Origin of the sequence: Neobacillus phoenicis, assembly GCF_047302305.1 — a bacterium.
In the GTDB taxonomy this organism is placed as follows: Bacteria; Bacillota; Bacilli; order Bacillales; family Cytobacillaceae; genus Neobacillus.
On sequence record NZ_CP154847.1, the window covers coordinates 3,227,791 to 3,689,163 of the forward strand.

471 protein-coding genes, 11 pseudogenes and 4 riboswitches (2 of these 486 cut by a window edge) are annotated in these 461,373 nt (G+C 38.2%); of the genes and pseudogenes, 95 read left to right on the top strand and 387 right to left on the bottom strand.

Annotated elements, in window-relative coordinates:
• The 11 genes and pseudogenes from AA0X95_RS16690 to spxA form a co-directional block, all read right to left on the bottom strand.
• On the bottom strand, window positions 1-372 hold the 5' end (the start) of the coding sequence (locus AA0X95_RS16690) for a hypothetical protein (RefSeq protein WP_413299737.1). Its footprint begins 393 nt before the window's first position; 372 of the gene's 765 nt are visible here — the first part of the coding sequence; the start codon lies at window positions 370-372; its stop codon lies off the left edge, out of view.
• A 13-nt stretch (window positions 373-385) separates the two neighbouring features.
• Complete coding sequence (locus AA0X95_RS16695; RefSeq protein WP_413299739.1) at window positions 386-1,327, bottom strand: hypothetical protein; 942 nt, start codon at window positions 1,325-1,327, stop codon at window positions 386-388.
• A 305-nt stretch (window positions 1,328-1,632) separates the two neighbouring features.
• Complete coding sequence (gene nadR, locus AA0X95_RS16700) at window positions 1,633-2,649, bottom strand: multifunctional transcriptional regulator/nicotinamide-nucleotide adenylyltransferase/ribosylnicotinamide kinase NadR (protein WP_413299741.1); 1,017 nt, start codon at window positions 2,647-2,649, stop codon at window positions 1,633-1,635.
• Window positions 2,650-3,344: pseudogene (pnuC, locus tag AA0X95_RS16705) on the bottom strand (nicotinamide riboside transporter PnuC).
• 15 nt (window positions 3,345-3,359) lie between these two features.
• Window positions 3,360-4,130 (bottom strand): NUDIX domain-containing protein, encoded by a 771-nt coding sequence (locus AA0X95_RS16710; protein WP_413299743.1) that lies wholly within the window; start codon window positions 4,128-4,130, stop codon window positions 3,360-3,362.
• A 468-nt stretch (window positions 4,131-4,598) separates the two neighbouring features.
• Window positions 4,599-4,799, bottom strand: coding sequence for a cold-shock protein (locus AA0X95_RS16715; RefSeq protein WP_042463323.1), 201 nt, complete (start codon window positions 4,797-4,799; stop codon window positions 4,599-4,601).
• Window positions 4,800-5,100: 301 nt separating this feature from the next.
• Window positions 5,101-6,485 (bottom strand): annotated as a pseudogene (locus AA0X95_RS16720) (dipeptidase).
• Window positions 6,486-6,842: 357 nt separating this feature from the next.
• Window positions 6,843-7,181, bottom strand: a complete 339-nt coding sequence (locus tag AA0X95_RS16725; RefSeq protein WP_413299745.1) for an IDEAL domain-containing protein — start codon at window positions 7,179-7,181, stop codon at window positions 6,843-6,845.
• A gap of 103 nt (window positions 7,182-7,284) precedes the next feature.
• Window positions 7,285-7,698: an RrF2 family transcriptional regulator gene (locus AA0X95_RS16730; protein ID WP_413299747.1), complete on the bottom strand. Its 414-nt coding sequence runs from the start codon at window positions 7,696-7,698 to the stop codon at window positions 7,285-7,287.
• 139 nt (window positions 7,699-7,837) lie between these two features.
• Window positions 7,838-7,972, bottom strand: coding sequence for a BA3454 family stress response protein (locus AA0X95_RS16735; protein ID WP_413299749.1), 135 nt, complete (start codon window positions 7,970-7,972; stop codon window positions 7,838-7,840).
• 26 nt (window positions 7,973-7,998) lie between these two features.
• Window positions 7,999-8,394 carry a transcriptional regulator SpxA gene (gene spxA / locus AA0X95_RS16740; protein WP_413299751.1) on the bottom strand — a complete coding sequence of 132 codons (396 nt, stop codon included), beginning with the start codon at window positions 8,392-8,394 and terminating at the stop codon, window positions 7,999-8,001.
• Window positions 8,395-8,753: 359 nt separating this feature from the next.
• Here spxA and AA0X95_RS16745 point away from each other — a divergent pair, with 359 nt between their 5' ends.
• Window positions 8,754-9,038: a DUF3219 family protein gene (locus AA0X95_RS16745; RefSeq protein WP_413299753.1), complete on the top strand. Its 285-nt coding sequence runs from the start codon at window positions 8,754-8,756 to the stop codon at window positions 9,036-9,038.
• 18 nt (window positions 9,039-9,056) lie between these two features.
• The gene (locus AA0X95_RS16750) at window positions 9,057-10,052 is read left to right on the top strand and encodes an LLM class flavin-dependent oxidoreductase (RefSeq protein ID WP_413299755.1); all 996 of its coding nucleotides are present in this window, start codon (window positions 9,057-9,059) and stop codon (window positions 10,050-10,052) included.
• A gap of 250 nt (window positions 10,053-10,302) precedes the next feature.
• Here the strand turns inward: AA0X95_RS16750 and AA0X95_RS16755 are convergent, their stop codons facing one another.
• The 6 genes from AA0X95_RS16755 to AA0X95_RS16780 are packed head-to-tail and all read right to left on the bottom strand — an operon-like array spanning window position 10,303 to window position 15,519.
• Entirely contained in the window at window positions 10,303-11,772 is a 1,470-nt protein-coding gene (locus AA0X95_RS16755) for an aldehyde dehydrogenase (RefSeq protein ID WP_413299757.1), read from the bottom strand.
• Window positions 11,769-11,972: a tautomerase family protein gene (locus tag AA0X95_RS16760; RefSeq protein WP_413299759.1), complete on the bottom strand. Its 204-nt coding sequence runs from the start codon at window positions 11,970-11,972 to the stop codon at window positions 11,769-11,771. The genes AA0X95_RS16755 and AA0X95_RS16760 overlap by 4 nt, the downstream gene beginning before the upstream one ends.
• Window positions 11,973-11,988: 16 nt before the next feature.
• Window positions 11,989-12,780: a 2-keto-4-pentenoate hydratase gene (locus AA0X95_RS16765; RefSeq protein WP_413299761.1), complete on the bottom strand. Its 792-nt coding sequence runs from the start codon at window positions 12,778-12,780 to the stop codon at window positions 11,989-11,991.
• A gap of 17 nt (window positions 12,781-12,797) precedes the next feature.
• The gene (locus tag AA0X95_RS16770) at window positions 12,798-13,574 is read right to left on the bottom strand and encodes a 2-keto-4-pentenoate hydratase (RefSeq protein WP_413299763.1); all 777 of its coding nucleotides are present in this window, start codon (window positions 13,572-13,574) and stop codon (window positions 12,798-12,800) included.
• A gap of 20 nt (window positions 13,575-13,594) precedes the next feature.
• Window positions 13,595-14,608, bottom strand: coding sequence for a 4-hydroxy-2-oxovalerate aldolase (dmpG, locus tag AA0X95_RS16775; RefSeq protein WP_413299765.1), 1,014 nt, complete (start codon window positions 14,606-14,608; stop codon window positions 13,595-13,597).
• Window positions 14,605-15,519, bottom strand: coding sequence for an acetaldehyde dehydrogenase (acetylating) (locus AA0X95_RS16780; protein WP_413299767.1), 915 nt, complete (start codon window positions 15,517-15,519; stop codon window positions 14,605-14,607). Before AA0X95_RS16780 ends, dmpG (AA0X95_RS16775) begins: the two co-directional genes overlap by 4 nt.
• 219 nt (window positions 15,520-15,738) lie before the next feature.
• Here AA0X95_RS16780 and AA0X95_RS16785 point away from each other — a divergent pair, with 219 nt between their 5' ends.
• Window positions 15,739-16,506 carry an IclR family transcriptional regulator gene (locus AA0X95_RS16785; protein WP_413299769.1) on the top strand — a complete coding sequence of 256 codons (768 nt, stop codon included), beginning with the start codon at window positions 15,739-15,741 and terminating at the stop codon, window positions 16,504-16,506.
• A 92-nt stretch (window positions 16,507-16,598) separates the two neighbouring features.
• Here the strand turns inward: AA0X95_RS16785 and AA0X95_RS16790 are convergent, their stop codons facing one another.
• The 10 genes from AA0X95_RS16790 to AA0X95_RS16835 all read right to left on the bottom strand — a co-directional run bounded on the left by AA0X95_RS16790 (window position 16,599) and on the right by AA0X95_RS16835 (window position 28,844).
• Window positions 16,599-17,579, bottom strand: coding sequence for a catechol 2,3-dioxygenase (locus AA0X95_RS16790; RefSeq protein ID WP_413299771.1), 981 nt, complete (start codon window positions 17,577-17,579; stop codon window positions 16,599-16,601).
• Window positions 17,580-17,692: 113 nt separating this feature from the next.
• Window positions 17,693-18,238 carry a 3-phenylpropionate/cinnamic acid dioxygenase subunit beta gene (locus AA0X95_RS16795; protein ID WP_413299773.1) on the bottom strand — a complete coding sequence of 182 codons (546 nt, stop codon included), beginning with the start codon at window positions 18,236-18,238 and terminating at the stop codon, window positions 17,693-17,695.
• Window positions 18,238-19,596 (bottom strand): aromatic ring-hydroxylating oxygenase subunit alpha, encoded by a 1,359-nt coding sequence (locus AA0X95_RS16800; RefSeq protein ID WP_413299775.1) that lies wholly within the window; start codon window positions 19,594-19,596, stop codon window positions 18,238-18,240. The genes AA0X95_RS16795 and AA0X95_RS16800 overlap by 1 nt, the downstream gene beginning before the upstream one ends.
• Before the next feature lie 271 nt (window positions 19,597-19,867).
• Window positions 19,868-21,742 (bottom strand): XylR N-terminal domain-containing protein, encoded by a 1,875-nt coding sequence (locus AA0X95_RS16805; RefSeq protein WP_413310082.1) that lies wholly within the window; start codon window positions 21,740-21,742, stop codon window positions 19,868-19,870.
• A 137-nt stretch (window positions 21,743-21,879) separates the two neighbouring features.
• Complete coding sequence (locus AA0X95_RS16810; protein ID WP_413299777.1) at window positions 21,880-22,752, bottom strand: hypothetical protein; 873 nt, start codon at window positions 22,750-22,752, stop codon at window positions 21,880-21,882.
• A gap of 24 nt (window positions 22,753-22,776) precedes the next feature.
• Window positions 22,777-23,250, bottom strand: a complete 474-nt coding sequence (locus AA0X95_RS16815; protein ID WP_413299779.1) for a flavin reductase family protein — start codon at window positions 23,248-23,250, stop codon at window positions 22,777-22,779.
• Window positions 23,251-23,301: 51 nt separating this feature from the next.
• Window positions 23,302-24,858 carry a 4-hydroxyphenylacetate 3-hydroxylase N-terminal domain-containing protein gene (locus AA0X95_RS16820; protein WP_413299781.1) on the bottom strand — a complete coding sequence of 519 codons (1,557 nt, stop codon included), beginning with the start codon at window positions 24,856-24,858 and terminating at the stop codon, window positions 23,302-23,304.
• Window positions 24,859-25,346: 488 nt separating this feature from the next.
• Window positions 25,347-26,753 (bottom strand): tetratricopeptide repeat protein, encoded by a 1,407-nt coding sequence (locus tag AA0X95_RS16825; RefSeq protein WP_413299783.1) that lies wholly within the window; start codon window positions 26,751-26,753, stop codon window positions 25,347-25,349.
• 182 nt (window positions 26,754-26,935) lie between these two features.
• A complete protein-coding gene (locus AA0X95_RS16830) occupies window positions 26,936-28,306 on the bottom strand; it encodes a dipeptidase (RefSeq protein WP_413299785.1) in 1,371 nt (456 codons plus the stop codon).
• Between the two features lie 154 nt (window positions 28,307-28,460).
• Window positions 28,461-28,844, bottom strand: a complete 384-nt coding sequence (locus tag AA0X95_RS16835; protein ID WP_413299787.1) for a J domain-containing protein — start codon at window positions 28,842-28,844, stop codon at window positions 28,461-28,463.
• 207 nt (window positions 28,845-29,051) lie between these two features.
• Between AA0X95_RS16835 and AA0X95_RS16840 the strand changes: the two genes are divergently transcribed.
• Complete coding sequence (locus AA0X95_RS16840; protein WP_413299789.1) at window positions 29,052-29,489, top strand: N-acetyltransferase family protein; 438 nt, start codon at window positions 29,052-29,054, stop codon at window positions 29,487-29,489.
• 399 nt (window positions 29,490-29,888) lie between these two features.
• Here the strand turns inward: AA0X95_RS16840 and AA0X95_RS16845 are convergent, their stop codons facing one another.
• The 50 genes and pseudogenes from AA0X95_RS16845 to AA0X95_RS17090 form a co-directional block, all read right to left on the bottom strand.
• The gene (locus AA0X95_RS16845) at window positions 29,889-30,209 is read right to left on the bottom strand and encodes a ribonuclease E inhibitor RraB (protein WP_413299791.1); all 321 of its coding nucleotides are present in this window, start codon (window positions 30,207-30,209) and stop codon (window positions 29,889-29,891) included.
• Between the two features lie 185 nt (window positions 30,210-30,394).
• Entirely contained in the window at window positions 30,395-30,973 is a 579-nt protein-coding gene (locus AA0X95_RS16850; RefSeq protein WP_413299793.1) for a class I SAM-dependent methyltransferase, read from the bottom strand.
• Window positions 30,974-31,243: 270 nt separating this feature from the next.
• On the bottom strand, window positions 31,244-31,990 hold the full coding sequence (locus AA0X95_RS16855; protein WP_413299795.1) for a M20/M25/M40 family metallo-hydrolase: 747 nt from the start codon (window positions 31,988-31,990) through the stop codon (window positions 31,244-31,246).
• Window positions 31,991-32,061: 71 nt separating this feature from the next.
• Window positions 32,062-32,637: a hypothetical protein gene (locus AA0X95_RS16860; protein ID WP_413299797.1), complete on the bottom strand. Its 576-nt coding sequence runs from the start codon at window positions 32,635-32,637 to the stop codon at window positions 32,062-32,064.
• A 129-nt stretch (window positions 32,638-32,766) separates the two neighbouring features.
• Window positions 32,767-33,282 (bottom strand): hypothetical protein, encoded by a 516-nt coding sequence (locus AA0X95_RS16865; protein WP_413299799.1) that lies wholly within the window; start codon window positions 33,280-33,282, stop codon window positions 32,767-32,769.
• A gap of 12 nt (window positions 33,283-33,294) precedes the next feature.
• A pseudogene (locus AA0X95_RS16870) lies at window positions 33,295-33,513 on the bottom strand (hypothetical protein); the annotation flags it as partial.
• Window positions 33,514-33,525: 12 nt separating this feature from the next.
• A complete protein-coding gene (locus AA0X95_RS16875; RefSeq protein WP_413299801.1) occupies window positions 33,526-34,158 on the bottom strand; it encodes a gamma-glutamylcyclotransferase in 633 nt (210 codons plus the stop codon).
• 181 nt (window positions 34,159-34,339) lie between these two features.
• Entirely contained in the window at window positions 34,340-35,329 is a 990-nt protein-coding gene (locus AA0X95_RS16880; RefSeq protein WP_413299803.1) for a winged helix-turn-helix domain-containing protein, read from the bottom strand.
• Between the two features lie 27 nt (window positions 35,330-35,356).
• Entirely contained in the window at window positions 35,357-35,878 is a 522-nt protein-coding gene (locus AA0X95_RS16885) for a hypothetical protein (RefSeq protein WP_413299805.1), read from the bottom strand.
• Window positions 35,879-36,234: 356 nt separating this feature from the next.
• Window positions 36,235-36,405, bottom strand: coding sequence for a hypothetical protein (locus AA0X95_RS16890; RefSeq protein ID WP_413299807.1), 171 nt, complete (start codon window positions 36,403-36,405; stop codon window positions 36,235-36,237).
• 187 nt (window positions 36,406-36,592) lie between these two features.
• On the bottom strand, window positions 36,593-37,768 hold the full coding sequence (locus AA0X95_RS16895) for an acetyl-CoA C-acetyltransferase (RefSeq protein ID WP_413299809.1): 1,176 nt from the start codon (window positions 37,766-37,768) through the stop codon (window positions 36,593-36,595).
• A 220-nt stretch (window positions 37,769-37,988) separates the two neighbouring features.
• Window positions 37,989-38,648, bottom strand: a complete 660-nt coding sequence (locus AA0X95_RS16900; protein ID WP_413299811.1) for an RraA family protein — start codon at window positions 38,646-38,648, stop codon at window positions 37,989-37,991.
• A 114-nt stretch (window positions 38,649-38,762) separates the two neighbouring features.
• Entirely contained in the window at window positions 38,763-39,464 is a 702-nt protein-coding gene (locus AA0X95_RS16905; protein WP_413299813.1) for a 4-carboxy-4-hydroxy-2-oxoadipate aldolase/oxaloacetate decarboxylase, read from the bottom strand.
• A 69-nt stretch (window positions 39,465-39,533) separates the two neighbouring features.
• The gene (locus AA0X95_RS16910; RefSeq protein ID WP_413299815.1) at window positions 39,534-41,063 is read right to left on the bottom strand and encodes a 2-isopropylmalate synthase; all 1,530 of its coding nucleotides are present in this window, start codon (window positions 41,061-41,063) and stop codon (window positions 39,534-39,536) included.
• A gap of 346 nt (window positions 41,064-41,409) precedes the next feature.
• Window positions 41,410-42,498: an acyl-CoA dehydrogenase family protein gene (locus tag AA0X95_RS16915; protein WP_413299817.1), complete on the bottom strand. Its 1,089-nt coding sequence runs from the start codon at window positions 42,496-42,498 to the stop codon at window positions 41,410-41,412.
• Window positions 42,495-43,649 carry an acyl-CoA dehydrogenase family protein gene (locus tag AA0X95_RS16920; protein ID WP_413299819.1) on the bottom strand — a complete coding sequence of 385 codons (1,155 nt, stop codon included), beginning with the start codon at window positions 43,647-43,649 and terminating at the stop codon, window positions 42,495-42,497. Before AA0X95_RS16920 ends, AA0X95_RS16915 begins: the two co-directional genes overlap by 4 nt.
• Before the next feature lie 44 nt (window positions 43,650-43,693).
• A complete protein-coding gene (locus tag AA0X95_RS16925; protein WP_413299822.1) occupies window positions 43,694-44,860 on the bottom strand; it encodes an acyl-CoA dehydrogenase family protein in 1,167 nt (388 codons plus the stop codon).
• 89 nt (window positions 44,861-44,949) lie between these two features.
• Window positions 44,950-45,402: a MaoC family dehydratase gene (locus AA0X95_RS16930; RefSeq protein WP_413299824.1), complete on the bottom strand. Its 453-nt coding sequence runs from the start codon at window positions 45,400-45,402 to the stop codon at window positions 44,950-44,952.
• A gap of 54 nt (window positions 45,403-45,456) precedes the next feature.
• Window positions 45,457-46,482: a hypothetical protein gene (locus AA0X95_RS16935; RefSeq protein ID WP_413299826.1), complete on the bottom strand. Its 1,026-nt coding sequence runs from the start codon at window positions 46,480-46,482 to the stop codon at window positions 45,457-45,459.
• An 18-nt stretch (window positions 46,483-46,500) separates the two neighbouring features.
• Entirely contained in the window at window positions 46,501-46,917 is a 417-nt protein-coding gene (locus tag AA0X95_RS16940) for a hypothetical protein (protein WP_413299828.1), read from the bottom strand.
• On the bottom strand, window positions 46,914-47,438 hold the full coding sequence (locus tag AA0X95_RS16945) for a hypothetical protein (RefSeq protein WP_413299830.1): 525 nt from the start codon (window positions 47,436-47,438) through the stop codon (window positions 46,914-46,916). Before AA0X95_RS16945 ends, AA0X95_RS16940 begins: the two co-directional genes overlap by 4 nt.
• A 50-nt stretch (window positions 47,439-47,488) precedes the next feature.
• The gene (trxB, locus tag AA0X95_RS16950) at window positions 47,489-48,403 is read right to left on the bottom strand and encodes a thioredoxin-disulfide reductase (protein WP_413299832.1); all 915 of its coding nucleotides are present in this window, start codon (window positions 48,401-48,403) and stop codon (window positions 47,489-47,491) included.
• A gap of 55 nt (window positions 48,404-48,458) precedes the next feature.
• A complete protein-coding gene (locus AA0X95_RS16955) occupies window positions 48,459-49,238 on the bottom strand; it encodes an enoyl-CoA hydratase/isomerase family protein (protein ID WP_413299834.1) in 780 nt (259 codons plus the stop codon).
• Between the two features lie 26 nt (window positions 49,239-49,264).
• Window positions 49,265-50,362 carry a 3-isopropylmalate dehydrogenase gene (gene leuB, locus AA0X95_RS16960; protein ID WP_413299836.1) on the bottom strand — a complete coding sequence of 366 codons (1,098 nt, stop codon included), beginning with the start codon at window positions 50,360-50,362 and terminating at the stop codon, window positions 49,265-49,267.
• Between the two features lie 33 nt (window positions 50,363-50,395).
• Window positions 50,396-51,805 carry a hypothetical protein gene (locus AA0X95_RS16965; RefSeq protein WP_413299838.1) on the bottom strand — a complete coding sequence of 470 codons (1,410 nt, stop codon included), beginning with the start codon at window positions 51,803-51,805 and terminating at the stop codon, window positions 50,396-50,398.
• A 20-nt stretch (window positions 51,806-51,825) separates the two neighbouring features.
• Window positions 51,826-52,653 carry an SDR family oxidoreductase gene (locus AA0X95_RS16970; RefSeq protein WP_413299840.1) on the bottom strand — a complete coding sequence of 276 codons (828 nt, stop codon included), beginning with the start codon at window positions 52,651-52,653 and terminating at the stop codon, window positions 51,826-51,828.
• 129 nt (window positions 52,654-52,782) lie between these two features.
• Window positions 52,783-54,009 (bottom strand): CaiB/BaiF CoA transferase family protein, encoded by a 1,227-nt coding sequence (locus AA0X95_RS16975; RefSeq protein WP_413299842.1) that lies wholly within the window; start codon window positions 54,007-54,009, stop codon window positions 52,783-52,785.
• 44 nt (window positions 54,010-54,053) lie between these two features.
• The gene (locus AA0X95_RS16980) at window positions 54,054-55,700 is read right to left on the bottom strand and encodes a UGSC family (seleno)protein (protein ID WP_413299844.1); all 1,647 of its coding nucleotides are present in this window, start codon (window positions 55,698-55,700) and stop codon (window positions 54,054-54,056) included.
• 132 nt (window positions 55,701-55,832) lie between these two features.
• Window positions 55,833-56,588, bottom strand: coding sequence for a cyclase family protein (locus AA0X95_RS16985; RefSeq protein ID WP_413299846.1), 756 nt, complete (start codon window positions 56,586-56,588; stop codon window positions 55,833-55,835).
• 108 nt (window positions 56,589-56,696) lie between these two features.
• Entirely contained in the window at window positions 56,697-57,038 is a 342-nt protein-coding gene (locus tag AA0X95_RS16990; protein WP_413299848.1) for a hypothetical protein, read from the bottom strand.
• A complete protein-coding gene (locus AA0X95_RS16995) occupies window positions 57,039-58,415 on the bottom strand; it encodes an acyclic terpene utilization AtuA family protein (protein ID WP_413299850.1) in 1,377 nt (458 codons plus the stop codon).
• A gap of 89 nt (window positions 58,416-58,504) precedes the next feature.
• Window positions 58,505-59,761: an MFS transporter gene (locus tag AA0X95_RS17000; RefSeq protein WP_413299852.1), complete on the bottom strand. Its 1,257-nt coding sequence runs from the start codon at window positions 59,759-59,761 to the stop codon at window positions 58,505-58,507.
• A 38-nt stretch (window positions 59,762-59,799) separates the two neighbouring features.
• The gene (locus tag AA0X95_RS17005; RefSeq protein WP_413299854.1) at window positions 59,800-60,480 is read right to left on the bottom strand and encodes an NUDIX hydrolase; all 681 of its coding nucleotides are present in this window, start codon (window positions 60,478-60,480) and stop codon (window positions 59,800-59,802) included.
• A gap of 61 nt (window positions 60,481-60,541) precedes the next feature.
• A complete protein-coding gene (locus AA0X95_RS17010; RefSeq protein ID WP_413299856.1) occupies window positions 60,542-61,834 on the bottom strand; it encodes a TRAP transporter large permease in 1,293 nt (430 codons plus the stop codon).
• 45 nt (window positions 61,835-61,879) lie between these two features.
• Window positions 61,880-62,404: a TRAP transporter small permease gene (locus AA0X95_RS17015; protein WP_413299858.1), complete on the bottom strand. Its 525-nt coding sequence runs from the start codon at window positions 62,402-62,404 to the stop codon at window positions 61,880-61,882.
• A 335-nt stretch (window positions 62,405-62,739) separates the two neighbouring features.
• Window positions 62,740-63,831, bottom strand: coding sequence for a TRAP transporter substrate-binding protein DctP (gene dctP, locus AA0X95_RS17020; RefSeq protein WP_413299860.1), 1,092 nt, complete (start codon window positions 63,829-63,831; stop codon window positions 62,740-62,742).
• A gap of 128 nt (window positions 63,832-63,959) precedes the next feature.
• A complete protein-coding gene (locus tag AA0X95_RS17025; protein WP_413299863.1) occupies window positions 63,960-64,742 on the bottom strand; it encodes an enoyl-CoA hydratase/isomerase family protein in 783 nt (260 codons plus the stop codon).
• A gap of 65 nt (window positions 64,743-64,807) precedes the next feature.
• Complete coding sequence (locus AA0X95_RS17030; protein ID WP_413299865.1) at window positions 64,808-65,596, bottom strand: enoyl-CoA hydratase/isomerase family protein; 789 nt, start codon at window positions 65,594-65,596, stop codon at window positions 64,808-64,810.
• 34 nt (window positions 65,597-65,630) lie between these two features.
• Window positions 65,631-66,101: a VOC family protein gene (locus AA0X95_RS17035; protein ID WP_413299867.1), complete on the bottom strand. Its 471-nt coding sequence runs from the start codon at window positions 66,099-66,101 to the stop codon at window positions 65,631-65,633.
• A complete protein-coding gene (locus AA0X95_RS17040) occupies window positions 66,089-67,369 on the bottom strand; it encodes an acetyl-CoA hydrolase/transferase family protein (protein WP_413299869.1) in 1,281 nt (426 codons plus the stop codon). The genes AA0X95_RS17035 and AA0X95_RS17040 overlap by 13 nt, the downstream gene beginning before the upstream one ends.
• A 13-nt stretch (window positions 67,370-67,382) precedes the next feature.
• The gene (locus tag AA0X95_RS17045; protein WP_413299871.1) at window positions 67,383-68,615 is read right to left on the bottom strand and encodes a CaiB/BaiF CoA transferase family protein; all 1,233 of its coding nucleotides are present in this window, start codon (window positions 68,613-68,615) and stop codon (window positions 67,383-67,385) included.
• Window positions 68,616-68,657: 42 nt separating this feature from the next.
• The gene (locus tag AA0X95_RS17050) at window positions 68,658-69,845 is read right to left on the bottom strand and encodes a CaiB/BaiF CoA transferase family protein (protein WP_413299873.1); all 1,188 of its coding nucleotides are present in this window, start codon (window positions 69,843-69,845) and stop codon (window positions 68,658-68,660) included.
• Window positions 69,846-69,859: 14 nt separating this feature from the next.
• Entirely contained in the window at window positions 69,860-70,273 is a 414-nt protein-coding gene (locus AA0X95_RS17055) for an acyl-CoA thioesterase (RefSeq protein WP_413299875.1), read from the bottom strand.
• A gap of 12 nt (window positions 70,274-70,285) precedes the next feature.
• Window positions 70,286-70,948 carry a nitroreductase gene (locus AA0X95_RS17060; protein ID WP_413299877.1) on the bottom strand — a complete coding sequence of 221 codons (663 nt, stop codon included), beginning with the start codon at window positions 70,946-70,948 and terminating at the stop codon, window positions 70,286-70,288.
• Between the two features lie 60 nt (window positions 70,949-71,008).
• On the bottom strand, window positions 71,009-71,809 hold the full coding sequence (locus AA0X95_RS17065; RefSeq protein WP_413299879.1) for an IclR family transcriptional regulator: 801 nt from the start codon (window positions 71,807-71,809) through the stop codon (window positions 71,009-71,011).
• A 216-nt stretch (window positions 71,810-72,025) separates the two neighbouring features.
• Window positions 72,026-73,465, bottom strand: a complete 1,440-nt coding sequence (locus AA0X95_RS17070) for an acetate--CoA ligase family protein (protein WP_413299881.1) — start codon at window positions 73,463-73,465, stop codon at window positions 72,026-72,028.
• Window positions 73,462-74,217, bottom strand: a complete 756-nt coding sequence (locus AA0X95_RS17075) for an acetate--CoA ligase family protein (RefSeq protein WP_413299883.1) — start codon at window positions 74,215-74,217, stop codon at window positions 73,462-73,464. The genes AA0X95_RS17070 and AA0X95_RS17075 overlap by 4 nt, the downstream gene beginning before the upstream one ends.
• Window positions 74,218-74,235: 18 nt before the next feature.
• On the bottom strand, window positions 74,236-74,538 hold the full coding sequence (locus AA0X95_RS17080) for a hypothetical protein (RefSeq protein ID WP_413299885.1): 303 nt from the start codon (window positions 74,536-74,538) through the stop codon (window positions 74,236-74,238).
• A 108-nt stretch (window positions 74,539-74,646) separates the two neighbouring features.
• Window positions 74,647-75,738 carry an acyl-CoA dehydrogenase family protein gene (locus AA0X95_RS17085; protein ID WP_413299887.1) on the bottom strand — a complete coding sequence of 364 codons (1,092 nt, stop codon included), beginning with the start codon at window positions 75,736-75,738 and terminating at the stop codon, window positions 74,647-74,649.
• The gene (locus tag AA0X95_RS17090; protein WP_413299889.1) at window positions 75,735-76,889 is read right to left on the bottom strand and encodes an acyl-CoA dehydrogenase family protein; all 1,155 of its coding nucleotides are present in this window, start codon (window positions 76,887-76,889) and stop codon (window positions 75,735-75,737) included. Before AA0X95_RS17090 ends, AA0X95_RS17085 begins: the two co-directional genes overlap by 4 nt.
• Window positions 76,890-77,251: 362 nt before the next feature.
• Between AA0X95_RS17090 and AA0X95_RS17095 the strand changes: the two genes are divergently transcribed.
• From AA0X95_RS17095 to AA0X95_RS17110, 4 genes are all read left to right on the top strand, one after another.
• Complete coding sequence (locus AA0X95_RS17095) at window positions 77,252-78,016, top strand: enoyl-CoA hydratase/isomerase family protein (RefSeq protein WP_413299891.1); 765 nt, start codon at window positions 77,252-77,254, stop codon at window positions 78,014-78,016.
• Window positions 78,017-78,321: 305 nt separating this feature from the next.
• On the top strand, window positions 78,322-78,687 hold the full coding sequence (locus tag AA0X95_RS17100) for a hypothetical protein (RefSeq protein WP_413299893.1): 366 nt from the start codon (window positions 78,322-78,324) through the stop codon (window positions 78,685-78,687).
• A gap of 82 nt (window positions 78,688-78,769) precedes the next feature.
• Window positions 78,770-79,345, top strand: a complete 576-nt coding sequence (locus AA0X95_RS17105; RefSeq protein WP_413299895.1) for a hypothetical protein — start codon at window positions 78,770-78,772, stop codon at window positions 79,343-79,345.
• A 122-nt stretch (window positions 79,346-79,467) separates the two neighbouring features.
• Window positions 79,468-79,944: a UGSC family (seleno)protein gene (locus AA0X95_RS17110; protein WP_413299897.1), complete on the top strand. Its 477-nt coding sequence runs from the start codon at window positions 79,468-79,470 to the stop codon at window positions 79,942-79,944.
• A gap of 61 nt (window positions 79,945-80,005) precedes the next feature.
• Here AA0X95_RS17110 and AA0X95_RS17115 read toward each other — a convergent pair whose 3' ends face one another.
• From AA0X95_RS17115 to AA0X95_RS17160, 10 genes are all read right to left on the bottom strand, one after another.
• Window positions 80,006-81,412: a UGSC family (seleno)protein gene (locus AA0X95_RS17115; protein WP_413299899.1), complete on the bottom strand. Its 1,407-nt coding sequence runs from the start codon at window positions 81,410-81,412 to the stop codon at window positions 80,006-80,008.
• Window positions 81,413-81,571: 159 nt separating this feature from the next.
• Entirely contained in the window at window positions 81,572-81,862 is a 291-nt protein-coding gene (locus AA0X95_RS17120) for a hypothetical protein (RefSeq protein WP_413299901.1), read from the bottom strand.
• A 72-nt stretch (window positions 81,863-81,934) separates the two neighbouring features.
• A complete protein-coding gene (locus AA0X95_RS17125; protein WP_413299903.1) occupies window positions 81,935-82,645 on the bottom strand; it encodes an ABC transporter ATP-binding protein in 711 nt (236 codons plus the stop codon).
• Complete coding sequence (locus tag AA0X95_RS17130) at window positions 82,638-83,405, bottom strand: ABC transporter ATP-binding protein (protein WP_413299905.1); 768 nt, start codon at window positions 83,403-83,405, stop codon at window positions 82,638-82,640. Before AA0X95_RS17130 ends, AA0X95_RS17125 begins: the two co-directional genes overlap by 8 nt.
• The gene (locus tag AA0X95_RS17135; RefSeq protein ID WP_413299907.1) at window positions 83,392-84,267 is read right to left on the bottom strand and encodes a branched-chain amino acid ABC transporter permease; all 876 of its coding nucleotides are present in this window, start codon (window positions 84,265-84,267) and stop codon (window positions 83,392-83,394) included. The genes AA0X95_RS17130 and AA0X95_RS17135 overlap by 14 nt, the downstream gene beginning before the upstream one ends.
• Window positions 84,267-85,151, bottom strand: a complete 885-nt coding sequence (locus tag AA0X95_RS17140; RefSeq protein WP_413299909.1) for a branched-chain amino acid ABC transporter permease — start codon at window positions 85,149-85,151, stop codon at window positions 84,267-84,269. The genes AA0X95_RS17135 and AA0X95_RS17140 overlap by 1 nt, the downstream gene beginning before the upstream one ends.
• 62 nt (window positions 85,152-85,213) lie before the next feature.
• Complete coding sequence (locus AA0X95_RS17145; protein WP_413299911.1) at window positions 85,214-86,371, bottom strand: ABC transporter substrate-binding protein; 1,158 nt, start codon at window positions 86,369-86,371, stop codon at window positions 85,214-85,216.
• A 184-nt stretch (window positions 86,372-86,555) separates the two neighbouring features.
• The gene (locus AA0X95_RS17150; protein WP_413299913.1) at window positions 86,556-87,314 is read right to left on the bottom strand and encodes an IclR family transcriptional regulator; all 759 of its coding nucleotides are present in this window, start codon (window positions 87,312-87,314) and stop codon (window positions 86,556-86,558) included.
• Between the two features lie 241 nt (window positions 87,315-87,555).
• Complete coding sequence (locus tag AA0X95_RS17155; RefSeq protein WP_413299915.1) at window positions 87,556-88,254, bottom strand: RraA family protein; 699 nt, start codon at window positions 88,252-88,254, stop codon at window positions 87,556-87,558.
• Window positions 88,255-88,484: 230 nt separating this feature from the next.
• Window positions 88,485-90,737: a hypothetical protein gene (locus AA0X95_RS17160; RefSeq protein ID WP_413299917.1), complete on the bottom strand. Its 2,253-nt coding sequence runs from the start codon at window positions 90,735-90,737 to the stop codon at window positions 88,485-88,487.
• A gap of 216 nt (window positions 90,738-90,953) precedes the next feature.
• On the opposite strand from AA0X95_RS17160, the gene AA0X95_RS17165 reads away from it, so the two are divergent.
• Window positions 90,954-91,205 (top strand): hypothetical protein, encoded by a 252-nt coding sequence (locus tag AA0X95_RS17165; RefSeq protein ID WP_413299919.1) that lies wholly within the window; start codon window positions 90,954-90,956, stop codon window positions 91,203-91,205.
• Window positions 91,206-91,402: 197 nt separating this feature from the next.
• On the opposite strand, the gene fdhD is transcribed toward AA0X95_RS17165, so the two are convergent.
• The 8 genes from fdhD to AA0X95_RS17205 form a co-directional block, all read right to left on the bottom strand.
• A complete protein-coding gene (gene fdhD, locus AA0X95_RS17170) occupies window positions 91,403-92,218 on the bottom strand; it encodes a formate dehydrogenase accessory sulfurtransferase FdhD (protein ID WP_413299920.1) in 816 nt (271 codons plus the stop codon).
• Between the two features lie 16 nt (window positions 92,219-92,234).
• Complete coding sequence (locus AA0X95_RS17175) at window positions 92,235-92,591, bottom strand: DUF2294 domain-containing protein (RefSeq protein WP_413299922.1); 357 nt, start codon at window positions 92,589-92,591, stop codon at window positions 92,235-92,237.
• An 82-nt stretch (window positions 92,592-92,673) separates the two neighbouring features.
• A complete protein-coding gene (locus tag AA0X95_RS17180) occupies window positions 92,674-93,153 on the bottom strand; it encodes a DUF1641 domain-containing protein (RefSeq protein WP_413299924.1) in 480 nt (159 codons plus the stop codon).
• Window positions 93,153-96,125: a formate dehydrogenase subunit alpha gene (fdhF, locus tag AA0X95_RS17185; protein WP_413299926.1), complete on the bottom strand. Its 2,973-nt coding sequence runs from the start codon at window positions 96,123-96,125 to the stop codon at window positions 93,153-93,155. The genes AA0X95_RS17180 and fdhF overlap by 1 nt, the downstream gene beginning before the upstream one ends.
• 46 nt (window positions 96,126-96,171) lie before the next feature.
• Window positions 96,172-96,984, bottom strand: coding sequence for a formate/nitrite transporter family protein (locus AA0X95_RS17190; protein WP_413299928.1), 813 nt, complete (start codon window positions 96,982-96,984; stop codon window positions 96,172-96,174).
• 1,109 nt (window positions 96,985-98,093) lie between these two features.
• Window positions 98,094-99,461, bottom strand: a complete 1,368-nt coding sequence (locus tag AA0X95_RS17195; protein ID WP_413299930.1) for an FAD-binding oxidoreductase — start codon at window positions 99,459-99,461, stop codon at window positions 98,094-98,096.
• Window positions 99,462-99,641: 180 nt separating this feature from the next.
• Complete coding sequence (gene helD / locus AA0X95_RS17200; RefSeq protein ID WP_413299932.1) at window positions 99,642-101,945, bottom strand: RNA polymerase recycling motor HelD; 2,304 nt, start codon at window positions 101,943-101,945, stop codon at window positions 99,642-99,644.
• A 247-nt stretch (window positions 101,946-102,192) separates the two neighbouring features.
• Complete coding sequence (locus tag AA0X95_RS17205) at window positions 102,193-102,972, bottom strand: nitroreductase family protein (RefSeq protein ID WP_413299934.1); 780 nt, start codon at window positions 102,970-102,972, stop codon at window positions 102,193-102,195.
• 129 nt (window positions 102,973-103,101) lie between these two features.
• Between AA0X95_RS17205 and AA0X95_RS17210 the strand changes: the two genes are divergently transcribed.
• Window positions 103,102-103,929, top strand: a complete 828-nt coding sequence (locus AA0X95_RS17210; protein WP_413299936.1) for a GNAT family N-acetyltransferase — start codon at window positions 103,102-103,104, stop codon at window positions 103,927-103,929.
• 60 nt (window positions 103,930-103,989) lie between these two features.
• A complete protein-coding gene (locus AA0X95_RS17215; protein ID WP_413299938.1) occupies window positions 103,990-104,925 on the top strand; it encodes an acetamidase/formamidase family protein in 936 nt (311 codons plus the stop codon).
• A 621-nt stretch (window positions 104,926-105,546) separates the two neighbouring features.
• Here AA0X95_RS17215 and AA0X95_RS17220 read toward each other — a convergent pair.
• From AA0X95_RS17220 to AA0X95_RS17230, 3 genes are all read right to left on the bottom strand, one after another.
• The gene (locus AA0X95_RS17220; protein WP_413299940.1) at window positions 105,547-107,619 is read right to left on the bottom strand and encodes a GAF domain-containing protein; all 2,073 of its coding nucleotides are present in this window, start codon (window positions 107,617-107,619) and stop codon (window positions 105,547-105,549) included.
• A gap of 482 nt (window positions 107,620-108,101) precedes the next feature.
• On the bottom strand, window positions 108,102-108,701 hold the full coding sequence (locus AA0X95_RS17225; protein ID WP_413299942.1) for a DUF3267 domain-containing protein: 600 nt from the start codon (window positions 108,699-108,701) through the stop codon (window positions 108,102-108,104).
• Window positions 108,702-109,143: 442 nt separating this feature from the next.
• Window positions 109,144-109,632 (bottom strand): DinB family protein, encoded by a 489-nt coding sequence (locus tag AA0X95_RS17230; protein WP_413299944.1) that lies wholly within the window; start codon window positions 109,630-109,632, stop codon window positions 109,144-109,146.
• A 438-nt stretch (window positions 109,633-110,070) separates the two neighbouring features.
• Here AA0X95_RS17230 and AA0X95_RS17235 point away from each other — a divergent pair, with 438 nt between their 5' ends.
• Window positions 110,071-111,087 carry a DUF3231 family protein gene (locus AA0X95_RS17235; protein WP_413299946.1) on the top strand — a complete coding sequence of 339 codons (1,017 nt, stop codon included), beginning with the start codon at window positions 110,071-110,073 and terminating at the stop codon, window positions 111,085-111,087.
• Window positions 111,088-111,297: 210 nt separating this feature from the next.
• Window positions 111,298-111,435 carry a hypothetical protein gene (locus AA0X95_RS17240; RefSeq protein WP_186328945.1) on the top strand — a complete coding sequence of 46 codons (138 nt, stop codon included), beginning with the start codon at window positions 111,298-111,300 and terminating at the stop codon, window positions 111,433-111,435.
• A 177-nt stretch (window positions 111,436-111,612) separates the two neighbouring features.
• On the opposite strand, the gene AA0X95_RS17245 is transcribed toward AA0X95_RS17240, so the two are convergent.
• From AA0X95_RS17245 to AA0X95_RS17265, 5 genes are all read right to left on the bottom strand, one after another.
• Window positions 111,613-112,338 (bottom strand): alpha/beta fold hydrolase, encoded by a 726-nt coding sequence (locus tag AA0X95_RS17245; protein WP_413299948.1) that lies wholly within the window; start codon window positions 112,336-112,338, stop codon window positions 111,613-111,615.
• A 144-nt stretch (window positions 112,339-112,482) separates the two neighbouring features.
• The gene (locus AA0X95_RS17250) at window positions 112,483-113,481 is read right to left on the bottom strand and encodes an aldo/keto reductase (RefSeq protein WP_413299950.1); all 999 of its coding nucleotides are present in this window, start codon (window positions 113,479-113,481) and stop codon (window positions 112,483-112,485) included.
• Window positions 113,482-114,393: 912 nt separating this feature from the next.
• Window positions 114,394-115,425, bottom strand: coding sequence for a threonine aldolase family protein (locus tag AA0X95_RS17255; RefSeq protein ID WP_413299952.1), 1,032 nt, complete (start codon window positions 115,423-115,425; stop codon window positions 114,394-114,396).
• A gap of 204 nt (window positions 115,426-115,629) precedes the next feature.
• Window positions 115,630-116,163: an NUDIX hydrolase gene (locus AA0X95_RS17260; RefSeq protein WP_413299954.1), complete on the bottom strand. Its 534-nt coding sequence runs from the start codon at window positions 116,161-116,163 to the stop codon at window positions 115,630-115,632.
• Window positions 116,164-116,186: 23 nt separating this feature from the next.
• A complete protein-coding gene (locus AA0X95_RS17265) occupies window positions 116,187-116,753 on the bottom strand; it encodes a GNAT family N-acetyltransferase (protein WP_413299956.1) in 567 nt (188 codons plus the stop codon).
• A gap of 196 nt (window positions 116,754-116,949) precedes the next feature.
• On the opposite strand from AA0X95_RS17265, the gene AA0X95_RS17270 reads away from it, so the two are divergent.
• The gene (locus AA0X95_RS17270) at window positions 116,950-117,918 is read left to right on the top strand and encodes an NAD(P)-dependent alcohol dehydrogenase (protein WP_413299958.1); all 969 of its coding nucleotides are present in this window, start codon (window positions 116,950-116,952) and stop codon (window positions 117,916-117,918) included.
• A gap of 57 nt (window positions 117,919-117,975) precedes the next feature.
• Here AA0X95_RS17270 and AA0X95_RS17275 read toward each other — a convergent pair whose 3' ends face one another.
• The 4 genes and pseudogenes from AA0X95_RS17275 to AA0X95_RS17290 form a co-directional block, all read right to left on the bottom strand.
• Window positions 117,976-118,230, bottom strand: a complete 255-nt coding sequence (locus AA0X95_RS17275) for a DUF3949 domain-containing protein (protein WP_413299960.1) — start codon at window positions 118,228-118,230, stop codon at window positions 117,976-117,978.
• 465 nt (window positions 118,231-118,695) lie between these two features.
• Window positions 118,696-119,538 carry a pentapeptide repeat-containing protein gene (locus tag AA0X95_RS17280; RefSeq protein WP_413299962.1) on the bottom strand — a complete coding sequence of 281 codons (843 nt, stop codon included), beginning with the start codon at window positions 119,536-119,538 and terminating at the stop codon, window positions 118,696-118,698.
• Between the two features lie 150 nt (window positions 119,539-119,688).
• Window positions 119,689-120,549, bottom strand: a complete 861-nt coding sequence (locus tag AA0X95_RS17285) for a D-alanyl-D-alanine carboxypeptidase family protein (protein ID WP_413299964.1) — start codon at window positions 120,547-120,549, stop codon at window positions 119,689-119,691.
• 56 nt (window positions 120,550-120,605) lie between these two features.
• Window positions 120,606-121,166, bottom strand: a pseudogene (locus tag AA0X95_RS17290) (class I SAM-dependent methyltransferase).
• Window positions 121,167-121,328: 162 nt separating this feature from the next.
• Between AA0X95_RS17290 and AA0X95_RS17295 the strand changes: the two are divergent.
• On the top strand, window positions 121,329-121,502 hold the full coding sequence (locus AA0X95_RS17295; RefSeq protein ID WP_413299966.1) for a hypothetical protein: 174 nt from the start codon (window positions 121,329-121,331) through the stop codon (window positions 121,500-121,502).
• A gap of 56 nt (window positions 121,503-121,558) precedes the next feature.
• Here the strand turns inward: AA0X95_RS17295 and AA0X95_RS17300 are convergent, their stop codons facing one another.
• Both AA0X95_RS17300 and AA0X95_RS17305 read right to left on the bottom strand, forming a co-directional pair.
• Window positions 121,559-122,113, bottom strand: coding sequence for a GNAT family N-acetyltransferase (locus AA0X95_RS17300; protein WP_413299968.1), 555 nt, complete (start codon window positions 122,111-122,113; stop codon window positions 121,559-121,561).
• 282 nt (window positions 122,114-122,395) lie between these two features.
• On the bottom strand, window positions 122,396-123,832 hold the full coding sequence (locus AA0X95_RS17305) for a glycoside hydrolase family 1 protein (protein ID WP_413299970.1): 1,437 nt from the start codon (window positions 123,830-123,832) through the stop codon (window positions 122,396-122,398).
• 228 nt (window positions 123,833-124,060) lie between these two features.
• Between AA0X95_RS17305 and AA0X95_RS17310 the strand changes: the two genes are divergently transcribed.
• A complete protein-coding gene (locus AA0X95_RS17310) occupies window positions 124,061-124,786 on the top strand; it encodes a MurR/RpiR family transcriptional regulator (protein WP_413299972.1) in 726 nt (241 codons plus the stop codon).
• An 86-nt stretch (window positions 124,787-124,872) separates the two neighbouring features.
• Here the strand turns inward: AA0X95_RS17310 and AA0X95_RS17315 are convergent, their stop codons facing one another.
• Window positions 124,873-125,214, bottom strand: coding sequence for a YybH family protein (locus AA0X95_RS17315; RefSeq protein WP_413299974.1), 342 nt, complete (start codon window positions 125,212-125,214; stop codon window positions 124,873-124,875).
• A gap of 158 nt (window positions 125,215-125,372) precedes the next feature.
• Between AA0X95_RS17315 and AA0X95_RS17320 the strand changes: the two genes are divergently transcribed.
• On the top strand, window positions 125,373-126,809 hold the full coding sequence (locus AA0X95_RS17320; protein ID WP_413299976.1) for a PLP-dependent aminotransferase family protein: 1,437 nt from the start codon (window positions 125,373-125,375) through the stop codon (window positions 126,807-126,809).
• A 95-nt stretch (window positions 126,810-126,904) separates the two neighbouring features.
• Here AA0X95_RS17320 and AA0X95_RS17325 read toward each other — a convergent pair whose 3' ends face one another.
• The 6 genes from AA0X95_RS17325 to AA0X95_RS17350 all read right to left on the bottom strand — a co-directional run bounded on the left by AA0X95_RS17325 (window position 126,905) and on the right by AA0X95_RS17350 (window position 130,627).
• A complete protein-coding gene (locus tag AA0X95_RS17325; protein ID WP_413299978.1) occupies window positions 126,905-127,666 on the bottom strand; it encodes an SDR family oxidoreductase in 762 nt (253 codons plus the stop codon).
• A gap of 261 nt (window positions 127,667-127,927) precedes the next feature.
• Entirely contained in the window at window positions 127,928-128,437 is a 510-nt protein-coding gene (locus tag AA0X95_RS17330; RefSeq protein ID WP_413299980.1) for a YfmQ family protein, read from the bottom strand.
• A 369-nt stretch (window positions 128,438-128,806) separates the two neighbouring features.
• Entirely contained in the window at window positions 128,807-129,118 is a 312-nt protein-coding gene (locus AA0X95_RS17335) for an aldo/keto reductase (RefSeq protein ID WP_413299982.1), read from the bottom strand.
• Entirely contained in the window at window positions 129,108-129,317 is a 210-nt protein-coding gene (locus tag AA0X95_RS17340) for an aldo/keto reductase (RefSeq protein WP_413299984.1), read from the bottom strand. Before AA0X95_RS17340 ends, AA0X95_RS17335 begins: the two co-directional genes overlap by 11 nt.
• The gene (locus tag AA0X95_RS17345; RefSeq protein WP_413310301.1) at window positions 129,277-129,453 is read right to left on the bottom strand and encodes a hypothetical protein; all 177 of its coding nucleotides are present in this window, start codon (window positions 129,451-129,453) and stop codon (window positions 129,277-129,279) included. Before AA0X95_RS17345 ends, AA0X95_RS17340 begins: the two co-directional genes overlap by 41 nt.
• Before the next feature lie 310 nt (window positions 129,454-129,763).
• Window positions 129,764-130,627 carry an SDR family oxidoreductase gene (locus AA0X95_RS17350; protein WP_413299986.1) on the bottom strand — a complete coding sequence of 288 codons (864 nt, stop codon included), beginning with the start codon at window positions 130,625-130,627 and terminating at the stop codon, window positions 129,764-129,766.
• A 208-nt stretch (window positions 130,628-130,835) separates the two neighbouring features.
• Between AA0X95_RS17350 and AA0X95_RS17355 the strand changes: the two genes are divergently transcribed.
• Window positions 130,836-131,276, top strand: coding sequence for an Rrf2 family transcriptional regulator (locus AA0X95_RS17355; protein WP_413299988.1), 441 nt, complete (start codon window positions 130,836-130,838; stop codon window positions 131,274-131,276).
• Between the two features lie 94 nt (window positions 131,277-131,370).
• Here AA0X95_RS17355 and AA0X95_RS17360 read toward each other — a convergent pair whose 3' ends face one another.
• Window positions 131,371-131,763 carry an iron chaperone gene (locus AA0X95_RS17360; RefSeq protein ID WP_413299990.1) on the bottom strand — a complete coding sequence of 131 codons (393 nt, stop codon included), beginning with the start codon at window positions 131,761-131,763 and terminating at the stop codon, window positions 131,371-131,373.
• A 708-nt stretch (window positions 131,764-132,471) separates the two neighbouring features.
• Between AA0X95_RS17360 and AA0X95_RS17365 the strand changes: the two genes are divergently transcribed.
• The gene (locus AA0X95_RS17365; protein WP_413299992.1) at window positions 132,472-133,020 is read left to right on the top strand and encodes a hypothetical protein; all 549 of its coding nucleotides are present in this window, start codon (window positions 132,472-132,474) and stop codon (window positions 133,018-133,020) included.
• A gap of 86 nt (window positions 133,021-133,106) precedes the next feature.
• Here the strand turns inward: AA0X95_RS17365 and AA0X95_RS17370 are convergent, their stop codons facing one another.
• Window positions 133,107-134,057: a metal ABC transporter substrate-binding protein gene (locus AA0X95_RS17370; RefSeq protein WP_413299994.1), complete on the bottom strand. Its 951-nt coding sequence runs from the start codon at window positions 134,055-134,057 to the stop codon at window positions 133,107-133,109.
• Window positions 134,058-134,534: 477 nt separating this feature from the next.
• On the opposite strand from AA0X95_RS17370, the gene AA0X95_RS17375 reads away from it, so the two are divergent.
• Both AA0X95_RS17375 and AA0X95_RS17380 read left to right on the top strand, forming a co-directional pair.
• A complete protein-coding gene (locus tag AA0X95_RS17375; protein WP_413299996.1) occupies window positions 134,535-135,542 on the top strand; it encodes a permease in 1,008 nt (335 codons plus the stop codon).
• Window positions 135,543-135,552: 10 nt separating this feature from the next.
• On the top strand, window positions 135,553-136,461 hold the full coding sequence (locus AA0X95_RS17380; protein WP_413299998.1) for a TIGR03943 family putative permease subunit: 909 nt from the start codon (window positions 135,553-135,555) through the stop codon (window positions 136,459-136,461).
• Window positions 136,462-136,502: 41 nt separating this feature from the next.
• Here the strand turns inward: AA0X95_RS17380 and AA0X95_RS17385 are convergent, their stop codons facing one another.
• From AA0X95_RS17385 to AA0X95_RS17410, 6 genes are all read right to left on the bottom strand, one after another.
• Window positions 136,503-137,327, bottom strand: coding sequence for an STAS domain-containing protein (locus tag AA0X95_RS17385; protein WP_413300000.1), 825 nt, complete (start codon window positions 137,325-137,327; stop codon window positions 136,503-136,505).
• 116 nt (window positions 137,328-137,443) lie between these two features.
• A complete protein-coding gene (locus tag AA0X95_RS17390; protein ID WP_413300001.1) occupies window positions 137,444-137,833 on the bottom strand; it encodes a VOC family protein in 390 nt (129 codons plus the stop codon).
• 97 nt (window positions 137,834-137,930) lie between these two features.
• Entirely contained in the window at window positions 137,931-138,947 is a 1,017-nt protein-coding gene (locus AA0X95_RS17395) for an alpha/beta fold hydrolase (RefSeq protein ID WP_413300003.1), read from the bottom strand.
• A gap of 76 nt (window positions 138,948-139,023) precedes the next feature.
• Window positions 139,024-139,638, bottom strand: coding sequence for a VC0807 family protein (locus tag AA0X95_RS17400; protein WP_413300005.1), 615 nt, complete (start codon window positions 139,636-139,638; stop codon window positions 139,024-139,026).
• A 28-nt stretch (window positions 139,639-139,666) separates the two neighbouring features.
• Window positions 139,667-140,329 (bottom strand): DUF2306 domain-containing protein, encoded by a 663-nt coding sequence (locus tag AA0X95_RS17405; RefSeq protein WP_413300007.1) that lies wholly within the window; start codon window positions 140,327-140,329, stop codon window positions 139,667-139,669.
• A gap of 55 nt (window positions 140,330-140,384) precedes the next feature.
• Complete coding sequence (locus AA0X95_RS17410; RefSeq protein ID WP_413300009.1) at window positions 140,385-140,507, bottom strand: hypothetical protein; 123 nt, start codon at window positions 140,505-140,507, stop codon at window positions 140,385-140,387.
• A 236-nt stretch (window positions 140,508-140,743) separates the two neighbouring features.
• Between AA0X95_RS17410 and AA0X95_RS17415 the strand changes: the two genes are divergently transcribed.
• Window positions 140,744-143,428 carry a BTAD domain-containing putative transcriptional regulator gene (locus AA0X95_RS17415; protein WP_413300011.1) on the top strand — a complete coding sequence of 895 codons (2,685 nt, stop codon included), beginning with the start codon at window positions 140,744-140,746 and terminating at the stop codon, window positions 143,426-143,428.
• Between the two features lie 549 nt (window positions 143,429-143,977).
• Here AA0X95_RS17415 and AA0X95_RS17420 read toward each other — a convergent pair.
• From AA0X95_RS17420 to AA0X95_RS17430, 3 genes and pseudogenes are all read right to left on the bottom strand, one after another.
• The gene (locus AA0X95_RS17420; protein WP_413299614.1) at window positions 143,978-145,183 is read right to left on the bottom strand and encodes an IS256 family transposase; all 1,206 of its coding nucleotides are present in this window, start codon (window positions 145,181-145,183) and stop codon (window positions 143,978-143,980) included.
• Between the two features lie 413 nt (window positions 145,184-145,596).
• Window positions 145,597-145,821, bottom strand: a complete 225-nt coding sequence (locus AA0X95_RS17425) for a hypothetical protein (RefSeq protein WP_413300013.1) — start codon at window positions 145,819-145,821, stop codon at window positions 145,597-145,599.
• 5 nt (window positions 145,822-145,826) lie between these two features.
• Window positions 145,827-147,022 (bottom strand): annotated as a pseudogene (locus AA0X95_RS17430) (amino acid permease).
• Between the two features lie 162 nt (window positions 147,023-147,184).
• Between AA0X95_RS17430 and AA0X95_RS17435 the strand changes: the two are divergent.
• Both AA0X95_RS17435 and AA0X95_RS17440 read left to right on the top strand, forming a co-directional pair.
• Window positions 147,185-147,757, top strand: coding sequence for a phosphatase PAP2 family protein (locus tag AA0X95_RS17435; protein WP_413300015.1), 573 nt, complete (start codon window positions 147,185-147,187; stop codon window positions 147,755-147,757).
• A 92-nt stretch (window positions 147,758-147,849) separates the two neighbouring features.
• Entirely contained in the window at window positions 147,850-148,758 is a 909-nt protein-coding gene (locus AA0X95_RS17440; protein WP_413300017.1) for an MBL fold metallo-hydrolase, read from the top strand.
• Window positions 148,759-148,887: 129 nt separating this feature from the next.
• Here the strand turns inward: AA0X95_RS17440 and AA0X95_RS17445 are convergent, their stop codons facing one another.
• Window positions 148,888-149,676 (bottom strand): alpha/beta fold hydrolase, encoded by a 789-nt coding sequence (locus AA0X95_RS17445; RefSeq protein WP_413300019.1) that lies wholly within the window; start codon window positions 149,674-149,676, stop codon window positions 148,888-148,890.
• 172 nt (window positions 149,677-149,848) lie between these two features.
• Between AA0X95_RS17445 and AA0X95_RS17450 the strand changes: the two genes are divergently transcribed.
• Window positions 149,849-150,574 carry a YhcN/YlaJ family sporulation lipoprotein gene (locus tag AA0X95_RS17450; RefSeq protein ID WP_413300021.1) on the top strand — a complete coding sequence of 242 codons (726 nt, stop codon included), beginning with the start codon at window positions 149,849-149,851 and terminating at the stop codon, window positions 150,572-150,574.
• Between the two features lie 70 nt (window positions 150,575-150,644).
• Here AA0X95_RS17450 and AA0X95_RS17455 read toward each other — a convergent pair whose 3' ends face one another.
• From AA0X95_RS17455 to AA0X95_RS17465, 3 genes are read right to left on the bottom strand one after another with little or no spacing between them, the layout of a single operon-like run.
• On the bottom strand, window positions 150,645-151,286 hold the full coding sequence (locus AA0X95_RS17455; RefSeq protein ID WP_413300023.1) for a YcnI family protein: 642 nt from the start codon (window positions 151,284-151,286) through the stop codon (window positions 150,645-150,647).
• A gap of 25 nt (window positions 151,287-151,311) precedes the next feature.
• Complete coding sequence (locus tag AA0X95_RS17460) at window positions 151,312-152,967, bottom strand: copper resistance CopC/CopD family protein (RefSeq protein WP_413300025.1); 1,656 nt, start codon at window positions 152,965-152,967, stop codon at window positions 151,312-151,314.
• Between the two features lie 17 nt (window positions 152,968-152,984).
• Window positions 152,985-153,560: a DeoR family transcriptional regulator gene (locus AA0X95_RS17465; protein WP_413300027.1), complete on the bottom strand. Its 576-nt coding sequence runs from the start codon at window positions 153,558-153,560 to the stop codon at window positions 152,985-152,987.
• 239 nt (window positions 153,561-153,799) lie between these two features.
• Here AA0X95_RS17465 and AA0X95_RS17470 point away from each other — a divergent pair, with 239 nt between their 5' ends.
• Window positions 153,800-154,318 (top strand): hypothetical protein, encoded by a 519-nt coding sequence (locus AA0X95_RS17470; RefSeq protein WP_413300029.1) that lies wholly within the window; start codon window positions 153,800-153,802, stop codon window positions 154,316-154,318.
• Between the two features lie 401 nt (window positions 154,319-154,719).
• Here the strand turns inward: AA0X95_RS17470 and AA0X95_RS17475 are convergent, their stop codons facing one another.
• Window positions 154,720-155,289 (bottom strand): general stress protein, encoded by a 570-nt coding sequence (locus AA0X95_RS17475; RefSeq protein WP_413300031.1) that lies wholly within the window; start codon window positions 155,287-155,289, stop codon window positions 154,720-154,722.
• A 149-nt stretch (window positions 155,290-155,438) separates the two neighbouring features.
• Between AA0X95_RS17475 and AA0X95_RS17480 the strand changes: the two genes are divergently transcribed.
• Window positions 155,439-155,624 (top strand): hypothetical protein, encoded by a 186-nt coding sequence (locus AA0X95_RS17480; protein ID WP_413300033.1) that lies wholly within the window; start codon window positions 155,439-155,441, stop codon window positions 155,622-155,624.
• A 135-nt stretch (window positions 155,625-155,759) separates the two neighbouring features.
• Window positions 155,760-156,251: a CBO0543 family protein gene (locus tag AA0X95_RS17485; RefSeq protein ID WP_413300035.1), complete on the top strand. Its 492-nt coding sequence runs from the start codon at window positions 155,760-155,762 to the stop codon at window positions 156,249-156,251.
• Between the two features lie 16 nt (window positions 156,252-156,267).
• Here the strand turns inward: AA0X95_RS17485 and AA0X95_RS17490 are convergent, their stop codons facing one another.
• The 5 genes from AA0X95_RS17490 to AA0X95_RS17510 form a co-directional block, all read right to left on the bottom strand.
• Window positions 156,268-157,029, bottom strand: coding sequence for an SDR family oxidoreductase (locus AA0X95_RS17490; RefSeq protein ID WP_413300037.1), 762 nt, complete (start codon window positions 157,027-157,029; stop codon window positions 156,268-156,270).
• A 115-nt stretch (window positions 157,030-157,144) separates the two neighbouring features.
• Complete coding sequence (locus tag AA0X95_RS17495; protein WP_413300039.1) at window positions 157,145-157,540, bottom strand: DMT family transporter; 396 nt, start codon at window positions 157,538-157,540, stop codon at window positions 157,145-157,147.
• Window positions 157,461-157,748 (bottom strand): EamA family transporter, encoded by a 288-nt coding sequence (locus tag AA0X95_RS17500; RefSeq protein ID WP_413300041.1) that lies wholly within the window; start codon window positions 157,746-157,748, stop codon window positions 157,461-157,463. The genes AA0X95_RS17495 and AA0X95_RS17500 overlap by 80 nt, the downstream gene beginning before the upstream one ends.
• 43 nt (window positions 157,749-157,791) lie before the next feature.
• A complete protein-coding gene (locus AA0X95_RS17505; RefSeq protein WP_413300044.1) occupies window positions 157,792-158,073 on the bottom strand; it encodes a hypothetical protein in 282 nt (93 codons plus the stop codon).
• Between the two features lie 70 nt (window positions 158,074-158,143).
• A complete protein-coding gene (locus tag AA0X95_RS17510; protein WP_413300046.1) occupies window positions 158,144-158,839 on the bottom strand; it encodes a helix-turn-helix domain-containing protein in 696 nt (231 codons plus the stop codon).
• Window positions 158,840-158,927: 88 nt separating this feature from the next.
• Between AA0X95_RS17510 and AA0X95_RS17515 the strand changes: the two genes are divergently transcribed.
• Window positions 158,928-159,407 carry a DinB family protein gene (locus AA0X95_RS17515; protein WP_413300048.1) on the top strand — a complete coding sequence of 160 codons (480 nt, stop codon included), beginning with the start codon at window positions 158,928-158,930 and terminating at the stop codon, window positions 159,405-159,407.
• 274 nt (window positions 159,408-159,681) lie between these two features.
• A complete protein-coding gene (locus AA0X95_RS17520) occupies window positions 159,682-159,873 on the top strand; it encodes a hypothetical protein (protein ID WP_413300050.1) in 192 nt (63 codons plus the stop codon).
• Between the two features lie 70 nt (window positions 159,874-159,943).
• Here the strand turns inward: AA0X95_RS17520 and AA0X95_RS17525 are convergent, their stop codons facing one another.
• The 3 genes from AA0X95_RS17525 to AA0X95_RS17535 form a co-directional block, all read right to left on the bottom strand.
• Window positions 159,944-160,087: a hypothetical protein gene (locus tag AA0X95_RS17525; RefSeq protein WP_413300052.1), complete on the bottom strand. Its 144-nt coding sequence runs from the start codon at window positions 160,085-160,087 to the stop codon at window positions 159,944-159,946.
• Between the two features lie 208 nt (window positions 160,088-160,295).
• Window positions 160,296-160,709 carry a hypothetical protein gene (locus AA0X95_RS17530; protein ID WP_413300054.1) on the bottom strand — a complete coding sequence of 138 codons (414 nt, stop codon included), beginning with the start codon at window positions 160,707-160,709 and terminating at the stop codon, window positions 160,296-160,298.
• Between the two features lie 31 nt (window positions 160,710-160,740).
• On the bottom strand, window positions 160,741-161,196 hold the full coding sequence (locus AA0X95_RS17535; RefSeq protein ID WP_413300056.1) for an NUDIX hydrolase: 456 nt from the start codon (window positions 161,194-161,196) through the stop codon (window positions 160,741-160,743).
• 139 nt (window positions 161,197-161,335) lie between these two features.
• Here AA0X95_RS17535 and AA0X95_RS17540 point away from each other — a divergent pair, with 139 nt between their 5' ends.
• Window positions 161,336-162,301, top strand: a complete 966-nt coding sequence (locus AA0X95_RS17540) for a S66 peptidase family protein (RefSeq protein ID WP_413300057.1) — start codon at window positions 161,336-161,338, stop codon at window positions 162,299-162,301.
• A 67-nt stretch (window positions 162,302-162,368) separates the two neighbouring features.
• Here AA0X95_RS17540 and AA0X95_RS17545 read toward each other — a convergent pair whose 3' ends face one another.
• Complete coding sequence (locus AA0X95_RS17545; protein WP_413300059.1) at window positions 162,369-163,121, bottom strand: 2-phosphosulfolactate phosphatase; 753 nt, start codon at window positions 163,119-163,121, stop codon at window positions 162,369-162,371.
• A 212-nt stretch (window positions 163,122-163,333) separates the two neighbouring features.
• The gene (locus AA0X95_RS17550) at window positions 163,334-163,798 is read right to left on the bottom strand and encodes a CoxG family protein (RefSeq protein WP_413300061.1); all 465 of its coding nucleotides are present in this window, start codon (window positions 163,796-163,798) and stop codon (window positions 163,334-163,336) included.
• A gap of 917 nt (window positions 163,799-164,715) precedes the next feature.
• Here AA0X95_RS17550 and AA0X95_RS17555 point away from each other — a divergent pair.
• Window positions 164,716-165,687: a bile acid:sodium symporter family protein gene (locus AA0X95_RS17555; RefSeq protein WP_413300063.1), complete on the top strand. Its 972-nt coding sequence runs from the start codon at window positions 164,716-164,718 to the stop codon at window positions 165,685-165,687.
• A 119-nt stretch (window positions 165,688-165,806) separates the two neighbouring features.
• Complete coding sequence (locus tag AA0X95_RS17560; RefSeq protein ID WP_413300065.1) at window positions 165,807-166,628, top strand: SGNH/GDSL hydrolase family protein; 822 nt, start codon at window positions 165,807-165,809, stop codon at window positions 166,626-166,628.
• A 66-nt stretch (window positions 166,629-166,694) separates the two neighbouring features.
• Here AA0X95_RS17560 and AA0X95_RS17565 read toward each other — a convergent pair whose 3' ends face one another.
• On the bottom strand, window positions 166,695-168,227 hold the full coding sequence (locus AA0X95_RS17565) for a vanadium-dependent haloperoxidase (protein WP_413300067.1): 1,533 nt from the start codon (window positions 168,225-168,227) through the stop codon (window positions 166,695-166,697).
• A gap of 297 nt (window positions 168,228-168,524) precedes the next feature.
• Here AA0X95_RS17565 and AA0X95_RS17570 point away from each other — a divergent pair, with 297 nt between their 5' ends.
• Complete coding sequence (locus tag AA0X95_RS17570) at window positions 168,525-169,631, top strand: NlpC/P60 family protein (RefSeq protein ID WP_413300069.1); 1,107 nt, start codon at window positions 168,525-168,527, stop codon at window positions 169,629-169,631.
• Between the two features lie 72 nt (window positions 169,632-169,703).
• On the opposite strand, the gene AA0X95_RS17575 is transcribed toward AA0X95_RS17570, so the two are convergent.
• The 3 genes from AA0X95_RS17575 to AA0X95_RS17585 form a co-directional block, all read right to left on the bottom strand.
• The gene (locus AA0X95_RS17575; RefSeq protein WP_413300071.1) at window positions 169,704-171,146 is read right to left on the bottom strand and encodes a serine hydrolase domain-containing protein; all 1,443 of its coding nucleotides are present in this window, start codon (window positions 171,144-171,146) and stop codon (window positions 169,704-169,706) included.
• 81 nt (window positions 171,147-171,227) lie between these two features.
• Window positions 171,228-171,803 carry a response regulator transcription factor gene (locus AA0X95_RS17580; protein WP_413300073.1) on the bottom strand — a complete coding sequence of 192 codons (576 nt, stop codon included), beginning with the start codon at window positions 171,801-171,803 and terminating at the stop codon, window positions 171,228-171,230.
• Window positions 171,775-173,163, bottom strand: a complete 1,389-nt coding sequence (locus AA0X95_RS17585; protein ID WP_413300075.1) for an ATP-binding protein — start codon at window positions 173,161-173,163, stop codon at window positions 171,775-171,777. The genes AA0X95_RS17580 and AA0X95_RS17585 overlap by 29 nt, the downstream gene beginning before the upstream one ends.
• A gap of 166 nt (window positions 173,164-173,329) precedes the next feature.
• Between AA0X95_RS17585 and AA0X95_RS17590 the strand changes: the two genes are divergently transcribed.
• On the top strand, window positions 173,330-173,629 hold the full coding sequence (locus AA0X95_RS17590; protein ID WP_413300077.1) for a hypothetical protein: 300 nt from the start codon (window positions 173,330-173,332) through the stop codon (window positions 173,627-173,629).
• A 77-nt stretch (window positions 173,630-173,706) separates the two neighbouring features.
• Here AA0X95_RS17590 and AA0X95_RS17595 read toward each other — a convergent pair whose 3' ends face one another.
• Window positions 173,707-174,600 (bottom strand): GNAT family N-acetyltransferase, encoded by an 894-nt coding sequence (locus AA0X95_RS17595; RefSeq protein ID WP_413300080.1) that lies wholly within the window; start codon window positions 174,598-174,600, stop codon window positions 173,707-173,709.
• Window positions 174,601-174,744: 144 nt separating this feature from the next.
• Here AA0X95_RS17595 and AA0X95_RS17600 point away from each other — a divergent pair, with 144 nt between their 5' ends.
• Both AA0X95_RS17600 and AA0X95_RS17605 read left to right on the top strand, forming a co-directional pair.
• Window positions 174,745-175,041, top strand: a complete 297-nt coding sequence (locus tag AA0X95_RS17600; protein ID WP_413300082.1) for a YciI family protein — start codon at window positions 174,745-174,747, stop codon at window positions 175,039-175,041.
• 24 nt (window positions 175,042-175,065) lie between these two features.
• On the top strand, window positions 175,066-176,151 hold the full coding sequence (locus AA0X95_RS17605) for an AbrB family transcriptional regulator (protein WP_413300084.1): 1,086 nt from the start codon (window positions 175,066-175,068) through the stop codon (window positions 176,149-176,151).
• A 92-nt stretch (window positions 176,152-176,243) separates the two neighbouring features.
• Here AA0X95_RS17605 and AA0X95_RS17610 read toward each other — a convergent pair whose 3' ends face one another.
• The 10 genes and pseudogenes from AA0X95_RS17610 to AA0X95_RS17655 form a co-directional block, all read right to left on the bottom strand.
• Window positions 176,244-176,438, bottom strand: a complete 195-nt coding sequence (locus tag AA0X95_RS17610) for a 2-hydroxymuconate tautomerase (protein WP_413300086.1) — start codon at window positions 176,436-176,438, stop codon at window positions 176,244-176,246.
• A 17-nt stretch (window positions 176,439-176,455) separates the two neighbouring features.
• Window positions 176,456-177,226 (bottom strand): 2-keto-4-pentenoate hydratase, encoded by a 771-nt coding sequence (locus tag AA0X95_RS17615; RefSeq protein WP_413300088.1) that lies wholly within the window; start codon window positions 177,224-177,226, stop codon window positions 176,456-176,458.
• A gap of 53 nt (window positions 177,227-177,279) precedes the next feature.
• Window positions 177,280-177,924 (bottom strand): alpha/beta hydrolase, encoded by a 645-nt coding sequence (locus AA0X95_RS17620; RefSeq protein WP_413300090.1) that lies wholly within the window; start codon window positions 177,922-177,924, stop codon window positions 177,280-177,282.
• Window positions 177,925-178,136: 212 nt separating this feature from the next.
• Window positions 178,137-178,970 carry a radical SAM protein gene (locus AA0X95_RS17625; protein WP_413300092.1) on the bottom strand — a complete coding sequence of 278 codons (834 nt, stop codon included), beginning with the start codon at window positions 178,968-178,970 and terminating at the stop codon, window positions 178,137-178,139.
• A gap of 27 nt (window positions 178,971-178,997) precedes the next feature.
• Entirely contained in the window at window positions 178,998-179,393 is a 396-nt protein-coding gene (locus tag AA0X95_RS17630; protein ID WP_413300094.1) for a zinc-binding dehydrogenase, read from the bottom strand.
• Window positions 179,394-179,425: 32 nt separating this feature from the next.
• A complete protein-coding gene (gene opuFB / locus AA0X95_RS17635) occupies window positions 179,426-180,952 on the bottom strand; it encodes an osmoprotectant update ABC transporter permease/substrate-binding subunit OpuFB (RefSeq protein ID WP_413300096.1) in 1,527 nt (508 codons plus the stop codon).
• Entirely contained in the window at window positions 180,945-181,901 is a 957-nt protein-coding gene (gene opuFA / locus AA0X95_RS17640) for an osmoprotectant update ABC transporter ATP-binding subunit OpuFA (RefSeq protein WP_413300098.1), read from the bottom strand. Before opuFA ends, opuFB begins: the two co-directional genes overlap by 8 nt.
• Before the next feature lie 90 nt (window positions 181,902-181,991).
• On the bottom strand, window positions 181,992-182,423 hold the full coding sequence (locus AA0X95_RS17645; RefSeq protein ID WP_413300100.1) for a MarR family winged helix-turn-helix transcriptional regulator: 432 nt from the start codon (window positions 182,421-182,423) through the stop codon (window positions 181,992-181,994).
• A gap of 133 nt (window positions 182,424-182,556) precedes the next feature.
• Window positions 182,557-182,976: pseudogene (locus AA0X95_RS17650) on the bottom strand (VOC family protein); the annotation flags it as partial.
• A gap of 327 nt (window positions 182,977-183,303) precedes the next feature.
• Window positions 183,304-183,693: a cupredoxin domain-containing protein gene (locus AA0X95_RS17655; RefSeq protein ID WP_413300102.1), complete on the bottom strand. Its 390-nt coding sequence runs from the start codon at window positions 183,691-183,693 to the stop codon at window positions 183,304-183,306.
• A 195-nt stretch (window positions 183,694-183,888) separates the two neighbouring features.
• Between AA0X95_RS17655 and AA0X95_RS17660 the strand changes: the two genes are divergently transcribed.
• Window positions 183,889-185,304 carry a PQQ-dependent sugar dehydrogenase gene (locus AA0X95_RS17660; RefSeq protein ID WP_413300104.1) on the top strand — a complete coding sequence of 472 codons (1,416 nt, stop codon included), beginning with the start codon at window positions 183,889-183,891 and terminating at the stop codon, window positions 185,302-185,304.
• A 65-nt stretch (window positions 185,305-185,369) separates the two neighbouring features.
• On the opposite strand, the gene AA0X95_RS17665 is transcribed toward AA0X95_RS17660, so the two are convergent.
• Window positions 185,370-186,038, bottom strand: coding sequence for a TerC family protein (locus AA0X95_RS17665; protein WP_413300106.1), 669 nt, complete (start codon window positions 186,036-186,038; stop codon window positions 185,370-185,372).
• 482 nt (window positions 186,039-186,520) lie between these two features.
• Here AA0X95_RS17665 and AA0X95_RS17670 point away from each other — a divergent pair, with 482 nt between their 5' ends.
• Entirely contained in the window at window positions 186,521-187,063 is a 543-nt protein-coding gene (locus tag AA0X95_RS17670) for a DUF3267 domain-containing protein (protein WP_413310084.1), read from the top strand.
• A 509-nt stretch (window positions 187,064-187,572) separates the two neighbouring features.
• On the opposite strand, the gene AA0X95_RS17675 is transcribed toward AA0X95_RS17670, so the two are convergent.
• Entirely contained in the window at window positions 187,573-188,772 is a 1,200-nt protein-coding gene (locus AA0X95_RS17675) for a YhgE/Pip domain-containing protein (RefSeq protein WP_413300108.1), read from the bottom strand.
• Window positions 188,773-188,940: 168 nt separating this feature from the next.
• On the opposite strand from AA0X95_RS17675, the gene AA0X95_RS17680 reads away from it, so the two are divergent.
• Window positions 188,941-189,558 carry a TetR/AcrR family transcriptional regulator gene (locus tag AA0X95_RS17680; protein WP_413300110.1) on the top strand — a complete coding sequence of 206 codons (618 nt, stop codon included), beginning with the start codon at window positions 188,941-188,943 and terminating at the stop codon, window positions 189,556-189,558.
• A 633-nt stretch (window positions 189,559-190,191) separates the two neighbouring features.
• Here the strand turns inward: AA0X95_RS17680 and cysI are convergent.
• The 13 genes from cysI to AA0X95_RS17745 form a co-directional block, all read right to left on the bottom strand.
• Window positions 190,192-191,910, bottom strand: a complete 1,719-nt coding sequence (gene cysI, locus AA0X95_RS17685) for an assimilatory sulfite reductase (NADPH) hemoprotein subunit (protein ID WP_413300112.1) — start codon at window positions 191,908-191,910, stop codon at window positions 190,192-190,194.
• A gap of 25 nt (window positions 191,911-191,935) precedes the next feature.
• Window positions 191,936-193,762: an assimilatory sulfite reductase (NADPH) flavoprotein subunit gene (locus AA0X95_RS17690; RefSeq protein WP_413300114.1), complete on the bottom strand. Its 1,827-nt coding sequence runs from the start codon at window positions 193,760-193,762 to the stop codon at window positions 191,936-191,938.
• A gap of 162 nt (window positions 193,763-193,924) precedes the next feature.
• A complete protein-coding gene (locus AA0X95_RS17695) occupies window positions 193,925-194,650 on the bottom strand; it encodes a sirohydrochlorin chelatase (protein ID WP_413300116.1) in 726 nt (241 codons plus the stop codon).
• Between the two features lie 325 nt (window positions 194,651-194,975).
• A complete protein-coding gene (gene cobA / locus AA0X95_RS17700) occupies window positions 194,976-195,752 on the bottom strand; it encodes a uroporphyrinogen-III C-methyltransferase (RefSeq protein WP_413300118.1) in 777 nt (258 codons plus the stop codon).
• Window positions 195,753-195,779: 27 nt separating this feature from the next.
• A complete protein-coding gene (gene cysC, locus AA0X95_RS17705; RefSeq protein ID WP_413300120.1) occupies window positions 195,780-196,379 on the bottom strand; it encodes an adenylyl-sulfate kinase in 600 nt (199 codons plus the stop codon).
• Window positions 196,380-196,391: 12 nt separating this feature from the next.
• A complete protein-coding gene (gene sat / locus AA0X95_RS17710) occupies window positions 196,392-197,540 on the bottom strand; it encodes a sulfate adenylyltransferase (RefSeq protein ID WP_413300122.1) in 1,149 nt (382 codons plus the stop codon).
• Between the two features lie 82 nt (window positions 197,541-197,622).
• Window positions 197,623-198,690, bottom strand: a complete 1,068-nt coding sequence (locus AA0X95_RS17715) for an inorganic phosphate transporter (RefSeq protein ID WP_413300124.1) — start codon at window positions 198,688-198,690, stop codon at window positions 197,623-197,625.
• A 14-nt stretch (window positions 198,691-198,704) separates the two neighbouring features.
• Entirely contained in the window at window positions 198,705-199,421 is a 717-nt protein-coding gene (locus AA0X95_RS17720) for a phosphoadenylyl-sulfate reductase (RefSeq protein ID WP_413300126.1), read from the bottom strand.
• 119 nt (window positions 199,422-199,540) lie between these two features.
• Window positions 199,541-199,696, bottom strand: coding sequence for a YezD family protein (locus tag AA0X95_RS17725; RefSeq protein WP_308084189.1), 156 nt, complete (start codon window positions 199,694-199,696; stop codon window positions 199,541-199,543).
• 280 nt (window positions 199,697-199,976) lie between these two features.
• Window positions 199,977-200,162 carry a hypothetical protein gene (locus tag AA0X95_RS17730; protein WP_413300128.1) on the bottom strand — a complete coding sequence of 62 codons (186 nt, stop codon included), beginning with the start codon at window positions 200,160-200,162 and terminating at the stop codon, window positions 199,977-199,979.
• 58 nt (window positions 200,163-200,220) lie between these two features.
• Window positions 200,221-200,751: a hypothetical protein gene (locus AA0X95_RS17735; RefSeq protein WP_413300130.1), complete on the bottom strand. Its 531-nt coding sequence runs from the start codon at window positions 200,749-200,751 to the stop codon at window positions 200,221-200,223.
• 54 nt (window positions 200,752-200,805) lie between these two features.
• Window positions 200,806-200,949: a YrzI family small protein gene (locus AA0X95_RS17740; protein ID WP_413300132.1), complete on the bottom strand. Its 144-nt coding sequence runs from the start codon at window positions 200,947-200,949 to the stop codon at window positions 200,806-200,808.
• A gap of 321 nt (window positions 200,950-201,270) precedes the next feature.
• Window positions 201,271-201,882, bottom strand: a complete 612-nt coding sequence (locus AA0X95_RS17745; RefSeq protein ID WP_413300134.1) for a TetR/AcrR family transcriptional regulator — start codon at window positions 201,880-201,882, stop codon at window positions 201,271-201,273.
• A gap of 129 nt (window positions 201,883-202,011) precedes the next feature.
• Here AA0X95_RS17745 and AA0X95_RS17750 point away from each other — a divergent pair, with 129 nt between their 5' ends.
• Window positions 202,012-202,386 (top strand): hypothetical protein, encoded by a 375-nt coding sequence (locus AA0X95_RS17750; protein WP_413300136.1) that lies wholly within the window; start codon window positions 202,012-202,014, stop codon window positions 202,384-202,386.
• A gap of 207 nt (window positions 202,387-202,593) precedes the next feature.
• Here the strand turns inward: AA0X95_RS17750 and AA0X95_RS17755 are convergent, their stop codons facing one another.
• Window positions 202,594-203,163 (bottom strand): MOSC domain-containing protein, encoded by a 570-nt coding sequence (locus tag AA0X95_RS17755; RefSeq protein WP_413310086.1) that lies wholly within the window; start codon window positions 203,161-203,163, stop codon window positions 202,594-202,596.
• 234 nt (window positions 203,164-203,397) lie between these two features.
• Here AA0X95_RS17755 and AA0X95_RS17760 point away from each other — a divergent pair, with 234 nt between their 5' ends.
• The gene (locus AA0X95_RS17760; protein ID WP_413300138.1) at window positions 203,398-204,138 is read left to right on the top strand and encodes an HAD family hydrolase; all 741 of its coding nucleotides are present in this window, start codon (window positions 203,398-203,400) and stop codon (window positions 204,136-204,138) included.
• A gap of 53 nt (window positions 204,139-204,191) precedes the next feature.
• Here the strand turns inward: AA0X95_RS17760 and AA0X95_RS17765 are convergent, their stop codons facing one another.
• The 9 genes from AA0X95_RS17765 to AA0X95_RS17805 form a co-directional block, all read right to left on the bottom strand.
• Window positions 204,192-204,671: a hypothetical protein gene (locus tag AA0X95_RS17765; RefSeq protein ID WP_413300140.1), complete on the bottom strand. Its 480-nt coding sequence runs from the start codon at window positions 204,669-204,671 to the stop codon at window positions 204,192-204,194.
• Between the two features lie 158 nt (window positions 204,672-204,829).
• Window positions 204,830-205,240: a tetratricopeptide repeat protein gene (locus AA0X95_RS17770; protein ID WP_413300142.1), complete on the bottom strand. Its 411-nt coding sequence runs from the start codon at window positions 205,238-205,240 to the stop codon at window positions 204,830-204,832.
• Between the two features lie 137 nt (window positions 205,241-205,377).
• On the bottom strand, window positions 205,378-205,959 hold the full coding sequence (clpP, locus tag AA0X95_RS17775; protein ID WP_413300144.1) for an ATP-dependent Clp endopeptidase proteolytic subunit ClpP: 582 nt from the start codon (window positions 205,957-205,959) through the stop codon (window positions 205,378-205,380).
• 29 nt (window positions 205,960-205,988) lie between these two features.
• Window positions 205,989-206,714, bottom strand: a complete 726-nt coding sequence (locus tag AA0X95_RS17780; RefSeq protein WP_413300146.1) for a sigma-70 family RNA polymerase sigma factor — start codon at window positions 206,712-206,714, stop codon at window positions 205,989-205,991.
• A 130-nt stretch (window positions 206,715-206,844) separates the two neighbouring features.
• Window positions 206,845-207,549, bottom strand: coding sequence for a response regulator (locus AA0X95_RS17785; protein WP_413300148.1), 705 nt, complete (start codon window positions 207,547-207,549; stop codon window positions 206,845-206,847).
• Window positions 207,546-209,138 (bottom strand): ATP-binding protein, encoded by a 1,593-nt coding sequence (locus AA0X95_RS17790; protein WP_413300149.1) that lies wholly within the window; start codon window positions 209,136-209,138, stop codon window positions 207,546-207,548. The genes AA0X95_RS17785 and AA0X95_RS17790 overlap by 4 nt, the downstream gene beginning before the upstream one ends.
• A gap of 73 nt (window positions 209,139-209,211) precedes the next feature.
• Entirely contained in the window at window positions 209,212-210,738 is a 1,527-nt protein-coding gene (locus AA0X95_RS17795) for a tripartite tricarboxylate transporter permease (protein ID WP_413300151.1), read from the bottom strand.
• 30 nt (window positions 210,739-210,768) lie between these two features.
• Complete coding sequence (locus tag AA0X95_RS17800) at window positions 210,769-211,221, bottom strand: tripartite tricarboxylate transporter TctB family protein (RefSeq protein ID WP_413300153.1); 453 nt, start codon at window positions 211,219-211,221, stop codon at window positions 210,769-210,771.
• 58 nt (window positions 211,222-211,279) lie between these two features.
• Window positions 211,280-212,308, bottom strand: a complete 1,029-nt coding sequence (locus AA0X95_RS17805; protein ID WP_413300155.1) for a Bug family tripartite tricarboxylate transporter substrate binding protein — start codon at window positions 212,306-212,308, stop codon at window positions 211,280-211,282.
• A gap of 217 nt (window positions 212,309-212,525) precedes the next feature.
• Between AA0X95_RS17805 and AA0X95_RS17810 the strand changes: the two genes are divergently transcribed.
• Window positions 212,526-212,723 (top strand): hypothetical protein, encoded by a 198-nt coding sequence (locus AA0X95_RS17810; protein WP_413300157.1) that lies wholly within the window; start codon window positions 212,526-212,528, stop codon window positions 212,721-212,723.
• A gap of 55 nt (window positions 212,724-212,778) precedes the next feature.
• Here AA0X95_RS17810 and AA0X95_RS17815 read toward each other — a convergent pair whose 3' ends face one another.
• The 5 genes from AA0X95_RS17815 to AA0X95_RS17835 all read right to left on the bottom strand — a co-directional run bounded on the left by AA0X95_RS17815 (window position 212,779) and on the right by AA0X95_RS17835 (window position 217,038).
• The gene (locus AA0X95_RS17815; protein ID WP_413300159.1) at window positions 212,779-213,147 is read right to left on the bottom strand and encodes a hypothetical protein; all 369 of its coding nucleotides are present in this window, start codon (window positions 213,145-213,147) and stop codon (window positions 212,779-212,781) included.
• Window positions 213,148-213,348: 201 nt separating this feature from the next.
• On the bottom strand, window positions 213,349-214,707 hold the full coding sequence (locus AA0X95_RS17820) for an MATE family efflux transporter (protein WP_413300161.1): 1,359 nt from the start codon (window positions 214,705-214,707) through the stop codon (window positions 213,349-213,351).
• 75 nt (window positions 214,708-214,782) lie between these two features.
• On the bottom strand, window positions 214,783-215,301 hold the full coding sequence (locus AA0X95_RS17825; protein WP_413300163.1) for a hypothetical protein: 519 nt from the start codon (window positions 215,299-215,301) through the stop codon (window positions 214,783-214,785).
• 404 nt (window positions 215,302-215,705) lie between these two features.
• A complete protein-coding gene (locus tag AA0X95_RS17830) occupies window positions 215,706-216,539 on the bottom strand; it encodes a hypothetical protein (RefSeq protein ID WP_413300165.1) in 834 nt (277 codons plus the stop codon).
• Between the two features lie 298 nt (window positions 216,540-216,837).
• Entirely contained in the window at window positions 216,838-217,038 is a 201-nt protein-coding gene (locus AA0X95_RS17835) for a cold-shock protein (protein ID WP_308079596.1), read from the bottom strand.
• 333 nt (window positions 217,039-217,371) lie between these two features.
• Here AA0X95_RS17835 and AA0X95_RS17840 point away from each other — a divergent pair, with 333 nt between their 5' ends.
• Together AA0X95_RS17840 and AA0X95_RS17845 are read left to right on the top strand one after the other, a co-directional pair.
• On the top strand, window positions 217,372-218,589 hold the full coding sequence (locus AA0X95_RS17840) for an MFS transporter (RefSeq protein ID WP_413300167.1): 1,218 nt from the start codon (window positions 217,372-217,374) through the stop codon (window positions 218,587-218,589).
• 127 nt (window positions 218,590-218,716) lie between these two features.
• Window positions 218,717-219,445: a protein-glutamine gamma-glutamyltransferase gene (locus tag AA0X95_RS17845; RefSeq protein WP_413300169.1), complete on the top strand. Its 729-nt coding sequence runs from the start codon at window positions 218,717-218,719 to the stop codon at window positions 219,443-219,445.
• Window positions 219,446-219,498: 53 nt separating this feature from the next.
• Here AA0X95_RS17845 and AA0X95_RS17850 read toward each other — a convergent pair whose 3' ends face one another.
• The 11 genes from AA0X95_RS17850 to AA0X95_RS17900 form a co-directional block, all read right to left on the bottom strand.
• On the bottom strand, window positions 219,499-220,320 hold the full coding sequence (locus AA0X95_RS17850) for a YitT family protein (RefSeq protein ID WP_413300171.1): 822 nt from the start codon (window positions 220,318-220,320) through the stop codon (window positions 219,499-219,501).
• 192 nt (window positions 220,321-220,512) lie between these two features.
• Entirely contained in the window at window positions 220,513-221,520 is a 1,008-nt protein-coding gene (locus AA0X95_RS17855) for an ABC transporter substrate-binding protein (RefSeq protein WP_413300173.1), read from the bottom strand.
• Between the two features lie 17 nt (window positions 221,521-221,537).
• Window positions 221,538-222,308: an ABC transporter permease gene (locus AA0X95_RS17860; protein ID WP_413300175.1), complete on the bottom strand. Its 771-nt coding sequence runs from the start codon at window positions 222,306-222,308 to the stop codon at window positions 221,538-221,540.
• The gene (locus AA0X95_RS17865; protein ID WP_413300177.1) at window positions 222,298-223,059 is read right to left on the bottom strand and encodes an ABC transporter ATP-binding protein; all 762 of its coding nucleotides are present in this window, start codon (window positions 223,057-223,059) and stop codon (window positions 222,298-222,300) included. Before AA0X95_RS17865 ends, AA0X95_RS17860 begins: the two co-directional genes overlap by 11 nt.
• Window positions 223,043-223,714, bottom strand: a complete 672-nt coding sequence (tenA, locus tag AA0X95_RS17870; RefSeq protein WP_413300179.1) for a thiaminase II — start codon at window positions 223,712-223,714, stop codon at window positions 223,043-223,045. Before tenA ends, AA0X95_RS17865 begins: the two co-directional genes overlap by 17 nt.
• 1 nt (window position 223,715) lies before the next feature.
• Entirely contained in the window at window positions 223,716-224,999 is a 1,284-nt protein-coding gene (locus tag AA0X95_RS17875) for an acetylornithine deacetylase (RefSeq protein WP_413300181.1), read from the bottom strand.
• A gap of 13 nt (window positions 225,000-225,012) precedes the next feature.
• A complete protein-coding gene (gene thiW / locus AA0X95_RS17880) occupies window positions 225,013-225,519 on the bottom strand; it encodes an energy coupling factor transporter S component ThiW (protein WP_413300183.1) in 507 nt (168 codons plus the stop codon).
• 7 nt (window positions 225,520-225,526) lie between these two features.
• A complete protein-coding gene (gene thiE / locus AA0X95_RS17885) occupies window positions 225,527-226,180 on the bottom strand; it encodes a thiamine phosphate synthase (RefSeq protein WP_413300185.1) in 654 nt (217 codons plus the stop codon).
• Window positions 226,177-226,995, bottom strand: a complete 819-nt coding sequence (thiD, locus tag AA0X95_RS17890; RefSeq protein WP_413300187.1) for a bifunctional hydroxymethylpyrimidine kinase/phosphomethylpyrimidine kinase — start codon at window positions 226,993-226,995, stop codon at window positions 226,177-226,179. The genes thiE and thiD overlap by 4 nt, the downstream gene beginning before the upstream one ends.
• A gap of 15 nt (window positions 226,996-227,010) precedes the next feature.
• On the bottom strand, window positions 227,011-227,823 hold the full coding sequence (thiM, locus tag AA0X95_RS17895) for a hydroxyethylthiazole kinase (RefSeq protein ID WP_413300189.1): 813 nt from the start codon (window positions 227,821-227,823) through the stop codon (window positions 227,011-227,013).
• A gap of 78 nt (window positions 227,824-227,901) precedes the next feature.
• Window positions 227,902-228,011, bottom strand: a riboswitch (TPP riboswitch).
• A gap of 83 nt (window positions 228,012-228,094) precedes the next feature.
• Window positions 228,095-228,352 carry a glutaredoxin family protein gene (locus tag AA0X95_RS17900; RefSeq protein ID WP_413300191.1) on the bottom strand — a complete coding sequence of 86 codons (258 nt, stop codon included), beginning with the start codon at window positions 228,350-228,352 and terminating at the stop codon, window positions 228,095-228,097.
• 330 nt (window positions 228,353-228,682) lie between these two features.
• Between AA0X95_RS17900 and AA0X95_RS17905 the strand changes: the two genes are divergently transcribed.
• Window positions 228,683-229,132, top strand: a complete 450-nt coding sequence (locus tag AA0X95_RS17905) for a hypothetical protein (protein WP_413300193.1) — start codon at window positions 228,683-228,685, stop codon at window positions 229,130-229,132.
• A gap of 57 nt (window positions 229,133-229,189) precedes the next feature.
• Here the strand turns inward: AA0X95_RS17905 and AA0X95_RS17910 are convergent, their stop codons facing one another.
• The 8 genes from AA0X95_RS17910 to AA0X95_RS17945 form a co-directional block, all read right to left on the bottom strand.
• Window positions 229,190-229,966, bottom strand: a complete 777-nt coding sequence (locus AA0X95_RS17910) for a HipA family kinase (protein ID WP_413300195.1) — start codon at window positions 229,964-229,966, stop codon at window positions 229,190-229,192.
• Complete coding sequence (locus tag AA0X95_RS17915) at window positions 229,963-231,078, bottom strand: glycosyltransferase family 4 protein (RefSeq protein WP_413300197.1); 1,116 nt, start codon at window positions 231,076-231,078, stop codon at window positions 229,963-229,965. The genes AA0X95_RS17910 and AA0X95_RS17915 overlap by 4 nt, the downstream gene beginning before the upstream one ends.
• Before the next feature lie 93 nt (window positions 231,079-231,171).
• Window positions 231,172-232,179 carry a hypothetical protein gene (locus AA0X95_RS17920; RefSeq protein ID WP_413300199.1) on the bottom strand — a complete coding sequence of 336 codons (1,008 nt, stop codon included), beginning with the start codon at window positions 232,177-232,179 and terminating at the stop codon, window positions 231,172-231,174.
• Window positions 232,180-232,385: 206 nt separating this feature from the next.
• Window positions 232,386-233,723 (bottom strand): YjiH family protein, encoded by a 1,338-nt coding sequence (locus tag AA0X95_RS17925; RefSeq protein WP_413300201.1) that lies wholly within the window; start codon window positions 233,721-233,723, stop codon window positions 232,386-232,388.
• A gap of 79 nt (window positions 233,724-233,802) precedes the next feature.
• Window positions 233,803-234,798: an agmatinase family protein gene (locus tag AA0X95_RS17930; RefSeq protein WP_413300203.1), complete on the bottom strand. Its 996-nt coding sequence runs from the start codon at window positions 234,796-234,798 to the stop codon at window positions 233,803-233,805.
• Window positions 234,776-236,068 carry an imidazolonepropionase gene (gene hutI, locus AA0X95_RS17935; protein ID WP_413300205.1) on the bottom strand — a complete coding sequence of 431 codons (1,293 nt, stop codon included), beginning with the start codon at window positions 236,066-236,068 and terminating at the stop codon, window positions 234,776-234,778. Before hutI ends, AA0X95_RS17930 begins: the two co-directional genes overlap by 23 nt.
• A 25-nt stretch (window positions 236,069-236,093) precedes the next feature.
• The gene (gene hutU, locus AA0X95_RS17940) at window positions 236,094-237,767 is read right to left on the bottom strand and encodes a urocanate hydratase (RefSeq protein WP_413300207.1); all 1,674 of its coding nucleotides are present in this window, start codon (window positions 237,765-237,767) and stop codon (window positions 236,094-236,096) included.
• A 345-nt stretch (window positions 237,768-238,112) separates the two neighbouring features.
• Entirely contained in the window at window positions 238,113-239,630 is a 1,518-nt protein-coding gene (locus tag AA0X95_RS17945) for a helix-turn-helix domain-containing protein (protein ID WP_413300209.1), read from the bottom strand.
• Between the two features lie 106 nt (window positions 239,631-239,736).
• Here AA0X95_RS17945 and AA0X95_RS17950 point away from each other — a divergent pair, with 106 nt between their 5' ends.
• Entirely contained in the window at window positions 239,737-240,804 is a 1,068-nt protein-coding gene (locus AA0X95_RS17950) for a putative glycoside hydrolase (RefSeq protein ID WP_413300211.1), read from the top strand.
• Window positions 240,805-240,848: 44 nt separating this feature from the next.
• Here the strand turns inward: AA0X95_RS17950 and AA0X95_RS17955 are convergent, their stop codons facing one another.
• Window positions 240,849-241,244 carry a hypothetical protein gene (locus AA0X95_RS17955; protein WP_413300213.1) on the bottom strand — a complete coding sequence of 132 codons (396 nt, stop codon included), beginning with the start codon at window positions 241,242-241,244 and terminating at the stop codon, window positions 240,849-240,851.
• 165 nt (window positions 241,245-241,409) lie between these two features.
• On the opposite strand from AA0X95_RS17955, the gene AA0X95_RS17960 reads away from it, so the two are divergent.
• Window positions 241,410-241,784: a nucleotide excision repair endonuclease gene (locus tag AA0X95_RS17960; RefSeq protein WP_413300215.1), complete on the top strand. Its 375-nt coding sequence runs from the start codon at window positions 241,410-241,412 to the stop codon at window positions 241,782-241,784.
• Between the two features lie 438 nt (window positions 241,785-242,222).
• Window positions 242,223-242,405, top strand: a complete 183-nt coding sequence (locus tag AA0X95_RS17965; protein WP_413300216.1) for a hypothetical protein — start codon at window positions 242,223-242,225, stop codon at window positions 242,403-242,405.
• Window positions 242,406-242,673: 268 nt separating this feature from the next.
• Here the strand turns inward: AA0X95_RS17965 and AA0X95_RS17970 are convergent, their stop codons facing one another.
• The 8 genes and pseudogenes from AA0X95_RS17970 to AA0X95_RS18005 all read right to left on the bottom strand — a co-directional run.
• On the bottom strand, window positions 242,674-243,729 hold the full coding sequence (locus AA0X95_RS17970; protein ID WP_413300218.1) for a DUF3231 family protein: 1,056 nt from the start codon (window positions 243,727-243,729) through the stop codon (window positions 242,674-242,676).
• Between the two features lie 154 nt (window positions 243,730-243,883).
• Complete coding sequence (locus AA0X95_RS17975) at window positions 243,884-245,596, bottom strand: ABC transporter permease (RefSeq protein ID WP_413300220.1); 1,713 nt, start codon at window positions 245,594-245,596, stop codon at window positions 243,884-243,886.
• Window positions 245,596-246,459: an ABC transporter permease subunit gene (locus AA0X95_RS17980; protein ID WP_413300222.1), complete on the bottom strand. Its 864-nt coding sequence runs from the start codon at window positions 246,457-246,459 to the stop codon at window positions 245,596-245,598. Before AA0X95_RS17980 ends, AA0X95_RS17975 begins: the two co-directional genes overlap by 1 nt.
• A gap of 126 nt (window positions 246,460-246,585) precedes the next feature.
• Window positions 246,586-247,623, bottom strand: coding sequence for an ATP-grasp domain-containing protein (locus tag AA0X95_RS17985; protein WP_413300224.1), 1,038 nt, complete (start codon window positions 247,621-247,623; stop codon window positions 246,586-246,588).
• Between the two features lie 94 nt (window positions 247,624-247,717).
• Window positions 247,718-248,215 (bottom strand): flavodoxin domain-containing protein, encoded by a 498-nt coding sequence (locus AA0X95_RS17990; RefSeq protein WP_413300226.1) that lies wholly within the window; start codon window positions 248,213-248,215, stop codon window positions 247,718-247,720.
• A 273-nt stretch (window positions 248,216-248,488) separates the two neighbouring features.
• Window positions 248,489-249,445: a transposase gene (locus tag AA0X95_RS17995; protein WP_413300228.1), complete on the bottom strand. Its 957-nt coding sequence runs from the start codon at window positions 249,443-249,445 to the stop codon at window positions 248,489-248,491.
• Between the two features lies 1 nt (window position 249,446).
• Window positions 249,447-249,938: a hypothetical protein gene (locus tag AA0X95_RS18000; RefSeq protein ID WP_413300230.1), complete on the bottom strand. Its 492-nt coding sequence runs from the start codon at window positions 249,936-249,938 to the stop codon at window positions 249,447-249,449.
• Between the two features lie 20 nt (window positions 249,939-249,958).
• Window positions 249,959-250,048 (bottom strand): annotated as a pseudogene (locus tag AA0X95_RS18005) (transposase); the annotation flags it as partial.
• A 330-nt stretch (window positions 250,049-250,378) separates the two neighbouring features.
• Between AA0X95_RS18005 and AA0X95_RS18010 the strand changes: the two are divergent.
• Window positions 250,379-252,445: a hypothetical protein gene (locus AA0X95_RS18010; protein ID WP_413300232.1), complete on the top strand. Its 2,067-nt coding sequence runs from the start codon at window positions 250,379-250,381 to the stop codon at window positions 252,443-252,445.
• A gap of 46 nt (window positions 252,446-252,491) precedes the next feature.
• On the opposite strand, the gene AA0X95_RS18015 is transcribed toward AA0X95_RS18010, so the two are convergent.
• Together AA0X95_RS18015 and AA0X95_RS18020 are read right to left on the bottom strand one after the other, a co-directional pair.
• Window positions 252,492-252,779: an HNH endonuclease gene (locus AA0X95_RS18015; protein WP_413300234.1), complete on the bottom strand. Its 288-nt coding sequence runs from the start codon at window positions 252,777-252,779 to the stop codon at window positions 252,492-252,494.
• 57 nt (window positions 252,780-252,836) lie between these two features.
• Window positions 252,837-253,757, bottom strand: coding sequence for an alpha/beta hydrolase (locus AA0X95_RS18020; RefSeq protein WP_413300236.1), 921 nt, complete (start codon window positions 253,755-253,757; stop codon window positions 252,837-252,839).
• A 192-nt stretch (window positions 253,758-253,949) separates the two neighbouring features.
• Here AA0X95_RS18020 and AA0X95_RS18025 point away from each other — a divergent pair, with 192 nt between their 5' ends.
• On the top strand, window positions 253,950-255,257 hold the full coding sequence (locus AA0X95_RS18025; RefSeq protein ID WP_413300237.1) for an alkaline phosphatase family protein: 1,308 nt from the start codon (window positions 253,950-253,952) through the stop codon (window positions 255,255-255,257).
• A gap of 13 nt (window positions 255,258-255,270) precedes the next feature.
• On the top strand, window positions 255,271-256,545 hold the full coding sequence (locus AA0X95_RS18030; protein WP_413300239.1) for an MFS transporter: 1,275 nt from the start codon (window positions 255,271-255,273) through the stop codon (window positions 256,543-256,545).
• Window positions 256,546-256,727: 182 nt separating this feature from the next.
• Here the strand turns inward: AA0X95_RS18030 and AA0X95_RS18035 are convergent, their stop codons facing one another.
• The 4 genes from AA0X95_RS18035 to AA0X95_RS18050 all read right to left on the bottom strand — a co-directional run bounded on the left by AA0X95_RS18035 (window position 256,728) and on the right by AA0X95_RS18050 (window position 260,687).
• Window positions 256,728-257,498: a TatD family hydrolase gene (locus AA0X95_RS18035; RefSeq protein ID WP_413300241.1), complete on the bottom strand. Its 771-nt coding sequence runs from the start codon at window positions 257,496-257,498 to the stop codon at window positions 256,728-256,730.
• An 85-nt stretch (window positions 257,499-257,583) separates the two neighbouring features.
• Window positions 257,584-257,790 (bottom strand): copper chaperone CopZ, encoded by a 207-nt coding sequence (copZ, locus tag AA0X95_RS18040; protein ID WP_413300243.1) that lies wholly within the window; start codon window positions 257,788-257,790, stop codon window positions 257,584-257,586.
• Window positions 257,791-257,801: 11 nt separating this feature from the next.
• Window positions 257,802-258,146, bottom strand: a complete 345-nt coding sequence (locus tag AA0X95_RS18045) for a metal-sensitive transcriptional regulator (RefSeq protein WP_413300245.1) — start codon at window positions 258,144-258,146, stop codon at window positions 257,802-257,804.
• 114 nt (window positions 258,147-258,260) lie between these two features.
• Complete coding sequence (locus tag AA0X95_RS18050; protein WP_413300247.1) at window positions 258,261-260,687, bottom strand: heavy metal translocating P-type ATPase; 2,427 nt, start codon at window positions 260,685-260,687, stop codon at window positions 258,261-258,263.
• Window positions 260,688-260,948: 261 nt separating this feature from the next.
• On the opposite strand from AA0X95_RS18050, the gene AA0X95_RS18055 reads away from it, so the two are divergent.
• Window positions 260,949-262,616, top strand: a complete 1,668-nt coding sequence (locus AA0X95_RS18055; protein WP_413300249.1) for a multicopper oxidase family protein — start codon at window positions 260,949-260,951, stop codon at window positions 262,614-262,616.
• A 127-nt stretch (window positions 262,617-262,743) separates the two neighbouring features.
• Here AA0X95_RS18055 and AA0X95_RS18060 read toward each other — a convergent pair whose 3' ends face one another.
• From AA0X95_RS18060 to AA0X95_RS18070, 3 genes are all read right to left on the bottom strand, one after another.
• Window positions 262,744-264,000, bottom strand: coding sequence for an SH3 domain-containing protein (locus tag AA0X95_RS18060; RefSeq protein WP_413300251.1), 1,257 nt, complete (start codon window positions 263,998-264,000; stop codon window positions 262,744-262,746).
• 178 nt (window positions 264,001-264,178) lie between these two features.
• Window positions 264,179-265,051, bottom strand: a complete 873-nt coding sequence (locus AA0X95_RS18065; RefSeq protein ID WP_413300253.1) for a LysR family transcriptional regulator — start codon at window positions 265,049-265,051, stop codon at window positions 264,179-264,181.
• 136 nt (window positions 265,052-265,187) lie between these two features.
• Window positions 265,188-265,952 (bottom strand): MBL fold metallo-hydrolase, encoded by a 765-nt coding sequence (locus AA0X95_RS18070; protein WP_413300255.1) that lies wholly within the window; start codon window positions 265,950-265,952, stop codon window positions 265,188-265,190.
• A gap of 218 nt (window positions 265,953-266,170) precedes the next feature.
• On the opposite strand from AA0X95_RS18070, the gene AA0X95_RS18075 reads away from it, so the two are divergent.
• Window positions 266,171-266,641 (top strand): DinB family protein, encoded by a 471-nt coding sequence (locus AA0X95_RS18075; protein WP_413300257.1) that lies wholly within the window; start codon window positions 266,171-266,173, stop codon window positions 266,639-266,641.
• A gap of 127 nt (window positions 266,642-266,768) precedes the next feature.
• Window positions 266,769-267,272 carry a DinB family protein gene (locus AA0X95_RS18080; RefSeq protein WP_413300259.1) on the top strand — a complete coding sequence of 168 codons (504 nt, stop codon included), beginning with the start codon at window positions 266,769-266,771 and terminating at the stop codon, window positions 267,270-267,272.
• Window positions 267,273-267,312: 40 nt separating this feature from the next.
• Here the strand turns inward: AA0X95_RS18080 and AA0X95_RS18085 are convergent, their stop codons facing one another.
• Window positions 267,313-268,065 (bottom strand): MBL fold metallo-hydrolase, encoded by a 753-nt coding sequence (locus tag AA0X95_RS18085; protein WP_413300261.1) that lies wholly within the window; start codon window positions 268,063-268,065, stop codon window positions 267,313-267,315.
• A gap of 5 nt (window positions 268,066-268,070) precedes the next feature.
• Window positions 268,071-268,952: an alpha/beta fold hydrolase gene (locus tag AA0X95_RS18090; protein WP_413300263.1), complete on the bottom strand. Its 882-nt coding sequence runs from the start codon at window positions 268,950-268,952 to the stop codon at window positions 268,071-268,073.
• Window positions 268,953-269,161: 209 nt separating this feature from the next.
• Here AA0X95_RS18090 and AA0X95_RS18095 point away from each other — a divergent pair, with 209 nt between their 5' ends.
• Window positions 269,162-270,304 (top strand): metallophosphoesterase, encoded by a 1,143-nt coding sequence (locus tag AA0X95_RS18095; protein ID WP_413300265.1) that lies wholly within the window; start codon window positions 269,162-269,164, stop codon window positions 270,302-270,304.
• Window positions 270,305-270,941: 637 nt separating this feature from the next.
• Here AA0X95_RS18095 and AA0X95_RS18100 read toward each other — a convergent pair.
• The 3 genes from AA0X95_RS18100 to AA0X95_RS18110 form a co-directional block, all read right to left on the bottom strand.
• Window positions 270,942-271,409, bottom strand: a complete 468-nt coding sequence (locus AA0X95_RS18100; RefSeq protein WP_413300267.1) for a CBS domain-containing protein — start codon at window positions 271,407-271,409, stop codon at window positions 270,942-270,944.
• 23 nt (window positions 271,410-271,432) lie between these two features.
• Complete coding sequence (locus tag AA0X95_RS18105; protein WP_413310088.1) at window positions 271,433-272,104, bottom strand: GTP pyrophosphokinase family protein; 672 nt, start codon at window positions 272,102-272,104, stop codon at window positions 271,433-271,435.
• Between the two features lie 102 nt (window positions 272,105-272,206).
• Window positions 272,207-272,857, bottom strand: a complete 651-nt coding sequence (locus AA0X95_RS18110; protein ID WP_413300269.1) for a TetR/AcrR family transcriptional regulator — start codon at window positions 272,855-272,857, stop codon at window positions 272,207-272,209.
• A gap of 303 nt (window positions 272,858-273,160) precedes the next feature.
• Here AA0X95_RS18110 and AA0X95_RS18115 point away from each other — a divergent pair, with 303 nt between their 5' ends.
• On the top strand, window positions 273,161-273,322 hold the full coding sequence (locus AA0X95_RS18115) for a hypothetical protein (protein WP_307288219.1): 162 nt from the start codon (window positions 273,161-273,163) through the stop codon (window positions 273,320-273,322).
• Between the two features lie 73 nt (window positions 273,323-273,395).
• Here the strand turns inward: AA0X95_RS18115 and AA0X95_RS18120 are convergent, their stop codons facing one another.
• From AA0X95_RS18120 to pobA, 8 genes are all read right to left on the bottom strand, one after another.
• Window positions 273,396-273,971 (bottom strand): DNA-3-methyladenine glycosylase I, encoded by a 576-nt coding sequence (locus tag AA0X95_RS18120; protein WP_413300271.1) that lies wholly within the window; start codon window positions 273,969-273,971, stop codon window positions 273,396-273,398.
• Between the two features lie 114 nt (window positions 273,972-274,085).
• Complete coding sequence (locus tag AA0X95_RS18125; protein WP_413300273.1) at window positions 274,086-275,993, bottom strand: PhoX family protein; 1,908 nt, start codon at window positions 275,991-275,993, stop codon at window positions 274,086-274,088.
• 160 nt (window positions 275,994-276,153) lie between these two features.
• On the bottom strand, window positions 276,154-276,678 hold the full coding sequence (locus tag AA0X95_RS18130) for an aromatic-ring-hydroxylating dioxygenase subunit beta (protein ID WP_413300275.1): 525 nt from the start codon (window positions 276,676-276,678) through the stop codon (window positions 276,154-276,156).
• Window positions 276,675-277,973, bottom strand: coding sequence for an aromatic ring-hydroxylating oxygenase subunit alpha (locus AA0X95_RS18135; protein ID WP_413310090.1), 1,299 nt, complete (start codon window positions 277,971-277,973; stop codon window positions 276,675-276,677). The genes AA0X95_RS18130 and AA0X95_RS18135 overlap by 4 nt, the downstream gene beginning before the upstream one ends.
• A 78-nt stretch (window positions 277,974-278,051) precedes the next feature.
• Window positions 278,052-279,356, bottom strand: coding sequence for a TRAP transporter large permease (locus AA0X95_RS18140; protein ID WP_413300277.1), 1,305 nt, complete (start codon window positions 279,354-279,356; stop codon window positions 278,052-278,054).
• The gene (locus tag AA0X95_RS18145; RefSeq protein WP_413300279.1) at window positions 279,353-279,916 is read right to left on the bottom strand and encodes a TRAP transporter small permease; all 564 of its coding nucleotides are present in this window, start codon (window positions 279,914-279,916) and stop codon (window positions 279,353-279,355) included. Before AA0X95_RS18145 ends, AA0X95_RS18140 begins: the two co-directional genes overlap by 4 nt.
• Before the next feature lie 25 nt (window positions 279,917-279,941).
• Window positions 279,942-281,009 carry a TRAP transporter substrate-binding protein gene (locus AA0X95_RS18150; RefSeq protein ID WP_413300281.1) on the bottom strand — a complete coding sequence of 356 codons (1,068 nt, stop codon included), beginning with the start codon at window positions 281,007-281,009 and terminating at the stop codon, window positions 279,942-279,944.
• A 290-nt stretch (window positions 281,010-281,299) separates the two neighbouring features.
• Window positions 281,300-282,484 (bottom strand): 4-hydroxybenzoate 3-monooxygenase, encoded by a 1,185-nt coding sequence (pobA, locus tag AA0X95_RS18155; RefSeq protein WP_413300283.1) that lies wholly within the window; start codon window positions 282,482-282,484, stop codon window positions 281,300-281,302.
• A gap of 129 nt (window positions 282,485-282,613) precedes the next feature.
• Between pobA and AA0X95_RS18160 the strand changes: the two genes are divergently transcribed.
• Window positions 282,614-283,378: an IclR family transcriptional regulator gene (locus AA0X95_RS18160; protein WP_413300285.1), complete on the top strand. Its 765-nt coding sequence runs from the start codon at window positions 282,614-282,616 to the stop codon at window positions 283,376-283,378.
• Between the two features lie 308 nt (window positions 283,379-283,686).
• A complete protein-coding gene (locus AA0X95_RS18165) occupies window positions 283,687-284,490 on the top strand; it encodes an IclR family transcriptional regulator (protein ID WP_413300287.1) in 804 nt (267 codons plus the stop codon).
• A gap of 29 nt (window positions 284,491-284,519) precedes the next feature.
• Here the strand turns inward: AA0X95_RS18165 and AA0X95_RS18170 are convergent, their stop codons facing one another.
• From AA0X95_RS18170 to AA0X95_RS18200, 7 genes are all read right to left on the bottom strand, one after another.
• A complete protein-coding gene (locus AA0X95_RS18170; protein ID WP_413300288.1) occupies window positions 284,520-285,368 on the bottom strand; it encodes an extradiol ring-cleavage dioxygenase in 849 nt (282 codons plus the stop codon).
• 304 nt (window positions 285,369-285,672) lie between these two features.
• Complete coding sequence (locus AA0X95_RS18175) at window positions 285,673-285,861, bottom strand: 4-oxalocrotonate tautomerase (RefSeq protein ID WP_413300290.1); 189 nt, start codon at window positions 285,859-285,861, stop codon at window positions 285,673-285,675.
• Window positions 285,862-285,886: 25 nt separating this feature from the next.
• Window positions 285,887-286,675 carry a 2-keto-4-pentenoate hydratase gene (locus AA0X95_RS18180; protein WP_413300292.1) on the bottom strand — a complete coding sequence of 263 codons (789 nt, stop codon included), beginning with the start codon at window positions 286,673-286,675 and terminating at the stop codon, window positions 285,887-285,889.
• Between the two features lie 13 nt (window positions 286,676-286,688).
• Complete coding sequence (gene dmpG, locus AA0X95_RS18185) at window positions 286,689-287,714, bottom strand: 4-hydroxy-2-oxovalerate aldolase (protein WP_413300294.1); 1,026 nt, start codon at window positions 287,712-287,714, stop codon at window positions 286,689-286,691.
• Window positions 287,715-287,733: 19 nt separating this feature from the next.
• Window positions 287,734-288,618 (bottom strand): acetaldehyde dehydrogenase (acetylating), encoded by an 885-nt coding sequence (locus AA0X95_RS18190; protein ID WP_413300296.1) that lies wholly within the window; start codon window positions 288,616-288,618, stop codon window positions 287,734-287,736.
• A gap of 82 nt (window positions 288,619-288,700) precedes the next feature.
• Window positions 288,701-289,414 (bottom strand): 2-keto-4-pentenoate hydratase, encoded by a 714-nt coding sequence (locus tag AA0X95_RS18195; RefSeq protein WP_413310092.1) that lies wholly within the window; start codon window positions 289,412-289,414, stop codon window positions 288,701-288,703.
• Window positions 289,415-289,493: 79 nt separating this feature from the next.
• Entirely contained in the window at window positions 289,494-290,957 is a 1,464-nt protein-coding gene (locus tag AA0X95_RS18200) for an aldehyde dehydrogenase (protein ID WP_413300298.1), read from the bottom strand.
• A 244-nt stretch (window positions 290,958-291,201) separates the two neighbouring features.
• On the opposite strand from AA0X95_RS18200, the gene AA0X95_RS18205 reads away from it, so the two are divergent.
• The 3 genes from AA0X95_RS18205 to AA0X95_RS18215 all read left to right on the top strand — a co-directional run bounded on the left by AA0X95_RS18205 (window position 291,202) and on the right by AA0X95_RS18215 (window position 293,483).
• Complete coding sequence (locus AA0X95_RS18205) at window positions 291,202-291,978, top strand: IclR family transcriptional regulator (protein ID WP_413300300.1); 777 nt, start codon at window positions 291,202-291,204, stop codon at window positions 291,976-291,978.
• A gap of 32 nt (window positions 291,979-292,010) precedes the next feature.
• Window positions 292,011-292,946, top strand: coding sequence for an amidohydrolase family protein (locus tag AA0X95_RS18210; RefSeq protein WP_413300302.1), 936 nt, complete (start codon window positions 292,011-292,013; stop codon window positions 292,944-292,946).
• 279 nt (window positions 292,947-293,225) lie between these two features.
• Window positions 293,226-293,483, top strand: coding sequence for a hypothetical protein (locus tag AA0X95_RS18215; RefSeq protein WP_413300304.1), 258 nt, complete (start codon window positions 293,226-293,228; stop codon window positions 293,481-293,483).
• A gap of 59 nt (window positions 293,484-293,542) precedes the next feature.
• Here the strand turns inward: AA0X95_RS18215 and AA0X95_RS18220 are convergent, their stop codons facing one another.
• Together AA0X95_RS18220 and AA0X95_RS18225 are read right to left on the bottom strand one after the other, a co-directional pair.
• Window positions 293,543-294,184, bottom strand: coding sequence for a hypothetical protein (locus AA0X95_RS18220; protein ID WP_413300306.1), 642 nt, complete (start codon window positions 294,182-294,184; stop codon window positions 293,543-293,545).
• Between the two features lie 46 nt (window positions 294,185-294,230).
• A complete protein-coding gene (locus AA0X95_RS18225; protein WP_413300308.1) occupies window positions 294,231-294,749 on the bottom strand; it encodes a 2,4'-dihydroxyacetophenone dioxygenase family protein in 519 nt (172 codons plus the stop codon).
• Between the two features lie 240 nt (window positions 294,750-294,989).
• Here AA0X95_RS18225 and AA0X95_RS18230 point away from each other — a divergent pair, with 240 nt between their 5' ends.
• The 4 genes from AA0X95_RS18230 (at window position 294,990) to AA0X95_RS18245 (ending at window position 300,649) form a co-directional block, all read left to right on the top strand.
• A complete protein-coding gene (locus tag AA0X95_RS18230; RefSeq protein WP_413300310.1) occupies window positions 294,990-296,906 on the top strand; it encodes a XylR N-terminal domain-containing protein in 1,917 nt (638 codons plus the stop codon).
• 151 nt (window positions 296,907-297,057) lie between these two features.
• Complete coding sequence (locus tag AA0X95_RS18235) at window positions 297,058-298,515, top strand: aldehyde dehydrogenase family protein (protein ID WP_413300312.1); 1,458 nt, start codon at window positions 297,058-297,060, stop codon at window positions 298,513-298,515.
• A 123-nt stretch (window positions 298,516-298,638) separates the two neighbouring features.
• A complete protein-coding gene (locus tag AA0X95_RS18240) occupies window positions 298,639-299,460 on the top strand; it encodes a Cof-type HAD-IIB family hydrolase (RefSeq protein ID WP_413300314.1) in 822 nt (273 codons plus the stop codon).
• Between the two features lie 421 nt (window positions 299,461-299,881).
• On the top strand, window positions 299,882-300,649 hold the full coding sequence (locus tag AA0X95_RS18245) for a hypothetical protein (protein ID WP_413300316.1): 768 nt from the start codon (window positions 299,882-299,884) through the stop codon (window positions 300,647-300,649).
• Window positions 300,650-300,677: 28 nt separating this feature from the next.
• Here AA0X95_RS18245 and AA0X95_RS18250 read toward each other — a convergent pair whose 3' ends face one another.
• On the bottom strand, window positions 300,678-301,511 hold the full coding sequence (locus AA0X95_RS18250) for a CPBP family intramembrane glutamic endopeptidase (protein WP_413300318.1): 834 nt from the start codon (window positions 301,509-301,511) through the stop codon (window positions 300,678-300,680).
• Window positions 301,512-301,684: 173 nt separating this feature from the next.
• On the opposite strand from AA0X95_RS18250, the gene AA0X95_RS18255 reads away from it, so the two are divergent.
• Window positions 301,685-302,230 carry a DUF3231 family protein gene (locus AA0X95_RS18255; RefSeq protein ID WP_413300320.1) on the top strand — a complete coding sequence of 182 codons (546 nt, stop codon included), beginning with the start codon at window positions 301,685-301,687 and terminating at the stop codon, window positions 302,228-302,230.
• A 54-nt stretch (window positions 302,231-302,284) separates the two neighbouring features.
• Here AA0X95_RS18255 and AA0X95_RS18260 read toward each other — a convergent pair whose 3' ends face one another.
• The 32 genes from AA0X95_RS18260 to flaG form a co-directional block, all read right to left on the bottom strand.
• Complete coding sequence (locus AA0X95_RS18260) at window positions 302,285-303,223, bottom strand: manganese-dependent inorganic pyrophosphatase (protein ID WP_413300322.1); 939 nt, start codon at window positions 303,221-303,223, stop codon at window positions 302,285-302,287.
• A 135-nt stretch (window positions 303,224-303,358) separates the two neighbouring features.
• On the bottom strand, window positions 303,359-304,162 hold the full coding sequence (locus AA0X95_RS18265) for a sigma-70 family RNA polymerase sigma factor (protein WP_413300324.1): 804 nt from the start codon (window positions 304,160-304,162) through the stop codon (window positions 303,359-303,361).
• A gap of 55 nt (window positions 304,163-304,217) precedes the next feature.
• Window positions 304,218-304,556, bottom strand: coding sequence for a hypothetical protein (locus tag AA0X95_RS18270; RefSeq protein ID WP_413300326.1), 339 nt, complete (start codon window positions 304,554-304,556; stop codon window positions 304,218-304,220).
• Between the two features lie 12 nt (window positions 304,557-304,568).
• Complete coding sequence (locus AA0X95_RS18275) at window positions 304,569-305,453, bottom strand: MinD/ParA family protein (protein WP_413300328.1); 885 nt, start codon at window positions 305,451-305,453, stop codon at window positions 304,569-304,571.
• Window position 305,454: 1 nt separating this feature from the next.
• A complete protein-coding gene (flhF, locus tag AA0X95_RS18280) occupies window positions 305,455-306,759 on the bottom strand; it encodes a flagellar biosynthesis protein FlhF (RefSeq protein ID WP_413300330.1) in 1,305 nt (434 codons plus the stop codon).
• Entirely contained in the window at window positions 306,756-308,789 is a 2,034-nt protein-coding gene (gene flhA / locus AA0X95_RS18285) for a flagellar biosynthesis protein FlhA (protein ID WP_413300332.1), read from the bottom strand. Before flhA ends, flhF begins: the two co-directional genes overlap by 4 nt.
• Complete coding sequence (flhB, locus tag AA0X95_RS18290; RefSeq protein WP_413300334.1) at window positions 308,786-309,880, bottom strand: flagellar biosynthesis protein FlhB; 1,095 nt, start codon at window positions 309,878-309,880, stop codon at window positions 308,786-308,788. The genes flhA and flhB overlap by 4 nt, the downstream gene beginning before the upstream one ends.
• 5 nt (window positions 309,881-309,885) lie before the next feature.
• The gene (fliR, locus tag AA0X95_RS18295; RefSeq protein ID WP_413300336.1) at window positions 309,886-310,665 is read right to left on the bottom strand and encodes a flagellar biosynthetic protein FliR; all 780 of its coding nucleotides are present in this window, start codon (window positions 310,663-310,665) and stop codon (window positions 309,886-309,888) included.
• On the bottom strand, window positions 310,666-310,935 hold the full coding sequence (gene fliQ / locus AA0X95_RS18300) for a flagellar biosynthesis protein FliQ (protein WP_309863737.1): 270 nt from the start codon (window positions 310,933-310,935) through the stop codon (window positions 310,666-310,668).
• 16 nt (window positions 310,936-310,951) lie between these two features.
• Window positions 310,952-311,704, bottom strand: coding sequence for a flagellar type III secretion system pore protein FliP (fliP, locus tag AA0X95_RS18305; RefSeq protein WP_413300338.1), 753 nt, complete (start codon window positions 311,702-311,704; stop codon window positions 310,952-310,954).
• A 5-nt stretch (window positions 311,705-311,709) separates the two neighbouring features.
• Window positions 311,710-312,273, bottom strand: a complete 564-nt coding sequence (locus AA0X95_RS18310; RefSeq protein ID WP_413300340.1) for a flagellar biosynthetic protein FliO — start codon at window positions 312,271-312,273, stop codon at window positions 311,710-311,712.
• A 27-nt stretch (window positions 312,274-312,300) separates the two neighbouring features.
• Window positions 312,301-313,158 carry a MotE family protein gene (locus tag AA0X95_RS18315; RefSeq protein WP_413300342.1) on the bottom strand — a complete coding sequence of 286 codons (858 nt, stop codon included), beginning with the start codon at window positions 313,156-313,158 and terminating at the stop codon, window positions 312,301-312,303.
• Between the two features lie 11 nt (window positions 313,159-313,169).
• Entirely contained in the window at window positions 313,170-313,604 is a 435-nt protein-coding gene (locus AA0X95_RS18320) for a flagellar export protein FliJ (RefSeq protein WP_413300344.1), read from the bottom strand.
• Entirely contained in the window at window positions 313,601-314,923 is a 1,323-nt protein-coding gene (gene fliI, locus AA0X95_RS18325) for a flagellar protein export ATPase FliI (protein WP_413300346.1), read from the bottom strand. Before fliI ends, AA0X95_RS18320 begins: the two co-directional genes overlap by 4 nt.
• Window positions 314,907-315,734, bottom strand: coding sequence for a flagellar assembly protein FliH (gene fliH, locus AA0X95_RS18330; RefSeq protein ID WP_413300348.1), 828 nt, complete (start codon window positions 315,732-315,734; stop codon window positions 314,907-314,909). The genes fliI and fliH overlap by 17 nt, the downstream gene beginning before the upstream one ends.
• Entirely contained in the window at window positions 315,718-316,728 is a 1,011-nt protein-coding gene (fliG, locus tag AA0X95_RS18335; RefSeq protein ID WP_413300350.1) for a flagellar motor switch protein FliG, read from the bottom strand. The genes fliH and fliG overlap by 17 nt, the downstream gene beginning before the upstream one ends.
• A 5-nt stretch (window positions 316,729-316,733) precedes the next feature.
• The gene (gene fliF, locus AA0X95_RS18340; RefSeq protein WP_413300352.1) at window positions 316,734-318,326 is read right to left on the bottom strand and encodes a flagellar basal-body MS-ring/collar protein FliF; all 1,593 of its coding nucleotides are present in this window, start codon (window positions 318,324-318,326) and stop codon (window positions 316,734-316,736) included.
• A 31-nt stretch (window positions 318,327-318,357) separates the two neighbouring features.
• Window positions 318,358-318,657: a flagellar hook-basal body complex protein FliE gene (gene fliE / locus AA0X95_RS18345; RefSeq protein ID WP_413300354.1), complete on the bottom strand. Its 300-nt coding sequence runs from the start codon at window positions 318,655-318,657 to the stop codon at window positions 318,358-318,360.
• A 12-nt stretch (window positions 318,658-318,669) separates the two neighbouring features.
• Entirely contained in the window at window positions 318,670-319,125 is a 456-nt protein-coding gene (gene flgC / locus AA0X95_RS18350) for a flagellar basal body rod protein FlgC (protein WP_413300356.1), read from the bottom strand.
• A 5-nt stretch (window positions 319,126-319,130) separates the two neighbouring features.
• Window positions 319,131-319,523, bottom strand: a complete 393-nt coding sequence (gene flgB, locus AA0X95_RS18355) for a flagellar basal body rod protein FlgB (protein ID WP_413300358.1) — start codon at window positions 319,521-319,523, stop codon at window positions 319,131-319,133.
• 155 nt (window positions 319,524-319,678) lie between these two features.
• Window positions 319,679-320,347, bottom strand: coding sequence for a glucosaminidase domain-containing protein (locus tag AA0X95_RS18360; protein ID WP_413300360.1), 669 nt, complete (start codon window positions 320,345-320,347; stop codon window positions 319,679-319,681).
• Between the two features lie 148 nt (window positions 320,348-320,495).
• Entirely contained in the window at window positions 320,496-320,810 is a 315-nt protein-coding gene (locus tag AA0X95_RS18365; RefSeq protein WP_309863767.1) for a hypothetical protein, read from the bottom strand.
• 147 nt (window positions 320,811-320,957) lie between these two features.
• Window positions 320,958-321,043, bottom strand: a riboswitch (cyclic di-GMP riboswitch).
• A gap of 199 nt (window positions 321,044-321,242) precedes the next feature.
• Window positions 321,243-321,590: a flagellar protein FliT gene (locus AA0X95_RS18370; protein WP_413300362.1), complete on the bottom strand. Its 348-nt coding sequence runs from the start codon at window positions 321,588-321,590 to the stop codon at window positions 321,243-321,245.
• 14 nt (window positions 321,591-321,604) lie between these two features.
• The gene (gene fliS, locus AA0X95_RS18375; RefSeq protein ID WP_413300364.1) at window positions 321,605-321,985 is read right to left on the bottom strand and encodes a flagellar export chaperone FliS; all 381 of its coding nucleotides are present in this window, start codon (window positions 321,983-321,985) and stop codon (window positions 321,605-321,607) included.
• 122 nt (window positions 321,986-322,107) lie between these two features.
• Window positions 322,108-322,989 (bottom strand): hypothetical protein, encoded by an 882-nt coding sequence (locus tag AA0X95_RS18380; RefSeq protein ID WP_413300366.1) that lies wholly within the window; start codon window positions 322,987-322,989, stop codon window positions 322,108-322,110.
• Between the two features lie 327 nt (window positions 322,990-323,316).
• The gene (locus AA0X95_RS18385; protein WP_413300368.1) at window positions 323,317-323,943 is read right to left on the bottom strand and encodes a flagellar brake protein; all 627 of its coding nucleotides are present in this window, start codon (window positions 323,941-323,943) and stop codon (window positions 323,317-323,319) included.
• A gap of 180 nt (window positions 323,944-324,123) precedes the next feature.
• Window positions 324,124-325,014: a flagellar hook-associated protein FlgL gene (flgL, locus tag AA0X95_RS18390; protein ID WP_413300370.1), complete on the bottom strand. Its 891-nt coding sequence runs from the start codon at window positions 325,012-325,014 to the stop codon at window positions 324,124-324,126.
• Window positions 325,015-325,024: 10 nt separating this feature from the next.
• Window positions 325,025-326,476 carry a flagellar hook-associated protein FlgK gene (gene flgK, locus AA0X95_RS18395; protein WP_413300372.1) on the bottom strand — a complete coding sequence of 484 codons (1,452 nt, stop codon included), beginning with the start codon at window positions 326,474-326,476 and terminating at the stop codon, window positions 325,025-325,027.
• 27 nt (window positions 326,477-326,503) lie between these two features.
• The gene (locus tag AA0X95_RS18400) at window positions 326,504-326,989 is read right to left on the bottom strand and encodes a flagellar protein FlgN (protein ID WP_413300374.1); all 486 of its coding nucleotides are present in this window, start codon (window positions 326,987-326,989) and stop codon (window positions 326,504-326,506) included.
• 11 nt (window positions 326,990-327,000) lie between these two features.
• Window positions 327,001-327,276 (bottom strand): flagellar biosynthesis anti-sigma factor FlgM, encoded by a 276-nt coding sequence (gene flgM / locus AA0X95_RS18405; protein WP_309863796.1) that lies wholly within the window; start codon window positions 327,274-327,276, stop codon window positions 327,001-327,003.
• A gap of 215 nt (window positions 327,277-327,491) precedes the next feature.
• A complete protein-coding gene (locus tag AA0X95_RS18410; protein ID WP_413300377.1) occupies window positions 327,492-328,067 on the bottom strand; it encodes a DUF6470 family protein in 576 nt (191 codons plus the stop codon).
• A gap of 37 nt (window positions 328,068-328,104) precedes the next feature.
• A complete protein-coding gene (gene flaG, locus AA0X95_RS18415; RefSeq protein ID WP_413300379.1) occupies window positions 328,105-328,467 on the bottom strand; it encodes a flagellar protein FlaG in 363 nt (120 codons plus the stop codon).
• Window positions 328,468-328,689: 222 nt separating this feature from the next.
• Between flaG and AA0X95_RS18420 the strand changes: the two genes are divergently transcribed.
• Window positions 328,690-329,541, top strand: coding sequence for a DNA endonuclease (locus AA0X95_RS18420; RefSeq protein WP_413300381.1), 852 nt, complete (start codon window positions 328,690-328,692; stop codon window positions 329,539-329,541).
• 211 nt (window positions 329,542-329,752) lie between these two features.
• Here the strand turns inward: AA0X95_RS18420 and AA0X95_RS18425 are convergent, their stop codons facing one another.
• The 31 genes and pseudogenes from AA0X95_RS18425 to AA0X95_RS18575 all read right to left on the bottom strand — a co-directional run bounded on the left by AA0X95_RS18425 (window position 329,753) and on the right by AA0X95_RS18575 (window position 358,370).
• Window positions 329,753-329,875, bottom strand: a complete 123-nt coding sequence (locus AA0X95_RS18425; RefSeq protein WP_413300383.1) for a hypothetical protein — start codon at window positions 329,873-329,875, stop codon at window positions 329,753-329,755.
• Window positions 329,876-330,605: 730 nt separating this feature from the next.
• Window positions 330,606-330,806 carry a YjfB family protein gene (locus AA0X95_RS18430; RefSeq protein WP_413300385.1) on the bottom strand — a complete coding sequence of 67 codons (201 nt, stop codon included), beginning with the start codon at window positions 330,804-330,806 and terminating at the stop codon, window positions 330,606-330,608.
• A 21-nt stretch (window positions 330,807-330,827) separates the two neighbouring features.
• Window positions 330,828-331,067 (bottom strand): hypothetical protein, encoded by a 240-nt coding sequence (locus tag AA0X95_RS18435; protein WP_413300387.1) that lies wholly within the window; start codon window positions 331,065-331,067, stop codon window positions 330,828-330,830.
• Between the two features lie 110 nt (window positions 331,068-331,177).
• Complete coding sequence (locus AA0X95_RS18440; RefSeq protein ID WP_413300389.1) at window positions 331,178-331,750, bottom strand: hypothetical protein; 573 nt, start codon at window positions 331,748-331,750, stop codon at window positions 331,178-331,180.
• Window positions 331,751-331,819: 69 nt separating this feature from the next.
• On the bottom strand, window positions 331,820-332,059 hold the full coding sequence (locus AA0X95_RS18445) for a hypothetical protein (RefSeq protein WP_413300391.1): 240 nt from the start codon (window positions 332,057-332,059) through the stop codon (window positions 331,820-331,822).
• 577 nt (window positions 332,060-332,636) lie between these two features.
• On the bottom strand, window positions 332,637-332,987 hold the full coding sequence (locus AA0X95_RS18450; RefSeq protein ID WP_413310094.1) for a flagellin: 351 nt from the start codon (window positions 332,985-332,987) through the stop codon (window positions 332,637-332,639).
• A gap of 1,209 nt (window positions 332,988-334,196) precedes the next feature.
• A pseudogene (locus AA0X95_RS18455) lies at window positions 334,197-334,613 on the bottom strand (flagellin); the annotation flags it as partial.
• Window positions 334,614-334,761: 148 nt separating this feature from the next.
• Window positions 334,762-335,067: a carbon storage regulator gene (locus AA0X95_RS18460; protein WP_413300393.1), complete on the bottom strand. Its 306-nt coding sequence runs from the start codon at window positions 335,065-335,067 to the stop codon at window positions 334,762-334,764.
• A 293-nt stretch (window positions 335,068-335,360) separates the two neighbouring features.
• Window positions 335,361-336,929, bottom strand: coding sequence for a flagellar filament capping protein FliD (gene fliD, locus AA0X95_RS18465; RefSeq protein ID WP_413300395.1), 1,569 nt, complete (start codon window positions 336,927-336,929; stop codon window positions 335,361-335,363).
• Between the two features lie 154 nt (window positions 336,930-337,083).
• Window positions 337,084-337,941 (bottom strand): flagellar hook-basal body protein, encoded by an 858-nt coding sequence (locus tag AA0X95_RS18470; RefSeq protein ID WP_413300397.1) that lies wholly within the window; start codon window positions 337,939-337,941, stop codon window positions 337,084-337,086.
• Between the two features lie 25 nt (window positions 337,942-337,966).
• Entirely contained in the window at window positions 337,967-338,842 is an 876-nt protein-coding gene (locus AA0X95_RS18475; RefSeq protein ID WP_413300399.1) for a flagellar hook-basal body protein, read from the bottom strand.
• A 16-nt stretch (window positions 338,843-338,858) separates the two neighbouring features.
• Window positions 338,859-339,287, bottom strand: coding sequence for a helix-turn-helix domain-containing protein (locus AA0X95_RS18480; RefSeq protein WP_413300401.1), 429 nt, complete (start codon window positions 339,285-339,287; stop codon window positions 338,859-338,861).
• A gap of 22 nt (window positions 339,288-339,309) precedes the next feature.
• Window positions 339,310-339,753, bottom strand: coding sequence for a YaaR family protein (locus AA0X95_RS18485; protein ID WP_413300403.1), 444 nt, complete (start codon window positions 339,751-339,753; stop codon window positions 339,310-339,312).
• A 187-nt stretch (window positions 339,754-339,940) separates the two neighbouring features.
• Entirely contained in the window at window positions 339,941-341,344 is a 1,404-nt protein-coding gene (locus AA0X95_RS18490) for a methyl-accepting chemotaxis protein (protein ID WP_413310096.1), read from the bottom strand.
• Window positions 341,345-341,569: 225 nt separating this feature from the next.
• Window positions 341,570-342,124 (bottom strand): annotated as a pseudogene (locus tag AA0X95_RS18495) (MCP four helix bundle domain-containing protein); the annotation flags it as partial.
• A gap of 270 nt (window positions 342,125-342,394) precedes the next feature.
• Window positions 342,395-343,957: a methyl-accepting chemotaxis protein gene (locus AA0X95_RS18500; protein WP_413310098.1), complete on the bottom strand. Its 1,563-nt coding sequence runs from the start codon at window positions 343,955-343,957 to the stop codon at window positions 342,395-342,397.
• A gap of 66 nt (window positions 343,958-344,023) precedes the next feature.
• Window positions 344,024-344,602, bottom strand: a pseudogene (locus AA0X95_RS18505) (MCP four helix bundle domain-containing protein); the annotation flags it as partial.
• Window positions 344,603-344,616: 14 nt separating this feature from the next.
• Window positions 344,617-345,129 carry a chemotaxis protein CheW gene (locus AA0X95_RS18510; protein WP_413300405.1) on the bottom strand — a complete coding sequence of 171 codons (513 nt, stop codon included), beginning with the start codon at window positions 345,127-345,129 and terminating at the stop codon, window positions 344,617-344,619.
• A 35-nt stretch (window positions 345,130-345,164) separates the two neighbouring features.
• Window positions 345,165-345,608 (bottom strand): chemotaxis protein CheW, encoded by a 444-nt coding sequence (locus AA0X95_RS18515; RefSeq protein ID WP_413300407.1) that lies wholly within the window; start codon window positions 345,606-345,608, stop codon window positions 345,165-345,167.
• A gap of 18 nt (window positions 345,609-345,626) precedes the next feature.
• On the bottom strand, window positions 345,627-347,639 hold the full coding sequence (locus tag AA0X95_RS18520) for a chemotaxis protein CheW (protein WP_413300409.1): 2,013 nt from the start codon (window positions 347,637-347,639) through the stop codon (window positions 345,627-345,629).
• Window positions 347,640-347,887: 248 nt separating this feature from the next.
• A complete protein-coding gene (locus AA0X95_RS18525) occupies window positions 347,888-349,570 on the bottom strand; it encodes a methyl-accepting chemotaxis protein (RefSeq protein ID WP_413310100.1) in 1,683 nt (560 codons plus the stop codon).
• Window positions 349,556-350,059, bottom strand: a pseudogene (locus AA0X95_RS18530) (MCP four helix bundle domain-containing protein); the annotation flags it as partial. The pseudogene AA0X95_RS18530 and the gene AA0X95_RS18525, both read right to left, overlap by 15 nt.
• Window positions 350,060-350,243: 184 nt before the next feature.
• On the bottom strand, window positions 350,244-350,645 hold the full coding sequence (locus AA0X95_RS18535) for a flagellar protein (RefSeq protein ID WP_413300411.1): 402 nt from the start codon (window positions 350,643-350,645) through the stop codon (window positions 350,244-350,246).
• 70 nt (window positions 350,646-350,715) lie between these two features.
• Window positions 350,716-351,078, bottom strand: coding sequence for a response regulator (locus AA0X95_RS18540; protein ID WP_413300413.1), 363 nt, complete (start codon window positions 351,076-351,078; stop codon window positions 350,716-350,718).
• 30 nt (window positions 351,079-351,108) lie between these two features.
• Complete coding sequence (gene fliY, locus AA0X95_RS18545; protein WP_413300415.1) at window positions 351,109-352,233, bottom strand: flagellar motor switch phosphatase FliY; 1,125 nt, start codon at window positions 352,231-352,233, stop codon at window positions 351,109-351,111.
• A gap of 1 nt (window position 352,234) precedes the next feature.
• Complete coding sequence (gene fliM, locus AA0X95_RS18550; RefSeq protein WP_413310103.1) at window positions 352,235-353,200, bottom strand: flagellar motor switch protein FliM; 966 nt, start codon at window positions 353,198-353,200, stop codon at window positions 352,235-352,237.
• A 68-nt stretch (window positions 353,201-353,268) separates the two neighbouring features.
• Window positions 353,269-354,159 carry a flagellar hook-basal body complex protein gene (locus AA0X95_RS18555; protein WP_413300417.1) on the bottom strand — a complete coding sequence of 297 codons (891 nt, stop codon included), beginning with the start codon at window positions 354,157-354,159 and terminating at the stop codon, window positions 353,269-353,271.
• A 33-nt stretch (window positions 354,160-354,192) separates the two neighbouring features.
• Entirely contained in the window at window positions 354,193-354,630 is a 438-nt protein-coding gene (gene flgD, locus AA0X95_RS18560; protein ID WP_413300419.1) for a flagellar hook assembly protein FlgD, read from the bottom strand.
• A 16-nt stretch (window positions 354,631-354,646) separates the two neighbouring features.
• A complete protein-coding gene (locus AA0X95_RS18565) occupies window positions 354,647-356,269 on the bottom strand; it encodes a flagellar hook-length control protein FliK (protein ID WP_413300421.1) in 1,623 nt (540 codons plus the stop codon).
• Between the two features lie 216 nt (window positions 356,270-356,485).
• Window positions 356,486-357,559, bottom strand: coding sequence for a protein-glutamate methylesterase/protein-glutamine glutaminase (locus tag AA0X95_RS18570; protein WP_413300423.1), 1,074 nt, complete (start codon window positions 357,557-357,559; stop codon window positions 356,486-356,488).
• Window positions 357,528-358,370, bottom strand: a complete 843-nt coding sequence (locus AA0X95_RS18575) for a CheR family methyltransferase (protein WP_413300425.1) — start codon at window positions 358,368-358,370, stop codon at window positions 357,528-357,530. The genes AA0X95_RS18570 and AA0X95_RS18575 overlap by 32 nt, the downstream gene beginning before the upstream one ends.
• A gap of 343 nt (window positions 358,371-358,713) precedes the next feature.
• On the opposite strand from AA0X95_RS18575, the gene motA reads away from it, so the two are divergent.
• Complete coding sequence (motA, locus tag AA0X95_RS18580) at window positions 358,714-359,511, top strand: flagellar motor stator protein MotA (protein ID WP_413300427.1); 798 nt, start codon at window positions 358,714-358,716, stop codon at window positions 359,509-359,511.
• A complete protein-coding gene (locus tag AA0X95_RS18585) occupies window positions 359,495-360,256 on the top strand; it encodes a flagellar motor protein MotB (protein WP_413300429.1) in 762 nt (253 codons plus the stop codon). Before motA ends, AA0X95_RS18585 begins: the two co-directional genes overlap by 17 nt.
• Before the next feature lie 45 nt (window positions 360,257-360,301).
• Here AA0X95_RS18585 and AA0X95_RS18590 read toward each other — a convergent pair whose 3' ends face one another.
• The 31 genes from AA0X95_RS18590 to AA0X95_RS18740 all read right to left on the bottom strand — a co-directional run bounded on the left by AA0X95_RS18590 (window position 360,302) and on the right by AA0X95_RS18740 (window position 389,789).
• Window positions 360,302-361,156, bottom strand: coding sequence for a GNAT family N-acetyltransferase (locus AA0X95_RS18590; protein WP_413300431.1), 855 nt, complete (start codon window positions 361,154-361,156; stop codon window positions 360,302-360,304).
• 126 nt (window positions 361,157-361,282) lie between these two features.
• Window positions 361,283-362,497 carry an acyl-CoA dehydrogenase family protein gene (locus tag AA0X95_RS18595; RefSeq protein ID WP_413300433.1) on the bottom strand — a complete coding sequence of 405 codons (1,215 nt, stop codon included), beginning with the start codon at window positions 362,495-362,497 and terminating at the stop codon, window positions 361,283-361,285.
• Between the two features lie 164 nt (window positions 362,498-362,661).
• On the bottom strand, window positions 362,662-362,871 hold the full coding sequence (locus tag AA0X95_RS18600; protein ID WP_413300435.1) for a hypothetical protein: 210 nt from the start codon (window positions 362,869-362,871) through the stop codon (window positions 362,662-362,664).
• A gap of 92 nt (window positions 362,872-362,963) precedes the next feature.
• Entirely contained in the window at window positions 362,964-364,175 is a 1,212-nt protein-coding gene (locus tag AA0X95_RS18605; RefSeq protein ID WP_413300437.1) for an iron-containing alcohol dehydrogenase, read from the bottom strand.
• 19 nt (window positions 364,176-364,194) lie between these two features.
• The gene (locus AA0X95_RS18610) at window positions 364,195-365,718 is read right to left on the bottom strand and encodes an aldehyde dehydrogenase family protein (RefSeq protein WP_413300439.1); all 1,524 of its coding nucleotides are present in this window, start codon (window positions 365,716-365,718) and stop codon (window positions 364,195-364,197) included.
• A gap of 62 nt (window positions 365,719-365,780) precedes the next feature.
• On the bottom strand, window positions 365,781-366,674 hold the full coding sequence (locus AA0X95_RS18615) for a R2-like ligand-binding oxidase (protein WP_413300441.1): 894 nt from the start codon (window positions 366,672-366,674) through the stop codon (window positions 365,781-365,783).
• 24 nt (window positions 366,675-366,698) lie between these two features.
• The gene (locus tag AA0X95_RS18620) at window positions 366,699-368,219 is read right to left on the bottom strand and encodes a class I adenylate-forming enzyme family protein (RefSeq protein WP_413300443.1); all 1,521 of its coding nucleotides are present in this window, start codon (window positions 368,217-368,219) and stop codon (window positions 366,699-366,701) included.
• Complete coding sequence (locus AA0X95_RS18625; protein ID WP_413300445.1) at window positions 368,216-369,169, bottom strand: MBL fold metallo-hydrolase; 954 nt, start codon at window positions 369,167-369,169, stop codon at window positions 368,216-368,218. The genes AA0X95_RS18620 and AA0X95_RS18625 overlap by 4 nt, the downstream gene beginning before the upstream one ends.
• A gap of 112 nt (window positions 369,170-369,281) precedes the next feature.
• On the bottom strand, window positions 369,282-369,404 hold the full coding sequence (locus tag AA0X95_RS18630; RefSeq protein ID WP_413300447.1) for a hypothetical protein: 123 nt from the start codon (window positions 369,402-369,404) through the stop codon (window positions 369,282-369,284).
• Between the two features lie 363 nt (window positions 369,405-369,767).
• Window positions 369,768-370,982 carry an ABC transporter substrate-binding protein gene (locus tag AA0X95_RS18635; RefSeq protein WP_413300449.1) on the bottom strand — a complete coding sequence of 405 codons (1,215 nt, stop codon included), beginning with the start codon at window positions 370,980-370,982 and terminating at the stop codon, window positions 369,768-369,770.
• A 91-nt stretch (window positions 370,983-371,073) separates the two neighbouring features.
• Entirely contained in the window at window positions 371,074-371,781 is a 708-nt protein-coding gene (locus AA0X95_RS18640; RefSeq protein ID WP_413300451.1) for an ABC transporter ATP-binding protein, read from the bottom strand.
• The gene (locus AA0X95_RS18645) at window positions 371,774-372,541 is read right to left on the bottom strand and encodes an ABC transporter ATP-binding protein (RefSeq protein ID WP_413300453.1); all 768 of its coding nucleotides are present in this window, start codon (window positions 372,539-372,541) and stop codon (window positions 371,774-371,776) included. Before AA0X95_RS18645 ends, AA0X95_RS18640 begins: the two co-directional genes overlap by 8 nt.
• A 2-nt stretch (window positions 372,542-372,543) precedes the next feature.
• Window positions 372,544-373,575, bottom strand: coding sequence for a branched-chain amino acid ABC transporter permease (locus AA0X95_RS18650; RefSeq protein ID WP_413300455.1), 1,032 nt, complete (start codon window positions 373,573-373,575; stop codon window positions 372,544-372,546).
• Window positions 373,575-374,438, bottom strand: coding sequence for a branched-chain amino acid ABC transporter permease (locus tag AA0X95_RS18655; protein WP_308079737.1), 864 nt, complete (start codon window positions 374,436-374,438; stop codon window positions 373,575-373,577). The genes AA0X95_RS18650 and AA0X95_RS18655 overlap by 1 nt, the downstream gene beginning before the upstream one ends.
• Before the next feature lie 135 nt (window positions 374,439-374,573).
• Entirely contained in the window at window positions 374,574-376,250 is a 1,677-nt protein-coding gene (locus AA0X95_RS18660; protein ID WP_413300458.1) for a long-chain fatty acid--CoA ligase, read from the bottom strand.
• Window positions 376,251-376,277: 27 nt separating this feature from the next.
• On the bottom strand, window positions 376,278-376,865 hold the full coding sequence (locus AA0X95_RS18665) for a TetR/AcrR family transcriptional regulator (protein WP_413300460.1): 588 nt from the start codon (window positions 376,863-376,865) through the stop codon (window positions 376,278-376,280).
• A gap of 73 nt (window positions 376,866-376,938) precedes the next feature.
• Complete coding sequence (locus AA0X95_RS18670) at window positions 376,939-378,108, bottom strand: thiolase family protein (protein WP_413300462.1); 1,170 nt, start codon at window positions 378,106-378,108, stop codon at window positions 376,939-376,941.
• A 199-nt stretch (window positions 378,109-378,307) separates the two neighbouring features.
• On the bottom strand, window positions 378,308-379,081 hold the full coding sequence (locus tag AA0X95_RS18675; protein ID WP_413300465.1) for an SDR family oxidoreductase: 774 nt from the start codon (window positions 379,079-379,081) through the stop codon (window positions 378,308-378,310).
• Window positions 379,082-379,284: 203 nt separating this feature from the next.
• Window positions 379,285-379,689 carry a PaaI family thioesterase gene (locus AA0X95_RS18680; protein WP_413300467.1) on the bottom strand — a complete coding sequence of 135 codons (405 nt, stop codon included), beginning with the start codon at window positions 379,687-379,689 and terminating at the stop codon, window positions 379,285-379,287.
• 17 nt (window positions 379,690-379,706) lie between these two features.
• The gene (locus AA0X95_RS18685) at window positions 379,707-380,090 is read right to left on the bottom strand and encodes a PaaI family thioesterase (protein WP_413300469.1); all 384 of its coding nucleotides are present in this window, start codon (window positions 380,088-380,090) and stop codon (window positions 379,707-379,709) included.
• A 13-nt stretch (window positions 380,091-380,103) separates the two neighbouring features.
• Window positions 380,104-381,288 (bottom strand): thiolase family protein, encoded by a 1,185-nt coding sequence (locus tag AA0X95_RS18690; protein WP_413300471.1) that lies wholly within the window; start codon window positions 381,286-381,288, stop codon window positions 380,104-380,106.
• Between the two features lie 23 nt (window positions 381,289-381,311).
• The gene (locus AA0X95_RS18695; RefSeq protein ID WP_413300473.1) at window positions 381,312-382,460 is read right to left on the bottom strand and encodes an acyl-CoA dehydrogenase family protein; all 1,149 of its coding nucleotides are present in this window, start codon (window positions 382,458-382,460) and stop codon (window positions 381,312-381,314) included.
• A gap of 24 nt (window positions 382,461-382,484) precedes the next feature.
• Window positions 382,485-384,092, bottom strand: coding sequence for a long-chain-fatty-acid--CoA ligase (locus AA0X95_RS18700; RefSeq protein WP_413300475.1), 1,608 nt, complete (start codon window positions 384,090-384,092; stop codon window positions 382,485-382,487).
• Between the two features lie 17 nt (window positions 384,093-384,109).
• Window positions 384,110-385,024, bottom strand: a complete 915-nt coding sequence (locus AA0X95_RS18705; RefSeq protein WP_413300477.1) for a ketopantoate reductase family protein — start codon at window positions 385,022-385,024, stop codon at window positions 384,110-384,112.
• 68 nt (window positions 385,025-385,092) lie between these two features.
• Entirely contained in the window at window positions 385,093-385,860 is a 768-nt protein-coding gene (locus AA0X95_RS18710; RefSeq protein ID WP_413300479.1) for a class II aldolase/adducin family protein, read from the bottom strand.
• Window positions 385,861-385,974: 114 nt separating this feature from the next.
• Window positions 385,975-386,385 carry a MaoC/PaaZ C-terminal domain-containing protein gene (locus AA0X95_RS18715; RefSeq protein ID WP_413300481.1) on the bottom strand — a complete coding sequence of 137 codons (411 nt, stop codon included), beginning with the start codon at window positions 386,383-386,385 and terminating at the stop codon, window positions 385,975-385,977.
• Window positions 386,382-386,831 carry a MaoC family dehydratase N-terminal domain-containing protein gene (locus tag AA0X95_RS18720; protein ID WP_413300483.1) on the bottom strand — a complete coding sequence of 150 codons (450 nt, stop codon included), beginning with the start codon at window positions 386,829-386,831 and terminating at the stop codon, window positions 386,382-386,384. The genes AA0X95_RS18715 and AA0X95_RS18720 overlap by 4 nt, the downstream gene beginning before the upstream one ends.
• Window positions 386,832-386,851: 20 nt before the next feature.
• Entirely contained in the window at window positions 386,852-387,616 is a 765-nt protein-coding gene (fabG, locus tag AA0X95_RS18725) for a 3-oxoacyl-ACP reductase FabG (RefSeq protein ID WP_413300485.1), read from the bottom strand.
• A 41-nt stretch (window positions 387,617-387,657) separates the two neighbouring features.
• Window positions 387,658-388,836, bottom strand: a complete 1,179-nt coding sequence (locus AA0X95_RS18730; RefSeq protein ID WP_413300487.1) for an acyl-CoA dehydrogenase family protein — start codon at window positions 388,834-388,836, stop codon at window positions 387,658-387,660.
• 195 nt (window positions 388,837-389,031) lie between these two features.
• The gene (locus AA0X95_RS18735; protein ID WP_413300489.1) at window positions 389,032-389,406 is read right to left on the bottom strand and encodes a DUF3147 family protein; all 375 of its coding nucleotides are present in this window, start codon (window positions 389,404-389,406) and stop codon (window positions 389,032-389,034) included.
• Between the two features lie 23 nt (window positions 389,407-389,429).
• Entirely contained in the window at window positions 389,430-389,789 is a 360-nt protein-coding gene (locus AA0X95_RS18740; protein ID WP_413300491.1) for a DUF3147 family protein, read from the bottom strand.
• A 911-nt stretch (window positions 389,790-390,700) separates the two neighbouring features.
• Between AA0X95_RS18740 and AA0X95_RS18745 the strand changes: the two genes are divergently transcribed.
• From AA0X95_RS18745 to AA0X95_RS18760, 4 genes are all read left to right on the top strand, one after another.
• Window positions 390,701-390,853, top strand: a complete 153-nt coding sequence (locus tag AA0X95_RS18745) for a YpzG family protein (RefSeq protein WP_335531367.1) — start codon at window positions 390,701-390,703, stop codon at window positions 390,851-390,853.
• A gap of 189 nt (window positions 390,854-391,042) precedes the next feature.
• Window positions 391,043-391,546 carry an N-acetyltransferase family protein gene (locus tag AA0X95_RS18750; protein WP_413300493.1) on the top strand — a complete coding sequence of 168 codons (504 nt, stop codon included), beginning with the start codon at window positions 391,043-391,045 and terminating at the stop codon, window positions 391,544-391,546.
• A 25-nt stretch (window positions 391,547-391,571) separates the two neighbouring features.
• Window positions 391,572-391,826, top strand: a complete 255-nt coding sequence (locus AA0X95_RS18755; RefSeq protein ID WP_413300495.1) for a YpbS family protein — start codon at window positions 391,572-391,574, stop codon at window positions 391,824-391,826.
• Between the two features lie 172 nt (window positions 391,827-391,998).
• Window positions 391,999-393,642, top strand: a complete 1,644-nt coding sequence (locus tag AA0X95_RS18760) for a PAS domain S-box protein (protein WP_413300497.1) — start codon at window positions 391,999-392,001, stop codon at window positions 393,640-393,642.
• A gap of 96 nt (window positions 393,643-393,738) precedes the next feature.
• Here the strand turns inward: AA0X95_RS18760 and AA0X95_RS18765 are convergent, their stop codons facing one another.
• The 3 genes from AA0X95_RS18765 to AA0X95_RS18775 are packed head-to-tail and all read right to left on the bottom strand — an operon-like array spanning window position 393,739 to window position 397,666.
• On the bottom strand, window positions 393,739-394,842 hold the full coding sequence (locus AA0X95_RS18765) for a GerAB/ArcD/ProY family transporter (protein ID WP_413300499.1): 1,104 nt from the start codon (window positions 394,840-394,842) through the stop codon (window positions 393,739-393,741).
• Between the two features lie 23 nt (window positions 394,843-394,865).
• Window positions 394,866-396,071: a Ger(x)C family spore germination protein gene (locus AA0X95_RS18770; RefSeq protein WP_413300501.1), complete on the bottom strand. Its 1,206-nt coding sequence runs from the start codon at window positions 396,069-396,071 to the stop codon at window positions 394,866-394,868.
• Window positions 396,068-397,666, bottom strand: a complete 1,599-nt coding sequence (locus tag AA0X95_RS18775; RefSeq protein WP_413310105.1) for a spore germination protein — start codon at window positions 397,664-397,666, stop codon at window positions 396,068-396,070. Before AA0X95_RS18775 ends, AA0X95_RS18770 begins: the two co-directional genes overlap by 4 nt.
• Before the next feature lie 160 nt (window positions 397,667-397,826).
• Between AA0X95_RS18775 and AA0X95_RS18780 the strand changes: the two genes are divergently transcribed.
• A complete protein-coding gene (locus tag AA0X95_RS18780) occupies window positions 397,827-398,072 on the top strand; it encodes a hypothetical protein (protein ID WP_413300503.1) in 246 nt (81 codons plus the stop codon).
• A gap of 37 nt (window positions 398,073-398,109) precedes the next feature.
• Here the strand turns inward: AA0X95_RS18780 and AA0X95_RS18785 are convergent, their stop codons facing one another.
• The gene (locus tag AA0X95_RS18785) at window positions 398,110-398,343 is read right to left on the bottom strand and encodes a hypothetical protein (RefSeq protein WP_413300505.1); all 234 of its coding nucleotides are present in this window, start codon (window positions 398,341-398,343) and stop codon (window positions 398,110-398,112) included.
• Between the two features lie 196 nt (window positions 398,344-398,539).
• On the opposite strand from AA0X95_RS18785, the gene AA0X95_RS18790 reads away from it, so the two are divergent.
• Complete coding sequence (locus AA0X95_RS18790) at window positions 398,540-399,484, top strand: aldo/keto reductase family protein (protein ID WP_413300507.1); 945 nt, start codon at window positions 398,540-398,542, stop codon at window positions 399,482-399,484.
• 47 nt (window positions 399,485-399,531) lie between these two features.
• On the opposite strand, the gene AA0X95_RS18795 is transcribed toward AA0X95_RS18790, so the two are convergent.
• The 5 genes from AA0X95_RS18795 to AA0X95_RS18815 all read right to left on the bottom strand — a co-directional run bounded on the left by AA0X95_RS18795 (window position 399,532) and on the right by AA0X95_RS18815 (window position 403,973).
• Window positions 399,532-399,987: a hypothetical protein gene (locus AA0X95_RS18795; protein WP_413300509.1), complete on the bottom strand. Its 456-nt coding sequence runs from the start codon at window positions 399,985-399,987 to the stop codon at window positions 399,532-399,534.
• A gap of 110 nt (window positions 399,988-400,097) precedes the next feature.
• On the bottom strand, window positions 400,098-401,318 hold the full coding sequence (locus AA0X95_RS18800) for an MDR family MFS transporter (protein WP_413300511.1): 1,221 nt from the start codon (window positions 401,316-401,318) through the stop codon (window positions 400,098-400,100).
• A 146-nt stretch (window positions 401,319-401,464) separates the two neighbouring features.
• Entirely contained in the window at window positions 401,465-401,731 is a 267-nt protein-coding gene (locus tag AA0X95_RS18805) for a phage holin (protein WP_413300513.1), read from the bottom strand.
• A 206-nt stretch (window positions 401,732-401,937) separates the two neighbouring features.
• Window positions 401,938-403,287: an ABC transporter permease gene (locus AA0X95_RS18810; RefSeq protein WP_413300515.1), complete on the bottom strand. Its 1,350-nt coding sequence runs from the start codon at window positions 403,285-403,287 to the stop codon at window positions 401,938-401,940.
• Complete coding sequence (locus tag AA0X95_RS18815) at window positions 403,284-403,973, bottom strand: ABC transporter ATP-binding protein (protein ID WP_413300517.1); 690 nt, start codon at window positions 403,971-403,973, stop codon at window positions 403,284-403,286. The genes AA0X95_RS18810 and AA0X95_RS18815 overlap by 4 nt, the downstream gene beginning before the upstream one ends.
• A gap of 207 nt (window positions 403,974-404,180) precedes the next feature.
• Between AA0X95_RS18815 and AA0X95_RS18820 the strand changes: the two genes are divergently transcribed.
• A complete protein-coding gene (locus tag AA0X95_RS18820) occupies window positions 404,181-406,280 on the top strand; it encodes a transglycosylase domain-containing protein (protein ID WP_413300519.1) in 2,100 nt (699 codons plus the stop codon).
• Between the two features lie 29 nt (window positions 406,281-406,309).
• Here the strand turns inward: AA0X95_RS18820 and AA0X95_RS18825 are convergent, their stop codons facing one another.
• The 15 genes from AA0X95_RS18825 to katA form a co-directional block, all read right to left on the bottom strand.
• Window positions 406,310-407,002: an ECF transporter S component gene (locus tag AA0X95_RS18825; protein ID WP_413300521.1), complete on the bottom strand. Its 693-nt coding sequence runs from the start codon at window positions 407,000-407,002 to the stop codon at window positions 406,310-406,312.
• Complete coding sequence (locus tag AA0X95_RS18830) at window positions 406,981-408,624, bottom strand: ABC transporter ATP-binding protein (protein WP_413300523.1); 1,644 nt, start codon at window positions 408,622-408,624, stop codon at window positions 406,981-406,983. The genes AA0X95_RS18825 and AA0X95_RS18830 overlap by 22 nt, the downstream gene beginning before the upstream one ends.
• Window positions 408,606-409,484 (bottom strand): energy-coupling factor transporter transmembrane component T, encoded by an 879-nt coding sequence (locus AA0X95_RS18835; RefSeq protein WP_413300525.1) that lies wholly within the window; start codon window positions 409,482-409,484, stop codon window positions 408,606-408,608. The genes AA0X95_RS18830 and AA0X95_RS18835 overlap by 19 nt, the downstream gene beginning before the upstream one ends.
• An 18-nt stretch (window positions 409,485-409,502) precedes the next feature.
• Window positions 409,503-410,237, bottom strand: coding sequence for a DUF4430 domain-containing protein (locus AA0X95_RS18840; protein ID WP_413300527.1), 735 nt, complete (start codon window positions 410,235-410,237; stop codon window positions 409,503-409,505).
• A 55-nt stretch (window positions 410,238-410,292) separates the two neighbouring features.
• Window positions 410,293-412,083, bottom strand: coding sequence for a DUF4430 domain-containing protein (locus AA0X95_RS18845; RefSeq protein WP_413300529.1), 1,791 nt, complete (start codon window positions 412,081-412,083; stop codon window positions 410,293-410,295).
• A gap of 128 nt (window positions 412,084-412,211) precedes the next feature.
• A riboswitch (cobalamin riboswitch) is annotated at window positions 412,212-412,400 on the bottom strand.
• 310 nt (window positions 412,401-412,710) lie between these two features.
• Window positions 412,711-413,283, bottom strand: coding sequence for a 5' nucleotidase, NT5C type (locus tag AA0X95_RS18850; protein ID WP_413300531.1), 573 nt, complete (start codon window positions 413,281-413,283; stop codon window positions 412,711-412,713).
• A gap of 15 nt (window positions 413,284-413,298) precedes the next feature.
• Window positions 413,299-413,769 (bottom strand): 6,7-dimethyl-8-ribityllumazine synthase, encoded by a 471-nt coding sequence (gene ribE / locus AA0X95_RS18855; RefSeq protein ID WP_413300533.1) that lies wholly within the window; start codon window positions 413,767-413,769, stop codon window positions 413,299-413,301.
• A 229-nt stretch (window positions 413,770-413,998) separates the two neighbouring features.
• Window positions 413,999-415,192, bottom strand: a complete 1,194-nt coding sequence (locus AA0X95_RS18860; RefSeq protein WP_413300535.1) for a bifunctional 3,4-dihydroxy-2-butanone-4-phosphate synthase/GTP cyclohydrolase II — start codon at window positions 415,190-415,192, stop codon at window positions 413,999-414,001.
• Between the two features lie 55 nt (window positions 415,193-415,247).
• Window positions 415,248-415,907, bottom strand: coding sequence for a riboflavin synthase (gene ribE, locus AA0X95_RS18865; protein ID WP_413300537.1), 660 nt, complete (start codon window positions 415,905-415,907; stop codon window positions 415,248-415,250).
• A gap of 15 nt (window positions 415,908-415,922) precedes the next feature.
• Window positions 415,923-417,005 carry a bifunctional diaminohydroxyphosphoribosylaminopyrimidine deaminase/5-amino-6-(5-phosphoribosylamino)uracil reductase RibD gene (gene ribD / locus AA0X95_RS18870; protein WP_413300539.1) on the bottom strand — a complete coding sequence of 361 codons (1,083 nt, stop codon included), beginning with the start codon at window positions 417,003-417,005 and terminating at the stop codon, window positions 415,923-415,925.
• A 126-nt stretch (window positions 417,006-417,131) separates the two neighbouring features.
• Window positions 417,132-417,278, bottom strand: a riboswitch (FMN riboswitch).
• 97 nt (window positions 417,279-417,375) lie between these two features.
• Entirely contained in the window at window positions 417,376-417,846 is a 471-nt protein-coding gene (locus AA0X95_RS18875) for a GyrI-like domain-containing protein (protein WP_413300541.1), read from the bottom strand.
• Between the two features lie 139 nt (window positions 417,847-417,985).
• Window positions 417,986-418,510 (bottom strand): CBO0543 family protein, encoded by a 525-nt coding sequence (locus AA0X95_RS18880; protein WP_413300543.1) that lies wholly within the window; start codon window positions 418,508-418,510, stop codon window positions 417,986-417,988.
• 32 nt (window positions 418,511-418,542) lie between these two features.
• Window positions 418,543-419,631: a serine hydrolase gene (locus tag AA0X95_RS18885; protein ID WP_413300545.1), complete on the bottom strand. Its 1,089-nt coding sequence runs from the start codon at window positions 419,629-419,631 to the stop codon at window positions 418,543-418,545.
• Window positions 419,632-419,726: 95 nt separating this feature from the next.
• Complete coding sequence (locus tag AA0X95_RS18890) at window positions 419,727-420,569, bottom strand: oxidoreductase (protein WP_413300547.1); 843 nt, start codon at window positions 420,567-420,569, stop codon at window positions 419,727-419,729.
• Window positions 420,570-420,665: 96 nt separating this feature from the next.
• Complete coding sequence (gene katA, locus AA0X95_RS18895; protein ID WP_413300549.1) at window positions 420,666-422,129, bottom strand: catalase KatA; 1,464 nt, start codon at window positions 422,127-422,129, stop codon at window positions 420,666-420,668.
• Window positions 422,130-422,398: 269 nt separating this feature from the next.
• Between katA and AA0X95_RS18900 the strand changes: the two genes are divergently transcribed.
• Together AA0X95_RS18900 and AA0X95_RS18905 are read left to right on the top strand one after the other, a co-directional pair.
• On the top strand, window positions 422,399-422,602 hold the full coding sequence (locus AA0X95_RS18900; RefSeq protein WP_413300551.1) for a hypothetical protein: 204 nt from the start codon (window positions 422,399-422,401) through the stop codon (window positions 422,600-422,602).
• On the top strand, window positions 422,595-422,795 hold the full coding sequence (locus AA0X95_RS18905; protein WP_413300553.1) for a YwbE family protein: 201 nt from the start codon (window positions 422,595-422,597) through the stop codon (window positions 422,793-422,795). The genes AA0X95_RS18900 and AA0X95_RS18905 overlap by 8 nt, the downstream gene beginning before the upstream one ends.
• Window positions 422,796-422,900: 105 nt before the next feature.
• On the opposite strand, the gene AA0X95_RS18910 is transcribed toward AA0X95_RS18905, so the two are convergent.
• From AA0X95_RS18910 to AA0X95_RS18925, 4 genes are all read right to left on the bottom strand, one after another.
• Complete coding sequence (locus AA0X95_RS18910) at window positions 422,901-423,101, bottom strand: cold-shock protein (protein WP_307288414.1); 201 nt, start codon at window positions 423,099-423,101, stop codon at window positions 422,901-422,903.
• A 635-nt stretch (window positions 423,102-423,736) separates the two neighbouring features.
• The gene (locus AA0X95_RS18915) at window positions 423,737-424,486 is read right to left on the bottom strand and encodes a Cof-type HAD-IIB family hydrolase (RefSeq protein WP_413300555.1); all 750 of its coding nucleotides are present in this window, start codon (window positions 424,484-424,486) and stop codon (window positions 423,737-423,739) included.
• A 141-nt stretch (window positions 424,487-424,627) separates the two neighbouring features.
• The gene (locus tag AA0X95_RS18920; RefSeq protein ID WP_413300557.1) at window positions 424,628-426,343 is read right to left on the bottom strand and encodes an ABC transporter ATP-binding protein; all 1,716 of its coding nucleotides are present in this window, start codon (window positions 426,341-426,343) and stop codon (window positions 424,628-424,630) included.
• A gap of 132 nt (window positions 426,344-426,475) precedes the next feature.
• Window positions 426,476-426,778: an iron-sulfur cluster assembly accessory protein gene (locus tag AA0X95_RS18925; protein ID WP_413300559.1), complete on the bottom strand. Its 303-nt coding sequence runs from the start codon at window positions 426,776-426,778 to the stop codon at window positions 426,476-426,478.
• Window positions 426,779-427,135: 357 nt separating this feature from the next.
• Between AA0X95_RS18925 and qoxA the strand changes: the two genes are divergently transcribed.
• Genes qoxA through qoxD form a run of 4 tightly spaced genes read left to right on the top strand, consistent with a single transcriptional unit; the run spans window position 427,136 to window position 430,965 of the window.
• Window positions 427,136-428,110 (top strand): cytochrome aa3 quinol oxidase subunit II, encoded by a 975-nt coding sequence (gene qoxA / locus AA0X95_RS18930; RefSeq protein ID WP_413300561.1) that lies wholly within the window; start codon window positions 427,136-427,138, stop codon window positions 428,108-428,110.
• Window positions 428,100-430,076: a cytochrome aa3 quinol oxidase subunit I gene (qoxB, locus tag AA0X95_RS18935; RefSeq protein ID WP_413300563.1), complete on the top strand. Its 1,977-nt coding sequence runs from the start codon at window positions 428,100-428,102 to the stop codon at window positions 430,074-430,076. Before qoxA ends, qoxB begins: the two co-directional genes overlap by 11 nt.
• Complete coding sequence (qoxC, locus tag AA0X95_RS18940; protein WP_413300565.1) at window positions 430,066-430,671, top strand: cytochrome aa3 quinol oxidase subunit III; 606 nt, start codon at window positions 430,066-430,068, stop codon at window positions 430,669-430,671. The genes qoxB and qoxC overlap by 11 nt, the downstream gene beginning before the upstream one ends.
• On the top strand, window positions 430,672-430,965 hold the full coding sequence (gene qoxD, locus AA0X95_RS18945) for a cytochrome aa3 quinol oxidase subunit IV (RefSeq protein WP_335531298.1): 294 nt from the start codon (window positions 430,672-430,674) through the stop codon (window positions 430,963-430,965). It begins immediately after the preceding gene.
• Window positions 430,966-431,022: 57 nt separating this feature from the next.
• Here qoxD and pssA read toward each other — a convergent pair whose 3' ends face one another.
• From pssA to AA0X95_RS18970, 5 genes are all read right to left on the bottom strand, one after another.
• Window positions 431,023-431,724, bottom strand: a complete 702-nt coding sequence (gene pssA, locus AA0X95_RS18950) for a CDP-diacylglycerol--serine O-phosphatidyltransferase (protein ID WP_413300568.1) — start codon at window positions 431,722-431,724, stop codon at window positions 431,023-431,025.
• 20 nt (window positions 431,725-431,744) lie between these two features.
• Window positions 431,745-432,416 (bottom strand): phosphatase PAP2 family protein, encoded by a 672-nt coding sequence (locus AA0X95_RS18955; protein WP_413300570.1) that lies wholly within the window; start codon window positions 432,414-432,416, stop codon window positions 431,745-431,747.
• A gap of 754 nt (window positions 432,417-433,170) precedes the next feature.
• On the bottom strand, window positions 433,171-433,956 hold the full coding sequence (locus tag AA0X95_RS18960) for a TerC family protein (RefSeq protein ID WP_413300572.1): 786 nt from the start codon (window positions 433,954-433,956) through the stop codon (window positions 433,171-433,173).
• Between the two features lie 281 nt (window positions 433,957-434,237).
• The gene (locus AA0X95_RS18965; protein ID WP_413300574.1) at window positions 434,238-434,876 is read right to left on the bottom strand and encodes a pyridoxamine 5'-phosphate oxidase family protein; all 639 of its coding nucleotides are present in this window, start codon (window positions 434,874-434,876) and stop codon (window positions 434,238-434,240) included.
• A gap of 14 nt (window positions 434,877-434,890) precedes the next feature.
• Window positions 434,891-436,423, bottom strand: coding sequence for a carboxypeptidase M32 (locus AA0X95_RS18970; protein WP_413300575.1), 1,533 nt, complete (start codon window positions 436,421-436,423; stop codon window positions 434,891-434,893).
• A gap of 332 nt (window positions 436,424-436,755) precedes the next feature.
• Here AA0X95_RS18970 and AA0X95_RS18975 point away from each other — a divergent pair, with 332 nt between their 5' ends.
• Window positions 436,756-438,825 carry a peptidoglycan D,D-transpeptidase FtsI family protein gene (locus AA0X95_RS18975; RefSeq protein ID WP_413300577.1) on the top strand — a complete coding sequence of 690 codons (2,070 nt, stop codon included), beginning with the start codon at window positions 436,756-436,758 and terminating at the stop codon, window positions 438,823-438,825.
• Window positions 438,826-438,857: 32 nt separating this feature from the next.
• Here AA0X95_RS18975 and AA0X95_RS18980 read toward each other — a convergent pair whose 3' ends face one another.
• From AA0X95_RS18980 to AA0X95_RS19000, 5 genes are read right to left on the bottom strand one after another with little or no spacing between them, the layout of a single operon-like run.
• Window positions 438,858-439,313 (bottom strand): (2Fe-2S)-binding protein, encoded by a 456-nt coding sequence (locus tag AA0X95_RS18980; protein ID WP_413300579.1) that lies wholly within the window; start codon window positions 439,311-439,313, stop codon window positions 438,858-438,860.
• 25 nt (window positions 439,314-439,338) lie between these two features.
• Window positions 439,339-440,178 (bottom strand): FAD binding domain-containing protein, encoded by an 840-nt coding sequence (locus AA0X95_RS18985; RefSeq protein ID WP_413300581.1) that lies wholly within the window; start codon window positions 440,176-440,178, stop codon window positions 439,339-439,341.
• A complete protein-coding gene (locus AA0X95_RS18990; protein WP_413300583.1) occupies window positions 440,179-442,497 on the bottom strand; it encodes a xanthine dehydrogenase family protein molybdopterin-binding subunit in 2,319 nt (772 codons plus the stop codon).
• Window positions 442,498-442,511: 14 nt separating this feature from the next.
• A complete protein-coding gene (locus AA0X95_RS18995) occupies window positions 442,512-443,135 on the bottom strand; it encodes a nucleotidyltransferase family protein (RefSeq protein ID WP_413300585.1) in 624 nt (207 codons plus the stop codon).
• A complete protein-coding gene (locus AA0X95_RS19000; protein ID WP_413300587.1) occupies window positions 443,117-444,127 on the bottom strand; it encodes an XdhC family protein in 1,011 nt (336 codons plus the stop codon). The genes AA0X95_RS18995 and AA0X95_RS19000 overlap by 19 nt, the downstream gene beginning before the upstream one ends.
• A 130-nt stretch (window positions 444,128-444,257) precedes the next feature.
• On the opposite strand from AA0X95_RS19000, the gene AA0X95_RS19005 reads away from it, so the two are divergent.
• Window positions 444,258-445,799, top strand: a complete 1,542-nt coding sequence (locus AA0X95_RS19005) for a multicopper oxidase family protein (RefSeq protein ID WP_413300589.1) — start codon at window positions 444,258-444,260, stop codon at window positions 445,797-445,799.
• Here the strand turns inward: AA0X95_RS19005 and AA0X95_RS19010 are convergent.
• Together AA0X95_RS19010 and AA0X95_RS19015 are read right to left on the bottom strand one after the other, a co-directional pair.
• Window positions 445,796-446,803 carry an FUSC family protein gene (locus AA0X95_RS19010; protein ID WP_413300591.1) on the bottom strand — a complete coding sequence of 336 codons (1,008 nt, stop codon included), beginning with the start codon at window positions 446,801-446,803 and terminating at the stop codon, window positions 445,796-445,798. The genes AA0X95_RS19005 and AA0X95_RS19010 overlap by 4 nt on opposite strands.
• Before the next feature lie 82 nt (window positions 446,804-446,885).
• Entirely contained in the window at window positions 446,886-447,392 is a 507-nt protein-coding gene (locus tag AA0X95_RS19015; protein ID WP_413300593.1) for an NUDIX hydrolase, read from the bottom strand.
• Here AA0X95_RS19015 and AA0X95_RS19020 point away from each other — a divergent pair.
• Window positions 447,355-448,869 (top strand): MFS transporter, encoded by a 1,515-nt coding sequence (locus AA0X95_RS19020; RefSeq protein ID WP_413300595.1) that lies wholly within the window; start codon window positions 447,355-447,357, stop codon window positions 448,867-448,869. The two genes, AA0X95_RS19015 and AA0X95_RS19020, sit on opposite strands and share 38 nt — an antisense overlap.
• 41 nt (window positions 448,870-448,910) lie before the next feature.
• On the opposite strand, the gene trhA is transcribed toward AA0X95_RS19020, so the two are convergent.
• Both trhA and AA0X95_RS19030 read right to left on the bottom strand, forming a co-directional pair.
• Entirely contained in the window at window positions 448,911-449,558 is a 648-nt protein-coding gene (gene trhA / locus AA0X95_RS19025; protein WP_413300597.1) for a PAQR family membrane homeostasis protein TrhA, read from the bottom strand.
• 447 nt (window positions 449,559-450,005) lie between these two features.
• On the bottom strand, window positions 450,006-450,617 hold the full coding sequence (locus tag AA0X95_RS19030; RefSeq protein WP_413300599.1) for a LysE/ArgO family amino acid transporter: 612 nt from the start codon (window positions 450,615-450,617) through the stop codon (window positions 450,006-450,008).
• A gap of 81 nt (window positions 450,618-450,698) precedes the next feature.
• Between AA0X95_RS19030 and AA0X95_RS19035 the strand changes: the two genes are divergently transcribed.
• Window positions 450,699-451,211: a CBO0543 family protein gene (locus AA0X95_RS19035; RefSeq protein ID WP_413300601.1), complete on the top strand. Its 513-nt coding sequence runs from the start codon at window positions 450,699-450,701 to the stop codon at window positions 451,209-451,211.
• Window positions 451,212-451,356: 145 nt separating this feature from the next.
• Here the strand turns inward: AA0X95_RS19035 and AA0X95_RS19040 are convergent, their stop codons facing one another.
• On the bottom strand, window positions 451,357-451,803 hold the full coding sequence (locus AA0X95_RS19040) for a GNAT family N-acetyltransferase (protein ID WP_413300603.1): 447 nt from the start codon (window positions 451,801-451,803) through the stop codon (window positions 451,357-451,359).
• 102 nt (window positions 451,804-451,905) lie between these two features.
• Between AA0X95_RS19040 and AA0X95_RS19045 the strand changes: the two genes are divergently transcribed.
• Window positions 451,906-452,256 (top strand): hypothetical protein, encoded by a 351-nt coding sequence (locus AA0X95_RS19045; protein ID WP_413300605.1) that lies wholly within the window; start codon window positions 451,906-451,908, stop codon window positions 452,254-452,256.
• Here AA0X95_RS19045 and AA0X95_RS19050 read toward each other — a convergent pair.
• Both AA0X95_RS19050 and AA0X95_RS19055 read right to left on the bottom strand, forming a co-directional pair.
• Window positions 452,253-452,885, bottom strand: coding sequence for a TVP38/TMEM64 family protein (locus tag AA0X95_RS19050; protein ID WP_413300607.1), 633 nt, complete (start codon window positions 452,883-452,885; stop codon window positions 452,253-452,255). The genes AA0X95_RS19045 and AA0X95_RS19050 overlap by 4 nt on opposite strands.
• A 143-nt stretch (window positions 452,886-453,028) precedes the next feature.
• A complete protein-coding gene (locus tag AA0X95_RS19055) occupies window positions 453,029-453,802 on the bottom strand; it encodes a LysM peptidoglycan-binding domain-containing protein (RefSeq protein ID WP_413300609.1) in 774 nt (257 codons plus the stop codon).
• A gap of 294 nt (window positions 453,803-454,096) precedes the next feature.
• Between AA0X95_RS19055 and AA0X95_RS19060 the strand changes: the two genes are divergently transcribed.
• The 3 genes from AA0X95_RS19060 to corA all read left to right on the top strand — a co-directional run bounded on the left by AA0X95_RS19060 (window position 454,097) and on the right by corA (window position 457,694).
• On the top strand, window positions 454,097-455,251 hold the full coding sequence (locus tag AA0X95_RS19060; RefSeq protein WP_413310108.1) for a TIGR04053 family radical SAM/SPASM domain-containing protein: 1,155 nt from the start codon (window positions 454,097-454,099) through the stop codon (window positions 455,249-455,251).
• Between the two features lie 97 nt (window positions 455,252-455,348).
• Window positions 455,349-456,677: a hypothetical protein gene (locus AA0X95_RS19065; RefSeq protein ID WP_413300611.1), complete on the top strand. Its 1,329-nt coding sequence runs from the start codon at window positions 455,349-455,351 to the stop codon at window positions 456,675-456,677.
• Window positions 456,678-456,743: 66 nt separating this feature from the next.
• On the top strand, window positions 456,744-457,694 hold the full coding sequence (corA, locus tag AA0X95_RS19070; protein WP_413300613.1) for a magnesium/cobalt transporter CorA: 951 nt from the start codon (window positions 456,744-456,746) through the stop codon (window positions 457,692-457,694).
• Window positions 457,695-457,871: 177 nt separating this feature from the next.
• Here the strand turns inward: corA and AA0X95_RS19075 are convergent, their stop codons facing one another.
• On the bottom strand, window positions 457,872-458,183 hold the full coding sequence (locus tag AA0X95_RS19075) for a hypothetical protein (protein WP_413300615.1): 312 nt from the start codon (window positions 458,181-458,183) through the stop codon (window positions 457,872-457,874).
• A gap of 202 nt (window positions 458,184-458,385) precedes the next feature.
• Between AA0X95_RS19075 and AA0X95_RS19080 the strand changes: the two genes are divergently transcribed.
• The 4 genes from AA0X95_RS19080 to dltB all read left to right on the top strand — a co-directional run.
• Entirely contained in the window at window positions 458,386-459,435 is a 1,050-nt protein-coding gene (locus AA0X95_RS19080) for a M42 family metallopeptidase (RefSeq protein WP_413300617.1), read from the top strand.
• A 165-nt stretch (window positions 459,436-459,600) separates the two neighbouring features.
• Window positions 459,601-459,750 carry a teichoic acid D-Ala incorporation-associated protein DltX gene (gene dltX, locus AA0X95_RS19085; protein ID WP_308079824.1) on the top strand — a complete coding sequence of 50 codons (150 nt, stop codon included), beginning with the start codon at window positions 459,601-459,603 and terminating at the stop codon, window positions 459,748-459,750.
• 17 nt (window positions 459,751-459,767) lie between these two features.
• Window positions 459,768-461,285: a D-alanine--poly(phosphoribitol) ligase subunit DltA gene (dltA, locus tag AA0X95_RS19090; protein ID WP_413300619.1), complete on the top strand. Its 1,518-nt coding sequence runs from the start codon at window positions 459,768-459,770 to the stop codon at window positions 461,283-461,285.
• Window positions 461,282-461,373, top strand: the 5' portion of a protein-coding gene (gene dltB, locus AA0X95_RS19095) for a D-alanyl-lipoteichoic acid biosynthesis protein DltB (protein WP_413300621.1). 1,075 nt of this gene lie beyond the right edge of the window; 92 of the gene's 1,167 nt are visible here — the first part of the coding sequence; its start codon is at window positions 461,282-461,284; its stop codon lies off the right edge, out of view. The genes dltA and dltB overlap by 4 nt, the downstream gene beginning before the upstream one ends.

The following is a 461,373-nucleotide window of genomic DNA, read 5'->3' on the forward strand; positions in this document are numbered from 1 at the left end:
TAATACAGTACTTATGGTTTGAGTTTGTATTATTTTACAAATTATAGAGTGGATATCTTCAAGTTCTTCCGTAAAGATGTCATCTTCATCTAATGTAGTGAGAAAAAATTCCCATTTATCCTCAACCTTAATCCCTGTTATTGAAAATAAGGAGAATTCATATCCTGGAAAATTAATATTTTGAATTTCGTAATCTAAGATAAAATTATGAGAGGTATTCGAAACATTATCACTCCCGTATAACATCAAGTAACGTTTTATTGAATCGGAGGGGATATTTATTTTTTTATCTAATTCATCTATTAGATTAATTATTATTTTTATTTGTTCATTTTCTAAAAGCATATCTGCTTTAAAGTGTTTGATATTCATTGGTTCACCGCCATTAAAACTGTATTTTGTACAATATAGGTAAATGATCCGAATACTGTTCAGCATCAGGGAGAAACTTTTCATTCAGTAATGTTGGCACCTTATCCCCTGCACTTGAAACTATCTCAAAACTTAAACTGTTATGTACTAGGTTTGGACTAATTAATACTTGGTCTAAAAGATTCCAGTAAGGAACTAATGTATCGTAAGTGTCTTCAAAATAGTAAGTTCCTACTGGTTTATTTAATTCACCTACTTTTGAATAAACCTCCCATGAAGGATTAAATAAAAAACGTTTCTTTTGCTTTGAAATAATTCTTTCTCTATGTAGTGCAATATTTTTTGACATCGTTGCATTCATGCCAAAGAAATCAATCATTCCCGATTCAAATGGATTAATATTAAAATCCCCTATTATAATTGTTTTGTCAATTTTATGCTGATCTTCAATATATTTAATAACGTCTAGGGTTAGACCACCAAAGTTCAAACGGCTTGATTCCCTTTTCATTGACGCTTTTGAAAACAAGTGAATCCCAACCAAAAGAACTTTATGACCATTAATATTATATATCATGCTTGTTATTCGATTTCTTTGTGAATAATGAACGTCATCTTTTGGTATACTAACAGTTTTTTGGGGACTAGAAGAAAAACGGTCAAAAATTTTAACCTTTGCAGTAGAGGTTGTCCTAAGCTTATAACCACTTTTTTCTAATTCAGCTTTATATTTCTTAGTATCCTTACTTATCAATTCTCCAATTAAAATGAAATCAGCTTTGTGGTGGTTAGCTATTTCTCCGATTTCTTCACTCAGGTCCTTCTTTTCAACATTCCAGAATAAAATTTTATATGATGTTAAACTACTAATGGTTTCGGGTTTTTGTGGCTGATACGGCGATGAAGGGAATATAGTTGACTGCTCCCCTTGTTTTAATTCAGTCTTTTGATTCATGTTTATACCTCTGATAATTAATTTTTGTTTATTATCATCAAATACATGTATTACTTGACAATTAAATTATACAATAATAAAACTATTTTAATCTTTAAAAATAGTAAAATATTATTAGATACTATAATCCAATTTATTCTATAATGAAACGCATTTAAGAGGATCATTGAATAAATTGTAGATTACTTGTAAGGCGAACAGTGACTTTAACTGTTCGCCATTTTGTCTTTTTGTAATGTGGTCTCTAATTGAAAAATTCCCCAAGCCATCTTTATATCATTGCTTGCGGAATATCATTTGCAACCCTATAGTAACGGTTCAATCAACTCCATTGCACCTGTTAATCGATTTTCATAGCTTCCTTTTAATAGATGGTACTCAATGTTATGCCTCTTTAATATTGCCTTTAAGTGGTGATTGTTTTGGTCTCTGACTGTTTCCTCTCCATGCACTCTTAACCCATCATCCACCCATTTCACATCGGGTTCAAGGAGTAGCCAAAGATCATAATCTTGTAGTTTGGCCATTTCATCAAGCACCGGTTGATGTTCATCATTGTAGAGGTTTGAATAAAATTGAGTAACGATAGCTTCTGTATCGATAAATACTAGCTTATTGGCCTGTTCAATGCCCTTAAATTCTTCTATCTTATGACCATAGGCAATCTTTTGATAATCTTCCGAAACTAAGATACCGTCACACCCACCTAATTCTTCACAAAAGGTTCGGCCATATTCTGAAACGTAAGTTGTATTATAAATTTTCGCGAGGTTTCTCGTTAGGGTTGATTTTCCGCAGCTTTCTGTACCAACTACTACGATTTTTTTTACAAAATAAGGCCTGACAATAGTAGGGATAAACTCCCAATGCCTAAAAACACCTTCCTTACGAATGGCAGTAGCCGAAATGTTCACATGCGTACGCATCGGGTCAATCAGTATGTGTTTAGAAGTTGGATATAACTCTTTAAAAATATCATTATATCCATTTTCAGAACTAAAGACGTAATCAATCGGCTTTCCAATTTTCTGTTTTATGAGGTGAGCACCTTCAGCCCAGTTGTAGTTGTCATTATCTTGATCATCTTCAATGGCTATTATTTTTACATGCGGCATGTCTTTTGTTAATTGGGAAAGCCAGCGCAAGCGAATGTTAGCTGGGATATAATCCATTTTTGTATCCAGGCAGAGCTCACTGTCTCGTAATTCGCTATGTGATAAAATAACGTACAGTTCATCCACCATTGATGAGGCATAGGTTATGGCATACACATGGCCAAGATGTAGTGGAAGGAACTTTCCTCCGATAAAACCAACTGTCATTTACGCCGCCTCCTGCACTTGTTTGATCGATAACTTTCTCCAGTTGATATACCCGTATATGCTATTTACCAGGAATGCTGACCACATCACTAACATGGAGAAATCATTACCACCTTGCGTAACGAGAGCAGTTATCCATAGGAAAAGGGATAGGATGTTTACAGAGATCCATAATAGCCATTGTTCTGTATAGCGTTTTAACATCAAGATTTGTGCTGCAATCGATAATACATTTGTGGCTGAATCCGTCCAAACTACTTTACCGCCTAGGAATTTTAAGAAGAATCCATAACCCACTATAAGAGTTAACATCAATAATATGGTATAAAACCATCCCTTTTTCGTAAGACTCTTAACTATGACATCTTCGCCTTTCACTCCATTGTCGGTTTTGTTCTTTTTCCACAGATAAATCCCGGTAAATTGCACTGGGAAGTAAAACAGCGCATTGAGCATCACCTCTCCATACAGTCCGTAACCGTAGGCTATATAGCATAGGTTCCTGTTTGAATGATCCCAAAGTAATAGTTTGATATTTTCCCTTTTGCGACTAAAACCACGCATAGCATGCCAGTTATTGATGATATTAAGCCGATGAGTGAGTCTTCCCATGCAAAGAATAAATAGATGTTAACCATCGTGAAAGTGAGCAACCAGATGATTTCAAATCTTGACCAATTTTTAAAAATCCCCATTTCGATTTCTCTCCCTTACCCTTGTAGTTTATTTCTATAAACAGATACAATCGGTTGTACATCATTAAAACGGTAAAGCTGTGCAGGTGTTTTCGAGTAGCGATTGGATTTTTTCGGCTTTCCGTTTTCCGATACCACTTCAATAAACGGCAGTGTTGGGGCCTTTCTGAAAAAAGCCGCATCTGTCGAGATCGATGGGTCATCCAATACAGTTAATAACACCCCTTGTAATTCAGAAAGGACAAACTCTTCAGGTAGAAAATGCATCGCCAAGGTGGTTAGCGCCATATCCTTTCGAATAAACCAAATGGCATCATCAATAATTTTGCGATGGTCAAATGCCAGGTCGAGATCTAGTGCTTCTTCGATTGGAAATAACTTTATTTCCATAGCATCATAGGTTGTTTTACGACTGTTTAAGGCAGATTCCTTTGCAATGACATAGTGCGCGTTGGAGATGATCCATCCCCGACTATCACGATTGGGTTCATCATAGACACCAAAATGTTTAATACGTAATCCACCGACACCTGTTTCCTCCAAAAGCCTGCGTTCTGCCGCTTGAAAAGCAGTTTCATCTGGGCGGACAAAACCACCTGGTAATGCCCACTTCCCAGCTTCGACTTTTGGATTGCCTTCATGACCGTGCTCACTTCGTTTAATCAGCATGATTTTCAATGTTTTTAATGGGGGTTTATACTCGCCAATCATCTCAGATGTGATCGTAAATACAGCTATGTCGCTGGTATATCCATCAGGTGTTTTAAATTTATTCGTTGTTATCATTTACATCACCTCTTTAATTAACATTTTGTTAATTGTTAATTACAATATATTCCACTATTTCCATTTTAGTCAATACATTATTAAGTATTTTCGCGGGTCGTTAAATGAAAATATATTTACCAGCTGATTTAATGTTGATTTCTGTGTTTGAAATTTAACTGGTAAAAATATCCGTTTATGATTCCATTCCATTGATAGATTTGACTTTTTTCTGAAATGCAATTAGGAGAATTCGTGATTATGTGGTACAATCTGTTTACCATTTGATTTACTTGTTTACATGTGTGCCCTGCTCATTAATGAGTGGGGCTCCTTTTTTTTTGGCTGTTTTAAGGATATTTTTGATTATTTACACCCCCTTGATTTGAGCGGAAATCAACAGGTAAGTTTGACACAGCCAGTTTCTAGTAAGAAGAAAAAAAAAAACAGACTCTATAAAGAGTCTGCTTTATTTGTTTGTTCTTATTATTAAGCTTTACGTACGTTAGCTGCTTGAGCTCCACGTTGACCTTGCTCAACGTCAAATGTAACTGTTTGACCTTCGTCTAAAGATTTGAAACCTTCGCCTTGGATCGCTGAGAAATGAACGAATACGTCTTCTCCGCCTTCACGCTCGATGAATCCGAATCCTTTTTCTGCGTTAAACCATTTTACTTTACCTTGTTCCATTTTGTTTCCTCCTGCTGTGTGCTTTGCACACAATTTGGTACTATCCTTGCACTCAGTGATCATCAAGACGAAAAGTTAATCTTATACTATCCTTTACACCGAACAAAAATAATTCTTTTAAATTATAGCATCATTCAGTAGTACTTTGCAAGAAGAGACCACATAACTGTTTTATGACACCAAGTTTTGAATCTTCATTTCCTTATTTTAATAATTGGTCGCGATTCACCAAAAATGGATTTAAACCCTGAATCATAGTTCCTGTCAGCACTCAATTGTGTAGGTAGTGACAGGCACTATTTTACTTATTAAGAAGTACTAAAAAGGAACAAATTGTTAAGATACCCTTATCAAAGTTTACTAGGTTAAAGTGTTCATTTGGAGCATGAAGATTTTCATCTGGCAAACCGAATCCCATTAAGACAACCGGAGCATGTAGTGATTGGTTGAAATCCGATACAATAGGAATGGAACCACCTTCTCTTTTGTAAACAGGCGACTTTCCATAAACGGTTTCATACGCTTCGGCCGCTTTTTGAATCATCGGACTATCGATTGGCGTTAAAAATGGATTCCCCGTATCGCCAAGAACCACTTTCACGGTACATCCCTTTGGTGCATGTTCCTCAAGATGCTTTTTTATCAATTCCTGAATTTTTTCAGGGTTTTGATTGTGGACTAGACGGCAGGTGATTTTGGCATGAGCCTCGTTCGGGATCACCGTTTTTGTTCCTTCTCCCTGAAATCCGCCCCATAATCCGTTTATTTCTAATGTTGGCCGGGAACTGATTCTCTCAGGGTAAGGAAAATTATTTTCTCCTCCTGTTAATTCCGTTAACCCTAACGACCTTTTTAGCTTTTCTTCGTCGAAACCCAATGCTTTAATCTGTTCCTTTTCAAAATCGGACAGCTCCACGACATCATCATAAAAATGGTCCACATTTACTTTACCCGTATCATCGTGAAGCGTAGAAAGAAGCTTTACCAATAGAAGGTTTGCGTTCTGAACTCCACCTCCAAACATGCCTGAATGCAAATCAGAATTAGCTGTTCTTAGCGAAAACTCCAGTGCACAAAGCCCTCTTAAGGAATAGGTAATGGCAGGGATGCCTCGATCCCACATATCAGAATCGGATATCACCACCACATCACAGGCTAATTTTTCTTGATTTTCGGCTAAAAACGGCGGAAGATGGGGACTTCCAATTTCTTCTTCCCCTTCGATGCAAAATTTTACGTTAACCGGTAATTTACCTTCTAATTTTAATAATGTCTCAACTGCTTTAATATGTAAGAATGTCTGACCTTTGTCGTCGGTTGCCCCTCTGGCAAAGATTTTTTCATCACGGATCGTTGGTTCAAACGGAGGCGTTTCCCATAAATGAATAGGATCAACAGGCTGTACGTCATAATGGCCGTAAACTAACACTGTTGGGGCATTTTCCTGATGAAGCCAGTCCGCGTAGAAATCGGATGACCTTTTGTCTGGATAACTTCAACATGGTTCATTCCAATGTTTTCTAATTTATTCGCAATCCATGAAGCTGCTTGTTGAATGTCCTCTTTATGCTCGGATAAGGAACTGATGCTTGGAATCCTTAGCAGTTCTTTAAGCTCCTCGACATTCTCGTTATGATTATTCGATAAGACTTCAGATAATTTACTCAAGTGATCACCTTTTCTCATTATTTTCTATTCTTATTTTATACAAAAATGATGGGTACAACAAACATCAACCAGTGTACCGTTTAAAATGACATTCATTTTTACTATGTAATTTATTTATTCTAAAAAAGAATCCAACCAGCTTTGGATGGATTCTTTTAAATGATCTAATCTATCATTTCTTTTTCGGCAATTTTAAATTAATAGCATTCTTTTAGAGCAACAACATGCCCACTCTTCCGTTTCGTCGTCTTGTTCTAAGAAACAATTGAAGACCTTTCCTTTTAGGACTTGCGATAATTTTTCACCTGTTGCTTGATCAGTCACGTCATGATTTTATTGTCTGCCATTGTCTGGCTCCATTTTATTAAAGAAGTGTTATTCCATTTCATTAACAAGCTGCTTCATTACGTTTAACTCGGAAGAAAGTTCCTTAAACCATTCCTTATCCCCTGTTGATAAGGCCAAGTCTATCAGAAATTCTATTTGTACCTTGTTTGTCACATTCGAAACCGGAAGTCGTTTAACCCGTTTGCTTAAAACTGGGATTGTTTTTCCAATCGTTTCATTATTGTCGCTAGTTACAACCGTTACTTTTACTAATCCTTCAGGAGTATTAGGTGACAGTGATTCAATATAACCAATGATTAATTCCCCGTCCCATGATTCTCCCTTGATCCAATCGCCTGGTTGTAAGATGGTATTAATGGACAACATATGTCTCACCTTCTTTATTTATTCTTAGTTTCATCCAATCAGATATACCCACTAGATAAATCTGTAATTTTTTTTATTACATTTTAATGAAAGAGATCTGCGGTCAAAGTCGCTTACTAACGAGATTGACAACCTCTTTCATGGTATAATCCTTTAAATATTCACCCAGATGTTCTTCAGCACCTAAGAAAATGCTACATAAAACACTTTGCATATTGGCGCCGACAATACACTTATGATTCGATTCAGGACACTTAGGCTTGAGAGCACCTTCTGAAGTAATCTTATATATATCCCAAAGGTTCACTTTATTTAGATCAAGCGCAAAAATAAATCCTCCGCCAGTTCCCTCTTTGGATTTAATAAATTCATGTTTTTTTAACAAACTCAGCACTTTTCGAATCCGTACAGGATGGACTCCAGCACTTTCTGAAATAGCATCACTTGTTGACATCCGGTCCGGCTGTAGCGCAAGATAAGTCAAACTATGAATGGCAAGGGTAAAATCACTATTCATGTTCTTGCCTCCTAAGAAATGAAACGACACATACCTTAATACTATTGTGTGCATCTTTTCAATATTAATGACGTACTGTAATAGTATACGTTACAGATTATCTTGTCAAACATTAGGGTTTTCAAGGTTAGTGATTAATTTAAATATCCCATTGTTTTTTGATTTGTTCCTCGGCTAACCGTTGAATGTTTGCCCATGCTGTATCTTTTTTCACAATAACATTGGTGTTGTAATTTTTTTCTTTATAATTAACAGTTACGAATACTTCGATCATTCTTTTTTTCCTCCTTTAAGAAACCATTAATTTGCCGCTTTTTGCAATTCGTTGTACAAGTATGTGCGAACCTTTCGAGGCAGAAAACTACGAATTTCGTCCTCGTTATAGCCCACCTGTAACCTTTTTTCATCCTGGATAATTGGCCGGTGTACCATTTTAGGATTCTCCATTATTAAGGTATAGAGTTCATTAAGCGAAAGAGATTCAATATCTATATTTAATTCCTGAAAAGTTTTTGAATTAGTTGAAATAATTTCGCTAGTCCCCTCTTCTGTTAAGCGAAGAATCGATTTAATCTCTTCGACTGTTAGCGGATTGGCTAAAATATTTCTTTCGATATAGTCAATGGAATGTTCCTCAAGCCAAGCTTTCGCTTTTCGACAAGATGTACAGCTAGGGGTTGTATAAAGAGTTACCATCCTTACTCACTCTCCTAAATATTTGTTGGAAAATATACGGTACAATACCTTACTTGGTTATTGGGTAATTACCCCGAAATTAGGCGATAAAACCTCGCAGTTATTATTAATCTGCTGAGTTATCGCTTCATTATTAAATGTAATAAAAAATTTTACAGTTTCTATACTGTAAATTTAATCGTTACAGTTAAAAATGTCAATAGTTAAATTAATAATATTTTTATTAAGTCTTTTAATTCATCTTTTTTAACATACATTAACTAAATACTTGAACTTGATTATTATAATCCGTTTGATTTGCTCCACTATTGGATCAATGCTATTATCTTTCATACAAACTTCATAAGGGGTTGATTTTTATGGTAAAAGAAATAATCTTAAATGATACATCGATTCATGTAGACCATTATAAAGAAGAGACAGATAATGGTTTGCATAATGTTATTATTGGTTTCAAAGTAACGAGTGAGAAATATCATGACATTACGACACTGTTATACGAAGGCGTCTTTGATGTAAAAATTCCTGAAAGAGGTTTAGCGTTTAGAGGAAAAATTCAGCAATATTCCACTTCAATTACAAACTTATATGAAAAAGAACAGGTTGGAGATTTTACATTATCATTGCGCGAAGTGAAAAATTAAGAAAGAAGGCATGGATTAGTGAAATTAAGTATATTAGATCAGTCACCCATCTCTTCTGATCAAACTGCTAGTGATGCGTTGAATGAATCTGTGAAGCTAGCGCAAGCTGGTGAAGCGCTAGGGTATTCGCGGTATTGGATTGCCGAACATCATGATCTTCCTGGACTTGCCTGCTCTGCCCCTGAAGTGATGCTTAGTTATATTGGAGCCCATACAAAACAGATCCGGATCGGCTCCGGGGCTGTCCTATTGCCGCATTATAAACCCTATAAAGTGGCAGAGGTTTACAATATGCTGGCTACATTGTTTCCGAATCGCATCGATATTGGCATTGGCCGTGCACCCGGAGGTTCTGCTGAAGCCACTAATGCTTTATCAAATAACTTTTTACAACAAGTATGGAAAATGCCAAATTTAGTGGAAGAACTGCTTCATTTTCTCCATGATGATTTTCCTGAAGATCATGAGTTTTCAAAAATCACGGCCTCTCCAATGCCACAAGTGCCACCAATGCCGTGGATCCTTGGCACAAGTAAAAAAAGTGCTTTACTTGCAGCTAAAAATGGTTTGGCTTATGCATTTGGTCAGTTTATGAGCGAAAATAACGGAGCCGCTATCATTGAACAATATTTAGATGCCTTTGTACCAAAGAAACACGGTCCATTTCCTCAAGTATTGTTAACAGTTTCCGCGATTTGTGCAGAAACTACGGAAAAAGCAGAAGAAATTGCGTTGAGTTCACTTATTTGGGCCATTCAAAAAGATAAAGGTGAAGGCAAATATGTTCCTTCTATCGAAGAAGCTAAGAATTATGAACTTAATGAAAAAGAAAGAGAAAAATTAGTGCAAATGAAACAAAATATGATTGTGGGCAATCCTCAAGAGGTCGGTAAGAAACTTTATCAGTTACAAGCGGAATTTAAGGCGGATGAAATCATGTTGGTGACGATTACTCACTCTCCGAAGGACCGCATGGAATCTTATAGACTAATTGCAGAAGAAGTGCTTTCATAATTTTAAAAAAAAACAATTTTTTCTAATTAGTTATAACCCCCTCATAAATTGGAAACATAAGGGGGTTTTTACATTTCATTCTATAATGCTAATTGCCTACTAAAGTGACAGAAATATATCCGTTCTTAACATCTCTTCCAACGCTTTCGACTGACCGTTTAAGAGGATTCCCATTTCCCGCCGCCTGTAGCAGTTACTATTTTTATTCTATAAATGGAAAGCAGGGGTCAGTGGTCCCTTTTATACAGTTTTATTTTAAAGCAATACAAATATTCTTTGCTTCCGTAAAAAACTCCAAACTGTGGTGCCCGCCTTCCCGTCCTACTCCACTTTTCTTAAAACCTCCAAATGGGGCGCGGAGGTCACGCACAAACCAGCAGTTGACCCAAATCGTACCCGCACGGACACTGTGAGACATACGGTGTGCACGCTGCAGATTTTCAGTCCAGACAACACCATTTAACCCATATTCCGTGTCATTGGCAATTTGAATGGCCTCTTCTTCGGTATCAAACGGTATAAGAGTGACGACTGGGCCGAAAATTTCCTCCTGGCAAATTCGTGATTTGGGATTTTCTTGGACATACACGGTTGGCTCTAAATAATATCCCTTTTGTAAATATTCCGGCAGTTCTGGCCGTTTGCCGCCGCAAATCAGTTTCGCTTTTTCCTCTTTAGCAATCTCGAGATAGCTGGTGACCTTCTGATAATGCTGTTCACTCACAAGCGGCCCCATTTTTGTGTCAATATTTTGTGGATCGCCTACTTTTAATTCCATCGCCGCTTTTGTAAACCGTTCTAAAAACTCAGCAAAAATAGATCGTTGCACTAAAATTCTTGAACCGGCAAGACACACCTGACCGGAATTCATAAATGCGGCATGAATCGAGCCTGGAATGGCTTTATCCAAATCGGCATCCTCAAAGATGATGTTTGCGGCTTTTCCGCCAAGTTCAAACGACACTTTTTTCAGCGTATCTGCCCCATTTTTCATAATTCTTTTGCCCGTAGCCGTGGAACCCGTAAATGACACCAAATCCACCGCTGGATGCTCTGTTAACGCCGTCCCGACCACACTTCCCAGCCCATGCACGACATTGACCACACCATCAGGAATGCCTGCTTCTTTGGCAATTTCACCTAGTAACGAAACAGATAATGGCGTCATCTCTGCTGGTTTAATCACAGCGGTATTCCCTGCTGCAAGACAAGGGCCTAGTTTCCAGGTGGTGAGCATAAATGGCACATTCCATGGAGTAATTAGTGCTGCGACTCCCACGGGCTCATAGCGTGTATAGTTAACGAAGTTTTCCTCCATCGGATAGGTTTCTCCGCCTTGCATTTGTACAAAATCAGCAAAAAAATGGATATTGTGGGCCGCACGTGGAACCTCGTGTTGAACGGTTGAATGATAGGGCTTTCCGACATCGATTGCATCTAAACCCGCAATTTCTTCTTTCCTTTCTAAAATAATCTCAGCCATTCGTCGGAGTTTTTCACAACGCTCGGCAACTGACATCGTCCGCCATGGCCCATTTTCAAAGGCTTCTCTAGCTGCCAGGCATGCTTGATTTACGTCTTCCTCAGTAGCCTCACTTACCAATGCGATTACCCCTTGTGTAGCAGGGTTTTTCACTTCAAAGGTTCGATGGCTGCTGGATGGAACATATTTCCCATTAATATAAAGTCCAATCTGTTTGACTTCTGTTTTGACGTTCATTTTGCTGTTTCACTCCGTTTCTTAACGGACTCTCCCGCAATTCCCCAATGTTCCGGTTCTATTTCCTGTATCATCACGCGGACATTTTGAACAGGCGCTTCCAAAATATCGGCAACCAAGTCGGTTACTTCACGAATCAGCCTTTCCTTTTTTTCAGGTGATCTTCCTTTTAATATATTAAACTTAATGAATGGCATCATTGTTTCCTCCCATCATTTATTCAGTAAAAAATGCGTCTACTGACCCTATTCCGTCAAAGCTGGCCGTGAATTGATCGCCTGGAGCTATAACCGCGGCAGCCGATAACGAGCCACTTAACACCACTTCACCAGGCTGAATGCTTTGTCCGGTCTTATATAGCTTATTGGCAAGCCAGGCAATCGCCCTGGCAGGATGGCCCATCACAGCCGCCCCTGCGCCAGTTGCCATGACATCCCCGTTCTTCTTGAAAACCATGCCCATTAACCGTAAATCGAGATTGGCAGGATGGTAGAATCGTTCTCCAAGGATGAATCTTGATGAGGATGAGTTATCCGCAACAGCATCCGAGAGGGAAAATGTGAATCCATGAAACCTGCTGTCGATGATTTCTAATGCAGGGGCCACATACTCTGTCGCTGCCAAAACATCTGCTGGGCTTACATATGGGCCTTTCAATTCCTTTTTAAAAATGAAGGCAATTTCCGGTTCTACCCTCGCATGGATAAATGGTTTAATGGAAATCGATTCTCCTTCAAACAACTGCATACTCTCCAGCAAAACGCCATAAGAAGGTTCGTGGACACCCATAGCAATCTGCTTCGGTTTACTGGTTAAACCAAGTTTGCGGCCGACTCTTTTCGTTTTTTCCTCCATTACCTTTAGCTCGATTAATCGCTCCTGTACCTCGTACGCTAACGTCTCATTCAGTTCCGGAAATTTCCCGGTAAACTTTTCAACGGACTGCTTTTTTTTCTCGGCTTCATAAAGCTCATTAGCAATCAAATCGATCATATCTGTCTTAATCATCAATTCACCCCGTTTCCTTATCGTTTAAAGGTGACACTAACAGAACCAATGTGGTCAAATTCTGCGGTAAAAGTATCACCTTCTTCGATTTCTACCGCACTTGTCAATGCTCCGGACAGTACTATTTCCCCTGGCTTTAAAGAAACATCGTATTTCCCTAAGGAGTTTGCCAGCCATGCCACTGCCCTGAGCGGGTTACCCAGCACCGCGGCTCCGGCAGCCGTATCAAGCATTTCTCCGTTTTTATATACCACCATTCCAATATGTGTTAAATCGATTCCATCCAATTTTGTCGATTTTACTCCGATGACGGCACTTGCAGAAGAACCGTTATCCGCTACGGTATCTTCAAATTTAATCTTCCAATTTTCAATCCGGCTGTCGATGACTTCTATTGCCGGTACAATATAGTCGGTTGCCTCAATGACATCCATTATGGTGACATTGGGACCCTTTAACTCTTTTCTTAAAACAAAAGCGATCTCGCATTCTACTTTTGGCTGGATGTAGTTTTCTAACGAAATCGCATCTCCGTCAATAAACATCATGTCATTTAAAAGATGGCCGTAATCCGGCTGATTGACCCCAAACATATTTTGAATCGCTTTGCTGGTTGCACCTATTTTTTTGCCAACGATCTTTGCTCCGTTAGCAACTTTTTGACGGATAATTTGAAGCTGGGTATGGTAAGCATCATCTACCGTAATTCCTGGATAAGTGACGGTTAATGGTTCAATCACTTTCTTTGTTTTTTCCGCTTCAAGTAGCCTGCTTGCCGATTCCTGAACTAACATACTATTTCCCTCCTTTATGCTCAGACCTTGACTCCTTTTTTTGCAGCGAGTTCCATTGCTACGTCTAAAATCCAGTCTTCCTGTCCTGCAACGGCTTGGCGTCTTCCTAACTCCGCCATTATGTCTGATGGATTCACGTTAAATTTTTCTGCGGCATGCCTGACATGTAATAGGAAGCTGTTATACACCCCTGCATAGCCGCTCGATAAGTTGTCTCTGTCAAGAACGATGGGGGAAGGCATTAGCGGCGCTACCGCCTCTTCAGCCAAGTCGATTAAAATCGAAAGGTTGATTCCCGTTTCAAGCTCCATTTTATTGAGCACAGCGACCAATACTTCTGTCGGTGCGTTACCTGCTCCTGCCCCAAGTCCTCTTAATGTACCATCAATTTGATCGGCTCCTACTTCGAGTGCAGCCCAAGTGTTTCCAATAGCCAAGCCAAGATTATTATGGGCGTGATAACCCACCTCAATCGACAAAGCTTCTCTTAAAGCCGAAACTCTTTCCTTAACACCTGATGGAATCAAAGCACCTGCAGAATCCACGACATAAACACAATCTGCCCCGTAAGATTCCATTAATTTCGCCTGCTCAGCAAGCACTTTACCTGGCTGGGTGTGTGACATCATCAGAAACCCGACTGCTTCAATTCCCAATTCTTTCGCCAATCGAAAATACTGCTCCGTTACATCCGCTTCCGTACAATGGACCGCGATTCGAATCGTGCTAATGCCAATTTCTACTGCCTTTCGCAATTCTTCACTCGTTCCAATCCCTGGAACAAACAAAGAAGCAATTTTAGCCTGCTTTGCTGATTCCACTGCTGTTTTGATCAGGTCAAATTCCGAGTAACGCGAAAATCCCTGTTGGATCGTCGAACCGTTTAGCCCTGCCCCATGGCTGACCTCAATCACTGGGACGCCTGCTTGGTCAAGACCGGTGACAATCTTTTTAACGACTTCCGGAGTAAAACTATGACTTACAGCATGAGAACCATCCCTCAGGGTGGTATCTGTCAGTCTAGGTAATTTCATCGTGTTACCTCCTTAGATTCTAGTAAATGCTGCGCGTATAATTCGCCAACCTTCCGTGCCGAGGCCGTCATGATATCAAGGTTTCCAGCGTAGGTCGGGAAGAAGTCTCCTGAGCCTTCTACTTCATTCATGATTACGACAACCGGCAAGATTCCCCAAGGAGTCTCACGGTAATCAACAAAGGGTTCCCCTTTTAGACGATATCCGGGTACGTAACTAGAAACTTCTTTTATCATCGAGTGTACGGAATGCTTCACTGCCTCCATATCAAATTCATCCTCTTTGATAACGGCATAAACAGTATTTGTCATTGTAATCGGCGGCTCAGCTGAATTAAAGACCGGAATCGCACGAGCCATCCTTGCCCCGCCAATTTTAACCAGCGCATTCGCCGTAGTCCGTGTAAATTCATCCACATTTTGTCTCGTTCCTGGCCCGATTGCGAGGCTTGCAACCGTCGCAATGATTTCTGCATAATGGACAGGCACGATACGTGATACTGCATAGACTAGCGGAGTTGTCGCCTGGCCGGCGCAGGAAATCATATTGACATTTTTAGCTTCAATATGTTCCGCTAAATTTACTGGGGGTACTAAATACGGTCCCACAGCTGCAGGAGTCAAGTCGATTGCTATTTTTCCTTTGCTGCGTAATGCTTCGGCATTTTTCAAATGTGCTTTTGCGCTTGTTGCATCAAACACTATCTTGATTTCATCGTCCTCTAAAATGGCATTTATCCCTTTGTGGCTGGCACGAATCCCCATTCCCTGTGCTCTTAACAGTCCCTCCGATTTCGGGTCAATCCCGGACATTAAAGACAATTCTAAGTTCCCGTCATTTTTTATAATTTTGTACATCAAATCCGTGCCAATATTACCAGATCCTAAAATGGCTGCTTTTACCTTGGCCATTTCTCACACTTCCTTTCTTACCATTTTTTTATCCTTAGCCCTAGAAGGGAAGGTAACGTTTGTTACTTGTTATTTAGTCGTTTTTCTAACTGGACACCCCTTTCATTTCATCTGTGTATTCATGATAGCCTGAGTCCCATCATTCCAACAATGTAGTCGTCCCTCTATAGTGGACATTTTCAGAATTTTTTATATAATTCGAATTAGGAGGTGGAAAGAATGGAACAAGAAAATTTACTTTCTTCTGTTAGCAATGCCATCAAAATTTTGCGTGCCTTTAAAATGGACAGGCCGCAAAAAGGGGTGCGTGAGCTTGCTGGGGAATTAGGCATTGGCAAAAGCAGTGTGCAACGCATTTTAGCGACACTCGCATCTGAAGGATTAGTCCGGAAAAATGAAGAATCGAATAAATATGAATTGGGGTTATCCGTGCTGGAATTAAGCTCGATCGTATTAGGGCATATTGATCTCCATAATGAAGCCCTGCCCATCATTACCAAGGTCGCCAACACGTTTAAAGAAACCTCACATATTGCCATTTTAGATAATTTTGAAGTGGTGTATCTTTGCAAAGTGGAAAGTGAGGATTCCGTTAAGCTGGTTTCTCACTCCGGTCTACACAATTACCCTCACTGTACAAGCTCCGGAAAATTATTACTGGCTTATAGTGAGCCGTATTTTGTTGAAACGATTTTGAAAAATGAGTTGAAAAAATTCACTTCCAATACCATTCATGACCCAGAAGCTTTCCGGAAGGAGTTAAAGGCCATTCGACAAAAAGGATATTCGCTGAGTATCGGTGAATTACGCCCCGAGGTTCACTCTATTTCCGCACCGCTTCGGGATTATACTGGTAAAGTGATTGCGGCCATCAATGTAGTGGGACCTCGTTCCCGTCTTTCCAAACAAAGAATGGAATATATCGCCCGTGAACTGATCCACTTTGGTGAATTGATTTCGGAGCGGCTGGGGTACCGGAAACGATAGGTTTCTACATATCTAACACGATAATCTATTAAAACAAGAATTCCTTATAAAAAAGGTATAGAACCTTGATCATAAGGAATTTTTTGTTTGTATTATGATTTTGCTATTTCAGGAACCGTTACAGGCGTTCCGCGGACCCACCATGATTCAGGGAAAGCTGTACCAATCCATGTATCGCCATTACCCGGTACATCCTTCATATCCCAAATCACAGGTTTCCATGCCGGATCCAAAATGAGATATCCAGCATCTCCAAATAGCTCAACACGGTTACCCCCTGGTTCGTATACATACATACATAACGCCTGGCTGATTCCATGTTTATTTGGCGGAACTTCGACAAATACATCGTTTTCGCGGAAGAGATCAGCCACATCGTAAAGGTTTTGAGGAACACCATACCAGTAGCAAAGGTGATGAAGTTTGCCCTTCTGTTGATTAGGTTCTGGCATGAAGGCAATTTCATGTACAAGATTGGATACACTCATCCAGCTTCCGATTAGATTTCCGTTGTCCTCAATTCCTTCCCGTAAACGGAATCCGAGGGCATTTAGCATAAAGTCGGTGTTGGTGGCAGCATTTGATGTCATTAGATTTATATGATCAAGTCTCCGTACAGGGACACCACGGTCCGGTCTCTTCGTGGCCCGATTCAACAGTTTTGTTTTTTCGTTCTCCTTGCATTGATAATATTCTACATCGTATAGAAGTTCCATCGCATGGCCGTCAGGTGTCGTAAATTGATAGGCTGCACCATGACCAAGATCTCCTTCAATCCATCCCCGTCCAAGTCCTGTTGCCTTGACAGCCTCGACCCTCCTTTGAAGAGCCTGAGGTGAGATTGTGCGCCAGGCAGCATGACCAAGACCTGCTTCCTTTGATTCGGTTACTTTTAATGAATGATGATACGTCTCTTCATACGCTCTTAAATAAACCGATTGACCTGAACGTGCAGTCACGCTCATTCCTAACAACCTTGTAAAAAAGTCCACGGTTTCTTCAGGTTTCGGCGAAAAAATCTCGATATGGGCTAATTGAGCTACATCAAAATTAGGTTCTTCGATTAATCTCATTGTTTTTTCCTCCTAAAATCAAATTTTTGGATTATTACTCTTTTAAGAATAGGAAATAGTGGAAGCTCTATGAAGAAAATCATTTTAATGGATGTTTCACTCGTTGAGGTAATTTATAAAAACATACTTAAGTTCATGGAACCTAAAACAGTCTGATCAAGGAGAATAAGTCTTGAAACAAGCTTCCATTCTCCATTGTGCTTTCTTAAGATATCCTCCCGCTCACCGAACAGCTCTTCGGAAGTCCGGTATGAACCCCTGTTTCTCTTAAATAAAAAGTTGCTTTTTACGTGGAATTCCTGATAATTCTCGGTTTTGGTGCCTGGTTCGATTAAGATATTTGTAATAAAATGCCTTTGTCTTGGGCCAGAAAACTCTGCCCATGCGGAAGATGTATCCAAGCGCTTTATTCTTGTAACAAGCGACTGTTTTGTATCTTCAAAATATCTTGAATCATGGTCAATATTCGGTGTATCATGGCGACCTTCATTCGTAATCCGTGCTGGCATTTGATATACAAGATCATCACCCAAGAGGTCGAGCCAATCCTGATATTTCCGGTGGTCTAGTAAATACGCTTCCCGGTAAAGGAAATTGGTAATTTCCATCTGCACGCCTATACTTACCTGTGATTCTTCTATTCCAATTTCTGGACGCATTAGCGTACCTCCTGTCCAACTGGAATATCTTTCAAAAGCAGTTCCAACCATTTTTCATGCATACTTCTTGAGAGCGTATCAAGAAAACAAAGTGGATAAGCTGTTCCAGGACCTGGAAAATCATCGACCGCCTTGACACGGTCCAGTCCCATGAGGTAATTGAGCACGCTGTTATAGCTTAGCTCCTTATCCTGCGCCATCAATCCATTACTTGTCAGAGCAACGCGACTCCAGATTTCAGAATCATCCTGTTCAAAAATTCCTGAGGGACCAAAACTTGCTACAAAGGTTTTATATGATTTTTGTTTGTATTCCCGAGGTGCATCCTTATCAATTAAATGCCAGCTCCAGACCTCCACTTTATCAGGAGCTAAAGGTCTCCAAACTCTTAAATTTAAAAAGTTGTAGAACCCCTCATCAGAATCCAGAAGTGGAAAACTAAAACTTAAAAACCCTAGATTAGGATAAATTCCCCCCACAAAATAGCTATCCTTTAAAATTTCATTTTGTTCTTTAGTTAAATTTCTTTCGTACATTGGCCACATCGCTTCAGGCATTCCTTGGTATGGGAAAGGTGATTTTTCGGTTTCATCTAACTTAAGCACATTAATTCCATGACCATTCCCTAAAATGATTTGATTTCCATACCCTGGGAAGAACGGATCACTAGGAGCAATGCCCATTTCCTTTGCTGATTTATGAGTAAATTGAACGTGGTAGGGATCGGCCTCAAAATTTTCGGCCGTTACTTTCCAGTTCGTATCGACAACCCAGCGCTGCGGGGTACCTTGAACCTCCATTCCTTCATCACTTCTGCCTACAAGGATATCCATGTACCACTTCATATCACCAAGGTACTCATCCAAAGACTCCGCATTTGCATCTAGATTTCCAAAAATCATCCCTTGATAACTTTCCACCTTCGGGATTGGACGGAGATTCCAATCTTCCTTGTTCATTTCCTCACCATAAACTTTGTTGCCCACGGCCACTCCAACAAGGCTGCCCTCATTGTTAAATGTCCAGCCATGGTATGGACACGTGAATGTTTTTTGTTTTCCTGTGTCGACAGCACATAGTAAGGTTCCCCGATGGGTGCAAGAATTGAGAAAGGCGTTTATCTCTCCTGACTTAGTTTTTGTAACAAGTACGGGATCATTTGCCATCCATCTTGTAACAAAGCTTCCTGGCTCCGTTAATTCAGACTCGTGGGCCAAAAATTGCCATGTTTTTCCGAATACTTTTTCCATTTCCAAGTCATACATATCGCGATCTGCAAGAACCCATTGAGGCAATAATCCTTGTTTCATCTTTTCTTTTAATTTCATAAGAGTTTCTTTAGTGATCCTGCCACTCATCCAATAACCCTCCAGTTTAAGAGACTAAAAATAAATAACTAAAAAGAGAGTAAAACGCAACATACTGAAACCGTTTACAAATCTATTAAAGTAACACCCCTATTCTATAAAGTGATGTCAGGTAACAACTATAGGGTAATAGAATTTCGGTAATCATTAAATATCGATGTCCCTCTATAATGGACACAAATTGAATATTTTTTTCCATTTTTAAAAAGGAACCAGAAATCACTGTGTTGTTTACACCTTTCTTTTGGTTGTGAAATTTCATCTACCAACGAATCTCCAATTCTCCCAATGCTGCTAACGCCTCGAGTACCAGTAAAATATGATGACTATCAATCGGGTCACGTAGATCCTTTCCAATTACCGCCTCGATTTTCTGGATACGGTACAACAAGCCACTCATGGATAAAGACAGCTCTTTCATTGTTTGCTCAAGCTTTCCCCCGTTATATAAAAATACATATAACGTTTTTAATAGCTCCAGATTTTTGGGATCCTTGTTTTTATAAAAGTCCTTCAGCAGCTGCTGACCCATCATTTGAACAGCACTTACATTATTTTGATTAATTAAGATTCCAACTATTCCAAGAGATTCAAATAGTAATGCTTTCTTTTTGGTTACCATTCTAACAGCGATCAAGGCCTGTTCGTAGTATTTGAATGCTTTTTCAATATGTTCACCTTTGCTGCTGATACCTATTTTTAAGTCTATACACTCAAAACTTCTATTCATATAATCTATAAGATTCTCTGCTACACGTTGAATATCAATAGCCTTTGACGTGGTTTCAGTAATAAGTAATACAATTTTCCCTTGCTTTTGTACGGCTAAAACGGTAAGATTTTGTTCTTTAAAAAAGGAAAAGGTGGTTTCAAGGAGCTTCTCGTGGAGGCCTAATTCATGATCAATAGAAATTTTAGTTGTTTTAACCTCAAGTACACCGATATAAAACTTTTTGCCAAGATCAATATTCATAAATCTTCCGCGTTTTAAGATCTCGGCGCGAGAGGGATATTGATTATGCAGCAATTGTTCTAAAAAGTTCCCTTTCATCCTTTCGAATGACTCAAACTTCGTTTTTTCATTCAGTAATAGGAGAGAGGCCGCATTGGCTATTCTTTCCAGCAACATATAATCATTTTCAACATCGATAGTGTTCTTTTCTGGATAAACAAAAGTACAATATCCCAAAATGTTTTTCCTCACGATAATTGGCTCGACTAAACCATGATGTTGTTGGAATGTCACTAATTTTTTACTGTGAGATGATTTTTCAGGGGATTTCCAGTTCCCTGACCGGAAAATTTCAGCTTGCTGCAGCCATTGCTTTTTTTCCTCATTAATCTCAAAAAATGTAGCCTCCGACATGCCGGAATAGACAAATGTATGAAAACTCGCATCGTCAATAATGATGGGAATTCCGGTTATATCCGCGGCAGCATCTGCGATGATTTGCAAATCACAACCATTCGTTACTGCCTCTGTTAATTGTTTATGAAGATTTGCGACCTTATAAATATAGTTTCGCTGCTCTAGTAGCTGCTGATACGTATATTTGTAATCTTTGATAATGGTAGATTCTGAGTAATATTGATACTCCTCTGAAATTTCATCTCCCCATTCCTCCAGCGGCTTAAACGACCACCTGCAAACAGGATGTCCCATTGCAATACAGGAAGTTTCTTTAGCAATGATCGTTTTTCCACAGATCGTAGACATAAAACCAGTAACGTATCCTCTAAGGGTGTAGCAAATGGGGGAATCTGATTTTCCAAACCGATTCAAATGTTCCAATCCCTCAAAGGACCCTTCCCATGTTCCTTGTCCATATGCCGATAGGACCTCATCATCCTGACCAAGGTCTACTTCAATGGAATAGTGAACCCCCTTGGCATGCCCATATTTAGAGTGGAAATCCGGCCCCTGCTTTAACACTTCTTCCAGAGAGGTAAAACCTAGTGATAAGGCATTCTTTGCACCTTTGACCCCTAGTTCAAATCCATAGCGAAGGAGAAATCCTTTTACCCGGTCTATCCCAATATTTTTAATTAATTCCTCTCTTAGTAATGCAAAGGCAGTTACAGAGCTCAATATTCTAGCATTTTCTTCAAGGCTTTTGACCTTATCACTAATAACCATGTTCAATGCTATCACCTCATTATTGCGGATCTGGTTTAGGATATTAATCAGAAAATTCTTTTTATAATAAAATAGTATCTCATCTGTTGTTCCTTTTGCCAGAAGTAATTTTTAAAAATGAAAGGATATAACGGGGATCAAACGATATCCCATTTGTTAATCCCAAAGAGGCAATAGTTAAAATGATATTTACTCCTCTGTTTAAGCCATTTGATTTTTACTGTCGTGCCTGTTAACGTTTTCAGGTCTGATGGTGATAGTATTTCAAGATGCTTACTGCCATTATGACTCTCCGTCAAGCACGAAATACCCTGATAAACCATTTCCCCAGTCTCCACTTCCACTTCATAAATTCCTGGTGCTGGAAGCATAAATCTATCATAAGGTGTAATTTCGATAGAACGTTCTGTTCTGATAGAGGAAATTCTTCCAAACGTTTCATAATAATCACCTAAAACAGGTGGAATCAAACTTACCTCACCATTCCGTAATAGATCTCGTATCAAAGTCGAGCTTATCTTCTTATTTTTCCAACTGATTTTAGGTACAACCGATACATCTAACAGCCCCCTACTGTCTTGAACCATCGTATCCATGGTGCCCTGCCCCCGGTAACCATATGTAAAATCGAAGCCCGCAACTACATGAACCGCTCCCAGTCCAATCAGGTATTGCTTCACAAAAGACTGTGGATCTAACTTTGCAAATTCCAAATCGAAATGGATGACATAGAGACAATCAATGCTTAACTGAGCGATCAATTCCTTCTTTCGATCAAAAGGGATAAGGTAATCCACTTTTTCTGTTCCATTACTGATTATCTCTTTTGGGTGTGGAAAAAAGGTCAAAACGGCACTTTTTACTTTACGTTCGCTCGCGATTTGCTTAGCAGTATCAATGACCGTACGATGGCCGATATGAACACCATCAAAAAAGCCAACTGCAAGCACACACGGTTCCACCTCTTTAGAGGCTGCTTCGGAGCAGTGGGTCAGATAAACCGTCTTCAATCCGTTCACTCCCTGCTGTAGCTTTTAACTGTTCACTCTTTCTTTTAACTCATGGTATTGTCCTTGGAAAAATAGCAGTGGTTCTCCTTCTTCCATGCGTAGATCCGTTACTTCACCGATTAACAAGCTATGATCTCCGGCAGTATGTTCGGCAACCAGGTTACAAGTAACCGCCCCAATTGTGTTTTCTAAAATCGGCAGCCGATCCATAGTAGCAAATGGAATGAGAATATCATCATTTTTTTGGCCGGCAAACACAGCAGAAAGCTGTTGCTGATCAGACGATAATATATTGACAGCATAGCGTTTCGATTCCCGGATGCGCTGCAGCATTTTCGCTTTATGCCCCACTGAGATGACAACTAATTTCGGGTTAAGGGAAACGGACATAAAGGCATTCGCAGTCATTCCGTAGGCATTGCCATCCAACTCAGTGGTAATAATGGTTACACCTGTTGCAAATTTTCCCATTGTGTTACGAAATTGACGATCATCCATACAAACACTTCCTTTTGGGAGCGCCTTGGTAACCAAGGCGCATACCCGATTTTATTTTCCTGCTTTTTTTAGCAGATAGCTTACATCAGTTGGATTAATGAGATCAGGGACTGTCCATCCCGAAAGATTGTATTCAGACATACATTGCTCTGCGAAGCCCTTCATTTCATCGACCAAGCCAGTGCCTGCTGCGTGGAATAAGGCTTCCATTCGGATATTCTCATGGTTTCCTGCGTAGTTTCGCTCATATAGTTCATGGCGTCCTCCGAATTCAGAACCCATTGCATCCCAGAGTAGTTTCATTAGCTTCATCTTGTCAATTGCTGCATATCCATTGGAACCGCGGTAATATTTATCCAATAACGGCCTTAACTCCGGATTTTGGAAATCCAGTGCACTTGAATTGACATAAATTAACCCGCCTGCAACGGTCTGCTCAATAATTTCTTTAATTCTTGGATAGGCAACCGTTGCAAAGACACGATAAGATGAGGCATAATACATATTCGGCTGCACAATGCCTCCCGGCCATGTTTCAGGATTCCTGGCCATCGCATCTGTTAATCCCCAGAATAGATTTCTCCATGCAATCACTTCACCTACTTGTGCTTGAACACCTCGGAAATCCTTCGCCCCTGTTGACTCAACTGCTTTTAACAGCAAGCCTGCGATAAAATCAAGTTTCACAGCCAATCGAGTACAGCCATGGAACGTAAAGCGCGGCACCCACCCAGATAATGGGACAAAACTATTGGCCTTATCGATGTCACCATATAGGAGAACATTTTCCCAAGGGATCAGGGCTTTATCAAAAATGAGGACAGAATCGTTTTCGTCTAAACGACTGGAGAGCGGATAATCAAAAGGTGTCCCCATTACTTCAGCTTGCATAGCGTAAGACGGTCGGCTGATCAGCTTAATCCCTGGATTATCCATTGGGACAATCGCAAATAACGTGAATTCTTTTTTGGCTTTGATCGGCAGCGGGCCATATTGGAAAATGAAGTTGGAATGTGAAAGGGCCGAACCAGTGGCCACCATTTTGGCACCGCTTACAATTAGTCCCGCATCGGTTTCTTTCTCCACGTGAACAAACACATCACTCACTTCATCTGGCGGCAGATGACGGTCGACTGGCGGATTTAGACCCGCATGGTTTAAAAATAAACAATTTTCCTGAATTTCTTTATACCAGCGTCTCGCGTTACCGCTGTATTCTCCCCAAAAATTGTCATTCGCCCCTAACGCTACCTGAAAGCTTGCTTTATAATCAGGCGTTCTTCCCATCCATCCATAGGTTTTACGGGACCATGCGGCAATCGCATCTCTACTCGCCACTAGATCATCGACAGAGTGCGGGATTTTGTAAAAATGATGGGTTTTCCCACCGTTCCCTGTGTCTGTTTCAGTCAATAGCGCAGCAGCTTCTTTCTCGTTATGCAAAGAGTCATAAAGACGGGCAATCATTCTTGCAGAATTTCTAAATGCAGGGTGTGATGTTACATCTTTTACTTTCTCACCATACAGCCATACTTCTCGTGATTGATTACGAATACTCTCCAAATACTCTTCACCTGTAAATGGTTTAGTTGCCATAATTTTTTCCAAGCCCTTTCCTCCTTTGAATTAAAATTGTAAAAAATCGGTTCCTCCGAAATTGAACGGGGAATAGATAGTTTTTAGGTAAATATTAGATGTAAGACTAGTTGTATAAATTTTCTGAATTTACTTTAAACTCATTTTAATGAAAAGATGGGTTCACTTTCTACAACAAAATCTACTCAACTTTTTAAATATTTTAGAAAAAAATTTACTAATCTAACTCACCTATGAAGAAAGCCGACTGTTAATTGCAGCCGGCTTTCTTCCTTCTCTTAAAGTTTAACAATAATATTATCTTTTATTTCATGGTTTCCGATTGCTCCAAAATGAAATGTATTTGAATCTGGCCAGTAAGCAAGCCTTAAAAGAAGCCCCATAGTTCTAAAAATACCGGATGTCCTTCGAAACTCTTCTTATTAATAGATTATCATAATCTTCTATTTTTAGTTGAAACCATTAATTTAGGAATTTTCTGTTGAAGATTTATTCATCGTTCATCCTACTTCTTGATTACTTTTTATTTGAGCATAAACTTTTTGGTAGGAAGCTGCTTCCTTTACCATTCCTTTATGTTGATACATTCGGCTGATTTTCTGTACAGGAGTTGGATCCTGTGGTTGAAGTTCCATTTCCCAGAAAAAGCAATCAATGGCTTTATCAAATTGTTTAAACTCTGCATAATAATCCCCCAATTCCATCATCTGATCAGGGTCCTCTAATATTGCCAGCATATGATTCATTTTTCTTATTACGGCTGAATGAGGGAGTATTTTTTGTATCGGTAAAAGTTTTTCATATACGGCTTTGAGATCATACTCTTCAAGCAGGATAACGGCGAGCTGAAACACTTTTTGTTCCAAGTGTTTAACAGAATCTTCGTGGATCAGATGCTGACTCATAAAAATGAAATCGTCCAGGTGCTTTCCTACAAAACTTGCATTCAAATTCCCCCATAATTCATTCAGTATATGATCATAGGAAGCCGGGAGATCATGGATGAAATTCAATAAATATAAGGCTGCCGTCTCAAAACGCTCTTCTTGAATCATTTTTTCAATAATGGACTTGGCCTCAGGCAAAACTTGATACGGATTGATATTTAGCTCTCCCAGTATTACTATCCATTCTTTCATCGTAATAAACTTTAGTGCCATACCTGTATATTTTTCAACAGAGTCAGCTTTTGGATCTTCCAACCAGAGCAATAACTCCAGTAAAGAATCTTGTTTTCTACATATATCTTCTAAAAAATGACGTATATCTGGATTTGATCTATTTTGGAAGCAATGTCTTTCGACAAAAAGGGGATCCCTTTTATGGATGGAAGGTAAGCTCGAGGATTTGTAAAAATCATTGTAAGAATTGAATTCTTGTAAATTTAGACGTTCTTTTGCAGATTTTAGAGTAGGGACAAAATCATGTAAAATTTGAAGGATCTGAAATGACTTCATAAAATTTCCGCTTCTTCGATAGTGAAAAAAGATCTTGTCAATCATTTTCACAAGCTCTTCCTTATCAAAAAATGAGTCAAGTGTTGTGGCAATATAGGCTATTTCCTGTAAAGAATAACGAATTTGAAGTTGAGTGAAGAGTTTATTTTTATTTGGAATGGAAACGGAATGATTGGGGATTATTGCTTTTAATATTGGATGTGGAGATTCAATCACAATACCTTCATGAAATGCTTTATTAATAAATGATCCTTCTTCCACCTTATCTAGTTTATCTCCAAAAATTAGGGAATTTTTGTAGTATATTAAATAAAAACTTTCGTTACCTGCTGTTAAAACTTCGATCACATTAGTTCTTGCAAACACCGCAGCTCGGATAACATTACCTTTTACTATATTCTTTTTATCTTTTATGGAAATTTCAGCCGGTCTTATAAGCTCTTTATACATTCAAACTCAACCTCCTTGGATAATGTTTTTCATGATTTTCTAGCTTTTGTAGTTAATTATATCATATGTTTAGAAAAACCGTGGGACGGTTCTGGTGGTTTTTAGCTATGAAAATGGCGAACAGTGACTGACACTGTTCGCCATTTAATTCCTTTTGGATCTTAATTATTTGATTAACTATTTTACTTATTAAGAAGAGCTAAAAAGGAACAAATAGTTAAGATTCCATTATCAAAGTTTTCTAGGTTAAAGTGTTCGTTTGGAGCATGGAGATTTTCGTCTGGCAAACCGAATCCCATTAAGACAACAGGCGCATGTAGGGAATGGCTGAAATTCGATACAATTGGAATCGAACCACCTTCTCTTTTGAAAACAGGTGCTTTCCCATATACGGTTTCATATGCTTCTGCCGCTTTTTGAATCATCGGACTATCGATAGGTGTTAAAAACGGATTTCCCGTATCTTGCAGGGTCACATTCACCGTGCATCCTTTTGGTGCATGTTCTTCGAGGTGCTTTTTAATTAATTCCTGAATTTTTACCGGGTTTTGATTATGGACGAGACGGCAGGTAATTTTCGCATGAGCCTCGTTCGGGATTACTGTTTTTGTCCCTTCTCCCTGAAATCCTCCCCATAACCCATTTATTTCTAATGTTGGACGTGAATTGATTCTTTCAGAATAAGGAAAATCGTTAGTTTCTCCTCCCGTTAATTCCGTTAACCCTAATGTTTGTTTTAGCTTATCTTCATTGAAACCTAATGCTTTAATTTGTTCCTTTTCAAATTCGGTGAGTTCCACTACATCATCATAGAAATGTTCAACCTTTACTTTTCCGTTTTCGTCATGAAGTGTGGAAAGAAGCTGTACCAATAGATGGTTGGCATTTTGAACTCCACCGCCATACATGCCGGAATGCAGATCAGAGTTAGCGGTTTTTAGTGAAAATTCTAATGCACAAAGTCCTCTTAAAGAATAGGTAATCGCAGGTACACCCCTGTCCCACATATCTGAATCAGAAATGACAACTACATCACAGGCTAATTTCTCTTTGTTTTCGGCTAAAAATGGTGGAAGATGAGGACTTCCGATTTCTTCTTCCCCTTCTATACAAAATTTAACGTTTACTGGTAATTTACCTTCTGATTTTAATAGTGTTTCCACTGCTTTTATATGTAAGAATGTTTGCCCCTTGTCGTCAGTTGCCCCTCTTGCATATATCTTTTGATCACGAATCGTCGGTTCAAATGGAGGCGTTTCCCATAGGTGAACAGGATCAACGGGCTGCACGTCATAATGCCCGTATACTAAGACGGTTGGAGCATTTTCTTGATGAAGCCAATCGGCATACACAATTGGATGACCTTTTGTCTGGATGATTTCAACGTGTTCCATTCCAATGGATTCTAGTTTTTTGGCAATCCAAGACGCTGCTTTTTGAATATCCTCTTTATGCTCGGATAAGGAGCTAATGCTTGGAATTCTTAATAAATCTTTTAATTCCTCGACATTTTGAGTATGTTCCTTGGATACTAATTCTGATAATTGATTCATGTTCTCACCTTTTCTCGTTTGTTTTCAATTGGATTGACTTTAGATGTTATGTATTCTTTGGTCTCTTTTAGTTTGAACAAAAACCATTAATATTTCCAGTAATAAATTAAATATTTTCCCTGATATTGCTTTCGTTGAACACCGCAGGAACCTTTTATTTTCTCTTATTATTTAGATAAACTCCAATTAAAATAAGAGACGCATTTAAGGTTACAGATGATAAACTAAACTGTTTTCGAGTTTTGCTCTTTATCTTTACGATTTTTATACTAGGATTCGTTTGAGCTGCGGATTCTTGTTTTTGATTAAGTGTTTTGTAATGTGCTTCCTTAAAAAGTAAGTTGTCATACCTCTTTCTGTTTTCAACATTTTTAAGAACTTCATATGCTTCTCTCACTCTTTTAAACTGTTCAGCATTCCCTTTTACTTTATCTGGATGAACTTCCTTTACCTTTTTTCGATAAGCTTCTTTAATCTCAAAAAATGTTGCATCATAGGGTACATCTAAAATAAGATAGTAATTACCAATGGATCCCATGATTTTCACCCTCTTTCGGTTTAAATAGCTTTATCTTCCGTTTTAATCCTTTCAAAATAATATTCTAGTTTTATATTAAAAAGACCAAAGGGACGGTTCTGGTGGTTTTTTAAACATGAAAATGGCGAACAGTGCCAGTCACTGTTCGCCAACATATAAAAGAGCTTCTGATACATAAAAAAATATGGGGATAGGAGAACTCAATTTATGGTAATAAGGAAACCAAACGATTCGGAATATAAAAAGATTTTATCACTTTCGCCACAAGCATTATTCGCTGGTACTTTAGGCGAGGCAAAACCGTCAGATGAAAAAGTCAAACAACTTATTGAACCATTATTGCAGAAAGGAAGCTATTATTTAATAGCAACAGAGGGCGATAATCTAATGGGTTGGATTCTTATAGGAACAAGTAAAGATCATTTGACTGAAAAGATATATGGATTTATTTATGAATTGTTTGTGTTAGAAGAATTTAGAGGGAATGGAATTTCAAAACGTTTAATGGAGACTAGTATCGAACATCTTAAACAAGATGGATTTTCAGAGGTTCGTTTAAGCGTATACGCAGGAAATCAAGCCATTAAACTGTATGAAAAATTAGGATTCAAAAATAGAACTATTACAATGAGTATGCCTATTTAATAATCTTTATTAAATCTATTGCTCTGTTAAAACTAAATGTTGATTTCACAGTGTATGAAAAATAAAGGGAAAAATCCCCCTTAAATTGGGAAATACCCCTATTTCCTTAAAAATAAGGGGAGTTTTTCCCTTTATATGATTTAAATCGTTGGATTTTGCTTGTTTTAGATGAATTAAGGGGAATTTCTCCCCTTATTTCGACTTTTGAAGCTTGCCATTAATACATTTGAAGCTTGCCATTAATACAATAGAGGGAATTTCTCCCCTTATTTCTGATCCTTAAGCCCCTTCTTTAGACTATAACCGGAAATTCTCCGCTTAAGAATTCTCATAGCCACACGAAAATCAACAATGAATGATGGCGAACAGTGACAGCCACTGTTCGCCATACGGCCGTTTTTAATCTACAAAAACACCCCAACCATCGGAATAACCGCCATATGGTTTACTTAAATTATCTAATTCCTTTTGGATCTTAATTATTTGATTATAATTTAATACCATTTTTTTAGAACAACTACATGCCCACTCATCCGTTTCGTCGTCTTGTTCTAAGAAACAATTGTAGCCTTCTCCTTTAAGTACTTGCGATAATTTTTCACCGGTGGCTTGATCCGGAACTGCTACAAAAAATTCAATAGATTGGGGTTTCTTAAAATTCACTCCATCTTTATATAGACTTTGTAAAGCTTCTCCATCAGGATCATTTGGGAATTTCATTTGTTTTTCCTCCATATTCTAGTACATACATTGGTGTCATTATAATTCAAATATATCTGTTTTCCTAATTTATTTTTCAAATAGAGGTTGAATCCTTAAGTAGAATAGATGTTTCTCGTTCCTGTTTAGTAATTAAAAAAGTTGCTTACTTATATGCGTAAGCAACTTTTCTATTGGTATGTACTTTAGTCAAGAAAGAACATCGTTGCATTAAATCGGTCTTTTCGGTATGGGTCATAAAATCCATCTGTAATGGTCCAATCAGAAAAGTCTTCTTTTTTAAATAATTTATGTTCATCTCTATGAGATCGCATTGGGAGTTCACCAATCAAAACCGCTTTTTTTGCTACGCGTTGTAATTCGCTAATAGCTTGTTGGACGTATTCGTCGGAATCGAAGTACAAAAATACACCATAACAAATGACTTTATCAAAGCTATTATCCTTAAAAATAAGATCATTCGCTTCTCCAACCAGGACGGAATTACCTAGGAATTCAATGTGCCGTTGAACAAGTGTAGGCGAATAGTCAATTCCTACATAATCACAATTTAAATGTTGTGCTAAAGCGCCTGCACCACAGCCCACCTCAAGAACCTTATCGGTTGGTTTGATATCAAGAGCTTTAACGATTTCCGCCGCTACTTCATGCATATTAACTTGTGTAGCTTCGTACCCATTATATGCAAGCAAATTTTCTTGTGAGCCGAATACTTTCCCTTTTCTCGTCCAGATTTCCTTCCATGTTTCTTGTGGTTGGTTCATGTTGATTTCCTCCTTTTTTGAACAAACCTTAAGATAGTTTAGTTTTTCAATATTAATAGAAAAAAACTACAAACCTAGGATTTACACTTCATAATATATTCAATTATTGAATTTGTTTTTATTATAATGTCTGGATGAAAAGTCAAGAATATATATTTCCTATACAACCTTTTTAACACCTGTTTAAATAGTGACCACAATTTTGTTCCATATGATACTGTCCATCTAATAGGTTCAATTTAAGGCGAACAGTGACTGTCACTGTTCGCCTTACAGAGCTCTTCTGTAATTCCTTATCTCCTGATGATTTCGACTGATTTTTCTAATTACATCTTTTAATTCGTTTCCCCTCTTAAAAACTCCTTCTAAGAGTTTAGTTGTATGATAACATGCCTTCACATCAAGCAACTCTTCTTCTGTATGCTCATTCTTATATCCGGCCGACAGATTTACGCTTTGAATGCCATGCTCAGCCCAAATTCTAGTATCACTGCTTCCCCCCATAGTGGCAGTCCAGCCACTTAGTCTCTCTTCCACTGCTACTTTCTCGAAAAAGGCACCATAGTCTTGATGGCAAAATGGGAAAATCCCCCCACATGAAGTCACAATGTCTCCATTTCCGCGTCGGTCAACCACAATCGCTGCATCCGTTCCCCAAAGGAAATAGTCATCCACTTGTCTAGCGCCAACTAAACCACACTCCTCCTCAACAGAAAAGATTATTTTTACCTTGCCGCTTAAAGAAGAGTGGTAAAGATGTTCCGCTAGATGAAGGATGATCGCAACACCCGCTCGGTCATCTGCTCCTAGGATTCCTTTACTGCTGAACCATATCGTGCCATTCTTTAAAATCTTTCGGTCTTCCTCCAACTCATATACGGTATCAAGATGAGCATTCAACAAAATCGTTGGTCCATGCCCACCGCGATAGGTTTTTTCAGCCAATACATTTCCTGCCCGGTCCACAGTGATATGATCAACAAATGGGGTTAACTTATCAATCACAAATTCTCTCACTTTTTCTTCGCTCCCACTTACGCCTTGAATTGTTAGTAATTTCTCAAGCTGTTTATAAAATAATTGTTCTTTTATAAAATCTTCCCCCTCGCAAGCCAGCTTTCATGAACCTGGCTTAATTTGTCAGCTAAATCAAGGAGCTCAATTTTAGAAAGCAGTAACTTCATATGAAAATAATTGCGGTATTCCCGCCAATTAAAATGGGTCATTTGCAGGGCACCAAACAGTTCTATCAACATTTCCATGTTACAATCCTTTGTCAGCATCACAGTTGCGGGTCTTTTTCCGTGTCCATCGCATGATCCTTTCGTATAGAAACCGAGGAGATTCAATTGTCGTACTACGCCACTAATATATACATCTAGCTCCTGAACCTTTGGAGACTCTTCCCCAGGGCGAAACCATAACCCTTCCCCTTTTCCACGATGTGGAAATTGGATGCACTCTATCCATTCCTTCTCCTCCATTTCCTTTTCTAATAGGATCAACCTGTTTTGATTGAAGATATATGGAATATTCGCCTTCTCAAGGCACTCAAATAGAAATTGAAGATTCCCTACTGTTTCATTTTTACAATTAAATTGGTTTCCTTCCTCTTCAAGCAATAACCACCCATGTCGATTAAATAATTGATTCCAAGTTTTCATTGAATCATCTCCCTTTCGTTTCTAGACACATTATCTCAAAATTGCAGTGACACCCCTGTCACATACTAGAGTGGCAGGAGACCTCAGGGATCAATAGAAGAGTCAAGGGCAGAAAAAAAGGTCACCATTTTATGATGACCTGAGAGAACCTCGTTCCTCCCGCATTCCATTCCACACGTTGAAGGTTCTCTGATAAACTGACAAACAAACCTCAAAATCAACATCATACTCTTTAATAACAGGTAACTGGCTGAGTATTGTAGAACCGTCGAAAACAGATATCATGATTTTGGATTCGCTTGAAAGTTCACGACATCGTGCGCGCATTTCAATTAACTGTTTGGTGTTGAGTTCATTGTATAGTTCTACATAGTTTTTTTGTTTATTAGAAAAATAGGAATCCTTCATTTTACATAGAGCTTTATCCTTCAAAATATATATTCCAACCATTAACAAGGCATCCTCTAGCATGTGTTCGATTGTTGGTATCCATGTGATCTGATTGTCACCAGTATCACCTGCCTTCTGTAACATCCATGCGGCCCTCCCATTTTCGGATAAATAAAGTGTATGGGTTACTCCATAAATTCCTCCATCATATGGATGTACATGACCAACAAGCAGCTGAGCTGTAAATGTACCCATCCAAACCCCTCCTTATTGTTTAATCTCAAATTTATCATTCAATTCATTCACCAGCTTTTGATAATAGCTGTCACTTACAAATCCTTTTGCCCCTCGGAGAATTTCCGTTACATAGTGCATTGGAGGGGCCACTTCTTTTGTTTTATCAATGACTAAAAACGTTAATACATTCCTATATAGTTTTTCATCCATCACGACATCTATAAATGCTGGACGATATATATGAGTCGATACACCTTCTCTTCAGTACAAGTAGGATAAGGCGCCACTCGAAATGTGATAAATTTTTCCTTCCGTATTCTCATTGGATTCAATTAGATCCGCCCTGCCGCCATCACGAGCTTTTCGCGTATACGCTAAGGAATAATTCATCGCCGTCCCACAACCTAGCACTCTTTCAAACTGGTGGTTCACACCTGCTAGCTTAAAACGCTCATAATCCATGCATGACCCGTAAGCAAAATATAGTAAATCATTCTGTTGTAAATAACGATGGCACTTCCAATCACCGAACGTAATTTTGTCTGATTTACCCATGCGTTTGGAAGAAGGATAGGTATAAACATACGCTTCGGCGGTATCAAAATCTGTATGCACCACCTGTGTCATTCGCTCATATAGATTGTTCTTTCCTTCCCGTTCATATCCTTCTAATCTATCTAGTCTTTCAAGCTGCTGGGGTGTGACTTCATATAATTCACCATATACTCTGTTGTGCGTACTTTTAACCATTGCTGGATAGCCGAACCCTGTGTCATATAGGGTTCCATATGTCCAGCATTGGCGGCTCACGCACCTTGCTTCTTTTAGTAAATAATGATTGGATTCATGCTGTCGCAATGTCCCGTAAACAAACACTCGGTGTACTTTATTCATTCGTACCAGCTCCTTTTTACCCTTTAGTCACTTTGATTATAGTGGAGTCATTGTGACACAAGTGTCACTACCTTATTTTATGAGATGAATTCTTCAATATATCATCTCCATTGATCGTCTGATACCTAAAGTATAAAGGGACGGCTGTGACACACCTGTCACAACAAAAAAAGCCTCTGGATTAATCCAGAAGCAGGTCTGTACTTACATCACGGTTGTGCTTGAACATGCGGTATGGATAAAAAGAGGTCCAGCGGTAACCACCGTCAATTGTTTCAATAAATGAGTTTAGTGGTGCTAGAGGTTCCAATCGATTCCGTAATCTGGCTATATTGCGCCTTAATGTAGCGTGCGGGTCCCTAGATTGTCGGTACCTTCTTTGTATAATATCTTCATTCCGAACTCCCTCAGGGTGACGCATTAGGTACTCTAGTAGAGGCACTTGTGTGGCTGGTATTGAAATTTCTCTTCCGTTTAAGGATAAGGTAACATCGTTCATACTGCGTTGATTTAAAATGAGGTATTGTTTATTTTCAAAGGGGTCAGAAAGCTTGTCATACTCCCGTTCACTAATCTCGCTAAATTCTACCCCATTTACAATCATTTGATAAGGCTTTTCCTCTGCACGACCACTCTCTTTCATTTCTTTTAATAAATGCTTCATTTCCCCAAACAGCTCCAAATCCTTAGTAGGAATTTGCTTAATCCTCTCAAGACTTTCATTTAAAATACTTTGAGTCGCTTTTACTAAGTAATAATGTGCTTTCATTTCTTGTTCCTTCTCAAGCTGATTTCGGCTCTGCCTTGGGTGGCAATTCAGTGAGTGTTGAAACGAATCAATCGATTTTGCCCAATGTTTCTTATAAAAATAAAGAAATCCTAAACGGTAATAGGCCCTTGCATTTTCAGGAACGATTTTTACCACTTGACTAAATCTCACGATTGCTTTTTCATAGGAGTGTTTACGAAGCTTCAAATCTTCCCCTTGTTTTATTAACAAATAGGCAAGCGTTTCTTTATATCGAATTTCTTTCGGATTCACTCTCGAAAGATTTCTAAAAATCGCTTCCCCTTCATTAATCCAGCCTAGGTCCGTTTCATCCTCTTTTTCCCACCAAGCATCTTCCAGTTCTAGCAGTTTTTCTTCTGAAAGGGTTGACATTCTAATCATATTTATCCCTCCTCACTCATATTTTTCTTATTTGTTCAAACAGCTTTTGCAATACACCCACGAATTCCCTCGCAGATTTGTAATATGCTTTTCTAGTTCTGATAGGTTGGTTGAACAGATTTTAGAAAAGGTTGTTGTTCGTTTTCCTTCATCCTGTTTTCTATATAGAATTCTGCAGCTGGCACTATGAACTTTGTTCATCTCTCGGCTACCTTGCCCACCTCCAAAATAATTGAACACAAAACCTTGATTATGGGTAATGAGCCATCTTTCATATTCGCTATCATTATTTGAAAAAGTCATGGTCAATCCTGATAAGGAATTTGTTATATTGCTAATAGGGTGTGAATCAGTAGTCTTTTTTTGTTTTTTTGTTTCATCAACCATCTTAGGTTCTTTAAATTCTGGTAACTCATAATTCCAATCGTCATATATTTGTTTGAGCCATCCTTCTAAGAAAAAGGCCAGTTTTAAAATCCTCTTTGCTTCATTAATGGATCCATAATTCGGTTCATGAACAGCCTTAATCCCTGTTACTCTTATTATCAAGCATTTGAAATAATTCAGGTGTATAGATCATTCCACTTTGGTTGTAGAAAATCAAAATTACTTTTCATCAAAACACCACCATAATTTTGCTAAAGCTTTCATTCATTCCACTAAACTATTTCTTCCAAAAAAGCAATAATCCTCTAAAAATAAATTGTCCATTTAAAAAGCTATCCAAAAATAAGGATAGCTTAAAAATAATTTATTGTTTACATAACATTATTATTTTTATATTAAGTAACTCCCCATTCACTTACCACAATCCTCAATCGATTGTTTTAAGAACAGCTGTTTAAACTACTCTTATAAAACCATAAGAATAAGCCGTGGGGACGGTTCTTTTGGTTTTTTTGCCATTAAAATAGCGAACAGCTACAGTCACTGTTCGCCTTTAAATTGTTCACAACTAGACTTACCTGTCCTCCACTACCGCGATACTCATCCAAGGAGACAGAAGAAGAAAATGTCTCTCCTCTATCACCAAAATCCATACCTGCACAAAATGCTCTCCCTTTACCCGTCACCACAATGACACGGACGTCATCGTCCTCATCTGCTTTTTTTAAATATCCTTCAACTCGCTTGCCATTTCATGTGTAAAGCATTCATCCGTTCCGGCCAATTTAAGAATACCGTTAAAATATTCTGTTTGAATGGTTTTGTACAATCTAGCCTCTCCCTCTTTCGTTCCTGAAGACCCTTTAAATTCGAATCTTAAACATGCTCAATTACCATGGCTATACCCTGTCCCCCGCCAATACATAAACTTACAACGGCAAAACGTGAAGCTCTTCGTCTTAATTCATATGCAGCTGTTAGAAGTACTCTTGCGCCACTTGCACCGACAGGGTGTCCTAAGGCAATCGCTCCCCCATTTACATTGGTTTTGTTTCGATCAAGTTGCAACGCTTTTTCAACAGCTAAATATTGTGCAGCAAAAGCCTCGTTTACTTCGATTAAATCCATGTTATCCAGGGTTAAGTTTGCACGTTTTAGTGCTTGCTGAATGGCTGGAACAGGACCTATTCCCATAATCGCTGGGTCAACACCCGCCACAGCCCAGGAAACGATTCGGGCAATTGGCTTTAAGTTATTTTCCTGAACCGCTTGTTTACTGGCGACAACGAGAGATACTGCTCCATCATTTATTCCCGAAGCATTCCCAGCAGTAACCGTTCCTTCTTTTTTAAAGGATGCTCTAAGCTTAGCTAAAGCTTCTTGGTTTGCATCCGGTTTAATATGTTCATCTTCCTGAATGATAAAACTGCCTTTTCTAGTTTTTACCTCCACTGGTAGAATTTCTTCCTTAAATACCTTAGTCGCTTTGGCTGCTCGCTGATTGGATTCAACTGCAAACGCATCTTGCTCTTCTCGAGATATTTCATACATTTCAGCAAGTTTCTCTGCGGTTAAACCCATTCCTCCACCTGTATACTGATCGGTTAAAGTTTCTAACAACATATCATCAAATTCTACTTTCCCCATTTTTGCCCCTCCAAAACGTTGGGAGAAGTTACTATAAGGAGACTGGGACATATTTTCCGTGCCGCCAGCGAGTATGACATTCGCATCTCCAACTAGAATATGTTGTGCTGCCGAAACAACAGCTTGTAGACCAGAACCACATAATCGATTTAAAATAAGTGCTGGAACCTCTTTTGGTATACCGCTATGTAAGGCGATATGCCTGGAAAGGTAGGCAGCGTTTTTTTCTGTATGGATGACGTTGCCGTAGATCACATGATCAATCATTTCTGGATCCACCTTGGAACGTTTCATCGCTTCAATTGCCGTTACATTCCCAAGCTCGGTAGCCCCCGTATTTGCAAAGGAGCCTCCAAATTTTGTGAATGCTGTTCTTGCACCGTCAATAATATATACTTCAGTCATTATATTCCCTCCATTACTACCATTATCCTGTCACCTAACAGCTCCTGTAGTTTATTTGTTCTTGAAAGGTTAGCAAGTTTAAAAAGGTTGGAAATAGGGGTTATTAGTTTTTCAAATCTTTGGTCGTTCGCTGCTCCTTTTTTCCAAACGGTCATAGAGTTAGATTTTTTGTCATAAATGTTCTCAAGAAAGACGGAAAAACTCAAAAACTTTTATTTTTTCAACTTTTAACTCTTGTTTGTAATTTATGGTATGAATTTTTTTCACGGGAGGCTTTTAGTGTCTCTCCCTTTAATACAGAAGCGCGAATGTTATCTTCAGCTGTGTGGATCATCCATGCTGCTTCTAACACATTCTCCACTTTTGAGGCTGGAATTGCCACTACCCCATCTCCATCCCCACGTAAATAATCTCCTGGACTGACCAAGACGCCCCCTATTGAAACGGGAACATTTTCCTCCACTACCATTACTCGATCTTTACCTGTCCTCATCCAATTCCCTCTACTATAAATGGGATAATCAAGTTCTAAAATACGGTCAATATCTCGACAAACTCCATCGATTACTGTTCCAGCAAGATTACGCTGATGAGCGGTCAAAGTTAATAGATCTCCCCAAACGGTTACATCCTTACGCCCTCCATTATCAATCACAACAACCGTATCCGAATTTACTTTATCAATATAATCACCAACGCTTCCACCTTCTACCGATATAGGTGCATATCGAATAGTAAAAGCTTTTCCAGTTAGTTGGAATGATCGCTTCAAAGGCATAATCCCCAAACATTGTCCATTGATTCCTAACCGATCTAATGCATCACTTATAGTTGTAGTACCCATTTTCCGTAACTGACTTAGAATTTCTACATCTTCCATTTATTTCACCCCTTTAAAAGTAATATCTTTGTTTAGAATCTAAAAGCATCTACTCTTGAAAGTTAATATGATGCTTGTTTTGATCCCTTTTCCTTAAGTTAGAAGTCTGGGTCCCTATCTTTTTAGTACTTGTACTTCATTTTCAAAATAAACAACATTTTCCTTATTTAAAGTTGATCTTAAGTTAAAAATATCTAAAGTGAGTTCCCCGTTGGCTATCCTTTTCCTTATCGTTTCTTCGTCCAGTAATCTCTTTTCCGCTAGTTGATTCACCTCAGTGAGATCATCCTTTTTAACTACAACCACTCCATCATCATCTGCCATAATCAGATCTCCCGGACAAACATTCGTACCCCTGCAAATAGCAGGTACATTTACCCACCCACCTTTAATTTTACTTGTGCCTTCTGAGTATATGGACTTGCTCCAAATGGGGAACCCCAACTGCCGTATTTGTTCTGCATCACGGATACCTGCATTAATGATTACTCCTTGAACTTCTTGTTTCATCATGGCTCCAACCATTAACTCTCCAATCATGCCTGCTACACTCTCGCCAATAGTGGTAATTACGAGAATATCCCCTGGTTGACAAACTTCAATGGCTGCATGGATCATTAAATTATCGCCTGAATGGCAGACAGCAGTAACTGCCGGACCACAAATCTGGTTTCCTAAGGTAAGAGGCATTAATCCGTAGTCCATTAGCCCTGTTTTTCCTTGTGCCTCATAAACCGTGGATACATCAAATCTTTTAAAATTATTGACAATTCGAGGATTAGGACGCTCGAAATTTTTTACTATATACTGATTCATGAAATAATTTCACCTCTTTTATTTGCCCAATAATCTCATATAATTAATCTATTTTTCTCTTCATCCATTTTACTTAAGTACTTTCCCGGCACTTAGATTTTTTATCCTATTAATAGCACTTAGGTAGGCTTCAGCACTTGCTTCAAGAATATCGACACTCATCCCGCGTCCTTGAGCGAGAGTTTCATCCATCCTAATTTGCACAAACACTTCACCCTGTGCATCTTTCCCCCTTGTAACAGATAGAATCTTATAATCTAATAATTCAATCTCTTCATCAATCATTTGGTCTATCGCATTAAAAATGGCGTCAACTGACCCATTTCCTGAAGAAATTCCTTCCAGTAATGTATCATAATGATTTACTAATTGAACCGATGCTCTTGGGTCACTTGAAGTTTCATAAGAAATAGAGATACTTTTTAGCTTAAAGAACTCCATTCCATTTTTTCTTTGATTGTCCACCAAAGCAATAATATCATCATCTAATATTTGCTTTTTACGGTCTGCAAGTTCTTTGTACTTTTTAAAAATGTACTTTAATTCATTTTCACTAGCATCATATCCTAAAGAAATTAACCTTTGTTTCAAAGCATTCCGCCCGGAAAGTTTTCCAAGAACAAGGTCTACTTCCTCCAAACCGATGGTTTCTGGCTTCATGATTTCATACGTACTCTTATCTTTAATCACTCCATCTTGGTGAACTCCGGAAGCATGAGCAAATGCATTTGCTCCAATCACCGCTTTGTTTGCAGGAACCGGCATTCCAGTCAACCTGCTAACTAATTTACTTGTTTTTGCAATTTCCTTTAAAACCATTGAAGTTCTTTTTTGAAAATGGTCGTATCGAGTCTCAAGGGATAATGCAACCTCCTCCAAGGCTACATTTCCTGCTCGTTCCCCAATCCCATTTATACATCCCTCAACCTGTGTAACCCCTGCTTCTATTGCTGCAAGCGAATTAATTGTTGCCATTCCGAGGTCATCATGACAATGACAACTTAAAATGACATTTTCAATTCCTTTGACATTCTTACGTAAAGTCTTAAAGCGTTCGGCATATTCCCATGGCGTGATATAGCCAACAGTATCTGGAAAATTTAAAACCGTGGCCCCTGCTTCAATTACTTGTTCAGAAATTTCACAGAGGAAATCGAGATCTGATCGAGTCGAATCTTCACAGGAAAACTCAATATGATTAAAGAATTGACTAGCATAGCGAACTGCATTTACAGATTGTTCCAACACTTGACTTTTTGTCATTCTTAATTTCTTTTCCATATGAATAGGGGATGTGGCAATAAAAATATGTATTCCCACATTATTAATTCCATGTAAGGCTTCAGCAACAGTGTCAATATCTTCTTTATTTGTTCTTGCAAGGCTTACGACGATGGGTTTTTTAACAGCTTCAGCTACAGCGCGGACCGCCTTCAAATCACCTGGAGATGCTGCTGCAAAACCCGCCTCTATCACATCAATACCTGCCTTTTCCAACTGCTTGGCGATTTCAACTTTTTCATCAAGATTCAAACTAACTCCCGGTGTTTGCTCCCCATCTCTTAATGTCGTGTCAAACATGTAAATTTTTTGACTCATTTTCATTCCCCTTTCATCTGGATTTAATAAAAATAAAAAACCTTTTACTCTAGAGGGTGAAAATCAATTCACGGTACCACCCTCTTTCACCGCAGTGCATACGGCCTCATTAAGTAAAAGGTTTACTTTACATTGTAACGGCTGCAACCGTACTTCCTACTTGATTCAGAAGTCGACTCCAAGGTGAGTAACTTCAACTGTCAACACCTATTCTCAGCAACCATAGGTTCTCTGTGCTTGACATGAAAAAGTGTTTCCTTTTCATCACCATTTTTGTGACTATTCATAATAATTAAAATTGTATGATAATTAGCATGATTTTTCAACACTTTAAAGGAAAAAAATCCTAATCTTTTCTTTTCATAATTAAGTTTGTATTGGTAACCAATGACCATAAAGATTCATGTCCATTTAACAAAACCTTTTCCCCTAACCAATCTGCCCAAACCGTTTCATTTCCAAATTCTTCACGCCAAACCCAAAGACGACGCGTACTTTGTTGAAGGATATGCTCATCTGTAAAACCTATTGCACCGTGTACTTGGTGAGCTATTGGTGTTGTGATTCCAACTGCCTGACCTAAGCGAATTTTAGCTAAAGCAGTACTTGACCATGAAGCTTCTTCCTCGGATTCGGAAATCGCAATTTTGGCAGCAATACCTGCCGCCGTAACTTCCCCTGCCAAAACTGCTAACTGCTGTTGGACCGCTTGGAATCGACCAATTGTACGACCAAACTGCTGCCTTTCATTTGCATATTGAACGGTTAAATCTAAAATTCTCTCCAACGCCCCGGACATTAGGGCAACGCGAGTTAACGCACCTCGTGTAAATAATAGTGATTTATCTAAAAAATCCGGGAGAATTGCTACATCCTTTTTCTCCACTTCCACATTATTAAAAATTAATTCATCCTGTGGTTCTCCAGCCAGGTTTTCACCCATATTAATTGTTACTAAATCACTACTAACCTTTGCTGTAACTAAAGATTCATCAACATAACCTAAGACGACAAAGCTTTTAGCAAAGCGCGCCCATCCCACCTTTCTAGCTATTCCTGATAGAGTCCACCCGGAAGTCGTTTTTTTAAACCTTATACCATTGAGTGATGAATGCATTACAATAGCCAAAGGACCCTCATGAAACGGTATATTGCAAGAAGAAAGAATCCACTTTGCTAATAGTGTCTCTGCTAAAGGGATGGGGGCAGCATAACGACCAACCACTTGTAAAACACTTAGTGCATCACCAAATGTACCGCCAGAACCCTGTAATTCTTCTGCAATTGAAATATTGGTTATACCTGTTTGCTCCAATATGTTCCACAATTCATCTGGCCACAGTCCTTGTTCTAGACTAGAAATAACCTCTTTGGTACAATGATCCTTTAAAATTTTTTCTGTTGTATCCAGAAGAATATCACGAATTTCACTCATCTTACCCCCAACCCCCTTGCAATAATACCGCGAAGAATTTCTGTTGCCCCACCGCGTAATGTAAACCCTGGAGCATGCAAGATAGCCTCAGCCATTAAAACTTCAAAGCGAGAGTCTGAATTCAGCGAAGGTGTTGTTGAAAGGAGCAGACGAAGTGTTTCCGTCACATCTTTTTCAAATTGAGTACCTAAATCCTTTACTAATGCAGCAGCAATATCAGAGGATTCTCCCTTCTCCAGCAAACCTGCCACACCTAACGACATTCGTCGCAGTGTCCATAACCGGGTGATAAGATTTCCAATTGCTACACGTACTGATCTATCAGGGTTTTCACCAATTACGCGTATGAACTCCTTTAATAATGGAAATGTACTTAGAAATCGTTCAGGTCCACTTCTTTCATATGCTAAGTCCGACATAGTTTGATGCCAACCATTCCCTAAGTTCCCAATAACCATATCATCAGAAACTTCTACATCTTCAAAAATAACTTCGTTAAAATGGTGTTCACCATTCATTAATCTGATGGGACGTATTGTCACGCCTGGTGTTGATAAATCCACCATAAACTGGCTAAAGCCAGCCCGGCGGTCTTCTGTTCTGGGAGCTGTTCTACAAAATACAATCATTTGATGGGCACGGTGTGCACCACTTGTCCATATCTTACTTCCATTAATTTTCCAACCGTCATCCATTTTTTCCGCCTTAGTTGAAACTGAAGCCAAATCTGAACCTGAATTAGGTTCGCTTAAACCAATCGCAACGAACCACTCTCCTTTGGCATATTTAGGAAGATATTTTTGCTTTTGTTCTTCAGTCCCAAATTTTAAGAGTAACGGACCTGTTTGACGATCGGCAATCCAATGGGCTGCAACCGGGGCACCTGCAGCTAATAATTCTTCTGTTACAACAAATCGTTCAAGCGCCGACCGTTCATGTCCACCATATTTTTTAGGAAAGTTCATTCCTAACCAACCGCGTTCACCCAACTTTCGACTAAATTCCGGATCATAACCTCCAAGCCATGAATCGCATTGAACCGTGAAAGACATCGAAGAGAGCTCTTCTTTAATGAACTCTCGTACTTCCTCCCGTAATGTTTCTGCACTAGTAGGAAGTTCTAAAAAAGGCAACTGCAACTCTTTAAACAAATCCGACCCCTCCCTACAAAACTTACTTTCCTTGTCCTCACATCTTAATAAGACTTTGGCAAACCAAGGACATGCTCGCTGAGATAATTGAGTACCATCTGCTGGGAGATTGGTGCTATCTTTAATAACCGTGCTTCACGCCAATATCTTTCAACATGAAATTCTTTGGCATACCCGAAACCGCCGAAAGTTTGTAAGGCCCTATCACAAGCTTCAAATACGACTTCACCTGCTATGTATTTAGCAGTATTCGCTTCGGCTCCGCTTGGAAGACCTCTATCGTACTGTATAGCAGCTCGCTGCCAAAGCAATTCTGCTGCTTCCAATTTCGCATAACTATCTGCAAGAGGATGTTGAATCGATTGATTCATACCGATTGGGCGGTTAAACACAACTCTCTCCTTTGCATACTGCACTGCTTTTTTTAATGCAGCCCTTCCCAATCCACAAAATTCTGCAGCCAATAATATTCTTTCCGGGTTTAATCCATCAAGCAGATGATAAAACCCATTGCCTACCTTTCCTACCACATCGCTGGCATCTACCGGCAGATCTTCAATGAACAATTCATTTGAGTCTACTGCATGTCTGCCAAGCTTTTCAATTTCACGGATTGTAGTATATCTCTTATCCAAGTCTGCTAAAAATAAGGTCATACCTTCCGTTCTCTTTTTACACTCTTTTAATGGGGTTGTTCTTGCAAGCAATAACACTTTGCTAGATTCTTTTGCCTTTGAATTCCAAACCTTTTGTCCGTTAATAATGTAACGGTCCCCGTCCTTACGAGCAAAAGTGGTAATACTTGGGGTATCAGATCCTGCATCCGGTTCTGTTACGCCAAATGATACATGTAGGTTTCCTTTTGCTGCCTCTGGAAGGTACTTTTGCTTCATTTCCTCGGAACCATGTTTCACAACCGGATTTAATCCAAACATCGAAAGGTGTAATGTAGTCCCGCCGTTCATTCCAGCCCCTGACTCAGCAACCGCATTTAAAACGATGGCAGCCTCCATTATCCCCAACCCAGCACCACCATATTTTTCTGGTATAGAAATACCCAGCCAGCCACCTTCGGCAAAAGTGTTATAAAATTCCCATGGGAATCGATGCTCATTATCACATTTCAGCCAAAAATTATCATCAAACTGAGAACAGAGTCTACTAACTTCTTTTTTTAGAGTCATTTGTTCCTGTGTCCATTCAAAAGCCATTGTATCTCATCCTTTTGATAGAAGTTTTGTTTAATAGCTTCACCATATCATTCACAATACAATAGGTACAAACTCAGAGAAGAAAGTCGTTATTTTAACTTTTTTTTCATTAAAGCGGTGCGTTTACATCGCATGACAGTTTCTCCACGTTGATTTTTTGCACGATGTTCTAAAAATATAAGGCCTTCTGTGGGCCTGGATTTAGATTCGCGTTTATTCAACACTTCAGTTTCAACATAAATGGTATCTCCGGCAAATACGGGTTTGGGAAACTCAACATTCTCAAATCCAAGATTCCCAATAGTGGTGCCATTTGTCGTGTCGTTGACAGTAAGCCCAATGGCTAATCCTAAGGTAAAGAGACTATTCATTAAGGGTCTTCCAAATTCTGTTTTCGATGAGTATTCTTCATCAAGATGTAGTGGTTGAGGGTTCATTGTGAGAGTAGAGAATAAAATATTGTCATAATCGTAGACAGTTCGGCCCGTTTCATGTTTAAAAACATATCCAACCTTGAAATCTTCATAATATAGTCCAGGCAATTACATATCTCCTTTTTTAATAATTTATGGAATGTTCTTGGTAATGTAAAATAGCTATTCAACCAATGGTAGTGTAATAGCGTCTGTTCCCCCAGCCCATGTTTGTAAATAGGTCATTTTTCTCCCTATTCCTCCAGAAACTATTGGATAAATATCCTTGGGGGTTTTTGCAATAGGGACAGCAGATTCCAAGATTTGTTCTTGAGTTTCTTTTGAGAATTTCTCCAATGGCACTTTGGCATGTTGAAACACATACTGCTGAATAGAATCGAGGTTCCACCCACCTTTATGTAATGCATCCATTATTTCTGGAGGGATTAAAATAAACAGTTCTCCACTTCCCAAATATTTACGATCCGCAGAAATATTTCCAGCGTTTTGAAGACTCCCTGCCAAGGTCAATAATATAGCCTCCGGCCGTGAAGACATTTCAACAATCTCAACCGTCCCAGATACCCCCAAAACAGTTACTGCACTTTGGTTTTCTTTGTATCCTTTACGTGTATGAAAAAAGGGAATAGGAGAAGTGTTGGGTGATTCAGCAAAACAAAATGTATATTTACCTGGTTGCCCAATTGTTGCCATATCTGTCGTACCTGGTTTTGCACCACCTAAATTTGTCATTGTTAACTGAACTGCACGGCCAATACAAGCGTTCACACGGTTCCCTGGACCAAGGCAGTTAGGACCAGCATTCATCCCAAGCCTTTTTGTAATTGGCCCGTGTACCATCACCGCTGTTGTGGTTGTACCTGTGGTAGTTTGGATCCCCAGTAAGTTAAACTGAGGATCCAATGCAGCCGCTACAGCAGTAAGTACAACAGGAAATTCTTCAGGTTGACAACCTGCTAGGACAGCTTGGTACGCCACATTTGTTGGAGTCACTTCACGAAATAACGGTGGAATGAGTCCATAATTTTTGAACTTATCAGAAACAGTTTCCAACATTTTTTCTAACTTTTTACGAGTAGGTAGAATAACAGGGAGACCGTCTGTTAAACCATTATGGTAAAGTACTTGATTCCCATTCTCCCAGTCTTCTTGATGATCAAACAAGATAAAGTCTTCAAGTAGCTCCATATACACATCTTCCTTCTTCTACTTTATCTGTGAACAGTGAAGATCACCGCCAAATCCCCAACCGTGCAGTACCATCGAAAAACGTCCTAATCCACCTGCAACCGTAACAGCTATTCGTTCTGGGCTTGTAACAAGAGGGACCATTTTATTCTCGTACGCTTCTTGGAGCCATTTGGGCCAGAAGGCTTCCTTATTTTCTTTACTATACATCCCCCCCAATTTCGCCAAATGCATGGGAACTCGGGCCTTTTCATACAAAAACTCTTTTACATCCTGTTTTGACCAACTATCTTTCGCGATAGTAGCCGCGTGCTCGGGGCCAATCACAACCATGACATCACCATGACAATGCAAATTATTATTTCCCATCGTAGCCATTGTATCTGCAACCGTCGTAAGAATACCTTTTGCCCGTGTATTAATATGGTCGTTCACACTATGTGGTGCTTCACAGGCAAAGACTGTAGTTGCACTACACCTTGTGCTAAACCATAATCTTCATGTAGACTTGACCATGGATTTGATTCTTCATCTTCAGCAATACAAAAAGAAAATTTCCCAGGGTGCCCGAATGTTGAGTTATCCAACTCTCCAGGTACAGCTCCTCCCAAGTTCAATAATATAAGACGAATCGCCCGGCCAATAGTCGCATTAGCTCTAAATCCAGAACCAAATACATTGCTTCCAAAATTAATTCCAAGCTCCTTGACGATTGGTCCACTGACAACGATTAACGGAGCACAATTATGTGTAGTTGCCTGGACACCATTTAAGTTAAAGGTTGGCTTTAACATCGTTTCTAATGCTGTAATAACGACAGGGGCATATTCTGGCCTGCATCCAGCCATCACCATATGAATTGCTACTTTCTCTACAGTCGCTACACCCATCAGTGGAGGGATAATTCCTACAATCTCCAATGGATCTCGGTCAATCAGCTTAAGGAATTTTTCCACTCTTTCTTGAGTTGGTAGTACAACAGGAAGGCCATCGTACCATGCTTACATCAATTGCTATTTTCCAATCGCTTTTGAACCTCAATCGCGGCAGTAATCCCATCTCCCACAGCTGAACCTGCCTGTCTGACTGAACCAACACGTAAATCACCGGCGGCGAATAATCCCTTTATTGGCGTTTCCATCTGGATATCCGTTATCAAATAGCCATTTTCATCTAATATTTCTGGAAGATTCTTTACCATTTGTGAATTAGGTTTGGAACCAACATAGATAAACACCCCATCTGTCTTAATCTCTTCAGCTTTTCCTTCTTTAATTAACAAGACTGATTGTACCTTGTTGTTTCCTCTGATTTCCTGAACCTCGGAGTTCCATATAAAATTGATTCTTTCATTTTTAAAAGCCCGTTCTTGTAATATTTTACTTGCGCGAAGTTGACCTCTTCGGTGTACGATTGTCACTTTTGCATAGCGAGTTAAGAAAATCCCTTCGTCTAGTGCAGCGTCTCCACCTCCTACTACAACTAATTCTTTGTCCTTGAAATAAGCGCCATCACAAGTTGCACAATATGACACCCCCCGTCCAGAGAACTCTTCTTCACCTGGAATTCCCAGTTTCGTATGTGTGGACCCAGTTGCTAAAATAACTGTTTTAGCTTCCAAGATACTGCCATCATCTTTATTTATTTGGAAAATCCCATTTGTTTTGGAAATCCCTTGAACATATCCCAAGTCAATCTCCGTTCCAAATTTAGTAGCTTGTTCCAGCATCCGTGCCATAAGTTCCGGTCCATCGATTCCCTCAGGAAAACCTGGATAATTCTCTACTAATTCCGTTTCTCCTAATTGTCCTCCTGCCAAACTTGCATCAATTAGAATAGTAGATAATTGCGCGCGGCCTGTATAAATGGCAGATGACAACCCAGCAGATCCCGCTCCAATGATACAGCAATCATAAATCATGGAAAATTCCCCCCGGCTAATTGTTTGAATGCATTTAGTGAAAAAATATATACTACTATTTCCCTTGAAATGTAGGTTCCCTTCTTTCAAAGAATGCATTGACTCCTTCTTTGAAATCTTCCGTTTGACTGCATATGTCTTGTCCTTGGGCTTCCAGCTCCAATAAGACTTTTAAATTACGATTTAAATGCTGATTCACAATCTTTTTCATCATACCAACTGAAACTGCCGGTTTTTTTGCCATTTTTCCTGCAATTTCTATAGCTTTTATAAGCAATGTTTCTGAAGGTAAAACTTGATTCACGATACCAATTTTATAAGCCTCTTCTGCCGAAATTCGCTCACCCATAAACATTAGTTCTTTCGCTTTCTGTGGTCCGATTATTAATGGAAGAAAATGCATAGCAGCAAAATCAGGAATTAATCCAATATTCACAAAACTTTGGACAAAAAAAGCTTGTTCAGAGGCCAAAATAAGATCACATAACAACGCAAGACTAAAACCCGCCCCCGCAGCTGCCCCATTCACTGCAGCAATAACCGGCTTTTCCATTTCAAGTATTTTCATGATGAGCTGTTGTGAAGATTGCAACCTCTTTCTTGTTTCAAGATGTTTTGAATGTCGAATTGAACTTAAATCCCCACCTGCCGAGAAAGCCTTTCCTTCACCGGTCAAAATTACCACTTTCACTTGGTCATCTTGTTCTGCTTCTGAAAAAGCTTGAAGCAGCTCCGCTCTCATATCCATCACCAGAGCATTTCGCTTGTTTGGTTCATTCATCCGAATAATTTCCACATTCCCAATTTTTTCAATCAGTAAATAGCTAAAATCCAATGTATTTCCCCCCTTGTTCCATAAGGTTACATGTTATTTTGTATTATTTTCTCTACTATCAAATCTCCCATTTGGGATGTACTTATTAATTTTTTCATATCCTTAGCAATGTCATATGTACCCCAGCCTTCCTGTAAGGTATCTTCTATCGCTTTTTCAATGAATTTAGCTTCATTTATTAGACCAAAGGAATACTCTAACATAAATGCCGTAGCACGAATGGTTCCAAGGGGATTTGCTTTGTCCTGTCCGGCTATCCGAGGGGCGGAACCATGGATTGGTTCAAATAATCCCTTCCTACTGCTGCCAACACTTGCAGACGCTAACATTCCAATTGAACCTACAGACCCTCCAGCGACATCGCTTAATATGCCACCCAACATTCCTTCAGTTATAATAACGTCGAAGGACCCTGGTTTTTTTATCAAACCAAATGCGCAGTTATCTACATAGAGATGCTCTACTGTGACGTCAGGGTAGTCTTTTGATACCTCGGAAACCACTTCACGCCAAAGTCGTGAATTTTCTAAAACATTTGCCTGATCTACAGAGGTAAGCTTTTTTCTCCTTGTTCTGGCCAATTTAAATCCCAGTCTTGCAATCCGTTCTACCTCTTTCTGATAAAAAACCATCGTATCATAAGCTATCGTCTCACCGTTTCTCACTTCTCTGCCGCTAGGTTTTCCAAAAAATATGCCGGCAGACATATCACGGATAAGTACAAGATCTATCCCTTCACTCAGATTTTCTCTTTTAAGGCATGATAAATCTGATAAAGAAGTGCTTAATGTAACTGGGCGAACATTTGCAAATGCACCCACTACATGTGACCTCAACGTTAACAAACTTTGTTCGGGCCGTTGTTTATTAGGCAGGTAATCCCATTTCGGTCCACCCACTGCACCTAATAATATGGCATCTGCTTCTTCACAAGCTACTAGTGTTTCAGGAGGAACTGGCATTCCACATAAATCAATCCCTTGTCCTCCAACTGGTAAACTTTGAATCTCAAAATTAAGATGGCTAAATTTAGTTTCCAATGCTTTCAGCACTTTGATTCCTTGATTTGTAACTTCAGGTCCAACCCCATCTCCCGGAAGAACTGTGATTCGAAATGAATTCAAGCCTAATTCCCTCTCTCTAATCGAATATGGTGTTTATGGAAATAAAAATTGAAGAATCAAAACCCAAATGTTAACCATGCATAACATCATAATTGAAAAACCATAGTTCTTTTTAGAAATATCTGTTTGAATCCTTTTCAAAACCGGTGAAACGGTATTCACAGTTACAGAGAAAGGACTAGCCGCTGCCAAAGACAACGCCCCTGCTGCTATCGCAAACGCAAACCATTCAGGCCGAATGTGTAAAGCCTCATATGGAATGGTTTCTACCATAAGCACTGCTATTAAGGCTGGCGATAAGCCCAATTGAATCCCGGAAGCAGCAATAAGAACAATAAAAACGATTATAAAAGAGCCCAGTGTTTGCTGTAAATTCTCTAAAATGATAGTTAATTGATCGATATGTCCAACCTTAATGAACACTTGTGTAAAAAAGCCAACGGATATAAACAATAATAATTGAGTAGAAAGGAGCCGTATCCCAGTTGTCATTTTCAATTTCAGCTGCAACATAAATTTCCTATATTTTCTCAAGATGAATGACCAAACAAACGAAAATAGGATAATTAATAAAATGACGACATCGATAATATTTAGCCCCCATAAGTGATGCAACAATAATGTCGCAATAACAAATAGGAAGATGACTAGTGCAATCGTCATAAGCGATAACCAACGCCGTAATGAAATAGGTTCAGGGTCAACGTAATGATTGGAAATGACTGCTACTTCTTCTTTACTCTTCTTCATATGAACTGACACCATCAAGTAATCAATTAAAATAATAAATAAAGCAAAGGAAAGACCAAGCCCAATAACCAAGCTAGGATTGGAATGAGTACCTGAAACCGCAGCCCCAACTGTAACACCAACCGGGCTCCAGACAAGAGCCAAAGCATTCCCTCGCGCATAAGATGAAAATTCAATTCTTTCAGAGATTGTTTTCGGGAATTTCCGAGTTAAATTGTGAAAAATCGAATGCGAAACTGCAATTGCTGCCATGCTCATCAGTGAACTAAGCGCAAAAGTACAGAATGATAAAAGACCATGTACGTGGTTGGGCCGATAAATCCTGTTTCGAAAGATTATTTCAATAGTCCGATGATAGGCACCCAGCATGATCGGAATCGAAAACAAAGGAGCAATGATTAACAATGTAAGTATATTGGTAGAAGTACCAAAATAACTCCAATATTCATCGAATGAAGTATGATTAGAAATTAATATCCAGATGCCTAAACTTAAGAAAATCCCGGCAATAATGGAAAAGATTTTTCCTGATTTAAAAAAGGTAATAAATAGTAGTAAGATAGAGATCCCGGAAAAGAGAACATTCATAAAGTGGTTAATTGTAAAAATAATTTTTATGACATAACCAATGGCAAGCATGTTTCCAAGAATGATTAATAATCGATCCGAAAGATCTGAAATTTTACTCAACATTAAACTTTACCAGTCTCATACTACTGATCCTCTAATTGATATTTTCCTTTATTTAACCATCCAGCTCCATCAACCACATAACATGCACCAGAGACATAACTTGCATAATCACTTACAAGGAAAGAAGCTAAGTTTGCAATTTCTTGTAAATGACCAAATCGTTGGGCAGGAATATTATTTAAAATTAATGCTGCATCTTCAGGAGTTGGCCATAACTGTGTTACAGCACCCGTATCAGCAATCGGCCCCGGAGCAATCATGTTCGTCCGAATATGATGGGGGGCCCATTCTACTGCCAACGATTTGGTTAATGCTAATACACCCGCCTTCGCTGCAGCGGAATGAGCAGTTAGTGGGCTTCCTGTCCATGCATGAACGGAACCGATATTTAATATAGACCCTCCATTTCCTTGCTTCGCCATTTGTTTTCCTACTGCTTGACTACAATAAAATGTTCCATTTAAAACAATGTTAATAACAGCATTCCAGGCATTAACAGACATCTCCATGGACTTCACCCGAAAATTACCTGCTGCATTATTAACTAGAATATTTATCTCCCCAAAACGGTCAACCGTGGTACTAACCATGCGATTCACTTGATCTGGTCTCCGTACATCAGTTTGTATCGATAGTACCTCTGTTCCTAGCTTAGAAATTTCTTCCTCCGCTTTCATTAAGTTTTCTTTATTTCTACTAGCAATCACTATGTTTGCCCCTAGCCTTGCGAATTCCATAGCCATTGCTTTCCCAAGCCCTGTGGCCCCCCCTGTAATAATTGCCACTTTCCCCGCTAATGAACCTTCTTTAAGCATTGATTTTTTATACAACTCATTACCTGCTTGCATACCAAATCCCCTTTAAGTCGTTTTGTATGAATAGAGTCCTAGTAAAAATACACTCTAGTTTTTTCTTCATTGCCAGAATAAAATCTAGAGTGTATTCACAATCTTGATTTCTTGGATTTTATTATTTTTTTATTTATTGTTGTTTATTTTTTGTTCTTGTTTTTTTGTAGTTAAGGTGACTCCCGCATCCACCAAGGATTGTATCTCTTGTTCAGTGTATCCTGCTTCTTTTAATAGTTCCTCACTGTGTTCACCCAATCTGGGAGCAAAGCGATTCAATGCAACAGGGGTTTTCGAAAACCCAATTGGTAACTTAATATTCCAATAATCCCCTTCGGAAGGATGACAGGTCTTTTCAAAAAAATTAACCGCTTTTAAATGTGGGTCATTAAACATATCCTCCGGCCTATAAACTGGCATTACGGGAATATCAGCCTCTTCCAATATATCCAACCATTCTTCGGTCTTTTTGGTCATAAGAGTTTCTTCAATCAATTGATAGAGCTCATCAATATGCTTGGTTCTTTCACCAATATCAATAAAGCGTCTGTCCTCGATTAACTCTGTATGACCCGAAAGTTTGAAAAACTTAGACCACTGCTTATCGTTGTAAATCATAACGCTAACGTAACCATCTTTTGTTTTATAAGGTTTACGAAATTTCGATGTCACGCGTGGATAAAATGATGATTCCAAAGGTGGATCAAAAGTTAATCCATACATATGCTCAACTAATGTATAGGAAATCATCGTTTCAAACATTGGAACCTCTATTTCTTGCCCTTCTCCCGTCCTTTCACGAGAATAAAGGGCCGCCAAAATCGCATTTAGCATCACCAAACCTGTTGTTTTATCTGCCAAAACCGTAGCCATATATTGAGGAGTACCGCTAACTTCACCTTGAAGCGCCGCTAATCCTGATGCCCCTTGAATCATATCATCATAAGCAGGTTTAGAACCATATGGACCATTCACACTAAATCCATAACCCCCACAGTAAATGATCGAAGGGTTCACTTTTTTTACTTCCTCATAATTTAATCCTAGTTTTTCAATGGCCTGAGGGCGAGAAGAATGAACAAAGACATCGGCATCTTCTACCAGTCGATAAAATGCTCTTTTCCCTTCTTCCTTTTTTAAGTCTAGTACAATGCTTCGTTTATTACGCCCGGCATATAAAAAGGCGCCGCCCATCCCTTTATTTCTTGAGGGGCCGATAAACCTAGTACTGTCTCCTTTATCTGTTTCTATTTTAATAACATCAGCTCCCATATCTCCTAGTAACTGAGTACAATATGGCCCCATTAGTACCGATGTCAGGTCAATCACTCGTATTCCTGTTAACGGACCTTTCATTTTATCCTCCAATTCATAGTTGATGTATCTATTTTTATTATCAATTACAAGGTTTCAATTTTCTCAATCACTGAAAAACTAATCCCAAAACCCGGAAGCCATGATGAATGTTTTCCCTCACCGCCAGTAACGAGAATGTGAATGTTCTCCGGCGAGGAAGCAATTGGGATCCCTTCATTCTTTTCATAACAAAATCCATAATCTTCTTTATGAAATCCTATTTGATGCAAAAATTGATCATAAGACATAGTTTGTGCAGGAACTCTTGCCTTTTCAAAAATTTCCTCTTTTATTTTCTTTTTATCCCATCCATCCTTCGCCAACAAAGAAGCATGCTCTGGACCCAATGTTAAGAAAATGTCACCGCTTAAATATAAATTATTGATTCCTGACCGTTTGATAGCACCAATAATACCAATTATCAAATCAGCTCCAGTTCGACTCGCATGGTCATTGATATTTGACGGTCCTTCAGAAGCATAAACGGTTACAGTTGAATCGTTGGAAAGAAAACCTCTTTCAGTATGATAAGGCAGCCAGGGATTTGCAGAATCGTTTTCCGTAAAGCAAAAGGTAAATTTAGCAGGGGTCCCTTGTGTTGCTTTATCCATTGTACCTGGCAGGACTTCACCAACATTCTGATATACCAATCGTAGTGCTCTGCCTATTGTCGATGATGCCATGCTACTAGGGCCAAATGCGTTCGCTTTACAAGAAACTCCCAATTCCTTCGCTATTGGTCCGCTAACAATGACAGCGGTTGAACAAGGATGTGTGGTAGCTAGCACCCCAAGCAGGTTAAATTCAGGTCTTAATGATGCCTTTATTGCAGCCACTAAAACCGGAAAATACTCTGGCCGGCAGCCTGCCATTGTTGCATTAACTGCAACTTTTAGATATGTGATCGGATTATTATTCGTTGGCATATAGCCAATTACCTTACCCTTGTAAGATAAATAGTTTCCTAACATTTCATCTACCAGTTTTTCGGTAGGTGGAATAATAGGGAGTCCATCTGTCCATCCTTTTTTATAAAAAAACATATTCAATTTTACTGGATCATCGTCTATTTCAAACTTCTCCAAACGAATTTCTGGCTGATTCTCAACTGAATGAATGGTATCAGCATTTTCTTTTATAAGATGACCGGAAGAAGATGGAAATATCATTTGTTTTAATTGTTTAGCAGCCTCTTCTGCCTTTTCTCTGACCTCATTTTCCTGGGTTCCGCCTAGAGGATGCTTAACAATCAACAGAGGAAGTTCCATTTTCCGACTTTTCATTAGAGCCTTAGCCAAGTTTACGAAGGAATTCGTCGCCAAGACCATGCTTTCTACTCCCATTTTTCTCAATTCAATCGCATCGTGGACACTCCACGAAGTACAAGACCCTCAATCAGCTGAACCGGTAATGACAAGATCTGCATAATCTTTAATATCTGCAAGCATTTCTAGCGGTGCTGGTTTGGCTACATTCTTTTTATCATAAAAGCGAATTTCTAGTGGATCTTGATTGATAAGTTCTACTATGTTTTGATCCATAAATGAAAATATTTCTTGAACATTGGGTTTACCATTACTCAAATAAGCGATTTTCATATTTTCTTGAGGCTTATAGTTCATACTTAAGGTCGATGAAGAGGAATTTAAGGTTTGTTGACTGTTTTCAACAGGTGAAATGACACGAACCACAGCTACACTCCCTTTATAAATTATTTAAATTCTCAAAATTTATTTTCTATATCTATCTTCTAAAAAGTAATTAAGATGACAACTTTTAGTTGGTACTCACCACTTGTAACTATTTAAATTAGTTCTATTATTTTAAACAATGGCGACCGGACGTATTGGCGAACCAGTTCCTCCTACAATTCGCAGAGGAAGACAAACAAAAAGAAATTCATAAACTTTGTCATTGGCAAGACTATCTAAATTTAATAGTTCGATAATATGAATTCCATTCTCAACCAGAAGCAGACAATGTACTGGCAGTGTATGTGCTGGCTGAACCTCATATGCAACAGTATCTCCACCAGCTAATCTCATTCCTTGCTCGACCAACCATCTGGCTCCCTCCATGTTCACACCAGGCACACCTTCTACTACAGACACATATTTTCTAGGTTCGTTATAGAACTTTGCCCACCCTGTCCGGATCAGGACAGCATCACCTTTTTCGATTGTTACACCTTGTTTTTTTATTGTTCCTTCCAGATCCTTTGCGCCGATTCCATAGCCTGATTCCAAATGGGGTAAACCCTTATAGGCCGCCACATCCAACATCACTCCACGTCTAAAAACTGGCGTGGCCAAATCAATACTATGTGCCTTTAAACCAGTTCCTTTTTCTTGATTCTCATCCGCCAAAATATGATCGTAGATATAGCCATTACATGCAATATGCCCGATTGCATCCATGTGTGTACCGGTATGGGTTCCTGATGCGAAAAAGTCATTCGCGGCTGTTGTACCTTCTCCATATGGTAAATCATTGTGCATCCTTCCTAAGGAATAAAGAAAAGGAGGATGATTTGGATGATGGGGGATTCCCGGTGCAAGTGGATGTCCTACTTCATACACACGTCCCTCCTTCACTACTTCCGACATTATCTTAGGCAAATTATCAATTAAATGACTCACCATCTTCATTCCTTTCCATTTCTAAAGGTATCAAAAGTAAAAACTTGTTCACTTACACTTACTTAACAAATCATCAGGCACCTCTACTTTCATTCTTAATAAATTCCCGCCAAAGCATTTGCCCAAATTATCCAACCTAAGCGTTGATGCTGCATTTCCCCCAAGTGCCTCTTTGCAGAGAAATTTCAATGCTAATACATTTGGAACTTCATAACGGAAGACTTGGCCTTCAACAATACCAGTAAAATGTTCCTCTACCCTTTTGGCTGTAACCTGCTCCTTAAATACTTCGTACAGTTGTGCGTTCGGCGCAAATAGGGTAATATCCGAAGAACTCCCCTTATCCCCAGACCTTGCCTGAGCTACTTCCCTTAATTGAACGATTGCCATTTATTTAACCTCCACTACATTAATATTGACATCAGATTCAATCTCCGCTCTTGGAATGTACGAGGCCCACAATCCTAGAAGCTGTTTTGTGGCCGACAATCCACTAATCATACCAACAAAGGGTGGTCCGTTTACAGTTAAGGGTGGAAATAATGGGGCTAATTTGGCTGCTTCACTTTTACTGTCTGTTTTTATTGTAATTCTTAAAAATATCTCATTTATTAAATCTTCATTTGGGGGCTCTTCCGCTAACGTTCGATGAAGGGCATTATATCCCAAATATTCAGTGTTTATTTCAGTTGCCTCAATCCCCAAATCTTTAATTTGTGCACGAATGATTTCATTAGCTGCACGTGCTTTTGTTAACGCTTGAGGCCAGGAATATCCAATCATTCCCTGACCCATGTACCCATCTTCAAAACCCATTAGTGCTTTTAAGGTTTCTGGTGCAGGACGGCCTTTAGCACCATACACTTTTACACGGTCCTCTCCTGCCTGTTCAAGCTTAACTGTCGTAAAATCAGCCACCACATCAGGAGTAATATAGTTGGAGGGATCATGAATTTCATACAGGAATTGCTCTTTTACTGTATCAACGCTCACACAGCCCCCAGTATCCTCCGCTTTTGTTATAATGAATGAACCATCCTCCGAAACCTCAGCAATTGGGTATCCAATTTTATGTAGATCTTTTACATTCCACCAATCACCACTAAAATTTCCTCCTGTCACTTGCCCAGAGCATTCCATTAAATGCCCCAGCACAATGCCAGATGCTAGTTTATCCCACTCCTCTTCTCCCCAGCCAAATTCATAAATCACAGGGGCCAAAAATTGTGCAGTATCGGTCGTTCTTCCTGTTATAACAATATCTGCATCTTCTTTTAATGCCTGAACAATCCCTTGTGCGCCAAGGTATACATTGGCAAAGAGCATCTTCTCTCGAATTTTTTCGATAGGTTCGCCTGTGTCGCTATTATTTAAATTCATACCCTTCTTTATTAACTCATCCAGACGTGGATACATATCATCACCAGTTACAACCCCTACTTTAATACCTGAAATGCCTAATTCACGCGCCACACGAATGACTTCATCTCTTGCGCCTTCTGGGTTAATTCCTCCCGTATTTGTAATTAATTTAATGCCTTTTTCCTTTACATAAGGTAAGAGTTGTTTCATTATTTTTGTTACATCTTTTGTATAACCCTTACTCGGATCTTTTTGTCTATCTTTCTGCAAGATGGCTAAGGTTAATTCTGCTAATGTATCGAAGCAAATATACTTTACATCGGTATCTTTAGCCAGTTTTAGCATCGGTTGTAATGAATCACCATAAAAACCAAGTCCGGCACCTATTTTTACTATTTTGCTCAAATTAACCTCTCCCATCATTTCTTCTATTAATCTTTTATTTTTCATCTTCCAGGAGGTTCTAATGGATTCAGCGTTTTGCTTAGATACTCCTATAAGATTTTCTCATTCTCTGTAAGAATTGCTGCTGTACTTGGTTCTTTTGTACACGATAATAAAATGGTTGCGACAATCGTTATACCTGAAAGTCCAAACCAAACATAACGATAACTTCCTGCTACATCTGCGATCCAGCCTGACAAGGGCGGAAATATGAGTATTCCAATATACATGAACATACTTCCAATCCCCAAGGCTGTACCCATTTGGGAACTACTCCCTGATTCAGACAAAAAGGTCATAAATATACCTGCATACCCTAAAGATGTAAAGCCAAAAATGCTTACTAATATCATAAGGATAAGAACAGACATGTGAGGATATACAAATCCGAAACCCGCCAATGCAATGGTAGATAGACCACAAATGGTTATGAATACACCTTTCCTTTTCCCTTTAAATACAAAATCACTAATCAGTCCCCACCATAATTTTCCAGCTGATCCTGCTATTTGAGCTATAAAAACAGCCATTGTTGTAATTGAAAAAGACATCTTATTCTCATTTGTGAGGTATAAAACGAAATGAGCAGCAAATGTATATTGAATCCCTGCTAGGATTAAAGAAGCTAAACTTCCAAATATAACATTTCTATTTTTTAATATTGTCAGCCAATTCCCCTTATTTTCAGTTGTTCCTTTTTGCTGCTCGCTGGGCAGTACATCCTCATAAAAAAGAAAAAAACAAAAAACACTTAACAACAACAGTACGACAATCCATAGGTAGCTATATTGCCATTTTCCTGTATGGGAGATTATATAGGAAATAAAAATAGCAGAAAAACCAGCACCCAATGTTACTCCCGTCTGCTTAACTGCGATTGCTGTGCCACGCTTTCTTGGTTCAAACCAATGCACTAATGCAAGTGTACTTGTAGGATTAAATATTCCATAACTAAATCCTGCAATAAGCATAGCAATGAAGGAAAGCGCAAATATACCTGAGTAGGGAAAGATCACTAGCGCAGTCCCCAATAGAAAACCTGTAAGGATAGTAGTTTTTTTGGGATTGGATTTTTTAGTAATCCACCCTATAAGAAAGGAGCTCATAAGGGCCCCTAGGAATATGGCGGAAGTAAGCGATCCAATTTGGGTCCTACTATAATTCCAATCGTTCTTTAAAAAGGGGGCAACAACAGAAATAGTGTATGTCCCCATTGACAAAATTGTCTGTACAATGAAGAAAAGCCATAATGCCGTCCATTGAGAAGACTTAAATAATCCCCATTTCAAACTGCCACCTTCTATCATGCTCCAATTTTTTACAGGGATATCACTATGTTAGATGATTAAAAATAATCCTTTGAGTATTCAATAACCGGTAACATCGGTAATTCTTCACCGTTATATCGAAATAATGTGGTTAATGCTTCAATGGTTGGCATGACCATTTTAACCATCCCTGATTCGTGTAGTTGTATTGCCTGTTTTGGTTTAATCCATAGTCCGGATTCTATTTCTGTTGTCGTGGGATTCGGTTCTTGATGTGATGGAAGATCTGCTAAGAAAAATTTGGTGTTAAACCTGTATGGTTTTTGGAGAGACGTGATGCGATGTCCAAAATAATGTAAATCTTTAATATTGAGTTTTACTTCCTTACGATTGATAAATTCAACAAATGAAGATTCTCCTTCCATAATACTTTTACGCACATCAGCCCAAGTTGAATCAGGCTGGACTGGCAACCCATTTCGATCCACACATAATAATACACCGATTTCTTCAAATAGTTCCCGTGCTGCTGCAACATAAAATGCGATATCCACCTCTGGTTTTAATTGATCAAAAAGGATGTTTTCCGATGGCATATAAGAATCACTATCCATTACTTTTCCCCCGGGAAATACATAATGCCCTGGATATGACTTCATGGTCTCCGGTCTTTTTGTCATATAAACCTGTACTCCTTTTTGTGCCCGGTTAATTAAGATAACTGTAGCGGAAAGTTTCGGTTTTACTGGTATTACCATTGGAATCGGCTCACCTCCAGTGGTTTAGTTCAGCACTTCATGATACCTTTACTTCTTTTTTCTATTTCATCATAAGATTTGGCAGCCAAGTTGATAGAACAGGGATTAATATCAATATAGCAAGTAAAATAATGTCGGCTAAGACAAACCATTTTACTCCTTTAAAAGCTTCCGTTGTTTTTACACCCGCGGCACCAGCGGCGACAAACACATTCATTCCAACAGGAGGTGTTACTAAGCCAATTTCTGCTGTTTTTGTCACAATGATACCGAACCAAATTGGGTTAAATCCTAATGACATCATAAGAGGAAAAGTGAGCGGAAGTGTTAGAATCAAAATGGCCATTTGGTCCATAAACACACCCAAAATTAGATAAAGTAAGACAACAAGTAAAAGAACTAACCATTTAGATAATCCGGCATCTTGAACCAAGGTAATCAAATTCTGTGTCACTTGAGTAGCAGTTAAAAAGTACCCAAGAATCATGGCCCCAATCACAATGGTCATAATCATGCCAGTTGCCTTTAACGTTCTACTTAACGCTTCATTAAGTTTTTTAAATGTCAATCGTCTCATAACCAAGGAAACAACAAATGTGGCGAATGCACCCAATGCACCTGCTTCAGTAGCGGTAACAACACCAGCATAAATACCCCCAATTACAACAAGCATTATCACAAGCATTGGCCAAATACCAGAAAGGGATTGTAGTTTTTCTTTCATAGTAGGTTTATCGGTCACTTTTGGCGCTACTTTTGGATCAATTTTTGACCATACCAAAATAGTGACAACATAGCCTAAAGCGGTGATGACGCCAGGAATAATTCCTGCAATCAGGAGGGACCCAATTCCTGTCTCCGTCATAATTCCATAAAGGATAAGGACGATACTTGGTGGTATCATGATTGCCAGTGTTCCTGAAATACTGGAAACACCCATTGAAAAAGAAGTAGAATACCCATATTTTTTCATTTCCGGATATGCCGAAGCAGCCAATGTAGCGGCAGATGCTGTACTTGATCCACTAACTGCCCCCAATCCGGCACCAGCAAATACTGTGGCAATACCAAGCCCGCCTGGTAGATTACCAAGCCATTTATGTGCAGCATTAAAAATATCTTTCGTAATACCACTTGCCGTCATTAATTCAGCCATCAAGATAAACATTGGAATGGTCGTAAATAGAAAATTAGCTATACTGTCATATGGTGTTGTTTGAATAATACCGGAAAGTAAGTCCCAGCCACCGATAAAAAATAACCCAATTGATCCCGATACTCCAAGCGCAAACGCGATTGGCATTCCAAGTGCCAAGAATAATAGTAAAGATATTAATGGAATCACTATTGTCATACGATTAAACCCCTTTCCTCGCATCCTATTATCTTTAAGAAGCTATTAAGATATATTCCTATCTCTTTGTGCAACTTCTTTTTGCTTCTTTGGCAATAGAGACTGCCCAAACTCTAATATTAATCTTAGTGTAAATAAATAGGACCCGATTGGAACCCAAATTACTGAAGCCCAGGTGGGCCATTTAATTAGACCTGTTGAAACATAGTTATTTACTATTGCCTCCTCTGTCATTAGCATACCTTGATAACCAATGATAAACATTAGGCACGCAGCAAGTAATAAGTACATTCTATCTAAAAATTCTACCAATTTTATTGGCATTTTCTCTATAAATATATCAATCCGAATATGGCCCTTTTCTTTCATTACATAACTCATGCTTAAAAATATAAGAATGACCATTAAATAGCTTTCCGAGAATTCGTACGCACCAATTATCGGTTTATGTACGATATATCGCATGGCAGCATCTGCTGTAGTTAAGATCATCATAATGAATGCCGCTATTTTAGCTAGTATAAACGCTCCTGATTCAATTTTTTCAAATACAAATACTATCTTCTTCATTCTACCAACTCCTTCTCTAATCGTCTTTCACTGTCAATTTAATAAAAATTAGTGGAACCGTTTACAATTTAAAGCATCTAATTGACATAAAGAAGATCATTCCATGGTTCATGCGATATACCTAATGGGCCTTATTGGAATTGTGGACGAGGTTTTGTTTAAACCTCATAATGATTAATCCTTTTATAATTATAAAAACTCTTTTTGTCAGCTAAAAGTTCACTGATTTAAGAGGTATATACTTTTTTAATTTTGTGGGAAAACATTATTAGGGGGAAACTAGGGAGGGAATTTTTCACTAAAGGATTCCCTCCCTAGATTAATAGAAATTCTTTTTATTGCTGATATTCTTTATTATATTCTCTGAATTTTTCTAAAATCTTTGTTCCCTGAAGTCCCTTTGCATCTAAATCTTTAGCCCACTTTTTGTTAAAAGGCTCTAATTCCGCATTTAACTTTTCCAAATCTGCTTCAGGGATATCATAAATTTCAACTCCAGCACCTTTATATTGTTTTTCCAAATCCGCTTCATCTTTAATTATGGCCTTCGCCATTTGTTCCACAATTTCATCACTTGCTTGTGTAATCGCATCTTGTACATCCTTAGGCCAACTTTTCCATGACTTTTCATTTACGACATAGGTAATACCAAATGCAGATAATTGCGCATTCCTTGAAGAATACTTGGCAACTTTATCTGTTTGATACCCTGGCCAGCTAAAGAATGACAGAAGAGTCCCTTCAATAGTTCCTCTATCCCACGCAGAAAAGATTTCAGGCCCTGGAACAGACACTGGTGTAGCACCTAGTTTTTGCATCATTTCTTCTTGAAGACCGCCTGAAGTACGAATTTTCAGACCTTTAAAATCTGAAGCTTTTGTTACTTTACGTACGGAATTGACAATTTGGTATGGATTAGTTGTAGCCCCCCACAATGGCCTAACACCATTTGGCTTGAATTCCAGTTCATATAGATCATCTTTAATTAATTTGTTAAAAGCCTTTGAACCGCTTACAGCATCTTTCACAAGACCTGGATTTCCTGCTACTCCACTCAATGGCATCTTGTCACTAACATAAAGTGGCCCCACGTAAGCAATATCTGCTACCCCATTTTTAGCAGCATCCAATAGACTGGCGGCTTTTCCTAATTGTTCTGCTGGGTAGTATTCAATTTTAATTTTTCCTTTACCCAACTCTTCAATTCGGTCTATCCAAGGTAATGTACCAGTTTTAGGAATTAAGTGTGAAGAAGGAAAAGAGTCAGCAATTTTGATGACAATTTGTTCATCTTTCTTTCCACCCTTATTTTCTCCTTTCGCACTGCTTCCCCCTCCAGTCTTTTCAGAGTTACCACAAGCAGCCATCCCCACTGCTACAAATGCTGTCAAAAAAACGAGTAGCCATTTTTTAAAACCTTTTCTCATCCTATTTTCCCCCTTTGTTTAAAAGTGAATATGTAATCATTTTTCGGAACGATTCCATATTCTATTTCAATCAATACTATATGTATTGATTAAAAACTGGATATTTTATTAAGATTATGTCTTTAACACTACCGGCCTTTCCAAAAGGGTTTTCTCTTTTCAGCAAAAGCTTTTGGCCCTTCTATTGCATCCTGGCTATTGTAAACTTCCTCGTATATTCGATTCGCATTTTTAAGACCCAGGGTTACACCTAAATCGAGTGCATCTTTTAAAGATTGTTTTGCAGCCATAATTGATAAAGGTGCATTATCTCGAATGGTTTCAGCCATACCCATTGCAGCAGATAATAAATGATTGGGCTCCACCAATTTATTTAAGAAACCCAATTGATACATTCTTTCAGCACTTATTGTCTCGGCTGTCATGGTTAGTTCCATACAGATATTTAGCGGAAGCATCCCAAGCAATGGAACTGCCCAGGGGGATCCACGCCCTACTTTCGCTTCCCGGATTGAAAATTGAGCATTATAACTTGCAATACGAAGGTCAGCATTCTGTGCCAGTAAAAAGCCACCTGCAGCTGCAATCCCGTTTATCACTGTGATAATAGGTTTTTTTACCTCTGTCATTCTCTGCATCATTGGATCCTCAACCATTTGGAGCATATCTTTACCATGTTTACTAAGTTCTGATTGTTGTTTTAAATCCATCCCTGCACTAAATGCCTTATCTCCTACAGCAGTAAGGATAACGACTCGGACATTTTCATCATCATCAACTGTATTCCAAATATAATCTAGTTTCTCATATACCTCTATTGAGATTGCATTCATACGTTCAGGACGATTTATGGTAATGATACCGATTTGATCCTTCACTTCATATAATACAGCTGAGTCTTTTGAGAACATTTCTATCCTTCTTTCCCAATTATGTTCGGGCTGCTCGTATTCCGTTTTCAGGAATCAAATTAGCATTAATTACCAGTAAACCTTGGAGGTCTTTTTTCTAACATAGCATTTATACCTTCTTTGTGATCCTCTGTATCTCTTACAATCGCAAAATGAGAAGAGATTAAATCCAAGGCAGGCCGTAATTCCATCCTACTGCTTTGATACACTGCTCGTTTAATCATCCGAATCGCAACTGTTGGTGAATTAACCAAACGTTCCGCAAACTCCATTGTCTTCGGCATTAAGTCTTCAGGAGAATGGACTTTGCTGACAATCCCTGCTTCTTTTGCCTCCTGAGCGGAGAGGAAATCTCCAGTCCAGAGCAATTCTAATGCTTTTGATAATCCAACAATCCGTGGAAGATAATATGCACCACCATCCCCAGGGACCAAACCAACTTTAATATAACCTTCGCAAAACCGTGCATTTTCAGAAGCAAATCGTATATCACACATAAGTGACATATCCATTCCAGCCCCGACAGCCGATCCATTGACGGCACAAAGCATTGGTTTATCAAGTCCTTCCAATGCCAAAGCTATACGGTGAACATGGCCAGATAAGACCTCTTTCCTATTAATAGATTTAGAAATATCCATGGAATCAAAGTCATTTAAATCAATTCCTGAACAAAAAGCCCTATCTCCTGCACCAGTTAATACAACGGCATGAACCGAGTCATCCCTTTGGTACTCCACAAGAGCATCTGCCCACTGATCAATCATATCAATCGTAAAGGCATTCATCCTATTTGGGCGATTTAACGTAATAATTGCAATTTTACCTTCTTTTTGAAATTGAATATCTGACACTCATTACAACCCCAATCTTTTAGTTGATTTTACCTTATTCATGTTCTCCTAAAATTTCTGCTCTTTTTTCAAAGGAAGACTTATAAGGCTCCTCCCATTCGGTTAGCTGGACCAGCACCCCAAAACAGCTTTTTGGATGAATGAACAAATCGGTTTTTACTCCCTCTACCACTTCGGGGCCAATTAATTTCAGCCCTTTTTCACATAACTTACACTCGACATCTTGAATGTCTTCAACTGAAAATGCAATGTGGTGAATACCCTCTCCTTTCCGTTTAAGAAATTTATCTATATCGCTATTTACCTTGGTTGGGCTTTCCATTCCTACCACAACTTTACCAATTGATAGATAGGATGCCTTCGCTCCAAGTGAATCTAGCGATACTTCCTTGAGAAAATTTCCTCCAAATACATCTGTGAACTTTTCAGCAGCACGCTGATTATTTTGAACTGCCATCGTAACGTGATCTAGCTTCCAGTTTTCAAACATCATTATCCCTGCCATTTCTCTATTTCTTTATTCCAATCCGACAACAGTTCCTCGCGGAATTGCGGAGCAGCAATTGAGATTAGTGCTTCAGCACGTTTTTGCAACGATTGATTCTGTAAATTCGCAATTCCATTTTCAGTGATAACATATTGAACATCTGTTCGAGGGGTAGTTATGATATTTCCCGCTCCTAACGTTGGTGTAATCTTTGAAATCTTTCCGTTGCCTGCTGTGGACAAAAATGCAATAATTGACTTTCCCCCGCTGGATAATTTTGCTCCTCGTATAAAATTCCCTTGGCCCCCGGTTCCTCCAAATTGAACACCTTTCATTGTTTCTCCATTCACTTGACCATATAAATCCATTTCAATCGCAGAATTGATTGAAATGAAATTGTCGATTTCTTTTATTACTTCTAAGGAATGGGTATAATTTACTGGTCTAAAGTCAATTAAGGGGTTATTATTGACAAAATCATATAACCGCTTTGATCCAACTGCGATGCCCGTTACAATTTTCCCTCTGTCCACACTCTTTTGGGATCCATTTATTGCGCCGCTTTCGACTAAATCCACGACTGCATCTGATATCATTCCCGAATGGATACCCAAATCTTTTTTTTCATTCAATGCGTAAAGGATTGCATCTGGAACTGATCCGATTCCGAATTGCAATGTGTCACCATCAGATATTAAGGAAGCGGCATATTCCCCAATTTTCTTCATATCAGCGCTTCGTTTTCCTTCCTGCATTTCAGGCAGTGGATAATCCGCATGAACAATATAGTCAAAGGTGCCAATGTGAACGGGTGGTTCTCCAGAAGTCCTTGGCATTTGTGAATTCACTTCTGCAACTATTATTTTTGCTTTTTGTAAAATGGCCGGTACAAAGTCTGCTGAAACACCTAAACTACAGTAGCCCCATGGGTCCGGCGATGACACTTGTATGATAGCAAGATCCACTACTGCACTACTTTCTAAGTACTGATATATTTCATTTAAGTGAAGCGGGATAAATTGAACCTTTCCCTTTGAAAAAGATTCCTTAAGATCCCTTGACATAAAAAAGCATGTCAACGATGCATTTTCATGCAATCCAGCCCAATCTGTTCTATTTAAACCTGGAAAAATAGTAGAAATGTAGTTGACCCCATTACTTGCATTTGAATCCTCTTTCAAGGCCTGAATAACCGCCTTTGGTTCAGACACATTTCCTTGGATAAAAACATTCATATTTGCATGGAACAAAGATGGAACATCTTTTGCATTCAAAACAATTGGCAATTTCCCATCTCCCTTATTTTTCTTTTGCTACGGGTGTCTTTCCCCTTGCAGCTGGCGTTATTACTTGCTCATCTTCTAATTTCTTTATTTGTTCTTCTGAGAGATTAAGTACTTTTTTTAGGACTTCCGTTGTATGTTGACCATGAAGTGGAGGTGCCAAAATCTCTTCATCATCAATTCCAGGGAGCTTCCAAGGAATACCTGGCAATACAATTTCACCAATCTCAGGGTGTTGCACTTTGCGCAGCATATTACGATGGGCAACCTGCGGATGGCTGAACAAACGGTCCGTTGGATTGATGGCCCCAACTGGGATGCCTTTTTCACTAAATTTCTGTATCCAATAATTTGCCTCACGAGTCATCGTGATTTCTTCAATTAGAGGAACTAGGAAATCACGATTTTCAACCCTGTTTTCCCCTGTTATGAATCTTGGATCATCTATCCACTCTAATTTACCAATCACCTCACAAAAGTGTTTCCATGCACGATCATTAAGGACTGCAATATTAATATCGATGTCCTTTGCCGGAAAACTTTGATAAGGTACCATTAATGAATGGGCAGTGCCCATTGGCTTGCCAATCTTTCCGCTTATTACATAATTCGCGAGATAATATCCCATTAACGCGATTTGCGTATCCATCATCGCAATATCTAAATAAGAACCTTTCCCAGTTTGCTGCTTTGTCATAATTGCAGCCATAATACAATTAGAAGCAACCATAGCTCCGAAAACATCTGCCTGAGGTACACCAGGCTTTAAGGGACGCCCTCCTCTTTCTCCCGTTACACTCATTGCCCCTCCTTCGCCTTGAATAATCAAGTCATATGCGGCAATATCCTTATAAGGTCCGGTTTGACCAAAACCGGAAACGGAACAAAAGATAATCTCTGGATTTCTTTTTCGGACCTCATCATAATCAATACCTAATTTTTTCATAATACCAGGACGAAAATTCTCTAAAATAACGTCCGATTTTTCTGCCATTTCAAAAAATAACTGTTTTCCCGTTTCATTCTTCAAATCTAAAATGAGACTTTTTTTATTTCTATTGACCGCAAGAAGATGTGGGCTATGTCCGTTTGTTTCTTTCGTTACCCAGTTTCTAACATGGTCTCCGGTTACAGGAGGTTCAATTTTTATCACCTCAGCACCTATATCCGCCAACAACATCGAGGCAAATGGCCCTGCCCATGCCTGAGATAAGTCTAATATTCTAATCCCGCTTAATGGTTTATGCATTTTACACCTCCAAAACAAAATGAAATCTCACATCTAGACCCATTAGAATAAGTCTAAGGAATTTAATTGGACAATTTTATTTTCTGAATATCCTAGCACTGACTTTAAAACTTCTTCAGTATGTTCCCCCAGTGCTGGTGGTGGAGACTTAATTTCAGCTGGAGTATCTGATAGTTTAACAGGAAATGGAACTTGATAGATTTCTTTATTTAATGAAGGGACAAATAATCGTTCAATCATACCGCGTGCTTGAAGCTGTGAATCATGAAATGCTTCTTCTGGATTATTTACCTTACTTGCAGGAACTTTATTAGTCTTAAGTAATTCCATCCATGTAGCTTGATCTTTTTGTAAAAAAATATCAGTTAATAGTTTGTGCAATGAATTTTTGTTTTCTTTCCTATCAGCATGAGTTTCATATCTATTATCTTTAAGCAAATCTTCCCGGCAAATAGTTTTGCATAACCCAATCCAGAATGGTTCTTCTAATACTCCAATGGCTATTCTTTTCCCATCTTTAGTTTCAAAGATATCGTTAGTTGCTAAAACATGATCCATATTATCCATTTGGGAGATTTCTTGACTAATCATAAAATCGCCAAGTCTTGTGCTTGCCCATGAAAATACAGAGTCAGTCATCGAGACATCTAAAAATTGCCCTTTTTTTGTTTTGTTCCTTGCAAACAAAGCTGATAAAATACTTACTGCAGCAAACATGGCTGATGATAAATCGGCTACTGGTAAACCACTGCGGATCGGAGGGTAACCAAATTGACCAGGAATACTCAAAGCCCCAGCAACAGCCAGATAGTTTACATCATGTCCAGGCACTAACCTATAAGGTCCATCTTGACCAAATCCAGAAATGGAGCAATAAATAATTTGAGGATTAATCTTTTTTATAGTGTCATAATCTACTCCCAATCGTTCCACAACTCCCGGACGAAACCCTTCAATCACAACATCGCTAACTTTAGCCAAATCCCAAATAATTTGCCGTCCTTCTTCTTTTTTTAAATCCAATGAGATACTTTTTTTATTTCTATTAACTGAGTAATAAATTCCCCTCAGCATTTCACGGGTATAATCACCACGTCCCTTTTCTTCTACTTTTATGATTTCTGCGCCTAAATCTCCAAGCATGAGAGTACAAAAAGGCCCAGGCAATAATCTAGTTAAATCAAGTATCCGTAACCCTTTTAATGCCCCATTAAAGGTATTTTGACTCAATGGCCTCACCCCCATCAACTTCTTTCCTGAATTAACCTGAAGTTGGCTGCAATATTCCTTACTACTGGCACACTTTTCCTTGTAGACAAATTGATCATAACGTTTAGTACATTCGCTTCCGCTACTATTTCCCTATGCTGATTTAAGATAAGTTGATGAAATTCAAAACTTGTTTTACCGATCTTTTTTGGTGTTGTAGTAATTTCTAAGTGATCGCCTAAAACTGCCTCTTTTTTAAACAAGATTTCCAATTTGATTAATACCGTACCCAGATTCATTTCAAGCATATCTTGAAACGTCATCCCAGCTGCTTTTTTATACCATTCCTCACGTGCAGCTTCTAGATAGGTTAAATAAACACTATTATTAACGTGTTCTAAATCATCTAAATCGCTATTTTTCACTTCAATGAATGTAGTTGTTTTCATTTTTACTCCTCACTATCCATACCAAGAAATTGCTTCATCAGCCGTTAATTTTTCAGCATGATATTGATTAACTGGATCATCCAGGTCAGGATAACCGATTGCCATGCCTGCAATTAATTGAATGTTTTCGTCAAGATTTAATGTCTCCCTAATGCGATTTGGATAATAAACAGCCGATGCCATCGGACAAGTACTCAACCCGAGAACATTTGCGGAAATCATGACGTTTTGCATGGCTAAACCGACATCTAATATAGACCAAGTCCTTGCTTCATCTAATCCAAAAATTAATAGGTGAGGAGCATCAAAAAAACGATACATTTTTTCTTGGAACCCCAGGCGTTTTTCTTTTTCATGTCTTTCGATTCCAGCAAATTTCATTCTTTCAATTGTATGTTTTTTCATTCGTATTTGGATATCTTCAGGCCATTCATTTTGGTCCGGCATAGGTATATCAGGTGAAATAGAAATTCCTTTTTTTGCATCTTCATTAATTTTTTTACTGATGGTTTCTTTTGTCTTACCTGATATAACATATAGTTTAATAGGCTGGGAGTTTTTCCATGATGGTGCCAACAATGCAGTTCTTACTGTGCGATCCAGTAAATTCGGATCCACTTCAGTAGGTAAAAAACCTCGAACACTATGCCTTTTCATTATTTTTTCTATTTCCATTTTATAAGTGCTCCTTCCAAACCCTTCAATGGCTAGAATTTGCTTTAAAAAACAAAAATATTAAAAGTCCAGGGAATCCGACCTTTGAAGTAATTTCTTTGTTACTTCACTTGAACCACCTTTTAAAATAGAAATTAGGTTATTAACGTCATATTCTTCCATCCTTGCAATTGGAATTGTAATACTCATAGAATCTTCAACATGGTCAATTGAAGAAAAAATAGGAACACTTACTGAGAAAGCTCCCTTTACTCTTTCACCGTAACTTACGGCATACCCATTTTGGCGAATTTGTTTTAATTCATCCACCAGTTTATCCCTATCATGAATTGTACTTTCACTGAATTTTTCCAGAGGGTGAGATTCTAAATACTTTCTAATTTCATCTTCCGTCATATGCGCAAGAATAACCTTTGCAGATGCCCCTGCATGTAATGGGGAAACAAGACCAATATGAATCTCTGTAACTAATTCGTGATAGCTTTTTAGAAATGCAATACATTTCTGACTTTTATTTTGAAAGAGAGTATTTAATGAAACTGATTCACTTGTCTCTTCCCTAATTCTTTCCATTACCTCCATCGCCGCATTTAGTATATTAGAATTTTTTTGGACTAGATTCCCGAGGAAGTAAAGTTCCATACCTAACTGGTATTTTTTCGTTTTTTCATTTCTTTGCAGAAACCCTTCATAAACAAGTGTTGATAAAATCCGTTGTAAACTTGGGATTGAAATTCCCGTCATTTCATTTAATTCTGTCATAGATAATGACGGCTTAGTCAATGAGAATGACTTTATTATCTTTATAGTCCTATGTATTGTTTTCATTGAGTAATTTTTATCCATAACTTTTTCTTCCATAAGATCCCCTCTGGTTATCAATTTTTAAGAATGGTAAGCTGAAAAGGTAAACAAAGGATGATAAATATATCTTGATTGGAGAGGAAGAAGCATTCGAGTACGTTGGTACCTCATCAACTTCATTTCTCCTATAACACTTCTAGTCCATTTCCCAAAATTTTCAAAACCTGAAAGTGGAAGGTCATTCCTTTACAGAAACGAGTTAGAATTCTCCAATCAATAGCTTCCCTTACCTGATATTAAGTCAACTTTACCCTTCTTCTTAAGGTAGTAATCTGAAACATAAGATAAACACGTAACCGCTTTCTCAGGACTCGAAAAAATGGGAATCCCGTTCTTTCTTAAAATTTGAAATCCATTTTTCGCCAATGCCTCAGATACTAACCATGATACCAAGATACTTTTCTTATGGCTTTTTACCAATTGAACTATATCTTCCGCAACTAACGACGCAATCGGTTCACCTACAGTTGTAAGCATAATGACAATTGTATCTATATTTGGGTCATTCAATAAGAGTTCAATGACCTTTCTAAAATTCTCAGGTTGATTAACAATATGAGCAGTGGTATCAAATGGATTTTGAACAACTCCGAATTCTGGAATCAATTTATTCATTTCTACTTCTGTTTCCGGCGAGAAAGGAGGAAGCTGGAAGCCACTGTTAATACAAGAATCCGCCAGAATCGTACATGCCCCACCTGAAGTAGAAACGATGCCAACATTTTTTCCTTTTATGTCCTTGATGGTTAAAAATGTTCTCGCCACATCAAATAATTGTTCTATCTCTCTAACAGAAATAACCCCGTATTGCTTAAATACCGCTTCATATATTTGGAAATCACCAGCCAAACTTCCAGTATGGGATTTAACGGCTTTTTGGCCTAATAACGTCTTTCCATTCTTATAAACAATAATAGGCTTCTCTTTTTCATAGGCTTTTTTTAAAGCTTTTATAAATTTTTTTCCGTCTTTAATTCCTTCTAAATAAAGACAAATAACTTCTGTATTGGGATCGTCTGCCAAATAGGAGATATAATCTGCTGTATCTAAATCGGCTTCATTTCCAGAACTAATAAAATGACTCGTAGCAGTATTCTCCGTCCAAATCCTGCTTAGCATCCCTCCACCAATAGCCCCGCTCTGTGTAACGAACGCAATTCTTCCAGCCATTGGAATATCTGGTGTTTCCATCGCCATACTAAAGCTTCCGAAAAAGTTCTCAGTTGTATTAACAATCCCAATACCATTAGGACCACAAATGTGAATGCCTAATTCATTTGCTTTCCTAACTAGTTGTTCTTGTAAAATTTCTCCTTCTTCTCCAACTTCTGCAAAACCTGATGAATAGATAACTAATGTTTTAATTCCTTTTGTTGAACAATCTTCCATTACGGAAAAAATGAGATTTCTTGGTACAATCACTAATGCTAGGTCAATACCTTCTGGTAGCTCCCCAATCGTTTTATAACATTTTCTTCCCTGAACAACTGTTTCATTTGGATTCACAGGGTAAATTTCGTGAGGATAACGGTGCTTTGTCAAGTAAGCCAAAAGTCGTCCGCCGGATTTTTTGGGATTGTTTGTCGCCCCAATTAAGGCAATAGATTTGGGGTATAAGAGTTTTTGAATAGCAATCATTTTATCGTCATTCATTCTAATTCCCCTCCATTTACAACCAAACTCTCCGATGAAAGAATGATTCTGGCATCTGCTACTATCGCTCCTTTATCCTTCTCATAAAGAAAAACTGGATTTAGATCAATTTCACTAATCTCCGGATATTGGATAGATAATTCTTCCAGTGTCCTGATTAATTCTTTCAACTTTGGGATGTCCCGTTCCCTACTTCCACGAAACTCTCCTAGGAGAGGGTTACCTTTTATTTCCTTTATCATTTCTTCTATATCATGATCTGTTAATGGTGAAATCCTAACCGAAACATCCTTAAGGATTTCAACCCAAACCCCCCCAAGGCCAAATAAAATGGAAGGACCAAAAACACGGTCTCTCTTCATCCCAACAATTACCTCTGTCCCTGGTTCCATCATTTTTTGAACAGAAACCATTACGTCCGTAGCATTGGGGTGATAGAAGTGAACGTTTTGAATAATTTCTTGAAACCCTTTCCTAACTTCTTCTTCTGATTTTAAATTTAATAGAACACCTTTAATATCACTTTTATGTGTAATTTCAAAGGAGTGTACCTTTAGAACTACTGGATAGCCTATGTCATTGGCTAATGAAATGGCTTCCTGTTCCGAACCCGCCAACCCTTGCATAGGAATGGGCATACCAACAGAAGAAAGAATATCCTTTGATAAATACTCAGGGATAGTCTTACTTTCTTTATCCCTTGTTAATTGAAATACTTTACTAACCAACTCGGTTTTTTCTATGGTCCTCACCCTCTCTCTAATTGCAGTTTAGCTAGATGTATGTATGTTCCCCACTTGCATCTCTACGATTTTTCCAATGACTCGAACCTCAACAATTTCTATTGGGGTACTCGTAAAAAGGGGTCCATTTTTCATTAGTTGAAGTTTATTAAATGTTTCAATTAAAGTTTCTCTCCAGTTTCTAACAAATCCGTTAAAGGGTAGTTCTATTAAACTATTATGGGCAGGACACTTACATACGAGTTGTTTTTGAATATCCCAACTTACTTCAGACATATATATTCCTTTTTGATCTACCATTTCTCTTATTAAATCATAGAAAATCTCCATTAGATTTTCTTCATCTATAGATTCCAGTTCAACATACATTCTATGTTTAGAAATGAATATTTCTGTTTCTAGTGCTTCTTCTATACAACTTATTTTCCATCCCCCCTTCTACCTAAATGATTCCACTTTTTGTCGTTTTACACCTGTTATATAAGACCAAAGTTCGTCCTTTTCCAACCTTAGGAGGTCTTTTGTAACTTCTTCTGCCCACTTTGTATCGTTTCCATATTCTTCGCGCCATGACCAAAGTCTTCGTGAACTATGGTGCAAGGTATGTTCATAAGTAAATCCAATTGCTGCTACTACTTGATGGGCAATTGACGCCACCTTGCCTGCTGCTTCATTTATACGTATTTTCGCTAATGCAATTTCTTTTGTATCAGCGCTATTCCCAAATGATTGTACTGCACAATCAGCAGCCATAGATGACGCTGCACTTTCACTAGCCACCAGTGCAATATGATGCTGGATAGCTTGAAACCGGTGAAGCGGTCTGCCAAATTGAGAACGCTCAGATGTATGCTGAGTAACAATATTTAAGACATTTTCTAATGCACCCGCCATCATGACACATCTTGCTATGGAACCGGTCTTGTATATTTTTTCGATTTGTTTACTGTGACTAATATTGATTAGTTCACATTTATCTAGCAACACATTTTCAAAGACAACTTCATCCCTAGCTTCTCCTGCCATATTGTGTCCATGGTTAATGATTGCTCTTTCAAGCGGTAGGACTGATAGTACCGAACCCTCGCTCGATTCTCCTGCCACAAGAATTTTGTTTGCATACCTTGCCCAAGGGACATTTTCGGCCCTCCCACTAACGACCCATCCTTGTACATCTCTTGTAAACTTGAAAGGCACGGAGTCATCACAGGATGAAATGGTCAAAATCTCATCTGATATTGGTTCACCTAGTTCAGCTAAAAGCCAATTGACTAGATAAGTTTCTGCCAAAGGAATCGGTGCTGAGTATTTTCCAGCTAAACGTAATATATTAAAGGCATCTGAGAAATCGCCTCCATTTCCGCCTTGCTCCTCCGAAATAGCGATCGTTAACATACCATTTTCTACAATTTGATTCCAAAGTTCACTTGCCCATTTACCCTGTTCAGAATCATTTATCACTTCTTTTGTTGAATATTTCTCCATAATTTTCTCAACGGTTTCTATGATTAATTCTTGCATCTCACTCATTGATTAATTACCCCCTTTGCAATGATCCCACGTAGTATTTCCGTTGTCCCACCACGCAGGGTAAAACCTGGTGAATGTAGAATTGATTGTGCCATGAACCTTGATAATAGCGAATCTGAATCCATGGATGGAACGACACGAACAATTAATCTAGCAATCTCAGAAATTTCTTGTTCTAATTTTGTTCCCATATCTTTCACTAAAGAAGCCAAGATATTGGAAGGGATGCCTTCCTCTAGCATTTGTGCAATTCCTAAAGACATATTACGCAACGTCCAAAGTCTTGAAATAATTTTGCTGACTTCATTTAATCCGTGGGAATCACCTTTTTCAACTAGTACATTTGTGAGTTCATTAATAAGTGGATATGTACTAAGGAATCTTTCAGGTCCGCTTCTTTCATATGCCAATTCAGCCATCCCTTGTTTCCAGCCATTTCCTAATTCGCCAATAACCATATTATCAGGGATAAATACATCATCAAAAAATACCTCGTTAAAATGATGTTCACCTGTCATTAAGTGAATAGGACGGATTGTTACACCAGGAGCCGATAAATCTACTACCAATTGACTCATGCCTGCATGACGGTGATTCGAATCCTCAGGAGAAGTTCGGCAAAGCGTAATCATGTAATGAGCGAAATGAGCACCGCTAGTCCAAATTTTACTACCATTTAATATCCAGCCGTTTTCAACTTTAACTGCTCTAGATTTTATCGCAGCTAAGTCTGAACCGGCATTTGGTTCACTTAACCCAATAGAGAAGTAACATTCCCCTTTTATAATTTTTGGCAGGAAGAATTCCTTTTGTTCCTCTGTTCCAAACTTAAGAAATAATGGACCTGACTGACGATCTGCTACCCAATGCCCTGCTACCGGTGCTCCTGCTGCCAATAATTCTTCAATCACAATATATCTTTCAATCGAGGAACGACCACCTCCACCATATTCAACAGGCCAGGTCATTCCAATCCAACCACGTTCTCCTAGTTTTCTAGAAAACTCTTGTGAACAGCCACTTAGCCAGCTATCAACTTTTGGCTGGTACGTACCATTTTTCAATTCCTCTGCAAGAAATTGTCTTACCTCTCTTCTTAATTCTTCTGATTCTTTCGGGGGATTGATTACCGGAATTTTTATTAATTTCATATTTCTCTCACCTCAATGTTTAGCATTATTCACTTATCGATAATGATTATCTATATAAGATATTATAAAGCGTTTCCATTTTATAGTCAATTCTGAATTTTTAGAATTTTTTACTTTCTAAGGATACCTTTTTATGTAAATAGAAATTGAAATTTATCTATCATTATGCTTTATGGTGCTTTAATGATGTTATTGTAAAAACATTAATCACTATAAAAAGTAATTTTTTCAAAAAATATAGTTTTCAAAATATTCCATAAACTACCTTGACTAATAAGTTTTAATGAATATATATTTTATGTGAAACCCATTTCAAAATATGGGCAATCGAAAGATTCATATATTTTAATAGGAGGGATTTAATGAATGATAAATCTATACTAACGAAAACAGATGGAACGATTGAATGGATCATTTTTAATCAGCCAGAGAAATTAAATTGCCTAACGAAGAAAGATTTATTGCAAATTAAACAACATTTAAAACGTATTTCATCGAATGAAAATATTAGAGTTGTTATTTTTACTGGAAGTGGAAATAAGGCTTTTTCAGCTGGTATGGATTTCAACGAATTTAATCAATTAACTCCCATGGATGCCCATAGCTTAATTTCTGATTTAAAAACTGTGTGTGAACTTATTCGTAAGATTCCTCAACCCGTTATCATGGGAATTAATGGATACTGTATTGGCGGCGCAATGGAAATGTGTATGGCTGCTGACATTAGAGTGGCAGTCAAAAATGCAGTGTTTTCGATGCCTGAAATTCAACTTGGAATTCCCTCTGTTTTAGATTCTGTTCTATTACAACAACATGTGGGATTAAGCTTAGCAAAAGAAATGCTTTTGACTGGTAACCCGATTAATGTAGAGCGAATGAATCAATTTGGATTCTTAAATGCAGTAGTAGAGGAGTCAGAATTAATGAATAAAGTGGAAGAATATGCAAAAGTTTTTATCGAAAAACCCTATTTGACATTAAAACAACAAAAAGAACTCTTTGAAACATGGCAAAATTCCAGTCTAGATTATGCAATTAGTGATAGCATGAACCAATTTGCATTGGCATTCACAACTGAAATTCCACAGAAAAGGTTAGAAGATTTTATTTCTAAAAGAAGAAAATAACTTTTATGTTTCTCGTTCTACAGGAATATCCGATTAATATCAAAAATTAAATAGTGGAAACTTTTAAGTAATGATAGGATACCTATGTAGTGGCTTCAAAAAATTAAAAGTTGTTAAGAAACATGGCAATAATAATAATCCCCTCTATTTTGGCTGGTATATTGTTCTCACCTCCTCAGCAAATTTCTATGGCATAGTTTGTCGATAAACCGTTTCTATATCTATTATGTTGCTCCTTCTGTAAAGTAACTGGATATCTGTTCGTCTTTGAGAATAGATTTATATAAAGGAAGGGGGATGTTGTAATGCTTAGCTCTGAAGAAATTGAATTAAAGGACGCTCTCGAGGCAATAGATTATTATTACAAGCAAGGCTGGACTGATCGTCTGCCAATAATCCCCCCAACTGAGGACCGAATACTTGAAATGTTAAAAATAGTTAATTTGAAACCAAAAACTATTATTGTCTCTATACCTGAAAGAGGAAGAATATTTACTGCTGAACTTGTCGCTATTAATACTGTAATGGCTGGATGTTTGCCATGTTACTTTCCAGTCATCACATCAGCAGTAGAAGCAATCTCAGCACCGGAATTTGGGCTTTATGGCCCAACTGCTAGTACACATGGTGCAGCAATCATGATGATAGTTAAACGGGCCAATCACCAATGAAATTGGCTTAAATGCAGCTGCAAATGTTTTTGGACCTGGTAATCGGGCAAATGCAACAATTGGCCGTACAATCAGGTTACTAATGATTAATGCCGGCGGTTCACCAGAGTTTGACCGCTCAACCCTTGGAACACCAGCAAAGTACAGCTTTTGCTTTGCTGAGAAGAAAACAGAATGGACCCCTCTTCACGTTCAAAGGGGCTTAAAAGAAAATGACAATACTTTCATAGTTTTTGCCTCTGAGGGTCCCAGCCAAATACAAAATCATAAATCATTAAAAGGTGAAAGTATTTTAAAAACTCTTGCTGACCATATGAGCTCATTAGGTAGTTTGAATATGGTGAGTGAAACTGAAATGGCGGTCGTATTAGGGCCAGAACATTATCAACACTTATTTAAAGAAGGTTGGACAAAAGGAACCATCCAAGATTTTCTTTACCAAAATGCAGCAAGGTCGGTGAGTGAATTGAAAAAGGGTGGAATAATAGAGGATCCTATTGAACAAGGTGATAATCAAATTTTCAAGTATGCGGTCCCATCACCTCAACATATTCTATTAATGGTTGCAGGTGGTGAAGCAGGAAGATTCTCAGCATGTATGCCTGGCTGGTTCCATTTCAATCAATCAAAAGCTGTGACTAGCTTAATTAAAGCTTAGCAGTCTCATAAACCTGTATTTTTCTTAAAGAAATAAATAAGTAGTTTACATTATTTAAGGAAGTTTAAAAATGAGTATAGTTGTTTTTAATCCGACTTTTGGATCAAGATTAAGAATTAGGGATGGCAAATAGAGGGAAATCGATAAATGGAAGTATAATTTGGTTGGTAGATAACGGAAAGAACAACTCTGACATTGTCTTACAATACCTTGCTGGACAGCTTAAGAAAAATTACAATATTAGGGATATAGTCCATTATAGAAAGCATTCCTTCTCTCATGGATTAACCGAATTGGAAGCAATCGAACTTGCCCAAAAATGTGACTTCGTTATTTCAGGTGTGGGTGATTGAGGCTCCTGCAGCTCGGGCAGTTTGCTCGATGGGATAGAAATGGAAAAACGTGGAGTTCCGACTGCGGCTATTTGTACAGACCCCTTTATAGCATCAGGTAAAGCGATGGCTCTTGCTCAAGGTATTCCGGACTTTCCTTTTGTGACGATTCCACATCCAATTTCTGTTACCGAGAAAGTTGTTCTTTATGAATGGGTTAATAACATTATTGAGAAAGTGGAAGGGATATTACTATTTCGAAATTAATATACAAATAAAAAGCCGGACCATGAAAAGTTTTTTAACCTTTCATGCTCCAGCCTTTTATTTATGGTACCCTTGGATCTTCTAAAATAATGATAACTTCCTCACCTGTTTTATGTTGAATTTCTCCAGTAAACATCTTCACCAAATAGTCAGCAGGCATAATGCAGTCCAAACAAGCATTGGGTTTCAAATCTAATTTCAAATAGATTTTATTATCTTTGACTGATGTAACGATAATTTCGTATCCATCTACTTGGAAACCAGGTCTAAAGGTTTCAATGGTTTGATCGGCCACCTCTTTTAAATTTCGGATAGAAGAGGAGTCTACCTTTTTGGTTATGGCTCTAGATCGATTAAATGACCCCATGACTGCACTGTGCTCTCCCTTTCCTCCCGCATGAACAATAACGATATCTTCTGGATCCTTTATAATATAAATAATCTCCTGCCCATCTTCTTTAAAAATATATTCTGATTTCCATGCCTTAATGGCTTCCTGTGTTTTTGGATCGAATCGTCTAAGTGGCATTCTTGCTTTTTCCCATAACTTCTCCCTTATCTTTTGCTTAGTATAACCTTGACTACTTAACATGGCAGCATGGACTGGGCTAATCACGATAATGGGCTGCATGTCGAACACAATAAAATTTGTTCCACTTAAAAGTAAAACATCATTGATTTCTTCCAAGTAAATCTCAGCATCATTGGCAAGATGGATGACATTATATGGAGCAGTTGCTGAAGCGATTGTAACTGTGCTGTCATTTTTCAAAAATCCTCTTTCAATATGCAGGGGATCCCATGGACTTTCTTCTTCGAGCTCAGAAATACAGAAACTGAATTTCCCTGGGTTTCCAAGTGTAGACATATCGCCAATTCCTGGTCGTGCTCCACCAATATTCATTAACATTAACCGGACCGCACGGCCAATTGTGGCATTTGCTTGCCATCCAGGGCCAAACAACCCGATACCACCATTAATACCCAGTTTTTTCCGAATAGGGCCATTAACAATAACCATCGGTCCAACCGGATTTGTTGTTGCCTGCACTCCGTAAAGATTGAAATTCTCTTCAAGCATCGCTTCAACAACTGTAATCATCAGGTCAAAATACTCTGGCAAACATCCTGCCATTACACAGTTGACCGCTATCTTCTCTACAGTTGCCGGTTGATAAAAGGGAGGCATCAATCCGATAACTTCATTTTTGTTACGGATTGTTGCATTTAACATTTTATTTATTCGCTCAACTGTTGGCGGGATAATCGGCAGTCCATCGGTCCAATCCTCCTGAATAAAATACTGATTGATTTCTTCAACATTTTCCGTACTAAAGGTGATAAATTCCTCCAAAGAACCTTGCAAGCCTACAGATTCAGTAGTTGTTTGAACTATAAGTCCATTTACAACCTGGTCAATCTTCTCTTCAATTACTTTATGTGCTTCTTCTTTTGTTAAGCCTCCCATTGGGAATGGAACCTCCGCAAATGGAAGTCCTTTACACCCTTTGGCTTTAGCCTCCTGCATTGCTAACGATTTAAATACATCTGAAATAATGGTAACAGTTGGGATTCCATTTTTCTCAATCTCTACGCTATCGTGGACACTCCACGATGTACATGATCCTCAATCACCAAGTGAAACTACGGCAGCATCATATTTATCCTTTAAAATTTCATCAATAATCCGTTCAGGGGCAGGATAACTAGCATTGTCTTTTTCAAAAAAGTCAAATCCAATAATTCCACATTTTGTTCTTAGTAATTCTCCCGCTTTCATTAAAACTTCTGCGGCATTCGCCTTTTTGTTACTTAAAAGTGCAATCCGTTTCCCTTTTAACGATTGAAGCCTTGGTCTAAGAAATTCTGCATTATTAATGGTATTGCTTTTTGGAATAGGTGTAAAAATTTTCACCATATTTAATAGCCCCTTTCATAGGTTATTTAGTTCAACTTTTTATTTTTATATTTTTCTTCCTGCTAACAATTATCAATTTCCTAGGTAAGCGCTTATCACTGAATTATCTTTCAAAAGATTCTTTGCATCTCCTTCCAAGACAATATGCCCGTTTTCCAAAACATATCCTCTATCTGCTACTTCTAATGCTTTTCTGGCATTTTGCTCTACAAGTAAGATAGTTACACCATCCTTACTTATTTCACGAATCATTTCATATATTTGTTCAACAATAATTGGTGCCAATCCCATTGAAGGTTCATCTAGTAATAAAATTTTGGGATCCGAAAGCAAAGCTCTGCTTACAGCCAACATCTGCTGCTCCCCACCACTCAATAGACCTGCTTTCTGATCTCTTCTTTCATATAAGATCGGAAATCGATTAAAAGTTTCTTCCATTAAATCTTTAATTCTATTTTTATCTTTTTTTTGTATTTGTACACCTAGAAGGAGATTTTCATAGACAGATAATTTGGTTAAAATACCTCTTCCTTCGGGAACATGAATAATACCTTTCTTAACTATGTCATGTGATTTAACCTTAGTTAAATCTTCATTACTATTAAATAGAATTTTTCCATTCGATGATTTTAAAATCCCAGAAATCGTCAGTAGCAAAGTGGTTTTTCCCGCTCCGTTGGCTCCAACCAAGGTTACGATTTCCCTTCTTTGAACTTTGAAAGATATATCATGGAGGACCTCAATTTGATCATAGCCCACTGACAAATTTTGTACCTCAAGCATTTTTCTTCTCCTTCCCTATATATGCTTCAATCACTTGTTGGTTTCGTTGAATTTCAATTGGTGTACCTTCTGCAATTTTTTCACCGAAATTTAGAACTATGACCCGACTACTAATCTTCATTATCATTCGAACGTTATGTTCTATAATAATTATCCTTACATTATCTGTTTTACTTAAATTCATTAAGAACTCTCTAAGATCTTCAATTTCTTTTCCATTCATACCTGCTGCAGGTTCATCCAAGAGTAGTATTTTAGGTTTCATTGCCAGTGCTCTTGCTATTTCAAGTCTTCTTTGCTGCCCATATGATAATGCTCCTGATAACCTATCCCTATGCTCGTAGAGACCCACCCCTTTTAGGATTTCGATTGCGTTTTCTTTTATTTTTCTTTCATTTTCTTTATGGGCTTTGGTTTGAAACATCATTTGTGGAATCTTGCTTTCATTTGCTAATTGTGCGCCCAACATTACATTTTCCAAAACACTCAGAGATTTAAATAAACGAATTAATTGATACGTACGGGCAATCCCCATTCTCGCAATACTAGTTGAATTCAAAGAACTTATGTCTTTGTTTTCAAATAAAATCTTTCCCGAATCCGGTTTATAAATACCGGTTAATAAATTAAATAAGGTAGTTTTTCCCGCTCCATTTGGACCGATGACTCCAAGAATTCCGTTTTCTGGAAGAGTAAAACTAATTTCATTAATTGCCGTTATTCCGCCAAATTGCTTTCTTAGATCCTTAACTTCCAACATATTGCTGTTCCTCCACTACCTTTTTGTTAAGCTTTTGTTCTTTTCTTCTATAAAATATTTCGATAATCCCTTTTGGTAGGAATAGCACTATAATTAATAATGAAGTACCATAGATTAGAAGCCTAAAATCACCAAGCCATCGAAAGATTTCCGGTAAAGAGGTCAAAATTATTGCCCCTAATATAGGACCCCAAATATTTCGAACTCCACCAAATAAAGTGAATAATAAGATGGTTACTGCCATATGAAAACCATACTCTTTAGGTGAAATGATGTAGGTATAGTGTGAAGAAATTGCACCTGCTAATCCTGCTATAGCAGCTCCGGTAGAAAAGGCAAATACTTTATGAAATGTTACTTTTATCCCGAGTGCTCTTGCAGCGGTTTCATCTTCACCTATAGCAATCAGTGTCCTTCCGAACTGTGATTTCTCGTAAACAATAAAAAAGTAAATAATTAAGCACAGTGCAATCAAGACGTGTAAAATGGTACTATCTTTAGGAATTCCAGTTAAACCTAGTGCACCTCTAGTAATCTTCATATTCATCACAACAAATCTCACTAATTCTGTAAAAGCTACTGTACCAATAGCTAAATAAACTCCATGGAGCTTTAATATTGGAAAACCAATCAAGATTCCTATTATCCAAGCTAGTATCATGGCAGCAATCACATTCAATATAAAAGGCATACCTGTGTGGATGGAAAGCAAGGAGCTAACATAGGCGCCAATTGCCATAAAGCCAGCATGCCCCATGGTTAGTAATCCTGCTTTTAAAGTGATATAAACACTTAGTGCTAACAATGCATTTATTCCCATCAAAAAGAAAAGATTTGAATAGGATAATAAGAAGTCAAACATTACGCCCTATCCCCTCCTTTATACCCAAACAAACCATTTGGCTTGAAGAATAATATCAACAATAAAAGTGAAAATACAAATGCATCCCGGTAGTTTGAATCAAGAAATGTAACCGTTGCTATCTCTCCAAACCCCAATATGAATCCTCCTAGGAGTGCACCAGGGATACTCCCCATACCACCTAAAACAATGATTGCAAACCCTTTCAAGTCAAAAACCTCTCCCATGTATGGGGAGATGGTATTAAAAGCAATTCCAATAAAAATTCCTGCTATCCCAGCCAAGGCAGCAGCTAGAAAAAACATAATTCGAATGGATCGTTCTATGTTTATTCCCAACAAACTAGCTACTACTGGATTTTCCTCTATCGCTTTTATTTCCCTTCCAATCTTAGTTTTATTAATTAATATCCATAGCCCTCCCATCAATATGAGAGCGAGTAAAAATAATATGATTTGAATCAAGGAAATGTCTCTACCTAAAAAGGAGAAGGTTGTTTGTAAGGGTATTTCTTCTTGATTGTATCTGACCACCCTTGTGCCAAATACGAGTTCAGCCACATTTACCAATATAATAGACAAAGCCAAGCTGCTTACAAGTGGTGGTAAGTAAGAGGAAGACTTTTTTCTTAATGGTTTAAAACCTATTTCATTTATTACTAGACCATATACACCCGAACAGAAAATAGCAATTAAGATGGCTAAAAAAAATGGCAGTTCCACCCTCGTTATTAATATCCATGCAGTAAAGGATCCCCAAATAAACATTGAACCGTGTGCCATATTAAGTATATGAAGAACACCAAAAATCAGGGTTAATCCCGCTGCAAATAATGCATAAAATGCCCCTTGTGAAAGGGCATTTACTAATTGTTCAATTAACATGGTTCTCCTCCTTGTCCAGAATTGATCAGGAAGAAAAGAAATCTTTCTTCCTGTTTATTCTGTTATGGTTTAAATAACATGTGTTTGCCATCTTTTACAATAATCACAGTTCCGCTTACTGTTGGATCACCATTCTTTGTAAATCCAAAAGTACCTAAAACACCCTTATATTCTTTTATCTTTGCAATTGCATCTCTCAGCTTAATTCTTCGTTCATTGATATTATCCTTTGAAGTAATACCTGCTTCAAGGTACGCCTTAGCAATAATTTGTAATGCATCGTATGTTTGAGCGGATAACCAATCAGGATCCTTCCCGAATTTGTTCCGATATTTTTCTACGAATTGTTTATTTTCTTCCGTTTCCATTTCAATAAACCATGGCGTGGCAGAAATCGAACCCTCCATAGCACTTCCTGCCTCTTTTAACGTATTGCTCGCATTAAATGCATTTCCTCCAATGAAGCTAACATCAATTCCAAGCTGACGGGCTTGAGTTGTGATTGCAACAACCTCTTCTGCCTGAGCTGCAATGGCAATAATATCTGGTGAACTGGCCTTTATTTTGGTAAGTTGAGAGCTAAAATCAATATCTCCCGTTAAATAAACCTCATCATCAACAATCTTAACTCCTTCTTTTTCAAATGAAGACTTAAACGCTTTATATTCCCCAATAGCAAATTCATCATCCTTTGCATGAATAACAGCAACCTTTTTAACATTAAAATGTTCAACTGCGGCTTTAACTGCCTTCGGGATGAAGTGTGGGGATTCACCAGATGTTCTGAAAACAAAGTCCCCAATGTCAGTAACTCCAGGTGTTGCTACTGTCGTTAGCATAACAGGGATTTTAGCATCTTGGGCAATTGGTGTAGCTGCAAAAACTTGATTACCAATTAGAGGACCGATAATTATGTCAGACTTATCTCTATCGATAAATTTTTGATAGAGATTTATGGCTTCATTTTTATCTGACCTGTCATCTTCTAAGATTACATTCATTTTAAGTTTGCCACTATTTTTAATGTCCTCTTTTACTAGTTTAATTGCATTCACTACTGTCTCTGAATAAATTGCTACTGGCCCAGTCAGCCCATATGTTGCTCCAACTACTAATTCGGGCATACCTCCTTCTTTTTTATTTGTCCCGTTATCGGCACAACCGACCAATAGCATGAAAATCAGTAACAGAACAAAACCATTCATTAACCATTTCTTCATCACTACACCTCTCATTCATATTTTTAAGAAACCGTTTTCATAAAATCATTTAATAAACACATACCGATTAGCGGGATCAAATACCATTAACTGATATCTAATCATATGCAAAAAGGCTTACTATTTATAACGATATTTTTAAAATTCTGAATTTTCCATGGTCTTTTGCAGTTGATATGGACCTTTATCTTAATTCATCCGAAATTAAATTAGATGTATTGACCAATTTATTTATTAAGGTACATGTTTCTGATTCATCTACTCTTGAAGTGGGCATCGCAAGACTTAAACTAGCAATCACCTCATTAAATCGATTTTTAATAGGTGCACTTATTGAAAATGCTCCAATAATTCTTTCGCCATGGCTTATGGAATAACCCTGATTTCTAATTTCCTTCAGTTCTGACCAAAGCTGATCTTTATCAACTATGGTTTTCTCAGTAATCTGCTCTAAGTAGGTCTCATTTAAATAGGATGTAATTTCATAACCCGGCAAATAAGCTAAAAGTAGTTTTGCTGATGCACCAGCAAATAATGGTGAATACTGTCCAATATAAGTAATAGTTGTTAATTGATGTCTGCTTGGTAAATACCCGATACATTTTCTCTGCTTTTGATGAATGATATTTAACGATATGGTTTCACCTAAGTCATCATTTAGTTCTTTCATAAATGGTCTGGCGATTGACATTAAATGTGAGTTTCGTTCTACTAGGTGCCCCAAAAAGTATAGTTCGATTCCTAATTGGTAGGTTTTTCTTTTTTCATCTTTGTCTAATAAACCATGTTGAATAAGAGTATTTAATATTCTTTGTAAGCTAGATTTAGATAATCCTAATTTTTGATGAAGAGATGCAAGAGAATGCTCTTTCTCTTCATTTGAAAATGCCTTTAACACTTGTATAGCCCTGCTAATTGTCTGCATTGAATCTTCTTTGGACATATTAGTACCTCGTTCTTTGAAATTTATAAAGATATATATACCGTTAATTAATATTTAATCCCAATTAACGGAATTATGACTTGTTCTAGATAATAATTTATATGGGCTGTTCTGATCGTTGGAATATGTAGTGCTTTTCATTTTTTCTAAAATCAAATAAAAAATCAGGATCCTCTTGATGGATCCTGACATTCTATTTCTTTTTAAATCTATTCAAGAATAGGTCATAGCTTTAGGTATTCTACTTGAGCATCTTTTCATAATTAAATTTTTTATCTACTTTTAACATGGATGCACCACCTCTTATTTCCTTAATCATTTCTTCTTCTTTTTTGAACAATTCCTCTGCCTTTTGTAAAACCTCCTCCAATTTTTCTCTTGGAATGATAACCACCCCACTTCGATCAGCTAACACAATATCTTTAGGTCGGACTTGAACCCCGGCAAACTGAACCATAACATTAGTCGCTTCTTCTGTAATTCGTCCTCTCGCTGTTGACACTACTGCTCCTCTTGCATAAACGCTGAAATCGGCTTCAACAAAGTCATCCAAATCACGACAGGCCCCATCTATAACTACTCCCGATACCCTTTTTTCTTTTGCCCCATTCGCCAAAATACCTCCCCAGCATGAAACATCCAATCGTCCACTGTTGTCTATTACAATTACATCACCTTGTTTTGCAACTTCAATAGCTTGCACACCTAAGTGATTAGGGCTTTTGGTAAGTCCGGCGGCAATGATTTTTACAGTAACTGCTTCACCTACAATTTTTTTGCATCCTTCCCAAGTTGGTCTGATCCCATAAGTTGAACCTTTCAACCCTAATACATCTAATGCATCAGATACATTGGTAGTAGACAACTTGTTCAGCCTTGCCCGGTACTCTTCCTTCATGTTTACATCCCCCATCACTTTATTTATTAATTTAACAGACAATGTTACTTCGCCTGTACTAACCCATTTAAAGAAACCCAATAAACATTAAACAATGAACGAAACAATTGTTATCAAGGTAAAACACTAGAAAATATTTATATCATGTGGTATTTTCACAAAAAAGATATAAATGTCAGAGGGGGAATAAGATATAAGGAAACTTTAGTTTTTAACCTCAAATGTTCGACGAACAAAAACCGAAAGAACCGAGTAGAATTTTTTGGAAACAACTAATCCTTCATCCTACCACCACAATCCTCAATCGTATGTTTTAATATTTTATAGATTTCGTAAACGATTTTACTTTGTGAATGGAATTCATATGGTTCTGGAATGGTCGTTTTATAGATCGACTGGATTTCCTTTGCACGAACCTTTGTGGAACCTGTTCCGCTTAGTTGATAAGCATGAACCCATTCAGTCATTTGGTTATTCCATGTGTTGGTTACAATGTAATCATGCAGGTTTTTATTAAATAAACTCGCTATTTGATCTATACTGCTTTGTTTCATCTCATCTGATGCATTTGGTGCGGTCCATCCAATAGGTTCATCCAGTATGGAAGTAAATAAATTCTCCCGCAGCATCATTATCATATCGGCAAGCGGTCGTAACCCATCGTATTCATCTTCATTTAATTCCGCAAACCTTCGATTTAATGCTTGAATCCTTCTCCAATGTTCCTTCAGAGATTTATCTTGAGATAGATTAAGGATACTGTTCCAGCTTTTATAAAAGTCTTTTGCCGCTTGTTGGATGGCTAAGGCAGCAGTTGTTCCGTTGTAGATGGGAAAAGTTTCACTGGGCTCAGGTTCTTCAATCATCCTTTGTAAGGCTTCTACTAATCTAACTAATTGGTCATTGGTATATTGATCTGTTTCATGGATAACCTCATGGATTCCACCAAGGAAGAACAAGGTTTCTTTCTCTATTTGTTTTATTAAATATCTCTGGGCATTTGTTCCAAGCTTCTTGCCAATTTCATCTAAGGCATTTTCTAAGGAGCCAATGACATGATTTTCTTTATCTGAGATTTCTGGGAGATTGTCTCCCTTCACCTCATCGAAATGAGTAAAACATATATGGAGCTTGGATGTATAACCTGTAGTAACAATATGCTTTAAAGCATTAATTGGCTCTGTAATCATCGGTGATTGTGCGTTATCTACTAGTAGAATCGCATCCACATCATCCATCTTTTTACTGAGACTATTAGAGATACTGCCACCTGCTTGGTGTCCTAATCCTTCTCCATCCATTAATACTAATTTCGGTGAATCTCCTGTATACCAGTAAGGAATGAAAGGCCCTTTAATTCGAATCCCTTGAACTAAAGGTGTAATCAATTTCCCGAAAAAATTTGCATGATTACTCGACATTTGTTTTATTCCTTCAATGAAGTCCACACGATTCTCAGTCGATAAAGTCCAGTATAATGGCCATTCTTGTGAATTATATTCCCACTCACCCTCAGGCACAAATGAAAACCGCTTCTCTACCTCGTTCATAATTTGTTCGATGACATTGGAATACCCAGTACTTTCCTTCCACTCTTCTTCAAATTTTAATTCTAGGGCTTCATCCATATCCCGAATGGTCTCTGCACTACTGCTCACATACTTCAGTGCCTCGACATAAGATTCATCTGCGCTCTGTTTAATTTCATTAATAAAACGGATGAGAGTTTCATCCATTTGTTTTTTTTCCTGTTCCGAAATGTGGATTCTAGATTGATCTGTTATGGTCTTTGAGTTTGATTGGATAGAGGATTTACTACGTAATAAAGAAGTGGTTTTTTTAGGAGTTAAATTACCAAGAATATAGCTGAGTCGAAAACGTTGATCGGTGTGTTCTAATAAGTGCCTAGTTATTGTTTGTTCATTCTCTTTCTTTACATAGGATTTGCCGCAGTTCATGACACATTCTTCTATATACATTCTAATTTTATCGTAAGAGAAAAATGTAACCACAGCTTGAAAGGTTGGCTGCTCTTTTAAAATGATTTCCATATCACAAACGGTTGTTTTGGCTGTAGATGTAGATGGAAAACGCTCTTTTTCTGGATGGGTTCCAATTAGCTGACGAAGAAGTGTTGTTTTCCCAGCCCCAGTTGTTCCAATAAGTTGCACTTTTGCATAGCCTTCTGCAGAAGTAGGAAGTGGTAAAATCTTTTCACGAAGTTCAAAGGGATCGGGACCTTTTTTCGGTTCAAGATAATCATAAAAAGCTGTTACAATGCGTTCATCAAATCTTTGGAGAGCCTTTTGCTTAGAACTAAGACTCCAGTAGCTCTCATCCTCTAATAATTGGTTCATTTGTTGCACCAGGACTTCGGCTTCAATTGAACTTTCTGTTCCTAATCCTCTTCTTACCTTTAATCCTGATCGTCCCTTAGCATCCTTTCTTAATGGATGACGGAACATAATACTCCAGCTTTTTCGATTTTGCGACCGGTTCTTGCTAGCTTTATAATAACTTGTCATAACAAACCTCCTAGGACTTTTCCACCTTAGAAAGGTATTCTATATTTTAATTATTTATGACAATAAATTGGAACAACGTGGAACAACAATCCGGTTGGTACCGGGAGAACCGTCCCTGTGGAAAGTCCATTTTTAATAGGTAGTAATGGAACTGTTTTTAACCACATTTATGTAGTATAATGCACAAAAAGAAGTTTAATGAATGGAGGTAAGAAAATGAAAAAGCTTAATGGTTATATAGCAGAAGTAATCAAGGAAATGGTCCATGAAGGTGAATCAATTTTTGAAATTGATGGAAAAAGATATTTTTTATCGTTAATTGAAGAGCCGGAAACAAATGTAAAAGAAGATGTTGAATTAGACCTGGAGTTAAAGCAAAAGTTATTACAAGCTAAAAAAGACATCTTAGAAGGAGAAGTTTTCTCAACCGAGGAAGTTTTAGAGATGATCGAGCAAGGTGAAATCTAAATGAAGATAAAATGGACAAAACATGCCTTGGAAGGGTTTCACAATATTCAAAGTCAATATTTTACCACCTTTTTCACTCAAACATTTCAACCACCTACCCCCTTTGTTTAATTAAAACATAAGTTTGATTAAATTTTTTTAGCTATCCTAAAATCGTCAATAGAAAAGGACCGCTTCAAAGCTGAAACGGCACTTCTCTACGTCAATGATTGATTCCCCTGAACCTCAATGCGATCAGGTCTTGTATATATATTTAAAGAATGATTGCGTAGAAATCCAACAGTTGTAATATGAAGCTCTTCAGCGAGCCTCAGGGCCAATTCAGTTGGAGCAGACTTAGATAAAACAATCCCGCAACCTATTTTTGCTACTTTTAATAATACTTCAGATGAAATACGGCCACTAAAAACAATAATCTTGTCCGAAAGAGAGATCGAATGCTGCAAGCAATGACCATAAATTTTATCTAGTGCATTGTGTCGTCCGATGTCCGTTCTGTCTACGATAATGCCGTTACGGTCACAAAGGGCCGCATTGTGGACGCCCCCTGTATCCTGAAAGATTACAGACGATTCCTGCATTAATTGCATCAAATGAAAACATTGGTCAATTGAAATCGTCGCATCGACGTTATCCAATGGCTTAACGGTTCTTGCATCATTATAAAAATAAAAACTTTGACGGCTTTTTCCACAGCAGGAGGTGACCACTCGCTTGGAATGGAGCAATTCATTTAGTTTATTGACCTTATGTGTATTGACGATGGCACGGCCGGTCGCTTCAATCATCGTAAGTTCCTTAATTTCTGAAATACTTCTGATGATTCCTTCTGATGCCAAGAAGCCAACGACTAATTCCTCGATGTGCTCAGGGCTACAGACGAGTGTCGCGAATTCCTCCCCATTTAGAACAATGGTGATTGGATATTCCGTAACGATGGTATCCGTTACTCTCTGTATGGCCCCGTCCTCATATCGCCATATTTTACTTTCTAGTTTCATTGGCTGATCCATACTTTTTCACTCCCTGTTACTTTCCCTCAATCTGCTGGTCAAAAACGAATACAGTCATGGCTATATCTTCTTTGATATTAATGTCAGAAAATAACCGCATGACTTTTGCACCCATTAGGTTTTCAAATCGTAAAAGGACCTCTGGCTTTTTATAGATTTCCTTCACAAATCTCGTTCTCGTTTCATGGACCATCTGTTCACCATGTTCGGAAGTAATCATAAACTTCTCCACATTTGTCAGGTTCCCTTTCATTTCACTGACCGCCCAAGAACCGATAAATTTAGTCGTGATTTCCTTTGGACCATTGCCGACATATTCCTTCCGAATCTCACGCACAAGCATACTAAATTGATGCTCCAAATTCTTTGCCAAGGATTGTCCCTCCCTATCCATACACTTAGTTTGATTCTAAAGAGGAAACCCATTCATCAACTTCAACGAATGGGTTTGCATTTTACTCTTTTAATCCCTCACCCATGCCTTTTAACAGATTAAAACCAAAACCGATCGCTCTGTTAATATCAGGATCTTTTAACGCCTTCATTAAGTCCAATACTCCAATTTTGGAATTCTCTTTTAATCCCAGCTCCGCCTTTTTCAATCCATTGGTCAGGCTTCTCGCAAGCTTACCCGTTGTCTCAGGGTCCAGTTCAGTTAACATACCGCCTGCTGCCATCGCATTGTTAATCATGTTGGTAACAGGCTCACGTGTAAGCTGACCGACAGCGATTTTTGCTGCTTTTTCTTTCGCTTTTAACAGACTTCCAAAAGCATCTAAGATTCCGCTATCGTGTAATTCTTGAATCAGACTCAATGTTTCAAGTAACGAGTCCTTATTTTCCGCAACCCCGGAGAGAAGATTCTCCAGGGATTGCATTTTCTTTTGTTCTTCTGTCAGTTCTATTTTTTCAATAACTTTAATCGGCTTGGCCATTATGCATTCCTCCTGTCATAAAAACCAGGTGTAACATATTCATTGACATCCGCGATTGGAGTGTAATCTCCGCGTTCCCATTTGCGGTAGATTTCAAGACCCATTTGTGGTGTACGAGTCGCATTACGTGGATTGTATCTTGGAAGCGGATTTTCACCTTTCAGTTCAAGCACTTCCATCCGTACTTTCGCTTGTTTGTAGGCAGGTGTATGTGTCACGACATCTACCGCTCCACCAGTCAGAAGGTTCACCGCACTCTCATGGCTTGAGGAATGCATGGGTACATAAACCGTTTTTCCTTCCACACGATCGGTTACTAGAACTGGCAGCTTAATCGCTCCGTATGGTGACACAAGACGTACTAGTGAACCGTCCTTAACACCGCGTTCTTTCGCTAATTCCGGTGATAACTCCACGAACACCTTCGGGAATTTGTAGTTGAGACCACTGGATTTCTGTGTTAAGTTGCCTTCATGGAAATGCTCCAACAGACGTCCGTTATCCAACGCAAGATCGAATTCCTGCGGGAACTCCATCGGCGGTACATAATCAAACAAGCCGAACCGAGCTTTTTTATCAGGGAAATTAAAGCCATCTTGGAAAAGCAGCGGCGTGTTCGATCCATCAAGAGAGCCCCAATGGAAGCTGTTCCATCCTTCGAGCACATCATAATTACATTGGCTGAAGAAAGGTGTTAAGCTTGCCATTTCGGCAAAAATCTCACTTGGATGCGTATAATTCCAATCAAAACCCATCTTTTTCGCGAGCTGGGTAAGAATCCACCAGTCCGGTTTACTATCGCCAAGTGGCTGTAAAGCTTGATATAAACGTTGCACACGACGTTCGGTATTTGTAAACGTTCCATCTTTTTCAAGAGAAGGTGCTCCTGGTAAAATTACGTCGGCAAATTGGGCCGTTGTTGTTAGGAAGATTTCTTGTACGACAAGGAAATCTAATTTCTCGAGCATAGCTTGCGTATGATTCGAGTCTGCATCCACCCATGCCATATCCTCACCAGCAATATACATTCCCTTCATATCGCCTCGATCGACAGCACCTAGCATTTCAATATTGTCAAGGCCAGGGGTTGGAGAGATTTCTACACCATAGGCCTTCTCAAATTTTTCACGAATTTCAATATTTGTTACAGACTGATAGCCAGGGAAGATATTGGGCATAGTACCCATATCAGCAGCACCTTGCACATTATTATGTCCTCGTAATGGGTAAGCACCAGCATTTGGACGCATCATGTTGCCTGTTGCAAGAAGCAGGTTGGCAATCGCAACAGATGTGTGTGAGCCCGCGATATTTTGCGTGACACCCATTCCCCAACAAATCGCTGTTCCATCCGCATCGCGGATCATTTCTGCCATTTGAATTAGTGTTTCTGAAGCAATTCCGGTAATCTTCTCTGCCTCTTCCAAACTATAAGGCTCGATCATACTCAAAAACTCATCATAGTGGTTCACATGTTCTGTGATAAATTTCACATCATGCCAGCCTTGGTCAATGATATACTTCGTAATAGCGGAAAGCCATACATAGTCTGTTCCTTGTTTTGGACGAACGAACAGGTCCGCACGGTCACCCATTTCGTGTCTGCGCACGTCCACGGTAATTAATTTTTGCCCGTGAAGTTTTTGCGCACGTTTAATACGTGTCGCAAGTACAGGGTGTCCTTCAGCAGGCGCACATCCTACTAGCATGACAAGACCCGCTCCTGCGATATCTTGAATCGTTCCAGAATCGCCGCCGATGCCACCGGTTTGCTGCAGTCCCCATGAAGCAGGTGACTGACAATAACGAGAACAGTTGTCCACATTATTGGTTCCAAATACTTGACGAGCCATCTTTTGAATCAGGTAATTTTCTTCGTTCGTAATTTTAGATGAAGAAATAAACCCAATCGCATCGCTGCCATAGGTTTCTTTAATCCCGCCAAGCTTATTCGCAACGAGGGAAAGAGCCTCATCCCAACTTGCTTCCACAAACACATCACCTTTACGAATTAATGGTGTAGTTATCCGTTCTTCGGAATTTACATAATCCCATCCAAATTTACCTTTTACACAGGTGGAGACACTGTTTACAGGCGCATTTTCAGATGGTTCAATTTTAAGAATTTCACGGTCTTTCGTCCACACTTCAAAGGAACAGCCCACCCCACAGAACGTACAAACAGTTTTTGTCTTTTCGATTCGCTCTTCACGCATGGCTGCTTCTACTTCAGAAACGGCCATGATCGTTTGATAATCCGGCTCTACTGCTTTGACGATATCAATCATGGGTGTAAGCAAGTCATCGGAAATACCTGTCATAAATCCTGCATTTCCAAGCATGGATTTTTCCATTAAGGCGTTACATGGACAAACCGTCACACATTGACCGCAGGAGACACATGATGATTCGTTAATGCTTTTTCCACCGTCCCATAAGACACGCGGCTGATTGGTTTCCCAGTCAATAGTTAGTGTTTCATTCACTTGAAGATCCTGACAGGTTTCCACACATCGTCCGCACAAAATACATTGATCCGGATCGTACCGATAAAACGGGTGCGACATATCTACTTCATAGCCCTTCGAACGATGTGGGCGTGTTTGGTGTTCAATTCCCATCAATTCTGCCGTATTATGTACACGACAATTGCCATTGTTATTATCACACACGGTGCAATATAATAGATGATTTTCTAGAATACGGTCCATGGCTTCCTCTTGGGCTTTCTTTGCCACCTCAGACGAAGTCAAAATATCCATGCCGTCCTCAACGACTGTGGAACATGCACGCATGATGCTGCCGTTGACTTCACACATACACGTATCACAGCTCTGTACCGGTCCGAGAACTTCAGAGTAGCAGACGTGCGGATGCTCCATCTCCTGTTTTAGTAAATAATCTAAAATACGTGTTCCTTTTTCTACTTCGTGTTCTGTTCCGTTAATAAGAACATTCACTTTTTCACTCACTGTAAGTCCTCCTTGGTAAAAAACAAAAAAATCTATAAACCTCTAATTAACTAGCTTTCTTAATAGTTGATCTTGCTTTAGATGATGCTTGTAGGGAATCCTTGTGTACCGTCCAGTAAATCAAGGCTACAAACACACCGCCGCCAATCGCGTTTCCGATGACAACTGGAATAAAGTTAGAGAGATAATCTGCCCATGTGACCTCACCCGCAAAAATCGCTGCTGGGATGACAAACATGTTAGCCACCACGTGCTGAAAACCGATCGCAACAAACGCCATAATCGGGAACCAAATCGCAAGTATTTTTCCTCCGATATCATCTGCGCCATAAGCAAGCCACACTCCTAAACAAACGAGCCAGTTACAGCCAATCGCAGAAATTAAAGTCTTCATAAATGTTTCATCAATCTTCGCCTCTGCTATAGCGACAGTTTTGGTTAAAAATGGACCTGTTTCCGTTAAGCCAACGATGTGACCAAAGAAATACGCGACAAAGATCGCTCCAATAAAATTACTGATTAATACCAACAGCCAATTTTTACCTAGCTGGGCTAGTGTCGCCCGCTTTGCCAAAACAGCCATCGGAAGCGCCATCATATTCCCTGTTAGCAGCTCTCCACCTGCAATAATAATTAACATGAGCCCCACTGGGAACACCGCTCCGCCTAACAATGAGCTAAAGGAACCCCATTGCTGTGGTAAGTTGGCAATCACTCGAATGTCTAATAAAAATCCAAAGGAAATAAAAGCTCCCCCTAAAAACCCTAATAAAAGTGCATGAAATGGGTGCATGGTTGCCTTTTTTGCACCAGCATCCACCGCTAATTCCGCGATCCGCTGAGAACTATGAAACGCCATACGTTTTCCTCCAATTTGTTGAATGTAAAAGCTTTTTGTTTTTATAAAGGGATCATTGCCGTTTTTATGAAAACGCAAAAAAGCCCACCATAAATCGGTTCACATGCCTTTGCATGTACCGTTTTACAGTGGGCTGATAACTGAGCATTTTTTATACTAGCAATCCATCCCGCTATAGACACAATGGAAGAACAGGATATACAGTCAATTTACGATTAACTTACATCAATGAACATTCCATACTCTATAAACCTTTCTTATAGTATCATGGATTCATTGATTTGTGAACATTTTACGAACTTTTTTGCTTTTACATAGTAAAACAGGCATGAGTTGTTACTACCAACCTATGCTTGTTTCTTCTTTTTTAAAAAAGTATCTTGCCTTACCTTTGTTCAAGTTTATTGACTTTTCGCTTTACATCAGCCACTTCTTTAAATAATAGTTCAACATCCGAATTAAAGTCAGCGGCTAATGATTTCACATCTCTCCTAATATAAGTGAAATTCTCTGTCATTAGCGTAGTTGTGTGTTTGATCAGATCCTACATCCTATGAATATGAACTACCAAGTTTCACTTCATGGTGGATCAATCTTTAGAACGAAGAAATCAATTAGATGAAGCCTATTAGACGCAGGGAATCTTACTTAGGGATTTCTCATCAGGAATTTCAAAAATTAAAAAGAATTTTGCTAACTTTTTAAACTTAGAATTTTAGTAATTTTAAAAAAAACAGCTTAAGTTCTAGTGATTATGAACTTAGCTGTTTTTTTAATTATTGATTTCCCAGTGTTTGAAAAATAAACGGAAAAATTCCGCTTAAATCGGGAAATACCCTTATTTCCCTAAAAATAAGGGGAGTTTTTCCGTCTATATGATCCAAATCGGTGAATTTCGCCCTACTTTAGAGCAGTTAAGCGGAATTTCTCCGCTTATATTGGCTTCTTAAGCTTCCTTTTTATACAATAGACGGAATTTCTCCGCTTATTTCGGCTTCTTAAGCTTCCTCTTTATATAATAACCGGAAATTCTCCGTTTATGAATTCTCATACCTACATGAAAATCAAGAATGTTAATAATAGAACCGACGGGTACAGTGACCTACTATCTATTTTAGTGGTTTAATATTATGGTTGTGTTGGAATAAGTTCTCCGGATCGTACTTTCCCTTTATCTCAACTAATCTGTCATAGTTTTCTTGGAAAGCATTTTTTGTTGCCTCTTCGTTCTCTGCAATTCCATTGAGATAGGATGCCTTCTTATAAGAGAATGGTAGCAATCCCCCGTATACCGAATCAATCCATTGTTTGCATACATCATCATCCCCTGCCATCGCCATGCAATCCACCAATAGGACAAATTTTGCATCCCTGATTGCAAATGGTGTAGCCGTAAAAGGAACTTGATTCATTTTTCCACCTAGCGCCCAAAGCTGTACAAGTATACTTGGAGCAGGCGCATTGTCTACTTTATTGAGAATCTGTTCAATGGTCTCATCCGTTAATTGATCAAAGTACAATGAAGTTCCATAGACGCGAACATGATCAGGCACCATCTGATCAAGCTTCTTTTGATATGCTGCAAACGGAGTAACTCCTGAATGATCAATGATTGGTTCCGCTAATTCCCGAAGTGGTTGAAGAACGGCTTCTCCTTTTTGGGCATCCCCTGCAAATACTCCTAACAACATTACCACCTTTTTAAAATGTAAAAATTCAGGCAAAAATGGAGCAGGTGGTAATACGGTTACTGTCAAATTAATCGATACTGCCTCATCTGGTGCTTGTGCCAAAAATGCTTGTGCTTTTTGGAAGATCTCTTTTGCATCCTTAAAATCGTACATGACATCTAGTGCGAATACTTCTGGGCCAACTTTATGTAAAGCGAATTCAAACTTTGTCACGACACCAAAATTACCTCCACCTCCACGTATAGCCCAAAAAAGATCAGGGTAGCTTTGGTCATTTACATCAATGGCAAGTCCATCTGCTGTTACAATTCTGGCACCAACAATGTTGTCACATGTTAAACCATACTTACCTCTTAAATAGCCAATCCCTCCATTTAAAGCTAGACCTGCTACACCTGTTTCAGAGACCGTCCCGGTCGGAAGCGCTAAACCATATTTTTGCGTCTCTAGGTCAATATCACCTAGTGTTGCTCCACCTTCAACCAGCGCAACTTGTCTAGATTCATCTACCGTCACTTGCCTCATTTGTGATAAGTCAATCATCAAGCCACCCTCCCAAACGGCAAAGCCGGCGACATGGTGTCCCCCGCCGCGAATGGAGATGGACAGTTGGTTTTCCTTTGCAAATTGCACTGCTACAATGACATCCTCTTCTTTCTCACAAACGACAATGGCTGCAGGCTTTTTATCAACGGCCGTATTCCACACTTTTTTCTTTTCCTCATAGCGCTCATCACCTGGGAACAATAATCGACTACCCACCTGATTTTCTAGTACGCTAAACATATTTACACACTCCTTACAGTATAAATGACCTAGTAACAATATACCATTTTTCTACCAGTAATAGTGTGACATTTTCGAATATTCAATCTGACCGTCTCGCTGAATCTTAAGTATGTTTTTCCGAAATAGAGACTAACCAAAATGAAAAGACGTGGAAATCATTCCCACGTCTTTTCAACATCAAACAAAATTCACAGTGTCCGCCCTATTTAATAAAAAATCTGCCGGTTCATTCCCATACAAATACAACCGATGCATCGGCCTGGTCATCGAAACGTACAACAATTTGATGTCCAGATCTACCTGGGAATACGGTTCCTCCAAGCAGACGAGCAAAACAGCATCAAACTCCAGCCCTTTTGATAAATAAGAAGGTAAAATCACGATATGTCCCTTCTTCATTTCTTCTTTTTCCTCTAACAACTGAATCGGTAGATCACTATTTTTAAAAAGCTGGTGGATTTTTTGACATTCTTTATCCGTACGTCCAATAATCGCAATGGAGTGCAGTTCTTCCTTTTTAAAGGACGATATATCTTGTTCCAGCTTCAGCCTCACCTGCTCAAGATTTGCAGGATCAATCCTATGAAAACTTGGTTTGTCACCATGTCGAATAACTGGTACTACCTTTGGCAGGTCTTGGTCAATTAGCATCAAGATATCGTTTGCCAGATTCATAATTTCAACGGTTGTCCGGTAGCTTTTTTGTAAGGCTTGATAATTCGCATTAGGGAAGATTTCTTCCAATACGGTTTTCCAGCTATTTAAGCCGCGATAGGAATGAATTCCTTGTGCTAAGTCTCCCACAATGGTGAATAAATCCGTTTCAAAACCCTCTTTTAATGCAGCAAATTGAAAATAGCTGTAATCCTGCGCTTCATCAATGAAAATACTCCGCATCTTATATTTTTCATCTATGCCTTCGAGCTTTGCCTTCATAAAAAACAACGGTGCTAAATCTTCGAGCTCGTAGGCTGCTCGATTAAAAATCCGTTGACAATATTTACTTAGAACCCTACATTCTTGATCCGTAAGAGTAGTGGAATGCTCTTTAATCTTTTCAGGAGAAGACATTAGTTCCTTATACAAAGTGAAAATATCTTTCATAACAAACGCATCCATATATTTTTTTACTGCGACCTTTGCCTCCTGCTCCACCCTCTTTTGTCTTTTTTCCTTCTTTTCCATTAATGAAACAACTTTTTGCTTTCTTTTTTCTGGACTCAACTTTGTGTTATATAGTGCTTTCTCTAGTGCCTCTTCATATTTTTTATTAAGATTCGATAACATCAGCAATTTCTTTTTTTTCAAATCCTCTTCTAATAGGTTCTTTATCTTTCCAACCCTTTTATAGATTGGTAAGTACGTATATTCTTTTAGAAAAAGATTTTTTAGCTTAAGCCCCTTCATCAGAACGGAATTTTCCACGACAAAATCTTCTTGTGGGGCAAGCTTATATTGTAATTCTTTTACATATAGCTCGATTACTTCCTTAAATTCTAGTGAACCCTTATAACTAGAAACCCATTGGATCGCCTTATTTGGTCCTTTATTTTCAAGGAGTTTCATTAGCTTAGAGTTTGGGGAAAATAGTTTTATTTTCTGTCCCAAGCAGCTTCTCATAAAATCGATATACGTGGTTTGATTGATCTTGTTGACCCCTAGTTCAGGTAAGACCGCTGATATATAGTCAATGAACAGTCGGTTTGGTGCGAGAATCATTAATTTTTCAGGAGGAAATTGAAATCCAAAGGAATAGAGAAAGTAGGATATTCTATGGAGTGCGATGGTTGTTTTCCCGCTTCCTGCGGCCCCTTGAACGATAATCGGGTGCTTTAGAGATGCTCGGATCACTTCATTTTGCTCATTTTGTATCGTCGCCACGATTTCTGTTAATCGATTGTCTGCTTTTCCAGACAAAGATTTCTGCAAAAGTTCATCGTGGGTGGTTAAATCGATGTCTCTTATGTCTTTTAATAATCCCTCGACGATGTCATATTGCCTCTTTAAGGAGAGGTAACCTGATTGTTCCTCACCATATGCTTCATAGGACACTTCTCCCAGCCGTCCGTCATAGTAGACATTGGCAATCGGGGATCTCCAATCCACAATAATGGGCTGCTGTGTCACCCGGTCAAACAAGGATACTTTACCTATGTATAAAACTTCTTCCTTATTCGTAGAGTGACTCCTAAAGTCAATCCTTGAAAAATAAGGCTTTCCAATTACACTTTCTAACCTTTTCAGTTCACTTTCAGCTAATTCAAGAAAACTGGCATTCGCAAGGAGATCCGTGTAACTCGAACTACTATCACCAGAGTTCAGCTCGGAAAAAGATTGTTTCATATTTTCAACGAAAAATTCTTTATTCCCTTTCGAAATGTCTAAAACCGTTCGTATGTATTCCTTTGTAAACTCCAGGCGCTCTACTTCTGCTTGATAATCTTTATGGTCACGTACAGACACTTGATCCTTGGCACTCATTCGATTCTTTCGCCACCTCTCCATACAATTTGGGAAGCATGAATTATTAGAATAAACTAAATCTTCATGACCAGTCAAGTGTTTAAAACATGGAGTAAATAAAGTATGAAAAAATGAGGTTAATTATGAAGAAAAACAAAAATCGCCCTCAAAATTCATTTTGGAGGCAAAAATGAGAGTTTAAATTGATGGTGAGATCATAGAGTGGGATTGGTTACATCAATCCCACTCTCATGTCTAATATGTATTACTCATTATGCATAAAATTCTGGCTCTCTAGGAAATTCAGTACGGTCTGCGAAAACTCGTGATGAGATTCTTTCGTATACTTGGCCATGGTATAGATTTGAGCTAGATTCTTTAAGCCTAATCGTTCTGTCATTTCCTTCAGCCTAGGGACATCCATATAACGTTTCCAGCCTTTTTCATCTCTTTCTTTATATATTTCTAGAATTTCTTCATCGGTATAATCACGATATTGATCGTAGTGAACAAGTCCCTCCCTTGGCAGTCGATCACGTGGGGCTGGGTTTTCTGCTGGATAGCCTAATGAATAACCCACTACGGGTACGACATTTGGTGGTAGGTTTAGCAGTTCACCAATTTGATCGCAATTGGCTAGTGTTGAACCCATATAGCAAATGCCAAGACCAGCATCCTCTGCGGCTAAAGCACAATTTTGTGCTGCCAACGTCGCATCAATAGCACCAATCATAAAGCTCATGAAGTTATCAAAATGTACGGGTGCATCATTAAGCGCAAGCCATTTTCTCATTCTATTAAAATCAGCACAAAAGGTTAATAGGATCGGTGCGTCAACCACCATCGATTGATCCATATGTGCGGTGTATAATTTTTTCTTTAGCTCTTTGTCTCTTGTGACGATAATTGAATAAGACTGCATATTGCCACTTGAAGACGCACGAATGCCCGCATCTAATATTTGATCCAGCAGTTCTTGACTTACTTCCCTATCTTCATACTCTCGTATCGATCTGTGGCCATGTATAACATCGTTAAATTCCAAAGAAATCTCTCCTTTTTTATATAACAATAGCAAATCATTTTTTTCAAATCTACAATATCACTAAAAGGAGGAAAATAGTATGTGCTAAAAGAATTAGAATAAAGGATTCTATAATTAGAGGTGAAAATCATGTTAACACAAAAAGAAATATCAGCCATAAAAGAACTTCAGGAAATCTGTGAGAAAGACGGAGGATTTCAACTAAAGCTAAATTACGACATGCTTAAAAATAGAGCAGGACAGGATAAGGAAGACTTTTTTCATTATGAAGATGACAAGCTTGTCGGTTTCCTCGGCAGTTATGATTTTGGCAATAAAGTAGAACTTTGCGGAATGGTGCACCCCAATTACCGCAGAAAAGGAATTTTCACTAGATTACTTGAACAGGGAATTGAGGAAGTAAAAAGGCGAAATTTCAAGAAAATTTTATTAAACGCCCCAACCTCTTCTCAATCAGCGAAGCGATTTTTGTCGACGATTCCTTGTACCTTTTACGTAGCAGAATACCAAATGAAGTGGCAAGAAGTGGCTCTTACTGAAGATCCTTCTGTTACTCTAAGGCTCTCAACCACAACAGAGGATTTCGAAGCAGAAGTTCAGCTGGAGGTCTCTGCTTTTGGATTTAATGAGGATGAAGCAAGAAAGTTTAATGAGCAAATAAGAGAAAACGGAAGTGAGCAAAACTTTATTATTGAAGCAGATGGAAAAACAGCCGGAAAAATTCGCGTGGATGAAGCAAATGGTGAAGCTTGGATTTATGGTTTTGCCGTATTCCCCGAATTACAGGGAAAAGGAATTGGTAGAAAAGCATTAACAAAGGTTGTCAATTTGGCGGTCCAAAAAGGACTTTCTGTTTTTCTAGAAGTCGAGGCTAAAAATGCACATGCCCTAAAGCTGTATGAATCATGTGGCTTTAGAAGCTACCACTCACAGGATTACTATAAATATACTATCTAGCATCAAAGTGTTATAGTAATATTATAAATATTACAAATATACACACTGGGGTTGAACATCATGATACATAAACTAGAATTAAAATCCGAGAACCTACACGGGTCCTTCAGCAAGGACTACCAACCAATTTTAACAATTGATTCCGGTGACACCTTACAGGTTAAAACCCCTGATATTGAATGGGGATATTCTAGTTGTAAAAATGAAGAAAGAGTAGTTTTTGAATCAGCGGTTAATGAAGCGGACCGAAGACATCCAATGATTGGTCCAATCGCTATTCGTGGGGCAAAGCCTGGAATGGTGCTGGAAGTGAAGTTGAATGATGTCGTGCCAGGCTGGTATGGACGCAATTGGGCTGGCGGATTCAAGAATTGGCAGAATGATAGTGTTGGCTTATCTGAAACCGCAAGAATTCAGGTGGACTGGGAGTTAAATGCAACCACGATGACTGGAACTGCCCAAATTGGTGGGAGGCAATTTCACGTTGGACTGGAGCCTTTCATTGGATTAATGGGTGTTGCACCATCTGAACAAGGTGTTCATGTCACCTCCCCTCCTCGTTATTGCGGAGGAAACATCGATTGCAAGGAATTAGTCAAAGGCAGCACCCTGTATTTGCCGATTGGGGTAGAGGGGGCATTATTTTCGATTGGGGATGGACATGCCCTACAGGGGGATGGCGAGGTTTCCGGCACAGCAATTGAGTGTCCGATGGATTTAGTCGATGTGACGTTGATTGTTAGAGATGATTTAGAATTAACCATGCCTCGTGCAAAGACTCCTTCAGGTTGGATTACCTTTGGATTTGACGAAGATTTGAATGTGGCCGCTGCCACTGCCTTAAATGACATGGTGGAACTTATCCAAGAGTTTTATGGTATTGAAAAGGTCGAGGCTATGGCTTTGGCTAGTGTCGCAGTTGACCTGAGAATAACACAAGTGGTGAACGGTGCCAAAGGTGTGCACGCATTTTTGCCCCACGGCTCCATTAGATAATGTAAAAGGTGACGAGGATTCTCTAAAGGGTTCCGTTGAGGTGCTTTCTTATAAAAAGACACAAGTATTGACGTATGAATTGGCATACGTAAGCTGGTGGATACATTGCCGCTGATTCCCGCTGTTAGGCTCAAGAAGGTCCGCACTTATCGGTTGGGGATCTGGGTTATGAACCCGAGCTGGTAAATAGGCGGAAAAATTCCGCTTAATTAGTAATTCTTACTAAAAATAGCTTAAATAGGCGGAGAAATTCCGCCTATTAACTCGAAAAAGGGAAAAAGGGAGGTTTTTATTTGCATAAGCGGAAAATCTCCGCTTATTTTACCTTGAAACGAGAGCCATTCTAAATTTAACCGGAAAATCTCCGCTTATTTTACTTTTGCTGTTTACTCGATTTGAACAAAACTCTACTTTTATAAGGGAGTGGGTATAAACCGTATCACAAGTAAGTGAGGTTTTATACAATAAGGTTGTTTTATTCCTAATAAAGAAACTCGCCAATTACTATGGCGAGTTTTACTTTTTTATATACCAATATCGATGCCAATATGACTGTCATTTCGATACACATTTTAAGAAAAGCATTTTAAATCGGCAACCTTTAGGATTACTCGCCACCTTTTACAATTTATACCTAACAAAAATAGTAGTTCCTTCTGGTCCAGTCTGGATGTCGATCTTTGCCTGATGACGGGCAGCAATAGCATAGCAAACCCCTAATCCCAAACCTGTACCCTTGTCCTTCGTAGTGAAAAACGGTGTACCCAATTTTTCCAATACTTCTGGCTTTATCCCTTCTCCTTGATCCTGAATCGCAAGAACAACACAATTATCTTCCATATAGGTTTTAATCGTGAGTACCTTTCCTTCCATCATAGCCTCCAACCCATTACGATAGAGATTAATTATTAACTGCCGTGTTTCATTCCGATTTAACAATAATTCCGGTATATCCTTCGTATCAATCTCCACATATTTATTTTGGTTGAATGCATCCACCTGGATTAATGGGGTCATATCATGAAGGATCGTATTCAGGTTTAACTTCTGTAAATCGGACGACCTAGTATTACTCATCGACAGGAATTCTGAAATGATATTGTTCGCACGGTCCAGTTCATCAATCATGATATGTAAATACTGCTGATAGCGCTCAAATTTATCTTCTTTTTGTAAAATTTGCAAGAAGCCTCGGACGGTTGTCATTGGATTTCGAATCTCATGACTGATTCCCGCTGCCATTTGCCCAATTAAATCGAGCCCAGATAATCGTTTAAACTCCCTCTCGTATCTCTTTTTCTCCGTAATGTCTTTAATCAAACTACAGATGCCATCACCATACGGGTAGACTACCACGTCAAACCATTTATCCGTATAGACTGCACGTGTTTCAAAATGAACCGGTAAGCGATCTGACATTACTCTATGAAACTCCCTGTAGAAGTCTGTATTCATATATCTAGGGAATTCCTCCCAAATAACCTTTCCTAAAATATCCTCAGCCGTTTTATTTAACGGAAGATGCTGATATTTATTGATATAAATATATTTCCATTCCTTGCTTAATACGATGAATCCATCAGTAATACTTTCTAATACATTATGATTTCTCTCATTAGCAATGGCTAGTTCTCTATTCTGTGCTTCTATCATATTCTCGAGCTTATTCATATATAGAAGGCTTGAGAAGGTAGAAGCTGTAGCATCGACGATTGATTGTGCCAACTGGAGTTGTGATTCTGTGTAAACTAGAGAATTTTTTCCAGTATGAGCCACACCTATAATCCCAAGGACTTCCCCCATTGAAACGAGTGGAATCATAAACAGACCTTTTATGGAAAACTGGCGGCAAATCTCTTGGTTTAGTCTCTCATCAGCCGCTGCATCAGGGATTAAGATAGCATTTTTTGTTTTCAAGACGGACTCAATTACTTGATCACTACAGGGACCCATTTTTTCGAAGGTCTTTTTCCAGCTTATCTCCGTCCTGTTACTCTCCTTCCATTGCCTTACTGTTCCATCAACAGTCGTACCTATTATGTGGACCCCGATATGGTCGTAATTTAAAACCCTTTTTAAGTAGCGGAAACAGGTCTCTAAGCTCACTTCCATGGACGAGCACATGGAGAGATCTCGCGTGACATCGAGCAATAGCTGCTTTTCAGAAATCAGCTTTTCTTTTTCGGCTAAATTAAGAGCATTTCGAATAGCCACGGCTGCCATATTTACATAGGCCTCCACGGTTTGAATCTCTGACTCTGTTAAATTCATCGGTATCCCCACATCAAATAGGAAAACAAGACCATATAGCTCCTGTTCAAAAGAAATAGGAAGCACTAACAACGAGTTAATTTTGAATGCTTTTACCGCATTAGGATCTGGTCGATGATCCTTTGAGGTATCGGGAATATAGATGGTTTTTCTAGTTTCAATGACTTCTTTTGCTAGTAGATCGATTTCCGTATCGATCACATGCATATCTAATGTCCAGTCGTTGATGTACTCTGGTTTACCTACATATCCTCTGAAGGTTCCATCCTCTTGTGGCAAATATATACCAACCGCATCACATTGAACGATTTCCTCCGAGATGGCTGTTGTTACTTGCTCCAATACATCTCGTAATTCGAGCTTGGTATTGATTAATTTTGTTATGTTTGCAAGTCGAGAATACCTCGTTTGATCCTTAAACATCGCTTGTGCTCCATTCCCTTGGCATGAACCCTCGTTTGGTTATATACAACCGAACTCGTTCTGTACAATTTCCGACAAATTATCTTAATATTTTTATTTTACAATATTTGCATGATTTTGGTCTAGGTAGCGATTAATTAATTCAATAAATAGGAGGCTTGGGCTACTCTTCTTGGGTGTGAAAGACAAAATCTTTCATCTGAGCCTGTGAAATGTCTTTCATCATGTCTATGAAAGACAAAACTCCTTAACTGAACCTTTGAAATGTCCTTCATCCTGGCTATGAAAGACAAAACTCATCAACTGAACCTTTGAAATGTCCTTCATCCTGGCTATGAAAGACAAAACGATTCACATCTTCCGACGAAATGTCCTTCATACCTCCTCCACCTCCTCAAAAAAAAAAACTCTTGAGAATTAACGGATTCCTTTTCCTATCACAAAACATTAATATACAGCTACAATTTTTTGTAACATGCTTATCAAATTGCACCGTATTTGAGTTGCTTTTTGTTTATAACATTATTAGGTACTTGTTTAAGGATAAGTAAGAAAATAAGTATATCTACAGATGATGATACAGCGTTGAGCAAAATCAACATTTTTAAAATTGGTGTCAGTAGTCCCAATCCACCGAGCATGATTGGCAAAATGATAGAAATTATTACAAAAGGGGCAATAGTAATGAGTATGTATCTTGATTTTACGATCTCTTCTTCCGTTACCACAAAACCTCCAAACCAGGTAAGACCGATAAACGTTTTTTCAGATTTTAAAAAATTTGGAATGAGAATCAAATGAAGGATTTCGTGAAAGATTACCAAAAAGAACAGAAAGATAAATATGCCCCAATTTACTGTTATAGTTAAGGTTCCCTCTTTAAAACCAAATTCTTCAAGAGATATCCCCGAAAAGATATTTATGACCTCGATTGAAATAAGGGCATTGATAATCATAAAAGGAATGGATAAAAAAGCAGCCATGTTCATATTTTGTGGTTCCTTAATTAAAACCCATCCCTTGTCTAATAAGGCTTTATGTAAATTCTCATTACTCTTTGGCAATTTGTTTTGGATTTTCATTAAAAGATCCTTCCTGTCTCATTTATCGTTTTAGTGACTTAAGTAAAATCAGAAATTATGTTTTTTTGCCCTAAAATGAGTGCTACTGCCCATTATCAGGCCTCCTATAACGCCCATTAAAGTTCCAATGATAGCCCAATGGGTTGATAAATATATACCAAACATAAACATTACTAATCCAATAAAAAACAAAGTCATCCCCTTATTCATACTTCTCCTCCAATAACGATTATTAAAGTTAATTATAACTATTTTTTATACCAATTCTCCTACAATTATTAATTATCCTTCTTGAACAAAACTGACCGTTACTTCAATAAGAAAAGACGATACTTCGTTATTGAAGTATCGCACTCCGTTACTTAAAGTACGATACTTCACAATCTTACTCAACGAAAAAGGCAATGTCCATTAAACATCGCCAAAATACTTCTATAATATATTAATCTTCTGTTCCTAATACATCTGTATTTGGGGGCTCATAACCCATCTGACGGAGCATTGCTACTATTTGTCCCTTGTGATGAAACTCGTGAGTGATGGTGTGCATTAGCAATTTACAAGGAGTAATAGATAATAGTTCAGGTGCTTCTCTCCAAGGGATTTCTCTCTCAATTAGCATGTTTAAATTTTGTCCATGTAGTTCTAATAATTCATTTACTATTGAATCCACTTGTTCAAATCGTGCTATTATTTGCTCTAAACTGAGATTTTGTAATTCTTCCCTTGTAGTAAGTGGTTTTTTCGTCTTCAATAAAACAAATGAGCCAAGCCATGCAACATAGCAATCAGCTATGTGAACCAATGTGTCTCTTACACTTTCCCAACCGAATCCATTTGTATGTGTAAAATAATTAGGATCTAATTTCCCACAAAAATCTAACAGAGTTCCTCTAGTCTGTCGAACCCATCCATATTCTTGTTGAAGCATCCAAACACCCACCTTTAACAGATATAACTACTTATTCTATACATGTATAGAATAAACCTTTCTTTACTGACTAAAAAAGGATCGCCGCAGCAATCCCTTCTTAAACTCAATTCTTAAACTCAAGCACCCGTTACTTTAAGTGCACTATTTCACAATTTTTTTGTGAGATTAGAAAAAGGCAAACTACATCTTGAAGAATCACACCAGTTAAGCTATAAATGTATCCCGATAATAATCGGAATTACTGAACCACCCGCATCGAACCATGTTGAAGTTTCTTTGTAAAAAACTTCCACAAATACTGTTTTTATCAAAACTACACCTTGTTTCTCATCAGTAAAATCTTTTGATTTAAGAGGTTTCTAATTTTTTACATATTATTCACCTCTGAGAGAACAATAAAAAAAATGTACAAGTTCGTTTATTGGAGGAAAAATCTTGGAGACAAATAACCCCATTCGATTAACTGCTCCAGAAATGGCAAGCCTTTGGACTCAATACATTTTTGATACCATGTCCATTTGTTTTTTTCGTTATGCACTGGAGCATATCGAAGATCCTGATGTCAAATCGATTTACCAAACATCCTTGGGAATATCCCAAAAGCATGTTCAAAAAATTACAGAATTCATGTTAAATGAAAATTATCCTATTCCACATGGGTTTACAGAAAAAGATGACGTAAACATTCAGGCACCTCGTCTTTTTCAAGACCCGTTCTACCTAAATTATATTTATATCATGACTTTGCAAGGCATGACTGGATATTCTTTGTCTGTTGGTACTTCCGTTCGTTCTGACTTACGGAAGTATTTCATAACCTGTATGTCCGAAACGATGGAGCTTTTTGATCAATCCATTGATTTAATGCTTTCGAAAGGACTTTTTGTACGACCTCCTGTTATTTCACCACCCGAATCAATCGATTTTGTAAAGCACCAAAGTTTTTTAACGGGATGGTTGGGAGATCGTCGTCCTCTGAATGCTATCGAAATAGGAGATATTACTTTCAACATGCTCAAAATGCATTTACATGCTGCTTTAAAAGTGGGATTCATCCAAGTAGCCCAATCCAAAGAGATTCGTCAATATTTCATGAGGGGTCTTGACATTGCCAATAAACACATAAAAATATTTGAATCGGTATTTAAGGAAGATAAATTGAATTCGCCTGTTTCTTGGCAATCGATGATCACGAGCTCTACTTCTATGACCTTTTCAGATAAATATATGATGTACCAAATTCTATTGTCTACACAATTATCCATTTCATTTTATGGCTCCGCTTTGAGTGTCAATTCAAGAAGAGATTTAGGTGCTCATTACATACGACTAATTTTAGAACTTTTACAATTTGCAGAAGACGGAGCAAACCTAATGATAAAAAATGGATGGTTAGAGCAGCCTCCAACAGCAAGTGACCGTGACTCGTTCGCCAACAGGAAGGAGAAATAAATAATCTGTAAAAACTGAGATTCCTAGCTTTTTCATTTGCTGCTCATAAGGCAAAGAAAACAAAATTCCATCTCCCTTGTTCCACTAATCTGCTTCGTAAGTGGAACAAGTCCTTTTGTTCTATTGCACATTTTCCTCGAAGTATGAAATTACGAATAGTAAATGGTTTTTTTATTCAAACTATACTTATTACTAAAGGGAGGTTCTGTTATGCGTGATAATACCAATTTGGCTGTTTTTGTCTTTTTTTCACTTTTAGGCTTTGTAGCAACAATAATTTTTAGCAGTGTCATAATATCTCAAAATAACCAAATTAAATCAAAACTTGAAAACGCAAAACAAACGTGATTCCTTTCAAGAAAAACTTGAGGGGATTTTTTATGTCATAATATAGTTCAAATGCGTCCTATTATTCAACTAACCTGCTTACGTTAGTTCAACAAGAAAAAATGACCGCCGCAGCGATCATCATCCTTAACAAAAGCTCCCGATAGTAGTTTAAGTACACTCCTTCACAATCTAATCTTAAACAATGTCAATCAGCTTTTTAATCGCACTGACTACCACTTCTGGTTCATCATTTTGTATATAATGAGCACTGTTTTCAGCAATCACTAATTCACCATTAGAGGATATTTCAAGACTCTCTCTCTGCATTTCATCCCATAACTCTTGGGATTCCTTTGAATAATGAGCTTTCTTACCAGCTGAAAGTACAATTAGTGGTACATTTAATTTAAGTCTAGTTTCTTTTAACTGCTTTAAGCTTTCCATAAATTCATCATAATTGCCTTCATAAACGAATTGCTTGTTGTATGCTTGTTGGAAATCTTGCGACATCGTTGGGAGAAATCTTTCTCTGTAATCTTTAGGCGTAGAGTCAACCAAGACAAGTCCACAAACTTCATTTTGATATTCAGTTGCAAACAACCGCATATTTACTCCACCAAATGAATGACCTACTAATATGTAGGGAGCTTTAATCTTGGCTTCAATAAGAAGTTCCTTCAATTCTTTTACCATCTCACGGCTGGTTCTGGGGTTAGAACTTGTTTCACTTTTCCCAAGTCCTGCTCTATCATAAATTAGAACAGTAGTGAGCATTGAAATATCCCCAATTACTGAATCCCAAGCCTTGGAAAAATCTCCATATCCAGCATCCATTACGACTGTTGGTTTTCCGTTATTTTCCCCCACCAATTTAGCATATAGTTTACAACCATTTATTTGCACAAACATTTCTTTAGTCATTTAGTCCATTCCTCTCATTTTGCCAACTATCAGTAGTTAATACTTAACAATATTAACACTCCTTTTTCATCTAAACTGCTTCGTTACTTCAAAAAGAAAAAAGGACCGCAACATTTACGATCCTTCTTAAACTCTTGCCAACTGTTAGTTTAAAAACCATTTCTCCCGCGGTATAGGAAAGTATTCACCAGCGACAAGTTCTGGAGGTACGGCTTTGTCAATTTGTAAAAGGTCGTCTGAACTTAAATTCAGGTCAAGTGAACCGAGTGAATCCTGAAGTTGTGATCTCTTTCTTGCTCCAACTAATGGGATAATATCTTCACCCCGAGATAGAACCCATGCGATAGCAAGCTGCGCAACAGTTACTTGCTTTTCTTTAGCAATTTCACGCAAGGACTCTACAAGGGCTAGGTTCTTTTCAAGGTTTTCATTGGTAAACCGCGGCGCATTAACGCGCTTATCATCCGAACCAAGCACTCTCTCTTTAGACCATGTACCACTCAGTAACCCTCTAGAGAGAACACCGTAAGCCGAAAGCGAAATGCCTAATTCCCGTAAAGTAGGCAAAATAGTGGTCTCAATACCCCTATTAAATAGTGAGTATTCCATTTGCAGCCAACTAATAGAATGTACAGCGTGTGCGCGACGAATTGTATCTACTCCTACTTCAGAAAGACCAATGTAACGCACATATCCCTTCTTTACCATATCGGCAATTGCACCAACCGTTTCTTCAATTGGTACGTTTGGATCGATGCAGGCTGTGCCTGGTTGATAAAGATCGATGTATTCAACACCTAGACGCAGTAGGGTATCCTCAAGGAAATTCTTTACTGTATGAGGGTGGTTATCACTCTTTCGATGACTCTTGCCCTGAGAATGGAGCTTGCCATCGAATTTTACTGAAATGAACACATTTTCTCGTTGGATTCCTTGGAATGCTTCACGTAGAAGTAATTCATTGTGTCCATCGCCATAGAAATCCCCTGTATCAAAGAGTGTAATGCCTTCCTCAAGTGCTGCGTGGATTGTTGCAATGCTTTCGCTACGTTCAGCATTACCATATAGCCATGACATCCCCATACAACCGAGACCAATCTCAGAAACCAGTGGACCGTTATGACCAAGTGCTCGTTTTTTCATTGACACATTTCCCCCTCGGCAGTCTAAGTGATCCAATCTGTAACCAATTTCGTTCTGATATCCCGCTCCTAACTGCATATCGAAAAATAACAAATAGAACAACTAAACCAACAAAAGACATAAAATATTGAAAGAGGACAATCACTATTACATAGTAATTCTTCATAAATATTCACTACTTTAACATTACCATAAATCGGTAAAAAAGTGGGATATATAAATGAATCAAAGGCAATGTCAGCTCTGAGGTTTTGATGAAGTTTGAGCCTTCCTTCTTTTGTATAGTCACATATATCTTGACTGAAGTTCAAAGCATTACTTGTTTGTGTATCTCCGAAGAGAAATATATGCAAACCAGCAATTTTATATGTTTTTTTATGAACTTAGGTACATTTCAGCCGACTTCACCTAGCTTCATACACGTTCGGGCTACTACCATTCCGTGCATGTAGGAGTATCAGATAACTCGTTTCAGCTCAACATGACGGCTCTCATTCCAAGTTTCGATTAATCAGTTATAATTGCCTTTCAGCAATCCTCCTTTTTCGTGCTTTGGCACTTATAAGGAAACGTTTCGCACAGTACATCTTTTCACAAACTTTATTTTTCTTAACATATGTAGCCAATGATAACGTCTATTAAATGCATTTTTTTAATTTGTATATCAAATTGTGGTTGTAATTGTAGGGGTATAACAGCCATTGTCCCCCTACAATTTGAGGGCATTTTCCCATACAAATTTTCATGAAATTTCCGCACTAATGGCTGTACACCAATAAAAAATGAGTGCCAATTTCATATGCAAATTGACACTCATTTTATCTTACATTTTTATTGTTTGCTATAGGAAACGGAACCCATTACTTGAGAACTATCTTCTTTCCCAACAGTTCACAAGAGCCTATAAAATTTTTACAAGCTAACTAACATCTTAAAATCCTCAATAAAAGCTTCTACCTGATCCTCTTGTGTTGCCCAGGAAGTTACAAGGCGAATGGCAGAATGCTTTTCATCGACCTTTTCCCACACATGAAAAGCATACTTCTTTTCTAATTCGGCAATGATTGAATTAGGGAGAATCGGGAAAATTTGATTCGATGGAGAATGGATTAGAAACGGAATATCTGCCTTAGTTATTTCATCTCTAAGCCTACCTGCCAGCTTATTCGCATGCATCGCTAAGTCAAAAAACAGATTATCCCGGAATAGCTCAAGGAACTGAATACCCATTAATCTTCCTTTAGCAAGAAGTGCCCCTTTTTGCTTAATATGATAACGGAAATCCTCTTTGAGAGAATCACGGCATATGACTAGAGCCTCTCCAATAAGAGCTCCGTTCTTTGTTCCGCCAATATAAAAAGCATCAACAAGTTCAGGGAGATCGCTCAATTTCAAGTCATTTTCGTCAGAGCAAAGCGCAGACCCTAATCTCGCACCATCCATATATAAAATGAGGCTGTTCTCACGACAGAAATCTCGTAGCTGCTCTAGTTCTCTTTTCGTATAAACTGACCCGATTTCAGTAGAATTCGATATGTAAACCAGCCTCGGTTTTACCATGTGCTCATCTGGATGGCCCTCTAGTACAGCCTTCACATGAGTGGGTGTCAGTTTTCCATCTACACCATCAATAGAAATGATCTTATGTCCCGTTGCCTCTATGGCACCCGTTTCGTGCCCTAAAATATGACCGGAACTAACAGCCATTGCTGCCTCATGTGGTCTCAAGAAAGCAGAAATAGCGGTCAGATTTGTTTGTGTGCCACCTGATAATAGGTGGATATCCACATCCGAACGTCCCATTTTTTCCTTTAACAACTCAATTGCCTGTTGCGTAAATTGATCTTCGCCGTAGCCATCCGCCTGGGTCAGGTTAGATTCAAGTAATGCATTCAAGATTCTAGGATGTGCGCCTTCGCTATAGTCGTTCTTAAAGCTGTACATATTGTTGCCTCCGTTTTATTTTCATGAATAGTTCTATTTTTTATCCTACCATATCTATTATCGATTCCTTCAATATAATGTTCCGCCAGACTACTACTTTAGGTACCAAATTCAATGTAAAATTACATTTTTCTATCGAAGTTACGATTTATCAGCGGATTTTAATCTTTTATCAGCGAATTTAAGATTTTATCAGCGAATCAATTAATCAACAATTAATTTTGTGGGCCCAAAAAGAATTTTTAATTCTTTTAATACAAACGTTTCACGAAAAACCCATCTATTCTTGGGAAATTGATCCATTATTTTTTCGTTTTCCGCAATGGCATCATCAATTGTTATCCATTTTGGTATAAAGCCTTGTTCATATTCATAATCATCTAATTGTTGATCTATTTTTTCCTCTCCCACTAATTCACAAATAAAATAGTGGGAGGTCATTTTAAAATATGCATTTTCTTCATACTCATCTATACGCTCTTCAATCACCACACCTATCTTTTCTTTCACTAGACAGTTGGTGTATCCCGTCTCTTCGGCTATTTCACGTAAAAGTGCTTCTGTGTGAGATTCATTCCGTTCAACCCCACCTCCAGGAAATTTATAATCTCCCCTATTTGAGTGAATGAGTAGAAAGGTATTTTTATGTAAAATTACAGCCCTGACGGCTTCTCTGTTGTTAATCTTCCATCCTTTTTCATCGATGTCATTGCTTCCTAAACGTTTATAAAAAATCATATATTCTCCTCTTATCTATGTTACTAATTATTGAAAGCCTCTAGTTTAAATACTTCATTCGCTTCCCACTCTTCACGTAAAAGTCCCATCCTAATAGAATCATAGTATGTTCCATTGTAGTAACGAACCTTCCTAATCCTAGCTTCCATGATCATCCCGAGCTTTTCGCCCACCTTTATCATTCGTTTATTTCCCGACCAAGTAGTGTATCCTACCCGAACCAATGGTAAAGAGTTAAAAAGATGATTGATTAATAAACGAAGGGCTTGTGTGCCATACCCTCCGCTCCAATATTTTGGGTTATAAATAACTATCCCCATTTCCAGCCAATTTGAAGGTTTATGCTCCCAATAGTATCCCATTGTGCCTATTACCTCACCAGCCACTTCAATAACCCAGCGGTCATCTTGTTCAACAATAGCATCTTTTTGTCTTAAATATTCATCATAAGGCAATTGCTTATGTTCAAAATATGGTGCATCCCACTTTTTCCATTCCGGCGATTTCTCTTTATAAATCATTTCCCATAGTTTGGGCAAATCCTTTTCCATAATTGGGCGAATAACTAAATCATCAACTTTGTAATACACAGGATCCCTCCGGTTTCGTTTACTTCTTTTTTTATATTTCTCCATGAAAGGTGTTTATCCTTTTATTCGGAAAAGGACAATTCCTTTTGGTCTTGAATGGTACTTAATTGTAATATGATTGTATTAGAGTTTTTGAGGAATTTGCACTAGTTAATGAATATTAAGTTTAGTTTTAAATAGAATAGGAGGATTTCACATGAAAGCAGTCGTCTCCCACAAATATGGTCCACCTGAAGTGCTTCAATTAACTGAGATAGATAAACCCGTACCTAAGGACAATCAAGTACTCGTAAAAATTCATGCAGCATCCTTGAATTATGGAAACTTGGTTCTTTTAAAGGGAGAGCCCTTCTTAGCCCGTTTTGCTTTCGGACTGACAAAACCGAAATACCGTATACCTGGTGGTGACATCGCAGGACGGGTGGAAGCCGTTGGAAGGGATGTTAAGCAGTTTCAAGCAGGTGATGAGGTTTTTGGTGACCTTTCAGGGTGTGGTTGGGGTGGATTTGCTGAATATGTAGCTATTCCTGAGAGTGCCTTAGCATTAAAACCAGCGAATCTATCATTTGAGGAATCGGCAGCCGTTCCTATGGCAGGGGTTACCGCTCTACAAGGGCTGCGGGATAAAGGTGAGATTCAGTCAGGCCAAAAGGTGTTGATTAATGGCGCTTCTGGTGGTGTGGGGACTTTTGCTGTTCAGATCGCCAAGGCATTTGGAGCCGAGGTAACCGGTGTATGTAGTACTAGAAATATAGACATTCTACGTTCCATTGGGGCGGATGATGCGATTGACTATACGAAAGATGATTTTACGAAAAAAACGAAGAACTATGACCTAATTGTCGGTGTTAATGGACATCACTCTATGTCAGCTTATAAGAAGGTTCTAAAATCAAATGGGAGATTTGTTCACGTTGGTGGTTCCGGCTCACAGATGTTTCAAGCAATGGCCCTGGGTCCTTGGATTTCTCTGACTGAAAAAAAGAAAATGGGTACCTTTTTACAAAGAGCTAACCAAAAAGACCTGATCTATTTGAAGGAACTTATTGAAGATGGAAAAGTTAAGCCGGTAATCGACCAATGTTTCAAATTAAGTGATGTAAAAGAAGCATTCGAGTATTTTGCAGAAGGCCATTCACAAGGAAAAGTTGTAATAACTATGTAAAATTGAAAAGGTGGCTCATTCCTCCTAACGAGCCACCTTACCGTGTTATTTCAGTCTTTAATGCTTCCATTTATACAAGAGAGTAGCCATTAGGTTTGCGCCGATAAACAGGATGTTTCCTTGTGCATTATAATGTAGCTCTTGATTTTCGAAACTCATCTTATCATAATATTCCCCTTGACTAAGTCCAAGTTCTTGACGTTTTTTATCCTCTTCTTTTAGATGTTTAACATACTTATATTGCACGGGTAAAAGAACGAGCGATAACAAGAGGTATGCACCAATAATTCCTAATGTTGCATATATACCCATATGAAATCCTCCCCTCTATTCATGAAAAATTTTCCTTATTACATAATACGTATAATTAATATATAAGTTTCATTTTTTAGCGAATCATCGAATATCAAATAAAATGGCTCTGTTAGAACTGGATGTTGATTTCACAGTGTTTGAAAAATAAAGGGAAAAATTCCGCTTAAATTGGGAAATACCCTTATTTCCATAAAAATAAGGGGAGTTTTTCCGTTTATATGCTCCAAATCGATGGATTTTGTCTTGTTTTAGAGCAGTTAAGCGGAAATGCTCCGCTTATTTCTGCCTCTTCAGCTTACTTTTTATACAATAGCCGGAAATTCTCCGCTTATGAATTCTCCTACCTACACGAAAATCAACAATGAATGAAAACACAGCCAATAAAACAAAAGGAAAATTCCTCCATTAACTACAAACCTTAAGCATTTACCGGTTCCTTTTCTTTGGTAAGCAGGCTAACGGCTACTTCACCCAATGCAGAGGGATGTTTAAGGAAGGCGGTAATTTGGTATGTTTATCCCCTTTTGCCGCATTTACTTGTGCTTGGGTCAGGAATATACTTCCATGTAGATTTGCCCCACTGAGGTCTGCATCCCTTAAATCTGCGCCAATAAAGTCAGACATTCTCAAATCAGATTTTCGAAAGTTAGTTGCGATTAGAAGTGCCCCTCTGAAATTGCTTCCTCTAAGGTCTCTTCCGCTTACATTTGCACCGATCAGATCTATCCCCTTTTTAAGCTTGCTAGATTGTTTTTTATCCCTCTTTATTTTTGCTCGCACAATTTCACTTGTCTGAAGCAACAGATTATTTACCCTCGCTCTATGGCTCGGTATATCAAGACCTAAAATTTCGTTTGGGCTCAGATTGGTTAGTTGTTCGGTTTCCTCTATTGCATGTTGTAATTCCTCATAAATCGGAAGAGTTTCTTCTATACTCAGTGCCTCATTTAAGTAAAGAAGCATTTCATGGAGCTGTTGCAAGAGTGGAAAGACGTCAAACATTTCTTTAGCTATTTCTGGATTTTCACGCCAATCCTGACCATTATACGTGACTTGTGATATTTTTTGGCCCGCACCAAAGCACTCAAATACTGTACACCCTTTAAAGCCCTTGTTTCGTAAATTACTATGTATGCTGCAACGATAATTTGACTGCAAGTTTTTACAAGGTGTCCCCCCATCCTTGTCAAAGGCAAAATCAGCTGATTTGGCATAGGGTAAAGCTACACAACATAAGCCAAAACAGTTATCGCAGTCAGGTTGTAAACTATTTAAAACATCATTGGACATTAGTTGTTTTGACAATACTTACACTTCCTTTTACAACCTTTTAGATATTTTAACCAATGTAATATTACCATATTTTTACTCACTAAAAGAGGGGGAAGACTGAAAAACACACAAAAGAACAAGCAAAAAAGCGTTTCTGCTCTTTGAACAGAAACGCTTCTTTTTTTATTGGTAGTGATTTAAATGTTCTATTTGATTAAATGAATAGTTTGCCATCGTTTGTATATCATTGTATTTTGATCTTTTGTTTCTTGCCTTCATGACAACGGCGATAATTTCCTTGTCTCCCTTTTTTAAATATTCAACTAGTGTATGGTTTGCGGCATTTGTAAATCCAGGTTTCCCCGCAATGACGTTAGGCAAAGCACCGATATTGATTAAATTACGGATGATTTTTTCTTGCCTGCTCGTTTTAATGTCGGTGGTTTGTGTCGACATGACTTTTAGTACCATCGGGTGTTTAATCGCTTCTTTCGTAATGATCGCCATGTCATAAGGCGTTGTATAATGGTTAGGATGATGAAGACCGTTAGAGGTGACGAAATGGGTGTCTTTGAGATTCCATTGTTGCACTTTTTGGTTCATGAGATCTGCGAAACCTTTCTCACTTCCTGCGACGTTTTCAGCAATAACAACTGCGACGTCATTCGCACTAAGCAATAACAAAGCTTTCATTGCATCCTGTTTCGTCATCCTCTCACCTGCTCGAAGACCCAAACAGAGACATTCTTGATTTGCAGCATGCGGACTAACCGTTAACCATTCTCCATCCTTCATTCGTTCATCTAAAATTGTGGCAGTTAAGACTTTTGTCATACTTGCAGGATAGGCTTTAGAATGAGCATTTTTGTCGTAAATAATCTCTCCAGTCTTGGCATCTATGGTGACTCCATACTCACCTTCAATTTGTGGAGGTGGTGGTGATTGAATCTCAACCTCCGCCGAATTACCCTTCATTATGAGCATTCCATTCAATATCATAAAAACTAATAGTGATGTTGCAACAATTTTCCCGATGTTTGTCATGATGTACCTCCAGTAGAACGAACCTCAATTAATATCCGTTTTATTTTGTCCCCATTTTAGTGTTTTATTGCGTCAATAATTAGGGATGGGAAGACTAGTTTATCCCCTTGATTTCTTGGATCATATTTTTTTGATCGAAAGATTACACCTTTTGTTCCGTCCCACACATTGAAATGAAATTCACCATTTTCATCACAATATTCAAGTAAATGTACTTCAAATCCAGCTGTTTTAAACATTTTCGTCAAGGTTTTATAATTATGAACAATTTTATGACTCGCAGCTAGATGGTCTAAAGGACCAGGTCCCCCTACCTTAACGATGTTTTGATAGTTTTCGTCTGGAAAGAATGCATCTGGGACCGCTCAACGAATGTATCCAGCTGGCTTTAAAAACCTATAACAAAGCTTTGCCGCTTCTACTCCCTTTTCAAATGTAAGATGTTCCCATACGTGTTCCGCCAAAATGGCAGTTATAGAAGCGGGACTAAACCGAGTGGTCCAAGTTGATTCATCTAGTAAGTTTAGTTCCTCTTCCAGGGTATGAAGCCATCCAGGATTATTATTATATTCACCTGCCCCAATCACTAGTTTGATCTCTATTTGTTTTACTTCCATGGGTTCTCCTCCTAAAAAATTCGTTTTCACTTAATCACTTTTAAAATACAAAAAATGTTCACAATCTATAAAATCAATTTCCCTTTTTCGTGATTTATATCACATTTACTTGATTTAAAATCAATTAAACTAATTTTAAGTTAATTCTAAGGGGGATTTGAAATGATAGTAGCTTGGTTAATTACCATTGGTTTATTTTTGATGTGTATCTATGCAACAATGGTTATTATTAATGGACTCAAAGAAAAGGATCAACTTGACTTAGCTGAATTGCAATCACAACTTAAAAAGATAACAAAGAATAATGATAAAAAAGATATGAAACTAGCAATATAAATGTACAGGAACTAAAAACAACTTCAAATTGGAGTTGTTTTTTTAGTTATTGAAAACTAGTTGATTCCTTGGGTCAAATCGCTGATTTTAATTTTCCAAATCATGTGGTCTAAGCCTTTGCCCCAATAATCTTTTAACAAGTAATCAGGTTCCCCAAATTTCTTTTTCCAGATTTGTTGTGCCTGGACATACCCGCTATCTAAACAAAATTCCTCTATTCCATTATTTTGGAGTGTGGAATACATTGATTTCAATAATGAACTTCCAATTCCCATTCTTTGATACTCCGGAAGGACAAATACAGTACCTACTTCATGCAGCCCTTTAAAAGCATTCTTTGTACATTTACATATGAGATCGCTAGCAGGACCGTATTCGATGGAGCCCACAATTTTGTCGGAATGCAATGCAATCAAAAAATATCGATTTGCACCATTGCTAGCAAAATCACTTACTAAGTAATTTTTCTTACTTTCAATTTCAGCTTCGATTTCCTCAAATTTCTCTCCAATACCTTCTTTAGTAAACGTATCAATTATGACTTTTTCAAAGAATTGATTTAACTCATTTGTGTCCTCAATTCTCGGCCTTCTTATTTCGATGTTTAACACCTAAAAGCACTCCTTGTTCCATTATTAACTTAGATTTCTAGGTATACCTTAAATTTCCCTCCTTATATGACTAGTTACCGATGGTTCACTTTTTCTCTTTAACGGGTACTAGTCGCACCGACTAGGTACCGTTGGTTCATTTTTTCCTCCTGCACGGGCACTAGTCACACCGACTAGGTACCGTTGCTTCTCCTTTTCCTCCTTCACAGGCACTAATCACCCACCATTTTTTCACATTAAAAATACGCCCCTGTATAAAACAGAGACGCAATCGTTACTTTTTTATAGTTTTTCCCCATTTGTTTCAATAACATCTTTATACCAAAAGAAAGATTTTTTCTTTTTCCTTGCTAATGTCCCGCTGCCAACATCATGTTTGTCTACATAGATGAACCCATATCGTTTTGAGTACTCACCTGAAGACATACTCACCATATCAATACATCCCCACGTTGTATATCCCATGAGCTCAACCCCATCTTCAATTGATTCCCCCATTGCTCTAATGTGATCACGAAGATAATCAATTCGATAGTCATCATTGATTGAGCCATCCTCTTCTACCTTATCATAGGCACCTAAACCATTTTCAACAACGAAGAGTGGTACTTGGTAGCGGTCATACAATTGGTTTAAGCCTATCCGCAAACCAACGGGGTCGATTTCCCAACCCCAATCACTTGCCTTTAGAAAAGGATTCTTTACTCCTCCGATGAGATTTCCTTGTGCATTCTCTAGATCGGACTTCTCTTTTTTCTCGGTACGGGACATATAGTAACTAAGTCCAATATAATCGACAGTCCCCTCCTTAATTAATTCAAGGTCACCCTCCCGAATGTCTAATTCAATATTATGCTCTTTGAAAAAGCGTTTGATAAATGCAGGGTATTCCCCACGAACCTGAACGTCCGCACAAAAATAGTTGAAAAAGCGTTCTTCTTGAAGGGCATACATGACATTTTCCGGATTGGAATCATAAGAATAAACAGGTGCATATAAAATCATACAGCCAATTTGTGCATCTGGAATGATTTCGTGACAAGCCTTTACAGCAATAGCACTGGCAACAAATTGATGATGGTATGCCTGGAAGGTTGGCTGGTACTTGTCTTCTTCTTTATGAATAGCGAAACCAAGCCCCATGATTGGCATAATTAATCCACTATTAATTTCATTAAATGTCATCCAGTATTTTACTTTGTTTTTATATCGATTAAAAATGGCATTTACGTATCTTTCAAAGAAGGTAACTACTTCACGATTTCTCCAGCCGCCATATTCTTTTACAAGATTTACAGGCATCTCATAGTGAGAAATCGTCACAACAGGCTCAATTCCATGCTTATGCAATTCATCAAAGACACGGTCATAGAATGCCAGGCCTTCTTTATTCGCTTCAAGTTCATTTCCATTTGGAAAAATTCTTGTCCACGCAATTGACATACGGAACACTTTGAAACCCATTTCTGCAAATAAAGCTATATCTTCCTTGTAACGATGGTAGAAGTCAATTCCTTCATGGTTCGGATAGCTGTATTTCTCTCTGTCGATTTCAAAATTAAAGCCTGGGGATTGCAGAATGTTTAGTCTTTCCTTTCCACCTGGAAGAACATCGGCAATATTTAATCCTTTATTACCTTCATCAAATCCACCTTCCATCTGATTGGCAGCCGTTGCTCCTCCCCATAAAAAACCTTTAGGGAATTGATAATTATTCATAAGAGTTACCTCCTGAAATTTTTTCCATAATCCTTACTATTTGTTTGTTGGCTAAATTCTATAAATAACTATAAACGAATAATAACGACCTTTACCAAGACAGTAAACAGTAGAGGAGTATCCAGTTATTAATAACGAAAGTAGTCATTTGTTTCATACATGTAACACTGTGTTTTCTTGTGCTAAAATGGGGTATAGATTAATGGAGATTAAGGAGAATTACAAAACATGCTTTCAAATGAGGTTATCGCTTCTTTCAATGAATTAGAAACTTCCTTATACAACTATATTTGCCAAAACGGTGATAAGGTTGCTTATATGCGAATACGTGAGCTTGCTGATGAAACACATGTATCAACAGCAACCATTTTACGTTTTTGTAGAAAAGTAAATTGTGAGGGTTTTTCCGAATTTAAAGTGAAGCTTAAAATGCATTTAGAAGGAAATAAAAAGACGGTTATAAAAAGTGTCCATCATTCAGTGGTAGAGTTTTTTGAGCGGACGCTAAAAGGTGATCTAGAAGTAAAAATCAAACAGGCTGCTAGTCTTGTTAACACAGCAGAAAATGTAATTTTTATCGGAATAGGAAGCTCAGGTATTCTTGCGGAATATGGGGCGAGGTACTTCTCGAGCTTAGGGAAGTTTTCATTGTATATTAAAGACCCGCACTTTCCGATTCACACCAAACTCCGCAATAACAGTGTAACGATTGCGTTGTCAGTCTCAGGAGAAAATAATTTTACCGTCACTCATTTAAATCAACTTAAACAAGAAGGTAGTAAAATTATTAGTATCACAAACAACAAACTCTCAACCATTGCAAAAATCTCGGATATCAATATTCCTTATTATGTAACTGAAGAATTTGTAGAAGAAGCGAATATTACTACGCAAGTACCTGTTGTTTATATTTTGGAGTCTATGGCCCGTGAAATTCATAAACTGAATCAATAGGTGATTTCTTAATGACCTATTTGGGTTATAAAATTAGCTTATTTTATTAGAGCGGTACCATATGAATTATCGATGGCACAAACCCATTAACCTTGTGCGTTTTTATTAAATACATAGGTTGCTTTTCTTTCCATAGAATACTCTGAATCCTTTTTGTTATCGGCTTCGAGGAGCGTTTGGGAAATCACTAACGCCGTGTCCCCTGCTTCTAAAATAATCATTTCCCCCTGTGTAGGAACAATACTGTTATTGAAATAGTTTGCTATTGCGATAAATGCCTTTTTGATTTCGTCTTTACCTCGAGCAATCATACCTGGCTTTACAACCAGAATGGCATCATCGGTGTAATAATTCATAAGCGTATCAAAATCTTCCTTCTTAATTGCTAAGTCACACTTTTTTATTACCTCTTTCAATTCGTGTTCCAATACTTTCCCCTCCTATGTAAATATTTTTAGAATATAAAGGTAATTCGCTAAATTAAATCTATTCCCTTCCTCTTAACTAAGACCTATGTAATGAATTTTAAATTGAAAAAGGATACAATACTTTGTAGAAACTTAAATTAATTCAAAGGATGTAACAAATGGAATGGAAACCAGATAGAGAATCTAAGAAACCCATTTATAAACAACTTGCGGAGTATATTGAAAAAGGGATTGCAGATGGCTCTTTTCCGCCTGATAAACCCTTACCATCTGAAAGAGGCTTGGCCAAAGAGCTTGGTGTCAATAGAAGCACAGTGGTTTCTGCTTATGACTTATTGGAATCAAATGGACTTATTGATCGAAATAGAGGCAGTGGAACGACAGTTAGCAAAGATATTTGGGGCATTACCAAGAAACGGATACCTAGTTGGAACAGGTATATTGAGGCAGGTCCGTTTTTGCCCAATTTGCCAGTTACACAAAGATTACATAAAGAGACGGCAGAGCAAAAACTAATTAATTTGGCCAGTGGAGAATTGTCAAAGGATCTATTTCCGATGACCTCCCTAAGAGAAATTACGGCCAATCGATCCTTTATTGGTACCTTAGGATATGACCATCCTCAAGGAAATCCGATCCTGCGGGAAACACTTGCTAAACATGTTGAACAGTTTCGCAGCATAGAAACGGACCCATCATCGATTTTAATTACCTCGGGGGCACAACAAGCATTGCATCTAGTTGTTCAATGTTTGTTAAAACCTGGTGACGCAGTAGCGATCGAAGATCCTTCGTATCATTACAATCTGCCCGTATTCAAATCAGCAGGTATCAAAACATATTTTTTAAAAGTGGATAAGGACGGGATTAACCCGCATGATATAACCGATTTATATAAAAAACATAGAATACGGATGATTTTTTTAAATCCGATCTATCAAAACCCAACTGGCACCTTAATGTCAGAAAACAATCGAAAAAAGGTGCTGGAAATATCATCTGAATATGGAATTCCCGTTGTGGAGGATGACCCATATAGTTTAACCTCTTTTTCAGGGAAAAAGATGCAGACTCTTAAATCATTAGATCGTTACGGAAATGTTTTGTATATTAGCTCCCTAACTAAAATTATTGCTTCAGGTTTAAGAATTGGTTGGATTATAGGACCAAAAGCAGTTATTGAGAGATTGTCTGATGCCAAACAGCAAGTCGATTTCGGGCATGCAAGCTATTCTCAATGGATAGCAAATGATTTTTTAGAATCTAAAGATTTTGAATCCCATCTAAACTATTTAGTTAAGCAATTAGAAACTCGAAGAGATCAAATTGTTCTCAGTCTTCATTCCTTTTTAAAAGAAGAGGTTGATTTTCATGTTCCTGAAGGCGGGATCCATTTATGGTGCAGGATAAAAAAAGAATATAATGAAAATCAATTGCTTGAAGAATCTATTAAAAGAGGAGTCATATTTGTGCCCGGCTCAACTATGGGCTCTGAGAAAGGATTTGTCCGTTTTACCTTTTCAAGAGAAAAAGAAGAGAATATTCATGAAGGAATCAAACGATTTGCTGATGCCCTTAATGCTGTTACAAACTAATTTTCATAAAGATACCTAAAAGTGGCTAATTAAAGGAAAACTTTCTACTATTGAGGAGTTTTCCTTTTTCATTGACTAATCTGAATCAAAGATCATTATTCAATTGTATTTTTCATTGCATTGTACATATTTGCTACGTGTTCATCGACTTTATCTCGTGACATGCGTAGTCGTTCCACTGAAGTACCATAGCCAATTTCTTGTTTACCCGCTTCTAATCCTTTAAAAATTCCATCTGCGAATTCATCTACCGGTTCTCCATGAGTATGCAAACCTGCCCCTCCTAAATCTGTGTTCACTGCAGGAGGAGCAACTTCAATTACTTCTACAGATGAATCAGAAAGTTGGTGTCGTAAACTCATTGTAAATGAATGAAGTGCAGCTTTCGTTGCCGAATAGATTGGAGCAATGGCAAACGGTGTAAAAGCTAACCCAGATGTAACGTTAATGATAGTCGCCTCTTCTTTTGAAGTAAAAAATGGAGCAAACAGCATAGACAAATGGAAAGGTGCTTCAATGTTAGTTGTGATTTCTTTATTGAAATAATTCCAATTATTCTTCGCATCTGCTTTTAAAACGTTAAAACGTTGTTGAATCCCTGCGTTGTTCACTAACACATTCAATTCTGGATAGTTTTTTGTTACCCAATCAAACAATGATACACGCTCAGATTCAGTGCTTAAATCACATACATGGGTAATAAGGTCCGGGAATTTTTCTTTTGCATTTTGAAGTACATTTTCACGTCTTCCAGTAATGATGACTTTATTTCCAGCTTTAATAAAACGCTCTGCGAAAGCTAAACCTATCCCAGCACTTCCACCTGTTATAAGTATTGTATTTCCTGAAAGATTCATTTTAGTTCCTCTTTCCAACTAAATTCTTCACTTAATAAAAACAATTTTACTTTTCTGGAACTATGTGTTTTTTATAACGCACATTTTTCAACTCGAAAAATTTTTCGTCGGGAGACCTCAAAATTTATCTTTCCTTGTCAACAGGATTATGATACGACTTAAACCGCGGTTCAAGTCGACAATAAAACAAAATATGTTGCGTTATTTTATTTTCGAAAACAAAAAGCACCGCAAATGCGGTGCAAATTGTTATGCATTTTACTATACATTTTTTGGTGTAAATTCTTGTTTTGTATTAGTTAAGGACGGTTTTTTTACAACTTTAACTGCATCACTCGCTACTGAAAAAGAACATTTTTGTAGGCTGTCTGAAGAAATACTATATGCCGCTACTTTCTTCTTAGACTGTTTCACCACTTCCACATGATCTTCATAAGGGAACACAAACAACCTAATGGCATGTTTACCTTTCTGCGAATCAATAACTATTGGAGGTCCACTGTTCTCGGGATGTAAATAAAAATCCTCTGTTCCTGGGAAAATATACTGCTTATTTAAGAAAACAGCTTCATTAAAATCATTAATAATCTGTTTCTTTTCTTCGCCTTCTATGAGTTTTCCTTCAAGGGTTACCGTTACCTCCTGATCAATCAGTTTAGAATGAACATCAAATTTTTTGATAATCCATTCCACCGGACCAGTTGGAAGACAGGTCATTAAAATTTTAAGCAAGCTTATGACAATGATTGAAATAATTGTCCACATCATCATTAATCATCTCCGTTATCATAATAGCCGTAGAAAAGAGTCGGCACTGGTCAATGACCACTACTCCGACTAATTTAGCCAGATGTAAATTCCAAGTGAAGTTAACGCTATAAATATAATAACTACGTATATTAGAGTCAAATTAGTTGTATTTCTTTTTGTAGAACTACTATAGTTTTCATCCGGTTTTTTCGTTAACAACAAGGTCGAAACCACGGAAATAATTAAGATTAAAATAACCAACCCAAACATAATATTCATACTACACCTCTTGCATTCTTTTTGTCTATTAATAAACTTAATAATAACCTAACTTTATAGATTATTAACCATCCAATTCATTCGAAAATAGACCATCCACTTTTTAAGAAATTAAATGAACCATTTCTCCCGTGGTTTAGCGTAGTATTCACCTGAGACTAATTCTGAAGGAACTGCTTCCTCTATACGTGAAAGGTCGTTTAAACTTAACTTCAGGTTCACTGCACCGAGTGACTCGTATAGTTGTGACCTCTTTCTCGCACCAATTAACGGGATCACATCCTCCCCCTGAGATAAAACCCATGCAATAGCCATCTGGGCAACTGTTGCATGCTTTTCTTTTGCAATTTCACGCAATGCCTCTACAAGGGCTAAGTTTTTTTCAATATTTCCGCTTGTAAACCGCGGTGCATTACCAGACATCTTCGGAACCTACTACACGCTCTTTTGACCAATTACCACTTAGCAGCCCTCTTGAAAAAACACCATAAGCCGAAAGGGAAATGCCCAATTCCCTTACTGTAGGAAGGATATTTAATTCAATCCCTCTATTAAAAAGAGAGTATTCTCTTTGCAACCAACTAATTGGATGTACAGCATGAGCGCGGCGAATGGTATCCACCCCTACTTCGGAAAGCCCAAATTGTAGCTATACTTTCGCTCCGATCTGCATTGCCATAAAGCCTCGACATCCCCACACAACCGAGGCCAATCTCAGATACAAATGGACCATTATAACCAATCGCTCTTTTTTTCATTATCATATCCCCCTTCTATTTGTGAAGCCAAATTAAATTAGAGAACAACAAAGGACTAACCTATAAGATTAGTCCTTTAGAAAATTTAGATTAAGTTTTTCGATTTATCTTGGAAGTAACTCCAGCCAAGGAAAAAAATATTAAAGTCAAACAATAAAATTATTTGCTCAATTAAGTATATTATCTCATATTTTGATTTCTTGTTCCATCATTTTCCTCCTTTTATTTAAAAAGAACAGCCCATGGGAATTCCCTTGAGCTGTTCTTTGTTTAAATAGTTTTATATTTTTATTTTAACCAAATCTTATGCTTAGGAGATTCCATTAACAATTTGAATCAATGCTTTGCTAATTGGCGTTGCAGGACGACCGAGAAGTTTTTCGAAATCGTTGCTTTCAATCTCTAATGCACCCTCACGAATCCCTTTCTGGATGTCTACAAGAAACGGAATGATAAATTCTGGTACGCCAGCACCTTTCATGATGTCCGCATATGTTGCGTCATCGACATGCTGTACCGCTACTTCTTTACCTAATACAGTTGCAAGTGCAGAAACTATTTCATCTTGAGATAGTAGTTTACCTGAAAGCTCATAGATTGTATTTTCATGTCCATTACCAGCCAAAACAGCTGCCGCTGCCTCAGCATAATCTTGTTGAAGTGCCCATCCCACCTTGCCTACTCCAGCTGATGTAACCCAAGGAGCTCCAGCCAATACACCTTGAATGCTGCTAACTTCATTTTCCAAGTACCAGTTGTTTCGTAAAAAGGAGTATGGAATGCCTGTTTTTATAATGGCTTCTTCAGTAGCACGGTGTGGTGGTGCAAGGAACATCGAAGTTTCGCTTGCATTTGCTAGACTTGTATAGGCAATGAATTTCACTTGAGCACGCTCTGCCGCTTTTACTGCAGCAGTATGCTGACGAATTCTTGTTTCATTGTCCCCATCTGCAGAAATAATTAATAAACGGTCAATACCTGCAAAAGCAGAATCTAAGGTTTCCGGCTGATCAAAATCTCCTCGTCGAACTTCTACACCACGAGATTTAAACCCTTCCGCTTTCTCTGGATTGCGGACACTGACTGCAAGTTGACTCGCAGGTACAGTTTTTAATAATGCTTCAACAACTTTCGTTCCTAATTTCCCTGTGGCGCCTGTTACTAAAATTTTCATAATATATTCCCCCAAGTTATTTTTTAGATTTAATTTCGCTGTAACTAATTTGATTACCTGTAACCATAATAGTTACTTCTAATGTTTTTGTCAATCAATTAAAACCAAATTTATTTTGATATTTTTATCAAATTTTTAGGTATAATAAGGTTGTAATCATTTTAATTACATCATTAGCCTGGGAAAGACATAAGGAAGGTGATCAACGATGTCCATCAGCAGTCGCTTTGCTGTAGGAATTCATATATTATCTCTTATTGAGTTTAATAAAGATGGAGTAAGCTCTTCAGAATTTTTAGCTGGAAGCGTAAATACAAATCCTGCTGTTATTAGAAAAATCATGGGGATGCTAAAAAATGCGGGGTTAATTAACGTTCGCCCTGGGATTGCAGGTGCTGAACTTGCAAAGGAATTATCTGAAATTACATTACTTGACGTTTATAAAGCGGTAAATGTTGTACAGGATCATGAATTGTTTAGTGTCCATGATAGTCCTAATCCATCCTGTCCGGTTGGCAGGAACATTCAAGACACAATCGTTCCACTGTTTTCAGCTGCTCAACTAGCTTTGGAGAAAACACTTGCAAATGTAACCATTGAAGATGTTGTAAAGGGCATCCAAGAGAAAGACCAATTAAACAATATTTAAAATAAGCACATAAAGAAACATTCCTTTTCGGGATGTTTTTTTATGTGCTTAGACTATTTCTTCGAACTAAAAAATTTAAGACCTTACTTCAATATTACCTTTTCTTTTTCAAATTCCTTTCTGCTTCTTTCTTTATCTCTTCAGCGACTCTAAATTTAACGATCTCACTTATTAATTCATATGGTAGTGGCTGATCTAAAGGAAATTGTACCGCTCCTTTTGAACTTTTATAATCTGAAATTTTATGTTTAAAAGCCTCGATTCCACTTGAAGTTGGATAAAAACCGATATGATTTTTATAGGCAGCGAAATGCACTAGATTTCTATGTAAAACAAAAGTTGGCATTTGATAGCTTATCTTTTCTTTTGCATCTGGTGCAGACTCCTCTATCACCTTTCTTAAGGCTTGCAGTTTTTCCTGAAGCTCAATAGGAAATTGTAATATGTATTCGTCAATTGAATTAAACTTCTTTTTGATTTCTTCCATAATTTCTCCTTTCACAAATCATTCATCAATTTCTTTTTATAGATGCGTAACCTCCTGTCATTCACCTTTGAATGAACATCAGTCTTTTAGTCTATGAAATAATTTAATCATAATCCTAAATTCATTGATAATTAACCATTCAATTCCACTAAAAATGACCATCCACTTGATGGATTCATCAATAAAATCGAAAAGGATAATTCTTAAAAAATTAGGAAATAATCATGTTATAATCCTTGGTTAAGGAGCGACGCATGTTTTTATTTATTAAAATTCTTATATGTACTGTCCTTATGTTATTTTGGCTTAGAGCTTGTAAAAAGGACTTAATTCAAACTCTAGGTAACTTTTTCTTCATCCTCTTTATAGTTACACTATTTTATGATATTTTCGCACTTAATCAAAAAATAATTACATTTACGGATACGCCGGGAAATCTTACACATAAAATTATTGATCGAAGTTTTCTTTTACCCTTATCTTTATTTTTTTTACAGAAAATTTATCGGGCATTTTTCTTGAAAATGTTGTTATCAATTGGATGGATATTTCTCTGTTATTACCTTGAAAACTTAAATGAACAGTTCAATATAGTAAAGCTAAATAATTGGACATTTTATAAATCAGCATATATGGGAAGCCCCATTATTATTTTGTCCCTTACCATGTCATATACATTTGATAAGCTAACAAGGAGTAGTATAAACAATGCCCCTACCAAATAAATTTGATGAAAATGAAATTTTTATACTCATTCTTTGTGTTCTTTATTCCTTTGTCTTTGTAAAATTACTTCCTAAACGATTTACTTATTCAACCAGCATAATATTATTTTTGTTTAATATTTCAATTGGAATAACCGTTGATCATTTCCTAGCAGGTCCCCCACTTGATTTATATGATGTCATGGATTCAAAGGAATTCGAGTTATTCGATTTATTTCTATATATATTTATCTATGGACCTGCCACCTATACCTTCATTTACATTTATGATAAGTGGTTTTATCATAAATCGAATATAAAAAAGTTTTTATATGTACTATTCATCGCTCTCTTAAATACTGTATTTGAATATATTGCATTCATTCTAAACATTTATGAATACAATGGCTGGAAAGTATATTTCTCAATTCCCGTTTATATATTAGTTTATTTCACAAATGTTTATCTACTCAGATTATTAAAGAATAACGAGAATAAACAAACATGTCTTAAAAGCTCTTCACCTCATGCACATCTGGGTAAACTAGAATGACTTCTTACATAGAATTACAAAATACTAAAAAATATGCACATAAAAAAAGACATTCCTTTTCTGAATGTCTTTTTTACGTGCTTATATTACTCTAAAATTGAAAGCTTCAATGCTTCTAGATTTTTCTTCATTACATCAATATAATCCAAACCTTCTTTTTGCTCTTCTTTAGATAACCCTTCTAATGGATTTAAAACTTCTGTTTTCGCGCCTATTTCTTTAGCTAACGTCTGTGCGACCTTTGAAGAAGTTAACTCCTCAAAATAGATTATCTTAATATTTTTCTTCTTTGTTAATTCCGTTAGTTCCGCTAATTTCCCTAGTGTAGGTTCTACATCAGGAGATAATCCCGCGATAGGAATTTGAGTTAAGCCATATTGTTTAGCCAAATAGCCAAATGCAGCGTGCTGTGTAACAAATTCTTTTTTCTTTGCTGAATCAATGGTCTCTTTGTATAAACGATCTAAATCAGCTAGCTCCAAATTTAATGCTTCTGCATTTTTTTTATATTGTTCCTTATTTTTTGGATCTGCCTGTTCTAAAGCTTCAGCAATCGTATTTACCTCTTGCTGCGCTAACACGGGAGATAACCAAACATGCGGATCCTTTGAAGATGCATGCTCAGAATGATTGTGATCCTCTTCGCCTTCCTCAGACTCAAGTGCATTCATCAATTCAATTCCTTTTGATGCTTCAACAACGTTTAAGTTTGCATCATTAATACTCTTTAGTACTTTATCTGTCCAGGTTTCAAAGTAATGGCTATTGTAGATAAAGACATCCGCGTCTTGAATCCGTGCCATATCCTTGGCTGTAGGCTCCCAATCATGTGGTTCTACACCGTTCGGTACTAATAGTTCAACATTTGCTGAGTTACCAGCCACTTTTTGAGCAAAGAAATACATTGGATAAAAGGTGGTGACAATTTGCAGTTTTTTGGACCCATCACTAGTTTTTTCGTTCTTCGTCGATACTGCATTGGAGCACCCGCTCAATAATAATAGAAAAATAAGGAACATACCCAGAAGTCTCTTCATGCTTTTTTACCTCCATATACCTTTTGTCATTTTTTAGATAAGAATTATTCCGATTTAAAGAAAATAATAATATTGTAGACTTTTAATTTCATATTCATTTCAAATCGTAATTATTACGAATTGCATCTTATAACGAATTTCTATTTTAGTCAATCCCTTTTTAGGAATTATTCCGATTTAAAGAAAATAATAATATTGTAGACTTTTAATTTCATATTTATTTCAAATCGTAATTATTACGAATTGTATCTTATAACGAATTTCTATTTTAGTCAATCCCTTTTTAGGAATTATTCCGATTTAAAGAAAATAATAATATTGAAGACTTTTAATTTCATATTTATTTCAAATCGTAATTATTACGAATTGTATCTTATAATGAAATTCTAATTTAGTCAATCCCTTTTTTAGGCATTTTCCCACTAACTAAGCATATCCATATGATAGGAATGCTAGATTCGAGGAGGTAGTTTTATTGTGATCTATATAAATAAGTTGCTAAAAGATAGCATTATACTTCTACTATTTTGCAGTTTCATGTTTCTCTTTCTCTTTGCTGAGGTATTTAAAAACACTTCTCTATTTACTAGAATTCCCAGTTCATTTTTTAACGTAAACACCATTTTCCTCAGTATTATTTTAGAAGCCATTCCATTTATTTTATTAGGTGTATTTGTATCAGCGATCATTCAAGCGTTTGTATCAGAAAATGCCATTCGGCGGGTATTGCCCCGTAATGCCTATTTAGCTGTCCTGCCCGCTGCTCTGTTAGGGATTATCTTCCCCATTTGTGAGTGTGCCATCATCCCGGTAGTTCGCAGATTAATTAAGAAAGGGATGCCTGCCCATGTAGGGGTTGTTTTTATGCTAAGCGCTCCTATTATAAACCCTGTCGTCTATGCTTCGACTTATTACGCTTTTAGAAGTACACCATATATGGCAAATGCGAGAATGCTTGTAGGATTTATCAGTTCCATTTTAATAGGATTAATTATTTACCGACAATTTAAAAAAGAGAATGTTTTAAAAACAAATACAGAAGATCAACATGAAGACCATCATCACCATCATCCTAAAAGAAATAGATTTATAGATACGCTTTACCATGCGAGTGATGAGTTATTTGATACGGGAAAATATTTATTCATAGGAGCCTTTTTGGCAAGTTTGTTTCAAGCATTCTTTGATCGGAATGCATTGTTGTCCATAGGGACAAGCACAACATTGGCACCCGGGGTTATGATGGGGTTTGCTTATGTTCTCTCTGTGTGTTCTTCTGCAGATGCTTTTGTTGCTTCCTCCTTCGGTTCTACTTTTACAACAGGAGCGCTACTTGCCTTTCTCGTCTTTGGACCAATGATTGACATTAAAAATACCTTAATGTTATTCGCCTATTTTAAGAAAAGATTTGTTCTATTTTTACTATTTATAACGCCCATTGTCGTTTATTTAGTTGTCTTTATCCTACAGGAATTCATTATTTAGGAGGTGCTTTATGAAGAAGGAAAGAGATTTCTCCTTCCATTATCTATTAAGGGGAATCATTCTAATAGGGTTTATGTTACTCTTATTTAAATTACTTCTTACAAATAACATTTCGCTTCTAATCGCACCTAAAATGCTTCGTTTTATTTATTTTACAGTTTTTGTATTACTCATTTTAGGAGTTCTATTGATCATAAGGGGAACTATGGGGCAGAAACATTCTTATCATTGTGAATGTGAAGGTGAACATTCCTACCCAAGTTCTATTAGAAAAAGTCTATTTCTTTATTTATTGTTTATTATTCCTATAACCACTGGATTTCTTTTTTCGAGCAATGTGCTCGGCAGTTCTGTAGCAATGAACCGAACTATTAATCTTGGAGCAAGTCCAACCGATGCTCAAATCAAGAATGGTAATAACAAAACAAAATCTAACTCTCCTTCTGATAACAGTAAAATCAATTCCACGTCCAATATACTTAACGGTCAACCTGAACCATTAACTCAGACGGAATACTCCAAATTAAAAGAGAAAATGGCGCAAACAAAACTTATAAACATTACAGATGATCTATATGTCCCCATGATGAATATCATACAAGAGAATCTCCCTAAAATGATTGGAAAAACCGTTACTACGAAAGGGTTTGTTTATAGGGAAAAGGATTTCATGCAAAATCAAATCATAGTTGCTCGATTTGGAATTACTTGCTGCGCTGCGGATGCTTCTGTATTTGGAATGCTGTCTACAGGAGATGTAGCCACCCTCCAAAAAGATAATTGGGTCCAAGTAACTGGAACTATTGAGGAAACCCAATATGATGGAAGTACTATTCCTATGATAAAAATAAATCAGATTTCCAAAATTGATATTCCTCAGCAGCCTTATGTATTTGATGCAGGAATAAAGATTGAATAACCTATATATCAGTTCTAATTGAAAGAATTCCTCTATTGTACTTACTTAATAAGGTGCGTATTTAATGTTTGCTGTAACGTTGCTTTTGTTTCTGTATAAGTGTGAAGATCAATTCCTAAATGAACCATTTTTCTAACAAGTTCTGGACGTAATCCAGTTATGATTGATTTTGCCCCCATTAACGTAATGCCAATTAAAACCTTTTGAAAATGAGAAATGGTTAATTCATCCATATCCGATATTCCAGAAAGGTCAATAATCAATGTTATTATTCTTAGCCTTGAAATATCTGTTAATACTTTCTCTTCAATAATCTCCATCCGATACGGATCGAACGAACCAATTAATGGCAAGACAGCTACCGTTTCACTAACCGGTATGATGGGGACCGATAGATGTTCCACTAATTTCCTTTGAGCAAGAAATAATTCATCTTTATACTCTGAATAGCTAATAAAAAAGGTATTTAGAAATTCATCTATCCCATCATTAACTTTCTTTTCCATTTCATAAAAGTCATCAACATATCTAGAATTCTCATCTAATGCATCATATAGTTTTATGAAATGCCATAAGGCACGTCTTATGGCATGTACCCATTCTAGTTTAAAAGAAAGAGTTAAAGAATGTTTCGCCCAAGCTACACCCTCTTCTTTAGCAAAAATAATAAGTTCATCTTTAGTATTTTCCACAACGTAAAGTGCTAGCCTTTGAGCATTTTTTAATAGATCAATATTTCCAGCTTTTAAAATACTCTCGATATTAGATGCAACATTAACTGCCTCGGATAAAAGTTTATTCTGAAATTCCCCATTGTTGTTGATAAGATATTCCGAAATATTTCTTGTCTCATAAAAGGTACTCAAAGATTGTTCCTCCCCTATGTAAATTATTTCAAAGCTTCCTAAAGGTATTAACCCACTTTGTTAATACCCACTTTTTAAACAAATAAACATATATTATAAAAAAATATTTTCTTTATTTAACAAGTACAAGCCATAAGTACATTTCCATCAGGGTCAGCGAAGTTAAACCAAGCAAAGTGCTCCCCGATTCTCTCAATTTCCCTTACAATTTCTATGCCACTTTCTTGTATAAAACTATAAGCCATATCAATATCTTCAACCATGAAATTAAAGATTGGACCTGAGCCCGGCTGACGCTTAAAGTTAGGATCAAATGTGTGATCGTCCAAGGTTAATCCAGTTGTGCCGCGAACGGGTATATTATAAACCGGTGATGTTATTTCACTATACTCAACATCAAATCCTAATAATCTACTGTACCATTCCACAGATTTTTTCAAATCACTCACGTGTACGAATACAGCTCCCATCTCATTTTTGATAGGGGTTACCTTCGAAATATTCATTACCATCATCCTTTCCTGTCCTTCGTTTCCATATTAAGTATTTCTATTCTAAAAAGTTAAAACCTTTTTTTTACAATAAAAAAACACCTTCCCCACTTTATCGAACAAAGGGGAAGGCACTAACTTTACTTTGACAAACTTTCTTTATTGCTTTTACCACAAGATCTGGATCCTCGACATGAATATTGTGGCCGCTATTTTCGGCAATCCATAACTCTCCATTTGTTGATAACTTAGACATTTCAACTGCTACATCATGCAAGGCTTTTTTCGTTTCAACCACTTCTACCTCTGAAAATCCATTTAGGTTTTCAACATTGCCACTTTTAATCACCACTAACGGGACATGGCTAAGAGAAGAACCTCTTACCTCGTTATATCTAACATCTAGATTGGAAAACTCGCTTGCTACAGCCTTTGCAGTTTTATTCAAAAAGAGTGTAGATTGATAGATTGACTGTAGTTGATTTGGAAACTTCTTGAGAATTTCTTCAATCTGAGAGAAGGCATGCAGTTTACCCATGATTCTTAAAATACCGAAGTAACACAAATACTTAAGCAGCTTAAATGCTTTCCTTCCCATCATTTGCCCCTTCACATATTTAGCTGGGAATCGACTTGTTAGTTCGTCTTCGTGGGTGGCATCAACTAGGACGATGCCTGCTGCCAGGTTGGGGTATTTTTTTGCAAATAATCGAACGTTTAGCCCGCCATACGAGTGACCGACTAATATAATCGGTCCTTTCATATTGACCTTTTCAATAAGAATACGAAGATCTTCAACCGCAGCTTGGTTTGTCCTCGGGTAGGAACCCGGGTCACTCCAGCCATAACCTGCTCGATCATACGTAATGACTCTCGTAAACTGTGATACTTTATCGGTAACAAGTTTCCAAATGAGTGAAGATGAACCGATTCCACATCCATGGTCAAAGATAACGATTGGTCCCTTATCCACACCGAAACTTTGATAATGCAGCCTCCGTCCGTCAATCTCCACAAACAGACCAGGCGCTGGATACTGTTTTTCGTCAAATTTAGTAGCCAGCGATTGATAGAGTATGCCAATTATCAAACAGAGACCAATCGCTGATACAATATAGAAAACTACCATTACTTTTTCCTACTTTCCTTTTTTTCAAAAATAAAATTCTTAATCTAGTTATATTCATGTTGAACTCCTCGTTAAACTAGCAAACTTTATTACTTATGATGACTTTTAATTTCTGTGCAGAAATACGACGGTAAAAAACGGTCCACAAAATCGCTCCACCAATAAAGCCGTATAACACGATGTTCGAAACTGCTAGATAGGTGGCTGTAGAGAGTGCGAACACCAAGGTGATTCTAACAGTGGCTTCCAAAACTAGGACAAGGCCCCATACAAAGGTCATTAGACGCATCACGAAGCGAAAGTAATCATATTTCCAGTTATCAGCAAATCCTGTTGTACCAATAAAACGTAATGCAAGATGATACATCAGTGGTTTTTTAAACAATAATGATAGTAGGAAGATGAATCCAACCACTGCGGTGATGAATGACTCTTTTATGAGTAAAAGCTTTTCACTTCCTCCAAGCATGACTAACAGGAGGGTTAGTAAAAAAGTAAACAGCATGAGTAGTCCAAAAACATCTAACTTTTTCCTTTTTATGAGAAAATAAAGATTATCTGCTAGCGGGGCAAGTGTGGCGATCGAAAGCGCAGCAACACTGCTCATATGTTTGGATAAAATGAGATAAAGCCCCCACGGCACCAATCCGTTTATTAAAAGAGTTAGGTAAATATCTTTTCGTTTCATCATTGTAGAATCCCTTCTTTTTTGTAAAAATTTAAAGAATGCGGGTAATGTGTAGTTCTGTTTTTGCATTTACAGTTTTTCTCCTTAATAATAGCTCAATAAGCAGCAAATTGGTTATCCAACAAAGCCATGAAGACATTTGAATGGCCGTTTGGATCGAGAGGTTTAGTAGTAATGTAAACGGGAGTAAATACAAACGGAATGTTACAAATGCAAAAGTTACGGCATAACTGCGAATCATCCAGCGGCGGTGTGCGGCGAACTTCTTTTGTAGTACCATTCGTAAGGCAATTCCGGTTGTCACGAGCCACAATAGATCTAACATAAAGAATCCTAATCCGCTGATGATTCCTCCTGTTGCGTACCAGCATAAATACATACCTGCGACTCCAGCAAAAAGAATGGATAGAACATAGATATAGCCCAGTTTGCGATGAAGGGATGCCCCTTTCCCTACTGGTTTTTTGAAGAACTGAAAGGGACCAATGATGAAAGCCGTACACCCTGCCACGATATGCACATATAACACACCGATCCAGGGCCTATATGGGAAATGCGGTGTAGCAAGTTTCCCTTGAACCACCCCCGATTCCTTAGGACTTACTATGAAGTATTGAATGAGTACGTAAGCAATAAAAAGAAATACCATAACAAACAATGTGATCCAGCCTGTTTTTTGTTTTATTTTTTTCATTAATGTCTCCTCCTATTAGAGCTAAAGTATTGAACTTCGCTACATGTCATTTTCCTTATGGAAAAAGTACACGGATAACAAGTCTACTTCGACTTTTACCTTCTTCCCTAACGGTAATGTAGACGTAGCACCCTTCTACTTCGACTTTTGCCTTCTTCCCTAACGGTAATGTAGACATAGCACCCTTCTACTTCGACTTTTTCCTTCTTTCTTAACAAAAAAGTAGACGTAGCACACTTCTACCATTACTTTTACCACCTACTTCTTTGGGATTTGCATAATAATGAACTATGTTTTCACTTTAAACCACCCATCTTACAGATTTCTTACAGTTTTCCAAGAATTTCTTACATATGCTATAATTTTTCTAGTATGGTAAACTTACAAACTCTTACAGGAAAGGAGGCGCACACGGTGATCCCATCTTCTCGGCTACAAATCCCCAAAAATGATCCAACATTCATTCGCACCACCTTATTCAATGGGCTTGATAACCATTTTTCCAAACCGCTCGTAAGCGTCGTAGCTGGAGGAGGTTATGGAAAAACAACACTTATAGCCAATTACCTGCGATTCCGTAACATTACAACACTCTGGTTCTCCTATCACGAATTGAACCGAGACTTTCCGGTAATTATAGAATTACTTGAAAAAGGTTTGTCACTAGAGCACGCGCAGCAACCAGAACTATCCATTCTTGAGGCAGTTGCTCATTGGGATCAGCCCTTGGCGATCGTTTTCGATGATTTTCACTTTGTTGAGTCACCTGCTCTCCGTGATTTCCTGCTACAACTTGTGCAACATGCTTCGGAATACGTCACCTTTGTAGTGATTAGCAGGCAGCGCCCGTCCTTTCCTTATACAAAATTAAAAGTACAAAATCGCCTTGCAGAAATAAATGAAATGCAGCTTGAATTCACCCCAACAGAGCTTAACGATTATTTTCAGCAACAATGTTTATCCTTGAAAGAACATGAACTAGAACTTATTCACATAAAAACCTGCGGATGGCCTGCTAGCCTGCCGCTTATTCTAGAAGCTTGGAAAGAAGCGAGTCCGAAGAATCGACGGTGGGACTGGCGGATGTTTCCCTTTTCTGACTTATTCGAGGAATTGGAAACGGAGATGTTCACAGCTTTATCGGAAGTGTCATCCTTCCTTCAGCTATCAAGTATTCTGCACGAATGGGATCACCAAATAATCACCACTTTCTCATCAGAGATACCAAAAGAATGGTCAGATGGTCGACTAAACCAGCGGTTCTATATCCGGAAAAACAAAGACGGTAAACAAACCTATCTTCCTCTTTTTCGAATGTATCTATATGAAAAACTAATGGAAACACAGGGGAAACAGAAGGTACGTGAGTTGCATTTAAAAGCAGCAAAGCTATATGAAGCGGACTATCATTATTATTTCGCCTTTGCTCATTACTTAGCGGCTTACAATTATGGGGATGCTGCTCGTCTTATGCAGAAGATGATGAATCTTTACACGCCAGAACGGTTTATTTTATTGCTAGATGGAACTTTGGAAACGATTTGCCCTTCAATCTCGATGGCGCTTTTCTCTCATTTTTTATTTCGTAGTGTGCCTGTCCCCATCCTTAGTAGTTATATCGAACCTATAAAACAGACACTTTCCAGCTTAAAGAAACAAGGGGTATCTTCTTCGCTCGTTTACCTGGAACATCGCCTTGGCATCATCCTGTATTATTCAGGTGAAATTGTAGATGCAAAGAATCATTTCATTTCTTCATTTGAAGGAAGTCAATTAATCGGACATTCAGACCTTGTTTCGGTGAATTTTGCCCTTGCCGCCCAATGCTGCAGATTTTCTGGTAAGCTCGAAGAAGGTGTCACCTTAGCGAAAAAGGCGTTAACAAACATCGAACAAGAAGGCGCATCCGATAGCCGCATGCATGCAACATGGGTGTTAACCGAGTTGTTGTTAGAACAAAATGAATTAGCACACGCAGAACCTTTTGTTGAGGAACTTCTCAGACTTTCTCATCAGTATGATGATGAAGGTGCACGTGTTTATCCCCTCATTGCAATCGGTAAATACTTTCGATTAAAAGGAGATTTCGAGAAAGCACTTCTTTTTACTAAGCAAGGAATGGCGGAAGCAGAGAAATTTAATCTAGCAACAGACCTTGGTTGGGGCTGCCTTGAGCTTGGATTGATTTATTTTGAGCAAAATGAACCTTTGTTAGCGGAACAATATTTACAGCGGGCATCGGAATTTTTTTCCCATTACAGCTATTTTTCCTCCATGGTGAATCAATTTTTAGAAAAGGTTCGGCCTTTTCCAAAAGAGTTTGATTCAACTATTACGGTTAGACCGTTAAAAAGCAGTAAACTAACCATCAAGCTTTTCGGCAGCTTTCAACTCCAGGTTAATGGGAAAACTATTGCTCTACAGAGAAAATCAAGTTTACGACTACTTTTCTATTTAGCCGTTCAAAGCCAGCAAAAAATACCGAAAGATATTCTTGTAGAAGAATTATTTGGGGATGGGAATTATTCCTCACAAAATAATCGGTTTTATGTTTCCCTCTCTACGTTAAGAAAAGCTCTTGAGCCGGATTTAGGAGCGGCACGTTTGTCTAAATATATCATTCAGAGCGGGGAATTTATTTTTTTAGATAAAAATGAATGTGAGATTGATTTAGAACGTTTTCGCCTTCTCGTCCAACCTGTTATCGGACAATCAAACGAGGAACGAATCGACAATTTAAAAAAAGCCGTGGAGCTGTATCAAGGAGACTTATTGGCTGAGTATCCGTATGAATCATTTCTGGACCCTATTAGAGAAACAACAAAGCAAAGTTATCTTCAAATCCTAAAGGAATTAGGGAAACACTATTGGGGCCAAAAAGACATTACCCAAGGGATGCATTATTACGACCTAATTATCCAGCAAGATGAATATGCAGAAGATGTGTACTGGGAGTATATCAGGCTTCTACTTGAAAATGGATTGGTGAGTTCTGCCCAGCAGATTGGTAGTAAAATGGAGAACGTTATTGAGGGCGAGTTAGGCATTCCGATTAAAGATAAACTTCAGGGGTTGTTTTCTTCGCGTAATAAAAACTAATCCCCACCCTAAAGTAGATTAACGGGTAAACTTTCAGAGTGCAGAACTGTAAATAGTATGTCAAATCTCTAATTTATTCTCACATTATCTCGCCATTTCATTCGCAGGAAAAATCGCAGTAGGATTTGTCCTTCATTACCTGGATGAAGGACATTTTTCTTATTAGCTAACCGTTTTTTGTCCTTCATAACCCGGATGAAGGACATTTTTCTTGCATGCCAACCATTTTTTGTCCTTCATAACTCGGATGAAGGACATTTTTCTTGTTAAACATCCGTTTTTTGTCCTTCATAACCCGGATGAAGGACATTTTTCTTGCATGCCAAGGGAATGTAAATTATTTTGTGTAAATGGTTAAATCCTATATGATTTGACTATATTGAAACTAAAGTGTTCTTACCTACTAGGGGGATAGGGCAATGCTGGGGAGCAACCCGAGCACCTAGTAGGGTTCTGTACAAAAGGAGAGAGGATTTTTCCTCTCTTTTTCCTTTTGGGAGAACGAAAGCGATAAACCCTTAGGGCAGAGCCCTAACTTAACTACGTCAATTATTTCCCAAGCCGGCCCTCAAACATGATATCAAACTGCTGTCTACATTCTAACCATCCAGGAATAGGATTAGACCATTTATCTGTAACTCCAACAGTCGCAAGGTAAACAATTTTCCTTAATGCATTATCCGTTGGATAAGCAGTTTTTGTTTTTGTGACTTTCCTTAGTTGTCTATGGAATGCTTCAATAGTGTTGGTTGTGTAAATTAACTTTCTAATCTCTACTGGGTAAGAAAAGAAAGTCGTGAGTTCTAGCCAGTTGGTCTCCCATGATTTAATAACAGAAGGATATTTCTTTCCCCACTTTTCTTTAAACTCATCAAATTCCAATTCTGCTTGTTCAATTGTATATGCTTTATATACCTTTTTTAAATCGTCCATAAGTTCCTTACGGAATTTGTGAGGAACACACTTTACATTATTTCGTAATTGATGAATGATACAAGACTGAATATCTGTTTTCGGAAACGTGGCATTAATTGCCTCTGAAAATCCAGAAAGCCCGTCTTTACAGGCAATTAGGATATCTTGTACACCACGACTCTTCAAATCTTGGCAAACGTTCAACCAAAAACTAGCACTCTCATCTTCGCCGATCCAAATACCAAGAATGTCCTTAATACCATCTGTATTTACGCCTAAAACTGTATAAGCTGCCTTACTAACAATCCTATTTTCATGCTTAACTTTAAAGTGTATTGCATCCAAAAACACAATAGGATACACAGGGTCTAGTAGACGGGACTGCCATTCATAGACAAGAGGCAACACTTTGTCTGTAACCTTACTTACTAAACTAGAAGAGACGTTAATACCATAAATATCCTTCATGTGGTCCTCAATATCCCGTGTGGACATACCTTTAGAATAAAGGGCAATTATTTGATCCTCTAATCCATTAATAGAGGTCTCATATTTCTTTATAATCTGCGGTTCATATTCACCTTTACGATCTCTAGGGATATTTAACTTGGTTTCACCTAACTTAGATTTAATGGTCTTTTTACTATAGCCATTCCGGCTATTTCCCGTATTGATACCTTTAGAATCATGTTTGGAGTACCCAAGGTGCTCCTCAATCTCAGCCTCGAAAACCTGTTGGAGAGTCTCCTTGAAAAGGTCCCTAATCATGGCATGAATATCGTCCACTGTTTCACATTGACCTGCCAATTCTCTAATTGTCATATCCCTATAATTTTGCATAAATGATCATCTCCTTAATTGGTAAGTATAACCATTTACACAAAACTATAGACGTTCTCCATGCCAACCATTTTTTGTCCTTCATAACCCGGATGAAGGACATTTTTCTTGCATGCCAACCATTTTTTGTCTTTCATAACTCGGATGAAGGACATTTTTCTTGCATGCCAACTGTTTTTTGTCCTTCATAACCCGGATGAAGGACATTTTTCTTGCATGCCAACTGTTTTTTGTCCTTCATAACTCGGATGAAGGACATTTTTCTTGCATGCCAACTGTTTTTTGTCCTTCATAACCCGGTAAAAGCCAATAGATACTTGCCACATCAACAAAAAACGTACTAGAATTCCTATGTAAATTCCAATGTGTTTGTATTCGCGATTTACTTGTCAAGCAAACCCGTTAAATGTATCTTATTTTTCCTCATCATTCACCTGATCTGTCAGCTCTTCTGAGAATTCGGTTAGCATCCCAGTTCGATAATCAATATTTGGTACCTCGCTTCTGCTCGAACCGCCACGAGTCCGGTATCTCATCGCAAAATAACAAAGTGAGTAAACGACAACCATCCCTATCCCAGCGACAAGCCCCGTTCCTTGTCCTGGAATGAATGGCATGCTTATTAAAACAATGATCATGCTGATTAAGGTAATCCAAGAGGTATACGGAAAGCCGGGTATTTGACAGATTCCCCTGGTGGACACCCATTCCTATTTCGAAAACGGATGTGACTAGCCATAATTACCTCATTGGTAAAGATCAATGCAAATCCACCCGATGTGATCAAAACCAGGTACAGCCTCGGGAACAGTAGACCAAAACCAAGCCCTAAGAGCATAGCTAACCCTGAAAATAAAATCCCGCGATACGGTACATCCTTTGAATCCTTTAACCATCTTGGCGCATGTCCTTCATCTGCAAGTGATCGAATCATCCTTCCCAATCCAAAGATAGCCGCCAGCATGGCAGAAAGAATGGCCGAGATTAACACGATGTTTAGAGACGTACCTGCCCATCCTATCCCCCAGCGATCAAGGGATGCCACCATCGGACTGATGTTTTCATTTAGTGTTGAAGTTGGAATTAGCGGAAGTAACACTAATGCATACAGGATATACAAACCTACAAGAGATATTACCGTGTAGCGAATCGCTTTAGGAATGGTTTCTGTGGGATTCCCCGCCTCAGAAGCCGCTAAGCCAATAATCTCAAAGCCTGCATAGGCAAAAATAACAATTAACATACTTCCCGCAATCCCTTTTATCCCTTCAGGCATTAAGGGCTCTCTTGCTAATTCACCTAACCCTATGGCAGGCTCTCCTGGCTTAATTCCGAAAATAAGCACGATAGCCGTTAGGATAAAAAAGATGATCGCAAAAATTTTGACGGCTGAAAGGCCGCTTTCCAACTTGCCTAACTTATCCGCTCCCAAAAGATTTAGCAACGTCACTCCAATGAGAATGGCGCTTCCCAGTATGGCTATTGATACATTCGGATACCATTCTTGAAATAGGATAGAAATGGCGGTTGCTTCACTCTACATTGAAAGAACAATCCCTGTCCAATATAGCCATCCAACAACAAATCCCGTTCCTTCGCCCAGTTCTTGTGCTGCGTATGTACTAAAGGAACCAACTGTAGGATTTCCTACGGTCATTTCTGAAAGTGCATAAAGAATGAAAAAACCAGTACACCCGCGATTACATAAGATAGTAAAATTGAGGGTCCTGCTGCATGAATCGCAATGGACGACCCTAGAAAAAAGGAACCCCCAATTACACTTCCCAAGGCCATCATAGTAAGCTGCCACGCTGACAGCCCTTTGCTTGATTTCTCCATTAAATGTTTTCTCCTATACCATTTATTTTGTAAATTATTATTTACTAAGCCTTTCAAAATGATTCTGTATTGGATGGGAGGGAATAAAGTGGCTTTATCGAGTACATATTCTAGTTTTTAGAGGAGAAAAATATCATTACTATAAATAAAGGAGTATTTTTTATGAATAATCGGATTTTTAGGTCTATTAACGAGTTAGCTGGATCTTCTCGTGTTTTAGACTTCATTATGGTCACCCTTTCTAAGAGAACGCGCTATGTCTATCTTTTTGTATTACTTTTTCTATTATTTCGAGCTAATTTTAATAAAAGAAAAGCCCTAAATGCTGGGGTAACCATAAGTGTAACCTATCTACTTAGCATGTTGATGAAGAGAATTTTTTATAGACCCAGGCCTTTCTTGAAACAAGCCGTTCATTTATTACCACCAGTCCCCTCTAGAAAGGATTCTTCGTATCCAAGTAAACATACCGCTCTTGCCTTTGCAGTGTCCGCTTTTGTTTTTGTTTATCATCGGACTTGGGGCTTGGGTTTGTGGCTGTTATCCCTTTTAGTAGGCATTTCTCGAATCTGGATGGGTCAGCATTATCCCTCTGATATTGTAGGAAGCGCCATTCTTGGCAATCTTACGGCATTTGTGGTTAAGTTTACTGAAAAGTATTGGAGACCATTTCTTGAAAGGACCCTTCGCCTTTATACTCATTTCCGAACTTTTTCCGGAAAAATTCAAGATTAACCTGGAATCATTTCCACAATTTTGCTGGATTAACTGGTTATTTGCTATACTCATCATTAGAATAGAGTGTATTTGAGGAGAACAAGGTGAAAATGAAGAGATACGCAAACTTGAATCATGTGACAAACAACAAATCTTTTAAGGATATGAGGAAATGGCAAAAAGAAAGACGAAGTAAAGTAAAGGATTTAACTGTTAATATTGAACAATCTCCTACTAAAAAAATTGAAGAAATTACAGCCAACAGAAGTCAAACTTCTTATACATGGATTGGCCATTCGACCTTTTTGATTCAGCTAAATGGAATTAATATACTAACAGATCCTGTTTGGGCAAAGCGGATGGGATTTCAAAAACGATTAACAGCACCGGGACTTTCAATTTCAGAGCTTCCAGAGATTGATATCGTTGTGATTTCTCATGGTCATTATGATCATTTGGACTTCCCGACTTTAAAAAAACTAAAAGGGAGCCCTCACTATTATGTCCCTGCCGGCTTAAAGTCCCTTTTTAACAGAAAAGGCTATCAAAAAGTAACGGAAATGAATTGGTGGGAAAGTACCACTTATGATGGATTAACGATCCATTTCGTCCCTGCCCAGCATTGGACAAGAAGGTCTCTGATGGATATGAATACCTCCCATTGGGGCGGATGGATCTTCCATACAGAGCAAGATACATTTTATTTTGTTGGGGATACCGGATATTTTGACGGATTTAAACAAATTGCGGACCGATTTACCATTGACACGGTGTTTATGCCCATCGGTGCATATGAACCAGAATGGTTTATGGCGGACTCACATATCTCACCAGAGGATAGTGTGAAAGCTTATGTGGAATTAAAGGCGAAAACTTTTGTCCCGATGCATTACGGAGCGTATCGTTTAGCGGATGACACGGGCCCGGAAGCATTAGAACGTCTCTTGAAGGAATGGAAAAAGCAACAGCTTCCTGAAGAACAATTAAAGGTGTTATTACTTGGTGAAACAGTGATCTAATTAAACTGGGGACATCCATTATAATTGAATGGTCCCCAGTTTTTTATCGGATCAACTGCTTATGAGCGAATTTTTTTATGAGCGAATCCCAAGGTAATATGAGCGAATATCGAATTTTATGAGCGAATGTTACCCTTTAATGAGCGAATTCTGCTGCCGATCCTCAATAAACTCCCGAATGAACTGATTTAGTTCCGCTGCTGATTTCGTGGGAATGCGATGCTTTTCATTGATAAACTTTACTTCATTATTTGGTAGCTTTTTATGTAAAATCTTTGCATATCGTTGAAAGTGTCTATCCCCTTCTCCATATACCAACAAAACCGGTTTATCAATGGTATGAAGTTGATTTGTACAGTTATACTCTAAACAAGCATGATAATACTGCTCGATGTTTTTTCTGTTCCCCTTTAGTGCTTCACGATAGATATTCTTGAAATTACGAATAGTATCTGAGTTACTCCATGAAACAGAAAGACCTAAAATAGGAAGTCCCCCTGTTTTTGTCAGAAACCTTGCAATTGATATTCTTCTTTTGTTATAACTGTCCCCCACTTCTGACATTCCACTTACAATAATGCCGCCTAAAGCACGATTAGGATGTCGCAGTAAAAATTCCAATATAATCGCCCCACCCGTGGAATATCCACAAAGATATGTTTTTTCAATGCCTAGACGATTCAAAAGATGCATCATATCATCTGCAATGAGCTGATAGGTTAAGGTCTGCTCGGAATAAGGACTCCGACCGTGACCTCTAATATCAAATGTGATCACCTTAAATTCTCGTGATAACCCTTCAACTTGATAGGCAAAATTAGCACTTGTGAGTAGAGGTGGATGAACAAATATAATCGATGTTCCTTCACCCTGTTCACTGTAATAAAGGCCGTTCCCAACTGTTGTTAAAATTGCCATAGTTCAGCCACCTCACAATCCTGTATTTTATTTTTAGCTTAACACCACTTCAGGTGCTTATTCTCCTTATATCAAATTGAACATATTTTACCTGTCCAAGATCTCGAATAGTTCCACTTAAAGTGGCAACTATATGTATGTAAGACAATGTTTTATAAGGGAGTGGACATTTTTGACGAAAAAAGTTTTAGTTACTTTCGTTTTAGCAACTACCTTATTAGGTTTAACTGGCTGTGGAATGAACGACCGAACAGATAATGTAACTAGAAACAATTTAAATACTAACAACGTTAGAAACAATAACAATGATGGTCTTGATTTAACCAATGTCTCCAACAAAAGCTTCCGTGTTTCTAATCGTGCAGGAAAAAGTGTAGAGAAATTGCAGGCCGTTGATTTGGCACATGTCATCATTCGCAACAATGATGCTTATGTGGCGGTGAAACTACACGATCGAACGAATCAAACAAATATAGGTACTACTCGCGGCACCAGTATGAGCACTGTTGACACGACTCGTGCAAATGATATCAACGCACGTGGTGCAGGTACAGGTAGAAACGGTAATTATCCAAGTACCACAGGCGTGACTAGTACTGACAATACAGGCAACGCTCTAAATCCTGGTACTACTAATGGAACCAACATCGGCGGTACCACAGGTGTTCGTGACACTGGTATTAATGGTGGGACAAACTTCAGGAAGGCATCGAACCACCTAGAAAAAGAGATCGCGAAACAAGTGCGTACAGCGGAAAACAATGTTAACAATGTATATGTAACATATGATGTAGACTTCTTTAATCGACTAACAGACTACACAACCGACACAGGTAATGGTCGAAACAGGGACGGACTTTGGAACGACATTACGAATACAATAAGACGTTCCTTCTAAATATGGAACGAAAGCAGTAGACATAAAAAGAAGCACTGCCTCACAACTGAGCAGTGCTTCTTTTTACTATTTATTTCTTTCTACGTAATGCCAATACAAATGCAGCTAGTGATAAGATAACTGATACGATTGATAATACTAGAGGTAAATTATTTGGCGTGTTCTCAACATCCGTTGTTTTTTCGTCATCTTTGTGAGTGTCTTCAGTTGTAGCTTGATGATGATCAGCTGTTGATGCCCCTACAACAATATCTGTAATAGAATGTGGGGTATCTGCGCCTTCATCCCCTGTCCATTCAACGATACTACCATCTTTATAGTACTGAAAAGCATCCCATGCAGCCTTTGTTGCCTTTTCTGGGTTTTTCGCAACAAAGGTAAACTGTTGAAATTGTCCTGGTAGTATTCCTTCACCTGTAGACTCAAATGTGATTGATTTAACTTTTCCATTGGCATCCTTATCAGCAGTATAGGTCCAATCTGGTACGGGCTGATAGGACATAATTTCTACCCCTTCAGGTGCTTTTAAGGTAAATTTAGTTGTAGGTATTTCTTTTTCAACTGGAACCTTAACCGTATAGGTTTCCCATGCCCCTGTTGTAGATGTTTTTGGTGTCACCGTAACATGTGCACTAGCCACGCTTGTGAACAAAAATAAGCCTAAAACCGTTGGTAGAAATACTTTTGAAATCTTTTTCATTGTTTTTTTCATTATACTTTCTCCTCTATGTTGTTGTTTAATTACTACCTACTAGGACCTTGAAATGAGTATCGAGGGTTTCTAAGTCATTGGTTAGGACATGGACTTTTACGTTCCATTGACCAGACATGTTAAAATTCAACCCTTTTGTTCCATATTTACCATCACTGATCTTATCTACAATTTTAGAATCTTCACCCATATCCATTTCTAATGATGTAAAAGTAAGTGTTACTTGTTCAATATTCGAAATGGGCTTACCCTTTTCGTCCTTCAACCATACTACGAAAGAGTTTTCTCCAATCACGTTTGGAGTCGCCACAAATGTAATTCTAGTTCCCTGTTGAATGGTCTTTGTTTCCTTAAATGGCCCAGGAGAGGCCATTGCAGTTGGTAAATTTGTTAATAAAACAGAAAGTCCCAAAACGATTAGTCCTGGTGTTAACTCACCCCATAAGGTTGATCTCCATCCTGTTTCCCTACGCCTCTTTCCTTTTAAAAAGTTTGCCATCGCAAAAATGATCATCATAAGAAATAGAAGGATTTTACCTGACAATACTCTTCCGTAATCAGTTGAAACAAGCGTTCTAAGATTAGGAATGAATGAAAGACTGCTCATAAAGCCTGTTGTTGCTAGAACAATTACAAGCACTATTCCCCATTTGGAAAACCTTTTTATGGTGTCTATAAACAAATTCTTAGTTTCCATCTTTTTGCTTAAAGGAATCAAAGTTGCTAAAGTCAGTAAACTACCAATCCAGATGGAGGCGGATAATAAATGAAGGAAATCCAAGGAAATACTGAAAAACATATTTGTTGATGCTGCCGCATGACTGGTAAAGGACTTAGATAATAAAAGTCCTACTCCAAGAATAAGAGTGCTCCAAAGTAATATTAGTTTATCCAATCTTTTCTTTATAACCAGATAGGTGGATATAAAAAGAAAAAACAACCCATCGATCTGGATGATCCACGTTTTTCCAAAGAGAGTGTTCTCTATCATTTCTCTTAACACTGGGATACTAAGAACCTCACTCCAGGGTAAACCTGATTCTATAGTAGCCTGTAACGGTAAATTCAAAAGAATACTTAAAGTTAAAGTCAGGAACGAAAACTTGACTATTTTGCTAACAGCATCCTTCACCCATAAATCTGTTACTAATTCCTTTTGTAAAATAAACATGTAAAAAAAGAGTGCTCCAACCAAACATGCATTACTTACATATTGAAGCCAGCGAATGCTGAGAAGGTCCCATTCAGGCGTATATCCCTTTGACTCCTGATTGATGTCGGAGCTCTCTTGATTGTTCCCTTCCTCCCCTATCTGAAAGGGAATCACCCCTTGAACAGGATGACCATCACTAGAAACAACCCTCCATTGTATCCGGTAAGTACCGTTTGGAAGATTATCTTTTAGGTCACATTCGATAACGGATGAATTTTTCGTATCAATATGCCCGTTTTTTTGATCTACACGATTCCCTTCTGAATCAAACACTTCAATCGAATGATATGACGGCTGTATCGGTTCATCAAACTCAATCGTCACATTCTCTGGTGGCTTTGAGAGTGTCTCATTTTCAGAAGGTGTTGATTTTTTTATGTAAGCATGAGCGGAAGGAAAGGAAGGATACAAAAATAGAAAAAGATAAAATATGAGAGCAAAAACAATGCCGTTTTTTTTGAAACTCAATCTAGCACGTCCTCTCTCTATTTATTGCACCCACAACCAAAATCTCCACTCATTCTTTTCGAAATCTCTTCTACTGCTTGCTCAAACCGAAATATTATTCCCCCAAAACCCTTTTGAAATTGCTGAGCATATTTTAATGAATCAAAGGTGAGAACCTGTGGTTGGCAGCAGTTTAAATTAAAATCTGCGTCTAGTAGAAAATAGGCCAATTTTGCACTAATCGTTGTATTTTGAAGGAAGTCACGACAAATAATTTGAGACACATTTTTTTCAATATCTTTGTATCGTAACAACCCACAATGAGGGCAGCAAAACTGCTCTACTGTTTGTTGGTTCGTGATAATTTGCATTGGGTGTCGGTTGTTCATTTCTTTTAAACAGTAGGTACAAGCATTTGGTGAGACATTCGCCAAACTAACTAACGATACGCCGCCGGATGTCTTGTTAATCTTATTTTCCTCTAGTAAGGGCTTAATATCCCGATACACTGTCATTTCGGATACATTTAAACGCTTACTAATTTCAGTAATTGAAAGTGTTCCTTCTTGGTTCAGCCAAGTTAATATTTGATTTTGTCTTTCAATTGGAAGCAAATTAGGACCTCCTCTTCTTCCTTAATCATTCCTTCACAATAATACATTAAGATATTTAAACAGCATTAACAAGATACAAATGTGAATTTCTTGTGAATTTTTTTGTTTTTTTCACGATTTTTCACAAAAATTAACACGTAGTAGTATGAGACAGGCTCCTCTTTTCATATATTGCTAAAAGTATAACTTTGAATTGAACTCTTTTATCATGAGGAATGAAGAAGGAAGGCGGAGCTATTATGTTACTTTGTGTTAGTATTATGTTCATTTTTCTACTTACTAGTTTGGTTGTCTACTATACATATATAAAAAGAAAACGCCTAAGTCCTATGGCTGCGATGATCATCAGTATGACTAGCTCTATGATGACGAGTGTAGCGTTAGGGACCTTCTTAGGGATTTTTGTACTTGAAAAGGATTTAACACTGCCCACGATGATAGCTGTATCCATTGGGATGTTTGTAGGGTATATCACAGGAAGACCCGTTTCTCTAATAGCTTCGTTAGAGGGAATTACTGCTGGGGTCATGGGGGGAATGATGGGCGCCATGTTAGGGGTTATGGTACCGCCCAATCATACTGAGGTCATTATATGCTTTATTGATGTTGTGTATTTATTGGTGAACATAGTCTTGTTTCGTGTAATTGCTGAGGAAACCAATTCAAGTAAAACTATAAGTAAGTTGTTAAAAGTCAGTTACGTATTGGTATGGATTGGATTTCTTGTTTGGCTAAATTTCCACTTCTTTTTCAATTGAGAGTATGAAGTCATATAATCTACATAAATTTCCCAACCACTCTATAAGACTCTTTTTTTCCTTTCAAATATATGTAAAAAGAATCATTTTTTGTTTTTTCAGAAAAATCGGATAACCCTATATTCAAATCATGTGACTAATAAAATATAATTCTAGAGAAATACAAAAATTTGAAAGGTGGGTAGTTTATGAAAGCATTAAAATCTATCATTATCTGGGGGATTGTTTCGGCACTTGTGCAGCCGGCTTTGCCGTCATATCAGAACCTGAATCACTTTCGAATACTTCGAACTCTTTAAATAAAATAAAAGGCAACACTGGTACATGCAAGAAAAGTGGTTACATAAGAAAGAGTACCCAACATAAAAAACGTAAGGTACTCTATCATTTAAATTTTAAAGTTATCTTAAGCGTGGATCATTGGGATTTCCAGAAGTAAGCGCAGCATTGGATAGTTCATTTGTCGTCATATTTCTTCCTGTAAGGTTATCCTCATTAATCGTATCTAACTGGCCATCTCCAACGCTGGTTATTCGGCGTTCAACAAGGACAAGAATTTTACCTTCTTTAACATAACCCTCATAACGATCTGCTTCATCCTCTTCGAAGCCCATACCAACTAATGCGCCAGCCAACCCACCAACTCCTGCGCCGACTGCTGCACCGGTTAAAGTGGCTGCTATTGGTCCAGCTGCTACGAATGGTCCAATGCCTGGTATCGCGAGTGCACCCACACCAGCGAGTAGTCCGACAAGTCCACCAAGCGCCCCGCCTGTTGCTGCTCCTGCAAGTAGATCGTCTTCTGTTTTCGTACCAGTCGCATCATTTATTTCGTTTACTTTGTCATTGTTTGCTCCAATAACCGATATATCCTCTGCAGCGTATCCCTGACGTTTTAGGTCTTCAACCGCCTTTATAGCCTCATGTTCCGTATCATAAACTCCCACCAAGTGCTTTTCATGTTCGTACATTGAAATTCCTCCTTTGAATGAGTGTCCTTATTTAACTACCCACCACTCCGAGGAACGAAACATTTGTTTATCCCATTTTTTAATTGTCATGATTAAACTATTCGGAACGAAATAAAGGTAACTGCGTAAATATACAATGAGGTGATCATATGGGAGAATTAGTTCCCTTTCCAACTCCAAAAATTAAATTAACAGAACAAGAAACCATAGAATTCTTAAAAATAAAAGAAAATATTAAACAAGCACAAACCTTGAGAGAAATTCAGTTCTGTAAAAAGCAAGTAAAAGACTTTTTGAAACGAGTTACAGAAAGGTACAACGGAGAAATACGATAATTTATTTCTCTTTTTTTCTCCATTCGTATACGTATAGAAAGAATAAACTTTTTTGTATAATTTTTTGTTAAAATCGAAAAATAGGAATGGAATACTTTGGAGTAATCCGACCAAAAGAGACAAGAGGAGAACAATATGTCCCTTGAATTTAAATATTGGAAATGGATTTTTCTAATCATTTCAATTTTGATTTTTAATATAGTTGCATTAAAAATGAAAAAACGGTTACCAAATACTGTAATCTATTCAACAATTTTTTTTGCGTTGTGTATTCAACAATATTTTGATTCTTATGCCACGTATTTTTTTAAGGCATGGGGATTTTTTTCATTGGATACGGCAGATTTCCGTTCACTATTAGTGAAATGGGGGATCTATCCAGCCGCAATTGTTTTGATAATTAATTGGTACCCTTATAAATCATCAATGTTGATGAAGTTTTGTTATCTTATGGGATGGTCAGTTTTTTCTACTGCCTTTGAATGGGTGACATTAAAATTAGGTATTCTTTGGCATATCCATTGGAACTTATTTTATTCCTTTATTATATATCCAATTATTTATTACCTATTTTTAATTCATCACGTAAAGTTTTACCATTGGTTAATACGAAAGGAAAGAAGTTAAAGATAACTAAAAAAACTCAGTCCAACTTTTGTCTTAGATACTCTTCAAAAGTAACTCTTCCTATTTGTCTCATGTTGTTCGTATTTTTTCCATTTAATAGAGATTTATAAAGCTTCCCTGGTAAAGCAATGCTTACAATTTTATTTGGCTCATTATTTACATTAATCTTGAGATTCGCCATCTCGCTTAAAGACATAATTTCGGGTCCACCAAAGTCATCAACTCTTCCCTGAGGACCCTTCTCTATTAATCCTATTAAATGATTGGCGAAATCACCTACATCCACACTTTGAAATTTAATACTTCCTGGAATGATATATCGTTTAAATAGAGGTTTCGATAAAAGCAAATGATCAACAAAGCCGTGGAATTGAGTTGCCCTAACTATTGTATAAGGAATAGAACTGTTCTTTAATAGGTCTTCAGCTTCGCATTTCAGTTTGTAATATTTAAATGGTATTTCTTCAATACCCACAATGGAGGGATAAATAAAATGTTTGATGTGCTCAAGCTTCGTTAAAAGGTTTTCTAACCCTGATACATCTATACGTCTTGCATTTTTCAAGGGACTTGTTGCTGCGTGAATAACTACCTCTACATTCTTTACCGCTTCATCTAAACCATCCCCAGAAAACAAATCACTATAAACCCAATCAAACTGTCCGGGGGTTTCAGGTTTTCTTCTCGATGTTAGTTTTACATCATAATTAAGACTTGTTAATTGATTTATTAAAGCGGTACCCAACACTCCAGTTGAACCTGTTATTAATATTTTCAAATGAATCCCTCTTTCACTTAAATGACTATTGTAATGTAATATTCACAAAAGGTTAACTTTATTCAACTGAGGGAACCGCTGTTTGTACAAAAAAATATATTTCTCTTTTTTAAAATCATCCTTCGGTAAATCTGCCCTTTCCTTTACTAGTTCTAAATTTTTGTTGTTTCTTATATCTATCGTTTGCTATGAATACGCCTGCTAAAATAAGCAAAGCACCCACATAACCTTGTAGCCCCATATTCTCATGTAAAAAGATGAATGCAAAAATGGCTGAAAAAATGGGTTCGAGCGAAAAAAGAAAGCCAGTACTTTCGGGTGTGGTATACTTTTGTGCAATTGGCTGCATGACAAAACCATACGCAGAGCTAATAAGTGCTAAACCAAGTATTGCAGACCAATGAATCACTCCTTCTGGTAATACAGGTGATTCAAAAATAAACGTGCCTATTGTTGCATATAATGCTGCAAATCCCAGTTGATAAATCCCAAGTTGTAAGGTATTTACCAACAATCACACTGTATTTCAATGTTATAGCATCTACTAGAATTACTTTTTTATAGAAGATCGCCATCATCACGATAAATGCTATGCCAAATCGCAAAGCAATAATGGTTAATGGAGAAATGGTATCCACACACAGCTTCATGAAGATATAAGATGTCCCCCACCCCATAGAAACAGTAGCAAGAATTAGGTTTGCTTGTTTTTGAGTCATTATTATTGTCCGTTCTTCTTTTATTTTGTTAATTCTTTAACTATTATTTTATGTTTAATATATGAAAAGTTTCTAAAGATAATAGGCTAAACATTACTCCTAAAATAAAGAAAATTAGTGCAGAACCTCTCTTTTTCAAGATATAATTTTCAATTCCTGTTAAAAACCAATATAATGCAACAATACCTTGAAAAATTCCTAGATAGAAAAAATCGACACCTTCTTTAACTCTAAAAACAAGGATACCAATGATAAAAATTGGGATTAACAAAAGTAACTGAATAATTACTATTTGTTTAATTCTATTCTTAAATAAGAATTTCATTGTACACACTCCGGAAAAGTAGTATTTAAATATTGCCTAATATACATTATTCTGACACCCGACGATTCTGTCATGAATTAATACTAAATCCAAAAACTTCCTCAAACCCTTCTCGTCCCTTATTTGTTATCTTAAGTGCCCGAGTTGATGGCATTCGCTCAAGCCAATTATTTTCAAGTGTAAATAATAAAATTGCATTTCCAAGAGAGCCTGCTAAATGAAATCTTCTTTCACTCCAATCAAGACACTTACATGAAAACGATCGCCTTTTTTTCCTAATATGTTGAATATCTATTCCGATTGTAGTTAAAAAACTTTCCCCTTGTGGAGTTAATTCGAAATCGTGCTCACCTGAATCACATATAAAGTTTTTATTAAATAGTGAATTAGTTACTCCAACCCCTAACGAACCAGCTAGATGATCATAACAAGTTCTCGCAAGGTGTATTTCTTTATTTCGTGATACTTCTCTAAATGAGTTAGGTTTTCTTTCCGGTGTTAAACATAGTAAAGATTCCAAAACCTTAGCTACTTCAGCATTGGAAAGTGAAAGGTATTTATGCCTTCCCAATTTTTCAGATTTAACAATACCTTTTTCCATCATCTTAGACAAATGAAAGCTTGCTGTTTGAGGAGTTATTTTTGAAGCCATCGCCAATTCCGAAACTGTATATTTTCTTCCGTCCAATAAAGTTAATAACATCGTTGAACGTGATTGCTCACTAATTATTGTGGCTACTTCTGAAACTAGCGGATCAAAATTCATGTCTATACCTCCAAATATGTAATCCATACTTCGATGATAATCGTTTCATTCATATTTTACAATTAAGGTGAAACTTACCACAGGAGGAATGAAGATGAACTCACTTGATTTATTTTTATTAGACTATAAAGAATGCAGACGCCGTTTTTTAATCACTGCAGCTGCTTTTCCAGATGAATTACTTACATGGAGACCTGATAAAGACGCTTTATCTGTTGGTGAAACCATTCGTCATGTGTTACTTCATGATCTTGGTTGGTTAATGATTTTAAAGGATAATAGGTTACCAACCGACGAAGAACTAAGTGGTTTATGGGAAGTGCCTTACACGAATCTTCAAGATGAAGTAGACAGAGCTTCGGTATATTATGAGGAGTTTATAAATTATGTATCTTCTCTAAATATTAATGATCTTGGAACAAAATATATTAACTGGCCACATAAACCAATTAGTAGAACTTTAGGAGATACGTTAGAGCGGAAATCATATCATGATGCAGTCCACACAGGGCAACTTTTACAATACTTAAGAATGTTACATATAGACCGTCCTTTGATATGGGACTAAATGAAAAGCGTGAAGGCAAGAGACCTTCCTTTCCACCTATTCTTCACTAAATGTTCAAAAAGATAACACTTGTTATTTGCATCACACCTTCCTTTTATTAACGATTGTACAATCGATATGAATTCGTTGAAAGAAAGGAGGTTAATATTTTGTTAAATTTATTGATTTTCGTTTTAATCGCCATTACTTTGGTTTTGGTAAGTATTTTTGTGGGTGTGCTGATGGATCTACATAAAAAAGAAATAGAAGAAAAAAGAGTGCAGTAAGAGATGGAATGGAAGGTTACCTTGATCAAACGTTTGGATTTGGTACGGTTAAAGTATATAAATTAATCGTGGATGCTGAAGGCAATGTCAGATACCTGGTATATTTGCCACAGTTGGAGTGGTTCAAAACGCCAACTTATAAATGGTATGAAGTGTATGCAACCCAAAGCGGTTTTCAGCACATTGAAGTAGAAAGATAATGTCAATTGTATATACACAGAAAACCCTAGAGTATTTCCTCTAGGGTCATCTCTTTTCTATTATGATTAATTAATGGACACGAATGATTTCGTAAATATCTTCATCATGGTGTACTCTTGTATGCTTGGATTCAATACGTTCAAATTCATCCAACTCGTCTATTGTTTCTCCAAACCACCAGTTTTTGATTTCAAACAAGATTTCAGTAAGCATCGTTAGTTCCTCCCATGTATGGTTGTTGAATAAGTTATACTCTTATTATACATGTGAATCACTTCACATAAAAGCGCTTACACAAAAGGCGGAATAGCAAAATAATACCGAAAAGCAAGATAATTTTGTAAGTATGTATTTATACTTTTATTAAACAAATATAGGGTGACATAGATGCGGTCACTCCCCTTCAAAACCATTTTTTTCCTTAAGTAAGTAGTTGATTATCAAAACTATTTTCAACATATTCTCTAATTTTCTTCCATTCCCCATTTTCTTGACGGAAGGTCTCAACAAAAAGTAATTTATTTTGTAGCATTTGTCCATCAAGTGAAAACCTTACCCAAAATATTGCAACACCTTCTTGCTGATGATTCATTTCAACTAGAACATCATCAAAGGACCATTGGGGATTTCTCCCCTCATACATTTTATATGCTTGTTTCCATCCTTCTTCAGCCTCTTCGTAGCCCGAGTCCGCAATACTTGATTCAGGATTCGCCCATCTAACCTTCAAATCCTTAGAAGAGTGACTTGCAATTCTTCTTGCATCCAGACTGTTCCAAGAAGCTCGATATTCTACTAAAAACTCTTTAAAATCTGCTAAAAATGATTGTTTCATCTGTACTCTCCTAAAATTTGATATTTTTCTATTAAAATAATTGCTCCCTAAAGAAAGTTATTGGATAGATTTTCTCATTTATTAAGGCGTCCGTTATTTGTTTGATAACGGGTGCATCGCGCAATACCTCATTATCTAATTCCTTTAGATCCATTAAGGTAATCCACTTGCTGTCTATAATTTCAGTCGCGTCAATCGTTAATGATCCACCAATAATCTCTCCGATAAAATGGAATAAAATAACTTGATGATTGGTATTACTAGTAAAATTGTATACTCCGGTTGATTTTACTAACTTAACATCAAATCCTGTTTCTTCTTTCACTTCACGACGTGCAGCAACCAGAATATCTTCGCCTTGTTCTATTCTTCCTGATGGAAAATTCCACTTATTCTGTGCGGTTGGTTTATTTTCTTTTATTATCAGCACTTCATTATCTTGAATAATCGACACGCTAACCACTAAAACGATTCCATTTTGCGTCATACTCTTCTCCCAAGTTTGAATACTTCTATCTTTTATTTCAACAAAACGAGTAATTCTCCTTCCTTAAATCTATTAACTTGCCAACTCTTTCCTCAATGGCATATATTAGAAAAAATAAAGAGTAAAGGAAGTAAGGTAAATGAGAATACCCGTCAAATTAAACGTAGGAGATGAAATTAGGATTGTTGCACCAAGTAGAAGTGCAGGAATATTATCAAAGGAAGGATTTGACCAAGCTAAGAAACGATTAGAAGATTTAGGTTTTATAGTAACCTTTGGTAAAAACATTTTGGAATCTGATTTACAAAACTCTTCATCTATTGAACAAAGGATTCAGGATATTCATGAAGCCTTCCAAGACCCAAAGGTGAAAGGCATTTTAACTGTAATTGGCGGGTTTAATAGTAATGAATTGTTACCTTTCTTAGACTATGAGTTAATCAAAAATAATCCAAAAGTATTTTGTGGTTATAGTGATATTACAGCGATTGGAACTGCAATTACAACCCAATCAGGGTTCATTACATATTCAGGGCCACATTTTTCAAGTTTTCAAATGGAAAAAGCACAGGAGTATCAAACCACTTTCTTTAAGAAATGTCTAATGCAATCAGAAGCATATTCAGTTGAAGTTTCACCAATTTGGAGTGACGATGCTTGGTATATTGATCAGGAAAATCGTCATTTTGAGGATGCAAACTGGAAAACATATAGTGAAGGTTCCGCGAAAGGTACATTATATGGTGGTAATTTATGTACATTGAATTTATTGCAAGGGACACCTTATATGCCTGTCATAAAGGATTGTGTCCTCTTTATTGAAGATGACGAATTGACCATTCCTGAGACGTTCGCACGTGACCTAACCTCCCTTTTACAGGTTGCTGGGAACATTAAGGCCTTGGTAGTTGGTAGATTCCAACGAGTTTCAAAGGTAACTGAAGAACAATTACTTTTTATATTAGATAAACATCCAATGTTAAAGGAAATCCCTGTTTTATATGATGTCGATTTTGGGCATACCCAACCTATTTTCACCTTTCCAATTGGTGGAGAAGTAGAAATTAACAGTACCAATAAAACTATTACTTTCACTAAATTTTAAGTTTAATCGTCATTATAAATGAAGTTGTAGACCATCAACAAATGTTGTTGATGGTCTACAAAAGATTTTACACATATTCTATAAAATGGTCTTTATTCAATAAAGGAACTGTTTGATATACATTTAAACGGCTACAATGGTCTAAATCAGTTTCAAATCCCCTTCCACGTAGTTCACGACCACTTCCACAATCCCAGATTAAATTATTGAGATTATCTATAGAATGTAGAAAAGAAATCATACAAAGTTCTGCCTCTGGAGATTTACTTCCTTCTAAATAACTAAGAATTGCGCCAGCGCCTAAATAGTCTTCAATTGCTGGCCGCAGAGTATCTTCGTATTCTCCACTGCCCTCCCATTGCTCACCACAAGGTATCACAGATATATTTGCTTTCGTTTGTTTTTGTAATTGATTAGCAGCAGCTGCCACTGATTCAGCATTAAGTAAAGAGCCAATTAAAAGGGCAGGAACTTGGGATGCAATCCATGTGCAGTAGGCCCCATTAAGCGAGGTTAATACATACTTTTTATTATTATGAGCTTTGCCAAAGGATACCGGTGATAAAGTGGGAGCCCCTATTTGTGCAGCCTCAGCTCTACCTAAGATAAACTCGCCACCAATTTTTGCTGCAAACTTTTTCCCATCTAAATTGCGTGGATAGGGATAGATGATTGCTCTGTTTCTTAAAGCAGTGATCACTGTGGATGAAAAACTTAAAACATCAACAATGATAATAATATCCCCTCTTTCAGCTGCCTCTCTCGCTCCACGCCGCCCCCATTCCACTCTACATTCATAAGGAGATTGATCAAAGAACATAAAACCACCCTTTCAATTTATTCAGTTAGGTTCCTATGTTCATTGATTTTATAGTAAATATAAAAAAAGAATAGACTTATATTTCAGTAAGTTGTAAAATTATGGTTGAAGTCTGTACAAAACACTCTTAATAAATTTTTAAATAGCAAATAGCAGTGGAATGGGATTCCACTGCTTTCTTTTTTCTTGAATTTTTTATAGCTTAAATCTTGTCATCTACCACTTTTTCTCATTTCATAAATACTCCGTTTAATCTGCTTCTCAACTTGTTGGAAAAAGGAGTCTAACCCTTTCGTTGCACCAGAATCTAATATACGCTTACCTGCTAATGCCAAGGCACCCGTTACCTCCGCATTAGCCTTACAGGTGATTTTTGAGCCTCCGTCAACATCCCTAATCACAAGATCAGCATTTCCTACAATCTCTCCAACGTTTCCTTTTCCATTTACTCGGAGTTGATAGGTTGAAGGCGATTTCTCATGTAGCCGAATTTCAATCATCATTACATCTTGGAGTGGGCCGATGTTCACATTCAACTCCGCATGATACACTCCTTTTGACGTTTCGACAAACGACTTACAGCCAGGCAAAGCATTCTGTAATACCTTTTCATTTTTTATTAACTTCCAAACAATATTCCTTGGCAACCCAAAACGATACTCGTATGTGATGTTCATTGGTCCTCCCCCAATCAATAACCATTTTTCATCCGTTACCATTCCCATTCAATTATTCATATTCATGAACAAATGAAGGTGTTAATGTTTTTCATATAAAAGATTCACCGTTTTGTCTTTCATAGTTTGTATGAAAGACAGTTTTCGGCCTTCTCCTGCTGTTTTTGTCCTTCATCACCAATTTTCGGCCTTCTCCAACTAATTTTGTCCTTCATTGCCTGTATGAAGGACAGATTTTGCTCCTCTCCAGCTAATTTTGTCCTTCATCACCTGTATGAAGGACAGTTTCTTTCCTTCTCCAACTTATTTTGTCCTTCATCACCTGTATGAAAGACATTTTTCGGCCTTCTCCAGTTGATTTTGTCCTTCATCACCTGTATGAAGGACAGTTTCTTTCCTTCTCCAGCTGATTTTGTCCTTCATCACCTGTATGAAAGACAGTTTTCTTCCTTCTCCAACTAATTTTGTCCTTCATCACCCGTATGAAGGACAGTTTCTTTCCTTCTCCAGCTAATTTTGTCCTTCATCACCTGTATGAAAGACAGTTTTCTTCCTTCTCCAACTTATTTTGTCCTTCATCACCTGTATGAAAGACAGTTTTCGGCCTTCTCCAGTTGATTTTGTCCTTCATCACCTGTATGAAGGACAGTTTCTTTCCTTCTCCAGCTGATTTTGTCCTTCATCACCTGTATGAAAGACAGTTTTCTTCCTTCTCCAGCTGCTTTTGTCTTTCATCGAATATATGAAAGACATTTTTCTTTCTGACCCAATCAATTTTGTCCTTCACACCAACGAAAGCGCTTTCTTCCATTAACGCTTTAAAATAAAAAAATAAAATAATATTCAAACTATTGTGTTTATTAAAATAATATTCTATAATACTTTGCATTACGAAATATTATACAGAGGTGAGCACAATGAAAACGTTAGAAAAAATCAGTCAGTTTGTCGGCAATACTTTTGCCATCTGGGTGCTATTATTTGCTGCACTAGCATTTTTTTCGCCCGCAACCTTTACGTGGATCGCTCCACACATCTCATTATTATTAGGTATCATCATGTTTGGAATGGGCTTAACTCTATCAGCCAACGACTTTAAAGAAGTATTTAAGCGACCAAAGGATGTAGCCATTGGAGTGGTTGGTCAATTTCTAATCATGCCAATCCTTGCATTTTTATTAGCAAAGGGCTTAAATTTATCACCTGAAATAGCAGTTGGGGTTATTCTAGTCGGCTGCTGTCCTGGCGGAACTGCTTCAAACGTCATGACCTTTCTTTCTAAGGGAGATGTTGCCTTAAGTGTTACCATTACATCGATCACAACTCTTCTAGCTCCACTAGTTACACCTGCACTAATTTTATTACTTGCAAGCGAATGGATTCCTGTCGATCCCGGCGGCTTATTCCTATCAATTGTAAAAATCGTGCTATTCCCAATCATCCTAGGAGTAGTGGTAAAGCGGTTATTCAATAAACAAGCCCAAGCTAGCGTAAAGGTTTTACCACTTGTCTCTATCATTGCAATCGTCGCGATTGTCACAGCTGTAGTATCAGTCAGCCAGCAGGCCATTGCTAAGACAGGCTTAATCATTTTTGCAGTAGTCGTTTTACATAATTGCCTTGGGTATTTATTAGGTTATACATTTGGAAAGATATTCAAAATGGATTTATCTAAGAAAAAAGCGGTGGCCATCGAGGTTGGGATGCAAAACTCTGGTTTAGGTGCAGCCATTGCAGCAGCACACTTCTCTCCACTATCAGCTGTACCAAGTGCCATTTTCAGTGTATGGCATAATATCTCTGGGCCAATCTTAGCAACTATCTTCAGCCGAATGAAAGATGACAAAGATTCAACAACAATTAATGCAAACCAAACCTTAGCAAAATAGCTTTCTATAAAAACCGTCTTCTTATTTTAGGGAAGGTGGTTTTTTACTTTTGGAAATCACCCCCTAAACAATTCTCCTTTTAACCTTGTTATAATAGTGTTAATCAAGGAGTGTTTCTTATGAAAATAGTAAAATATCTTTTTATATTTGTTTTGATTATGGGTCTTGGCATTTCTACATGGGTTTATTACCCTCAGTACCAAATATACAAAATGAAAAAACAATCTACAGTTGCTGTTAGCCATAAATCTAACCAAATCACCTATCTCCATTATTTTCAAAATGCTAAAACACCTGGACTGCACCATTTGGCTATCGGAGATTCGATTATTCGCGGGGTCGGTGCTGGCCAGGATGAAAACTTTGTTAGTCAGTTTTCAACCAAATTAGCTCAAAAGACAAAAAAAGAAATTACCTTTGAAAATCAAGGTATTAATGGGATTACTAGTGGTGAACTAAACGATCTTGTTCAGGAAGGTCGATTTGACGAATCGATTAAACAAGCGGATATTATTACCATCAATGTTGGCGGCAATGATATTCTCCGAATGGCCAAGGGTCAAAATTTTCGGACGGTTATTCAAGACTATGACCAGCTTCAAGCTTCTTTTTCCAAAAATTTGAGTGATATTTCTGATCGAATTTCTACTTTGAATCCGAAAGCTACCATTGTATTTCTAGAATTGTATAATCCCATCTCTCCTGATGATCAATTGTATACTCTTGCGGAAAAATTTCTGCCCAAATGGAATCTTCATATCTATGAAGTAGCTACCCATATTCCTGGATCCATCGTTATTGAAACAACAAAGGTTATTAATGGAGACCATTTACAAAACCTCTCCTCAGATGGTGTCCATCCAAATGTTGCTGGATATACCGCCATTTCCGAACAAATCTTGTATCAGTTGAAACATCAAGTTAGAAAAAGCTCAATATAAGACAATAAAATGAAGAGACCTATTCTTTTAAGAATGGGTCTCTTCACGTTATCTCAAAACTCAATATTAAATAGTAATCTTTGTCCCATCAAATTTTGTGAGGCTAAATCCTTCGAATTCCTCAGTATATGTGGTTCGGTAATCACGCAGGATTCCAATTGCTACCTCTTCTCCAAGCAGCATCCCATTGATTGCGCTACTACGGAAATGAACGCCAGCTGTATTTCGGCCAATCGCAATATTATAGGCAAGTTTGTTTAATTCTCCGCCAACTGTAAGCGTTCCATTATAAGATTCTAGCGAGAGGCCGTCTCTGCTCGCAACAACCGGCTCAGGAATAACAAATGATTCGTTAAAGAATGCTTTTAACATAGTCACCATTGCCCCAATAAAAGTGGCATGGCCGGATGGATATTCAGGATGTGTAGGACAACCTTCAGCAAATGCTTGAGGCAGCAGGTAAGTTTTATATTTTTCATAGGTTCTTAATAATGCATTTGAATTTAGTACTACCGGATGAATGGGATAGTTAGCGTCCCCCGTCATTTTGTGGTGAATTCGGCCACCGAACTCCTCCGGACGGATCCGTCGATGGACAAGCCATTTTTGGCACCAAGCGGCATCTAATGCAGGGCGAACAGCTCTTAGGACAAAGTCTAAAACATGCGCTGCCCCAAAGCTGGTAAATCCAACTTGAGTTTTAGATTTGAGGTATGGATTACCCGTATCCAATGCCTCAGGTCCGTAACTAAGAAGAATTAAACAAGGAGCTAGTCCACTTTCTAAGGAATAATCCTTGTGTACAAATTCTCCTAAGTCTCGGCCATTTCGAATATATCGTGGGGTGGAATCATAACTGTTACTGTTTGGGAGTGGTTTGCCCGTTTGAACAGCTAGCCAATCCTCATAGTTCGTTAAATGGTCATCTCCTGCTAGTGTTGTTTTATATTTTTGGACAATCTTCGTGGCAATAAAAGGAAAGTCTTTCCATAGAAACTGCGAAATATATGGTCCCTCCAAAGCTCCAGGGAACGCTTGTCTGAATAAAGTCTTAGGAGTTACTTGTCCATTCATTTTTGGCCCATGAAATTTTGTCAATGTAGAAAGTTCTTCTGCCGCAGCAATAGTTAGAGGATTGGTATGATAGTCATTAAAGGGGATATCACGTGTTAGTGCTTGCCAGTATAGCTCAACCATTTCAGATGCGAACTCTTCACTGTTAAAGTCCGGTGGTGGTGGGCAAACCATTTGGTGACTATCTGGTCCGACTAAATCAAATGAATAAGCGGCTTGGGGATTCACGAGTTTTCTCTCACCGCCAAGTGGGATCTTTTCAAACTCTTCATGGTCGCCTTCCTCTATTGCCTCAAGATATTTTTCATAAGCACGAAGGTCCACTTCACCGAGATTATTTTGCGGCAACGCTTTAATATAACTAGCAATTTTATTTGGATATCTCCTTTCATCCGCGTTACTGGGATGATCCACTTTAGAAAGCTGCTTGTAGTATATAGCTGTTTCATTTCGAATTTTAAAAGCTTTTTGAAGTCGTTTAGTAGATGAAAAAATACCCTTTAATTTTGCTTTCTTAAAACCCATTATTCTCACTCCTTTCATTATAAAATCAACATATTGTATGTTACATAAACCATTTGGAAACGGACAAACATACTGTTCATCATTCTAATCATGCATATATTTTTACTACATTACCCACCAATTTCTTGCTTCCAGTTATTTAGATGTTCTATTATTCTTAAACCTTTGTTAACAAAATGTAATATTCTTATAACACAGTTGATAGAATGATTTGTTAAAATATTGATACATTAAATAGTACGAACATTTTGAATATTATATAAAAATAACAGAATTAATTGAAAGTGGTGATGTTAGTTGATCAGAAAGATGTTAATCACATTGAGTTTGGCCATTGTGCTAATAGCTGCTGGTAACGAATTTTCCATACATAGAGTTCATGCCGAATCGTTAACGAACCTACAAAATCAAACCATTCCATCGCAGTCAACTCCTCCTATAAGCCCATCAACAGTTAAAACAGAAATTCCAAACTCTCAAGGAAACAAAGTCAATGCAGAGGAACAAATGAAGCGCGTTTACGAGGCGATTCAAGCCAATAATATCGAGATACTGAAGAACGAAAACTATAGTAAACTAACAAAAGCTGAAGTGGAAAAACTTGAAAAAGAAACGAAGGCTTTAAAAGATAGTATGGAAAAACGGAAGGATATTTTAAAGGAGCGCGCTCTTTCCTATCAGCATACTGATATGCATGTCTCCTATCTTGATGTGCTGCTTGGTTCTACTAGTTTAAGTGATTTGGTGGAACGGGTTGGTGCAGTTGCAGTCATCGCAGAAGCCGACCGAACTCTTTTGGAGCAGCAGGAAAAGGAACAGCAGGAATTGGATAGTAATAAAATTGCTCTAGAAAAAAAACTTACTGTACTGGCTAATCTAAAAAACAACTTAGAGACGTTAAAAACTCACCTAATCAAACAAAAGAACGAATATATTTTGTTAAATAAACAGGTTAAAGAGGAATCGAGAAAAAAAGATGTTGCTCAAACCTACATAAATGTTTTTCCTAGCAAATCAAATGATTACATAAGTACGGTCATTAACGCAGGCAAGAAGTATATTGGGAACTCGAAATATGTTTTTGGCGGCGGCAGAAGTGCTAGTGATATTGCTCGGGGTAGATTTGATTGTTCTGGCTTTGTGCATTGGGCTTTTGCGCAGGCGGGGGTTAAAATTGGCAGTACTACATCCTCAATTAGAAATGATGGCAGGAAGATTTCCCCTCAGGAAATGCAGCCGGGGGATCTCGTGTTCTTTGATACGTATAAGAAAGACGGACATGTCGGTATCTATATCGGCGATGGGAAGTTTATCGGTTCTCAAAACTCAACCGGTGTTGCCATCGCAGATATGACTCAAGGATATTGGAAAAATACCTTTAAAGGACGGGTTGTGCGGATTTAATTTTGTGTTGAAACTGATACGCGACCGGGGGCTCTAATTTGGTTCACTGCGGTCGCGTAATCTTTCTTACTTTTAAAGAGATTCCTTCAAGGTTAAAGATGACACTTTTCTTTTGTTAAAAACACCAAACACATGACAGATTTTAAAAAAGCCCACAATTAGAAGAATAACAGCAAGTCCTATTACTACACTCGAAGCGTCTGGAACAAAATCAAATAAGAAAGACCAGGTAAAGCCTAGCATCTCTGGGAATTTCGCTAATATTGGAAAAATAATATTGACCATTAATGGGAAGATCCATTTTTTAAACATGCCAAATTTACCGCCACTAACACCAACCTGCCATTTCTTTATATTTTTAATATGAAAATAGAGCATTGCTGCTATAATTAACACCACAGCATCCATAATCATATATGTTTGATAATAACTTGTAGGTGAAATATGTGACGGCTCCTTACCAGCTAGGATGATCACAACCCCTTCAGCAATCTTCTCAATCATACCTGAAATAGTAAGTGAATTATTAATATTAGCTAACAATACAATACCGTATTTTTCATTCGGCATAATAATCATGGTTGAATGATAATTTGGCACTTCGCCTGAATGTCTAATGGATGGCAACCCATCGATTGGTGATTGGAACCAGCCCATTCCGTAAAAACTGTCCTTACCCATTATCGGTGCTTTCACACTTGGTTGATGCATCCTATCAATGCTTGATTTTGAGACAACTGTTTGATTCAAGTAGCTACCGTTATTCATTTGGACAATCAAAAAATGTGTCATATCCTCTGCACTGGAAATTAAATATCCAGCTGGAACATATCCCTTATCAAATGGTAGTTTATTTGGAATATTAAAACCAAACCAGGTTTGGTATCCTTCCGCTAAGCACCACTGTTCAGCCTTTGTTTGTGATGTAAAGCTATGATTCATCTGAAGCGGTGAAAAGATCTTCTTCTTAATAAACTCATCGTAAGGCCGATTTGTCACCGCTTCAATCATCTCACCTAATAGTTTGTAATTTTCATTGGAATATTCAAAAACATTTCCGATATGATCTTTATTCACTTTCAATGGCTTTCCCATCTTCTGGGGGGCACCGGAAATACCGCTTGTTTGGGTAAGAAGGTTTTCTACAGTAATTGAAGCAGGCACCTCTAACTCAGGTAAATATTTCTGAATTGGTGCATCTAAATCCAGCTTTCCCTCTTCCACTAGCTTCATCACTGCCATTGCCGTAAATGATTTTGAAGAAGAACCTAAAATAAAAGGTGTTTGTGGGGTGATAGTCCCTTCTTCACCATAGCCCTTAACATGGACAATTTGATTACCTTTGACCACTCCAAGTGAAAGTCCTGGTATATGGGCAGCTTTCATTTCCGTTCGAACATATTGATCTATTTGTTTTATTTTATCTCCTTCGTCCTTTGCCGCTGCCTGCCCAATAACTACTGGGAAAATTGAAAACCAACTAATTAAAACTAAAGTAATTATTTTTCTCATCATTCATGCTCCTCATTGTTAATTTCTTACTTTAGTGTAATGAGAATCCATGAAAAAAAGGAGGGTGATTTTTTCTCCCCTCCCCTACTTCCGACGTTTTAGTTTTCGCGAAATATTTTTCATATGTGTTCCAATTGTATCTAATGTGGTATGAAAATACTGTGCCATCTGTGGGCGTGTGTACCCTTCTTCCTTAAGGGTATATATATTTTTCTCCATCGGCGTGAGTGATTTTAAACGAATTTCACGAAGAATAGCCCCGGTTGCATTGGGATGCAAGGACACTTCGTTACGATAAGCCTCTCGTATACAATCCAAGATATCTAGAAAACTAGACTTATTCACATAATTGACAGCCCCGTACTCGATTGCTTTCACAATCGTATCCCGGTCACCTAAGGCTGTTAGCATAATAATTTTAATCCCTTTTCCCAAGCTGAAAATCTCGAACGTGGCCTCGATCCCATCCATATTATTTTCCGTCAAATTGATATCCATGAGAATGACATCCATTTCAATTTCCTTCGCTGCTTCAATAGCCTCTTCTTTTGTTGAAACAACCCTAACCACTTCCAAATCGGATTCCTTTTCAAGGTCATCAACAATTTCCCTTTGCCATCTTGGGTCATCTTCAACCAGCATGACTTTTATTTTTTTCAAACGTATTCACTCTCCGTATTCGTGTGGTGGTTTTCTTAAGCGGTATTCGAATCTGAATGGTTGTGCCCTTCCCCAGTTCCGAGTATGGAATCGAAAATGTTCCCCCGTGTTTATTGATAACATAATACACATAATAAAGGCCAACACTATGATGAGAAACTGTTTTCTTTGTTGTAAATAATGGAGTAATTACATCCTGTATATGCTCTGGATGAATCCCTTTTCCATTATCAGATACTTCTAAAACAGCAGATTCATGCCCTTTTCGGTAAAGGGAGATTCGTATTTTTCCATTTGAGTGTTCTATCGCTTCTGAGCAATTGGATAAAAGGTTCAAAATGCATTCTTTTACATGTAATGGGTCAATCTCTAAGTAGATGGAATCTTCTGCGTTCACTTCCAGTTCAATTGAATTACCTATCCCTGCTTGAAAGTTGGATACTGCTTCAAAAACAACCTCATTAAATGATTGATTACGAAGACTCAAGACCATATTGTCGGTTTTTTTCACTGCTAAAATCATTTCATTCATATGGGTTAACGATTCATCCATCAACTCGAAATTTTTCACGAGTAGGTCTCTTATCGAATCGTCTAACGAGGAAACAATCCGTTTGCTACGTTCATTTAGATAAAAAAGGCGGTTGATTTCATTTTTTAACGTATGCATAACCATGGAGTCGGCTTTCATTTTTAGTTCTATGGGGTCTTGTTGGAAAGTGAATGTCTCATAAATAAATTCTGATCCCTTTGCTAAGTACCGTTTAAGTAAAATGGCGGTAAGACAAAAGGTGAATACAAGTAATCCCCAAGTAGTGGTCTGCGATGGAGAATAGTTTGATATTTTGATAGCTAAAGAGATATCAATGATTAGTGTGAGAATTAAACTGAGCAGACCGAAAGTGAAGATTTTCGCATCGTTATTGCCAGAATGAGCCTTTGAGATACTGCTGATAGCAATAAAAATTACGGTTGCAATGTTTAGAATGCTGTATGGAAAAAAGCTTGCTTCAAGACGAACTATGGATGAAAGGGATAGCAAGATGATCGTCCCCCAGCATAACAAATGTAGCTGCCATAATTTCTGATTGATTTTATGTAGGCCTTGTCCAAAAATTTGTTCGTAAAAAAGTAAGAAAAAAGTTCCCGCACCATAGGAGGCATATTTTAAAAAGGTTGAATATCCTTGGGCTTCATTTACTTGCCATACACCCAATAGGTTAATCGACATTGTTGTTAGGAACAATCCGAAGTACAAGAGATACGGATGGTTCTTCTTAGGTAATGAATATAGAAATAAAAGGATGAAAAAGACACTCAGGCTAAAGAAGACATATATTAATGACAGTTGGATATTCACAATTTTTAATTCTCCAAGTTTAATAGTATTTTCCATTATTATAGTGAATTTCCAAGGTTTGGACAAACCTTCCTTCTACATTGTAGATAAACACCTAAAAATTTTTAAAAAATGGAGGCTTTTTTATGGAAGCTGCATTTAATATATATGAAGGAGATGATGAGGTATGGCAGAGATAAATTTTCATCAACTTGCTCATGAACTATTAAAAAGAGAAGTTGAGGTTGTTACCCTTCAAGGGACTTTTACTGGAAGACTGCTTGAAGTTGGTCAAGATGTTATTGTGTTGGAGACAAGGGGCCGGATGCGTTCCACGTTAGTGGCTATTCGCATTGAAACCATTGTTGCTCTCTTCCGTGTAGAACACATGCAAAGAAGAGGTCCATTTGGCTTTAATCAAGATGAATTTGTAGACGATCGTGATCATGGTCATGGCCATGACCAAATGGAAAGTAGTGACCGTTAACACCTGTGATTTTAAAATAATCTTTTTAAGCAAGAGCAGTTAGCCTTTATCAACTGCTCTTGTTTTATTTTGCTAAATTACAATTGAAAGGTATAACAAGTTACCCCCTCAACTTGTTTAAAACCTTCTTGAATATATAAAGCTTTGGCCCTTTCATTTTCTGAGTTCACACACAGAATTGTCCTGTCATATGAAATTTGTTTGGCAAAGTGCAATAAATAACGTAGGAGGATCCGTCCCAACCCTTTTCCCTGGTATTCAGGCAGGATTACAATCGGACCAATATTCATAATCGGTGCATCTTCGTATTCATCAACGGACCCGCGAATGACTCCTACAGGTCGACCTTTGTGATAAAAAATTAAGGACGCCCCTTCAATATAATCATTATTTGCCATCATTTTCGCAACCATATCTGGCGTTTGTGGTGTTTCACTCCCCTTTAGATTGGCGAAGCCAGCGTTTCGAACCGTACACCATGCTTCTTCATCCACTCCTAATCGATAGGGGCGAATTTCAAAACCTTCCGGCACGGTGAACTCCGGTACCGCTTCATCACCTCTTACTAGTAAAAAAGTGTATCGCTCCGCCGTAAATTTCAATTGTTCCATAAACTTAGCCAATTTATCATTTGCAAACGGGACAAACAAAAAGACTTCATCCAAACCGGTTGTCTGCTTTACCATTTCCTGCATTAATAGGTTGTAGCTCTCGATATTTTCCACTTCTGAATGAAAAATCCTAAAACGCGCTTTCCTACCGCGTCGATGATAATCACTAATTATCAGTGAGGCAGCAGCGATTAATTCTCCCTCCTGATTAGTTAGGATGTAGGTCGGATTTTCCTCATTTGGTTGAAAGTTAGCTAGATGGTCGTCATACAAAAATGAATCATCTATTTCGGCTTTGTGTTTCTTACAATATGCAACAAAATCTGGTAATCTCTCATGGCTTAAATATTCTACTTTCATTTCTTGCACTCCCCTTTGTGCTGCAATCTTATTATTTTTCTAGTTCAAATTCCCGTTTTCCTGCTATTACTGAATCAGTTTTTTTAACATTACAGCCCGCGCATGTTAAAATAAGGGAATCTTAATGTTAACAGGGGGATTGGATTGGAAGAGTTTGTTTATGTTATAAGACCAAAGCGGGAACATTTTATTGAGACCATGACTGATGAAGAAAATGCAATAATGGGAAATCATTTTGATTATTTAAAAGAACTTTTAACACAGGAAAAACTAATCCTTGCAGGTCCATGCCTTGATGGCGCCATGGGAATTTGTATTTTTCGTTCAGAATCATGGGATGCTGCGCAGAAGATCATGGAGAATGATCCCGCAGTTGTTGAAGGTGTTATGAGTTGTGAATTACATAAATACCGTGTTTCCTTAATGGAAGGGCGGAAATAAATTTTTTAGACAGAAGGGGTTCCATTGACTAAAGACAACAAAATGCTTCGATTTTCCGTAACCTTGGCAGTAGCATTCATCGGTGGCCTTTTATTTACGGTCCTTCATACCCCGATTCCGTGGCTGTTGGGACCGATGACAGCAGTATTAATTGGAGCCAGATTTAGGAAGATAACGTTTTTCTGGCCGAGTTATATCCGTGATACGGGGTTAATACTTGTCGGATACTCGATTGGTCTTTCGTTTACGAAAGCGGCATTTTTACAAATTGTAGCTAAATTACCTTCTATGTTGCTAATGACCGTTTTACTGGTTACCTTTTGTGCTGGGATTGCCTTTGTGGTGTCTAAGCTTTCAGGAGTGGATTATCCCACAGTATTAACAGGGAGTATTCCGGGGGGCCTTTCACAGATGATTATTTTTGCCGAAGAGGTCAAGGGAATCGATATTACTACGGTTACCTTTCTGCAAGTAGCAAGGTTGTTAATGATTATTTTCTTTGTTCCCTTTCTTATCCTGGGGTCCTATTTTAACCATACACCTGTTCAGACAGGTGTTGATATTATTGAAAAAGGAATACCATTCACTGGACCTTTTTTCCCAACAGTAATCATGTTTGCTGTACTCTGTATTATTTGTGCTTTTTTAGCAAAAAAGCTTAAGTTTCCTACCCCATTTTTGTTAGGGCCGATTCTTGGAACAGCTATTGCTACGATTTCAGGTTTCCATGGGCCGTCATTATCACCTGTGGTTTTGGACGTGTCACAGTTTTTGATTGGCGGCTACATTGGATTGTTATTGAAGCCTGAAAAATTACAGCATAAGGCAAAGATTATTACTCTCGCACTCATTAGTGGGATGGTTATGATTTTGGGGTCGATTGGCTTAAGCATGCTTCTCGTGTCGTTTTACCATATTGCGCCGTCCACTAGTTTTTTGAGTTTGGCACCCGGGGGTATGGATCAAATGGGCATTCTCGCTCACGAGGTTCATGCTGATTTATCAATGGTAACAGGGTACCAGCTTTTTAGATTATTTTTTATCTATTTCGCGGTACCACCGTTGCTTAGAGTGTTTTTTAAGATTGGCTATCGTGGCTCTGTTCATTAGAATAGAGCTATTTTTTTACTTCTGCTTCTTCAACTAACGCCACCTATATATCTCAAAATTAATTATTTTTAATTTGAGATATATAATAAAAATTAATTATCCCCTCTATTACTCATGGGCAAACCAGCTACACCCCAATTTTCAGGTGGAATGTCATGTAGTAATACTCTGATTGTTTCAGGTGAATTACCTAACGTCCGGCTAACTGCTGCAGTAATCTCTGAAATCAACTGCTGTTTTAATTCTTTTGATCTACCCTCAAGCAAGTGTACTTGAACAATTGGCATTTTAAACCTCCCAATTTTTAAAGAACAGTAAAATCAATTTTATCCAACTCAACAAATTCAACCTCAATGGAATCCCCACTAAAAACATGAATGGCTTCCGTTATTCCACCGGTTAGGACAATCATCCCAGGTTCAATACAAAGCCCAGAGGAATGTAACATTTTGACCAATTCAACCACCGAACGAACAGGGTCTCCCATAACGTCTGAACCTTTTCCTAATTGAATTATTTTACCATTTAACATCATTCGAACCTTCGCTTTTTCCCATTGAAACTTATTTGGTTCATATATTTGTTCCGAAAGGAAAAATTTCGCACTGGAAGCATTATCTGCAATTACATCAATGAGGTTAAATGAAAAATCTTTATACCGACTGTCAATGACCTCTATTGCAGTCATGATCCCTTCAGTAGCCTGCCAAACATCTTGCTCAGTGACATTATTTCCTTCCAGTTTTTTATTAATTAAGAAAGCAAATTCCGGTTCCACTCGTGGGTGAATCAAACCTTCCAAAGAAAGTTCCTTATTGGACATCTCCATTGACTTAAGCAATCTTCCGTAAATGGGTTGATTAACCCCTACGGATTGTTGCTTTGCGAAACTGGTTAGCCCCATTTTCCAGCCAACAAATTGATCGCCATCTTGTAATTCTTTTTTCATGTTGGTTTCTTGAATTTTATAAGCATCCTCAATGGTAATAGAGGGATACCGTGTTGAGATTTTATCCATTTCTACAGCACTTTTTTGGTGATTGTAAATTTCATTAGATATGACATTTAAATTCATGTTCACATTCTCCATTTTTTTTTTAATAAATTCAATGACATTATCCAAATAAACTATCTTTGTAAATCATTTAAAATCCAAGATTTAAAATCCTGAAGATTTTTTTCGGATACAGTGTGTCCTTCCAGATAAGATTTAAAAGTCACGGGAATCCCAAGCTCAGTAAAATAATCGACATTTTCTTTCCCCCACTCATATGGCAGGACCTGATCAAATTCCCCGTGTGATATAAACACTGATAAATGCTTGCCTGGGTTTGTGATGTATTCTTCCTTTACAAATTGAGGAATATAACCACTTAGTGCCACTACACCCTTAATTTTGTTTCCAAGGGTGAGTGCTAATGTCATTGAAACAATAGCTCCTTGGCTAAAGCCCAACAAATATAATTGATGTGGATCTATTTCATAGTTTATTGATGCATATTCAATAAATTTAGCGAGCTTTTTGATTCCGTCATCGAATACTTCTCGATGTGGTTTTCCATAGCCTTGGATTGTAAAGTAGGCAAATCCCGGTCCTTGAGTCAAATGTCCCCTTATACTAAAAATAAAGAAAGAATCCTCTAGACCATTAACAAGTGACAACATATTTTGTTCATTGCTACCTATACCATGCATAACAAACAATGCGGGATACTTTTTCCCAGGAATCATATTCTTAGGACGGCGAAGTTCATATTTCATTTCGGTTTCCATTTTCAAAACCTCCTAGTATATAACATAATTCGATAAAGTTTTCTTATATGAATTTTTGTTTCTTATAAAATACCAAATGCAAATATGTAATGTCAACGGATTTTTCGTTAATATAGAATAAAGTTTACTATTAAAAAACTATTTGAGGTGATACATATGGATATCGGCTCTAAAATTATATCGTTGAAAAAAACCTTAATTTATAGAGATCGCTATCTTAGGAAAGCATCATTTTTAGAAACTCGTATCATTTCACTAGAAAAATATTTATTAAAATATTTTTCCACCTTTAAATGTAGATTTTTTTCATACCACCTTGATTGTCCATGTTCTTCAAATAATTTTGGCATTCCTAATCTCTCTGAACGTTTGCCCATTGCACCATCTCCAATAGATAAGGTATCAATCCAAATATGGTCCACGATTCCATCCAATGCTTTTGGAAAGTCAGGGGTAAATGGTAAAACTGGTGAAATAGAAGCTTGAGTTGATATCCCTGCATCATGAACTTCTTTTAGGGCTTTTATCCGTAATTTAATTCCGGGTGCATATGGAGCAAATATTTGCTTAATATCTTCCCTGTCTGTTTCAAGAGTCATGGATACAAGGACATCGCATTTTTCTTTTAATTTTAATAACAAGTCAATATCTCTTGTAATCAGTGGTCCTCGTGTTTGGATTTGAATAAAATCAGGAGGATTTTCAATCATTTCTTCTACTATCCCTCTTGTAATTTCTGTTTTACGTTCAATTGGTTGGTAAGGATCAGTTGCGGAAGACATAAAAATGTTCAAGGGATTTTTTTTCTTCCGTAGTTTCATAATTTCTTTGCGGTAATTTTCTGCCGCGTTTGTTTTAATGTCCAACCATTCTCCCCAAGGGATTTCTTTGAATCTTTGAATTGGCATTTCTCTTACATAGCAGTACCTGCAAGCAAACGCACAACCACTATAAGGATTCAATGAGTGTGTAAAGCCAACATCCAAATAACCTTTTGCTTCAGTAAGAATTTTCTTTGCAAGCATTTCTTTCATTTTAATTCCCATTTGGAGTGCACCTCTCTTTAAGTCTATCTAATAATTAGAGCACTCATAGGAATTAACTACAACAATTTTTCCATTAGCTTTATTGCTTTCCATCAGGAGATGCGCCTTATCGATTTCAGTGAGTAGGAAAACTTTTGCAATTGGCACGTTAATTTGATGTTTTTCAATATGGTTAAATAGTTCGACGAGAATTTGCTCTTTAAAATTCACCCCACTGTCAAACTGTGTAAAATATGCACCCGAAGGAATATCCATCATAGGTTCAAATTTGTCCAACACCCATTTTCCACCTAAGATTCCGGTCATACATAAGATCCCATGCACAGAAAGTAACTTCAGCGAATGTTTAACCGTGATCGTGCCAATTAGTTCTAAAACTTTATTTACACCTTTTGGAAAAAGGGAGAAAAGTTGATCTGACAAACTTTCATCATCAAGTAACACAAAATTATACGTTACTTTTTCAGGAGACCTTCCTGGGTTAAGAAGTCTCTTGCCACATCTTCGGCGCTCTTTCCTTTAACACCAACTTCATAGTTCATTTTTTGCATTTGGCTGTCGGTAATCTTTCCGGCAAGTTTGTCCAATGCTGGTACAATTTCTGGATATTTATCTATTGTTTCTTGCCGCAATAAAGGTGATCCTTGATACGGCGGGAAGAAATGTTTATCATCTTCAAGAACAACCAGGTGGTATTTTTGCAGTTCACCATCCGTTGAATAGGCATTCATAAGATTTACTTTGCCTGTTTGAATGGCATGATACCTTACGGACGGATCCATGGTAACAATTTTAAAATTTATTCCATATTTCCGTGACAAACCTGGATATCCATCTTCTATATCAGCAAACTCCGGATCAAAGCCGGCTGTAACATACTGTTCTACGTTTACGAGGTCTGAAATCTTTTTCAGATTATACTTTTTAGCAAAATCTTCTGAAACCGCTATTGCATAGGTGTCATTAAATTTCATTGGAGATAACAATGCCATGTTATATTTTTTTGCCATGCCTTCTTTTGCTTGTTTGTAGACTTCTTTACTGTTTGTACTTACAGGGTTCTCTTTTAGTAAGTTGGCAATCGCTGTCCCAGAAAATTCAGGATAAATATCAACATCCTTCGATATTAATGCATTAAAAACAAAGGTCGTATCGCCTAATCCGGTTCTAAGCTTCACTTTCAAATTTGTATTTTCTTCAATCAATAATTTATACATATTGCCTAGGATTTCCGGCTCTGGGCCGAGTTTACCAGAAATCACAATCGGCTTTTGCTCATTTTGAAGAAGGGTCGGACCAACCATAGAACCAATGATTAGAACGGTAACCAGTGCAAGAGCACCTGAGGCAACCATAATCTTTTTAAAGGAAGTTCTTTCGAGTCTTCGCAGTAGTAGATCAAAAATAATCGCTAAAAGGGCAGATGGCACAGCTCCGAGAATAATAAGTGAATAATCATTTCGGGATATTCCAAGTAGAATAATATCCCCTAATCCACCTGCTCCTATTAAGGAAGCAATCGTGGCCGTTCCTATTATAAAAATGGTAGCCGTTCGAATACCAGCCATGATAACAGGCATGGCTAAAGGAAGCTCGACTTTTAATAGTCTTTTTCTTCTGTTCATTCCCATGGCACTGGCAGCTTCCAATAATGATGGTTCTACCTCTTTAATTCCCGTATAGGTGTTCCGTAATAGAGGAAGGAGAGCATAAGAGATTAGCGCTATCACAGCAGGGACGGTTCCTATTCCAAAAAGTGGAATCAAAAGACCTAACAAAGCTAAAGAAGGAATAGTTTGCAACACTCCAGTAATGCCAATGATATATTCTGCTATTCTTTGTTTTCGTGTTAAATAAATCCCTAGCGGTATCGCAATAATTAATGAGAAAAAAAGGGCAATTAACGATATTTCTAGATGTTGCAAAAGAGCGTTCAAGAGCTGAGATTTCCGATCTGACAAGACACTTATCAAATTACTCATGAATTTGCCCCCCTTCTCTCAAATATTGAGACATTACTTTTAGAGCAGTTTGCCTGAGGATGATCCCGATTTCTTTTCCATTGTCCTCTACAGTAATTTGTTCAAACGATGTAAGATGTTCTAATACCTCATCTACTGGAGTTGATAAAGAAATGGTTTTAGTATCAGATAAATATCCGTTTACTGCTGGAATAGGTGTAATAAGTTCATTCAAATTAATCGATAATTTACGGCTGCCAACAAATTCACGCACAAAACCATTCACAGGATTGGTTAAAAATTCTTGTGGAGTGCCAATTTGAATGATTTCACCATCTTTCATCAGACAAATACGATCCCCTAGTTTCAAAGCTTCTTGCATGTCATGAGTGACAAACACAATGGTTTTTTTCAGTTTTCGCTGAATTTCAAGCAAATCATCCTGCAATTTTTCCCGGTTAAATGGATCAAGCGCACTAAACGGTTCGTCCATCAAGATAATTTCAGGATCCGCAGCTAAAGCTCTGATTACGCCTACTCGTTGCTGTTGTCCGCCCGAAAGTTCACTAGGTTTACGATTTCGATATTCTTTTGGATTAAGACCTACCATTTCTAGCAATTCGTCAGCACGAGCAGCGATCTTTTCTTTGTCCCAATTTACTAGTTCGGGAACAATCGCAATATTTTCAGCAATTGTCATATGTGGAAAAAGAGCAATTTGTTGCAGAACATACCCTATATTCCAGCGAAGTTCATTGATATCATAGTCACTAATTTTCTTCCCATTAATCCAAACCCAACCTTTTGATAATTCGATGAGACGATTAATCATTTTTAATGTGGTTGTCTTACCAGAACCACTGGGACCAATCAAGACAAAAAATTCGCCTTTCTTTATTTCGAAATCTAAAGATTTAACGGCAAAGGTTCCATTAGGGAAGTGTTTCGATACTTGTTCAAATCGAATCATTTTACCTCTCCTTTTTTTATTATAGCTTACCCTATTTTAACTAATAAAAATTACCACTACATAGATATCTATGTAATATACCAAAAAAATTTAAAACCTATTTAGTATTTTTTCTAAAAAATGTTCCAACTGTTCTTTTTCAGTGTCCGAAAAACCACCATAAATGACAGTATTCAATTTATCTGAGATCTCGAGAAAAATTGGTTCCAAATGGACTCCCTTTTCCGTTAGTTTGATTAGCGTTACTCTACTATCCTCCCAACTCTTTATTCTCTCGACATAACCTAATTTTTGCAACTTATCAATTAAAACTGTTACTGTAGGCTGCGTGCGATGGATTTTTTCAGCCAGTTCCTTCACAGATAAACCGTTTTTTTCGTAAAGGCACACTAAAATATCTCCATGAGAAGGGGCAATACCATTCACACAGTGTTTGCCAAGCTCCGACAAAATCAAATTGTTTACTGCGTCTCTAATCTTTCCAAATTTGGATGCTGTGTCATATTTTATCATGTTTTTCATTATACATAGACATCTATATATTTTCAAGTGAATAAACGAGTCAATAGAAAATGTCCTATTGACTCATTTATTTATTATTGATCGCTTTTTTTACCCATTCATTCTGCAACTGTAACTGTTCGCTTTGCAGGAATTAATTAAAGTTCAATGGTCGTAATTTTTCTTCGATCTCTTTTCGATTTGGTTCCAAAAATGGTGGAAGTGCTAGTTTTTCCCCCATTGTTTCCATTGGTTCATCTGTCGCAATTCCTGGAGTATCTGTTGATAATTCAAATAAGATACCATTGGGTTCCCTGAAATATAATGCCTTGAAGTAATAGTGTTCCACTTTCCCTGAATTCGGTAACCTGTATTCCTTCAAACGCTCTGCCCATTGATCATATTCTGCCTCATTCGGAACACGGAAGGCAACATGGTGAACACCTCGAAGACCTAAGCGTACTCTTGGCAATTCGGGTTTTGTTTCAATATGAACTTCCGCACCGCTGCCGCCTTCACCAGTTACATAAATCAATATATCTGGATAATCCCCATCAAGGGAAGGATAAGAACCTCCCATCAATTTCTTTGTATTTTAGAATAAATGTGAATCTTAAACATATCGACCGGGACCAAACGAAAGACAAATAAACCAATATATATCATCTTAAAATCCCCCGTTTTTTATCTCGAATCCGAGATAATTTATTAAAAAAAATGAAAGTTTTCTAAAACAAAAAATTCCGTGATACGAAGCTTGTTTCCCTCTTAAAAAATCTCGAATTAAGTTATCTTGAATAGATAATAATAATCCTTATAAAATTTTTTGTCAATAACATTTTATTTAGTGGAACAACGAAAAAAGGCTATAAGAGAAGCAAGGCTCTATTGGCCCTGCTTGTTATTCGACTATTACTTTTCCAACCATTCCTTCTTGGAAATGGTAACGACAGATCAGTTCATATGTACCGGCAGTTTTCGGATTCACGGTAATAGTTTTTTCTTTTCCCGGCTGGACTTCGGCGTCAATACTGAGCTTTTCTACTGTAAAGGTATGCTCTTTCTTACCTTCATTTTTCAATATCAACGTTGTCGTTCTTCCAGTAGGAATAGTAATGACTTTCGGATTAAAGGCATCATCGTACAACTTAACCTCAATCGCTTTCACTGACCCAAAAGACTGTGTTACGACTCCGGATTCAGCAAATACACGGAGTGAGGTTGCAGTTGTCACAACCAAAATCATTGCAAGCAAACTGAAGAATCTAGGTAACCACTTTATAACAGACATTCGCAATCCCTCCTTTCTTTGATACTATTTTTTTCAACTCATAAAAAATTATCACAATATAATGAGTTCAAATAATAACAATGTGTGGAAAATGGTGCAATGCTCTGTCAGATTCCCCACCCCTCATTAGGACTAATAGAACAGTTCAAATCATATTCTTATAAAAGAAATCAATAAGAAGGGGTGTACAGATACTTGAAAAAAGTTAAGGTTAGTTTACGGCCCATTGTAAGTAAGATAAACTTACCCACTGTTTTGAAATCTACTATTCTTCCCCGTGATTCCATTGAAAGATTATTTGTTGCAACCCAAGTAGGAGAAATCTTTTACATAGGAAACGGAGCTGTACGAACTTTTTTAGATATTCGCCAGCGAATCATAAAGCTAGGTGATCCTGGTGGTGGATATGATGAACGGGGATTACTTGGGCTGGCGTTTCATCCCCAATTTTATTATAACGGCTTGTTTTATCTTCACTATTCACTTGCTGGAACACAAGGTCCAGGTGCCCTTCCTGAACCTTTCAATCCTAACCCGTGTGATCCCAATACATTAAACCTAAGGTGGGTAAATAGAGAAACTCTATATGATCATATTGATACAGTGGAGGAATGGTTTTTACCAGCGAATGGTCAACCTCAAAGACGACGGACATTACTTAACTTAAGAAGACCATTTTTCAATCATAACGGTGTCAATAGCTTAAACTTTTCACCTGAAACAGGAAAACTTGTTTTAACAACCGGAGATGGTGGATCAGGCTATGATCCATTTAATTTAAGTCAAGACGATATGGAGATTGCCGGTAAAATCATTGAAATGGATGTAAGTAAGGTTACATTTATCGGTGACCCGCCCATTGTCACACGTTTTAATGAACTTCCCGTGTCTATTCAGGCAACCCTAACGGTAATGGCCAAAGGGGTTCGCAATATCCCGGGTATTTCTTATCAAAGGTTTTATAATCAGTATATGAAATATGTAGGACAGGTTGGACAAGATTTGGTGGAATCGATTTTTTCTTTCCTTCATTTTAAACCCATCCCAGTCACTCAGCTTGTTCAAGCTTCTTTAAGTAACTCTGAGCTTGACCAAGAAGGATTCATTAACTTTGGCTGGCGAGGGTGGGAAGGTGCTTTTCCTACCTCAATTATAGGGGGCTGTTCTTCAAATCCGACTTTGGATGAGAAAACTGTTGCTTATTACAATGAAGCAATAGGAACTTCAGTGAAGCGTATTCAGCCTCTAACTAGTTATTTTCATAAAGATGAAAGGCCCAATAAGTTTGGAGGAACGGCACTTACAGGAGTGCAAGCATTTATGGGGAATGAAATCCCAGAATTAACGGGAAGTGTTGTGTTTACCGATGTTGTCAGAAAGGCAAAACCTCAAACTGCGGCTAGAGGGGTTTTAGCTTATAGCAGGGTAAGAACAGATGGTAAATTAAATGATTTTAGTGTGATTGAAACCGATTATAATTTTGGGTCTAAGTCCGCTTATTATGTTAGTTTGGGAACGAATATAGATCAAACCAGACTATATTTAGGGGTTTATGACTCTATGAAAGTGACTGATTTTAACAAAGGTACTGTATTTGAAATTGTTCCATGATTGATAGAATTACCATGTTAGTAATCAAGCAAAATTGAAATAGATACATTCGATTTCAATTTTGCTTAACTTTCTTTAGCTGTTTTTATCTTCTTAGTTAAATATCCCAAACCAATGACAAGAACTGTAATAGAAGTTGGAATCAATAAATGTAAATCAGGTGGAAGAAAATACTCGAATTTTGGTTCTGCTACCATCATTTCGCCTGCTGTCCAAGCTAATATTCCAGCACCAGCATAAGAGATTAATGGGTACTTTTCCATTGCTTTTAATATTAAATGGCTGCCAAAAACAACTAGAGGTATGCTAACTATAACTCCAATAATTATACCAGCTATATTACCTTCAACCGCACCAGCAATAGCTAGGACATTATCAAGGGACATGATTGCATCAGCAAAAATAATTGTTTTTACAGCGGAAATTAAACTAGAACCTCCTTCTCTATGATAGTCTTCATCATCATCTAGTAAAAGTTTTATGGCAATATACACTAGAAGAAGACCACCTACAAAAGTTACGTAAGGTAAGCCAAGAAGGTATACAATTGCTATTGCAAATAGTAAACGTAAAATAATAGCACCAAATGTTCCCCAAAAGATTGCTTTCTTTTGTTGCTTCTTAGGAACGTTACGTGATGCCATTGCGATTACAACTGCGTTATCCCCACTTAAAACAATATTGATTAAAATAACCTCCAAAAGAACCGCAGAAGACAGACCAAAAATCTCCAAAAATATTCACCTCTTGGATAAGCTAACTAAGTCATTATATTAATTTGAGGTTTAAAAAAGACCAGAACTGCGATATTTTGCAATTCTTAATAGGCCCTCGTTAAATAATAAGTAGTTCAGTTTTTGTGGTGAAACATTGTAAACAGCATATGAATTAGCATCCCCTTTAGCAAAGTAAATAACAGAGAAATTTTCATTGACGTATCAACGTTTTATAAGAAAATAACACAAAAATATCATAGCGAGTAGCACCCCAAATAACACCTTGACAATGGATATTGTCATCGTGTACATTAAGGTGCTATTTTGCTATTTTGCTAGCAATTTGATATGTAATTTTAGCCTTATTCACGAGTACTCAAGGATTTTTTGCATTATATGGTAAAATAAACTTAAAGAATACGAAAATTCAGTTATTCGACTAACGGGACAGTTTATTGGGACACCGCTTTAGAATGGAATAGTTTAAATGACGGAGGTGAATTCCTATGATAATTTGGTTTAGACATTTACCACAGAAAAGTATGGATTTGACAGAATGGACTCCTTTCATACAGAATAATTGGTATCGAAAACATTATATGAAGTTTGTATACCTACTTCAGATAATCATTTTTCTGATACCAACTTACTTTACTACAGGATTTACTAATATTAGTATATCTTTACTCATCATAATAGGTATCCTTATCTTCATCATTCACGAATGTCTACACATTTTGGTAATAAACAAAAAAGGTGATATTAGCCTAACGTTTAGCGGTATATTTTTTTGGCTAAATACAAATGCAATCCTCTCCAAAGTTAGGTTCTGGGTCTTTATGAGTTTGCCCTTTATTGTATTGTCAGTTGTGCCAGTCATTATATCGTTCTATGTATTGGGAAATATCAAATTAATCCTATTGTTTGTAAGTTGGCTCAACACTTTTATTTCTTCCTCGGATATCATTAATTCATTTCTAATTGCAATTAAACCCAAGAACACAGTTTTTTGCAGAGGTTATTACAGAATAAAACCGTTTTAAAAGGTAACTCATATGGCGTTTGAACTAAAGTTAAAGCAAATTATAAAGCCGTTACCTATTATTATACGAGCAGGCGTTTTTTTTACAACTGAACAACATAATAAAGACAAAAAGATTGGGGATATCCCCAACCTTTTTTGTGTATTAATTGTATTGTTAATTCACTTGCTATTTATGCTACTTATTCATATGTTATTTCGGTTGCGATTTTAAGTTTTCTCCAAATTATCGGAACTACTTAGTTAAATAAACCTTTCTTTTTATCGTTTGGCTATGTTAAACGTGCCTGTTAATTTCCGCTCCATGCACTTCGCTTTCCGCGGGCAAGCCGGGGAGCCTCAAGGTCGCTACCCTCCTGCGGGGTCCCCTGCCCCGTACCCCACAGGAGTCTCCGTACTTTCCGCCCCATTCAACATTGTCTATTAAACAACATAGACCTTTAACACAACCTATCGTTTAAAACCGCTACTGGAATGTCTCCTAATTTTCATAGAAATAAGAATTCTAATTTAATATTGCTTCTCTTTAACGTTTACTTCCTTCCCGTGATTCTTTACTGAATGACGCTTTACGGAAGCAGTACCTAGAATGACAAACATGCTTACAGTTCCAATCCAAACTAGACCAGAAACTGGTGAGCTCCAGGCTAAGCCTTTTCCAAAGAAGAAAATTTCTCGAAGACCTTCCACCATAAATCTCATAGGCATCCAAGAGTAAATCCACTCTCGGTAAAAAGGGGACATCATTTCAGGTGCCAGTGCTAATAACGGCCCACCGAAGAAAAGTAATAAAACAAAAATAGGAATCCCCTTAAAGCCAATAAGTGAAAGTACAGCCGAAATCATTAAGATGAAACTAAAGGAAGCAATGGTTAAAAATAAGGCTGTATCCATGAAATAAGGGATATTCAATCCTACTATTCCATCTGCTATCCAAGTAAAGCCAAAGCCAATAACCAGTGATACAAACGCTCCCATTAAAATTTGACCAATCTTAATCGCGAGGTGTTCTCTTCGAGTGATGATTGGCATTTTGCTGACAGCAATAAAGAGGATTGCAGCAGTAGCCATACTTGCCATCCATAATGGTTGGAATAAGGAAACAGGCGCGTTCCCATTCATACTGTTTTTTCCAATCTCGTGTACATTTATCACTTTCTTGGTAATTGGCGTTGCTAAATGAGTAGCCTGTTCCACTGTAATTGTAGTCCCTTGAGCTTCAAATCCTTTTACTAATTGAGTACGAACAGTTTGGTTCAAGTTGTCCACTACTCCGCTCAATAGCTGGCCCGCCATGGTGGATGCCGCCGTATTCATTCCCTGATTGATATAGATTTGCACTTCAGGTGAAGAAGGGGCTGGCATCCGTAATGATGCTTGCTTCGTGCTAAAATCTTCAGGGATCACTAATGCCGCATAATACTTCTGCTGATCTAATCCCTTTTGGACCTCCGCTTTACTCTTTACTTCCACCCACTTAACCACAGGATCCTCAGCCGTTTTGGATGATTTTTGTATCTGCTCCACAATGGTTTGCCCCATATTCAATTTTGGTTGATTAGGGATTTCCACTCCCTGATCCTCATTCACAATGGCAATCGGCAAATTTTTCGGTTGAGGCTGGACCGACGGGAATAATGTTAGTGAAAAAATAAAAATTACGGCCAATGCGATAATTGGGGACAGCCACACTAGTTTGTTTTTTAACATAGAATGGTTTTCCTCCTTTAATTAGAGTTATAATAATAAACAACGTGTTGTTTACTTAATTGGATTATATGTGTAGATCACGTCCTATTCAATAATCAAAAAACGTGAATATGTCGGTTAAGAAACACTTTTAGACCATGTGTTGGATAACTTGAAGGAGGATATACTTTGAGAGTTAGTAACATCGATTTGCGCGTACTTCGTACAAAAGAGGCGATTCGAAATGCATTAGTAGAATTAATGGAAGAAAAGGGCTTTGATGCTATCACCGTGAAAGATATTACGATTAGAGCAAAAATCAATAGGGGCACTTTTTATACTCACTATCAGGACAAATTTGATTTAATGGTCAAATGTCAGGAAGAAATAATGGCTGAAATGGCCGCCATTGTAAAAAAGAACTTGCCAGTTATCGTAGCCCAACTTGGAACTGATACTTCGCCCATCCTACCATTTGCGTTCGCTGTTTCCATTTTCGAATATCTAAATGAGAATAGTGGGTTTATGAAAGCGGTGTTAAGTCCAAAGGGAGATTTATCTTTCATCACCAGACTGAAAGAGTTTATGTGGAAAACCCTGTTTGGTAACCATGCAAATGCACTTATCAAAGAGGAAGATTTACTTGTACCAGGTCAATATTTAGTTTCCTACATATCCTCGGCACATTTAGGAGTGGTTCAACAATGGTTGAATAGCGGCATGAAGGAATCTCCGCAAGAAATGGCTCGCATCCTATCCACGATTACCATTAATGGCCCCTTCTTTGCAGCGGGGGTGAAAAAATAATTTCGCCAGTGAAACAGGATTCCTCTTCCCCGTTAGTAAAACTCGCTTTAGTAATTGGCAAGTTTCTTTATTAGAAAATACAAAAACCTTATTTATATAAATCCTCACTTAGTTGTGATACGGACACACTCCCTTTTATCCTTAAGCGATTAACCAGCAAAAGTAAAATAAGCGGAGTTTTTCCGGTTAAATGCAAAATGGAGCTCATTTCGGGGGAAAATAAGGGGAGTTTTTCCGCTTATGCAAAGAAAAATCTCCCATTTTCGCATTTTTTGAGTAAATAGGCGGAATTTCTCCGTCTATTTACGCTCTTTTTTATTAATAATTACAAATTAAGCGGAATTTTTCCGTCTATTTATCAAATTGGGTACTTAACCGGATCCCCATCGATAATTGCGGACCATTTAGATCCTTGATACGGGAATCAGCAGTCCATCATAATAATGGAGTCAATTGCTATGTCAAAGCTAATGAAATTTCGTAGAATCCTGATAAATAAAGAAAAAGACGTATGCCCATTCATACGTCAATTCTTGTGTCTTTTAATTAAGAAGGTACCCGAAAACGGACTCCTTTGAAATTAAATTTGGCACTCTTTTAATTAACTATTTAATGTTTGCGATAGGAAACTTTTTATTCGTGAAAATTCGTTCCGTCAGTTGTTGCCTTAACGATCCCTGCACGAATGGTAAAATCTCCGAAGTGCTCCCCTTCGTTGCGTTCTTTGGCATAGCGGGAAAGAACCACGTTTAGTTCCTTCAAGATTTCTTCCTCACCGATATTTTCCCGATACATTTTACTTAGACGGCTGCCGTCATGTGCTGCACCTAGATACATATTGTATTTACCTGGCGCTTTACCAATGAAACCAATTTCACCAAGTGCATGTCGGGCACAGCCGTTTGGACAGCCCGTCATACGAATGGTGATTTCTTCGTTACGTAGGCCGTTTTCATCCACAATGGTCTCAATTTTATCAATTAGCTTAGGTAAGTAACGTTCTGCTTCTGCCATCGCCAATCCGCAGGTTGGCAGCGCCACACATGCCATCGAATTGCGACGGAGAGCTGAAAAGTGGCTTCCATCCGTCAAACCGTATTGTTCAATTAGAGCATTGATTTGTTTCTTTTTCTGACTAGATACATTTGCGATAATCACGTTTTGATTTGGTGTTAAATGGAAATCACCTGTATGGATTTTTGCAATTTCACGAAGTGCCGTTTTTAGCTTATAGTCCGCAAAATCTGCGACACGACCACCTTCGATAAATAAGGTTAAATGCCATTTACCTTGTATGCCTTTTACCCAGCCATAACGATCGCCGTTATGGTCAAAATGATAGAGTTTGGCTTCATCTAATTTCCAGCCGAGACGATTTTCTAGTTCTGTCTTTACTGTCTCTAATCCTAAGCGATCAACCGTATATTTAAAGCGTGCATTTTTTCGTGAAGAACGGTTTCCGTAATCACGTTGAATCGTAATTGTTTTTTCTGCAACTTCATACAACTGGTCTGGCTTACAAAAGCCGATAACCTTCGCAAGCTGCGGGTAGGTTGCTGTATCACCATGGCTCATACCCATTCCGCCGCCAATCGCTACGTTGAAACCAATTAGCTTGCCATCTTCCACAATGGCAATGAATCCAAGGTCTTGTGAAAAGACATCGATATCATTAGATGGAGGAACCGCAATACCAATTTTAAATTTCCGTGGTAAATAAAGCGGACCATACATTGGTTCTACTTCTTCCACATCCGGTGTACCGGCTACTTTTTCTTCGTCCAGCCAAACTTCATGATAGGCTCTTGTACGTGGCAAGAGGTCATCACTTAATTTCTTGGACCATTCATAGACTTCTGCATGAATCTCAGACTGATATGGGTTTGAGGCACACATGACGTTACGATTGACATCCCCACAAGCAGCAATGGTGTCTAAAAGGGACGCATGAATTTCTTGAATCGTCTTTTTCATATTCCATTTTAAAATGCCGTGCATTTGGAACGTCTCACGTGTTGTCAGTTTCAGTGTGCCATTTCCGTATTTGTCAGCAAGGTCATCCATGACCAGCCACTGGGATGAAGATGCCACCCCACCAGGTAATCGAACACGCAGCATGAACTGATACGCTGGTTCCAGTTTTTGTTTTTGTCGTTCATTGCGAAGATCGCGGTCATCTTGAAGGTAACTGCCGTGGTGCTTCATGAGTCGGTTGTCATCCTCAGGAATGCCGGCGCTGATTCTGTCGAGCATGACTTCTTTTAATGTACCACGCAAATAGTTGCTTCGTTCTTTGATGTCCTCAACATCACTTGGAGGACCGTCCGGCGCTTTTAAGATTTGTTTCACCATGTTGAAATTACTCCTTTCCATCCCATCAATATACATCCCGTTGGTATCGTTTTTGCTGCTGCATCTCGGCAAGATAGGCTTCTGCTTGTTCACGGCTCATATTGCCTTCTTTTTCAATAACTGAAAGAAGTGTGTGATGGACGTCATGTGCCATGTGTTTCTCATCTCCGCAAATATAAAGGTGTGCTCCTTCTTGTAGCCATTCAAATAGTTCTTTGCTTTGCTCAAGCATACGGTGTTGAACATATACTTTCTCATCTGTATCACGTGAGAACGCCACATCTAACTTAGTCAGTACGCCTTCTTTTAACCACTTTTGCCATTCGGTTTGGTAAAGGAAATCTGTTACAAAATGCTGGTCTCCGAAAAATAGCCATGATTTTCCTTCTGCACCTGTTTCTTCTCGTTCCTGAATGAACGAACGGAATGGTGCTACTCCTGTACCAGGTCCAACCATGATAATTGGTGTTTCTGGGTTTGTTGGCAGCTTAAAGTTCTCGTTTTGCTGTATAAATACAGGCAGTGAATCTCCAGGTTGCAAGCGTTCAGCTGTTAAAATGGAGCAAACTCCCTTTCTATCACGACCATGAGCATCATAGCGTACAGCACCGATCGTTAAATGGACTTCATCCGGGTTAGCTGCTATGCTGCTCGCAATCGAGTAAAGACGAGCAGGTATTTTACGAAGTACCGAAATAAATTCTTGTGCCGATTCTCCCCAATGACCAAAATCACGAACGAGGTCTAGGAGGTCACGTCCACTAATGTATGCTTTCATTTTTTCCTCATTACCCTGTACAAGCAGTTCTTGTAGCTCCTCATTATTAGAAAGCTTTGCCACTTTTTCAAGGAACGGTTTTGATAATACGGTAATCTCAAAATAAGAAGTGAGCGCTTTTTTAAGGGATAGAGCGTCCCCTTGTTTGTTAACGATCACTATTTCTTCCGCATTCCATGGCAATTCAGCAAGGAGTTGTTCAACGAGTGCTGGATCGTTTTCTGGATAGATTCCTAGACTGTCACCCGGTTCAAAAGTCAACCCAGAGCCTTCGAGTGATATTTCGAGGTGACGTGTTTCTTTATTGGAGCCCCGTCCATTTAGATTGATATTGTCAAGTACTTCGGCTTTAAATGGATTGCTTCTTGAATACAAGGATTCAGTAGATTGAACTGTAGCCGCTACTGGACTTTCTTTTAAAGGGGTGATTCCTTCTAGTTCAGTATTTAAGCTGCCGAAGATTCCTTCGAGCCACTCAGATGCTGGCTCATCATAATCCACATCGCAGTCGAAACGTGGATACAGGCGTGTGCCGCCCAGTTCTTCCAGACGAGAATCGAATTCTTTTCCTGTTTGACAGAAGAATTCATAGGAGCTGTCGCCAAGTGCTAGCACTGAGAAATGAAGATCCGTCAGCTTTGGTGCTCTTTTGCTGTGTAAAAACTCATGGAATGTGAGTGCACTATCCGGTGGCTCCCCTTCCCCATGGGTACTTACTATAATAAGAAGGTTTTGGACTTTCTTTAAATTATTTGTTTTAAAATCATTCATAGAAGAGACGGTTACTTTGAACCCTTTTTCCTCTAATGTTTTGCCCGTCTTCTTTGCAAGTCCCCTAGCATTGCCCGTTTGTGAACCATAAAGGATGGTAATTTCTTTTGCAGCTTTTGAATCACTGCTTTGGACAGGAAGGACTGCCCCCTGATTGTTGGCTGCTCCAAGAATAGTAAATGGGGTTGCAGCAAGATAGCCGCTCAGCCAAACTTTTTGGGCGTCAGTTAAGGTAGGCAAAAGGCGGTTAAGTAGTTCTGCCTGCTCCTGATTAAACGGACTGTTGATTACCTGAAGTTGCAACGATATCCACCTCACTAAGGAATAAACTTTTTATTTTTTGTACAATCATGATTCTTTTATATTAGTTATCTAAGAATCTTCTACTTTTATTTGCACAGTTTGTTGACTCTTAAGTTTTTTATAGCGCCCGGGGACTATTGTTAATTGTCCTACGGGCACACATTATTTGCCTAATGCTCTTCTTACAACAATATCCTCAATCACGGGATGACCACTTAAAGGGCCCGTATGAAGGATTTGCTGCCCTTCCTTTTGCCGCTTTCGAACCTCTTGATTCACTTCAGCAGTAAGCAGTCCAGAGAATAATAAATAAGGGACAACCAGCACTCGACCAGCCGCACCTTCTGATATCATCTCTAACCCTTCACGCAGCCTTGGCTCAGCAGCAGCCATGTAACATACAAACACATGTCTGATTCCTAGCCGCTCACTGATTCCGCTAGTGATTCTTGCAAAATCCTCGTGTACAACCGGATCACTGCTACCTCTTCCAACAATCAATATTCGGTCTTCCGGTTCTAAGTCCCCGGCCGTAGAATGAACCAGCTCTGCTATTCCATCTAGAATCGTCCCCTGGACACCAAACGGATCCTTCACATCTACCTCAATATGAGGATATTTGACCTTCAATGAAGAAAGTGCGTGAGGAATATCCTGTTTTATATGCCCTGCAGCTAAAAGGAACAAAGGGATGACAGTAATTTCTGTCGCTCCCCTTTCCACACAAAGCTGAAAGCCTTCCTTAATCAATGGATGGGTCAGTTCAAGAAAACTGATTTCCTGAATCGGAAAATCCACTCGTTTTATTACCCTTTGGATAAAAGCTTTCGCTTCCTCCGCTCCTTTTTTCGAACGCGTCCCATGACCAATGTAAAGTATTGCTTTCATAGAATTCCTCTCTTTTGGGGATCGAAATCTTCGACCACTTAATAACTCAAGACTATTTTAAACATTTATTTTATTCAAATCATTAAATCCAATAGGATTACTATTATTTATTGTAAACTACTACAAGCCCAATAGGAATACTTAATTTCAGCTTATTTTACATCCCGGTCCTCTTTATTTTCCTCTGTTCGGGCTCATAGGCTTCTTATATGCGACCGGTTCCTCTTTCTTTTCCTCTATTCGGGCTCATAGGCTGCTTCTATGCGACCGGTTCCTCTTTCTTTTCCTCTGTTCGGGCTCATAGACTGCTTCTACGTGACTAAGATTATCCATGCCGTATTGGCAAACTAGGCATTATTTCTTCATGGAACCAATTTAGATCTTTATGAAGACGAACAACCTCTCCAATTACAATCATACTCGGATTTGAAACACCTGCAACCTTCACCCGTTCTTCAATCGTTTCAAGCGTTCCAACAACCGTTTTTTGATCACTTAATGTTCCCCATTGGATCAGAGCGATAGGTGTCTGAAGCGGTTTACCGTGTTGTATTAGTTGATTAATAATCGTAGAAAGATGTGAAACTCCCATATAGATACAAAGGGTATCAACCCCTTTTGCTAAGTGTGACCATTGGTGCTCCGCCGCTAGGTCCCCTGCTTGATGACCTGTAATAAAGGCAAAACTTCTACTCAAAAAACGATGGGTGACAGGAATTCCTGCATAAGCTGAAGCGGCAATGCCTGCCGTGATCCCTGGAACTACCTCAAAGGGAACTTCATTCCTCAAGCATTCCTCGGCTTCTTCTCCCCCACGGCCGAACACAAAGGGATCCCCTCCCTTTAATCGAACGACCTGAAGGCCCTTTTTTGCATATTTAACTAAGAAATGGTTTATCGTTTCCTGCTTCATTGTATGGTAATGTGGAAGTTTACCACAGTATACCAGTTGGGCTCCCTTTTTTGAATGCTTTAAAAGTTCAGGATTTACCAGCCGGTCATAAAGGATGACATCTGCTTGCTGCAGGTACCTTAATCCTTTTACTGTAATTAATTCTGGATCACCTGGACCCGCACCCACTAAATACACCTTACCAACCACGGCTACTCATCCTTTCTATATTCCCAGTTAAATAATGTTCTTATCCTGCAAATATTCAAATATTTGTTTAACCGCTTCTTCCACCGTTAATTGATCGGACCTAACCGTTATCTCTGGACATTCCGGCGCCTCATATGGTGAGTTAATTCCTGTAAAATCTTTAATTTCACCGCGGCGTGCTTTTACGTATAGCTGCTTTGGATCTCGTCGCTCGCATTCTTCCAGAGGGCAATCGATAAATACCTCGATAAACTCCCCTTCCTCAAACAGTGCTCGAACCTGGTCGCGGTCAGAACGGAAAGGTGAAATAAAGGCTGTAGTCACAATAGCACCACTATCGACAAACAGTTTGGCCACTTCCCCAATTCGTCTAATATTTTCTGTACGATCCTGGTCAGAAAAACCTAAGTCTTTATTTAAACCATGGCGGATATTATCTCCGTCCAGGACATACTCATTTAATGCTTGACGAAACAATTCACTAGAAACAGCATTCGCTATGGTTGATTTCCCAGAGCCTGACAGCCCCGTAAACCAAAGTACGCAGCTTCCATGACCATTTTTCGAGTGGCGTTCTTGCTTTGAAATCGATGATGTATGCCATGTAATATTTGTTGCTTTAGTCATTGTTCATCCTCCTTAGACCGTCGTCGTTTCTTTCATTCCTTCAATCAACACTTCTACTACTTCTTTACGACTGAAAGTAGATGGTGGAAGTGTTCCTGCTCGCAGCATTTCTCTCACCTTTGTTCCAGAAAGAATAACACGGTCCTCGTTGCTGTGTGGGCATGTTTTATCTGAAGCCATACCTTCACATTTGTTGCAATAAAAGCTATGTTCAAAGAACAATGGTTTAATGCCAAGTTCTCCTTCTTCAAATTCACTAAAGATCAGCTGTGCATCGTACGTTCCATAATAATTGCCGACACCTGCGTGATCGCGTCCAACGATGAAGTGTGTGCAGCCGAAGTTTTTACGGGCAATCGCATGAAAAATGGCTTCACGTGGACCTGCGTAACGCATCGCAGCCGGATACACTCCTAGCTGAACTCGTTCAGTAGGGTAATAGTTTTCTAATAAGACACGATAACTTTTTAATCGAACGTCTGCAGGGATGTCATCTGACTTTGTTTCCCCAACTAATGGATTAACGAAAAGCCCATCTACTGTTTCTAATGCTGCCTTTTGGATGTATTCATGTGCGCGGTGAATCGGATTTCTTGTTTGGAAGCCGACCACTGTTTTCCAGCCTTTTTCTTCAAATAAGGCACGCGTTTCTTTCGGCTCCAACCATACATCTGTAAAGACGCCCTTTTCTGGTTTTTTAATGAGGGTTACTTCCCCTGCTACATAAACGGGACCTCTTTCATAAAGGCGTCTCACACCTGGGTGAGCCAGTTCAAGTGTTTTATATACCTTTAGTGCTTCTTTATCTAAGTCCGGTTCATACCATTCAGAAACCTTAATAACTCCATAAACCTCATTGTTAAAAATCAACTTAATTTCCTCGCCTGCCTTTAATGTGGCTGCCGTTTCAGTGGAAACAGGTAGTGTTACAGGAATAGACCAAATCGTATTGTCAGCTAGGCGCATACTCGAAACGACTGATTCATAATCTGCTTTTCCAAGGAACCCAGTAAGCGGGCTAAATAGTCCAACACCTATTAACTCGAGGTCACTCAAGGCAATAGCATCAATTTCTAGTTCTTTTTCAATAAGTGATAGATCTAAATTTGGCTTGTATGCTTGGATTAGTTTTCCTCCATGCGGTTTTGGTAAAAATGACAACAAAATCAAATCCTTTCTTTAGTTAACCGTTTTTTCGGCTACAATTTTATATATATTAAACTAAGATTCTAATGGAAAATACTTAGTCTTTAGCAACTTCTTGTCTTACGGGAATAGTAGTTTTCTGTTTTTTCATTAATGACAGGACCCCAAACACAGAAATTAACGCACCGCCCATGGCGATAATTGGGTAGAAATTATGTTCAATAATTAACTGAATCAACGTGTAGGAAAGGACCATTGATAATACCGGTGAAACGATCCAGACTGTAAGCAGTTGAACCACAATATCTTTTTTTAGCACGGCTTTCCCGTGTTTCGCAAAGCCAATTCCAATAATGGAAGAGGTCGTGATTTGCGTAAGTGGTACGGGTATTCCAAACATTGATGCAATCGTCACAATTGTTGCACCTGTACCAGAGATAACGCATCCTTCCTCCAGTCTAAGTGTGGTAATCTTTTTTCCGTTTGTTTCAAGAACCCGATGGCCTAATAGCAAGGCGCCTAGTGCAACGAAGATGCCTCCCCAGAGAATACCATCCCCTGTTGAAAGGATGTTGGCACCTACAAGCGGTCCAACCGCATTCGCCACATTGTTCATCCCTGCAGAAAAGGCCTCAAACATACCCATGATTAATACAAGGACAGACAGAACGGGGACTGCTTTGGATGCTTCCAGCCATTTTTTCAGCTGTTTAATTTTCAACACGTAAGAAGCAATAATGGCGATAAGGAAGGCAGCAAATGGTGTCAGGAGCCAAAACAACATAATCCAGACAAGATGACTCACGAATACGGATTGATATACAATCCCAGCACCGACCACTGAACCAACGGCCACTTCACTTGTCGAAAGTGGAATGCCAAATATATTGGCCAAGAACAATGACAAGGCAGCTGATGCTAAAACGATTAAGGCGATTGGAACCGTAAATGTACTATTTGGAACAATTCCGTTGCCAATCATTTTGACCACTTCACCACCGCCAAGCCATGCGCCAAAGAACACTGCAATGGCACAAAGCAGTAATGCTAGCCTCTTTTTAACTACTCCAGCTCCGTAGGCAATTCCCATCGAAGCGGCAGCCCCGCTAGCCCCTATATTAATTGCGAAAAATAATCCGATTGTAATGGCAATGATTGTGAGCAAATGATAAGCCCTCCCTATTTCGTGTGTAATCCACACTCAGTCTTGCTGCTTCCAACCCAGCGGCCAGCACGTGAATCTCCATCCGTCCCAGTTGGCTGTGTACATGGAAAGCATCCGATACTTGGATATCCATGATCATGCAGGGTATTGTACGGCAAGTCTTTTTCTTTGATGTAGCTCCAAACTTCCTCCCAGGTCCAATGAATTAATGGGCAGATTTTGATATTTTGAAATTTGTCGTCCTTATTTATAAACTCTGTATTTGCTCTTGTTGGTGATTGCTCTCTGCGAAGCCCCGATATCCAAGCTTGTTTCGCAGTTAATGTTTCTCGTAACGGAATGACCTTACGAATATTACAGCATTGACCGGGATCTCGTTTCCATAAGGCTGAACCATACTGTGCTGCTTGTTCATCAAGCGTAAGGTTTGGAAGTTTTCGTTCAATTTTCAAGCTAGGAAATCGTGCTTCTATCTTGTCAATGACTTCATAGGTTTCCGGGAAGTGTAAACCTGTATCTAAAAAAACAATATGGGCGTCGGGCTTAATTTGTTGGATTAAGTCAATTAACACGATGGCTTCTGCCCCAAAGCTAGATGCATACACAAGTTCTTGTTCAGAATAGCTACTGTATGCCCATTCTAAAACGGAACGCGCTCCTTTGGTTTCATCCTCATATAAAAATGTATCTGATAGTTCACGCCAATTTTGATAAGTTACTGTAGTCGTCATCTCTACAGGCCTCCTTTTCATTCATAAAAATAAGGTGATCATTTTTTGCTCCGCCTTTTTCAATAGAAAAAGGCGGTCTCCTTGTAAGTAATAGTGGAGACCGCCTCTAGTTTGTCTAGTCAGCGATTTTTATTCGATTGGATACGAACCTTTTCAATTTTTTCAAGTTGCACAATCTTGCCATCCTGGACAACTAGTGTAATTGAACCAAATTGTAAGGTTTCGAGCATTTTCTCAAGCTGAGCGAAGAGTTCTTCCTTTTCGTTTTCTTTCAGTTGGTTCGCCCCCCTTTATCAATCCAGGAAGATTTTATTCATTTACTAATTTAATAATTTATTGAAATTAATCCTACCATACCTATAGGTTTTATGTAAATGAAAAAATTTAATTTTTTGTATATTAATTTTTGCACCTTTTTACACCTTATAATTGAAGTCAAAAACAATAAAAAAATAAGCGTCCAAAATCCGACATTACACCGTTTTGGACGCTTATTATCAATGTCTTTATGACTAGTTTTACCTTTGTTGTTTACGAGAAAAAGGACCTAGGTGATTAAAGCAATGTTTTCCCTGCATCTGGAGAAAGATCTGGGTCACCTTTCCCAACGATAATCGAGCTTTCTGCCTGAATATCATTATCTTCCAGGTTTGCTTCTACATTGTTGGCCGTCTTACTAGACGTACCTTCCTTCACTTTGTTATGGAGTTCTTGTGGTAACATCTTTTCTTCCTTGTTCATATTAACACCATCCTTTAAAATGTAGTGTTGGTTAATCCTTACGAACTATACATTTATATTAACTAACCTTCTTATTAATCTTTCTTGCGGCGGTGAGTTTAACAAATTGATCCGCATGTTCATGACCAACAGCCACGTTTTCATTTACTATTCCCGCGGTGAATAAGTCCTTTTTCATTTTTTGTAAAAGTAAGTCCTTAAAAAGAACCGATCGATTCGGAGCTATTTTTGCTGCTATGTCCCATAACCAATTTTCCATGTGAATACTGATTGCTTTTTTACTAAACTCTTCCGAACCATTCTTAATACCTAACCTTCTTATTGGTTTTCGATCTGTGGTAGCTGTCATTAATTTGCGCTTGTATTGAATGATATTTAAGTATACCTCACCTAACAGTTCAGAAACGGTATCTGTTTCAGTCATTAATTTCTCGTTAATTAGTTCCAATTTTATTTTTTCTAGGAGTAAATCCCTAAAAAACTTAGATCTATTGGACTCTACCTCTTCAACTAAATCCCACATCCAACATTCTAGGTTGAGGCTGACGGATTTTTTCTTATCAGAAGAGATCTCTTGTCTTTTTTTCATTTGATTCTCACCTCAATATAAAATAGTTTATTCAAACAGCCTTTTTGAAATAAATTATCTAAAAAATCGATGCATGGATATTTGCTGATCTCTATTTTTGTTGTAGAGTTTCTCAACTTCTTCCTGATGACAAGCTTCTTGTAGACTGAGCGTCCGTTTTTTTATGGTTATCGAAAGGAATAAAATATTGATAGTCATATCTATCACTCCTTCACTCTAAAAGAGTATTGTTTTATTTGATATCCTTAGTATAGAAAAACTTGGGAAAAATTTAATCAACCGTAAGACGAAAGTTTCCTACAATCTTAGACTCATTCGTTTATCAGTCTTTAGTTGCATATTATAAAACGACCAGTCAGTTTATATCATTATATTTTCTCTTTTGAATTTTTGTCAATTGAATGCGCCTGCAATTATAAATATTTTTATTATTATTTTTACTGAATTTTAGAAACGGCTGATGAATTCCATAGCTTTAGACGAAGAAAAGACAAGAATGGTTTCTTGTCTTTTCAAAGTTTATGATTTTATTTTTTCTAAAAACATTTGTTTCATTTCGGTTAACACTTGTTTAAAAGGATAATCCGTGTAAACGGACTGTATGGTAACTCCATTAATCATCGACCAAAATAAGTCTGCCATTACTTCTGGTTGAAGGTCTTTCTTGATTTCTCCTGATTCTTGTCCCTCTTTAATAATCTCAGAAATCAGGTCGACAAAATACTGTTTTCTACGTTCTGTTAATTTTTCTGCTAATTCAGGGTGTCTTGAGGCATGGAGTTTAAATTCATCATGAACGATAAATTTCCCTTGAATTTCTTTATTAGAAAAGTCAACCCATATATAACAGTCAAATAAGAAATTGATTTTTTCAATCGCACTACTGTAAGTTCCAAGATCCTTCACTAAACTTTCATACGTTTCTTTAGTGTCTGTATTCATTAATTCGAGGTATATCTCATCTTTACTTTTAAAATAGTTATAAATTGCTCCTTTGCTTATACCTGAATGCCCCACAATATCGTCGATGGTTGCCACTTGGAAACCCTTCTTTGCAAAACAAACTAGAGCACTTGCCAAGATCTCCTTTTTTTTCTTCTCTTTATGTGAGTCTGAAACAATTGGCGGCATTAATTTACCTCCGTTCTAAAAAATGTTTAAAACATTTACAAGTTTCTTTAATTTAATTTAAACATAGATGGACCTATTAAAAAAAGACTATTTAGTCTAAATAATATTTTTTACTAGATAAAATATGTTTTGCTTCATATTGGCAACCTGCGAAAAATAATTATTATTGATTTTGTGATTTTTAATGGAAATATAGCAGTAGCAACAACTGACCGAACCTACTTAGTTAAGGATGAAGGGGGTAATAAGTCCATTGTATGGGAGAAAGATGTTGGTGGTAATAACCTTAACTTTGATGAATTATCCATTTATATTGCCAATAACAATGTGATTCATTCATTAAATGGGCAAACAGGTGAACTAAAATGGAGCTATACAATTCCTGCTGCTACTGTGATACAGGGTACCATTTCGGTTTTAATTACCATTGCAATGTTAATGGAAGCCAATAAACTGCCAACCAGTGAAATTTGGGTTGGTCAGCGGCTAATCATTCAGAAATAGCGGCAACAGCCAAAACACATATAGTCATAGCCGGTGATACCCTTTGGAAAATAGCCAATCAATATGGCACCAGCATCCAGGCCATTGTTGACAAAAACAATCTCACCAACACAAACATTTGGGTTGGCCAAAAACTACTTATTCCATAACAGCAAACAGTGTCCACTTGAGGTGGACACTGTCTTTTTGTGGTGCCTGACACCACTATTATTGCATAGGATTGCTGAAGTCGTTTATGAGGATTTGAACTTCGTCGCCTTCATTTATTTCTCCGGGGCGTTCGACAGCGCAGACGATTCCACGTCGCTTGTAGGCGGCTTTGACAAATTTCGCGGCCAGTTTTGGGTGGTTTTCGTAATGTTTTTGGATCATCTCACCAGGAAATATACAGGGTTGATTTTCTCCCATACAAATTAACCCTGCTCCACTTGGGAAGAGAAAACGTGAGCCCATCGTAAGCTTCGTTAGCTCTGGTAATCCGTTCAATAACAGGTTCGCACCCAACCATTCCGGCAGAACATATTCAACCCCGAGGCCTTCTGCTATCTCTACAAGTTCTTCTTCCGAAACAATTGTAATTTGACGACGATTTAAAATTTCCGTCCCTTTTGGATACATTGGCTGCCGTGAATCGGAGGGTACGACCATACCGAAATGACGGTCCCCTCTTATCCCGCCAAACTCAAGTGTGGTATTACCGATCCTTCTTGTCAAAAATGATTCTGGTTGATCTGCTATTAATATGGCATTTATCTTTGCTCCCGCATTTTTCATGATATACCTTCTTCCTTTATAAAAAGTCGAGCCCAGCTTGAGCATCTGAAATTATTTAGTTCCCCATATGTATGTCCTTTATTTTTTGCTAGTGTAACGGCAAGATTATTTCATGGGAACAAGTATAGTGGATTACTACCTAAGGAGTAATTTACTGATGGACATTGTTTTTTTAGCATTGTAACAGTATTTACCCATATAATTATTTTACACCATATTAAAGGGGGAATTGATTATATGAATCAACAAACTTTAATATTGGATTTAGATGATACCCTTATCCACTGCAGCAAGTATTTTATCAGATCAAAAAACCAATTTGCAGAACAGATGCAAGACTGGTTTGATTTCCTTTCAAAGGATGAAATTTTACAAAAGCAATTAGAAATTGATGTAAAAAATGTGGATAAACACGGCTTACATTCTTCACTTTACCCAGAATCATTCGTATTAACCTACAAATATTTTTGCGTCAAATATGGTAGAGCGTTAAAGAAAAGTGAAATCGAGCTTGTTCGTAGAATGGGGCAAGAAGTGTTTGAACTTGAAGTACAGCCCTTTCCTTATGTATATGATGTATTAGATAGTCTGCAGGAGGATGGTCATCGATTGTACCTCTTTACAGGCGGAGATAGGAAAAATCAAAGAAGGAAGATTAATCAGTTAGGATTAGATCGATACTTTGAGGACCGCGTGTTTATCCATGAGCATAAAAATTCTACTACGTTAAAAAAAGTGCTAAATAGAATAGAGTGTGAAAAAAAATCAACGTGGATGGTTGGAAATTCTCTAAAAACGGATGTAAAACCTGCTATCGAGTTAGGCATCAATGCGATTCATATTCCGTCCGATTTTGAATGGAGTTATAATATCATTGATTTAGAAATTGAACCAAGTGGGACATTCGCCGAGCTCGAATCCCTTTTACAGCTTCCGGTTTATTTAAGAGACTATACCTTCATTCATGAAGCAATATAATAGAAAAATGGCTTGGGATTCCCCAAGCCATTTTTCTATGCTTTTTCATATTTCTAAGAATTATTTTGACTACTTAGTATCTCGTTCACTGTTGTTCTCATGGAATAAATGACGGTTTTCTTGTAGCGTGCAGCTATGAGCAGCACTCTAATTTGTTCAGATCGGGATAAATTTTTAAAACGAGGCTCTTGTTTCAAAAAAGAACGAACGATTGACCAGCTGGGTGGCATTAAAGGAAAGTCATCTAGGGGTTGTTTATTCCGTAAACGATAAAGCCACGATATCATTCCGGTTGAACTACTTTTATCGACAATACATGGGGCATAAATATTTTTTGTATGTTTTTTAAGGGATTCGAATCGATCCTGCCCACTCACAATAATATAGCTGCCATCTTTCCGGTTTTTTTTGACAACTAAAACAAACATGCAGTCCCACATTAATCTTTGGAGTTTCTTAATATGCTCCGTAATTTTAAGCGATAAATCAGGTTTGATTTTGTTCAGTGGAATATACTGTATCGTGAATTTCATACTCAGCCCCTCCTGTTTTTCATGCTTATCTTTGGATCCTTGCAGCAGGTGCATTGTACTGATAAAGATAGTGCTAATGATGACCTTTAACTAATTCATCTGTAAGATAATATGTATGAAATGAGCGCATGTCACATACCTATAAGGGGCAATTCAATTTACTCAATATTGCTTTTTAATTTAGCTAATTTCTTAAATTTCTTATCGTAACTTTGTCGTTCAAGAAGATTATGAAGCCAGAACCTTGCCTTTTCTTTATCCCCTATTTTTATAAATGCTTCTATGGCTTTTTTGAGATTGCTATTGTATCTGAAATTTTCATCTTTCATTAATTCTAGACATCGATGAAAGCTGTCTGAAGCTAATTTGTATTCCTTTGTTTTGGAATATAATAATCCCAGATAAAAGTATCCACTTGAAATTTCTTCTTTCCTAAAGTGTAGTTGTTTAACTGCAGAAGTCATAATTTGAATTGCCTTATTTCTTAAGAATAAATTCTCATATGTATTGGCCCTATACACAAAGTCTTCGTACTTCTTTAAGGGTTTAATTAGTGAAATAATCCCCATACCTACACCTCATATCAATAAAAAAGATTTATTTGTAGTTTTCTACAACTATTCACTAAATTAAACAAGCTTTTACATAGCCTATAAAAAAGAACAATGCGATTGGACTCACATTGCTCTTTTACACCCACCTATTTTCATTTTGGATAAAGTATTTCATCAATAATCCCATACTCTTTTGCTTCTTCTGCACTCATAAAATAATCTCGGTCCGTATCCTTCTCGACTTTTTCAAACGGTTGGCCGGTACGTTCTGAAATGATCTCATTAATATGCTCTCTGAGCTTTAAAATTCTGCGTGCGGATATTTCTATTTCCGTAGCCTGCCCCCTTGCTCCCCCTAAAGGCTGATGGATCATGATTTCACTGTTTGGCAGAGCGTAGCGTTTTCCCTTTGTCCCTGCGAGGAGCAACATGGCTCCAAATGAGGCCGCCATACCCGTGCAAATCGTGCGAATGTCAGGTTTAATGTATTGCATCGTATCAAAAATGGCAAATCCTGCAGAGGTAGAACCACCGGGGCTATTAATATAAAGTGAGATTTCTTTATCAGGTGCATCGGCTGCTAAAAATAATAATTGGGCAACCACACTATTCGCCGTATGGTCGTTTATTTCATCTCCAATGATAATAATTCTGTCCTTTAATAATCGTGAATAAATATCATAGGAACGTTCTCCTCGATTAGACTGCTCAATTACATATGGAATTGTACTCATTTACTATTCCTCCTTTAAGCAATGATTGGCTATGCAGCCATACAGAGAGTGCTTGAAGGAGAGAAATTTGGACGGGTCTTTTGGAAACTACTAGAAACAAGTATAGATTCCGTAATAATACTTTTTAACGAAGGTATTGCATCAATCAGAATGGTAGGATCTTGATCTTTCAGCGCCTCATAAAAAAGATCTGCAAGCTGCTCCCGCTCTTCTACATCCCAAAACGATTCCAAATTAAACGACTCATCTTCTTCGTTTGCTTTTTCCAATCGTTTTTTCGCTCGGTGGAGATTGGACTTCACCGCTATTTCTGTTACTTCCAGAATATCGGCTATTTCCTTCAGTTGATATTGAAAAGCTTCTTTTAAAAGAAAGATAACCGCTTGCTTAGGAGTGAAATTTTTCAAAAGCAATTCCACTGAGTCATTTAGAGCATCAAGTTGATGAGTAGTAGCATGACTTGCACAATCAGAATCTGTTTCCATTGTTTCCTTCTTTCTTTTACGAAGCAAATCAATCCAGTGATTGTAAGCCATTTTATTTAACAAAGCAGAAGTCATCTTTTGCGGTTGATTCAAATATCTTAAGGCCTTAAGATACGTTTCTTGGGCGATATCCTCTCCATCCCATTTATTTTGGGTTAAAAAGTGACAATACCGCTGAAGTTTCGGATAATACTCCATCCAAAAGGCTTCCTCAAACCCGTTTTCGTCCTCTGAACTTTCTATGTTGTCCTGTCTAAGCTCGTGTGACATTGATTTCACTCCTTTGCACTCTCTACCCTATAAACGTTTCAAGGAGGGTGAAAAGATACGGGGTCAAAAAATTTTTTTGTTAGTGATACTATATGTGGCTCGGATTGGAATTAACCCTGTCCATCCTTTATTAATGCACTAGGTAGACCCGCTCAGGGCGGCCAACAGTCCCATATGAGAGGTCTGCCTCAATTTTTTCTTCTGACACCAGATGTTCTAAGTATCGTCTTGCAGTCGTGCGACTGACGCCAATTTCTTTAGCCACCAGCTCGGCCGTAAGCCCTCTACCTTCCCTGCCTAGGACCTCCAATACCTTTTCAAGTGTCAGCGGATCGATTCCTTTAGGTAGATAAACCCTTTCATTCCCTCCACCTTCATTCTCTTTGCGCAACAGTTTGTCTACCTGTTGCTGGGTGACATGAAGACTCTCTCTGCCAAATTGGATCAGTTTTGTATGATACTCTTTATATCGTAACAATGATTGTTTGAAACGTTCAAACACGACGGGTTTAATAATATAATCGAATACACCAATACTAATGGCTTCCTGAACTTTGTGAATCTCTTTTGTTGCTGTAATCATGATGACATCCATTTGTTTGGTCTGCTGTTTCGTTTCCTTTAGTAAGTCTAGTCCATTCATATCTGGAAAATACACATCTAGTATAAGTAAGTCTGGCTGGAGGATCTCAATTAACGTTTTTGCCTCAATATAACTGGCTGCAATCCCAACTGTCTCAAACCCCTCTATTTGTTCAAGAAACCGCTTTTGGATTTCCGCTACCCTTAGATCATCCTCAACAATTAACACGGTGATTGTTTGACCGCTATTCATACAAATCCCCCCTTGCTTTTTGGTATTGCTACTGTGAAAATCGATCCTTCTCCCGCATTCGAAGAAAATGTAATTGTTCCCCCTAAGTCATTTAGCGCTTTTTGCACTAAACTAAGTCCAATACCAGCATTGCTGCTTGTATTTTTTGTGGTAAAACCTGCCTGAAAAATCTGTTCACTCGTGTCTGAATCCATCCCTTTGCCGTTGTCCTCTACTTCAATAATCAGTTCTTTACCCAAATCGGTCAAAAATAAAGAAACACTCTTTTCTTGCTTTTCATTTTCCTTTACAGCTTCAAATGCATTATTGATGAGGTTTCCTATTACTGTTACTAATGCCTCTCTGCTAATTTCAGGTGGAACATCTTTAAAACTGCTTTCTCTATCGATCGAAAAATGTATTTTCAACTCGCTTGCTAAACTAACTTTTCCTAAGATAAACCCTGCAATAATAGGATCAGGTACTTCTTTCATTAAGAATTGAATGAACCCCTGGGCAACATCTACTTCTTTTGAAATAAAATCAATGGCTTCCTGATAGGACCCCAGTTGAATCAGGCCAAGTAGAGTATAGAGACGATTCGAATATTCATGGGTTTGGGCGCGCAATCCCTCTGCGTAGGCTTTAACATGGGATAATTCCTGCAGTAGCTGAGCAAGCTCCGACTTATTTCGAAAACTGGCAACAGCGCCAACTACTTCCCTTTTGTTATTAAAAATAGGAATACGATTGGCTAAATACACCTCGCCCATAATAATTATTTCCTGGTCATACTCGGCTTGTCCCGTCCGAACCACTTCAAGCAGGTTGGTATTAACCAGCACCTCTTCAATTTTTTTTCCTCTCAGCAGGATATGATTGGGCACCTTCAAAATCGTATGAGCGGTTTCATTCACGACCGTAATTCTCCCATCGGTATCGATGGCAATGATTCCCTCATGAATAGATTCCAAGATTGCGTGTTTCTCTTGGTACATCCATGCGATTTCTTTTGGTTCTAGTCCAAAAATAGCTCTTTTAATATTTAACGAGATTAATAGAGCTGCCAATAACCCGCCTATTAATATAATTAATGCCGCAACAAAAATTTTCTTCTGTAACTTTGAAATCTCTTTTTCAATATCCGTTTGCAAATAGCCAACTGAAACCACGCCAATGACTTCCCCATCACTAAAAATGGGGGCTTTTCCCCTAAGGGAAGGACCTAACGTCCCCGTCGATTCGGAAATAACAGACTCTCCTTTAAATACTTGACCATTGTCTCCCCCTACCATTTTTTGACCCAAACGATCCGGGTTGGGATGCGAGTAGCGGATTTCGTTTCTGTTCCCTATGACGATAAATTCTGCCCCCACTTGTTTTCTAATATTTTCAGCAATGGGCTGAATAATCGTTGAAGGATTATTGGTCCGAAACGCTGACTGAATCTCTGGCATATTGGCGATTGATTGAGCAACTGATAACGCTTTGGACCCGATTTCATGCTTCAAATTTGATTCCATAATATTTTTAAATGTAAATTCTATAATCGTTCCAAGGACAATAATAAGTATGGAGATTCCTAGCATTAGCTTCGTATGTAAGCGCATAAAAACACCTCTAACTCTATCATAATAAAAAAAACTCCTATACAAAAGGAGTTTTTTCTCAATCTTCAGAATCTTACCCTTCTACATTGATGATTACTTCTTTCCCTCTTCGTTTCATCATGAACGGAACAACCAGCCAAAGGACAGTGATGAGAAGGAATGCTAAAGAAATCGGCCGTGTAACAAATACACTGTAATCACCATTCGATATGGTCAGGGCTCTTCTAAGGTTATTTTCAATCATTGGTCCGAGAACTAGACCAAGAACTAGCGGGGCAATTGGATAATCATTTTTATTGAAAAAATATCCGAGAACACCACACCCCAACAAAAGGAGGAGGTCGTTCGTTGATACCTGAACGGCATAAACACCGAAAATGGAAATCGCTATAATCATAGGAATTAAGTATTTCTTTGGTGTTTCAATAATTTTAGCGAACACCTTCACAAGTGGTAGGTTTAAAACTAGCAGCATAATGTTACCGATGAACATGCTGGCAATTAATCCCCAGGCAACCTGTGGATGGTCTTCAAATAACAATGGGCCTGGCTGAACATTGTACATCATCAAAGCCCCCATAAGTATAGCTGTGGTGCCTGAGCCTGGTATTCCTAATGTTAATAATGGAATCATGGCGCCCCCAGATGCTGCATTATTCGCTGATTCTGGTGCCGCCACCCCCGCTATCGTTCCGGTTCCAAATTTAGCAGGAGTTTTGGAAATCTTTTTTTCAAGAATATAAGAGAAGAAGGATGCAAGTGTTGCCCCGGCGCCTGGTAAGATGCCAACAAAGAAACCAAGGATACTCCCGCGGGCAATCGGTCCAGCTGATTCTTTCAACTCCTCTTTGGATGGCAGCAGATTATTAATTTTTGCTATATCCACTTCTTCTTCTTCTTTTTCTAAAATGGTCTTGAATACTTCACCGAGCGCAAACAACCCTACCGCTATCGTTAGAAACTCAATTCCTTGGTAAAGCCATGGGACATCGAATGTAAATCTAGCAATCCCGGAAACACTATCAATTCCAATAGTTCCGAGTAATAACCCACAAACAGTCATGATTAAAGCTTTCGTTACCGACTTACCAGCTAATCCGCTAACAGCCCCCAGTCCCAGGAGCATTAAGGAAAAATATTCAGCGGGACCAAATTTCAGGGCCACTTCTGATAAAGGCTTGGCTAGGGCAATCAAGGCTATTAGTGTCACGATTCCAGCTACGAACGATCCAATTGCTGCGATGGATAGTGCACTGCCTGCCCGTCCTTTCTTTGCCATCTGATAACCGTCCAATGTTGTGACGACAGAGGATGATTCTCCTGGTGTATTTAATAGAATGGATGTGGTAGAACCCCCATACATCGCTCCATAGTAAACTCCTGCCAATAGTATGATTGCACTTGTAGCGGCTTGTTCTGGTGGAAGCCCGCCAGTAATCGATGCCGTTACCGGAATAAGAAGTGCCACACCGCTCATCGGACCAATACCTGGCAATACACCAACTGCAGTTCCAATTAAAACCCCAACAAAAGCAAAAATGATATTATACCAAATAAGGGCCGTTCCAAAGCCTTGAAATAAATAATCTAATGTACTCACGATCTTTCCTCCTCTCCTCTAGTGCTTTAGTTAAAACCAAATAGGCCAACCTGGAAGTGTACCTTTTAACACCTCAACAAATAAAAAGTAAACGATTCCTGAAAAAGCAGCAGATATGATTAGGGATGTCACCCACTTCGAACGTTCCATGGTTTGAAAGCAAACAAATAAAAAGACAAAAGTGGTAATTACATATCCTATTGTTTCCAAGGTTAAGATATAAACCAGTGTGGCGACTAAAATGATTAAAAACGGCTTATATTCTAATTTGCCCTTTTCCCTATGCTCTCCCTTTAAGATGATTGTTTCATAAAACAAGCGAATACTTAATAATACAAGGATAATACCAAGAATAAATGGAAAAATATCAGGACCAACTACACTACCATAGGACGAGCTTGATAGCTGCTTACTACCAATCATAAATAACACACCAACCGCAAGAAACATGACTGATGCGACACGATCGAATTTGATATCCATCTTCATACCCCCTCCTTAACTAATAGGGGAAGGAGAGCGTACACTCCTTCCCACACCATTACTTTTGCATGCCCAATGCTTCTAATAATTGCTGGACTTGTTTATCTTGTTCTTCTAAAAACGTTTTGAAATCGCCACTGTTTTTGTACTGTAGCTCCCAGCCTTGAGTTTCTACTTCCTTCTTCCACTCAGGTGACTTGACAAGCTTATCAATCGTTTTTTCCCAATACGTTTTTGCTTCCTTAGACATCTTTTCAGGACCGAATACTCCGCGCCAAATCGTAAATTCGGCGTCAATTCCTTGTTCCTTTGCGGTCGGAACATCTTTAAAATCACCTGTTAACCGATCAGTTGAAGTGACAGCTAACACTCGAATCTTACCTGCCTTTAAAAATTCCTTTACACTAGAAGCGTCGGTTCCGATCACATCCGCATTTCCTCCAAGTAGTGCAGTAATCGCTTCCCCACCGCCATCATAGGAGACATATTTAATTTTCGTAGGGTCCACACCGTATTTGTACGCTGGAAGAATGGAAATCAAATGGTCCATCGAACCAGGTGCGGAACCGCCTGCAAATGTTAGTTTAGTAGGGTCCTTTTTCACGTCATCCAAGACAGATTTAAGGTCCTTATATTTTGAATCGGCTTTTACAACAATGGCACCGAAATCCTTCGTTAGCTGCGCTAATGGAGTGGTGTTTTTGTAGCCGTAAGGACTGTTTCCTTCCTTTTTGAGGTTGTTAATAATGATCGGTGGTGAACTAACAAAGAGCATATCGTTGTTTGCCGCTTGCTGGGTAGCGTACTCGGCCATAAATACAGCTCCACCACCACCTGGCTTATTCTCTACTGTCAATGGCTGAGTTACCAATTTTGTCTCGCTAAGTACTTTTGTAAAGGAACGTGCGGTTAGATCCCAGCCACCCCCCGCACCCGAAGGAGCTACAACCGTAATGGCTTTCGTTGGATAGCCTGTACCTTCTTCCTTTTTACCTGAGCTAGCGGTTTCATTACTGCTGCAAGCACCAAGGCTTAATGCCAATGCACCTGCACACATGACTGCTGAAATTCTTTTGAATGAAAACATTTTGTTTCCCCCTTGTAAACGTTTTCTTAATTTTACAAAATCTTTTGCCCTTGAAAAGATTATGTATTTAAACAGCATTAAAATCTTAGAAACCATTTTGTTCATTTTGTTCACGGGAGGAAATTTGGAGAATTTTGCAGAAAAATAATAGTGGACTATTTTTATAAGCCTGATATAATCCAATTAGAATACATTATTACATTTAAAGGTGGGCACTATGGGGAACACTTGTAGGTATGTTGTCAACGCACTTGGAAAAGGTGGGGAAACATATTATACGCGTTGTAAGGACAAACAAGAATTGAAGAATTGGATTTCTACTAATCGTGAAAAATTAATAATGGACGAATTAATAATTACTGATAAACAACAAAGTCTATTTTCCAAATGGTTAGGCATGAAAAAATTATTTTAACGACAAGACGCCATTCTTATTAAGAATGGCGTCATTTATTTGCTATTTTAATTGATTACTCATCTAATTCTCTTAGTTTTTTGCGTAATTCAATCATTACGGCTCTTGGGTTTTCCATTTCAAAAATAATATATTTATATTTTCCAAACCCGTCTACTTCTAGGTGAACCAGGGGAACATTGTGTTCACAGGATATAAAATACCACTCATTTCCAAACTTAAAACTACCTTCAAAAATGTTTAGTGGTGCAATCGCAGTGCCAGGCATTTTAAGCATCCACATCGGTGGATCAAATTCATCGATATAGACACGTTTAATTGCCTTGTAAGGAATTCTCAATTGCCATTTGAGTGCAAATACACTCAGGACCCCGTTTAACCTAAGCACAAATTCATCCTTGGTAAAGTTTACTTTTCTCCCCACTATAGTCACCCCGCAAGCGGATTTCGATCACCCATTATCTTTTATTTTACCACTGGAATAATAAGTAAACCATTCCTTTTACAAAAACAAAAAAGGACCAACCTGAAGTTAGTCCCATTTTTGATGGTATTTTAGTACCGGCAAAATGTCCACCTCAAGAAGACAAATGTCCACAGATAGTGCCTGACACCCAAATAGAATCTACCCTTCTATTGTCACGAATTTCTTCTTCTGGATGTAGATCAGTCTGAGGGATAAGGCGATTCCTGCTGCTAGTAGTCCTACGGTTAATCCTATCCAATAGCCCCTTGCTTCTAAGCTTGTGTAATGGGCCAATGCGAAGCCGACTGGGAGACATATTAGCCAATAGGCGATTAACGTCATGATAAACGCGAGATTGACATCCTTATACCCTCTTAATGCCGCCTGTGCTGTTGCCTGAATGGCATCAGATATTTGAAAAAACAGGGCAAAGATTAAAAAGTTAGCTGTTAAATTGATTACGGCCGTTTCGTTCGAATATAAGCCAGCTACTTGATAACGGAACAAAACCACTAACAATCCCGTAAAGAGGGCAATGAAAATAGCCAAATACACCCCAAGCCAGCTGTATTGTTTGGCGTCTTTATAACGCCGTGAACCGACTTCAAAGCCAACAAGAACGGTCAGTGCCGTGGAGATACTAATGGGAATCATATACAAGAATGACACGATATTTAAAGCCGATTGATAAGCTGCAATCGTTGTGACGTTAAATTTACTTAATAGAATCGTGACCACTGCAAACATACTTGTCTCGAAAAAAGTGGAAAGTCCCATGGGGACACCTATCTTTAAAATTTCCTTACATTCTTCCCACGAGAATTCCTTCTTGTTACTGAAAACCGGATAGGATGAGAATGGATCTTGTGTTTTTACAATAAAAATCGTCATCCCCATGATGGCCCAGTAAGTGATCGACGTCGCATATCCTGCTCCAGCGCCCCCTAACTCTGGAAAGCCAAAATGTCCAAAGATAAACGCGTAGTTCAAGAAAAAATTTAGTGGTAACGATGCGAGCATGATCACCATAATCACACGGGTTTTCCCTAGAGCGTAAATAAACGATCTTAGAACGTTAAAAATAAAGAGAGGGACAATTCCAAAACTAAGACCAACTAAATAATCAAATGCGGTGTCTTGAACCGCCTTAGGCAGTTTCATTTTGTCTAAAATGGGATCTAATAAAAAGGATCCCAGAATAATAACCACGAGGGCAATTAAAAAGGAAAGATACATACCATGTTTCACAACAGAGGACACTTCATTATTCCGCTTTTCACCAAATCGTTGTGCCGCAATAGGTGAAACCGCTAGCAAAATGCCGCTGATTCCCATAAAAATAGGGCTCCAAACCGAGGAGCCAATCGCCACTCCTGCTAAATCGGAAGAATGATATTTCCCTGACATAATCGTATTAAAAAATACCATCGAAAACATGCCTAGCTGTGTAATTAAAATGGGAATTAATAAGACAATTATTTGTTTTGTCTTTTCCCTGATTGTAAAGGTCTGATTCATAACAGTGTGCTCCTTGTGATTAAAAATCCGAACCTTTATTATACTCTATTTCGAATTATTTTCCTCTAAATAAGTTTACTTTTCAAAATCTATAAAGTCTGTTGGTGTATTTCTGATAACCTTCCCAATTTGTTTTAATACGGCAGGTGAGATTTCGATGAATTGAGTGTTGAGTGAATTGAAGTAAGAGAACAGCTGCGGATCACGGTCTAGGTCATTGTAGGAAATCTCAAACTTTTCTAAACTACTTGTATTTAACTTCTCTTTAAGAAATGTTTCCATTTTCTCAAGAAGTTCCCACATTTCATTAAGATTAAAATACTCTACTGCTGCTTTGATCTCGGACCATGCTTTCGGTTGGGCTAAATAATAGGCAGTCCACCAATAAAACTCTGCTAAAGAATTTTTTGCGTGATTGTAGTAGGCATTGAACATGAATAATCTTTGCTGTCCCGTTCTTAGCTGTTTATAAACAGTGGATTTTACCACTCCATCTTTTGCACGTATCATCGGGATAATAGGTTCAAAACAGGCCTTTGGCAATGCACTATCATCAAGTGAATCAAACACTTGTCTCTTCATTTTTATCAACAATTCAAACCACTCCTTCCTGTCATATTTTACAAATTATTTCATGTTCTGTCTCCCCTTTCAACTTAGATGGTGAAGGGTTTAGGTCGCGTATTCGGGTTCTACGAGACCGATTTACCTGATGGAGAAAATACCTGGCATGCTTCTAGGCAATCATGCCCGCATCTCAATGTACATTCAAGATAAATGTAGTTCACCTTACCTAATCTTTTTATTAATCGAACTTCTTTTCCATAGGGCTTTGAAAAGCATAAGCACCGCATGAAGGAAATGCGATAGCATTTTCGTGGACCTCGCTGCTACCGCTCTAATCAACATAGAGCCAAAATCTACAATAGCTATAAAATGCAAATAAAAAAATAGACGTGCACCCATTCGCACGTCTATACCAAGGTCCTATGTCCCAGCTAGTTCTTTACAATTTTAGAAGGATTATTTACTTTATATAGAACCGGCACATCAACAAGAAATTCTTCCTCTACATCTTTTCCCTTCGCTAACTTCTTAGCCGCTACTTTGCCGTCAAATTCAAGTTTATCTCCAACGGCCAGTTCAAACTTTTTAAGGGTTTTACTGTGACTGCACCACGCAAAACCAACTTCAATTGGATTGTCCTGAATGATTTTTACATCCTCTAAGACAACAACTTCATCATTTTCTTCATTGAACGGATTGTAAGTCAAGGCAAACTGTTTAACCGTTGCAGTAAAGTGTACTTTTTCAGCTGGCAACTCGAGCTTTGGAGCCTTCTCTTTCTTCGGCTTTGTTTCTTTCACTTTTGCTTGCTTAGGCTTTGGCTCTGCTTCTGTTTTCGGAAGTTCTTTGACAGCTGATGTTTTACTAAGTGCAGGCGAACTATCCTCTTTGTTGCTATCACTTTCAACTGTCGGAATGTCATTATCCTCAAGATTCAACAAGCTTTCTTTCCCAAAGCTTGATTGCTGCATTTCCTTTAAATAGGCTGGGTGGATACAGCTCAACTGGCCATCGTTAAATTCAATAACAATAGTATTAAATTCTGCCGCACTACCGTAGGTTTCATAACCCCTAATGGATACAAGACGCTGGTAATTCCGGTCTTTGTACCAAAATTCCCTTTTTGCTTCCTTCGCTGAAGAAAGCCCCCATTCCTTTAGCTTTTCCTTATAATGATCCTCATCCCGAAAGGTATCGAACTCACCCTTTGGCGGAATATATTTTGTTAGCTCAGATTGTTCTATTTGCGGCCGCTCGATCACCACTCCACACTTCCTTCCATTATGTATATGTGTAGATTATATCATTTCATTTGAAAAACATTAATTTGCGTTGCCAAATCTGGTCTAAATTTAAGATGACTTGGAGGAATATTATTTTTTTCAGAAAAAGTAGGTCTTTTCTATTTTCTATGTTATACTGTTTTTACCATTTGCTTTATTGATTCATAGCCTCTGTTCTTTCGATGAGAACGGAGGTTTTTGTTTGTCTTCCGATACTTTTCAAAAGTATACAAAAAAAAGACTCTACAAGAGAGTCTTTTTCATTTATATAAAGCTTTTATTAAGCTTTACGAACGTTAGAAGCTTGTGGTCCACGTTGACCTTGCTCAACGTCAAAAGTTACTGTTTGGCCTTCGTCAAGAGATTTGAAACCTTCGCCTTGGATAGCTGAGAAATGTACGAATACATCGTCTCCACCTTCGCGCTCGATGAATCCAAAACCTTTTTCTGCATTAAACCATTTTACTTTACCTTGTTCCATTTGTGTATCCTCCTGCTGTGTGCTGTGCACACATTTTGGTACTATCCTTGCTCAAATCTTCAAGACAGAAAGCTGTTCACTTAACGCTCTTGCCGATCCACAAAAATAATTCTTCTTAACTATAACAGAAACAATTAGATAAAGCAAACGAATAAAAACTTTTTTCAAATATAATCAGTTGAGATTACATTATAAACCTAACAAACATTGTCTTTTGAGGTTGCCAACACCGTAAAATGAAATTATTTTAAAATATTAAATTATTTTTCATCAAAATATCTATGAACGATTGTATAATAACAAAGTAAATTAAATATGAAACGGTGAAGACACATGCGCACATATAATGAAAAAATTAGTATTTATCATGGAATGGTGTCAACCATTGCTGTGAATCTTGCGGGTAATTTTTTTCCTATTTTCGCCATTTCTATTCTTGGCGCTACTAATTATCAGGTTGGGTTGATTAGTTCACTTCCCCCACTTGTTGCACTATTAACTACTATTCCTGCTGCGATTGTATTAAATCGTTTAGAGCAGCAAAAAAGAACGGTGGCGATGTCCGTTTTTTGGGCCAGAATCATGTTTTTATTGTTAATCGGAGTAGCCTTCGTTGCTTCTGACTATCAAGCCTGGGCATTTTTAATTATTGTTGCTTTAATGAATGTTCCAGGAACCATTTCTAACATTGGTTGGCAAACACTAATAAGTGGAATGATTAGTGAAGAACGAAGAGGTTCATTTTTTAGTGATAGAAATCGGCTTTTAACCATTGTTGGGATGGTTACCACCCTAATTATCGGGATCGTCATGAAAAAGCAAACGGACAATGCACTCGCCTATCAATGTTTATTCTTCATTGCTTTTATTTTTGGGCTGTTAGAAGTGTTCTTTTTGCTGAAACATAAAGAAAAGGCGGAGCCGAAGAAGAACAAAGAACAAAATTCGATTATGGATTGGTCAATTTTTAAGGATAACGGGTATAAATGGTTTCTAGTATCTGCTCTTTGCTTTAATTTCACCTGGCAGTTGGTTTGGGGATTATTTAATATCTATAACGTAAAATATGCCCATGCTACGATTCTTTGGATCAGTATCTTTTCCGTAGCGAACCAATTGGTGCAAATCTTTTCGTTTCCTTTATGGAAAAAATGGGCCGAACAAAAATCCAATACACTTATGCTCGTCTGGGTAGCAGTTGGTATGGCAACCGCACCAATTTTGAATGTATTGTCAACGAATCTATACTATCTAACTTTTGTTGCCATGACATCTGGATTTTTTGTTTCCGGCACCATGCTCCTGCTGTTTAATCTTTTGTTGGAACAGTCGCCAAAGGATAAAAGAACCTATTGTATTACCACCTATAATGTTCTCCTGTCATTCGTTGCCTTTATCGCCCCTCAAATTGGCATATGGCTATTAGAAACAACCGGCATGCAGAAATCAATGGAAATCAGCACCGTGCTTCGGCTAATTAGTGCATTCGTATTTTTACTTATGTACATTAAATTCATGAAAAACCAAAAGCCTGCACTACTAAAAAGCTAAATAAAGGATATAGGTTGGATAAAATCCAACCTTTTTTGTTGTCCAATTTAATGCAGTCATTTGTCGTGGCAAAGTTTCATATTTTTAAAAGGAAGTGATTTGTCGGAATCAGGAACAGGAGGCAAATATGATAATTATTAATCATCAGCGTGTGAAGCCAAAGGATTTATTTCCTCATATTACGAATAAGGAACAAAGAACTATAATTGAATATATGGAGAAATATAGTGGGAATTATGCGTATGCCACACTAGATCAACTAAAATTTGAATTGATGTTCCGATCGAATACAATGACTGCTGCTCGTCAACAAGATAAAAGTGGTGCAAAGTTTACTACCTTTCAGTATGCCTTTTGCAATAAACAGTATTGGAATCGTCTGAATAATGGAGGCTTTCTCATAAAACCCAATATCAGACCTTCCGTAGCTATTTTAGATATCATAAAAAATGGGACTCTCTATGCCTTTGAATGTTCCACCGCTGTTGCCATTGTGTTATACATTGCCACTCTTTACTCTATAGGAAGCTCAAGGTTTGATCTTCTCTTTAGCAATCTTTATTTAATGGATTGGCAATTTGATGAGGATATGAAAATGTATCAAAAGTATGGAGACGACTACTTGCCTGGTGACATTCTCCATTTCAACAATCCAGATTTCAACCCTAATGAACCCCATTGGCGTGCCGAAAATGTCATCTATTTTGGGGACGATTTATACCAAGGACATGGAATTGGAATCAGAAATGCAAGCACCATCATAAACTTCCTTAATAACAAAAGAAAACCCAATCCCCAGCATTCCGCTTACTTAATGACACTTATCACTCGACTCCATTATCAGTCATTTCGTTAAGAAGGTGTCAGGCACCATCTGTGAACAATCTTTGGGACGGTGAGGCTGCTTTCTTAATTTTTTCTGAACCGTCCCATTACTTCCAGGGTTTGTGAGATGTTTACAAAAGCATTCGGATCGGTAATTTTAATGGTATGTTTTGTTTCATTCAGTTCAAATCTTGTTATCACGGTTGTTAGGACTTTTTTTGGGTTATGGGCATAGGCACCTTCTGCGTTATGTACCGTAATCCCCCTGGAGTGTAAATGAATAAGGGCGTCTATTAATTCCTCTCCTTTTTCAGTGACAATCCTTAAGGTTAATTTGTTTTGAGTTGTGTAAACCATATCGACTGCACGACCTGCTACATAAATAGCGATGACCGTATATAAAGTGATATCCCATCCAAATATAAAACCTGAAGTACCAACTACAAGAAGGTTCATACATGCACTTAAAAATCCAACTTGTATGTTCTTTTTTTGAGACAAAATCAGGCTGACGATATCTGTTCCACCTGTTGAACCCCCAGTCCGGATGACAAGTCCCACAGCAAGTCCATATAAAGCGCCACCTATAATGGATGAGAGTAAAATATCATTAGTTATTGCATGAATAGGAAATACTTTCAAACTGATAGATAAAACGACAACTGAATAGATGGTAAAAAAAATAAATCTTTTTCCTAAATATTTTATACCCAAAAGTAATAGCGGAATATTGATTAATAAAACAATTAAACCAGTATTGACATGTAAATAATGATGAATAAAGAAAGCAATCCCAGTAACACCACCAGAAGCCAATTTATGAGGGATAAGAAACGTGTTATAGGCAAACCCAAAAAGCATGGAACATAGTCCTACTAGTATGATTTGATAAATTAATCGAAACAAATTAAGCACCTCTAAATGTTCACTTGTTGATAGTAGGTTGTTTCTTTAGATTATGTCCTTTGTCATTATACAAAATTCGCTTTATACGAATAAAAAATGACTATCAAAAGAATATACCTTTTGATAGTCATTTCATTTTTTAAACTAGCGATCATAAATGAAATCTATTTTCAATTTGTGCCGCCTTCCACCCTATAAATTTTTAAACGAGTCCTCGGCGTTTACCTCTTTTTTAATCACTTTATTATCCTTTAGCCATTCCGCAACCTTGTTCCAAGTTTCAGGATCTTGATAGCCGAACGGTTTGTCTTTTGCGTCCATTAGTGGTAAGAGCATTTCCAAGCTCTTTGTCTCAATATCCTTCTCAAGTGGGGAAGATTTATCCTCGTGCTTTAATAAAATTGCCAATCCCTCTTCTGGATGTTCCGCTACAAACTTTTGTCCATCTCCAATTGCTGTCATAAACTTCTTAAACACTTCTGGTTTTGCTTTTAATCCCTTTTCACTTGCGACCAATACTAATTCATAATAATCCGGTACACCAAAATCAGCAGGATTTAGAGTTCGCATCGGATGTCCTTCTTTTTCTAGCAATAATTTTTCATGATTGATATAACCGCCAATTAGCGCATCTGTTTTCTTCGTTGCCATCGCCGGAATTAAGTCCCAACCTACATCAACCATTTTCACCTTTTTCTCATCGCCGCCATCAGATTTAACCATCGATTGTACGATCGCTTCATCGAGTGGAACGGAAGGATAGCCGATTGTTTTTCCGGCTAAATCCTTTGGTGATTGAACAGGACCATCTGCAGGAACCATTAATTGATTAAGGGGATGACGAACAATAGCACCGAAAGATTGAACAGGGATCTCTTCACCGCGTGCCACTAGAACCTGTGGCTGATAGCTTATTGCCATATCGATTTGTTCGGCAGCAACCAATTTAAGTGGATCATTTGTATCGGCAGGCATCTGAATATCTACATCCAGGCCTTGCTCTTTAAAATAACCCTTTTCCTCTGCAGCATATAGAAACGAGTGTACGGCGTTTGGATACCAATCCAGCATTAAGCTAACTTTCTCGAGTTTTTTATTCCCGCTAGATTCCTTCGAATCAGAAGCCTTCTCATTGCTTTTTCCACAAGCACTTAACATCATCAACAATAAACTGAGCACGATCAAAACACTTTTCTTCATTATTAAATTAACCTCTCTTAGTTGCGAAATTTATTTTTCAATACTTGCTTTTCTACTAAACCAATTATTAAAAACAGGACAATTCCTAGTAAGGATAAAAGAAAAATGGCAGCAAACACGGCATCTGCCTTCAGATTTCCTGACATTCGTCTGCTGAAGTACCCAAGCCCTTCACTAGCACCTAACCACTCACCAATCGTTGCTCCAACGACACAGTAAACAACCGACAATTTCAAGCCTGATAAAAACGCAGGCAAAGCCATCGGAACCTGTACTTTTTGAAATATAGTCCAGCGGTTTGCACCCATCGTTGAAAGTAATTCACGGAACTCACTTCCACCTGATTTCAATCCATCATACGTACTAACGACAATTGGAAAAAAGGCTGTTAGGATTGTTACCGCAATCTTGCTCCAAATCGAATAGCCAAACCACATAATGAAGATCGGAGAAATCGCAATTAACGGCACTGTTTGCGAGATAACTAAAAATGGATAAAGGATTTTCTCTAATGGACGTGAAAAATGCATCCCAACCCCTAGTAGCACACCTCCAACAACCGAAATCACAAAACCAATTAAGACTTCCTTCAAAGTTGCCGGCAGATGTTCCCCCAGCAAAAGTTCCCGGTTTTCGACCAACGATGCCCATATGGCTGAAGGAGATGGTAAAATAAAGGCTGGTATGAATTCCTTTCTCACTACCCATTCCCAAAGACTGACAAGAAGAATCACAACCAGTAAAAACAACCCATAATCTCCAGACCACTTTTTTACTCTAGTTCTCATCTTGAATCAGCCACTCCAATTCTTTTCTCATCCGCATAAACTCTGTTTCGTAAATCAGTTCTGCTTTTCTTGGTCTAGAAAGCTTCACTTTAACCTCTTGAACTCCTCGATCACCTTTCAGCACATAAATCCTATCACTTAATAAAATCGCTTCCTCTAGGTCATGAGTGATGAACAACACCGTTTTTTGTAGCTCCCCCCACAGCCCTAATAACCAGCTATGCATTTTTCTTTTGGTCAGAGAATCAAGCGCACCAAACGGTTCATCTAATAATAAAAGATCCTTTCCGGTCATAAGCGTTCGAAGAAAAGCCACTCGCTGCCTCATTCCTCCAGACAGTTCACCCGGATAGGCATTTTCATATGCAGCTAAACCAAAACGATCGAGCCACTCCCGGACCGCCGGTAGTTTTCTTTGTTTACTTTCCTTTGCAATTTCTATTGGGAGCAAAACATTTTCTACTACCGTCCTCCAGGGTAAAAGTAAATCCTTTTGTGGCATGTACCCTACACTTCCCGTTCTTTTCCCAGAGTGCTGACCTTTGATTTGGATCTCACCCTGTTCCGGTGCCAGTAAACCTGTAATCAACTTAAAAAGTGTGCTTTTTCCAGAACCACTTGCACCAATGACGGAAACAAATTCTCCCGAGTTAACATCTAGTGAAATCTGATCGAAAATCGCTCGTTCCCCACCGAATGAGTAGGAGAGCTTGTTAATCGATAACATTGACAGTTTAGACAGGCCACTCACCTCCCTGGTAAACCATATCCCAGAACATATATTCAAAGCGGGAAGTTGTCAGAAAATGCTGTTCCAAGATAGCTAATTCCCATTCTGGTTTTCCCTCTGTCAATGAATCTAGTAAATGAATAAGCCACTCAGCTAACTCACCAAATTCCTTCGATGAATACATTTTCACCCAGCCACCATATAGATAGTGTTCGCTAGCACCTTGATATTCTTTCGCTAGCATCTTGCCGATTTCCCAGTAGCTCCACATACATGGTAATAACGACGAAATTAATTCTTCAAGTGAACCATTTTGTGCTACATGTAGCATGTATCGTGTATAAGCTAGATTAATTGGACTTGGTCTTGTCTCTTCTAATTGCTGATTCGTAATCCCGAATCGTGCCGCATATTCCCGGTGCAAATCCATTTCCCCATGTAAAGTCTCATGCAACAGCTTGGCAAAAGCAGCCATCGTTTCAATTTCTCTTGATTTCACAGCCGCTAAAGCAAAAAGCTTAGAATAATCAATTAAGAACACGTAATCCTGTTTCATGTAACGAATAAACGATTCAGTTGGAAGGTCCCCTTTTCCCATTCCGATAACAAATGGATGCTCGTGAGTTTTCTCCCAAATATCATGTACTTTTTGATAAAGTCTCTCAGAAAATTTCATGCTACCCCTCTTTTCTGGTGTTGCACCATTCTGCGATAAACATAGCTAGAACTTTAGCAAAGTCTAGCAATTGACGAATTTCGACCTTCTCATTGACAGCGTGCGCATCTTCCAATTTACCTGGTCCAAAAATGGCGGTTGGTATACCTGCACGTCCGAGCCATCCGGCATCTGTAACGGTTGTAGACATCCCAATTATTGGCGTGCTGTTTATCATTTTTTCATAAACTGCTGTTAACGTCTTGGTTCCCAATTGGTTTGCATCCAATTCCAATGAAGGAAAAATCTCGCCACGGTCCTCAATCATAGATTTCCCACCCCAAACAAAAGTTGGCGGATTCTCTCTAAGCCAAGGATCGGCCGCAGCAACAGCACCGATATGTTGTTCAATTTCCTTGATCACGTCTTCATAGTCTTCATTCGGATAAAAATGAACCGTAACCCACAATGCACATTGGTCTGCCACAAAAGCTGCATGCCTTCCTCCTTCAATGACTGCCGGATTAATTGTATTCGTCCCAGGTGGAAAGCCTTCATAGCTTTTCGTCACAGCCCAATGTCTCTCCAGTTCCTGAAGTCCCGCGATGATCTTCATCATTTTCTCAATGGCACTGGCCCCTTTTAGGCCACCACCTGCATGAATCATTTTTCTCCGCAGTCCATCATGATAGGTCTCTTTGCTTTGAACCGTAATCCATCCAGTAATAACGCCGCCCTGTCCTTGTATATGTAAATCACTCGTATCTACCACTACAGCATAATCAGCGGTATAGCCCCGCTCTACACATGCCTGGGTTCCAGCCTCCCCTACCTCTTCCCCAATGACGGATTGAAATTGAAGATCGCCACCCAAAGTAACGCCCATTTCTTTCAAAAGCTTAATCGCAATGAGTGATGCCGCCATTCCACCTTTCATATCAGCGACACCACGACCATAAATAAAGGAATCTTTTATTCTAGTGCTAAATGGAGAAGATTCCCACTCCTTGTCATCTCCTATCTCAGCAACGTCCACATGACCATTTATTATCAAGCTATTATATTGGTTAGAAGCCTCACCCGGCAAAACGCCAACTACATTCGGATCTCCAGGATACACATCCCATTTATCCGTTTGAAATCCCAAATCTTCTAAAAATCCTTTAATATATTCCTGTACTGCATTGGTATTGCGGGCTGGAGGGCTTACTGTAGGGTAAGCAACCAGTTTGGCTAGCAATGCAAGAAGTTCATCTTTTCTCGCTCCTACCTCAACTTCAATTCTTTCAGCTATTTCTTTACACATTTTCCGTACCACCTTACATTTTGGCTTGAGGCTCCTCAATCTTTACTACTTTTTTCCGTAAAAATACGGTTAAGATTACAAATCCAATCAAGGCACCGGCAAATGAGCTAAAAATAAACAAGGGGATAAACCCAAATAAGGTCCCTTTTTGTCCAAGCAAAAGTGTTGCAATTGGATAACACAGCATCGCACCAATAATACCTGTCCCGATTACTTCACCGAAAAACGCTAAATAGATTTTTCTAGTTTTCAGGAATAATAGAGATGCGAGCAATGCTCCAACCATACTGCCTGGGAAGGCAAACGGAGATCCCGTACCCATAATATTTCTTAATAATGAGACACAAAAGGCCTGTGCAACAGCGTAATAAGGCCCTAAAAGTACTGCTGACAGCACATTCAAGAAATGTTGTATAGGAAATACCTTGGTAAATCCAATGGGAATATAAAAGAGATTACTGGACATGGTTCCAATTGCAATCATCATGGCGGTTAAAGTAAGCTTTTGTGTTTTCTTCATTCTTGCCTCACTCCTGACTAGCTAAAGCAACTAGATTTTTTCTTAATGCTTTTGCAGCATCCACCGGTGATTCCGCATGACTGATGGCTGTAATCACGGAAACACCATCTGCCCCTGCTTCTACAACAGAATACGCATTTTCAATCGTGATTCCTCCAATTCCAACAATGGGGATGGTGAATCCTTCAGTGCGTAAGGTTTCAATCAGGGTCGTGCCACGTGATGGTTTGGCGTCCACCTTCGTGGTGGTTGGAAAAACAGGTCCAATCCCAAAATAATCTGCTCCATCCCGTATGGCTTCAATAGCTTCCTCTTTTGTATGAACAGAAACCCCCAAGATTTTGTCGCCAATTTTTTCCCTTACCGTTTTAACAGAATCATCCTCTTGCCCAATATGGACACCGACTGCATTTATTTCAATCGCAAGATCAATATCATCATTTACAATGAAGGGGATTTGATTCTCTTTACAAATGGTTTGGAGTTTTTTAGCGAGTGCATATTTTTTAACGCCAGTTAAAGCCCCTTCCCCTTTTTCTCTAAACTGAAAGAAGGTTATGCCCCCAGCAATGGCTTCCTTCAATACCTCAACAGGGTCCTTTAAGCAGTTGTTGCTACCCATGATAAAATAAACACTCAATGCTTCTCGTAAATTTGTCATAATGGGGTAACCTCTTTTCCAATTTTCCTTTTTCGATAAGCCCAATGGTTAGTGGGGCCATGTCCTTGCCCGATTTTTAAATCTTCTTCAATGGCTGCCTGAATAAAATCCTTTGCTGTTAAAACTGCTTCATACACACTAGCCCCTTTTGCCAGCTCAGCAGTAAGTGCGGCCGAGAAGGTACAGCCTGTTCCATGCGTATTTTTGGTATTGATTCGCTTTCTCGTGAACGTGTAAAATTCCTTGCCATCGAATAATAAATCTACTGCATCCGTTTCATTCTCGTCATGTCCACCTTTTATGACGATATTTTTGACTCCTAGCGCATGTAATTTTCTCGCAGCTTCCTTTTTTTCCTCAACCGTTTGAATCGTCATTCCCGTTAAAACTTCCGCTTCTGGAATGTTCGGTGTGATGACATTTGCTAAGGGCAGTAAATAGGTTTTCATCGCTGAGATCGCTTCGTTAAACAATAAAGATTCTCCGCCCTTAGCGATCATTACCGGGTCTACCACGACATTTCCCCATTGAAAAATCTTAATTTGTTCCGAGACGGCCGCAATAATTTCTGCGTTAAATAGCATCCCTGTTTTTAGTGCATCTGCTCCGATATCCTCCCCAATAGCTTGAATCTGCTTGACAACAGCCTCCGCTGACATTGGGTAAACACCATGAACACCCAATGTGTTTTGAGCAGTCACTGCTGTTAATGCAGACATACCAAATACCTCTAATTCCTGAAACGTCTTTAAATCTGCCTGAATCCCTGCTCCACCTCCGCTATCAGACCCTGCAATCGTTAGCGCTTTTTTCATAAAAATAACCCCCACTTACTCATTAATTTTTTTAATGAACGCGTGCTGCTTCATATCCTTTGAAGATGTGAGTGATAATTGGTTCAAAAATTCTATTTGAAAGCTTCCCGGTCCTAGTTCTGCTGTTCTTTCAGCCGCTTTCTCTGCCGCTATTCCATAGAAAGACAATGCAGCCACTGAAGCCTTCAACAAATCATTTTCCACTCCAGCAAAAGCACCAATTACAGAAGTTAATAGACAACCAGTGCCTGTCACCATTGTCAAAATGAGATGTCCATTTGAAATCACAAAGGTGGTTTTTCCATCTGTCACAACATCTTCTTTTCCTGTTATGACCACAATGGTATTCAGTTTCTGTGCAGCAGAAATGGCAAGTTCAACAATATTACCATTTGCGTCGCCAGCATCTACACCTTTAATTTCCCAGTTCTCACCTACAACGTTAGCTATTTCAGCAGCATTGCCTCTGATTACCGAAACATGCACCTCTTTCATGATTTTTTGTGCAGTCTCCGTACGGTAAGGTGTGGCCCCCGCACCTACCGGGTCAAATATAACGGGAACACTATTTTCATTGGCTGCTTTTCCTGCAATAATCATTGACTCCACTGTCTGCGAGTTTAACGTTCCAATATTCAAAACTACGGAACTAGCTATCTTCGCCATATCGGCTACTTCTTCTGCTGCATATGCCATGACAGGTGATGCTCCTAGTGCAAGCAAGCCATTTGCAGTAAAGTTCGTGACGACGACGTTTGTTATGTTATGTACTAGCGGTCTACCCTCTCTTACTTTTTCCAATGTCTCAAACCATTTGTTTGTTTCCACAAAAATCTCCCCTTTTTTAAAAATAAAAAAACCAGATCCAAAAATTGGACCTGGTTAGTTAGAAAGAGTAATAAAACAGCATTCACTCGACTACTTTCCTACGCTGGTATTACCCAGATCAGGTCCGAAGGGTTAAAAACGTTGCCGTTTTCTCTCAGCCCGCAATCTGGGCACCCCTAGTAGATACGTCATTATGAAATTACCTACATAGTACTGCTAAAAATTTCAGATGTAAAGTAAATAATTTAATATTGTTTGTGATTCATCCCATTTACCTTTCTAAATTAGTGTTTCCTTTTGCTAAATCCATCAGTTCTTTTAATTCATTAGTGAACCCTTTTACTGCTCTGCCTTCAACAACGGTTACCGGCACACCTAGGAAACCGTATTTCTCTACTTCTTTTTGAAATTCTGGGTTTGTGGCTACGTTCCTTGCCTCAAAAGCGATTCCTTCCTGTGTTAAAACCTGTTTTACCATTGTACATTCAATACAGTCGTTCGTTGTATAGACAATTACACACTTACTCATTGGCATATTCTCCCCTATCTTATATTGCGACAATTTTCTTCTAGTTTCCTCTTCCATCGATTATATAACAGTTATTGGTGAAGATTGAACACCTCTGATTCAGGAAATATTCCTCGGGAAAGCGCATGAACAGACAATTCTCGCGTTTTCGTGTCGGAAAGTGAAAGCGAAATTTCAGTCACATATTAGGGCTAGACAGCCTTTTTTTCTACTTTCATGATATTCGTTGATGCTTGTCTGTGAAAATTTCATATGATATCTCTTGTAAGGTCCCTATTCATGAACGGAGTAGGCGGGGATATAAACTTTAAGAAAAAGGTGGGTAGAATAATGGGCAAAAAAAATAATAAGATGCAAGAAAAGCAAGTTGAAAATACATTTGTTATAGACTCCTTTTTGCAGTCGGTAAACAACTTGTTGAAAGAAGAGCTTTTAAAGGCATTGGGAAATCCCTCAGAAAATGCATCCACTAACACACTAGAACAAGAGCATTCGGATGCACAAGTTACTGAACAACAACAAGAGATTGTTGTTGAGGAACAAGTACAACAAATTGAAGACAGTACTCCTCCTGAGAATGACCTTCGCTCCAAAATTGCTAATCACTTATTAGCGATTGAAACCGACATAGCAGCCTATATTTCAAGCTTTGAAGATGAGATTCGAACAGAACTTGCGGGTTTAAAGGAAATAAATACAAACCTATTAAAACAAGTCTCAGAATTCGAAAAAAAGAAAAAAGAAAAAGATAAGGATAAAAAGAAAAAGAAAGAGAAATAAACTCATTATAAAAAACCTTGAGTGATCAAGGTTTTTTATAATGAGTAGGAAAAGAATTTACAAATTCTTCTCATGTAATGGATGATAAACCTTTTTCAAAAATCTTTGTAAGAGGTGTGGAAGGATACTTTTTCGCCTTGTCACCAGGGCGCTGACCATTGCTTTTTTCTCTTCTTTAGTTACCATCCAATCCTCTGGAATCATCGATACAACTTCTTCGATTAAAAAAATCGGAATGGTTTGAATCAAATCAAGATAATCTGTAAAACTATCTTCGGATTCAATATTTGTGGCCATGATTCCATGTGTGGCACTTTTCAAAAGCTGCTCTGATAGGTTGTCTAAATCACTTGCACACCAGTTGTATGCTCCAAAAATCTCCGCATGATCAATAATCCACAATTGATATTTTCCTTGGTCTCCCTCACATAAGACTATATTTTTACGAGTACGATCTCGATTACAAAGCCAGTAATCTAGCAAGATGACACCCGCTAATGACTGGTGATTACTAATACTATAATTACTTGGCGTTTGATGACCGTCCGTACAATCAGGAACGTATAAAGAAGCGAATTGAAATTGGGTATGATGCATGACTTTCAGTTCAGGAACTTGAGCAATAAACTCAGGTGGTATCTCTACTAACCGGGCAAAGGGAATCGGCAGACCGAGATATCGTGCTAAACAATACCCTACCCATTCATTAGGTAATGATCTCTCAAACCCAGGTTGAAAGAACTTTACCACATAGTCATGTCCATCACTAAAACTTATTAAATGAGCGTTGGACTTCCCTTCTAATGTTTTTCGATAGGCAATAGGAGTAATCATGTTATTTCCCCCTCCCCATTTGCCTCTTCGTCCTTTTGGACAATTTTCTTTAATAAGTCTACATATGCATCTGCAACCGTTTGGATTGAAAAATGTTGTTGAACTCGATTGATTGCAGCCTGAGACATCTGTTGAAAGCGTTTTGGGTCATCAAGAATCCCATATAATTGCTGGACCGCATCATCGACGTTTTGGCCACGATAAAGTAACCCTGTTTCCCCATCAACCACTAACTCTGTGACAGGCATCATTTTAGAGGCTACCACGGGTACACCACAGGTCATTGATTCAATAAATGTATTTCCAAAGGATTCTGATTTAGTGGTTGCAAGAGTACATCCGCCAGATTGGCGGATCTTTGCATAGACATGAGGCATTTGCTGATATGGAATGACAGGGAACCATTTAATGATATCGGTGAGCTGCTCTTGCTGCCAGGCTGCAGCAAATTCTTCACGCTGTACACTCTGTGCCCCTCCGATGACCCAAATTTCAATATCGCCTCTTTCATTCTTAATCTTTTTTGCGACCTCTAGCAACATCGGCCAATTTTTACGTTTGTCCAATCTGCCAATCCATCCGATAATTTTTTTATTATTAGGAGGTATCGGTGCACTTTGATAATCAATTTCATCAGGTGCTAATGCACGGAAAAAGGAAGTATCCACGCCGTTGTATATGACTTCAATGGGAACATTATTTGTTAATATGGAAACAATTCGCTTTTGATAGTAAGAGGGTACGATGATTAATTCGGGTTGAATTCCTTTAAAGGACTTTACGTGAGGCATGAGCTTGATTAGTTCAGGTGTCCGGGCTTCTACAATAACTGGTCCTTGAAAGTTGGCTTTTCGAAGCCATTTGTAGGCAGCACCCGTATCAACAATAACGACAGCATCGTAAGCGTGATCATGAATGATTTTTTTAATTTCTTGTTCATCTTTCGTTAAATAGACAGGAGCAATGTCCTGCATGATATGGAGCCCGCCATGATCGGTTGTATAAAGGAACTCAGTCTCAATGCCATGTTGTTTGAAATAGATTGAGCGATTTCGCCATCCAGCATTTACTCCGCCAACAGTGAGTAGCCGCCAGATTACTAGTACTTTCATTTAGCTTTCTCCTTGTTAGTTTTTAGGGTCCTCCTCAGAAATACACCCTACTTTAGACAGCTCTTTATACTTCAATAATAATGTTGTAGGATGCTATTTTTTCCTGCCTTTTTTGCTCTTTTTACCGCGAAAATCCCTATCATACCTTTCGCCTTCAAATCGTCGGTGCTGATTGTGTTTTTTATCTTTATCACGGTGTTTACCATCACTTCGGATTATTTCTCCCTCAAATCGTTTCATTCCTAAATGCTGTTCCTGCATTCGAGATTGTTCAAGTTCATCCCAATACTTATCAATTTTTTCCATTACTGCTTCGGGATCCTTCCCACGGGCAAGCATGGTTTTGACCCATTCCTCTTTGAACACCTTGTGAACTAAGCCATGCAATTGAACAACATATTGTTCTTCATCTTCTCTTGTTAATAGTTTTTTACTTAGATTCTTGACTTTTTCTTTGTCTGGTTTTTGTGGAAGAAGTATTTGATAAATTTGACGGGATAACTCTTCCATCCGAATGTAGTGGAGCCACTCCTGATATAACTCAGGTGCCATTTCTTGAACATGTGACAAGAAAATTGCCTTATTTTCCTCTCCTAAGGAATTTAATAATTTCCGTGGATACGGATACACCCGGTCACGCCATACAGTCCTTGCCACATCAATGACTTTCAAATTACCGTCTGGCTGGATATATATTTGCCTTTTATGATGATCAATCCGTTCATACCCGATCGCTTTAAAGGTGATCAACATGTCAATAAGCTTTGCTGATAGTTCTTCGTTTAGTGGTTGAGATTGAAGATATTCACGTACGTCTACTCCTCTGATAATGTCCATTGCAATGTAAAGTGGACCTTTCGCATGAATCTTCGGAAATAGATTCGTATGCTGGCCTAAGGACAACGCATAGTGTTCGCGGTCGCAATCTTCTTGGTTTCCAAATACCTTTACACAAATATCATCGGTCACCTGAAAGACGGCACCCTGCCTTCCTTTCCCAAGCATAACTAATGGTGAATTATTTATTACCTCTACATCAGCATTGATCAGGTTTTTCACTTCAATTTGTTTCATCCATTCTTTTAATTGTTCAGTATCCATTTTTCCCCTCCTTATAAATAATTGAATAAAAAAGAAAGCTACTTATGCAGTATCGCTTAATATAGTTAATTCAAAGAGGACTTAAAATGTACAGGCTACTGTCCAATTGAATAAAAAACCCCGCCAACAAATGCTGACGGGGCATACTGTACACTGGAGACGGACAAAAAGGCAAAGTTTCTTTTTGTGGTGTCAGTCACCAAATTTTATAGAAGTAAGTATGCAAGTGGTGCTGTGATTAGTATGGTTAGTACTACTCTTTCAAACCAGATGACTACCAGTTTTCCAATCGTGAGTGGTATCTCTGTTGATAAAATACATGGTACCACTGCTGAAAAGAAGATAATAGATGAGACAGATACAACAGCAATCACAAATTTTGTTACGACTGCTGCTTTGGTTACTAACAGGGCAGGTAAAAACATTTCTGCAATGCCCACTGCACTAGCCTTGGCTGCTAGCATAGGTTCAGGTAGCTGAACAAGTGCTGTGAATGGATAGAAAATATATCCTAACCAATCAAATACAGGCGTAAACTCCGCCAAGATCAAACCGAGTAACCCAACAGACATGATGGATGGTAAAATTCCCATTGTCATGACAAAGCCGTCTTTAAGATTTTCCCATATATTTTTGCCAAAGCTCGGTGAATCATTTGCTGTAATCATGGCTTCTTTCCAGGCAGTTTTAAAGCGGTCTTTTTTTATGATGACCTCTTGATCGCCTTCCATCTCCTGATAGTATGAATCACTCATTTTAGATAATGGCCATATTCGAACAGTAATGGCTGTGACGATAAATGTTACGACCAGCGTAATCCAAAAATAAGCATTCCACATGTCCATCAAATTTAGTGTTTTTGCAACAACAATCATAAACGTCGCTGAAACTGTGGAAAACCCTGTAGCAATTATAGCAGCTTCTTTGATGGAGTATTTTCCTTCTTTGAATACACGATTCGTAATCAATAGACCAATTGAATAGCTGCCAACAAATGAAGCAACCGCATCAATAGCTGATCTTCCTGGCGTTTTCCATATCGGCCGCATGACCGGTTGCATGAATATTCCGATAAATTCAAGCAAACCATAACCCACTAACAGGGCAAGAAATACTGAGCCAATTGGAACTAACAAACCTACCGAAATTACTAGTTTGTTATAAAGGAATGGTGCCATATCCGGACTAAAAAACCATTTTGGACCTACATTAAAAACGAACATAGCCCCGGCAACAAAACCTAGAATCTTCAAGATTGAAAATATTAACGTTACCATATCCTTTTTCCATGTTTTCTTATAAAAAGGATAAACTGCCCCTAATAAAATAACTAAAAGTGCATAATATGGCAAAACACTCGGAACGGCCAATTGAATAGCCGAAACAAAATGGTCGAGCATAATCGAGGATTTCCCATTTAAAGTAATCGGCACAAAGAATACAAAAATACCAATAGCACTGAAAACAAAAAACTTTACCATATTCATCATATTGCTATTCTGTAACTCTGGCTGCTTCGCATTCACTACAGTCTGATTTTCCATTATCCATCCCCCTTATTATTTTTACCCTTTAATTCATTTGTAATGTCAGGCACCAAAAAGGATGTTTGGTGCCTGACACCTATCGCAACATTACCCCTGTTAAAAAGGTTAAAAATACATGTGTGCCAAGTTTGACTGTTGGTTGAACTTGGGTGTCTTTAAGTGGGTCAAGGCAGACGATATCCATATCGTTTACTTTTGGATGTTTGGCAGCTACTAGTACACCTTCTAGTAGTTCTGCTGTTGTCATACCGCCAGGCGTTGATGCTGGAACTCCTGGTGCATAGGCAATATCTAGAACATCCATATCGACGGTTAAGTAAATCGTATCAACCTTGGCTTCTAATTCCTCCAAACAGTGTCGGACCGTATCTTCTATCCCTTTTTTTCTTACTTGACGTAGTGTGAAATAGTTAACGCCTTTTTCATCGGCATATTGCTTCAAATCTTTCGTGTTAAAAAAACCATGAAGACCGATATTGTACATATTACTCGGGTCTACCGTCCCACTTTCAATCAGGTTTCTCATCGGTGTCCCATTAGACGGTCCATTATCGGCTAAATCCCTCAAATCAAAATGGGTATCAAACTGTAGGATACCAATCTTCTCATGTGGTTTAGCTTGATGCAGCCCCTTTACCATCATGGCTGTAATCGAATGATCACCGCCAATTGCACAAACCCTGGATGTGCTGAAATGCTGATGGAGAGTAGTAGAAGCTGCAATGATGTTGTCATGGCATTTGCTGATATCGGTGACATGCATAGGAACGTCCCCTACATCCACCGCCGTCATTTCAGAAAGATCAATATCTTCATCAAGATTATAGGTAGTAAAGCCTTTCCATAAACGTCGGAAAGCATCTGGAAATTCAGATGCTCCTGACGCACTAATAGATGAACGGGAAAGAGGTACTCCGACTACTACAAAGGCGGCATCCTTGCATTTTTCAGGATTCGAGTCAGCAGTCAGCGGTTGAATCCACTCATGAACCTTCTCCACTCTACCCCCGTTGTCTGGTCTTACCCATGTAAAGCTGGGTGGATTCAGTTTAGGATAAAGAAAGCTTTTCAACAAATTGCCCTCCCTTAACAACCACCTGACCATTTTTCACCACAGTATCTGTATGGTTCACACCATAAGAGTATTGTAGCTTCATATAGTTTTCCACGTTGAATATGGTTATGTCACCTTTTTTTCCTACTTCCAAACTACCAATCTCACTTCCACGATTAATGGCATGTGCGGCATTAATCGTTGCTGCTGAGATTACCTCTGCAGGTGTCATCCCCATTTTCAAGCATCCAAGATTCATAATAAATGGCAAAGAAACCGTTGGTGAAGAACCTGGGTTGCAATCTGTAGACAGTGCCACAGGAACCCCTAAATCAATCATTTTCCGCCCGTTAGCAGATTCAGCCATTAAGAAATAGGCGGTCCCAGGCAGTAACACGCCGACGACCCCTTTATCAGCCATCGCCTTCATGCCTTTTTCCGAGGCTCTTAATAGATGGTCTGCGGAAATCGCTCCTACTTCTGCTGCAAGCTCGGCTCCCTCATACGGTTCAATTTCATCCGCATGGATTTTAGGAATTAACCCGTAGCGCTTACCTTCCTCAAGTATCTTGCGAGATTGCTCAGGCGTAAACACCCCGTGTTCACAAAACACGTCATTAAATTCAGCAAGTCCCAGCTCTGCCACCGTCGGGATCATTTCTTCGACTAGCAACCGAACAAACTCATCTGGATCTTGTTTATATTCCTTTGGGACCGCATGTGCTCCCATAAAGGTAGCTACTACGTCAACCACGTGTTGTTCATTTAATTGTTTCGCCACTTCTAGCTGTTTCAGCTCGGTATCCCATTCCATCCCGTAGCCGCTTTTAGCTTCCACTGTCGTAACCCCATGACGCAAAAATTGATTTAAACGTTCGTAGCTCTCCTGAAAAAGCTCTTCGTGTGTGGCAGATTGAGTCCGTCTTGTAGTCGCATGAATTCCACCGCCTGCATTCATGATCTCCATGTATGTTGCCCCTTGCAAGCGCATATTAAATTCATTCTCTCTACTTCCGGCAAAAACAAGATGGGTGTGCGGATCGACAAGTCCTGGTGTAACCAGTTTGCCGCTCGCATCCACTACTTCGGCCTCATGCATCCGACTTGCAAACTCTTTAACTAGTTCTTCATCTTTCCCCACAGCCTTAATGATTCCCTCTTCAATCCAAACGCTTCCGTTCTCGATGATGCCAAGCTCAGACATCGCTTCTTTTACAAGAGGAGCTTTTGAACTCCCCTGTAATGTCACGAGCTGAGAAGCGTTTCTGATAAAAACTGCTTTCCTCATATCAATCATCCTCTCAGTCTCTGAATTAGTCCTGCTGCAACATTGGCATTTTAATGCCTTTTTCCTTTGCAGTTTTAATAGCAAGATCATAACCAGCATCTGCGTGACGAACCACACCCATACCAGGATCTGTCGTAAGTACCCTTTGAAGTCGGATTTCTGCTTCCTTTGTACCATCTGCAACGATTACCATACCGGAATGTTGAGAATACCCCATTCCAACACCCCCACCGTGATGCAGGGAAACCCAGCTAGCTCCTCCTACTGCATTGATCATGGCATTTAAAATTGGCCAGTCGGAAACCGCATCACTTCCATCTCTCATTGCTTCTGTTTCACGATTTGGTGAGGCAACCGAACCTGCATCTAAGTGGTCGCGGCCAATAACGATTGGTGCTGATACTTCTCCGGAAGCCACCATATCGTTAATCACTTTTCCAAATCGTGCTCTGTCTCCATAGCCAAGCCAGCAGATTCGAGCAGGTAGTCCTTGGAAGCTGATTTTTTCCTGTGCCATCCTCACCCATTTACAGAGGTGCTCATCATCTTTAAACTCACGAAGTAGTGCTTCGTCAATTTTACGGATATCTTCTGGATCTCCTGATAATGCAGCCCAGCGGAAAGGACCTTTTCCTTCGCAGAAAAGTGGTCGAATATACGCAGGAACGAACCCAGGGAAATCAAACGCATTTTCTACCCCTTCATCCTTTGCTACCTGACGGATATTATTGCCATAGTCAAACGTTACTGCACCTTTGTCTTGCATTTTCAACATTGCTTTTACATGGAGTGCCATGCTTTGTTTAGCAAGCTTCACATATTTCGCTGGCTCTTCCTTTCGTAATGCTGCTGCTTCCTCTAAGGTAAAGCCCACAGGTACATATCCATTTAATGGATCATGTGCAGAGGTTTGGTCTGTTAACACATCCGGATTAAAACCTTTTTCAATCATAATTGGTAGAATTTCAGCTGCATTGCCCAGTAAACCAATCGATAACGCCCTGCCTTCAGCTTTCGCTTCATGTGCCATTTTTAAGGCTTCATCCAGGTCCTTTGTTTTCACATCAAGATATGCTGTTTCCAATCGGCGGTCGATTCTTGTTTCATCCACATCAATAGCCAAGCACACGCCACCATTCATTGTGACAGCTAACGGTTGAGCTCCGCCCATACCGCCAAGTCCTGCTGTTAATGTAATTGTATGTTTTAAAGTTCCCGCGAAGGTTTGTCGTGCAAGTTCAGCAAACGTTTCATATGTTCCTTGAACAATTCCCTGGCTTCCGATATAAATCCAGCTTCCTGCTGTCATTTGTCCGTACATCATCAGACCTTTTTTATCAAGTTCATGGAAATGCTCCCAATTCGCCCAAGCAGGAACTAGGTTGGAGTTTGCAAGTAACACACGCGGCGCATCTTTATGGGATTTAAATACAGCTACTGGTTTTCCTGATTGGATGAGCAATGTTTCGTCATTCTCTAATTCAAGCAATGTTTTCACGATTGAATCATAGGATTCCCAGTTCCGAGCTGCCTTACCTATGCCACCATAAACTACTAAATCTTCTGGTCTCTCAGCGACATCCTGGTCAAGATTATTCATTAGCATCCGTAGTGCAGCCTCTTGAATCCAGCCTTTAGCGTGCAATTCTGTCCCTTTATAATTTTTGATCACTCTAGATTTCTTAGTATTTGTCTCCATTCATTCCACTCCCTTATCTAATATTCTACTTTTATTATAATAATAAAATCTTCTGAAAAATACGAATACGATATTAGATAAGTGATAATTATTCTATATTATAGATATAATTTTTTTGGACAACCTTTATAAATCTATAATATTTTTAGAAAAATGCATTTTCTATATTTTTAATTAAGTGGAGTCTATTTTGATGGGTAGCATATATCTTGGTAGAAACACAGCGATAGTGTACCTGTATCTACTTCATGGCAATGTTGCTGGTTTCATGCACGAGTCTGTCCAAACTTGAACCAACTAAGACTAAAAACAAAAAAGACCCAGTATGAAAACCGAGTCTCCTATTTAACCCCTATTCATTTTTTGCATACGAAACTCCCGTGGTGACATGTCAAAGGCTTCACGGAACATTCTGCTAAAATAATTCGCATTTTGATACCCCACAAGGATGGCAATTTCCTTAACGGGCTTCCGTGTTTCTATTAATAGCCGCTTTGCTTCCTTCAACCTAATCCTTGTCAACAACTCTGTAAAGCTGGATCCCATTTTCGTAATCAGCAAATGACTGAAGTAGGAAGGATTTCTATCCACATAATGCGCGACAGCCTCCAGCCTGAGGCTGCTGTTCGAAAAATTACTCTCCATAAAGGAAATTCCACGTTCAATCGGATCTTGTTTAAGGCTTTGGGCCATCAATTCTGCCCCATCAAATATCTTTTGAATAAACAAAATCAAATTTTGTACGGTCCGATAAAGTACAGTATCATAAAGGATTGAATTGAAGATCGTCCGGTATTCCTTTTCATAAATGGGATCTTCATTTAGCTGGTACGTCTTCATAAAACGTCTGATTTGAGCTAGGATACTTGTTAGTCTAATTCTGACTAACCCGGGATCAGGATAGGGTTCTTTTAATTGTAGAAATTCATCATACAACCACTTCTTAATATTTTCTATATCGAGAGCATTGAGCATGTCAACCCAGTCCCTTTGCTCTGGCGGTGCTAAAAAGGGATCCACGTGTTCCCAGTCTAGTGAATACTTGAACTCTACAACCTGCCGGTATCCTTTATAATAGGTAAAATCAAGCATTTTTCTGACTTCCAAATACTTTTCATTCAAGGTTTTAGTTGAGTATTGATCACTGTAGACAACTATTCCAAGTGGATCTGAGAACTCCTCTTCCCATTTCCTCATGGCTTTTTGACATTGCTCCGTACTATTTTGACACTTCTCTTTGAACAAGAGAATCACCATATCGGTCAGTACAAAGCTCCCGTGTAAATCATTGAATGGATAATCATTTAAAAAGGAATGTAGTGAGCTAACCATGCGTATACTTTCAGATTGAAAAGCAGCCATATGGAAATTTTCTATGTCGGATGTTTGTGGTATAAATAAAGCCTCATATGAGAGATCTTTATAAATCTCTGTTCTAGTTATAGATGGTGCGTTTCTCCCCATTTTTCGTGATGCCTTTTGAAAGGCTGTTTTTACTTTGGTTGTTGAAAAGGGTTTAATCATTAAATCCAGAGCCTGCATTTCAATAGCCAGACGAGCCCTTTCAAATGTCGCCTCTGCGCTAGTTAGAAGTAGGATAGGATCATAGATATGCATGAGGTCACGGAAGGTAGACCATTCTTCTTTTCTGATCATATCCAGCTCCAATAATACAATATCAGGACATACTCTTTCGAATGTTAAAATAAACTCCTGAAAATCAGCTGCTAATGTAATATCTGTTACTGGGATGGATGAAGTTTTTAATAACCATTTTAGTCCTTCTCTTTCATTTAAGTCACGATCGGCAATCAGCCATTTTCCTTCCACACTACGTTCGTCCCTTCTAACTGCTATGTCCATTTCAGTGTACACTATTTAAAATGAATGGATAAGATTCATTTTTTTTAGAAACGGAATGAATTCCTTTAAGCATGTAAACCATAATAAAAAAATTAGGGGTGAGCATGTGAAAAAAATTTTTGCATTATTACTTGTCTCATTTATATTTTTTTACAATCAGCCAGTTTTGGCTAGTAGTAAACAACAAAAAGAGCCTATTAAGGGTATTTATGTAAAAGCTTCCAACACAAATGGTCCGAAATTCAATCAGCTTTTGAACCTCGTCGACAAGAGTGATTTGAACGCAATGGTGATTGATATTAAGGATGACCACGGCAACTTGACTTACATACCCGAAAAGAATTCACCCTATTACAGAGTTAGTAAACCTTATATTAAAAACCCAAAAGCACTTATGCAGACGTTAAAAGAGCATCATATTTATCCAATCGCTAGAATTGTTGTATTTAAAGATAATGTTTTAGCCCCGTCTCGCCCAGATTGGAGTTTTCAGACTTCTAATGGAATCTGGAAGAACCCGCGTGGAGATTCGTTTACCAATCCATTTCGAACAGAAGTGTGGGATTATAATATTGGGATGGCCATTGAAGCAGTCAACCTTGGCTTTAAGGAAATCCAATTTGATTACGTAAGATTTCCCGAAAAGTTTGAAACGCTTGAGAAACCTCTTTCTTATATGGGTAAAAAAGAAGGAAGTAACCGGGTCGCAGCTGTAACAAGTTTTGTTCAATACGCAAGGGAAAAATTATATCCTTATAAGGTTAAAATGTCTGTTGATACCTTTGGAAATGCAACGGTGATTCCAGAAGCAAGTGGCATTGGGCAGAACTTCTCGAAAATAGCTGAACACGTTGATGTCATTTCAGCTATGATTTATCCTAGCCATTGGAATGGAAATTTCGGAATTGCTAAGCCTGATTTAGAGCCCTATCGGTTGGTTGAAGAATATGCAAAGGTAGAGAACGCCCGATTGAAATTGCTAGCCTCACCACCGACATCTAGGCCATGGCTTCAGGATTTTACCGCAACTTGGCTTGGGAAAGGGAATTATAAAGTTTACGGTAAGCAGGAAATTGAAGATCAAATACGGGCTTTGCATACACAAGGAATCCAGGAATTTTTAATTTGGAACGCTGCTAATTACTATACAGCCAATGTTGACTATACCCCATAAAAGGCAAAAGAGGTTTGCCTGAAGTCAAACCTCTTTTTATCGTTTTATTTCTTGAACGCGGGTCTAGAAAACATAACGCCAATCGCTAATCCGGCAATCAAAGCCAAAAGATGGACAGTTCCAGTAGACAAAGAGATAAAATTAACTACAGCCCCATTTCCATCCTTCATGAAACTTAATGAAATCTTTAGGACCACGGGCTGATAAATCAGTAGAAACGGAATCACTACTAATAATAGACCCAACCAATCTCTTCCGATAAAATATTTGGCCAACAGGAAATAAATCAGCCCAACAAGAAACGCCAATCCATAAACAATATAGTTAATATATTGGAGTGCACGTTCCGGTTGATCAAAAAAAGCCACAATATTTACGTATAGAAACCACAAGATAGAAACTAAAATGGCAAGTACTTGTGTTTTAACTATTAATCGCATTCACAATTCCACCTAATCACATTCTCTAGTTTTTTTATTCATTATAACAAAAACGCTAGAAAAGAAAACTAAAGCCTTTTTGGCTGTGACTTACAGTTTATGCTATAATAAACTGTTAACAAAATGAAATGACTGTTTATAATAAGTTGGGAGCGAAATTTTTATATGATTAAAATTGATATACCAAATCCAGATATAGTGATTACAAAATCAAATCAAGTTGGAGAAAAAGTAGAAGCACCGCTAAGCAGTGAGTATGGATTTACAAATTACAATAAGATTCCAAGGGATAAAGGCGGGATTATCTTATTTTTTAATGCTAATGATGAACTTTTGTTTGTTGGTAAGGCAAGAAAGTTAAGACCACGCGTAAAACGTCACTTTGAGGATCAAGTATCCCCAATCAAACTTCACCGCCATGAGGTATATAAGATTGCGGTCTGTGTAATCGAAGATCCGATGGAAAGAGAAATATATGAAACCTATATTATTAATACGCTTCACGCTAAATACAATACCGATAAAGTATTCTATAAATAAGGTTGAAACAAAAAAAGAGCGGGTAAAAACCTTAACAGGTTCTATTTCCTATCGCAAAACGTTAATTTACAGCTAAAAATGTATAGTAAAATGCTTATCAATTTGCACCGTATTTGCGGTGCTTTTTGTTTATAAAAAAAGCCCAGTCCGATAATGAACATAGGCTACTTATCGTATTAATTTTCAAGTCATAAATAACTAACGCACCCGTTTGTAATATAAGGTTAACCAAATTTTTCTGGTTGACCATTAGCTGAATAAGGAAATTTATATTGCCCGCACTTTTACTTTACACAACGATCCATTCTCTGTCCCCACCGCCTGATTTTCACTTTTTTCCCCTGTATATCCATTATTTTTGGACTGTATATGTCTAATGGCTCCAGATCAGTATCTTGGGCATAATACAGTTTATATACATTAGAGAGGGGGGATAGTATGAGGCTAAGAAATGGAGATTTTTATACAAATGTTTTTACCAATAAGGTATATAGGTTAAATGAAGATAGCGATAGCAGCTGGTGCTTGAGTTTGCGTGATGAAGAAGGTTATCATGAAACAGAAAAGATATCAGGGCGTGATATGATTAGATTGGTGGAAGGTAGTTATAAAAAAAGCTAATAAAAAAAGCTACTCCATTCCTGTCATAGTAGCTGTAATCAGAAATTTTTAGTGGCAAGTAGCTTAAAGGAATTAAATTAAGTGAATATGTACAGAGCGAAAACTCAGTTTATTTACATGGAATAATTAAGTATGCATCCGAATAATCGGATGCTTTTCTTATTGGGGTGAATCACCATAGAGATTTTCAAGTTATACAATAAGCCAAGAAGGGCAAAGAACTTTTATGAAATTTAGAAAACCAACCTGTTCCAAATAAAATCCAATTCTATCTTAAGTCCCTGTCATACGCTATTGGCGGTGATTCTACCCAACCTTTATCAATTAAAATATTCATGCCGTCGTCAACAAATAAGCCAATATTCTTAAGCGTTCTTCCATACAAGAAATTTATATCTCTTCTTGCCGTTACCGCAAGTGAGTTTCCGAATGACCTTATCTTCATTGCGAACATGTCCACTTTATGGAACAGCATTATTTTATCGGAAAAAGGTGAATAGGTTGATGTTGTAACCAAATGGTCTAGGAAAGCTGGTGATTGAATGTGTTCTAAATGCAGTTTTTCTTTATACTGCTTAACCGCTTTATCAGTCATGTCTAACCCTCGTTTAAACAAAGCCTTTATCTTTTGATCTTGAACTGTCTGATGAAATCCCAATAATAATGCAATACTTGTTACGTTATTCTCAATATTATCCCAAAGATGTATGAGTTCTAATGCCTGTAATGGTCGGACATCTCCAAAAAAACCATTTAAGAAACTTTGTTTATCAACTTTTTCAATTCCTTCTGGTGTTGGAATGATTGGAGGTGCTGCAATGTATTTTTTTTTCATTAAAATATCATTAATTTGTCCTAAAAAGACCATAGTACATTGATTACAATAAATAAAAAACTCCCTTATATCCTCCCGCATAACCAACGGAACGGCTACTGCGTAAAGACTCATACCTGCCTTAGCAGCATATTTTAAATAGTGAACGTAAAATTCATCCTCGTATAAGCGGGGCGCACCAAGATTGACATCCTCTTTAGTAAATCCAATTGGGATAGGAAAATTTTCATTTTTAAAAAATTCTTCTATCCTCTGCGTGAAATCCTTTGATAAAGCTAAACCATTTTCCAATAGCATCTTAACATTTTCTTCCTCGCAATGCTGAAGAAAATAACTTAAGAGTTGTATAGACATACTGTTTCCCATATAGGTAGCCCAAAGTTTACCCATTTCAAAAGCCGTAAAAGGTTGGGTCTCATCTGATATTATTGGATTTATATTTAGTGGTTTCATCACATTCATTGGAGTTAAATTTTTATCGGTGGACATACCTATTCCCCTCTTCCCGCACTTTCGCTTAGGATAACCATTGTAAGAAGATTCAATTCAAACAAAATCGGACCTTTAACTTATAATGGTGAAAAAAGGCTACCGAATTTCCTTCAACTAGTTCTGCCCCGTTCGTTTCAGAAACCGTTCAAACTCATTGTGAGTAATCAACATCAATATTAATAATGGGATTGTATTTCTTCTCGGTCACCGCCATAATTCTTGCAATCTTCGGATCTGTTCCCATGGTGTATCTCTCAATCTCTATCAACTCCATACCACTAACATTATAAGCATGTTTAATCTTTGATTGCATTTCTGTCTGTCCTTTAAATTCAAATTTTTCTGCTTTAATTCCCATTTCAGAGAGACATTGGCTTAACCCTTTAAAGTAGTCACAATAAACAGCAGGAAACAGTGTCATTATTTTGGCACTGCCTTCAATAAATATAATTTCCACCCGACTGTTACCATAAGAATAAGACACCGCAGGAACCTTGAGATCACCTTCAAAAGTAAGAATTAATTTTCTTGATTTTTCTGGTTCTCCCAACACTTCCTTCACTTCCTCCTCTGTTTTGTTATTGACCTTACTAAAATTAAAATTTTTAGCTAATTCCATTTTCTTCTTTTCTTCTTCTAGATTTGGTTGAACTGGTGTGAATTTGACAGGAGCGCTCGCTTTTGTCGAAGCAGTCACTGCACGATCTTTTTTTTCTGCTGCAAAGTTCACGCCTTTTTTCTCCCCTACCATAAACGGAATGATAAATAGAGAAGCTGCTATACCAGCTGATATGATTGCAACCACTACCTTTTTACCATTTCTTCCTGTATGAATTGTATGTTGAATTGAGTCTTTTTGAGGATACTTGATCATTACAAATGATGTAGAATTTAATGTATGATTCTTTGAATTTTCTATTTTTTCTGTGACACTTTCCTTTTTCTTTTTAACCATAATATAATCTTGTTTCATTTTCTCCTCTAATTCCTTTTTGATCATATTCACAATACCAATTAGGAAAAAGAAGCCTAGCATGACGCAAAGGACAATCCAAGGAAAATGAACAAATACCTCAAAGTTCTGCCCAATCAACCCTGACCATTCGTTTGATAAAGATGCCGCTCTCGGAGGAGTTTCATAGCCAAATATCCCCTCAGCAACCGCTCCACCTAAGAAAAATTCAAATAAACCTAGGTGCATAATTAAGACCAGGGTAGCTAAAAACTGCTGAACCATCATTAATAGGCCATAAGACTTAAAATACGGCAATAAATGACGTCGTATAAGAAAAAGGCTATTGGCTCCCATTAAGTTTGAACTTTCAATAAACGTTCGCTTTCTTAAATCATTGACTATTTCTAACGATGAGAGAGTCACAGTAGGAAAAGCAACTAAAAATAAAACAAATATTTGAAACATCATTGTGTACATCATTGGAAGTTGATTGGTTGCTGATGCTATTGGACTCATAAACGTGATTGCAATAATCAGGGTTGGTACATACCTAAACCCGATAAATAAGTCTTTAAAATAGGGAACAGCCTTCGTGAGCCAAAAGGAAAAGATGATTCCGGTTAACCCGCCAAAAATGACCCGTAAAACCGTAACAAGAATGGCACAAAGTACGGTTACCTTCATTCCGTCTATCATCATAAGCATTAGATCTTGCCCATTTTCATCTGTACCAAACGGGTGACTTATAGATGGTGGAAAAGGTGCTTTTCCTATGACTGAACCATTATCATCATAAATTAAGGTTTGCTTGTTATAATCTTCAGGGCCAAAGACAGGATAAAGTAGGCTCATAAGTAGGACGATAAAGATTATTCCTGTACCGAAGATCGTTTTTTTATAGCTTTTCATTACAGGGCCTCCTCTTTACCTCTTGAACGAATGGACAATAGACGAATAAATAATTCAATAACAATAATTGGTATTGTGAACAGAATGATATCAAACACCGCTTCGGCACTACCTAATGTATTTAAGTTTCCTATATGAGACGTATAGGCTCTTAATCTAAAAAGATATTCCACTAGAAATAGATTAGAAAGAATTACCCAGACTAGCGTTCTCATTTGAACAATTAACATAGGAAAAATATTCCTTAACATATGAATCAAGTAAATTTTTACAAAAGCTAACCCTTTTGCTTTAGCAAAAATTGCGTAGTCCTTTTCCATTTCCTCCCCAAAGGCATTGATTAGGAATTGAGCTAAAAAGAAGGTCGGAAGAAAAGAGATAATAACGATTGGTATAAAATAGGGATTGCCAGTAAACCCATAAAGCTGAAACAGCTTAATCCCTGTGTTTTTGTAGATGGTAATAACTAAAATTTGCAACACAAAAATGACGAGTAAATCAGGAACCGCTTCACTGAAGTTAATTACACTTCTTAACTTTCTTCTTATTTTAGCTGGTGACATGATGACAATTGCTGCGATTAAAAATCCAACTCCCAAAGTAAGTGCAGTAGATGCCAAAAATAGTTTCATAGAATACAAATAATTTTGGAGCATATCTGTTTTCATCCACCCCATAAAAAAATCCCTTTCATAAAAGTGAGTAAGTTCATGAAGTTTATTGGTAAAAACTGTTGTGAAAGCTTTACTATCGAAAACAAAAGCCCCTTCATGTTCACCGAATAAAAAGGGTGTGGATAGAAAAAGTGCAAAGCCAATCACAATGCATAAAGCTCTAAGTATGTAATGAACGATACGCTTCAAATGGTAACCCCCTTTAAGACAAAAAAATCTCTACATTTATTAAGCGTTTAAACATTCCAAAAAGTTACACTTTTCGGAAAAATATTTTTTTGTAAGTAAAAAAGAAGGCAGAATCTACCTTCTTTTTTACTGGGCTTTTTCATTGCCCCCATATTTAAGTATCATTTCTTTTTCAATATGGCTTGCACGGATACCGAAACGAGGCTTCAATGGTGCTACTTTTTCTCCTAATAGAATCTTTAATGCAAGGAATGGAAAATTGATGCCAGATAAACAACTGATATGCATCCCACCGCTCATTCGCGGATTGATTTCAAGCAGTTTTGGAATTCCTTTGTTATATTTTACTTGGATGTTAAACACATAAGGCAGTTTATACTCATCATGGAACTTATGGGCTATTTGGATAAGCTCCAAACTTTCAACCAGCTCCCTTACTCTTCCTTCCCCTTTCATTCGTGGAATTGCAGCATACAGCCTCTCATTAGATGCAAGACAATCGATACTATATTCCCGTCCTTCTAAATACTCGAGTACCATTAACTCTGGGAAAGTATCTTGCTGGCTTAATATTTCACACGCGTAATCATATGAAATCCGATGGCTTACTCCTTGATACAGAAGCTGTTGGATAGACTCGATCTGATCCTTAATCACCCGGAAGCCGTTTGCCCCCTCACCGATCACAGGTTTAAAGCAAACCTCATGCCCTTTTTCCTTTAATGAGGAATATGCCTGTTTAAATTCATCAACAGTATGGACCACTTTATAATCAGGTATGGATATGATCGGGTTGACCTTTGCTAATTCACGGTAGGTTGCTGCTTTATTATCCATTGTCTCCATGAGCTTTGCATCAGGACAAACAAGTACCTTTACCCCTAGAGTCTCGAAATCAGCGATTCGTTTTGATATAAGAACATTTTCTTTTCTGGGTATGAAAATATTTATGCCATGTGTTTGACAAAAATCTAGACAAAAAGCTATATATTCCTCCCCAGATATGTCAGGCTCCACAAAGGCAAAATCACAATTCTGCAGGTAAAGTGCATCTTTATTTGGATGGGTTCCATATATAGTAAATTTTCTACCTTCTTCATTTGCTCGAATCATATCAATATAATGTGATACTGTTGTAAACCATCGATTAAACCAAATCTTCATCTGCATCCTCTTTCATGTTGTAGTTAAGACTTTTTCCATTATGTGCTAATAGAGGCCATTTTATAAGTTTTATTATGTTGAAATATCGATTGGTTTAATAGACTAAGCTTTTTGAACGGTTTAACCTGGCTGCAAATTTGTAGATAGCTTCCATATCTAAATGAGATTGGTCTGCAATAATTCCATCCACTTTTTTAACGACCTGTCTTTCAAAAAAATTCATTTTAGATACAAGAAGTTCCCCACCAAACAATCCCATCGCAACAGAATTTTTTCGTAAATCCTGAGGGAAGGCATCGTTGAATTGTTGAATGGCAGTTTCCCCTTCACGGAAACAGCATAGGAAAAGTCCAACATTTTTTTCTAAAAGTACATCATGATGCTTTTGAATAAACTGTTTGATTTTTCTTTGAATGGCACCAGCATGAATGGAACCACCGATGATGATGGTATCAAAGTCGTTTGGATTGAAAATGGTTTTCTCTCTTTTCAAATCAACTGATAAAATCTCTCCTTCGAGGTTCTCACTTAATAGACCTACTGCTTTTTCTGTAGTCCCATGGGATGAGCAATAAACAATTAAAGTCTTCATGTCAATTCTCCTCCTTCTTTCATTACAAAAATACCAGCCATGATTAGTGAAGACAGGCTGGATGTATATTTAATCACCTCTATTCTGAACCTCTCATGACTAAAGTCACGAGGTTCTAAAGTACTTTTATTCAGCCTTCGTCTGAATGACCGAAAACAAGTTTTCGGCTGACATTAACCACTCAGCTATTTCCCTTAGACTTTCATAGGCAAGGCAACTTTTGCTGCCATTATCGCCCTGTGGGCTCGGTTCAAAACCCTTTGTATCGAAATTTTATAAGCCGATACTACTTAATTGTTTTTTGTTTAACTGTTTCCTTCGTTCCATTTCCTGTTCGTGTTGTTTAAAAAATTGGTTCCATGTTTTATTTGCTCGTCCAACATCTATTTCACCTAGATTATCTTTTGTATTCATGATGAGGAAGGCGCTATACAAGTCTCGTTGCACATCACCTTGTTCGAAGTGGTTCCAACGTTCGGAGAGTTTTTTCTTTACGTAAGTTTGCGTGAAGTGTTCAAATTGACTGGCTTTTACTTTTGCCGTATCAATTCGCTTTAGTTCTAAGCCAAAACATTTGAGTTTGTTGTCAATAATCGAAAGAAGCATGGATGGCGTACGATTGGCTAATGACTTCCCAAAGCGTTTTTTTCGTTTGAATCGTCCCGTCTTTTCACTAACCTCTGTTTTCTTCGCTTTTGCTTGAAGTCCTTTGAAATTCATCGTTTCCACTCGAACATCTAATCCTAACGACAAAATATGGTTTGCCAATTGGTTGTGTGCTTGCTTTCGCTGATCCGCCATTTTTCGACTCATTTCTGCTAACTCTTTTCGAGTTTTCTTGTAATTCTCACTTTGAATCCATTTTTCTTGATTGGATTTATTAATTGTGCCATCGTCATTGTATTTGGCTGGGTTATTCGCTCGGCGCTGACGATCTAATTTACGCTGTAAAATCCGTTTTTTGCGTTCTTCAACGGACAAACCTTCTGCCAGCTCAAGTAGTTTCACTTCCTTTTCCGAAGCAATGGCAAGCGTGGATGTGCCAATATCTAATCCAACACGAGCGTTTTCATCTTTGGAAAAATTCTGTTTGCGTTTCTTTGGTGGAAAACCTTCTAATGCAAATTGAACGAAGTAACGATTTTTACCGCGAATCACTTTCTTGAGGAGTCGGCAATATTTGATGTTATCTTGAAGCGCAAGATAGGCGTATTCATCTTGGTCGTTCATCCTAACAGGCAGAACCAGTCCTAGCCATTCCATGCGTTTGTTTTTGGGAAAATAACGAAAACCAGTCTTGTTTGTCTTTTCTTCTAACGAAAAAAATTGACCTACTGAACAAAAAATGCACTTTCTTTCCGTTCCCATACATAACTTTCTCAACTGCTCGAAACGCTCGTTCAGCGATATTTTGGGCCATTTGGGAGCCAATATTCCGCTTGAATTTACGTCCCATTCCTTGAACGTACATATTTAAATCGAATTTACGAACCCCGTGTTGTGCTTTGAATAGATTCAGAAGTTGATTGCGTTCCTTCCCTTTTAGCATACGAACCGCTTCCCAATACCTGGGATTGCGTATCATGTGTTTATACCTGCGCCACGCTTCACCTAGACAGGCATTGTAGATCGTTCGCCCGATGTTTAGGCGTTTTACTAAGATGTGTTCTTGCCATGTTTCAACTTTTAAAGGCAAAGTAAACACATAGGTTGGTGATGACATCTAGGCTTGCACTCCTTTCGTTATTTCTTTTGTTGATTACGAAAGTATTGACGTATCTGTTGTTCTGTATGTTCACTTACGGTTGCGACAAAGTAACTGGGATTCCACACTCATATTTATGAAAACATATGTTAAAAGATTTAGTGGAAATAAGGTTATTATATAGTACTTTTTTGTACATGTTTGGCTGAGCATATGTCAGTTATTTAACGTGACATATGCTCAGCCCTTTCCGAAGCCGATTCATCTCATGACTGAAGTCACGAGTGTTCTCGGCTATTTCATAACTCACCTCTATTATAAATCCATTTAGAAAGCATCCATCGCTTAAATATTGGCAATATTATTACAACTGACAAATATTTATGGTGTCAGGCACCAATGAACGTCTTTTTCCATCGGCGAATAAAATAGTATCAATACTATGTGAGGTGGAAAAAATGCAGTTTCCATTGATTTTATCCGGGCCGATTGTTCGTCGAGTGGAACCGACCCGTGCATATATTTGGATTGCAACAAGCAAAAGAGTTCAAATTGAATCAGATTTTTTTCAGATAGAAAAAGGGAGTGAGCCCCATTCCTTTCTTTATCATAAACTTGATACCGTGAATGAATCGATGAAAGTAAAAATTGGAAATCAACTATTTGTCTACTTAATTAAGATTACACCCCAAAATGAATCTTTTCCCACAGATACCTTAATTGGATATAATTTGCGATTTAACGGTGATTCTAGAATGGATGATTTTGAGAGTCTTGAATTAGTTAATCCTAATAATCCAGGCTCCCTTGTCTATGGAAAGCTCAAATACCCAACTTTTCAAATTAAGAGTGGTCAGAATTCGAGCCATATTTTTTATGGCTCATGTAGAAAGTTGCATGGCGATGGTGAAGATACTCTTGCTTATGCCGATTCCATTATTGATAAACATCATGCTGATGTCCAGAACCGTCCTGACTCGCTATTTCTCATGGGAGACCAAATCTACGCGGATGATGTTGCCGACCCGCTCATAAGAGTGATTTCCAAGATTAGTACTGAGTTAATAGGTCAAAGTGAGCCTCATAATCACATAGAAAAGAGCTTGCAACAAGAACCATTTAGTACTGCCATTGATCAGGTAAACGGCAGACAATTTATCATGGAGACCTTTTGTCAATTCACCTCTTCACATGCACAAAACCATTTAATTGAATTTGGGGAGTATGCTGCAATGTATTTATTGTCTTGGAGCCCCGAAATATGGGATTTTGCCCAGGAGAATCATTTATTTGACAGCTTTATTGAATTGAAAAAAAAGAATCTTATCTATTTCGTTTCTACTAAAGAAGAAAGTGATTCTAATGATCTTCTATTTGAACGTAACAAACTATTAAATCGTTTCAATGAACAGCAGGATGCACTTGTATCTTTTCGAGCATCTCTTAACCGTGTAAGGAGACTGCTTGCAAACATCCCTACTTATATGATCTTCGATGACCATGACCTAACTGATGATTGGAATATTTCAGCAGAATGGAAAAAGAACGTCTGGGAAGCACCACTTGGTAGACATGTAATAGCAAACGGTCTTACAGCTTATTGGGCTTTCCAAGGCTGGGGTAATGACCCTGAAAACTTTGACCGAAGTTTCATCGAGTTGATGGGATCGTATTTTAAAACCATCAGGAGAGGAAGCTTCCATTCATCCACTCATGAGAAATGGGTAAACAGTCTTTGGCAGTTTCATTCGTGGCATTTTGTCGCACCTACCCAGCCAAAAGCAGTATTTTTAGATACTCGTACACAACGGGAGTATACTACAACTCCAAAACTAGTAAAATTGGGGCATATTATAAAGGAGACAACAGCTTGTCCTCAGCTTCTAAGCGACGAGGGATGGTCTATTGTATCAAACAAACTATTGTCTAGTAGTTGGAAGACGAAAACTCCTTTATTGATCGTTTCCGCTACCCCTGTTTACGGGATGGGCCTGATTGAATCCTTTTTGCATGATTATGTCTATCCTTTTCAGGTAATTGGAGTAGAGGTGAGAACGTCCTTTGATTTTGAGGCGTGGAAATATAACGGAGAAGGCTTTACCAAGCTTTTGTACCAAGTGGCAAAATGGGAACCTTCTGAGTGTATCTTTTTATCAGGCGATGTCCACTATGCTTCCTCGGTAAAAGCAACGGTAACTTTTCCAGATGGAAAGACTCTGCCCATTCATCAATATACCAGTAGCCCTCTTAAAAATATGAGTTTTTCTGGTGTATGGGGCGTGCTTATGAAAGGAGTGATAAGTTTTAATTCTTTTAAAAGGAAAAATAAAGATATCTATCGGATATGTGACATGTCGTATACCATTCGCCATGTTGAGAAGGACGATGATAACAAGCCCTTTTTATGGAAGGATCAATTACGTTATCAGTTTTTAGAAAAGGGGTCGATTATTGAAACGAACACCAATCTAGGGCTCATTTCTATTTCCTCTCATTCAATTTCCAATACCTTAATTAAAAAATAACCTAAAAAAAACAAATAAAGTGAAGGTTCCTGTTACACCTTCACTTTTATCTTCTAGGATTATTATTTGATCGTTTTGTTTTAATCAAAGTGGTCGCTGGCTGTTTTCTGATCCACTTAATGAATCTACTAATTTTCTCATCCCTCTTTAATTCAGGTATGGTATTTAAGCGTAAAGCCAGTTCTTTATTGGTGTATAGGGCGTGGATCTGCTTATGGCAGGGTATGCAAAGGTTAGCTTTTGATAATTTCCCGCCGCCTTCTTCTCGGGGGATTAAATGGTGCTCGGTAATCTCCACACCTTCTCGCTCGCATAATTCACACTGTGCTAACAAAACTTTTCACCTACTTTATGTCATACTTAGAAGACAGATGTTCGGACACGTATCGGCTCAAGCATTATGTCGGAAGATTCTTTTCACAAACTCCCCTATTTCATAAATAGCACTTTTGGCTTCTGGCAAAACATTCCCACTTATTTGCCAAACATGCCACATACCATCCCAAACCTTAAACGATACATTTACACCTGCAGCCCGAGCCTGCGCAGCCAGCTTTTCTGCATCACTTTGGAGGATTTCATGATTACCTGCTTGAATAAACAGAGGTGGAAATCCTGTGAAATCAGCAAACACAGGAGAAATGAGCGGATGATCAAGTGCTTCGGCTCCTGCATACATACTAGCAGCCTTCCTTACACCCCCGAGATTTAAGTAAGGATCTTTTTCTTTATTTTTCCTATAGCTTTCCCCACTACTTGTTAAATCTACCCACGGGGAGAGACAAACAATGGCCGCTGGTAGTGGTTCATTTTGGTCTCTTAAGACCAATGTTGCTGCTATACTTAAGCCACCGCCAGCAGAGTCACCTGCAAAAATAATATTTTTAGAATCATAGCCTTGCCGAATAAGCCACCTGTACACATTGATCGCATCTTCAATGGCTGCTGGAAATGGATGCTCTGGGGCAAGGCGATACTCAGGGAACAAAACCTTTACACCTGCCGCTTTCCCAATTCTTGCCGCTAATGGCCGATGAGTATTCGCTGAGCAGAAGGCGTAACCGCCTCCGTGTAAATAAAGAATAACCTTTCCTTCCATAACTCGGCTTGTAGAAATCCATTCCGTATATAAACCTTCAATTTCTAGCTTTTCGATTATGCAGTCTTCGGGGAGTTTCCCTAACCTTCTGGCAGCTGAATCTAGCATCTGTCGCTTCTCGTCCATCCCCTTATCTATTACTTCCTTACGAAAGGCTCTTTTCACCGACCATTTAATTCCTTTTTCGATAAAATAACTTCGGAAACTCGGCATGGCGTTTTCTCCTTTTTTCATAAAAAGTGACTATTTTCATTATACTAGAAAAATCTTCCTCCTTAAAAACAACAATGAATCCATTTCTCAATTTTGCTTATATATTATAAATTTTGTAAAAATTCTGTAACAATTTGACCAATTGCTGTAGTACAATTGGAATAAGAGGTACATACTTTTTGGAGGTATATCATGACTCGTCTTACCGATCATTTAATAATCATTTCATTTGATTGTCTATCCGCATTAGATTATCCAATCCTAAAAGACATGCCTCATTTTCAGACCATTTTAAACAATGGAGCCTACGTTGAAAATGTTAAAACAATCTATCCTTCTGTTACCTATCCTTGTCATTCGACAATCGTAACCGGAAATTATCCTAAACGGCACGGCGTCATCAATAATACCCTGTTGCAGCCAGGCATGGTGTCACCTGATTGGAATTGGTTCCGGAATTGTATTCGAGGGACTACTTTATACGATGAAGTGAAGAAGGCCAATATGACAACAGCGGCATTATTATGGCCAGTAACGGGCAAAGCAAATATTGACTATAATATGCCCGAAATCTTTGCAAACCGTCCATGGCACAATCAAATTGTTGTGTCTCTAATGAATGGTACTCCACGCTATCAATTGGAGCTCATTCAGCGGTATGGCCATATTCGAAAGGGGCTTAAGCAGCCAGAATTAGATGACTTTGTTTTAGAATCAACGGTTCACACGATTAAAACAAAAAAGCCCAATTTGTTAATGGTTCACTTTACAGACTTAGATACACAGCGCCATTTTCATGGATTTTCTTCAGAGGAAGCCATGGCGGCCATTCATCGCCATAACCATCGTCTAGGGAAAATTATAGATGCATTAAAGGAATGCGGTATCTATGAGAATTCAACAATAGTGGCATTAGGTGACCATAGTGCACTTGATGAAAATAAAGCCGTCAATTTAAATGTATTATTCCGAAAGCAAAATCTACTCTCGACCAATTCAAAAGGGAAAATAATAAATTGGAAGGCTTATTGTAAAAGTTGTGATGGGTCTGCATATATTTACATAAAAGATGCACAAGATTCAGCTACTTTAAATGAGGTTAAGGAATTATTAGAAACATTAATTAACAATCCTAACTCTGGAATTGAAGGTTTTTTAACAGGAGAACAAGCCGCAGAAAAAGGAGCAGATGGATCATGCGCGTTTATGGTCGAAGCGGCTCGTGGTTATTATTTTTTAGAAGATTTTGAAGGGGAGTACATCAAGCAGGTCACTAAAGAGGATGCTGCAGTAGATAAGAAGTATACATTAGCCTGTCACGGATATTCTCCGGAAAAAGAAAATTACGGAACCATTTTAATGGCATCAGGGAAAGGAATTAGACCCATCACCCTGCCTTCGATCCGTCTCATTGATGAAGGCCCAACATTTGCGAGACTTCTAGGTGTCAGCTTAGGAAATACAGATGGAAGGGTTATAGAAGAACTATTAGTTTTCTAAAGGGGGAAAATGAATGAGTCGGATGTCAAAGCAAGAAAAGAGCTGGGTGTTTTATGACTGGGCAAACTCTGCCTACTCCATCCTGATTACCACTGCCATTTTTCCGTTGTATTTTAAGGCAGCGGCTAAAAATGCAGGCCTTGCTGCTTCAACGTCTACAGCCTATTGGGGTTATGCCAATTCGTTTGCTACTCTCCTTATATCACTTTGTGCCCCTATTTTAGGTAGCATTGCTGATTTTAAGGGATTTAAGAAACGGTTCTTTACCTTTTTCTTAGCTCTAGGAGTCGTGTTTACTTTGTTGTTAGCTGTTGTCCCGAGTAACCAATGGCTCATTTTGTTAATTTGTTATATGTTCACCGTTATCGGATTTGGTGGTACGAATATTTTCTATGATGCATTCCTTGTGGATGTGACGACCGAGGAACGAATGAATAAGATTTCATCACGGGGATATGCGATGGGCTATATTGGTAGTACGATTCCATTTATTATTGGAATTGCACTTATTCTATTATCTGATAGAGGCGTCCTTCCTTTAACCGTTTCAGTAGCTAGTCAGGCAGCGTTTGCCATTACCGCTTTATGGTGGGGGTTGTTCACAATTCCCATGCTAAAACATGTAAAGCAGGTCTATTATAAAGAACGTGTGGCAAATCCAATTTCTAATGGTTTTAAACAACTCTTTGAAACATTTAAAAAGATTAAGCTTTACCGGCCATTATTTTTATTTTTAATTGCTTATTTCTTTTACATTGATGGAGTAAATACCATTATCACCATGTCTACCGCCTACGGTTCTGATTTGGGTATTGATTCAACGGACCTATTAATTATTTTATTTGCCACACAAGTAGTAGCTGCACCGTTTGCCGTTTTATATGGCAGACTTGCAGATAAATTTAAAAGTAAAACAATGTTGCTCGTAGGTATCTTTGTTTATATCGTTATTTGCACCTATGCATATTTCTTAAAAACAACATTAGATTTCTGGATTTTAGCGATGCTGGTTGCTTCTTCACAGGGTGGAATTCAAGCACTTAGCCGTTCTTACTTTGCCAAGCTGGTTCCTAAGGAAAGCTCAAATGAGTTCTTTGGTTTTTATAGCATTTTTTATAAGTTTGCTGCTATATTAGGACCGTTTTTAGTCGGATTTACTGCCCAAATGACGGGCAATACGAATAGCGGCGTGTTCAGTTTAATTGTTTTGTTTATCATAGGCGGCATTATCCTTTTACAGGTACCGGAAGCTGAAAATGTCTCTAAATCTAATACTATATCTCAATAAATGTAGGACCAGTTTCCGTTGGGAACTGGTTTTTTTTGTGTGTTTTTTGGAAGATAAAGGTAAAATAGCCAATGTGGTGCAAAAATGAGCCATTCTTTCTCAAAAATGAGCCATTTACACCTAAAAATGAGCCAATCTCCCACCAAAATGATCCAATCCATCCCAAAAATGAGCCATTCACCTTAAATCGAATAAAAATCTCTAGTGTTTTGCAGTAGGATGTGGCCAACTTCATTTGGTTTACCATTTTTTATAGAAGCGATTTTACTGATTGAATGTTGCATCATGTTGGGATGAGTCATTTTCCCAAGAAATGGGCCTTTAAATCGCCAAGGGCCATCTGTTTCGACCATCAGTCTCTCTATTGGAACCTTAACAACTATATCTTGAATCTCTTCTTTGTACACAACATCCGGTGTAACCGAAAGAAAATATCCATTCCTCATCATTCTAGATATCGTTTTGCTATCCCCTTTAAACCAATGAAAATGTGCTTTTACGATTGAATGCTTTTCTAAAATATCGCAAACAACAGGTGCATCCTCATACACCGCATGTAGCACAATCGGCTTGTCATATTTCTTGGCTAGTTTAACAAAAGCCTCTAGTAACTCCATATATTGCTCAAAATGACTTTGAGTTATTTTATTATCAAGACGTTGATAATAAGGTAGTCCTACCTCACCAATAGCAATCATTTCATCCCGATGGGTAGCAATCCATGTAAAAAGGTCACTTTTTCCCTCATCAGTTGGAAGATGCTGTTCTGGGTGAAAACCAAACGCCGGTTTCACCTTAGGGAAGGATTGTGATAATTGGAGATTCCTTTTACACGATGTAAGATGATTCGAAACGGTAACCATTGCATGAATCGACTGAGAGTCGCCGAGTAAACTAGTTAATTCCTGATCACCATATTGATCTAAATGGATATGTGCATCTATCAACCTCATTATTTCCATCCCCTCTTTTGAAACCTTCATTACTAAAATTAGAAAAAAGCACTTGGGTTATCGAACCCAAGTGCTCCAACCTATTTTATTTTACATCATAACCTTGATCATCAATAGTTTCTTTAATTGTGCTAAGTGTGATAACGCTTGGATCAAACTCAACATCCACCTGACCCTTATCAAGCTTCACAGCAACTTTCTTCACACCTTGAAGTACACCTACGCTTCCTTCTACTGCTTTCACACAATGACCACAAGACATTCCACTTACATTTAAAGTTACTTGTTCCATTATTATTCCCCCTATTTTTTCATTAATTTTTGAATAGTTACTAGGACTTCATCGAGGACTTCGAAATCGCCCTCTTGGATTCGCTCCACAACGCAGCTTTTCATATGGCCTTCCAACAAGATTTTAGCCACACTATTTAAGGCAGATTGAGTCGCAGAGATCTGGTTAATTACATCATCACAATACGTATCTTTTTCAATTAACCCCTTAATCCCCCGGATTTGACCCTCAATTCGATTTAATCTAGTCACCAGATTATTTTTCACCTTATCTGAATGGTGGCTCTTTCGATGACTTCCTTCATGATCACAACATGACTCATCAATCATCGCTTCCACCTCGTGTTCATTGGACATTTATACGCCTCCCTTTTTTGATTCATTATATCATACCCCCGTATGGTAATGCGACGGGCGTAAGTTGATTACAATTGCAGATATTACCCACTTTTTCATATCGTCACTCCTTTCCTATTCATGATTATTTAATCGGACTCTTTGCAATCTAAGTGCATTTAATACAACGGACACGGAGCTAAACGCCATTGCTGCGCCAGCCAGCCATGGTGCTAAGAAACCAATAGCAGCAACTGGTATCCCGAGTGTGTTGTAACCAAACGCCCAGAACAGATTTTGTTTAATATTACGAATTGTCTTCTTACTCATGTTGATCGCATCAGCGATACTATTTAAGTCGCCTCTCATTAAGGTAATGTCTGCTGCTTCCATGGCCACATCTGTCCCGGTTCCAATTGCCATGCCAATATCAGCAATTGCCAGTGCTGGTGCATCATTGATTCCATCACCAACCATCGCTACCCGTTTACCTTCGTTTTGAAGCTTCTTCACTTCATCCGCTTTTCCTTCTGGTAAAACTTCTGCCACCACTGAATCGACTCCTACTTCATCCGCAATGGCTTTTGCAATTCGTGTATTATCACCCGTCATCATGATGACTTCAAGGCCCATATCTTTTAATTTTCGGATCGCCGCTTTTGACGTTTCTTTTACCGTATCAGCCACGGCAACAATTCCAGCAAACTGTTGATCAATCGCCACTAGCATGGCTGTTTTCCCGTTTTCTTCGAGAGACTCCATCTTGTTCTCCGCTGATTGGAAAGCAATAGAGTATTTGCTCATTAATTTTCGTGTCCCAATTAATAACTCTTTACCGTCAATAGTAGCTCTAATTCCATATCCAGGAATAGCTTCAAACTCTTCGGCAGCAAATAAATCTATACCTCTTTTTTTAATGCCATTAACAATTGCCTCTGCTAATGGGTGCTCAGAGTGTTTCTCAGCAGTACCTACCAATTGTAAAAATGTTGTTTCCTCAAGATCAGCCGTAACGATTACATCAGTTAGTTCTGGTTTTCCATTTGTAACGGTACCTGTTTTATCTAAAACAACAGTAGTAATGCGGTGTGTTCTTTCTAGGTGCTCTCCGCCCTTAAATAAAATTCCAGCTTCAGCCGCACGTCCGGAGCCCGCCATAATAGAGGTTGGTGTTGCCAAACCTAATGCACACGGACAAGCAATAACAAGAACGGCGATCATTTTTTCTAAGGCTTCAGCAAAGTTTCCTGGGCTTACCAAGAAGAACCATACTAAGAAGGTTACTACAGCAATTCCGACAACAATAGGGACAAATATTCCTGAAATTTGGTCTGCTAATCGTTGAATCGGTGCCTTAGATCCCTGGGCTTCTTCTACCACTTTAATAATTTGAGCCAACGCAGTGTCTCTTCCAACCTTAGTTGCCTTTATTTTTAAGAACCCATTTTTATTGATCGTAGCACCAATAACTGGATCTCCAATTGTTTTATCTACTGGTACACTTTCACCGGTAAGCATGGATTCGTCGAGTGCAGAACGTCCTTCAATAATTTCACCATCAACTGGAATTTTTTCACCAGGTTTCACAAGGATGATTTCACCCACTACTACTTCTTCAAGTGCAATTTCTATTTCATTTCCATCCCTGACTACGGATGCTGTCTTGGCTTGAAGCCCCATTAGTTTCTTGATGGCTTCAGAGGAACGACCTTTGGCCCGAGCCTCAAACAATTTTCCTAACAGAATAAGGGTTATCAATACAGCACTTGTTTCAAAGTACAATTCAAACATCATCTGGCCGGACCCAATTGCTGAAATAATAATATAGAGACTGTAAAAGTAAGCAGCAGATGTTCCAAGCGCAACTAGCACATCCATATTGGCACTACCATTTCGTAGGGCCTTAAATGCTCCTACATAAAATTGCTTTCCAACAATGAATTGAACCGGAGTTGCGAGTGCTAATTGTACCCAAGGATTCATCAGCATGTCTGGCAGATAAATAAAAGATGTAAACTCAAAATGATCAACCATTGCCCATAATAGTGGAAACGCAAGGATGAGTGAAAAGAGAAATTTTCCTTTTTGTTTTTCGATTTCTTTTTCACGATGGTCGGCGGTTTCGGCTGTTTTCTCTTGCTTAACCTTCGCCTCATACCCTATCTTCTCTACGGCTTTCAGCATTTCTTGGATGGTGATTTGTGATGAGTTAAACTCTACACTGGCTGTTTCCAAAGCTAAATTTACAGTTGTATTATTAACTCCGCTAAGTTTGTTTAGCCCCTTCTCAATTCTTGCTGCACAGGCAGCACAAGTCATACCGATTATCTCGAGTTCGACTTTTTCTGCTAAAACACCATATCCGAGATCATTTACTTTCTTCATAAAATCGTCAACGTTTGTTACATCAGGATCAAATTTTATGGTCGCTTTTTCAAGGGCTAAGTTCACGTTAGCGGTTTCTACCCCTTCAAGCTTATTTAAACCTTTCTCGATTCGGATAGCACAAGCAGCACAGGTCATCCCGGTTATTGGTAGTTGTGTTTCTTTTAATTCGCTCATTTTTCTTCCTCCCATCTATTCAATCGTTAGATGATTTTGGTATTCCTTGATTTGGTAATTTATTATGTTTTTATACTATACCCCCCTACCCTATAACGTCAACAAAAAAATAAAATTTATAACCAAATTTTTTTAATAAAGCCAAAAAGCCTTATTATAGAGTAATTTATAACGGTTCTGTTCAGGTTTTTTTTCGCATAACATAAATAGGTAAAAAATAGATTGAAGGGAGATTCTAATTTTTTGAAAGGTGGGGGATAAATGTCTTTAAAAAAATTTGTTGATGCATTACCGATTCCTTCTGTCATAAGACCAAAAGGTGAACGTGATGGCCTCCCATTTTATAAAGTTACTATGAAACAAGTCACTCAGAAGTTACATCGCGATTTGCCGCCAACTACCGTTTGGGGTTACAACGGGATGTATCCAGGTCCTACATTTGAAGCAAGAAGAAATCACCCTATTTTAGTCAAGTGGAAAAATAAATTGCCCTTTGAACACCTGCTGCCTGTGGATCGAACTATTCATGGGGCAGAACCAGACAAACCTTCTGTGAGGACAGTTGTACATTTGCATGAAGGTCGGGTTAAACCGGAAAATGACGGATATCCAGAGGCTTGGTTTACAAGAGATTTTAAAAATGTTGGTCCGAAATTCGCGCATAAAATCTACTATTATCCAAACTGTCAACGCCCTGCAACGCTATGGTATCATGACCATGCACTTGGAATCACTCGTTTGAACGTTTATGCAGGTCTTGCAGGCTTCTATCTCCTCCGAGATGAAGAAGAGGAAGAATTGAACCTGCCAAGTGGAAAATTTGAAATTCCGCTGGTCATCCAAGATCGTTCGTTCTATCCTAATGGTGAACTGTTCTATCCAACACAGCCTGGCCATGAGCCACCTCCAGCACCACAACCGCCTCCACCAATAGATCCAAACCTACCAAATCCCTCAGTTGTACCGGAGTTTTTTGGCAATACCATCCTAGTCAATGGAAAAGTATGGCCATATCTAAGGGTAGAGCCGCGGAAATACCGGTTCCGTATCCTTAATGGCTCCAATGCTCGTTTTTACCGTATAAGGTTGAGCTCTGGGCAAAAATTTATCCAAATTGGTACGGAAGGAGGACTTTTGGATAAACCGATCACCGTATCCCATATCACCCTTGCACCAGCTGAACGTGTTGATGTAATAATTGATTTTTCTAATCACAAAGGTGAAAGAATCCTCTTAACAAATGACGCACCAGCACCATTCCCTAACGGCGAACCACCTTCTGAAGATCTTACACAGATTATGGAATTTCGGGTCAAAGATACATTGCACGAACCGGACAATAGTGAAATTCCAAAAAAGTTGAGTTGTTTGGAACACCTTGATCCAAAGGATGCTGTAATCGTACGAAAAAACCTCTTAGTCGAATCTACAGATGAATTCGGGCGTTTAAAACTATTATTAAATAACATGGAATGGGATCAGTTGCCACTTACAGAAACACCATATAATGGGACGATAGAGATTTGGGAACTTTACAATACTACACCGGACACACACCCTATCCACTTGCACCTTGTTACCTTTCAAATATTGAATCGTGCTCCGTTTACAGGTGATCCAAATGGTCCTAATCTTATAGTATGGCCCCCACATCCACCTGAACCAAGCGAGAGGGGATGGAAAGATACCGTTCGTGCCAACCCAGGAGAGGTCACTCGTATTATTGCACGTTTTGGACCGTTTACAGGAATCTACCCATGGCACTGCCACATCCTTGAACATGAAGACCATGATATGATGAGACCATACGAGGTACTCGATAACCATAACTTTAACCCATGTGAACCGATTCCTGAACAATGTCCAGATGATTCGTTCGCTCAGTGTTTCGACTGTGATAGTGATTTTGAAGACGATGACGAACATTGACAACGCAAGTTTTATTACTGCAAGCTGACACCTTTTTTCTAATGGTGGCAGCTTTTTTTATTTTCAATCTATTTTTTACCTGTAAAAAAAGCCCCACATGGAGGCTAAAAATTTTATTTGTATGCTTTTACTTAAGAGAAATTAACGTCAATGTTTGACCCCTATTTCCTTCTAGTGTTATTGTTGTTGTCTTTCCTTGATGATGAAATAATTCATTTATCATGTTACCCGTTGCTTTGGCTACATGTGTTTTACCATCAGATGTGATAAAACGAAAGGTACCCTGGGGGTCTATCCCTCCTATATGAGCTGTTACTATTAGTTGATTAGAATTAGATGAAGTAGCTATAGGGATTTTGATTTCTTGTCCAATTTTCAACTTGGATGGATCTACTGTTGGATTTAATTCCTGAATTGATGAAACAGAGACTCCAAACACATTACTAATTTTTGTAAAAGTATCTCCGGCTTTAATCACGTACATAGTTGTATTTGTATTTGTTTGTTCCTTACCCGTTAAAAAGGATTCACTTACAAACGCCACTTTTCCATTGAAATTAATCTTTGCCCAACCACTATCAATAGATAGTACAGATACACTGTCGTTTAATTTTAATGAACCTAATACAGCGCTATTTGTAGAAGCTGCCTGTCTGACTCTCAACGATGAAGCAGTTACATACATGGTTGTTTTTGTTTGAGAAATAGTGGTAATACTATTTTGGTCTCCAGTTAATGCGCTGATTTTAAGATATTCAGCTCTCACAAAACAAACTTGTCCTTTAATAAGAATGGCCGCCCAGCCATTTTCAATAAATGAAACTTTAACAACATCACCTTTTTGATATTGACCAATAATACTACTTGAAGTGCTGGGTTGTGATCGAATATTTAGTTTGCTCGCGGTAACCGTTTTATTTTGCACTTTTGGTAATAATATTTTTTTACCTTCAATGGAAGAGAGCCCATTGGCATCTAATATTTCTTGAGCTGTTACTCCATGTGCAGAAGCAATATTCTCAATTTTTTCACCATTTTTAACCTGATAAGTATATTCCTGTATAAATGCTGCATCTGCAGTATTTGAAAAAATACCGAGCATAACGGTAAAAATGCCAGTTACTACAAGTTTTTTTACAGGACTGTTTTGAACCCACTCGCTCACTTTTGAAATATATGTATGTAAATTTGTATGAATATCCTGAAGGAGTCCTTTTACATCTATTACATTTCGGATGTCAAAGTAATTTAAAGATTTATAGTATGCCCTCTTTTCCATCCTTGAAGTAAAAATTGGTGGTTCACTTTTTGTATTCTTTCTTTTTCCATGAGTCTCTGTTCTGATTAATGTTAGTTCACCATTAACAAATAATTCTCTAGTCATAATACCCTTCTCCTATTTCCCTCTTAAGATGTAACTTTCTCCCCATAGTATATTCGAGGAATGATGTGATTTTATGTCCTCATTCCTTCCATAAATCCTCTCTAAAGGTAAAAAAAATTATTATAGGATAAAAATAGAAGAAAAAAAAAAGCACACGTGATAGAATTTCGTGTACCTTTTATCTTTCAGATATATACTCTTTTGAAAAAGCAATGATTGTTTTTGCAAGTTTTTTTGAAGATGGTTTATAAAATAGATCTATGCTTCTCCCAAATTGTTCATCAGCAAATTCCATAATTATTGCCGACTGGTCTTTGACATTACGAGAAACCATTCGTGGCATAATGGAAGCACCAAGTCCACTGGAGACAAAGGCTACAATGGATTCATTGGTTTGTAATTCTATCCCTAGCTCAAAATTTATCTTATTCTTTTTGCAATAATTCTCAAAAAACGAGCGAATGTCGCATGGATGCTTATGAATAATTAGTTGATTTTTCACAAATTCGGTTATTGAAAGAGGCGATTCATCCCTGCTTATCGCAGACATCGGTAGGATGGCATCATAGGGTTCCCAAAATATATTTGCCATTGCTATGTTTCGATTACTGGTCGCATCTTGAACGAATACAAAATCAGATTGATTGTTTTCGACTAACCTTACTAATTCTTCAGTTGTATCCTTAATTAAAACCTCAATTTTATATTCTTCTCTTAACCTGTTCACCACGGCGGGAAGAAAATGTGTTCCAATGCTTGGTAGTGCTCCAATCCTAATTGTGTGTTTTTTGGAAAATTGGTTCATTTCAGCTGAAAGATCATCGGCTGCTTTTATTAAACCAATCGCTCTTTCATAAAAATATTTACCTGCCTCCGTTAACTCGACACCCGTATTTTTCCTTAAAAACAATTCACAATTTAACTCATTTTCTAACTGTGTTAACTGTTTTGATAATGCCGGTTGTGAGATAAATAGATTCCTAGCGGCTGTTGTAACACTGCCTGCTTCTACGGTGGAAACAAAATATTTTAACTGAATTAGTTTTAACATGGATATCAAATCCTCTTATTGATTTAGTTATTCTACCAATTTTTCCCTTGACTTTAGATTACAATAATGAGGAGCATAAGTGAATAAAAAACACAAAAAAAAAGACCCCTTTTAATGAGGTCAATTGAGACAATTTCTACATAATTATCTGCTCATTTGTTTTCAGGAATGTTACTTCAACACCACGCTGATTAGCCTGCAAAATTAATCTTTCTTCAATATTGTCAGTTTCATTGTAATATGGCGGATTGTTAAAGGTAGAGTAATGAATAGGAATTAGCTTAGCACCTAATATTTTGGTTGCTTCAACTGCCTCTTCTGGGGTTAAGCATGCAGGTAATTGACTTTGTTCCTTTAACCCTACTACTTGTAAGATTGGACCATTGACTGGAAGACAGGCTGCATGAATGGGCCCATATTGATTCTCCATTCTCCACCAATATCCATGCCACTGGGTGTCACCGCAATGTATGACTGTATGCTGCTCATCCTTAATGATCCATGAGACCTGGGGAGAACCAAAGCCATCCACTGAATAGGATGCAATCATTTTTACATCTTTAAATTCGAACTCATTATTCGGATGTGCACCCACTACATGACGAAAACCAAGCTTCTTTACATAATCAATGGAATCCATTGGGACAAAGATTTTTACATTCTCACCAATATGTTGAAGAACAGATTGGTAATCAAAATGGTCTGGATGAACATGTGTTACCAAGATTACGTCTGGTTGCTCTATCGTTTCCAATGAAACAAGTGGTTCCAAAGGATCACCAATTTTAGCAGCTAGTGGTTTATCCTGGCCCTTAATGGGTCCCCCTAGTGGGTCAACTAGGACAGTTGTTTCGTTCGTTTTTATTAATATACTCGCCCATGATAATTTTTTTATTTGCATTTCGTTTAACCTCCCACTATTAATTTAATAGAAGTTTCACGTATCATAATTAAACTTCTATCTTTATAGTATCAAGATGTCGTTGAGCAAAGATAATAGTTAAAAGTAATAACCCCATAACTAATCGTTATTACCATATGACTAAAGAACAATACCTAGTACACATAAAAACTGGTATTCTAGGGTTACAGTAACAATAATTTTTGGGAGGTTTTTCTATGAATGTTGTCTCACAATTCGGAACCATCATTCCATTTTTAGAGGAAATAAAGCAAGTGGAAGGTGATCGCATTTTCTTCTCACCAATTAGTGAGGGAAAATGGTCATCAGCTGCCATCGTTGCCCATCTTTACCTTTGGGATCAATACATTCAAAATTCTCGATTACCAATGATGTTAGCTGGTGATACCCTTCCATCCGGCCAAGTCGATGTCCAAGCAATTAACAATGATGCTCAAAACTTTGCTCATTCTGGTATTAGTAAAAATGAACTTATTGATCAATTTGTTAACAATCGGAAAATCCTTCTAGAGGAATTAGCAAAAGCGGATCTCCAAACCGCTTTTACAATTGGAGAGCATTCCTATACCCTTGAAAAATATTTGACAGGTATGGTTGAACATGATGAACACCATATGAAGCAAATGAAAGATGTGTACGAACATGCGAAAAAAAGTTTCATCGAGTGAAGATAAGAAGGCTGTATGAATAGTTCCAATCAACAGCCTTTTTTTATTTCTTTCATTTAGTACTAGGTCATAAAAACATGTAATAATATATAGTTGAGTATTTCATTTTTGCTAAGGGGGGACATTCATGACCCAAGAACACCATCTATTAGAAACAAGAACTACCCTGTTGAACGAAATTAGTTTACTAGGTTTCAAAGAATTGAATAATCGTTCTGAACCTAACAAATGGAGTATCGCCCAAGTTTGTCATCATCTTGCTATTACGGAGAAATTATTTGCGCGTGCCATTGAATATGGTCTAAAGCAACCACCTACTAATCACTTAAAACAAAAAAATATCCAGGTTCTATTAGACCGGAACATTAAAGTAGAGGCTCCAGAAATCGTAAAGCCAGCTTTAGAACCATACGAATTAGTGCAAGTCACTGAGCTATTAAATGATTCGAGAACCTACTTACTCGCTGTTCTCGACAGGGTGGAGGACAAGTCTATTTTGTATGAAAAATCTGCAAAGCATCCAATCTTTGGTGAATTATCCTTAAATCAATGGATTGACCTTATATATTTACATGACCAGCGACATATTGAGCAAATTAAGGAAATAAAATACTTCTTCGGCATTCAATAGAAATAGCTTGGCATCCGCCAAGCTATTTTCAAAATCCAGATTAAAAAACTAGAGACATTCCATCATTCGGAACAAATAGATTTGGTAGCTGATGGAATGTAATCGATTTTCTTAGCTCTCTTCGCGTGAACAAGCAGTGATTCCATGATTCCATATGGACTACTACTATTTTCGATGAAGGACTTGCCCTATGAACCTTTTCAATATCCGTGACTCCCATCGTAATGGGATCCCCCGTTAAGAATTGTGCTTCTCCTCCATTTAGTATAATAACTTCTGGCAAATAGTGAGAAATCGCTTCTTCTACATCCATACACCAGATCGTATCACCTGCCAAGTAAACGACCGGCTCATCTACTGCTTTTAAAACAAACCCTGACACGGGACCCATTTGTTTCCTTAATTCCCCTGTCCCATGCTGACCCCTAGTTCTTATGAATTGAATTCCATTCCAACCCTTTTCATTCTGTACTTTGATTACCTGTATAAAACCTTGTGCAAGTAGCTTTTGCTCATCTTCAGGCTGGCAAAAAACAGGGAGACCCTTTGGAAGTAATTCTACCGCTCGTTCATCTAAATGATCACGATGTGTATGTGTTATGATAATTGCATCTATATCTCTTACGATTTCTTCCACCGTCATCGGTAGATCGACTAGAGGGTTTCTATATTCATTAGCTGCATTCCCCACCGGTCCAAGTAACCCCTTCGAACTAAACATCGGATCAACCAGGATGGTTTGGCCGTTTAGATGGAGTTTGATTGTTGCATGCCTAATTAGTTGAATGTTCATGTGTTTCACCTCGTTATTTTTTTATCCAATTTTATTACTGCTGCTACCACTTCATCAGGAGCTTCAAAAGGAACAAAATGGCCAATCCTCGACAACTTCTTAAGGGATACATCTGAAAAATAGTCCTCTAACTTATCAGACCAGGCCGCAAGCATAACTGGATCCTCTTCTCCCCATAACACCTCCGTCTTTTGTCTAATTGGAGCCGCTTGGGTTTGATTAATGGACTGAACCGTTTTTGCTGCCGCTCTTGCCCGGTAATAAGCAATACTTTTCATAAAAAAGTCCTCCTGACAAAAAAGGTTGACAATTTTCTCTAAATCTTCTGGAGTGGCTTTTACTTTGCTTCCTGTCCAATGATCATAGAAATAGGTGATATAGTGTTTAATTGCTTCCTTCGAATTCCCAATAATCGTCTCTACCAATGTTAGATTATGAAGGTGTTGATACCAGAATTCTTTTTGAATAGATGGCTCAAAACGGCGTGTGCCTATCCCCTGGTATGGCGGGTTTAATAGAACGAGTCCCTCAACATATTCAGGAAAGCTTTTCGCAATAGTCTGCGCAACTGTAGCACCAATATCATGGGCTACTAAAATAGCCTTTTCTATGTTTAAGTTCTTCATAAGGGATATGATATCTCTTGCATGGTGCTCTGGGGTATAACCTTCCTGTGGGGTTACATTTGGTTTGTCTGAGTTCCCGAATCCTCTAAAATCAGGTGCAATCACATTAAAGCTTTCTGATAGGCTAGGTATGACATACCGCCAATCAAACCAATATCCAGGCCATCCGTGCAACAATATGACTGTACGGTTATGTTCAGTTCCTTTTCTAACATAATGTAGTATGACGTTATCTGATCCTTTTCCATAAAAATACTCCATGTTTTTCCTTCCCTCCGGTTATGGTTTCTATAAAAATAGAATATAGCGTAAAACCAAAAATAGGAAATACTTAAAACTTATACACTTATAACCAAAAGTTATCTTATGTATCTAAAAGTGATGTTTTGTTGACAGTGTATTCTTTCCATGCAATACTTGAACTACTATTCATGTTTTTAGGTATTTTTATCTATTGAAGGAGCTGACATATGAAACCACGCTATATTATAAATTTCCTGCTTATGATTATTGTTTATTCTGCTTTAACCTTTTACATTGGCTGGAACGGCTGGTTGTGGCTCCATTCGTCCTTTGGACTTGAGACAAAATGGACCTATGGGATCCTTATTACACTAATTTCTTTTTCCTACATTATTGGTCATTTCATGAAAAGCTTGCCGATATTTAAAATGATTGGATCGTATTGGTTCGGAGTTCTCCAGTATGCTATTTTATTCCTCCCCATTGCAAACCTGATTGCATTTGCATTAATATTTTTCGGTCTGCCTAAGACAACGGTGGTCATTTGGATAGGCGGGATTGTACTTACTTCCTTTATTGTCTTATTCATTGTTGGTACGTTTAATGCCTATAGCCCTGTTGTACGGAAATTCTCCATTGAAATCCCAAAACAGGGCCAATCTCGGACTCAGCTTAAAATTGCCATGGCTTCTGATATGCACTTTGGCAGACTTTCGGGGCCAGCTCATGCACGTAGGCTCGTTCGGGAAGTGAATGCCCTTAAGCCAGATATTATTTTGTTGCCTGGTGATATTATTGATGATGATCCTGAGCCATTTATCAAGAAGAACATGGGAAAAATCATGAGCGGATTATCAGCACCACTAGGTATTTATGGTGTTCTAGGTAATCATGAATATTATGGGGGCGGGATACCGAAGTACCTGCAAGAGATGGAACAAAACGGAATTACTATCTTAATGGATGAGGTCGTCAAGATTGCAGAAAGTTTTTATTTAGTGGGTAGAAAAGATAAGACCGACAGCAACAGAATGCCGATTGATAATTTACTTTCTAATATTGACCATTCCCTGCCAATTATTATGATGGACCATCAACCTGCTGAGGTGAAGCAAGCGGCGAAGAATCAAGTGGACCTGCTGCTTTCAGGTCACACCCACAGAGGGCAAATGGCCCCGAACCACTTGATTACCCGTAGAATGTTTGAAGTGGATTGGGGTTATCTCCAAAGAGAACAGCTACATACCATCGTCTCATCGGGTTACGGCTTTTGGGGTCCGCCCCTACGGATAGGCAGCCGTTCTGAAATTATAGAATTAGATGTGACGTTTACTGATTTCGCAGAAGCTTCTAATAGCAACATAAATTAATACAAAACTCCCAGCATAACTCTGCTGGGAGTTTATTTGCTTTTTATTTTTTTGGGGAATATTTGAGAAAAGGCTCACTATCTCGATATTTTGCTATGTCTAACGGGCAAAATAAACGTAGACCCTCCCAACTCAAACTTTTTTAAGAAGGCTGTGTTATAACTCAATGTTGATTTCACAGTGTTTGAAAAATAAAGGGAAAAATTCCGCTTAAATTGGGAAATACCCTTATTTCCTTTAATATAAGGGTATTTTTTCCCTTTATTTGATCCAAATCGTTGGATTTTGTCTTATTTTAGAGCAGTTAAGGGGAATTTCTCCTCTTATTTCTGCTTATTAAGCTTACTTTTTATACAATAGAGGGAATTTCTCCTCTTATGATTCTCATACCAACACGAAAATCAACAATGAATGATAACAGACATCCATGCAAAAGTATTTGCACATCAATGAATGAAATAACTGTTAAAAGTGATCCACAGTTATTCAAGGTAGAATTTTAGGTAGAATACTTCTAATTCTACTTTTTAAGCTTTTCTTCAGATAAAAGCATACGTAGAGACCCTCTACTTCTAAATAGGCCAAAATTCCTAAGAAACAAAAGTAGATCTAGCCGCATTCTATGTAAGAAAGCTCCTTATTCTAAGCTTTTGACTATAGTTTGCTGAATGTTTCTAATGACATCTCCTCGGCTGATGACCCCGACCACATGGTTGGTTTCATCGATGACAGGAAGTTTCTTAAAGTGGTGTTTGGATAAAAGTGTTACCACTGTTTTCATATCATCATTTGGATGTACAGACACGATTCCATTGGTCTTTGCCATTCGAATGATCTCCACTTTAGCCATCTCAACCAAGCGCTCTTCCAAATCTTCTTCTGCAACATAAGTGATAAAACTGAAGTAATCCTGGATTCTGCGGTCAATAGGCTTAATCGCACGCAAAATATCCCCATCGGTTACAATACCTGAAAGCTTACCATTTTCGTCCACAATCGGAACTCCGCCAATTTTCTTCTCAACAAACGTTGTCATTACGTCCTTTATGGAACTATTCGGTCTAACTGAAATAACATCCCTCACCATGAAATCTCTGACCTTCATATTCGTCACCACTTTCAATAGAATCAATTTTTGCTTTTTTGTAAAATTGTTTCTAATAATGGAATAGCGAATTTACCTTTTTCAAACAGAAAGAGCTTTTCTTCTTCCTTATCTGCTTGCTTTATTTTAGAAACTTCTTTATGGAGTTCTTCCATTTTCCGGTCCAATTGTGCTGCCATTATGGCTGCATCTTTAAGTTCCGTCAGCATATATGTTGGAACTTCCTTGTTGTATTTATAATATATTTTGTGTTCTAGGCTTGCCCAAAAATCCATAGCAATCGTGCGAATTTGAACCTCAACATACGTTAACTCTTCACGATCTGACATGAAGATAGGAATCTCTAGTATGAGATGAAGACTTTGGTACCCATTCGACTTTGGATTTTTGATATAATCCTTCGTCTCAACCACCCGGATATCTTTTTGATTCGCAATCATTGTATATAATTCATAAATGTCAGAGATAAACGAACAAGTAATACGGATCCCTGCAATATCTTTAACATTTTCTTTAATTGATTGAAGCGAAAAGTCATAACCTTTTCGATACATTTTTTTCAATATACTTTCAGGTGACTTTAATCGTGATTTCACATGTTCTATTGGATTATAATCATGAATATAATTAAACTCATCTTTTAAGATATTAATTTTTGTATTCATTTCATCTAAGGCAAACTTATACGCCATCATGAATCGAGTTAATTCAACCTTTATTTCCTTCAATTCCTTTAAACCAATACCTTGTCCAATTGACAAATGATAACTTCCTCTCTGAAAATGAATTAATCCTTTTTAATCCATCGTGTGATTGGTTCGCAGCCGTGTCAAAATCTCAGGTGGAAAAATCATCCTACAGATGACTTTAGCTATATTTTGATAATTTGCCTTTTTCCCTGTTTGACGCTCTTTTTCATATCCATTTTCCACTAGTACCATGACGGCCCAAGAGACTGTTTCCAAGTCAAGGTCCTTCCATGTTAATCCTTTTTCTTGAGCTTGACTTAATCCTAAATGAATTCTGTTAAGGACCTTCCTTCTTGCAGTCCCTATCACTTCAGAAAGCTCTATGTCTTTAAGTAACAGTTCAGGCAAAACTCTGTTTAGCCCTAATTCACTTAACCGCTTATAATGCGCCTCCAAAGTTGTCGCTAATACCTCTTCTGGATTGCAAGAAGCCAAGCTTGGTTCAGGAGGGAGAATCCTATCTAATTTATCTTCTAGCAATGACAACAGCAGCTGTCGTTTATCTGAAAAATAACGATAAAAAGTCCCGGTGGCTACCCCTGCATGTGCGGCAATTTCTTTTGCCGTTGTTTGCTCGTACCCTTTTGAAATGAACAATGCATGTCCACTTTCAAGCAACGAGTTTCTCTTTTGCTGGGCACGTTCCTGTTTTGGGACAAATGGGAACTCACCAACTTGAATGTCTTCATGTTCAGACATTTTATCACCTCATGATTATCATACCACTTTTTTAAAAATTGAACCATAGTTCATGTTTTTGTTGACAGGTTTTCACTAACGTGTGATACTTGAACTAAGGTTCATGTTATAACTTTTTCATTGTTTCACACCCCTTTTATAATGAAAAGGATTGTAACATAACCTACTCCTTTGCATTTTTTTCAAAAATAATTTTCTAAAGCAGGAGATCTTCATTTTTTTTCGAATTATTTATAGTATCTTTATCACGATTTATCGTTTTTTTTCATATATTTTACCAACTATCGGAAGGTGTTGATTAATTTGGCCAATCAATCTGAATCAAAAAAAATCTCTGTTAATTCAACAATCTCTTTAAAGGGGATTGTAAAAGCCATTTTCAACGATACCGTTCATGTCCAAATTGGCGGGAAGATTATTCCGATCCCTGCCTCAGATTTTCTAGTGGAGAAACCATCCAAGTAATTGTTACGATTTTTCCACATTTCATATTACACACAGAAAAGCGATGCCTCTTTCTTAAGAGAGCATCGCTTTTTTATGATCTTGTAGCCGGAACAGCTTTTTGGTAGCAATCACATGTAACGATATGATCGTTTACCATTCCTGTTGCTTGCATGAACGCATAACAAATTGTCGACCCTACAAATTTAAATCCGCGTTTCTTTAAATCCTTACTTAACTTATCGCTGATTTCGGTTGTTGCTGGGACCTCTGATAATTCTTTGAAATGATTTTGGATCGGTTTCCCATCGACAAAGGACCAAATGTAGGTCTGGAAGGAGCCGAATTCCTCTTTTACCTTCATATATGCTCGTGCATTGGTAATGACTGCATTGATTTTTAACTTGTTCCGAACAATTCCTTCATTATGTATAAGCTCTTCGATTTTTTTATCGTCGTAACGGATAATTTTTTCTGCATCAAATTGATCAAATGCTTTTCGATAATTCTCCCGCTTCTTTAAAATCGTATACCAGCTAAGCCCTGCTTGCGCCCCTTCTAAATTTAAGTATTCAAACAATAATTGATCATCATACACCGGAACTCCCCATTCATGGTCATGATAATCAATATATAATGGATCCTGATTTACCCAACCGCACCTATTCATTACTACCCCACCTTTTTTTATTTTAGTATATCAGAAAATACCATCAAGAACAAATGTTCTAATTTTATTTAAAAATTTGGTGGAATCAATTACTTGATTCCACCATCCTCACAATTATTTTTTTCCACCCTTTTTGTGTTTTCCGTTTATCTGCGGCAATCCAGCAATATAGCCTACTCCACCTTTTTTGTCGATTCCAATCCCTGCTTCGATTGCCTTCTCTAACTCTTCTTTATTCACGGCTGTACCTTGGAAATTCTCGAGCTCGTCACCTGGGTGCTGATAATTGCTCAATACATAAGAGAAGCCATTGAAGTTGTCAAGGACACGTAATCCTGTGGCTTCAGCTCCCACTGGTACAGATAACACACGAGAGAGCTCCTTAGTATCCACATTATAGGCCCATACAAAGTTGTTCGTATGCTCCCCGCCATCTTCACCGATAAATAATGTTCTCATTTTTTCAGAATAGCTCAGGTTATCTGGCTTAGAAATTTTGTCTGGATTTGCTTTATTTCCGTAAGCATCTGTTGCAGCTAAATCTTCACCAACTACCATTGCTTTCATATTAGAAGCCGCGTATTCACTATTGATTTTGTTGCCATCCTTGTCTTTTAAACCACCCGTTAAATTAAGCTCATATGTTCCACCAGCATTAATTTTATTTAAATGAACATCATCTACAGGGTCCACATGAGTTGTATCTTCCACCATGGCTTTACCAATTTCTGAAATGGCCATATATACTTTTTTATCTTTTGCATTAACCGTAATACCCTCCATTTTACGGAACTCTGCAGTCGCACCCTTTAAAGCTGCATAACGTCGAGATTCAAGGAAGGCTGCTGCTTTTTCCATGCCTGGCTTTAATTTGATATATTCCGTTTTTCCACCGCTGGAATCTGTTTTGATTGCTGTAAACTCTTCAGTTGGCTCACTTGCCGTTTCAAAAATGTCACTGAATTTTGTTCCCTTGTCAATAATCGCTCTAACTTCGTCATCTGAAGCATGTCCTAGCTTCACCCACTCAAGGTTACCAGATCCACCGTTTTCTGCACTTGTTTGAACGAATTTCGCTGCGTATAGAGTTCCTGCAGATAAGTCTTTTTCCTTATCAGCCACATACATAAACGTTACGGTATAATTTCCATCATCCCCGAAGAATGCTGTCTTATTATCAGGCATCACTGTCATAATTTCATGAGAAAAACGACCAGCGCTATAGTGTTTAACCACACTCGTATCACCATTTGGCTTGACTGTTACTTCTGGAATAAAACCATAATTATAAGGATTTGCTTTTGATTCATCGCCAAAGTAAAGCTTTGCAAAGCCTTTAACATTCGTAGAATCTTTATCTGTTCCAATCTCAGCCTCGAATTGTCGTGCGTTTGGTTCATATTCCTCTGATCCTAAATGGGTTCCCCAAGGTGAAGTTGACCCATTACATGGAATCCATAAGCCGTTTACGCTTGAGAAATCAATCTTTTTAGCATCCTTAACGGATAATTCTCCAGTTCTTTTATCTTGGTTTAGGTGTGTTAGTGTCATGGATGCTGGAACCACACCATATGCTGATTTACCAGCGTTATCTAATGAATCATATTCAAAATGAGATACCATGAATAGATTCCCGCCTACATTCATTAAGCTATTCGAGTCTGGCGCATCTGAAATATAATAGGATTCCTGACCAGGGACACTCTTGTCTATGATTGGATTACCGTTAACATCAATTGGTGTTCCAGCAGGAATTTTTTCACCTTTGTTTGTTACAATCTTTTCATCTGAAAGGAATAATTGTTTATAAGTTAGAGGGAAGTTTCTTGTTTTACCATCACTATATGTAACATCCATTGATGCACTTGTATATGTTTTCACCATGTCTTCAATGGAAGCCGGCGCCTTCATAGAATTGAACTTAAATGAATCAATGGAAATATCTTTGCCTGCAGCCGCCGCAGGTGTTACAGCAGGTATCATTAATCCTAGAGCTAATGCAACTGTTAATCTTTTTTTCATCGTTTTTGCCCTCCTAGTGTGTTAATTACTACTATTCTATTAAAACGCAACACTATTAAGGGAAGATTAACGGAATGTTGAGATATCATTAATTAATGTAAAGATAGTTTAAAATTGCATAAAAAACCCATTAAAGCATAAAAACTTTAATGGGCTTTTTCTATAAAAACATACTCATATTCATGGTAGTGATGACAGCTTGATCCGGATAGATTGTTCTAGCTGCAATCTTATAATCATTATTTACTTTTCGGATGATATCATGTCTTTCTCCAAACATTTGCTCAATATCATGAGTAGATCCTCTACTTCTTTGAAAGAGGAAATAACTTCTTACTTTAAATTCATTTGGATTAGTGGTCGCTTCCACCATCACATTTGTTATAAAATGACGTTGGCGGGTAGCGGGATTTTCAACCCAGGCTGATTTCGTATATAACCGATTAGCCCTTGTCGTTAAGCTTGTTTTTGTTTCATCAAAGAAGGAACTATCCAGAGAGATGTTATTCACTCCTACTCCTTCCCTGGTCTCACGTAACGGCATTCGGTATTGAAGATCATCCTCTAATAAATCTAACCATTCCTTGTATTTTCCATTATCCAACAAATAGGCTTCTTGATAGAGAAGATTGGTGATTTCCATTTGCAATTCAGGTGTTATTTTTTGTTGTAATTCGGAGCTCATTTACTCTCCTCCTTTACAAACAGGTCCTTCGAGATAAGCTCCAGCCAACGTTCATGCATACTTCTTGCTATGGAATCAATATATGTGGTTGGGTAAGCCACACCTGGGCCAGGAAAATTCACATCTGGCTCAATACGGCCAAGTCCCATTAAATAATTATTTACATTATTATAATTCAACTCTTTATCGCGCATCATCAAGCCCTTGCTTACCTCAACAATGCGAGCCCAGTTTTCTGTATCATCCTGCTCCAGTGTTCCTGTTGGACCAAAGGATCCCAAATATCCCTTATAGGCTGCCTCCTTATATTCTTCAGGAGCCGCTTTATCAATCATGAACCAGCACCAGACCTCTACTTTTTCAGGACCAAGCGGTCTCCACATCCGAAAGTTTAAATAATTGTGTAAATGTCCTTCCGTTCCATGGATCGGACTCACAAAGGAAAGGTTCGGATAGACTCCGCCAACAAACACGGTTACCTTCGACTGAATATCCAACTGCTCAGGTGTTAGATTCTGTTCAAACAAAGGCCACATGGATTCAGGTGTGCCCTGAAATGGTACTCTTGCCTTGCCGGTTTTGGAGGTAATGACATTAATTCCATGTCCATTCTCTAAGACTACTTGGTGCCCATACCCTGCATATAAGGGATCAGAAGGACTAATCCCCATCTCAACGGTAGAGCGGTGTGTGGTCTGAACATGATAGGGGTCGGCAGCGAAGTTTTCAGCGGTAGCTTTCCAGTTGGCCTTGGCTACCCAACGCTGTGGGAGTCCTTTTACTTCCATTCCGCCACTTCTTCCTAGCAAAATATCAAAATACCACTTCATATCGCCTAAATATTCTTTTAATGGTTCTGCATTCGGGTCTAGGTTACCAAAAATCATTCCTTGATAGCTATCCACCTGAGGAATTTTTCGCAGATTCCATTCTGCCTTACACATTTCCTCTCCGTACACTTGATTGCCTGCAACAATACCAATTAAGTCACCATCGGTATTAAAGGTCCATCCATGATAGGGACATGAAAAGGTCTTCTTATTCCCGCGGTCTGCTGTACATAACATCGTTCCACGATGTGTACAAGAGTTTAAAAACGCATTAATTTCCCCATTACGGTTTTTAACAAGTAAAACCGGATCATTTACCATCCATCTTGTTACATAACTTCCTGGTTCTTTGAGTTCTGATTCATGTCCTAAAAACTGCCATGTATGACCAAAGATTTTTTCCACTTCTAAGTCATAAATTTCTGGGTCATTAATCACCCATTGCGGAAATAATCCTTGCTCCATTTTTTCTTTTAACAGATCGAATGCTTGTTTATCTAATGTTTTTCTAAACAATGTCCCCACTCCCCTCTTTCCATTTCGTTATTTTATTAGGCTTGGCAAGTAAGTGACTATTTCAGGGAAGATAATAAGAATAATAGTGAAAACAATCATCGTAATGACTGAAGGAATGACGCCTTTAAAAATCTTCTCAATCGGTACATCCTTCACAACACCGCTTATAATGTAGACACTTAATCCAAGTGGAGGAGTTAGGACTCCTATGTTTAAAACCATAACCATGATAATCCCGAACCATAAACCGTTAAACCCTAGTTGGGTAATTAATGGGTAAACAATTGGCAACGTTAATACCATGATGGCTATCCCTTCTAGGAACATGCCTAGAATGAAGTAAACAACAAGAATCATCGCTAGAATCAAATACGGTGAAACATCTAATGTCCCTACTGTCGTTGTTAAATACATTGGTATTTGGCTGAGGGCCAGGAACTTGCCGAACAAAGATGCACCAATCAAAATAAGAAACAACATAACAGTTAGTCTCAATGTTTCATCTAAGGAAGAAAGCAACCCTGAAAAATTTAAACGCTTCGTGATTAGTGTTAAGAAAAAGGCGCCAATTGCTCCAATTCCACCCGCTTCACTTGGTGTAAAAACCCCAAAATAAATGCCGCCAATACTAATCGCAAAAATCAATAAAAATGGCCAAACACTTTTTAATGATTGGAATTTTTCTTTTGTTGTTACTGATTCTTTTTTTCGAGGGGCAATCGATGGGTCTAAACGAACCTGGATGTTAATCATGATCATGAAAAGAATCGTCATGATAATCCCTGGAATTAACCCCCCGATTAACAACGGACCAATTGGTTCAGATGTTAAAGCTCCGTATAAAATCAAAATGACACTTGGTGGAATTAAAATCCCCAATGTCCCACCAGCGGCTACTGCCGCCGTAGAAAAGGTCGTTTTGTACTTATATTCCTTCATTTCTGGAATAGCAATTTTTGCAAGTGTCGCCGTTGTCGCATTGGATGATCCCGAAATCGCTGCAAAAATGGAACTTGCACCAACGGTTGCAATTGCAAGACCCCCGCGCAAATGACCAATCCACTTATCTACTGCATTAAATAAGTCCTTCCCTAAACCAGTATTTGACATAAACATCCCCATCAAGATAAATAAGGGGATAACACTTAATCCATAGTTATTACCTGTTCCAAAAGCCGAAGACCCGAGCTGTGATAATCCGACATTCCAGTCTGATAACCAGGATACACCAACAAAGCCTACTAGAAATAAGGATAACCCAACAGACATTCTTAAAAGGATGAGAGCAAGTAAAAGAACAATTCCTATTACCCCAATTAATTCAGGACTCATTTTTTCACCACCTTAAGGATCGATTTTAACGTGTCAACTAAAAATGTTAAGGCAAATAATATGGCTCCAATGCCTGTTAATGCAACAAATATATATAACGGCATCCCTAAATCACCGCTCAATTCGTTCCCCAACAAAATCCTATTCATAAATTCGAATAACTGCCAGCCCATTAGAGCAACAAGGACAAAAAGAATAAGTGAAGTTAAAGCGTACAAGCTTTCTTGTACTTTCGCTGGCATTTTATTTGTTAAAAAGTCAATTTCAATATGGTCCCGTTTAATTTGAGCCATTCCTAAACTAAAGAAAATAATGACAGATAACGTTAAAGCCGTTAGTTCATATGTTCCAGTAATCGGTTTATTAAAAAAATATCTCCCGCAAACATCGGCGGTTGTTAAAAACATAAGAAAAAATAACAAAAGGCTTGAAATTTTATGTGTAATATTATTAAGAAAAGTGGTGACTTTTTCTAGTCCATTCACCACTTTTTCAAGAGTAGAGGTCTCACTAGGAGCCGAAGCTCCTAGTGACATACTCTCCTGAACCACTTCCTTCATTAGATATCACCTCATCCGTGGAATTCTATTTCTTTTGGATTAACTTAACGGTTTCGTCATAAATCTTTTGACCGTCGATCCCCTTTGCTTTCATGTCAGAAAGCCACTTTTCTTTAACTACTTTGGATTTATCTTTAAATTTTTGAAGATCATTATCTGGTAAAGTAATAAATTCTACACCTGCAGCCTTGGCACCTTTTTCCGCTTGCTCTTTTTGATAATCAAATGCCTTACCAGCTTTCGTTGCCATTGGTAGACCAATTAATTCTTTTTCAATTTTCTTTTGGTCTTCTGGCGAGATTTTATTCCAGCTATTTTTATTCATAAGGACATAGAAAATACTAGTATTAAAGTTTCCAAGAGTAACATAGTCAACGATATCGGTGAGATTGAAGTCTTTAATAGCCGCTACTGGAAGTACACCACCATCAATAACGCCTTTTTGTAATGCATCATAGATTTCCGGTGCTGGTAAGGAAACTGGTGTAGCCCCCCAAGATTTAATCATTTCACCTGCTTCAACGGAAGGTGTACGTAGCTTAAGTCCTTTTACATCCTCAAAGCTTCTTACCGCCTTTCCCTTAGTAATAATGGCGTACGGGTCAGCAGCATGTACCCATAATAGTTTGACATCACTGTACTCTTTTTGAATCTCTGGAAATTCATCATACAATTTTTGTGCCACAATACTTAACTCTTCTCCTGTGCCATCAGCAAGGAAAGGTAATTGAAGTACAGAATGCACAGGAAACTTCCCTGCATTATACCCATGAAGGCCCCATCCAGCATCCATGATCCCTGTTACAATATTGTCTAATGTATCTTTTGGTCCACCTAATGCACCGCCAGGGTAAACCTTAAAGTTCACACGCCCATCCGTAATTTTTGCTACTTCTTCACTGAAAGGAATCATGGCCATTGTGCCTTGAACATGGTCAGGAGAATTCATATGTCCTAATTTAAATTCCAGCTTCTTTCCATCTGATTTCCCTGATGCACTGGAACCACTTGAACTTTTTGAACAGGCTGAAAATACAAGTAACATTAACATCGTCAAACATAAAAATGAAATTTTTGCACCTTTTCTAAGCATCCTTATACCCCCAAATATTTTTTGTAAAACGCTTTCATTTACTTATAAAAATATATTAACCTAGTAATTCTCAACCTCCTTATATAAATTCTAAATATTTATTATTTTCTTACTTATATGTTAGCCTTAATAATTTTCACTCACAACATCCTTGTTTCTCTATGTGCAACAAAGATTAATTTTTTTCACTTTTTTCCCAAAAAAATTATTCCATTAATAATAAAAATACTACCTCTCCTTCTAAGTACACCTACTTGTACTTGAAGAAAAGGTAGTATTTTTAAAATTTTTTACCACTCCAATGGTAAGCCAACGTAGTTTTCTGCCAGGCTTTTTGAGGCTGCATTTGATGAGGTTACATAATCCAGTTCAGCCAATTGTATGCCAGCATCAAATGGACTATGCTCAAAGTTCCGATGCAGCATGGTAGTCATCCAGTATGAAAAACGTTGTGCCTTCCACACGCGTCGCAAACAAATTTCCGAATACCTTTCAAGTAAATTTTCGTTACTAGATTGATAGTATTCAGAAATACCACGTGCTAAAACTTGAATATCTGCTGCCGCTAAATTCAGGCCTTTTGCGCCAGTTGGGGGCACAATATGGGCTGCATCCCCAGCTAGAAACAACCTCCCATACTGCATGGTTTCACATACAAAACTTCGCATAGAAACGATATTTTTCTGAATAATTGGCCCATCTTTTACAGTCCAGCCATCGGCCATATCCACCCTTGCATGGAGCTCTGTCCAAATCCGATCATCTGACCAGTTGTCGATATGATCACTTGGGTCTACTTGAATATAATGACGTTGTACTTCTGGTGAACGCGTGCTGAGTAATGCAAATCCTCGTTCATGGTTGGTATAAATTAATTCTGGATTGACCGGTGGGGTTTTAGCCAGGATTCCGAGCCAGCCAAAAGGATAGATCTTCTGTTTTTCGATTCTTACTTCCTTTGGGATTGCTTTGCGGCTCGGGCCGTGAAACCCATCACAGCCAGCAATAAAGTCACAAGTTAATTCTAAAAGCTCGCCTTCCTTTTCTTGCCGAAAATGGATTTTAGGAGTAGTCGAATCCAGGTCGTGTAAGCTAACATCAGAAACATTAAAATAAATCTTTGCACCTGCTTGGAGGCGCGCAGCAACTAAATCTTTTATGACCTCATGTTGTGCATAGACAGTAATATTTTTTCCACCAGTAAGCTCACCCATATTGATTCGATGTCTTTTTCCATTGAATTGTAACTCAATACCATGGTGAACATGACCTTCCTTCATCATTCGTTCCCCGACACCAGTGGCATTTAATAAATCAACGGTCCCCTGTTCCAAAACCCCTGCCCGAATGGTCCCCTCGATTTCCTCACGCGATCGAGATTCAAAAATAATAGACTCGATTCCTTGTAAATGTAATAAATGAGAAAGCAGGAGCCCTGCTGGACCTGCTCCAATTATACCGACTTGAGTCTGCATACGATCATCCCTTCTAATCTACTTTCTATTTGGTAACGCTTTCTTAAAATATGGTATAATATGAATATTCTGAATAAAAGTCGTAGTTTCTTCTATACGGAACAAAATAAACTTTTTTGAGGTGATGAATTGGGTACTTCCAAAAATAATAAAACCATTCTGACATCAGTTCAAAATGGTATCTCAATTTTGAAGTTATTTTCGAAGGAACAGCCCATTTGGGGTTTAACGGAAATCGCCAACTCTCTTCATCTTCCGAAGAGTACGGTATCGAGATTAGTATCCGATTTAGTAGTGGAAGGATATCTGGAAAAGGAAAAATCTAAATATCAATTAGGCCTTTCCCTGCTCGGTTTAAGTGGTGTAATTACTTCTAATATGGAGATTCACCGCGAAGCCATTGATTCCTTAAAAATGTTAGTTCAAAAATTAGGAGAATCGGCTCATATTGCGATCCTAGAGGAGTCAAATGTGGTTTACATTCTTAAAGAGGAATGCAAACATCCCGTACGATTGTTATCACATGTGGGAAAAAACAATCCAGCTAGCTGTACAAGCTCTGGCAAAGTCTTACTTGCTTACGAACCAGCTGAAAGGATTAAACAAGTGCTAGAATCTGGTCTTATTAAACTAGGTCCCAATAGTATTACAGATCCAGAAATTCTATTAAAACAATTAACCTTGGTGAAACAAAACGGATTTGCCCTTTGTATTGATGAAATGCACGAGGATGTGGTTAGTATTGCGGCTCCCATTAAGGATTACACAGGGGAAGTGGTTGCTGCCGTAAGTGTGGTTGGACCTAAACAACGAATTGATAAGGAAAAAATATCCCTATTTATCGTTGAGGTCGTAAAAACAGGCAATGAGATTTCATCCAAATTAGGATATTAAATGAGTGTCTGTGTTATTTTTCATAGGTGATTTCGTTGTAGGTATGAGAATTAATAAGCGGAGAATTTCCGGTTATTGTAATTAGAGACAGATTAATAAGCAGAAATAAGCGGAGATATTCCGGTTAACTGCTCTAAAATAAGACAAAATCCAATGATTTGGATCCTATAAACGGAAAAACTACCCTTATTTTTAAGGAAATAAGGGTAGTTCCCAATTTAGTCGGAATTTTTCCGTTTATTTTTTAAAACTTTGTGAAATCAACATTTGTTTGTAACAGAGCCAAATGACAAAACTAGGAGACTCTTATGCAAAAACCACCAACAAATAAAGAATCGATTTCTTCGTTAAGAAACGCACTAAAACTCTTAAACCTTTTTTCACATGAGGAACCCGAGATGACCCTTAGCCAAATTGCCGTGAAATTAAATGTTGGCATTAGTACTGCCCACCGCTTAACCTCTACCCTATTGGATGATGGATTACTCAAAAAAGATTCATTAACAAAAAACTTTCGTCTTGGAACCTCCATTCTAGCGATGGGAAACACGATTCTATCACAATACGAACTATGCCAAGTCTCCCGTACTATTCAAGAACAGCTAGTTCAGGCAACGGGGGAGACAGTCCATCTTTCTATTGTAAAGGAGTATCATGTGATGTATCTTCAAAAAATGGACTGCAAACACCATGTGTATCTCCAATCTCATATAGGGAAACAAAACCCCATTTACTGTACAAGTTCCGGCCAGGTGATTCTTGCCTATCAATCGAATGACTTCATTGAAAATGTCATTGATATTGGATTAGATGCGTATACTCCTAACACGATTACGAGTCCTGAAAGACTAAAATCCGTTCTTGCGGACATACGCTTACAAGGATTTGCCTATAGTATAGAAGAATTACATAAAGGTGTTTCTTCTATTGCTGCTCCTATTAAAAATCAATCGGGAGACGTGATTGCATCGGTAAGTATTGCTGGACCCTCCACACGTATCAACCCTCATAAACTTCCTGCACTAGCTAAGTTAGTAAAAAACGCAGGGGAAAAGATTAGTGAACAACTATTAATCAAGAATATAAAGCATAAAAAAGAAGGCCAGAGGTAGTTACCATGTACTATCCTCAGCCTTCTTTTTTATTTAACATATTCACTCTCTGCATTCACTTCTACGTTAGTAATTTTATTTTCTCCAAAGGTAATTAGCGCATTCCAGCTGCCAGATGACTGACCATCTGCATAGTATTTTGGATCACAGCTTTCTTCAATGATGCTTAAAAGCATGGCTAAGTGGCGGCCGCCAGCTTCCACTTGAGCAAATCCAGCATACTGCGGCAGCATATCATAAGCAGCTTGATAGTCCTTTTTCATAATATATTCAATAAATTGTTTGTCCATCGCATGCTCAGTCACAGTAGGTTTATTATGTCGTCCACGGACCAAGTTATGGGACAAAGCACCACTTGAAACAAAAACAACCTTTTTATCTGTTTCACGTAAGACCTTAGCGATTTGCTGCCCCCATTTATACGTTTCTTCTAAGCTTGCTGCCAAGGTTACAGATAGATTAATGACAGGGATATCTTCATCCGGATTTAAGTACCGCATCGGAACAACACTCCCGTAATCCCATAGATAATAGGGATCGTTCACACCACGGACTTGAAGTCCAGCGTCTTGTCCTGCCTTGACTAATTGATCCGCTAATTCTTGGTCACCTGGATAGTAATAGGGTACATCTTTTATTAAATCCGGTGCTTCAAAAGCTGTTAAAATCCCTTTATGAACAGGCGTACAGTCTGCATAATGAAAAAAAGTAGATGGCCAGTGGCAAGATACTAACACAATCACATCCGTGTTGATTGCCTTTATTAGTTTAGCGACTTGCTTCATACTTGATGCCATATCCTGCTGAAATTCCGGCACATGTTCCTCATGACAAAGGCTAGGGACATGTGGAGCTAACATACTAAACTCAATTGTCATAACACCCTCCTAATACTATTTATTTTTTGGCTCTGTTAAACTTGTTGTTGATTTCCGCTCCAGGCGCTTCGCTTTCCGTGGGTGTTTCGGCGAGCCTCCTCGGCGCTTGCGCCTGCGGGGTCTCCCCTGAACCATACTCCCACAGGAGTCTTCGCGCCTTCCGCTCCAATCAACAGGGTATAAAATCCACATCGTTCTTTAACACAGCCTTTTTCACAGCAAACGCTCACAAGATTGAAAAAGTAAATGTTATATCCCAACGATTGGGCATAGCTAAGATTTGCTGCTATGCCCCTATCGTTTGTTATTTTCTCTCCGATACTGGAGTTCCTGCAATTCCCCAATGGGTTTTTGGTATTTCTGTTACAATCACTCGAATATTTTCCTTTGGTGCATTTAACGTTTCTGAAACGGTATTCGTTATATTTTGAATGACTTCTGCCACCTTCTCCGGCGGCCTTCCTTCCATCATTTGCACATTAATGATTGGCATCTCTCTTCACCCTCTATTCCTAAAATTAATCTGTTACAGTGAAGGTCACTTCGCCAAGCCCATCAAACTTTCCGCTGACCACATCACCGTATTTCAGCATAACGGCACTAGTAATGCCGCCAGTTAGGATTACATCACCTTTTTTGACCTTCTCACCTTTTCTCGCCAGCATGTTTGCCAACATGGCTACAGAGTGGGCTGGATGACCAAGAACGGCGGCCCCTGCTCCTAATTCCTTGATTTCTCCGTTAATAGTAAGGGTTGCCCCTACTAAATCCAGTTCAAATTGTTGTGGTGACTTAAGAGTGGTTCCGAAAACGACTCTCGAAGTGGAGGCATTATCAGCAATAACATCCGGAAGGGTAAAATTAAAGTTCTCATAGCGGCTATCAATGATCTCAAGTGCAGGGAGAACGTATTTAGTTTTTGCTAAGACCTGTGCCCCTGTCACAGCAGGCCCCTCTATATCTTCACCAATCACAAAAGCAATTTCTGCTTCTACTTTTGGGTGGATTAATTCATGTAAGGGAACCTGACCGCCATTTTCAATGAGCATATAATCAAACACATATCCATAAATCGGTTCTGCAATGCCCATTTGCTTCATTTTTGCATGGCTGGTTAAGCCCATTTTCGGTCCCACAATCCGTCTTCCTTCATCCAATTTCAGGTTTACAAGTTCTTCTTGAACGAGATACGCCTCTTCCACTGATAAATCAGGCTTAATGTTCGCCGTTACTTTTACAACCTCACGTTTTTCAACCTCTGCTGCGACTAGGTAGTTTGCTATATCTTTGTATTCTTGATCACTCATCGTAATTCCTCCTTTACACACGAACTCGAAGCTTTTGCTTTGCTAGTTCCGCTGCGACATCGACAATCATATCTTCTTGGCCGCCTACCACGTTTCTTTTCCCTAGTTCAATTAAAATATCTCGTGAATCAATGCCAAACTTTTGGGCGGCTCTTTGTGCAAACAATAAGAAGCTGGAATATACTCCTGCATATCCAAGAACAAGACTATCTCTTGTAATTTCCTGTGGTTTTTCTAAAATCGGTGCGACGATTTCTTCTGCAATATCCATCATTTTGAATACATCAATACCTGTTTTGACCCCTAATTTATCAAGAACGGAAACTAAGACTTCCGTTTGTGTATTACCGGCGCCCGCCCCTAGGCAGCGAATACTGCCATCAATTCTTGTTGCCCCTTCTTCAATAGCAGCAAGAGAATTGGCCATCGCTAACGAAAGGTTGTTATGAGCATGGAAGCCAACATTTACTGTCAGACTATCCTTAAGCGCACGAACTCTTTCTTTTACCTGATGAGGAAGGAGGGCACCTGCAGAATCCACGACATACACCGTATCTGCTCCATAGCTTTCCATTAATTTTGCCTGTTCAACTAATTTAGCAGTAGGTGCCATATGGGACATCATTAAAAATCCGACCGTTTCGAGTCCAAGATCCTTCGCCAAAGCAATATGTTGTGGTGACACATCTGCTTCAGTGACATGTGTAGCAATCCTCGCCATCTTCGCTCCTAATTGGGCGGCTTGCTTTAATTCAGGCATCGTCCCGATTCCCGGTAAAAGAAGGACGGCAATTTTGGCATTTTTGACAACCGATGCAGCGGCCTCGATTAACTCCATCTCATTTGTTCTAGAAAGACCATATTGAAGGGAGGAGCCTCCTAGTCCATCTCCATGTGATACTTCTATATAGGGAACGTTTGCTTCATCCAACGCTTTAGCCACTCTTGTGACTTGATCGACGGTATATTGGTGACGTACTGCATGGCTGCCATCACGTAAGGCGACTTCAGTTATTAATACATCTCTTTCAGAACTCATCTTTAATCCGCTCCTCTCTTTAAACAGTAACCTTGGAGATTTTATGTTTCGCCCATTCCTCAGCCACTTTTACGGAAGCAGCTGTCATGATATCTAAGTTTCCAGAATACTTTGGCAGGTAATCACCGGCGCCCTCTACCTCAATAAAAACAGTCACTCTATTTCCATCAAAAATAGGTTCCTGTCTTACCCTGTAACCAGGCACATAAGATTGGACTTGTTTTTCCATTTCTCTTACGGAAGCTGTAATTTCTTCTTCCTTTACCGTGTCACCTTCCACGAGAACATGAACAGTATCCCTCATAATAATCGGCGGTTCCGCAGGATTTAAAATAATGATGGCTTTCCCTTTTTTTGCACCACCAACTTTTTCAATACCCCTGGCCGTTGTTTGCGTAAATTCATCGATATTTGCTCTTGTACCAGGTCCCGCACTCTTACTTGATATCGTTGCCACGATCTCAGCATATTCTACGGGATGTATACGATTGATAGCATGAACCATTGGAATGGTTGCCTGACCACCACAGGTGATAAGGTTGATATTGTGCGCATCGACGTGCTCTCCTATATTAACTGATGGTACTACAAATGGACCCACCGCTGCAGGAGTCAAATCCAGCACCTGCTTCCCTGCTTCTTTTAACATTTTCGCATGTCTAATATGTGCTTTTGCACTGGTTGCATCGAATACGATATCTGCTAGATCGGGTCTTTCTAAAAAGCCCTTTAGTCCAGTATCAATGGTTACATATCCCAGTTCTCTTGCTCTTTTTAAGCCATCTGATTCAGGGTCAATACCAATTACTGTAGTTAATTCAAGGATTTCTGATCTACGGAGCTTTAACATTAAGTCTGTTCCAATGTTTCCTGAACCAAGTACAGCTACTTTTACTTTACTCATTTTGCTCCCCTTCTTTTCTTTTTCATATTTTAATAGATCTATTATCAATTAAGCGCCCTATGAATTAGAGCGCTTATTCGATTTAAAAGTGAACACTTACCTGTCCAATATGGGCAAATCTGGCTGTGAATGAATCACCAGCGCGAGCTGCTTCAGCTGCAGACAGTGCCCCTGAGAGAATGACTTCTCCTGCACGTAGGGGAATATCAAATTCTGCTAGTTTATTGGCTAACCAAGCCACACATGTTGCCGGATTTCCTAACGCAGCTGCACCCACGCCTGTGTTCACTAGCTCACCGTTTTTGGTTAAGACCATGCCGATTAATTCGAGGTCTATCTCTTCAATCCGTGTTGGCTTACCCCCAAGGACATAAAAACCAGAAGATGCATTATCCGCAATGGTGTCCGGTAGTTTAATCTTCCAATCTCTTACTCTGCTATCAACAATTTCAAGGGCTGGAACAACATATTCAGTTGCTTGCAAGACATCAAGTGCTGTGACATTCGGCCCTTTCAAATCACTTTTTAAAATAAAAGCAATCTCAGCTTCCACTTTCGGCTGCAGTACTTGCTCGATTGAGATATGCCCACCGTTTTCAACGACCATTCGATCCAATAAGTGGCCATAATCCGGTTCATCTACTCCAAGGAGATTCTGCATGGCCAAGGAAGTTAAACCGATTTTCTTTCCTACGATTTTTTGTCCCTGCTCTACTTTTTTCTGAATATTTTCAAGTTGAATATAATAAGCCTCTTTCACAGTCAGCTCTGCATCAACTGTTGTTAAAGGTTCCATCCCCACTCGTGTGGTTTCTGCTTCAGCCAATTTTTCTGCAAATTGCTTTATCTTAATCGTCACCGGCCTGACTCCCTTCTTATAGTTTGATGGTGATATTTGAAAGCTCAGAATAGAAATCAATACTATGCATACCGCCTGTTCTGCCGATTCCGCTATGCTTCATACCACCAAATGGTGTCCTCAAATCACGTAAGAACCAAGTGTTTACCCAAATAATCCCAGCTTCGATTTGGTGTGAAACCCGGTGGGCACGTTTCAGATCATTGGTCCAAATCGTAGCACTCAAACCATAATGAGTATCATTTGCCTGCATGATTACTTCTTCTTCCATGTCGAAAGGCATAACAGTCACTACAGGTCCGAAGATTTCCTCACGTACACAGCGGGAATTCCGATCCAATCCAGTAATAACCGTTGGCTCTAAATAGTATCCTTTTTCATATCCTTCTGGACGCTTACCTCCTGTTAGAATGTTCGCACCATCATTTCGTGCAATTTCAACATAACTATTTACACGCTCATAATGTTCTTTGCTGACAAGGGCTCCCACATTGGTATCTGCTTTTAACGGATGTCCAACCTTCAATGTTTTCACTCTTGCAGTAAACCTTTCTATAAACTCTTCGTAAACTGGTCGCTCTACATAGATTCTAGAACCACACAAGCACACTTCTCCTTGGTTCACAAAACTAGATTTAATTGTTGTTTCAATGACTTCATCTAAATCAGCATCTGCAAAAATAATGTTTGGATTTTTTCCACCTAATTCAAATGATAACTTTTTCAGGGAATCTGCAGCAGATTTCATAATTGCTGTTCCCGTTCTTGGTTCTCCGATAAATGAAATGGCATCCACATCTGGGTGTTCAGAAATGGCAGCACCTGCCGAATTCGGACCAAAGCCGTGAACAAGGTTAACTACCCCATCCGGCACGCCTGCTTCTTTACAAATTTCCATTAATACTGTTGCAGTCATCGGTGTCCATTCAGCCGGTTTAATCACGGCTGTATTCCCCATTGCTAAGCATGGTGCCAGCTTCCAAGTCAATAATAATAATGGAAGATTCCAAGGTTTAATGATTCCCACTACCCCAACAGGGCGACGGTAAGTATAATGCAGGGCAATGTCATCCTGCATATTGGCATCGGTGCTAACTGAAGTAATGTAATCCGCAAAAAAGTGGAAGTTAAATGCAGCACGCGGAACATCTACACTATTTGATAAGGAAAAAGGCTTTCCAGTATCCAATGATTCTAAATGCGCTAATTCTTCTTGTCTTTCTAAAATCAAATCACCAATCCGGCGGAGAATTTTTGAACGCTCTACTAGGCTCGTATTTTTCCATTTCCCATTTAAAGCTCTTCTAGCTGCTCTAACAGCGAAGTCAACCTCTTCTTTTCCACCCTCGGCAACTGTGCCTAAGACTTCTTCAGTCGCAGGATTGATATTATCAAATGTTTTTTTGTTTTGAGACTCGACAAACTGTCCGTTAATGAAATGTAAACAATTAATTGCTCTTACCCTTGTTTCTACTTGCATCTGTATTCCTCCTAGTGTCCTGTATTTTTTGTAAATTCTTAATAGTATGTTAACGCTTACTAATTTCACATACAACGTGTTAGTTTCTCTATACGCAACAAACAAAATATTTTTTCAATCTACACAACATTTTTTCTTAAATATTTTTAATTTTCACTTTCCAATTCGCAAAAATTCTGATATATTGCCCACTATAGAGCAACACGGTTTATCATAATGAAACATTTGAAAAGGAGGAATACATTTGGAACTTAAAAATCAGGAGGATCATCACCTTTCATCAGTTAAAAACGCTTTAAGAATCTTAAAGTCTTTTACCATGGACAGCCCAGAGAAAAAAATAAGTGAAATCTCAGAATCACTTGATCTCAATAAAAGTACTGTCAGCAGAACCATGTCAACCCTTGCAAGTGAAGGGTTTGTCTACAAGGATCCGGATTCAAAGAAATATCGCTTAGGTCTATCCATTCTTTCATTAAGCGGGATTGTTAATAGCAATATTGATGTATACCGGGAATCACAACCCATTCTCAATAAGCTTGTTGAGAACATCGGTGAAACCGCTCACATTTCTGTTTTAGATAATTTAGAAGTCATCTACCTGCAAAAAGTCGAATGCAATCATCCCGTTCGCTTTTTAACTCATGTCGGGAGAAGAAATCCCGCCTACTGCACTAGCTCTGGAAAAATATTGCTTGCCTTTTCAGATGAACAAACAGTAGATGCGGTTATTGCTAAAGGATTAAAACGGTTTACTAAAAGCACCATTACAAATCCTGAAAAATTACGTGCACATTTAAAAGAAATTAAAGTGAATGGGTATGCCTCTAGTTACGAAGAATTTTCCGAAGGAGTTACAACGATTGCGGCACCTATTTTTGATTACAGAGGAAATGCCATTGCTGCATTATCTGTTGTGGGACCTAAGCAGCGAATCATGCAGCAGAAAATTCCTGGATTCGCGAAAAAGGTAATGAGTGCGGCGAGAGAAGTTTCCGAACGGATGGGATACCGAGGATAAACTATTAATATAGGAAAAGGGGCTGTTTATTTTTGTACGATTTTCATACTCATTTTATACCACAAGACGTGTTAACTTGGTTGAAGGATCATCAAAAGGTCGTCAATGCTAAATGGATCAAAAAAGAAGAAAACAAGGATGAATTTTTAGTAGTTAACGAAAAATGGGGATTTGAATTGAAGACGGCCTTTACAGATGGCAATCTTTATATAGATGAACAAGTAAAAGCGGGTGTCACCCATTCCCTTGTTTCACCGATTCCACAATTATTTATGTATGATTTTCCTGAAGAAATTACAATCGATATTTCCACTGTATACAATACGTCTTTAGCGAATTGGACAAAAACCTCACCTAAGAATCTATCAGCACTAGGCACTGTTCCACTTACCAATCCAGAAAAGGCAGCACAAGTTTTACAAGAGGCGATGAATATGGGCCTAAAAGGAGTTATTATCGGCCCGGGTCTAGCCCACCAGATGTTATCAGATGCATTTTTCACTCCTTTTTTTGAGGAAGCCAATCGGCTAAAAGCTATTGTTTTTATTCATCCATTATTATGTGAAGACCCGCGGTTAAAACGAAGAATGATGCCTAATTTAATTGGCGTGCCTTGGGAAACCACTGTTTGTGCAACCGATCTTTTATTAAGCGGTATAGTCGATCAATTTCCGGATGTAAAAATCTTATTTGCCCATGGGGGCGGATTCCTCCCCTATCAAATTGGTAGACTAGATAAAGGCTATGATCAGTGGGAACTGGTATCTTCCAAATTGAAAGCGAAACCATCTGAGTATATGAGACGTTTTTGGTATGATTCGGTTCTATGGAACCAAGAAAGCCTAGATTTCTTGATTAGGACAGTTGGGGAAGACCGAGTAGTGCCAGGTTCAGATTATCCTTTTGATCTTTGTGTTTGGCCGCCAACTGGAAAACATGATACTGCCATCCGTTCATTATTGGGTTGAGATTTTTGAAAAGGGCTTGAGATAGCCTTTTCTTTTTTAAAACTTTTTTCCATTCGTTTCATAATATAGCGATTTTCTAATATACAGCCCTAAATTTGATTAATATAATTCTAAATATTCTAGTATACGACTTTGTGCTAAAGGATGAATCTACTCCAAAGAGAAGAGGCTTTAATTCCGGTTTTATGCAGAGCTCTTTAGGCTTAATCGGATCCACATCCTGTTATGATGCTATTAGGTTTCATTACTTCGGTTGGCCAGGGGTGCTTCCCATTATTCATGGCTATTATTCCAGGAGAATCCTTACCATTCCATTTAGTTGCCAGCGACATTTCGGTCACACAATTAGCTGGTGAAATTTTTGGAGGAGCCATTGCTCCATCCTTAGCAGGGTTTGCGGCAGATATTGGGGGACTAGAAGCTCCACTCTGGATCGCTTTTGCCGGTGCGTTAATAAGTGGGTTGGTTACCTTTGGATTAAAAGAAACCGCACCTATCCGCTTGCAATCACAGGCTGATTTAACAATCAAAGCCTAGGTAACATGATAAGAGGCTGACCCATTATTTTGAGTCAGCCTCTCTTCTATTAATCTATTTTATACAGCTGCACCTTCTAATTGTTTATTCACTACTTCCAAGGTCCAGTATTTATCTGGCTTCGAAGCCTCTAGTTTTTCTAAGCATTCACGATGAATTTCAGCCACACGTTCTGGAGGAATGACATCTTCAGGATCTGCTTTTACTATTTTCACGGTACTTTTATCTTCATAAAGATTTTCACCTTTTAGTCTAGCTTTTTCATCATACGGCCATAAGAACACCTGGCGGCTTGAATAATGATAGACAGCTTCTGGGTCATCCACTTCAAAGCCTAAATCGATTAATCCTTGTCCTTTAATTAATTGGTGGAAAGTAAGCTCATCTGCAATTCCCCAATCTGCTACGGCAAGGTAATCATCGGAATGCCAAAGGACGGATTGGGCAGCAATATTATAAAAACCTACAACATTTTCTTTTCCTTCAATGACAGCAGGATTACTTCCCCATGTCACACGGTATGTTGGATCATCCACCATCATATCTGAAGAAATGATTTTATCAAACTGACCGGAACCTTCGAGATGTACATGCCGGCGGAAGTTTTCTAGAATCGCTACATGCAAGGGGTTAGTTGTTTTCGCTAATAAATCCTCAACAGGTTTCATACAGTTATAGATTTGTTGTTCGTATTTATTCATAGTTTTACCCTCCCATAGTTTTTTAACCTAGACTCCATGACAGCTCTTACAAAAATAAATCTTTGTTGATAGGAATATTGTTCTTCTCACAATAACTGACATAGTGATCGATGAACCAAAACGCATCAACAATCTCAATGATTCTTTCATCTTCATCTAGAAATTCAAGTGATCCATTTAGATGAAACAGGGTTTCCATCCCCTCTTCTGAGACTAATGTATGGGCACGTCCAGGTGCTTCCCGAATATAATCTCCCGGTCTAGCAACCCAATCGTATTCAGCATATTTCCAACTGCCTGTTAAGCAAAATCCTGTGACAATGCCCCGGTGGCGGTGGCGGTGGCGTCCAAGGGATGCTCCCTTTTCTACCTTAAGGATGTTTACTGCTGAATTGTTTGTCACATCAAAACTAAGATGACGGATTGAAACACCAGGAAAGAATGGAATGAATGGAGAAGTCGTCTGTGAGGCGTTAATATACCCTTCTTCTTTAGCAAATCTATCACGTGCGAGATCGACCTTTCTTTCTACTTCAATGTAATTTTCTAGTTTTTGAGTTGTCATTTGAAAACCTCCATTTCTAATATTTTTACAAATTACCAAGTTGCCTTTTAAGCGCTTTTATTAGTTAATACTATGAGAATAGTGTTTAAAGCTTATGTTTATGATAATACAAGCAAATTTAAAAAGTAATTATCAGAGTGGACCAATTTTTTTCTACTTTTTAGCTATTCTATATAGTCAAAACAGATAAATAATACCCTCATTTTTTGACTACTTTAACTAAACATTAGGAGGAGAACAATGAATAATAAAATAGATGTAAATGAACATCTTACCTTTCATACTGAAACAAGTGAAATCTTCCTGAATAAACAACGGATTATATTAATGGGGGCAGATTCATTGGGAACTTTAAGGAGAGATCTTATTTCTGCCCTCGGTACAGAACGGGCTAAAGGATTTTTGTTACGCTATGGCTGGAATTGTGGAGTTGAAAATGCGGAGAACATGATGACTGCCCTCCCCTTTGAAACAGAATTAGACTGGATTACGATTGGACCAAAAATCCATGCAATGACCGGTCATGTAAATGTCGAGGCTACTGAAATAAATTTTGACCCTAAGACTGGGGATTATTTTGCCGAAGGGTATTGGTATCATTCCTATGAAGCAGAGCAGCATATTAAACATTTTGGATTTCACCACGAGCCCGTTTGTTATACACTGATTGGCCAAGCAGGTGGATATGTTAGTAAGCACTTGGGTCGAAAGGTTATTTTTAAAGAAATTGAATGTATAGGGAAAGGTGACGCACGTTGTCATTGGATTGGAAAACCTTTGGAGGACTGGGGAAAAGAAATACAGAGTGAAACACATTTTTACGTAGAAGAGGATTTAGAATTAGAATTAAATGATGCCTATAAAAGAATCGAAAATCAAAAAGAAATGTTACAGCGGGTGTTAAAAATCAATGAACAGATTTCCAATGTGTTATTAAAAAAGAAAGACCTTCATTCCATCATTTCAATATTAGGCCAACATTTTCAGACGTCAGTTATAGTTGAAGATCAGGATTTTCAATTACTTGCATCCTTCGGCAAATATAAAAACCATGACATAAAACGGTTTATTGACAACCCATTCGGTTTGCAAAAAATCCCTATAAATAACTTAAATAAACATAAAAGAACGAGCCATCTCTCCTTACCTGAACAATTTGGCTGGGCCCATAACCGACTTACGGCACCGATTATGGTTAATAATCAACCCTTGGGTTATCTATCCTTAATTCGTGAGAATGTTGAGTTTGATGAAATTGAGTACATTGCTCTCGAACGAACAGCAACTATCTGTGCAATCCAAATGTTAAATGAAAAAACCGCACTAGAAACAGAGCAAAGAATTAAGGGTGAATTTCTTGATGAATTAATCCGTGGAAATCCCAATGTTGAAGACCTCACCCATCGGATGAAATTTATTGGCCATGATTTAAACCAACCTCACTATCTATTTTTATTTGACTTAAGACATCGTCATGAAATTTATGATGAATTGGAAGAAACAGAATTACTTGAAATAAAAAAGCAAATGGCAGAGAGCATTTATTCGCAAATAAAAAGCTTTGGGCAAAGCTGCCTTGTATCTAGTAAATTAGACCAAATCATTTCTCTCGTTCCATCTGATACCATTGAGAAAGTTAACTTATCTGTTAAGGAATTTGGCAATTTACTTGTTAAGCACCTTGGTAACAGCTATCAGCAAATGAGCATCATTCTAGGGATTAGTTCGCAATGCAAGCATATTAAGCTCTACAAAAGAGGATATGAAGAAGCCAGGAAAGCAATAGAAATTGCCCAATTTAAACAAGAAAAAATTGACGTGGTCGCTTTTGATGAATTAGGTCTAATCGCCAGACTCTGTAATGATAAAAATCTGGCTGAATTGAAAAGCTTTGCCTTAGATATTTTAGAACCTTTAGTCATCTATGATCAAAAAAGTAGTTCAGAGCTTCTGAAGACGCTTTTTTACTATTTTGAAAATCAAGGAAACGTACTTAAAACAGCAAGAAATATGATGCTTTCTGCCGGCTCTATTAAATATCGTATTAAAAGAATTGAAGAAATTACTAGCCTAAATCTGCTACTATCCAAGGATTTTTTTGATGCCCAAGTCGCCTTACAAATCTTAATATTCCTAGGCTTAGTAATAATAAAATAAAGTGTAAATTTTTCTGTTGTTGCATATAGAGCAATTTTTACATATTCCTCCAAATTTGCTGTTGGTATAATTCTAACTATCCAGTTAAATACACACTATTTATTACATGCGTTTGTTGAAAGCGTTATCAAAAGATTAGGGGGAGCTTTATATGCAAACAATTAGTGTATTAAACAAGAGTTATATCAATGGAGAATGGACTGAAGGAAAAAGCAGCCGCTCTATTGATATTTTAAATCCATATGACCGTTCAGTTGTCACTACCGTTCGTTTGGCATCAAGAGAACAGCTTGATGAAACCTTTGAAACGGCAAAAGAAGCACAAAAAGCATGGGGGAAATCAACGGTTGAGGAACGACGTGCTGTGCTTGAAAAGGCAGCTCAATACTTAAAGGATCATCGTGAAGAAATTGTCAATACTATCGTAACAGAAACGGGCGGTACCGTTTTAAAGGCTAATGTTGAACACCACCTTACATTGGAATTTTTAGAGGAATCAATCAAATATGCAGATGAAATTTATAAAGTAAAAGAAATACCAGGGTCTGCGGAAAAATTAAATCATATTTATCGTTTGCCATTAGGGGTCATCTCCTCTATTTCACCATTCAATTTTCCTATGAATCTATCGATGAGAACCATCGCTCCGGCCATTGCATTAGGAAATAGTGTGGTACACAAACCAGATATTCAAGTGGCCCTCTCAGGTGGTTCCTATATTGCAAAAGCATTTGATTATGCCGGCTTGCCAAAGGGTGTCTTGAATGTCGTTTTAACTGATATTGATGAAATAGGAGACGGAATGCTAACGAACCCTATTCCGAAGCTCATCAGTTTCACAGGTTCCTCTGCGGTTGGAAGACATATCGGCGCCATTGCCGGTCAAAACTTAAAGCGTGTCGCTCTTGAATTGGGCGGCAACTGCCCATTTGTGGTCCTATCGGATGCGGATGTGGACCAAGCAGTGAATGCTGCAATCTTTGGAAAGTTTATTCACCAAGGTCAAATTTGTATGATTATTAATAGAATCATTGTTCATCAAGATAAGTATGATGAATTTGTTGAAAAATTTGTTGCTCGTGCGAAGGCTCTTGCATATGGCGATCCAAGTAATCCAAATACGGTCATTGGTCCGTTAGTTAACGAAACACAATTAGTCAAAGCTCTTCAGTACATTGAGGACGCGAAAAAAGAAGGTGCAACTGTTGCCCTAGAAGGAGAACGTGTTGGGAATGTCCTTACGCCATATGTATTTACTAACGTTAATAATTCCAGCAAACTAGCACAAACGGAATTATTTGCTCCTATTGCTACCATCATTAAAGCAGAAACCGATAATGAAGCGATTGAAATAGCTAATGACACTGCCTATGGTTTAAGCTCTGCGATCTTTACCAGCGACTTAGCTCGCGGTGAAGAACTAGCCCTGCAAATCGATAGCGGTATGACACATGTAAATGACCAAACGGTGAATGATGCACCGAATATTCCTTTTGGTGGAAACAAGGCAAGCGGTCTAGGAAGGTTTGGTAATCCGTGGGTTGTTGAAGAATTTACTGTTACGAAATGGGTTTCAGTCCAAACTACTAATCGTCAATATCCTTTTTAATTTGTAAAACAAGGTGGCTTTGAGTCCACCTTGTTTTTATTTTCCTACAATTGTTATGAGTTTTTTTCCTAGACTTATAGTAAGATGATGAGGGAAATACAGTATAGAAAGGATTCATCAAGAATGACATATAAAATGATTGTACTAGATTTAGATGATACATTATTACAGGATGACCACACGATTTCTCCACGTACCAAACAAGCGTTAATGGATGCACAAGAGGCTGGAGTTAAGGTAGTTCTAGCATCTGGGCGTCCAACTTCCGCAATGCTTGATATTGCTGAAGAATTACGTTTAAAAGACTATGGTAGTTTTATTCTATCTTTTAATGGTGCAAAAATTACAAACTGCCAAACGGGTGAAGAGCTGTTTAGCAGTACCCTGTCACCAGAAATGGTTCACAATTTATATGAAGTAAGTCGTAGTGAAGATGTTTGGATTCACACGTATGTTGGTGACTATATTGTGACTGAAGCTGGTAATCAATATACAGATGTGGAAGCTGCTATTACCGGCCTGGAAGTTTTTGAGGTGGATAGCTTTGTAGAGTCTGTTAATGAACCGGTGGTTAAAGTATTAATGCTTGAGGAGCCCGAAAAGCTTGCTATTGTTGAAAAAAAGCTGCAAGAGCAGTTTGCTGGTGAGCTTAGTGTCATGCGCTCGAAGCCGTTCTTTTTAGAGTTTACCGAGGAAGGTGTAACAAAAGGAACAAGCTTAAATCAATTGATTGGTAAGCTTGGGATTACTCGTGAAGAAGTCATTGCTATGGGTGACAGCTATAATGATCTGGCGATGATTGAGTTTGCGGGTCTTGGCGTGGCAATGGGCAACGCGCCTGATGATATTAAGGAAAAAGCGGACTATGTGACCGATACGAATATGAATGATGGGGTTGCGAAGGTTGTTGAGAAGTTTGTCTTGAAGGGTGCCATGCTGGTTTAATCGTTTTATGGTGGTATCTTGGGCAGTTGTTTATGGAAATTGGTATTTTTTTACAAGATTTGTAGAATAACTCGTAAATTTGTAGAATTCCTTCAATTTTGTGTAGAATTATTGCTAATTTATGTAGAATTCCATTGATTTTATGTAGAATTCTTCTAAATTCGTGTAGAATTCTTTCGATTTTATGTAGAATTCCAAAAATCATTTATAAAGAAAATCATAATTTTGTAGATATCTATCATTTTTGTGTAGATATCTACAAAATTCATATAGAAACACCCATCAAAAATCATAAAAAACGCTCAACTTCCTCAAAAAGTTGGGCGTTTTTTACTAAATGTAGCCTAGCCCAAGTCTGTCCCCACTTCCGCTCCCCAAGCATAAGCTATTACAAGTAAAAATAAAAAAGGCGGAGAGAGGTATGGGACTATTCATCAATAAGAATGATCATCCGGATGTTTTTAAAACGAACCACAAACTTAAGGAACCCAATCAAGTTTATTCACGGCGGGATTTCCTTACCGACCTAATGAATGAACAGGAAAAAGCGAATAAAACACTCAAACAGGCTCTGAACAACCTGCATGTTCGTACCATCCATCAAGAGGAAGCACAAGATATACAGTGGAAAAAGGTCGACGATCAGCTAAATGATTTGAAAAACAGCAACCTGCAGCAAAAGGACATGGAAGACCAAATGATGAAAAGTTTGATGTCCATTCATGAAAAAAATGCACAGCTAGAGACCCTGTTAGAAAAGGAATCCGTGTCGAGGTCATCTTTAACGGACCAAGTAAGTCAGTTAAACAAAAGCTATAAGGAAATTGTCAGCAGGTTGGAACGAAATGAAGAAGCCAACCAGCAGCTTGCCTTAAAGATGCAGGAACAATTAGAATTGCAAAAAGAAACGGCGGAAAAAATCACGAAACAAGAGGAATTTCATGGTGGCGTGTTAGAACGGCTGGATACTCAGGAAGCACTACTAGACAAAATTGCACGGCAAGTGAACCATATCCGTTCCATCTTATTTGAACGGACCAATTACCTCGCAGAAAAAATCGATGACGGCTATAAACTCACTTCTTCCTATGTTTACAAATTAATGACTGGCTCGGACCAACCGTTAACGTTCTTCTTATTGAATCATAAAAAGGATGAAAAACAAGAAGAAGGTTCACCGCTAGACTAAGATAGCGGTGAACCTTCTTATTTACTCATTACACTGACGGCCCAATGTTGCCAGCTTGCCCTTGAGTCGTCTCCAACTGCTTAACCCGATAGGCAAAGAAGATACAGGTTATAATTAACACAATCAAGCCCATTACACCTTCACCGTTTTGGATAAAAAGATTCCCCTTTAAGATACCGGTTTCATTTGTATAGATATTCCCCAACACATACGGATTAAATAAATTCCAAGATGCATGAAGCAGAATCACTGGAATGAGACTTCTTGTCTTGAAAAAGATATAAGCAAATGCGAACGAAATCGCAAATGCGGCACCGGCTTGAACAAGCGTTACTAAAGCTGGATTTGGTACATGCTGAACTTTTGCCAGCAAATATACTACCGGTATGTGGAATAGAGCCCATACCACCCCAGTAATAACCGTCGCTTTCATATGGCTATATTTTTCAGCCAAGGAAGGCAATAAATACCCCCTCCAACCTGCCTCCTCACCAAATGCACTTAATAGTGCAGGGATGAATGTGGCAATGACAGTCACCAGTTTTTTCACATCACTTGAAGATAACTCTTTCAAATCACTAATTCCAAAAGACAAATTCAGAACAGCAATTACTAATACAATGACAATAGGATAAAATAACCCAAATATCCAAGAGGATAGCCTAAGCCCCTTTAAAAACCTTACATCTGAAGCCAATTTTAAAGCTGGAATTCTATTAAAAATAATAGCAACAACTAACGGCGCAAACATTACTAGCGCGAAAGACTTTAACGCCTGCTCCTCATTTTGAAAAAGTAAAAGAGTAAATCCCCAGCTTACAATCAATACACTTACACAATACAACAGTGATTTATTTTTCATTTGTTCTCACTTTTCCCCCTTAATCATTACTAATTAAATTATACCTATGAATATTATGGAAAAAAAGGGAATTTGCAACAATCTAATTTTCATCTTTTAAAAATAATTTGGAAATAAAATCCCAAATAAATGACCAAAATATATATGTTGATAAAAATCAAAGGAGGCTGCCTGTGACCAATATATTCGAATCCTTAAAAGACCTTTTTGCACCAATGGCAGACGATGAGAGAAAAAACCCCTTACATATTGGAGAAGTAACCCACTTTTGGCTGTTACTTACCTTAGTAGAAGAAGGTATTATGATTTTTGAGTTAGGGCTAAATACAACAACGGATGATCAATTGATTCATGCCTTTACGAATGGACACCAATCCGCCAAAGACGTAAGCAATCGCTTGCGTACCTTTTTTATAAATGAAGGTATTCCATTACCACCCTCCTCAGAGGATAAACCCAAATCAGATCCGAATGCTGTTCCACTTGGGGTAAAATATACAGATGAAGAGCTAGTAAACCTAGTATCAGCTAAGGTTGCAGCAGAGATTACACTTTTAGGTCAAGGACTAGCTATCTGTGTAAGAAATGATGCCTGCAAGATGTTTTTTGAAATACAATTTGAAATATTTAAGTATGGCTCTTCGCTAAAAAAATTGATGCGTGAACGTGAATGGCTAAAGGTCCCTCCCTATTATTATCCACCAGGTTCGCCGAACTAAACAAAAACCGCTCATGCCAACATCTTCCGGCATAAGCGGTTTTTTTAGTAAATATTAAAATTCACCTTTATTAAAGATATCTGTTAACACAGGAACAATTTGCTTCTTACGAGAAACAACGCCCTTTAGTATCGCAGTGTTATTTGCAAGCGAGACATTGTATGCTTTTTCAACAGCAGCTGCCTTGCTTCCTAATGCTAAACCAACAGAATCATTTGTTAAAATATCTGTTACAACAAACAAGAATAAATCAAGGTTCTTTTCTTCGATAATGGAAGAAATAGACGCTTCTAATTCCGCTTGGCGAGCAAGCACATCAGCCGTGTCAACCACGTTTACTTGCGCGATTTCCACTTTGCTTGAGCCCATTTCAAAGCCTTTTGCGTCAAGGCTTAGAAGTTCAGCGATTGATTTGTCCCGCACATCTGCCCCTGCTTTCAACATTTCAAGTCCGTAGCTTTCCGCATCAACTCCAGCAATTGCAGCAAGTTCACGTGCTGCTGCCACGTCTTCTGGCGTGCAAGTTGGAGATTTGAATAATAAAGAGTCAGAAATAATCGCAGATAACATTAAACCAGCAATCTCAGGCTTAATTTCTTTCCCATTTTCTTTATACATTTTATTCAGAATCGTTGCTGTACATCCAACAGGCTCACAACGGTAGTATAACGGATCACTTGTTTCAAAGTTTGCAATACGGTGATGGTCGATTACTTCTAATACACGAACATCAGTGATATCGTTAGCACTTTGTTGGCGCTCATTGTGGTCAACTAAAATAACGGAGTTAACTTCAGCAGCCACTGCTTCTACTAAACGAGGTGTCTCAGCATTGAATTGAGTAAGAGCATATTGTGTTTCACCATTAATTTGACCTAGGCGAACTGGTTCAACGTCCATGCCTAATTGTTTTTTTAAATCTGCATATGCAATAGCAGAACAAATCGTATCTGTGTCGGGATTTTTATGACCGAAAATAAGTACTTTTTCCATGTTACTACTCCTAATCGTATGAAATTATGTAGGACAAACCCAAACAGATGGGAATGACCCCATCAAAAATTATATATTATTCTGTTAAAGGATTCAAAACAAAAACTGCCCCTCAACACAATATATCCTACATCTCTATAAAAAGGAATCCAAAGAATAACCATTAGCTTCAAAGCTTTGTCTTAAACGTAAAATCGCTCGTGAATGTATTTGAGAGATTCTTCCTTTTGTAAGATTCAAGACTTCTGAAATCTCTACTTGAGTTAATCCCTCATAATATAATAATGAAATGACTAATCTCTCTTTTTCTGGCATTTTATCTATACATGCAGCCATCATTTGCTTGAAATCTGCCATTTGTAACCCTCGATCATGATTGCTAAAGCTATCATCCTTAATCTGATCCATCCGACTTTGTTGTTTCCCATCATCCTCGTTGGAATTCAACGGTTCATTAAGTGATAGCAGAGTGGACACTGATAAGGCAGCCATTGCTTGGTCAACTTCTTCCAGTGGAATGCTCAAATATTGGCTTAGCTCTTCTTCAGAGGGAGACCTCATCAAATTTTGCTCTAACTCCCGAAAAGCACTGTTTAGTTTTTTGGCTTTGTCTCTTAAACCTCGTGGAACCCAGTCCATCTGACGAATACCGTCTAACATGGCACCTTTTATTCTCCATAGGCCGAATGTTTCAAATTGGTATCCCTTTTTATAATCAAATTTCTTTATTGCTTCAAGTAAGCCTATATAACCTAACCCAACTAAGTCCTCTTTCGGAATAATACGTTGTGGGATACTTAGACTCATTCGATTAGCCATTTGCTCTACCAAATACATGTACTGTTTGACCAGTTTTTCCTGTGACCTTGAATCATGATTTTCACGATAGGTCCTCCACAATAAATCGTGTGGTATGCCTTCTTTAATACTTGGATTCAACGTTTATCCCTCCTAGTCTCAGGTTAATCATGTATGGATGGTGTACCTTATTGTCTCAGATTTCTTTATTTTTTCCATTGTGTAAAGCTGTAAGGGGAATCTGCTGGAAAGATGGTGATTCTTCTTCTAATACGGCTTCCCCTAGTACTTCTAGTTCTAAATCGAGATAACTAGCCTCTCCCGTATTTTGAATTTCAATTTGGCTAGTGGCTTTTTTTAAACTCATTTGATTTAAAACAACGCGTAAAATATACCCTAATACAAAGAAGATTACAAAACCTATACTTGCTCTGAACACGGCAGTCTGCCACGTATTGTTCGTAAATGAAAATAAATAGGTAAGGAGGAATGCGGTCAACCCCAGCATTGTATTAACTTTCCAATTTAATACCATAGGATCCTCCTCTTATAATGATTTTCCTTTTGAGAATATTCTTTCTAAGAAACTGCGGATCCCCTTGCTTGACGTATTTAAAGATTCATCAGACTCTGGTAAAAAGGAATAAACAATTTGCTTAATGTTTTTTGAAGCCTCACAATTTGGATAGGACATAAAAAATGGAATTTGAGCTCTCACAGACTGTCGAACATGAACATCTTCCATTAAGAACCCTAATGTCACCAATTTAAATTTCAAAAAACTATTAGACGCATTTTTTATTGCTCTTGATGTATCAACCGCTTCTCGATAGGACTGAGCACGGTTCACCACTAACCTAACAATAGGAGTTTGTTTCGTGAACTGCATGACAGTTTTCAGTACAGCATAGGAATCAGCAATGGCTGTTGGTTCAGGAGTGGTAACCAAAATTGTTTCATCTGAAGCCAAAATAAAATCTACAAGCTCTCTTGAGATCCCTGCACCAGTATCTAGTAAAATAAAATCAGCATAGGTTTGAAGTTCCTGAATTTGACTCCAAAAGTACGCTAATGTATTGGGATCTAATTCCATAAGATCTTGAATCTCAAGACCACCTGAAATATAATCTATACCAGCCGTTCCCTTTTCTAACACATCCCATATAGATTTTTGCCGATGCAAAACATCCGCTAGACTATTCCGCGCCGTGATTCCCATTAGGATATTAATATTTGCAGTGGATAAATCTAAATCCAGCACGACCACTTTTTTCCCAACTGCATTTAAACCTAACGCAAAGTTTAGAGTGAAATTTGATTTTCCAACTCCACCCTTTCCGCTCGTAATCGTAATTACACGTGCAGAATGTTGTTCTTCCTGCTGTACATTAAATCGATGCATATATTCTCTTAGACTTTGTGCTTGATCCATTTTATTTTTCCTTTCCTAATAAGTATCTAGCAAGCATTGTCGCATCGACAGTCGTTATGTCCTCAGGTACACTTTGTCCATTCGTGATGTACGATAATTGATAAGGATATTTATAGGCTATATTTAGAATCGAACCATAGCTGGAGGTTTCATCAAATTTTGTTAGGATCAGTTTTTGAATAGGACTTTCTAAAAACTCATTCAACAATATTTCCATATCTTCAAACTTCGTTGTCATACTTAATACTAGATAATTGTCACTCTCAAGAGGATGATTTAAAAATTGATTAATTGATTCACGGTATTCCACTTCTTTATAATTCCGGCCCGTGGTATCCATATAGATTAGGTCATAATGTTCCAGTTTTTTAAGAGCAGTACCTAGTTCATCTGCCGTACGAACGACTTCAACAGGAACATTTAAAATACCAGCATATGTTTTTAGCTGTTCTACAGCGGCAATCCGATACACATCAGTCGTGATCATTGCTACTCTACGCTTTTGTTTTAATACCTGCTCCGTAGCAAGTTTTGCAATAGAAGTTGTTTTTCCCACGCCCGTTGGTCCGATTACATTGATCATCCGTGTTCGTTCATGAATCATATTTGACACGGGTAATTTCTTTTCAATCATTCCTGTGATAATGGTAAGGAGTTCCTTCTCCATGATGTCCTCACTTAAATCAACAATTGACTCATACTTTAATAGGATACGATTTATGATTTCCGAAACTACTTCCTCTTCAACACCTTGCTTTTTTAATCTAGTTATCCATTTTGACATCCCCGCAGGTAAAGCATCTTCCTGTTGGCCATTCATCATAAAGGTCATCATCATTTTTTTCATTTGCAGCAGTTCATCAAGCAAAGGCCCTTCATTTTCAAAAGATTTACTAGAAGATGAAATCTTTCTTTCAGCTTCCGAGGACTTAATTGGTGTTTGTGCTTCTGTCTTTTCTGATCCGCCAGTGGTTTTTGAATAATAATTATATAACCCTTGAGGATTCTTGTGGAAACCAGATGGTTTCCCTTCTTCCCCTTCAGTTTTACTTTCATACTTATTTATATTTGGAAGCGGTTTTTCTGGCTTATCCTTTATTTCTAGAGAAAATTTGGGGTCGACACTAGGGCTTTCCTTTTCTATAGAATAAGCCGTTACTTCAAATTTTTGTTTTGCGAACAGGCCGAAAACTCCACCTTTTTTGACCGTTCTGGTATTGACGATTATCGCATTTTCACCTAATTGCTGTCGTACCATTTTTAAAGCTAGTGGCATAGAATCTGCAACGATTTTTTTTGTTTTCATATATTCACCACTCCTATACTTTGGATCTCAATATTAGGTTCCAGTTCCGTATAAGCGAGAACAGGCACGGTTGGCATAATTTTATCGACAAATTGTTTTAAATACATCCGAATGTTTGGAGAAGTTAGGAATATAGGAAGGCCTCCGGCTTTCACCACCCGGTCAATTTGTTCCTGTAAAACTTCCGTTATCCTTCTTGAGGTCTGTGGATCTATGGAAAGATAATAACCTCCTGCTTCCGTTTGCTGAATACAATCCGAAATCCCTTTTTCTAATGTTGCCCCAGCTGTTAAAACATTAATAATTCCGTTCTCTGAGTACTGCTCAGTAATTTGTCGTGTTAAGGACTGACGAACATATTCTGTTAACACTCTTGGTTCTTTTGTATAAACAGCGTAATCAGCAAGAGTTTCAAAGATAGCCGCTAAATCTCGAATAGATATTTGCTCTCGTAAAAGGTTCTGTAATACCTTCTGAATATCTCCGGTTGATAGTAAGTTAGGTACCAGTTCGTCAACCAAATTAGGATGAGTTGTTTTTAAGTTTTCGACTAACTCCTTTGTTTCTTCTCTTCGAAGTAGTTGGTACGCATATTGTTTTAATACCTCAGTTAAATGAGTGGCAATCACGGATGGAGGATCCACAATCATATAACCCATTAGCTCGGCCATTTGTTTTGCTTCCAAGCTAACCCATTTTGCTGGAAGGCCAAATGCTGGCTCAATTACCTGTATTCCGTCCAGTGCATCGTCTTCTGCTCCTTGATTCATTGCTAGGAAATGATCCAGGTATACCTCACCTTCCGCAATGCGATTTCCACGGAATTTAAGAACATATTGGTTCGGAGTTAATTGCAAATTATCTCGAATCCGAATAGTAGGAATGACCAATCCTAATTCAATTGCAAATTGCCTACGTATCATGACGATTCTATCAAGAATGTCTCCACCCTGTTTTTGATCTGCTAATGGAATTAATCCGTATCCAATTTCAAGCTCGAGTGTATCAAGTTGAAGCAATGAAATTACTTTTTCTGGATTGCTTATGTCGTCTTCCATTGCTTCCATTTCAACTTGCTCATTTAGAATTTCTTCTTTTTGTGCATTCTTTTGCATGGTATAAGCACTAAACGCCAATAAACCAGCCACAGGTATTGTAAGGATAAGACCTATTGGAGTAAATAACCCAAGCATAAAAATAGTTCCCGCAACAATATAGAGAAGTTTAGGGTAATTAAAAATTTGCTTCATAATATCTGATCCCAAGCTGCCATCAGTAGCAGCACGGGTTACTGTGATACCAGTTGCGGTAGAAATAAGTAATGCTGGTACTTGGCTGACTAATCCGTCACCGACAGACAACAGAGTAAAAGTGCTTGCCGCCTCTGCAAATCCCATTCCATGAATAGCCATTCCAATGATAAATCCACCAATAACATTGATCATCAGGATAATTATACCAGCAATGGCATCTCCTTTAACAAACTTACTTGCACCGTCCATTGCACCGTAAAAATCAGATTCCTGCTCAATTTTTCTACGTCGTGCACGTGCATCCTGTTCGCTAATTAACCCCGCATTCATATCAGCATCAATACTCATCTGCTTACCAGGCATCGCATCCAATGTAAATCGAGCGGCAACTTCGGCAACCCTTTCGGAACCTTTCGTAATAACAATGAATTGAATAACGACAAGTATTAAAAACACAATAAAACCAATAACAGGATTCCCACCTATTACAAAGGAACCGAAGGTCTCGATTACTTTCCCGCCATCCGCCTTTGATAGAATGGAACGTGTGGTTGATACATTAAGTGCTAAACGAAATAAAGTTGTTATTAATAAAGCTGTTGGAAATATGGAAAAATCCAATGGTTCCTTTGTATTCATTGCCACCAGCAAAATCATCAATGAGACACAGATGTTGAAGATTAATAGAAAATCCAATAGTATTGTTGGCAGTGGGATAATCATCATCGTAACAATCAAAATAACAACGATGAAAACGGAAAGCTCTTTTATTTTCATGCCATCATCCCCTTATGCCGACCTTCTTGATAGTATACATACGCTAAAATCTCCCCCACTGCATTAAACAATTCTTCTGGTATTGGCTGTCCAATTTCTACCGAAGCAAAAAGAGCACGAGCCAAAGGCTTATTTTCAACGGTCATAATCTTGTTTTCTTTCGCAATTTCTTTGATTTTTAAAGCAATGTGATCTTTTCCTTTTGCAATCACTTCAGGGGCAGCCATTGTCTCGAAATCATATTTTATAGCCACAGCGAAGTGTGTCGGATTAGTAATAACGACATCAGCCTTAGGCAGTTCTTGCATCATTCGATTCATGGATAATTGTTGCTGCATCGCTCGCCTCTTCCCTTTAATTAAAGGGTCACCTTCCGACTTCTTATGTTCATCCTTTATATCCTGTTTGGACATTCGAATTTTCTTTTCATGCTCAAACCACTTATAGAAATAATCTGCAGCTGCTAACACTATTAAACAAGCAGCAATCGTTATTCCAATTTGTACCGTTAGCGAGCCAATGAATCTAGCGGATTCATAAAGATTTTTTTCACCTATTGAAAATAATTCGTCTTTTTGTTTCCAAATCAATATATATACAATACTTGAGGTAATAACGATTTTTAAAATGGATTTAATTAATTCGACAACTGCCCTGAGGGAAAAAATCTGTTTCGCCCCTTCGAGCGGATTCAGCTTACCTAAGTTCATTTTTAACGATTCAATATTGAACATAAATCCTACTTGCATGTAGTTTGCAACTACACCGGCAACAAGTACCACACCAAAAATGGGAGCAACTAATTTGGTAACATCCAACAGTAATTGATTAAATAAGAGCTGTGTACTAGAAATTGATAAATCCCAAAGCAAGTACTCTTGAAAACTATGCCGATATATGTTTAGGCAACCTTCAATAAAACTTTTTCCACCAATCATAAAAAACGAGAAGCTAAGAAGCAGTGTAAGAGCTGATGATACCTCCGGACTTTTCGCGATCTGCCCTTTTTTCCTAACCTCCCGCCGTTTAGTTGGCGTGGCTTTTTCCGTCTTTTCCCCAGAAAATAGTTGCAAATCTAAACGAAGAAGCATCCTCCTTACACCCCCATTATCTTCAGAATAGAATTCATGGATCCAAACATGTTTTCAAAAAGGATTTTTAATAAATAGAAGAAACTAGGCAATACAAAAATATAAATTAAAAAATGAATCAATATTTTCATTGGCGGAAACACTGCAAACAGGTTCATCTGGGGCACGGTTCTTGCAATAATCCCCAAGGCAACATCCACAACAAATAAAGTTCCGATGATAGGTGCTGCCATCATAAAGCCGATTAAAAACATTTGTTGGAGCGTTTCTAGTAAAAAAGTAGCTATCCTGCCGTCTGTAAATGCAGGAACAGTTGCTTTGAGTGAAATCCAATCAAAACTTGCTAGTATTCCTTGAATAAGTAAATGATGACCATTAGTAGTCAGTAACACTAAAAGAGCAAGAGTGTTTTGCATGCGGCCTGATAGTTGAGAACTTGTCCCAAACGTTGGGTCAAAAAGACTTGCCATGGAAAAGCCAATAAGTACATCCATTATAGATCCAGCCATTTGCACAGCATAGAAGAGGATATTTCCTACCATTCCAAATACGATCCCTACCAAAAACTCTTTAAGTATTAATAGGGCAATCGTTGATTCTGAAAATGAATCAATGGGGTCCTTTACTATCCCCACACAAAGGATACTTAGAAAAACACTAAAACCAATTTTATATTGCGCCGGTATTTGACGCCCTGAAAATAATGGCGCTGTTACCATAAATGTCGTAATGCGTACAAAAATCAGTAAAAAAGTCCACAAAGTTGATGCATCTATATTCATCATTTACCCCACGAATTGAGAAAGATTTCCCAATAAGTTTTGTGTAAAATCTACCACATGACGCAGCATCCATGGTCCAAAAAATAGGATAGAAAGAAAGACTGCAACAATCTTTGGAACGAACGCCAGCGTTTGTTCCTGAATTTGTGTGGTAGCTTGAAAAATACTAACCAATAACCCTACAATTAATGCAATACCGGCAACTGGTGCAATAACAATAAGTATGGTATAAATCGCTTCTTGAGCAATTCGTAAGATTAGTTCAGTGGTCATTAATTACATCCCCTTCTTAAAAACTCACAAGCAGTGATTTAACAATTAAGTGCCAACCATCTACTAATATGAATAATAGAATCTTAAATGGCAGCGAGATCATCACTGGAGGGAGCATCATCATCCCCATTGACATCAAGACACTTGATACAATCATATCGATGACTAAGAAAGGGATAAAAATCATAAATCCCATCTGAAAGGCTGTTTTTAATTCGCTTATTGCATAGGCTGGGACTAATGCAGTTAATGGTATGTCTTTAACTTCATTAGGTTTTTTCATCTTTGCATAATCCATAAACAGGGAAAGATCTTTCTCACGAGTGTGCTTAGCCATAAATTCCTTCAATGGTTCACTTGCGGACTGAAAGGCTTCTTGCTGCGACATTTTACCAGCAAGAAAGGGCTGTAATGCATTATGATTCATTTCTGAAAAAGTTGGTCCCATAATAAAAAACGTCATAAACAGCGACAAACCAATTAAAACTTGATTTGGTGGTATTTGTTGAGTGCCCAAAGCATTCCTAACGAACCCAAACACAACAATTATTCGAGTAAAACTAGTCATTAAAATTAGAAAAGCAGGTGCGATTGATAAAACCGTAATTAGTAAAATAATGCGCATAGTGTTTGAAACTTGATCTGGATCGTCGGTTCCAGAACCTAAATCAATTCCCGGTAATATGGTTCCTGTAGGGCTAGCTGCATGTGCTACTGAAATGAAACCCAGTGTTAGAAGTGGAACTAGAATAGCTAATTTTCGTTTCATCGTTCCTACTCCTCTCCATTTTCTTGGTGCATTTTTTGCAGATGTGTACGAAAAACTGTATTCCATATTTTATTTGAATCTTTCGGGATCCATTTCGGGGTAGATCCTTCCGCTTGATTTTCATAACTTTCTAGTAAAAGCTGATACTCTTCCCCTTGAGTAATTGTTCGGATCAACGTAACGTCTTCACCAACTCCTACAATATAAATGGTCTTACCAATTAGTAACACCTGTAGAGAACGATTGTTACCTAGCATGTGACCGCCAATTGGAAGGACAGGTCCATTCGATTGCAGCGTACGTCCTTTTTTGGATAAAAAACGAAGTAAAATATATAATAATGCAATGACCAAAAGAAATGAGAAAATAAATTTTATAAGTAAGGGGAATAAAGAAGTTGATTGACTATCCACGGCTTTAGTCGACGTTGTAGTCGATTTTTTCTCACCCTTCTGGATAGAATCATAGACGGAAGGCTCGCCGCCGGAAGTTGAACCTGCGGCAAAAGTTGTAGATTGAACTGAAAATAAATAAATAAACATAACAAAAAAAAGAATCGTGCGTTTCATTGTTTTCTCCTTCCTTGGAGTACATTTCTAATTGTTTAAATCTGCCGTAATTTTTGCTGCTAATTTCGCATCTACCTTGGCAATTTCCGTTAATATTTGGCCTCTTGTACTATTGCTGATTTTTTTCATTAAATCCATAGCCACGATCGAGTTTGTTCCCATCATGGATTGAATAATGATTGCTGATTGAGCAGCTGGCATTCCAGCAATGGTTTCAGATAAAGTTTCAGAGGGATTTTCTTGCTTTAAGGCAAGTTCGTGCACTTGTTCTGTTAGAGCAGTTGAATCTGTTTCATTTAGCGTAGAGATTTCTTTAATCAACATGGTTATTTGAGCAGCCTTCTTTGGATCCTTCATCCCACCAAGGATACTACTTTGATGGTCCTGGTCTAGCATCATGATTGTTAGGGAAGCTTCTTCAAGCGGCATCGCTTCGAAGATTGCTGCAGCCTTGGATGCAGACATATTTTCATAAATGCCTGCTACTTGTTTCAGTTGATCCTGAGTTTTTTGTGCTTGTTTCTCTTTTAACTGTTTTTGCAGTTCATCATTAATCTTTTTTTGATCCTCCAAGCTTTTTTGATTGGAGCTTAAATCTTTTTTTAAGTTTGATATTTTTTGATTCATTTCTTTGACTGTCGTTTCACTTTTTAAGTACATTTTTTTCCATTCATCAGTATCATCCGTATTTTCTGCCTCTACAGGAGTAGGATCCGCAATTAGCTGATTCATGATAGGTACTCGATTTCCCCATTCTTTGAATGTATCACCCACTGAAAAACCCATAAACTTTAAAAGAAATGCTACTAAGACAATTGTAAAAATTAAGGGTAGGATCCCTATATAAAAAATGGTTCCTAGTTTTGAACGCCGATTCTCTTCCATTGTTCCTCTCCTCATACCCTTCGGGAATAGCGAAGGATGGCCATCTCATCCAACATGGCTTGTTCTTGTCGATCCATTTGTTTTTGAAAAGCTTCCTTTGATTTCGTTTTCCATTGGTTCCACATTTTGGCTTCCTGTGTACGTTCAATCAGTAATTGATGTTTTTGTTCAACTTCCTGATGGATGATTTGCGATTGATTCTCTAATTGCTTCATTTGTAGGTTCACATATTCAAGCTCTCGTTGAACTTCTAAAATCTCCCATACAGTTTTACGATGGACTTGGTTATATTGGTCTAATACCTGATCCTTAACCAATTCCAACCCTTCCATTTGTTCTTCGAGCTTCGATTGTTGAAGTTTAACCGTGCCATATTCTTGATGAGCTATTTCTTTCTCGTTTTCTTTAAAATCTAGTACTTTTTGAAAAGAAAAGGTAAATTTCATCGCATAATCGCTCCAAATTGAGAAGTTAAAAAGGATTCTGCATCCTCTAGACTAGAAGTTTCATAGATTCCTTGTCGTAAGAATTGATCCATATGTGGCTTCAAGCGCATCGCTAAATCAATTTCACGGTTGGAGCCTTTTTTATATGCTCCAATATTAATTAAATCTTCTGCCTGATTATAGGAAGCTAATAAATTCCTAAAATTCCTTGCTGCCTTTAGGTGTTCATCGCTGGTAATTTCAGTCATTACCCTGCTGACACTGTTTAACACATCAATTGAAGGGAATATCCCTTTTGCACCAATAGCACGGTTGAGGACTATATGCCCATCTAATATCCCTCTTACTGCATCTGCTATTGGTTCATTCATATCATCTCCATCCACAAGAACAGTATAGATGGCTGATATGGTTCCTCTAGGTCCAGTTCCAGCACGTTCTAATAGCTGTGGAAGCATGGCAAATACGGAAGGAGTATACCCCTTGGTCGTAGGCGGTTCTCCGATGGCCAGTCCAATTTCCCTCTGTGCCATGGCAAAGCGTGTAACAGAATCCATCACGAGCATAACGTCCATCCCCTGGTCTCGGAAATATTCTGCAATGGAAGTCGCAATCATGGCGCCTTTAATTCGAATAAGTGCGGGTTGATCCGAAGTCGCAACAATAACAACTGATTTTTTCAACCCTTCTTCACCAAGGTTTTGTTCAATAAAATCAAGTACTTCACGACCCCTCTCACCAATTAAGGCGATAACATTTACGTCGGCCGTGGTATTTCTAGATATCATTCCAAGTAGAGTACTTTTACCGACACCACTGCCGGCAAAGATCCCCATTCTTTGCCCTTTTCCCATGGTTAACAAACCATCAATCGTCCGTACACCCACACCTAATGATGAATGAATCCTTGGTCTATTTAGGGGATTTGGGGGAATGGCATGTGTAGGAACTTCCTCTAATCCTACTGGCAATGGCTTGCCATCCATTGGCTGGCCCAATCCATCTAATATACGACCAAGTAAATGACGACCTGCTTTTACAGTCATTTGCTTACCGCTGGCAACTACATCACAGCCTGGACCTATGGACCGTACTTCTCCAAGTGGCATCAGAAGGACCTTATTCTCCCTAATACCTACAACTTCTGCTTGGATAGGGATTTGTGAATTAGTTGGATAAATGGAACATAGCTCACCTATTTTTACATCAGGTCCTTGAGATTCAATGGTAAGTCCGATAATTTGTGTTATTTTCCCATTAACTCTAACCGGATCAACGCTGCGAATAAGCTTAGCATAGTTTTCAACTGATAAAACCACTTTCAGGGTCCCTCACTTCTAAAATAACCTTTTTGATTTCCTCTATTTGAGTATCAATACGAGCATCCACACTACCGTAAGCTGTTCTAATAATACATCCCTTAGAAGTAACAGAATGATCCGGAATGATTTTAATTTCTGTTTCACCATTTACAACGGCTATAAGATGAGATCGTTGTGCTTGAATAAAATCAAAATCGTCAGGGTGAACACAAACAGTAATAAATTCTTTTTCCTTAAAGCGAAGAATGTGTTCCTTAATTAACTCAACAAACTGTTCTGGGTTACTCTCGAGTTCTTTCTTTATTATATGAGTAGCAATAACCGTGCTTAACTCTAGTAAAAAAGGCTCAGCTTCGGAAATGATGGAGGCTTTTTGTTCATAAGCCTGTTCCAGCAAGGTTTGTATCTGTTCTATTTTCCCTTGATACTCACTGGAAACTTCCTCTATAGCTTCTTGCTTCCCCTGGGCATATCCATCGTGATACCCCTTATGTTCTGCTTCTCGAGATAATTCCTCTAGTTGTCTTTGGTTTTCTTCCCACCACTGGCTAATTCTTTCCTCGGTAGCTTTCTCAAGTGATCGAGCTTTTCCCTCAGCTCTTTCAATAATTAATTTTGCTTGAGATTCGGCTTCTTGGATAATTTGATGGGCATTTGAATGCGTAATTGCTTCATCCATTTCTTGATTTTGGGAGGAATTCACATCAGTATCCTTCGGGTTAAACATCACCTGAGGCTGTAGAATTACCTTTTTACCTTCCATTAAGGAGAGATGGGATGACTTAAATACTTTAGAATAAGACTTCATCAGCCCCACCTCGAGCAATGACTAACTCTCCGGAATCTTCTAAGCGGCGGATAATGGAAACAATTCTTCCCTGTGCTTCTTCCACATCCTTGACTCTAACTGGCCCAAGATATTGCATTTCTTCTTCGAAAGTTTGAACCATCCTTGAGGACATATTTTCGAAAATAACCTTTTTGACTTCTGGACTTGATGCCTTTAAAGATAGGAGTAAATCTTGATTTTCCACTTCCTGTATAATCCGTTGAATGGCACGGCTGTCCAGTGTAATAATATCTTCGAAGATAAACATCCGTTTCTTGATCTCTTCTACCAGATCCTGATCTTTCATTTCCAGCTGTTCTAGAATACTCTTTTCAGTTGCTCGGTCTACCCCATTTAGGATGCTGACAATTGATTCAATACCACCTACAACAGTAAAGTCATGGCGAATGGTAGTAGCGAGTTTTTGTTCTAGAATCGTTTCTACTTCTTTAATGACCTCTGGTGACGTCTGTTCCAAGACAGCTATTCTCCTTGCCACATCAGATTGTAGTTCTTCAGGCAATGATGAAAGAATCATAGATGATTGCTGCGGTTCTAAATGAGCAAGTACTAATGCAATAGTTTGTGGGTGCTCATTTTGAAGGAAATGATAAATTTGCATCGCATCCACTCGACGGGCAAAGTCGAATGGCTTAACTTGAAGCTGTGTTGTTAATCGGTAGATAATCTCTTGGGCACGATCTTTCCCTAGGGCTGACTCTAATACATCCTGCGCATAGCTAATACCACCCATTTGAAGAAAATCTTGAGCAATGCACATTTCATGAAATTCTTTTAAAACTTCTTCCTTTTCTTTAGCATCAACCTTCTGTATATTCGCAATCGCGAGGGTTATTTGATCGATTTCTTCTTCAGGCAAATGTTTGAATACTTTTGCGGAAGCCTCCTTTCCCATTGCAATAAGCAAAATCGCTACTTTTTGTTTTCCACTCAACTTTAATGCTGTTGCCATGGGAATTAAACCTCCTCTTCATGGATCCATGTTCTAATAACTTTTGAAAAATCTTCCGGTCTTTGTTCTAGCAGTTTTCTTAATTGACTTTCCACACTCATGTCTTGTTCTGCAAAATAATCTGCATCTTTAACAGGTGCTGATTTCTCCACTTCTTCTTCTAATTCCACTTGTTTTTGTCCTTTGCGGCGAAGGACCCACCATATTAATCCGCCCAGCAAAAGGACACCCGCAGCTGCAGCAGCACCAATCCATATCCAATTTTTTGTTGTTACACTTGCACTAGGCGTATTCTTTGCAAATGCATGAGGAAAAACAGTAATCCGCTGGTCAATTTCTTTTTGACTTAAATCCGGATGACCAAGTGCTGTCCGAACGGTATTAGCAACGATGTTTCTAATATTATCTTGAGTTGCTTTTGATAGTGTATTGGACTTTATCGAATCAGGTTCAACACCAACATTGATTGTAATATCATCTATTTGATAAGGGCTTTTTATGATTTCATTATTAATTCGGTTGACTTCATAATTCACCCTATTTTCTGATTCTTCATAATTACTGTCTCCACTTGATTCAGTACCAACATATCCAGGGACATCCGTTTCACCTGTTCCAACCACGCCACCTGGATTAGAACCCCCTGCACCAGAGTAAGTTTTGGAGGTTTTCTCGGAGCTAATAGCAATTCCACTATTATTTCCATCTGTAGGCTTTACTAGCTTTTCTTCAGTTTTCACTTTATCAAAATTCATTTTAACAAACGTATGCACGAACACTTTGTCTGTTCCTAAAATGTTTCCTAGTAAACTTTGAAGATTTTGCTGAATATCTCTTTCAACATTTTGTTGAATTTTGCGCTGTTCATCATACTTATCGAGCGGCTGGTCCTCATTATCAGCATCTTGCAAGGCTAGTGTCTCACTGTACTGGTTCATAATCGTGATATTTTCTACTGGTAGATTCGGTACACTACGAGAAACCAATGTATAAAGAGCTCTTATTTGTTGTGAACTTAGCTTCGTGCCAGGTTCTACCTCTACCATTACTGAAGCGCTCGCTTTTTGTTCATCACCTTCACGGATAAATACGGAGTTTTCAGGCAAAGTAACAAGTACCTCAGCATTCTTGATCCCATCCACATGTTTAATCACTTCAGCTACTTGATTTTGCATGGCTTCACGCTCTAAAATGTCATATTGCCTGTCAGTAGCACCAAATGAAAGATTTTGACCAAAGATATCATAATTAATTTTATTGTCTTTAGGATATCCCTTTGAAGCGAGACTAACTAGTAAGTCAGGTGCATCCTTTTGTGGAACTTGAATGCTTGTTCCCGTTTCAGAGAGCTTATATTCTGTATAGCCTTGTTTATCCAATTCCGCTTTAATGTCTCCTACTTCCCGTTGAGACAACTGACCCGTGTATAAGGGCACATATTGAGGTCGTGACGCAAAAAAGATAAAGGTAGAAAGGGCGACTAAAAGAAATAAAAATATCCCTATGATGAGTCCTTTTTGTTTTGAGCTTTTTGACCTCCAGTAATTGCCGAAGAGCTCTCCTGTTTGTTTAAGTTGATCTGTCCATGATCGATTCATTTCTCACCCTGCCTAGCTTTCTATCATTCTTTTAAAATTGCATCCGCATCGTTTCTTGATAGGCTTCTACTGCCTTATCCCTGATAGTAACGGTTAATTCCAATGCTACTTTTGCCTTTTGCGAAGCAATCGTTACATCATGTATATTCTCAATTTCACCTGCTGCGGCTTTAACAGTAAGATTGGAAGCCTGCTTTACAGTGGTATCTACATTTTCAAGATACCCTTTAAGGACATTTGCAAACGAATTTTGATTCGTACTTGATTCCACATTTTGAATAGGATTTTGATTAATTTTGATAAATCCACTATTTATACCAGAAATGTTCAACTATAGTTCCCCCTAACGGCCTACTTCTAAAGCTTTTAACATCATCGATTTCCCTGTATTAAAAGCGGTGATATTTGCTTCATATGATCTTGAGGCGGCCATTAAATCTATCATTTCTTTTGATAGATCGACATTTGGCATCATAACATAACCATCCACATTGGCATCAGGATGGGATGGGTCATAGACCATCTTGAATGGAGTTCGGTCATCGACAATTCCAGTTACCCTCACGCCTTGCAATTGGGATTGGGATTGCGTCTGTTTTTGCATTTCACCTTGTAGTACTTGATTAAAAGATCTTTCTCTTGGCTCCATCTCGACCATCTTCCGGCGATATGGTTCCCATTTTCCATTAACAAATTTCCCTCTAGTTGATTCAGCATTCGCGATATTGGAAGATACTACATCCATTCGTAAGCGCTGAGCGGTTAAGGCTGAGGCACTAATATTTAACGAATCAAACATATTCCCTAACTCCTTCCTTTAATCGCAATGGATAATTGTTGAAACTCACTATTTACTTGCTCTGTAAGAGTATAGTACCAAAGTGAGTTTTTTCCCATACGGGTCATTTCCTCATCGATATCTACGTTGTTACCGTTATTTTGCATAATTGAACCTGTATTCTCCACTATGTTTGCTGAAGGGATCAAAGATGGAGTCCCTATGACCATATGCCGAGAGTCCGTTCGGTTTCCAGAAAAGTTTGTTTGATTGGTTAAGTGTTTTTTTAAGATATCCTCAAACACTACTTGTTTTGATTTATAACCTGGTGTTTCTGAATTTGAAATGTTATTTGAAATTACTTGTTGTCGTAAACTGGAAGCGTCTAGCGCTTTTTGCAGGAGGCTAATATTGTTCAAAATAGTCCCCCTCCTTTCCATCTTTAAAACTTTGACATATTTCGATATTTATCAACAAATTCAATATGTCCATTCATCAATATACTATATAAAAGGTGTATTAATCTACATATTTTTACATAGTTTATTATGGTAAGAGAATTTTTTGTGAATTATCAGGCTTTTAGTTCCCCAAAAAATTTACTGACACCAGAAACCCAATGATTGTTAAGGTTCGTTGGATCATTCGCCGCACCCACTGGAGCATATTTTGCTGCAATTTTGGTTATATTTGATAGGCCCATTCCTAAATAATTTTTACTTATATTACGAGCCATATCCATAATACTTTCCTCAATGGAGGTATAGGATCTTAATCCGTTTTTCCCCATCATTCCAGCTATATTATTCTTTACATATGCTGCTTTTGAGGTCCCATTTCCTGTTTCGTGCTTTGCAATAGCCACTAATAAGGCGGGGTCCACATTATATCTTTGTCCAGCTTGAAGGAAGGCATTCCCCATTCCTTTTAATTTCCCACCAAGTACCTGATTTATTTTTTCTGCACTAATGGAGCTAAAACGTAATGGCTCGTCTGAATTTGGTGTCAGATGATCCATTTCTACATTTGGAAAATCATTGTTAAAGGACATATTTTCTATTAAGGAATTGAAAGTGGGCTGAATAGTAGATGGAACCTCATTTTGCATTAACTCACTTAAAACAGATGTAAACAGATTAGTGAATTCAGAATTAGAATTTCCCATTTTTGAATTTAATTTTTCATTACGAACTAATGTATTTGTTAGCATGGTTTTTGTAAACCAATCATCACCTATTTTCAATGGTAGGCTCCTTTCTTCTAATAATTATTAAGTTTTGGCAACACAGAAAAGATGCGTGACTACGGTTTAGTATACGTGGTCACGCACCATTAAGCAGCCATTTCTCATTTTCATGATTTCACTTTGTAGAATTTTCAAACATTTTAAATTAGATGGCACCTTCTAACATTCTGCTTACATCACCTAAACACTCTTCCGATAACATAGAAATACATGTTAGTTGGCCATTTTCAATTTTGCCTTCAACTAGAACAATATGGTTGGTCTCCATTTCTTGTTTGAGCGCAAGAATCTGCTTTCCCATGTAAACTACATTCTTCACTATATAGTAAGTACAATTCATTGGATAACCAAGCGTTATTCTAACGGGTCTCTTGAAAAAGGGCTTTTTCTTTTTAAATTCCATTAAGTCTAAAATCTTACGGTTGACTTGTTCGTCTGCTTTTACTTGTTGTAGGAACATTTTTTTCCTCTCCTTTAACCAGTTGTTAAAGAGTATAAAAATAACCCCGCCTTATCGAAGGGGGGTTAACAGACAGAAAATACCTTTGTAAGTATAGAAGTCCTATACTTATGTAGACATTTAATACCTAGGAAAAACACCCTATCTTTAGGCAGCTGGCTGGCATAGTATTTTTCTCCTTAGCCCCTATAGCTTTGCGCCACTGATTTTCATCAGCTTTGCCTTGAATGAGATTCAATGCTTTTTTAAACTAAAGGAATCTCTAATCAAATAATAGAATGTTTTAACAATATCGAATATCCGACTATTTACCCATTTTTGTCGAATAGACTAGGTAAATAGAACTAAAGTATAGATAATTTCGTTGAGAAATCATGGATTATGTCATAAATTGTCATTTTACGTACTAAAATATAGTAACAAATAACTTGATCACCTTTTTGAATCTAAAAATACTCCATTGGTTTGTGTAATAAACGGCCTATATTGTTGAGAAACCTGTTTTTGCTTCTTTAGTTGATTTAAAAGAACCTGGGTTTCTGTTAACTTCTTTTGTAGTAATGGTGCTATGAGTTGATCTAAACTATGTGTGTTCTTTAACCATTGTTGTTCTTGTGATGAATAGATGTAATTCTTTTCCTTTACCTTCCATTCGTCAACTTTACTCATCAACGAATTCCGTTTATCCGTTAGCTTTTCAAATTCCTCAAAATCATCTTCATTTAAAGAGTGTTTCATTTTTACTGTCAATTCATAAATACCTTTCAGTAATTCCTCCATTATCCTTCCAGTCCTTAGCTTTTAGTTTTGATTTGTTTCATTGCTGTAGACCAGGTTTCTGATAATTCCAAGGCAAACCCTTCTACTTCTTCTAGTATTGCCGAATTTTTATTTAGATTTGCTTCAATTAAACGAGACTTCATATAATCATACATGGTAAGCAAGGGATCGGATACAGTATATCCCTTTTTTAAAGTAATCATTAATTCACTTAGAATATCTTGTGCTCGTAAATTATAGCCGTGACTTTCTTCCATGTTTTTATTCTCTAATGACTTCTTAGATAAACGGATGAATTTCACCAATCCCTGGTACAACATGAGTGTTAGATCCTCTGGCTTTGAGGTAGTAACAGCTTGTTTTTGATAGGTTTGATATGGATTATTTAAAACCATGATAGATTTCTCCTTTTAATTTCGTTTCCTGTTATTAATATATTATCGGAAACATTTTTTTAAAGTTAAGTAGAAAAAATAAAAAGATAATCCAATGACATGGATTACCTTTATTGATTTTTTTAACTGCCTACCTGAAGGACGATTCCAAATCCATCAATAATGTAGTTAAGTCTTTGATTATAGGATTTTAGATTTTGAATTTTTGCTGCATCTCCTAACTTATTAAATGCAGTAATTTCCTTCGCTAGCTTTGAGACTTCCAGTTGTAATTCGTCGTTACGTTTCTTTTCTTGTCTTAATTTTTCCTGAAGAACTGCTTTTTCATGATTAATAGTTGATTTCATCGTCTCTACTTCTTGGACCGCTTCCTGGTTTTGAAGAGCCATATTAGTCAGTTGATATAATCCTCTTAACATTTCATTTAAATTCAGATCTGGCAGTTGCTGGACATTCGTAATGAGTCCTGACAATATATCCAATAGGTCACTGTCTTGGGAAGTTTTCGATTGAACAGCTGTAGACGCTGGGGCTCTTTCTTTCATATTCTCAACCGCTACCACAGGTACATCGGTTTGATTAATTGTTGTAAATTGGTAAGTCTTTTGACTAGATTCTTGTTTTTTATCCTCCGATTTTAGTAACGTATAATATTTATAGTTAACTGATTGATACCCGCGATTTAATAAGTGTGCAGCCTCTTCTAATATATCTGTAATATTTAGTGCGCCTTCATCTTGTCGATCTTTAATATAATGAAAAAGGAGTTCAATTTCATTTTTCGTCCATTTACGATTCACTTTTTTTGATTCTTTGTCATTTTGACTACCATTTTCCTTACTCTTCATGCTTACTATCATCAAATTGTTATAATAAAAAACTAATGTTCCATAACTCAAATTGTTTTTATTCTCCAACTCATGAATGAAAGCCTCTTCTGATTGTCCTATTTCCCGATCGACTAGTGCCTCTTTTAGCTCAAATAAAGCGGATTTTAAACTCATAAGAATACCTCCTACATGGTTATTTGAAATGAACGTATTGGTACAAAAGCAATATTATCCTAAAAGACAAAAAGCATCAAAATAATTTGTTTTTCCAAACGCACTTCATAAAAGGTGTATTTACTATATGTATTCGCTCTTATGAATTTTTTATGGGTGTCAATCAAATAAAAAAAGATCATTACTAACATTTACATGAACATGTTAATTATACAAAATTTGTAATTATCTGCAAATAATTTTTACATTAATGCGAATCATTTAAAAGCCCTCTTTCAAAAAGAGGGCCAGGATTATATAAATAATAGCTTATCAAACTTATTTTGATTATCGTACCTTCATCCGAATCTGCCTTTGCTTTTCAAAACAATGTTGGATGATTTTCTTTTGATCATGTTGGTTCAAATTTGAAAATTGTATGGCGACATGTTTTCTTTCTTGATCTTTCAACAATGTAATTCTAATAATTTTGCAATGAAAGGTAATGGGTTCATCCACTTTACTTTGCTGGTTTGCAAGAAAAAGTCTAGCTGATATTTCTTCGCCCTCATGATATGGAAAGTCTAACCCAGTAGAGAAAAGAGCACCACCAGCACTAATATTGACTGTAATGGCTTCCTTCTCTTCTACCAATAGTCGTAAGTTGGAATTCACTCGAAAGTTTTCTCTTTCTTGAATCTTAAAAATTTTATTTTCTTCTGGCTTACTTAAACGCAGCAATGGGATCGTGTCTTTTGAAATGCCTACTATCTCTGAACGAAATTGGTATTTATTTTCACCAGTTATATAGGTTACTTCCAATTTCGTGCCTAAAGATAAAAGCCCTAATATTTCACGATCCAACGGAATACTGATTTGTATCTCTGAATCTCCGACATCGGCCACAATGGACTTACTAGACATATCCTTGCTAACTACTGTAATTTTAATATTTTGATTCACTTTTGGATACATGTTGTCCTCCTGAAATTGGATTATTCAGTCAAATTATGTATATATAATGGTAGCGGAATTTACCAATAAAAGTCAATATATTCGCAAAAATAAACTGCAAAAAAAATGCAGTTTACTAGTTTTAGAGGTTGAAGACAAAAAAAGGGCTATCACAAATGACATTTGTGATGCCCCTGTATTTTATCGAAGGAAATCAACTAGTGAAGGTTGGATAATCCGAGCCCCTATAGATAAAGCCGCGCGCTGAACATTCTCCTGGGCCTTTAGATTGGTGATAACTTCTGCCATATCTACATCCTCTTCATTAGATAATAAACGTGTGGTGGAGACCTCAAGCCCCTCTATACGCGAGATACTTAGCTCCATACGGTTCATCCTTGCACCTAGTTCAGATCGTTCCTTTATGACATTATCAATCTGACTATCTAGTTGATCTAAATGGTCGGAAGTACCGGTACCAGGTGTACGAAAATCATCAACAATGTCTGAAAGAACTTTAAATATACCACCAGCTCCATCATTATTAAAAATATCAATACCCTTAACATTAATTTGGACTGTGTTTGTTTGTCCTACTACTAACTCTATTTTTTCATTGTTTGTATTTGTGAACTGTTTGCCAGCATTGTCATAGGGTGGATGAGTAACATCCGTTCCCGCAAAAACATATTTACCAGCAATCTGTGAATTCGCAACTTCTCCAAGGTGTTCCTTCAATTGATTGATTTCTTGCGCAATTGCTTCTCGGTCCGTATTACTATTTGTTCCGTTATTCCCTTGTACCGTTAATTCCCGCACCCGCTGCAAAACAGAGTTTACTTCATCTAATGCTTCATCAGTCGTTGTCATCCATCCCAGTCCATCGTCAGCATTTCGTTTAAACTGATCAATTTCATTTAAAGATGATCGGTAAAACATACTACGAACAGCTGTTACTGGATTGTCCGAAGGTTTATTAATTTTTCTTCCTGACGAAACTTGTTCTTGTAATTGATCCATTGATTTATTTGTCCGTTGTAAATTGAACAATAAATTTGAATTTAGTATATTTTGTGTAACACGTAAGCTCATCTTAGACCTCCTACAATCCTACCCGTCCCATGCCATTAATGATTTTATCCAGGCATTGATCCATAACTGTTACCATCCGTGCAGAAGCATTGTATGCCTGTTGAAATTTAATCATATTGGCCATCTCTTCATCCAGTGATACTCCTGACACAGATTGACGACGATTTTCGATCTGCTGAATAATTACTTCTGTATTACTCTGCATTCGCTGTGCTTCCTGTGAATCAATACCAAGCTGTCCAATGATGTTTCGATAAAAATCATCTGCTGTAGAAGAGCTTCCCGTAAAGGCAAGTGACGTAAATTTAATATTGGCAATATCTTGCGCATTTTTTCCATTTCCGGATGATGATTGCCCTGTTGTCTCTTCATTTGCTGCAGCAATTAAATTCAGCGATTTCATTATTTCAGGATTAACCTCAAAATCATTCAAATTCGATCCCACAAAGAAAGCAACTTTTTCATTTGAGGTGCCATTAATATTATCCAAATTCATCCCGTTTAAGTGAGCCGTATTAACAGCGTTAGCAAAAGTCATTGCTAATTCATTTATTTTTCCCTTCATAGATGGAATGGTGGATTTTGAATCGCCACCAATCATCCCATAGGATTCGATTCTCCCTAATAATTCACCAGAACCTAAATTCACTTTGTTATTGCCAATTTTTACTTCATCGGGATTCACTAATCCTGTAGCTGGATCCATTCCAATTGTCAGTGTATTGGCGTTCTTTCCTGTGACTAAAGTAACTCCACCTACAGAAACATCAACCATTCCAGTTCTCAAATCGGGTGATGAAACATTCACATCGACAAGCTTAGATAATTGATCGAGTAGCACATCGCGTTGGTCATACAAGTCATTTGGCTGATAATTGTTAGGTACAAGGCGGGAAATTTGATCATTTAGGCTTCCTATTTGTGCAGCCAAGGAATTGACATCATTCGTTTTGGCTGTAATAACTAATTTGAGATCCCCTTGCATTTGATCTAAGGATTGTGAAATATGTTGAAAGGTTTCAGTAACCGCTACCCCTTTTTGGCGGACAACAGCTCTTGCTGCTGAGCTTTCAGGGTTTTTCGCGAGTTCCTCCCACCCTTTCCAGAACTCATCCATCGTATGTGCTAAACCATCATCTGAAGGCTCGTTTAACAGTTCCTCTATTTTGGTTAAAGCATCACCCTTAGCTTCCCAATACCCCAAACTTTTGTTTTCGCCGCGCAATTGAACATCCAAATAATCTTCACGTAAGCGAGCAAGCTGATTAACCTCAACACCTGTTCCTAACTGAATTTGCATACCAGGTAAAGAAACTGGCTTGGTCGCTTGCATTTCAGCCCGTTGACGTGTGTAACCGGTAGTGTTCGCATTGGCAATGTTATGACCTGTGGTAGCAAGTGCCGCTTGCTGGGCAGCCAGTCCTCTTTTCCCTACCTCTAAGCTATGAAAGGTTGAAGTCATGCCTATTCCTCCTAATAATAAAACAAGCTAAATCTTGGCATCTAACATGTTTGAATAACGATTTTTTGCATTTGGACCGTACCCGATCGCTGGTTCTTTCCGTGCAAACATTCCGATCGAGTATTGAATATAAGAAAGAGATGTTTGAATTAACTTTTGGTTATTCTCATTCAACTGGTTAATCTCCTGAATAAGGGTCCGCAGTTTTATAGCCATGCTTGTTAATTCATCCCTTGTGTTGGCATCTGGATCAACTTTTATTACGTCCTCAAGTGTGAAGGATTCACCTTTGACCCCTTTATGTTCCATATATCCTTGAACACATTTGATTCGAAGTTGTTCAAGTTTTTGAATTTCGTCTACACACAGAGCTTCACGATGAGTCTGGCTTTGCAGTCCCTGAATATCACCATCCACAAGCATATTTCTTTTACCTTTGGCCAAATCTAGTAATCGTGTATGAGCATCGACCATTGTTTTCAATATTTGTTTAAGTGTTATCAGGGAATCCATGTTCTCGTCTCCTAGATCGAAGTATTTTTCCAAAACGCAGTCATTTTTTCAGCGATTTTGCTGCTATCTACATGATAGTTCCCGTCAGCAATTTGCTGTTTCAATTCTTGAATGCGTTGTTGGCGCTGTGCTTGTTCGGACATCATAGCTTGAGAGATTTCCCGACCGCGTGATGATATGTTCACTTCTGCTGAAGTAGATGTTTTTTTAGTTGTATTATTTATATTTGAACGATTCTGTTGGTTTTGGTAGGAATAAAAACCATATTTCGTATCATTGATTCTCATTTTTAGTTCCCTCCTATTCCTTTATTACAAATTATCGGTCGTTTATTAAAATAGTTTAGGAATTAATAAAAAATAAATTCGATAGTAAATGAACGGTACATAATCTGTTTAATTGTATCAAAATCAACCAGGGATTTCATTACATTTCGATTTATATTATTCGCTCAAACAAAAAAGTGAAAAGGTAGTACCCTCTCCACTGATTTTCTGCCTATTTACGTATTCCTATCCATATTTCCACCGACAAAATCAATTTGAAGGTTTTGCATTTGGCGCATATACACTTCTGTTTTCCCAGGTTTGTAGTTGTGGATTGGTTTGTGTGGTATGGTATCAATTTCAGCACCACCTTGTTTCCAGTCGATATTGAGCTCTGATGGTGTATAGTGAATTTGGACTGAACCGTAACTAGGAATAAAACCAATATTAAATTTTATTGGACCTGGATTAGCTTTAGACTCTGCAATAGACACAATCATGTCCGATTTTTTTTCAATTTCAGCTAGTTGATCGCCTTCTTGTGCTTTTTGACCTATAGCTTCTAATGCTTCTTGTTTAGCAAAGTTCACCATATCCTCACTGAACACACTAGGGCTCTTTAAATTCAACTCGTTCCACATCTGTTCTTGATCAATATTTAACTGGGACGGCTTCCGTTCGATCGTTAGTGTAGCAGGATCTTGCTTAATCGTTTGTTCGGCGGGCTGCTGTTCTATTTCTTGAACAGGCTGGGTTGTGCGTAGTCCTATTTGTGCGTATGTTTGATGTAGTCTAATTTGTGGGACCTGCATGATTTTTCACCGTCTTATACCATTTTATTTACAGATTTTATACCTTTTTATCTACTAAGAGTCCTAGATAATCAGTCATTGCGGCGTACATATCAAGTAATTTCTTAGAGGGGATTTCTTTAACGACCTCGTTCGTGGTGTCATCCACAAGGGTTACATAATACTCTTTTAACTCCTCATGAAATTGAAATTTCAAATGCGTATTTGAAGCCTTTAAAAAATCATTCATACTTTGTATTACTTTTTCGGTTTTTTCTTTTGACTGCGCTTTTGTCTGAGGTTGTTTTTGAGGCTGATCTTGTTTTTCTGGAGAAATCGCTTTTATCTTTGCTCCACCTTCTACCTTAGGAACTGTATAATCAGTAGATTGACTAGTAGAATTGGACAACTTGTCTAACATTTCCTTGCCCCCCCTTGTTTACTATCATTTTATTTTATTATCGGAAAATTAATTGGAATGTTTAGAGCCTTAAAGCAAATATTGTAAATAGTGGTAAAATTAATGAAAGAAGTCAATTTATAATTTTTTTATTAAATAATTATCATAAATTTGAAATACCACCCATTAATCTTATATACTAAATTTAGAACATACGTTTCTATATAAAGGAGACAAATAGCCATGTTTAATAATTTAACTGTTATACAAATTAATGTTTTACTTGCAAGTATTATTGGTGATGGAGAGCTTACCAAGCTTTATAAAGGAAGTAGACGTAAAAATAGTAGTTACAGGGAGCATTTTGGAGACAGACAAAGAGAATACCGCGAGTGGAAAGCTCAATTAATGAATGATCTGTTTTACATTACTCATAAAAGTAATTCATTACGATCCGCATCAAACCCCCTATTCACAAATTTACTGGGACTTTTTTATAACAATGATGGCAATAAAAGCATTCCGGCTACATTATTACCCTATTGTAATTTATCACATTTCTTAGCTGTACTATATATGGATGACGGTTCCTTGTCTATCACGGCCAAAGTTAATCATAATAATAACAAAATTTACATTACCCCTCACATATATTTATACTTACAAAACTATCCCTCACTAGAATTAACTCTATTAAAAAACCACATCAAAAAATATTTTCAGATCGACTTAAAATTAGCCAGTAGAAAAGATGGACATGGATTTATTTTACGGACCACTTCCGTTAATGAAACATTCTCTTTTTTAAATAAAATAAGAAACGTTTCTGATAGTTGTCCAAGTATGTTTTATAAAACAAATTGGAACTATCGACTACAACAAGAATCAGAGAAATGGAAATTAAAACTACCAGATTATAAACTTGTCGTATCAAGTTCAGATCGATGGAAAAACTACTCTTCATACGAAATTAAAAGACTTGTAGTTCTAAAGAAAGAGGGACATCTCGATAAAGAAATTGCAAATTTACTTGGAAGAAGTTATTGGTCAGTTGTATATAAATTACGCGAGTTAAGAAAACTGCAGCTTTTATAATAGTAAATAAAAAATGACTATTGGTGGATGTATTCGTTCATATACCAATTGCCTTTTTTTAAGTTATTTGTGAAAATATTAATTGCGGTTGTTTATTTCTTCGTGTCTAAACAAAGACTACAAAATATTCCCTATCTACTTTCTCTAAGAATTGCTTCAACAATTGATAGCCGTCTTCTTGGGTACGTACACAACGATTCTTATATATCAATCATGATTCCTTCACTAGCTTTAAACTATCGATGTTGACGCGTTTTGTAGGCTTTTTCTTCATTTCCACATCAATTTCAAGTAGTCCAATTTGTTTGACAGGTTTCATTGAGTATTTATTCATGATTTTTCTCCTCCTAAAATAAAATAGCCCCTACTCCGATGATCGAAGTAGAGGCTTAGGTCGCTTGTTTCTTGAACATCTAGTGGTCATAGATCAAACGTACATTCTATAATAATTATTTATCTGAATAACCAATTATTTCTACTTATGTCTTTTTACTTACCGAGTTTTTGTGTGCAGAGGTTTTGCAAGTAGGCGGACTATCGTGGCACAATTGACTTTCTCCATTTGCCCTAAAGGAAAAGAGCAACCTTAAGTTGGTTACTCCTAATGTCTGACTTATTTGTTGAAAATATTGGTTGTGGTTTCAATACACTGAGACCATATCATTTTATTATTCGTGCTGTTAAAACTTTTCCAGTTTTATCTTTATCTACTTCAACCTCCGCACCACATCTACAATTAGCGTAATAAACATTTACGTTTCCCATGTTGTCAAATGGTTTTAAAAATAAATAGTTGGTTTTACAAGATGGACAATTCATTATAATTCACCTCCCTCTATACAACTTCTATTATCAATTTCTTTGCGTTTTTTTTTCAAATTGAGATTTATCAATATTCAGCGACATGCTTTAACTACATCCGAATGGATGTAGATTTCATATGATTTTTGAAAAAGAATGGTAAATTGTTTTAGAATTTGCGCTCTTTGTCAATAGTTAGTGTCTACTTCCCCATTTTTCCCAAAAGAAAAAGAGTAACCTCATTGGCTACTCTTAGTATTATCTTATCCTTTTAGATCAATATTCCCACCTAAGTGTGGCTGAGCAGCATGTTGGATTTCAGCTACATCATTTGTACTCAATAACTTTTGAATTGCTTCACCTTGTTGTTCCACATTCCCCAATGCCATCTTCATAACTGACATCGAAGCTTGTTGCTGGATTTGACCTTGACTCAATCCCATTGACATTAATGCAATATCCACGAAAACATCACCTTTCCCCTTCTAATGGACTGCAGAATGTAACTGCTGTTCTAAAAAATGAACCTCACTCTTCAATTCATTCAATTGAATATTCAACTGATCAACTTCTAGAAGGGTAAGTTCATGATTGAGAGCGCATTGGGCTATCTTTTTCATTTCATGAAGTTTCATTTCTATTTCTTCTAAAATACAATCTTGTTTTTTACACCACTCAAGCTGCTGCTCTAGGAATTTCCGTTCATCTCGTTGGTCTTTATCCATAAATACCTCTTTCAAATTATCAGACTATTCACATGGCACGACGTACCTGTGTCTCTTCTCTTCCAGGGTGTCACAGCAACTAAGATCTTTTGACGATACTTATAGAACTTTTATTTAATTCTTGGTATTTTCTCCAAACCTATTGTGCATAGAGTGTAAATATCTTCAAAGTTAGTAATTAACCAATTCAAGTGAAATAACAATTGACTTATTTCTTCTTTCTTTGATAGTGGTTTTAATTTACGCTTAATTGTGTCATCGAGTATGTGATTATAATATGAACTGTAAATCTCTTCTTCTTCCTCAGAATTATCATCTTGAAGACCAATCTGATGTATTATTAAATTTCTCCTCATTAGTAGCCATTTTAATCCGTCTAGACTTTCTCCCTTTGAGTATTTCCAAACCTTTTTCCATGAATTTGATATTCTTAACTTTTCATACATGGGTATAATATTTGTATTAATTTGTGTAACTGTAGATAGAAAACCATCCTTATCATATTTTCTAATATTAAAATATACAAAACTAAGCAATTGTCCAATTCTATCCCAAGTGGAAGAAAGCCTAATATAGGATGTCTCCATTTTCTCCCACAATTCTCTTTCATACAGATTAACTAAAAATGCAGAAAGATCTTGATCCTTGTAAAATTTGCTGTAGCTAATTAAATGATCATACAATACAACATCTCTAATGGAATAAATAGCTTTGCTTATGGACTTCGTAAGCTCCCCAAGCAATGAATCTATTTAAGTATCGTAAATAGGCTTATCTTCCCCTTGAAATTGTATTATTAATTCAGGTGATCCCTCCATTTCTTTGGATAGCTTTTTTATACAATCATTCAAAATATCCTTTTTTTCTTCTTCAAAGAGTTTAATTTGTTCTAAAGAGAATTTTATCTTTGTAATGTGATATTTATATGAAAGGTTCATAAGTTTACCGATATTTTCTAGTTGCTCATCTAAGTACTGATTTTCATAGCTCAAAATCTTTCCCCCTAATCACCCAAATTAATAAATAACAGTAATTAGTTTAATAAAAATTTTAATACTTCCTTATTATTAGTAGTATTTATAGGCATTTAGATTCTTTTTATTCCAATCAACCCTACACATAATAAAATCCAGACTATCTCCGATGTAAAAAAGAAAGAGACCCTAGTAAAACTAGAGCCCCTTCCAAATAATCTAAAATTAACGAAGAAGTTGTAGAACTCCTTGTGGTTGTTGGTTGGCTTGCTTTGCCGCTATGCCTTTCGGTCATAGAATAGACTATATCTTCATCCATGTTTTCATGGAGCTGGGCACTTCGAACAGCTTTTGCTGCCCTACGAGATTCATAGTCATAGCTTTGCCTTAGACCGTGTTCTCTAGTCGTTGAACCTTCTCCAGAGTTTCCTCACAGGAGCTTGGCTGCTGATTATCCATTGGTTCATCTTCATCATTTTAAAACCCTCACGATTACTGTTTCCAGTTACGTTGTGGTTGACAAAGCTTTAGGAAGTTCCAGCAATTCACCCAGTTATACTCTAGCTCGTTACCAAACTAGACGCCCTTCAATCGTTTACCTTAAGAGTTGTAAAACTCCTTGAGCCATTTGATTGGATTGAGCCAACATTGCTTGTGCTGCTTGAGAAAGAATAGAATTCTTAGTTTGTTCCATCATTTCCTTAGCCATATCTACATCACGAATACGAGACTCAGCAGCTGTTAAGTTTTCGCTTGAAGTATTTAAATTATTGATTGAATGTTCAAGGCGGTTTTGGAATGAACCTAATTTTGAACGTTCTGCTGATACATTATCTAACGCATTCTGAATCACTGTTGTAGCTGTCTCAGCCCCAGATTGTGTCGATACATCAACAGATGATAAAGATAATGATTCAACACTCATTTCTTTAATATCAACCTTCATAGTTTGTCCTTGATTTGCACCAATATGGAATGTTAAAGAACCATCTAGGTGAGAATCTTCAGCAGCTTGTGTTTCCTTAAATGCACTTATCTTAGATGCAAAATTTCCACTAATTTTAGTAGAATCAGTAGAGGAAGCCTGTGCAGTTAACTTTAAGTTAGAAACTGAAAAAGCATCACCCTGTTGACCTGTTACCTGAATTTTACCGTCATTATCAATAGATACAGTTGATGAGCCACCGATAGCATCCTGAATTGCATCAGCTAAATCATCTAGATTAGTAGATTGTTGAACAGCCAGAGATCCTGTTTTTTCTACCCCACCAACAACAACACTTATATTAATTTGGTTACCGTTCTTTAAACCTAAATTATTCCCTACTCCATCTCCTAATGATAAGAGAGTAGTTGAACCAGTAACATTATCTGCAGATGATGTACCAGCAACTTCATTTGCAGAATTGAATGTGTCTGCAGCAAAGTTTGAACTTACAGAAGCAGCTGAAGCGCCACTAATAGCATTATTTGTTGCGTCAGCAATAGCTACATTACCTAATGATGAAGATAAACTTAAGGTATTACCAGCAATATCGATTGATACAGCTCCCTTTCCAAATTTATCGTCGAAAGCTGCTTGTAAAGCATCTTTAGTAGCTGTATCGTTAGTAAAGCTTCCTGATAATCCATATGAAGTTAAATCTACATCATCGTAAGTTTTTGAACCTAATGTTAACTTAACATTGGTGTGAGTAGAGTCAATAGTAATCGGTCCACCAGATACATCACCAGTTGCTGTTGTACCATTTGTTACGCTACCAGTAGCAAAGCCTAATTGAGTATCGGCACTTTTAGTTCCAGCTGTTACTGCAACACTACTACTAGTACCTGTTGTTGCTGAAATAAACTGCAGTTTATTGTCTGAAGTTAATTCTGCTGTTACTTTACCACCTAATGAAGAGTTACCAATAGCATCATTTACAGCTTGAACTAATTCATCGCGTGTATATCCTGCTGATTTAGAACTTTGCGCAATAGTAATTTCAACTGCTGCTCCACCATCTACAGCTAGTTTAAGCTGATCATTAACACCAGTAGTAATAGTTGTTGATGCGTTTAAAACATTAGTGGATAATGCATTTCCTTGTGTAGCAGTGGCATCTAATTTTAGAGACTCCAGTTTAGTTCCTTTTGAAGTACCAGCTTTTTCAAGACTTCCATCTAATAACTTTTTGGTGTTAAATTCAGTAGTTTCTGAAATACGACCAATTTCATCTTTTAACTGAGATACCTCTTTTTGAATTTCTGTTCGATCTGAGTCTGTAGCGGTATCATTTGATGCTTGAACTGATAGCTCACGCATACGTTGAAGAATAGATTGAGTTTCGTTTAAAGCACCTTCTGCTGTTTGAATTAGAGAAATACCATCTTGAGCATTTCGAGAAGCCTGATCTAATCCACGGATTTGACCTCGCATTTTTTCAGAAATTGCTAAACCAGCTGCATCGTCACCTGCACGGTTAATACGAAGACCTGATGAAAGTTTTTCCATTGACTTTGCTTGATTTGTTGATGCAGTGTTTAACTGACGATACGTGTTAAGCGCTGCAATATTGTGGTTAATTTGCATAATTCTTTTCCTCCATACTATTTGGATTTTTCGGGTGTGTTCCCTTAAGAAAATTATCTATAATAAACCCAAAAGGGCTATTATCAAAATAAGAATTAATCAAAATCTAGACCATTTGCACTTTTTGATTATCAGAGAAAATATTTCCTTAGTATAATTCTTCTCGAAATATTCTAATTTCTCTTGGTGCATCAATGGCAAAACGAAGTAATCCAGATTCTGTTTGTAGAATAGTAACCTTAATTTTTTCTCCAATTAATGTAGGTGAGTCAATGATTTTGGTCCCTTTTTTGAGAACCACACGATTACTTTTATTCTCTTTCATTTTAGAAACTTCCATATTCATTGGTGCCTCAATGACCATTCGAAGCTTGGAACCGATTTGTAGAACAGTAACTTTAATGACATCATCGATGATCACTGATTGTCCAATTTCCCTGCCTACAATGAGCACGTTACCATCCTCCAAAGATTCATTTGTTTTAACTACTAGTATTATCGGTCAATCAAAATAATTGTTTAGTAGTTTTTATAAAATTATTTCTAGCATGTGGTAAACAAGTAATTCTTTGTTATTTTTGGAATTTCGAATATTTTGTTTAGAGATCAAATTACTTGTTGTTTATTTTTATCGGCAGAATACAAAGACAGTTTAGTATTTTATTAAATGTTTGATAAATTTTTATTAAAAAACCGTCAAATTAATGGTATGCACTACCATTAATTTGACGGTTTTAATTTGTATTCCTACATTCCTAATTGCTGGGATAGCCAAGATCCTTGAGAATTGAGCTGTTGAAGGGCTTTTTCCATCGCCCCAAATTGCTTCCATAACCTTTGTTCATAGGCGTTAATCTTGTTCTGTTCATTATAGATATTGGTATCTAGAGATTTGGTTTGTTTTGCCATAAAGCTCTTGGTATCAATGGTACCAGTGAGAGACCCTGCTATGGATCCAAGTTGAGTAATGGTTTCATTTAATCGATCATACATTCTCCAACCAAATCCACTAAAATCGTGGAGGTCCTTATCATTCGCTGTCGTCTTGGAAATAGCAGCATTCCGATCTTTTGTTGTAAATAATTTTTTGACATCCTCTAAATTAGTTTTGAGAACACCCTTTAGTTTTTCTTCGTCAAGAACTAGTTTCCCATTATCTTTATAAATGGTTGAAAAATTAATTCCAATACTTTTTAATGTAGTAAAACTTGGTGAAACACTTGGGTCCCCAACCACTGACATAAGACTATTACGCATTTCCGTTAAGAAAGATTGAATCGTAGAATCGCCTGCCAACAAGCCGCTTTTCGCTTTGTCTTCCCACAGTTTGATGTCAGTATCTTTCATATCTTTTTTCTGATCATCCAATAACGGAGGATAATCACGATACTTTTTTTCTGTAAGCTTACCGTTTAAATCTGAAATCAGTTCATTGTACTTATCAACAAATGTCTTAATGCTAGTAAATACAGCATCTGTATCACTTTTGGTAGTGACTGACAAAGATTCATCTGCGGCCATGCTCGACTTGATTTCAAACGTCATCCCATCAAACGTAATTGTATTAGTATCCGAACGAAACTCTAGCCCATTTATTAGCATTTTAGCTTGAACTTTATTTGTACCTGTTACCGATGAAATGTCTGTTTGATTCTTATAACTATCAAGTGTAGATCCTGCTTGTATTTTTAATGCATTTAGTAGAGTAGTAGATCCTGCAATAGTAATATCCCCAGCACCAGCAGGATCCTTAGTAAAAGTAAGAGATTTTTCAGTTGCTGAATAAGAAACTGATACCTCCTTTTTACTATTAATCACACTTAACACGGTAGATAATTTGTCACTGATATTAAATTCATAGGGAGTATTATTAATGGTTAATGATGTTTTGCCACCGCCATCATCAGCTACTTTTAAATCACTTAGTGTCATATTTAAATTTGTATCCAAGTCTGTTCCAAAAAACTTTACAGATGCTGCGATAGGTGGCTTAGCTTGATCCACCACTTTTATTTCATATGAGGACAAGTTCGGAACCCCACTAACCGTTGCTGATACGACACTTTCATTCGATGAACTGGCTGTTTTCTTGTTAATAGTAGATTCCAAGCGTAAATCTTTCATGGCATTGTAGAAATCATTTACCTTTTTATTCACGTCACGATACGCATCAGTTTTCCAAGTGGCTAATGTTTTAGACTGCTGCATTTTGTTTAACCGGCTGCTTTGAACTTTAACCAAATTGGCAACAATTTCATCGGTATTCATTCCGGACGCTAAGCCAGACACTCGTAGTGTATTACTCGTATCAATCACTATAATCACTTCCTTTTAAAAGAATATGTATAAATAATATTTTATTATGTTATTAATCTTTATTATCGGTTAGATGGAAAAATAGTTAATATTATTTTCATTCAAAAACTATAATGGAAAAAAAGAGACGCAAAAAAACGTCTCTAATTAATCATTACCGTAAAATACTATTCGCAATCCCTACCATCTGATCCGCATAAGAAACGGCTCTTGCATTCATTTGAAAACTTCTTTGTGAGGTCATCAAATCTGTCATTTCTTTCGTTAAATCCACGTTCGATCCTTCTAGAAAGCCAGTAGCCAACTGCACTTCTTCAGGCTGCAGCAAATTAACAAAATCAGCTACATTAGAGCCATTAGGTAACACAGAAGACTCAATGGCGAATTCATTCCCACCAGTATTCCTTAGGATATGAGAATTTTGAATATCAACAATTCCCACTTGTTGTGTAGAAATAAACGGGGCTCCCTGCACATCTTTATTCTTCATGTTAATTTGACCGTTTGCATCAAAATTGACCTCGTACTGCCCATCTAACTCAATTGGCTTCCCAATTTGATCTAGTAAATAACCGCCATTTGCATTTACTAAATGATAGCTTCCTTGTTTGTTAGGATTCGGACTCAAATGGAAATTGCCATCACGTGTATACCTTACCTCGTCAGGTGCTCCTGCCGTAGAAGAAGGATAACCAACTTGGAAAAATCCTTTTCCTTGAATCATCAAGTCGAAAGGATTGCCTGTCGCCATAGGCTGACCCTGTTCCATCACAAGCTGTGTAAGTCCTGTACGCGTTCCATACCCCACGCGGATCCCATTTGGTGTGAGGCGGCCGATTTCTTGATTGGTATTCGCCTGATTGTTAATTTGGGATGATAAAATCTCGGAAAAACTTTGGTCTTTTCGCTTAAATCCTGTCGTATTCACATTGGCTACATTATTTGCAGATGTATCAATTTTTTGTTGATAGGCCTGCAAAGCACCAGAAGAAATATATAGTGACGTATTCAAAGTCTATTCTCCTATTCTCATCTTATTATCCGTTAATCTTTCCAACAGAATACAGTTGTTCTAATGATTGATTATACACGCCAATTACCTTTTGATTAGCCTCATAGGCTCGTACAGTTGTCATCATATCAGCCATTGTTTGACCTTGGTCTACATTCGACTGTTCAATAAATCCCTGGTGAAGGGATACACCTGGATTTGTTCCTCCAGCATCTTGGATAAAAGGTAAGGCAGTATCTGATTTGTAGACATTTGCCCCTTGTCTTTTAAGATCATAGGGGTTTTGAACCACAACCATCCCAATTTGACCTACCTCACTAGTTTTTGCCGGGACATTAGAATTTGCAATTAATTGCCCATTAGCATTTATGTACAGATCCTCTTTGCTGATACCACCAGTAATTTGGATCGGCTTGTGATCGGCTCCTAATACACGATACCCTTCTGATGTGACCAAATTTCCATTGGCATCTAAATCCCATTTCCCATTCCGAGTATAGCCGACTGTCCCATCCGCAAGCTCGACGGCAAACAAGGCAGTTGGTTTTACCGTACGTCCGTTGACAACCTGTAAAGGAATACTTTGATCTTCAATCGCCACATCCAACGGTTGATCTGTTTGAACAAGCGTCCCTTGAATGAAACTGGGAATGCGCTCCTGAGCGTACACGCCGTTAAAGAGTTCGCCCATAGGGACAGTTTGACCTACACCAGATGCTCCAGGAACATTTTCGTTAAAGTCTTTTATTCTTTCTAGAAAAAGTTTAGGAAATGCTCGTAGGGGCGTGTCATCCTTCTTAAATCCAGGTGTTTGAGCATTTGCGAGATTATTAGATAGTGCTTCTTGTTTCCGCTCCATAGAAAACATTCCAGAAGCAGCAGAATACAAACCTCTTAACATGAAAAAACCTCTTTTCTTAGCTTCGTGCTTGGTCAGCCAATTGCAAAATAAATGTTACTTCCCCACAGCCTTTGCCGAGTTCTTTTGCAATTTCCTCTGCAGTAAGACCCTGATCTTGTAAATCAAAAATCTCTTTGTACCGATCATTTAAGAATAAATGCTGCCCACCGCCAGATGTAGACTTTGGCACACTCTTAATAGATGACTCTAAAGCTTTCATCTCTACTTTCCATTGTTCATGTTCTTGTTGGTGCACTATTTGACTTTGCTCCATCATCCCTTTTAACTCAGAAATTTGATGCAGCATTTTTTCTTGGTTGCTAAGCATTTTTAGATGTAACTCCTGCTGATAGTCCAATTTTTTCCGAAGAGAACTTTTGGAAACTAAATACAGCACAGCTATAAAGTTGATTACTAAAAGTGCTACATTTAGATAATCCTGCACTTGTTCTTCTCCCCTCAATTATTCATGTATAAAGGTTAATCAATAACCCTTTAATTTCTCCAATTCGGTCTAAGATAGAAAGACCTTCGTTCTGCTCGTTTAAGACATGATCGGTTAGTTCCATTAGCTTAAGGTCCAGTACTTGAATGGTCTTTAATGTTTTATTACCTCCATATGGATCCCAACTATCGGTTTGATATAAACCTACACCATTTTTCGTTACTTCACCCATAAACTGTTTAACCAAATCCTTATATTTACGGAGTTCAGAAAAGGTAGGTTTTTCGCTTAAACGTTTTCCTTGCTCATCGACTTCTTGTAATATTTGCTGGAGATGATCCTTTGTAAGTTCTTTAGAATACGTATTCATTATTTTTTGAAAGGATGTAGTGTTGGTAATAGAACGTTCATTTGTAGTGAGACGGGAATCACCAATATTCATTCTTACCGTATCCTGAATTTTCAAGTGAATTCACCCCCTCTTCATTGTTCACAATCAAAATTATCAAAATAAATCAAAATCCTGAGGTAATTATACCCCAATTTATGATAAATTTCATTAAAAGTTGTAGAAAAGTAGAATGATAGAAAGATAAGTTTTTGTGTTTACTTAAAAACGCCTCCACATTTGTGAAGACGTTTTCCGAACATTATTATTTCAGTTTTTGGATTTGTTTATTTACATCCGTGATTGCAAGAACAACCTCTTCTACTCCCTTAGATTGCGTTTCGATGCTAGAATTTAGTTCTTCCGTTTGTTTTTGGACATTATTTACCTCTATGGCGATCTCCTGTCCATATCTTGCTTGATCATTTGTTGTAATTAACATTTGCTGAACCATTTCCTTGATGCTACTAATATTGTGAACAATTTCTTCAGCTGTGAGCGCCTGTTCTTTTGTTGCGTTCGATACAGTAGCTGATTGGCTGGTCACATTTTCTACTGCAGCGACAATGGCACGACTTCCTTTTGCTTGTTCAGCTGTAGCTATAGAAATTTGTTGGACCTGCTCCTTGGTAGTGATGATTCCTTTTACTATCGCTTCAGCTGTGATGGACTGCTCTTTCGTTGACTGAGTCATCTCAACTGCTTGTGTTGTTACACTTTCCATCGCTTTTGTAATAAACTCGCTATTTTGGGATTGTTCTTCTGTTGCTTTTGCAATTTGATTCATTTCAAACGTTACTTGAGAAATACCATCAGAAATCTTTCTAATCGCTTGATTTGTTTTATTTGCCAATTGATTTCCTACTTTAACCTTATGAGCTCCATCTTTGATAGAGGCTACAGCAACCGTCGTTTCAGTTTGAATCCCGTTGATCAAGGCAGAAATTTCTTTCGTTGCTTTTGCCGATCTTTCAGCTAGCTTCCGTACCTCATCGGCTACCACAGCAAATCCTTTTCCATGTTCGCCTGCACGTGCTGCTTCAATTGCAGCGTTCAGTGCTAGTAGATTCGTTTGATCGGCAATATCATCAATCACTGCGATAATGCTGCCAATTTCCTCCGAGCTCTTCCCTAAGTTTTCCATCACTACGCTAGCTTGGTCTATTACATTAGAAATTTCTTTCATGCCGTTTAATGTTTCATTCAGTGAGAGAGTTCCTTCATAGGCATCCTCTTTAACCGTATTGCTTAGCTCATTGACTGTTTGGGCACTTGCAGCTACCTGTTGAATCGAAACAACCATTTCTTCTACTGTGTCAGCTGTTTGTTTCGCCGTATCAGTTAAGCTGACTGCATGTTCACTAACACCCTTAATTGAATGGCTCATTTCTTCGATGGAAACAGAAATTTGTACCACATTTGCACCAGCATTACCTACACTACTTGCCACTTGTTCAATGGAAGCCATCATTTCTTGGATAGCTGAAGAGGTTTCTTCCGCTGAAGCTGCAAACTGATCGGCACTGGACGCCACTAAATTAATAGAAGCACTCATTTGTTCAATAGCCGCAGAAATTTCGTCAACCCCTGAAGCCGTTACATTAGTGTTCCCTGATACTTGTTGAATGGAGGCAACTAATTCATTTATTGCATCATTGGCTTTATTCATGGAAGCATCTAGTATATGAGCACTATTCACAGTTTGATCAATTGATGTCTTAATCCCAGTAATAGAATGACTAGTGGTTTCTGCATTCTTAATGACACCATTAACTGACCTCCGAATAAGCCTTATCAAGAGAAAAGCAATAACTATGCTTAAAATAATAGCAATAATTCCCAAAGTAATAATTTGAAATAAAAACGTTTTCGAATCCTTATTTGCTTGAGTAATGACTTTTTTATTCTCATTGTTGGTGTTATCGGATAAAAGATTCAGTTTTTCTATCGCTCTATCAGCAAGAGGTTCAAGTGTATCTATTTGCTCCTCTAAACCTTTGTCATTCAATTTATTCGAAGATGCCATTATACTTCGAAACTGTTTCATATATTCATCAAATGATAGATTAAAATGTTTAAGAGTTCTTTTATTTACAATACTGGTAGTGTACTTTTCCATATTCTTAGAAAGTATTTTAACTTGATATTCCTCAGAGGTTATATTTTTTTCAATAGATGGCAGTTTTTCTGGGTTACTTTCTAAAGCATATCTTGATACTAGCCATCTTACCCTTGTCACATGTTCAATCAATTCACCTTCTAATTGTACCTCTGTTATTTTTTGATTTCCTAACTCATTAATATTGTTTGATAAGCTTTTTGTATTTAAGAACGCTGTTAAAGATACCATCAATAGAATGAGTAAAACCAGAAAAAAACTTACTATTATTTTTGTCCTTGTAGACCATTTTATTAAAAATAATTTTTTAATCTTCTCTTTTTTAATCATACTATCCCTCGCTGTTATTGCAATTTTGTGACAACCCCAAAAAACAATTTTGCCTCCTGTCCCGACTAGTAAATAAGTATGTATCTGTTAAGGTAAAAACTAAAATCTATAGTTATATTTACCATGTTTTATACTAATTTTGTTTCTTTTTTGATATATTTTTACAAAATCTTAACAGTAGGTACAAAGTGTAAATATTAGGTTAAGTTTTTATCGAAAAAAATCAAAAACGCCTTCAAAAATTATGAAGGCGTTTTTTGACAAAGGATACTATTTTAGTCTTTGGATTTGTTTATTTACGTCGGTAATAGCAAGAACAACCTCATCTACTCCCTTAGATTGCGTTTCGATGCTGGAATTTAGTTCTTCGGTTTGTTTTTGAACATTATTTACCTCAATGGCAATCTCCTGTCCATATCTTGCTTGTTCATTAGTTGCAAGCATCATTTGTTGCACCATTTCTTTAATGTTATTAATATTACGAACGATTTCTTCTGCAGTCAGAGCTTGTTCTTTGGTGGCGTTGGTTACAGAACCTGATTGGTTCGTAACGTTTTCAACTGCCGCAACAATTGAAGAGCTTCCTTTTGCTTGTTCTGCAGTCGCAACAGAGATCTGATCGACCTGTTCCTTTGTACTCATAATCCCCTTAACGATTGTTTCTGCAGTGATGGATTGCTCTTTTGTGGAGTTCGTCATCTCTACCACTTGATTAGTTACACTCTCCACTGCTTTTGTAATGAATTCGCTATTTTTTGATTGCTCTTCTGTTGCTTTCGCAATTTGGTTCATTTCCACCGTTACTTGTGAAATACCCTCAGTAATTTTCATTATTGCCTGACTCGTTTTTTCAGCTAACTCATTACCAATTTTAACTTTTTGAGATCCATCTTTAATGGAAGCTACTGCAACAGTGGTCTCATTTTGGATTCCTTTGATCAGAGTAGCAATTTCCTTCGTTGCTTTTGCTGATCTTTCAGCCAGTTTACGAACCTCATCCGCAACAACAGCAAACCCTTTTCCGTGTTCACCGGCACGTGCAGCTTCAATCGCTGCATTAAGAGCTAATAAATTGGTTTGGTCAGCAATATCATCAATAACAGCGATAATACTGCCAATTTCCTTAGAACTCTTCCCTAAGTTTTCCATTACAGAACTAGCCTGTTCAATTACTTGAGAAATTTCTTTCATTCCATTCAATGTTTCATTGAGCGAAATTGTACCTTCATAAGCATCGTCTTTTACCGCATTGCTAAGTTCATTTACTGTTTGTGCACTAGCAGCTACCTGTTGAATGGAAACAACCATCTCCTCCACTGTCTCTGCTGTTTGTTTTGCGGTATCAGTTAAACTTTCCGCATGTTCACTTACACCTTTAATCGAATGACTCATTTCTTCTATTGATACGGAGATTTCATCTACATTTGCGCCCGCATTCCCTACACTTATAGCGACTTGTTCTATGGAAGCCATCATTTCTTGGATTGCCGAAGATGTTTCCTCAGCTGATGCGGCAAAATGGTCTGCACCTTCAGCAACGATATTAATAGAGGCACTCATTTGCTCAATAGCAGCAGAAATTTCATCTATACTTGAAGCTGTAATATTTGTGTTCCCAGCCACTTGCTGAATGGATGCAACTAATTCACTGATTGCATCATTTGCTTTGTTCATAGAAGCATCTAATTCTTGTGCACTTATTGCTGTCCTATCAATTGATTTTTTAATCTCATTAGCCGAATTTGTCGTAATCTCTGAATTTTTTACTACCCTACTTACTGTACGACGAATAAGTCCATTGATAAGGAAGGCAATAAAAATACTAAAGACCATAGCTAGCACAGAAACGACGACGATTTGAATAAGTGAGTTTACTGAACGTTTTTTCGTATCCGTAATGATTAAATCTGTATTTTTTTGAGCACTTTGGGCCATTCGTTCAAGCGAACTAATAGCGTTATCCCCATTATGTTGTAAAACTCCTAATCTAGCATGTGTAGTATAGTAGTTTTCATCATCATTTTTTTCAAAAATAGAAGGAATAGCATTTTCGTATGAACCGAAGTTAATATTGAACTGTTGGAGTAATTTTTTATCTTTACTAGAATCCACAAGTTTATCTAAGTCTTTAATATCACTTTTTATCTTTTTAATATCACCATTTACAATTTCTTGAATTTTCGCTTTTTCATCTTCACTTTTCTCAAATGAATATTTAGTTAGATTAAGACGTATATCAGTTATACTGTCTTTCAGCTTTGACATAACTTTAACTTCTTTTATTTGTTTATTGCCTAAGTAGTTTACGTCCTCACTTAAAACATTTATTTTATTGTAAGAAACAATCGATACAGACCCTAAGAATAATAATAGAATGATAAAACTACCCCATAGTTTTACACCCATGGATACATTATTGACTTTCTTTACATACTTTAAGGCTATACTAGGAACATTACTTTTCCCGTTCTTCTGCATATTTTCCCTCTCCTTTAGAATTCCGCTAACTCTTGGTTATTCACATAACTTTGGACCATGTCTCTTAGCTCATCTAAATTTGTTGTATTTTCTAACAGTTTTTCTATGTCTAAAAGAATGACTAACCGATGATCAAATTTAGATACACCTAACAGATAGGATACATCTTTTGTTTCTAACAAATTCGTTTGTTCAATCGATTCTGGTGGAAGAGCTAACACATCTGTAGCTGCATCTACCACAATCCCAATGTCTTTATGATCAGCCCTCACAATAATCATTCTCGTCACATCTGTCTGCTTTAACGATTCTCCAGTCAGAGCCGCACGCATATCTACGACTGGAATGACTACATTACGAATGGATGTAACCCCTAACACATGCGGCGCTCGATTTGGATAGGGAGTTATTGTCACTGTTTGCATTCTTTCAATAGATACAAGCTGATTAATATGTACCCCATATTCTTCCTGGCTTATTTTAAAAATGAGTGCCTTAGAATCCTGAAATTTGCTTAACTCTTTCATGTGAACCCCTCTTCTTGATATAAATTAAATTCCGACTAGTCTTCGACCTCAGATTCACTTGCCTCTGTTTTAACCAATTCTCCTATTTTTAGTAGAATGATTAAACGACCTTCATATTTAGCTATTCCTTCAAAAAAGTCGGTCTGAAAACCGCTTGATGCAGCTGCTTCAATCGCATCAGATGAAACATTAAATACATTGCTAGTTTTCTCGACGATCAAACCTAATTCTATGTTTTCATACTTTACGATAATGACTCGTGAATTCTCCGTGTATTGTGCTTCTCCAAGCTCTAATTTGCTTTGCAAATCGATAATCGGTATGACATTTCCTCTAAGATTCGTCACTCCTTTTACATAATGAGGCACATTGGGAACTCTTGTAATGTGACTTAGTCGCTCGATGGACTGAACATAGTCAATGTTCAATCCATATTCTTCATTACCTAATTTAAAAGCGATTACTTTGATCTCTTCCATTGTACTGGCTCACCCTTTCTAGTAAAAAAAATGATTCGAATCTATGATGAGGGCTATTTGTCCGTTTCCTAAGATTGTCGCACCAGAGATCATAGGCAAGTTTGTTAAATATTCACCTAGTGATTTTAAGACAATCTCTTGCTGCCCCACGACTGAGTCAATGACGATTCCTCTCGTCTGATTTCCCTTTCGGACAATGACAATAAATTGTTGTTGTTGATCCACTTCTGTTCCGATTGATGGAATCTGAAGAATCTCATTTAAGTATACTAATGGAACAACCTGACCACGGAATTGAATTACATTTTGTCCTTGAAGTGTGGTTACTTGATGTTCAGCTTTTGTCGTAATTTCAACAATTGAGTTAAAAGGAATGGCATAGGTCTCTTCTTCTACCCTCACTAACATCGCGTAAATGATAGATAATGTTAGCGGTAATTGGATATAAAAGGTTGATCCTTTTCCAGGTGTGGAATCAATCGTGATTAAACCACCTAATGATTCTATTTTGGTTTTTACTACATCGAGACCGACGCCGCGACCTGATATGTCAGAAATCTTATCGGCTGTACTGAAACCTGAAGAGAATAACAATGAATATACTTGCTGGTCTGTTAGCGTTTTAGCATCCGATTCTGATACCACGCCACGTTCAATTGCTTTATTTAATACTTTGTCACGGTTAATACCCTTACCATCATCTGATACTTCAATGAATACATGGTTTCCACTTTGGTAAGCTTTCAATAAAATAGTTCCTTCTTCATTTTTATTGTTTGCCAGCCTTTCATGAGTGGTCTCAAGGCCATGGTCTAAGGCATTCCTAAGTAAATGTACCAAAGGGTCTCCAATTTCATCGATCACCGTTCGATCTAATTCTGTTTCGGCACCTTCTATGATAAGCTGAACTTTTTTATTTAATTCTTTAGCAAGGTCACGTATCATCCTAGGGAATCGGTTAAATACCTGCTCTACTTGAACCATACGCATATTTAAAATAATTCCTTGAAGGTCCGTTGAGATACGAGTCATATGCTCCACAGTTTCTGTTAGTTCAGATAATTGTGACTTCCTTGCAATCTGGTCTAGCCTGCCCCTATCAATAATTAGCTCACTAAATAGATTCATTAAATGATCTAGTTTATCAATATCGACCCGAATGGATTTAGACCGTTGTTTCTTTTTACCAGCATTCAAGTCTTCTTTTTCTTGTGGTCGATTTGTTTGTTCTGTTTTAACAACTTCTACAGCAACAGAACTTCCTGAGTCTGAAAACTCTTGGCTCGTTTTTTCACCCACAATGACTTCTCTTACTTCAGAAACATTAATTAATTGTTTATGAACTTCCTCCGCACTGTTACCAGACAGCAACAAAAGTGTAAAGGAATCATCAAATTTTTCTGCTTCAATATCCTCAACCGAAGGGTTGGTCATTATTAACTCTCCAAGCTCTTCAACTGCCTGGAATACAAGGTAGGCTCGTATGGATTTCATCACACAATTTCCATCTAGCGTTACTTTGATTTGATAGAGATTGCTACCTGATTTCTTTGCTTCATTTATCACTGTTGCTTGGAAGTCATCAAGGACAAACTCTGCGGTTGCCGCAACCTCACGGGATGCACTTATAAGGTCGGAATAATCAGACGAAGAAGGATCTTGGATTTTTTTCAATTGTGAGACAACTTCTGTCACATTTTCTTTTCCATCTCCACCTGACTCGATGCTATCAACCATTTTTTCTATTAAATCAACACATTTAAAAATAACATCCATGATTTCTGGTGTAATTGTTAATTTAGAATTTCGAAGGAGGTCTAGAACATTTTCCATTTCGTGGGTTAATGAGGCTAGATCTTCAAACCCCATTGAACCAGCCATACCTTTAAGCGTATGGGCAGAACGAAAAATCTCGTTTACGATTGCAGTATTTTCCGAATCTGATTCAAGGTTCAATAATTCGTCGTTTATTGCCTGCAAGTGTTCTTTTGACTCCTCAATAAACATTTCTAAATAATTATTTAAGTCCATTTCAACTTCCCCTCGCTAAATAGCATACAAAAGTATTACTAGAGCATTTTTACAGTATTCACCATAAAAAAAAGACAGATATATACCTCATATTAGCATATATTTTGATAAATATAACCAATTATTTTGATAGTTTTTTAGTTTTTGATATAAAACTATCAATAAATATTCTTATTTTGGATCACATGTGTATTATAGAAAAACGCCTCCACCATTTGTAATGTGGAAGCGTCTTTCTAAAATCATTTTTACTTTAATTGTTTGATTTGTGAATTCACATCGGTAATCGCGAGAACGACCTCTTCTACTTCTTTCGTTTGTGTTTCAATGCTGAAATTTAGTTCTTCAGTTTGTTTTTGAACATTTCCTACTTCTACAGATATTTCCTGTCCATATCTTGCTTGTTCATTTGTTGCAATCATCATCTGTTGGACCATTTCTTTAATACTGTTAATATTACGAACGATTTCTTCAGCAGATAGGGCCTGTTCCTTGGTGGCATTGGTTACTGAGCTTGATTGATGGGTAACATTTTCAACTGCAGATACAATTGCATGACTGCCCTTTGCTTGTTCTGCTGTAGCGATTGAAATCTGCTGTACTTGGTCTTTCGTATCAATAATGCCTTTAACAATTGTATCTGCTGTGATGGATTGTTCTTTCGTCGAAAGAGTCATTTCTGTAGCTTGATTGGTTACTTTCTCTACAGCCATGGTGATAAACTCACTATTTTTTGTTTGTTCCTCTGTTGCTTTTGCGATTTGATTCATTTCTTCAGTTACTCGAGAAATCCCTTCAGAAATTTTCTGAATGGTCTGATTGGTCTTTTCTGCCAATTGATTCCCTACTTTTACTTTATAAGCACCATCTTTAATGGAAGCGACGGCCATACTAGTTTCATCTTGAATCCCCATAATAAGGTTAGCTATTTCTTTTGTTGCATTCGCAGATCTTTCAGCCAATTTTCGCACTTCATCAGCTACCACGGCAAATCCCTTACCATGTTCTCCTGCACGTGCCGCTTCGATTGCAGCATTAAGGGCTAATAAATTTGTTTGATCAGCGATATCATCAATAACCGCAATAATGCTGCCAATTTCTTCAGAACTTCTACCTAAATTCTCCATTACAACACTCGCTTGATCAATAACCTTTGAAATTTCCTTCAAGCCATTCATCGTTTCTTTTACCGAAACCGTTCCTTCAATTGCATCATCCTTAACTGCAATGCTTAGCTGGTTTACCGTTTGTGCACTTTCAGCTACCTGCTTGATCGAACCAATCATTTCCTCAACTGTTTCAGAAGTTTGTTCGGCAGTATCTGTCAAACTTGCCGCATATTCACTAACACCTTTTATCGATTGACTCATCTCTTCTATTGCTGCAGAGAAGCTTTCGACACTTTCATGGACATTTCCAGTATTACCTGCTACTTGTTCAATGGATGCCATCATTTCTTGGATGGCTGAGGAAGTTTCTTCTGCAGAAGCCGATAAATGCTGCGCACTATCCCTTACTAAATTAATAGAAGCACTCATTTCCTCTACTGCAGCTGAGATTTCATCTACTCCAGATGCAGTTACATTTGTGTTGCCTGCTACCTGTTGAATGGACGCAACTAATTCACTGATGGCTTCGTTCGCTTTATTCATTGAAACATCTAATTGATTTGCACTGCTAGCTGTTCTGTCAATTGATTTTTTAATCTCATTAGCTGAATTGGTGGTAATATCCGCATTTCTTACTACCCCTGTAACCGAACGACGAATGAGTCTATTAATCAGAAAGGCAATTAATATACTAAAAAACATCGCGATTACTGAAACGATAATAATTTCCTTAATAGCAAAGGAAGATTCATCTTCTGCATTTGTGATAATTTCTTCATTATGCTTTTTGACTCCCTTAGAGAGAGCATCCAAAGAAACCATTGTTTTTCCACCTAACGATGACAATAAAGACATCTTCTCATGGACTTCAACATAATTATTACTTCTAGATTTCTCAAAGAATTCTGGAATATATGCAACATACTTTTCAAAATTAGCACTAAAGTCTGTTAATAATTTCTTGTTTTCAGGAGATGGATTTAATTTTTCCAACTCTTTTATCGTCTTTCTAACTTTTACAGAGTCTACCTCAACATACTGCTCAAGGTTTTTTTTGGTGCTTTCTTCTTGCTCATATGCATGCATAGATGCATATAAACGAACATTGGTAACTTCTTCTTTTAGGTTTCCTATTAATTCAATTTCAGGTACTTTCTTCCTTCCTAAATCACCAACATTATCACTTAACACGTTGATTTTATTATATGAAACGATTGATATCGTTCCTAAAAACACTAGTACGATAATGAAACTCCCCCATAGTTTCACTCCCATTGACATTTTATCTAATCCCAAAGTTCTCCTTAACATACTTACATCTCCTTATTCAAAAATGCATATACTCCTGTTGAACAACAAATATATACCAAATATTATCACAGTTTTTGATTAATAATCAAAAATATTTTGATAGTTTTTTATTTTAGGTTATCTTGCAAAAAAAGCGAGAGTGTTAGGAACTACATTATTGTTCCATTCACATCTCGCCCTAAGCTTATAGGTAATTAGTTATGTAGCCACCAGACTGATTTTTTCGATCTTGGCTGTTCTCTTTTTCTGAACTGTTTTGGTTATTCAGTTGATTAATACGACTCATACAGTTCTTGCATGTTCTGCCTGCTCGAATCATCGTTCCACATGTTTCACAAGGATACGTTAGATTAGGGAAACTTCCCATAATTAATCGACCTGATAAAATAAATTGACGGATTTGAGCAACGGACACCTTTGTTTCGTCACTCACTTCTTTAAGAGTGCTGCCGGGATTTTCACGTAGAAAAGCAGCCACTATTAAAAAGTCCTCTTCAATTTTTTTATGACAATCATCACAAATATCTCTTACACGAAAGTAAAGCTTTCTGCATTTAGGACAATTACCTAACTGTGGCGTTGCCAAAAGTCCCACATCCTTCTGCTTAATTCATATCTATTCATACAAGATAAGTAGACTAAAATAGAGTTGAATTTTAGCTACCCAATACTTTTTTAATTGATTCCATTACTCGGTCCGCTTGGAATGGTTTTACTACGAAATCTTTTGCACCAGCTTGAATAGCCTCTAACACCATTGGCTGCTGGCCCATTGCAGAACACATAATGATTTTAGCCTGCGGTGAAAATGCTTTAATTTCCTTAACAGCAGTAATTCCATCTTTTTCAGGCATTGTAATGTCCATTGTCACAATATCAGGATTTAGTTCACGGTATTTATCTATGGCGTCTGCTCCATTTACAGCTTCACCAGCAACCTCTAGTCCATTTTTTGTTAAAATATCCTTCAACATCATACGCATAAATGCCGCATCATCAACGATTAATACCCTAGCCATAGTTTTCTCCTCCATTTTTCTTCTAGATTGTTAGTTAGTCATTTGGGTTATACGATCTATCGGGCTAACAATGTCAGTAATTCGTACACCGAAACTTTCTTCAATTACAACTACTTCCCCTTTAGCTATCAGCTTATGATTTGCTAAGATATCCACAGGTTCTCCAGCCAATTTATCTAATTGAATAACGGCGCCAGGTCCTAACTCTAGGATTTTACGAATTTGCATTTTTGTACGCCCTAGCTCCACCGTAATTTCTAGTGGAATATCAAATAACATATCAATATTCCCTGCATGAGAACTTCCAGATGGGGTCTCGGAAAAGGAAGCATATTCTACCTTTTGTACATTCGCATTCATGGGCGTTTGTGTAGTGTTTTGTGAAACAGTGTTTGTTTCTTTTGGAGTTACGGATACAGATTCCACTGCAACAGGTTGAGTTGTTGGTGGGGAAGCCACTTCTTTCTCGACAACCATACTTGATTGAGCAGGTTCACTTATAGATAGAATTTTTTGAATCATTTCCTTCCCGAAAGATAAAGGAATAAATTGAATCATATTTGAATCAATAAGACTTCCTACCTTCAATCGGAAAGAAATTTCCAGAATAATATCTTCTTCTAGATCTTCTAATTTCTTAGGTGGGAAACCTAGTACATCGATTGTCGGTGGTGAAATATCTACCTTTTGACTAAATATAGTCGACATAGATGTCGCTGCAGAGCCCATCATTTGATTCATCGCTTCCTGAACAGCACTAAGATGCAATTCTGAAAGTTCAGGTTCAAGTATTGTGCCATCTCCGCCCATCATCAAATTGGCAATAATTTTTGCATCTTTCTCTTTAATCATTAATAAATTTTTACCACGGATACCTTCAGTATAATCTACATGAACAGCTACATGCTTTTCACTTATTAGCTCTTCCATCTGTTCCTGTTCAATTACAGACAATGTAGGTGTCGTAATTTCCACCCGTTGATTCAGTAAAGAAGATAATGCTGTGGTAGAACTTCCTAGAGCGATATTTCCAATCTCTCCAAGAGCGTCCTGCTCCATAGAGCTTAAGAAATCATCAATCGATATACTGTTTTTTTCATTCATTTGATTAAACAGTGCATTAATCTCGTCTTGAGATAATAGCCCCTCGTTCATTTTATATGTCATCTCCTTCAGAGTGGATTGTTTGATCGATCTGGATTGCATAATGTCCTTTTTGAAGGCCTGGATTCCCTAAAAATCTTGTGACTTGACCTACTTTGACTTGAATTTTCCCGGTCTCGATGCCGATCACATCTCCAATCTGTAGGTTAAAAAGTTCAGAAATGGGTAGTGTCGCCCTGCCAAGCTCTGCAATGACGGGCACACCAATTGTGTCCAAGTTTTGCTTTATTTTATCCTGCTGTGGGACACTTGATCTCGACATGGAAGAAAGCCATTGATGCGTTGATAATTTCGGTAATACAGGTTCTACTATTAGATGTGGAAGACATAATGTCATTCTCCCCGTAATTTCTCCAATCGTTACATGAAGTGCGATAACAATCACCGTGTCATTCGGGGACGATATTTGAATAAATTGTGGATTGGATTCAATTGTCTCCCATTTCACATGAATATTTTCAATGTTTTTCCATGCACTTTGATACATGTCAGATGCACGAGAAAAAATCTTTTGCATAAGTACCGTTTCTATTTCCGTTAATGTCCCATTTCGGGAAGATGAATCCCCATGGCCTCCCAACAACCGTTCTAAAATTGCATAGGCCACTTGAGGGTTCATTTCCATAATCATCTTGCCATCCATCGGATTAACTTGAAATACGTTCAAAATAGTTCGCGAGGGGATAGACGCGATAAATTCTTGGTAGTTCACCTGGTCTACCAAATCAATTTGAATTTGAACGTAGGTTCGAAGCTGAGCCGAAAGATAGGAAGTTAATAAACGTGTAAAATTCTCATGAATTCTTGTAATACTTCGTAATTGTTCTTTTGAATAACGCATTGCGCGCTTAAAATCATACAGTTTTACTTTTTCTTCCTTCACTGTTACATCTGATGCCTGAATCTCACCACTATTTAGTGCTGATAATAGAGCATCTATTTCTTGTTGCGATAACACATCTGCCAAAGGGCATCCCCCTAACTCTTCCCTGAGTTATTGAATCTTCTTAGTCATTATTCACGATACTATCGTTTTAGGTTGACAACTTCTTCTAAAATAGAATCCGAAGTAGTAATCGTTCTTGCATTTGCTTGGAAACCACGTTGTGCAACGATCATTTCTGTAAATTCTTCCGTTAAATCAACGTTTGACATTTCTAAAATTCCAGAGTTAATTGTACCACCTTTATTATCTTCAATTCGTCCAACCATTGCTGGTCCCGAATTTCCGCTTTCCTGGAAAAAGGTGTTACCCACTTTTGTTAAACCGCCAGGATTAGAAACTACAGCGGTAGCCAAGGATATATCATTTGTTTGGTCGTTAGTCTGGTTCAAATAGTATTCTTTTGTATTTGTGTCGTAAGCTAATTTACCGCTAGCTCCGTCTTCACGAACAACATAAATATAACCATTTGTATCTATTGAATATGAAGTAAAATTCAAATTAGCTTGTTGATCTGATTTGATGTTAATCGGAAATGATACTCCAGTATCATTAACGCCTGAAACATAGAATCCGTTAGAAGTAACTAAATCTCCATTTGCATCCCGTGTAAAATTTCCTGCCCTAGTTAAGTAAGTACCCCCACCGGTTGACTCTGGACTTACCACAAAAAACGCATCTCCATCAACGGCAAGATCCGTACCCACATTTGTAGTCATTGGACTTCCAGGAGTAAATACGGTATCTATAGATCCTATTTTTGTACCAAGTCCCACTTGCTTCGGATTTACTCCTCCACTATTACCTGATGGTGCAGTTGCTCCCGCCATATTTTGACTGATAATATCCTGAAACATTACACGACCCTTTTTAAAACCAACTGTATTTACATTCGCAACATTATTTCCTATAATATCAAGTTTCGTTTGAAACCCCTTCATTCCAGAAATCCCAGAGTAAAGCGACTTTAACATTGTGTATTCCTCCTAATTGCTATTTTTTAGATATTAGTTCGTTTCTGTTGTAACTTGCTTTATCTCAGTAACTTTTGTCATAGGTACTTTTTCATTTCCAACAAGGTAAAAATAATTACCCTCCTGACTTGAAACCCCTTTAACCACGCCGGTTACAGGTCCTACAGCACCATCTGGAGTCCAGCTAACTTCTTTGCCAATTACTGCTGCAAATTGACTCATTTGATTGCCTGTAAATTTTTCAAATGCCTTATTAAGGTTTGTCATCTGTTCTAAAGAACTGAATGTTGCCATCTGTGCAATGAAGTCTTTATCTTGAAGAGGACTTGACGGATCTTGATTTGCTAATTGTGTTGTCAAGATTTTTAAAAATTCATCCTTGCCAAGGGCACTCTTTTGTTCAAAAGTCTTTACATTATTGTATATTGAATTATTTTTAGCAACTGAAGTAACATCCACCCAATTACTCATTTCCAATGGCTCCTTCCTATGCAGTGAAGTCGATTCGTGAGGTAGTCCTTTGAGTAGCTCCCCCATATGTAATAGGTAAAACCTCTCTCGTTTGCTCTATTTGTTCAGCCATCTCCTTTTGTTCTTTTGGTCCATTCTCCGATGAAGAAGTAAATGTACGCTGTTCACGAGATGATTGGGATCCATCTTGAGAAAAGGATAGGCCTGCCTGATTAGAATCTACAGTTACAGGAGTTTGCTGGACTACATCAAGTTTTTGCACCTGATATCCATACTGCTGTAATGCTAACTTTAAGTGTTGAAGTTGCCCTTCCAAGGCTTCCTTAGCCATTGGTGTATCGGTCAATATTTGGGCTGATATCTCTCCATGATTAGAACTTACTTTAATTTCAATATGACCTAAATGTTCAGGAAATAGAGAAAATTTTGCTTCCGTACTTCCTGATTTACCTTCAGTTACCTTCATAAAGCGACCAATCCATTCGCTTACTTCCGGAGCAAAATCAGAAACTTCTAGATTAGGAGTTAAGGTTTCTGCTTTCAACTCATTACCTATTACTTTTTGTTGATTATTCAACAAAACTGTCGGGATATTGATTGTCGTAGTATCCTCCGAATGTGGGGCGGCAGTCATTCTTGCCACTCGATTTCCCTCATGTCCAGTCTTTCCTATCTGAGGAATGGGAACAGCTGTGAAAGTCACTTGATTTTTATCCAAGCTTAACCTTTGTTGTGATACTTGATTAGGAATATACTGATCTTGTGTCTCAGATTGCATTCCATTCAAAATTATCTGAATTTTCTTATTAATATTAGTTGGTATTTCAATAGAATTTTGCCCTTTTATTTCTCCAAGTAACTTGTTTAGTTTTTCTAGCAACTGATTTATTTCCAAGGGTGACAAATTTAATTCTTTTCCCCTCTGCAACTCTTGAACTATAAAATTGCTAACCTCTTCAACTGGTTTAGCTAGGGTATAGGAATCAATTTGAGAAACAAATGATGGAGAATCGATATCCAATTGTAGATTTTGGGGTGCTTCTGTTTTCTGCTGCATTTGCTGTATTCCGGCAATTAATGCCGTCAAGACAGCATCAATTTTATCCCAATCGTCGTCACTAAAATTTAACGGATTCTGTTGGTCATTTTCACTAGTGATATTTAATAAATCTGACTGATTCGTTTCACCTGAAAGACTTACTAATGGTAACTGAGTTTTTTCTTGTGAAGAGTCGACATCTTCTGTATTCATTTTCACTAAAGAATATAACGGTTCTAATTTAAATATTGGAATAAATTTATCGATTCCAGCAGTATATTTTTCTAAGTTAATTGGGTCATATGCCATTACTTTTGCTAAACCTTGTGGATTTTCTCCACCCAAATTAGTCAAATTAATTAGAGCCTCGTCTTGCATCGGCTTTAACAGTTCAGAGCTTCCTAATGGATTAGGTGTTTTTTGAGTAGAGAGTTCAGATTCCTGTTTGCCCATCTCGTGTGTTTGACTTGAACAATTAAACATTGATAGTACTTGTTCAAAGGAATTTCCAGAATTATCGGATTGTAAGGTAGTCTTGGATCTCCCACCATTCTGTTGATTTGTTTGATTTATTTTGATGTCAATTTGAGTAAACCCCAAACAGGTTACCTCCTCTCAATTTTACTTCTGTACTGCAATTAATCTACATTATACCTCATAGTCCTGTTTTCGTCATGAAATTTTTCGTAACGAAATCTATTTTATTTTTATCCAATTTGAACTATTTTTTTGATGGTTTTTGGCTTTTCGAAGTTATATATCTATAAAAAAACAAGTAGCATACTAGGCACTACTTGTTTTCATTCCACCTTACTGTTAAACATTTGCAGTTATTTCTTTATACATCCTTGACAATTCATATTGCCTATCAGCATATCCCGCTTCCATTACAGCCCTAGGCATACCATAAACAATACAAGTATCCTCAGCTTCTACGAAGACTTTTCCACGAAACTGTTTCACAAGGCCGCATCCTTTCGTCCCGTCAACACCCATGCCAGTTAATATCACGGATAAAAGTCGATCTTTAAAAATAGGCGCTGCCGAACTAAGAGTTAAATCTATAGAAGGTTTGTATAATTCTTGACCATCATCATGATTATCCACTTTAAACACGATTGTATCTTCTTTTTTTTCAAAACGCGTTTGATAACCAGAAGGACATATAAATATTGTCCCTGCTTTAACTTCTTGGTTATTTTGAACTTCTTTTACTTCCATTTGACATAATGAGTTAAACCTATCGGCTAAATGTTTCGTAAAGCCTGGTGGCATATGTTGCGCAACCACGATTGGCACTGGGAAATTTTTAGGGAAATTAGGCAGTATCGTTTGTAATGCTTTTGGCCCACCTGTTGAACAACCAATTAAAACCATATCAGCATTCTGCTGGGGTTTGATTGGTTCAGCAGATTCTTTTTGTTTAAGGTAATTCTCTTCATTATTGTCATTTTCATGGGATTGTTCTATTGGTAGACTATACGACCATTTAGTTTCTAAAATCCCGGATAAACGTTCGATAAATTCTTTACTTTGATTCTCGCCATTCCGATTTCTAATCAGGTTATCTTTTAAAAAGAAATCAACAGCTCCCAGAGAAAGAGCCTGTAGGGTTTCCTGGGCCCCATCTTGAGTCCGGGAACTTATCATGACAACAGGCACTGGATTTGTCTTCATGATTTGATCCAATGCACTTATTCCATTCATTTCAGGCATCTCCACATCCATGGTGACAAGATCGGGTTTTAGTCGATTAACCTTTTCGACAGCTTCCACACCATTTCTTGCAATGCCAATCACAAAAAAACGTGGGTCCTCTTCTAGCATTAGACTAATCGCTCTCCTCATAAATGCTGAGTCATCGACTACTAATACACCGTATTGTTTCATCCTGATCAGATTCCTTTCGATAATAAAAACTCTTGTCAGAGCGTAATTTTTGAAAGCCTAGATTCGTATCAGTTATTGATTCAGCATGACCAAGAAATAAATAGCCACCCAAAGCTAGATTTTTATTAAAACTCCGAATAACCCGCTTTGTATTATCTTGATCAAAATAAATCAAAACATTCCTGCAAAAAATGATGTCCACTTCACCTATTTCAGCCATATCCTCCTCGTTAAGGAGATTCAAATAATTGAATTTAACCATTCTTTTTATGGATTCTTTAATTTGATAGCCACCATTTTCTTCAACAAAATATTTTTTCAATAATGTTTCCGGGATCCTCCGAAATGCAAACGAATTATTATGATACCAACCCTTTTCGGCTTTTTGAAGAACCTTCTTATTAATATCTGTAGCAATAATCTCTATAGAACCCGGTAAATATTGACCGGTTTCTTGAATTAACATTGCTATTGTATAGGGCTCTTCTCCGCTCGAACAGGCGGCGCTCCAAATTCTAAGAGGACGGTTTCTAATCCCACCTCTTAACTTGGGCAAAATAGTGGAGCAACACTCATTTAATTGATGTTCCTCCCGATAAAAGTAAGTTTCATTAATAGTTAATAACTCAATTAATACATCCCATTCCATTGGTGATGATGTCAAAAAGTCATAGTATTCATCATGGGCTAACCCTAGTTCCATTACCCTTTTTGAAATCTTATCTCTAAGGATAGGTAGCCGATCATTAAATCTTAATCCACAATAGTCATATATAACCTGGCTTAATTTCGTTAATCCACTCTCATGCATTCGATCACCTTATTTCTAGCTACATTTCCTTATTGGAGAGCAGCTATATGTTTTTAATGGTTAAATTATCTGCATCGCTGGGTAGAAGAACTCAAGCAAGGCATATTAATTCAGGTATAAAATTACTAGATAAATAGAGTAGCGTCAAATAGAATTTTAGATTTTAATTTTTATCTTTTTAAAAAAACTCAAAAACTTATCAAACAATGAGAATTTACTTCTACTTTATTAATAAAAATGAAAAAATTGGACACTATCAAAATAAAATCAATATTGTCGAAAATTCATGATTAGCGTACAATTACTATACAAAAACTTTTTGATAACATTAAAGGAGAATATAATGTCTAGTATTATTGGGATTATCTTGGCATTGGTAGCAATTGGAGTCGGGATGGTATTAAAAGGAGCTTCACTATCAGCATTATACAATCCGGCAGCTTATCTTATCATATTTGGTGGAACAGCAGCAGCAGTTATTATAGCTTTTCCATTTAGTGAGATTAAAAAATTTCCTATTTTGTTAAAAATTTCCCTTATCGAACCAAAACAACCATCAAAATCAGACCAAATTTCCAGTTTAGTTAAATGTGCAGAAATTGCCAAAAGAGAAGGGCTGTTAGCACTTGAAGAAGTTGCCCTTGAAACAGAAGACGTTTTTTACAAAAAAGGTCTAGAAATGATTATTGATGGGCATGACAGCGAGTTCATTGAAGAAGTATTGTTGGATGAAGTTGCAGCTATTGATAAGCGCCATAAAACTGGGGCACTAATTTTTACACAGGCAGGAACCTATGCTCCAACATTAGGGGTACTTGGAGCTGTTATTGGCCTTGTTGCTTCATTAGGAAATTTAAATAATGTTGAAAAACTAGGACATTCTATTTCAGCAGCTTTTATCGCAACATTACTGGGGATCTTTTCAGGTTATGTTTTATGGCACCCTTTAGCAAATAAATTAAAACGCCTTTCTAAACGTGAGCAAGAGTTTAAGCTTCTAACGATTGAAGGGTTGCTCTCAGTCTATCAAGGTATGTCTCCAAGTGCATTAGAGAAGAAACTATCTGTCTACATTGCGCCTAGCGAGAGAAAAAAGCTTGAAAATATGAACGAGGAAGCGGCACATGAGCAAACGGCGTAATAGATTCGAAGAGGAACACGAAGAACATATTGACGAGTCTTGGTTAATTCCATATGCAGATATCTTAACACTGTTACTAGCTTTATTTATCGTTTTATTTGCATCAAGTACAGTTGATAAAACTAAATACGAGTCCCTTATGGAAGCATTCAAATCTGAATTAACCGGTACAAAAATTGAAAGCAAAGATTCTGGTTTGTCCGCTAAGCCTTCTCATAAGGAAATTGATGAACCAAAAGAAAATGAGCAGCCTGCAACGGCTCCTGAAGAAGCACCTGATCAAAGTAAGGAAGAATTAGAGCTTAACCAGCTTAAGGAACAATTAACAAAATACATTAATGATAACCATTTAGAAGCAGTAATTACTCTTCAAGATACAAAACGCGGAGTAGAAATCTCTTTAAAAGACGTTATTCTTTTTGACCCTGGAAATGCAGATTTAAAATCCAGCTCATTCAAGACACTTGATGTATTAGTCGGATTAGCCAAGACTGTAGACAATCCGATTAGTATTGAAGGACATACTGATAATGTTCCGATAAAAAATTCAAAGTATCAGTCTAACTGGGAGCTCTCCTCTGCACGGGCTGTAAGCGTTCTTCATTTTTTTGAATCAAAAAGTATTGCTAAAGAACGATTGCAATTTGTTGGATACGGCGAGTACCAGCCACTCTTTCCAAACGATACGAAAGAACACAAACAGGCAAATCGCCGCGTCAATATTGTCATCTTGCGTAAAGGGTAATAAAAAGCCAGTTTCCTATTTTACAAGGAAGCTGGCTTTTTGAATTTATAAGGTTTTCACCATCTGTACCTGCTCCGTCGTTTTCTTGAAGCCTTGCTCCAACAAGTATTGGATGACAGGGTTTGATTGGGAAGCATTGACGGTCATATAGCTGATTGGATGGATTTGGTGTTCGGTAATGGCCGAGAAAACTGCTTGCACCGTTTCATCAGTTACCTCTCCCAGTAATTCCACTTGAAATAAAAATACCTTCTCGAGCTGCCCTTCTTGATTCCACACTCGTTTGAAAAGTGAATAGCCTACCGGATTCCGTTTATCGTCAAAATAGATTTGTGCTTCACCAGCCTTTACACTCTGCCATTGACACTGCCATGGAACATTTTGTTTATAAAAAGAGTAGGTTGGTAGCTTCTCAGGACGAATAAACTCGGATTGTAAGTGAGAGTTATTTTTCCCTTCGAGAGTACCTGCTAAATAGACAAGTGAATCGGTTACTTCATAGCCGAATCTCGCATACAAACGGATTGCTCTCTCATTCTCTTTAATTGCTTCAAGGGTAGCGACCTCGCAGCCCTCTTCCGCGTAGATTTTTAGAATCTCTTCCATGAGTAAAGTAGAAACCCCATTGCCCCGGTATTCCGGAGCGATACCGGTACCGCCATTCCAGGCAGTCTTTTTCCCGTTGATTTCTCGAAATCCATTCATGACGATAGCAACAGGCTCCTCCCCATCGAATGCCACGATTGAATGTGGTAACGACAATCCCTCATTTACGAGACGATTGAAAAACAGTTCCGGTGTCATTTCTAGTTTTACAAAATAGCCTTCAAAGCCTCTATTCCAAGCGGTGATAATTTCCTGAATCGTGCATTCGGTTAATCTTTTTATTTGGATATTCATAATACTCCTCCTTTGAAATCGACTCATTAGTCTATTTTAATTAAACCAAATTTCACTCTCACTTACAACCTATTTTCTGACTATTAAAAAAATCCCATTAGGCTGCTAATGGGATTCATTGTCTAATTATTTAACCACTTCTTCTACTGCTTGGAATGGCCATGCGGGCAAGGTCTTGGATAATGGTTTATCTTCACGATAACCGAGGACATACTCTGCTTGCATAACCGTATGGATTTCGCGTGTTCCTTCGTAGATGACTGGTGCTTTGGCATTTCTGAGGTATCTTTCGACCGGATACTCGTTGGAAAAACCGTATGCCCCGTGGATTTGAACCGCATCATTTGCCGCTTCATAGGCATAATCACAGGCTTGCCATTTTGCTAGAGACGTTTCACGTGTGTTACGTTTCCCCTGATTTTTCAGCCATCCAGCTCTAAAAACAAGTAACCTTGACTGCTGCAGGCCTGCTTCCATTTTTGCAATCATTTGCTGTACGAGCTGATGTCTGCCGATTTCTTTACCAAAGGTGCTTCGTTCATGGCAATATTTCAAGCTCGCTTCAAGGCTGGCCATGATTGTCCCACATGCACCGGCTGCGACTGTGAAACGGCCATTATCAAGGGCAGACATGGCAATTTTGAATCCTTCTCCTTCTTCCCCAACGAGATTTTCTTTTGGAATCTTGACGTTATCGAAAAAGAGCTCGCCAGTATTACCGGCTCGGATTCCGAGCTTTCCTTTGATAGCTTTTGAGGAAAACCCTTCCCACTCGCGTTCAACGATAAAGGCAGAAATGCCGTGGTGTTTTTTGCTTTTATCGGTGTAGGCAAACACTAAAAAATAATCCGCGACATCACAAAGTGAGATCCATGTTTTTGATCCGTTTAATATGTAATAGTCACCTTGTTTGGTGGCGGTTGTCTGCATTGCTGCCACATCAGACCCGGCATTTGGTTCCGTTAGTCCGAAGGCGCCAACTTTATAGCCTTTTGCTAGTGCGGTGAGATATTTTTGCTTTTGCTGCTCATTGCCCCATTGGAGGAGTGTCATGCTGTTTAGGCCGGTATGGACTGATACGGCGGTACGGAAGGCTGTATCTCCTCGTTCGAGTTCCTCGCAGACAATCGCCAATGAATTGTAGTCCATTCCGCTGCCGCCATATTGCTCAGGGATACAGACTCCCATTAGACCTAAATCGGCAAGCCGTTTCAAAATGCTTGTCTCAAAATGCTGTTTTTCGTCCCATTCTCGAATATATGGCATAATCTCCTTGTCCACAAACTGGCGAACGGTCTTTCTAAGTAATTCCTGCTCCTCTGAAAAAGAAAAATCCATCATATTGTTGTGACTCCTCTCGAGTTTTGAGTGTGATTTTTATATAAAATTCTCATTGGGGTTGTTCATTGGCGGATGAGCTGTTCTAATTGGCGGATAGCGTTTCCCAATCAGCGGATAAGCGTTTTTAATTAGCGCATAACCTTTCAATCAGCGGATAACCACTCTCAATCAGCGTATACGCGCATCCAATCAGCGCATACCAACTTATCTGTCGGATAACCCCCAATAACTGTCGTTTGGCCATTGATTACTGTCGGATAAGCTACCCATACTGTCGTATGGCCTCCCATTAATGTCGCATAACCCCCATTTACTGTCGCCTCGCCCTCTCCACCCATCAGCCAACCCAACATAACCAATAATGAAAGAAGCAAAGGTACAGAAACCTGTACCTTTGCACACGATTCACTTCAACGCACTACCGCGCCGGGGGACTGTCCCCCAACTAGAATCCCCATACCAAAGCTTACTTCACCCCAACCGGACATACTTTCTGGCCGATTGCCGCAATCAATTCTGCTGGCATTGGGAAGCTCAGGGATGCTGGGTCCTTCATAACAGCTGGGATCGCCGCTTGAAGCGCCTCCTCGCTAATATTGTACTGTTTGAAATCAGCTGGTAAGCCCACCTTATGCTGAAGCAATCTAATTTTTTCCACAACCTTCGCCAATGCCTCTCGTGGCGTATCATCACCCTCCACTTCCACATTCAATGCCTGGGCCAGCTCTGCCACCTTCGGCAAATATAACTCTGGTACCATTTCCATTACTACTGGTAAAAAGACAGCATTTGCCAGGCCGTGTGGAATACGGAACAATGCACCATACGCATGAGCCATGTTGTGAACTGGAATCGCATTCAAAGCAAAGCTGAACGCAGTGATTCCCATTAAGCTCGCCTGCAATAAATCCATGCGCGCATCTAGGTTCCCCCCGTCGGCCACGGCCACAGGAAGATTTTTTTCAATCAAACGAATCGCATGCAGAGCATACGCATCCGTTAAGCCCGTAGCAGTCGGGGACGCCAACGCTTCAATTGCATGAGTTAAGGCATCAAACCCCGTAAAGGCCGTAATCAGCGGCGGAAGCCCGACTGTTAAATCAGGATCCAAAATTGCCATATCGGCGCTGATAAATGGATTGATAATATTTGTTTTCATTTGTATATCTTCATTAAAAACAACAGCAATTGGAGAAACCTCTGAACCTGTTCCCGCCGTGGTCGGAATCGCGATGTGCGGAATAGGGATATATGAAGCCTTCGGAAAGGATTCATATAGCAAGCCACCAGGAATAGCTTCCTTAATATCAGCAAGCCCTTTGTGAAGCGCATACTTCACCCCTTTTACCGTATCAAGCACACTGCCGCCGCCGACAGCCAGCAAGGAGTCTGCTCCAATTTCTCGAGCATATCGGACGGCATCATTAATACAACGGCTTTCGGCATCCTGTGCAATATCTAGATACATGCCAACCAATTGTGGACCGCTGCCATGACCTGTTAAATCGAAAATGGATGCCACTTTTTCCACGACTCCTGCTTTTTCTAGTCCTCTATCACTTAAAAGCAGCACTCGCTTGGCACCAAGACCAGCAAACAAACTAGGAACCATCGCCCGTGAATTCGAGCCGCTATAGATCCCCGTACGTAACATGAACTGTGATAAGGTTGTTTTCATGGTTATCTTCACCTCTTCATTAGTTTTGGCCAAAAAGAATACCGTACCAGTTGCGTCTCTCAAGCTCAGGACTCATCGATGTATGAACATGTTTTACCTGTGTATAGGCATCTAGGGAGTGCTGGCCCATTTCACGTCCGATTCCACTTTGCTTGTAGCCGCCAAACGGAGCGTCACTGCGAAGCATATGCCAGTCATTAATCCAAACCACTCCAGCTTGAAGTCTTCTAGCCACCTCATAGGCCTTATTCACATCACGTGTCCAGACTCCAGCTGCTAAACCATAAATGGTATCGTTCGCCATTTTAATCGCGTCATCTAAATCGGAATATCGGATGACACATAAAACAGGGCCGAAAATCTCCTCCTGAGCAATTTTCATATCATTAGTGACATTCGTGAAAATGGTTGGTTCAATGAAATGACCTTCTTCACAGCCAGCCACCTTCACTTCCTTACCGCCGCAAACAAGCGTAGCACCTTCTTGTTTACCTGACTCAATATAGGAAAGAATGGATTCCTTCTGCTTTTTAGAAATAACCGGACCTACATCCGTTGTCGGATCTAGTGGATTACCAAGCTTTAATTTCCCCGCAAGAGCCACTAGCCCTTCCACGACTTGGTCGTATAGCTTATCTGGTACAAATAAGCGAGTTCCAGATTCACAAAGCTGACCTGAGTGTAAAAACACGCCGAACAAACTTCCAGGAAGAGCGATGTTCAAGTCCGCATCCTCTAAAATAATATTGGGCGACTTCCCACCGAGCTCGAGGGTGGTATTTTTAATCGTACCTGATGCAAGTGCCATAATGTTTCTTCCCACTTCTGTAGAACCGGTAAAGGCCACTTTATCCACCTTTGGATGGCTCACCAACGCTTCGCCCACATCCGCACCTGGACCTGCTACCACGTTGATGACACCTGGAGGCACCACAGCTGAAATGATTTCTGCTAGTTTCAAAGTGGATAACGGTGTGTAGCTTGCAGGCTTAATGACAACGGTGTTCCCCATCGCCAAAGCCGGTGCAATCTTCCACGTTGCAATCACCATTGGAAGATTCCATGGTGTAATGGCGGCACACACGCCAATCGGCTCCCGCCAGATGAAATTGTGAGCTGGCCCCGGAAACGGTGGAACTGGAAGCGTTTCCGAAAATGGATATTCTAACGTAAATTTCGCTAATGTTTGGAATAAGTCGACCATTTGTAAAATGTCACTGTTGCCGATCCGACGTACCGTTCCGCCGGAGCTAATTGCTTCTAGGTAGGCTAGTTCCTGGGCATGTTCAGCAATTTGATAGGAAATGGCGTAAAGAACATTGGCGCGATCCTTCGGCTTCATGTTTTTCCAGTCACCCTGGTCAAAGGCTTCGCGTGCAGCCATGACCGCACGATTGACGTCCTCCTTCGTTCCTTTCGCTACCTTTGCGACCAGTTCTCCATTGGCAGGATTATACACATCAAAGGTCTCCTGACTGCTGGCTTGCTCCCATTTCCCATTGATAAAATGAGGAAATGTTTGCACCTCAACTTTTACTGTCATCGTAACTCCTCCTCTACAAATCTTCGACAACTAATTTTTTACAACGCTTACCTAATCCGCTTTTATAAAACTCCCAACTCACTATCTGAATATCTATAAATCTCTTCGATTTTTTTGCCTCTGGCTCTCGCTAAAATTTCCATCCGGACGGATAGTTGTTTGAGAGTAAAATTCATGACATCATCAGGATTCCCCCCGAATGAACTAACCTCCCTCCCTGCGATACCTTCCTGGTTTAGGCGAATTGCTAGTGGCGTCAACTCGCCCATTTTAGCCGCAACAAAATCAAAAAGATGTGGGTGCTCACAAATCAATCGTTGCAGAAGGAACGTGCCATACCCGATATGTCTGGATTCATCCTTCTTCAAGTTCCCAATGCCTTCAAGCAATCCAGGCATAATTCCGGCTGTTTCCAAAGCGGCATAGAACGAAAAATAGCCTGTTTCAGCTAACACGCCCTCAACAAACATGTTATACACGACAGATGCTTCCGCAATCGCTTCAGGAGACTGGTCGGTAACCAGACGCTCCATCGCCGTCGGTAGAATTTCATAAAAAATCTTCTGATAGGTCTCCGTATGGAAATGGGAGATATCCCCCTTCTCCCCAATCGCATTCAAGACAAGTCGGAAAAACTCTGTGTGCTTCGCCTCCTCATATAAGAAGGTCGTTAAGAACATTTCTTCTTCCAGTCTGCCTTCTTTGGCAATCGCCATAATTAACGGCAGCAAATCAAGAGTAACCGCTTCCTCACCCGCTTGAAACTGAGAGATCAGGCGTAAAATATCCTGCTGCTGCTCTTCATTCATCGCTCTCCAGTCGCGTTGGTCCTGACTGAAATCAATATCAGCAGGATTCCATGTCCCTAAACGTTTCGCTTTTTGATAGAGTCGATACGGAAAGGAATCCTCCAGCAGCCCCCTCGAGCTTGTCGTTAAAATGGTTCTTTTTTCCATACTACTTTTCCTCCTCATTTCCCTCTACGGTTTGATTACAATTGCAGACGCAGTTTGGCGTAAGTGTGTTTTTAATATTTTCCCCACGCCATTTCTAGGCAAAGCTTCTAGAAAAACAATTCTTCTCGGTGTTTTATTTTTTGCCAAATGATCCTGACAGTAACGAATCAGTTCCTCTTCAGTGACTTCCGAATCTGGCTTCTTCACGACACAAGCCACCATCTCTTCACCCATTCGTTCATCTGGAACGCCAACAACAGCCGCTTCAAACACCTGTTCATGAGCGTTAAGAATTTCCTCCACATCACGTGGATAGACATTAAAGCCGCCGCGAATAATCAAGTCCTTTTTCCGGTCAACGATATAGACATAGCCCTCATCATCGATTCGTGCCATATCACCTGTATATAACCAGCCTTCCTTCAATACACGGCTTGATTCCACTATATTTTGATAGTAACCAGGCGTGACATTGTCACCACGGACAATCAACTCCCCCACTTCACCGGTAGGAAGCTCCTTGCCCTCCTCATTAACAACCTTCACCTCTACCCCTGGAATCGGAATCCCGACGGAGCCAGGTTTAATTTCGATTCCTTTCCGATGTGCCGTCACAACCGGTGCAGCTTCTGATAACCCATAGCCTTCGTACACCTTCGCTCCAAACCTTTGTTCAAACGCATGGAGTAACGCCACTGGCAGAGGCGCTGAACCTGAACCGACCGATTCCAAGCTGGAGGTATCATATTGGTCTGCCCCGGGAAAGGATAACATCGCATGAATCATCGCCGGAACCGCGGAAAACGTCCGAATCTTATAGATTTCAATGGCTTTAAACACTTCTTTAATATCAAAGCTTGAAAAAACAACAATCGAGCTGCCTGTTAAGTAGCATACATTGGACACCGTCAGGCCGTAGACATGGGCAAGCGGCAGGACCCCTAGTGTTGTTCCCCGCTCTGTTTCGTTATGTTTCGCCGAATTTTCAGCATTAGAAAATAAATTTTTATGGGTCAAGAGAACTCCTTTTGGATTTCCAGTTGTTCCTGAGGTGTATAAAATTACCGCGGTATCTTCTTCTGTTACCCCTTCATCTAGAGGACAATTGTCCTGAACCATCACCTCGTAAAAGTTTTTCACCTGACTCGACGAAGGCTGGTCGACCACAATTACCTCTGGTTTGGCTGATAATCCTTCAAGCGATTTTTCCACATTAGCTAACACATACGAAGAGGTAATCACTGCTTTGGCACCAGATTTCTCCGCGATATAGTGAAGCTCTTTCGGGTGAAGCGTAAACATCACTGGTACAATGATTGCACCCACTCTTGTGATTGCTTGATAGGAAAAGAGGACTTCCGGACAATTGGGCATGCAAACCATGACACGATCGCCCTTATTAATTCCGAGTTTTCGTAGGCCATGAGCAAATTGGTCTGCAAATTGTTTCGTTTCCACATTTGTGTAGGACTTTTCTTTGAAAAATAAAAAAGGGTACTCTCCAAAATTAGTAATATTTGTTTCAAGCAATTCCTTTAGATTCATCCAATCCGCTCCTTTCGGTACACCACTATGGAACCTTGTTTTTCGTAACTTACCTGCTGTCTTTGCTCTAGCAAATCTAAATGACCCTGGATTTGAGATAGCCCCAAAAACACAGTTCTACCGTTTAATCGAGGATACATCACGCTACAAATCTCAAAAATACTTTTTCCGCCACTATCAAGAATAGAAAGAATCTGTTCACAGCGTTTTTCCTGTTCACTCAATCTTGTTTTGATTAATGATACGTGATCAGTAAATACCTCCCCATGGCCGGGATATACTGTTCCTAAAGGCAGCCGACTGACTTTTTCCATCGAATCCCTATATTGTAATAATGGTCGCGGTCGACTCAGTTCCCCCGTATTCGGCGGTTCAATAAAGGCATTCACGGAAAAGGCCTTTAATAAATGATCGCCAGCAAATGTTTCCCCCGTCTCACGGCTCCACAGCAACATGTCACATTGACTGTGTCCTGGGACATGCACTACTTCAAACTTCCTTCCACCTAGAGGAACCTGGTCTCCTTCTTTTAAAAAAGTGACATTCCTCCATATTTCCTCATGAAAAGGACGCTTAATAATATGCTTTTCCGGGTCGGCCCCACAGCTTGTTACAAACTGGTCAAAAAATTGCTGAACTCTTTCATACTCTTGAAGATCAGAGTTGATGGACACGGCCGCCTGTTCATGTACAAAAATTGGAATATCTACTTCTTCTTGAAGGTATGGAATGGCACCAGCATGGTCTATATGAATGTGGGTGAGGACAATATGGTCAATATCTGTTAATTGAATGCTATGATTATGTAGTAGTTTCTTTAACTGTTGATAGGACTCTCTGCCAGGGTTTCCCGTATCCACTAAGGTAACGGTATCTCCAATGACCAAGAAGGCATTAACCGTTCCTTCGGCAAAGTGTGTTTGTAGCTCTAGAGGAACAATTTTAAACATGTGATGGCTCCTCCCTTCTGAACGATAAGAGGCTTGGAATGCGCCAAATCTTTTGAACTTCTAAAAGTTTCGGTCGCTTAGAGCTCTTTTAGGAGACCGTTCTTTCGTTTTTTTAGAAGTTTCGATCGCTTAGAATCCTCATATAAGACCGTTCTTTTGTTTCTCCAGTTGTTTCGGTCGCATAGAACCCGTCTATGAGACCTTCCTTTTGTTTTTCCAGCTGTTTCGGTCGCATAGAACCCCTCTATGAGACCTTCCTTTCGTTTTTCCAGTTTTTACGGTCGCATAGAGCCCTCCTATGAGACCTTTCTTTTATTTTTTCAGCTGGTTCGGTCGCATAGAGCCCTCCTATGAGACCTTTCTTTTGTTTTTTCAGTTGTTGCGGTCGCATAGAATCCTCATATGAGACCGTTCTTTCGTTTTTTTTGTTGTTTCGGTCGTGTAGGACCGACCAATCACATCTAAAGGAGGGTTGACCAATAGACTATATTTCTAGCAACCGAAGATTATGTCATAAAACTAGTAAAATCCCCCTTGTAAACTAAACACCCAAGTGGGTCGGATGATATACAAGGGGGAAGATCTCATATGCTACCTATTATTTAATCTTGATTGGTACGATTTTTCCGTCCTCTACCGCTGCAACCTCTAATTCACCATCGAAGCCGCCGCCAGTAAATTTCGTAAAGTCATAGATTTTCACATTATCAGGAATATTGCTTACGCCATCCTGCATTTTTGCTTGGATTTTTTCCGCATCATCAACAGAGCCTGCCGCTTTCATTGCTTCTACAAAAATGTACATTGCAATGTAATTGAGGCCCGCTTCTGATCCAGGAGTCTCTCCATACTTTTCTTGGTATTTCTTCGCAAAATCAGGAATAGCCGGGCTTTTTGATTCAATAAGAGGCATAACGCCGATTGAACCGTTTAGCATATCATAAGAACCAGTTACCTTTTTCATTTCATCAAATTTTGCTTGGTCCATTACGATGAAGCCGCCCTTGAAGCCTAGCTCACGTGCTTGCTTCGCAACTTTTGCAGTTGGCTCAGATGCGCCACCGATAAACAATACGTCTGGCTTTTCCTTTAAAGCATTTGTAACAGTCGTGAAGAAGTCTGTTTCTTTCGCAAAGTCGATGGCAGAGTTATAAACAACCTTACCACCTTCTTTTTCCCAATGTGCTTTTAGCTTTTCAGACCAGTCTTTTCCGTATTGTGAAGCAGTTGGGAGAAAGGCAATTTTCTTACCGAATTTTTTCATTTCATAGTCTGTAAACGGCTTTAAATATCCATCATAACGAGGAGGAATACGAACGGTCAGGTTATTGCCCACTTCTGACACCTTCGGTTCACTTGTATATGCACCAATGAGGAATTTATCTTGTTGGTTGAATACTTGAAGTGCAAAGACACCACCGCTGTGCGGAGTGAAAATAATCGGTGTTTTGTTTTCCTGGATCAGCCTTTTTGCGTTAGCTCCCGCTTCATTTGGTAGGTATTTGTCATCCAATGAAACAATATTCAGCTTGTATTTCTTTCCACCTACTTCAAATCCACCGGCACCATTAATCTCTTCTGCCGCCATCTTCACACCATTTAAAGTACGCTCACCATAAAAGGCAGCCGGGCCGCTTAATGGGCCAGTATAACCAATATTGACTGTACCTGTTTCTTCAGATTTACTGTCACCGCCGCCTCCTGCAGCCGGTTTCGTGCTTGCTGATTCATTGGATGAGCTGTTACATGCTGCCAAACTGAAAATAACTACGAAGATCAAACTCAGCATCAAAAGAGATTTTAATCTTTTCATTGGTTTTCCCCCTTATATTTTAAAAAATATTCAGATTTTGACAGTGGTAATAAGCCGTTCCTCACCCCCTTAAAAGCGTATGAAGCAACTATTAAGCTCCAATATACGCCTTTCTCACTTCATCATTCGCAAATAATTCTTCTGAAGTGCCTTGAAGGACGATAGAGCCATTTTCAAAAACATAGCCTTTATCAGCGATTTTTAAAGCCGCATTCGCATTTTGTTCTGCTAACAGGATGGTAGTCCCCTCTTGATTAATTTTTTGAATAACTTCAAACATTTGCTCCACAATCAACGGCGCAAGACCGATAGAGGGTTCGTCAAGCAGCATCAGCTTTGGTTTTGACATTAATGCTCTGCCAATGGCGAGCATTTGTTGCTGTCCACCGCTTAGAGAGCCTGCAGCATCGTTCTTTTTTTCCCTCAGAATTGGAAACAACTCGTATACATGCTCAAGAGAATGCTTGTATTCTTCCTTTTTTCCACGGTGAACATAGGCACCCATCCTAAGATTCTCCTGGACAGACATGGCAGGGAACAGTTTCCTTCCCTCCGGACATTGACCGATTCCTAATTTTACAATTTGGTCTGCTGATGTTCGATTCAATCTTTTCCCTTCGAAAAGGATTTCTCCAGAGGCAGGCTTACTTAGACCGCTAATGGTTCGAAAGGTCGTACTTTTTCCAGCGCCATTTGACCCCAATAGGACTACAATTTCGCCTTCATTAACCTCAATGTTCACGTTTTGAATGGCCGTAAAGCTACCGTATTTGACAGAGACATTTTGTAAACTAAGCAATGGCGCTCCCTCCCAAGTAAGCTTTAATAACCATTTCATTATTACGGATTTCTTCCGGTCTGCCTTCGGCAATCTTTTCCCCATAATTCAGAACCATAATTTTATCGGCAATTCTCATAATCATGGACATTTTGTGCTCGATTAAGCAAACGGTGATTCCTTTACTTACCATCTTTTTCATTAAATCTGCCAGTCCTTCTGTTTCATCCGGGTTTACACCGGCCGCTGGTTCATCAAGAAAAACAATCTCAGGATCCGTTGCTAACGCCAATGCAAATGCCGTTCGCTTTTTTTCTTCCTGCGTTAGGCTGCCTACGAGTTTATTGGCTGCTTGTTTTAAATCAACGAACTCCAACACTTCCATCGCTTTTTCGCGGCATTTTTCTTCTTCACTTCTTAAGCGTGGTGTGCGAAAAATGGCATCCAGTAAATTGGACTTTGTCCGCAAGCGATGTCCAACGATGACATTGTCAAGAACGGTTGATTGTTCGAACAAATTCGTTGTTTGAAAGGTTCGTGCCACTCCAAGTTCTGCGATTTTATTGGAAGGTAACGTGGTAATATCCTTTCCTTTAAAAATCACTTGTCCTGAGCTTGGTTGATGAAAGCCGCTGATTAAGTTGAAAAAGGTCGACTTACCGGCTCCATTTGGACCAATAATGGCATTAATTTTTCCTTGTTCAATCGTAAAATCTACCTGATTCACGGCAACAAGGCCACCAAATTTCTTTGTTAGATTTTTCGTCTCCAAAAATTGCATCCCTATACCTCCTCTACTTGCTTTTCACGCTCGATAAAAGGCTTACCGCTAGCGCGGGTTGTACTAGTAAGCTGCAGCAGTTCTTTTTTCGCCCTCCTTTTAGCCATTCCACTGGAGACCGCTCCCACAATTCCGCGTGGATAGAAAATGACCAGTAGGGTTAAGACAGGGCCGAAAATAAGCATCCGGTACTGCTGGAAATCTTGGAGTTGCTGTGACAACCAAACAATAAGCAAGGTGCCGACCAGAGGACCGCTTAGCGTACCAATTCCGCCTACAAGCAAATAGGTTAATAGGTCAAAGGTGATGGTGATTGAGCCAATATCTGGACCAATAAAACGTACAAATGATGCATATAGGGCTCCGGATAATCCGGCAAAAAGCGTAGACAATACAAAGACTGTTAGTTTATTTTTCATGGTGGATATTCCAATGGTTTGTGCTAAATCTTCACTGTTTCGAATCGCAATATAGGTCCTACCTGACAGGGAGTGAATAATTCGGTACATGACAAGAACCACGAGAAGCAAGAAGAACAACACTAAATAATAGTGTGAAATCTCAGTTTCAAAGGTAATAGGACCAATTCCTGCAGGTGCAGGAATTCCAATTAACCCGCGGACACCTTCTGTTAAGCTGTCCCATTTATCAATAACGAGATAGATAATGTATCCCAGACATAGAGTATAAATCGCAAAGAAGTGTTCTTTCGTCCGTAGGGCGATTAAACCAACGAGGAAACCTAGTACACTAGTGATTACCAGGGATAGAAAGAATGCCCCCCAGAAATTCATCCCTGCTTTTACGGTTAAGATTCCTAAGGAATAGGCTCCTATCCCAAAGAAACCAGCATGGGCCAGCGAAAGATAACCCGTATAACCTGCTAGTAAATTCAATCCGTAGACACCAATCATCCAAATAAATGAAAGTGTCATGATGTGGATGAAGTAATTGTTATTAGATACTAAAGGGAACCCAACAGCAAATAGGATTAAAACAATGATCACATTTCTTTGATTGAATACCTTTCCCATTAATGTCCCCCCTTAGAAAACAAGCCAGTTGGTTTAACAGTTAAGATGATGACAAGAAGGACGAAAGCGATGATGTCTTTGTAGTCGTTTGAAATGTAGGTTGCGCCTAAGCTTTCACTAAAGCCTAAAATATATCCACCGACAATGGCTCCCGGGATACTTCCCATACCACCGAGGATTATGATAACAAAGGCTTTAAGAATAACTAGCTGTCCCATTCCTGGAAACACTAGATTAATAGGTGCTGATAGTGAGGATGCAATGGCAGCAAGCCCGCCAGAAATCATAAAGGTTAACATGGCCACCTTGTTTGTGTTTATACCAACCAGATTGGCGCCTTCCCGATTTTGTGACATAGCAATGATGGTTGCCCCGGTGAAGGTTTTTTTCAAGAAAAGATAGAGAAGGATCATGACGACAATGGCGGCAACAACAATCAGGATTCGCTGCATCGTAAACGTCAATCCAAATAGTTGAACGACCTGCCCGTACGGAGTTGGCATACTTTGATATTCTGCCCCCCAATAAAATTGGGCGAAAGCTTCTAAGAATAAGAGAATTCCAATGGCAGCAATTTTGTCGTGAATAGGCGGTGCTTCTCTAAGCGGGTGAAAGACAAACCGTTCCATCATGACACCTAGCAGACCGACAACAAGAATAGAAACGAATATGGCGACCCAATAATGAAGCCCAAACTTGGTCATCATCGTTAAGGTTATGTATCCGCCCATCATGTATAATGCTCCATGCGCAAAATTTGGAATGTGCAGGATACCATAAACGAGCGTTAATCCTAAGGCAACAAGGGCGTAAACGCTTCCAATGGTTAAGCCATTAAACAGCTGCTGAATAAGAATCTCCATAGCTTCCCCCTTATACTTTTTGTATTTGCTTAGCAATTATTGAACTTGCCTGGTGATTTCCGCTCCAGCTGCTTCGCTTTCCGCGGGCGTGCCGGGGAGCGTTCCGTTCGGAATGCTCCCCATTTTGAACCAAGTTTACTGGACTTTATTTGCGACTTTCTCCTTCTCCTCTTCCTGAAGCGTACGCCATAAGATTTTTCCACTTGAGGTCATCGGGAACTGTTTGCGGAATTCTATGAGTCTTGGGTATTTATAGGCTGCCATATGCTGTTTGGACCACTCAATGATTTCCTCTTCACTCACTTTTCCTTCAAAGCCTTCGTTTAAAATAACGAATGCTTTCACCGTCTCCCCTCTTCTTGGATCTGGGACGCCCACCACACATGCCTGCTGAATGGCTGGGTGTTTATACAGATACGATTCCACCTCTGTTGGCCATACCTTATAACCGGAAGCGTTAATCATCCGTTTCACGCGATCTACCATGAAGAAATAGCCTTCCTCATCGTAGCGGCCGATATCACCTGTCCTAAAATACGATTTCCCGTCTATTTCAATAAAAGCACTTCTATTCTCATCGTCGCGGTTATAGTATCCAACCATTACCTGCGGACCATTGACGATAATTTCCCCTACTTCCCCAACACCTAGCTCTTTTCCTGTCGCTGGCTCAATAATTTTTGCATCGACATCAAAGGATGGAATTCCAAGACATTGCATCTTTGGACGCTCCGCAGGATTAAAATGCGTTTGAGCAATTGTCTCAGATAAGCCGTAGCCCTCGACAAACCGTAAACCCGATAAGTTAAATAGCTTTTCGCCTACCGCTTCAGGTAGTGCAGCTCCCCCACCAGAAATAGAGGTTAAAGAGGCGATATCCTCTGCCTTCAACTTTGGATTGGCTAAGAAATCCACAATCATGGTGGCAATCGTTACCCAATGAGTACATTGAAGACTTTTAATCATTTCGACGGCTGCATCTCGATTCCATCTTGTCAGAATGACCATTGTACTTCCGCTGTAAATTGGCATATGCATGCTGTGCACCATTCCTGTTACATGGAAAAGCGGAAGGGACATTAAATGCACTGCGTTTGGTGTAGTATTTGACCAATGATAAGCGCCAACTGTATTAGCGTTTACCGTTCGATTTGTGTGCATACAGCCTTTTGGCAGTCCCGTTGTTCCAGAGGTATAGGGCAGTACTGCTAGGTCATCTCCTTTTGCCGTATGTTCAGATGGAGATATATTCGCTTGGATGGCAGCCTTCCACAGATAGTGACCCGGCTCTGAAAAAGGAACACTTGGAGCTTCTACCTCTTTTGGTAACATCGCTTCAAATCCTGTCCCTGCATAATCTGAATAGGCTGCAAGCAGCAAGTTCTCAAGGGTAGTCGTACCTAATAATGGACGAACTCGGTCATATAATTCCTGACCTGCTAGAACTGTCTTGATTTCACAGTCACGCACGTAAAATTCTAATTCATCGGCAACTAACATCGGATTGATCGGAACAACCACGGCATTTGCTCTTAAAATCGCATAATACCCAATCACAAATTGCGGTGAATTTTGCATAAAAAGCAATACTTTTTCACCCGTTTTCACCCCAAGCTTATGTTGCAGGTATCCGGCAAGGGCATTCACTTCCTCATCCAGCTTTTGATAGGATAGCTTGTTTCCATAATAGAAAATCGCATCCTGGTCAGGATAACGTGCAGCACTGACTCGTAGATTTTCATAGAGAGAGGTTGCAGGAACTTTCAATGATTTAGAGATTTTTGGCCAGTATTCGTAATGAAGAGTAAGCATTGCATATCCTCCTAATTAAATAAAAAATTAAATTTGATTGTAAACGCTGTCATTTTTTGCAATTCCATTAAGGATCATATCGACATAAATCTCTACGACTTTCTCCTCTGGGACTTCTCCGTTTGGATTAAACCAATAAAAACTCCAATTCGTTATCCCAAGAATCCCCATCGTTAAGATATCAGCGCGAAGACTTGATTTAAATTTTCCTAGATTGATTCCTTCTTCAATCAATCTTTGTGTATTTTTCCGAAAAAGCGTTCGCTTTTCTCTAATTTCCTCAATATATTTTTCACTTAAATGCCGCATTTCCCTTGAAAAAATACGGGCGCTCGGTCGTTCCGTCTTAATACTGCTGATTAACATAAAGACAATCTCATAAAGCTTTTTTGTACAATCAGAGTAAGTGTTATTGATGATTGTTTCCTGCTTTTTTACCAATTCCTCGATATAGGTCAAGTGGATATCCTTTAGCAGCTCTTCCTTACTGTTAAAATAATAGTAAAAGGTTCCCTTCGTCACTCCCAGCGATTGAACAATATCCTGTACAGACGTGGATTTAAATCCATTTTGATCAAATAACTGGATCCCAGTCTCCATTAATTTTCGCTTCATTGGATATTTCCTTTCGGCAATAACCCTGTGGTGAGGTTGACTCCCTTCCTATTGAATCAACCTCACCGCGGAATTATTCGCGTTCAATAATGGTGGCGATTCCCTGGCCTCCGCCGATACAGGCGGTAATGAGGGCGTATCGTCCCTCTGACCGACTTAGTTCATAGACTGCCTTTGTGACGAGGATGGCACCTGTAGCACCTAGTGGATGTCCATGGGCAATAGCTCCACCATTCACATTTACCTTTTCAAGATCCATACCAAGCTCGCGGTTACAAGCAAGCACCTGTGAGGCAAACGCTTCATTAATTTCAATTAAGTCCATATCTTCAATGGATAGACCGGACTTCTCCATTACCTTTCTAACGGCAGGAACTGGTCCAATACCCATAATATTTGGATCAACACCTGCTACAGCATAGTGACGAACAACCGCAAGCGGAGTGAGATTTAATTCTTCTGCCTTTTCTCTTGACATAATGACAAGGGCCGATGCAGCATCATTTAATCCTGAACTGTTTCCAGCAGTGACCGTTCCACCCTTTAGAAAAGCAGGTTGCAGCTTCGCCAATGCCTCATAAGTCGTTTGTGGTCTTGGGTGCTCATCTGTATTAAATACAACAGGTTCACCCTTTTTAACTGGAATGGAGATTGGCACAATTTGTTCATCAAACCGTCCTTCCTCCATCGCAACTGCCATCCGCTGTTGACTTTGGAGGGCAAAATGATCCTGTTCCTCCCGCGAAATTTGGTATTTTTCAACTAGATTTTCAGCAGTAATCCCCATTGGCGGGTCGCCGATTTCCTTTGGAGACAGTTGAGACTTCCGGAAGCTTGGCGGCATAGGACTGTATGGTTTTTCTGGACGATCCATCAAATAAGGAGCCCGGCTCATACTTTCCGTCCCACCGGCAATATACACATCTCCATCCCCGGCCCGAATCGCCTGAGCGGCAAGATTGATTGCGTTAATTCCCGATCCGCACTGCCGGTCCACTGTTAACCCGGGTAAATCTAGAGATAATCCTGTCTGTAAAGCTGTTAATCTAGCAATATTTCCTCCACCTGAAAGCACATTGCCGAAAATCACATCATCAATCATTTCGGGCTGAATCTTTGCTCGTTTTACTGCTTCTTTAATGACCTCTGCACCTAAGACATGGGCTGGAACACCTGCAAGTGCACCCCCTTGTCTACCAATCGCCGTACGTACGGCTGAAACAATCACTGCATCTCTTTTCATTGTGTATATCCCCCCTAAAATGTGTTTTCAATTTACCAAATCCAATAAAAAATAATTTATCAGCGGATTTTTGGCTTTTATCAGCGAATCTAGAAATTTATCAGCGAATTTTTAGCTTTTATCAGCGAATCTAGGAATTTATCAGCGAATCAGATCTTTAGGGTTCATTGTAAATAAATTTAAATTAACAAACCTTCTCCTACATGGCATGTGCTCCGCCATCAACTACAATAATGTCACCGGTTACAAAATCAGAGGCAGGCGATGCTAAAAATAACGCCACTCCTTTAAGGTCAGTATTTGAACCGAATTTTCTTAATGGCGTGCCTTCGAGAATCGCTTCGCCCCCATGGTCTAGTAAACCTTTGGACATTTTTGTCGGGAAAAATCCTGGAGCAATCGCGTTCACGTAGATTCCCTGTGGTCCCCATTTCACAGCCAAATCCTTCGTAAACGTAATAACCGCACCTTTACTTGCGTTATAGCCAATAGCATTCATATATTTAGGGTTACTACCTTTTAATCCCGCAACTGAAGCGATATTAATAATTTTTCCTGATTTCTGCTCAAGCATCACTTTTCCAGCAGCCTGACTCATTAAGAAGGTGCCTGTTACATTCACATTCATTACCTTATTCCACGCCTCAAGTGGCATTTCCTCGACTGGTGCTCCCCAAGAAGCGCCACTGTTGTTGACGAGAATATCAATCCGTCCAAATTTTTCTACCGTCTTCTCAACGACCTGTTTGACATCTTCAGGATTTGTGACATCACATTGTAATGCAAAGCTCTCCACCCCTAGCTTCTTCAGCCCTTCACTCACTTCTTCACAGGCCTCCAGTCTTCTGGAACAGACCACTACATTTGCACCTGCTTCCGCAAATCCTTCGGCAATTTGCTGCCCTAATCCTCTACCGCCACCTGTAACAATGGCTACTTTTCCTTTGAGATCAAATAGATCTTTTACGTGCATTCTATTTCCTCCTATTTCTATCAATAAAATTGGTATCGTCTATTCATAAAGTTCGTTTATCCCAAAAGCCTGGTTTATATTATGCTAAACATACTAACTAGTTGGTATGTTATTAATCTTATAATATTAGAAATTTTTAGAATATTCAACATCCAGTCTTTCGACAAATTCCTCATTGGTATAGTAGAAAAGTCTTCTGAACCCTATGCTTTTCTAATAATCCGATAGATGCCGGTTCCTTTTGCTATCAATTGTTGATATTCGTCTACTATTTCCGCTTCTATAGTCGCCAGTTTATAACCCTGTTGAAGGATGTTAGCTTTTGCTAAGAGATGACCAGAATTAGCTGGTGAAAAATAATGTACATCCAAATTCATAGCCGCTACCGGGGTTTGGTAAATAGTCTGGAGAACGATTGAATTCACAGTATCTAGCATAGAGGCGTGTACTCCTCCGTGAACAGTTTTATTCGTATTTAGCAGCTCTTCTTTCAGCCATAGCTTAAGCAGTATTTCATCTTCCTGATCATTGATCAGTTCAAAACCAATATGTTTATTAAACGGATTGTCTTCCACATATTTAAGCAGCTCATTATTCAAAACTGACAAGTGCCTCCACCTACTTACTATTCTTGTATAATTGGACTCGTTTTGAACGTTCCAATGCCCTTGGCAATAAGCGAATGATTTTGATCGTAAATGGTCCCTTCCGCCGTGACATATTTTCCGTCTTGGTTCAAAACTGTTGTTTCTGCACGATATTTTTCTTTTGGTAAAAGATCAAAGAATGATAGATTTAGGTTAATGGTAGCAGCAAATGACTGGGTCTCTATAGAGATGTTTGCTCCCATTATAATATCAAGCATGGTGGAGAAAACCCCAGGATGAACGGTTCCGTCATCCTGAAGTAAATGCGGCTGCATGTCGATTTCTAACTGAAAGGTATCCGACCATTCACCACTAAAACCCATATAGTCGAAAAATGTTGATGTAGTTTCGGGCATTTTCATTCGTCTTTCTCCTTTAAGTAGTCATCTCTACCATCATGGCCATTCCCTGACCTCCGCCAACACATAAAGTAGCAATGCCTCTTTTTTTCTGTTGTCGGGAGAGTTCATAAATTAAAGTAGTTATGATTTTTGCACCCGTAGCTCCAAGCGGATGTCCAAGAGCAATCGCACCACCGTTCACATTTACCTTATCCTCATTAAGATTTAATTCCCGAATCACAGCTAATGCTTGCGAGGCAAAGGCTTCATTTAGCTCAAATAAATCAATATCAGCAAGTGTAAACCCTGTTCGCTCCAATAGCTTTTTCACAGCTGGCACCGGCCCAATTCCCATGACCTCGGGGGAGACTCCGACCACTGACCAATCCACAATTCTAGCCACTGGCTTCAATCCCAGTCCTTCTGCATGACTACGAGACGTTAACACCAAGGCAGCTGCCCCATCATTCCGCCCGCAGGCATTACCAGCCGTGACCGTGCCATTTTCTTTAAACACAGGTTTAAGCTTTCTTAATGTTTCAATAGTAGTTTCCGGTCTTGGATGTTCATCTATCGAAAAAGTAATCGAACTCTTTTTTCCTTTTACTTCAACAGGGACGATTTCATCCTCAAACCGTTTATTTTTAATAGCTGCGGCTGCCCGTAATTGACTCTCATATGAAAAAGCATCCTGCTCCTCCCGTGAAATCGAAAATCTCTCAGCTACATTCTCAGCTGTGATCCCCATCCCTAGCTGACCTCCATAGATTTCATGAGGCTGCTGTCCTGCTTCCGTATTCGAATCGATTAGTTTTGCGTTATCACCGCCGAATCGAGAGTTTCTTAGATAAAGAGGGGCATTACTCATGCTTTCAGTTCCACCGGCCACAACGATTTTAGCTTGACCGCTAGAGATTTGCTGTGCACCAGATGCAATAGCCTGAAGCCCCGATGCACATAAACGGTTAATGGTAAAGGCTGGTGCGGTTTCAGGAACTCCTGCCCGTAATGCAGCGACTCTAGCCACATTAGAGGATTCAGTGGATTGACGGACTTCACCTAAAATGACTTCATCGACTTGATCGGCTCTAATTCCTGCCCTTTTAACCGCCTCTTTAACGACAATGGAAGCAAGGGTTCCCGAATTCAAACTTTTTAATGCACCGCCATACCTGCCGACAGGTGTGCGCACGGCACTTAGGATCACTATATCATTCATGAATATCCTCCTAGATTATGAGTTTAGCTGTACTCTTTTTCTAACTGAGCAGCAATGATATTTTTCTGAATCTCTGAAGTTCCTTCATAGATTCTTGTAATCCTTGCATCACGATAGAAGCGTTCCACTGGGTAATCCGCAATATAACCAAGGCCACCGTGGATTTGTACTGCTTTATCTGCTACCCGGTTGTAAACCTCTGAGCCATAAAGCTTTAGCATGGCCGCCTCTTTAATAACCTTCATCCCCTGGTCAACCATCCAGGCTACCCGGTAAGTAAACGATCTGAGCGCTTCTATTTCAACCGCCATCTCCGCCAGCATATGGCTCACGGCCTGGTTTGAGATAATCGGCTTTCCAAATTGAATCCGTTCTTTAGCATATCTTGTTGACATGTCCAAAAGCTTTTGACAGGAACCGAGATTACGAGAGGCCAAGCCCGCACGGCCGTTTGCTAAAATTTTCAACGCATTCACGTAGCCTTGACCCTCTACACCGAGCACGTTTTCCACCGGAACCTCACAATCTTCAAAAATTAATTCCGCTGAATGTGATCCACGTAAGCCCATTTTTTTCTCAACCGCACCGACCTGAAACCCTGGAAAATTCTTTTCTACAATAAACGAGGTAATTCCTTTCGCTCCTTTTTCCGGGTCGGTTACCGCCATAACTGTAAAAACGCTCGCTTCAGTTGCATTAGTAATATAATGCTTTAGTCCGTTAAGAATGTAGGAATTCCCTTTTCTTACAGCCGTTGTTTTTAAATTGGCGGCATTAGAACCGGCGGCAGGCTCTGTTAAAGCAAATGCGCCTATTTTATCCCCGCTCGCCATATCTGGTAAATACCTTCTCTTTTGCTCTTCGTTGCCCATTTCTACAATCCCTACTGATCCGATACCGGTATGGGCTCCAATTAAGGTCGTATATCCATTATGTGTCTGACCAATTTCCTCGTACAGAGCGCATTTTCCTACCATCCCGATTCCAAGACCGCCGTACTCTTCAGGAATGCTTAGACCAAAGAGCCCCATTTCCTTTGACAGCTGGATTATTCGATCAGGAATATGGTTCTCCTCTTCAATTTGCATGGCAACTGCTTCTACTTCTGTCTGTATAAAATCCCTGACGTTCTTTTTCAAGAAAAGAATGTCTTCATCTAGTTCAAAATTCATCTCTAACACCTCCACTAATTGTTTTTACACTCGATTCTTTGCCTCTTCTATAAGGAGACGCTTCAACACTTTTCCCACTGCATTTCGCGGCAGTGAATCAATGATTTCAAACTGTTTTGGTACCTTGTATCGGGTTAGATTTTGATAGCAGTAATCCTGTACCTCTCGTATACTAATGCTTGCTCCTGCTTTTGGAACAATATACGCTTTTACAAGTTCACCGGATTCTCTATCAGGAATGCCTATGACTGCAGCATCGAGTACATCCGGATGTTCATAAAGAATCCCTTCGACTTCTTGAGGGTACACATTAAAGCCGCCGACAATGATCATTTCTTTTTTCCTGCCAACGATATAAAAATAACCGTCTTCGTCCATCGTTGCGAGATCACCAGTATAGAGCCAACCATCGCGAAGAGCCTGATTGGTTTCTTCCGGCTTATTCCAGTAGCCAAGCATCACCTGTGGACCCTTAATTAATAATTCTCCAATACTTTTCTCTGGTAGGTCCTCGCCGTTGTCATCTACAATTCGACAATCTGTTTTTGGCACAGGAATTCCGATACTCCCTATTTTGGTCAACCCTTCTGGCGGGTTTCTATGAGTAGTGGGAGAAGTTTCTGAGAGCCCATAACCTTCACCGATTGAAACACCCGTCAACCCTTCAAATTTCTTGATAATTTCAACCGGGAGTGGTGCAGAACCGCTTGAGCACATTTTAAAACAGGTTAAATCATAACGGTCTATTTCAGGATAATGAACAAAGGCATTATACATTTTGGGTACACCCGGAAAAAAAGTCGGTCTCTGCGCTTGAATTACTTCAAGAACCTTTTTAATCTCAAATTTATTCACTATCACATTTACGGCACCGATATAAATACCAAGGTTCATTCCACTTGTCATCCCGTACACATGATAAAGCGGTGTCGCTGTAAGAATGGTCTCTTCACCAACAAACATTCGCTCGCCGTAGAGAGCCTTACTTTGAATGACATTGGCGATTAAATTAAAATGGGTAAGCATGGCCCCTTTCTTTTTCCCCGTTGTACCACCGGTGTATTGAAAAACAGCAATATCTTCCTTAGCAGTGATGGAACATGTTTCTTGTAATGGTTGGGCACGAAGGATTAAATCGAAAATACATGAAAAGTAATCTGATTCTAGGGTTCTTTCTGTTACAAAAATATATTTAAAGGAATGGGATGTTTGTAGGTACCTTACTTTTTCAAGGTTTTTAGGCTCTGAAACTAAATAAGCTACCTCTGAGTCATGGAAAATTTCTAGTAATTCTCGTGGGGTATAATGCGGATTAATTTGAACGACAATCATTCCAAGTTTTAATGCTGCATAATAGGAAATCACATAGGAAGGCTGGTTAGAGACCATTAACCCCAGTCGTTCCCCTTTTTGAATTCCGAGCTGTTTCCAAGCGTTTGCAAGTCGGTCTACTTGGTTCTTCAATTGGTTGTATGTGATCTTTTCTTCTTCATAGATAATGGCGATTTGTTGACCATATTCTTCTACCGTCTTTTCTAACAATGTATATAGGTTACATTCCGGAATCTCAAAAGAAAGGTCCGTGGTCTCGGGGTAATAGTCCATCCAGGGACGATCTTGTTGTACCTCCAAGTAATTTCACCTCGCTATTAGAATCTGTTTTTAGTTTGATAACTTAAGAGATGATAGATGGTTTCCAAAACAGGGGTATCCACCTTTACTTCTCTTCCTTTTTTTACGATGTATCCGCTGATGGATTCTACCTCCAAAGCTTTACCTTTCAATTTATCCTGGAGCATGGAGGGTTGATGTTCTTTCGCAAGGTTCCCTTGGGCGAAAATCGTTTCGTAAAAGTCTTCTTCGATTTCCATTCCAGCGGCATTGGCGACAGCGATTGCCTCTTTACAGATGGTTAGTGCTGTTTGATATAGACCTTCATCGTCGTAAATTGCACCAACCCTTACCTCCATTAAGGCAGTTAATGGGTTAAAAGTGACATTCCATAGTAGCTTTTTCCACTTAATGTGTAAGATATTGCTGGATGGATAGGTTATGATATTGGCAGCATTAAACAGAGTGGAAATTTCCTTTGCCTTTTCCGCTGAATGACTGTCTAAAGCGCCAATAACTAACTGTGGAGGAACTCCAATTTGTTTCACCACACCCGAATCTGTCACCATTGCTTGAATATACGTAGCTGCAGATAAAATACGTTCTTTACCAAAGATTCCGCTTAGAATTTCTTCATTATCCACTCCGTTTTGGAGCGTCATAATCAAGCAGGATGCTTTTAACAGGGGACGGAATTTATCCGCAACCTCAATGGTATCGGTTGATTTAACACACAATAGCACGAGGTCAATATCGACAAACGACTCATACCTGTCTGTAAAATCTCCATCAACAGTGAAACGTTCTACTTCACTCTCAACCGTTAATCCTTCTGCTTGCATTCTTTCCAAATTCTTTCCTCGTGCTAAAAAAATCACTCCGTTTCCCGCTTTTTTTAAAAGGGCACCGAAATAGCCTCCTACTGCACCGGTACCTGCTATACCTATTTTCATGGCCAAGCCTCCCAAATCCGTATGTATACATCTGAAAAGAGGATGTGGCCTCTTTTCAGATCAGGTTATTAATCTAAAAGATCCGGCTGTTCTTTCACGATTCGATTCCATAATGGCTGAAATTGGAACCAGCCAGCAGTAGGTACGCCTACTGTTTCATATGTGGCTTTTGCGTCTTCATCATCAATGACAACAGGCTTTCCTGCTGACTCTGCAAGAAGCTGCGCCTGACAGGAACGTTCCATCGTAATAAACCACCATGCGGCTTCATCAACTGACCCTCCAACCGTCAGCAACCCATGGTTTCTTAAAATACATGCCTTATTGTTTCCAAGGGCTTTTCCAATCCGTCTTCCTTCTTCGATTTCTAGAACCACACCGGTAAAGTCATCATACAAGGAATGATCACGATAGAAAGCACAAGCATCTTGTGTGATTGGGTCAAGGAGACGCCCCAGGGAAGACCAGGATTTCCCGTAAACAGAATGTGCATGGGCCGCAGCAATAACATCAGGCCGTGCAGCATGGACTTGAGAATGGATCGCAAAGGCGGCCCGGTTTACAGGATAATGTCCTTCCACCACTACACCTTCATGGTTACAGAGAATTAAATCGGAGGCACAGATTTGACTAAAATGCATGCCAAAGGGATTCACCCAAAAATGATCTTTCCGCTCTGGGTCACGTGCAGTAATATGTCCTGCAACCCCTTCATCAAAGCCAAATTTAGAAAACAACCGAAAGGCGGCGGCTAATTTTTGTTTTAAATGGAGCCTTTCTTCCTCTACTGTCGAAAAAACTGGCGGCTGATAGTTCACTTTCATTTTGGTTGTCATTTCATCACCCTTTACCCATATTCATTCATGCTCCCTGATATTTGATAGAAATATACCCAGCAGGAAGGCGAGAAACCTCCTCCATGCCGGGTACTTTTTCTAATCCTATTTTTCTCAAACCGCTTCGTATTGGTGATAAACTACCTCGCCCTTTAACACTTCATTCCCTTGCTGGTTCACTGCTTGAACCTGGAAACGGAGGGTGTTTTCCTGTTTTTCTTTTAATGTTGCTTTTAGCGTAACAACATCATTTATAAACACCATGCCTTTAAATCGGATGGAGTAATCCTTAACAAAGCCTTCTTCATAATAAGAGGTAAAGAGCTTTGCCAAATTTCCCATAGTCCACATCCCATGTGCAATGATTCCTGGCAGCCCCGCTTTTTGGGCTTCCTCATCAATGGTGTGAATCGGGTTAAAATCCCCTGAAGCACCTGAATATTTAATAAGATCCATCCTTGAAACAGGGGCAAGTTGAACCTCATTAATCGACTCTCCCACTTGTAATTGTGCTAGTGTACTCACTTTACCAACACCTTCCTCACAGCTTCAGATATGACAACTGTTGAAGTTGAACTAAAAATGACATTCCCTGCCTCGTCCTCACCAAAGCTTTCGAGGACAAGGAAGCCCATTTCACCAAAATTCCCTTTTTTCTCAAAGTAGTTTTTCACCTTGGAATAGCAATAAACGTCTTCTCCCACCAATAATGGGCGTACGTAATGAAACGTTTGTTCACCATGAATTAACCCTTTGTTTGGCAGGTTCAAGCCCTCAATGACCCCATAATCAAATACCCTAGGATAGGTTGGAGGGGCAATATTGTTTTTATATCGAGACAATCTTCCTGTGTCTTCATCAACATAAATAGGATGAAGGTCGCCAATAGCTTCTGCAAATTTCTTGACGGCTCCTCTTTCAACGGTATTTTTCACCTTGTTCGATTGTTTACCTATTTGATCTTTAAACAATTCATCCTCACCTCACATTATTAGCATTTTGGTCCGCCGGCCACATAGATTACCTGTCCATTAACAAAGGAAGATTTTTCGTCTGCAAAGAAGGCTACCGCATTAGCAATATCCGCTGGCTTTCCGCTTCGTCCAACTGGAATATTAGCAACGCTTGCCTGAATTAAATGCTCAAATGGAATTCCAATTCTTGCAGCTGTTTCTTTCGTCATTTCTGTTTCAATAAAGCCTGGCGCTACAGAGTTTGCCGTAATGCCGTATTTCCCCAACTCAATCGCCAGTGTCTTCGTAAAGCCCTGTAAGCCTGCTTTTGCAGCAGCATAGTTGGCTTGACCTCGATTACCAAGGGCAGAAGTGGACGAAATATTGATGATACGTCCGTATTTTTGTTCCACCATATATTTTTGTACGGCACGTGCCGCATTAAATGAGCCTTTTAAATGGACATCCATAACTGTTTGCCAATCAGAATCTGTCATTTTAAATAATAGGTTGTCACGGATGACTCCGGCATTATTTACTAGAACATCAACCGATCCGAAAGTTTCATACACCTCTTTTACCGCACTTTCTACCTGCTCGGCATCGGCAACGTTTGCCACTTTAGAGTATACTTCGTACCCTTTTTCTTTTAATTCACTAGTTGTTTGACTTAATGCTTCTTCATTTAGGTCGATAAAGGCTACTTTTGCGCCTTCTTCTGCAAAAAGCTCAACAATCCCTTTTCCGATTCCACGGCTTCCGCCTGTTACAAATGCCACTTTCCCATCAAATCTACCAGCCATTTCTATTCCTCCTGCTTTTCTATTTAGTTATCGCTTACATTTTAAACGTATTGACCAACCTTTACGTGCCCCTTGATAAGGTTACGTGCGATAATCATGCGCTGAATTTCGTCTGTACCATCGTATATTCTCCAAAGGCGTGCTTCACGGTACCAGCGCTCAATTGGCAATTCTCTTGTGTAGCCCATCCCACCATGAATTTGTAGGACTCGGTCAACCACTCGATTCCCCATATTCGAACCGTAAAGTTTTGCCATGGATGCAAGGTGACGGTTGTCTTCACCTTCGTCAAGTGTAAATGCAGCGTTTAATACTAACCATCTTGCCGCTTCAATTTCAACGGCTGAATCCGCGATTTGCCATTGGATGGCTTGTCTTTCTGCAATCGGTTTACCAAAGGTAATTCGTTCTTTCGAATAATCAATTGCCATTTGCAATAAACGTTCTGCCGATCCAACTGCTCTTGCACCAACAATCCATCTGGCAAAACCAATCCATTCAAGTCCCAGATTATAGCCTTTGTGTAATTCACCCAGGATGTTTTCCTCAGGAACACGGACATTATCAAATACTAAGCCGGCTGGACCCCATTCTCCCATCGTATGTATATACTCTGATTTCCAGCCCATATCCCGGTCGGCAATAAAGCAGGTCACACCTTCTCGGCCGCGTGTTTCTTGATGCCTTTCTTTATCTGTAATGGCAATAACCATGACGAAGTCGGCTTCATTACCACCTGTGATAAATGTTTTCTCCCCATTCAATACCCATTCATTTCCATCCTTGACCGCTGTCATTTTGATATTTTGCGTATCAGAGCCTGCACCAGGTTCGGTCATGGCAAAGCAGGATTTTTTCTCGCCATTAATGGTTGGAATTAAATATTTTTGTTTTTGTTCTTCATTTCCATAGTAAAGAATATTATCTGCAGAGCCACCAAATTGGAATGGGACAAATGTTTTTGATACTTCCATTAACACGATGGCCATCATCATTTGTCCAAGGTCAGCACCACCGTATTCTTCAGGTGTGTTAATACCCCAGAAGCCTGCTTCCTTTGCTTTTAATTGAAGCTCTTTTAATTTTCCTGGCGGGAGGCTTGGCTTGCCTTCTCGTTCGTTTCTTAATACGTCGTTTTCAAGTGGAATGAGTTCTTTTTCAACAAATCTTCTAATTGTTTTCTGCACCATTTTTTGCTCATCGGTCAAACGTAAATGCATTTCCTTCACTCCATTCTATTCTTGTATTCTAGTTAATCTTCTTAAAAAGTATATGATAGGTATTCTAAATACATACCTACCGGTTGGTATGTTAATTTTATTTTATTCCGAAATTTCAGATAATACAAGTCAAAAGTGATGAATCTAGTTAAAAAAAACCTTCAGCTTGAATACCGCTAAAGGATTTTTCCAAATTTATATATGTCGTACCGCTTTTTTTATCGCCAAACGCTCTCTTAATGTGGATATTGCAATGGAGCTTGTTAGCCATGATAGCAATCCTATGGTAATACTTAAAAGCCAATTACTAGTGGATTGCAAGGTAAGGAGGACTGTAATCACGCAAATAATCCCGCCCATCATTCCATATACAGATCCTCTTGCAATATTTGTTGCTTTCTTTGTACCGGAAGCTATACCCACCATTATCATCGCTGTCAGCATGACTGCGGGGAATGCTGCAAAAATTCCAGCAAGGATTTTCCAGGGAGAAACCACTGTTATTAAATAACTAAGTGAGACTGCAGTCCCGCCTAGAAGAAATCGAATGAATAAGTCCTTTTTATTCATGTTGGTCACCTTTTTTCGTCCGTTTAATGGGATGTAATAATCACAACAACTATAGAGATCGTAAACCAGAAGGCCATGGATTGCACGATCCCGCGCTTCCAGCCTACTTTCGGAAGAAGATATCCTGCTAAAAGTGCAACGATGATGTTTATTGCCATACCAAAGATGGCCCCTTTTGATAACATAATGGAATGAGAAATTAGCTGCCCACCATGAAAATCAAGTCCTATTGTTAATAATGCTGCTAGATACACTGCAGGAAATGCAGCAAAAATCCCTCCTGCTTTTTCTCCTAACTTTTTTGCCACCAACGTACAAGCGACTACTGCTAATCCGCCCAAAAGGAAACGAATGAGTAATGCGCTTATTGATAGATGTGCCATAATGTCTTCGCCTCTTTTTTGTTTACCAAGCTCTTATTTTAGTTACGTGAATAATCTCACAAACTAATTTACGTATTCATTGTACCTCAATTTTAGGATGATACATGTGAACACTTTATTAATGTTTTTGAAGCGGTTTCATTTAAACTATTTTGTGTTTCATCAACCGTATGATAGACAAAATCTTTGTATTCAAATTAAATTTTGTCCTTCATCAACCGTATGAAAGACAATATCTTTGTATTCCATTCGAATTTTGTCCTTCATCGACCGTATGATAGACAAAATCTTTGTATTCAAATTAATTTTTGTCATTCATCAACCGTATGAAAGACAATATCTTTGTATTCCATTCGAATTTTGTCCTTCATCAACTGTATGAAAGACAAAATCTTTGTATTCCATTCGAATTTTGTCCTTCATCAACCGTATGATAGACAAAATCTTTGTATTCAAATTAAATTTTGTCCTTCATCAACTGTATGAAAGACAAAATCTTTGTATTCCATTCGAATTTTGTCCTTCATCAACTGTATGAAAGACAAAATCTTTGTATTCCATTCGAATTTTGTCCTTCATCGACCGTATGAAAGACAATATCTTTGTATTCCATTCGAATTTTGTCCTTCATCAACCGTATGAAAGACAATATCTTTGTATTCCATTCGAATTTTGTCCTTCATCAACTGTATGAAAGACAATATCTTTGTATTCCATTCGAATTTTGTCCTTCATCGACTAAATCAAAGATAGACGTCAAACAATGCTTCATTAGAATATACCATTCCATCTTTTTTCATGCACCACAGATATTAAAATAAGTGACTATTTTCCGTTGATTTTACAAATAATAATAACGATGTTCCTTAGTGAATGTCATCGTTTCAAATCCTATGATGAGGTGATTCTTGATGAGCTACAAAGATCATTTAGATCAACACTCAGAGCTTTTCCATCACACAAATACTAGGCCGAAACGCCAGAAGTCACAGGTGAATGGAGAAACTCAATTAACTCAAAACGCGATCATCTTAAGGAGCAATGCCAAAGCACACCGTTGGTAAGTGTAATGGCATAGAAACGAATGATGGAATCGCATAGCGCGATCTCCATCAGAAAAAGGCTGACTCAACACAAAGAGTCAGCTTTTTTCTTTTTAAATGAAGTGAACTTAAAATTATGATTGAAAATGTATGTTTAGAAGGATATCATAAAATCTAATTAAATCATTATCAAATGGAGTGGACTAGAATATGTACGATGCTTTCACAATAAGAGATGCAGAAATAAGTGATTTACCAATTATCGTCGACATATATAATTCAACCATCGCAGGGAGAATGGTTACTGCTGACCTTGAGCCTATTTCAGTCGATAGCCGAACCCAATGGTTTCAAGAGCACTCCCCTTCCTTTCGTCCTCTTTGGGTAGTGGAAAGTCAAGGAACAATTTGCGGATGGGTGAGCTTTCAATCGTTTTATGGAAGACCGGCATATAATGGTACAGCAGAAATCAGTATATATATTAATCAGGATTTTCGTGGAAAGAAACTCGGCAAGTTTCTAATACAAAAGGCAATGGATGCATGTCCAGCCCTTGAAATTAAAACCTTACTTGGGTTTATCTTTGGCCACAATGAGCCTAGTATAAAGCTTTTTAATAGCTTTGGCTTTGAAAAATGGGCACATCTTCCGAAGATTGCAGAACTAGATGGCATTGAAAGAGATCTGCTCATACTTGGCAAAAGAATATATTAATACCCAATCAGAGGAGATGAAAAACATGAGTGTACATAAAGCAATATCAGAACATGTAAATAAGCAAAACCAAAAGATTAATCGGTTCCTGCTACTCGATCAGCAAAGAGAGCTTTATATCGAAGAAGCGCTATTTTTATGCAAACAGGGTAAAGAGTTCACAACCGATAAAATTAATGAAGTGACAAATCAAATTAATACCCTGGCAAAGCAAGGAATCATTCCTTTCCGTAAGCTCGTCACAAAAGAAATGGTCAAAGAATATGCATTAAGGTCTTAACAAGGCTCAATTAAATACTAATATATTGAAGCAGAGGCTGCATCCAAGTGCTCCTCTGCTTTTTTCCAGTATTGAATTATTCCAAAATAAATAATTTTTTAGTAATATATACAATAGATATATATTACTCATTCTAGGAGATCATGTTTCCTTGAAAGAACTGGAGATTTCCATGCAGAAACAAAAATTCAAACTAGTCCTATTATATTTTTTAGGTAGTTTAATTTGGATATATGGTTCAAATTATCTTATCGAAAAATTTGTTCCTACTTCACTTATTTGGATTATCGAAAGATCTAAAGAGGTCCTTTATATTATTGTTACTGGAGGCTTCATTTATTTCTTTATTAATAAGACCAATGAATTAACCGTCTCACGAGAAGATCAAAAGCGCTTATCCACCTTAATTAACGCGATGGTTGATTTTGTTAACTTTAAAGATGGGGAAGGACGTTGGATTGAGGCAAATAACTTTGGTTTGCAATTGTTTCAGCTTGAACATGTGGATTATCGTGGCAAAAAGGACTCCGAGTTAGCCGAGTATACAGATTTTTATGCGGATGCCCTCCGGTATTGTGAAATCTCAGATGAGGAAGCATGGAAAAATGGTGACATTATTCGAATCGAAGAAGTTCTTCCCGTTCCAGACGGCACGACAAAAACGTTCGATACGATAAAAGTTCCTCTATTCAATCCAGATGGTAGCAGACAGGGTTTGGTCATTATAGGTCGTGATATTACTGAAAAAAAGAAAATGGCTAGAGAACTCTTGGTAAGCCAACAGCAATATAAATCATTATTTGAATACAGTCCTGATATTGTTTATTTAATGGATTTGGAAGGAAATATTACGAATCTCAATCCTCACTTCGAGGTCATTACTGGTTTTAACAAAGAAGATATCATTGGAAAAAATGTAAAATCCTTATTACCGGAAAATTATCAAAGACAAGTCCACCAGTTTATTGCCTCCGTTGTCGAAGAGGTCAAACCTGTTATGTACGAGATCAATGTTCCACATGCAAACGGTGCGATGATTACGTTACAATGTACGTCACTCCCTATCAATATCGAAGGTGCGATTACAGGAATTATTGGCTATGGACGAGATGTGACTACTTTAAGAAAAACTGAGGAACGCCTTAGAAGAACAGAAAAACTTTCTGTCGTAGGTGAATTATCTGCGAGTGTTGCTCACGAGATTAGGAACCCTCTTACGTCCTTAAAGGGTTTTGTGCAGCTTTTGCAAATGGAAGATAAGAAGCATCAATATTACTATCAAATCATGTTAGACGAACTCGATCGGATTAATCATATTGTAGGAGAGCTTCTTCTCTTGGCAAAACCACAGGTTCTTAAGTTTACAAACGCAGATATTCATAAACTGTTAAAGGATGTTATTTCGTTACTGAACACAGAGGCAAGCTTATATAATATCCAAATTAATTCAAATATCCCGATAGAACCTCTTATGCTTGAATGTGAACCAAACCAATTAAAACAATTATTTATTAATATTATTAAAAATGCGATAGAGGCTTCCCAACAAGGAAAATCGGTAACCATTAGTGTCGAGCAAGCGGTAGAAAAGATTTGTATTACGATTAAGGACAGTGGTTGCGGCATTTCAAAAGAGAGACTTGAAAAAATTGGGGAACCATTCTACTCCTCAAAGGAAAAAGGGACAGGATTAGGCTTAACAGTAAGCTATAAAATAGTCCAATCTCACAAGGGAACCATTCATTTTGATAGTCAAAAAAACCAAGGTACAACTGTCAGCATAGTGTTGCCAATTAAGCAACATAACTCTAAATAGAACTAAATGTAAGACTGCCAAATTGGCAGTCTTTTTCACATAATTAGATGATATTTTTCGACTCACTAGCCCCGGATCAAGGCGCTTGCGCTTTTCTTATTGACTTGCTTTCTTTTTCCGATTACGAAAAAAGGCAATAATCAATAACATCGACGGAATAATAATTTGAAAAGGCCAATGTAAATAAATCGGAACAATACGAAGTCCTTCTTTAATGTGTTCTGCAAAATTAGATGCAATTGTTACAGAGGCAAATAAGACAAAGCCCCCTAGTGGAAGACTGAGGTTTTGGAGTTTATCAAATTTGAAAATGTCTGCTGCTCCCGCAACTCCTGCATAGAAATATAACGTAATCTTAAAGAAACCGCCCACAATTAAGTAGAGCATAAAGAAGACATCGAGCCGTTCGATAAATTCAGCGATACGGATTTTACTAATGGTTGTTAACAGCGGGAAATTTGCTCTCACAAAAAGCTCCGTTCCCAGTGCCGCAATATTAATAACCGATGTTATTGTGATGTTAATTCCACTTAATATCATCCCACCCATACAGACAATCTTAACCTTTTTCGGATCATTAATGTATGGGAGTAACATCGTAAATACAACCATTTCACCAAATGGGAAAGTGATTGTTTCACCAAGAAATGTCTTAAGAATTGGTCTAAATCCGTTCTCTAATACGGGCCTTAGATTTTGTAAATGGATTAGTCCAGAGAACATGACGAGTAAAAATCCGACAACAGCCATTATATATATAATCATAAAAAACAGTTCACCAACTCTGGCGATCACCTCAAAGCCCTTATGTATACCATAAATAATTGTTACAATCATTAAGCAATTAATAACAATTAACGGTGTATTTGTATATATAGTAGACGTTAATAATTCTCCAAAGTCCCTCAACACCCTAGAAGCGCAATACAAAAAATAAATAACGTAAAGGAAACCGATCATACGTCCGATCCATTTTCCAGTTATCTTTTGTACATAGCTCGTGATAGGGAGATCTGGATAGTAAAGAAACAAACGATAGTAAATGAGGAAAATCCCTAACCCGCCCGCTAATCCGAGCAAAATGCTTATCCATGCATCTTGTTTTGCTTGTGCTCCAAGACCTACGAGTATCGCACTGCCCATCTCAAACAGCACGACAAGCACAAACAATTGTGATGCCTTAATTTTTGCTTTTTCCAATCCATATCCCCCTTTCCAAAAAGCTATTTCTGCATATTTGACCAAAATGGCTTTGTTCGAATACCTTGTCTGCGAATATAAGAATCTACATGGACATTCACTTGTAAACCTGCAAACTCTTCATCCCAATTCGCTTTTATTTTCTTCCATAAAGGAGGATTTTTAATGTGAACCTTTTCACCAAATCCTAAAATATCTGTCTTTAATTTTTGCGCTTCCTTCACCGATGCTTTGATCTGCTTGGTTATTTCTTTCTCCGTTAATTTTTCAATTTGAGCAATGACTTCTGGATTATCCAAATCTATTGCCGTATTGGCTTCGCTAATCCACCCTTCATTCTCATTCTTTACATTTATTATCGGTTTGTCATTCACGATACGAACAGAAACCTTTGTTTTAGAACGAATGGGTGCAATGGATAATGCATTTTTCTTTCCTTCCCAGTTTATATTTATATCCGTACTTTTTACTTTATCGAGAACCCACAATATACCACGTGCATTGTCATGTTTGATCCAGCCATGTAATTTCCCCTTATTAAAAACGGCTAAGCCATCAGCTTGAAGAAAAGCATCGGTTGTCGTCTTTTGAAGATTTTCCGCTTTCTTTGCTTTTGGTTTGTCACCAACAAGTCTATAACCATTAGCAATAGGCTGTTTCCCCTTACTAAGTAACCCATTAAGAAAATCATCAATATTTATACTCATATTTTCACCAAGCATTGATTCTGAGAATTTAATTTGCTTTGTAATTTTAGTTACTGGAAGTCGATCTAGAATGGTCAGCGTTGTTACTATTTCCTCTGCACTCGAACCTTTTGCGATAACTAACTCAGTTGTGGTTCGAAATTCCGGATCCCGGTCCAATGCATCCAGTACATATAGTAAGCTTTCCTTTGCCACCTCTTCACTTATGACCACTACGTTTGTATGGGCGTAATAAAGGCGTCTTGAAACCTTCTTTGTAGCATTCCTTGCCGCTTCTGTGATCGTATCCCCAGAGCTTCTATAAACAGCAATTGGAAGTCCGTTGCCTCCTCCCGTTTGACCAGATGAGACATTACCAGGATTCACAAGTTGAAAAGACACATGAAATTTCTTATCCTTACCTTTGTCAATTCCCATTGCCATGACAAAGGCTAGGTCCGTCAACTCCTTCTGATTCCAGCATCCACTAAGCACGGGTAAAAGCAAAAGCAAAATTAGTATAGTATTTAAACATTTCTTCATGACTGTTCACCTTGACCTGATTGATCATTTTGTTGTTCATCAGCTTTAGGTGGACCTGGCTTTTGATTTTCCCCTGTTCTAACTATATTGCCTTGACTAATAAATTGAGGTCTATTTTTAAAAGCCCAAATAGGAAACCTGAGAAATACATCTTGCTGATTACGAATGCTAAAAGGTGCAATCGGCATCATATAAGGAATTCCAAACGAGCGAAGTGAACATAAGTGGATAGCGATAAACATAAGTCCCAACATCATTCCATAAAAGCCTAAAATCGTGGCTAATCCCATTAATGCAAAGCGAAGCAACCTGGCTGCAATAGCCATTGCAAAAATAGGTGTAGAAAAATTAGCGATGGCTGTGATTGACACAACGATAACCATTACAGGGGAAACGAACCCTGCTTGCACGGCAGCCTGACCAATTACAAGTGCACCAACAATGGAAACGGCCTGACCGACTGCTCGCGGAAGTCGTAAGCCAGCCTCCCTTAATATTTCAAATGTGACCTCCATGATTAATGCTTCTACAAAAGCAGGAAAGGGAACACTTTCTCTTTGTGCCGCAATCGCAATCGCCATAGTGGTCGGAATCATTTCCTGATGAAAGGTTGTCGCCGCTATATAGGTAGCGGGTCCAATAAGGGCAATCAAAAATGCCAGGATTCTTAGAATCCTGATACCTGTTGAAATATCAAAGCGTGAATAATAATCATCTGGCGCCTGAAAAAATTGAATAAAAATCGCAGGCGCGGTAAGTACAAACGGTGTTCCATCGACAAAAATGGCAATACGTCCTTCAAGTAAATGAGAAGAAACAACATCTGGTCTTTCGGTATGATAGGTAGTCGGAAAAGTTGTCCAGGTTTGATCTTCAATTAATTGCTCAATGTAGCCTGAGGCTATGATAGCGTCAATATCAATCCGTTTTAATCTTTCCTTAATTTCAGTTATTATTTTTTCGTTTGCAATTCCTTTAATATACATGAGGGCAATGTCAGTTTGTGATACCGAGCCAATTTTCATCGATTCCATCCATAAATTAGGACTTTTTATTCTTCTTCTTATCAATGCTGTATTTGTACGAAGTGTTTCTGTGAAAGCATCCTTCGGTCCCCGTATAGAGAGTTGTGTTGTTGGTTCAGAAATGGCCCGCTTTTCCCAACCCTTCGTCTCTGCACTAATCGCTCGGTTGTGACCTTCTAAAAAAATAACAGTATTTCCTGATAACAAATTATCATAAACTTGATTCCAATTATCAATCGTCAAAATACTGCCAAGCGCAACAGCCTTCTCAATTACGTATTGGAAGATATCAATCCGCTCAAGTGGAAGTTCTTTTTCCATAAAAGATTCTAAAATAAAGTCACTGATTGAATGACTATCCGCTAAGCCATCAACAAATACAAGTGCCCCTTTATAACTGCTTATCTTGACTTCTCGAATTATGATATCAGCACTTTTCCCAAACTCTTCTTTTATACGGGAAATGTTATCCGTATATTCCCTATGTATCGGCAAATCCTCTGGCTTAAGTGGATCTTGCTGCTGTCTATAATTATCATTCTGTCTCCTTTTTTGCTTCTTTTTTAACATACTTGACAAGATCGACACAACTACCACCTCACCATTAACAATTCGTAATGGTTATTTTCCCCAACGTAAACTCATCTATCCATTTCTTCCAAAAAACAATTTGTAATGGGATGCATAAGGTTGGTGTAAAAACCAAAAATAATCTTAATGGAGATTGTAGGTGAAACAGTTGAAGCAAATAATGGTTTCATTTGTTATTGCAGCTAGCTTAATGGGTATGATTGGCTTCTTAGATCTTATAATGGGTACTGAACCTCGTAAATTAATTTGGAAGGCTATTAATCCTTTTAAGGTCATGGAGGCAGCAGAATACATTATTATTGTTTTTTTTGGCATCTCAATTATGATTAAAACCCTTCGTTACTACATCAAAAAGAAAAAGCAAAGCAATCAGCCTTCTAATTAGGGATGATTCATACGAAAAAAGGAAAAGAGCTCAACTTTCACATTGAGCTCTTTTCCTCATTTGCTTCCTGTATTTCAATAGGCTGCTTTTTTTTGAAGAAAGTAAAAACATTGGTCTTTACCTTCCAAATAGTAGTCATTCTTTTCTTCCATTTGCTCTTTCTTTCAAGGTTAGGTCCGTATACATATCGATTCCAAAAATAATAGACAAGTTCCTCGACAACAAGTATTAGGACAATAAACAATACAAATACCGTGATCCAATATGACATTACAAGGACCCCCTTTCTCAGAATAGTTCATCCTATTCAAATTTCTAAAAAGAAGTACTATAAATCATCATTATGTTTCTACTAAACTGTTTATCTATATCCATATTACCAAATATATACCAAATTGTAGACAAATTAGTAAATAATGTAGTATTTTTATTTTGAGTCACGAAATTTTGTCTTAGGGGGAAGTTAGATGGAATATCGGCGTTTAGGAAAGACTGGTTTAAAAGTAAGTGAAATTAGTTTAGGCAGTTGGCTTACATACGGTGGTTATGTGGAGGAGCAAAATGCAGCTGCTTCTATTGATAAAGCCTATGATTTAGGCATTAACTTCTTTGATACAGCCAATGTTTACATGCGTGGAGAAGCTGAAATTGTAGTTGGTAAAGCACTAAAGAAATATGTGCGTGATTCCTATGTGCTGGCAACAAAAGTATTTTGGCCAATGGGTGACGGTCCTAATGACCGAGGACTTTCTCGAAAGCATGTCATGGAACAATGCCATGCCAGCTTAAAGCGTCTTAACACGGACTATGTAGATATTTATTATTGCCATCGGTATGATCATGAAACACCGCTAGAAGAAACATTGCGTGCACTTGATGACCTAATCCGTCAAGGAAAGGTGTTGTACGTTGGTGTAAGTGAGTGGACAGCAGAACAAATTTCAGAGGCGGTTCATCTTGCTGATAAGAAACTTTTAGACCGTATAGTGGTTAATCAACCTCAATACAGTATGTTACAGCGTTATATTGAAAAAGAAGTCCTGCCTGTAAGTGAAAAGCACGGAATTGGTCAGGTTGTCTGGTCGCCGCTTGCCCAAGGTGTTTTAACAGGTAAATATAAAAAAGGTGAAAAAGCACCTGCAGGAAGTCGTGCTGCTCAGGAAAAATACAATGGCCTGTTTGGATTATTAACGGAAGAGAATTTAGACAAAGTGGAACTTTTGAAAGAGGTTGCCACTGAAAATAATCTTACTCTTGCGAATTTAGCTCTTGCTTGGATATTAAGACAAAGTAATGTGGCGAGTGCGTTAGTCGGGGCAAGTCGTCCTGAGCAAGTAGAAGAAAATGTAAAAGCTTCAGGTGTAAAATTAAACGAAGAAACCCTTACTAGAATCGAGGATATTCTAAGATAAAAAAATGCCCTTGGACTGCGCGTCCTTGGGCATTTTTTCAACGTTAGCTACAGCTCAGATATTTCTATCTCTATCCATCGTGATACCTGACTGAATGTCTTCTTTTCATTATACACTGGTTTATAGCTATAAAATTGACTTAATCTTAAGTTCTCGAATCCTTCTAATTCATCGATTTTTTTCTCAATTAATTTCTTTTGCTGTTCTGATACTATATCACCTGATTGTTTAGTAGGTAAGGAAAGAACTATTTTTCCACTTTTCAATTGCTCTTTTGAAATTCCCTTGTCTGCAAGCCTATTTAATTGATAATTAACTCTCCATAAAGGAATACCATCTATTTTTTGAAGTACATATAAATGACGTTCTAATGATTCTTTGTATGTTGAAGCGAATCGGTTCAATTGCTCGATCTTGTTTGATTTTACACTCTGAAACGTTTCTAAGACTTGATTTTCACTATTTATTTTTTCAGCCTGAATCTTTTTTAATGTTTGTAACATCCTTTTGTCCCCTATCCTGTATTCTCAATAACAAGGATACGTACATGTTAGTTATTTTATAGGGGTCGTTTACCAAAACTATTTGTTGGTAGTACTTAAAAGGACTATTCTTAAACCGCTCTTTCGGCTGATTGTTCCGATGCTTTAATGAAAGACTTGTTACCGATTGAAAAGAAAATAATACTTCCAAGAGTTAACAAGGCAATGGTCCAAAACATGATCTGCCCTTGAAAATGACTTAGAAGGAACCCGCCAGTAATTGGTCCAAGAAAGTTACCTATCTTCCTAAATTGAGCTGCACCGAAATAAGTTCCCCGAAGATGTTCAGGGGCTAGTTGATCAATCATCATGCTATTGGATGGAAAGATCAATATTTCCCCCACCGTTAACAATACCATAGCAGCTATAGCCGTAACCCAGCCATTAACAAAGCTGAAGACAACTAAACCTGCAGCCATAAAAACAGCTCCTACCACCATGACCTGCATTAACCTAAATTTCTCTGCGATGTGACTGATTGGCATCTGCAGCAATACAACCATTATTGCATTTATGGTGATAAGCATGGAGAAAATAACCACGCCATTTTCTACCGTTCCTTCTAATATTTGCGGTAAATTAGAATCTATTTGAACGTACCCCATATTGACCAGGATGATTCCCATGATAAGATATCTTAATGCCCTATCTCTTTTAACAATCCTAAAGGCATCTCCAAAAGAGGTACCCTTTTTGTTATTTTCTACTTTCGGAAAGACAAGTTTGTGTAAAAAGTAAACTAAAACCAGCCCATATAATAAATAGACCGTTCCAGTTATGGCAAAAGATAATTTAGCTGATGTACTAGCTAAATAGGCCCCAATCAGTGGACCAACGGATGCTCCGATATTCATGGCTGTATATCGTAAGGAGTATACCTTCATCCTCTTTTCCTTTTCGGTTAAATCCGCCATTAAGGCTTGAGCAGTCGGTTCGAAGAATGAATTACTCAATCCGTTTAAGGCATTTAGCAGAATAAACCATCCCGGACTGGTAGCAACGGTAAAACCATAATATACAAAAGCCACTGTAAACAAAGCAAAAAGCATGACTGGCTTTCGTCCAAAACGGTCTGATAAATGGCCACCAATGAATCCACCTACCGTTGCCATTAACGGGCTCATACCGACAGTTACACCAATAATAATTGGCGATAGATCCATATGTCTTGATAAATAGATTGAGAGAAAAGGCAATGTCATAAATGCAGAACCTCTTGATAAGACAGTCCCAATTAATAACACCCATACAATTGAATGAAATTGACCTACATAGTTTTTCAATGTTTTCATATGTAAAACCTCACAAATTTTGGAGTATGCTTATTTAGTAAACTATTTAATTGAAGAAATGTAAAGAATTTACCTGTTTTTCCAGCATACTTCCTCAAAAAAAGGTCAGCCATCAACTAGGATGACTGAGCCCTACACCTCTTTACTTAATTTGGCTCCTTATAGTTTAATGCTCTTTCACTATCACCGTAGCCCTTGGTCGTTGGATCTTGTACAACCCCCATTAAGGATAAAACTACAAAAACTACATTCACAAATGTGAGGACTGTACCTTGGATTGCGTTTGTTAGTTGGAAGTCGGTGACACCTAAAGAATTTAGGCCAGCTAGTACCATTTGTGCCATAATCATAAGTTGTGAGATAAATGCAACTACCCAATGCTTATTTCTTAATCGGACTTTCCAGTTAATCATGATTCCCTCTCCTTCCTATATATGAATCAATCTTTCTATTAGCATATGTTTGGGTTAGAAATGGTTGTCCATGATTGTCCCGGTTTCCTGAATTTTTTAAAAGGAATTCTGTTAAACAGGCCTGTTGAGTTCCGCTCCAATCAACAAGAGGCTTTTACATAGAATAAACTAAAAAATCAGGTCCCCGTTTGGAACCTGATTTTTTACTATATTTCTCTTCTCATGGCTTTTAACACATCTACTTTTGTTGCTCGTTGTGCTGGCCGGTATCCTGACAGAAGGGTTACTCCATAACAAATCAAGATACAAATAATCGGCAATACAAAAGGAATATAACTAAACGTTATGTCTAAATCTGTTTCTTGTCCAAATGCTTGTTTAATAATTAAAGGGACCGCAAAATTCACAGTGAAGCTAATTCCATACGAAACAATCGTACCAATAACAGCTCCAATCAAGCCAATGTAACTACTTTCAAGCAAAAAGATTCGTTTAATTGTTTTCGGATTAGCACCGATTGCTTTCATAATACCAATATCAGGTGCCCGTTCTGTTACTGCCATGGTCATGGTATTATAAATTCCAATAGAAGCAATGAGGATAGCAATTGTTCCGATAAAAATAAGTCCCACCTTTGCAATCATAAAAACCATATTGACTTCTTTTAATTCATTGACAACAGAATATGTAGCATATTTCTTTTCTTTTAATTGATCTGAAATACTTTGGACTGCTTCCATATTTTTGGCATAGATTTTCACTTCATCATAAGTCTCTCCGTTAGCATCGATTCCTTCTAATTTTTTATTATTAGGGTCAAGCATGATGCCTTTCGGTGTTCCCGTAAAGCTCTCGACTTCCTTTAACATCTCTTCCGATATAAATACGCTACGATCTTCCGCCCACTCTTTAGTTGGCTTTTTGGAGATTCCAACAACCGTTAATGGAATTTTCTTTTCTTCTTCATTTCCATCTTTAAACTGCCGAACAGTTAGTTCCATGGTTTCACCGATTAACTTCCCTGGATAGCGAAATTCCGCTTTTACCTGACCCTTTTCATCGTAGATACCCTCATCCGTATCTTTTTTAGCTAGATTAAGAGGAAAATTATACCCGACGACTACCTCATTTTTACTGGTTGGCAGCCGCCCATCCGATAGTTCAAAGCCTGCTTTCATTTCGGAAGGAAAATGGGCTACAAAGGTTTGTGTCCCCTCTAAATAATCACCGATAGTAAACGTACTTTCCTGCTGGAGCATCTTTCTTCTTGTAACCGCCTTTACATTCTCTGTCTTTTCAAACGTTCGAATGTCACGATCTGTAAGCTGTTGAAATCCCCCCTGATCATTTATCTCTTTCCCATGGACGTCTATTTGAGTAATGACCCTGCGTTCGGTTATTTCTTTTACCACAGATTTCTGTAACCCAAAGCCTACAGAGGCTAGTACAATTAGGAAGGCACATCCCATTGCTGTGGCAAGAATCGTCATATACACTCTTGTTCTATTTTTCTTCATATTTTGTCTAACAAAACGGAATTGGTCTTTTAACTTCATACTAAAACCCCCTGTTCAATACGACCGTCCGCTAATACTATTTTTCTATTACCGATATCGGCCACTTTGTCATCGTGTGTAATAATTAAAAATGTAATACCTAAATCCCGATTCAACTCTGTGATAAAATCCAGTAATTCTTCCTCTGTTTCACTATCAAGACTACCGGTAGGTTCATCTGCAAGTATAATTGGAGGATTCACAATTAAGGCTCTTGCAATACTAACTCGTTGCTGCTGACCACCAGATAACTCACCAGGATAGTGCTCCTGATAATCTAGTAAACCTACTTTTTTCAACATCTCTTCTGTTTGTTCTCTTCTCAAATTCTCACTTACACCCTTTAATATCAATGGAAGCTCTACATTTTGAAAAGCAGTCATGCTAGGAATCAATTGAAAGCTTTGAAAAATAAATCCTAGGTTATTAATCCTGAAATCAGCAAATTTTGTCTCATTTAAATCCGATACCTTTTCTCCATCGATCCAGATTTCGCCCTCCTTCGGATGGATAAAACCGCTAACTAAATTTAACAGGGTCGATTTCCCTGAACCGCTTCTGCCTACAATCGTTACTATTTCCCCTTTTTCCACGGTGAATGATATATCTCTAAGCACGGGAATAATGGTCTGTCTTCCTTTTTTTCCAATCACAAAATCATGGCTTACATTTTTTATCGTAATCATAGCTTCCTCCTGTTTCTCACTCAATTCAACTTAATAGACGATGTATGAGGAAAAGACCCCTACAGATTTTTTAAAAATAGTTAATAATAGCCAATTATTGAGCAAAAAAAGGGGATAATAGTAGGAAAAACACTTTTGTTGGTCTTTTTTTGCTAGAAATTTTATAATATATGAAGCAAAAATTCCTTTTGAAAGTTAGGAGATCACATGGAGAAATTACATCCACTTTGGGACATGCTACGGCGTTTCTGGAGGAAAAGACATCTCACCCAAATTTTCTTGTTAATCATCCTTGTCGTCGTTTTAGTGACCATTTCGTATTTTGGCTGGCTTGCTACAAGAGCCAATGTAGAGTCTTTAAAGCAAGGTTTAAGTCAGCCCACTGTTATTTATGATAAGAATGGGAAGGTAGCTACCAATGTGGCAACGAATCGTACAAAGGGTGTAAAAATGAATGAACTGCCAAAATATGTTCCAAATGCCGTCGTCGCCATTGAAGATGAACGCTTCTATGAACATAGTGGCTTTGATATTCAAGGGATTGCTCGTGCTTTTTTTAGTAACTTATTTGCCGGAAGAATTACTGGAGGAGGCAGTACCTTAACACAACAGCTTACGAAAAATGCCCTTCTTTCGCCCGAACGTACGTATAAGAGAAAAGCCGAAGAATTATTTTTAGCTGTAAAAATCGAAAAGGTGTATACAAAAGAAGAAATTCTGCAAATGTACCTGAATCAAGTTTATTTTGGCAGCGGCGCTTGGGGAATTGGCAATGCCTCTAAAAAATACTTTAATAAAAACATTACAGATGTAACTGTCGGTGAAGCAGCGATGCTTGCCGGACTACTCCATGCACCAAACTACCTTGATCCATATAATAATTATGATTTAGCCATGAAACGAAAAAATGTAGTCTTAGCAAAAATGAAGGAACTTGGAATGATCACCAATGCTGAGTACACTACGGCTAAGAAACAAAAAATCCGTCTCAAAGATGGTGGAGGAAGTTTTGTTGAGAGAAAATATCCTTACTATGTGGACGCGGTTTTAAATGAGGCCATTTCCAAATATGGATTAACCCAAGATGAAATCTTAACAAGAGGGTACCGGATTTATACGGAAATGGATCAAAATCTGCAAACTGGACTTGAAAAGGTCTATAGCAAGAACTACCTATTTCCAAAAGGGAAAGGAAACACTCTAGTTCAAAGTGGTTCTGTTTTAATGGATCCTCAATCGGGGGGTGTTAGTGCACTAGTTGGTGGCCGTGGTGAGCATGTATTTCGTGGATTTAACCGGGCTACACAATTAAGGGCTCAGCCTGGTTCGACAATGAAGCCGCTAGCTGTATATACTCCTGCACTTGAAGAGGGCTATACCTATTCAACTGAGCTGAAAGATGAGCCAATAACCTTTGGAAATTATAAACCGGAGAATTTTTCTAGAACCTATCAAGGAAAGGTGCCAATGTATAAGGCACTTGAAGAGTCATTAAATATTCCTGCCGTCTGGCTTTTAAATGAAGTTGGCTTAAATAAAGGAATGGACTCACTTAAGCGGTTTGGTATTCCTGTTGAAAAAGAAGATAAAAATTTAGCCATCGCACTTGGGGGTATGAGTAAAGGTGTATCACCGGTTCAATTAGCTAATGCCTTTTCTGTTTTTCCTAATGGCGGAAAGCGTCAGGATAGTCATTTAATTACTAAAATTGTAGGTCCAACTGGAAATATCATTGCAGAGCACGAAGCGAATACAACCAAAGTAACAACTGAAGAGGTCTCGAATGAAATGACCTCGATGCTGCTAAATGTCGTCGAATCCGGGACAGGCAAGCGTGCGAAAATTCCAGGTCTTCAATTAGCCGGAAAGACTGGTTCGACACAGCTTCCATTTAGCGCAAGTGGTACCAAGGATCAATGGATGGTGGGATATACGCCAAATCTCGTTGGTGCCATTTGGATCGGTTTTGACCAAACAGATAAGCAACATTATCTTCCCAGCTCCAGTTCTTCAAATGTTGTCCCTATTTTTAAAGCAATCATAGAAGAATCAAGCCGTCATCTTCCTAAGGAATCATTTGAGGTTGTCTCTATTAATGCCCAGCTGGCTGGCGAAACTGCACAAAAGAAACGAATCAACGAGCAAGCAAAGAAAATCAGCAAAGAATTAAATGAAAATGCTCAAAAATTAGGAGAAACGATAAAAGAACAAGCCCCTGAATGGAAAAAGAGCTTGGATAAGGCTATGTATCAAATTGGAGAAGGTATTAACTTCCTAATCGAAAAAGCGAAGACACTAAAGGAATAGCACGCAAAGCTGCGTGCTATTTTCTTTCGTTATTCAAGCAAACCATATTTTCGCTTGAACCTGGTTAATATTTTGATCCAAACCTCACCAAATAAAAGTAAAAAGAATACATTTGAAACGGCATGCATCGTATCGAAAGTTGCACTTCCTATTAAATAAATAATGAATGCCTTCCATTCAAAAGGGCTTCCTGATTGAACGATTGATAAAAATCCCCATAAATTCATCACCCAGCCAAACAAAAAGCCCCAAACGATACCAAAAATAATCCGTCCTGTTTTCTTAGTCATTATTGTGGTGTTTCGCAACCATCCTGCCGTTAACCCTACTAAGCCCCATGCTGCCATCTGCCATGGTGTCCATGGACCTTGACCCAAAATCATATTAGAAGCAAGTGCTGCCACGGCTCCAATTATCAACCCGCTTTCCGCACCGAATACAAAGCCAGACATCATAATGACAAAGGTAGTTGGCTGAACACTTGGGAGGCTCGCAAACGGAATTCTACCAACAGCTGCAATCGAGGCCAAAACTGCCAATAAAACAAGCTCACGAGGTTCCACTTTTCGACGTTCGAAACGGATGAGAAAAATTAAAATAGCAAGAAAGACGAAACCAAAGCTTATCCATAAATAGGCATCCTCAAAAAAATACGTAAAGCCCAAAATAACCATTACTGTAGATAAGACGAGGATTGTCTCTAGCCCTTTGTTGTTACGCATGGACGAGTAACCTCCTCTAGCGTCATCGGGGCATTTGTCGGTCTATCACGGAAAATTCGCTGAATCATGGTTGTATAAAAGAAATTTCCATTAAAGAATTTCCTTGGTTCATCCTCAGAGGTAATCTTTCCTTGAAACATCATTCCACATTTGGTTGCGTACTGTGCCGCGAATTCCACATCATGAGTAGACATGACAATAGTCATACCAGAACTACGTAAAGCATGAAGTATATTTGCTAAGTTCTCTTTTGAAATAGGATCTAGTCCCTTTGTTGGTTCATCCAGTAACAGTAATTCTGGCTTACGCAATAATACACACGCAAGTGCCGCCTTTTGAAGCTCCCCCCCACTTAAATCATATGGGTGACTTGATATCAAATGAGCAATCCCTAACTCGACTAATAAGGTCTCTACCGCATTACTGTCAGTCACGTTCCATCGAGCCATTGTTTCCTTAATTTCCTTTTCAAACGTATCCTGAATAAAAAACAGTTTAGGATTTTGGGGTAAATAACCAATTTTCCTTGTTAATTCCTTGTTTTTATACCCTTTTAAGGGCTTACCCTCGAGAAGTATTTTTCCGCCTTCCAGCTTCAATAAACCTGCTAGAGACTTGAGAAAGGTAGACTTACCTGAACCATTTCCACCCAACAAAGCATAAAATTCGCCCCTCTGTAGACTTAACGCAAGCTCGTCTAAAATAAGGTCTCCCTTTTTATCGTAGCGACATGATATATTAATCCCTTTGATTAATTCACCGCCAACCGAATTAACAGAAGGTCTTTTTTCCAAATGAATAGGTTGAAACTCCGACTTTTGGGCCCATTTCCTACCTTCCTTAACACTAAGAGGCATCATTCCCTTGCCATCCGTTTCTAAAAATAAAGCTGGAATACTAGGAATAAAAGCTTTGTTTGTTGATTTCCAAATTTCAGGTAGGACTTCCCTCGGCTCACCTGAGATTTGCACCCTGCCTTGATCCATCATGACAATTTGATCTGCCAAGGTAAAAACCTCTTCAAGGCGGTGTTCGGCAATAATAATTGTCATACCAAATTCATCATTAAGCCTCTTTAATATATCTAAAAATTCCCGTGAACTCACCGGATCCAGTTGCGCAGTTGGTTCATCGAGCAACAAAATATCCGGCTGCATAAGTAAAACAGAGGCGAGGTTTATTTGTTGCTTCTTTCCACCTGAGAGCTCATGCACTTTTTTGTGAAGCAGTGGTTCTGCGCCAAAAAAATGAACCATTTCGGCTACTCTGTTTCTCATTGCATTCGTTGAAAGTCCGATATTTTCAAGACCAAAGACTAATTCATGAAGCACGTCATCCGCAACCATTTGATTTTCGGGATCTTGAAAGACAAAGCCGATTTTGTGCGAAATGCCCTCAGCCGCCTGAAGATTTTTCCCATTAATCAAAAGCTGCCCTAATAGGGTTCCATGTGGCTGGATTTCCTTTTTTAATAATTGTAAAAGTGTGCTTTTCCCTGAACCGGAGGCACCAAACAGCACGACAAATTCACCCTTATTAATAGTAAGTGATAGGTTACTTATGGCTGGTTCTGGACTGTCTGGGTACGTAAAGGTAACATCATTTAATTCAATAAACGCCATCGGACCATCCCACCTACTTCTACTATTAATGGAAAACTTAAGAACATAAAATAACATAGGAAAGCTAAGGTATCCATATTAGAAAACTGCCATGCTTCCATCATTGGATAGATTGTTAATACACCAAAGCCTGAAAATCGCCCAAATAAAATGATAGAAAAAAGAACAACTAAATAAGAAATTGAAAGGAAATCTGTTTTCTTAAACTTAAAATATTCATAGGAAGACCTGCGACCTTGACCGTATCCTCTTGCATTCATTGAGTCGGCTGTTTGAATGGCTTCTTCAAGCGAATAGGTTAACAGTGTTTGCACATAAAGCATTCCTATCTTAATTTTGGTTTTCCATTTCCCCTGATTCACAGAATTCCCCTTGCTCCTTTGGACAATCGAGATTTCCTCCATTCTCCTTCTCATTAACGGAATAAACCGTAGAGTCAACATAAGAAGAACAGCAAATTGTGGGAGGATTTTTGCAAACAAAAATAATAGCTTGTTAGGCGTCATGATTACGTTATATGAAATGAATAAAGCAATAATTCCTATGATAGATGCCGCATTCATCCCACCATACAGGACTGCCTCAAGTGTCACCCTATGCTCATTGATCTCAAACAGCAAATGTCGTCCTCTTTCATTAAATAAAGGGTTTGTGATGAGCATGAGCAGGAAGGTACTGATAATAAAAATATACCAGCTTCGCAGTCCCTTTAACTGATCATGAATTATATTTATCATTAATATTACTATTAGGGCAGCGCCGAGAAAAATGGGATGTAGCATAAGAATTAATAGTGAAATGGCTCCTGCATAAAAAAGAAAGGACACAAGCGGATGAAAACGTTCAAAACGCCCTTTCATCCCACGTTCCCCCTTTTGTTATTCGGTGTAGATGCATTCAATCCGATCACCATCTTTGATTTTTGTAACCCCAATACTCTTAGTAAGACTAACTCCATTTTGCTCAAATACCCAACCGCTCTTTGGACCATAATCAAACTCATAAATATTATCAATTCCTTCGATATATGCAGTTGCCCCGCTGCCACGGGAATCAATCACGATACCATGTTTTTTAGCTGTTGCTAAAATAATATCATAAATCGTGTCCCCGTCTTTAAAACTAACTTTTGTGGCAGAAACGATGGTGCCTCGATCCTTTGGGCCAACAATCGATAACGTTACCGTAGTGGCTGGCTTTGGTGGTGTGGTTGTACTCGGCTTTGATGTAGGAGTAGTCGACGGTTGTGTTTGGGTTGGAGTCGTCGGAGTACTACTTTTATTTGTAGTCGCAGCCGTATTTGTTTTGGTCGTAGCATTTTGTTGCTGATTAGATTGACTCGCTTGCTTCGGGGTACTAGTTGGTTCTGTAGACTGATTTTCCTTTTTTTCTTCAGAAGCAACCGTTGAAGAATCCATAGGTTTGTTTTGTTCACTACTCGGTTCTGCTTTTGCCTCTTCCTTTTTTTCTGGTTCGTTTTGTTTTTCTACTTGAACAGTTTTTTCTTCTTTTTTTGTTTCCTTCGTAGTTTGTTCATTCGATCCACATCCAACTAAGGAGAACAAAACGAATAATAGACTAAGAAATGCTGTACCTTTCATCCATTTTTTCATAGGTGCGCCTCCTCTAGGTTGCCCCTCCTAACTAGTAGGAGGGGACAAATTTTACTTATGAAAATCTTTTTCTTTGCTTCATATAAACTAGACTTCCAATTAGAATAATTAAAAGACCAACCACGAGCATGTTATACATATCTGATGCAGTATTTGGCAACGTATGTCCCTTCACACTATTACTACCATTATCTTGATTAGGAGTTGTCTGTGCTGGTGTCTCTTCACTAGGTGTTTGAGTCTCAGGCTTCTCCGTTTCAGGCTTTTGTTCAACTAATGGAAGCTGATATAAGGAGCCTTTTCCTGTTGTATACAGCTGATACGAAGCTAACGCCTGGATTCCTTGTGAAGTGGTAAACGCATCACTTACGTCTCCTCCCTGCCAATCAAAGCCGCCATCGGCATTTTGGAAGGATAGAAAATATTCAACAAGACCTGTAAATGGAGCTGTTTTCGCATCCACCCCTAAAGTTGACAGGGCAATGATGGTCTGGGCTGCTGTTGAGCTATTATTTATTTTTGATGCTTGATATTGTGTTGATAAATACTGGATGGCAGCATCGACCTTGCCCTTCACTTCAGGCTGTTCTTTATATGGAGCAAGAGCTGTTAAAATCATCGCAGTTGTATCAATATCGCTGGTAGCACTTTCATCCCATGCCCAGCCGCCATCTTGATTTTGTCTATCTAACAAATGCTTGACTAACTTTTCTCTCGTCCATTGTGCTGATTCAGGAATGGAAAAGTCCGCGCTATCTAATGCAATAAGTGCATAGGACACCCCAATTAACCCTTGCTTTGTCACATTACCATTGTAAATTGCCTCCACCAAATTGAATCCTTCTACGTTGGTTGGATCTCCACCTGCTGCAAGAATTCCAAGAACATACCGCTCTGTATCGGTGATTCTATTGAACTTCCCTTGTTTTTCCTTGACTAGAGATTTTACTGATGCAATGTATGTAGCAGGAATTGTCTGTCCTGTTTGTTTTAAGGCAATTACTTCCCATTCGCCTAGATTATTCTGCAACACATATTTGCTGGCTGAATCAACGGAAGTTTGAATTGTTTTTTCAGAAACCGTTCCACCAGATGGATTTGGGTTTGCTTCTCCTCCAGTGTTAGCATCACCTGATCCATCTTCCCAAGATTCAAGTTTAAAACTAATTTGATTTCCTGATTGAAGCTGATAGCTGTCCGCTCCAACCTCAGCCATTTTATCGTTTACGTAAAATGCCCAATAATTTGTGCCTTCTGCTTGTATATCATTAATAGAGGTAATCATTTTTCCGTAGTGGCTTTCACTGTATCCAACCTTATCAGGGCCAAGAATTACTTGTAATAGTTGAAATGCAGTTGGACTTCCAATCACTTCAATTCCTGATTGATCAGTAACGTTACTTTTATCACTATTAACCACTTTGAGCGAAACCGTATTCTGTGGGGTTTTTGTCCAATCTGTCAAACGGAACGTTAATTGGTCACCATTTTGGACGACATAGGTGTCAGAACCAACCTGTGCAGCAACACCATTGATAAAAAATGCCCAATAATTTGTCCCTTCTGCTTTTACCCCATTAATTCCTGTGAGCATTTTCCCATAGGAGGTATCAGAAAATTCAACATTGCTTTCACCAACAGCTGCTATTAACGCTGCTGTTGCGGTTTCAGTATCACTGATTTGAACAGAGGATTTTGCTAAGATTGGGTCAGCTCCATCCAAACCCAAAATTGTAATGGACACTTGTTTCCCTTGGTCAGCTGCTAGAACAGGAGCTTGTAGTCCGCTCGTGAATAGAGTAAAAATTAGCAGCATGACCATCCACACATTACTTTTCTTCATCATTTTGAAACTCTTCCTTTCCTAGTTAAATAGACATAAAAAAATCCCCCTAAAAGGAGGAGGAGTGTTATGTACGTTAAGGAGGAAACGAGAAACCGCTTCTATTCTTAACACTCTCCTATCCGCGTAGGCTGTTGTGTTCAAAAACAGGCAGGTTTCCTGGCTCATGATCATCGCTCCCTAAGTCTTCCCATCTATCGACAGTGACAAATTTAGGTTGCTCCCATTTACAGTGGCGGGACCGCGTTGGCTTTAAACCAACTTCCCTATTAAGCTTAAAGTCTATCAAAGACCTTAGCACCTGTTTTACCGAGCTATTTTTTTATGTTAACCCTATTATAGTAAAAAACAGTCAGGTTTGTATATATTTAATATCTATAATGGTGCTTTTTTTGATTCGCTGATAAATTCTTAAATCCGCTGATAACAGTTGAAAATTCGCTGATAAATTTCTAGATTCGCTGATAAACCCAGAAAATTCGCTGATAAAAAATTTAAACTTTAAATTTATTGTGTAATTTTACACTACAATTTGTAATTTTAGCAGGAATTAATTAAAAATTGGAATTCAATTGTAAAAATATTAGTCGTTTTCCATAAAAAATAGGAGAAGGCACACATAGCCTTCTCCTATTTTTTATCTTCAAGTAGAATTTTCTTCAGCTCTGACCAACAATGAATTCTTGGCAGTTGAATGTGTAGGTTGTAAGAGCTGTTTTTCATTAATACTTTTGATCCTGACTCCATAAGAGTCCCCAATACTGCGGGTTTGTCGTCAAAATAATAATCTAACCCTAAATCTTGAATGATGTTAATCTTTTCTGAATCCTTCATCCCGCAATAAAAAGAATGTTCATCGACGGGAAAACCAGCTTTTACTAGCCAGTTTCTCGTACGTTCACAATGCTCCACTGGTCTTGAGGTAATATAATAAATCTCATGTCCTTCAAGTTTAAGCTCGTTCAGAACCTCAACGGCATGTGGAAACGGTGAACAGTCTGTGTAATAAATCTCCTCCAAGGAATCATGCCACATCCTGCTCCCTTCTTGATCACTTAACCCGAAAGGCTCATGGATTTCAAGAGTTGTTAAGCTATGGTAAGCTTCAATAGGAACAGCCTTCTGTAATTTTTTATTATACAAATGAAAGGCATGCTCTCTTAGATTTATTAATGTATCATCGATATCAAACCCAAACTTCATCAGATGTCTGCTTTCTTATTGCTCAATATTTCTACATAAATTAGCCATTTCGATGGCAGAGACAGCAGCATCCCAGCCCTTATTGCCTGCTTTTGTTCCCGCACGCTCAATAGCTTGTTCAATGGAGTCTGTTGTTAACACCCCAAAAATAACTGGAATGCCAGTAGTTAATGCAGTCGCTGAAACACCTTTAGCTGCTTCATTACAAACATAATCAAAGTGAGGCGTTGAGCCACGGATAACGGTACCAAGCGTGATTACTGCATCATATTTTTTACTATTCGCCATTTTTTGAGCAATTAACGGGATTTCAAATGCACCTGGCACCCAAGCGATATCAACGTTTGCTTCTTCAACACCATGTCTTTTTAGCGCATCTTGTGCTCCGCCTAATAATTTGCTGGTAATAAATTCATTAAATCGTCCAACCACGATTCCAACTTTTAATCCTGATCCTACTAAATTTCCTTCAAATGTGTGTCCCATGTGTATGCCTCCAAATAATTATATTTTTGTCTTTATATTAAGGCTTTGTTAAAGTGGTCTGTTGATTTCCGTTCCAGGCACACTTCGCTTTCCGCGGGGCGTTCCGGGAGCCTCCTCGTCGTTCCTCCTGCGGGGTCTCCCGAGACCGCTACTCCCGCAGGAGTCTTTGCGCCTTCCACTCCAATCAACAGAGTATAGAAATTAACAATGTTCTTTAACACAGTCTATATTAATAATGAAACATGTGCCCTAATTTATCATGCTTTGTTCGTAAATAATTGGCGTTTTCTTTTCTCATTTCCATCTGCAGTGGCACTCGCTCAATTACTTCGAGGTCGTAGCCCTTCAAACCTTTAATTTTACGGGGATTGTTCGTTAACAGCATCATTTTCTTAATGCCTAAGTCCTTCAAGATTTGAGCCCCGATGCCGTATTCCCTTAAATCAGCTCCAAAGCCAAGCTTTTCATTCGCTTCAACGGTATCATAGCCTTCTTCTTGCAGCTTATACGCTCTCATTTTATTTAACAGGCCGATTCCGCGTCCTTCCTGGCGCATGTACAAAAGCACGCCATTTCCCGCTTGATTGATTTGACTTAAGGCTGCATGAAGCTGTGGCCCGCAATCACAGCGGTAGGAACCAAAAACATCTCCTGTTAAACATTCTGAATGAACTCTGACAAGAACAGGTGTATCAGGGTCGATTTCCCCCTTCACTAATGCAACATGTTCTTTATCATCAACAAGATTGGAATACCCTACAGCTTTAAAGGTGCCAAATTCTGTAGGCAAATTGATTTCCACCTCACGTTTGACTAAGTTATCCTTTTTGTTTCGATATTCAATCAAGTCTTTAATAGTAATCATTTTTAAGTTTAGCTCATCTGCTATTTTTCTAAGCTGAGGAACACGTGCCATAGTCCCATCTTCATTCATGATTTCACAAATGACCCCCGCAGGCTTAGAGCCGCACAATCTAGCTAAATCTACAGCTGCCTCAGTGTGTCCTGTCCGTCGCAAGACTCCACCTTTTTTTGCGATTAACGGGAAGATATGACCAGGTCTTTTAAAATCACTTGCTTTTGCTTCAGGATCAAGCATGCTTAAGACAGTGGCTGACCTTTCATAAGCAGAAATCCCTGTCGTTGAAAACTTATGATCAATACTGACTGTAAAGGCAGTTCCGTGAGGATCCGTGTTTTTAGAAACCATGGGTATTAAATCCAATTTTTGCGCTAACTCTTCTTCTATCGGTACACATACCAGCCCTCTGCCGTGAGTGACCATAAAATTAATAACAGATGGGGTAGTTTTTTCAGCTAGGGCAATAAAGTCCCCTTCATTTTCTCTATCCTCATCATCACAAACAATGATAACCTTGCCCTCTTTCAGATCCGATAAAGCTTCCTCGATCGTATTAAACATGCCAAACCACTCCTTTTTTATCACTTAACCCATAGCCGTTCCAAACGAAAATATTTTAATAAAATCCATTTTCTTCTAAAAAATTAGCAGTTATTCCTTTTTGGCTCTTTTGCTTATTATCATTTGAAAGGTTTGTTAAAAAATGCCCAACATATTTTCCAATCATATCGCATTCGAGGTTCACTATGTCCCCGGAGCCCTTTAATCCTAATACTGTTTCAGCTAATGTATGAGGTATTAACGATAAAGTAAAGCTGTTCTCCGTTACTGCAAAGACGGTTAAACTTGTCCCATCTACGGCAACCGATCCCTTTAATATGACATATCGCAGCAAGTCTGGGTCTGCTTCAATTTCATAATAAACCGCATTCTCAAGCGCCTGTTTCCTTTTAATGACCCCAGTTCCATCAATATGCCCAGAAACAAAGTGACCTCCAAATCTTCCCCCTGCAGCCATCGCTCTCTCCAAATTTACTTTTGAACCACGCTTTATTGTATGTAAGCTCGTCGCTTTCACCGTTTCAGGCATTACATCAACTGTAAAATGCTTCCCTGAAAAAGAAGTGACGGTAAGACATACTCCGTTGACAGCAATACTGTCACCAAGGTGAACATCTTCAAGTATCCTTTTTGCTTCAATCGTAAGAACAAACGATTCACCCGTTCTTTGCATATTGGCAATGCTTCCTATTTCTTCAATGATCCCGGTAAACATACTAGTTTCTTCTCCTTACATAGGTTCTGCAATGATTCTGATATCATCGCCAATTCGATCTACTTGTTTAATGTTCAATGAAACGGCTTCAGCAATTTTTTCGATCCCATGTCCACCAAATAAAGTTGGCGCCGTTTTTCCGCCAATCAATTTGGGTGCAATATAAGTAATAATCTGTTGAAAAGATCGTTCCTTCAAAAAGCTTCCATGTACTTCAGCGCCACCTTCAACAAAAAGTGAAGTCAATCCCCTTTTTCCGAGAATACCAAGTAAATCCTTTATACGTATGTGGGTCGTTTCCATTTGGATTATTTCAACGCCCCATTCCATGAAAAGTTTGATTTGCTCCTTGGCTACATCATTCCCTGTCACAATCCAAGTCGGTGCTTGCTGATCAGTAATAACCTTGGCATTTAGAGGCATTCTTAAATGAGTGTCAAGAATAATACGGATTGGATTTTTGCCACCGGAAGACATTCTTGTTGTTAAGGATGGATTGTCCTTTATTACGGTATTAACACCAACTAATATCCCATCATGCAGATGGCGGTACTGATGAACATCGGCTCTTGCTTTTTCACCGGTAATCCACATACTTTCACCAGTTACTGTTGCAGTTTTCCCATCTAAACTTGCCGCCGATTTTAATGTGACATACGGCAGACCTGTTTGAATGTTATAAAAAAAGACTTTATTCAGCTCACGAGCTTCCTCTTGGAGTAAACCCACCTCCACTTCAATTCCTGCCTTCTTGATTCGCTCAATACCTGTTCCTGCCACTTGTGGATTTGGGTCAGTTGTTGCCACAAATACTTTCCTCACCCCAGTCCTAATCACCAAGTCACTACAGGGTGGTGTTTTTCCATGATGACTACACGGCTCAAGTGTTACATACAAGGTAGCATCCTTCGCTTTTTCACCAGCCATTTGAATGGCATGTACTTCTGCATGTGGTTCACCTGCTTTTAAATGGGCACCCATTCCGATAATTTGGCCGTCCTTCACGAGCACAGCGCCTACCACAGGGTTTGGAGTAGTTTGACCTAGAGTTCCTTTGGCAAGATTTAAAGCTAGATTCATGTAAAATTTATCGTTCATTTTTTTCTACTCCTTTGAAAAGGATTAAAAAAGACCCTGAAGAAAATTATTCTTCAGGGTCGTTAAAAAGACATTAGGAAATAAAAGCTTAAAAATAGGTATACTTCACCCTACCCATAAACCTCGTTTTTCCTTCTCCCATCCAGACTTTAACTGTCGGCCCTGGAGTTTCACCAGATCCACCGTTTATCCAAGCGGATAACCGGGTCACGGACTAAGAAGCATGGCTTCATCACCGCCGGTTAGGAATTTCACCTGACCCCGAAGGAATTATTTAGATATATTAAATGTTATTATACTTAATTCAAACAGTAAAGGAAAACGCCTTTTAAATTTTCATACAAAAAAACGGCCCTAACTAGGCCGCTTTCTATTCCTTATATGTCTTGATTGGTAAATAAATTTCAAAATGAAGATCTCCTACCGCATTTTGATGTTTATGCTCTTCTTTATAAACTTCTAAACTTAACGCATGGTGATCCTGCTCATATCCATATTCTTTCATCCAATTGAATAATCGAAGGTATGTATGTTCTACTTCCTCTGGTTTTCCTTTATGGGTAGTGTATACATAATTTTTACTAGGAATCGTAAATCCAACCATTCCTTCCGGGATCGAGTCAAGCTTATCTACAGGGGTAGTGACGTAATAGGTGAACTCCGTTTCCCTGCTATGAAAAGGTGCAATGAGAACAGGCTCTTTTGTCTGATAAGGTACTTCTTGCAAACGTGATTCCATTTTGTTAAAGAGACTCGGGATTGTACTTACTTCTGAGTAAGTACCTGTCCACGAAATTCCGACTACCTTAATTTCTTCTTTTTCAATTACTTGGATCCCCAAGCTAATCCCCCCTTTGTTCCATCATATTTCTATTATTCTAAGAATATCCCTTAAAGTCCTGCAAAAATATTTCGACTTCTGAGTTATTTTTAAAGCCAAATAAAAACAACCTTATATGAAGGCTGTTTTGACAGTGTCATTATTTTAAAATACTTGATGAGATATCAAAAGCATTCCAGAGAAAAGCAGCATATATCGCTGAAAGAATCCATGCAAGTAATGGTTTATAGTAATGAATCACCAGAACGGAAAACATGACGAAGCTAAAAAAAGCTGACCACCCTAAATTCCAACCATTTTTATGAATTAATGCACCTAGTTTTAAATCAACGTATTCATTTATTGTATATATTATGGTCCACAATCCGATATTGGCTATCTTCTTAAGGAATGGCTTCGGCATATGACCAAGAAAGATGCTAACTGTTATTGGATATTTTATTAACATCACCAAAAAGGCTATATGAGTATGTTTAGCCCAACCTTTATCACTTCCTACAGGCACATATTCCCACATACTATGCTTATAGAACAAATATTGATAGACCAAATCACCTACCATTAAAAAGAGAAAGGTGGGATAAAAGGCTTTCCAGTTTTTCCAATTTCCCCATTTGATTGCTGAAAAAATATAAATGGCCCCGTATATTACATTCAGATTCACCAGGATGCTCCTTCGCACTCTTAATACACCTATTATTTCCAATTAATTGTAAAATTATCAATAACAAAGGGTGCGCGAAGTTTCTTCGTTTCAATTTGAATAGCTACAAGCTGCTGGTAGGATGAATAACCTCCAAAATACCCATTATCACTAGAAGCGTTATACAAATTCCCAAACATTTTTCTTTCTAAATAATCATAATAAAAGGATCCTTTTTCAAAAGACAATGGTATGTTGCCAATTTTAGCTTCTGCGGTTATAGCCAGCTTTTCACTTCTCTCTTTTGCAATCAACTGATGATGATTGTTTATAATTGAGGCAATTTCAGCGATCACCTCTTGTGATCTTTCATAGGCAATCCCTCTTGTCGTGATAGCTAAGGTATACGGTTCATCAGCAAAAACAATTGCAGCATCGTTATAAATTAAATTCATTGGAATCATTCCAACTTTATGGGCAACCGGCACATCCTTTATACCCTGTGGAATAGTTGTGTTATAAACAGTATGTTCTAGGTACTGGACAAGCTTTTTCCCATTGACGCTTTGGTTTGCGTATCGATACAGTTCCTCTGTATATAGAGTTAAATCGTCAGCTGAGGTCGTATTCCTGCCACCTGGATAGGCATACTCAGCTCCGAGGCTTTTTAAAAATGAAACAAACTGATTGGGTCTTACCCGCTCTTTCAACATAATAAATGCAATATTATCACTATAAATCAACGCTTTTTCGACAAGTTCATCAATAGTATAGACCGAACCCACCTTGTCATTCTGGATGACACCACTGCCGCCATAATAATGCCGGCTTTGATAAGTTAATGTCTCGTTTAAGTCAATCTGACCCTCATCAGCAAGCTTCATCACGAATAAGGCTAACGGAAGCTTGATGGTACTCGCAGCTGGCACTTCCGTATTGCTATTTAATGAATAGCCTTCATTTGTAACAAGATTTTGATAACGAAGGGTCACTTTTCCTTGGTACGGCTTTATGTATTGGGCTAGATCAGCCTGAAGGTCAGTTATGGGCTGGTTTTCCTCTGCCTTTCCTGTTGATTTGATGCCCCCCTGTGTTATTAATAGCAAAGTTAAAACGGTAATGAATATTCTTTTTACTAACACTTTTTCCCCTCCTAGTCACTAAGAACTAGTTTAATAGGGGAAATTTAAAAACATTGTCGAAATGTGTAGAAAATGTAAGTTTTTTGTAGTGCAACTTAATTATGTAATTTTTTTATGAAGATTTTTTCCCATTGTTTCCATGGGATTATGTTTTTAAAGAAAAGAGTTGTTTTTACTCCTTTACCAATTGGAAATCTTAAATTAGATCGACCGCCTATTGAGATTCTTGCTATTTTTTCTGCCACTTCCTTAGGGTCACCGAAGTTTCCTTCACCCAATTGGATGTAGTCTTCAATTTTCTTCATATATTCATAGTAAGGAGATTCTGTTTGTAACGATAATGTGGTCACTTGCTTTCCTGTGGACCAGATATTAGTCTTATACGATCCTGGCTCAATCAAGACAACATCAATGCCAAACGGAACTAATTCTAAGCGAAGGCTTTCACTCCAACCTTCCAATGCATGTTTGGAAGCTACGTAGGGCGAAAGTCCCGGAAAAGCAATTTTCCCACTAATGCTACTGACATTAATAATTTTACCTTCCCCTTGCTTGCGCATAAAAGGTAGAACGGTCTTAGTTACTGCTATGACTCCAAAAAAATTAGTATCAAATTGCTGTCGGTATTCTTCCATCGTAATTTCCTCAACAAACCCTGCAGCAGCATAGCCAGCATTATTCACGAGAACATCAACCCTGCCAACACGTTCAATTAGTGCGGCTAATCTTCCAATTGAACTCTCTGAAGTAACATCTAGTTCATGAACTATTATATTTGATTGTATTGAGAGTCTTTCTGTCTCGTTTAATAGCTCCACACTTCTTTCTGCATTTCTCATTGTTGAGATTACTTGAAAACCCGATTTAGCTAACTCTATAGCTGTTAATAGTCCAAAACCACTTGAAGCTCCGGTTACAATTGCAATTGGTTGATTCATATATCAATTCCCCCATTATTTTACTATCTATAATACCATGAAAAAAGACCGTTCAACTTTTTGAACGGCCTTTGCTTGTTTGATTGTCTTGCTGTTTTATTTTACTCCTTGGGGAATAGCTAAATTCAATCCCTTAGCTATTCTTTCACCATACTCTGGATCTGCTTTATAAAAATGCTGAATTTGACGGAGTTTAATATCGTCTCTTTCCACTGGCTTCATTGCGCCAACAATGGTTTCAACGAGTCGTGCTCTTTCTTCTTCGGACATTAAGCGGTACAGGTCACCAGCCTGCGTATAATGATCATTTTGATCATAGGCTACCTGCTCAGCTACACCTGATACCTGGAATGCAGTCTGTTTATGTTCCGGTGCTTCTTTTGGTCCCCCGAAGCTGTTTGGCTCGTAGTAAACAGAGCCTCCTCCATTATTATCAAAACGCATCGCACCATCACGTTGATAGTTATTTACCTCTGTCTTCGGACGGTTAATTGGAAGTAAATTATGGTTTGGTCCTACACGGTAGCGATGTGCATCAGAATACGCAAAAATACGACCCTGAAGCATTTTATCTGGTGATGCTTCGATACCAGGAACCATTGTTCCAGGAGAGAACGTTGCCTGCTCTACTTCTGCAAAGTAGTTTTCAGGGTTGCGATTTAGGACCATACGACCTACCTCAATTAGTGGATAATCCTTGTGTGACCATACTTTTGTCACATCAAATGGATCAAAGCGGTACGTTTCAGCATCTTCAAATGGCATGATTTGAACATGGAGTCTCCATGCAGGGAAATCTCCATTTTCAATGGCATTATATAAATCCTCCGTATGGTAATCCGGATGATCACCTGCTAATTTTGCCGCCACTTCAGGTGACATGTTTTTGACACCTTGTTCCGCTTTAAAATGATATTTTACCCAAACAGCTTCCCCCTCTTGATTTACCCATTTGAAGGTATGGCTCCCGTATCCATTCATATGACGAAGTGTAGCTGGTAATCCACGATCACCCATTAAGTACGTCACTTGGTGCAAGGATTCTGGTGATAATGACCAGAAATCCCAGACTGCATTTGGATTTTTCAAATGAGTTTTTGGATCTCTTTTTTGTGTATGAATAAAATCAGGGAATTTTATCGCATCACGAATAAAGAAGATAGGGGTATTGTTCCCAACTAAATCATAGTTTCCTTCTTCCGTGTAAAATTTCACAGCAAAGCCCCGTGGGTCACGAACTGTATCAGCTGAGCCCAGCTCTCCTGCCACAGTTGAGAATCGAATAAACATTGGAGTTTGTTTACCCACACCATTGAACAATTTTGCCTTTGTGTATTTGGACATATCATTAGTTACTTCAAAGTAGCCATGTGCTCCAGCTCCTTTTGCATGAACCACACGCTCAGGTACTCGTTCACGGTTGAAGTGAGCTAATTTCTCTAGTAAATGTACATCTTGAAGTAATGTTGGGCCGCGTGAACCAGCAGTCATAGAATTTTGATTATCACCAACTGGTGCCCCATTTCCTGTTGTTAAATGCTTGTTAATGTTGTTACTCATTTAATCACCTCGTAAACTATTTTTTGAACTTAACTAGATTATAATATAAATCTTATTAAAATCAATACTAATTTATAATAATTTTAAACTAATATTGATTATCAATTAGTTGACGTGTACCCACTACTACATAGGTATTAAAAATATGGGACGTTATGCCAAAATTAAGAAATAACGTCCTAAAAAATTCTTTCAACTGTGAGGATTCATTATTAATATAGAAAAAAATAGATTATACTGTAGGTAACGTATATTTTAGGAGGATTATTATGAGTGAAATAAATCAAACAAACCAAACCGAGGAACCAAAAAAGAAGATCAGTTTACAAGAAGCGATGAAGCAGCAGCTTTTAAATAAAAAGAATAAATCCACTTCAGGGAATGCCTCATCGAATAACGCTAATGCGACGCAAAAAATGAAAAGTCAGCAAACCAAGAAAGTAAGTAACTCACGGAGAAAAATGGGTGTCTAACGGCCAAAATCGAAAGGACATTTATCCAGGTTTGGCAGTTAAAATTGTCCTAAAGGCTGATCAAAGAAGCGGCAAATTAACTGCCGGTGTGGTAAAGGATATTCTAACCAATTCCAGTTTTCATCCTCATGGGATTAAAGTGAGGCTGACAGATGGACAAGTTGGCAGAGTACAGGAAATACAAAATATTTAATAGCAACTGTTAAAAAAATTTTTCATGAGCCTCTTCCATGTTGGTGGAGGCCTTTTTGCATAAAAAAACAGACTCCGTTTTGGAGTCTGTTCTATTGGTGGGTCATTATGATTTACGAACGTTAACCGCTTGTGGTCCACGTTGTCCATTTTCAATTTCAAACGTAACCTCTTGACCTTCATCCAATGATTTGTATCCTTCGCCTTGAATCGCAGAGAAGTGTACGAATACGTCCTCTCCACCTTCACGCTCAATGAATCCAAATCCTTTTTCACTGTTAAACCATTTTACTTTACCATGTTCCATTTCTTTGTAGCCTCCTAGCATGTACCTTATACATGAAATTGCAATATACTTGCCTGATTATTTTTACCCGCAAATTTAAAGCTTATACTCACATGTAAAAAAAATTATTATTTACTTTTTTATTCTTTATTTAATGGATGGGAGCAACTAGTGCCCGTTAGGAAGAAAATCAAGATTTCGAGCTCATAGGACCTCTCTATGCGACCTTTTTTACTTAAAAATCTAGATTACGGTCACATAGGACTCCTCTATGTGACCCTTTTACTTAAAAATCTAGATTACGGGCTCGTAGGACCTCTCTATGCGACCTTTTTTACTTAAAAATCTAGATTCCGGGCTCGTAGGACCTCTCTATGCGACCTTTTTTACTTAAAAATCTAGATTACGGGCTCATAGGACTCCTCTATTCGACCCCTTTACTTGAAAATCAAGATTACGGGCTCATAGGACCTCTCTATGCGACCTTTTTTACTTGAAAATCAAGATTACGGGCTTATAGGACTCCTCTATGCGACCTTTTTACTTGAAAATCTAAATTACGGGCTCATAGGACCTCTTCTCTACGCGACCTTCTTTACTTGAAAAAGCAGTGTAATTAATCGGAACGACTAGTAATGTTTTTATCTTCCGTTCCTTCAGAGAACCCATTTATAAATGGCTTTGGCAACTCCGTCTTCTTCGTTTGTTGAGGTAATCCAGTCGGCAGACTCTTTCACAATGTCCTGGGCATTCCCCATTGCAACGCCGATCCCCGCTTCTTTAATCATCATTAGATCATTCATACTATCCCCAACAGCCATAACATTTTTCATTTCAATGCCCAAGCGGCTGCAGACCATTCTGAGCCCTTTAGCTTTATTAATCCCCTGCGGATTCACTTCGATATTTTTTAATGTTGAATTGGTAAGTTCAAACTCACCTTTTGCTTCAAGCACTTGTTTAATTAGCTCTCTTGTTGCATCATCGTCAATAGTAAACCCAAATTTCAACCAATCGATACTATGTAAGTCCTCTGGCATTTCATTATGCCAGCTACGCTCTGTACTGATTGCCCAAAACTTGGTTTGATGTTGTTGTGTTAGTTCCCACATCCATTGGATCAGCTCGGAGTTCACCAGGTTTCTTTCCACTAATTGCCGTTTATCATCCCAAATTTCACTGCCATTAACTGTTACTAAATATGAGGTGAGCTCAAGTGATTCGGCATGCTCCCGACTTGTATGAAAGGAGCGTCCGGTGCTTAATACAACAGCTATCCCCTTTTCCTGTGCCTCCTTAATCGCCTGGCGGTTGGTATCAGAAATCTGGCCTTTTTTATTCAAAAGAGTACCATCCATATCGAGCGCGACAAGTTTGATCTCTACATCATTTAAAAAATTATCCATATGTATGAATTCTCCTTTCGCCATTTCCTTACTAGGGTAACACCTTTTTGGATAAATAATCAAAACTTTTAGTTTACATAATTATATTACACTAAACCTCAAAAAGAACCCTTCTATGTTCAGAAGAGTTCTTTTTGAAATTTATCTCTGAAATTGCACACGATGAAGGTTTGCAAAAATACCGTCTTGTTCTAACAACTCATCATGACGGCCTTCCTCTGCTATTCCTTCTTCTGTTACCACAATAATGCGATCGGCGTTGCGTATGGTCGCCAGTCTGTGGGCAATAATAAGTGTAGTTCTGTTTTGAGCGAGCTCCATCAATGCTTCTTGAATCACCATTTCCGTTTCTGTATCTAACGCAGAGGTGGCTTCATCCAAGATTAAAATCGGAGGATTCTTTAAAAACATTCGTGCAATGGCAATACGTTGTTTTTGGCCACCGGAAAGTTTCAAACCTCTTTCACCAATTTGCGTTTCATATCCATCTGGTAATGAAGCAATGAACTGTTCAAGATGTGCACGGCGAGCTGCATCAGCAATTTCTTCATCTGTTGCATGATGCTTTCCATACGCAATATTCTCACGGAGAGTTCCTGTAAATAGAAACACATCTTGCTGGACGATTCCTATTTGTGAGCGTAACGATTTTTTCGTCATGTCGCGAATATCCATTCCGTCAATGGTGATTCCGCCGCTATTTACATCGTAAAACCTTGGAATCAAAGAACAAATGGTTGTTTTTCCTGCTCCGGATGGGCCAACAAAAGCTACCGTTTCACCCGCCCGTATCTCTAATTGAATATGTTCAAGAACAGATTTATGCCGATCATAACGGAAAGAAACATCATTAAATACAATATTTCCTTTTAATGACTCAACCTCAACCGCATCTTTTGTGTCCTTTACATCAGGTTCTGAATCAATTAATTCAATAAATCGCTTAAATCCAGCCATTCCTTTTGGATAAAGCTCCATAATGGCACTGATTTTATCAATCGGTTTAAATAGAACATTTACATATAGGACAAACCCAACCAGCGATCCATACGTCAAATGACCTGTAAAGCTCAACCATGCTCCATATACAAGAACGACTATGGTAATGAGACGTGTCATCATATAAATACCTGATAAGCTAAATGACATAACCCGGTATCCACCTAATTTTGCCGCACGATAGGTTTTATTATTCTTTTTAAATCTAGCAATCTCAAATTCTTCATTTGTGAACGATTGAACGACGCGACTCCCTGATACACTGTCCTCTACTCGTGCATTCACATCTGCAATGCTTGAATACATTTGCCCCCATGCTTTATTCATTTTCAAATTACAAACAACAACTAGTATCATTAAAAATGGAAGCACTAAAATAGCAACAAATGCCAGTTTAACGTTGATTGTCAACATAATCCAAAACGCACCAATAAAGGTCATCATTGCAATAAATACATCTTCTGGTCCATGATGGGCAAGTTCACCAAGATCAAAGAGATCATTCGTAATTCTGCTCATGATATGCCCAGTTTTCGTATTATCAAAGAAACGGAACGACTGCTTTTGAACATGTTCAAACAACTCTTGTCTCATGTCTGTTTCAATATTAATTCCCAGCTTATGCCCCCAATAATTCACAATAAATTGTAAGAAGGTGCTCAATAAGTATAGAAGGAAAAGACCAATACTAACGGCCACAATCGTTTGCCAGTCCCCTCCAGGCAGTAATTTATCAATAAACCACTGCACTGCTAACGGAAAAGCCAATTCTAAAATGGCTACGATAACCGCGCTACTAAAGTCAAACATAAACAGTCTCTTATGCGGACGATAATATGAAAAAAAACGACGAATCATAGATAATCTCCTTTTTTCTAAGATAGCAATAATAGGATTATACGAGAAAAATGTAAACAATTTCAAGTTTTTTGAAAATTACAGTTTAAAAAAACGCTTGGATTACTTTCCAAACGTTTTTGCGTGATTAGATTAATGATGATGGTGGACGCCCTTTGATGGATTGGTAATCAGCCATTCTTCTTTTGGGACATGGAAGAACTGGATCCAAATATTATCTAAATATTCATTGTTTTTTTCTACAATAAAATCAATATCCTTATCCGATTGAACCACTACATCATTTTCTGTTGGAGTATCGAGCCTCAAGTCATAGTGGGCATGATCTCCATGAATACTTGTCACATAAACTCGAAACATTTTTCCTTGTGCTTCCTCTTGATCAAGCATTTTTTTCAAAGCTTTTGCTGCATTGCGGTTAATTTTGACCTTCATAATTATGCTCTCCTCTTTCTATGTATTCACTATTATTATCCCATGTTTGTAAAGAAATAGACAACTATAAGTGCTATAGAACGGCCTTTGCAACACTTTTACCAAATCATCCCATGAATAGGATTTTTTATCCTTAACAAATTTGTCACAACTTTTTTCAAAAACCTATGTTAACATCACATCTATGTTGTTAATATTGTGTTAGGGAAAGAAAACATACGAATTATTATTATCTAATAATCAATTTAATCATGTTTCTAAGTTTTTTAATGCAAAGGAATAACTTTAGCAAAGTTTGTGAATGAATTCACGAACAAATCTAAAAAAACGAACAATTATTGGAGGGGAAAAATCTCAATGTTTAAAAAGAACTACTTCGTTCCACTACTAGCTTTACTGCCTGTATTGCTTTTAAGCGGCTGCGATACGAATATGCTTGTTTTTGAACCCAAAGGTCCTGCAGCAAGAGATATTCTAGACTTAATCAACTGGTCACTCATCTTCATGCTCCTTGTTGTTGTTGTCGTTTTTGGTTTATTTGGCTATATCATTTGGAAATACCGCGCAACACCTGAAAATAAAGATTACGAGCCACCTGAAGAACACGGTAGCACAAAATTGGAGTTTATTTGGACTTTTATTCCTATTCTGATCGTAATTGCTTTAACAATTCCAACTGTAACAACTATTTATAAATTGGAAAAACCACCTGTTGGCTATGAAGATAAGAAACCAATTGTGATTCACGTTACATCTGCCGACTGGAAATGGATTTTTAGTTATCCAGAACAAGGTATTGAAACAGTTAACTATGTTAACATTCCCGCAGGTACACCTGTTGAGTTTAAATTAACATCTGCTGGTACTATGCAATCCTTCTGGGTGCCTGAATTAGGCGGTCAGAAATACACAATGAATAAAATGGAAACTCAATTGTACCTTACTGCCGATAATCCTGGGGAATTTTTAGGCCGTAACACAAACTTTAACGGAAAAGGTTACGCTGAAATGGAATTTACCGTTGAAGCAAAGTCACCAAAAGACTTTGATAAATGGGTTAAGGACGTTAAAGATAAGGCACCTAAATTAACGGAGAAAAAATACAATGAACTCCTAAAGCCTACACATTTAGGACGTGAAACATTTATTGGTACACATTTAGCTTGGGTTGACCACGCAAAAATGAATTCTAAGACTTATACAAACCCTGAATTATATGAGGTCCATGGCGTCAAAGGAAAGATCTTTAAAGATGAAGAACCTAGCGGCGAGTCTATGGAAAGTATGAATATGGATGAAAATTCTAATGGAGGTGAACACGATGGGCATTAATTGGCATGACTTCTTCATCGTGGGGAACCCTTTAATACTAGGTTCTCAGATTGCTATTGCTCTAACAATGGTAGGTATTGTAGCTGGAGTTACCTATTTAAAAAAGTGGAAATGGCTCTGGCGTGAATGGCTTACAACTGTTGACCATAAACGAATCGGTATCATGTACATCATCTCAGGTGTATTAATGTTCTTCCGTGGTGGAGTGGATGGGCTATTAATGAAAGCTCAAACTTCACGCCCAGAAATGCAATTTTTAGATGCACAGCACTATAACGAAATTTTCACCACTCATGGTGTAATCATGATTTTATTCGCAGCTATGCCACTTTTAATTGGTTTAATGAACGTCGTTATTCCACTGCAAATCGGAGCACGTGACGTTGCGTTTCCGCAATTGAATGCACTAAGCTTCTGGTTATTCTTTGCAGGCGCAATGCTGTTTAACATTTCTTTCGTTGTTGGTGGTTCACCAGATGCTGGTTGGACAGCCTACTTCCCACTTGCAGGGAAAGAATTCACTCCAGGTATCGGTAACAACTATTATGCAATTGCCTTACAGATTGCCGGTATTGGAACACTGATGACAGGTATTAACTTTGTCGTAACAGTCTTAAAAATGAGAACAAAGGGCATGACCTTAATGAGAATGCCGATGTTCACTTGGACATCATTTGTTGCTTCCATTATCATTATTGCTGCGTTCCCAATCTTTACTGTAGCACTTGCTCTAATGACATTTGACCGTATTTTCGGTACCCATTTCTTTACGCTAAGCGGCGGTGGAATGGATATGATGTGGGCAAACTTATTCTGGCTATGGGGACACCCTGAGGTATATATTGTTGTTCTTCCAGCCTTTGGAATGTTCTCAGAAGTTATTTCAACTTTTTCTCGAAAAATGTTATTCGGTTATAAATCAATGGTCTTTTCCGTTGTCGGTATTGCGTTCTTAAGCATGCTTGTATGGGTTCACCACTTCTTTACAATGGGTGCTGGACCAGCAGTTAACTCTGTATTCTCGATTACAACCATGATGATTGCAATTCCAACTGGTGTTAAAATGTTTAACTGGCTGTTCACCATGCGCAAAGGTCGTATTCAATTCACGACTGCCATGCTTTGGGCACTAGCATTCATACCTTGCTTTGTCATTGGTGGGGTAACTGGTGTAATGCTTGCAATGGGTGCAGCCGATTATCAATATCATAATACTTTATTCCTTGTTGCTCACTTCCACTATGTATTAATTCCTGGTGTAGTGTTTGCGGTATTTGCTGGTCTTTACTACTGGTGGCCAAAGATGTTTGGACATATGTTAAATGAAAAGCTTGGAAAGATTCACTTCTGGTTCTTTGTCATTGGTTTCAATTTAACGTTTATGCCAATGTTCTTCCTTGGTCTAAACGGAGCCGTTCGTCGTTCATATACCTATTCTGTTGAATCAGGCTATGCACCATTATTCTTAGTTTCAGCCATTGGGGCAGTTATTCTAGCAATCGGTTTTGGTGCCCTCTGCTACAACATTTATTGGAGTGCACGTTATGCAGACCGCAATATCTCTAACGATCCTTGGGATGCAAGAACACTTGAGTGGGCGACTGCTTCACCTGTTCAATTCTATAACTTTGCGAAACAACCAGAAGTTAAATCACTTGATGCATTCTGGTATATGAAGAAAAACAACGAAGGTCTTACTATAAGCGATGATGAAATTAAAGAAATTCACATGCCAAGTAATTCAGGTTTACCAATCTATATGGGCTTCATTTTTGGTGTAGCCGGTTTCTTCTTGGTATTCGAATGGAAGATCGCCGCTCTTGTGGCAACGGTTGGAATTTTAGCTGGACTAATCATTAGATCCTTTGATTATAATGACGGTTTCCATGTTCCAGTCGAAGAAATTAAAGCAACTGAAAAAGCATGGCGAAACGTCGATAAAGGGGTGAACAACCATGTCAGCTAATGTGAATACAGCACTGCCTCTCGAATATCAAACTGAACAAAACAGAATGAACATCTTAGGATTTTGGATTTTCCTTGGGGCAGAAATCATCCTATTCGGTACACTATTTGCGGTATTCTCCGTATTAAATGCAAGATATGCAGGAGGACCTACTCCTAAAGATCTTTTTGAAATAAAAGATGTCATGGTTGAAACCATTCTCTTATTAACTAGTAGTTTTACCATGGGACTAGCGATTTTTGAGATGCGCCGTCATAACCGTAATGGTTTATTATTATGGTTCATCATTACTCTATTACTCGGTGCAGGGTTTGTCTTTATGGAAGTCACTGAATTTATCCACTATGTCCATGAGGGAGCAACCATGCAAACTAGTGCCTTCCTATCAAGCTTCTTTGTTTTGTTAGGCACACACGGTCTTCACGTATCCATGGGTATTGGCTGGGCTACTATGGTTATTATTCAAATCTTCAAAAGAGGGTTAACGCAAGTGACAGCTAGAAAAACATTTATTATTGGCTTATACTGGCACTTCTTAGATGTAGTATGGATCTTTATCTTTACATTTGTGTATTTAGCAAGGATGGTGTCATAAATGGCTAAAAATACAAAAGGGTTTCCCATTACACATGTTTTAGGATTTATTTTGTCACTCGTGCTCACCTTCGCAGCACTTGGTGTCGCATTAAAAACATCATTACCATTTAAAACAATTCTTTGGATTATTGGCTCACTTGCTGTCATCCAAGCTGGTCTACAGCTGTTCATGTTCATGCATATGAATGAAGGAGAAGACGGTAAGTCCAATTTAGTAAACATCGGATATGCCTTTTTCATTGCAGTCGTAACTGTTGGAGGGTCAATCTGGGTAATGTCTTTCGGAATGTAAAAAAAAGGTGTCAGGCGTTCCATGTGAAATGTTCACATGGTGCCTGACACCCTTTTTTTATTTAGGATTATTTTTTCTTTTTGTGCGGACTAATTGATATCCTATAAACGCGACATAAAGTGGAATGGCTACATAGATGAAGTATGGAAAGCGATGCTGTTCCTTTTTAAAAACAAGATAAATGGCATAACCAAGAAAAAGTGTAATGATAATTCCGTATTTGGGTAGCGGAATATCCTTTAAACTAGGTATTTTTATCGTACTCACCATTAAATAGCAAAGTACAAAAAACGCAATTGGAAGAATAATTGCAGGCATTTTTCCATGAAACAAAGTTAACAGTGTTAACAATCCACCTGCCGCCGTAATTGGAACACCCGTAAAATACTTAAGTGAGGATTTTACAGCGTTAATATTGAAACGAGCCAGTCGGTAGGCACCGAACAATGGGAATAGACCTGCTATGGCCATACCGGCCACTCCAAAGTCACTGAAATAAGAATAATAAGCCATCATGGCAGGCGCCACCCCAAAGGTTACAATATCCGCCAATGAGTCGAGCTCTTTACCTAATTCACTTTCCACACGTAGCATACGTGCAATTCGCCCATCCATGCTATCGAGCATCATCCCAATTAAGATTAATATAGCTGCGTTTTTATAATCCCCTTGTGCTGAATACATTACCGATAAAAAGCCAAAGAATAAATTTGCAAGGGTAAATAAATTAGGAATACTGTTTCTAATAATATGTATCACTCCAAAAATAATTATAAAATTTAAGCCACTTCTTTTTCTCGCTTATGTTTCTTATTATACTTCTTTTCCATATAAAATTGGAAAAACAAAATAGCAGTTGTTAACCAAAAACCACTTGCAAAATACCCTCCAATGATATCACTTGGATAATGGACTCCTAAGTAAATTCGGCTAATCCCAATCGAAAAGATTATTCCGACACTCACAAAAATCAACAGCATCCTTCCCCATCTGCTGGATATATGACGCCAAAGCAGAAAGGATACGATTCCATATACTGTAAAAGCATTCATCGCATGTCCACTAGGAAAGCTGTACCCCCCAACTTCGATTAAGCGATGTAATTCTGGTCGCGTTCTTTTAAAAAATTGTTTCAAGAGTTCATTTAATATCGCTGAACCCATGATAGCTGCCACAAATAAGATTAGTTCTAAACGATGATGCAATACTTTGTAAAGGAAAAATAAAAGTAAGATGCTCAGTCCTATGACAACAGGAGCCGATCCAATCGTGGTAAAAAACTTCATCGTGCGCGTTAATCCAATCGATTCCAATCCTTGAATATAATCGATAACTTGATGATCGAATTGATTAATCTTTTGGTCACTAATAAACAATGATATCAAACTAAAGCCCAATATGGAAATAGCGCTAATGAAAAAAGCGATGACCAGTCTTATTTTTAAACTCATGTATGATAATCCTTTCAATTTTAATCCCATAGGAAACTATATATACCATCACACGAAGTAGTATTTGACGGTGAACTTGTGCAGGTAGTCTAGGTGACCTAAATTCTTCTCCATCAACCTTTTCGGGCGGTAAATCCTGGCTATGTGACCTAAAACCTTCTCCTTCAGGCATTTCGGGCTCATAGAGACTGTCTATGCGACCTTAACCCTTCTCCATTAGGCATTTCGGGCTCATAGAGACTGTCTATGCCACCTTACCCCTTCTCCTTCAGGCATTTCGGGCTCATAGAGACTGTCTATGCGACCTTAACCCTTCTCCTTCAGGCATTTCAGGCTCATAGAACCCTTCTATGCGACCTTAACCCTTCTCCTTCAGGCATTTCGGGCTCATAGAGAGACCTTAACTCTTCTCCTTCAGGCATTTCGGGCTCACAGAACCCCTCTATGCGACCGTACCCCTTCTCCATTAGGCATTTCGGGCTCATAGAGACTGTCTATGCCACCTTAACCCTTCTCCTTCAGGCATTTCGGGCTCATAGAACCTCTCTACGCGACCTTAACCCTTCTCCATCACGCAATTCCGGCTCGTAGAACCCGGCTACGTGACCTTTCCCCTCATCCGTCAACGAAATTAAGCATTCAGATATTCTATCTTAGAGACTTTCCATTAAATTTCTTCCCACAGGATTAGTATGTCAAATAATCATAATCAATTCGTTAGTAATATGAAAACTCGCCAATTGGCGAGTCTTCATTATAACGCCTTAGCTTTATAAACAGTCTCTTCAGCTTTATCTTTAGAAAACAGAAACCCTGCCACAGCAATACCAACTAATACAACATAGAACGTTACTTTCCATTCCGTCGAATGAGCAAATTCCTCATTTAAAATAGCTAACGACGGGTGCGAAAGTGTGTAGACAGCTAGTTTTACCCCTACCCAGCCTACGATCGTAAAAGCTGCAATTTCTAACCCCGGCTTTTTTTCAAGAAGCTTCACAAAGAGATTGGCTGCAAAACGCATAATGATTAGTCCAATAATACCACCTGCAAAAATAACTAAGAACTTACCACCATCTAATCCCCCAATATTAGGAAGCGGGGTATCTGGGAGTACAACAGCCATTGCAACGGCTGCAAGAATGGAGTCCACAGCAAAAGCAATATCAGCTAGTTCTACCTTAAACACCGTACTCCAGAAACTACCCGCTTTTTTAGTCTCATTCTTCTCCTTCGTTTCTTCTGCTTTTCCCTTAATGACCTTTCGGAAAACATGATTTCCTGCCATAAATAATAAATAAAGCGCGCCAATTGCTTGAACCTGCCAAACATCGACCAAAAAAGAAATAACAAACAATGATGCAAAGCGGAAAACAAATGCTCCAGCTAAACCATAAAATAAAGCTTTTTTCCGCTCTTCTTCAGGAAGGTGCTTGACCATAATTGCCAGCACTAACGCATTGTCTGCTGCTAAAAGGCCTTCAAGCACAATGAGAATAAGCAATACCCAGCCATACTCGAGTAATAGAGATACATCCATGAAAAATCCTCCTCTAAAAGATATGTTTTTTCTAAAATACTCCCTAGCGCCAAATAAAAAGGCCTTTACTGCTTACCAGTAAAGGCCTTAAAACACAGAAAAAGACCTTTACAGTAAAGTAAAGGTCTTGCTAACAACGTCCATGTTGCCAATAAAGCCGGAGAAACATGTTTCTCGAAATGACGACTTTATTGTAGCAGCTACTCCCCTTTAAAAAGGAAATATTTTATTACTAATAATATATTAAACTTTTAATGAAATGTCAAGGGTCACTTCAAAGTTTAATACAGTCTTTGCTCATACCCCTCATGAAGGCTTGCTTCCACTTCATCCACGGTTACATCCTTGATACTGGCATGAGCAGCTAAAATCTTTGCTGCTCTTGGTAAAGATTCCTTATCCAGCCAACTCACAGGATTCCAAAGGCCAGAGCGTATCAAGGCTTTCGCACAGTGAATAAAGCACTCCTCTACCTCAACCCCAATTCCCACTAAAGGCGCCTTCCCATTAACCGCCATCTTCTCTAATAAATCCTCATCTGTTACTAAACATGCTTTCCCATTTACACGAAGAGTTTCTCCAAGATTTGGGATCAAAAATTGCAGTCCAACATAAGGATTTTCAAGAATATTATTCATCGAATCAACACGTTTGTTTCCTGGTCTTTCAGGTATGACAAGTTGCTTTTCATTTAAAACCAATACAAACCCTGGCTGATCTCCTCGAGGTGAAACATCACAATGACCACTTTTATTAGTAGTAGACATAACCAAAAATGGCGACAAGCTAATAAAATTTTTGCAATGAACATCTAAATGATCAATCACCTTTTTTTGTGCTCTTTCACTCGGAGTTCCCATCAGATTTCGAAGTTCGTCTTTTGTTGTTATCTTCTTTTTAAAGCTTAGATTTTCCTGCATCTACACTTCATCCTCTATAGTTCGTATACTTCCGTATACTTCTTCTCTAAGTACTCAACGAGATAATCAGCATTTAATTCTTCACCTGTTACTTTTACAATTAACTCATTGGGAGTATAAAGCTTACCGTACTGATGGATCTTTTCCTTTAACCATTCCTGAATTAAATCAAACCGGCCGTTTTCAATATGGTTATTAAACTCAGGTAATTCCTTTTGGATGGTACGAAGGATCTGGGCAGCATAGAGATTCCCTAATGAATAGGACGGGAAGTAACCAATTCCACCAAAGGACCAATGGACATCCTGAAGAACGCCCTCTGTATTCGTATTAGGTGTAACACCAAGGTAATCCTGCATTTTTTGGTTCCAAATAGCCGGAAGATCTTTCACTTCAATCTCACCGCCAATTAAAGCTTTTTCGATTTCATAGCGGAGCATGATGTGAAGATTATAGGTTAATTCATCTGCTTCAACACGGATAAATGATGGCTCCACTGTATTAACTGCACGATAAAAATCTTCAACAGAAACATTTTTCAATTGGTTCGGGAAATACTCCTGAAGCTTTGGATAAAAATACTTCCAGAATTCCTTACTGCGTCCAACCATATTTTCTAAGAATCGGGATTGTGATTCATGAATACCAAAGGAAGCACCGCTTTGAAGGACTGACTCCTCGAAGGCTGGATTAACATGTTGTTCATAGATTCCATGACCCGCCTCATGAATTGTACCAAATAAAGCGGAACGGACATTCTTTTCTAAATAACGGGTGGTTAAACGGACATCTCCCGTATTAACGGTTTGTGCAAATGGATGAACCGTTTCGTCCAGTCTTCCTGCGTTCATATCAAAACCAATAATCGGTAAAATAAAGCGATTAAATTCTTTTTGTTTTTCAATTTCAAATGATTGATTGAAAATTTCCACTTTAGTTGGTTTTCCATTTTTATTAATGCGTTCTAATAGCTTTACACTAGATTCTCTGAGTTTAGCAAATAGAGGATCTAATTTTTTTACAGTTAATCCTGGCTCAAACTCATCCAACAAGGCATCGTATGGATGCTCCTCATAGCCATAAATTTCAGCGAACTTTCGCTTATACTCTACTATTTTCTCTAAGGAAGGAAGGTAACGGGCAAAATCATTGTTTTCCCTAGCCTCTTCCCATGCATCATTCGCTTGTGCTGTAAGTATGCTATATTCCTGAAAAAGTTCAGCCGGTATACTTTTGGATTTTTGATAATACTCTTTGTATTCTCGTACTTTCGCTTTTGTCAATTCGTCTAATCCCTCAGTGTTTTCAGTAGACGATAATGTATCTAACAGGTCACCCATTTCTTGTGAGACCGAAAGTTTAAAGACCTCCGTTCTAAGTGTTCCTGTTGCTTTAGCAAACACACTTCTCCCTTTTTTCGGAGCCATTACCTTTTGATCCCAGTCTGCCAATCCTATAATACTTGAAAAATGAGTAATCTTTTCATCTAATGCTTTGAACTGCTCTAACGCTTTTTCTACTGTTGGATCCATTACTTTTTGTTCCATTATGTAGACCTCCTCATCGCTCTTTTCTATGTCTATTCAGTGGGCTGATGATGCAATAGCATCAACCTATATTATAAATTAAAAATTCAAATTAGGGAAAAAATTAAAAAACAGTTTCATTGACAAATAATTTAAGATACTCGACCAAATCAGGCATATTTTTTATCCATTAAAGATTAAAATATGATTCTAACAGATATGTTAATAAAGGGAATTTTTTATATTTTTTGTTATTTTTAACATTTATTTTCCATTCTTTGTTGTTCCTTCTGAATGGATAAGGCATAATAAATACTGACCACAAGCTAGAGTGTAAAAGGATGTGTTATATTTTGGAAAAACCCAAAAAGAAAAAGTCTCATTTTCCCTTACGATTAAATGTCCTTTTTTTTAGTGTCTTTTTATTATTTTCTATTCTTATCTTACGTCTAGGCTTCGTTCAAATTGTGTATGGTGAAAACTTTAAACGAGACTTAGAAAGAAAAGAAGATATTACAGTTAGTAATCCTGTCCCTAGAGGGAAAATGTTTGATAGAGATTTTAAGGTGGTTGTTGATAATATCCCTAAAAGTGCCATCACTTTTACAAATGAGGGGTTTACCCAGAAGGAAATGCTTGAAACCGCCGAAAAACTAGCGCAGTTGATTGATAAAAATACCGATAAAGTCACTCTAAGGGAAAAGAAAGATTTCTGGATCATGAAACACCCGAAGCTTGCGGATAAGAAAATTACACAAGAAGAAAAAGCCTTATTAGCAACCAAAAAAATAACAGATAAAGAACTCTACAAATTAAAAGTAGATCGAGTGACCGATGTAGAATTACAAACATTAACAGCGAATGATCTCGAGGTAATGGCCATCTACCGAGAATTCATTAGCGGTTATAAATTCACACCACAAATTGTCAAAAATGAAAATGTCACAGATAAGGAATTTGCAGTTGTAAGTGAAAATCTTCAATCTCTTCCGGGGGTAGAAACAACGACAGATTGGGACCGTGCTTACGCATTTAAAGATACATTGAGATCAGTATTAGGAAAAGTAACAAAATCTGATGAGGGTTTGCCTGCAGAACAATTAGAATATTTTTTAGCAAGAGGATACAGTCGTAACGACCGCGTCGGCAAGAGCCAGCTTGAAATGCAATATGAAGATGTTCTACACGGTTATAAATCTAAAGTAAAAAACATTACCGATAAGACAGGAAGCGTCATTGAGACTCAACCTGTGACTGACGGAAAAAAAGGAAAAGATCTTGTCCTTACAATCGATATGGACCTGCAAATGGCAGTGGATAAAATAATTGAAGATGAGCTTTGGGCAGCAAAGAAATCACCTGGAACTACGCTAACAGATCGTGCTTACGTGGTTTTAATGGACCCGCATACCGGTGAAGTATTAGCGATGTCTGGTAAAAAGATTGTAAAAGATCCCGACACCGGAAAAGTGGAAATGATGGATGATGCACTAGGCACTTTCACTACTACATATAATGTTGGTTCTGCTGTTAAAGGGGCAACTATTCTGACTGGATTTAAAACCGGAGCAATTTCTCCTGGAACGGTATTTGATGATACGGGTTTAAAAATTAAAGACACCCCTATAAAGAAGTCATATGCGTATTTAGGAAGATTAAATGAAATAGACGCCTTGAAAAAATCTTCGAACGTTTATATGTTTCATACCGCGATCCATATCGGACAAGGACATTACGAGTATGAAAAACCATTAAATTTTAATAATCCGAAAGCATTTGAAACAATTAGAAATTCTTTCGCCTCATTTGGTTTGGGCACAAGAACGGGTATTGATTTACCAAATGAGCAGACAGGATTTAAAGGGCAGAGTAAGCTACCAGGTTATCTACTTGACCTTGTTATTGGTCAATATGATACCTACTCAGCGATGCAACTCGCTCAATACGTGTCAACTATTGCCAATGGAGGAAACCGAATGCAGCCACATGTAGTGAAACAAATTAGACATTCTGCAGAAGATGGTGAAGAACTCGGACCTGTCGCACAAGAAATTACACCTACTGTACTTAATACCATAGATGCCAAGAATCAATGGATGAATCGTGTACAAACAGGATTTAAGAAAGTGATGCAGGAGCCTGGTGGAACAGCAACTAATTTCTTCAGCGGTGTCAATTACTCTCCAGCAGGGAAAACAGGAACGGCAGAAGCCTTCTATGACGGACCATTAAGGAGTCAATTTGGGAAAGAGCCGCCCCCTGTTATGAATCTAAGCCTGGTAAGTTATGCCCCAAGCACTAATCCTGAAGTCGCGATGGCCGTGATTGTTCCTTGGGCCTATCAAGGAAAGGTTGATAACAGAGCCAATTTAAAAATTGGCCGGAGGGTTCTAGATACGTATTTTCAACTGAAGAATAAATAGTCTGTCAATCATAGGGTGCCTAATAGGGCATCTTATTTTTTGGATAGTATTGATTTTACCGCTTTCTCAATTTCTAAATAGCTCGTGCACCGGCAAATATTCGACTCCAACCACTCTTTAATGGTTGAGTCATTAGCATTCGGATGATTTTCAATTAATGCATGACAGTTCATGATGAATCCTGGAGTGCAGTATCCACATTGAAAAGCGAAGTTGTCTATAAAAGCTTGTTGAATGGGTGTCCCCTGTAGCCCTTCTATAGTTGTCACCTTTTTCCCAACAGCCTCCACAGCTAGCATTAAACAGGATTTCATTGGCCAACCGTCAATATTAACTGTACAGGCCCCACAATCTCCATTTAAACAACCAGGCTTAGCTCCAGTAAGCCCTAGTTTCCCCCTTAATGTATATAACAGAGTATCAGCATAGCGAACAGTGGTTACTCGGCTTTCACCATTAACCTGTAAGGTTATTGTGTTTGATTTCAAACTACCATCTCCCCTATTACCGCTTTCAACGATTTCCTCTATCTAAGGTGGCAAGCATATCCATCAATAAATGTCGTAATACAAATAAACGATAATCTGCAGAACCCTCGATATCGTCCAAAATTGGGTTCGGCAGCGAAGATAGCGCACGTTCCACTCTCTCCTCTACTGATTGGCTCCTGTTATTCAGTGTTTCCTCCATTTCCGATGACCGAAAAGGGAACGGACATAACCCGCTAACTGCTACCCGTATCTCTTCAGCTATTTTTAAAGCTGCCACTGTGATTAAGGGATAGCCAGTATCCCATTGCTGTCGTCGTTTCATACTAAAAAAGGGTGCTTTTAAAAAACGGTTTTCTGTTATTAATTGCACTAATAATTCACCACTTTTTATTTTTAACTGACCCTGAAAGACATCATTTATTGACACTACTTTTTTTCCTTCGGGGCCTGCGATGAATAATTGACTGTCTGCAAGTAAGAATGGAAGAACCGCTTCTCTATAAAAAATTCTGGCACAAATATTACCGCCTAACGTAATCTTTCCTCTCGCCGTATGGTCAGCAACCTCACTAGCTATTTTTGTCAGCAGTGGAAAAAGATTCGCTTCTTCTATTTTTGTTAAAGATAGCGTGCTTCCAAGCAACAAATGTTCACCACTAACCTGCATTACATTACATTCGGCAATACCTTTTATATCAATAACAGCTTCTGTATACTCCATATCAATGCGACCGAGGGTAATCAATTCTGTTCCTCCAGAGAAAAACATTGGCTGCTTGCCCTGTTGATCTAAGGATTGGTATAGATGGACAGCTTCATCTAAAGATTCTGGTTGAAAAAATTCGAAATCAAAAGGAAGCATTTACTTGGCCGCCTCCTTTGCTCTCCAAATCAATTCTGGAAGTAACGGTAAATGATGTAGGGATACACCTGCTGCTGTAGATAAAGCATTCCCAAGCGCTCCCGGCATCCCCATGAGTCCATGCTCTCCTACACCCCTTGCCCCATAGGGTCCGTCTAGCTGAGGCGTTTCAACAAATCCCACCAAATACTCTGGATTTTCACCATACCTTAATGGTCGGTATGTCCTTAGCTGTGGATTCAATACTCTTCCTAGGTCATCAAAGTAAAAGGTTTCTCGACCCGCAAAAGCGAGACCCATACTCATCGCTCCCATGACCTGTCCTAGGGCTGCTTTTTCATTTAGCACTTTACCAATATCAACTACAGTAGCAGCTTTAATTAATCGATACGTAAAATCACGCCTATCAAACTCCACCTCCACACCGTAGGCTGCAACCGTCCACTCTGGACCGGGTTTTCCTGCACCTGTTTCGCGGTCTAGATGTGTAAGATGTCGTAAAATAAAATTGCCCTTGCCGATAATTTGTCCGCCAATAGAGTTCCCATTTGGATATTCATAGCCATATCCAATATCTTTAAAATCAAGACCAATAGTTGGATCGTCACGCAAATAAACTCGACTGTTCCCTACTACTAAGTCTTCCTTTGGGGCCCTTAAAACGGTAGAAGCGATTTCTTTTAATTGCCTAATAACATCATCCGCTGCTTCTAAAAGTGCTCTACCAGCCATAAACGTTCCCCTGCTTGCGACCGTCTTCCAGTGTTCAGGAGTTGTCTGGGTATCCACTTCCATTCGGACATGAATCTTGTTCACATCCATTCTCAGCCGCTCTGCTAGAATTTGAGCGAGGACGGTTTTTGTTCCTGTACCAATCTCAATCACTCCGGACATTAAATTGATACTACCATCCGGATTAAACGTGAGAATAACTCCTGAAGGGGCATTGGGATCAATTGTTGAGGTTTTCCAACTGCAACTGACACCCTTTACACGAATAAATCTGTCATTTACTTCTTTAATTGCCCCCTCATCCCAGTTGATTAACTCTCTTACTCTATCAATACATTTAGGCAGATTTCCTACATTACTCTTATTCAATCGAACTCTTGTTGGTGTGGTATGCCCAGGTAGGATTGCATTCATCCTTCTTAAGTCAAGGGGATCGATTTTTAATTTCTGGGCAAGCAAATCCATTGTTCTTTCAATCGCAAAAGAAAGCTCAGAATGACTAAATCCCCTAAATGGTGCTGCATAGGGATGGTTGGTATACATGCAATAGGAATCGCACCAGACATTCTCAATATGATACGGTCCAGTACAATCGGCTGCTCCTGCCCTCGTTAAATCGATGGCCTTATCGGAATACGCTCCTCCGTCCCATAAATATCGTATTTCAGCAGCCTTGATTTTCCCTGTTCGATCGGCCCCTAATTTTACCATTGCATCTAATCCGATGTGGCACGGAGAGGTGATTATATCTTCTTCTCTTGTATTAAGTATTTTCACGCCTTTCCCGCCTACTTCCTTAGATGCTAAGTAGGCCAGTACCTCGAGTTGGACGGAAGCCTTCCCTCCATACGCTCCTCCCACAAGCGGCGTATGGACAATAATTTTTCCAATATCTTCACCAAAATAGTCAGAAATAAGCCTTTTTACCATAAATGGTGCCTGAGAAGATGTTGTTATGTTTATATTCCCATCTGGGAGAATCTCTGCCGTGGCACACCTAGTCTCCATCGCTACGTGATCAGAAGGGGAGAAGGAGAAACTTGCTTCCACCACCGCTTCACTCTCATTCCAGCCCCTTTCCATATTGCCTTTTCTTATTTTTATATGTGTAGCAATATTGGTGTCAGGCACCGAGTAGACACCTTTCTCTTTTTGATATTCCCATAACCGCTCATGTACTAAAGGGGCATCCTTTTGGAATGCTTGAGTTGGTGAATTGACAACAGGCAGTAGTTCATATTGAACGTTAATAAGGTCTGCGGCTTTTTTGGCTTGTGCAGGTGTTTCAGCCACAACGAGTGCAACCGGTTCACCGTGATAACGAACCTTGTCAACAGCAATAGGCGGCCGGTCGCGAATGGCTTCTCCTGTTAGCGGGAAATGCTGGCCAGCGAGAATGGCTCTGACACCAGGTACCTTCCTTGCATCGGTTGTATCGATGTTTACAATTTTTGCATGACCATATGGACTAATGACCATTTTTGCAGAAAGCATTGGAAATGTTTGATAGTCATTAGTATATTTTGCCCGCCCTGTTACCTTATCCCTTGCCTCTTTGCGGACCACACTCTTCCCTAGAATCTCCAACCTCATCCCTCCCATCACCTTATGCTTTGCCACATTTTCTTTACATACTGATAATCATCCATTGTATCCACATCAAAAAAGCGCTCCTTACTTTCAAGTAATATTTGTTTCCCACTCTCACTCTCCTTTCCTCGAATGATTTCCCGTGCCCCTTGATCCCCTTCTAATTTTTCAATAAGTGAAAAAAGGCGCTTAGTAATGAGAATGGGTGGTTTTGAAACCCCATTGTGAGTGTACGAAATATAGGAGTAGCCTGGGAACGCAGAGTATTCCTCTATTAACCGATTAATCATCCAATAAGTGATATTAGGTTGATCTGCTAAGAGCACCACCACCCCGAAAGCCCCCAACTGTGAAGCAGCGCTCACACCTGCCTTCAGTGAAGCACTTAATCCTCGGTCTGCATGATCACATTCTACTAATCTCCAACCCATCCTTTCAGAAAAAGGAGCTAACCAATGAAGCGAATCTTCTTTTCGAGTTACAGCGATGACAGCACCGAGCTGAGAATCAAGGGCGGACTGAAACGCCATGCTCCCTACAAAGCTATTTCCAAGTGGTAAATTTAGTTTAGAACAGCCCATTCTGCTGCTCCTACCAGCTGCAAGATAAATCCCTACTAGTCGGGTATGGTCCATAACAATTCCACTCGTTCATGTCGTGGCTTTCTCCAAACTTCAATCATTTCTGCAATAATACTTACAGCTATTTCTTCGGATCCTACTGCTTGAATAGCGACTCCAATTGGCGAAAATATCCAATTAGGTATATCTTCACCGTTAAGCAACCTCTTTGTTCTTGCTCTAGGTCCTAAAACTCCTAGGTATCTAACATTTTCATGAAGTAAATAGAGGAGAAATTCCTGATCCCTTTGAAAATGATGTGACATAATAACCACAAAATCATAAGAAGAAAAAGTAAGCTGATCTACTAATTCTTTAGGAAAACCAACCATTACACTTTCCGCAGTAGGAAAGTGTTTCTTCTGACAAAGCTCGCTTCTCCAGTCACAAACAATCACAGAAAAACCAGTTTCTGCCGCCAGTGTGACAAGTGGTATGGCATCAGATCCTGCTCCAAACACAATTAAACGTGGCTTAGGCTGATGCGTATGTTGAAAAATAGATTTTTCTGTCATAACCCCACTTTTTGAGGTAAACTCAATTATTGGTATTTTTCCGGACCAGTTCCCGAATGACGCACCATCCTCCTCGATAAACACGTACTCTCCAAGTTCATCAAGCCGTTTTAAGACAATCACTGGTTTATGATTGTTCAATAGACTTTTTACATGCCTATAATCCTTAATTAATTGTGAAGTCAAAGGCTCGAGTAAGATATCGATGGTCCCATTACAGCCTGCTCCCTGACCCCACCCAAAATCATTTTCTTCACTTAAATCATACTGAAGGATCAATGTCTCCTGTTCCCTCATTACTTTCTTTGCTTGTATGGCTAAATCCGATTCTAAACAGCCGGCACTCAATATCCCGTTATAGGAGCCATCTTCAAAAAATATCATCGATGACCCTTCTTTTTTATAAGCTGAACCTTTAACATTAATAATTGTAGCTATTGCTTTATTTCCCTTCTTTTCCATCACTTCGAATATTGGATAAATATCATCCATGGAAGTCCCCCACTTCACCACTAAATTTCTACCTTATTTATATTAATTAGGAAGCTATTCCTAGAATGATTAATTTTTCCTCTACTCCCAACATATTCATTATTAATCACTAGCTGGAAGGAGCCTTTCAATGAAACTAACAAAATTCAAAGATCCTTTAGCCATCCCGCCAGTATTAAAACCTAAATGGAAAACAGTCGAGTATACGTATTATGAAGTGAGTATGATGGAAGCAATGCAGTCTCTACATAGTGATTTGCCTAAAACAAGGGTGTGGGGTTATGAAGGGATGTATCCGGGACCAACTTTTGAAGTTGAAGCTGGTGAAAGGGTGTATGTAAAATGGCAAAATAAACTTCCCGATCATCACCTTTTTCCGATTGATCATACCGTTCATGGGGCAGAGAAAGAGAAACCTGATGTTCGGACCGTTGTCCACCTTCATGGAGGCAGAACAGAACCTGCCAGTGATGGCTATCCAGATGCGTGGTTTACCAAAGATTTTCGTGTAAAGGGTCCTTTTTTTGAAAAAGAGATTTATGAATATGGAAACCAACAAAGTTCCAGGTCCCTTTGGTATCATGATCATGCCATTGGATTAACTCGTCTGAATATCTATGCGGGGCTTGCTGGGTTTTATATTATTCGAGACAAGCATGAACGTTCTTTAAATCTACCTTCAGGTAAATTTGAAATTTCATTACTTCTACAAGACCGTTCTTTTAATGAGGATGGCTCATTATCCTACCCCTTTCAGCCGGAGAACAATCCTTCAGGTATAAAGCCATCTATTATTCCATCTTTCTTTGGAGATACCATCGTTGTTAATGGAACTGCGTGGCCTTATTTAGAAGTAGAGCCAAGAAAGTATCGGTTCCGGCTGTTAAACGCAGCAAATGCCCGCTTTTTCCGACTAAGTCTGGACTCTAATCAATTGTTTTATCAAATTGGAACAGATAGTGGGTTTCTAGAACAACCAATCGGTGTCAAAACCTTATTGATTGCACCGGCCGAACGCATGGATATCATAATTGACTTTAGTAATATGGAAGGCCATTCCATTCTTTTGAGAAATGACGCTCCGACACACTTTCCTTCTGGGGATCCCGTGGACCCAAATTCAACAGGAATTGTTATGCAGTTTCGGGTTACTAAGCCTCTTTCAATGATTGATACTAGTGTCATTCCTGCCTTTTTAGGTTCTATTTCAAGACTCCAGGAATCTGTGGCAAAAAGAAGTAGATGGTTAGAATTAAGCGAAGAAAAAGACTCATATGGCCGCTCTCTATTTCTCCTGGATAAGAAAAAATGGGATTTTCCGATAACAGAAAATCCTCAAGTTGGGTCTGTTGAGTTATGGAATTTTGTTAATACCAATGGTGATGATCACCCGATTCATATCCATTTAGTTCAATTTCAAATCCTTGACCGCCAGCCATTTGACGTGAAGCATTTTAATCGCACGCAACAAATCAAGTTCACCGGTGCTCCAATGCTCCCTGATATAGGAGAACGAAGTTGGAAGGACACCGTAAAATGTCCACCTGGGCATGTCACCCGAATAATTATTCCTTTTTTCCCCTACACTGGTCAGTATGTTTGGCATTGTCACATGCTTGAGCATGAAGATTACGAAATGATGCGGCCATACATCATTCTACCGCCAAATTAATTCTTACTTTCTAGGATAACGTTTGTTTGATTTAAAAGTGACAAGGTCTCGGTGTATAACGTTATGTGATACCGGTGGGGTTCAAAATCTGGGGAAATCTTGACCTCAATTTTCTCCCCCAAAGGCTTTAAGCTATCGGTAACAATAAAGATTGGTGTTAACGATAGTAGTTGTTCCGCCCAAACAAGTTTGTGAGAGGAAGAAATCGTTCCGGCTTCAGCCCACTCCAAGAATAATCGAATAACAATAGTGATATATGTGTATCCGTTCGTTAGTAAGGTTATTTTCTCTTTATATCCTTGAAGTTCCTTTTTGGTCTTATTCGCAAAAGGATTGTATGTAAGACTTTCCTCAGCATCTTGTACTACATTTTTCATTTGATGTAACTCCTGAAGTAATTGTTTTACTTCTACTTGCAGCACATAACTTTCCTTATGATCCAGCCCTTGTTCGATCCAGTTTGCAACTCGGTTCATCTTCATTGTCAGATGATCTGAAAAATGATGGATACCTTTTATTGCCTGTTTAGTATAATTGGGGGGATTTACAAGCATATGGATCAAAACGGCAACAATAGCCCCTATCAGCGTGTCTCGAAATCGGTCAATCGGATAGTCATGTGATTTATGTTCCATCACAAAGACTAGTAGCACTGTTAAAGCAAGCTGGTGAATCACTGTTTCATCTCTTTTCATCCATTTGGCAATAAAGCAGCCTATTAAAATTAATAATCCTAATGTCCACCCATTAACTTGTAAATAAGGGGATAAGAGGACGGTAATACCTATTCCAATAATGGTTCCAACCATTCGGTGATATGAAAATTGAATGGATTGATTTACTGTAGATTGCATACAAAGAATGACCGATATAGGTGCTAAATATGGATGATTCGAGCCGGCAAGTTTGGCTATCTCCCATGAGAGTGCAGATGCGAAAGCCATTTTCCATATCAAATATGTTTTATTTTCTAATTGCTTCATTACTTGTTTATTATTTTTCATTCAGAATAATCTCCCACACTGCCTAAAGTGAATAATCGGAGATAGTCTTCCCTAATTACTAGCTTTTACTATTAATTGATGACTAGACAGTAATATATCCTTTTAAAATGGACTGCAATAATGCATAACATAACTCAGAATCGTTCATTTTATTTTCTTTCACTTTATTGAGGCACTCATTTATTTTTACTTTTATCACCTTAATATTTTCATGTTCTTCAAGCTGTTGGTGCTGTTTTGTACCGATCTCCTCTGTAAAAAAAGCATGGGTGATTTCATTTGTTCTCCAGGATGCAGGCTGTAAAAATCCAAGATAATGGACTGTACCACATTGGTAACCAGTTTCTTCAAGAAATTCACGTCTTGCTGCCTGCTCCAGCTCCTCCCCCTCTTTCACACCACCACCTGGCAATTGTTGTACAGTCGTTCCTACTGGTTTTCTATATTGCTCAATTAATAGGAATGAATCTCCTTCCTTTGCTAATATAACTACCCCATCATTTTCTTCTAGCTCAAAATAAGGCCTGTGAAATCCATCCTCTTTTAGTTTGATGCCAGCTAACTCTATCAATGTTTTTTCTTTTTCCATAGTTGCCTCCTTTTTTTCTTCATTATTTTTATATTTTATCACTATTTCAACTCAATTTTGGTATATTAAGGAAAGGTATAACTTGAATTCAGTGAAGGATGAAGACATGAAGAAAAATCGCACTCTATTTTTATCAGCTGTTGCATCTGGAACGATGTTAAATCCCCTTAACTCTTCCATGATTGCTTTAGCCTTACATAGCATTCAAAAGGATTTCCAGCTTTCCTTTGCTACGGTATCCTGGCTTATTTCTAGCTTCTATCTAGCAAGTGCTGTTGCTCAACCTGTTACAGGAAAAATAGGAGATATATTCGGAAGGAAAAAGACCTTTTTAATAGGCTTAGTGCTTGTTGCACTCTCCGCCATCGGAGCACCTTTATCAACTTCCTTTCTCTTATTGCTCGGTATGAGACTTGTTCAATCCATTGGCAGTAGTGCCATCTATCCGTCAGGCATGGCATTAATTAGAGATAATATTAAAGAAAAACCAGCATCCGCACTTGCTGTTCTTTCTATTTTTGCTTCAGCGATGGTAGCGCTTGGTCCAACAATTGGAGGCTTTTTAATTGTGTGGGGTGGATGGTCCGCCATTTTTTGGGTAAACTTCCCATTTATTATTATTAGTTTTCTGCTAGGCTGGTACATGTTTCCTAAGGATGTAAAAAAGGATAAGGCCCATTTAAAAAAATTATTTTCTAATATGGATTTTATGGGGATGTTTTTCTTTGCAGCAGGTATGGTGTTCTTTTTATGGTTTTTGTTATCTATTGAAACCAAGATTCATTATTTTTCAGGGATTACAGGTATCGTTTTCTTTTGTCTTTTTTTCTGGAGAGAATTAAATGTAAAGGAACCATTTATCGACATTCAAATTTTCAAATCACACACTAAGCTTTCTATGGTATATATTCAGTTCATTCTATTAAATATCTTTTTTTATTGTTTATTCTTTGGACTCCCCAGTTACTTTCAAGAAGTCCTAGACTTAAGTGTCGAAAAGAGTGGATTGTTAATGCTGTTTATGTCAGGCATCAGCATTGTAATCTCATCTGTAACCGGAAAATGGATTGACAGAAAAGGAGTTTACCAGCCAATTGTTATCGGGGCCTTTCTCTCGATTGTTGGAGGATTAAGCTTCACCCTGTTTTTTGTTGGGTCTTCTTATTGGGTGATAGGAATCATTTTATCGATAATGGGATTAAGCTATGGTATTGGAAATGTGGTTCTACAAGTGGCAATGGTAAAAGAGAGTCCTAAAGAAATTGTCGGTACAACATCAGGACTGTTTCAAACCTGCAGGTACTTAGGCTCCATTTTATCCTCCATCATACTAGGATTAATTTTTGGGGAAGAAATATCAGCTGAAAGCATGAAAATCATAGGAACCGTATTAATTATTACAGGGATCATCAGTTTTTTAATGAGCTTATGGTTTTCAAGGGAAACCATAAATATTAGAAAAATGAAACATGTTTAATTACTTTCTATAAAAAAACAGCAACCTCTTGGATGCTGTTTTTATTTTATTGGTAAAACATAGAATAACACACAGAAAAAGTGTGCTGTACTTCCAGCCATTACAAACAAATGCCAAACCGCATGATGATACTTAAATCCTCGCCAAACGTAAAATATGGCTCCAACCGTATACAGTGCGCCGCCTATTATTAAGTACGTCATGCCCTGCGAGGACAAATTAGCAGCAAGTGATTTCCATGCAAAAATAATTAACCAACCCATAAACACATAAAGCAAGGTCGAAGTGAACAGATACTTTTTAACAAAAAAACATTTAAAAATCGTTCCGGCAATGGCAAGACCCCATACTACCCCAAATAGTGTCCACCCCATGGCGCCTTTAATTACAATTAGTAAAAAAGGGGTATATGTTCCGGCGATAAAAAAGTAAATAGAGGAATGGTCAAATATTTCAAATACATCCTTGGCATTTCCCTCTGGTAAGCTATGTAGCAGGGTTGAAGACATATATAGGAGGAACATTGTTACTCCAAAAATCGTAAAACTGACAATATGCCAGGCAGTTCCGTAAAGTGACGCAAAAACAATTAAAATGACTAAGGCGGAAATGCTAAGTAATGCCCCAATGCCATGTGTAATTGAGTTAGCTATTTCCTCCTGTTTGGAAAATGTATGTGTGGTTGCCACGATTTATCTCTCCCTTCAAATCATCCCAGGAAGTAAATGGGATATTCAAGAAAATATCACGTTAGAAGATTAGAATCAATGGACATCTGTCATGAAAATAGAATACCTAACAAACAATTATTTTTCATTTCTGGTGGTCATTAATTTCTTAATATGATCTTTAGGGTCCCAACAGTTAAATTTAAAATGGGTTTGTGTTTGGTAACCTAAGCGGCTGCACAAATAAGCTATGCTACTGTCCTTCTTTTCTATTTTTAAGTGCTTACAGGTTGCACAACAATGATAATCCTTCATTCTTTTCACCTTTCTTAAACTATTAATCTTTCCTTCATATATTGTTCATATTTATTTACTAAGATAGTTATAGGTTCACGGAAGAACCTTTAACCTCCGCCCCCCTTAATATATAGATGGAAATGCCCGGCATTTGTGCCGGGTAATTTTTTTTTAATAGCTTAATGAAAAGATGAGGTAAATGGCTGTTCCCCACATAATTAATGCTGATAGTTTATTTAAGATAAGAATAAATCTTCCAGACTGGTCTAGCTTTCCAACCATTCTTCCTGCAAGGGAGAGCCCAAAAAACCACATCCACGATACAAAAATACAGGACAACATGAAGGCAAGCTTTGCCGCCCCTGAATAGGACAAGGAACTAGTCCCAATTACTCCGATGGTATCCATAATGGCATGAGGGTTTAATAATGAAACTGAAGCTGCAAAGACAAACTGCTTACGTGGTGAAAAACTTTGATTGCTTGTTTCTACTGTATGTGCTTTGCTTTTCCAAGTGGTATACCCCATGTAAATTAAAAAAATAATACCAATGAGGAGGAGCGTCACCTTAATCCATGCTACCCCTAGGACAACAGCTGAAACCCCAAAGACAGCTAAGGAAATCAACAGCGTATCACAAAGCGAAGCAGTTAACACTACAGGAAGAACGTAGACCCACCTTGACTGCAAAGCCCCCTGATTAAAAACAAACACATTTTGAACTCCTAATGGCAGAATGAGTCCAAATGCAAGAATGAAACCATGTAGTATTGCACTAAACATCTTCTCTCTCCTATAAAAAAAATAGTATACATACATTTTTAATTTTTTGGTTAACATAAATACTAAAAAAGGATTTTGCCTGTGTATCTTGTTATTGTAATGGTTGTATATATTATTTTTGCAAAAATTTACGTAGATTGGAAGCGTTGGAAAGAGTTTTATCCAACTATACAGTATTTTATCATATGTAACTTGGCTTATAACTTTATTTTTTTCAACCATACACTTTGGGAATACAAAGCTGTAACTGTCGAATGGTTGAATCATACGATCATTGAATTGGTCTTTTCTTTTTTCGTTATTCCTGTAGTGATTATGATTTATCTGCAGTACTTTCCAAAAGGGAGAAAAGGAATTTTCTATATTGCGGTTTGGATAGCTTATTTTTCAATAATAGAACTCCTATTTTACAAAAGAGGCTTATTCATTTATGAAAATGATTGGGGTCCTATTTGGTCAACTGTTTTTAATACCATCATGTTTATCATTTTGCGTATACACCATAAAAAACCGTTGGCTGCCATGTTGTGTTCCATTCCGGTAATTGCCATCTTACTATACTTTTTTCACCCGTTATATCAAGAACTAAAATAACGATGAGGACATGAGAAAATGACCGAATCTGTACTCTCTCTTACACCTTTTTTAATTCTGCTGTTTTCAGTTTATATTGCTATGGCTATTTTTTTGTTTAAAAATAAAAAATAAGGGCCGCTTAATAAAAGAAAGCAGCCCTTTGTCATAATCTTTTTCTCTCCATAAAGATTTCTGGGTTACTAATCTCCTGAAATCCATATTGTGCATACAACCCATGGGCATCGTTGGTACATAACAGCATTTTACCAACATGTTTAAGGTCTGAATGCTCCGTTACAACCTCCATCAGCCATTTTGATAGTCCTTTTCCCCTATATTCTTTCAAAACAAATACATCCATTATATAAGCAAAACGAACAAAATCCGTGGCCGCACGGACAAAGCCTATCTGGGCAGCGGTTTCAAATCTTGGGTCACCTTCATAAAGTCCAAAACAAATGGAGGAATGCTCAATCGACTTAGCCACCGATTCAATGGTAATACCTTTGGCCCAATACGAGTCATTACTCAAAAATTTGTGAATGACATAGATATCTAAATATTGTTTTTGCGTACTGATAGTAAAACCATCGTTACTCCATGTAGACATTTGATCGTCACCTTTCTACTCATATAATCGTGAAATAAGTATACTTCTCACGCAAGCTGTCAATAACATTACCAAGTAAAGCAAACGGAGAGGTGGAAATGAATGAAAGGAATTTATTTTGTAAATAATCAAATATGTATCAATGGACTTTCAAAAGAAGAAAGTGTTACCCTGCAGGACCAATCTATTAGAAATTTCATGGAAGAGCATAATATTCAAATCACAAAACTCAATCCTTACCAATTGAATGAGTATTATACGGTACCACATGCGCTTTTATATGATCTCAAAAAGCATCAACACAGTTTTGATTGTTTCATTCATTATTCATTAGAAGCAATGGAGGATTTTATATATACATACCCTGCAAAATGGCTTATCTTAAAAAGCTTTTTTAAAGAAGTCATCATTGTTGAGAAGCAAAATGATCTGACAATCCAAAAAGTTATCTAATCACTAGATTTTTTTTTCGCTGATTTACGATAAACAAATAAAAAGTTAGCCAATAAAATAAAAAGTAAGTAAAGTCCATATAAACCAAATGAAAAAAGCTTATTACTGCTAAATGCAGCTCCTGCAAAGGATAAAATAAGAGTGTTTGGAAGTTTTCCAATAACTGAAGCACTAAAAAATGGAATCCAATGAACCTGACTTAGTCCGCAAATAATCGTAATAACAGGGGCAGGAATAATAGGAATCAATCGACAGGTTAAAATCGCTAGAAAGGAATTTCTCATCAGGAATTCCTCGTATTCTTTTACTTTTTCATATTTTTCAAGTTTTTTTTGTGCTACATCACTAAACCCATATCTACTCAAGTAAAAAAGAACCAAAGTACCAGCCATTGCTCCCGATAAGGATATCACTGTACCCATAGGAGCTCCAAAAACAGCTCCAATCCCCCCTGCTAAAATCGGATAAGGAATGACCGGAAAGAATACACAAATAACCACAAGGAGCATACTTATAAAGACAGAAAGTGTTCCTCCCTGTTTGACTAATAGAAACAATTCTTCCTTCCCGATGAATCCAAACATGATAATCAATAGAACAATACTAATACTACTAATTTTTTTTGCCATTGATTACTCCATTCTTTATATCTACGTCTTTTCTACTTTCATCATACTATATTTGTCAAAATAATTCCCAAAGGAACAATCATCTGACTCTTCATTATATAAAAAAGTCTTTTATCAGTTGATAAAAGACTTTTTACGATCTATTAAAATGCTGTTCTAGCACCGAGATATCTCGGTTTCCAGTATGAATTGGTCATATCTGCGATGGAAACGCCTGATGACCCAGCTTGGATAAACTTATTATCCCCTAGATAAATTCCCACATGTGTAGGACCAGGTGCATATGTCTCAAAAAACACAAGATCTCCAGGCATCGGTGTACTAATCATTTTTAAACCAGACCATTGTGTTGCGGCGGTTCTTGGAATGGTGATCCCAACTTTATTAAACACATAACTTGTATATCCGCTGCAGTCGAAACCTGCAGGCGTCATACCACCCCATAAATACGGTGTACCGATATACTTTTTTGCTTCAGAAATAACCAATTCAGCTTTAGACACCGTCGTTTCAGGATTTGGTTCTGAAAAAGGTGTTAGGGAAACTTTTAATACTTGTCCGATATAGATAGTATCTGAAGTTAAGTTATTAATAGATTTTAGTTGAGCGATTGATAGATGAAAGCGGGTACTAATTCCCCAAAGAGAGTCACCTTTCTGAACAGTATAGGTGGTTGTGGGTGCATCATGGCTATGAGGTGCCAATAATGAGAGTTTTTGATTTACAAAGATTGTATCGCTAGAAAGTTGATTCCATGCTTTTAAATCTGCAATCGATACTTGATTACTTTGCGAAATTTTCCATAGGGTATCACCCGATTGAACGGTATAAATATTTTCATGTGCACTTGCATTCCCACCAAAAGAAGTAAACAAGATGCCGGCAGTTGTGACTACTGTCAGTAGATGTTTTTTCATGAATGGTTGCTCTCCCTTAAGTTGTTTTGCCTCTCTATCATAAAGGAGAATGAAATTGGTTTAAATCCCAAAGATATGGTTTACATGGAAGGAAATTCACCTACTGGAAAAATTATTATTTTTTATGAAGAATAGACTTACAAACGTAATGTAGAAATATTGTAACAAACCTTTCATCCACGGCGAGATATCAAAACTATAATAAACCTATAGAAACACTTTTTATGTATTATAAAATAACTATGAATCTTGGTGATGAAGATGCAAGGAATTGGAAAAGGACATCCCCATGGCATGGGACATCCTCATGGACATGGAAAGCAGAATGGTATTGATTATGACCAAAATCCTTTTATTGTTATTTGGGAAGTAACTAGAGCTTGTCAGCTTAAGTGTGTTCATTGTCGAGCAGATGCGCAACTTACCCCAGACCCACGTGAGTTGTCCCACGAGGAAGGAATCCATTTAATAGATCAAATTTATGAAATGGATAATCCTATGCTTGTGTTCACAGGCGGTGACTGTATGATGCGAGAGGATTTATTCGAACTTGCTGATTATGCAGTAAAAAAAGGAATGCGCGTATCCATGACACCAAGTGCCACGGCTAATGTAACTAAAAAGAAAATGGAGCGTGCAAAGGAAGTCGGGCTATCACGTTGGGGCTTTAGTCTTGATGGACCAACACCTGAAATACACGATCATTTCCGAGGAACTCCTGGATCTTTCGATTTAACTGTCGAAAAAATTAAATATCTAAACGAATTAGAAATGCCGTTGCAAATCAATACTGTCATCTCTCGTTACAACTATGATTCACTTGAACAAATGTCAAAATTAGTAGCTGAGCTTGGTGCGGTTATGTGGTACATATTCTTATTAGTGCCAACTGGAAGAGGTCAAATGGATGCTTGTATTTCTCCAGCTGAACATGAAAAAGTCTTTCGCTGGCTGTACGAATTAAGTAAAACGGCCCCATATGATATCAAAACAACCGCTGCACAGCACTATCGCAGAGTCGTCTTGCAGCAAAAAACCCGTGATCAATTAATTGATAAAGGTGAAATCCATTACGAAGATTCTATTACTACTGATTTTGCTTCTATGCATGATGGATTAAAGCGTGCGCCGAAGGGTGTGAATGATGGAAATGGCTTTGCGTTTGTTTCTCATATTGGAGATGTCATGCCTAGTGGTCTACTTCCAATTGTAGGTGGAAATATTCGCGAAACACCACTGGCTGAAATCTATCGAGAATCAAAAGTATTTAAAGAATTGCGCCAACCTGATAACTATAAAGGTAAGTGTGGAGTTTGTGAGTATAATAAGATTTGCGGCGGGTCTCGTTCTAGAACCTATGCTGTAACAGGTGATTATATGGAAAGTGAGCCATTCTGCGTTTACATTCCACAATCCATGCTTAATAAAGAGACGGCTCCAATGGCATAACCCGGAGGCATTCCATAAAATGGAATGCCTTTTTGTATATCTGTTTACTGGTTAAGTTTCTTTCTTTTTGGGTAACTTGTTTTTAGGAAACTTTAATTTGAAAGGATCAATTTCCATGCAGCACACCGATTTGAAAGAAAAACAAGTTTCTACCGCACTTTTTCAATTCATCTTCCCCATTTCATGGAAGGCCAGTAGTAGTCAACAGTTGGTTGACTATTTACAAACCCATGATTTTGTACTGTTTCAATTGAATGATACTAAAAATGAAACGGCCTATTATGGCAGAAACAATGTTTCCCATAGTGAATTGGAATCTTTTTTCCTTCCTATAACGAATACGATTCTATTTCCAAAAGCTACTCAGCCAAAAGGGCTTCACAGGTACTCTAAAAATCTCAACCTTCATGCTTCTATGAACGTTTTGACTACACAAATCCCTTTTCAGATTCACTCGGTTGATGTTTTTATTTGTCCCTATGAACTTGGTTTTATAACGATACGGGCTGAAATAAACCATTTACCTTTTTCTCAAGTACTTGATTTTGCTAATTATTTTCGATTTCTTGATTCCACTCCTACGGTTAAGCAACCAACTGAAATTTCATTTAACGAAAAAACGTACTCAACTGTAGGAGATTTCGTGTTCTCTACTTTAGTTCCACCCTTACAGAAATTTTTGTGTAAAGAAACAGTATCGCTGCTGACACCAAATAAAATGTATGTTCATTCGTTTGTTTCTTATCAGGATGAAGAAGTTAGAGTTCCTATGATTTTTGATGAATTAAGCTTTTCAATTTTTTCAAATAACAAGCAAATCGAAAACGATCAGTTGATTAGCCAATATTATGGACCATACTATTATTCAGTCATAATCAATCTATTTCATCAATTGGTCTTTTTAAAAATTGCTAAAACGTATTCGGAAATAAATATTGATGCGGCAACCAACGAGTTTGAGCGGCTCAATTATATGATCAACTCTTTTACTTCTAATTACTATTTCAATATTTTTCCTGCACAAACCAAAGGTCAAGAACTCTTTAAGCAATTAAGAAATAGTTTTCAAATAGAACATTTATACACCAATACAAAAGAAACTCTTTTTAGCCTTTTTAAATATGAAGAAAATATCATTACCAAAAGAGACAGCTTATTACTATTAGTCTTAACCTTATATACGGTTGTTTGTGGCATATTTAGCATGAATCTCTTTACACATGATTTAAAAGGTACTATCCATTGGGATCATTTCAAGTCATATAATCTTTTCGAATATTTTGCTGTTTTTATTGTATTTAGTGGAATCATTACTGTCTTTTATCTTGGACTGCAAAGTCTGTTTCAAGGATTGCAAAAGTGGAAAAGCCGTCAAAGATGGGTTCGAGAAAATGTCTTAATAAATAAAAAAGATAAACTTTATTGATTAGTGCTGTTTTTTGAAGACCTATCATTTATATTGTAGGTAGTATGTTATCAATAAGGAGAATGTATGATTAGAACCCTTGCAGTAACCAATAGCTATGAAATTGTTAGAGACATTGACATCTCTCAACTTGTCAACGGAGATTATCAGTGGTATTGGATTGATTTTCATGAACCAACAAATGAAGAAATTGAATTCCTAAGGACCCCTCTTTCTTTCCACCCACTTGCCATTGAGGATTGTATCCATCAATTGCAAAGACCAAAGCTAGACTATTATGAAAACTATACTTTTTTTGTCACGCAGGCATTAAATCAACAAACCATCACAAAGGAAGAGGTTGATATCTTTCTTGGTGAAAGGTATGTAATTACCTTTCATCACAACCCATCCACTGAAATTGATGAGGTATGGAGAAGGTTAACTCTTTCAACAAGCATTGAGAAATGGGACCCTTCTCATGTTTTATATTATATACTTGATAAAATGGTCGATAATTATTTTCCACTCGTCTATCATATTGAAGATATGTTAAATGAAATTGATGAGAATTCAAAAAAAAGAACAATGGAAGAATTATTAGAAGTTTTATTTGATACAAGACACCATCTTCTTTCATTAAGGCATACGATTACACCTATGCGGGATCTTATCTATCGAATCTTAAACTCTCAGAGGGTAACTTATATAAGGGGAAGAAATGAATACTTTTCAGATATTCATGACCATTTGCTAAAATTAACAGAAATGATTGAAGCTAATCGCGAATTAACAACAGATATTCGTGATAGCTATATTTCAATTAATTCTCATCAGACGAATCATGTCATGAAGGTCCTTACTGTTATTACAACCATTTTCATGCCGCTTACTTTTATTGCTGGCTTGTACGGCATGAATTTTCACTATATGCCAGAATTAACATGGAAATACGGCTATTTTGCCACTCTTTTTGTAATGGTACTTGTTGGAATTGGAATGTCTATTTGGTTTAATAAAAAAGGATGGTTCAAATAGAATTCTGTGTTTATCCTGGATGTTGATTTCCGCTCCAGGCGCTTCGCTTTCCGCGGGCGTGCCGGGGAGCCTCCTCGTCGCTTGCGCTCCAATCAACATAATGGATAAAAACACCAGAGACCTATAACACAACCAAGTAAAAAAGCGAACGACAATTATACAGTCGTTCGCTTTTTTCTATTTCCATTCTTCATATGCCACGGTTCCACCGGTTAAGTCGATGGTATTTCGTTCTCCTTTATAATAGGTCTTTCCATTTTTTTCGTAAATTAACTTATCGTACGTATACACCTTTTGACCATTTGGCAGCTCTATAACGACCTTCTGGCCTAAATTCTCTGATGGTGCTTCTATTTTTATCGAACTTTGATCATAATAGTGAAAGAAAATAAAACCTGCGGCAATAATCAAGCTCATTAATATGAAAAAGAAAAGACCCTTCCAAGAAAATTGCTTTGGCTTTTGGTTATACAATTCAACTCTGGTCAACTTTTTCTCCTCCGTAAATTTTCCTATTCGAATATATCATTACATTTATACCCACTTTTTCATTTCCTAACTCCTAGGAAAAAATGAATACATGTTACTCTATGCAAACACTTAAAAAATATTGCCTGCATAATGGGATTAAATACATCATTTTCTTAATTTATGTATAATAAGAAGGAAGATTCTGAAAGGAGCACATACAATGACAAATACATATACAGAGGACACATTACATTTAATCAAAGAGCTTGTTTCAATTCCAAGTCCCTCTGGAAATACAAATGAAGTGATTACCTTTGTTGAAAAATTTCTTGCCGAGTTACAAATTACCACTTATAGAAACCGCAAAGGCGGTCTGATTGCTACAATTGACGGAAAAGATTCCAGCAAGCATCGTATGCTTACGGCACATGTTGACACTCTTGGTGCGATGGTAAAAGAAATTAAATCAAATGGGAGATTAAAAATTGATTTAATTGGAGGGTTTAAATATAACTCTATAGAAGGCGAATACTGCCAAATTGAAACAAGCAGCGGAAAGAAATTTACTGGCACTATTTTAATGCATCAAACATCAGTCCATGTGTATAAGGATGCCGGAAAAGCAGAACGAAATCAGGATAATATGGAAATTCGTATTGATGAAAAAGTCACTAATGCAGAGGAAATTCGTGCCCTTGGAATTGAAGTTGGCGACTTCGTCTCATTTGATCCACGTGTAGAAATAACTCCAAGCGGATATATTAAATCTCGCCATTTGGATGATAAAGCAAGTGTTGGCATTCTTCTTCAATTAATCAAGCAAATTAAACAAGAAAACTTAACTTTACCGTATACCACTCATTTTCTGATCTCAAATAATGAGGAAATCGGATACGGTGGCAACTCCAATATAACACCTGAAACGGTAGAATACTTAGCAGTGGATATGGGGGCTATGGGAGACGGGCAATCAACTGATGAATATACTGTATCGATATGTGTGAAGGATGCAAGCGGTCCCTATCATTATGAAATGAGAAAAAATTTAGTACGTCTAGCACAGGAAAATAATATTGGATACAAACTTGATATTTATCCATATTATGGATCAGATGCATCAGCTGCAATCCGCTCTGGCCACGATATTGTCCATGGCTTAATTGGTCCTGGAATTGATTCATCACACGCTTTTGAACGTACACACCAATCATCTATCGAAAATACAGCTAAGCTTCTCTACCATTACGTACAATCAGACCTAGTTCTATAAGAAGGTTAAATGAAAGGCCAAGTGTTCACCACTTGGCCTTTTTTCTATTAAATTTTCAAATTAAATAATGAAAAATTAATTGTATCCTCATCTTATTTTAATGTTTAAAAAGTCAATTCGCATTATGATAAGTAAGTTCAAATTTTTCAATGGGGTTGAACCACCATGTTCAATAAATTTAAAGTTATCTTTTCAAATCAAAAGCTTAAATGGTTTGGTCGCTTTGTCTATTATTTTCTCATTCTACTTTTATTATTTTTCATGTATGGATTTAATGACGCAAGCGCCGGCACCTATATTTACAATGATTTTTAATAGGAGGCAGCTCTACCATGAAACTTTTACATCACATTAGAAACATTGCACTTATACAGCCAAACACGATTGCTTATATCACACCAAACCAGGAAATCAATTATGGAGAACTTTGGGATCAATCTGAGAGGATTGCAGCCTTTATAAAAAAACAATCAATAGAAAAGCAATTACCAATCCTCATATACGGTCATATGGATGTATCCTTAGTCGTCTCATTTTTGGGTAGTGTAAAAGCAGGGCATCCCTATATCCCGGTGGATATATCCATCCCGCCTGAGAGGATTAATCAGATCATCACAAGTGCGAAACCAGGTTTAATCATCAATACAACAAATCAACTATTACCTTGTAATGACTGCAAAGTCAGAACGATAGAATTTGAAGAGATTCTAAGTGATGTTTCCGCATCAGTAGCAGTTGATCAATCGAATTGGGTTAAAGGAAACGATAATTTTTATATCATTTACACATCCGGGAGTACAGGAACTCCTAAAGGTGTTCAAATATCCGTAAATAACTTACAAAGCTTTTTAGATTGGATGGTTGAGGATTTTCCAATTAAGGGCCAGTTAAGATTCTTGAACCAAGCACCTTATTCCTTTGATCTTTCTGTAATGGACCTGTTTCCTGCTCTTATGACGGGAGGAACTCTTTTTGCCGTTACAAAAGATATGATTGAAAAACCAAAGTTTCTTTTTGAGGAATTGCGACGCTCAAATGCTCAAGTTTGGACATCTACTCCTTCTTTTGCACAAATGTGTCTGATGGATCCATCTTTTAATGAAGAGCTCCTTCCCGAACTTTCAGTTTTTTTATTTTGCGGAGAAGTGTTACCCCATGGAATTTGTCAGCAACTGATGACACGTTTTCCTCGTGCCAAGTGTTTTAACACGTACGGACCGACTGAAGCGACTGTAGCTGTCACATCCATAGAGGTCTCCACACAAATATTGAAGGACTATCCTACACTTCCAATTGGGAAGCCAAAGCAAGATACGCAGATTTTACTTCTAGATGAGAATGGCAACCTTGTTTCCGATGGTGAAAAAGGAGAAATAATTATTGTTGGACCAGGAGTCAGCAAGGGATATTTGAGTCAACCAGAGCTTACTGATAAAGCATTTTTCAGCTATAAAGGTGAACAAGCCTATCGAACGGGAGATGCCGGATTTATAACATCTGGGGGCCATCTTTTTTACCAAGGGCGCATCGATTTTCAAATAAAACTTCATGGCTATCGGATGGAATTAGAAGAAATAGAATATCAGCTTACACAATCATCATTTGTCCAGTCAGCACTTGTTGTTCCGATAGATTCCGAGGAAAAGATTGATTACTTACTTGCCGCAGTCATCCCTGCAAAACACACCTTTGAAAAGGAATACCAATTAACAAGCGCCATAAAAAAAGATTTGAGCAGAACGATTCCTGCTTATATGATACCAAGGAAATTTACTTATTTTAATGAGCTTCCACTGACAGCAAATGGAAAAATGGATCGAAAAAGAATAAAGGAACTGGTTTTGCTATGACACCCTATGGTTCCTTTAGTTTCTTTTTCATCATAGCCATCCTGTTAACACCCACGATCGTACTAGGGTTACAGGGAAAAAGATTTTA

What these genes read in the sequence shown, in the direction of transcription:
- AA0X95_RS16695 (WP_413299739.1), bottom strand. Translation starts at nt 1,327, where the DNA reads ATGAATCAAAAGACTGAATTAAAACAAGGGGAGCAGTCAACTATATTC.
- nadR (WP_413299741.1), bottom strand. Translation starts at nt 2,649, where the DNA reads ATGACAGTTGGTTTTATCGGAGGAAAGTTCCTTCCACTACATCTTGGC.
- AA0X95_RS16710 (WP_413299743.1), bottom strand. Translation starts at nt 4,130, where the DNA reads ATGATAACAACGAATAAATTTAAAACACCTGATGGATATACCAGCGAC.
- AA0X95_RS16715 (WP_042463323.1), bottom strand. Translation starts at nt 4,799, where the DNA reads ATGGAACAAGGTAAAGTAAAATGGTTTAACGCAGAAAAAGGATTCGGA.
- AA0X95_RS16725 (WP_413299745.1), bottom strand. Translation starts at nt 7,181, where the DNA reads ATGTTGTCCATTAATACCATCTTACAACCAGGCGATTGGATCAAGGGA.
- AA0X95_RS16730 (WP_413299747.1), bottom strand. Translation starts at nt 7,698, where the DNA reads ATGAATAGTGATTTTACCCTTGCCATTCATAGTTTGACTTATCTTGCG.
- AA0X95_RS16735 (WP_413299749.1), bottom strand. Translation starts at nt 7,972, where the DNA reads ATGATCGAAGTATTCGTAACTGTTAATTATAAAGAAAAAAATTACAAC.
- spxA (WP_413299751.1), bottom strand. Translation starts at nt 8,394, where the DNA reads ATGGTAACTCTTTATACAACCCCTAGCTGTACATCTTGTCGAAAAGCG.
- AA0X95_RS16745 (WP_413299753.1), top strand. Translation starts at nt 8,754, where the DNA reads ATGGTAAAAGAAATAATCTTAAATGATACATCGATTCATGTAGACCAT.
- AA0X95_RS16755 (WP_413299757.1), bottom strand. Translation starts at nt 11,772, where the DNA reads ATGAACGTCAAAACAGAAGTCAAACAGATTGGACTTTATATTAATGGG.
- AA0X95_RS16760 (WP_413299759.1), bottom strand. Translation starts at nt 11,972, where the DNA reads ATGATGCCATTCATTAAGTTTAATATATTAAAAGGAAGATCACCTGAA.
- AA0X95_RS16765 (WP_413299761.1), bottom strand. Translation starts at nt 12,780, where the DNA reads ATGATTAAGACAGATATGATCGATTTGATTGCTAATGAGCTTTATGAA.
- AA0X95_RS16770 (WP_413299763.1), bottom strand. Translation starts at nt 13,574, where the DNA reads ATGTTAGTTCAGGAATCGGCAAGCAGGCTACTTGAAGCGGAAAAAACA.
- dmpG (WP_413299765.1), bottom strand. Translation starts at nt 14,608, where the DNA reads ATGAAATTACCTAGACTGACAGATACCACCCTGAGGGATGGTTCTCAT.
- AA0X95_RS16780 (WP_413299767.1), bottom strand. Translation starts at nt 15,519, where the DNA reads ATGGCCAAGGTAAAAGCAGCCATTTTAGGATCTGGTAATATTGGCACG.
- AA0X95_RS16785 (WP_413299769.1), top strand. Translation starts at nt 15,739, where the DNA reads ATGGAACAAGAAAATTTACTTTCTTCTGTTAGCAATGCCATCAAAATT.
- AA0X95_RS16790 (WP_413299771.1), bottom strand. Translation starts at nt 17,579, where the DNA reads ATGAGATTAATCGAAGAACCTAATTTTGATGTAGCTCAATTAGCCCAT.
- AA0X95_RS16795 (WP_413299773.1), bottom strand. Translation starts at nt 18,238, where the DNA reads ATGCGTCCAGAAATTGGAATAGAAGAATCACAGGTAAGTATAGGCGTG.
- AA0X95_RS16800 (WP_413299775.1), bottom strand. Translation starts at nt 19,596, where the DNA reads ATGAGTGGCAGGATCACTAAAGAAACTCTTATGAAATTAAAAGAAAAG.
- AA0X95_RS16805 (WP_413310082.1), bottom strand. Translation starts at nt 21,742, where the DNA reads ATGGTTATTAGTGATAAGGTCAAAAGCCTTGAAGAAAATGCTAGAATA.
- AA0X95_RS16815 (WP_413299779.1), bottom strand. Translation starts at nt 23,250, where the DNA reads ATGGATGATCGTCAATTTCGTAACACAATGGGAAAATTTGCAACAGGT.
- AA0X95_RS16825 (WP_413299783.1), bottom strand. Translation starts at nt 26,753, where the DNA reads ATGTATAAAGAGCTTATAAGACCGGCTGAAATTTCCATAAAAGATAAA.
- AA0X95_RS16830 (WP_413299785.1), bottom strand. Translation starts at nt 28,306, where the DNA reads ATGAATCAATTATCAGAATTAGTATCCAAGGAACATACTCAAAATGTC.
- AA0X95_RS16835 (WP_413299787.1), bottom strand. Translation starts at nt 28,844, where the DNA reads ATGGGATCCATTGGTAATTACTATCTTATTTTAGATGTACCCTATGAT.
- AA0X95_RS16840 (WP_413299789.1), top strand. Translation starts at nt 29,052, where the DNA reads ATGGTAATAAGGAAACCAAACGATTCGGAATATAAAAAGATTTTATCA.
- AA0X95_RS16845 (WP_413299791.1), bottom strand. Translation starts at nt 30,209, where the DNA reads ATGAAATTCCCAAATGATCCTGATGGAGAAGCTTTACAAAGTCTATAT.
- AA0X95_RS16850 (WP_413299793.1), bottom strand. Translation starts at nt 30,973, where the DNA reads ATGAACCAACCACAAGAAACATGGAAGGAAATCTGGACGAGAAAAGGG.
- AA0X95_RS16860 (WP_413299797.1), bottom strand. Translation starts at nt 32,637, where the DNA reads ATGAAAACTTGGAATCAATTATTTAATCGACATGGGTGGTTATTGCTT.
- AA0X95_RS16865 (WP_413299799.1), bottom strand. Translation starts at nt 33,282, where the DNA reads ATGGGTACATTTACAGCTCAGCTGCTTGTTGGTCATGTACATCCATAT.
- AA0X95_RS16875 (WP_413299801.1), bottom strand. Translation starts at nt 34,158, where the DNA reads ATGAATAAAGTACACCGAGTGTTTGTTTACGGGACATTGCGACAGCAT.
- AA0X95_RS16880 (WP_413299803.1), bottom strand. Translation starts at nt 35,329, where the DNA reads ATGATTAGAATGTCAACCCTTTCAGAAGAAAAACTGCTAGAACTGGAA.
- AA0X95_RS16895 (WP_413299809.1), bottom strand. Translation starts at nt 37,768, where the DNA reads ATGACTGAAGTATATATTATTGACGGTGCAAGAACAGCATTCACAAAA.
- AA0X95_RS16900 (WP_413299811.1), bottom strand. Translation starts at nt 38,648, where the DNA reads ATGGAAGATGTAGAAATTCTAAGTCAGTTACGGAAAATGGGTACTACA.
- AA0X95_RS16905 (WP_413299813.1), bottom strand. Translation starts at nt 39,464, where the DNA reads ATGAATCAGTATATAGTAAAAAATTTCGAGCGTCCTAATCCTCGAATT.
- AA0X95_RS16910 (WP_413299815.1), bottom strand. Translation starts at nt 41,063, where the DNA reads ATGAGTCAAAAAATTTACATGTTTGACACGACATTAAGAGATGGGGAG.
- AA0X95_RS16915 (WP_413299817.1), bottom strand. Translation starts at nt 42,498, where the DNA reads ATGAGTGAAATTCGTGATATTCTTCTGGATACAACAGAAAAAATTTTA.
- AA0X95_RS16925 (WP_413299822.1), bottom strand. Translation starts at nt 44,860, where the DNA reads ATGGCTTTTGAATGGACACAGGAACAAATGACTCTAAAAAAAGAAGTT.
- AA0X95_RS16935 (WP_413299826.1), bottom strand. Translation starts at nt 46,482, where the DNA reads ATGGAGCTACTTGAAGACTTTATCTTGTTTGATCATCAAGAAGACTGG.
- trxB (WP_413299832.1), bottom strand. Translation starts at nt 48,403, where the DNA reads ATGATTTATGATTGCTGTATCATTGGAGCGGGATCTGCTGGGTTGTCA.
- AA0X95_RS16965 (WP_413299838.1), bottom strand. Translation starts at nt 51,805, where the DNA reads ATGTTGAGTAAAATTTCAGATCTTTCGGATCGATTATTAATCATTCTT.
- AA0X95_RS16970 (WP_413299840.1), bottom strand. Translation starts at nt 52,653, where the DNA reads ATGCAAGCAGGTAATGAGTTGTATAAAAAATCAATGCTTAAAGAAGGT.
- AA0X95_RS16975 (WP_413299842.1), bottom strand. Translation starts at nt 54,009, where the DNA reads ATGAAAGGTCCGTTAACAGGAATACGAGTGATTGACCTGACATCGGTA.
- AA0X95_RS16990 (WP_413299848.1), bottom strand. Translation starts at nt 57,038, where the DNA reads ATGGCAATCGTTCAATTAAGGGAAGTAGCTCAGGCAAGGTCTGGGGAT.
- AA0X95_RS17000 (WP_413299852.1), bottom strand. Translation starts at nt 59,761, where the DNA reads ATGATAGAAGGTGGCAGTTTGAAATGGGGATTATTTAAGTCTTCTCAA.
- AA0X95_RS17005 (WP_413299854.1), bottom strand. Translation starts at nt 60,480, where the DNA reads ATGGTAATACCAGTAAAACCGAAACTTTCCGCTACAGTTATCTTAATT.
- AA0X95_RS17010 (WP_413299856.1), bottom strand. Translation starts at nt 61,834, where the DNA reads ATGACAATAGTGATTCCATTAATATCTTTACTATTATTCTTGGCACTT.
- AA0X95_RS17015 (WP_413299858.1), bottom strand. Translation starts at nt 62,404, where the DNA reads ATGAAGAAGATAGTATTTGTATTTGAAAAAATTGAATCAGGAGCGTTT.
- dctP (WP_413299860.1), bottom strand. Translation starts at nt 63,831, where the DNA reads ATGAGAAAAGGTTTTAAAAAATGGCTACTCGTTTTTTTGACAGCATTT.
- AA0X95_RS17025 (WP_413299863.1), bottom strand. Translation starts at nt 64,742, where the DNA reads ATGTTCTCAAAAGACTCAGCTGTATTATATGAAGTGAAGGATCAAATC.
- AA0X95_RS17035 (WP_413299867.1), bottom strand. Translation starts at nt 66,101, where the DNA reads ATGGCAGGGATAATGATGTTTGAAAACTGGAAGCTAGATCACGTTACG.
- AA0X95_RS17045 (WP_413299871.1), bottom strand. Translation starts at nt 68,615, where the DNA reads ATGCATAAACCATTAAGCGGGATTAGAATATTAGACTTATCTCAGGCA.
- AA0X95_RS17055 (WP_413299875.1), bottom strand. Translation starts at nt 70,273, where the DNA reads ATGAAAACAACTACATTCATTGAAGTGAAAAATAGCGATTTAGATGAT.
- AA0X95_RS17060 (WP_413299877.1), bottom strand. Translation starts at nt 70,948, where the DNA reads ATGGAAATAGAAAAAATAATGAAAAGGCATAGTGTTCGAGGTTTTTTA.
- AA0X95_RS17065 (WP_413299879.1), bottom strand. Translation starts at nt 71,809, where the DNA reads ATGGAAGAAAAAGTTATGGATAAAAATTACTCAATGAAAACAATACAT.
- AA0X95_RS17070 (WP_413299881.1), bottom strand. Translation starts at nt 73,465, where the DNA reads ATGAATGACGATAAAATGATTGCTATTCAAAAACTCTTATACCCCAAA.
- AA0X95_RS17080 (WP_413299885.1), bottom strand. Translation starts at nt 74,538, where the DNA reads ATGGAGATTTTCTATGATTTAATAAGAGAAATGGTAGATCAAAAAGGA.
- AA0X95_RS17085 (WP_413299887.1), bottom strand. Translation starts at nt 75,738, where the DNA reads ATGAGTGAGATGCAAGAATTAATCATAGAAACCGTTGAGAAAATTATG.
- AA0X95_RS17090 (WP_413299889.1), bottom strand. Translation starts at nt 76,889, where the DNA reads ATGAAATTAATAAAAATTCCGGTAATCAATCCCCCGAAAGAATCAGAA.
- AA0X95_RS17095 (WP_413299891.1), top strand. Translation starts at nt 77,252, where the DNA reads ATGAATGATAAATCTATACTAACGAAAACAGATGGAACGATTGAATGG.
- AA0X95_RS17100 (WP_413299893.1), top strand. Translation starts at nt 78,322, where the DNA reads ATGCTTAGCTCTGAAGAAATTGAATTAAAGGACGCTCTCGAGGCAATA.
- AA0X95_RS17105 (WP_413299895.1), top strand. Translation starts at nt 78,770, where the DNA reads ATGATTAATGCCGGCGGTTCACCAGAGTTTGACCGCTCAACCCTTGGA.
- AA0X95_RS17115 (WP_413299899.1), bottom strand. Translation starts at nt 81,412, where the DNA reads ATGGGAGGCTTAACAAAAGAAGAAGCACATAAAGTAATTGAAGAGAAG.
- AA0X95_RS17120 (WP_413299901.1), bottom strand. Translation starts at nt 81,862, where the DNA reads ATGGTGAAAATTTTTACACCTATTCCAAAAAGCAATACCATTAATAAT.
- AA0X95_RS17125 (WP_413299903.1), bottom strand. Translation starts at nt 82,645, where the DNA reads ATGCTTGAGGTACAAAATTTGTCAGTGGGCTATGATCAAATTGAGGTC.
- AA0X95_RS17130 (WP_413299905.1), bottom strand. Translation starts at nt 83,405, where the DNA reads ATGTTGGAAGTTAAGGATCTAAGAAAGCAATTTGGCGGAATAACGGCA.
- AA0X95_RS17135 (WP_413299907.1), bottom strand. Translation starts at nt 84,267, where the DNA reads ATGTTTGACTTCTTATTATCCTATTCAAATCTTTTCTTTTTGATGGGA.
- AA0X95_RS17140 (WP_413299909.1), bottom strand. Translation starts at nt 85,151, where the DNA reads ATGTTAATTGAACAATTAGTAAATGCCCTTTCACAAGGGGCATTTTAT.
- AA0X95_RS17145 (WP_413299911.1), bottom strand. Translation starts at nt 86,371, where the DNA reads ATGAAGAAATGGTTAATGAATGGTTTTGTTCTGTTACTGATTTTCATG.
- AA0X95_RS17150 (WP_413299913.1), bottom strand. Translation starts at nt 87,314, where the DNA reads ATGTCCAAAGAAGATTCAATGCAGACAATTAGCAGGGCTATACAAGTG.
- AA0X95_RS17160 (WP_413299917.1), bottom strand. Translation starts at nt 90,737, where the DNA reads ATGACAAGTTATTATAAAGCTAGCAAGAACCGGTCGCAAAATCGAAAA.
- AA0X95_RS17165 (WP_413299919.1), top strand. Translation starts at nt 90,954, where the DNA reads ATGAAAAAGCTTAATGGTTATATAGCAGAAGTAATCAAGGAAATGGTC.
- fdhD (WP_413299920.1), bottom strand. Translation starts at nt 92,218, where the DNA reads ATGGATCAGCCAATGAAACTAGAAAGTAAAATATGGCGATATGAGGAC.
- AA0X95_RS17180 (WP_413299924.1), bottom strand. Translation starts at nt 93,153, where the DNA reads ATGGCCAAGCCGATTAAAGTTATTGAAAAAATAGAACTGACAGAAGAA.
- AA0X95_RS17190 (WP_413299928.1), bottom strand. Translation starts at nt 96,984, where the DNA reads ATGGCGTTTCATAGTTCTCAGCGGATCGCGGAATTAGCGGTGGATGCT.
- AA0X95_RS17195 (WP_413299930.1), bottom strand. Translation starts at nt 99,461, where the DNA reads ATGTTTAGCGTACTAGAAAATCAGGTGGGTAGTCGATTATTGTTCCCA.
- helD (WP_413299932.1), bottom strand. Translation starts at nt 101,945, where the DNA reads ATGAGTGCCAAGGATCAAGTGTCTGTACGTGACCATAAAGATTATCAA.
- AA0X95_RS17210 (WP_413299936.1), top strand. Translation starts at nt 103,102, where the DNA reads ATGTTAACACAAAAAGAAATATCAGCCATAAAAGAACTTCAGGAAATC.
- AA0X95_RS17215 (WP_413299938.1), top strand. Translation starts at nt 103,990, where the DNA reads ATGATACATAAACTAGAATTAAAATCCGAGAACCTACACGGGTCCTTC.
- AA0X95_RS17220 (WP_413299940.1), bottom strand. Translation starts at nt 107,619, where the DNA reads ATGTTTAAGGATCAAACGAGGTATTCTCGACTTGCAAACATAACAAAA.
- AA0X95_RS17225 (WP_413299942.1), bottom strand. Translation starts at nt 108,701, where the DNA reads ATGAAAATCCAAAACAAATTGCCAAAGAGTAATGAGAATTTACATAAA.
- AA0X95_RS17230 (WP_413299944.1), bottom strand. Translation starts at nt 109,632, where the DNA reads ATGCTTCAACAAGAATATGGATGGGTTCGACAGACTAGAGGAACTCTG.
- AA0X95_RS17240 (WP_186328945.1), top strand. Translation starts at nt 111,298, where the DNA reads ATGCGTGATAATACCAATTTGGCTGTTTTTGTCTTTTTTTCACTTTTA.
- AA0X95_RS17245 (WP_413299948.1), bottom strand. Translation starts at nt 112,338, where the DNA reads ATGACTAAAGAAATGTTTGTGCAAATAAATGGTTGTAAACTATATGCT.
- AA0X95_RS17250 (WP_413299950.1), bottom strand. Translation starts at nt 113,481, where the DNA reads ATGAAAAAACGAGCACTTGGTCATAACGGTCCACTGGTTTCTGAGATT.
- AA0X95_RS17255 (WP_413299952.1), bottom strand. Translation starts at nt 115,425, where the DNA reads ATGTACAGCTTTAAGAACGACTATAGCGAAGGCGCACATCCTAGAATC.
- AA0X95_RS17260 (WP_413299954.1), bottom strand. Translation starts at nt 116,163, where the DNA reads ATGATTTTTTATAAACGTTTAGGAAGCAATGACATCGATGAAAAAGGA.
- AA0X95_RS17270 (WP_413299958.1), top strand. Translation starts at nt 116,950, where the DNA reads ATGAAAGCAGTCGTCTCCCACAAATATGGTCCACCTGAAGTGCTTCAA.
- AA0X95_RS17275 (WP_413299960.1), bottom strand. Translation starts at nt 118,230, where the DNA reads ATGGGTATATATGCAACATTAGGAATTATTGGTGCATACCTCTTGTTA.
- AA0X95_RS17285 (WP_413299964.1), bottom strand. Translation starts at nt 120,549, where the DNA reads ATGACAAACATCGGGAAAATTGTTGCAACATCACTATTAGTTTTTATG.
- AA0X95_RS17295 (WP_413299966.1), top strand. Translation starts at nt 121,329, where the DNA reads ATGATAGTAGCTTGGTTAATTACCATTGGTTTATTTTTGATGTGTATC.
- AA0X95_RS17305 (WP_413299970.1), bottom strand. Translation starts at nt 123,832, where the DNA reads ATGAATAATTATCAATTCCCTAAAGGTTTTTTATGGGGAGGAGCAACG.
- AA0X95_RS17310 (WP_413299972.1), top strand. Translation starts at nt 124,061, where the DNA reads ATGCTTTCAAATGAGGTTATCGCTTCTTTCAATGAATTAGAAACTTCC.
- AA0X95_RS17320 (WP_413299976.1), top strand. Translation starts at nt 125,373, where the DNA reads ATGGAATGGAAACCAGATAGAGAATCTAAGAAACCCATTTATAAACAA.
- AA0X95_RS17325 (WP_413299978.1), bottom strand. Translation starts at nt 127,666, where the DNA reads ATGAATCTTTCAGGAAATACAATACTTATAACAGGTGGAAGTGCTGGG.
- AA0X95_RS17330 (WP_413299980.1), bottom strand. Translation starts at nt 128,437, where the DNA reads ATGATGATGTGGACAATTATTTCAATCATTGTCATAAGCTTGCTTAAA.
- AA0X95_RS17335 (WP_413299982.1), bottom strand. Translation starts at nt 129,118, where the DNA reads ATGTCTGGTAATGCACCGCGGTTTACAAGCGGAAATATTGAAAAAAAC.
- AA0X95_RS17345 (WP_413310301.1), bottom strand. Translation starts at nt 129,453, where the DNA reads ATGAAAAAAAGAGCGATTGGTTATAATGGTCCATTTGTATCTGAGATT.
- AA0X95_RS17350 (WP_413299986.1), bottom strand. Translation starts at nt 130,627, where the DNA reads ATGAAAATTTTAGTAACAGGCGCCACAGGGAAATTAGGAACGAAAGTT.
- AA0X95_RS17355 (WP_413299988.1), top strand. Translation starts at nt 130,836, where the DNA reads ATGTCCATCAGCAGTCGCTTTGCTGTAGGAATTCATATATTATCTCTT.
- AA0X95_RS17360 (WP_413299990.1), bottom strand. Translation starts at nt 131,763, where the DNA reads ATGGAAGAAATCAAAAAGAAGTTTAATTCAATTGACGAATACATATTA.
- AA0X95_RS17365 (WP_413299992.1), top strand. Translation starts at nt 132,472, where the DNA reads ATGCCCCTACCAAATAAATTTGATGAAAATGAAATTTTTATACTCATT.
- AA0X95_RS17370 (WP_413299994.1), bottom strand. Translation starts at nt 134,057, where the DNA reads ATGAAGAGACTTCTGGGTATGTTCCTTATTTTTCTATTATTATTGAGC.
- AA0X95_RS17380 (WP_413299998.1), top strand. Translation starts at nt 135,553, where the DNA reads ATGAAGAAGGAAAGAGATTTCTCCTTCCATTATCTATTAAGGGGAATC.
- AA0X95_RS17390 (WP_413300001.1), bottom strand. Translation starts at nt 137,833, where the DNA reads ATGAATATTTCGAAGGTAACCCCTATCAAAAATGAGATGGGAGCTGTA.
- AA0X95_RS17395 (WP_413300003.1), bottom strand. Translation starts at nt 138,947, where the DNA reads ATGGTAGTTTTCTATATTGTATCAGCGATTGGTCTCTGTTTGATAATT.
- AA0X95_RS17400 (WP_413300005.1), bottom strand. Translation starts at nt 139,638, where the DNA reads ATGATGAAACGAAAAGATATTTACCTAACTCTTTTAATAAACGGATTG.
- AA0X95_RS17405 (WP_413300007.1), bottom strand. Translation starts at nt 140,329, where the DNA reads ATGAAAAAAATAAAACAAAAAACAGGCTGGATCACATTGTTTGTTATG.
- AA0X95_RS17410 (WP_413300009.1), bottom strand. Translation starts at nt 140,507, where the DNA reads ATGTCTACATTACCGTTAGGGAAGAAGGCAAAAGTCGAAGTAGAAGGG.
- AA0X95_RS17420 (WP_413299614.1), bottom strand. Translation starts at nt 145,183, where the DNA reads ATGCAAAATTATAGGGATATGACAATTAGAGAATTGGCAGGTCAATGT.
- AA0X95_RS17425 (WP_413300013.1), bottom strand. Translation starts at nt 145,821, where the DNA reads ATGATCATTGTTTTAATAAGCATGCCATTCATTCCAGGACAAGGAACG.
- AA0X95_RS17435 (WP_413300015.1), top strand. Translation starts at nt 147,185, where the DNA reads ATGAATAATCGGATTTTTAGGTCTATTAACGAGTTAGCTGGATCTTCT.
- AA0X95_RS17440 (WP_413300017.1), top strand. Translation starts at nt 147,850, where the DNA reads ATGAAGAGATACGCAAACTTGAATCATGTGACAAACAACAAATCTTTT.
- AA0X95_RS17445 (WP_413300019.1), bottom strand. Translation starts at nt 149,676, where the DNA reads ATGGCAATTTTAACAACAGTTGGGAACGGCCTTTATTACAGTGAACAG.
- AA0X95_RS17455 (WP_413300023.1), bottom strand. Translation starts at nt 151,286, where the DNA reads ATGAAAAAAACAATGAAAAAGATTTCAAAAGTATTTCTACCAACGGTT.
- AA0X95_RS17470 (WP_413300029.1), top strand. Translation starts at nt 153,800, where the DNA reads ATGTTACTTTGTGTTAGTATTATGTTCATTTTTCTACTTACTAGTTTG.
- AA0X95_RS17475 (WP_413300031.1), bottom strand. Translation starts at nt 155,289, where the DNA reads ATGTACGAACATGAAAAGCACTTGGTGGGAGTTTATGATACGGAACAT.
- AA0X95_RS17480 (WP_413300033.1), top strand. Translation starts at nt 155,439, where the DNA reads ATGGGAGAATTAGTTCCCTTTCCAACTCCAAAAATTAAATTAACAGAA.
- AA0X95_RS17485 (WP_413300035.1), top strand. Translation starts at nt 155,760, where the DNA reads ATGTCCCTTGAATTTAAATATTGGAAATGGATTTTTCTAATCATTTCA.
- AA0X95_RS17500 (WP_413300041.1), bottom strand. Translation starts at nt 157,748, where the DNA reads ATGACTCAAAAACAAGCAAACCTAATTCTTGCTACTGTTTCTATGGGG.
- AA0X95_RS17505 (WP_413300044.1), bottom strand. Translation starts at nt 158,073, where the DNA reads ATGAAATTCTTATTTAAGAATAGAATTAAACAAATAGTAATTATTCAG.
- AA0X95_RS17510 (WP_413300046.1), bottom strand. Translation starts at nt 158,839, where the DNA reads ATGAATTTTGATCCGCTAGTTTCAGAAGTAGCCACAATAATTAGTGAG.
- AA0X95_RS17515 (WP_413300048.1), top strand. Translation starts at nt 158,928, where the DNA reads ATGAAGATGAACTCACTTGATTTATTTTTATTAGACTATAAAGAATGC.
- AA0X95_RS17520 (WP_413300050.1), top strand. Translation starts at nt 159,682, where the DNA reads ATGGAAGGTTACCTTGATCAAACGTTTGGATTTGGTACGGTTAAAGTA.
- AA0X95_RS17525 (WP_413300052.1), bottom strand. Translation starts at nt 160,087, where the DNA reads ATGCTTACTGAAATCTTGTTTGAAATCAAAAACTGGTGGTTTGGAGAA.
- AA0X95_RS17530 (WP_413300054.1), bottom strand. Translation starts at nt 160,709, where the DNA reads ATGAAACAATCATTTTTAGCAGATTTTAAAGAGTTTTTAGTAGAATAT.
- AA0X95_RS17535 (WP_413300056.1), bottom strand. Translation starts at nt 161,196, where the DNA reads ATGACGCAAAATGGAATCGTTTTAGTGGTTAGCGTGTCGATTATTCAA.
- AA0X95_RS17540 (WP_413300057.1), top strand. Translation starts at nt 161,336, where the DNA reads ATGAGAATACCCGTCAAATTAAACGTAGGAGATGAAATTAGGATTGTT.
- AA0X95_RS17545 (WP_413300059.1), bottom strand. Translation starts at nt 163,121, where the DNA reads ATGTTCTTTGATCAATCTCCTTATGAATGTAGAGTGGAATGGGGGCGG.
- AA0X95_RS17550 (WP_413300061.1), bottom strand. Translation starts at nt 163,798, where the DNA reads ATGAACATCACATACGAGTATCGTTTTGGGTTGCCAAGGAATATTGTT.
- AA0X95_RS17555 (WP_413300063.1), top strand. Translation starts at nt 164,716, where the DNA reads ATGAAAACGTTAGAAAAAATCAGTCAGTTTGTCGGCAATACTTTTGCC.
- AA0X95_RS17560 (WP_413300065.1), top strand. Translation starts at nt 165,807, where the DNA reads ATGAAAATAGTAAAATATCTTTTTATATTTGTTTTGATTATGGGTCTT.
- AA0X95_RS17565 (WP_413300067.1), bottom strand. Translation starts at nt 168,227, where the DNA reads ATGGGTTTTAAGAAAGCAAAATTAAAGGGTATTTTTTCATCTACTAAA.
- AA0X95_RS17575 (WP_413300071.1), bottom strand. Translation starts at nt 171,146, where the DNA reads ATGATGAGAAAAATAATTACTTTAGTTTTAATTAGTTGGTTTTCAATT.
- AA0X95_RS17590 (WP_413300077.1), top strand. Translation starts at nt 173,330, where the DNA reads ATGGCAGAGATAAATTTTCATCAACTTGCTCATGAACTATTAAAAAGA.
- AA0X95_RS17595 (WP_413300080.1), bottom strand. Translation starts at nt 174,600, where the DNA reads ATGAAAGTAGAATATTTAAGCCATGAGAGATTACCAGATTTTGTTGCA.
- AA0X95_RS17610 (WP_413300086.1), bottom strand. Translation starts at nt 176,438, where the DNA reads ATGCCAATTGTTCAAGTACACTTGCTTGAGGGTAGATCAAAAGAATTA.
- AA0X95_RS17615 (WP_413300088.1), bottom strand. Translation starts at nt 177,226, where the DNA reads ATGAATTTAAATGTCATATCTAATGAAATTTACAATCACCAAAAAAGT.
- AA0X95_RS17620 (WP_413300090.1), bottom strand. Translation starts at nt 177,924, where the DNA reads ATGGAAACCGAAATGAAATATGAACTTCGCCGTCCTAAGAATATGATT.
- AA0X95_RS17625 (WP_413300092.1), bottom strand. Translation starts at nt 178,970, where the DNA reads ATGGGAATTAAAATGAAAGAAATGCTTGCAAAGAAAATTCTTACTGAA.
- opuFB (WP_413300096.1), bottom strand. Translation starts at nt 180,952, where the DNA reads ATGAGTAATTTGATAAGTGTCTTGTCAGATCGGAAATCTCAGCTCTTG.
- opuFA (WP_413300098.1), bottom strand. Translation starts at nt 181,901, where the DNA reads ATGATTCGATTTGAACAAGTATCGAAACACTTCCCTAATGGAACCTTT.
- AA0X95_RS17645 (WP_413300100.1), bottom strand. Translation starts at nt 182,423, where the DNA reads ATGAAAAACATGATAAAATATGACACAGCATCCAAATTTGGAAAGATT.
- AA0X95_RS17655 (WP_413300102.1), bottom strand. Translation starts at nt 183,693, where the DNA reads ATGTCTGTTATAAAGTGGTTACCTAGATTCTTCAGTTTGCTTGCAATG.
- AA0X95_RS17675 (WP_413300108.1), bottom strand. Translation starts at nt 188,772, where the DNA reads ATGTTAAAAAACAAACTAGTGTGGCTGTCCCCAATTATCGCATTGGCC.
- cysI (WP_413300112.1), bottom strand. Translation starts at nt 191,910, where the DNA reads ATGGTGAAACAAATCTTAAAAGCGCCGGACGGTCCTCCAAGTGATGTT.
- AA0X95_RS17695 (WP_413300116.1), bottom strand. Translation starts at nt 194,650, where the DNA reads ATGAAAGCAATACTTTACATTGGTCATGGGACGCGTTCGAAAAAAGGA.
- cysC (WP_413300120.1), bottom strand. Translation starts at nt 196,379, where the DNA reads ATGACTAAAGCAACAAATATTACATGGCATACATCATCGATTTCAAAG.
- AA0X95_RS17720 (WP_413300126.1), bottom strand. Translation starts at nt 199,421, where the DNA reads ATGACGACTACAGTAACTTATCAAAATTGGCGTGAACTATCAGATACA.
- AA0X95_RS17730 (WP_413300128.1), bottom strand. Translation starts at nt 200,162, where the DNA reads ATGAACAAGGAAGAAAAGATGTTACCACAAGAACTCCATAACAAAGTG.
- AA0X95_RS17735 (WP_413300130.1), bottom strand. Translation starts at nt 200,751, where the DNA reads ATGAAAAAAAGACAAGAGATCTCTTCTGATAAGAAAAAATCCGTCAGC.
- AA0X95_RS17740 (WP_413300132.1), bottom strand. Translation starts at nt 200,949, where the DNA reads ATGACTATCAATATTTTATTCCTTTCGATAACCATAAAAAAACGGACG.
- AA0X95_RS17745 (WP_413300134.1), bottom strand. Translation starts at nt 201,882, where the DNA reads ATGCCGCCAATTGTTTCAGACTCACATAAAGAGAAGAAAAAAAAGGAG.
- AA0X95_RS17760 (WP_413300138.1), top strand. Translation starts at nt 203,398, where the DNA reads ATGAATCAACAAACTTTAATATTGGATTTAGATGATACCCTTATCCAC.
- AA0X95_RS17765 (WP_413300140.1), bottom strand. Translation starts at nt 204,671, where the DNA reads ATGAAATTCACGATACAGTATATTCCACTGAACAAAATCAAACCTGAT.
- AA0X95_RS17770 (WP_413300142.1), bottom strand. Translation starts at nt 205,240, where the DNA reads ATGGGGATTATTTCACTAATTAAACCCTTAAAGAAGTACGAAGACTTT.
- clpP (WP_413300144.1), bottom strand. Translation starts at nt 205,959, where the DNA reads ATGAGTACAATTCCATATGTAATTGAGCAGTCTAATCGAGGAGAACGT.
- AA0X95_RS17780 (WP_413300146.1), bottom strand. Translation starts at nt 206,714, where the DNA reads ATGTCACACGAGCTTAGACAGGACAACATAGAAAGTTCAGAGGACGAA.
- AA0X95_RS17785 (WP_413300148.1), bottom strand. Translation starts at nt 207,549, where the DNA reads ATGAATAGCGGTCAAACAATCACCGTGTTAATTGTTGAGGATGATCTA.
- AA0X95_RS17790 (WP_413300149.1), bottom strand. Translation starts at nt 209,138, where the DNA reads ATGCGCTTACATACGAAGCTAATGCTAGGAATCTCCATACTTATTATT.
- AA0X95_RS17800 (WP_413300153.1), bottom strand. Translation starts at nt 211,221, where the DNA reads ATGGATATCAAATTCGATCGTGTCGCATCAGTCATGTTTCTTGCGGTT.
- AA0X95_RS17805 (WP_413300155.1), bottom strand. Translation starts at nt 212,308, where the DNA reads ATGTTTTCATTCAAAAGAATTTCAGCAGTCATGTGTGCAGGTGCATTG.
- AA0X95_RS17810 (WP_413300157.1), top strand. Translation starts at nt 212,526, where the DNA reads ATGGGGAACACTTGTAGGTATGTTGTCAACGCACTTGGAAAAGGTGGG.
- AA0X95_RS17820 (WP_413300161.1), bottom strand. Translation starts at nt 214,707, where the DNA reads ATGAATCAGACCTTTACAATCAGGGAAAAGACAAAACAAATAATTGTC.
- AA0X95_RS17835 (WP_308079596.1), bottom strand. Translation starts at nt 217,038, where the DNA reads ATGGAACAAGGTAAAGTAAAATGGTTTAATGCAGAAAAAGGTTTTGGA.
- AA0X95_RS17840 (WP_413300167.1), top strand. Translation starts at nt 217,372, where the DNA reads ATGCGCACATATAATGAAAAAATTAGTATTTATCATGGAATGGTGTCA.
- AA0X95_RS17845 (WP_413300169.1), top strand. Translation starts at nt 218,717, where the DNA reads ATGATAATTATTAATCATCAGCGTGTGAAGCCAAAGGATTTATTTCCT.
- AA0X95_RS17855 (WP_413300173.1), bottom strand. Translation starts at nt 221,520, where the DNA reads ATGAAGAAAAGTGTTTTGATCGTGCTCAGTTTATTGTTGATGATGTTA.
- AA0X95_RS17860 (WP_413300175.1), bottom strand. Translation starts at nt 222,308, where the DNA reads ATGAGAACTAGAGTAAAAAAGTGGTCTGGAGATTATGGGTTGTTTTTA.
- tenA (WP_413300179.1), bottom strand. Translation starts at nt 223,714, where the DNA reads ATGAAATTTTCTGAGAGACTTTATCAAAAAGTACATGATATTTGGGAG.
- AA0X95_RS17875 (WP_413300181.1), bottom strand. Translation starts at nt 224,999, where the DNA reads ATGTGTAAAGAAATAGCTGAAAGAATTGAAGTTGAGGTAGGAGCGAGA.
- thiW (WP_413300183.1), bottom strand. Translation starts at nt 225,519, where the DNA reads ATGAAGAAAACACAAAAGCTTACTTTAACCGCCATGATGATTGCAATT.
- thiE (WP_413300185.1), bottom strand. Translation starts at nt 226,180, where the DNA reads ATGACAAATTTACGAGAAGCATTGAGTGTTTATTTTATCATGGGTAGC.
- thiD (WP_413300187.1), bottom strand. Translation starts at nt 226,995, where the DNA reads ATGAAAAAAGCGCTAACGATTGCAGGGTCTGATAGCGGAGGTGGAGCA.
- AA0X95_RS17900 (WP_413300191.1), bottom strand. Translation starts at nt 228,352, where the DNA reads ATGAGTAAGTGTGTAATTGTCTATACAACGAACGACTGTATTGAATGT.
- AA0X95_RS17905 (WP_413300193.1), top strand. Translation starts at nt 228,683, where the DNA reads ATGGGCAAAAAAAATAATAAGATGCAAGAAAAGCAAGTTGAAAATACA.
- AA0X95_RS17910 (WP_413300195.1), bottom strand. Translation starts at nt 229,966, where the DNA reads ATGATTACTCCTATTGCCTATCGAAAAACATTAGAAGGGAAGTCCAAC.
- AA0X95_RS17915 (WP_413300197.1), bottom strand. Translation starts at nt 231,078, where the DNA reads ATGAAAGTACTAGTAATCTGGCGGCTACTCACTGTTGGCGGAGTAAAT.
- AA0X95_RS17920 (WP_413300199.1), bottom strand. Translation starts at nt 232,179, where the DNA reads ATGGATACTGAACAATTAAAAGAATGGATGAAACAAATTGAAGTGAAA.
- AA0X95_RS17925 (WP_413300201.1), bottom strand. Translation starts at nt 233,723, where the DNA reads ATGGAAAATCAGACTGTAGTGAATGCGAAGCAGCCAGAGTTACAGAAT.
- hutI (WP_413300205.1), bottom strand. Translation starts at nt 236,068, where the DNA reads ATGAGGAAAGCAGTTTTTATCAGAAACGCTTCTCAGCTCGTGACATTA.
- hutU (WP_413300207.1), bottom strand. Translation starts at nt 237,767, where the DNA reads ATGGAGACAAATACTAAGAAATCTAGAGTGATCAAAAATTATAAAGGG.
- AA0X95_RS17945 (WP_413300209.1), bottom strand. Translation starts at nt 239,630, where the DNA reads ATGGACATAGCAGTTAGAAGGGACGAACGTAGTGTGGAAGGAAAATGG.
- AA0X95_RS17955 (WP_413300213.1), bottom strand. Translation starts at nt 241,244, where the DNA reads ATGCGATTAATAGTTAAAACACAAGTACTTGCCATTTTAGTTTCTATC.
- AA0X95_RS17960 (WP_413300215.1), top strand. Translation starts at nt 241,410, where the DNA reads ATGATTAAAATTGATATACCAAATCCAGATATAGTGATTACAAAATCA.
- AA0X95_RS17965 (WP_413300216.1), top strand. Translation starts at nt 242,223, where the DNA reads ATGAGGCTAAGAAATGGAGATTTTTATACAAATGTTTTTACCAATAAG.
- AA0X95_RS17970 (WP_413300218.1), bottom strand. Translation starts at nt 243,729, where the DNA reads ATGTCCACCGATAAAAATTTAACTCCAATGAATGTGATGAAACCACTA.
- AA0X95_RS17975 (WP_413300220.1), bottom strand. Translation starts at nt 245,596, where the DNA reads ATGAAAAGCTATAAAAAAACGATCTTCGGTACAGGAATAATCTTTATC.
- AA0X95_RS17985 (WP_413300224.1), bottom strand. Translation starts at nt 247,623, where the DNA reads ATGAAGATTTGGTTTAATCGATGGTTTACAACAGTATCACATTATATT.
- AA0X95_RS17990 (WP_413300226.1), bottom strand. Translation starts at nt 248,215, where the DNA reads ATGAAGACTTTAATTGTTTATTGCTCATCCCATGGGACTACAGAAAAA.
- AA0X95_RS17995 (WP_413300228.1), bottom strand. Translation starts at nt 249,445, where the DNA reads ATGAACGACCAAGATGAATACGCCTATCTTGCGCTTCAAGATAACATC.
- AA0X95_RS18000 (WP_413300230.1), bottom strand. Translation starts at nt 249,938, where the DNA reads ATGTCATCACCAACCTATGTGTTTACTTTGCCTTTAAAAGTTGAAACA.
- AA0X95_RS18010 (WP_413300232.1), top strand. Translation starts at nt 250,379, where the DNA reads ATGCAGTTTCCATTGATTTTATCCGGGCCGATTGTTCGTCGAGTGGAA.
- AA0X95_RS18020 (WP_413300236.1), bottom strand. Translation starts at nt 253,757, where the DNA reads ATGCCGAGTTTCCGAAGTTATTTTATCGAAAAAGGAATTAAATGGTCG.
- AA0X95_RS18025 (WP_413300237.1), top strand. Translation starts at nt 253,950, where the DNA reads ATGACTCGTCTTACCGATCATTTAATAATCATTTCATTTGATTGTCTA.
- AA0X95_RS18030 (WP_413300239.1), top strand. Translation starts at nt 255,271, where the DNA reads ATGAGTCGGATGTCAAAGCAAGAAAAGAGCTGGGTGTTTTATGACTGG.
- AA0X95_RS18035 (WP_413300241.1), bottom strand. Translation starts at nt 257,498, where the DNA reads ATGAGGTTGATAGATGCACATATCCATTTAGATCAATATGGTGATCAG.
- copZ (WP_413300243.1), bottom strand. Translation starts at nt 257,790, where the DNA reads ATGGAACAAGTAACTTTAAATGTAAGTGGAATGTCTTGTGGTCATTGT.
- AA0X95_RS18045 (WP_413300245.1), bottom strand. Translation starts at nt 258,146, where the DNA reads ATGTCCAATGAACACGAGGTGGAAGCGATGATTGATGAGTCATGTTGT.
- AA0X95_RS18050 (WP_413300247.1), bottom strand. Translation starts at nt 260,687, where the DNA reads ATGAGCGAATTAAAAGAAACACAACTACCAATAACCGGGATGACCTGT.
- AA0X95_RS18055 (WP_413300249.1), top strand. Translation starts at nt 260,949, where the DNA reads ATGTCTTTAAAAAAATTTGTTGATGCATTACCGATTCCTTCTGTCATA.
- AA0X95_RS18060 (WP_413300251.1), bottom strand. Translation starts at nt 264,000, where the DNA reads ATGACTAGAGAATTATTTGTTAATGGTGAACTAACATTAATCAGAACA.
- AA0X95_RS18065 (WP_413300253.1), bottom strand. Translation starts at nt 265,051, where the DNA reads ATGTTAAAACTAATTCAGTTAAAATATTTTGTTTCCACCGTAGAAGCA.
- AA0X95_RS18070 (WP_413300255.1), bottom strand. Translation starts at nt 265,952, where the DNA reads ATGCAAATAAAAAAATTATCATGGGCGAGTATATTAATAAAAACGAAC.
- AA0X95_RS18075 (WP_413300257.1), top strand. Translation starts at nt 266,171, where the DNA reads ATGAATGTTGTCTCACAATTCGGAACCATCATTCCATTTTTAGAGGAA.
- AA0X95_RS18080 (WP_413300259.1), top strand. Translation starts at nt 266,769, where the DNA reads ATGACCCAAGAACACCATCTATTAGAAACAAGAACTACCCTGTTGAAC.
- AA0X95_RS18085 (WP_413300261.1), bottom strand. Translation starts at nt 268,065, where the DNA reads ATGAACATTCAACTAATTAGGCATGCAACAATCAAACTCCATCTAAAC.
- AA0X95_RS18090 (WP_413300263.1), bottom strand. Translation starts at nt 268,952, where the DNA reads ATGGAGTATTTTTATGGAAAAGGATCAGATAACGTCATACTACATTAT.
- AA0X95_RS18095 (WP_413300265.1), top strand. Translation starts at nt 269,162, where the DNA reads ATGAAACCACGCTATATTATAAATTTCCTGCTTATGATTATTGTTTAT.
- AA0X95_RS18100 (WP_413300267.1), bottom strand. Translation starts at nt 271,409, where the DNA reads ATGAAGGTCAGAGATTTCATGGTGAGGGATGTTATTTCAGTTAGACCG.
- AA0X95_RS18105 (WP_413310088.1), bottom strand. Translation starts at nt 272,104, where the DNA reads ATGATGGCGTATAAGTTTGCCTTAGATGAAATGAATACAAAAATTAAT.
- AA0X95_RS18110 (WP_413300269.1), bottom strand. Translation starts at nt 272,857, where the DNA reads ATGTCTGAACATGAAGACATTCAAGTTGGTGAGTTCCCATTTGTCCCA.
- AA0X95_RS18120 (WP_413300271.1), bottom strand. Translation starts at nt 273,971, where the DNA reads ATGAATAGGTGCGGTTGGGTAAATCAGGATCCATTATATATTGATTAT.
- AA0X95_RS18125 (WP_413300273.1), bottom strand. Translation starts at nt 275,993, where the DNA reads ATGAAAAAAAGATTAACAGTTGCATTAGCTCTAGGATTAATGATACCT.
- AA0X95_RS18130 (WP_413300275.1), bottom strand. Translation starts at nt 276,678, where the DNA reads ATGAGCTCCGAATTACAACAAAAAATAACACCTGAATTGCAAATGGAA.
- AA0X95_RS18135 (WP_413310090.1), bottom strand. Translation starts at nt 277,973, where the DNA reads ATGGAGCAAGGATTATTTCCGCAATGGGTGATTAATGACCCAGAAATT.
- AA0X95_RS18140 (WP_413300277.1), bottom strand. Translation starts at nt 279,356, where the DNA reads ATGAGTCCTGAATTAATTGGGGTAATAGGAATTGTTCTTTTACTTGCT.
- AA0X95_RS18145 (WP_413300279.1), bottom strand. Translation starts at nt 279,916, where the DNA reads ATGAAGGAAGTGGTTCAGGAGAGTATGTCACTAGGAGCTTCGGCTCCT.
- AA0X95_RS18150 (WP_413300281.1), bottom strand. Translation starts at nt 281,009, where the DNA reads ATGCTTAGAAAAGGTGCAAAAATTTCATTTTTATGTTTGACGATGTTA.
- pobA (WP_413300283.1), bottom strand. Translation starts at nt 282,484, where the DNA reads ATGCAGACTCAAGTCGGTATAATTGGAGCAGGTCCAGCAGGGCTCCTG.
- AA0X95_RS18165 (WP_413300287.1), top strand. Translation starts at nt 283,687, where the DNA reads ATGCAAAAACCACCAACAAATAAAGAATCGATTTCTTCGTTAAGAAAC.
- AA0X95_RS18170 (WP_413300288.1), bottom strand. Translation starts at nt 285,368, where the DNA reads ATGACAATTGAGTTTAGTATGTTAGCTCCACATGTCCCTAGCCTTTGT.
- AA0X95_RS18175 (WP_413300290.1), bottom strand. Translation starts at nt 285,861, where the DNA reads ATGCCAATCATTAATGTGCAAATGATGGAAGGAAGGCCGCCGGAGAAG.
- AA0X95_RS18180 (WP_413300292.1), bottom strand. Translation starts at nt 286,675, where the DNA reads ATGAGTGATCAAGAATACAAAGATATAGCAAACTACCTAGTCGCAGCA.
- dmpG (WP_413300294.1), bottom strand. Translation starts at nt 287,714, where the DNA reads ATGAGTTCTGAAAGAGATGTATTAATAACTGAAGTCGCCTTACGTGAT.
- AA0X95_RS18190 (WP_413300296.1), bottom strand. Translation starts at nt 288,618, where the DNA reads ATGAGTAAAGTAAAAGTAGCTGTACTTGGTTCAGGAAACATTGGAACA.
- AA0X95_RS18195 (WP_413310092.1), bottom strand. Translation starts at nt 289,414, where the DNA reads ATGGAACCTTTAACAACAGTTGATGCAGAGCTGACTGTGAAAGAGGCT.
- AA0X95_RS18200 (WP_413300298.1), bottom strand. Translation starts at nt 290,957, where the DNA reads ATGCAAGTAGAAACAAGGGTAAGAGCAATTAATTGTTTACATTTCATT.
- AA0X95_RS18215 (WP_413300304.1), top strand. Translation starts at nt 293,226, where the DNA reads ATGGCTATTATTCCAGGAGAATCCTTACCATTCCATTTAGTTGCCAGC.
- AA0X95_RS18220 (WP_413300306.1), bottom strand. Translation starts at nt 294,184, where the DNA reads ATGAATAAATACGAACAACAAATCTATAACTGTATGAAACCTGTTGAG.
- AA0X95_RS18225 (WP_413300308.1), bottom strand. Translation starts at nt 294,749, where the DNA reads ATGACAACTCAAAAACTAGAAAATTACATTGAAGTAGAAAGAAAGGTC.
- AA0X95_RS18230 (WP_413300310.1), top strand. Translation starts at nt 294,990, where the DNA reads ATGAATAATAAAATAGATGTAAATGAACATCTTACCTTTCATACTGAA.
- AA0X95_RS18235 (WP_413300312.1), top strand. Translation starts at nt 297,058, where the DNA reads ATGCAAACAATTAGTGTATTAAACAAGAGTTATATCAATGGAGAATGG.
- AA0X95_RS18240 (WP_413300314.1), top strand. Translation starts at nt 298,639, where the DNA reads ATGACATATAAAATGATTGTACTAGATTTAGATGATACATTATTACAG.
- AA0X95_RS18245 (WP_413300316.1), top strand. Translation starts at nt 299,882, where the DNA reads ATGGGACTATTCATCAATAAGAATGATCATCCGGATGTTTTTAAAACG.
- AA0X95_RS18250 (WP_413300318.1), bottom strand. Translation starts at nt 301,511, where the DNA reads ATGAAAAATAAATCACTGTTGTATTGTGTAAGTGTATTGATTGTAAGC.
- AA0X95_RS18260 (WP_413300322.1), bottom strand. Translation starts at nt 303,223, where the DNA reads ATGGAAAAAGTACTTATTTTCGGTCATAAAAATCCCGACACAGATACG.
- AA0X95_RS18270 (WP_413300326.1), bottom strand. Translation starts at nt 304,556, where the DNA reads ATGGTATTAAATTGGAAAGTTAATACAATGCTGGGGTTGACCGCATTC.
- AA0X95_RS18275 (WP_413300328.1), bottom strand. Translation starts at nt 305,453, where the DNA reads ATGGATCAAGCACAAAGTCTAAGAGAATATATGCATCGATTTAATGTA.
- flhF (WP_413300330.1), bottom strand. Translation starts at nt 306,759, where the DNA reads ATGAAAACAAAAAAAATCGTTGCAGATTCTATGCCACTAGCTTTAAAA.
- flhA (WP_413300332.1), bottom strand. Translation starts at nt 308,789, where the DNA reads ATGAAAATAAAAGAGCTTTCCGTTTTCATCGTTGTTATTTTGATTGTT.
- flhB (WP_413300334.1), bottom strand. Translation starts at nt 309,880, where the DNA reads ATGCTTCTTCGTTTAGATTTGCAACTATTTTCTGGGGAAAAGACGGAA.
- fliR (WP_413300336.1), bottom strand. Translation starts at nt 310,665, where the DNA reads ATGATGAATATAGATGCATCAACTTTGTGGACTTTTTTACTGATTTTT.
- fliQ (WP_309863737.1), bottom strand. Translation starts at nt 310,935, where the DNA reads ATGACCACTGAACTAATCTTACGAATTGCTCAAGAAGCGATTTATACC.
- fliP (WP_413300338.1), bottom strand. Translation starts at nt 311,704, where the DNA reads ATGAAACGAAAATTAGCTATTCTAGTTCCACTTCTAACACTGGGTTTC.
- AA0X95_RS18310 (WP_413300340.1), bottom strand. Translation starts at nt 312,273, where the DNA reads ATGAAACGCACGATTCTTTTTTTTGTTATGTTTATTTATTTATTTTCA.
- AA0X95_RS18315 (WP_413300342.1), bottom strand. Translation starts at nt 313,158, where the DNA reads ATGGAAGAGAATCGGCGTTCAAAACTAGGAACCATTTTTTATATAGGG.
- AA0X95_RS18320 (WP_413300344.1), bottom strand. Translation starts at nt 313,604, where the DNA reads ATGAAATTTACCTTTTCTTTTCAAAAAGTACTAGATTTTAAAGAAAAC.
- fliH (WP_413300348.1), bottom strand. Translation starts at nt 315,734, where the DNA reads ATGAAGTCTTATTCTAAAGTATTTAAGTCATCCCATCTCTCCTTAATG.
- fliG (WP_413300350.1), bottom strand. Translation starts at nt 316,728, where the DNA reads ATGGCAACAGCATTAAAGTTGAGTGGAAAACAAAAAGTAGCGATTTTG.
- fliF (WP_413300352.1), bottom strand. Translation starts at nt 318,326, where the DNA reads ATGAATCGATCATGGACAGATCAACTTAAACAAACAGGAGAGCTCTTC.
- flgC (WP_413300356.1), bottom strand. Translation starts at nt 319,125, where the DNA reads ATGTTTGATTCGTTAAATATTAGTGCCTCAGCCTTAACCGCTCAGCGC.
- AA0X95_RS18365 (WP_309863767.1), bottom strand. Translation starts at nt 320,810, where the DNA reads ATGTTCCTACAACAAGTAAAAGCAGACGAACAAGTCAACCGTAAGATT.
- AA0X95_RS18370 (WP_413300362.1), bottom strand. Translation starts at nt 321,590, where the DNA reads ATGGAGGAATTACTGAAAGGTATTTATGAATTGACAGTAAAAATGAAA.
- fliS (WP_413300364.1), bottom strand. Translation starts at nt 321,985, where the DNA reads ATGGTTTTAAATAATCCATATCAAACCTATCAAAAACAAGCTGTTACT.
- AA0X95_RS18380 (WP_413300366.1), bottom strand. Translation starts at nt 322,989, where the DNA reads ATGAGTTTAAAATCCGCTTTATTTGAGCTAAAAGAGGCACTAGTCGAT.
- AA0X95_RS18385 (WP_413300368.1), bottom strand. Translation starts at nt 323,943, where the DNA reads ATGTATCCAAAAGTGAATCAAAATATTAAAATTACAGTAGTTAGCAAG.
- flgL (WP_413300370.1), bottom strand. Translation starts at nt 325,014, where the DNA reads ATGAGCTTACGTGTTACACAAAATATACTAAATTCAAATTTATTGTTC.
- flgK (WP_413300372.1), bottom strand. Translation starts at nt 326,476, where the DNA reads ATGACTTCAACCTTTCATAGCTTAGAGGTAGGGAAAAGAGGACTGGCT.
- AA0X95_RS18400 (WP_413300374.1), bottom strand. Translation starts at nt 326,989, where the DNA reads ATGGATTCCCTGATAACACTTAAACAAATATTGAAAACAATGGTCGAT.
- flgM (WP_309863796.1), bottom strand. Translation starts at nt 327,276, where the DNA reads ATGAGAATCAATGATACGAAATATGGTTTTTATTCCTACCAAAACCAA.
- AA0X95_RS18410 (WP_413300377.1), bottom strand. Translation starts at nt 328,067, where the DNA reads ATGCAGGTCCCACAAATTAGACTACATCAAACATACGCACAAATAGGA.
- flaG (WP_413300379.1), bottom strand. Translation starts at nt 328,467, where the DNA reads ATGTTAGACAAGTTGTCCAATTCTACTAGTCAATCTACTGATTATACA.
- AA0X95_RS18420 (WP_413300381.1), top strand. Translation starts at nt 328,690, where the DNA reads ATGTTTAATAATTTAACTGTTATACAAATTAATGTTTTACTTGCAAGT.
- AA0X95_RS18425 (WP_413300383.1), bottom strand. Translation starts at nt 329,875, where the DNA reads ATGAATAAATACTCAATGAAACCTGTCAAACAAATTGGACTACTTGAA.
- AA0X95_RS18435 (WP_413300387.1), bottom strand. Translation starts at nt 331,067, where the DNA reads ATGGATAAAGACCAACGAGATGAACGGAAATTCCTAGAGCAGCAGCTT.
- AA0X95_RS18450 (WP_413310094.1), bottom strand. Translation starts at nt 332,987, where the DNA reads ATGAAGGTTGATATTAAAGAAATGAGTGTTGAATCATTATCTTTATCA.
- AA0X95_RS18475 (WP_413300399.1), bottom strand. Translation starts at nt 338,842, where the DNA reads ATGTTAAGAGGTTTGTATTCTGCTGCTTCTGGAATGTTTTCTATGGAG.
- AA0X95_RS18490 (WP_413310096.1), bottom strand. Translation starts at nt 341,344, where the DNA reads ATGAATAAAGCCAATGATGCAATAAATGAATTAGTTGCCTCCATTCAA.
- AA0X95_RS18500 (WP_413310098.1), bottom strand. Translation starts at nt 343,957, where the DNA reads ATGGTCTTTAGTATTTTTATTGCCTTCCTTATCAATGGACTTATTCGT.
- AA0X95_RS18510 (WP_413300405.1), bottom strand. Translation starts at nt 345,129, where the DNA reads ATGAAAGAGTTAAGCAAATTTCAGGATTCTAAGGCACTCATTTTTAAA.
- AA0X95_RS18515 (WP_413300407.1), bottom strand. Translation starts at nt 345,608, where the DNA reads ATGGAAGAGATCAAAGTAATCGCTTTTAAATTAGGTAATGAAGAATAT.
- AA0X95_RS18520 (WP_413300409.1), bottom strand. Translation starts at nt 347,639, where the DNA reads ATGGACTTAAATAATTATTTAGAAATGTTTATTGAGGAGTCAAAAGAA.
- AA0X95_RS18525 (WP_413310100.1), bottom strand. Translation starts at nt 349,570, where the DNA reads ATGGTTTCTTTGGATGCTCTCTCTAAGGGAGTCAAAAAGCATAATGAA.
- AA0X95_RS18540 (WP_413300413.1), bottom strand. Translation starts at nt 351,078, where the DNA reads ATGGCTAGGGTATTAATCGTTGATGATGCGGCATTTATGCGTATGATG.
- fliY (WP_413300415.1), bottom strand. Translation starts at nt 352,233, where the DNA reads ATGAACGAGGGGCTATTATCTCAAGACGAGATTAATGCACTGTTTAAT.
- AA0X95_RS18555 (WP_413300417.1), bottom strand. Translation starts at nt 354,159, where the DNA reads ATGTTAAAGTCGCTTTACTCTGGGATTTCTGGAATGAAGGGGTTTCAA.
- flgD (WP_413300419.1), bottom strand. Translation starts at nt 354,630, where the DNA reads ATGAGTAATTGGGTGGATGTTACTTCAGTTGCTAAAAATAATTCAATA.
- AA0X95_RS18570 (WP_413300423.1), bottom strand. Translation starts at nt 357,559, where the DNA reads ATGAAACAATACGGTGTATTAGTAGTCGATGACTCAGCATTTATGAGG.
- AA0X95_RS18575 (WP_413300425.1), bottom strand. Translation starts at nt 358,370, where the DNA reads ATGCATGAGAGTGGATTAACGAAATTAAGCCAGGTTATATATGACTAT.
- motA (WP_413300427.1), top strand. Translation starts at nt 358,714, where the DNA reads ATGTCTAGTATTATTGGGATTATCTTGGCATTGGTAGCAATTGGAGTC.
- AA0X95_RS18585 (WP_413300429.1), top strand. Translation starts at nt 359,495, where the DNA reads ATGAGCAAACGGCGTAATAGATTCGAAGAGGAACACGAAGAACATATT.
- AA0X95_RS18590 (WP_413300431.1), bottom strand. Translation starts at nt 361,156, where the DNA reads ATGAATATCCAAATAAAAAGATTAACCGAATGCACGATTCAGGAAATT.
- AA0X95_RS18595 (WP_413300433.1), bottom strand. Translation starts at nt 362,497, where the DNA reads ATGATGGATTTTTCTTTTTCAGAGGAGCAGGAATTACTTAGAAAGACC.
- AA0X95_RS18605 (WP_413300437.1), bottom strand. Translation starts at nt 364,175, where the DNA reads ATGAAAACAACCTTATCACAGTTCATGTTACGTACGGGGATCTATAGC.
- AA0X95_RS18610 (WP_413300439.1), bottom strand. Translation starts at nt 365,718, where the DNA reads ATGACAGTAAAAGTTGAGGTGCAAACATTTCCTCATTTTATCAATGGG.
- AA0X95_RS18615 (WP_413300441.1), bottom strand. Translation starts at nt 366,674, where the DNA reads ATGGAAAAAAGAACCATTTTAACGACAAGCTCGAGGGGGCTGCTGGAG.
- AA0X95_RS18620 (WP_413300443.1), bottom strand. Translation starts at nt 368,219, where the DNA reads ATGAATCTAAAGGAATTGCTTGAAACAAATATTACTAATTTTGGAGAG.
- AA0X95_RS18625 (WP_413300445.1), bottom strand. Translation starts at nt 369,169, where the DNA reads ATGTTTAAAATTGTTCCTCTAGAGCTACAAACACACTTTGCCGAAGGA.
- AA0X95_RS18630 (WP_413300447.1), bottom strand. Translation starts at nt 369,404, where the DNA reads ATGCGACCGAAACAGCTGGAAAAACAAAAGGAAGGTCTCATAGACGGG.
- AA0X95_RS18635 (WP_413300449.1), bottom strand. Translation starts at nt 370,982, where the DNA reads ATGAAAAGATTAAAATCTCTTTTGATGCTGAGTTTGATCTTCGTAGTT.
- AA0X95_RS18645 (WP_413300453.1), bottom strand. Translation starts at nt 372,541, where the DNA reads ATGCAATTTTTGGAGACGAAAAATCTAACAAAGAAATTTGGTGGCCTT.
- AA0X95_RS18650 (WP_413300455.1), bottom strand. Translation starts at nt 373,575, where the DNA reads ATGGGAAAGGTATTCAATCAAAGAAATGTGATCATTGTTTTAATCCTA.
- AA0X95_RS18655 (WP_308079737.1), bottom strand. Translation starts at nt 374,438, where the DNA reads ATGGAGATTCTTATTCAGCAGCTGTTTAATGGCTTAACCATTGGAAGC.
- AA0X95_RS18660 (WP_413300458.1), bottom strand. Translation starts at nt 376,250, where the DNA reads ATGCTTACTCTTCATTACGAATACTGGCCAAAAATCTCTAAATCATTG.
- AA0X95_RS18665 (WP_413300460.1), bottom strand. Translation starts at nt 376,865, where the DNA reads ATGAAGCGAAAATTAATGGAGACTGGGATCCAGTTATTTGATCAAAAT.
- AA0X95_RS18670 (WP_413300462.1), bottom strand. Translation starts at nt 378,108, where the DNA reads ATGAAAAGAGATGCAGTGATTGTTTCAGCCGTACGTACGGCGATTGGT.
- AA0X95_RS18675 (WP_413300465.1), bottom strand. Translation starts at nt 379,081, where the DNA reads ATGCACGTAAAAGATCTATTTGATCTCAAAGGAAAAGTAGCCATTGTT.
- AA0X95_RS18685 (WP_413300469.1), bottom strand. Translation starts at nt 380,090, where the DNA reads ATGAAAATGCCCGAAACTACATCAACATTTTTCGACTATATGGGTTTT.
- AA0X95_RS18690 (WP_413300471.1), bottom strand. Translation starts at nt 381,288, where the DNA reads ATGAATGATATAGTGATCCTAAGTGCCGTGCGCACACCTGTCGGCAGG.
- AA0X95_RS18695 (WP_413300473.1), bottom strand. Translation starts at nt 382,460, where the DNA reads ATGAATTTTGAACTAGATGAAGACATTCTTTTCTTGAAAAAGAACGTC.
- AA0X95_RS18705 (WP_413300477.1), bottom strand. Translation starts at nt 385,024, where the DNA reads ATGAAAATAGGTATAGCAGGTACCGGTGCAGTAGGAGGCTATTTCGGT.
- AA0X95_RS18710 (WP_413300479.1), bottom strand. Translation starts at nt 385,860, where the DNA reads ATGACAACCAAAATGAAAGTGAACTATCAGCCGCCAGTTTTTTCGACA.
- fabG (WP_413300485.1), bottom strand. Translation starts at nt 387,616, where the DNA reads ATGGCTGGTAGATTTGATGGGAAAGTGGCATTTGTAACAGGCGGAAGC.
- AA0X95_RS18730 (WP_413300487.1), bottom strand. Translation starts at nt 388,836, where the DNA reads ATGCATTTACGTTTGACCGATGAGCAAAAAATGGTGCAGAAAACAATT.
- AA0X95_RS18735 (WP_413300489.1), bottom strand. Translation starts at nt 389,406, where the DNA reads ATGAATAAAAAGGACTTATTCATTCGATTTCTTCTAGGCGGGACTGCA.
- AA0X95_RS18740 (WP_413300491.1), bottom strand. Translation starts at nt 389,789, where the DNA reads ATGGCACATCTATCAATAAGCGCATTACTCATTCGTTTCCTTTTGGGC.
- AA0X95_RS18745 (WP_335531367.1), top strand. Translation starts at nt 390,701, where the DNA reads ATGAGCTACAAAGATCATTTAGATCAACACTCAGAGCTTTTCCATCAC.
- AA0X95_RS18750 (WP_413300493.1), top strand. Translation starts at nt 391,043, where the DNA reads ATGTACGATGCTTTCACAATAAGAGATGCAGAAATAAGTGATTTACCA.
- AA0X95_RS18755 (WP_413300495.1), top strand. Translation starts at nt 391,572, where the DNA reads ATGAGTGTACATAAAGCAATATCAGAACATGTAAATAAGCAAAACCAA.
- AA0X95_RS18760 (WP_413300497.1), top strand. Translation starts at nt 391,999, where the DNA reads ATGCAGAAACAAAAATTCAAACTAGTCCTATTATATTTTTTAGGTAGT.
- AA0X95_RS18770 (WP_413300501.1), bottom strand. Translation starts at nt 396,071, where the DNA reads ATGAAGAAATGTTTAAATACTATACTAATTTTGCTTTTGCTTTTACCC.
- AA0X95_RS18775 (WP_413310105.1), bottom strand. Translation starts at nt 397,666, where the DNA reads ATGTTAAAAAAGAAGCAAAAAAGGAGACAGAATGATAATTATAGACAG.
- AA0X95_RS18785 (WP_413300505.1), bottom strand. Translation starts at nt 398,343, where the DNA reads ATGTCATATTGGATCACGGTATTTGTATTGTTTATTGTCCTAATACTT.
- AA0X95_RS18790 (WP_413300507.1), top strand. Translation starts at nt 398,540, where the DNA reads ATGGAATATCGGCGTTTAGGAAAGACTGGTTTAAAAGTAAGTGAAATT.
- AA0X95_RS18795 (WP_413300509.1), bottom strand. Translation starts at nt 399,987, where the DNA reads ATGTTACAAACATTAAAAAAGATTCAGGCTGAAAAAATAAATAGTGAA.
- AA0X95_RS18800 (WP_413300511.1), bottom strand. Translation starts at nt 401,318, where the DNA reads ATGAAAACATTGAAAAACTATGTAGGTCAATTTCATTCAATTGTATGG.
- AA0X95_RS18805 (WP_413300513.1), bottom strand. Translation starts at nt 401,731, where the DNA reads ATGATTAACTGGAAAGTCCGATTAAGAAATAAGCATTGGGTAGTTGCA.
- AA0X95_RS18810 (WP_413300515.1), bottom strand. Translation starts at nt 403,287, where the DNA reads ATGAAGTTAAAAGACCAATTCCGTTTTGTTAGACAAAATATGAAGAAA.
- AA0X95_RS18815 (WP_413300517.1), bottom strand. Translation starts at nt 403,973, where the DNA reads ATGATTACGATAAAAAATGTAAGCCATGATTTTGTGATTGGAAAAAAA.
- AA0X95_RS18820 (WP_413300519.1), top strand. Translation starts at nt 404,181, where the DNA reads ATGGAGAAATTACATCCACTTTGGGACATGCTACGGCGTTTCTGGAGG.
- AA0X95_RS18825 (WP_413300521.1), bottom strand. Translation starts at nt 407,002, where the DNA reads ATGCGTAACAACAAAGGGCTAGAGACAATCCTCGTCTTATCTACAGTA.
- AA0X95_RS18830 (WP_413300523.1), bottom strand. Translation starts at nt 408,624, where the DNA reads ATGGCGTTTATTGAATTAAATGATGTTACCTTTACGTACCCAGACAGT.
- AA0X95_RS18835 (WP_413300525.1), bottom strand. Translation starts at nt 409,484, where the DNA reads ATGAAAGGGCGTTTTGAACGTTTTCATCCGCTTGTGTCCTTTCTTTTT.
- AA0X95_RS18840 (WP_413300527.1), bottom strand. Translation starts at nt 410,237, where the DNA reads ATGAAAAAATGGATGAAAGGTACAGCATTTCTTAGTCTATTATTCGTT.
- AA0X95_RS18845 (WP_413300529.1), bottom strand. Translation starts at nt 412,083, where the DNA reads ATGATGAAGAAAAGTAATGTGTGGATGGTCATGCTGCTAATTTTTACT.
- AA0X95_RS18850 (WP_413300531.1), bottom strand. Translation starts at nt 413,283, where the DNA reads ATGAAGTTTGGGTTTGATATCGATGATACATTAATAAATCTAAGAGAG.
- ribE (WP_413300533.1), bottom strand. Translation starts at nt 413,769, where the DNA reads ATGGGACACACATTTGAAGGAAATTTAGTAGGATCAGGATTAAAAGTT.
- AA0X95_RS18860 (WP_413300535.1), bottom strand. Translation starts at nt 415,192, where the DNA reads ATGTTTAATACGATCGAGGAAGCTTTATCGGATCTGAAAGAGGGCAAG.
- ribE (WP_413300537.1), bottom strand. Translation starts at nt 415,907, where the DNA reads ATGTTTACCGGGATCATTGAAGAAATAGGAAGCATTGCCAATATGCAA.
- ribD (WP_413300539.1), bottom strand. Translation starts at nt 417,005, where the DNA reads ATGAACGATAAATTTTACATGAATCTAGCTTTAAATCTTGCCAAAGGA.
- AA0X95_RS18890 (WP_413300547.1), bottom strand. Translation starts at nt 420,569, where the DNA reads ATGAATCAACCAATTGCAATTGTAACCGGAGCTTCAAGTGGTTTTGGA.
- katA (WP_413300549.1), bottom strand. Translation starts at nt 422,129, where the DNA reads ATGAGTAACAACATTAACAAGCATTTAACAACAGGAAATGGGGCACCA.
- AA0X95_RS18900 (WP_413300551.1), top strand. Translation starts at nt 422,399, where the DNA reads ATGAGTGAAATAAATCAAACAAACCAAACCGAGGAACCAAAAAAGAAG.
- AA0X95_RS18910 (WP_307288414.1), bottom strand. Translation starts at nt 423,101, where the DNA reads ATGGAACATGGTAAAGTAAAATGGTTTAACAGTGAAAAAGGATTTGGA.
- AA0X95_RS18915 (WP_413300555.1), bottom strand. Translation starts at nt 424,486, where the DNA reads ATGGATAATTTTTTAAATGATGTAGAGATCAAACTTGTCGCGCTCGAT.
- AA0X95_RS18920 (WP_413300557.1), bottom strand. Translation starts at nt 426,343, where the DNA reads ATGATTCGTCGTTTTTTTTCATATTATCGTCCGCATAAGAGACTGTTT.
- AA0X95_RS18925 (WP_413300559.1), bottom strand. Translation starts at nt 426,778, where the DNA reads ATGAAGGTCAAAATTAACCGCAATGCAGCAAAAGCTTTGAAAAAAATG.
- qoxA (WP_413300561.1), top strand. Translation starts at nt 427,136, where the DNA reads ATGTTTAAAAAGAACTACTTCGTTCCACTACTAGCTTTACTGCCTGTA.
- qoxB (WP_413300563.1), top strand. Translation starts at nt 428,100, where the DNA reads ATGGGCATTAATTGGCATGACTTCTTCATCGTGGGGAACCCTTTAATA.
- qoxC (WP_413300565.1), top strand. Translation starts at nt 430,066, where the DNA reads ATGTCAGCTAATGTGAATACAGCACTGCCTCTCGAATATCAAACTGAA.
- qoxD (WP_335531298.1), top strand. Translation starts at nt 430,672, where the DNA reads ATGGCTAAAAATACAAAAGGGTTTCCCATTACACATGTTTTAGGATTT.
- AA0X95_RS18955 (WP_413300570.1), bottom strand. Translation starts at nt 432,416, where the DNA reads ATGAGTTTAAAAATAAGACTGGTCATCGCTTTTTTCATTAGCGCTATT.
- AA0X95_RS18960 (WP_413300572.1), bottom strand. Translation starts at nt 433,956, where the DNA reads ATGGATGTATCTCTATTACTCGAGTATGGCTGGGTATTGCTTATTCTC.
- AA0X95_RS18965 (WP_413300574.1), bottom strand. Translation starts at nt 434,876, where the DNA reads ATGCAGGAAAATCTAAGCTTTAAAAAGAAGATAACAACAAAAGACGAA.
- AA0X95_RS18970 (WP_413300575.1), bottom strand. Translation starts at nt 436,423, where the DNA reads ATGGAACAAAAAGTAATGGATCCAACAGTAGAAAAAGCGTTAGAGCAG.
- AA0X95_RS18985 (WP_413300581.1), bottom strand. Translation starts at nt 440,178, where the DNA reads ATGCTTCCTTTTGATTTCGAATTTTTTCAACCAGAATCTTTAGATGAA.
- AA0X95_RS18995 (WP_413300585.1), bottom strand. Translation starts at nt 443,135, where the DNA reads ATGGACCATACCCGACTAGTAGGGATTTATCTTGCAGCTGGTAGGAGC.
- AA0X95_RS19000 (WP_413300587.1), bottom strand. Translation starts at nt 444,127, where the DNA reads ATGGATGATATTTATCCAATATTCGAAGTGATGGAAAAGAAGGGAAAT.
- AA0X95_RS19005 (WP_413300589.1), top strand. Translation starts at nt 444,258, where the DNA reads ATGAAACTAACAAAATTCAAAGATCCTTTAGCCATCCCGCCAGTATTA.
- AA0X95_RS19010 (WP_413300591.1), bottom strand. Translation starts at nt 446,803, where the DNA reads ATGAAAAATAATAAACAAGTAATGAAGCAATTAGAAAATAAAACATAT.
- AA0X95_RS19020 (WP_413300595.1), top strand. Translation starts at nt 447,355, where the DNA reads ATGCCAGCTAACTCTATCAATGTTTTTTCTTTTTCCATAGTTGCCTCC.
- AA0X95_RS19015 (WP_413300593.1), bottom strand. Translation starts at nt 447,392, where the DNA reads ATGGAAAAAGAAAAAACATTGATAGAGTTAGCTGGCATCAAACTAAAA.
- AA0X95_RS19030 (WP_413300599.1), bottom strand. Translation starts at nt 450,617, where the DNA reads ATGTTTAGTGCAATACTACATGGTTTCATTCTTGCATTTGGACTCATT.
- AA0X95_RS19040 (WP_413300603.1), bottom strand. Translation starts at nt 451,803, where the DNA reads ATGTCTACATGGAGTAACGATGGTTTTACTATCAGTACGCAAAAACAA.
- AA0X95_RS19045 (WP_413300605.1), top strand. Translation starts at nt 451,906, where the DNA reads ATGAAAGGAATTTATTTTGTAAATAATCAAATATGTATCAATGGACTT.
- AA0X95_RS19050 (WP_413300607.1), bottom strand. Translation starts at nt 452,885, where the DNA reads ATGGCAAAAAAAATTAGTAGTATTAGTATTGTTCTATTGATTATCATG.
- AA0X95_RS19055 (WP_413300609.1), bottom strand. Translation starts at nt 453,802, where the DNA reads ATGAAAAAACATCTACTGACAGTAGTCACAACTGCCGGCATCTTGTTT.
- AA0X95_RS19060 (WP_413310108.1), top strand. Translation starts at nt 454,097, where the DNA reads ATGGGACATCCTCATGGACATGGAAAGCAGAATGGTATTGATTATGAC.
- corA (WP_413300613.1), top strand. Translation starts at nt 456,744, where the DNA reads ATGATTAGAACCCTTGCAGTAACCAATAGCTATGAAATTGTTAGAGAC.
- AA0X95_RS19080 (WP_413300617.1), top strand. Translation starts at nt 458,386, where the DNA reads ATGACAAATACATATACAGAGGACACATTACATTTAATCAAAGAGCTT.
- dltX (WP_308079824.1), top strand. Translation starts at nt 459,601, where the DNA reads ATGTTCAATAAATTTAAAGTTATCTTTTCAAATCAAAAGCTTAAATGG.
- dltA (WP_413300619.1), top strand. Translation starts at nt 459,768, where the DNA reads ATGAAACTTTTACATCACATTAGAAACATTGCACTTATACAGCCAAAC.